The 461,373-nt window shown below is 65.9% G+C and carries 388 protein-coding genes, 3 tRNA genes, 3 rRNA genes, 5 other RNA genes, 5 pseudogenes and 1 riboswitch (2 of these 405 only partly in view); of the genes and pseudogenes, 167 read left to right on the plus strand and 237 right to left on the minus strand.

The annotated features are described in order from the left end of the window. The 3 genes from DGN21_RS16100 to DGN21_RS16110 form a co-directional block, all read left to right on the plus strand. A protein-coding gene (locus tag DGN21_RS16100; protein WP_184550705.1) for a TonB-dependent receptor crosses the window boundary here: on the plus strand, positions 1-335 show its 3' portion. Its footprint begins 2,122 nt before the window's first position; only the last 335 of its 2,457 coding nucleotides appear in the window; its start codon lies off the left edge, out of view; its stop codon occupies positions 333-335. A gap of 34 nt (positions 336-369) precedes the next feature. Further along, complete coding sequence (locus tag DGN21_RS16105; RefSeq protein WP_126966894.1) at positions 370-2,289, plus strand: alpha-amylase family protein; 1,920 nt, start codon at positions 370-372, stop codon at positions 2,287-2,289. A gap of 334 nt (positions 2,290-2,623) precedes the next feature. Then, positions 2,624-2,700: non-coding RNA, sX9 sRNA (locus tag DGN21_RS16110), on the plus strand. Positions 2,701-2,767: 67 nt separating this feature from the next. Here the strand turns inward: DGN21_RS16110 and DGN21_RS16115 are convergent. The 6 genes from DGN21_RS16115 to DGN21_RS16140 all read right to left on the minus strand — a co-directional run bounded on the left by DGN21_RS16115 (position 2,768) and on the right by DGN21_RS16140 (position 14,570). Then, the gene (locus tag DGN21_RS16115; protein WP_126966895.1) at positions 2,768-3,448 is read right to left on the minus strand and encodes a type 1 glutamine amidotransferase domain-containing protein; all 681 of its coding nucleotides are present in this window, start codon (positions 3,446-3,448) and stop codon (positions 2,768-2,770) included. Between the two features lie 237 nt (positions 3,449-3,685). After that, positions 3,686-4,948: a flavohemoglobin expression-modulating QEGLA motif protein gene (locus DGN21_RS16120; protein WP_102580743.1), complete on the minus strand. Its 1,263-nt coding sequence runs from the start codon at positions 4,946-4,948 to the stop codon at positions 3,686-3,688. Then, positions 4,948-6,039, minus strand: coding sequence for a ribosome small subunit-dependent GTPase A (rsgA, locus tag DGN21_RS16125; protein ID WP_016904297.1), 1,092 nt, complete (start codon positions 6,037-6,039; stop codon positions 4,948-4,950). Before rsgA ends, DGN21_RS16120 begins: the two co-directional genes overlap by 1 nt. 229 nt (positions 6,040-6,268) lie before the next feature. After that, positions 6,269-10,816: a calcium-binding protein gene (locus tag DGN21_RS16130; RefSeq protein WP_215824989.1), complete on the minus strand. Its 4,548-nt coding sequence runs from the start codon at positions 10,814-10,816 to the stop codon at positions 6,269-6,271. 170 nt (positions 10,817-10,986) lie between these two features. Continuing rightward, positions 10,987-12,408 (minus strand): HlyD family type I secretion periplasmic adaptor subunit, encoded by a 1,422-nt coding sequence (locus DGN21_RS16135; protein ID WP_126966672.1) that lies wholly within the window; start codon positions 12,406-12,408, stop codon positions 10,987-10,989. Next, entirely contained in the window at positions 12,405-14,570 is a 2,166-nt protein-coding gene (locus DGN21_RS16140) for a type I secretion system permease/ATPase (protein WP_184577438.1), read from the minus strand. Before DGN21_RS16140 ends, DGN21_RS16135 begins: the two co-directional genes overlap by 4 nt. A gap of 291 nt (positions 14,571-14,861) precedes the next feature. Here DGN21_RS16140 and DGN21_RS16145 point away from each other — a divergent pair, with 291 nt between their 5' ends. The 3 genes from DGN21_RS16145 (at position 14,862) to DGN21_RS16155 (ending at position 17,554) form a co-directional block, all read left to right on the plus strand. Continuing rightward, complete coding sequence (locus tag DGN21_RS16145) at positions 14,862-16,133, plus strand: pyridoxal phosphate-dependent aminotransferase (protein ID WP_024938954.1); 1,272 nt, start codon at positions 14,862-14,864, stop codon at positions 16,131-16,133. Further along, a complete protein-coding gene (locus tag DGN21_RS16150) occupies positions 16,133-16,801 on the plus strand; it encodes an SGNH/GDSL hydrolase family protein (RefSeq protein ID WP_184577435.1) in 669 nt (222 codons plus the stop codon). Before DGN21_RS16145 ends, DGN21_RS16150 begins: the two co-directional genes overlap by 1 nt. Before the next feature lie 81 nt (positions 16,802-16,882). Continuing rightward, positions 16,883-17,554, plus strand: a complete 672-nt coding sequence (locus DGN21_RS16155) for a methyltransferase (protein WP_184577432.1) — start codon at positions 16,883-16,885, stop codon at positions 17,552-17,554. Positions 17,555-18,543: 989 nt separating this feature from the next. Here the strand turns inward: DGN21_RS16155 and DGN21_RS16160 are convergent. Beyond that, positions 18,544-20,733 carry a TonB-dependent siderophore receptor gene (locus DGN21_RS16160; RefSeq protein WP_184577429.1) on the minus strand — a complete coding sequence of 730 codons (2,190 nt, stop codon included), beginning with the start codon at positions 20,731-20,733 and terminating at the stop codon, positions 18,544-18,546. Positions 20,734-21,022: 289 nt separating this feature from the next. Next, the gene (locus DGN21_RS16165) at positions 21,023-21,814 is read right to left on the minus strand and encodes a polysaccharide deacetylase family protein (protein ID WP_181123469.1); all 792 of its coding nucleotides are present in this window, start codon (positions 21,812-21,814) and stop codon (positions 21,023-21,025) included. Between the two features lie 45 nt (positions 21,815-21,859). Between DGN21_RS16165 and grxD the strand changes: the two genes are divergently transcribed. Both grxD and DGN21_RS16175 read left to right on the plus strand, forming a co-directional pair. Continuing rightward, positions 21,860-22,786 carry a Grx4 family monothiol glutaredoxin gene (grxD, locus tag DGN21_RS16170; protein WP_024938949.1) on the plus strand — a complete coding sequence of 309 codons (927 nt, stop codon included), beginning with the start codon at positions 21,860-21,862 and terminating at the stop codon, positions 22,784-22,786. Between the two features lie 166 nt (positions 22,787-22,952). Next, complete coding sequence (locus DGN21_RS16175) at positions 22,953-23,822, plus strand: hypothetical protein (RefSeq protein WP_160955012.1); 870 nt, start codon at positions 22,953-22,955, stop codon at positions 23,820-23,822. Positions 23,823-24,115: 293 nt separating this feature from the next. Here the strand turns inward: DGN21_RS16175 and DGN21_RS16180 are convergent, their stop codons facing one another. Beyond that, positions 24,116-24,676, minus strand: a complete 561-nt coding sequence (locus tag DGN21_RS16180) for a DUF924 family protein (RefSeq protein ID WP_024938947.1) — start codon at positions 24,674-24,676, stop codon at positions 24,116-24,118. Between the two features lie 140 nt (positions 24,677-24,816). On the opposite strand from DGN21_RS16180, the gene DGN21_RS16185 reads away from it, so the two are divergent. From DGN21_RS16185 to DGN21_RS16205, 5 genes are all read left to right on the plus strand, one after another. Next, positions 24,817-26,217 (plus strand): amidohydrolase, encoded by a 1,401-nt coding sequence (locus tag DGN21_RS16185; RefSeq protein ID WP_126966667.1) that lies wholly within the window; start codon positions 24,817-24,819, stop codon positions 26,215-26,217. Next, positions 26,214-27,494, plus strand: coding sequence for an amidohydrolase family protein (locus DGN21_RS16190; protein ID WP_126966666.1), 1,281 nt, complete (start codon positions 26,214-26,216; stop codon positions 27,492-27,494). Before DGN21_RS16185 ends, DGN21_RS16190 begins: the two co-directional genes overlap by 4 nt. A 37-nt stretch (positions 27,495-27,531) precedes the next feature. Beyond that, entirely contained in the window at positions 27,532-27,927 is a 396-nt protein-coding gene (locus DGN21_RS16195) for a DUF2809 domain-containing protein (protein WP_184577426.1), read from the plus strand. A gap of 156 nt (positions 27,928-28,083) precedes the next feature. Further along, positions 28,084-28,410 carry a hypothetical protein gene (locus DGN21_RS16200; protein ID WP_047129733.1) on the plus strand — a complete coding sequence of 109 codons (327 nt, stop codon included), beginning with the start codon at positions 28,084-28,086 and terminating at the stop codon, positions 28,408-28,410. A gap of 246 nt (positions 28,411-28,656) precedes the next feature. After that, complete coding sequence (locus DGN21_RS16205; protein WP_184551709.1) at positions 28,657-30,258, plus strand: rhamnogalacturonan lyase B N-terminal domain-containing protein; 1,602 nt, start codon at positions 28,657-28,659, stop codon at positions 30,256-30,258. 499 nt (positions 30,259-30,757) lie between these two features. Here the strand turns inward: DGN21_RS16205 and DGN21_RS16210 are convergent, their stop codons facing one another. Further along, positions 30,758-31,573, minus strand: a complete 816-nt coding sequence (locus DGN21_RS16210; protein WP_046344285.1) for a cellulase — start codon at positions 31,571-31,573, stop codon at positions 30,758-30,760. 476 nt (positions 31,574-32,049) lie between these two features. On the opposite strand from DGN21_RS16210, the gene DGN21_RS16215 reads away from it, so the two are divergent. Then, entirely contained in the window at positions 32,050-32,994 is a 945-nt protein-coding gene (locus tag DGN21_RS16215; RefSeq protein ID WP_126966663.1) for a DegV family protein, read from the plus strand. A gap of 603 nt (positions 32,995-33,597) precedes the next feature. Here the strand turns inward: DGN21_RS16215 and DGN21_RS16220 are convergent. The 6 genes from DGN21_RS16220 to DGN21_RS16245 form a co-directional block, all read right to left on the minus strand. Continuing rightward, positions 33,598-35,178, minus strand: a complete 1,581-nt coding sequence (locus DGN21_RS16220; RefSeq protein WP_126966662.1) for a CocE/NonD family hydrolase — start codon at positions 35,176-35,178, stop codon at positions 33,598-33,600. A 262-nt stretch (positions 35,179-35,440) separates the two neighbouring features. Beyond that, complete coding sequence (thiL, locus tag DGN21_RS16225; RefSeq protein ID WP_054592513.1) at positions 35,441-36,415, minus strand: thiamine-phosphate kinase; 975 nt, start codon at positions 36,413-36,415, stop codon at positions 35,441-35,443. A gap of 110 nt (positions 36,416-36,525) precedes the next feature. Beyond that, positions 36,526-37,014 carry a transcription antitermination factor NusB gene (gene nusB / locus DGN21_RS16230; RefSeq protein ID WP_024940797.1) on the minus strand — a complete coding sequence of 163 codons (489 nt, stop codon included), beginning with the start codon at positions 37,012-37,014 and terminating at the stop codon, positions 36,526-36,528. After that, the gene (gene ribH / locus DGN21_RS16235) at positions 37,011-37,475 is read right to left on the minus strand and encodes a 6,7-dimethyl-8-ribityllumazine synthase (RefSeq protein WP_005997267.1); all 465 of its coding nucleotides are present in this window, start codon (positions 37,473-37,475) and stop codon (positions 37,011-37,013) included. Before ribH ends, nusB begins: the two co-directional genes overlap by 4 nt. 256 nt (positions 37,476-37,731) lie before the next feature. After that, positions 37,732-38,871, minus strand: coding sequence for a 3,4-dihydroxy-2-butanone-4-phosphate synthase (gene ribB / locus DGN21_RS16240; protein WP_039525502.1), 1,140 nt, complete (start codon positions 38,869-38,871; stop codon positions 37,732-37,734). Continuing rightward, on the minus strand, positions 38,868-39,470 hold the full coding sequence (locus tag DGN21_RS16245) for a riboflavin synthase (protein ID WP_054592512.1): 603 nt from the start codon (positions 39,468-39,470) through the stop codon (positions 38,868-38,870). The genes ribB and DGN21_RS16245 overlap by 4 nt, the downstream gene beginning before the upstream one ends. A gap of 162 nt (positions 39,471-39,632) precedes the next feature. Continuing rightward, positions 39,633-39,811: riboswitch (FMN riboswitch) on the minus strand. Positions 39,812-40,030: 219 nt separating this feature from the next. On the opposite strand from DGN21_RS16245, the gene DGN21_RS16250 reads away from it, so the two are divergent. Continuing rightward, positions 40,031-40,654: a hypothetical protein gene (locus DGN21_RS16250; protein WP_215824990.1), complete on the plus strand. Its 624-nt coding sequence runs from the start codon at positions 40,031-40,033 to the stop codon at positions 40,652-40,654. 95 nt (positions 40,655-40,749) lie between these two features. Here DGN21_RS16250 and ribD read toward each other — a convergent pair whose 3' ends face one another. The 5 genes from ribD to DGN21_RS16275 all read right to left on the minus strand — a co-directional run bounded on the left by ribD (position 40,750) and on the right by DGN21_RS16275 (position 44,908). Then, positions 40,750-41,844, minus strand: a complete 1,095-nt coding sequence (gene ribD, locus DGN21_RS16255; RefSeq protein WP_126966660.1) for a bifunctional diaminohydroxyphosphoribosylaminopyrimidine deaminase/5-amino-6-(5-phosphoribosylamino)uracil reductase RibD — start codon at positions 41,842-41,844, stop codon at positions 40,750-40,752. Next, a complete protein-coding gene (locus DGN21_RS16260; protein ID WP_160955006.1) occupies positions 41,841-42,326 on the minus strand; it encodes a GNAT family N-acetyltransferase in 486 nt (161 codons plus the stop codon). The genes ribD and DGN21_RS16260 overlap by 4 nt, the downstream gene beginning before the upstream one ends. Further along, a complete protein-coding gene (nrdR, locus tag DGN21_RS16265; protein WP_006453216.1) occupies positions 42,323-42,847 on the minus strand; it encodes a transcriptional regulator NrdR in 525 nt (174 codons plus the stop codon). Before nrdR ends, DGN21_RS16260 begins: the two co-directional genes overlap by 4 nt. A gap of 102 nt (positions 42,848-42,949) precedes the next feature. After that, entirely contained in the window at positions 42,950-44,203 is a 1,254-nt protein-coding gene (gene glyA / locus DGN21_RS16270; protein WP_046344297.1) for a serine hydroxymethyltransferase, read from the minus strand. 189 nt (positions 44,204-44,392) lie between these two features. Beyond that, positions 44,393-44,908: an RcnB family protein gene (locus DGN21_RS16275; RefSeq protein ID WP_024940591.1), complete on the minus strand. Its 516-nt coding sequence runs from the start codon at positions 44,906-44,908 to the stop codon at positions 44,393-44,395. 226 nt (positions 44,909-45,134) lie between these two features. Between DGN21_RS16275 and ettA the strand changes: the two genes are divergently transcribed. Then, the gene (gene ettA, locus DGN21_RS16280; protein WP_024940592.1) at positions 45,135-46,796 is read left to right on the plus strand and encodes an energy-dependent translational throttle protein EttA; all 1,662 of its coding nucleotides are present in this window, start codon (positions 45,135-45,137) and stop codon (positions 46,794-46,796) included. A gap of 60 nt (positions 46,797-46,856) precedes the next feature. Here ettA and def (DGN21_RS16285) read toward each other — a convergent pair whose 3' ends face one another. Next, positions 46,857-47,372, minus strand: coding sequence for a peptide deformylase (gene def, locus DGN21_RS16285; protein ID WP_215824991.1), 516 nt, complete (start codon positions 47,370-47,372; stop codon positions 46,857-46,859). A gap of 195 nt (positions 47,373-47,567) precedes the next feature. Continuing rightward, on the minus strand, positions 47,568-47,990 hold the full coding sequence (gene arsC / locus DGN21_RS16290) for an arsenate reductase (glutaredoxin) (protein WP_184577448.1): 423 nt from the start codon (positions 47,988-47,990) through the stop codon (positions 47,568-47,570). Positions 47,991-48,656: 666 nt separating this feature from the next. Between arsC (DGN21_RS16290) and DGN21_RS16295 the strand changes: the two genes are divergently transcribed. Further along, complete coding sequence (locus DGN21_RS16295; protein ID WP_160955008.1) at positions 48,657-49,070, plus strand: hypothetical protein; 414 nt, start codon at positions 48,657-48,659, stop codon at positions 49,068-49,070. After that, positions 49,063-50,721, plus strand: a complete 1,659-nt coding sequence (locus DGN21_RS16300) for a PA domain-containing protein (protein ID WP_126966657.1) — start codon at positions 49,063-49,065, stop codon at positions 50,719-50,721. Before DGN21_RS16295 ends, DGN21_RS16300 begins: the two co-directional genes overlap by 8 nt. Positions 50,722-50,956: 235 nt before the next feature. On the opposite strand, the gene DGN21_RS16305 is transcribed toward DGN21_RS16300, so the two are convergent. The 12 genes from DGN21_RS16305 to DGN21_RS16360 form a co-directional block, all read right to left on the minus strand. Further along, positions 50,957-55,486: a cellulose biosynthesis protein BcsC gene (locus DGN21_RS16305; protein WP_126966656.1), complete on the minus strand. Its 4,530-nt coding sequence runs from the start codon at positions 55,484-55,486 to the stop codon at positions 50,957-50,959. Further along, on the minus strand, positions 55,468-56,649 hold the full coding sequence (gene bcsZ, locus DGN21_RS16310; protein ID WP_237474953.1) for a cellulose synthase complex periplasmic endoglucanase BcsZ: 1,182 nt from the start codon (positions 56,647-56,649) through the stop codon (positions 55,468-55,470). The genes DGN21_RS16305 and bcsZ overlap by 19 nt, the downstream gene beginning before the upstream one ends. Then, positions 56,646-58,961, minus strand: a complete 2,316-nt coding sequence (bcsB, locus tag DGN21_RS16315) for a cellulose biosynthesis cyclic di-GMP-binding regulatory protein BcsB (RefSeq protein WP_126966655.1) — start codon at positions 58,959-58,961, stop codon at positions 56,646-56,648. Before bcsB ends, bcsZ begins: the two co-directional genes overlap by 4 nt. A gap of 44 nt (positions 58,962-59,005) precedes the next feature. Next, the gene (gene bcsA / locus DGN21_RS16320) at positions 59,006-61,150 is read right to left on the minus strand and encodes a UDP-forming cellulose synthase catalytic subunit (protein ID WP_126966654.1); all 2,145 of its coding nucleotides are present in this window, start codon (positions 61,148-61,150) and stop codon (positions 59,006-59,008) included. Positions 61,151-61,242: 92 nt separating this feature from the next. After that, a complete protein-coding gene (locus tag DGN21_RS16325; RefSeq protein WP_024939099.1) occupies positions 61,243-61,728 on the minus strand; it encodes a hypothetical protein in 486 nt (161 codons plus the stop codon). A 28-nt stretch (positions 61,729-61,756) separates the two neighbouring features. Next, positions 61,757-62,212, minus strand: a complete 456-nt coding sequence (locus DGN21_RS16330) for a hypothetical protein (protein WP_104567975.1) — start codon at positions 62,210-62,212, stop codon at positions 61,757-61,759. A 175-nt stretch (positions 62,213-62,387) separates the two neighbouring features. Continuing rightward, complete coding sequence (pncB, locus tag DGN21_RS16335) at positions 62,388-63,584, minus strand: nicotinate phosphoribosyltransferase (protein WP_126966653.1); 1,197 nt, start codon at positions 63,582-63,584, stop codon at positions 62,388-62,390. 156 nt (positions 63,585-63,740) lie between these two features. Further along, complete coding sequence (locus DGN21_RS16340) at positions 63,741-64,709, minus strand: glycosidase-like protein (RefSeq protein ID WP_126966652.1); 969 nt, start codon at positions 64,707-64,709, stop codon at positions 63,741-63,743. Next, positions 64,691-65,974, minus strand: coding sequence for a hypothetical protein (locus DGN21_RS16345; RefSeq protein ID WP_215824992.1), 1,284 nt, complete (start codon positions 65,972-65,974; stop codon positions 64,691-64,693). Before DGN21_RS16345 ends, DGN21_RS16340 begins: the two co-directional genes overlap by 19 nt. Before the next feature lie 49 nt (positions 65,975-66,023). Then, positions 66,024-67,931: a glycosyltransferase family 2 protein gene (locus DGN21_RS16350; RefSeq protein WP_215824993.1), complete on the minus strand. Its 1,908-nt coding sequence runs from the start codon at positions 67,929-67,931 to the stop codon at positions 66,024-66,026. A gap of 13 nt (positions 67,932-67,944) precedes the next feature. After that, complete coding sequence (locus DGN21_RS16355) at positions 67,945-68,967, minus strand: hypothetical protein (RefSeq protein WP_184458217.1); 1,023 nt, start codon at positions 68,965-68,967, stop codon at positions 67,945-67,947. Positions 68,968-69,096: 129 nt separating this feature from the next. Next, positions 69,097-69,936 carry a glycosyltransferase family 2 protein gene (locus DGN21_RS16360; RefSeq protein WP_126966650.1) on the minus strand — a complete coding sequence of 280 codons (840 nt, stop codon included), beginning with the start codon at positions 69,934-69,936 and terminating at the stop codon, positions 69,097-69,099. 355 nt (positions 69,937-70,291) lie between these two features. Here DGN21_RS16360 and DGN21_RS16365 point away from each other — a divergent pair, with 355 nt between their 5' ends. The 4 genes from DGN21_RS16365 (at position 70,292) to DGN21_RS16380 (ending at position 75,259) form a co-directional block, all read left to right on the plus strand. Continuing rightward, complete coding sequence (locus DGN21_RS16365) at positions 70,292-71,452, plus strand: phosphotransferase (RefSeq protein ID WP_215824994.1); 1,161 nt, start codon at positions 70,292-70,294, stop codon at positions 71,450-71,452. Between the two features lie 32 nt (positions 71,453-71,484). After that, positions 71,485-73,650 carry a TonB-dependent receptor gene (locus DGN21_RS16370; protein WP_215824995.1) on the plus strand — a complete coding sequence of 722 codons (2,166 nt, stop codon included), beginning with the start codon at positions 71,485-71,487 and terminating at the stop codon, positions 73,648-73,650. A 199-nt stretch (positions 73,651-73,849) separates the two neighbouring features. Further along, the gene (pnuC, locus tag DGN21_RS16375; protein ID WP_039518949.1) at positions 73,850-74,425 is read left to right on the plus strand and encodes a nicotinamide riboside transporter PnuC; all 576 of its coding nucleotides are present in this window, start codon (positions 73,850-73,852) and stop codon (positions 74,423-74,425) included. Between the two features lie 105 nt (positions 74,426-74,530). Further along, positions 74,531-75,259 (plus strand): UTRA domain-containing protein, encoded by a 729-nt coding sequence (locus tag DGN21_RS16380; protein ID WP_016901893.1) that lies wholly within the window; start codon positions 74,531-74,533, stop codon positions 75,257-75,259. A gap of 513 nt (positions 75,260-75,772) precedes the next feature. On the opposite strand, the gene DGN21_RS16385 is transcribed toward DGN21_RS16380, so the two are convergent. From DGN21_RS16385 to DGN21_RS16455, 15 genes are all read right to left on the minus strand, one after another. Further along, complete coding sequence (locus DGN21_RS16385; RefSeq protein ID WP_215824996.1) at positions 75,773-76,612, minus strand: glycosyltransferase; 840 nt, start codon at positions 76,610-76,612, stop codon at positions 75,773-75,775. A gap of 129 nt (positions 76,613-76,741) precedes the next feature. Further along, positions 76,742-77,380 (minus strand): hypothetical protein, encoded by a 639-nt coding sequence (locus DGN21_RS16390; RefSeq protein WP_215824997.1) that lies wholly within the window; start codon positions 77,378-77,380, stop codon positions 76,742-76,744. Between the two features lie 112 nt (positions 77,381-77,492). Beyond that, positions 77,493-79,790 (minus strand): type II secretion system secretin GspD, encoded by a 2,298-nt coding sequence (gspD, locus tag DGN21_RS16395; protein ID WP_215824998.1) that lies wholly within the window; start codon positions 79,788-79,790, stop codon positions 77,493-77,495. Then, positions 79,787-80,578 (minus strand): type II secretion system protein XpsN, encoded by a 792-nt coding sequence (gene xpsN, locus DGN21_RS16400; protein ID WP_024939113.1) that lies wholly within the window; start codon positions 80,576-80,578, stop codon positions 79,787-79,789. Before xpsN ends, gspD begins: the two co-directional genes overlap by 4 nt. After that, positions 80,568-81,221, minus strand: coding sequence for a type II secretion system protein GspM (gene gspM, locus DGN21_RS16405; protein WP_016901906.1), 654 nt, complete (start codon positions 81,219-81,221; stop codon positions 80,568-80,570). Before gspM ends, xpsN begins: the two co-directional genes overlap by 11 nt. Further along, positions 81,205-82,326: a PilN domain-containing protein gene (locus DGN21_RS16410; RefSeq protein ID WP_029219000.1), complete on the minus strand. Its 1,122-nt coding sequence runs from the start codon at positions 82,324-82,326 to the stop codon at positions 81,205-81,207. The genes gspM and DGN21_RS16410 overlap by 17 nt, the downstream gene beginning before the upstream one ends. Next, positions 82,323-83,174, minus strand: coding sequence for a type II secretion system protein GspK (locus DGN21_RS16415; RefSeq protein WP_016901924.1), 852 nt, complete (start codon positions 83,172-83,174; stop codon positions 82,323-82,325). The genes DGN21_RS16410 and DGN21_RS16415 overlap by 4 nt, the downstream gene beginning before the upstream one ends. Further along, complete coding sequence (locus DGN21_RS16420; protein WP_016901925.1) at positions 83,171-83,806, minus strand: type II secretion system protein J; 636 nt, start codon at positions 83,804-83,806, stop codon at positions 83,171-83,173. Before DGN21_RS16420 ends, DGN21_RS16415 begins: the two co-directional genes overlap by 4 nt. Continuing rightward, positions 83,803-84,219, minus strand: a complete 417-nt coding sequence (locus tag DGN21_RS16425; protein WP_029218999.1) for a prepilin-type N-terminal cleavage/methylation domain-containing protein — start codon at positions 84,217-84,219, stop codon at positions 83,803-83,805. The genes DGN21_RS16420 and DGN21_RS16425 overlap by 4 nt, the downstream gene beginning before the upstream one ends. Further along, positions 84,216-84,725, minus strand: coding sequence for a GspH/FimT family pseudopilin (locus tag DGN21_RS16430; protein WP_104570683.1), 510 nt, complete (start codon positions 84,723-84,725; stop codon positions 84,216-84,218). Before DGN21_RS16430 ends, DGN21_RS16425 begins: the two co-directional genes overlap by 4 nt. Before the next feature lie 10 nt (positions 84,726-84,735). Then, positions 84,736-85,167, minus strand: coding sequence for a type II secretion system major pseudopilin GspG (gspG, locus tag DGN21_RS16435; protein ID WP_024939118.1), 432 nt, complete (start codon positions 85,165-85,167; stop codon positions 84,736-84,738). Positions 85,168-85,290: 123 nt separating this feature from the next. Continuing rightward, a complete protein-coding gene (locus tag DGN21_RS16440) occupies positions 85,291-86,508 on the minus strand; it encodes a type II secretion system F family protein (RefSeq protein ID WP_047129329.1) in 1,218 nt (405 codons plus the stop codon). A gap of 175 nt (positions 86,509-86,683) precedes the next feature. Beyond that, complete coding sequence (gene gspE / locus DGN21_RS16445; RefSeq protein WP_160955010.1) at positions 86,684-88,411, minus strand: type II secretion system ATPase GspE; 1,728 nt, start codon at positions 88,409-88,411, stop codon at positions 86,684-86,686. Positions 88,412-88,540: 129 nt separating this feature from the next. Continuing rightward, on the minus strand, positions 88,541-90,424 hold the full coding sequence (locus DGN21_RS16450) for a diffusible signal factor-reguated S8 family serine peptidase (protein ID WP_016901936.1): 1,884 nt from the start codon (positions 90,422-90,424) through the stop codon (positions 88,541-88,543). Between the two features lie 221 nt (positions 90,425-90,645). After that, positions 90,646-97,173, minus strand: a complete 6,528-nt coding sequence (locus tag DGN21_RS16455) for an ESPR-type extended signal peptide-containing protein (protein WP_126966644.1) — start codon at positions 97,171-97,173, stop codon at positions 90,646-90,648. Between the two features lie 211 nt (positions 97,174-97,384). Here DGN21_RS16455 and DGN21_RS16460 point away from each other — a divergent pair, with 211 nt between their 5' ends. Then, entirely contained in the window at positions 97,385-97,723 is a 339-nt protein-coding gene (locus tag DGN21_RS16460; RefSeq protein ID WP_215824999.1) for a hypothetical protein, read from the plus strand. Here the strand turns inward: DGN21_RS16460 and DGN21_RS16465 are convergent. The 5 genes from DGN21_RS16465 to xerD form a co-directional block, all read right to left on the minus strand. Then, complete coding sequence (locus DGN21_RS16465) at positions 97,717-99,597, minus strand: S8 family peptidase (RefSeq protein WP_215825000.1); 1,881 nt, start codon at positions 99,595-99,597, stop codon at positions 97,717-97,719. The genes DGN21_RS16460 and DGN21_RS16465 overlap by 7 nt on opposite strands. 83 nt (positions 99,598-99,680) lie before the next feature. Further along, positions 99,681-103,649: a YadA-like family protein gene (locus DGN21_RS16470; RefSeq protein WP_221208318.1), complete on the minus strand. Its 3,969-nt coding sequence runs from the start codon at positions 103,647-103,649 to the stop codon at positions 99,681-99,683. Between the two features lie 746 nt (positions 103,650-104,395). Continuing rightward, positions 104,396-108,445, minus strand: coding sequence for a phosphoribosylformylglycinamidine synthase (gene purL / locus DGN21_RS16475; protein WP_215825001.1), 4,050 nt, complete (start codon positions 108,443-108,445; stop codon positions 104,396-104,398). Between the two features lie 395 nt (positions 108,446-108,840). Then, the gene (locus tag DGN21_RS16480) at positions 108,841-109,644 is read right to left on the minus strand and encodes a DsbC family protein (RefSeq protein ID WP_016902881.1); all 804 of its coding nucleotides are present in this window, start codon (positions 109,642-109,644) and stop codon (positions 108,841-108,843) included. Positions 109,645-109,779: 135 nt separating this feature from the next. After that, complete coding sequence (xerD, locus tag DGN21_RS16485) at positions 109,780-110,751, minus strand: site-specific tyrosine recombinase XerD (RefSeq protein ID WP_215825002.1); 972 nt, start codon at positions 110,749-110,751, stop codon at positions 109,780-109,782. Between the two features lie 109 nt (positions 110,752-110,860). Here xerD and DGN21_RS16490 point away from each other — a divergent pair, with 109 nt between their 5' ends. Beyond that, positions 110,861-111,322, plus strand: coding sequence for an RDD family protein (locus tag DGN21_RS16490; protein ID WP_215825003.1), 462 nt, complete (start codon positions 110,861-110,863; stop codon positions 111,320-111,322). Between the two features lie 143 nt (positions 111,323-111,465). Here DGN21_RS16490 and lptG read toward each other — a convergent pair whose 3' ends face one another. Together lptG and lptF are read right to left on the minus strand one after the other, a co-directional pair. Beyond that, entirely contained in the window at positions 111,466-112,572 is a 1,107-nt protein-coding gene (gene lptG / locus DGN21_RS16495; RefSeq protein WP_024939127.1) for an LPS export ABC transporter permease LptG, read from the minus strand. Beyond that, positions 112,569-113,651 (minus strand): LPS export ABC transporter permease LptF, encoded by a 1,083-nt coding sequence (gene lptF / locus DGN21_RS16500; RefSeq protein WP_039814671.1) that lies wholly within the window; start codon positions 113,649-113,651, stop codon positions 112,569-112,571. The genes lptG and lptF overlap by 4 nt, the downstream gene beginning before the upstream one ends. 107 nt (positions 113,652-113,758) lie before the next feature. Here lptF and DGN21_RS16505 point away from each other — a divergent pair, with 107 nt between their 5' ends. The 4 genes from DGN21_RS16505 to DGN21_RS16520 all read left to right on the plus strand — a co-directional run bounded on the left by DGN21_RS16505 (position 113,759) and on the right by DGN21_RS16520 (position 119,068). Next, complete coding sequence (locus DGN21_RS16505) at positions 113,759-115,231, plus strand: leucyl aminopeptidase (RefSeq protein WP_054592484.1); 1,473 nt, start codon at positions 113,759-113,761, stop codon at positions 115,229-115,231. Further along, positions 115,231-115,602 carry a hypothetical protein gene (locus DGN21_RS16510; protein WP_215825004.1) on the plus strand — a complete coding sequence of 124 codons (372 nt, stop codon included), beginning with the start codon at positions 115,231-115,233 and terminating at the stop codon, positions 115,600-115,602. The genes DGN21_RS16505 and DGN21_RS16510 overlap by 1 nt, the downstream gene beginning before the upstream one ends. Next, positions 115,602-116,027: a DNA polymerase III subunit chi gene (locus DGN21_RS16515; RefSeq protein WP_016902887.1), complete on the plus strand. Its 426-nt coding sequence runs from the start codon at positions 115,602-115,604 to the stop codon at positions 116,025-116,027. Before DGN21_RS16510 ends, DGN21_RS16515 begins: the two co-directional genes overlap by 1 nt. A 206-nt stretch (positions 116,028-116,233) precedes the next feature. After that, on the plus strand, positions 116,234-119,068 hold the full coding sequence (locus DGN21_RS16520) for a valine--tRNA ligase (protein ID WP_184577406.1): 2,835 nt from the start codon (positions 116,234-116,236) through the stop codon (positions 119,066-119,068). Between the two features lie 85 nt (positions 119,069-119,153). Here DGN21_RS16520 and DGN21_RS16525 read toward each other — a convergent pair whose 3' ends face one another. From DGN21_RS16525 to pssA, 4 genes are all read right to left on the minus strand, one after another. Continuing rightward, complete coding sequence (locus tag DGN21_RS16525; protein WP_024939132.1) at positions 119,154-120,287, minus strand: pectate lyase; 1,134 nt, start codon at positions 120,285-120,287, stop codon at positions 119,154-119,156. 800 nt (positions 120,288-121,087) lie between these two features. Beyond that, positions 121,088-121,570: a ribosomal protein S18-alanine N-acetyltransferase gene (gene rimI / locus DGN21_RS16530; protein ID WP_024939133.1), complete on the minus strand. Its 483-nt coding sequence runs from the start codon at positions 121,568-121,570 to the stop codon at positions 121,088-121,090. Further along, positions 121,567-122,037 (minus strand): alanine acetyltransferase, encoded by a 471-nt coding sequence (locus DGN21_RS16535; RefSeq protein ID WP_046344356.1) that lies wholly within the window; start codon positions 122,035-122,037, stop codon positions 121,567-121,569. Before DGN21_RS16535 ends, rimI begins: the two co-directional genes overlap by 4 nt. Then, positions 122,034-122,807, minus strand: coding sequence for a CDP-diacylglycerol--serine O-phosphatidyltransferase (pssA, locus tag DGN21_RS16540; RefSeq protein ID WP_016902892.1), 774 nt, complete (start codon positions 122,805-122,807; stop codon positions 122,034-122,036). Before pssA ends, DGN21_RS16535 begins: the two co-directional genes overlap by 4 nt. Positions 122,808-122,927: 120 nt before the next feature. On the opposite strand from pssA, the gene DGN21_RS16545 reads away from it, so the two are divergent. The 3 genes from DGN21_RS16545 (at position 122,928) to DGN21_RS16555 (ending at position 125,735) form a co-directional block, all read left to right on the plus strand. After that, positions 122,928-123,329 (plus strand): DUF4124 domain-containing protein, encoded by a 402-nt coding sequence (locus tag DGN21_RS16545; RefSeq protein ID WP_104626241.1) that lies wholly within the window; start codon positions 122,928-122,930, stop codon positions 123,327-123,329. 114 nt (positions 123,330-123,443) lie between these two features. After that, positions 123,444-125,138, plus strand: a complete 1,695-nt coding sequence (locus tag DGN21_RS16550; protein WP_126966636.1) for a proline--tRNA ligase — start codon at positions 123,444-123,446, stop codon at positions 125,136-125,138. Between the two features lie 144 nt (positions 125,139-125,282). Further along, a complete protein-coding gene (locus tag DGN21_RS16555) occupies positions 125,283-125,735 on the plus strand; it encodes an H-NS family nucleoid-associated regulatory protein (RefSeq protein WP_024939137.1) in 453 nt (150 codons plus the stop codon). A 59-nt stretch (positions 125,736-125,794) separates the two neighbouring features. Here the strand turns inward: DGN21_RS16555 and DGN21_RS16560 are convergent, their stop codons facing one another. Then, the gene (locus tag DGN21_RS16560; RefSeq protein ID WP_024938335.1) at positions 125,795-127,054 is read right to left on the minus strand and encodes a threonine/serine exporter family protein; all 1,260 of its coding nucleotides are present in this window, start codon (positions 127,052-127,054) and stop codon (positions 125,795-125,797) included. A 166-nt stretch (positions 127,055-127,220) separates the two neighbouring features. Here DGN21_RS16560 and DGN21_RS16565 point away from each other — a divergent pair, with 166 nt between their 5' ends. From DGN21_RS16565 to DGN21_RS16580, 4 genes are all read left to right on the plus strand, one after another. Next, positions 127,221-128,333, plus strand: coding sequence for an ABC transporter permease (locus DGN21_RS16565; protein WP_046344362.1), 1,113 nt, complete (start codon positions 127,221-127,223; stop codon positions 128,331-128,333). An 85-nt stretch (positions 128,334-128,418) separates the two neighbouring features. After that, on the plus strand, positions 128,419-129,261 hold the full coding sequence (locus DGN21_RS16570; protein WP_054592900.1) for an ABC transporter ATP-binding protein: 843 nt from the start codon (positions 128,419-128,421) through the stop codon (positions 129,259-129,261). A 2-nt stretch (positions 129,262-129,263) separates the two neighbouring features. Further along, positions 129,264-130,190: an MlaD family protein gene (locus DGN21_RS16575; RefSeq protein WP_011035876.1), complete on the plus strand. Its 927-nt coding sequence runs from the start codon at positions 129,264-129,266 to the stop codon at positions 130,188-130,190. After that, a complete protein-coding gene (locus tag DGN21_RS16580; RefSeq protein ID WP_126966635.1) occupies positions 130,187-130,849 on the plus strand; it encodes an ABC-type transport auxiliary lipoprotein family protein in 663 nt (220 codons plus the stop codon). The genes DGN21_RS16575 and DGN21_RS16580 overlap by 4 nt, the downstream gene beginning before the upstream one ends. Here DGN21_RS16580 and DGN21_RS16585 read toward each other — a convergent pair. Continuing rightward, complete coding sequence (locus DGN21_RS16585) at positions 130,846-131,445, minus strand: alpha-ketoglutarate-dependent dioxygenase AlkB (protein WP_126966634.1); 600 nt, start codon at positions 131,443-131,445, stop codon at positions 130,846-130,848. The genes DGN21_RS16580 and DGN21_RS16585 overlap by 4 nt on opposite strands. Before the next feature lie 127 nt (positions 131,446-131,572). Between DGN21_RS16585 and DGN21_RS16590 the strand changes: the two genes are divergently transcribed. Both DGN21_RS16590 and DGN21_RS16595 read left to right on the plus strand, forming a co-directional pair. Continuing rightward, complete coding sequence (locus tag DGN21_RS16590) at positions 131,573-133,222, plus strand: electron transfer flavoprotein-ubiquinone oxidoreductase (RefSeq protein WP_126966633.1); 1,650 nt, start codon at positions 131,573-131,575, stop codon at positions 133,220-133,222. 109 nt (positions 133,223-133,331) lie between these two features. After that, positions 133,332-136,067 (plus strand): rhamnan synthesis F family protein, encoded by a 2,736-nt coding sequence (locus DGN21_RS16595; RefSeq protein WP_252374715.1) that lies wholly within the window; start codon positions 133,332-133,334, stop codon positions 136,065-136,067. 29 nt (positions 136,068-136,096) lie between these two features. Here the strand turns inward: DGN21_RS16595 and DGN21_RS16600 are convergent, their stop codons facing one another. Next, positions 136,097-136,729, minus strand: coding sequence for a CoA transferase subunit B (locus DGN21_RS16600; RefSeq protein ID WP_126966632.1), 633 nt, complete (start codon positions 136,727-136,729; stop codon positions 136,097-136,099). Next, positions 136,729-137,460 (minus strand): CoA transferase subunit A, encoded by a 732-nt coding sequence (locus DGN21_RS16605; protein WP_065032865.1) that lies wholly within the window; start codon positions 137,458-137,460, stop codon positions 136,729-136,731. The genes DGN21_RS16600 and DGN21_RS16605 overlap by 1 nt, the downstream gene beginning before the upstream one ends. Positions 137,461-137,594: 134 nt before the next feature. Here DGN21_RS16605 and DGN21_RS16610 point away from each other — a divergent pair, with 134 nt between their 5' ends. Both DGN21_RS16610 and DGN21_RS16615 read left to right on the plus strand, forming a co-directional pair. Continuing rightward, complete coding sequence (locus DGN21_RS16610; RefSeq protein WP_024938344.1) at positions 137,595-138,941, plus strand: phosphomannomutase/phosphoglucomutase; 1,347 nt, start codon at positions 137,595-137,597, stop codon at positions 138,939-138,941. A gap of 45 nt (positions 138,942-138,986) precedes the next feature. Next, positions 138,987-140,390 (plus strand): mannose-1-phosphate guanylyltransferase/mannose-6-phosphate isomerase, encoded by a 1,404-nt coding sequence (locus tag DGN21_RS16615; protein WP_024938345.1) that lies wholly within the window; start codon positions 138,987-138,989, stop codon positions 140,388-140,390. A gap of 115 nt (positions 140,391-140,505) precedes the next feature. On the opposite strand, the gene rfbD is transcribed toward DGN21_RS16615, so the two are convergent. The 4 genes from rfbD to rfbB all read right to left on the minus strand — a co-directional run bounded on the left by rfbD (position 140,506) and on the right by rfbB (position 143,971). Beyond that, a complete protein-coding gene (rfbD, locus tag DGN21_RS16620) occupies positions 140,506-141,414 on the minus strand; it encodes a dTDP-4-dehydrorhamnose reductase (RefSeq protein ID WP_126966631.1) in 909 nt (302 codons plus the stop codon). After that, complete coding sequence (gene rfbC / locus DGN21_RS16625; RefSeq protein WP_024938347.1) at positions 141,411-141,968, minus strand: dTDP-4-dehydrorhamnose 3,5-epimerase; 558 nt, start codon at positions 141,966-141,968, stop codon at positions 141,411-141,413. The genes rfbD and rfbC overlap by 4 nt, the downstream gene beginning before the upstream one ends. After that, positions 141,965-142,852 (minus strand): glucose-1-phosphate thymidylyltransferase RfbA, encoded by an 888-nt coding sequence (rfbA, locus tag DGN21_RS16630; protein WP_024938348.1) that lies wholly within the window; start codon positions 142,850-142,852, stop codon positions 141,965-141,967. Before rfbA ends, rfbC begins: the two co-directional genes overlap by 4 nt. A 63-nt stretch (positions 142,853-142,915) precedes the next feature. Next, positions 142,916-143,971, minus strand: coding sequence for a dTDP-glucose 4,6-dehydratase (gene rfbB / locus DGN21_RS16635; protein WP_065032868.1), 1,056 nt, complete (start codon positions 143,969-143,971; stop codon positions 142,916-142,918). Positions 143,972-144,187: 216 nt separating this feature from the next. Between rfbB and DGN21_RS16640 the strand changes: the two genes are divergently transcribed. From DGN21_RS16640 to DGN21_RS16670, 7 genes are all read left to right on the plus strand, one after another. Next, a complete protein-coding gene (locus DGN21_RS16640) occupies positions 144,188-144,934 on the plus strand; it encodes an electron transfer flavoprotein subunit beta/FixA family protein (protein ID WP_039525367.1) in 747 nt (248 codons plus the stop codon). After that, on the plus strand, positions 144,934-145,878 hold the full coding sequence (locus DGN21_RS16645) for an electron transfer flavoprotein subunit alpha/FixB family protein (protein ID WP_024938351.1): 945 nt from the start codon (positions 144,934-144,936) through the stop codon (positions 145,876-145,878). Before DGN21_RS16640 ends, DGN21_RS16645 begins: the two co-directional genes overlap by 1 nt. Before the next feature lie 144 nt (positions 145,879-146,022). After that, positions 146,023-146,724, plus strand: coding sequence for an NAD-dependent epimerase/dehydratase family protein (locus tag DGN21_RS16650; protein ID WP_024938352.1), 702 nt, complete (start codon positions 146,023-146,025; stop codon positions 146,722-146,724). After that, the gene (locus tag DGN21_RS16655; protein WP_228960050.1) at positions 146,708-147,676 is read left to right on the plus strand and encodes a glycosyltransferase family 2 protein; all 969 of its coding nucleotides are present in this window, start codon (positions 146,708-146,710) and stop codon (positions 147,674-147,676) included. Before DGN21_RS16650 ends, DGN21_RS16655 begins: the two co-directional genes overlap by 17 nt. Continuing rightward, entirely contained in the window at positions 147,673-148,098 is a 426-nt protein-coding gene (locus DGN21_RS16660; protein WP_223214397.1) for a GtrA family protein, read from the plus strand. Before DGN21_RS16655 ends, DGN21_RS16660 begins: the two co-directional genes overlap by 4 nt. Further along, the gene (locus DGN21_RS16665) at positions 148,095-149,411 is read left to right on the plus strand and encodes an NAD(P)/FAD-dependent oxidoreductase (protein WP_024938355.1); all 1,317 of its coding nucleotides are present in this window, start codon (positions 148,095-148,097) and stop codon (positions 149,409-149,411) included. Before DGN21_RS16660 ends, DGN21_RS16665 begins: the two co-directional genes overlap by 4 nt. Further along, the gene (locus DGN21_RS16670) at positions 149,411-151,435 is read left to right on the plus strand and encodes a hypothetical protein (RefSeq protein ID WP_126966630.1); all 2,025 of its coding nucleotides are present in this window, start codon (positions 149,411-149,413) and stop codon (positions 151,433-151,435) included. Before DGN21_RS16665 ends, DGN21_RS16670 begins: the two co-directional genes overlap by 1 nt. A 270-nt stretch (positions 151,436-151,705) precedes the next feature. Here DGN21_RS16670 and DGN21_RS16675 read toward each other — a convergent pair whose 3' ends face one another. The 14 genes from DGN21_RS16675 to DGN21_RS16740 all read right to left on the minus strand — a co-directional run bounded on the left by DGN21_RS16675 (position 151,706) and on the right by DGN21_RS16740 (position 167,935). Continuing rightward, positions 151,706-152,671, minus strand: coding sequence for a GDP-mannose 4,6-dehydratase (locus DGN21_RS16675; RefSeq protein ID WP_024938357.1), 966 nt, complete (start codon positions 152,669-152,671; stop codon positions 151,706-151,708). Beyond that, positions 152,655-153,689, minus strand: coding sequence for a GDP-mannose 4,6-dehydratase (gene gmd / locus DGN21_RS16680; RefSeq protein WP_024938358.1), 1,035 nt, complete (start codon positions 153,687-153,689; stop codon positions 152,655-152,657). The genes DGN21_RS16675 and gmd overlap by 17 nt, the downstream gene beginning before the upstream one ends. 77 nt (positions 153,690-153,766) lie before the next feature. After that, positions 153,767-154,366 (minus strand): glycosyltransferase, encoded by a 600-nt coding sequence (locus DGN21_RS16685; protein WP_237474934.1) that lies wholly within the window; start codon positions 154,364-154,366, stop codon positions 153,767-153,769. Positions 154,367-154,403: 37 nt separating this feature from the next. Then, on the minus strand, positions 154,404-156,146 hold the full coding sequence (locus DGN21_RS16690) for a glycosyltransferase (protein WP_126966688.1): 1,743 nt from the start codon (positions 156,144-156,146) through the stop codon (positions 154,404-154,406). Between the two features lie 20 nt (positions 156,147-156,166). Next, positions 156,167-157,228 carry a glycosyltransferase family 4 protein gene (locus tag DGN21_RS16695; protein ID WP_024938361.1) on the minus strand — a complete coding sequence of 354 codons (1,062 nt, stop codon included), beginning with the start codon at positions 157,226-157,228 and terminating at the stop codon, positions 156,167-156,169. Positions 157,229-157,279: 51 nt separating this feature from the next. Then, positions 157,280-159,568 carry a methyltransferase domain-containing protein gene (locus tag DGN21_RS16700; protein ID WP_215825005.1) on the minus strand — a complete coding sequence of 763 codons (2,289 nt, stop codon included), beginning with the start codon at positions 159,566-159,568 and terminating at the stop codon, positions 157,280-157,282. Between the two features lie 40 nt (positions 159,569-159,608). Beyond that, positions 159,609-160,895 carry an ABC transporter ATP-binding protein gene (locus tag DGN21_RS16705; protein WP_024938363.1) on the minus strand — a complete coding sequence of 429 codons (1,287 nt, stop codon included), beginning with the start codon at positions 160,893-160,895 and terminating at the stop codon, positions 159,609-159,611. Continuing rightward, the gene (locus DGN21_RS16710; RefSeq protein WP_049818051.1) at positions 160,892-161,677 is read right to left on the minus strand and encodes an ABC transporter permease; all 786 of its coding nucleotides are present in this window, start codon (positions 161,675-161,677) and stop codon (positions 160,892-160,894) included. The genes DGN21_RS16705 and DGN21_RS16710 overlap by 4 nt, the downstream gene beginning before the upstream one ends. A gap of 101 nt (positions 161,678-161,778) precedes the next feature. Further along, complete coding sequence (locus tag DGN21_RS16715; protein ID WP_184379317.1) at positions 161,779-163,161, minus strand: glycosyltransferase family 4 protein; 1,383 nt, start codon at positions 163,159-163,161, stop codon at positions 161,779-161,781. Next, positions 163,158-164,357, minus strand: coding sequence for a cystathionine gamma-synthase (locus tag DGN21_RS16720; RefSeq protein ID WP_184379319.1), 1,200 nt, complete (start codon positions 164,355-164,357; stop codon positions 163,158-163,160). Before DGN21_RS16720 ends, DGN21_RS16715 begins: the two co-directional genes overlap by 4 nt. A gap of 86 nt (positions 164,358-164,443) precedes the next feature. Further along, entirely contained in the window at positions 164,444-165,814 is a 1,371-nt protein-coding gene (locus DGN21_RS16725; protein ID WP_126966628.1) for a pyridoxal-phosphate dependent enzyme, read from the minus strand. Positions 165,815-166,100: 286 nt separating this feature from the next. Next, on the minus strand, positions 166,101-166,319 hold the full coding sequence (locus DGN21_RS16730) for a YdcH family protein (RefSeq protein WP_002814034.1): 219 nt from the start codon (positions 166,317-166,319) through the stop codon (positions 166,101-166,103). A 345-nt stretch (positions 166,320-166,664) separates the two neighbouring features. Beyond that, a complete protein-coding gene (locus DGN21_RS16735) occupies positions 166,665-167,555 on the minus strand; it encodes a membrane protein (RefSeq protein ID WP_046344413.1) in 891 nt (296 codons plus the stop codon). Then, positions 167,552-167,935 (minus strand): DUF4398 domain-containing protein, encoded by a 384-nt coding sequence (locus DGN21_RS16740; protein ID WP_039525328.1) that lies wholly within the window; start codon positions 167,933-167,935, stop codon positions 167,552-167,554. The genes DGN21_RS16735 and DGN21_RS16740 overlap by 4 nt, the downstream gene beginning before the upstream one ends. 98 nt (positions 167,936-168,033) lie before the next feature. Here DGN21_RS16740 and DGN21_RS16745 point away from each other — a divergent pair, with 98 nt between their 5' ends. After that, complete coding sequence (locus DGN21_RS16745; RefSeq protein ID WP_016900968.1) at positions 168,034-169,167, plus strand: PilT/PilU family type 4a pilus ATPase; 1,134 nt, start codon at positions 168,034-168,036, stop codon at positions 169,165-169,167. A 283-nt stretch (positions 169,168-169,450) separates the two neighbouring features. Here DGN21_RS16745 and maiA read toward each other — a convergent pair whose 3' ends face one another. Both maiA and DGN21_RS16755 read right to left on the minus strand, forming a co-directional pair. Then, positions 169,451-170,116, minus strand: coding sequence for a maleylacetoacetate isomerase (gene maiA, locus DGN21_RS16750; protein ID WP_102580573.1), 666 nt, complete (start codon positions 170,114-170,116; stop codon positions 169,451-169,453). Between the two features lie 43 nt (positions 170,117-170,159). Continuing rightward, on the minus strand, positions 170,160-171,218 hold the full coding sequence (locus DGN21_RS16755) for a fumarylacetoacetate hydrolase family protein (protein ID WP_026064014.1): 1,059 nt from the start codon (positions 171,216-171,218) through the stop codon (positions 170,160-170,162). Between the two features lie 308 nt (positions 171,219-171,526). Here DGN21_RS16755 and DGN21_RS16760 point away from each other — a divergent pair, with 308 nt between their 5' ends. After that, positions 171,527-172,915: a DEAD/DEAH box helicase gene (locus DGN21_RS16760; RefSeq protein WP_039525325.1), complete on the plus strand. Its 1,389-nt coding sequence runs from the start codon at positions 171,527-171,529 to the stop codon at positions 172,913-172,915. A 158-nt stretch (positions 172,916-173,073) separates the two neighbouring features. Here the strand turns inward: DGN21_RS16760 and DGN21_RS16765 are convergent, their stop codons facing one another. Together DGN21_RS16765 and DGN21_RS16770 are read right to left on the minus strand one after the other, a co-directional pair. Further along, entirely contained in the window at positions 173,074-175,359 is a 2,286-nt protein-coding gene (locus DGN21_RS16765) for a transferrin receptor-like dimerization domain-containing protein (protein WP_126966627.1), read from the minus strand. Between the two features lie 108 nt (positions 175,360-175,467). Beyond that, the gene (locus DGN21_RS16770) at positions 175,468-178,089 is read right to left on the minus strand and encodes a TonB-dependent receptor (protein ID WP_184429094.1); all 2,622 of its coding nucleotides are present in this window, start codon (positions 178,087-178,089) and stop codon (positions 175,468-175,470) included. Positions 178,090-178,371: 282 nt separating this feature from the next. Between DGN21_RS16770 and queD the strand changes: the two genes are divergently transcribed. Both queD and DGN21_RS16780 read left to right on the plus strand, forming a co-directional pair. Beyond that, positions 178,372-178,725 carry a 6-carboxytetrahydropterin synthase QueD gene (gene queD, locus DGN21_RS16775; RefSeq protein WP_024938374.1) on the plus strand — a complete coding sequence of 118 codons (354 nt, stop codon included), beginning with the start codon at positions 178,372-178,374 and terminating at the stop codon, positions 178,723-178,725. 192 nt (positions 178,726-178,917) lie between these two features. After that, positions 178,918-179,280, plus strand: coding sequence for a phasin family protein (locus DGN21_RS16780; RefSeq protein WP_126966625.1), 363 nt, complete (start codon positions 178,918-178,920; stop codon positions 179,278-179,280). 258 nt (positions 179,281-179,538) lie between these two features. Here DGN21_RS16780 and bioD read toward each other — a convergent pair whose 3' ends face one another. Continuing rightward, entirely contained in the window at positions 179,539-180,213 is a 675-nt protein-coding gene (gene bioD / locus DGN21_RS16785; RefSeq protein ID WP_126966624.1) for a dethiobiotin synthase, read from the minus strand. Positions 180,214-180,330: 117 nt separating this feature from the next. Between bioD and DGN21_RS16790 the strand changes: the two genes are divergently transcribed. Both DGN21_RS16790 and DGN21_RS16795 read left to right on the plus strand, forming a co-directional pair. Continuing rightward, entirely contained in the window at positions 180,331-180,813 is a 483-nt protein-coding gene (locus DGN21_RS16790) for a GAF domain-containing protein (protein WP_054592358.1), read from the plus strand. Continuing rightward, positions 180,810-181,202 (plus strand): TfoX/Sxy family protein, encoded by a 393-nt coding sequence (locus DGN21_RS16795; RefSeq protein ID WP_024938378.1) that lies wholly within the window; start codon positions 180,810-180,812, stop codon positions 181,200-181,202. Before DGN21_RS16790 ends, DGN21_RS16795 begins: the two co-directional genes overlap by 4 nt. Positions 181,203-181,309: 107 nt before the next feature. Here the strand turns inward: DGN21_RS16795 and DGN21_RS16800 are convergent, their stop codons facing one another. The 4 genes from DGN21_RS16800 to dinB all read right to left on the minus strand — a co-directional run bounded on the left by DGN21_RS16800 (position 181,310) and on the right by dinB (position 186,871). After that, the gene (locus DGN21_RS16800; protein ID WP_126966686.1) at positions 181,310-182,221 is read right to left on the minus strand and encodes an alpha/beta hydrolase-fold protein; all 912 of its coding nucleotides are present in this window, start codon (positions 182,219-182,221) and stop codon (positions 181,310-181,312) included. A 95-nt stretch (positions 182,222-182,316) separates the two neighbouring features. Then, on the minus strand, positions 182,317-184,560 hold the full coding sequence (locus DGN21_RS16805) for a TonB-dependent siderophore receptor (RefSeq protein WP_126966623.1): 2,244 nt from the start codon (positions 184,558-184,560) through the stop codon (positions 182,317-182,319). 407 nt (positions 184,561-184,967) lie between these two features. Further along, complete coding sequence (locus DGN21_RS16810) at positions 184,968-185,618, minus strand: phosphoglycolate phosphatase (protein ID WP_047127351.1); 651 nt, start codon at positions 185,616-185,618, stop codon at positions 184,968-184,970. A gap of 173 nt (positions 185,619-185,791) precedes the next feature. Beyond that, a complete protein-coding gene (dinB, locus tag DGN21_RS16815; protein WP_039525307.1) occupies positions 185,792-186,871 on the minus strand; it encodes a DNA polymerase IV in 1,080 nt (359 codons plus the stop codon). Positions 186,872-187,211: 340 nt separating this feature from the next. Here dinB and fabA point away from each other — a divergent pair, with 340 nt between their 5' ends. After that, a complete protein-coding gene (fabA, locus tag DGN21_RS16820) occupies positions 187,212-187,727 on the plus strand; it encodes a 3-hydroxyacyl-[acyl-carrier-protein] dehydratase FabA (RefSeq protein WP_039522501.1) in 516 nt (171 codons plus the stop codon). Then, positions 187,727-188,935, plus strand: a complete 1,209-nt coding sequence (fabB, locus tag DGN21_RS16825) for a beta-ketoacyl-ACP synthase I (RefSeq protein ID WP_039525306.1) — start codon at positions 187,727-187,729, stop codon at positions 188,933-188,935. The genes fabA and fabB overlap by 1 nt, the downstream gene beginning before the upstream one ends. Positions 188,936-189,033: 98 nt before the next feature. On the opposite strand, the gene DGN21_RS16830 is transcribed toward fabB, so the two are convergent. Next, positions 189,034-191,058 (minus strand): M3 family metallopeptidase, encoded by a 2,025-nt coding sequence (locus tag DGN21_RS16830; RefSeq protein ID WP_126966621.1) that lies wholly within the window; start codon positions 191,056-191,058, stop codon positions 189,034-189,036. A 99-nt stretch (positions 191,059-191,157) separates the two neighbouring features. Beyond that, positions 191,158-192,261 carry a PLP-dependent cysteine synthase family protein gene (locus tag DGN21_RS16835; protein ID WP_024938387.1) on the minus strand — a complete coding sequence of 368 codons (1,104 nt, stop codon included), beginning with the start codon at positions 192,259-192,261 and terminating at the stop codon, positions 191,158-191,160. Between the two features lie 133 nt (positions 192,262-192,394). Between DGN21_RS16835 and DGN21_RS16840 the strand changes: the two genes are divergently transcribed. The 4 genes from DGN21_RS16840 (at position 192,395) to gloA (ending at position 196,755) form a co-directional block, all read left to right on the plus strand. Next, entirely contained in the window at positions 192,395-192,796 is a 402-nt protein-coding gene (locus DGN21_RS16840) for a CopL family metal-binding regulatory protein (RefSeq protein ID WP_126966620.1), read from the plus strand. An 82-nt stretch (positions 192,797-192,878) separates the two neighbouring features. Continuing rightward, on the plus strand, positions 192,879-194,714 hold the full coding sequence (locus DGN21_RS16845) for a copper resistance system multicopper oxidase (RefSeq protein ID WP_184429119.1): 1,836 nt from the start codon (positions 192,879-192,881) through the stop codon (positions 194,712-194,714). Next, complete coding sequence (locus tag DGN21_RS16850) at positions 194,711-196,012, plus strand: copper resistance protein B (protein ID WP_126966618.1); 1,302 nt, start codon at positions 194,711-194,713, stop codon at positions 196,010-196,012. The genes DGN21_RS16845 and DGN21_RS16850 overlap by 4 nt, the downstream gene beginning before the upstream one ends. Positions 196,013-196,230: 218 nt before the next feature. Beyond that, entirely contained in the window at positions 196,231-196,755 is a 525-nt protein-coding gene (gene gloA, locus DGN21_RS16855) for a lactoylglutathione lyase (RefSeq protein ID WP_126966617.1), read from the plus strand. Between the two features lie 130 nt (positions 196,756-196,885). Here gloA and DGN21_RS16860 read toward each other — a convergent pair. From DGN21_RS16860 to glmS, 4 genes are all read right to left on the minus strand, one after another. Beyond that, positions 196,886-196,962, minus strand: a non-coding RNA gene (locus DGN21_RS16860) — sX9 sRNA. A gap of 100 nt (positions 196,963-197,062) precedes the next feature. Next, a complete protein-coding gene (locus tag DGN21_RS16865; protein WP_126966616.1) occupies positions 197,063-198,211 on the minus strand; it encodes a hypothetical protein in 1,149 nt (382 codons plus the stop codon). Between the two features lie 228 nt (positions 198,212-198,439). Beyond that, positions 198,440-198,913, minus strand: a complete 474-nt coding sequence (locus tag DGN21_RS16870) for a hypothetical protein (protein WP_024938393.1) — start codon at positions 198,911-198,913, stop codon at positions 198,440-198,442. 336 nt (positions 198,914-199,249) lie between these two features. After that, entirely contained in the window at positions 199,250-201,079 is a 1,830-nt protein-coding gene (glmS, locus tag DGN21_RS16875; protein WP_102580587.1) for a glutamine--fructose-6-phosphate transaminase (isomerizing), read from the minus strand. Between the two features lie 204 nt (positions 201,080-201,283). Here glmS and DGN21_RS16880 point away from each other — a divergent pair, with 204 nt between their 5' ends. The 7 genes from DGN21_RS16880 to DGN21_RS16910 all read left to right on the plus strand — a co-directional run bounded on the left by DGN21_RS16880 (position 201,284) and on the right by DGN21_RS16910 (position 209,424). Continuing rightward, on the plus strand, positions 201,284-202,555 hold the full coding sequence (locus tag DGN21_RS16880) for an efflux RND transporter periplasmic adaptor subunit (protein WP_039814569.1): 1,272 nt from the start codon (positions 201,284-201,286) through the stop codon (positions 202,553-202,555). 101 nt (positions 202,556-202,656) lie between these two features. Continuing rightward, entirely contained in the window at positions 202,657-203,376 is a 720-nt protein-coding gene (locus tag DGN21_RS16885; RefSeq protein WP_065032892.1) for an ABC transporter ATP-binding protein, read from the plus strand. Positions 203,377-203,387: 11 nt separating this feature from the next. Next, positions 203,388-204,689, plus strand: a complete 1,302-nt coding sequence (locus DGN21_RS16890) for an ABC transporter permease (RefSeq protein ID WP_126966615.1) — start codon at positions 203,388-203,390, stop codon at positions 204,687-204,689. Between the two features lie 55 nt (positions 204,690-204,744). Further along, positions 204,745-205,971 carry an FtsX-like permease family protein gene (locus DGN21_RS16895; RefSeq protein WP_126966614.1) on the plus strand — a complete coding sequence of 409 codons (1,227 nt, stop codon included), beginning with the start codon at positions 204,745-204,747 and terminating at the stop codon, positions 205,969-205,971. Positions 205,972-206,088: 117 nt separating this feature from the next. Beyond that, positions 206,089-206,559: a PDZ domain-containing protein gene (locus DGN21_RS16900; protein WP_237474933.1), complete on the plus strand. Its 471-nt coding sequence runs from the start codon at positions 206,089-206,091 to the stop codon at positions 206,557-206,559. 160 nt (positions 206,560-206,719) lie between these two features. After that, positions 206,720-208,063 (plus strand): sigma-54 dependent transcriptional regulator, encoded by a 1,344-nt coding sequence (locus tag DGN21_RS16905; protein WP_126966613.1) that lies wholly within the window; start codon positions 206,720-206,722, stop codon positions 208,061-208,063. Positions 208,064-208,071: 8 nt separating this feature from the next. Further along, the gene (locus tag DGN21_RS16910) at positions 208,072-209,424 is read left to right on the plus strand and encodes a HAMP domain-containing sensor histidine kinase (protein ID WP_126966612.1); all 1,353 of its coding nucleotides are present in this window, start codon (positions 208,072-208,074) and stop codon (positions 209,422-209,424) included. On the opposite strand, the gene DGN21_RS16915 is transcribed toward DGN21_RS16910, so the two are convergent. After that, a complete protein-coding gene (locus DGN21_RS16915) occupies positions 209,421-210,392 on the minus strand; it encodes a right-handed parallel beta-helix repeat-containing protein (RefSeq protein WP_126966611.1) in 972 nt (323 codons plus the stop codon). The two genes, DGN21_RS16910 and DGN21_RS16915, sit on opposite strands and share 4 nt — an antisense overlap. A gap of 90 nt (positions 210,393-210,482) precedes the next feature. Beyond that, entirely contained in the window at positions 210,483-211,847 is a 1,365-nt protein-coding gene (gene glmU / locus DGN21_RS16920) for a bifunctional UDP-N-acetylglucosamine diphosphorylase/glucosamine-1-phosphate N-acetyltransferase GlmU (RefSeq protein WP_215825006.1), read from the minus strand. A gap of 145 nt (positions 211,848-211,992) precedes the next feature. Between glmU and DGN21_RS16925 the strand changes: the two genes are divergently transcribed. Continuing rightward, on the plus strand, positions 211,993-212,376 hold the full coding sequence (locus DGN21_RS16925) for a GtrA family protein (protein ID WP_016901007.1): 384 nt from the start codon (positions 211,993-211,995) through the stop codon (positions 212,374-212,376). 42 nt (positions 212,377-212,418) lie between these two features. Here DGN21_RS16925 and DGN21_RS16930 read toward each other — a convergent pair whose 3' ends face one another. From DGN21_RS16930 to DGN21_RS16975, 10 genes are all read right to left on the minus strand, one after another. Next, complete coding sequence (locus DGN21_RS16930) at positions 212,419-212,988, minus strand: chorismate mutase (RefSeq protein WP_102251211.1); 570 nt, start codon at positions 212,986-212,988, stop codon at positions 212,419-212,421. A 233-nt stretch (positions 212,989-213,221) separates the two neighbouring features. Then, positions 213,222-213,644 carry a F0F1 ATP synthase subunit epsilon gene (locus DGN21_RS16935; RefSeq protein WP_024938404.1) on the minus strand — a complete coding sequence of 141 codons (423 nt, stop codon included), beginning with the start codon at positions 213,642-213,644 and terminating at the stop codon, positions 213,222-213,224. Between the two features lie 142 nt (positions 213,645-213,786). Next, positions 213,787-215,193, minus strand: a complete 1,407-nt coding sequence (gene atpD, locus DGN21_RS16940; RefSeq protein ID WP_016901010.1) for a F0F1 ATP synthase subunit beta — start codon at positions 215,191-215,193, stop codon at positions 213,787-213,789. Between the two features lie 144 nt (positions 215,194-215,337). Continuing rightward, on the minus strand, positions 215,338-216,201 hold the full coding sequence (gene atpG / locus DGN21_RS16945) for a F0F1 ATP synthase subunit gamma (RefSeq protein ID WP_047129381.1): 864 nt from the start codon (positions 216,199-216,201) through the stop codon (positions 215,338-215,340). Between the two features lie 186 nt (positions 216,202-216,387). Then, positions 216,388-217,935, minus strand: a complete 1,548-nt coding sequence (gene atpA / locus DGN21_RS16950) for a F0F1 ATP synthase subunit alpha (RefSeq protein WP_039525261.1) — start codon at positions 217,933-217,935, stop codon at positions 216,388-216,390. Between the two features lie 47 nt (positions 217,936-217,982). Then, entirely contained in the window at positions 217,983-218,510 is a 528-nt protein-coding gene (locus DGN21_RS16955) for a F0F1 ATP synthase subunit delta (RefSeq protein ID WP_016901013.1), read from the minus strand. 3 nt (positions 218,511-218,513) lie between these two features. Continuing rightward, complete coding sequence (locus DGN21_RS16960; RefSeq protein ID WP_016901014.1) at positions 218,514-218,984, minus strand: F0F1 ATP synthase subunit B; 471 nt, start codon at positions 218,982-218,984, stop codon at positions 218,514-218,516. Between the two features lie 113 nt (positions 218,985-219,097). Next, positions 219,098-219,400, minus strand: coding sequence for a F0F1 ATP synthase subunit C (gene atpE, locus DGN21_RS16965; protein ID WP_002814105.1), 303 nt, complete (start codon positions 219,398-219,400; stop codon positions 219,098-219,100). A 73-nt stretch (positions 219,401-219,473) separates the two neighbouring features. Further along, positions 219,474-220,274: a F0F1 ATP synthase subunit A gene (atpB, locus tag DGN21_RS16970; RefSeq protein WP_016901015.1), complete on the minus strand. Its 801-nt coding sequence runs from the start codon at positions 220,272-220,274 to the stop codon at positions 219,474-219,476. A gap of 25 nt (positions 220,275-220,299) precedes the next feature. Next, entirely contained in the window at positions 220,300-220,665 is a 366-nt protein-coding gene (locus DGN21_RS16975; RefSeq protein ID WP_016901016.1) for a hypothetical protein, read from the minus strand. Between the two features lie 528 nt (positions 220,666-221,193). Here DGN21_RS16975 and DGN21_RS16980 point away from each other — a divergent pair. Beyond that, positions 221,194-222,006: a hypothetical protein gene (locus tag DGN21_RS16980; protein ID WP_026064024.1), complete on the plus strand. Its 813-nt coding sequence runs from the start codon at positions 221,194-221,196 to the stop codon at positions 222,004-222,006. 433 nt (positions 222,007-222,439) lie between these two features. Here DGN21_RS16980 and lpdA read toward each other — a convergent pair whose 3' ends face one another. The 5 genes and pseudogenes from lpdA to DGN21_RS17005 form a co-directional block, all read right to left on the minus strand. Then, positions 222,440-224,272 (minus strand): dihydrolipoyl dehydrogenase, encoded by a 1,833-nt coding sequence (gene lpdA / locus DGN21_RS16985; RefSeq protein WP_126966609.1) that lies wholly within the window; start codon positions 224,270-224,272, stop codon positions 222,440-222,442. Positions 224,273-224,288: 16 nt separating this feature from the next. Beyond that, positions 224,289-224,936: a hypothetical protein gene (locus DGN21_RS16990; protein ID WP_054592378.1), complete on the minus strand. Its 648-nt coding sequence runs from the start codon at positions 224,934-224,936 to the stop codon at positions 224,289-224,291. Beyond that, a complete protein-coding gene (locus DGN21_RS16995) occupies positions 224,933-226,711 on the minus strand; it encodes a dihydrolipoyllysine-residue acetyltransferase (RefSeq protein ID WP_184577388.1) in 1,779 nt (592 codons plus the stop codon). Before DGN21_RS16995 ends, DGN21_RS16990 begins: the two co-directional genes overlap by 4 nt. Before the next feature lie 128 nt (positions 226,712-226,839). Beyond that, positions 226,840-227,597 (minus strand): annotated as a pseudogene (locus DGN21_RS17000) (DUF2884 family protein). Positions 227,598-227,832: 235 nt separating this feature from the next. Next, positions 227,833-228,354, minus strand: coding sequence for a DNA-deoxyinosine glycosylase (locus DGN21_RS17005; protein ID WP_126966606.1), 522 nt, complete (start codon positions 228,352-228,354; stop codon positions 227,833-227,835). A gap of 181 nt (positions 228,355-228,535) precedes the next feature. On the opposite strand from DGN21_RS17005, the gene DGN21_RS17010 reads away from it, so the two are divergent. Continuing rightward, positions 228,536-229,207 (plus strand): OmpW family outer membrane protein, encoded by a 672-nt coding sequence (locus tag DGN21_RS17010; protein ID WP_016901022.1) that lies wholly within the window; start codon positions 228,536-228,538, stop codon positions 229,205-229,207. Positions 229,208-229,292: 85 nt separating this feature from the next. Here DGN21_RS17010 and DGN21_RS17015 read toward each other — a convergent pair whose 3' ends face one another. The 6 genes from DGN21_RS17015 to DGN21_RS17040 all read right to left on the minus strand — a co-directional run bounded on the left by DGN21_RS17015 (position 229,293) and on the right by DGN21_RS17040 (position 233,765). Next, positions 229,293-229,850 (minus strand): DUF1453 domain-containing protein, encoded by a 558-nt coding sequence (locus tag DGN21_RS17015; RefSeq protein WP_184577385.1) that lies wholly within the window; start codon positions 229,848-229,850, stop codon positions 229,293-229,295. Positions 229,851-229,875: 25 nt separating this feature from the next. Beyond that, a non-coding RNA gene (locus tag DGN21_RS17020) (sX9 sRNA) lies at positions 229,876-229,951 on the minus strand. Between the two features lie 62 nt (positions 229,952-230,013). Then, positions 230,014-230,823: a MetQ/NlpA family ABC transporter substrate-binding protein gene (locus tag DGN21_RS17025; protein WP_102255818.1), complete on the minus strand. Its 810-nt coding sequence runs from the start codon at positions 230,821-230,823 to the stop codon at positions 230,014-230,016. Between the two features lie 136 nt (positions 230,824-230,959). After that, entirely contained in the window at positions 230,960-231,652 is a 693-nt protein-coding gene (locus tag DGN21_RS17030) for a methionine ABC transporter permease (RefSeq protein ID WP_024940266.1), read from the minus strand. Next, positions 231,649-232,656 (minus strand): methionine ABC transporter ATP-binding protein, encoded by a 1,008-nt coding sequence (locus DGN21_RS17035; RefSeq protein ID WP_016903462.1) that lies wholly within the window; start codon positions 232,654-232,656, stop codon positions 231,649-231,651. The genes DGN21_RS17030 and DGN21_RS17035 overlap by 4 nt, the downstream gene beginning before the upstream one ends. A 212-nt stretch (positions 232,657-232,868) precedes the next feature. Then, positions 232,869-233,765: a DMT family transporter gene (locus tag DGN21_RS17040; RefSeq protein ID WP_065032901.1), complete on the minus strand. Its 897-nt coding sequence runs from the start codon at positions 233,763-233,765 to the stop codon at positions 232,869-232,871. A 106-nt stretch (positions 233,766-233,871) separates the two neighbouring features. Here DGN21_RS17040 and DGN21_RS17045 point away from each other — a divergent pair, with 106 nt between their 5' ends. The 6 genes from DGN21_RS17045 to DGN21_RS17070 all read left to right on the plus strand — a co-directional run bounded on the left by DGN21_RS17045 (position 233,872) and on the right by DGN21_RS17070 (position 239,191). After that, positions 233,872-234,357, plus strand: a complete 486-nt coding sequence (locus tag DGN21_RS17045) for a YajQ family cyclic di-GMP-binding protein (protein ID WP_016903460.1) — start codon at positions 233,872-233,874, stop codon at positions 234,355-234,357. A gap of 133 nt (positions 234,358-234,490) precedes the next feature. Then, entirely contained in the window at positions 234,491-234,955 is a 465-nt protein-coding gene (locus DGN21_RS17050; protein WP_104608225.1) for a hypothetical protein, read from the plus strand. Then, positions 234,948-236,687 carry an ATP-binding protein gene (locus DGN21_RS17055; RefSeq protein ID WP_104608224.1) on the plus strand — a complete coding sequence of 580 codons (1,740 nt, stop codon included), beginning with the start codon at positions 234,948-234,950 and terminating at the stop codon, positions 236,685-236,687. The genes DGN21_RS17050 and DGN21_RS17055 overlap by 8 nt, the downstream gene beginning before the upstream one ends. Continuing rightward, positions 236,674-237,501: an alpha/beta fold hydrolase gene (locus tag DGN21_RS17060; protein ID WP_126966602.1), complete on the plus strand. Its 828-nt coding sequence runs from the start codon at positions 236,674-236,676 to the stop codon at positions 237,499-237,501. The genes DGN21_RS17055 and DGN21_RS17060 overlap by 14 nt, the downstream gene beginning before the upstream one ends. A 135-nt stretch (positions 237,502-237,636) precedes the next feature. Further along, entirely contained in the window at positions 237,637-238,197 is a 561-nt protein-coding gene (locus DGN21_RS17065) for a DUF1415 domain-containing protein (protein WP_016903456.1), read from the plus strand. Between the two features lie 187 nt (positions 238,198-238,384). Beyond that, a complete protein-coding gene (locus tag DGN21_RS17070) occupies positions 238,385-239,191 on the plus strand; it encodes an SDR family oxidoreductase (RefSeq protein ID WP_104567937.1) in 807 nt (268 codons plus the stop codon). Positions 239,192-239,265: 74 nt separating this feature from the next. On the opposite strand, the gene DGN21_RS17075 is transcribed toward DGN21_RS17070, so the two are convergent. Both DGN21_RS17075 and DGN21_RS17080 read right to left on the minus strand, forming a co-directional pair. Then, entirely contained in the window at positions 239,266-239,979 is a 714-nt protein-coding gene (locus tag DGN21_RS17075; protein ID WP_126966601.1) for a pseudouridine synthase, read from the minus strand. Next, the gene (locus DGN21_RS17080; RefSeq protein ID WP_054592389.1) at positions 239,976-241,043 is read right to left on the minus strand and encodes a class I SAM-dependent methyltransferase; all 1,068 of its coding nucleotides are present in this window, start codon (positions 241,041-241,043) and stop codon (positions 239,976-239,978) included. The genes DGN21_RS17075 and DGN21_RS17080 overlap by 4 nt, the downstream gene beginning before the upstream one ends. 192 nt (positions 241,044-241,235) lie before the next feature. Between DGN21_RS17080 and DGN21_RS17085 the strand changes: the two genes are divergently transcribed. Next, positions 241,236-241,496, plus strand: a complete 261-nt coding sequence (locus DGN21_RS17085) for a hypothetical protein (protein ID WP_087962350.1) — start codon at positions 241,236-241,238, stop codon at positions 241,494-241,496. A gap of 110 nt (positions 241,497-241,606) precedes the next feature. Here the strand turns inward: DGN21_RS17085 and DGN21_RS17090 are convergent, their stop codons facing one another. From DGN21_RS17090 to DGN21_RS17110, 5 genes are all read right to left on the minus strand, one after another. After that, the gene (locus tag DGN21_RS17090) at positions 241,607-242,941 is read right to left on the minus strand and encodes a sorbosone dehydrogenase family protein (RefSeq protein WP_024940276.1); all 1,335 of its coding nucleotides are present in this window, start codon (positions 242,939-242,941) and stop codon (positions 241,607-241,609) included. 87 nt (positions 242,942-243,028) lie between these two features. Next, a complete protein-coding gene (locus DGN21_RS17095; protein WP_016903450.1) occupies positions 243,029-243,337 on the minus strand; it encodes a DUF3247 family protein in 309 nt (102 codons plus the stop codon). A gap of 125 nt (positions 243,338-243,462) precedes the next feature. Further along, the gene (locus tag DGN21_RS17100) at positions 243,463-245,496 is read right to left on the minus strand and encodes a PAS domain-containing sensor histidine kinase (protein ID WP_160955162.1); all 2,034 of its coding nucleotides are present in this window, start codon (positions 245,494-245,496) and stop codon (positions 243,463-243,465) included. 107 nt (positions 245,497-245,603) lie between these two features. Then, positions 245,604-245,894 (minus strand): hypothetical protein, encoded by a 291-nt coding sequence (locus DGN21_RS17105; protein WP_104574587.1) that lies wholly within the window; start codon positions 245,892-245,894, stop codon positions 245,604-245,606. Further along, positions 245,881-246,327: a hypothetical protein gene (locus DGN21_RS17110; RefSeq protein WP_046346071.1), complete on the minus strand. Its 447-nt coding sequence runs from the start codon at positions 246,325-246,327 to the stop codon at positions 245,881-245,883. Before DGN21_RS17110 ends, DGN21_RS17105 begins: the two co-directional genes overlap by 14 nt. A gap of 249 nt (positions 246,328-246,576) precedes the next feature. Between DGN21_RS17110 and DGN21_RS17115 the strand changes: the two genes are divergently transcribed. After that, positions 246,577-247,152, plus strand: coding sequence for a DUF3016 domain-containing protein (locus DGN21_RS17115; protein ID WP_024940281.1), 576 nt, complete (start codon positions 246,577-246,579; stop codon positions 247,150-247,152). 215 nt (positions 247,153-247,367) lie between these two features. On the opposite strand, the gene alr is transcribed toward DGN21_RS17115, so the two are convergent. Next, on the minus strand, positions 247,368-248,468 hold the full coding sequence (gene alr, locus DGN21_RS17120; protein WP_046344495.1) for an alanine racemase: 1,101 nt from the start codon (positions 248,466-248,468) through the stop codon (positions 247,368-247,370). Beyond that, positions 248,468-249,757, minus strand: a complete 1,290-nt coding sequence (locus tag DGN21_RS17125) for a D-amino acid dehydrogenase (protein ID WP_039525213.1) — start codon at positions 249,755-249,757, stop codon at positions 248,468-248,470. Before DGN21_RS17125 ends, alr begins: the two co-directional genes overlap by 1 nt. A gap of 148 nt (positions 249,758-249,905) precedes the next feature. Here DGN21_RS17125 and DGN21_RS17130 point away from each other — a divergent pair, with 148 nt between their 5' ends. Next, positions 249,906-250,385, plus strand: a complete 480-nt coding sequence (locus tag DGN21_RS17130) for an Lrp/AsnC ligand binding domain-containing protein (RefSeq protein WP_024940284.1) — start codon at positions 249,906-249,908, stop codon at positions 250,383-250,385. Positions 250,386-250,424: 39 nt separating this feature from the next. On the opposite strand, the gene DGN21_RS17135 is transcribed toward DGN21_RS17130, so the two are convergent. Then, positions 250,425-250,856, minus strand: coding sequence for a hypothetical protein (locus DGN21_RS17135; protein ID WP_126966600.1), 432 nt, complete (start codon positions 250,854-250,856; stop codon positions 250,425-250,427). Positions 250,857-251,273: 417 nt separating this feature from the next. Here DGN21_RS17135 and msrB point away from each other — a divergent pair, with 417 nt between their 5' ends. The 5 genes from msrB (at position 251,274) to DGN21_RS17160 (ending at position 255,583) form a co-directional block, all read left to right on the plus strand. Further along, positions 251,274-251,738: a peptide-methionine (R)-S-oxide reductase MsrB gene (gene msrB, locus DGN21_RS17140; RefSeq protein ID WP_102253354.1), complete on the plus strand. Its 465-nt coding sequence runs from the start codon at positions 251,274-251,276 to the stop codon at positions 251,736-251,738. Positions 251,739-252,152: 414 nt separating this feature from the next. After that, positions 252,153-253,007, plus strand: coding sequence for a flagellar motor stator protein MotA (gene motA / locus DGN21_RS17145; protein ID WP_024940287.1), 855 nt, complete (start codon positions 252,153-252,155; stop codon positions 253,005-253,007). Between the two features lie 10 nt (positions 253,008-253,017). Next, complete coding sequence (gene motB / locus DGN21_RS17150) at positions 253,018-254,214, plus strand: flagellar motor protein MotB (RefSeq protein WP_126966599.1); 1,197 nt, start codon at positions 253,018-253,020, stop codon at positions 254,212-254,214. A gap of 391 nt (positions 254,215-254,605) precedes the next feature. Further along, complete coding sequence (locus DGN21_RS17155) at positions 254,606-255,289, plus strand: hypothetical protein (protein ID WP_241235267.1); 684 nt, start codon at positions 254,606-254,608, stop codon at positions 255,287-255,289. Positions 255,290-255,298: 9 nt separating this feature from the next. Further along, complete coding sequence (locus DGN21_RS17160; protein ID WP_024940290.1) at positions 255,299-255,583, plus strand: DUF4031 domain-containing protein; 285 nt, start codon at positions 255,299-255,301, stop codon at positions 255,581-255,583. Between the two features lie 797 nt (positions 255,584-256,380). On the opposite strand, the gene DGN21_RS17165 is transcribed toward DGN21_RS17160, so the two are convergent. Beyond that, positions 256,381-256,932 (minus strand): hypothetical protein, encoded by a 552-nt coding sequence (locus DGN21_RS17165; protein WP_126966597.1) that lies wholly within the window; start codon positions 256,930-256,932, stop codon positions 256,381-256,383. Between the two features lie 163 nt (positions 256,933-257,095). Here DGN21_RS17165 and DGN21_RS17170 point away from each other — a divergent pair, with 163 nt between their 5' ends. Further along, entirely contained in the window at positions 257,096-257,362 is a 267-nt protein-coding gene (locus tag DGN21_RS17170) for a DUF3297 family protein (RefSeq protein WP_046344507.1), read from the plus strand. 389 nt (positions 257,363-257,751) lie between these two features. Here DGN21_RS17170 and DGN21_RS17175 read toward each other — a convergent pair whose 3' ends face one another. The 4 genes from DGN21_RS17175 to DGN21_RS17190 form a co-directional block, all read right to left on the minus strand. Further along, positions 257,752-258,513 (minus strand): ABC transporter permease, encoded by a 762-nt coding sequence (locus DGN21_RS17175; protein WP_054593061.1) that lies wholly within the window; start codon positions 258,511-258,513, stop codon positions 257,752-257,754. Then, positions 258,510-259,454 carry an ABC transporter ATP-binding protein gene (locus DGN21_RS17180; protein ID WP_054593062.1) on the minus strand — a complete coding sequence of 315 codons (945 nt, stop codon included), beginning with the start codon at positions 259,452-259,454 and terminating at the stop codon, positions 258,510-258,512. The genes DGN21_RS17175 and DGN21_RS17180 overlap by 4 nt, the downstream gene beginning before the upstream one ends. A gap of 278 nt (positions 259,455-259,732) precedes the next feature. Next, positions 259,733-261,370, minus strand: coding sequence for a Na+/H+ antiporter (locus DGN21_RS17185; protein ID WP_016900897.1), 1,638 nt, complete (start codon positions 261,368-261,370; stop codon positions 259,733-259,735). Positions 261,371-261,648: 278 nt separating this feature from the next. Then, positions 261,649-262,290 (minus strand): hypothetical protein, encoded by a 642-nt coding sequence (locus tag DGN21_RS17190; RefSeq protein WP_237475003.1) that lies wholly within the window; start codon positions 262,288-262,290, stop codon positions 261,649-261,651. 346 nt (positions 262,291-262,636) lie between these two features. Here DGN21_RS17190 and DGN21_RS17195 point away from each other — a divergent pair, with 346 nt between their 5' ends. Further along, positions 262,637-262,831 (plus strand): hypothetical protein, encoded by a 195-nt coding sequence (locus tag DGN21_RS17195; protein WP_160955153.1) that lies wholly within the window; start codon positions 262,637-262,639, stop codon positions 262,829-262,831. Positions 262,832-262,912: 81 nt separating this feature from the next. Further along, positions 262,913-263,470: a fasciclin domain-containing protein gene (locus tag DGN21_RS17200; protein WP_016900899.1), complete on the plus strand. Its 558-nt coding sequence runs from the start codon at positions 262,913-262,915 to the stop codon at positions 263,468-263,470. Between the two features lie 472 nt (positions 263,471-263,942). Here the strand turns inward: DGN21_RS17200 and DGN21_RS17205 are convergent, their stop codons facing one another. The 4 genes from DGN21_RS17205 to DGN21_RS17220 form a co-directional block, all read right to left on the minus strand. Next, a complete protein-coding gene (locus DGN21_RS17205; protein WP_160955163.1) occupies positions 263,943-265,382 on the minus strand; it encodes a UdgX family uracil-DNA binding protein in 1,440 nt (479 codons plus the stop codon). Between the two features lie 219 nt (positions 265,383-265,601). After that, positions 265,602-266,846, minus strand: coding sequence for a putative DNA modification/repair radical SAM protein (locus tag DGN21_RS17210; protein ID WP_016900902.1), 1,245 nt, complete (start codon positions 266,844-266,846; stop codon positions 265,602-265,604). Between the two features lie 353 nt (positions 266,847-267,199). After that, positions 267,200-268,030 (minus strand): class III extradiol ring-cleavage dioxygenase, encoded by an 831-nt coding sequence (locus DGN21_RS17215; protein WP_160955154.1) that lies wholly within the window; start codon positions 268,028-268,030, stop codon positions 267,200-267,202. A 31-nt stretch (positions 268,031-268,061) separates the two neighbouring features. After that, complete coding sequence (locus tag DGN21_RS17220; RefSeq protein WP_160955155.1) at positions 268,062-268,472, minus strand: DoxX family protein; 411 nt, start codon at positions 268,470-268,472, stop codon at positions 268,062-268,064. 105 nt (positions 268,473-268,577) lie between these two features. Between DGN21_RS17220 and DGN21_RS17225 the strand changes: the two genes are divergently transcribed. The 5 genes from DGN21_RS17225 to DGN21_RS17245 all read left to right on the plus strand — a co-directional run bounded on the left by DGN21_RS17225 (position 268,578) and on the right by DGN21_RS17245 (position 274,442). Next, entirely contained in the window at positions 268,578-269,471 is an 894-nt protein-coding gene (locus tag DGN21_RS17225; protein WP_160955156.1) for a LysR family transcriptional regulator, read from the plus strand. Positions 269,472-269,566: 95 nt separating this feature from the next. Beyond that, on the plus strand, positions 269,567-270,136 hold the full coding sequence (locus tag DGN21_RS17230; RefSeq protein ID WP_039518741.1) for a flavodoxin family protein: 570 nt from the start codon (positions 269,567-269,569) through the stop codon (positions 270,134-270,136). Positions 270,137-270,413: 277 nt separating this feature from the next. Beyond that, positions 270,414-271,409, plus strand: coding sequence for an aldo/keto reductase (locus DGN21_RS17235; RefSeq protein ID WP_024940767.1), 996 nt, complete (start codon positions 270,414-270,416; stop codon positions 271,407-271,409). Between the two features lie 117 nt (positions 271,410-271,526). Beyond that, positions 271,527-272,222, plus strand: coding sequence for a glycosyltransferase (locus DGN21_RS17240; protein WP_126966592.1), 696 nt, complete (start codon positions 271,527-271,529; stop codon positions 272,220-272,222). Between the two features lie 150 nt (positions 272,223-272,372). Further along, a complete protein-coding gene (locus DGN21_RS17245; RefSeq protein WP_164738937.1) occupies positions 272,373-274,442 on the plus strand; it encodes a M13 family metallopeptidase in 2,070 nt (689 codons plus the stop codon). A gap of 50 nt (positions 274,443-274,492) precedes the next feature. Here the strand turns inward: DGN21_RS17245 and DGN21_RS17250 are convergent, their stop codons facing one another. Further along, positions 274,493-275,419 carry an oxygenase MpaB family protein gene (locus DGN21_RS17250; protein WP_215825007.1) on the minus strand — a complete coding sequence of 309 codons (927 nt, stop codon included), beginning with the start codon at positions 275,417-275,419 and terminating at the stop codon, positions 274,493-274,495. Positions 275,420-275,954: 535 nt separating this feature from the next. Here DGN21_RS17250 and DGN21_RS17255 point away from each other — a divergent pair. After that, positions 275,955-276,587, plus strand: a complete 633-nt coding sequence (locus tag DGN21_RS17255; protein ID WP_046344537.1) for a hypothetical protein — start codon at positions 275,955-275,957, stop codon at positions 276,585-276,587. Positions 276,588-276,835: 248 nt separating this feature from the next. Here DGN21_RS17255 and DGN21_RS17260 read toward each other — a convergent pair whose 3' ends face one another. The 4 genes from DGN21_RS17260 to DGN21_RS17275 all read right to left on the minus strand — a co-directional run bounded on the left by DGN21_RS17260 (position 276,836) and on the right by DGN21_RS17275 (position 281,066). Beyond that, positions 276,836-278,431 (minus strand): APC family permease, encoded by a 1,596-nt coding sequence (locus tag DGN21_RS17260; protein ID WP_024940772.1) that lies wholly within the window; start codon positions 278,429-278,431, stop codon positions 276,836-276,838. 159 nt (positions 278,432-278,590) lie between these two features. Beyond that, positions 278,591-278,962, minus strand: coding sequence for a hypothetical protein (locus DGN21_RS17265; protein ID WP_065032928.1), 372 nt, complete (start codon positions 278,960-278,962; stop codon positions 278,591-278,593). Between the two features lie 35 nt (positions 278,963-278,997). Further along, positions 278,998-279,774, minus strand: a complete 777-nt coding sequence (locus tag DGN21_RS17270; RefSeq protein ID WP_102251152.1) for a LytTR family DNA-binding domain-containing protein — start codon at positions 279,772-279,774, stop codon at positions 278,998-279,000. Then, a complete protein-coding gene (locus tag DGN21_RS17275; RefSeq protein WP_184551750.1) occupies positions 279,771-281,066 on the minus strand; it encodes a histidine kinase in 1,296 nt (431 codons plus the stop codon). Before DGN21_RS17275 ends, DGN21_RS17270 begins: the two co-directional genes overlap by 4 nt. Positions 281,067-281,380: 314 nt before the next feature. Between DGN21_RS17275 and DGN21_RS17280 the strand changes: the two genes are divergently transcribed. Then, on the plus strand, positions 281,381-282,595 hold the full coding sequence (locus DGN21_RS17280; RefSeq protein WP_126966588.1) for an FAD-dependent oxidoreductase: 1,215 nt from the start codon (positions 281,381-281,383) through the stop codon (positions 282,593-282,595). A 23-nt stretch (positions 282,596-282,618) separates the two neighbouring features. On the opposite strand, the gene DGN21_RS17285 is transcribed toward DGN21_RS17280, so the two are convergent. Continuing rightward, positions 282,619-282,813 carry a hypothetical protein gene (locus tag DGN21_RS17285; protein WP_039513305.1) on the minus strand — a complete coding sequence of 65 codons (195 nt, stop codon included), beginning with the start codon at positions 282,811-282,813 and terminating at the stop codon, positions 282,619-282,621. 543 nt (positions 282,814-283,356) lie between these two features. On the opposite strand from DGN21_RS17285, the gene DGN21_RS17290 reads away from it, so the two are divergent. Next, positions 283,357-283,863 (plus strand): ferritin-like domain-containing protein, encoded by a 507-nt coding sequence (locus DGN21_RS17290; RefSeq protein ID WP_016900918.1) that lies wholly within the window; start codon positions 283,357-283,359, stop codon positions 283,861-283,863. Positions 283,864-283,997: 134 nt separating this feature from the next. After that, the gene (locus DGN21_RS17295) at positions 283,998-284,897 is read left to right on the plus strand and encodes a manganese catalase family protein (RefSeq protein WP_065032931.1); all 900 of its coding nucleotides are present in this window, start codon (positions 283,998-284,000) and stop codon (positions 284,895-284,897) included. Between the two features lie 262 nt (positions 284,898-285,159). Here the strand turns inward: DGN21_RS17295 and DGN21_RS17300 are convergent, their stop codons facing one another. Then, entirely contained in the window at positions 285,160-285,732 is a 573-nt protein-coding gene (locus tag DGN21_RS17300) for a hypothetical protein (RefSeq protein ID WP_016900920.1), read from the minus strand. Between the two features lie 264 nt (positions 285,733-285,996). Next, on the minus strand, positions 285,997-289,551 hold the full coding sequence (locus DGN21_RS17305) for a CheR family methyltransferase (RefSeq protein WP_160955159.1): 3,555 nt from the start codon (positions 289,549-289,551) through the stop codon (positions 285,997-285,999). Positions 289,552-289,749: 198 nt separating this feature from the next. Here DGN21_RS17305 and DGN21_RS17310 point away from each other — a divergent pair, with 198 nt between their 5' ends. Next, positions 289,750-290,133, plus strand: coding sequence for a response regulator (locus DGN21_RS17310; protein ID WP_024938475.1), 384 nt, complete (start codon positions 289,750-289,752; stop codon positions 290,131-290,133). Here the strand turns inward: DGN21_RS17310 and DGN21_RS17315 are convergent. The 3 genes from DGN21_RS17315 to DGN21_RS17325 form a co-directional block, all read right to left on the minus strand. Beyond that, entirely contained in the window at positions 290,127-290,354 is a 228-nt protein-coding gene (locus DGN21_RS17315; protein ID WP_065032933.1) for a hypothetical protein, read from the minus strand. The genes DGN21_RS17310 and DGN21_RS17315 overlap by 7 nt on opposite strands. Then, the gene (locus DGN21_RS17320; protein WP_046344551.1) at positions 290,354-291,634 is read right to left on the minus strand and encodes a sigma-54 dependent transcriptional regulator; all 1,281 of its coding nucleotides are present in this window, start codon (positions 291,632-291,634) and stop codon (positions 290,354-290,356) included. The genes DGN21_RS17315 and DGN21_RS17320 overlap by 1 nt, the downstream gene beginning before the upstream one ends. A 563-nt stretch (positions 291,635-292,197) precedes the next feature. After that, on the minus strand, positions 292,198-292,383 hold the full coding sequence (locus tag DGN21_RS17325; protein ID WP_016900925.1) for a hypothetical protein: 186 nt from the start codon (positions 292,381-292,383) through the stop codon (positions 292,198-292,200). A gap of 216 nt (positions 292,384-292,599) precedes the next feature. On the opposite strand from DGN21_RS17325, the gene DGN21_RS17330 reads away from it, so the two are divergent. Together DGN21_RS17330 and DGN21_RS17335 are read left to right on the plus strand one after the other, a co-directional pair. Further along, positions 292,600-293,466 (plus strand): SDR family oxidoreductase, encoded by an 867-nt coding sequence (locus DGN21_RS17330; RefSeq protein ID WP_126966587.1) that lies wholly within the window; start codon positions 292,600-292,602, stop codon positions 293,464-293,466. Positions 293,467-293,522: 56 nt separating this feature from the next. After that, positions 293,523-294,703 (plus strand): annotated as a pseudogene (locus DGN21_RS17335) (ABC transporter ATP-binding protein); the annotation flags it as partial. A 207-nt stretch (positions 294,704-294,910) separates the two neighbouring features. Here DGN21_RS17335 and DGN21_RS17340 read toward each other — a convergent pair. After that, on the minus strand, positions 294,911-295,555 hold the full coding sequence (locus DGN21_RS17340) for a DUF4142 domain-containing protein (protein WP_126966586.1): 645 nt from the start codon (positions 295,553-295,555) through the stop codon (positions 294,911-294,913). Positions 295,556-295,817: 262 nt separating this feature from the next. Here DGN21_RS17340 and DGN21_RS17345 point away from each other — a divergent pair, with 262 nt between their 5' ends. Beyond that, positions 295,818-296,981 carry a zinc-dependent alcohol dehydrogenase gene (locus tag DGN21_RS17345; protein ID WP_126966585.1) on the plus strand — a complete coding sequence of 388 codons (1,164 nt, stop codon included), beginning with the start codon at positions 295,818-295,820 and terminating at the stop codon, positions 296,979-296,981. Between the two features lie 79 nt (positions 296,982-297,060). Here DGN21_RS17345 and DGN21_RS17350 read toward each other — a convergent pair whose 3' ends face one another. Continuing rightward, the gene (locus DGN21_RS17350; protein WP_164738933.1) at positions 297,061-297,228 is read right to left on the minus strand and encodes a hypothetical protein; all 168 of its coding nucleotides are present in this window, start codon (positions 297,226-297,228) and stop codon (positions 297,061-297,063) included. A gap of 347 nt (positions 297,229-297,575) precedes the next feature. Here DGN21_RS17350 and DGN21_RS17355 point away from each other — a divergent pair, with 347 nt between their 5' ends. Both DGN21_RS17355 and DGN21_RS17360 read left to right on the plus strand, forming a co-directional pair. Continuing rightward, positions 297,576-297,908 (plus strand): YkgJ family cysteine cluster protein, encoded by a 333-nt coding sequence (locus DGN21_RS17355; protein WP_226427509.1) that lies wholly within the window; start codon positions 297,576-297,578, stop codon positions 297,906-297,908. Positions 297,909-297,918: 10 nt separating this feature from the next. After that, positions 297,919-298,185, plus strand: coding sequence for a hypothetical protein (locus DGN21_RS17360; protein WP_126966584.1), 267 nt, complete (start codon positions 297,919-297,921; stop codon positions 298,183-298,185). A 180-nt stretch (positions 298,186-298,365) separates the two neighbouring features. Here DGN21_RS17360 and DGN21_RS17365 read toward each other — a convergent pair whose 3' ends face one another. Next, complete coding sequence (locus tag DGN21_RS17365) at positions 298,366-298,578, minus strand: hypothetical protein (protein WP_016900938.1); 213 nt, start codon at positions 298,576-298,578, stop codon at positions 298,366-298,368. Between the two features lie 267 nt (positions 298,579-298,845). Beyond that, positions 298,846-299,757, minus strand: coding sequence for a LysR family transcriptional regulator (locus tag DGN21_RS17370; RefSeq protein WP_024938482.1), 912 nt, complete (start codon positions 299,755-299,757; stop codon positions 298,846-298,848). Positions 299,758-299,860: 103 nt separating this feature from the next. Between DGN21_RS17370 and DGN21_RS17375 the strand changes: the two genes are divergently transcribed. The 5 genes from DGN21_RS17375 (at position 299,861) to DGN21_RS17395 (ending at position 306,090) form a co-directional block, all read left to right on the plus strand. Beyond that, entirely contained in the window at positions 299,861-301,060 is a 1,200-nt protein-coding gene (locus DGN21_RS17375; RefSeq protein ID WP_202397580.1) for an MFS transporter, read from the plus strand. A 282-nt stretch (positions 301,061-301,342) separates the two neighbouring features. Next, positions 301,343-302,089, plus strand: a complete 747-nt coding sequence (locus DGN21_RS17380; protein ID WP_160955160.1) for a DUF3348 domain-containing protein — start codon at positions 301,343-301,345, stop codon at positions 302,087-302,089. Between the two features lie 10 nt (positions 302,090-302,099). Further along, positions 302,100-304,772, plus strand: coding sequence for a DUF802 domain-containing protein (locus DGN21_RS17385; RefSeq protein WP_126966582.1), 2,673 nt, complete (start codon positions 302,100-302,102; stop codon positions 304,770-304,772). After that, the gene (locus DGN21_RS17390) at positions 304,769-305,443 is read left to right on the plus strand and encodes an OmpA family protein (RefSeq protein ID WP_126966581.1); all 675 of its coding nucleotides are present in this window, start codon (positions 304,769-304,771) and stop codon (positions 305,441-305,443) included. Before DGN21_RS17385 ends, DGN21_RS17390 begins: the two co-directional genes overlap by 4 nt. After that, on the plus strand, positions 305,440-306,090 hold the full coding sequence (locus tag DGN21_RS17395; RefSeq protein ID WP_054592644.1) for a DUF2894 domain-containing protein: 651 nt from the start codon (positions 305,440-305,442) through the stop codon (positions 306,088-306,090). The genes DGN21_RS17390 and DGN21_RS17395 overlap by 4 nt, the downstream gene beginning before the upstream one ends. A 224-nt stretch (positions 306,091-306,314) precedes the next feature. Here DGN21_RS17395 and DGN21_RS17400 read toward each other — a convergent pair whose 3' ends face one another. Genes DGN21_RS17400 through DGN21_RS17410 form a run of 3 tightly spaced genes read right to left on the minus strand, consistent with a single transcriptional unit; the run spans position 306,315 to position 309,756 of the window. Beyond that, positions 306,315-307,583, minus strand: coding sequence for a DUF3526 domain-containing protein (locus DGN21_RS17400; protein WP_126966580.1), 1,269 nt, complete (start codon positions 307,581-307,583; stop codon positions 306,315-306,317). Beyond that, on the minus strand, positions 307,583-309,019 hold the full coding sequence (locus DGN21_RS17405; protein WP_126966579.1) for a DUF3526 domain-containing protein: 1,437 nt from the start codon (positions 309,017-309,019) through the stop codon (positions 307,583-307,585). Before DGN21_RS17405 ends, DGN21_RS17400 begins: the two co-directional genes overlap by 1 nt. Then, the gene (locus DGN21_RS17410; RefSeq protein WP_126966578.1) at positions 309,016-309,756 is read right to left on the minus strand and encodes an ABC transporter ATP-binding protein; all 741 of its coding nucleotides are present in this window, start codon (positions 309,754-309,756) and stop codon (positions 309,016-309,018) included. Before DGN21_RS17410 ends, DGN21_RS17405 begins: the two co-directional genes overlap by 4 nt. Before the next feature lie 521 nt (positions 309,757-310,277). Here DGN21_RS17410 and DGN21_RS17415 point away from each other — a divergent pair. Further along, positions 310,278-312,014, plus strand: a complete 1,737-nt coding sequence (locus tag DGN21_RS17415; protein ID WP_126966680.1) for a M14 family metallopeptidase — start codon at positions 310,278-310,280, stop codon at positions 312,012-312,014. 258 nt (positions 312,015-312,272) lie between these two features. Here DGN21_RS17415 and DGN21_RS17420 read toward each other — a convergent pair whose 3' ends face one another. After that, positions 312,273-313,217 (minus strand): LysR family transcriptional regulator, encoded by a 945-nt coding sequence (locus tag DGN21_RS17420; protein ID WP_184577367.1) that lies wholly within the window; start codon positions 313,215-313,217, stop codon positions 312,273-312,275. Between the two features lie 109 nt (positions 313,218-313,326). Between DGN21_RS17420 and DGN21_RS17425 the strand changes: the two genes are divergently transcribed. The 5 genes from DGN21_RS17425 (at position 313,327) to DGN21_RS17445 (ending at position 319,316) form a co-directional block, all read left to right on the plus strand. After that, positions 313,327-313,728 (plus strand): Rid family hydrolase, encoded by a 402-nt coding sequence (locus DGN21_RS17425; protein ID WP_126966576.1) that lies wholly within the window; start codon positions 313,327-313,329, stop codon positions 313,726-313,728. A gap of 525 nt (positions 313,729-314,253) precedes the next feature. Then, positions 314,254-315,423 (plus strand): hypothetical protein, encoded by a 1,170-nt coding sequence (locus tag DGN21_RS17430; RefSeq protein WP_126966575.1) that lies wholly within the window; start codon positions 314,254-314,256, stop codon positions 315,421-315,423. A 10-nt stretch (positions 315,424-315,433) separates the two neighbouring features. Then, the gene (locus DGN21_RS17435) at positions 315,434-315,862 is read left to right on the plus strand and encodes a substrate-binding domain-containing protein (RefSeq protein WP_024938495.1); all 429 of its coding nucleotides are present in this window, start codon (positions 315,434-315,436) and stop codon (positions 315,860-315,862) included. Further along, positions 315,859-317,991 carry a methyl-accepting chemotaxis protein gene (locus DGN21_RS17440; protein WP_126966574.1) on the plus strand — a complete coding sequence of 711 codons (2,133 nt, stop codon included), beginning with the start codon at positions 315,859-315,861 and terminating at the stop codon, positions 317,989-317,991. The genes DGN21_RS17435 and DGN21_RS17440 overlap by 4 nt, the downstream gene beginning before the upstream one ends. A gap of 587 nt (positions 317,992-318,578) precedes the next feature. Continuing rightward, positions 318,579-319,316 (plus strand): DNA/RNA non-specific endonuclease, encoded by a 738-nt coding sequence (locus DGN21_RS17445; RefSeq protein ID WP_039518674.1) that lies wholly within the window; start codon positions 318,579-318,581, stop codon positions 319,314-319,316. A 39-nt stretch (positions 319,317-319,355) separates the two neighbouring features. On the opposite strand, the gene DGN21_RS17450 is transcribed toward DGN21_RS17445, so the two are convergent. The 4 genes from DGN21_RS17450 to DGN21_RS17465 form a co-directional block, all read right to left on the minus strand. Beyond that, a non-coding RNA gene (locus DGN21_RS17450) (sX9 sRNA) lies at positions 319,356-319,432 on the minus strand. A 157-nt stretch (positions 319,433-319,589) separates the two neighbouring features. Continuing rightward, the gene (locus DGN21_RS17455; protein WP_102251169.1) at positions 319,590-319,931 is read right to left on the minus strand and encodes a hypothetical protein; all 342 of its coding nucleotides are present in this window, start codon (positions 319,929-319,931) and stop codon (positions 319,590-319,592) included. Between the two features lie 51 nt (positions 319,932-319,982). Then, positions 319,983-320,216 (minus strand): DUF1653 domain-containing protein, encoded by a 234-nt coding sequence (locus DGN21_RS17460; RefSeq protein ID WP_024938499.1) that lies wholly within the window; start codon positions 320,214-320,216, stop codon positions 319,983-319,985. Between the two features lie 126 nt (positions 320,217-320,342). Beyond that, positions 320,343-320,549, minus strand: a complete 207-nt coding sequence (locus DGN21_RS17465) for a hypothetical protein (RefSeq protein WP_047127422.1) — start codon at positions 320,547-320,549, stop codon at positions 320,343-320,345. A 176-nt stretch (positions 320,550-320,725) separates the two neighbouring features. Here DGN21_RS17465 and DGN21_RS17470 point away from each other — a divergent pair, with 176 nt between their 5' ends. Then, on the plus strand, positions 320,726-320,971 hold the full coding sequence (locus DGN21_RS17470) for a hypothetical protein (protein WP_126966573.1): 246 nt from the start codon (positions 320,726-320,728) through the stop codon (positions 320,969-320,971). Here the strand turns inward: DGN21_RS17470 and DGN21_RS17475 are convergent. The 5 genes from DGN21_RS17475 to DGN21_RS17495 form a co-directional block, all read right to left on the minus strand. Next, positions 320,924-322,402: a SulP family inorganic anion transporter gene (locus DGN21_RS17475; RefSeq protein ID WP_047129435.1), complete on the minus strand. Its 1,479-nt coding sequence runs from the start codon at positions 322,400-322,402 to the stop codon at positions 320,924-320,926. The genes DGN21_RS17470 and DGN21_RS17475 overlap by 48 nt on opposite strands. 407 nt (positions 322,403-322,809) lie before the next feature. Continuing rightward, positions 322,810-324,609 carry a chloride channel protein gene (locus DGN21_RS17480; protein WP_126966572.1) on the minus strand — a complete coding sequence of 600 codons (1,800 nt, stop codon included), beginning with the start codon at positions 324,607-324,609 and terminating at the stop codon, positions 322,810-322,812. Positions 324,610-324,776: 167 nt separating this feature from the next. Beyond that, positions 324,777-325,553 carry a type I methionyl aminopeptidase gene (gene map / locus DGN21_RS17485; RefSeq protein ID WP_126966571.1) on the minus strand — a complete coding sequence of 259 codons (777 nt, stop codon included), beginning with the start codon at positions 325,551-325,553 and terminating at the stop codon, positions 324,777-324,779. Continuing rightward, positions 325,550-325,762, minus strand: coding sequence for a ParD-like family protein (locus DGN21_RS17490; protein WP_024938505.1), 213 nt, complete (start codon positions 325,760-325,762; stop codon positions 325,550-325,552). Before DGN21_RS17490 ends, map begins: the two co-directional genes overlap by 4 nt. A 132-nt stretch (positions 325,763-325,894) precedes the next feature. Next, a complete protein-coding gene (locus DGN21_RS17495) occupies positions 325,895-327,223 on the minus strand; it encodes an MFS transporter (RefSeq protein ID WP_305803632.1) in 1,329 nt (442 codons plus the stop codon). 101 nt (positions 327,224-327,324) lie between these two features. Between DGN21_RS17495 and DGN21_RS17500 the strand changes: the two genes are divergently transcribed. From DGN21_RS17500 to DGN21_RS17520, 5 genes are all read left to right on the plus strand, one after another. Further along, a complete protein-coding gene (locus DGN21_RS17500) occupies positions 327,325-327,936 on the plus strand; it encodes a TetR/AcrR family transcriptional regulator (protein WP_126966569.1) in 612 nt (203 codons plus the stop codon). Positions 327,937-328,162: 226 nt separating this feature from the next. Beyond that, positions 328,163-328,501, plus strand: coding sequence for a metalloregulator ArsR/SmtB family transcription factor (locus tag DGN21_RS17505; protein WP_102580468.1), 339 nt, complete (start codon positions 328,163-328,165; stop codon positions 328,499-328,501). Between the two features lie 54 nt (positions 328,502-328,555). Further along, complete coding sequence (gene arsC, locus DGN21_RS17510; protein WP_202975123.1) at positions 328,556-328,972, plus strand: arsenate reductase (glutaredoxin); 417 nt, start codon at positions 328,556-328,558, stop codon at positions 328,970-328,972. After that, a complete protein-coding gene (gene arsH, locus DGN21_RS17515; RefSeq protein ID WP_104567911.1) occupies positions 328,969-329,694 on the plus strand; it encodes an arsenical resistance protein ArsH in 726 nt (241 codons plus the stop codon). Before arsC (DGN21_RS17510) ends, arsH begins: the two co-directional genes overlap by 4 nt. A 17-nt stretch (positions 329,695-329,711) precedes the next feature. Next, on the plus strand, positions 329,712-331,016 hold the full coding sequence (locus tag DGN21_RS17520) for an arsenic transporter (RefSeq protein ID WP_237475028.1): 1,305 nt from the start codon (positions 329,712-329,714) through the stop codon (positions 331,014-331,016). An 88-nt stretch (positions 331,017-331,104) separates the two neighbouring features. Here DGN21_RS17520 and DGN21_RS17525 read toward each other — a convergent pair. Beyond that, positions 331,105-331,569: pseudogene (locus DGN21_RS17525) on the minus strand (DNA methyltransferase); the annotation flags it as partial. Between the two features lie 576 nt (positions 331,570-332,145). Here DGN21_RS17525 and DGN21_RS17535 point away from each other — a divergent pair. Both DGN21_RS17535 and DGN21_RS17540 read left to right on the plus strand, forming a co-directional pair. Further along, entirely contained in the window at positions 332,146-332,352 is a 207-nt protein-coding gene (locus tag DGN21_RS17535) for a hypothetical protein (RefSeq protein WP_104552815.1), read from the plus strand. Further along, positions 332,349-332,615, plus strand: a complete 267-nt coding sequence (locus DGN21_RS17540; RefSeq protein WP_160955244.1) for a hypothetical protein — start codon at positions 332,349-332,351, stop codon at positions 332,613-332,615. The genes DGN21_RS17535 and DGN21_RS17540 overlap by 4 nt, the downstream gene beginning before the upstream one ends. A gap of 143 nt (positions 332,616-332,758) precedes the next feature. Here DGN21_RS17540 and DGN21_RS17545 read toward each other — a convergent pair. From DGN21_RS17545 to dtd, 4 genes and pseudogenes are all read right to left on the minus strand, one after another. After that, a tRNA-Ile gene (locus DGN21_RS17545) sits at positions 332,759-332,834 on the minus strand. Between the two features lie 275 nt (positions 332,835-333,109). Continuing rightward, a pseudogene (locus DGN21_RS17550) lies at positions 333,110-333,423 on the minus strand (hypothetical protein). A 186-nt stretch (positions 333,424-333,609) separates the two neighbouring features. Next, a complete protein-coding gene (gene rpoD, locus DGN21_RS17555; RefSeq protein WP_016902493.1) occupies positions 333,610-335,484 on the minus strand; it encodes an RNA polymerase sigma factor RpoD in 1,875 nt (624 codons plus the stop codon). A 107-nt stretch (positions 335,485-335,591) separates the two neighbouring features. Further along, complete coding sequence (gene dtd / locus DGN21_RS17560) at positions 335,592-336,032, minus strand: D-aminoacyl-tRNA deacylase (protein ID WP_104608183.1); 441 nt, start codon at positions 336,030-336,032, stop codon at positions 335,592-335,594. On the opposite strand from dtd, the gene DGN21_RS17565 reads away from it, so the two are divergent. Next, positions 336,031-337,047, plus strand: a complete 1,017-nt coding sequence (locus DGN21_RS17565; protein ID WP_024938516.1) for a lauroyl acyltransferase — start codon at positions 336,031-336,033, stop codon at positions 337,045-337,047. The genes dtd and DGN21_RS17565 overlap by 2 nt on opposite strands. A gap of 54 nt (positions 337,048-337,101) precedes the next feature. On the opposite strand, the gene DGN21_RS17570 is transcribed toward DGN21_RS17565, so the two are convergent. After that, the gene (locus DGN21_RS17570) at positions 337,102-337,623 is read right to left on the minus strand and encodes a GNAT family N-acetyltransferase (RefSeq protein WP_047129480.1); all 522 of its coding nucleotides are present in this window, start codon (positions 337,621-337,623) and stop codon (positions 337,102-337,104) included. A 244-nt stretch (positions 337,624-337,867) separates the two neighbouring features. Between DGN21_RS17570 and ribA the strand changes: the two genes are divergently transcribed. The 3 genes from ribA to DGN21_RS17585 all read left to right on the plus strand — a co-directional run bounded on the left by ribA (position 337,868) and on the right by DGN21_RS17585 (position 341,118). Further along, a complete protein-coding gene (gene ribA, locus DGN21_RS17575; RefSeq protein ID WP_016902497.1) occupies positions 337,868-339,001 on the plus strand; it encodes a GTP cyclohydrolase II RibA in 1,134 nt (377 codons plus the stop codon). A 138-nt stretch (positions 339,002-339,139) separates the two neighbouring features. After that, complete coding sequence (locus DGN21_RS17580) at positions 339,140-339,616, plus strand: PH domain-containing protein (protein ID WP_024938517.1); 477 nt, start codon at positions 339,140-339,142, stop codon at positions 339,614-339,616. Next, positions 339,613-341,118 (plus strand): PH domain-containing protein, encoded by a 1,506-nt coding sequence (locus DGN21_RS17585; RefSeq protein ID WP_126966530.1) that lies wholly within the window; start codon positions 339,613-339,615, stop codon positions 341,116-341,118. Before DGN21_RS17580 ends, DGN21_RS17585 begins: the two co-directional genes overlap by 4 nt. 88 nt (positions 341,119-341,206) lie before the next feature. On the opposite strand, the gene DGN21_RS17590 is transcribed toward DGN21_RS17585, so the two are convergent. Beyond that, complete coding sequence (locus DGN21_RS17590) at positions 341,207-342,265, minus strand: CDP-glycerol glycerophosphotransferase family protein (protein ID WP_126966529.1); 1,059 nt, start codon at positions 342,263-342,265, stop codon at positions 341,207-341,209. On the opposite strand from DGN21_RS17590, the gene DGN21_RS17595 reads away from it, so the two are divergent. Continuing rightward, a complete protein-coding gene (locus DGN21_RS17595; protein ID WP_126966528.1) occupies positions 342,266-343,090 on the plus strand; it encodes a glycosyltransferase family 2 protein in 825 nt (274 codons plus the stop codon). A gap of 122 nt (positions 343,091-343,212) precedes the next feature. Here DGN21_RS17595 and DGN21_RS17600 read toward each other — a convergent pair whose 3' ends face one another. The 5 genes from DGN21_RS17600 to def (DGN21_RS17620) form a co-directional block, all read right to left on the minus strand. After that, the gene (locus DGN21_RS17600; protein ID WP_126966527.1) at positions 343,213-344,490 is read right to left on the minus strand and encodes an O-antigen ligase; all 1,278 of its coding nucleotides are present in this window, start codon (positions 344,488-344,490) and stop codon (positions 343,213-343,215) included. A gap of 153 nt (positions 344,491-344,643) precedes the next feature. After that, positions 344,644-346,365 (minus strand): glycosyltransferase family 39 protein, encoded by a 1,722-nt coding sequence (locus DGN21_RS17605; protein WP_102580479.1) that lies wholly within the window; start codon positions 346,363-346,365, stop codon positions 344,644-344,646. A 48-nt stretch (positions 346,366-346,413) separates the two neighbouring features. After that, complete coding sequence (rsmB, locus tag DGN21_RS17610) at positions 346,414-347,724, minus strand: 16S rRNA (cytosine(967)-C(5))-methyltransferase RsmB (RefSeq protein ID WP_215825008.1); 1,311 nt, start codon at positions 347,722-347,724, stop codon at positions 346,414-346,416. Then, positions 347,724-348,647 (minus strand): methionyl-tRNA formyltransferase, encoded by a 924-nt coding sequence (fmt, locus tag DGN21_RS17615; protein WP_102255868.1) that lies wholly within the window; start codon positions 348,645-348,647, stop codon positions 347,724-347,726. Before fmt ends, rsmB begins: the two co-directional genes overlap by 1 nt. Before the next feature lie 298 nt (positions 348,648-348,945). Further along, positions 348,946-349,458, minus strand: coding sequence for a peptide deformylase (gene def / locus DGN21_RS17620; protein WP_024938525.1), 513 nt, complete (start codon positions 349,456-349,458; stop codon positions 348,946-348,948). A gap of 131 nt (positions 349,459-349,589) precedes the next feature. Here def (DGN21_RS17620) and DGN21_RS17625 point away from each other — a divergent pair, with 131 nt between their 5' ends. The 9 genes from DGN21_RS17625 (at position 349,590) to DGN21_RS17665 (ending at position 359,260) form a co-directional block, all read left to right on the plus strand. Beyond that, positions 349,590-350,726: a LysM peptidoglycan-binding domain-containing protein gene (locus DGN21_RS17625; protein ID WP_104575567.1), complete on the plus strand. Its 1,137-nt coding sequence runs from the start codon at positions 349,590-349,592 to the stop codon at positions 350,724-350,726. Between the two features lie 71 nt (positions 350,727-350,797). Continuing rightward, a complete protein-coding gene (dprA, locus tag DGN21_RS17630; protein WP_024938527.1) occupies positions 350,798-351,934 on the plus strand; it encodes a DNA-processing protein DprA in 1,137 nt (378 codons plus the stop codon). A gap of 43 nt (positions 351,935-351,977) precedes the next feature. Then, the gene (locus tag DGN21_RS17635; protein ID WP_003484452.1) at positions 351,978-352,451 is read left to right on the plus strand and encodes a DUF494 family protein; all 474 of its coding nucleotides are present in this window, start codon (positions 351,978-351,980) and stop codon (positions 352,449-352,451) included. A gap of 37 nt (positions 352,452-352,488) precedes the next feature. Beyond that, positions 352,489-353,223: a pilin gene (locus DGN21_RS17640; protein WP_126966525.1), complete on the plus strand. Its 735-nt coding sequence runs from the start codon at positions 352,489-352,491 to the stop codon at positions 353,221-353,223. Between the two features lie 27 nt (positions 353,224-353,250). Further along, a complete protein-coding gene (locus DGN21_RS17645) occupies positions 353,251-354,483 on the plus strand; it encodes an RDD family protein (RefSeq protein ID WP_126966524.1) in 1,233 nt (410 codons plus the stop codon). Between the two features lie 182 nt (positions 354,484-354,665). Then, on the plus strand, positions 354,666-357,164 hold the full coding sequence (locus tag DGN21_RS17650; RefSeq protein ID WP_126966523.1) for a DNA topoisomerase I: 2,499 nt from the start codon (positions 354,666-354,668) through the stop codon (positions 357,162-357,164). A 9-nt stretch (positions 357,165-357,173) separates the two neighbouring features. Then, positions 357,174-357,734, plus strand: a complete 561-nt coding sequence (locus tag DGN21_RS17655; protein ID WP_126966522.1) for a Sua5/YciO/YrdC/YwlC family protein — start codon at positions 357,174-357,176, stop codon at positions 357,732-357,734. 90 nt (positions 357,735-357,824) lie between these two features. Next, complete coding sequence (locus tag DGN21_RS17660; protein WP_126966521.1) at positions 357,825-358,604, plus strand: DUF4124 domain-containing protein; 780 nt, start codon at positions 357,825-357,827, stop codon at positions 358,602-358,604. Continuing rightward, positions 358,601-359,260 (plus strand): DUF4124 domain-containing protein, encoded by a 660-nt coding sequence (locus DGN21_RS17665; protein ID WP_126966520.1) that lies wholly within the window; start codon positions 358,601-358,603, stop codon positions 359,258-359,260. The genes DGN21_RS17660 and DGN21_RS17665 overlap by 4 nt, the downstream gene beginning before the upstream one ends. 277 nt (positions 359,261-359,537) lie before the next feature. On the opposite strand, the gene DGN21_RS17670 is transcribed toward DGN21_RS17665, so the two are convergent. Then, positions 359,538-360,314 (minus strand): SDR family oxidoreductase, encoded by a 777-nt coding sequence (locus DGN21_RS17670; protein ID WP_024938534.1) that lies wholly within the window; start codon positions 360,312-360,314, stop codon positions 359,538-359,540. 106 nt (positions 360,315-360,420) lie between these two features. On the opposite strand from DGN21_RS17670, the gene DGN21_RS17675 reads away from it, so the two are divergent. Next, a complete protein-coding gene (locus tag DGN21_RS17675; protein ID WP_016903674.1) occupies positions 360,421-360,636 on the plus strand; it encodes a hypothetical protein in 216 nt (71 codons plus the stop codon). Between the two features lie 277 nt (positions 360,637-360,913). Here DGN21_RS17675 and sppA read toward each other — a convergent pair whose 3' ends face one another. The 4 genes from sppA to DGN21_RS17695 form a co-directional block, all read right to left on the minus strand. Further along, positions 360,914-362,815, minus strand: coding sequence for a signal peptide peptidase SppA (gene sppA, locus DGN21_RS17680; RefSeq protein WP_160955057.1), 1,902 nt, complete (start codon positions 362,813-362,815; stop codon positions 360,914-360,916). A gap of 84 nt (positions 362,816-362,899) precedes the next feature. After that, positions 362,900-364,276, minus strand: coding sequence for an MATE family efflux transporter (locus DGN21_RS17685; protein WP_024938536.1), 1,377 nt, complete (start codon positions 364,274-364,276; stop codon positions 362,900-362,902). 365 nt (positions 364,277-364,641) lie between these two features. Next, positions 364,642-365,244, minus strand: a complete 603-nt coding sequence (locus tag DGN21_RS17690) for a DUF3106 domain-containing protein (RefSeq protein WP_039515368.1) — start codon at positions 365,242-365,244, stop codon at positions 364,642-364,644. Continuing rightward, complete coding sequence (locus tag DGN21_RS17695; protein ID WP_160955059.1) at positions 365,231-366,265, minus strand: hypothetical protein; 1,035 nt, start codon at positions 366,263-366,265, stop codon at positions 365,231-365,233. The genes DGN21_RS17690 and DGN21_RS17695 overlap by 14 nt, the downstream gene beginning before the upstream one ends. Before the next feature lie 470 nt (positions 366,266-366,735). Here DGN21_RS17695 and DGN21_RS17700 point away from each other — a divergent pair, with 470 nt between their 5' ends. Continuing rightward, on the plus strand, positions 366,736-368,958 hold the full coding sequence (locus DGN21_RS17700; RefSeq protein WP_126966518.1) for a primosomal protein N': 2,223 nt from the start codon (positions 366,736-366,738) through the stop codon (positions 368,956-368,958). A 348-nt stretch (positions 368,959-369,306) separates the two neighbouring features. On the opposite strand, the gene DGN21_RS17705 is transcribed toward DGN21_RS17700, so the two are convergent. The 3 genes from DGN21_RS17705 to DGN21_RS17715 are packed head-to-tail and all read right to left on the minus strand — an operon-like array spanning position 369,307 to position 371,308. Next, on the minus strand, positions 369,307-369,963 hold the full coding sequence (locus tag DGN21_RS17705; protein WP_160955060.1) for a glutathione S-transferase: 657 nt from the start codon (positions 369,961-369,963) through the stop codon (positions 369,307-369,309). A 2-nt stretch (positions 369,964-369,965) separates the two neighbouring features. Continuing rightward, positions 369,966-370,796 (minus strand): NYN domain-containing protein, encoded by an 831-nt coding sequence (locus DGN21_RS17710; RefSeq protein ID WP_024938888.1) that lies wholly within the window; start codon positions 370,794-370,796, stop codon positions 369,966-369,968. Next, positions 370,793-371,308, minus strand: a complete 516-nt coding sequence (locus DGN21_RS17715) for a hypothetical protein (RefSeq protein ID WP_126966517.1) — start codon at positions 371,306-371,308, stop codon at positions 370,793-370,795. The genes DGN21_RS17710 and DGN21_RS17715 overlap by 4 nt, the downstream gene beginning before the upstream one ends. A 118-nt stretch (positions 371,309-371,426) precedes the next feature. Between DGN21_RS17715 and DGN21_RS17720 the strand changes: the two genes are divergently transcribed. Beyond that, positions 371,427-372,719 (plus strand): NAD(P)/FAD-dependent oxidoreductase, encoded by a 1,293-nt coding sequence (locus DGN21_RS17720; protein ID WP_024938886.1) that lies wholly within the window; start codon positions 371,427-371,429, stop codon positions 372,717-372,719. Positions 372,720-372,771: 52 nt separating this feature from the next. Next, on the plus strand, positions 372,772-373,386 hold the full coding sequence (locus DGN21_RS17725; RefSeq protein WP_016903683.1) for a trimeric intracellular cation channel family protein: 615 nt from the start codon (positions 372,772-372,774) through the stop codon (positions 373,384-373,386). Between the two features lie 150 nt (positions 373,387-373,536). Here the strand turns inward: DGN21_RS17725 and rpoH are convergent, their stop codons facing one another. From rpoH to rhlB, 6 genes are all read right to left on the minus strand, one after another. Then, complete coding sequence (gene rpoH / locus DGN21_RS17730; RefSeq protein ID WP_024938885.1) at positions 373,537-374,412, minus strand: RNA polymerase sigma factor RpoH; 876 nt, start codon at positions 374,410-374,412, stop codon at positions 373,537-373,539. A 200-nt stretch (positions 374,413-374,612) separates the two neighbouring features. Further along, positions 374,613-375,338 carry a uracil-DNA glycosylase gene (gene ung / locus DGN21_RS17735; RefSeq protein WP_054591102.1) on the minus strand — a complete coding sequence of 242 codons (726 nt, stop codon included), beginning with the start codon at positions 375,336-375,338 and terminating at the stop codon, positions 374,613-374,615. A gap of 5 nt (positions 375,339-375,343) precedes the next feature. Continuing rightward, positions 375,344-376,186, minus strand: a complete 843-nt coding sequence (locus DGN21_RS17740; protein ID WP_016903686.1) for a response regulator — start codon at positions 376,184-376,186, stop codon at positions 375,344-375,346. A gap of 8 nt (positions 376,187-376,194) precedes the next feature. Next, positions 376,195-377,145 carry a permease-like cell division protein FtsX gene (ftsX, locus tag DGN21_RS17745; protein WP_215825009.1) on the minus strand — a complete coding sequence of 317 codons (951 nt, stop codon included), beginning with the start codon at positions 377,143-377,145 and terminating at the stop codon, positions 376,195-376,197. Continuing rightward, positions 377,142-377,828: a cell division ATP-binding protein FtsE gene (gene ftsE, locus DGN21_RS17750; protein ID WP_016903688.1), complete on the minus strand. Its 687-nt coding sequence runs from the start codon at positions 377,826-377,828 to the stop codon at positions 377,142-377,144. The genes ftsX and ftsE overlap by 4 nt, the downstream gene beginning before the upstream one ends. Positions 377,829-377,903: 75 nt before the next feature. Beyond that, positions 377,904-379,622: an ATP-dependent RNA helicase RhlB gene (gene rhlB, locus DGN21_RS17755; RefSeq protein ID WP_126966516.1), complete on the minus strand. Its 1,719-nt coding sequence runs from the start codon at positions 379,620-379,622 to the stop codon at positions 377,904-377,906. A gap of 198 nt (positions 379,623-379,820) precedes the next feature. On the opposite strand from rhlB, the gene trxA reads away from it, so the two are divergent. Both trxA and rho read left to right on the plus strand, forming a co-directional pair. After that, positions 379,821-380,162, plus strand: coding sequence for a thioredoxin TrxA (trxA, locus tag DGN21_RS17760; RefSeq protein ID WP_005923050.1), 342 nt, complete (start codon positions 379,821-379,823; stop codon positions 380,160-380,162). Between the two features lie 217 nt (positions 380,163-380,379). Further along, on the plus strand, positions 380,380-382,275 hold the full coding sequence (gene rho / locus DGN21_RS17765) for a transcription termination factor Rho (protein WP_160955061.1): 1,896 nt from the start codon (positions 380,380-380,382) through the stop codon (positions 382,273-382,275). Between the two features lie 639 nt (positions 382,276-382,914). On the opposite strand, the gene DGN21_RS17770 is transcribed toward rho, so the two are convergent. The 7 genes from DGN21_RS17770 to DGN21_RS17800 all read right to left on the minus strand — a co-directional run bounded on the left by DGN21_RS17770 (position 382,915) and on the right by DGN21_RS17800 (position 391,824). Beyond that, positions 382,915-383,799, minus strand: coding sequence for a hypothetical protein (locus tag DGN21_RS17770; protein ID WP_104575632.1), 885 nt, complete (start codon positions 383,797-383,799; stop codon positions 382,915-382,917). Positions 383,800-383,858: 59 nt separating this feature from the next. After that, entirely contained in the window at positions 383,859-385,598 is a 1,740-nt protein-coding gene (aceK, locus tag DGN21_RS17775) for a bifunctional isocitrate dehydrogenase kinase/phosphatase (protein WP_126966515.1), read from the minus strand. A gap of 267 nt (positions 385,599-385,865) precedes the next feature. Beyond that, positions 385,866-388,097 (minus strand): NADP-dependent isocitrate dehydrogenase, encoded by a 2,232-nt coding sequence (locus tag DGN21_RS17780; RefSeq protein WP_126966514.1) that lies wholly within the window; start codon positions 388,095-388,097, stop codon positions 385,866-385,868. Between the two features lie 405 nt (positions 388,098-388,502). Continuing rightward, the gene (locus DGN21_RS17785; RefSeq protein WP_065032974.1) at positions 388,503-389,060 is read right to left on the minus strand and encodes a hypothetical protein; all 558 of its coding nucleotides are present in this window, start codon (positions 389,058-389,060) and stop codon (positions 388,503-388,505) included. Between the two features lie 62 nt (positions 389,061-389,122). Then, positions 389,123-389,416: a LysM peptidoglycan-binding domain-containing protein gene (locus DGN21_RS17790; RefSeq protein ID WP_102580498.1), complete on the minus strand. Its 294-nt coding sequence runs from the start codon at positions 389,414-389,416 to the stop codon at positions 389,123-389,125. 102 nt (positions 389,417-389,518) lie between these two features. Further along, a complete protein-coding gene (gene queF / locus DGN21_RS17795) occupies positions 389,519-390,334 on the minus strand; it encodes an NADPH-dependent 7-cyano-7-deazaguanine reductase QueF (protein ID WP_054591073.1) in 816 nt (271 codons plus the stop codon). Positions 390,335-390,507: 173 nt separating this feature from the next. Further along, positions 390,508-391,824: a M20 family metallopeptidase gene (locus tag DGN21_RS17800; protein ID WP_046344728.1), complete on the minus strand. Its 1,317-nt coding sequence runs from the start codon at positions 391,822-391,824 to the stop codon at positions 390,508-390,510. 256 nt (positions 391,825-392,080) lie between these two features. Here DGN21_RS17800 and DGN21_RS17805 point away from each other — a divergent pair, with 256 nt between their 5' ends. The 3 genes from DGN21_RS17805 (at position 392,081) to DGN21_RS17815 (ending at position 399,935) form a co-directional block, all read left to right on the plus strand. Then, complete coding sequence (locus tag DGN21_RS17805; RefSeq protein WP_046344730.1) at positions 392,081-393,322, plus strand: efflux RND transporter periplasmic adaptor subunit; 1,242 nt, start codon at positions 392,081-392,083, stop codon at positions 393,320-393,322. 93 nt (positions 393,323-393,415) lie between these two features. Further along, a complete protein-coding gene (locus DGN21_RS17810; protein ID WP_160955062.1) occupies positions 393,416-396,664 on the plus strand; it encodes an efflux RND transporter permease subunit in 3,249 nt (1,082 codons plus the stop codon). Positions 396,665-396,794: 130 nt separating this feature from the next. Further along, the gene (locus DGN21_RS17815) at positions 396,795-399,935 is read left to right on the plus strand and encodes an efflux RND transporter permease subunit (protein ID WP_104555117.1); all 3,141 of its coding nucleotides are present in this window, start codon (positions 396,795-396,797) and stop codon (positions 399,933-399,935) included. A 490-nt stretch (positions 399,936-400,425) separates the two neighbouring features. Here the strand turns inward: DGN21_RS17815 and DGN21_RS17820 are convergent, their stop codons facing one another. From DGN21_RS17820 to DGN21_RS20240, 12 genes and pseudogenes are all read right to left on the minus strand, one after another. Then, entirely contained in the window at positions 400,426-401,793 is a 1,368-nt protein-coding gene (locus DGN21_RS17820; protein ID WP_126966511.1) for a VOC family protein, read from the minus strand. Between the two features lie 356 nt (positions 401,794-402,149). After that, positions 402,150-402,275, minus strand: a pseudogene (locus DGN21_RS17825) (beta-ketoacyl-[acyl-carrier-protein] synthase II); the annotation flags it as partial. Then, positions 402,263-402,340, minus strand: a non-coding RNA gene (locus tag DGN21_RS17830) — sX9 sRNA. The gene DGN21_RS17830 and the pseudogene DGN21_RS17825, both read right to left, overlap by 13 nt. 59 nt (positions 402,341-402,399) lie before the next feature. Beyond that, a complete protein-coding gene (locus DGN21_RS17835; RefSeq protein ID WP_126966510.1) occupies positions 402,400-403,011 on the minus strand; it encodes a hypothetical protein in 612 nt (203 codons plus the stop codon). A gap of 160 nt (positions 403,012-403,171) precedes the next feature. Then, positions 403,172-403,759, minus strand: coding sequence for a hypothetical protein (locus DGN21_RS17840; protein WP_126966509.1), 588 nt, complete (start codon positions 403,757-403,759; stop codon positions 403,172-403,174). Between the two features lie 112 nt (positions 403,760-403,871). Then, the gene (locus tag DGN21_RS17845; protein ID WP_126966508.1) at positions 403,872-404,630 is read right to left on the minus strand and encodes an HAD family hydrolase; all 759 of its coding nucleotides are present in this window, start codon (positions 404,628-404,630) and stop codon (positions 403,872-403,874) included. Positions 404,631-404,667: 37 nt separating this feature from the next. Then, positions 404,668-405,072 carry an EF-hand domain-containing protein gene (locus tag DGN21_RS17850; RefSeq protein ID WP_024938868.1) on the minus strand — a complete coding sequence of 135 codons (405 nt, stop codon included), beginning with the start codon at positions 405,070-405,072 and terminating at the stop codon, positions 404,668-404,670. Positions 405,073-405,357: 285 nt separating this feature from the next. Continuing rightward, positions 405,358-405,720, minus strand: coding sequence for an EF-hand domain-containing protein (locus DGN21_RS17855; protein WP_065033001.1), 363 nt, complete (start codon positions 405,718-405,720; stop codon positions 405,358-405,360). A gap of 224 nt (positions 405,721-405,944) precedes the next feature. Further along, complete coding sequence (locus DGN21_RS17860; RefSeq protein WP_024938866.1) at positions 405,945-406,322, minus strand: hypothetical protein; 378 nt, start codon at positions 406,320-406,322, stop codon at positions 405,945-405,947. A gap of 137 nt (positions 406,323-406,459) precedes the next feature. Next, entirely contained in the window at positions 406,460-406,657 is a 198-nt protein-coding gene (locus DGN21_RS17865; RefSeq protein ID WP_115511710.1) for a CPXCG motif-containing cysteine-rich protein, read from the minus strand. A gap of 79 nt (positions 406,658-406,736) precedes the next feature. Continuing rightward, complete coding sequence (locus DGN21_RS20235; protein ID WP_237474966.1) at positions 406,737-407,483, minus strand: M15 family metallopeptidase; 747 nt, start codon at positions 407,481-407,483, stop codon at positions 406,737-406,739. A 96-nt stretch (positions 407,484-407,579) separates the two neighbouring features. After that, positions 407,580-408,386, minus strand: coding sequence for an N-acetylmuramoyl-L-alanine amidase (locus DGN21_RS20240; protein WP_160955063.1), 807 nt, complete (start codon positions 408,384-408,386; stop codon positions 407,580-407,582). Between the two features lie 301 nt (positions 408,387-408,687). On the opposite strand from DGN21_RS20240, the gene DGN21_RS17875 reads away from it, so the two are divergent. The 6 genes from DGN21_RS17875 (at position 408,688) to DGN21_RS17900 (ending at position 414,858) form a co-directional block, all read left to right on the plus strand. Continuing rightward, a complete protein-coding gene (locus tag DGN21_RS17875; protein WP_215825010.1) occupies positions 408,688-410,100 on the plus strand; it encodes an SH3 domain-containing protein in 1,413 nt (470 codons plus the stop codon). Then, positions 410,097-411,194, plus strand: a complete 1,098-nt coding sequence (locus DGN21_RS17880) for a dipeptide epimerase (RefSeq protein WP_104593652.1) — start codon at positions 410,097-410,099, stop codon at positions 411,192-411,194. Before DGN21_RS17875 ends, DGN21_RS17880 begins: the two co-directional genes overlap by 4 nt. Positions 411,195-411,687: 493 nt before the next feature. Continuing rightward, on the plus strand, positions 411,688-412,464 hold the full coding sequence (locus tag DGN21_RS17885; RefSeq protein ID WP_126966505.1) for a L,D-transpeptidase family protein: 777 nt from the start codon (positions 411,688-411,690) through the stop codon (positions 412,462-412,464). Next, the gene (locus DGN21_RS17890; protein ID WP_024938862.1) at positions 412,461-413,768 is read left to right on the plus strand and encodes an APC family permease; all 1,308 of its coding nucleotides are present in this window, start codon (positions 412,461-412,463) and stop codon (positions 413,766-413,768) included. The genes DGN21_RS17885 and DGN21_RS17890 overlap by 4 nt, the downstream gene beginning before the upstream one ends. Before the next feature lie 88 nt (positions 413,769-413,856). Then, entirely contained in the window at positions 413,857-414,354 is a 498-nt protein-coding gene (locus DGN21_RS17895; protein WP_016902823.1) for a hypothetical protein, read from the plus strand. 171 nt (positions 414,355-414,525) lie between these two features. Further along, the gene (locus DGN21_RS17900; protein WP_102256994.1) at positions 414,526-414,858 is read left to right on the plus strand and encodes a hypothetical protein; all 333 of its coding nucleotides are present in this window, start codon (positions 414,526-414,528) and stop codon (positions 414,856-414,858) included. A gap of 55 nt (positions 414,859-414,913) precedes the next feature. On the opposite strand, the gene yiaA is transcribed toward DGN21_RS17900, so the two are convergent. Further along, positions 414,914-415,351 carry an inner membrane protein YiaA gene (gene yiaA, locus DGN21_RS17905; RefSeq protein WP_046344757.1) on the minus strand — a complete coding sequence of 146 codons (438 nt, stop codon included), beginning with the start codon at positions 415,349-415,351 and terminating at the stop codon, positions 414,914-414,916. Positions 415,352-415,521: 170 nt separating this feature from the next. Between yiaA and DGN21_RS17910 the strand changes: the two genes are divergently transcribed. Further along, the gene (locus DGN21_RS17910; RefSeq protein ID WP_126966504.1) at positions 415,522-416,700 is read left to right on the plus strand and encodes a PQQ-dependent sugar dehydrogenase; all 1,179 of its coding nucleotides are present in this window, start codon (positions 415,522-415,524) and stop codon (positions 416,698-416,700) included. Positions 416,701-416,993: 293 nt separating this feature from the next. Here DGN21_RS17910 and DGN21_RS17915 read toward each other — a convergent pair whose 3' ends face one another. From DGN21_RS17915 to tsaD, 3 genes are all read right to left on the minus strand, one after another. Then, positions 416,994-419,165, minus strand: coding sequence for a glycoside hydrolase family 3 N-terminal domain-containing protein (locus DGN21_RS17915; protein ID WP_024938858.1), 2,172 nt, complete (start codon positions 419,163-419,165; stop codon positions 416,994-416,996). 232 nt (positions 419,166-419,397) lie between these two features. Next, positions 419,398-419,754 (minus strand): dihydroneopterin aldolase, encoded by a 357-nt coding sequence (folB, locus tag DGN21_RS17920; protein ID WP_126966503.1) that lies wholly within the window; start codon positions 419,752-419,754, stop codon positions 419,398-419,400. A 74-nt stretch (positions 419,755-419,828) separates the two neighbouring features. Continuing rightward, positions 419,829-420,893, minus strand: a complete 1,065-nt coding sequence (tsaD, locus tag DGN21_RS17925) for a tRNA (adenosine(37)-N6)-threonylcarbamoyltransferase complex transferase subunit TsaD (RefSeq protein WP_160955065.1) — start codon at positions 420,891-420,893, stop codon at positions 419,829-419,831. A 280-nt stretch (positions 420,894-421,173) separates the two neighbouring features. Here tsaD and rpsU point away from each other — a divergent pair, with 280 nt between their 5' ends. The 4 genes from rpsU (at position 421,174) to dnaG (ending at position 425,148) form a co-directional block, all read left to right on the plus strand. Beyond that, positions 421,174-421,389 (plus strand): 30S ribosomal protein S21, encoded by a 216-nt coding sequence (gene rpsU, locus DGN21_RS17930; protein WP_002808376.1) that lies wholly within the window; start codon positions 421,174-421,176, stop codon positions 421,387-421,389. 253 nt (positions 421,390-421,642) lie between these two features. Continuing rightward, complete coding sequence (locus tag DGN21_RS17935; RefSeq protein WP_065032992.1) at positions 421,643-422,089, plus strand: GatB/YqeY domain-containing protein; 447 nt, start codon at positions 421,643-421,645, stop codon at positions 422,087-422,089. A gap of 248 nt (positions 422,090-422,337) precedes the next feature. After that, on the plus strand, positions 422,338-423,288 hold the full coding sequence (locus tag DGN21_RS17940; RefSeq protein ID WP_065032993.1) for a YihY/virulence factor BrkB family protein: 951 nt from the start codon (positions 422,338-422,340) through the stop codon (positions 423,286-423,288). Positions 423,289-423,399: 111 nt separating this feature from the next. Next, entirely contained in the window at positions 423,400-425,148 is a 1,749-nt protein-coding gene (gene dnaG, locus DGN21_RS17945; RefSeq protein WP_054591058.1) for a DNA primase, read from the plus strand. Positions 425,149-425,427: 279 nt separating this feature from the next. Here the strand turns inward: dnaG and DGN21_RS17950 are convergent, their stop codons facing one another. Beyond that, entirely contained in the window at positions 425,428-426,639 is a 1,212-nt protein-coding gene (locus DGN21_RS17950; protein WP_054591057.1) for a hypothetical protein, read from the minus strand. A gap of 346 nt (positions 426,640-426,985) precedes the next feature. Here DGN21_RS17950 and DGN21_RS17955 point away from each other — a divergent pair, with 346 nt between their 5' ends. Both DGN21_RS17955 and DGN21_RS17960 read left to right on the plus strand, forming a co-directional pair. Further along, positions 426,986-427,990 carry a bile acid:sodium symporter family protein gene (locus tag DGN21_RS17955; protein WP_039524893.1) on the plus strand — a complete coding sequence of 335 codons (1,005 nt, stop codon included), beginning with the start codon at positions 426,986-426,988 and terminating at the stop codon, positions 427,988-427,990. A gap of 265 nt (positions 427,991-428,255) precedes the next feature. Further along, positions 428,256-429,836: a thioredoxin family protein gene (locus DGN21_RS17960; protein ID WP_215825011.1), complete on the plus strand. Its 1,581-nt coding sequence runs from the start codon at positions 428,256-428,258 to the stop codon at positions 429,834-429,836. Positions 429,837-430,037: 201 nt separating this feature from the next. Here the strand turns inward: DGN21_RS17960 and cyoE are convergent, their stop codons facing one another. The 4 genes from cyoE to DGN21_RS17980 are packed head-to-tail and all read right to left on the minus strand — an operon-like array spanning position 430,038 to position 433,439. Then, entirely contained in the window at positions 430,038-430,934 is an 897-nt protein-coding gene (cyoE, locus tag DGN21_RS17965) for a heme o synthase (RefSeq protein WP_016902810.1), read from the minus strand. 2 nt (positions 430,935-430,936) lie between these two features. Next, entirely contained in the window at positions 430,937-432,100 is a 1,164-nt protein-coding gene (locus tag DGN21_RS17970; RefSeq protein ID WP_215825012.1) for a COX15/CtaA family protein, read from the minus strand. A gap of 10 nt (positions 432,101-432,110) precedes the next feature. Continuing rightward, positions 432,111-432,686, minus strand: coding sequence for a hypothetical protein (locus DGN21_RS17975; protein ID WP_215825013.1), 576 nt, complete (start codon positions 432,684-432,686; stop codon positions 432,111-432,113). 27 nt (positions 432,687-432,713) lie between these two features. Then, entirely contained in the window at positions 432,714-433,439 is a 726-nt protein-coding gene (locus tag DGN21_RS17980) for an SURF1 family protein (protein ID WP_126966496.1), read from the minus strand. Between the two features lie 60 nt (positions 433,440-433,499). Here DGN21_RS17980 and DGN21_RS17985 point away from each other — a divergent pair, with 60 nt between their 5' ends. Further along, entirely contained in the window at positions 433,500-433,718 is a 219-nt protein-coding gene (locus DGN21_RS17985; RefSeq protein ID WP_006449736.1) for a twin transmembrane helix small protein, read from the plus strand. A 97-nt stretch (positions 433,719-433,815) separates the two neighbouring features. Here DGN21_RS17985 and DGN21_RS17990 read toward each other — a convergent pair whose 3' ends face one another. Genes DGN21_RS17990 through DGN21_RS18015 form a run of 6 tightly spaced genes read right to left on the minus strand, consistent with a single transcriptional unit; the run spans position 433,816 to position 438,562 of the window. Continuing rightward, positions 433,816-434,691 (minus strand): cytochrome c oxidase subunit 3, encoded by an 876-nt coding sequence (locus DGN21_RS17990; protein ID WP_104567873.1) that lies wholly within the window; start codon positions 434,689-434,691, stop codon positions 433,816-433,818. Positions 434,692-434,730: 39 nt separating this feature from the next. Then, positions 434,731-435,327: a cytochrome c oxidase assembly protein gene (locus tag DGN21_RS17995; RefSeq protein ID WP_039518470.1), complete on the minus strand. Its 597-nt coding sequence runs from the start codon at positions 435,325-435,327 to the stop codon at positions 434,731-434,733. Then, positions 435,324-435,494: a hypothetical protein gene (locus DGN21_RS18000; protein WP_126966495.1), complete on the minus strand. Its 171-nt coding sequence runs from the start codon at positions 435,492-435,494 to the stop codon at positions 435,324-435,326. The genes DGN21_RS17995 and DGN21_RS18000 overlap by 4 nt, the downstream gene beginning before the upstream one ends. Continuing rightward, positions 435,475-437,079, minus strand: coding sequence for a cytochrome c oxidase subunit I (gene ctaD, locus DGN21_RS18005; protein ID WP_016902803.1), 1,605 nt, complete (start codon positions 437,077-437,079; stop codon positions 435,475-435,477). The genes DGN21_RS18000 and ctaD overlap by 20 nt, the downstream gene beginning before the upstream one ends. Before the next feature lie 39 nt (positions 437,080-437,118). After that, positions 437,119-438,069, minus strand: coding sequence for a cytochrome c oxidase subunit II (gene coxB, locus DGN21_RS18010; protein WP_126966494.1), 951 nt, complete (start codon positions 438,067-438,069; stop codon positions 437,119-437,121). Between the two features lie 16 nt (positions 438,070-438,085). Then, entirely contained in the window at positions 438,086-438,562 is a 477-nt protein-coding gene (locus DGN21_RS18015; protein WP_016902801.1) for a DUF2244 domain-containing protein, read from the minus strand. Between the two features lie 290 nt (positions 438,563-438,852). Between DGN21_RS18015 and putA the strand changes: the two genes are divergently transcribed. Continuing rightward, a complete protein-coding gene (gene putA / locus DGN21_RS18020) occupies positions 438,853-442,053 on the plus strand; it encodes a bifunctional proline dehydrogenase/L-glutamate gamma-semialdehyde dehydrogenase PutA (protein WP_126966493.1) in 3,201 nt (1,066 codons plus the stop codon). 475 nt (positions 442,054-442,528) lie between these two features. Here putA and rrf read toward each other — a convergent pair. From rrf to tyrS, 6 genes are all read right to left on the minus strand, one after another. Continuing rightward, positions 442,529-442,643 (minus strand): 5S ribosomal RNA (gene rrf, locus DGN21_RS18025). Between the two features lie 112 nt (positions 442,644-442,755). Continuing rightward, positions 442,756-445,636 (minus strand): 23S ribosomal RNA (locus DGN21_RS18030). Between the two features lie 227 nt (positions 445,637-445,863). After that, positions 445,864-445,940, minus strand: a tRNA-Ile gene (locus tag DGN21_RS18035). A 19-nt stretch (positions 445,941-445,959) separates the two neighbouring features. Continuing rightward, a tRNA-Ala gene (locus DGN21_RS18040) sits at positions 445,960-446,035 on the minus strand. A gap of 92 nt (positions 446,036-446,127) precedes the next feature. Beyond that, a 16S ribosomal RNA gene (locus tag DGN21_RS18045) occupies positions 446,128-447,674 on the minus strand. The 16S, 23S and 5S rRNA genes sit together here with 2 tRNA genes alongside, the layout of an rRNA operon. Before the next feature lie 724 nt (positions 447,675-448,398). After that, complete coding sequence (tyrS, locus tag DGN21_RS18050) at positions 448,399-449,610, minus strand: tyrosine--tRNA ligase (protein WP_126966478.1); 1,212 nt, start codon at positions 449,608-449,610, stop codon at positions 448,399-448,401. Between the two features lie 170 nt (positions 449,611-449,780). On the opposite strand from tyrS, the gene DGN21_RS18055 reads away from it, so the two are divergent. After that, positions 449,781-451,199 carry a M23 family metallopeptidase gene (locus tag DGN21_RS18055; RefSeq protein WP_024940463.1) on the plus strand — a complete coding sequence of 473 codons (1,419 nt, stop codon included), beginning with the start codon at positions 449,781-449,783 and terminating at the stop codon, positions 451,197-451,199. A gap of 282 nt (positions 451,200-451,481) precedes the next feature. Next, a complete protein-coding gene (locus DGN21_RS18060) occupies positions 451,482-452,624 on the plus strand; it encodes an anhydro-N-acetylmuramic acid kinase (RefSeq protein WP_102582049.1) in 1,143 nt (380 codons plus the stop codon). Between the two features lie 91 nt (positions 452,625-452,715). On the opposite strand, the gene DGN21_RS18065 is transcribed toward DGN21_RS18060, so the two are convergent. The 3 genes from DGN21_RS18065 to DGN21_RS18075 all read right to left on the minus strand — a co-directional run bounded on the left by DGN21_RS18065 (position 452,716) and on the right by DGN21_RS18075 (position 455,339). Continuing rightward, positions 452,716-452,943 (minus strand): hypothetical protein, encoded by a 228-nt coding sequence (locus DGN21_RS18065; RefSeq protein WP_016901952.1) that lies wholly within the window; start codon positions 452,941-452,943, stop codon positions 452,716-452,718. A 58-nt stretch (positions 452,944-453,001) separates the two neighbouring features. Then, complete coding sequence (locus DGN21_RS18070) at positions 453,002-454,297, minus strand: MFS transporter (protein WP_016901953.1); 1,296 nt, start codon at positions 454,295-454,297, stop codon at positions 453,002-453,004. 241 nt (positions 454,298-454,538) lie between these two features. After that, positions 454,539-455,339 (minus strand): exodeoxyribonuclease III, encoded by an 801-nt coding sequence (locus DGN21_RS18075; RefSeq protein ID WP_126966477.1) that lies wholly within the window; start codon positions 455,337-455,339, stop codon positions 454,539-454,541. A 127-nt stretch (positions 455,340-455,466) separates the two neighbouring features. Between DGN21_RS18075 and pyrE the strand changes: the two genes are divergently transcribed. The 8 genes from pyrE to DGN21_RS18115 all read left to right on the plus strand — a co-directional run. After that, positions 455,467-456,126, plus strand: coding sequence for an orotate phosphoribosyltransferase (gene pyrE / locus DGN21_RS18080; RefSeq protein ID WP_126966476.1), 660 nt, complete (start codon positions 455,467-455,469; stop codon positions 456,124-456,126). Between the two features lie 22 nt (positions 456,127-456,148). Beyond that, positions 456,149-456,814 carry a hypothetical protein gene (locus DGN21_RS18085; protein WP_102251044.1) on the plus strand — a complete coding sequence of 222 codons (666 nt, stop codon included), beginning with the start codon at positions 456,149-456,151 and terminating at the stop codon, positions 456,812-456,814. Between the two features lie 115 nt (positions 456,815-456,929). Further along, positions 456,930-457,727 carry an AAA family ATPase gene (locus DGN21_RS18090; protein WP_016901957.1) on the plus strand — a complete coding sequence of 266 codons (798 nt, stop codon included), beginning with the start codon at positions 456,930-456,932 and terminating at the stop codon, positions 457,725-457,727. Then, on the plus strand, positions 457,727-458,656 hold the full coding sequence (locus tag DGN21_RS18095; RefSeq protein ID WP_024940457.1) for a ParB/RepB/Spo0J family partition protein: 930 nt from the start codon (positions 457,727-457,729) through the stop codon (positions 458,654-458,656). The genes DGN21_RS18090 and DGN21_RS18095 overlap by 1 nt, the downstream gene beginning before the upstream one ends. Before the next feature lie 33 nt (positions 458,657-458,689). Then, entirely contained in the window at positions 458,690-458,998 is a 309-nt protein-coding gene (locus DGN21_RS18100; RefSeq protein WP_016901959.1) for a helix-hairpin-helix domain-containing protein, read from the plus strand. Between the two features lie 43 nt (positions 458,999-459,041). Continuing rightward, positions 459,042-459,767: a suppressor of fused domain protein gene (locus DGN21_RS18105; RefSeq protein WP_054591270.1), complete on the plus strand. Its 726-nt coding sequence runs from the start codon at positions 459,042-459,044 to the stop codon at positions 459,765-459,767. Positions 459,768-459,815: 48 nt separating this feature from the next. Then, positions 459,816-460,781 (plus strand): SDR family NAD(P)-dependent oxidoreductase, encoded by a 966-nt coding sequence (locus tag DGN21_RS18110; RefSeq protein ID WP_126966475.1) that lies wholly within the window; start codon positions 459,816-459,818, stop codon positions 460,779-460,781. A gap of 88 nt (positions 460,782-460,869) precedes the next feature. Beyond that, positions 460,870-461,373, plus strand: the 5' portion of a protein-coding gene (locus tag DGN21_RS18115) for a glycosyltransferase family 2 protein (protein ID WP_024940453.1). It continues 219 nt past the right edge of the window; 504 of the gene's 723 nt are visible here — the first part of the coding sequence; it begins with the start codon at positions 460,870-460,872; the stop codon falls past the right edge of the window.

Genomic DNA, 461,373 nt, shown 5'->3' on the forward strand with positions numbered 1-461,373 from the left:
CCGGCAACGTGCCGCGTCGCCAGGCCGATGTGGTGTGGCAGTTGACACCCAGCTATCGCGGCGACGGCTACCAGTTCGGCATCAACCTGATCGGCACCACCGATGCCTATACCCAGGATTCCAATCAGCTGAAGATGCCGGGCTATACGCAGGTGAACCTGTTCGGCGACTACCGCGTGACCGACGCACTCACCGTCGCGCTCAACGTCAACAACCTGTTCAACACCTTCGGCCTGACCGAGGCCGAGGAAGCCAGCATCCCGGCCAATGGCATCATCCGCGCGCGCTCGATTGCCGGCCGCACCACCAGCATCAGCCTGCGTTACGACTTCTAAGGACCCCTCGCCGGGTTCGTCCCGGCGCTTGCCAATGAGCACCTCCCCCACCGATTTCTCTGCATTGCGCGCGGCCTTTGCCGCGCCCCTGGATGCGCAGCGTGCGAGCGCGCTGTTGCCGCGCTTCGACCGGCATGCGCCGCGTCTGCTCGATGCCCTGCACGCCTTGTACGGCACACGTCCCGACACTGCATCCTGGTTGACGCAGTGGCTGAGTGCGTTGGGCAGCCACGCACAGCAGCGCCCGCAGGCGCTGCAACAGCTGGACGTCACGCGCCAGCCCGGCTGGTTCGGCGAGCAGCACATGCTGGGCTACAGCGCCTACGTGGACCGCTTCGCCGGCACGCTACAGGGCGTGGCCGAACGCGTGCCGTATCTGCAGGAACTGGGTGTGCGCTATCTGCACCTGCTGCCGTTTCTGCGCGCACGCGCCGGGGATAACGATGGTGGCTTTGCGGTCAGCGATTATGGCCAGGTGGAGCCGAGCCTGGGCAGCAACGACGATCTCGTCGCACTGACCACACGCCTGCGCGAGGCCGGCATCAGCCTGTGCGCGGATTTCGTGCTCAACCATACCGCCGACGATCACGCCTGGGCGCAGGCGGCGCGGGCCGGCGATGCGCGCTATCTCGACTACTACCATCACTTCGCCGATCGCACGCAGCCCGACCAGTACGAAGCCACGCTGGGGCAGGTCTTCCCGCATACCGCACCCGGCAACTTCACCTGGGTGGACGCCACCGGCCAGTGGATGTGGACCACGTTCTATCCCTATCAGTGGGATCTGAACTGGAGCAACCCGGCGGTGTTCGGCGAGATGGCGCTGGCGATGCTGCAGCTGGCCAACCTGGGTGTGGAAGCCTTCCGTCTGGATTCCACCGCGTATCTGTGGAAGCGCACCGGCACCGACTGCATGAATCAACCCGAGGCGCATACCTTGCTGGTAGCGCTGCGCGCGGTCACCGACATCGTTGCGCCGTCGGTGGTGATGAAGGCCGAAGCCATCGTGCCGATGACGCAATTGCCGCCCTACTTCGGCAGCGGTGCGGACCAGGGCCACGAATGCCACCTGGCCTATCACAGCACGCTGATGGCGGCCGGCTGGTCGGCGCTGGCGCTGCAACGCGGCGACATCCTGCACAACGTCATCGCGCATAGCCCGCCCTTGCCGGCCAACTGCGCCTGGCTGAGCTATGTGCGCTGCCACGACGATATCGGCTGGAACGTGCTGCAACACGAAGCCGCCGGCAACGCCGCGCAGCCGCCATTCGCACTGCGCGATGTCGCGCGCTTCTATGCCAACGAGGTGCCGGGCAGCTACGCGCGTGGCGAGAGCTTCCAGAGCAGTGGCGACGGCGTGCACGGCACCAACGGCATGGCCGCGGCACTGGCCGGGATCCAGGCCGCACAGGCATCGGGCGATACGGCGGCGTTGCGCATGGCGGTGGATCGGCTGGTGTTGCTCTATGCCATCGCGCTGGCGATGCCGGGCGTGCCGTTGATCTACATGGGCGACGAACTCGCACTGCCCAACGACGGCAGCTACCGCGACGATCCGCAGCGTCGGCACGAAGGTCGCTGGTTGCATCGCCCGGCGATGGATTGGCAGCTTGCAACGCAGCGCGAAGATGCAGCCAGCCTGAGCGGCACAGTGTATCGCCGGCTACGTGGATTGATCCGGCAACGTGCCGCGCTGCCCGCACTGGCCGCCGATCAGGCGCTGGGCAGCCTTGCACTGGGCGATCCGCGCCTGTTTGCATTGACGCGTGGCGATCGCTTCCTGGCCGTGCACAACTTCGGCGAAGAACTGTTGACGGTGGAGCTTGACGCGCTCGGAGATGGCCGATGGAAGGTGGTGGCAGATGGCGGCGAGACAGCTGCCGAATCTCTGGGCGATGACATGCGGCTGGTGCTGCCGGCGTATGCAGTGCGCTGGCTGGAGCGTATTGCTTGAACGCGATGGTGCAGGTTTGTCGCGCACCTGCAGGGCGGACGATCTGTGGCTAGGACGGACGATCTGTGGCCTGGCAGCCGGGCCCTTGCCCGCCCACCCTCGCAGGACACGCCGCAAGTACGTCCGTTTAGGCTCTTACGCGGCATCCATGCCGCGTAAGGTCCCGCGACGGTGGGCGGGCAAGGGCTAGTCACCATGGTCGGTGCGCCTGGTTGCGAGCACCGGATTGCGTCCGATTCTTAGGATGCTGCGGCGCTCTGGCAGCGGACGACGAAGGACGCCAAAAACTGCTGCGCTCACCATCAGACGAGTGCGGCCGCCGCTCGGCCCCGATATGTACCACGCATACACCCCGGTCCCTCCGCGACGTCCGCACCTTAGCTGACGACTACTTGCTCCGTTTTGTTGGCCGCTCCAAATCAAACGTCGCGATATCTTCCGGTGGCCGTCCAGGCATCACCAGACGACAACTGCAGAATCAGCGCTTCGACAACTCAAGCAACGCCTCGGCAGCCTTCTCCGACGAAGCCGGGTTCTGGCCGGTGACCAGCAAGCCATCGGTGACCACATGCACGCCCCAGTCGGCGCCCTTCTCGTAGCGGCCGCCAAGTTCGGTCAGCACGTCTTCGACCAGGAACGGCACGATCTTGGTCAGGCCCACGCCCTCTTCTTCGCTGTTGGTGAAGCCGGTGACGCGGCGGCCGTTGACCAACGGCTTGCCATCGCTGCCCTTGACCCGACGCAGCGCGCCCGGTGCGTGGCACACCAGGCCGTGCGGCTTGTTGGCCGCGGCAAACGCTTCAATCAGCGCAATCGAATCCGCGTCTTCGGCCAGATCCCACAAAGGGCCATGGCCACCCGGGTAGAACACCGCATCGAAGTCAGCGGCCTTGACGTCCGCCAGGCGCTGCGTACTAGCCAATGCTTTCTGCGCGTCGGTGTCCTGCTTGAAGCGCTTGGTGGCCTCGGTCTGTGCATCGGGCTCGTCGCTCTTGGGGTCCAGCGGCGGCTGGCCACCCTTGGGCGAGACCAGGGTGATGTCTGCGCCTGCATCCTTGAACACGTAATACGGCGCGGCAAATTCCTCCAGCCAGAAGCCGGTCTTCTTGCCGGTATCGCCGAGTTGGTCGTGGGAAGTGAGCACCATCAGGATTTTCATCGTATCGCCTCGTGTCATGGCCCATCTCGGGCAAGGCGAACAGTGTCCGGTGCAGTCCGTTGCAGCATCGTGTAGAACGCGTCGGCACGATGCTTACCGTTCAGCGCCTTGCAGTGGAAGCAATGCACTGCCAGGCACGTGTCAGGCGCTGCGCGGTATTGCCCGACTCGCGCCCACGGCAGCTTCGCCGCGCCGCCGCGCTGGCGCAATAACTGCGCGCAAGTTGCGCGGCAGGCTTCAGACGTTCATCGCCGGTGGCTGCAGCTGATCCATGCGGATGCGATTGGCGAACAACGAAAACGCCAGCATGCCGGCCAGGCCGCTGACCCGGCTCACCCACGGCGGCAACCAGCGCGGGGCGACCAGCACGCCGCTGTCGAACAAGGGCGCAAGGCGCGCCACGTCGCCCAGGGCCATCTTGCCGGCGAACAGGTAACGGCACAGCTGCAGCTGATCGCGCTGCAGTGCATGCCGGAAGAAGGTGTGCACCGCCACCAGCCCGCGCAGGTACACCGTGTCCTTGGTGAAGGCACCGCCGCCGGAGGTCGGCACGCCGCGGAATACGCGCTGCGCCGAGGAAAAGCTTTCCGCCGCGCTCTGCCCGCCTGCGGTGAAATAGCGGAACACCTCGATGAAGTCCGCACCCGAGCGCGCCATCGCGATCGCCTCGATACGCAGGCTGATGCGCTTCATGCGTTCGATATCGATGCTGCCGGTGATCTGCTCGGCAAATGTCGCCAGGCCTTCCTGGGTCGCGGTGGTCCGCGGCGAGGAAATGCCCAGGCTGGGCAGGTGCACCTGCGCGCGCCCGTTGAGCGCGGTCAGCGAATGCACCAGCGCCTCGTGATGGAACAGCTGCGCGCGGTCGTAATCGCTGAAGGTGGCACCGCTGCGCAGGCGGATGCGATGCGCGCCGGCCGCCGCCTTGGCCAGCAGATCCGGATCCAGCGTGACGGTGATGACGCGCCCTTCGAAGAAGGCGTCCAGATCGTTCTGCAGCTGCATGCGCAGGGCGGTTGCCGAGACCGGCACCTGTTCTTCCGGCGCCAGCAGTTCGCGGTCCAGCTCCTGCGCGATCTGGATGAAGTGCCGCGCTGCCTCGCGCGTGCTCGGGCCGTTGCCCGGCATCGGGTCGTCGGGCACGCCGAACAGCTGCGCCGAGTAATCGCTGACTGCGGGAGTGCCCAGCGATTCCAGCAGGCCGGCGGCCAGGCCCCAGCTATGCGTCGAGTCGATCAGGTAGGCGCCCAGCGGGTGATGCGGATCGGCCTGCTTGGCAATGGCCGCCAACTCGCGCCGGGTATCGCCGAAATCCAGTCGCGGATACTCCACCTGCGGCAGCTCCGGCTGCCCACGTGCCACGCTCTGCAGGAACGGCTCCTGCAGCGAGCGCGGCCAGCTGGCCAGCGCGAGCAGGCGCACGCCGCGCACGGCCTTGACCAGGCGCGCATCCAGCGCCGCATGGTGGACGATGTCCGGCGGCCCCTTGCGCAACGGCATCAGCGGCGTCCGTTGCGGTCGACGCTGGCAGGCCGCCGGCCCGATCCCTTGCCCCGGTTGTTCTGCGCCAGGCGTGTGGCAAGCTTTTCGGCCGCTGCGGCCACTTCCACGCGCAGCTTCATGTAATTGGCCACCCGCTCCGGATCCAGCGTATCGGCCTCGATCGCCGCACGCACCGCACAACCGGGCTCGGCGATATGCGCGCAATCGTTGAAGCGGCACTGCGCCGCCAACGCTTCCACATCGGAGAAGCCGCCCTCGGCCAGATCCTCTTCGCCGGTGGGCTTGAGCTCGCGCATGCCGGGCGTATCGATCAGGCAGGCACCGGACGGCAACGGAATCAAGGCGCGATGGGTGGTGGTATGCCGGCCGCGCGAATCGTTCTCGCGCACCGCATTGGTCTTCATCTTCTGCGACCCGAGCAGGGTATTGGTCAGCGTCGACTTGCCGGCACCGGACGAGCCCACCAGCACCGCGGTACGGCCATCGCCCAGCCACGGCCGCAGCGCCGCCACGCTGTCCGGATCCTTGGCGTTGACCGCGCGCAACGGGATGTTCTGCGCTTCCAGTTCCTCCAGCACGGCCAATGCATCCTCGGCGTATTCGGTCTGGTCGGCCTTGGTCAGCACCACTACCGGCTCGGCACCGCCGCCGCCGACCAGCAGCAGATAGCGTTCGATGCGGCGCGGATTGAAGTCCGCATCCAGCCCGCACACGATGAACACCGTATCGATGTTGGCCGCGATCACCTGCTGGTGGTAATGCTCGCCGGCCGCACCGCGCTTGATCGAGGTGCGCCGCGGCAGCAAGGCCACGATGCGCTTGCCCTCCATCAGCACCCAATCGCCCACCGACGCCCGCTCATGGCTGGGAAACCGCGGCCGCTGCCACTCCGGCAACGACTCGGCCTTGAGACCGGCCTCCGGCGTATCGGCCACCACATAACCGGTGCGGTGCTGCTCCACCACCCGCGCCGGCAACGCCTGCGGATGCGCGGCAAAGAGCGCCTGCCAGGCCGGATCCTCGGCAGGGCCAGGCCAGGGCCAGCCAATGGACTGGAGGGTGGGGTAATCGGGGGGTGCGTTGCTCATGGGGCGATTCTAGAGGGTATGGTGGGTTTTGCCACGTTTGCTCAATACGCTTGCCGGCTTTCACACACCCTGAGACAACGGACCTCAAATCTGAAAATATGACTTGAAATTCTTGCGAGGAATATACCGAATCTTTGGCAACTCCGCTCCAGCAATAATTTAACGCATAAATAAAATAAAGGCCCCGCCAAATGGCGGGGCCCGGCGTCGGCTATATAGTGATGATCAATTAGATAGCCGAACTTGCGAGCATCAACTTCGTCTCTTGAGTTTCACGCGATGCAATAAATGACACAGAAGAGGCATTTGCTACCGCCATAGCATCAATCAAGCTGGATACTTCGCTAGCAGCTACTGATCTATCATTAAAATCCAGATATTCAACTTGGGATGAGTCTGAGGCAAACCAACTTGCTACTGCCAGCTGATCTTGACTTCCCTTCAAAGTGACAAGTAGATCGTTACCAGATCGAGTGAAGACCGTATCATCCAGATTAATCCCGCTTCCAAAACTGACACGATCCACTGCACCGCTGTAGGTTGAGGTCTCTACCACCGTGTCGTGGCCATCACCCTTGTTGAAGAGGTAGGTGTCCGAGTACCAGCTGCCGTTGAGCGTGTCGTTACCCGTGCCACCGATGAACACGCTGTCGCGTGACTGCGAGTTCACCGACAACACGTCATCACCTGCACCGCCTTCCAAACGATCGGTGCCGGTGCCGCCGGACAAGGTGTCGTTACCGTCTCCACCGAGCAGCAGGTCGTTGCCGTTCCAGCCGGTCAACGTATCAGCCGCATCGGTGCCTAGCGTGGTCAAGCCCATCGCCCGCAAAGTCGCCGGCGTCCAGATCGTGCCGTCAGCAAATACCAGCTGCTCGATGCTGCTCGCATCGTTTTCATTGCCGCCGCTGAGCCAATCCTTCAGCCGCACCGAGTCAGTGCCGTTGCCCAGATCCAGCACGACATCTGGACCTTCACGCAACACACGCACATCGCCAGCAGCGATACCTTCGCCGAACACGACCCTGTCCACTGCACCGCTGTAGGTTGAGGTCTCTACCACCGTGTCGTGGCCATCACCCTTGTTGAAGAGGTAGGTGTCCGAGTACCAGCTGCCGTTGAGCGTGTCGTTACCCGTGCCACCGATGAACACGCTGTCGCGTGACTGCGAGTTCACCGACAACACGTCATCACCTGCACCGCCTTCCAAACGATCGGTGCCGGTGCCGCCGGACAAGGTGTCGTTACCGTCTCCACCGAGCAGCAGGTCGTTGCCGTTCCAGCCGGTCAACGTATCAGCCGCATCGGTGCCTAGCGTGGTCAAGCCCATCGCCCGCAAAGTCGCCGGCGTCCAGATCGTGCCGTCAGCAAATACCAGCTGCTCGATGCTGCTCGCATCGTTTTCATTGCCGCCGCTGAGCCAATCCTTCAGCCGCACCGAGTCAGTGCCGTTGCCCAGATCCAGCACGACATCTGGACCTTCACGCAACACACGCACATCGCCAGCAGCGATACCTTCGCCGAACACGACCCTATCCACTGCACCGCTGTAGCTCGAGGTCTCCACCACCGTGTCGTGGCCATCGCCCTTGTTGAAGAGGTAGGTGTCCGAGTACCAGCTGCCGTTGAGCGTGTCGTTACCCGTGCCACCGATGAACACGCTGTCGCGTGACTGCGAGTCCACCGACAACACGTCATCGCCTGCACCACCCTCCAAACGATCTGTGCCGGTGCCGCCGGACAAGGTGTCGTTACCGTCTCCACCGAGCAGCAGGTCGTTGCCGTTCCAGCCGGTCAACGTATCAGCCGCATCGGTACCTAGCGTGGTCAAGCCCATCGCCCGCAAAGTCGCTGGCGTCCAGATCGTGCCGTCGGCAAATACCAGCTGCTCGATGTTCGCCGAATCGCTTTCGCTGGCGCCCGAGAGCCAATCCTTCAGCCGCACCGAATCGGTCCCGTTGCCCAGATCCAACACAACATCAGCACCTTGGCGCAGCACACGCACATCGCTGGCAGCGATACCCTCGCCGAACACGACCCTGTCCACTGCACCGCTGTAGCTCGAGGTCTCCACCACCGTGTCGTGGCCATTGCCCTTGTTGAAGAGGTAGGTGTCCGAGTACCAGCTGCCGTTGAGCGTGTCGTTACCCGTGCCACCGATGAACACGCTGTCGCGTGACTGCGAGTTCACCGACAACACGTCATCGCCTGCACCACCCTCCAAACGATCTGTGCCGGTGCCGCCGGACAAGGTGTCGTTACCGTCTCCACCGAGCAGCAGATCGTTGCCGTTCCAGCCGGTCAACGTATCCGCCGCATCGGTGCCTAGCGTGGTCAAGTCCATCGCCCGCAAAGTCGCCGGCGTCCAGATCGTGCCATCGGCAAAGACAAACTGCTCGATGCTGCTCGCATCGTTTTCATTACCGCCGCTGAGCCAATCCTTCAACCGCACCGAGTCAGTGCCGTTGCCCAGATCCAGCACGACATCTGGACCTTCACGCAACACACGCACATCGCCAGCAGCGATACCCTCGCCGAACACGACCCTGTCCACTGCACCGCTGTAGCTCGAGGTCTCCACCACCGTGTCGTGGCCATCGCCCTTGTTGAACACATAGGTGTCCGAGTACCAGCTGCCGTTGAGCGTGTCGTTGCCGGTGCCACCAGCCAACACGCTGTCGCGGGCCTGCGAGTTCACCGACAACACGTCATCGCCTGCACCACCTTCAAGTTGATTGGTTCCGCTCCCACCATCCAAGAAATCGTCGCCAAGGCCGCCTATAAGGGTGTCATTACCGACATTTCCATAAAGGGAATCGTCGCCACTTGTTCCTATAATTACATCGTCGGCGCTACCACCTTCAACCGCGCTACCGAAAATGACACCCATTAAGCTTTTCGCTTGCCTCTCAAAATCTTGGCGATCGAGAGTCAAATCGCCTAACTCGACCAGCACATCCACCCAGCTCCAATCTAATGGAAGCCCACTAGCCCCCTCTTTCAGATCGTAAAGATCTTCAATGGCAGCCAGGTTACCATCTGTACGAAGAGTCTCTTTTAGTTTTTCAGCAACCCGATCCACCTTTAAGACAACTTCCCCATACTCATTAATGCCGAGCCTCAATTCGTCCGCGTAATCTCTTAAACGAGTATCTAAGACAACGCCATTGTAAAGCTGAAGCCGCAAAGCCTCATATCCTTTCATCAACAATTCAGTCTGCTCTTTCCCCAGAACCACTTCAAAACCCAGCCTCACCCCCGAGCTAACGGGAGACCAGGTCGAATTCCCGAGTCTAAGAGGAGCATCGTCGTCGCCTCCTGAAAAGAAAATTTCACCATTGAACTTTTCCATAACAGAAAGTATCTGGCCAATATCAAAAACATGACCATCGACGGCGGTTCCTTTCACCTCGAGACTTTTCCTGCCGGATTGTCCATTGAAATAATCCACACTGGACCGCATCGAAGAAGTATTAGCCCACTCTAGTAGCACCGCATCCATTGCGACTAAAGCATTTGATCGCGTAGCACCAGCAGTTACGCCATCCAATAAACGATATATATTGCCATTAATGCTGACCGATTCTTGGAGATCCCTTACCATCCCGGAGCCAGCGACATTAACAACTTCCTGCGCCAATGCCGTCAAAGGTACCTCATCGGTAAAATCACGATGAAATGCATTCGAAGCGAGCAGCAAGTCACCCGTTATACCTCGAGTCCCATCTTTACGGGTAAAGTATCCGTAGCTGTCTACTGTATTCCCATTCCCCAAGGCAACGTTCTCTGTCGACGTAGGAGCCAAAGCAATACTCTCTACACCAAGCTCGTTCAGCGAAAAAAGCTCTCCCGCGTTGGAAATTCCGTCTTGATTGAGATCTCTCCATACCTGAACAGAGGAAAAATTTTCATCACGGGAATCAAAAAACCCGTCCTTATTGGTATCCAGAGAGGATAGCGCACGAAGTCCGGCCGAAAGTTCCGACTTCTCGCCTGCCATTAATGCCGCACCGTCCGTGTAATCGCCGAAAAGCTCCGCCCCACCATCAATCAAACCATTTCGATTTCGGTCCAAAACCAATATTCCATCATCGGCACTAATCCAACCAGTCCCTTGCTTGACCGCATTCCCTTCATGATCGAAAAGTATGCTACCACTTGCACCAACTGTTTCAATCCCATCGCCATCTAGATCTAGCACTAGCGGATCTACCGCACGACGCCAACCTTTAGCGCTCTGATAATTATCCCCGGTCGCATCTTGAAGATATTCGTTTATCTCTCTATCGCGATGGCGCAACTTCCCATACACATCACCCAGCAACCCATTTGACCCAATGCCACCTAGTTCCGGATCAAAAATATCATCCATTGTGAAGTTTTCGGCAAGCGGAATATCGTAACTCCCAATAAACTTCCCATCAATTGTCAAATCCACTTTTGCTGACGGAACCTGACCAGCATACGGATCTGTTGGGTGCCCAACAAAACCATTCGGAGTTATATCTAGCCCGACACCAACACCGGCAGGAGTATCAAATCCGATAGAGACAGTATGCCCAGAAGCATTGAAACCACCATTCCCATCAGGGATTACGCTATCGGAACTTATACCGACTGACCCACGCCCGTAATTCACCGTGCCCGAAGCACCATCAGCCCCAATGGTAACTGATGCACCCGGGCCGCCAGGAGTCGAGTAGCTAACTGTAACGTTGCTACCATCACTCGAAAATCCGAAATCACCACCAACACTAGACTTTCCTTTTCCACTCATTTTAACACTCCTTTTTGGAAATTAAATTAATAAAAAATTATTAACTTTCAAACACAGCAACCAGCAGGTTGACGAACCTTTAGAATCAAAAAAACATCAACCTATCTTCGCGACAATTATCCAAACAGAACCTCGGATGCGCGTGACCAAAGCTTCCTGCAAACCGACAATCAACGTTCTCTCAGAGACTCATCCGCATGCGTTCGGAGAGGACTCAATAGGTAATCAATCACCCGCCGCTTCCCTGTCTTCACTTCCGCACTCAAGCTCATCCCGGCACTCATCCGCACCTCGACCCCATCGATCGCCAGCGTGCTGCCGTTCAATTTGATGCGCGCGGGGAACACCAGGCCCAGCTTTTCGTCCTGTGCGGCATCGTGGGAGACGCTGGCGACCGTGCCGGTCAGATAGCCGTAGCGGGTATAGGGGAAGCTGTCGACCTTGACGGTGACCGGCTGGCCCGGGCGCATGAAGCCGATGTCCTTGTTGAGGACGGTGACTTCTACCTCCAGTGCTTCTTCGGCCGGCACTACGACCAGTAACGGCTGTGCGGGCGTGACTACACCGCCTACGGTGTGGACGGCCAGCTGCTGGATCGTGCCGTCGACGGGCGCATGCAGGGCCATCAGCTTGTCGCGCTGGCCGGTCTTGGCGACATCCTGGGTCAGCTGGCCGGCCTGCTCGCTTGCCTCGCGCAAGGCATCCAGTGCCTGCTGGCGTGTGTCGGTGACAAGTACGCGCAACTCTTCCTGCGCCGCGCTAATTGCCGAGCGGATCTCCTGCAGGCGATTACGCTGGGTGGCGAGCTGGCTTTCTGCGGCGATGCGTTCCTGTTCGCGCAACAGGTAGTCATGGCGGCCGACGTACTTGCCTTCGACCAGGCGGGCGTAGTCCTCTGCGCGCACTTTGGAGATGCGTGCGGATTCGGCCAGCGGTTCGATCGCGTCCTGGGTGGTCTGCAACTCGGCCTGGCGTTGGGCGATGCTGGCTTGCAGGTTGTGTCGGCGCGCCTGGAATGCGTCGAATTGACTGCTGACCAATTGCTGCTCGTTGGCTACGCGCCCGGCGGGTAGATCCGGAGCCGGATCTAGCTGCGGCGGCTGCCCGGTCGCAATGGCGGTCGCCAGCGCTGCCTGGCGAAGCGCAGCGAGACGTGCGTTGACCAGTGCGTCGCCGGCCTGGGCGAACTCGGCGCCGGTGGCGGTGGCATCGAGTTCGACCAGCAGCTGGCCTTTCTTCACCGCTTGTCCGTCGCGTACCAGGATCCTGCGTACCACCGCGGTTTCTGCGGTCTGCACCACCTTGGTCCGTGAGTCGACCACGGTCTTACCTGGTGCCACGGCGACGATATCGAGCTTGCCCAGGCACGCCCACAGCAGCGCGACACAGAAGAAACCGATGATGATGCGCATCGTCCAGTGCGCGGTGGGCGAGACAGGCGTTTCGGTCAGCTCAAGATGGGCGGGCAGGAACGCGCGCTCGTCGGCGCTGCGCGCGGGCGGGTCGAGCTGGCGGCGCACCGCCCAGGCCGATTTGAAAATCTTGAAATAGCGGAGAAAGAAATCGCGCCATCCCTGGAGCAGGTGCTTCATGGTGTCCCCTGTTGCAGTCTGTATAGATGCGCGTACTGGCCTTCCGGCCGGTCGACCAGCTCGGCATGCGAGCCGCTCTCGACGATGCGTCCCTTCTCCACCACGACGATGCGGTTGGCCTGCCGCACGGTGGACAGGCGATGGGCGATGATCAGCACGGTGCGGCCCCTGCAGATCGCGCGCATATTGCTCATCACCGCGTGTTCCGATTCGTAATCCAGGGCGCTGGTGGCTTCGTCGAGAATCAGAATGCGCGGATCGCCGATCAGTGCGCGCGCGATCGCAATGCGCTGCCGCTGCCCACCGGACAGGCCGGTGCCGTGCTCGCCAACCTTGGTGTCGTAGCCTTCCGGCAGTTCCAGAATGAAGTCGTGGGCACCGGCCAGCTTGGCCGCATGGATCACCCGCTCCAGCGGCATGCCAGGATCGGTCAACGCGATGTTCTCGCGCACGCTGCGGTTGAACAGGAAGTTTTCCTGCAGCACCACGCCCAGCTGACGACGCAACCAGGCCGGATCGGCCAGCGCCAGGTCCTGGCCATCGATCAACACACGCCCGCGCTCGGGCGTGTAGAGCCGCTGCACCAGCTTGGTCAGCGTGCTCTTGCCGGAGCCGGAACGGCCGACGATGCCGATGATTTCGCCTGGGCGAATGTCCAGCTCGATCCCGTTGAGCACCTCGGGCGCATCCGGCCGGTAGCGGAACGTGACCCGCTCGAACGTCACCTGCCCACGGATCGGCGGCAGTGCCAGGCGGCTGCCCGGCACCTCGGTGCGGGTATTGAGTATGTCGCCCAGCCGCTCGACCGAAATGCCGACCTGCTGGAAGTCCTGCCACAACTGAGCCAAGCGAATGATCGGCGCGGTGACCTGGCCGGACAACATGTTGAAGGCGATCAACTGGCCAATCGACAGCTTGCCTTCCATCACCAGCTTTGCGCCCCAGAACAGCACCGCCACGGCGGTGAGCTTCTGCACCAACTGCACGCCCTGCTGGCCCAGCGTGGCGATACGGGTGACGTTGAAACCGGCGCTGACATAGCCGGCCAGTTGGTTGTCCCAGGTGCGGGTCACGCGCGGGTCTACCGCCATCGCCTTGACCGTGCCGATACCGCTGACCGTCTCCACCAGGAAGGATTGGTTGTCTGCGCCGCGCGCGAACTTGTCGTTCAAACGCTGGCGCAGCACCGGGGTGATCAGGCCAGAGATGGTGGCGTACAGCGGCAGCGACAGCACCACGATCAAGGTCAGCCAGCCGCTGTACCAGAACATCACCGACAGAAAGACCACCGTAAAGAACAGGTCCAGCACCGAGGTCAGCGCCTGTCCGGTGAGGAAGTTGCGGATGTTCTCCAGCTCGCGGACGCGCGCGATGGTGTCGCCGACCCGCCGCGATTCGAAATACGCCAGCGGCAGCGACAGCACATGCCGGAACAGCCGGGCACCCAGCTCCACGTCGATCTTGCTGGTGGTGTGGGCGAAGACGTAGGTGCGTAATCCGGACAGCAGCACGTCGAACACCGCCATCGAGACCAGCCCGATCGCGATCACGTCCAGCGTGGTCAGGCCGTTGTGCACCAGCACCTTGTCCATCACCACTTGATAGAACAGTGGCGTGATCAGCGCGAACAGCTGGATGAAGAACGATACGATAAAGACCTCGAGCATCAACTTGCGGTACTTCACCACCGCAGGAATGAACCAGCTGAAGTCGAACTTGGCCAGGTCGCCCAGCACCGAAGCTCGCGAGGCCACCTGTAGCAACCGCCCCTGGTAACGTGCTTCGAACTCGGCGGGAGAGATGGAGCGTGGCCGCTTTTCGACCAGATCGTGGATCAGGATCTGGTCCGCTCCCACCTTTGCGACGATAAACGCGTCGCCATCCGGCACCAGGGCCAGGGCCGGTAACGCCGCCATGCCGATCCGTGCGGCCGGCTGGGCCACGACTTTGGCTTTTAGCCCCAGTTGCTTGGCTGCCAGCAGCAGCGTGGTTTCGTCGAACGGCTCGCCGCCTCGGCCAAACCCATGCGCCAGCTGCACCGCGTCGGCGGCAACGCCATGAAATTGCGCCAGCAGGACCAACCCCTGCAGCCCCAGATCCGGTCGGTCTTGCACCGACGAGCCGCCCTCGACTAACGAGAGCGACGCACTTCCCCCTGACATACGCGTTCCTTGCTGTAGAGCCCAAGCCGGACTCAAGTGATGGAATAGAATCTGAAGATGTTAAGAAGCTGTCAATCAGCCAACCCCTCGACTTCAATCAATCTTCTCAATCAAGCGTCTCCGAGGCTGAGACGCCATCACTCGATCGAGTGCATCGGTGATCACGACCTCGCCTTTCCAATCGGACGCTGAAGCCCCGCCAGCGGCTTGACATCGTTGCCGATGCAAGCATGTCCGCCTGTCATATTTCCGCTACCATGCCAAGCCTCACGCCTACAACCGGCCCGTCGCATGTCCACTGCCCCGCAAAAGCCGCTCGCCATCCGCGAGCGTCTGTCCGAAGTCCGCTACGAAATCCGGGGCGAGCTGGCGCGACGAGCGCGGGAACTGGAGGCGCAGGGCCGCAAGCTGATCAAGCTCAATATCGGTAATCCAGGCGCGTTCGGGTTTCGTGCGCCGGAGCATCTGCAGCGCGCGATCGCCGACGACATGGGCCGCACCGATCCGTACACCCATCAGCAGGGCCTGCCGGAAGCGCGCGAGGCGATCGCCACCGCGTATGCGCGGCGCCAGCACCCGGATGCGCACCCGGACCGCATCTTCGTCGGCAACGGCGTCAGCGAGCTGATCGACCTGTCGCTGCGTGCGCTGCTCAATCCCGGTGACGAAGTGCTGGTGCCCTCGCCCGACTATCCGCTGTGGTCGGCCGCCACCATCCTCAACGATGGCCGGCCGGTGTATTACCGCTGCGCACCGGAAAACGGCTTCCAGCCGGACCCGGTGGAAATCGAGACATTGGTGTCTTCGCGTACCCGCGCCATCGTGCTGATCAATCCGAACAATCCCAGCGGCGCCAGTTATTCGCGCGAACTGCTGGAGCGCATCGTAGCCATCGCCAGCAAGCACAACCTGCTGCTGATGGTCGATGAGATCTACGACCAGGTGCTCTACGACGACGCCGCCTTCGTGCCGGTGGCGCCGCTGGCCGGTGCGCATCCGTGCATCACCTTCGGCGGCCTGAGCAAGGTGCACCGCGCCTGCGGCTGGCGTGTGGGCTGGGCGCTGCTGTCGGGCGAGCAGTCGCGCATCAACGACCTGCGCAACGCGATGGACCTGCTGGGCGCACTGCGCCTATGCGCCAACGTGCCGGGCCAGTACGCCATCGACGCGGCAGTCAACGGGCCGGACACCATCTCGGCGCTGTGCGCGCCGGGTGGCCGTCTGTACGAAACCCGCCGTGCGGTGATCGAGGCCTGCGCGGCCAGCGAGCACCTGTCGCTGGTGGCGCCGGCCGGTGCGCTGTACGCGTTCCCGGCGGTGGTCGGCCCGGCCGCGCGCAACTTCGACGACCATGAATTCGCGCTCGACCTGATGAACGAGGAAGGCGTGCTGGTGGTGCCGGGTTCCAGCTTCAACGTGCCCTACCGCCACCACTTCCGCGTGACCCTGATGCCGGAAGCGCCGGTGATGCGCGATGTCTTCGCACGCATCGACCGTGCGCTGGCACGCCGCGCCGAGGCGGTCACCAAGGTCGTGCCGCTCAAGTCGCGCAGCGTGGCCTGATGGCGGCGGCCGGCACGCCGCTGCGCTATCTGGCGCTCGGCGATTCCTACACCATCGGTGAAGGCGTTGCCCCCGAGCAGCGCTGGCCGGTGCAACTGGTCGACGGTTTGCGTGCCTACGGCTGGAACGTGGCGCCGCCGCAGATCATCGCCACCACCGGCTGGACCACCGACGAGCTGCAGGCCGGTCTCGATGCCGCTGCGCCGCAGGGGCCTTTCGAGCTGGTGAGCCTGCTGATCGGCGTCAACAATCAATACCGCGGACGCTCGCTGGACGAATACCGCAGCCAGTTCGATGCGTTGTTGCAGCGTGCGATCGGGTTCGCCGGCGGCCTTGCGGCACGCGTGTTCGTGCTGTCGATTCCCGATTGGGGGCTGACTCCGTTTGCGCATGCGCAGGGCGGCGATGCGCCACTGATCGGCGCACAGATCGATGCCTTCAACAGCGTAGCCGCCGAACGCTGCGCCGCGCGCTCGGTGCGCTTTGTCGACATCACCGCCACAAGCCGCGATGGCGGCGACGCTGCCGACATGCTGGTCGACGATGGCCTGCATCCCTCCGGCGCCATGTATGCGCGCTGGACCGCACTGGCACTGCCAGCGGCGCGCGATGCGATAGCGGCTGCCAACGCGATCGGGATGGACCACGCCACGCGTGGGCAGCCCTAATCGCGTTAGCAGGCCCCAAGCCAACCGCGCACCAAGCCTCATTGCCAAGGAACGACATTGCACAGCACCGCTACCCAACCCATGAGCCGTGCGCAGGCGCTGGCGATCGCGCGCGCGTTTTTGCCGCCGCATCCGCTGGGCAATCGCTACGACTATTACTACACCCATGCCAAGCTGCGCACCGACCCGCTGTATCCGGGCGTGCTGGCCGAGTTGCGCAGCACCACCGCGCCCGTGCTGGATCTGGGCTGCGGGCTGGGCCTGCTCGCGCACGCATTGCGTGCCGATGGCCAGGCATTGGCGTATCACGGGGTGGATGTGGACGCGTCCAAGATCCGCCGCGCGCAGCACATCGCGCAGCGCTCGGCATTGGGCAACACGCAGTTTGCCGTGGTCGATCTGAGCGTGGCCTGGCCGCAACACCGCGGCAGCGTGACCATTCTGGACGTGCTGCAGTATCTGCAGGCCGACATGCAGGCCAGCCTGCTGCGCAGCGTGGCGCAGATGCTCACGCCGGGCGCGAAGCTGGTGATCCGCAGCGCATTGGGCGATGCCAGCAGCCGTGGCCGCACCAGCCGCGTGACCGACGTGCTGGCGCATCTGAGCGGCTGGATGCAGCGCATGCCGCGCAGCTATCCCACCCGCGACAGCCTGCAGGCGCAGCTGGATGCCGCCGGTCTGCGTGCGACGTTTGCGCCGTTGTATGGCAACACGCCGTTCAACAACTGGTTGATCGTGGCCGAGCCGCGCTGAGGCAGTGCACAACGTGCCTGGCTCGCTTTAGAACGGCTGACAAGACGTAACGCGTGTTCGCCGGACGGATGTGGACGGTACGCAGAAACCCGGGTGTACGCGTCGCAAATGCCGCATCGGGCACCGGCCGCGCAGTCGTTTTGACGGCCGCTGTTGACGTCATGCGGATGATCGCGGGCCACGCTGTTCGAGGGCGGTACACCACCGCCCCAGAGAGTCCGCTGGTTGCCTTGTTGAAAGCCATGCACACCGACCATCTCGACGGGCCCTTGCCCGCCTACCGTCGCGGGACCTTACGCGGCATGGATGCCGCGTAAGTGCCTACAGGGACGTACTTGCGGCGTGTCCCGCGACGGTGAGCGGGCAAGGGCCCTGCAGCCAAGCGGCGGATCAGCCGCTCTACAACTGATCCATCCGCCGACCAATCACTTCGGGACAACCAACTCATCGAGCCGCCGCTTTCTCTAGATGCAGGCAAAGGCCTAGTTCGCCGAGTGCGCGGCGCCCTCACCGCTCGCGGGACACGCCGTGAATCCGTCCATGGAGGCTCGGTGGCGGCATCCTTGCCGCCACACGGTCCCGCAATCGGTAAGGGCACCGCGCCAGAGAATTTGTAGGTTGCGTTGTTGAAGGCCATGCACACCGACCATCTCGACTGGTCCTTGCCCGCCCACCGTCGCGGGACCTTACGCGGCATGGATGCCGCGTAAGAGCCTACAGGGACGTACTTGCGGCGTGTCCTGCGAGGGTGGGCGGGCAAGGGCCCTGCAGCCAAGCCGCAAAGCAGCCGCTCTACAACTGATCCATCCGCGCTAACCAATCACTTCGAGACAACCAAGTGATCGAGTCGCCGCGCCGTTTGGATGCAGGCAAAGGCCTGGTTTGCCAAGTGCGCGGCGCCCTTGCCGTTAGCGGGACACGCCGTGAATCCGTGCGTGGAGGCTCAGTGGCGGCATCCTTGCCGCCAAAGCCTGTCGTCTGGAGCAAGGTCAGAACTTCCAGGACAGCGTCAGCTCCACATCGCGCGGGTCGCCGTAGATCAACTGGCTCTGGTACACGATGTTGGCGTAGTACTTGCGGTCGAACAGGTTGCGCACGTTGAGCTGCGCCGACCATGCCTGGTTGATGTCGTAGCGTGCCATCGCGTTGGCCAACACCACGCTGCCCTGGGTCAGCCGTTGCGTTGTGCCCTGTGGCCCGGACATCAATTCGTAGATGGCCGACTGCCAGCTCAGGCCACCACCCACGCGCCATGGGCCGGTCTGCCAGCTGGTGAACAGGGTGGCCTCGCGACGCGGACTGGTCGGATTGACGTCGACACCGCTGGCATCGTTGGCATCGAACTGGGCAAAGCCGAACGCGATCCGCCACTGCTCGGACAGCTGCCCGTCGAGCTGGAATTCCACGCCCTGGCTGACCGTGCCCTTCGCGGCCAGGAAAGCCTGATTGGTGGTGCCGGGCACGAATTGTCCGGGGTCGTTGACCGCCAGGTTGTCCTGCTCGATACGGAACAACGCCAGCGCCGCGTTGAGCTGGCCACCGAGGTATTCGCCCTTGGCGCCGACCTCGTAGCTGTTGCCTTCCAGCGGGGCGAGATAGCGCCCGCTGCGGTCGCGATTGTTCTGCGGCTTGAAGATGCCGGTGTAGCTGGCGTAGAGCGAATGGTGGTCGTCCACGTCCAGGATCAGGCCGGCGTACGGCGTGGTGCGGCCGCGACGCTCGTAGGTATTGGCCGGCACCAGTTGATCGGTGTTCTTCCAGTCGGTGACGCGTGCGCCGACGATGGCCGTGAGCGCGTCGGTCAGGCTGAAGCGGCCGGCAGCATAGGCGGCCACCTGGCGCACGTCGCGCTCTTCGCCCTTCACCAGCGGCGTCCATTGCGGCTGCGCCATGCTGCCGGTCCAGGCATAGACGCTTTCGGCCGTCAGCACCTGCGGTGGCTGCGGCCCGTTGGACCAGCTGCGCACATTGCGGTTCATCCAGGTGGCACCGGCGACCAGTTCGTGGTTGCGGCCCCACCAGGTCAGCGGCACGCTGAGGTAGGCATCCAGGCTATTTTGCGCCGTGAGTGCGGGATAGCGCCCGCCAAAAGTATTAGCAAGGCCCAGGCCGGTCTGGCGGTCCGGGTAATCGAAGTAGCCGAACAGCACCGACTTCCAATCGGCTTCGAACCGCTGATGCGAATATTCCACGTGCAGCTGCGCACCGTTGTCGAAGCGATGGGTCAGGCCGGCAAACGCATTGGTGGTATCGGCCACGCCGCGCGCCCAGCGCGGCGTAAACGAATCCGAGCGTGCAAAATCGGTGCGGCTGCCGTCGCTGAAGTACGCCGGCACCCCGCCCCAGGTGGTGCCGCGGCCGTCGTTGCGCTGCTTGTTGATGCCGATGTAGGCGCTGGTGGCATCGCTGAAATCCGCATCGACGATGCCGTAGAACAGCGACGATTGCTTGCTGTAGTAATCGCGGAACGACTGCTTGTCCTCGTAGCTGGCAACCACCCGCCCACGCACGTTGCCGGCGGCGTTCAACGGCGATTGCAGGTCGACGGTGCCGCGATAGCGGTCCCAACGCCCTGCCGACAGATCGACCCGACCGGTGAACACATCGCTGTCGGCATGCTTGCGCACCAGGTCGATCGACGCGGCCGGGCTGCCCGCGCCGGTGGTCAGGCCGTTGGCGCCGCGGATGATTTCCACCCGGTCGTAGATCGCCATGTTCTGCTGCACATCGCCGGTGTAGTCGGTGGGAATGCCGTCGATGCGGTAATAGTCCACTTCGAAGCCGCGCGCGTTGATGTAGGTGCGCTCGGTGTCCCAGGTCGGCGAGTTGAAGCCGGCCACGGTGTCGGTGACGTCCTGCAGCGATTGCAGGTTGCGGTCGACGATCTGCTGGCGTGTCACCACCACCACCGACTGCGGCGTCTCGCGCAGCGACAGCTCCAGCTTGGTCGAACTGCGCGCGACATCGGCGGTGTAGGAGTCGCTACCTTCGGTCGCGGCGCCGCGGTGTGCCTCGATTTGCAGGCGGTCCAGATCGACCGGGTCGCGCATGCTCGATTGCGCGGCAGCCGCCAATGGCCATGCGCAAGCCAGCGCCAGCAGGGAGTACGCCAGCGGGAGCTGCGGCGAACGGAGATCCGCACGCGCAAGCGCGCGCGCAGGGACGATGCAATGGGACATGGGGTCAGCCTCAGGAGCGAATATGGCCGTCGATGACGGCTATTGAGGCTGGCGTCGGCAGCGCCATCGGAAGGCGCGCACCGTTTGCTGGCTGGGGGCGCATGTTCGATCCGCGTTAAATCGCTGTCAATACATGCGCGGATCGATGACGGAACTCAGGAGCGCCAGCTCCAGGCAATCCGGCGAACAAAAAAGACGCGTCGCACCAGAGCGTTCCCGCCGGCAGGGACGATGGATCCGGCAACGCACGCCCCGCTTCCACGCCACCGTCCACGCCGTGCGCAGGACCTTAGAGCGGACGCCGCCCGGCCAGGCCGCGCGCGTGCATCGCCTCCAGCACGCCGCGCAGGATGGTGAGGTTGTGGCCGTGCGCGGCGCCCTCGTGCAGCAGCACGATGGCGCCGGGGCGCAGGTCGCGCACGATGCGGGCCACGGTGGCCTGCGGCTCGCAACGCACCCCGTCGAACCCGCGCGCGCTCCAGGCCACGCGGGTCAGCCCGTGCGCACGCAGCGGCGAGGCGACGAAGGGATTGGTCATGCCCACCACCGAGCGGTACAGCCGCGGCGCCTGCCCGGTGATGGTGGCCAGCACGCGCTGTGCCTGGCCGATTTCCTGCGCCATGCGGTGCGGGCCCAGCGCCCAGAACCAGGCCTGCGGATGGGTATGGCTGTGATTGCCGATGCCATGCCCGCGGCGCACGATCTCGCGCACCAGTTCAGGCCGTTGCTCGGCGCGCGCCCCGACCACGAAGAACGTGGCCTTGGCATCGAAGGCGTCCAGCAGGTCCAGCATCGCCGGGGTGTCGTCGGAGGGGCCGTCGTCGATGGTCAGCCACACCTGCGGCGCGCGGCCCGGCAGGCGCGCCAGCACCGGCGCGTACAGGCGCGCGCGCGGCAGGAACACCGGCACCACGAACAAGGCGTGCGACACCAGCAACGCCGGCACGCCCCAGGCCCAGCCCAGATGCCACCACAGCAGCGCCACCGCCGCCTGCGACAGGGCCAGCAGGCCCACCCAGCGGTACGGGTGCGAGGGGATGCGATACAGCGTTTGAAGCGTGGTCATGCCGCATGATGCCATGCGGCGTAGAATGCCCGGACTCCACGATCTGACCGAAGTGCTGCCATGTCCCTCGATCCCGCCCTGCGTTCCCGCATCGATACGCTGCTGCAATCCAGCCGTGTGGTGCTCTTCATGAAAGGCCAGCCAGGCATGCCGCAGTGCGGTTTTTCGGCCAAGGCGGTTGGCGTGCTGGACGGTCTGGGCATCGACTATGCCCACGTCAACGTGCTGGCCGACCAGGAGATCCGCGAAGGCATCAAGGCCTACGGCGACTGGCCGACCATTCCACAGCTGTATGTGGACGGCGAGCTGATCGGCGGCAGCGACATCATCCTGCAGATGGCCGACAGCGGCGAGTTGAGCAGCATGCTGGGCCTGCAGGCGCCAGACCGGACTCCGCCCAAGATCACCATCACCCCGGCCGCGGTCGAGATGCTCAAGGGCGCGCTGGCCGATGCGCCGGATGCCTCGCTGACGCTGGCCATCGATGCCAACTTCCAGCCGAACTTCCAGCTGGCGCCGACCAACCCGAACGCCATCGCGGCCGAATCCAACGGCCTGCGCGTGCAGTTCGATCTGGCCAGCGCCCGCCGCGCCGACGGCATCACCATCGACTGGGTGGACGACATCCGCGGCCGTGGCCTGGCCATCGACAACCCCAATGCGCCCAAGCCGGTGCAGGAGCTGTCGGTGCGCGATGCCGACGACCGCATCAAGGCCGGTACGCTGACCCTGGTGGACGTGCGCCCGGCCGACGAGCGTGCCCTGGCCAGCGTTGCCGCGCCGTTCCGCACACTGGACGCGCACGAGCGCGCCGCCATCGAGCAGTTGCCCAAGGACACCCCGCTGGCGTTCCTGTGCCACCGCGGCGGGCGCAGCCTGCAGGCGGCCGAGCACTTCCGCGGCCTGGGTTTCAGCAACGTCTACAACGTCACCGGCGGCATCGACGCCTGGTCGGACGAGGTGGACAACGGCGTGGCCAAGTACTGAGCAAGCCAGACGGCACAGCCGGTGGCGGGGAATCCGCATCCGGCGATGGCTCGCCGCAACCGCCGGCCAGGTTTTGAGCCGCGTTTGCTACAGTGCACACCCCGAACGGGCGCTCCACCGAGCGTCCGTTTTTTCATGGATCGATATGCACAAGGACGTCGCTGCAATGCACACCCGCCTGCTCTCTCTTGCACTGGCCGCGCTGTTGCCGCTGGCCGCACAGGCCGCCGAGCCGGCACGCGCGGTCATGCTGGTACAGACCTACGACAACCAGCCGGGCGAAGACCCGCTGGAATACATTCCGGTGTGGCTGGGCAGCGGCGTGGCGAAGGAGTCCAGCATGCCCAGGTCGCTGCTGAGCCAGCCGCTGCAGGTCTTCAATGCGGGCGTGTCCAGCGGCACCGTGCGGCTTGCGTCGCTGAGCGTCGACGACAACAGCATGTGCGGCGGCACGGCAAAACTGCGCTTGAAGGGCACTGGCACGCTGTCCGATTCGCCGCTGTTATCGACGGTGGATCTCAATCCCGGCAAGCGCTTTGCCAGCCGTGACGCCACCGCTGCCGAACAGGCCGAGCTGTTGCGTCAGGCCGGCGCAACCGCGCAGCTGCGCAACAGCGTCAAGCCGGCGGCGCTGGCCCAGGCGTTGACGGCATTCCCTGCCGATCGTGCGCAGGATCTGGCCGCGCTGCAGATCGTGACCGACACCCGGCAGCCGCAGCGACGCGTGGCCGTGCTGACCTCCCATCACCCGACCAGGACCGGCAACCCGGACAACCCAACCGGCGTCCTGGCCGTGCTTGCGATCTTCGAACATGACGGCAGCCGCTGGCAGTTCCGCAAGGGCAGCGCGGCCAGTGGCTGCGACGATTGCGAAGACCTGCCACTGCGCACGCATCTGCTGCAGTTCGGCGATATCGACGGCGATGGCACGCTCGACTTCGTGCTATCGGAAAGCGGCTACGAGAGCTACGGCTTCTACCTGCTGCTCGGCGAAGGCACGCACTGGCGTTCGGAAGGCTTGATGGGCGGCTGTTGAGCGATTGCCGCGCGATGGCCGATGCCCGCAGCGGTATCGGCGTCACGTTGCGGCACGCACCGGATCCGGAAGAGCGCAACTCGCCGCCGCGCAAGTCATTCGCATCGCCGTTGCGAGGCTATTGGTGTGATTGCACCGCCGCACGATGTCGATCAACGCGCGACAGCGCGCGTATGTGCGCCATCAACCTATCGCGTCGATCGCCCGCTCGATCCGCGTGCCTATACGCAATGTGCAGCGCGGGAAAGCCACAGCGGCGTGCGGTCGCGGCAGGCCATAACCGCCGCCCTCCTTCAGCCGGCAAATCCGCCGTCATCGAGAAACTGCTGCTCTTCGGCGGTGGTCTCGCGCCCCAGTACCGCATTGCGATGCGGGAAGCGTCCGAAGCGCTGGATGATCTGCTGATGCTCCACGGCCCAGCGCGTGGTTTCGGCATCGTCCAGCGCGGTGATCAGCTGCACCGAGCGCGCCTGCTCCTGCAGATCTTCGGCATGCTCGAACGGCAGATAGAAAAACAGCCGCAACTGCGCGGAGACCTGTTGATCGAAGCCGCTGGCGATTGCCTGCCTGGCGCAGGACAGCGCCAGGCCATCGGTGGCGTAGGCATGCGCGCTGCCGCGGAACGCGTTGCGCGGAAACTGGTCGAGCAGGATCAGCAAGGCCAGCGCATCTTCGGCACGTTCCATCCAGTGCGCGTACTCGCCACGCGCCGCTGCAAAGTGCTGCTCGCTGAAATGCTGGCGGAAGTTGGCATCAAACGCATCGTTGTGCGTGAACCAGCGGGCCGAGCCGGCCAGTTCCCAGAAAGCCAGTACCACATCGGCCTGTTTGTTGCGCTCTGACTTGACGATCATCGACGTATTCCCTGACGAATACGGCATAGCATGCACTGGCGCATGTGATGAGCCCGCCGCCGCCGACCGTGCAGCACTTGGCAAGCACGCCGCCGGCCGCTAGGTTTGCGGCTGACGTTTTCGTTGCACCGGGGAAATCCATGCGTTCCATCCTGTTCGCCGCGCTCGGCGCGGCCGTGCTGTGCGGTCCTGTGTCTGCGGCATCGCGTTTCGTGCAAGACCCCTATCCCAGCACCTACCGTGCGCTCGCGTCCGCTCCGGTGTTGATCCAGCACGCCACCGTGCTCACCGGCACCGGCCAGCGGCTGGACGACGCCGACGTGCTGCTGCGCGACGGCAAGGTGGCCGCGGTCGGGCGCGGGCTGGAGGCGCCGGCCGATGTGCGCCGCATCGACGGCACCGGCAAGTGGGTGACCCCCGGCATCATCGACGTGCACTCGCATCTGGGCGTGTATCCCAGCCCCGGCGTCAGCGCGCACAGCGATGGCAACGAGATGACCGCCCCGGTGACGCCGAACGTGTGGGCCGAGCATTCGATCTGGCCGCAGGATCCCGGCTTCGGCACCGCCCTGGCCGGCGGCGTCACTTCGCTGCAGGTACTTCCCGGCTCGGCCAATCTGATCGGCGGGCGCGGCGTCACCCTCAAGAATGTCGCCTCCACCACCTACCAGGGCATGAAGTTTCCCGGCGCCCCCTGGGGCCTGAAGATGGCCTGCGGCGAGAACCCCAAGCGCGTGTACGGCCAGAAGGGCGGCCCCGGCACGCGCATGGGCAACGTGGCCGGCTACCGTGCCGCCTTCATCGACGCGGCCGAGTACCTGCAGAAGAATGCATTGAAGAAAAAGACTGCGAAAAAGCGCCATTGGTGGAGCCGCGGCGGCGACAACGACAGCAGCGGCGACGCCGGCGGCAAGCGCGATCTCAAGCTCGACACGCTGGCCGGCGCGATCAACGGCGACATCCGCGTGCATATCCATTGCTACCGCGCCGACGAGATGGCGACCATGCTCGACCTGTCCAAGGAGTTCGGCTTCCACATCGCCGCCTTCCATCACGGCGTGGAGGCCTACAAGCTGGCCGACCGGCTGGCGCAGGAGAACGTTTGCGGTGCGCTGTGGGCCGACTGGTGGGGCTTCAAGATGGAAGCCTTCGATGGCATCCAGGAAAACATCGCGCTGGTCGACAGGCCGGCCAACAGCTGCGCCATCGTGCATTCGGATTCGGAAGAAGGCATCCAGCGCCTGAATCAGGAAGCGGCCAAGGTGCTCGCCAACGCGCGCCGCAGCGGGATGGAGATTCCACCCGAGCGTGCGATCCGCTGGCTCACCAGCAATGCCGCCAAGGCGCTTGGCATCGAGCAGCAGACCGGCGCACTGGAGCCGGGCAAGATGGGCGATATGGTGGTGTGGAACGGCAATCCCTTCAGCTCCTACGCGCTGGCCGAACAGGTCTATATCGACGGCGCGCAGGTCTACGACCGCCACGATCGCCGCCTGCAGCCGGTGTCGGACTTCATGCTCGGCCAGGAGGTGGCGCGATGAGCCGCACAACTGGACTGCGCCCGCGCCTGCGCGTGATCTCCGCGGTGGTCCTGGCAGTGCTTGCATTGCCCGCATTCGGCCAGCAGGTGCTGATCCGTGGCGCGACCGTGCATACCGCCACCGCACAAGGCACGCTGCGCAATACCGATGTGCTGGTGCAGGGCGGCGTGATCCGCGCGATCGGCAGCAACCTGGCCGTGCCGGCCGATGGTCGCGTGGTCGAGGCCAGGGGCCGCCCGCTGACGCCGGCCCTGTTCGGCGGCATCACCGAGATCGGCATCGAAGAAGTCTCCGGCGAAGACAGCACCGTGGACAGCGGCGTCAAACTCAGCGACCAGCCGATGCGTCCGGAATTCGACGTCACCCTGGCCTACAACCCCGATTCGGTGCTGGTGCCGGTGGCGCGCGTGGAAGGCATCGGCTTCACCGCGCTGGGCGCGACCACCAGCGGTGCCTTCATCGCCGGGCAAGGCGGCGTGGTGCGGCTGGACGGCAGCCCGGACCCGCTCGGCCCGCATGCCTTGTTCATCCGCATCGGTGCGGCGGCCTCCGATCTCACCGGCAGCTCGCGCGCCGCGCAATGGATGCTGCTCGACCAGCTGGTGGCCGAAGCGCGCGGACGCGTGCCGGCCGACTCACCGCATGCGCTGCTGACCCCGGTCGGCCGCAGCGTGCTGGCCAGATACCTGGCCGGGCAAGGCCGCATCGTGGTGCAGGTGGAGCGTGCCGCAGACATCCGCCAGTTGCTGCGTTGGGCGCAGCGCGAAAAGGTGCGCATCGCCATTGCCGGCGGCGCCGAGGCCTGGAAGCTCGCGCCGCAACTGGCGCAGGCCGGGGTGCCGGTGCTGGTGGATGCGCTGGCGGACCTGCCGTCCACCTTCGACCAGATCGGTGCGACGCTGGAAAACGCCGCACGGCTGCGCGCGGCCGGCGTGGAGGTCAGCTTTGCCCAGAGTGGCGATGCCTCGCATAACGCGCGCAAACAGCGCCAGCTGGCCGGCAATGCGGTGGCCAACGGCTTGCCGTGGGAAGCCGGCCTGGCCGGCCTGACCCGGGTGCCGGCGGAGATCTTCGGCGTGGCCGATCGCATCGGCAGCATTGCGGTCGGCAAACAGGCCGACCTGGTGCTGTGGGAAGGCGACCCGCTGGATGTCGCCCACTACGCCGAGCAGGTGTGGCTGGGCGGTCGCGACATGCCGATGCGCTCACGCCAGACCGAGCTGCGCGAGCGTTACATGCAACCGGCCGGCGCGTTGCCGCGGGCCTATCTGAAATGATCGGGAGCGGCGTGCGCATGGGAGCGCGGTGACCCGCATGGCGTTGGGCGTGCGCTGCACCTACCTGTTGATCGCATTCGCCGTGTTTGTCATCGAAGTGGCGATCGGCGCAGGCACACTGGGCGGGCCGTGGGTGCGCGGCAGCCTGGGCGATGTGCTGGCGGTGATCCTGGTGTATTGCGGGTTGCGCGGTGTGCTTGCGCTGCCGCCACGCTGGGCGTGCGTGCTGGCGGTGGCGATCGGGTGCCTGATCGAAGGGCTGCAGGCGCTGCATCTGGCCGACCGGCTCGGGCTGCGCCCGGGCAGCGCGGCCTACATCGCGCTTGGCAATACCGCCACCGTGCACGATCTGCTGGTGTATCTGGTCGGCGGCGGGGTGGCGTACATCGGCGATATGGCATCGTGCCGCGTCGCCGCGTCTTCCCAGCGATAACAACTGCATTGATACACTCCCTCGGGCCTACCGCATGTTCTGCGTCTCCTCATCGACACTGATCGACAGCGTTGGCATCCCGTCCCGGCAACGGCAGCAACGGCGTGCCTGCGCCGCCGCTGCGTCGCAGTGACCTCGCTGTTCCAGGGAGGCGGCTTGCGCTCGATCGATCGCGTCGTATTGCGCCAGGCGCCGGCCAATCTGCTCCGCGGGCTGGAAGCGGTCGGCGGGCGGCTGATCCTGACCGCCGATGCGCTGCACTTCCAGCCGCATCCCTACAACATACAGACCCGGTCGTTGACCGTGCACCTGCGCCAGATCGCAGCAATGCAACCACGCTGGACGCGCCTGTTCGGCCTGCTGCCGGTGGCGCCAACCTCGCTGGCGGTGCAGCTGCATGACGGCGGCGAGCACCGTTTCGTGATCGGCAAACGCGAACAGTGGATGGCTGCCATCGCCTCGGCGCGCGACGCCCTGGGCTGACGCTGCACGACAAGCGCGGCCGCACTGATGCGCAAGGGCGCATGCCCGACTGGCGCACCGCAATGCCCCGGCGTCGTCGCGCATGCCTGCGCATCGCAGAAGGAGCGTGAACTGCGCTGCGTTTCAGCACTGCATCTTGTACGCGGTGCACGCTCTGCAGGTCCGACCATCGCCGTCGTTGTCCAGCCCGCCTAGCATCGCGCGTCGGCACCATAGCGACGCCCCTACTTCGGCATGGAGATCGATATGCCCCGCACTATCCTGCGCATCCTGGCGTGCGCATTGTTCCTGTACGGCGGCGTCAGCGCGCCGGCCATCGCCGCATTTGGCGTCACCCACAGCGGCGAACGTGTCGTTGTCGATACCGGCGCCGAGCTGGTGTTTGCGGTCAACGCCGGCAACGGCGACATCGTCTCGATGCGTTATCGCGACAACGCGCTGCAGACCACCGAGTCCAAGGGCTCGCAGATTGCCTCCGGCCTGGGCAGCGCCAGTGTGGAGGCGCGCGTGGTGGGCGCCACGATCGTGGTCTCTGCCAAGGCCGGCGACCTGACCCAGTACTACATCGCACGCAAGGGCCGCAACGCGATCTACATGGCCACCTATGCACCGACGCTGCTGCCGATCGGCGAGCTGCGCTTTGTCACCCGCTTGAACGTTGCCAAGCTGCCCAATGCGCAGCAGGAGCCCGACTCCAATGTCGGCAGCCCGGTGGAAGGCGAGGACGTGTTCCTGCTGCCGGACGGACGCACCAGTTCCAAGTTCTATTCGGCGCGCCGCATGATGGACGACCAAGTGCACGGCGTCAGCGGTTCGGGCGTGGCGGTGTTCATGCTGATGGGCAACCGCGAGCGCAGTTCCGGCGGGCCGTTCTTCAAGGACATCGCCACCCAGAAAACCCGCGTGACCCATGAGCTCTACAACTACATGTATTCCGATCACACCCAGACCGAGGCATTCCGCGGTGGCCTGCATGGGGTGTACGGGCTGCTGTTCACCGATGGCGGGACGCCCTCCAGCGCACAGCTGGACACCGCCTTCGTCGATGCAACGCTGGGGTTGACCGGTTATCTCGCCAGCGACGGGCGTGGCGCGCTGAGCGGCCGGGTGAGTGGCGTGCTGTCCGGCCAGCCTGCCGTGATCGGCCTGCGCAACGACCAGGCCCAATACTGGGCCACCGCCAACGGCAGCGGCGATTACCAGATTGCGGGCGTGCGCCCGGGACGCTACCGCATGACGCTCTATCAGAACGAACTGGAAGTCGCGCAACGCGATGTGGAGATCCATGCCAACGCGACCACGCAAGCGGCGCTGCAAGCGGTTGTGCTGCCGGGGACCGTCAAATGGCAGATCGGCACGGCCGATGGCACGCCGGCCGGTTTCCGCCATGCGGATCTGCTGCCACGCGCGCATCCATCCGACAAGCGCATGCGCTGGACCCCGGTGACCTACACGGTTGGATCGAGCAGTGCCGGCAGCTTTCCGGCAGTGCAATGGCGCGGCATCAACACCCCGACCCGTATCGACTTCACCCTGGGCTCGAGTGAAGTGCGTGGCTATCGCCTGCGCATCTTCGTGGCGCTGACGCAGGTCGGCGCGCGCCCGCAGATCAGCGTCAATGCGCATTGGAATGGCCCGGTGCCGGCCGCGCCTACGCAGCCCAAGACACGCGGCATCACCCGCGGCACATGGCGCGGCAACAACACGCTGTATGAGGTGGACATCCCGGCATCTGCGCTGCAATCGGGCAGCAACCGGATCGAGATCGGCATCGCCTCGGGATCGCCGGACAACGGCTTTCTCAGCCCGGCCGTGGTGTTCGACAGTATCCAGCTGGTGGCGCTGTAAGCAATCCGCCTATCCAGCGAGCGGTGGTCGGACAAGCAAGGGCTGCACGTAACAACGCCTCGCACCCATTGCAGAGACCGTGGCACTGCCCGCATTCGCCTGACACCTGTGCAAAGCTGGCGGTGGCAGCGCCAGCCACACCGATATGGCAATCACCGCGCGCAACTGCGTGCGGTGATTGCGGCGGTGCATGAGATTCCGGAAGCGGCAGACCCTCACACTGCACGGTCGATGCACGTCGCCATGCATATGACCTGCGCGCTGACTCGGCCTGCCCGACTGCCGTCAGTCGATCTGCTGCGCGAGCCGTCGGCAGCCAGGACGCGAGGCATGCAATGCGTGCGTCGCGCACATGCCACCTCGTTGGCTCTCAAGCGGCCTGCAATCGTCGACGATTGTCAGGCCAGCGCCGCAGGTGCGATCACCGGCGTGCGGTGTGCTGCACGCCGGTCTCTACGCTAATGACGCACCTCGGCCATGTCGCCGATGGGCATCGTGCTTACTGCGCATCCAGCGTCGCGCTCACCTTGGCCCAGCCATTGCCGCGCACCACTTCGAAACCGGCTTCGGCTGCATGCAGGTACATGCTGTTGTTGTAGCGCCCATCCTTGGACCGGTTGGTCTGCAGCCAGTTGAGGAAGGGCTTGGCGTCCACGTTGAGGCTGCCGCTGGTCTTGAGCGTGGCCTGCCCGGCGGTGCCGGTCGGGATGAACGTATAGACGTAATAGCCGGCGCCGGAGTTGAAGCCCTCCCACAGGTCGAAGGTACGCCCGCCCGCGGTGATCACCTTGCTGGCAGTCAGTGTGCCGATCGGCCAGGAGTTGTGGTCGCCCCAGATCATCACTTCCAGCTGCGGGTTGCCCTTGGCGGTATCCCAGCGGAAGAAGATGTCGTAGGCAAAGTCGCCTGCGAGATTGGTCCCGCCGGCGCTGTAGGTGAACTTGAGCGGGATCTTGCTCAGCGAGGAAATCTGCCGCGGAAACAGCGTGTCGCTGGTCGGGTTCCAGTCGTAATGCCAGCCGCGCACGATCGCCGGATAGCCGTAGAGATTGTAGTCGGCGAAGTTGAAGGTGACGGTCAGCTCGGGCGTGCTGCCGGTGCCGAACGTGCCCTGGATGATGTTGTTGGGATCGTTGAAATTATTGACCCACGCATAGTGGTTACCAAAGATCTTGTAGGGACCGGCCAGCGCCGCCGGCGTCAGCGCGACCAGACCCACGGCCAGTGCAGCCTTCCACCAGCGCGATGCGCGCCGCCGTGTAGTAGGCGCCTGTGCGCCAGTCTGAGTAAGGGTGCTGGATTGGCTGTTTTGCATGTTGACTCTCTCCGAGTAAGTTCAGCGCGGCGATGCCGGTGCGGCAGCGTCGAGAGCCGCTTTGCAGCGGTCGCGTCGGACCCTAGCAGCGGCGTTGTGACGGGAGCTATAGCAATTGCAGCAGGCCTCGCTCGTCATCTGCGATAGCGGGCGCCACCTTGCAGCCGAAGCGTGCGCCGATCCTCAGTTCGCAAGGTAAATCGCAGTGCGACAGCGTGTACCGGTCATCTGCATGACGGCGCGGTGCATGCCAATGCTGCGGAGCCACATCGGGGCGATCTGCGTTTTGACAGCGCCTGCAGCTGCTTGCTGCGGTCCATTCGCCTCCGTCGAGCTTGCCTGATGACCGCGCGCCAGGCTCCCGTCCGCGGCTTGCGCGCTTCGGCACCCGGCCTTCGACCGCAGCCCTACTCGCCTCCGCTGTTTTGCGATAGCGTTCGCAGTTACAGATAACGCAACAGCCGGAGGGGGCGACGATGCGCATCGGAATCGTGGTGGACAGTGCCTGCGATTTGCCGCAGGACTTCATTCAGCAAAACAACGTCATCGTATTGCCGATCAGCGTACGTATCGGCGAAGCGGTATTGGCCGATCACCGCGATGAGGAAGCGACGCTGAGCTTTCTGCAGGCACATGTGGCCGAGCGTGGGCACGAAGCGGAAACTACGCCGTTTTCGGTCAACCAGATTCGCGACCTGTTCCTGCAACGGCTGGTCATCGACTACGACCACGTGTTCTGCCTGACCATCTCCAAGCTGCGCAGCCAGATCTTCGATAACGCGATGCAGGCCAGCTTCGCGATCCTCAACGATTACAAGCCGATCCGGCAGGCCGCCGGCCACACCTCGCCGTTCGCGCTGCGCGTGATCGATACGCTCAACCTGTTTGCCGGCCAGGGCATCACCGCAGTGGAAGCGGTACGCCTGCGCGCGCAGGGTCAGGGCGTGGCGGCAATCCGCAGCCGGCTCGAACAGCTGGCCGAACACACCTACGGCTACATGATTCCGCGCGATCTCTACTACCTGCGTGCGCGTGCACGCACCAAGGGCGATCGCAGCGTGGGCCTAATCAGCGCCGCGCTGGGCACTGCGCTGGACATCAAGCCAGTGCTGCGCGCCTACCGCGGCGTCACCGAACCGGTGGCCAAGTTGAAAGGCTTCGAGCCGTCGACCGAAAAGCTGTTCGGCTTCACCGTGCGCAAGATCCGCGAGGGCTTGATGACACCGACCGTCTGCGTGGGCTACGGCGGCGAACTGGCCGAGCTGCACGCCCTGCCCGGCTACGCCGCCCTGCAAAGCGCCTGTCAGACCCACAACGTGGAATTGTTCGAAAGCGTGATGAGCCTGACCGGCATGGTCAACGTCGGCAAGGGTGCACTGGCCGTGGCATTTGCAGCCGAACCGCATACCTTTTCGGCCTGAAAACAAGGCCGGCGCGCGGCGCCCTCGCCGGCTTCAGGACACGCCGATCTACAGCTGACCTATCCGCGCACCCCGGATCTCCAAAGACAACCACGCACACCGACCATCTCGACATGTCATGCCTAGCTTGCCTAAACACACCAACTATCTCGACAGGTCCTTGCCCGCCCACCGTCGCGGGACCTTACGCGGCATGGATGCCGCGTAAGAGCCTACACGGACGTACTTGCGGCGTGTCCCGCGAGGGTGGGCGGGCAAGGGCCCTGCAGCCAAGCCGCAGACCAACCGCTCTACAACTGATCTATCCGTGCGGGCAATTTACTTCCAGACACAAGACAGTCAACAGTCGGGTCACAGCCTCGTTTGTTAGATGCGGCCAAAATTCCGGTTAGTCGAGCGCGCAGCACCCTCATCACTTGCGGGACACGCCGTGAATCCAAACCTGGAAGCTCAGTAGGCGGCATCCGTGCCGCCAAGGGTCCCGCAAGCGGCGAGGACAACGCACCTGAGAGTTAATCGATACTTTCCAAAGCTTGCGCGTTGCTCGGCTTGCATTGGGACAATGGCCGGACGCTGCACCATCCGAGTTAGCCCAGCGCAGCGTTACCGCAGCGGCACGTTCAATACCGATGGCGTTGCCGCCGGCGAGGTAAACGTCACCGTGCCGCCGCCGTCGCTGGCATCGGTGTAGCGCACGTCCTGCGTGTCGATCACCAGCACCAGGCGCTGCCCTGCCGGAATCTCCGCAGCAGCCGCTTGCAGCGACCAATCCAGCGTCACTGCGCGGCCTGGCGTGACCCCGCGTAGCGAGTACGGCGCATGCGTGATCAGTTGCGCCACGCCTAGCGCGTCCATGCGATACAGATACGCGAACAGGCTCACTTTCGGTTGGCTGGGTACCACGGTCACGCGCAGCGATGGACTGCCGGCCAGCCGCCGTAGCGTGTTCGATGGCGCACCCACCCACACTGCCGCGCCGATGCGATTGACCAACGGAATCGAGGTGGTGACCGGCACACCGATGCCTTGCAACAGGCCACTGACCAGGACCACGCCCGAGTCGGCCAACGTCGGCACATCGGTGGCAATGCGCGATTGCCATCCGCTGGCGGTGCCGCCGATCAAACCGCCGGTGGGGCTGAGCAATCCGGACGGTGCGGATAACCCCAGGCGCGTGTTGCCCTGTTGCACCGACGCCCAGTCCGCGTACTCCAGCCATTGCCCCGCGCGCGGCGACAACCGCACCGGCGCTTCGCTGTCCACGCCGTTACGCAGCTGCTTGAGATGACGATCGAACCAGCGCGTGGTCGCCGTGTAGACCTCGTTGGGCAGGCCGAGCGCGCCCGGCAGCTCTGCGGTGGCGTGATCGCCCTGGCTGAGCAGCAACTGCTTGGGCCCGCGCAACTGATTGAAGAATGCGATGGTCTGGTTCGGCGGAAACAGGCCGTCGTTGAAGGCATTGCCCAGCAGCACCGCCGTGCCACGCGCATTGAGCGCGGCCACATCGCTTGCCGGGCTGCGCGACGCGGCCTGCGGCAGGAAGCCCTGCACGGCGCCGTCGTAATCGCCAACGGCAACCCGTGTGCTGATCTGCGCCAGATCCGGGCCGGGACGTCCGGTCAACGCGCCGGCACCGACCAACAGCCCAACGCCTTGCTGGCTGACGGTGCGGTTGGAATACAGCGACGCTTCCAGATCGGCCCAGCCGCTGAGCGCAGCCACGGCCTTGATGCGCGGATCGCGCTCGGCCGCCAGCAGGCTGATGCCCGCGCCATACGAGATGCCCGACGCACCGATCGCATTCGCATTGGCCGGCGTATGCGCCAGCGCCCAGTCGATCACCGCGCTGACGTCTTCCACGGTGTCGGCGCCGGCGATATCGATCTGCCCGGCCGAATCCCAGAACCCGCGCGAGGTATAGCTGACGACCACGTAGCCATCGCTGGCCAATTGGGTCGCGCGGCCGAGGTACTCCAGATTCGGCAACGACCAACTGGCCGGCATCACGATCAGCGGAAACGGCCCGCTGCCCTGCCCTTGCGGCACCAAGACCAGTGCGCCCATCGGCGCGCCGTCCCAGCCGGGAATCCGTTCGTAGGTCTTGCTGAAAGCGCCCGCCACCGCCGACGCCGATGCCACCAGCAACGCCAGTGCGGCGATGCCTCCGATCCAACGCTTGTTCATGCGGATCTCTCCCACGCAAGGCCGGGCCGGGATGGCCCAGCGGCAACTGCCATGCATCCGTGGTTCGGGGGAGAACGTCGCGAACGTACCAGACGGTACGGTATGGCTCAAGGGCCGGGATTCGGGATTCGGGAGCGTAGGCGCCGCAATGGCTGGCACGTGCTGAAGTGCAAGCCGGCGGACGCCATCGCATGGCCGCTCCCGACCTGCAGACGTTGGCTGCAATGCAGCACGCCCGCGCCACGCCTCCCGCGCGCTCAGCTCAGCCCACGAAGTGCTGATACCCGCGCTGCGGCGGTTGCCACGGGTTGCCGTCGGCGTCGTGGACCACCACGCCCGGCGTGGCGACGATCTGGCCGATGCGCGTCACCGCGACTCCGGCGAAGTCCATCGCCTGCACCACCGCGTCGCGGTGTTGCACGGCGGCGGTGAAGCACAGCTCGTAGTCGTCGCCGCCGCCGAGTTGCCAACCGATGCATTGCAGCGCACTGATCCCGGTACTGCGCGGCATCGCCGGCAGTGCCGCCAGCGCCAGCTGCGCGCCCACGCCGCTGCGTTCGCACAGATGGCCCAGATCGGCGAGCAAGCCGTCGGAGATGTCCACACAGGCATGCGCAAGCCCACGCAAGCGCAGCCCGGCCTGCACGCGCGGCTGCGGGCGCAGCAGCCGGCCGCGCCACAGTTCGTGCAACGGATCGGCCGCCGCGCAGGTCACGTCCAGCTGGCCGGCCTGCCACAGCGACAAGGCCGCCGCCGCCTCGCCCGGCGCGCCGGTGACCCAGACGTCGTCGCCCACACGCGCGCCATCGCGACGCAGCGCCGCGCCCGGCGGCAGGCTGCCGATCGCGGTCACCGCACACGCCAACGGCCCGCGCGTGGTGTCGCCACCGACCAGCGCAATGTCATGCGCATCGGCCAGTGCAAAGAATCCATCGGCGAATGCGTCGACCCAGGCAGCATCGTCGTGCGGCAACGACAGCGACAGGGTGCACCAGCGCGGCTGCGCGCCCATCGCCGCCAGGTCGGACAGATTGACCGCCAGCGTCTTCCAGCCCAGATCCTCGGCACGCGTCTCGTGCGGGAAATGCACGCCCGCATTGAGCGTATCGGCGGTGATCGCCAGTTGCTCACCCGGCGGCGGCTGCAGCAGCGCCGCATCGTCGCCAATCCCCAACGGCACATCCGCACGCGCCGCAATGCGCGCGCGCAAGCGGGCAATTAGATCGAATTCGGGCATTTGAAGGGCCGGGATTGGGGATTTGGCAGTGGGGATTGGTCACGGCGCACTTTGGCAGGGAGCAGCGCCGCGGCCAATCCCCAATCCAAACTGCCCAATCCCGAGGCGCTTCAGGCGCCGCTAGCGCCGCTGGCGCCCGACTCCACCTTGCGCCACTCCACCGAGGCGCGATCCAGCACGCCGTTGACGTAGGTGTGGCCGTGCTCGGAGCCGAAGCGCTTGGCGGTTTCGATCGCTTCGTTGATCACCACGCGGTACGGCACGTCCTGGCGATACAGCAGCTCGTAGGCAGCCAGACGCAGCACTGCGCGCTCGATCGCGTCGACTTCTTCCACGCCGCGATCCAGATACGGGGTCAGCGCGGTATCCAGCTCGGCGCGGTTGCTCAGCACGCCTTCGACCAGGTTTTCGAAATAGGCCAGGTCGGCCACTTCGTGCGCCTGCTCATGCGCAAACTGCGAGATCACCTGCTTGGCGAACCCGCCGGAAATCTGCCAGGCATACACCGCCTGCAAGGCACGCCGACGCGCGCGCGAACGCAGCACCGGGTCGATGCCGTCGCGACGGACGTGGCGGGCGTGTCCACCGGACTTGCTCATGGCAACAACTCCATCAAATTGACCAGTTCCAATGCCGCAAGCGCGCATTCTTCGCCCTTGTTGCCATGGCTGCCACCGGCACGCGCCTCGGCATCTTCCACGCGCTCGACCGCGAGCACGCCGTTGAGCACCGGCACGCCGGTCTGCAACTGCACGCTCATCAGGCCTTCGGCACAGAGGTCGGCGACGTGTTCGTAGTGGCGGGTGTCGCCGCGGATCACGCAGCCCAGCGCGATGATCGCCGCATGCTGTCCGGATTGCCCCAGGCGGTTGGCGGCGATCGGAATTTCCCAGGCGCCCGGCACGCGGATCACGTCGATGGCGTCCTCGCCGATGCCGTTGCCGGCCAGGCTCTGACGCGCACCGGTGACCAGCGCGTCGGTGATGCGGGCATTCCAGCGGCTGGCGATGATCGCAAAGCGCGCGGTGGTGGGGCGGAGATCGCCTTCGTAGTGGGTCATGCGGGTCGGCAACTCGAGGGGGCGGCAAGTTTAACAGCTGCGGGGCCCTGGCCCGGCCGGTACGTGGCGGCCGGGGTGCCGAAGCAGCCCCGGCCATGTCGCCAGGAAACGAATGTGGAGCGCGCAGCACGGGCTGTGCAGCTCGCAGCTGGCAGGGTCGATACGCAGCAACCGCGCGAACCACTCGGACAGCGCGGTTCCTGTTGCGCGCCCTGCAACCACCGGACAACGGCGGCTCCAGGCCGCCCGCGCCACGTCAGGGCAGCGCGGCCGCCGGCACCGAGCGCACCCCTTCGCCCGCGTGGCATTCCAGGTACTCCACCACCTCCAGCCCGAACCCGGCCAGGCCCACCTGACGCCGCGGCGTGCCCAGCACGCGCAGCTTGCCCAGGCCCAGTTCGGCCAGGATCTGCGCCCCGGCCCCGTTGCGCCGCCACTGGCTGACGTCCTTGGCGTTGGTGGCCGCTTCCGGTTGCTGGCGCAACCGCGCCAGCAAGGATTCGCTGTCGCGCGGCGCCGACAGCACCACCATCACGCCCTGCCCTTCGGCGGCGATCGCACGCAAGGCATCGGTGGCGGCCACGCCGAAGTCGTCGCGCTGCCAGTGCAGCAGATCGGCCAGCGGGTTTTCCACCTGCACACGCACCAGCGTCGGCGTGGCCGGATCGGCAGTGCCGCGCACCAGCGCAAAGTGCAGGTCGTGGGCGATGCGGTCGCGGTAGGTCACCAGCGTGAACGGGCCGAACTCGGTGCTGATCTCGCGCTCGTCCACGCGCTCGACGGTGTGCTCGTTGGCCAGGCGGTAGGCGATCAGATCGGCGATCGAGCCCATCTTCAGCCCGTGCTCGCGCGCGAACACTTCCAGCTGCGGGCGGCGCGCCATGCTGCCGTCCGGGTTGAGCACTTCCACCAGCACGCCGGCCGGTTCCAGCCCGGCCAGCATCGGCAGGTCGCTGGCCGCTTCGGTATGGCCGGCGCGGGTCAGCACGCCGCCGGGCTGGGAGATCAGCGGGAAGATATGCCCCGGCTGGCTCAGATCCTGCGGTTTGGCATCCGGCCGCACCGCGGTGCGCACGGTGTGTGCGCGGTCGTAGGCGGAGATGCCGGTGGTCACGCCTTCGGCCGCCTCGATGCTGACGGTGAAGTTGGTCTGGAACTGCGCGGTGTTGTTGCGCACCATCGGCGCCAGGCCGAGCTGCGCGCAGCGCTCGCGGGTCAGCGACAGACACACCAGCCCGCGCGCGTGGGTCACCATGAAATTGATGTCCGACGGCTTGACCAGCTCGGCCGCCATGATCAGATCGCCTTCGTTCTCGCGATCCTCGTCATCGACGATCACCACCATGCGGCCGGCGCGCAGTTCCTCGATCAATTCCGGAACGGGTGCGAAATTCATGCCGCACCCCGCGTGCCCAGCAGGCGTTCGACATAGCGCGCCACCAGGTCGATTTCCAGATTCACCTGCGCGCCAACTGCGGTCTGCGCAAACGCGGTATTGGCCACCGTGTGCGGAATCAACGCGACCTCGAAGCCATCCGCGTCCACTTCATTGACGGTGAGGCTGACCCCGTCCACGCAGATCGAGCCCTTCTTGGCGACATAGCGCAACACCGCCGGCGGGGCGGCAAACCGCCAGCGCTGCGCGCGCGCATCGCCATGTACCGACTGCACCTGGCCCAGGCCGTCGACATGCCCGCTGACCAGATGCCCGCCGAGGCGGTCGGTCGGGCGCATCGCGCGCTCCAGGTTGAGCAACGCGCCTTCCGGTAAGGCGCCCAACGTGGTCAGCGACAGGGTTTCGGTGGAGGCATCGGCCTGGAAGCTGCCCGCGTCGAAAGCGATCACGGTCAGGCACACGCCGTTGACGGCAATGCTCTCGCCCAGCTGTACCGCCTCGAACGGCAGGTTGCCGGTGGCGAAGGTGAAACGCACATCGCCGCCCTGCGGCTGGCGCGCCGCCAGATGGCCGACGCCTTCGATGATTCCGGTAAACATCAGCGCACCCCCGTCGTGGATGACGACAGTGCGGACGGAGTGCAGTGAAAGATCGCGACGCAGCGCGACGGGTGACGCATGGACATAGTCGTTTCTCGCAGGAGTTGAGCGAAAAACGCCACAAGGCAAACAGGCGCGCGCACAGCCGCAAGGCTGCGCGTTGGCCGTCTTCTTTCATCCGGACTATACCGTCGGCCCCGGCATCGCACCGGATCTGCTGACCTTGCGCAGCAGGGGTTTCGCGTGGATCCGCTCAACCCTGAAGTGCAAGCGCTCGCGGGCTCGCATGCTTGCGCATGCCTACCGCCGGTGGGGAATCGCACCCCGCCCTGAAGACGTTCGTGAGTACCGGCGAACCGGTGCGCAAAGTCTAACAGGGCACATCGGCGCGATGGCTGAGCGTGGGCCAAGGCTGACAGGACACTGCGTCATGTGGGGAAATCCCCCATAGCCAGGATTGTGAAGGATCTGTTAATTTACGCGCCGCGACGGGAGACGTCGCTTTTTTCCCTCCCGCAACGGGACGGAGACACGGACATCAATTCGGAGAGAGACATCCAATGCGTAACACCCTGATTCTGGCTGCCCTGCTGGCCGCCGCACCGTTTGCCGCATCGGCCGAAGGCCTGAGTTATTCCTACGTCGAAGGCGGCTGGAACCGGACCGAAATCAACGTCAACGACGCGTCCGACGACATCGAAGGCGGCTACATCCGCGGCTCCTGGCAGATTGCCCAGCCGGTCTACCTGCTGGCCAGCTACGAGCGTGCCACCAAGGACTACAACCTCGGCAGCGGCTTCGTGATCGACGGCACCCTGCAGCAGGCCACGGCGGGTATCGGTTACCGCCAGGAAATGACCGAGCGCGTCGAGTTCACCGCCGACATCAGCGTGCTGCGCACCAAGGTCGAATCCGATCTGCGCCTGCGCGGCCGTTCGATCGACAAGGCATCCGATTCGACCAACCTGGGCTTCGCCAACCTGGGCCTGCGCGGCAAGCCCTCGCCGCGGACCGAAGCCTGGATCAAGGCCGGCTATATCGACGGTAGCGACGTGGACGAAGGCGAGTTCGTCGGCACCCTGGGTGGTCAGGTCAACTTCACCCGCACCTGGGGCCTGGTCGCCGAAGCGCAGTTCATCGACGACGCCAACCAGTACAAGGTCGGCGTGCGCGCGAGCTTCTGATCGGCGCGTCGCATATACACCAAGGCCCCGCATGCGGGGCCTTTTTCATGCGCGCAACAGCACAGCTGCGCTGCATCGCGCGCGCCATGCAGCGCTCACCCGGCAACAACCGGCGCATAGCGCAGACGCAGATCCTGACCCAGCTGGCGCACATCCAGCAGCTGCAACGCAGCGCGCTGCGCCATCGTCTCAATGCCCAGCCCGGCCAGCAGCGGCCTGGCGGTATCGCCCAGCAGTACCGGCGCCATGTAGACCAGCAGTTCGTCTACCAGGCCGGCCTGCAGCAGCGCACCACCCAGCGTTGCGCCGGCTTCCACATGCACCTCGTTGATGCCGCGCTCGCCAAGCAGTGCCACCACCGCCGCCAGATCGAAGCGGCCGGCTTGCAACGGCATCGCAAGGAACTGCGCATCGTCCAGCGACGGCGCGGCGACATCCTCGCCATGCAGATACAGCGTGGGCGCATCGCCCTGACGCAGGTTCCTGCACGCCAACGTCCGTAGCCCGGCATCGAGCACCACGCGTAGCGGCGGCACGACCGGCGTGTCATCGCCCAGCCGCACCGTCATGGAGGGGTCGTCGGCCAGCACCGTGCCCGCACCAGTGAGGATCGCGCCCGCACGCGCGCGCCAGCGCTGCACGTCTGCGCGCGCGTCACTTCCGGTGATCCACTTGGATTCACCGCTGGCCAGCGCCGTACGCCCATCCAGGCTGGCGCCGAGCTTGACCCGCAACCACGGCCGCCCACGCTCCACCCGTGACAGAAACCCACGATTCAGCGCGCGCGCCTGTGTTTGCAGGACACCACTGAGCACTTCGATTCCGGCCTCGCGCATCAGCGCAAACCCGCCGCCGTTGACCTGCGGAAACGGGTCGGCCATCGCCGCAACCACACGCGCAATGCCGGCATCGATCAAGGCCAGGGCACAGGGCGGCGTGCGTCCGTAGTGCGCACACGGCTCCAGCGTGACGTAGGCGGTGGCGCCACGCGCCAGCGCGCCGGCCGCGCGCAGCGCGAACACTTCCGCATGCGGGCCGCCGGCACGTTGATGAAAGCCCTCGCCCACGCACACGCCATCGCGCACGATCACGCAGCCAACCATCGGATTGGGGCGGGTGGTGTAGGCGCCACGCTCGGCCAGGCGCAATGCCTGCGCCATCCAGCGATGGTCGTCGGCCGTTGCGCTCATTGCGTTGCCGCTTGCGGTTCGATACACATCACCACGATCTGCATCGGCCCCAGCAGTAATTCTGCATGCGTCTGCCAGCCCAGCCGCTGATAAAACGGCACCAGCACTGGTTGGCAATACAGGTACAACGCCGGCACGCCCATGCGCGCGGCGGACTGCACGCAGTGCGTCACCAGCGCCTCGCCGATGCCCTGCCCGCGCGCCTGCGGCTGCACGTACAGCGACGCCAGCCATGGCGACCATTGCCGAATGCGCGAATCGTCGTTTTCCAGCAGGCTGACCGACCCGAGCCACTGCGCCTGATCGAGCGCCACCCACGTGGTCGGGATCACCCCGTCGCGGGTGTGGCTGCGCAACTCGCTCAAGGCCTGATCGAAATTCCAGTCCGGCAACAGACTGCCGAAGGCCTGCAGATGCGCCTGCGCGATGGCGGGCAGCAGCTGCGGCGTGTCGGCCACGCACGCGATGCGCATGGCGCTCACCGCTTGCCGGGCTTGCCGGCGCGCTCCAGGGCCGCTTCCAGCAACGGCAACTGCTCGATGCCGACCGGGAGCTCGCGCTCGAGCTTTTCGATTTCCTCGCGGAAATCGGCCACGTCCTGAAAGCTGCGGTACACCGAGGCGAAGCGCACATAGCCCACATGATCGAGCTTGCGCAGCTCGACCATGACGTATTCGCCCACCCGCAGCGAGCCCACCTCGCGCTCGCCGGACATACGCAACTGATGCACCACCGCGCGCACTGCCGCTTCGATCTGTTCTTCGGACACCGGGCGCTTCTGCAGCGCGCGGTCGAAACTGGTGCGCAGCTTGCGCGCGTCGAACGCCTCGCGCCCGCCATCGCTCTTGACCACGGTCGGCAGCTTGAGCTCGATCGTTTCCAAGGTGCTGAAACGCTCGCCACACGCCTCGCACTCGCGACGCCGACGAATCGTCGTCCCGTCTTCGGACACCCGCGAATCGATCACGCGGGTGTCGTTGTGCTGGCAGAAGGGGCAGTGCATCAGGTCGCCGAGATTGGGAAGTGGGGATTGGGGATTGGCAACAGCAGGAGCAAGGACGCGCTTGTCGCGCATCCCCAATCCCGAATCACCAATCCCGGCACCTCAGCCATACACCGGATACTTCTTGCACTGCGCAGTCACCGCGTCGCGGACCTTGGCCAGCACCGCTTCGTCGCTGGGGGCGTCGAGCACGTCGGCGATCCAGTTGGCCAGGTCGATGCTGTCCTGCTCCAGGTAACCGCGGGTGGTGATTGCCGGGGTGCCCAGGCGCAGGCCGGAGGTGACGAACGGCGAGCGCGGGTCGTTGGGCACCGAGTTCTTGTTGACGGTGATGTGTGCCTTGCCGAGCGCGGCCTCTGCGTCCTTGCCGGAGACGTCGCGGCCGATCATGTCCACCAGCATCAGGTGATTTTCGGTGCCGCCGGACACGATCTTGTAGCCGCGCGCGATCAGCGTGTTGGCCATCGCCTGCGCGTTCTTGACCACCTGCTGCTGGTAGGTCTTGAATTCCGGCTCCAGCGCCTCCTTGAACGCCACCGCCTTGGCCGCGATCACGTGCATCAGCGGGCCGCCCTGAATGCCGGGGAACACGATCGACTGCAGCTTCTTCTGCAGCTCTTCGCTCGCGCCCTTGGCCACGATGATGCCGCCGCGCGGGCCGCGCAGGGTCTTGTGCGTGGTCGAGGTGACCACGTGCGCATGCTCCAGCGGGCTCGGATACACGCCTGCGGCGACCAGGCCGGCCACATGCGCCATGTCCACGAACAGATACGCACCGACGCTGTCGGCGATGGCGCGGAAACGCGCCCAGTCGATCTTCTGCGAATACGCCGAGAACCCGGCCACGACCATCTTCGGCTTGTGCTCGGTGGCCAGTCGCTGGACTTCGTCATAGTCGATCAGGCCCTGCTCGTTGACGCCGTACTGCACAGCGTTGAACAGCTTGCCGGAGACGTTGACCTTGGCGCCGTGGGTCAGGTGACCGCCGTGGGCCAGGCTCATGCCCAGGATGGTGTCGCCGGGCTGCAGCAGCGCCAGATACACCGCCTGGTTGGCCTGCGAGCCGCTATGCGGCTGCACGTTCGCATAATCGGCGCCGAACACCTGCTTGATGCGCTCGATCGCCAGCTGCTCGGCAATGTCGACGAACTCGCAACCGCCGTAGTAGCGCTTGCCCGGGTAGCCTTCGGCGTACTTGTTGGTCAGCTGGCTGCCCTGGGCCTCCATCACCAGCGGGCTGCAGTAGTTTTCGCTGGCGATCAGCTCGACGTGATCCTCCTGGCGGCCGGCTTCAGCAGCGATGGCCTGGGCCAGTTCGGGGTCGTAGGTTTCCAGTCGGACGTCGCGCGAGAACATGCAGAGCTCCGGGGCAGCTGTTGCCAGTAGGGGCGCAGATTGTAAGCCCCCGCATGGACAGGTGACCAATTGAGACGCTGGCGAGGCCAGGCGCGCCATGGCAGGTTCCCCCTGAACGACAAAGGCGCACCGGAGTGCGCCTTTGCGGGTTCCCTGCCTACCCAGGCCTGACCCGGACGGTAGACAGGCTTAGTTGTTGAGCACCAGGTCGGCGATCACCCCGGTGGCGATGGCCACCAGCAGCAGATTGCCGGTGTTGTCGCGCTGCCAACGGTAGCCATACGGCGGGCGGCGCAGGTTGTAGCGATCGTAGTCGTTGATCACGTAGACCGGGCCGTGGTAACGCTGACCGCGGGCCCAGTACGGGCGCGGCGGCGGGCCGGGGCGGTAGTAGCTGGGGCGATCGTAGACATAGACCCGGTTGCGGTCGTAGCGACGGTCCTGATAACGGGCATCGCGATAGCCCTCGCGGTAGCCGTTGCTGTAGTAACGGCGGTCATCGCGGCGGTCGGCCCGGCGCTCGTCGTGCCAGTCGCGGCGGTCGTTGCGCCAATTGCCACGGTGATCGCGGTCGTGGCGATCGTCGCGATCATGACCACGACGGTCGTGGCCGCGGCCCCAGTCGTCGGCAAACGCTGCCGGGGCCACGGAGCCCAGCGCCAGGATGGAGGAAAGCACAACAGTCACGATGCGTTTGCGGTTCATGGGATTGCTCCTGTCTGCGATGTCGCAATTTCATTAAGGCGCTGGCCGCCTTAACGCATTCTTGCTGGAATCGATTACGAAAACGCCCATTCAGGTGGAAGGTAAGCTGCCGTTTAGCTGCCGCCGCGCCGCCGCGAGCCAGGCCGGTTGCCCGTATAATCGGCGCAATCCCTTTTCCGCTGCCTCCGGCCCCGGCCGGTGGGCTGCCTGCGTCCACGGAGCACCCATGTCGCAATACATCTACACCATGAACCGCGTCAGCAAGGTGGTCCCGCCCAAGCGGCAGATCATCAAGGACATCTCGCTGAGCTTTTTCCCGGGCGCCAAGATCGGCCTGCTGGGCCTGAACGGCGCCGGCAAGTCCACGGTGCTGAAGATCATGGCCGGCGTGGATACCGATTTCGAGGGCGAAGCCCGTCCCCAGGCCGGCATCAAGGTCGGCTACCTGGCGCAGGAACCGCAGCTCAACCCCGAGCACACCGTGCGCGAAGCGGTCGAGGAAGGCGTGGGCGACGTGCTGCAGGCCCAGGCCGCGCTGGATGCGGTGTACCTGGCCTATGCCGAGGAAGGCGCCGATTTCGACGCCCTGGCCAAGGAACAGGAACGCCTGGAAGCGATCCTGGCCGCCGGCGATGCGCACACCCTGGAAAACCAGCTGGACGTGGCCGCCGATGCGCTGCGCCTGCCGCCGTGGGACGCGGTGGTCGGCAAGCTGTCCGGTGGCGAAAAGCGCCGCGTGGCGTTGTGCCGCCTGCTGCTGCAGAAGCCGGACATGCTGCTGCTCGACGAACCGACCAACCATCTGGACGCCGAATCGGTGGAATGGCTGGAGCAGTTCCTGGCGCGCTACACCGGCACCGTGGTGGCGGTGACGCATGATCGCTACTTCCTCGACAACGCCGCCGAGTGGATCCTGGAACTGGACCGCGGCCGCGGCATTCCGTGGAAGGGCAACTACACCGACTGGCTGACCCAGAAGGACGAGCGCCTCAAGCAGGAAGACAACCAGGAAAAGTCGCGCCAGAAGGCGATCCAGAAGGAACTGGAATGGTCGCGCCAGAACGCCAAGGGCGGCCGCACCAAGGGCAAGGCGCGTCTGGCCCGCCTGGAAGAACTGCAGTCGGTGGACTACCAGAAGCGCAACGAGACCAACGAGATCTTCATCCCGCCAGGCGAGCGCCTGGGCAATGCGGTGATGGAGTTCAAGAACGTCTCCAAGAAGTTCGGCGACCGCCTGCTGATCGACAATCTGTCGATGATCGTGCCGCCCGGCGCCATCGTCGGCATCATCGGCCCCAACGGTGCCGGTAAGTCGACCCTGTTCAAGATGATCACCGGCGCGGAGAAGCCCGATTCCGGCGAGATCGTGGTCGGCCCGACCGTGCAGCTGTCCTACGTGGACCAGAGCCGCGACAAGCTGGAAGGCAACCACAACGTGTTCCAGGAGATTGCCGGCGGCCTGGACATCCTCAACATCAACGGCGTGGAGATCCAGTCGCGCGCCTACATCGGCCGCTTCAACTTCAAGGGCCAGGACCAGCAGAAGATGGTCGGCTCGCTGTCCGGTGGTGAGCGCGGTCGTCTGCACATGGCCAAGACCCTGCTGCAGGGCGGCAACGTGCTGCTGCTCGACGAACCGTCCAACGACCTGGACATCGAGACCCTGCGCGCGCTGGAAGATGCGTTGCTGGAGTTCCCGGGCAACACCTTCGTGATCTCGCATGACCGCTGGTTCCTGGACCGCATCGCCACGCATATCCTGGCGTTCGAAGGCGACTCGCACGTGGAGTTCTTCCAGGGCAACTACCGCGAGTACGAAGAAGACAAGCGCCGCCGCATGGGCGATGACGCAGGTCCCAAGCGTCTGCGCTTCAAGGCGCTCAAGTAAGCACGACAAGGGCGCCGCAAGGCGCCCTTGTCACATCCGGGTGCAGCTGCGACCGATGGCCTACAGGTCGTAGGACAGCACGTCTTCGAAGCCGAAGGTGGCGAAGTTCTCGATCCGCGAGGGATACAGGCGGCCGACCAGATGGTCGTACTCGTGCTGCACCACGCGTGCGTGGAAGCCTTCGGCCTCGCGCTCGATCAGGCTGCCGTCCGGCGCAAAGCCGCGGTAGCGAATGTGGCGATAGCGCGGAATGACCGCACGCAAGCCGGGAATCGACAGACACCCTTCCCAGCCGTTTTCCATTTCTTCCGACAGCGGTTCGATCTGCGCATTCGCCAACGCGGTGCGCGGCACCGCCGGCGCATCGGGATAGCGTTCGCTGGCCTCGAAGCCGAACACCATCAGCTGCAGGTCCACCGCGATCTGCGGTGCGGCCAGGCCGACGCCACGCGCATCGTCCATGGTCTCGAACATCTCGGCCACCAGCGCGCGCAGCTCGGCACTGCCCAGGTTGGTCACCGGCGGCGCCACGCGCAGCAGGCGCTTGTCGCCCATGCGGATAATCTCGCGAATCATCTGACTGCTCCCGGGAAACGTTGCGGCGATTTTAAGACCTGTGCGGTAGGTGGGGGTGAGGTTGGGGAGTCGGGATTGGGGAATCGGGATTAGGGATTGGTAGCTGGGGCGTCAGTGGCGCTGCTTGGCGTTTCGCAGCTTGATCGGAGTTGGCTGCGCTTGATGTGGAGCGACTGCGTTTCGGGTATCTGTCTATCAGCCCGTTACGCGTTGCCCGGCATCGTCCAGCACGCGTTCGCCGTCTTCCTTGACGAAGCCGCTCGTCGCGTGCGGCAGCAGGTCGAGCACGCGTTCGGAGGGGTGGCACAAGCGCGTCCCCAATGCGGTTTGCACGAAGGGGCGGTTGATCAGGATCGGATGCGGGAGCATTGCGCTCAGCAGCGCTGCGTCGTCCAGCGCGGGATCGTCGAGTCCCAGTTCCAGATACGGGGTGCCTTTCTGACGCATGGCCGCGCGAACCGGGATGCCGGCGGCGGCGATCAGGGACTGCAGCGTTTCGCGGGTGGGCGGGTGCTGCAGGTCATCGACGATCTGCGGTTCGATGCCGGTGTGGCGGATCAGGGCGAGCGTATTGCGGGAGGTCCCGCAGTTGGGGGTGTGATAGATGACGGCGTGCATGGGAACCTGGTGCGCGGAGTCACCAAGACTGTAACGCGCTGCGGTCGAATGGCGCGCGGCGTGCAGAGCCAGCGCAGCGTACGCGCAGCCCGCGCCGATGCCGGGCATAAGCATCTCCCAGCAGGCCGGCAACGCATGGCTTGCGCGCATTGGTACGACCGCGCTACTTGCGTAGGCCGGGCCACTGGCCGGGTCGGACTACAGCCCCTCTCCCCTCGGGAGAGGGGTTGGGGTGAGGGTACGGGGCGAAGCTCAGGCGTACTCGCACCCTGCCCTCAACCTCCACCTGGCTTCGCTCGTACCCTCATCCGCACCTTCGAGGCACCTTCTCTCGGGGGAGAAGGGAATAAGTCGTCCAGATCTTGGCTGGCGTGAATTGTCCGTCGAGACCATGGGCTGGGGAGGCTTCCGGCCCGGTTGGTTCGTGTCAAAAATCTGGCCGATCTGGGGCCAGCTGCCGCTGTAATCCCCGGAAATTTCCCAACGCAACTGCGGCGATGACCGTTTCAGGCTCTCGCTTCGCATTCAGCGGCCTATATGTCAAAAGATTGACACACATCACGGATTCATGATTCAGTCATGAACAGACTGAAACGGAAGGATTCCCCCGATGCCGGTGTCTGCACGGCGTCCCTTTTCCCTGTTGGACTCAAGGAAACCCCAACGATGATGAGCTTTCGTAAGCCCGGATGGATGCTGTCCGGTGTGTTGTGCGTCGCCTGCCTGCCGGCCCTGGCCGTGGCGCAAGAGGCTGCAACCAGCAGTTCCAAGGTGGGTATCGATCCCGTCACCGGCAAGCTGCGCCCGCTGACCGACGCCGAGAGCGCGGCGCTGGATCAGCAGGCTGCGTCGGCTGCCCGCAGCAGCGCTGCCCGCACTGCGGTTCCGCAGACCGAATCTGCCGCACGCGCGACCGAGCGACGCCTGCCCAACGGCACCGTGGCGCGCAAGTTGCCGGCCACGCAGATGAGTTCGCTGATGGCGACCCGTCAGGCCGATGGCCGCATCGTCATCGAGCACAGCGAAGACGCCGACACCCAACCCGCCCACGCCGAGCACGGAGCGCTGCCGCATGAATAAGCCCTTGTTGCTGTTGTCCCTGGCCGTGGCTGCGGCCATCGCGCCGCTGCATGCAAGCGCCGCCAATGTCACGCTGATCAATGGCGATGCCGGCACCAGCGTCGGCTTGAACGATCCCACCAGCGCAGCGCCGTTGGGCGGCAATCCGGGGCGCTCGGTCGGCGAGCAGCGTCGCATCGCCTACCAGTACGCGATGGATCTGTGGGGCGCGGTGCTACAGAGCAATGTCGAGATCAAGGTGTATGCCTCGTTCGCGCGGCTGACCTGTACCGCCACCGGCGGCACGCTGGGCCAGGCCGGCCCGAACTGGATCGTCAACGACTTCCCCGGTTCCAAGCCCAATACGCTGTATCCGTCCGCGCTGGGCGATGCGATCGCCGGGCAGGATCTGGTCCCCGATCCCAGCGATCCGGCCGACGTGTTCTCGCAATTCAACGGCGATCTGGGCAAGCCCGACTGCCTGGCCGGCTCGGGCTGGTACCTGGGCCTGGACGGCAAGACGCCCGAAGGCCAGATCAACTTCCTCAACGTGGTGATGCACGAGATCGGCCACGGTCTGGGTGCGGCGGGCTTTCTCAACAAGACCACCGGCGTGCTCGGCTCGGGCAGCGGCCTGACCGACGTCTACACCGCGCAGGCCTACGACAACGTGCAGAACAAGCGCTTCGACGATCCGGCCATGACCAACGCGCTGCGTGCCGAAGCGATGCGCACGCCGGGTCGTACGGTGTGGGCCGGCACGCGCGTCAACCGCGAGGCGGCGCTGATCCTGGATCCGCGCACCCTGTTGCAGGTGAGCGCACCGGCCAGCGCGGCGGGCAAGTTCGAGGTGGGCTTTGCCAGCTTCGGGCCGCTGGCCACGGCGGCCAATTTCCCGGCCCGCGCAGTGGTGACGGTCAACGACGGAGTGGCTGCCGCATCGGCCAGCGATGGTTGCGAAACGCCGTTCGTCAACGCGGCCGAGGTGGCCGGCAAGGTTGCGCTGATCGACCGTGGCACCTGCGCGTTCGCGATCAAGGTCAAGAACGCACAGCTCAACGGTGCGGTGGGCGTGATCGTGGCCAATAACGCGGCCGGCGTACAGACGATGGGCAATGCCGCCCCGCCGATCACCGACATCACCATCCCGGCGATCATGGTCTCGCAGACCGATGGCGCGCGACTGAAGGGCAGCGCCGGAGTGGTGGCGGCGTTGTACGAAGACCCCGAGCTGTTGCAGGGCACCGATACCGCGGGCCGCACGCGGCTGTATTCGCCCAGCGTGGTAGCCGGCGGGTCGACGTTCTCGCACTTCGATACCGACCTGCAGCCGAACGCGTTGATGGAACCGTTCGATACGCCGGAAGTGCAGGCGCATCTGAACATCGACCTGACCCCGGCGCTGTTTGCCGATATCGGCTGGACACTCAATCGCGGGCTGGCCAAGCTGGGCAACTGCAATACGCTGGTGCCGACGCTGGAGACCGGCGGGCTGATTCCCGGCGCCAACATCTCGGCCGAAAACAGCCTGTGCAAGTCGCAGAACGCCGGCAACCGTCTGGGGTACCTGACCTGCATGGACGAGCACGCACGCGAGTTGCAGAACCAGGGTGCGATCAGCCGCATTCAACAGGCAGCGGTGTTTGTCTGTGCCACCAAGGTGCGCCCGTAACAACAGGCGCAGTCTGCGTTAATCGATGCAATGCGAACGGCGCCGGGAGGCGCCGTTCGTTTATCCGTGCTCACACTGTTCGCGCTGCGCCACACGCGGCGATGTCCACGCCCCACCGAGCGCGCGCGCGCCAGCATACGTGTACAGCGCGCAGCAAAACGCCGGCCAGAGACACCCGCCACAGCGCAGACCAACCGCCACGGCCAGAGGGCCGCGCAGTCGGTCTGCCTTGTCCTCAACGATCGGCAGCGTATGGCGAGGTCAGCACCTGTGGCGCACGACCCAGTGCCGCGCCCAGGCGATCCATCACGAACCGCAGATAGAGATTGCTGCTGAACTGGTTGTAGTCGCGCGCATTGTTGAAGGTCATGCGCCCGCCCAGGAACAGCTGCGGCGCCACCTGCCATTCGGCCGCGCCACTGAGATTGTAGGACACGCCGGTGCGGGTTTCGCCCGCATACACCGGGTCGGTGTAGCGGTTGACCAGCCCGAGCAAGGCCGCCAGCGAGGCGGCATCGTAGGCGGCCTGCTGCAAAGTCGGATCGGTCGGGAAATACGGCGAGGCGTCGGTGCTGAAGTGCTGCACGCCGATGCTGGCATCGACCTTCCAGTTCACCGTCTGACCGGCGCTGCGGCCGCTCCAGTGCACCGGAAAACCCAGGTCCACATAGTCCTGCGGGCTGAAGTAACCGCCGTGCCCATAGGTGAAGCCGCTGAGGTTCTTGTCGTACTGCATGGCGGTGAGATTGATGCCGGCCGTCAGCGACTGGTGCCGGGTTTCCAGTGCATGCACGTAGAAGCCCAGGTCGAGCTGGCGCTGGTCGTTGTCGGCGACGTTGTTGCCGAGCAAACGGTGCGCGGCAAGATTGGCATAACCGCCCAGCAGCCCATTGTCGGCAGTGGCCGACAACGACACGCCATTGCTGGTCACCCCGCCCCATTCGCGGCCGCTGCGGGCATCCTGCGCGCCGGCGAACGACAGCACGCTGTCGGTCACCGCGCGCCGCGAGGCTTCGGCCGACCAGCTCACCGCATCGCCAAGCTCGCCGCGATAGCCGACGCCGCCGATGAGGTTCTGTTCCTGGAAGCCGATCGGGGTGCTGCCGATGTCGGCACTGAACCCGCCATTGCGATAGCGCACACCGACGCCCACCCCGGTGTCGTCCTGGCTGAGCCGGCGCGCGCCGTTGCCGGTGGCGGCCATGGTATTGAGCGTGGCGGCCAGCCCGGTCGGAGTCTGTTGTGCGGCGGCGGTGCTGCCGGCCAGCGCGCGCAACGCGGCCGCATCGCCGGCGGCCAGCTGTTCGCTGAGCGCGGTATTGCCGAGGATGTCGCGCGCCAGTTGGGCGATCGGCGTGTTGGAGGCATTGATGCCGAGCAGGTAGGCCGGCAACGGTTCGTTGGCCAGCGCCGCCACGGCGGCGGCATTGCTGTTGTTGTTCTCGACCAGCAGTTCGTTGAACAGGCCGGTGTTCAAGGCGTAGCGACGCAGACGTTCGCGCGTGGCGGCGGTGTCGCCTTCGGTGGCGAGCAACTGGTACATCGACGAGCTGACCAGCGTATCGATCGGGCCGCGATCGGCCGCCAGCGCATCGTTGATGGCGGTCTGCGGGCCGCTGCCGAAGCGGCTGGCGGTGACGTAATCGGTGGTCAGCGTGCCGGCATCGACGATGGTCGGGGTCAGGGTGACGCCGAGCTTGCCGTCGCCGACCGCGAACTCGGCCTGGACCGGCATTTCGATATCGTCCAGGCGACCCAAACCGTCTTCGCCATCGCGCGAGCGGTACAACGCGCCGCCAGCGAGGTTGTCGCTGTTTTCCGACTGCACCGCACGCAACTCGTCGAGCACGCCGTTGCCGCTGCCGAGCGGCGGCAACGCCTGTGCGGCGGGCTTGGTCAGACGTGGACCGGCGTCTGCGGCGATCGGTGCGACCGCGCGCGCGGCAAGCAGCCCGTCGCCGCGCGACGACCCGCGCATGCGGCCGCTGGAGACCGGCAGCATGGCGGGCGCAGCGCCGGCGCTGATCGGCGGCGGCAATGCATCGCCACCATTGTCGGAAGGACCAATCGGTGTGGCAGCGGCGAATCGTGCAGAGCCCGGCGACGCTGCCACCGGTGCAACCGCCACGTCGCCATAGGCGCTACCGGCATCCATGCGCTCGGACAACACCGCCGGCGAGCGTGGCATGCCGCCGGTCATGCCGGAAAACGGATTGAGCGGGCGGCTGGAGGACGCGACCGCGGACGGACCACGCGCGGACGGCAGGCCATTGTCCAGTTGCCCGGCCTGACGCTGCTGCGCGGCCAGCGAGGCACGGAAATACTGCTCGGCCTTGCGGTTCTTGCCGGCGCTGCGATACACGCGGCCGGCCGCGGCCAGCACCTCCGGCGACTCCGGTGCCTGCGCCAGCGCGCGTTGCAGGTAATGCTCGGCATTGCGCAGGTCCGACTGCGCGGCCGCGCTGTTGGCGGCGGCAGTGAGCGTGTCCAGGTCGTCGGGATGACGCTGCAGGATCTGCTGGTAGATCGCCAGCGCCTGACGCTGGTCGCCGGAGGCGGCATACAGGCGTGCGAGCGCGGCCTGCGCATCGCGGCTGTCCGGCTGCTGGGCCAGGATCGGCGACAGCGCGTCGTAGGCGCCTTCCAGATTGCCGAGTTCGCGCAGCGCATCCACCTGGCGCAGCGTGTAGGCGCTGCGCAGGCGTTGATAACGACGCAGCTGTTCCGGGGTCAGGGTGGTGGCCTGCAACTGGCGCAGCACCGCCGACAGTTCGGCGTCCTGGTGCGCGCGCAGCAGCACGCCGGCATATTGCAGGCGATCTTCGCTGCGCACCGTGGCGCCGGTGACCAGACGCTGGGCCAGGGTCAGCGCGCGCGGGGCGTTGCCGGCATCGGCATGTGCGCCGGCCAGTGCGGCCAGCAACTGCGGGTCGTCGAGCTGATTGCCCAGCGCGGTTTCGGTGCGCGCCAGCAACTGCTGCGCGTCGCCGGGCCGGCCCTGCTCCACCAGCAAGCGTGCCTGACGCGCCTGCAGTTCGATCCAGGCGGTGGTGCGCAGCTGGGTCATTTCCGGCGTGCGCGAGGCGACCGGAATGCGCTCCAGGCTGTCGTAGGCGCCCTGCCAGTCGCCGCTTTCCTGCGCCAGCAAGGCGTTGGCCTGCAGCGCTTCGGGTTGGTCGCCATGCACGGCGAGCAGGCCATCCATCACGCTGCGGGCCTGGTCGGGGCGGCCGGCCTGTTGGTACAGGCGAGCCAGATCCAGACGGATCCAGGCATCGCCCGGGCGCTCGACCATCGCCGCTTCCAGCTCGGTCTGCGCGCTGACCGCATCGCCGGCTTCCAGCGCCTGGCGGGCGCGCGCACGCTGCACGTTGGAACGCAGCAAGGCCTGCCCCCCGGCTTTGGCACGTTCTGCGGCAGGCAGGCGATTGAACACGTCGCTGGCTTCCTGCATGCGGCCCTGGCGGCTGTACAAACCGACCAGGCCCTGCAGCGCGCCGGCATTGTCGGCATCGTGCGACAGCGCCTTGCGGTAGCTGGCCTCGGCGGCGGCCGGGTCGCTGGCGGCCTGCAAGCCGCCCAGCGCCACCTGCGCGGCCGGCTCGTTGGGCAGCAGCTGCACCGCCTGCTCCGCCAGCTGGCGCGCCTGTGCCAGATCGCCACGTGTGCGTGCGGCCTCGGCCTGCTGCAGCTGCAGCCAGTAGCGCGCGCTATCCAGCGCAGCTTTCCATTTGCCGTTATTCGCCGCGGCCGGGCGCAGCAGCTCCTGCGCTTCGGCAAAGCGCTGCTGACGCAGGCGCACCGAGCCCAGGCCGCCGAGCGCCTCCGGATCACGCGCACGTGCGCGCAACACCTGCGTGAAGCGTTGTTCGGCAGCGCCCAGATTATTGGCGCCCAGCGCACGGAAGCCTTCGCCCAGCAGCACGCCGTTGGAGTCGGCCGGCGCGGCGGTGGCCGCGCTGCGTTGTTCGCGCAGCTGGCCGAGTTTGGCGGTGACTTCCGCATCGGCCGGGGTGCCGGCCAGGAATGCCTGGTACAGCGGCGCATCGGCCATGCCGGCGTTGAGCCACAACAGCGCCTGGCGCCAGCTTGTGCGCGCCGGCCCGCCGACATCGGCGCGTTGCGCCAGCGTGCGCAGCTGCGCGATGCCGTCGCGGCGGGTGGGTTCGCGGTAACTCAGCACCTGCGCCAGCGCCAGTTGCACGGACGGGTTGCCCGGTTCGCTGGATTGCAGGCGTTGCAGGCCGTCACGCGCACGCTCCCAGCCGGTGGGGGTGCCGGCCAGCGACTGGTAGTACTCCAGCGCCAACGCCGGCGGCGGCTTGCCCGCGAACAGCGCGTCGTAGTTGCGCGCGGCTTCGACATAGCGCCCGGCCGCGGCGGCGCGGCGTGCGTTGCGCAGGTTCGGATCTTCGCCGGCAGCGCTGCTGCCACGGGCGCCGATCGCCACGCGCAGGCGCTGTGCCTGCGGCGATTGCGGGTGTGCCGCGTCGAGTTGCTGCAGGCGCTTGCGTGCTTCGGATTGACGGCCCTGCGCCAGATCGATCTGCGCCAGGCCGAGCAAGGCGTCGGGCTGATCCGGATCGACGCCAAGCAGCTTGCGCCAGGTGTCGGCGGCCAGATCGTCGCGGCCCTGGTCGTGCCAGTAATTGCCCTGCCCGACCAGTTGCTGGGTGGCGCTGGTCTGCGCCTGCACCGGCAAGGCGAGCAGGCACAGGTCGATCATGCCGACGAGGTACAGCGGGGTCAGTTTTTTGCGGAGCATGCAGGCGTTCTCCAGGCGGGCAGCAGGCGCCCGTCTGCGGCAAAGCGGTAGCGGTTCTCAAGCCAGCCCTGTCCGAACAGGGCCAGCGTGCGTTCGAAGTACGGCAGCACAGCGGCTGCCGCTTGTGCGGCGGCGGGAATGCGCTGCGCCTGCGCCTTGAGCAGCGCGGGCTGGCCCATCGCACTCAGGTAAGGCAGCAGCGCGGCAGAAAACCCGACCGGCAATGCGCCGCTGCCCACGCCGCGCGCGGTGTCGACCTTTTCCGCAAACGGGGTCTGTGCGGCGAGCAGGTCGGCCGGGCCGGACAGGTCGCGCAGCAAGCCGCTGCGCAGCGGCTCGCCGGCATCGAGCATGCCGGCCCACAGATACACGCGGATCGCGTCGTAGCTGCCGACGTTGCCGCGCTTCGGATCGGGGCTGAAGCGCTCGCCATCCCACACCGTCCAGTCCGGCGCAAAACCCACCGGCGCGCTCTCGCGCAACACGCGCGCGGCATTGCTGGCGATCGCCGCCCACGGCCCCTTGGGGTCGGCGTTGGCGCAGCGCCGCAGCACCTGGATCGGCAGGTAGCTGGGATTGAGCGTCCAGCGCTGCTTCTCGGCAAAGCCGGTGCGGCCGGGCAGCAACATCGCGCCCAGGCCCGGCAACGTGGCCACCTCCTGCTGGCGCATCAGTTGCAGGATCTGCTGGCCGGCCTTGCCGTAACCGGGCCGGCTCCACAGCCGCCCGGCTTCCAGCAGCGCGTAGGCAATCCACAGCTCGCCATCGCTGGCGGTATTGGCATCGAGCACGCGCCAGTTGCCGCTGCCATCGCGCCCCCACAACCACGCCGGCAGGTTCAGGTCCGGGCGGCCGCCGCACAGATTATGGCGGGTCCAGCCCAGCACCTTCTCGAACAACACCTGGTCGTTGTTGACCAGGGCGAAGAACAGCGCATACGACTGACCTTCGGAGGTCGAGCGCTGGTCCGGATTGAGGAAATCCACCACCCGCCCGTCGGGCTGGATGTGCTTGTCGACGAAGGCATTCCACAGCGGCCACGGCCCGCATTGGCCAGCCGCCGCCGCTGCGCGCGTGGGCAGCAGCGCAGCCAGGCCGGCCAGCGCACCGGCGCGCAGCAGGCTGCGGCGTGTCATCGCTGCGGCGCTGTCGTGCGCGCTCATGCGCTGCCGCCGTCGTTGAGCCGCTCGGCGGCATGCCGGCGCAGCAGCACGCGCGCGGCCAGCGCCAGCAACAGCGCCAACAGCACCACGGTCAACGCCAGCCACACCGGGTGGTGCGAGAAGTACCAGCGCAACCAGGTCGGGAGCGGCAGATGGCCGACGTAGTAGGTCTGGTTGCCGACCAGGCTGATGACCTTTTTCTGCTGCAGCAACACCACGCTGCCCTGGAAGTCCTTGAGCAGGGTCGGGTCGAACCAGGCATCGAACAGCCGGCTCATGTTGGCCGGGTCTTCGCTCTGGAACGCGACCACGCTGCGGCCGGACTTCAACGGCGATTCGAATCCCATCAACAGCACGTCGTCCGGCTGCGGTTGCAGCGCGATTTCGGTGGTGGTCGGCAGGTCGGTGCGGCGTGCATCGAAGGACAGGAAGCCAGGCAGTTTTTCCAGCACCCAATCGGTCAGCGCAAAGCGGGTCGCCTGCCCGTCCTGGCCCACCGGCAGCTGTGCGCGCCATTGCTTGAACAGCGGCTGCGACTGCGCACTGCCGAGCAGCAACAGGTCGCGGTCGGCATGCTGCTGCACCGCGCCGGCACCAATGATCTGCGCATGCAGCGCCGGATACCCGGTGGAGGCGCCGAAGCGTCCGAGCAGGGTCAGCACATTGCCCAGGTCCTGGTCGCCCGGATTGTCGGGCAGCACGATGGTGGATTCGGACAGATCAGCCAGGCGGGTGAAGGGGTAACCGGCATTGGCGAACGCGGCCAGGTTCGGCATCGCCATGTAGTGGTGGAAACCGCTCAGGTCGATGCTGGAATCGGCGTCGATGGCGCCGGACACATCCGGGAAGGTGTTCTTGCACTCCTCGCCCTGCGGGCGATCGAAGAAGAAGTGGAAGCGCAACTGGCTGTTGGCCGAGAACGCACCCACCGGCAATGTCAGATCCTGATGCACCGGCATGCTGCCGCGCGCGCCCAGGCTGTTCCACCAGCGCCTCGGGGTGGACTCGGCGAACGGGCGGCCGGTCAGCGGCAGCGTGGTCACGAACGACTCGTTGATGCTGACGTTGAGCGCAGACTTGTTATCCACGTCCGGCACCGTGTAGCGGTATTTCAGCGCGACCGGAATGCCGTCGCGCTCCCACACGAACAGGTCCGGCGGCAGCTGCAGGCCGACCCGGATCAGGTCCGGGTGATAGCCGCTGACATTAAGCTGGCCGGGCTGGGTCACCAGATCGCCGAAGCGCACCGGATGCTGGCTGGACACCCACTTGGGCGCATCGTACGGCTGACGCGGCACCGGCGCGCTGACCTCGCCGATGCGGGCGACCGCCCCGGTCAACGGCGCGCGCAAGGCCAGCGCGGTGGCGGCGCGTTGCAGGTCTTCGCTGTTGCGGCCGAGCACCAGCAGCAGCTTTCCATTGGGATCGGTCGGGTTGACCACCACTGCCACGGTCGGGCCACGGATATCGGCCACGCCACTGTCGGCGGTGGCGAACTGCTCAGGCAGCGTGCTGGGCGTGGCGAACACCACTGCGTTGCCGGTGGCCGGCAGCGCTTCGGTCGAGGCCGGGAACAGCGCGCCGCGGTAGCCGGCCAGGGCGCCGAACCACGAGGCGACCACGCCGGCCGCCTGCAGCGTGGCGTTGTCCGGGCGCTGCGGAAAGTAGAACGGCAATTCCAGCCGGCGCGTGTCGCGCACATCGAAGAACGGCACCGGCAACAACGCCAGGTTATTGGCCAGCGCCAGCGGCGTGGTGGTCAGCGACAGGCTGGTGGCCGCGTCCACATTCGCCCACAGGCTGCTGTGGTCCGGGTCTTCGCACTCGCGCGTGTAATGGCCGATCAACTGCAGGTTGAGCTGGTTGTAATCGGTGACCAGGCGCGGGTCGATCGGCAGATCGGCCGAGAGCAGCTTGCCGGCATTGGCCTTGTCGGCGGGCAAGGTGCCCACGGTGACGCCATTGATGGTGACCTTCAGATGCGACAGGTCCGGCAGCAGCGCGGGCGAATAGCTGTACTTGAGGTTGAGCGTGGCGGCGGTGACGATCTCGTCGCTGCGCACGCTGAAGGGCACGCCGGCACTGCCCTGCACGCCGCGCAAGGTGATCTCGTAGTCGATGCCGAGCTCGCGCAGGCTGGAGGTGCGGGTGCTGCCGGCCGGCATCGCTGCCGGTGCGGGCGGCGCGCTCGCGGCGGTGCCGTCCTGCCCGGTCGGCGTGGTCGTCGCCGTTGCCGGCACGGCCTGCTGCGCCTGCGCCAGGCCGGTCAGCAGGGTGAGCACACAGGTCAACACGGCCGGGGACATTCGCATCGGTGGCTTCTTGGCAGGGAAAAGGGAAACGGCAGGCGTCACGCTCACGACTCCAGATCCAGCGCGCGCGCCGGGCGGAAGCCCTGACGCGCACTGAGCGCGATATGCCCGCCCAGGCGTCCGAAGCCGCGCGCGCTGGCGGCCAGCACCTGGCCCAGCGAGCGCCAGAACGCATCGCGGTCGTGCTGGCCCCATTGCGACAGCCAGATGTCGGCGCGCGCAAAGGTCGAGGCCACCAGCCAGCGCTCCTGTTCCATCGACATCGCGGTGAACTGCACGCTGACCTGGCCGTCGCGGTCCTGCCGCACCACCGCCGGCAAGGTCTGCTCCACGCCGCGATGACTGAGGCCGATCTGCACCGGCAACCCCGGCTCGATCGGCTGCGGCTGGGCGAGCCTGATCGCCATGCCGCCGGTGGAAAAATTCAGCGAGCGACTGGGCAGCACGCTGCCATCGGGCAGATACAGATTGACCGGGACATCCAGCGGCACGCGATGGGCGCTGCGCACCTGGCGGGTTTCGCTGGCGGTGGCGATGGTGGCGCCCAGCAGCACCATGTTGTAAAGCGTCCAGGCCAGGTTGAACCAGATCGTCTGCTGCTCGCCGCTGCCGCCGACATAGATCAGGCGCAGCACGCCGGCAGCCACACCGGCCAGGTTGAGCAACAGCAGGAACAGGTATGGCTTGGCGATTTGCGCATCGAAATAACTGCGCGCCACCAGCCCGCCCTTGGGCGTGACGTTGAACTTGCCCAGCTTGGGGTTGAGCAGCGCGACCAGGGTGGGACGGAAGATGTACCAGGCCAGCGTGGTCTCGTAGACCTCATTCCACAGCAGATGGCGGAAGCGGCTCTGCACCCGCAGGTTGGTCAGATTGGCCTGCAGGAGGTGCGGCAACGCATAGGCCAGGATCATCAACGCCGAGGCCTGGATCACGTGCGCGCCGAAGAACAGATAGGCCAGCGGCGCAGTGAGGTAGATGATGCGCGGCAAGCCGTAGAAGAAGTGCAGCATCGCATTGAGGTAGCACAGCCGCTGCGAGAGCCTGAGCCCGCGCCCCAGCAGCGGATTGTCGATGCGCGCGATCTGCGCCATGCCGCGCGCCCAGCGGATGCGTTGCGCCACATGGCCGGACAGGCTCTCGGTGGCCAGGCCTGCAGCCTGCGGCACCGCCAGATAGGCGGTGCGATAACCGCGACGCTGCAATTTGAGCGCGGTGTGGGCGTCCTCGGTGACGGTTTCCACAGCCACCCCGCCGACTTCTTCCAGCGCGCTGCGCTTGATCACCGCGCAGGAACCGCAGAAGAAGGTCGCATTCCACTGGTCGTTGCCATCCTGTAGCAGGCCGTAAAACAGCTCGCCTTCGTTGGGCACCTTGCCATGCGTGCCCAGGTTGCGTTCGAACGGGTCGGGCGAGAAGAAATAGTGCGGCATCTGCACCAGGGCCAGCCTGGTGTCGCGCAGGAACCAGCCCATCGCCACCTGCAGGAAACTGCGGGTCGGAATGTGGTCGCAATCGAAGATCGCCACGTACTCGGCGTTGCACTTCTTCAGCGCGGCATTGATGTTGCCGGCCTTGGCGTGCGCGTTGTTGGTGCGGGTGACGTAGTTGATGCCGACCTCGGCACAGAAGTCGCGGAATGCGTCGCGGCGGCCGTCATCGAGCAGATGGATGGTGATCTTGCCGGCCGGCCAATCGATCACGCTGGCCGCCAGCACGGTGGTGCGCACCACCGACAACGGCTCGTTGTAGGTGGGAATGAACACGTCCACGCTCGGCCACAGGGCCTGGTCGGCCGGCAACGGCACCGGCTTGCGATCGAGCGGCCACAACACCTGGAAATAGCCCAGCACCAGGATCACGAACGCATACAGCTCCGCGCCCAGCAGGCCCAGGCCCAGGATGAAATCCACCGCGCTGCCCACGCCCATGGTCTGGGTCGTGCGCCACCAGATGTAGCGGCACGACACCGCCAGCGACATGCCCATCATCGTCAGCATCACCACCCGCCCGCCGCGCTTGCGCACCGCCAGCGCAACGGCGAACAGCACCCCGGAGAACACCAGTTGCTGGGTGACATCCATCGGCACGGCAACCACGAACACCAGCAGCAGGCCGCCCAACAACCACAGCGCCCAGGTCGCCAGCATGGGCAGCGGTGATCCGGAACGGCGGCTGGCAGCAGTCATCAGATAATCCTTCAAGTGTGGCGGCGTGCGGCAAAACGAGGCGAAACGGGCGAGCGCAGCGGCGCTTGCCGAAGGTCACGCGGTGGTGCTGATCAACGCGAGCGCAGTCGCTGCAGCGGGCTTTGCGTCGCGCTGGGCGCATCGGCCTGCAACAGCCGCTGGAACAAGCACTCCAGCGGCGTCTGCGCCTGGCGCTCGCCCGGCTGCGCTGCAGGCGCTGCGGGCTCGTCGAGCTGGCGCAATTTGCGCAGCGGCGCGAGCGCATCGAGCGGCGGGCCTGCCGTCTCTTCGGCAGGCACGGACCGGTGCGCCGCCGGCACTGCCTGCATGGCAATCGAAACGCTCGGCACCGATGCGGCAGGCGCCAACAGCGGCGCTGGCGTCTGCACGGCGTCCGCCGCAGCGGGGGCCTGTTCGACCGCTGCCGGGACCGGCGTTTGCGTCACTTCCGGCCTGCGCGGCGGCAGCTGGGTGTGGGCGAAATCCTGATAGCCCGCGCTCGCCGGCGTCCCCAACCGCGCGAACAGGCCGGACACATCGTCATGCCCGGATGCTGCCTTGTTGTTCTTCGGTGCCATCACACTCCCCTTGCCCGACTTCAGCCGTTCATGCCGTCCGCAGCAACACGAGGTTGCGCAGATCGACGCTGTCGCCTGGCGCGGTCTGCACCGCCAGGCCTGCCAGCATCCCCAGTTGCTGGAACCATCCTTCGTACACGCCCTGCAGGAACCCATCGCTCCATGCCGCACCATCCAGTGCCACGCTCAACGGCGCGCTGGCGTGCTGGATCCGCACGTGGTCGGCGTGGTCGTGCATCGCGCACTGGCCCCAATCACAGCGCTCCCACACGGCGTTGGCGGCCTGCTGCATCTCGTCCAGGGTCGTGCAGTGCGCCAGCCGGTGCTCGCGCGCGAAGCGCCGGCCGATGCGCGCCATCAACGGGGCCAGATCGTCCTCGGGCAACTCGGCGCCGAACTCGGCGGCCATCGCACGCACAAAGCCCAGCCACTGCCGGGAGCAGCTGCGCGCGCGGTACAGCGACAATGGGTCGGGTGCAGTCATACGGGCATCGCGTGGGGAGGAAGCCGTCCGTCAACGTCGCGTGCATCAAACGTGAAGTACGCGTGATGCCAATGTTAACGAACCCATGCGGCCAATTGAGCGCTGCATCGCATTTTTTTTGGCCATTCCCTGACAGGGCCGCCAAGCCCCGGCACACGCTGCCGCTACACGTCAGTCACTGCCGCGCGTGGTCACCCGCTTCCGGTATCGGCGGCAGGCCGAATACATCGCGCAGATAGCGCAGGTAGCCGGCGTCCTCGCACATGCTCTTGCCCGGCGAGTCACTGAGCTTTGCCACCGGCTGCCCATTGCAGCGGACCATCTTGATCACGATCTGCAGCGGCGTCGGCCCCAGGTCGTTGGTGAGGCTGGTGCCGACCCCGAACGCCAGCCGGCAGCGCGTATGGAAGTGCGCGTACAGCCGCATCACCTTGTCGATGTTGAGGCCATCGCTGAACACCAGCACTTTGGTCGCGGGGTCGATGCGGTGTGCCTGCAGGTGGGCGATGACGCGCTCGCCCCATTCGAACGGGTCGCCCGAATCATGCCGCATGCCGTCGAACAGCTTGCAGAAATACAGATCAAAATCGCGCAGGAACGCGTCCAGCCCCACCACATCGGACAGGGCGATACCCAGATCGCCGCGGTACTCGCGCGCCCACGATTCCAGCGCGGCCACCTGCGAGTCGCGCAGCCGCGGCCCCAACGCCTGGAATGCCTGCAGATACTCGTGCGCCATCGTGCCCAGCGGAGTCAGGCCGTAATGCTTGGCGAAATACACATTGCTGGTGCCGACGAACTGCTCGCCCAGGCCATCGCGCAGCAACGGCAGCAACTCGCCGTGCCAGTGCCGCGAATAGCGCCGCCGGGTGCCGTAATCGGCGATCTTGCAGCCGGCCGGCATGCTGCGCAGGCTGCTCACCTTCTCGCGCAGGCGGCGACGGCCTTCTTCGTAATCCGGCTCGGAGGTGTTGCGGAACCACACCTCGTTGATGATCGCCAGCAACGGCACTTCGAACAGGATGGTGTGCAGCCACGGGCCGCGGATGGTCAGCTCGATCTCGCCCGGATGGGTGGTCGATGCCGACAGCTGCAGATACTTGCGGTCCAGATGGAACAGCGCCAGGAAGTCGGCGAAGTCCGGCTTGATGAAGCGCAGGCCACGCAGATAGGCCACCTCGTCCTCGCGCAGCCGCAGCCGGCACAGCGCATCGATCTCGCGCGAGATCTCGTCGATGAACTGGGCCAGATCCACGCCGGGCGTGCGGCACTTGAAGCGGTAGTCGACCTGCGCGGCCGGATGCTGATGCAGCACCGCCTGCATCATGGTGAATTTATACAGGTCGGTGTCGAGCAGCGAATGGATGATCATGCCGCCGGATTATGCCCGCAGCGGCGATCGCGCTGCGTGCAAGCCGCCGATGCGTCCGAGAGGCGATGCGCTGCGCGGCGGCAGTGCGCTTCGCCCCGGCAAGTCACCTCGGCAATTGCGCCTGGCGTTCTCTTGGAGAGTGCCAGGCGCCATCGCTCAGCGCGCCAGCACCTGCTGCGCCGGTTTGCCCTGCACGGTGAAGTCGCTGTCGCCCGGGCCGCCGGCCTTGGGGTCGGTGTACCAGCACCACAGCGCGATACCTTCCACGCCGTGCGCCTGCAGCACCTTGCGCCACTGCTGCAACACCTGCAGCTGCAGGCGGGTGTCCACTGCAGCGGCGCGTTGCTCCGGGCTCTCCCAGGGCGCGGCCAGGCTACCGCGTGCAGAACGCAGCCCCAGCTCCGCCACCCACACCGGCTTGCCCACGCGCTGGCCCAGTTGCTGCAGGCGCTGCGCGGCGGCATCCATCTCGGCCGTGCGCGCGGCAGCCGCTTCGGACAGCCGCGGATACAGGCTGGTGCCCACCGCATCGAACAAGGACCAGTAACGGAAGCTTTCGGCGTGCTCCATGCCGTCGGCCACATACAGCAGCTTGCCGTGGTAGACCTTGCGCACTTCCGCCACCAGACCGGGCCACTGCGGCGCGTCCTGCAGCTTGCGCAGTTCGGTGCCGATCACCAACGCTTCGGCATGCTCGTCTTCGGCCAGCTTGGCCAACGGCAGCAACGCGTTCTGATACGCGGCAAACCAGGCTGCCTGGTCGGTGGGCGCGGTGTCGCCGGCCCAATGCCCGGGAATCCACACATGCACCTTGAGCGTGGCCTGCAGGCCGGCGTGGTGGCTCTGCCGCAACGCCGCGCGCATGGCCTCCACGCTGCTGTCGCTGCCCAGCACCGGATCGTTCGCCTGCGGGTTGGCTTGCCACACAAACGCGACCAGCAAGGCCTTGCTGGCGCCGGTCTTGGCCAGCGCATCCAGCGACTGTCCCGCCGCCTCGCTCTCCCACGGCGCATTGGCCGAGACCTTGACGTTGGCGCCCATCCACGTCGATGCATCGGCGTTGCAGCCATTGACCAGCATGCACGCCCCGACCAGAAACGCGGTACTCAGAACGCGTTTGAACATGCGGCGGATGCCTTGGTGGTGGACGCGGTCGTGGTGTGCGCGCAGTCCATTGCACCGATGACCGCAGTGTTCTTGTCCGGCTGCACGATTGCAGCAGTGGCGGGCGCGCTGACGCCGGACGCGGGCTGCGTGGGCGCGGCCACGTCCGCGACAGTCGCCACGGTGGGCTGCGCCTGCACGGCGTCCATCGCCGGCGTCGCCGCGCCGGTCGGCAACGACACCGGCGCGCTCACCACCACCGCCTCGCCCTGCAGCAAGGACTGCGCATCGGCAGGCGCCGCACGCATCCAGCTGCCCCAGCCCTGCGGCTGTACCCAGGCCGCACCGATCAGGCCCAGCAACAGCAGGCCGGCGGCCTGACTGCGCTGATCGGCATGCAGCGCGCGCAGCAGCAACGCTGCCGGCACCCACAGCAGCAGCAAGGCGTCGAACCCGGCCCAGCCGAAGGCGAATGACAGTGCCGCCGCACAGATCACGGTGCCGGCACTGGCCAGCACGCCGCGCGTGAGCGCACTGCTGCGGCTACGGGCCAGCAACGCCAGCACCGGGAAGCAGACCACCGCCGCCACGCCCCAACGCACGGCCGGCGACCAGCCTTGCGCATGCTCGGCCAGCGGCAACGGCAGCGGATGCGCGCCCTGCCCGATGCTGGACAGCGTCGGCCACGGTGCGTTGAACACGGTCAGATTGACGTAGGCCCACATGCCGACCAGAAACGCGAAAGGCAGGTAGCACACCAGGTAGAACGAACCCGGCGCCTTGCGCAGCATCTGCGGCGGCATCACCAGCAGCAGCCACGGTGCCACCATCGTCGACAGCGCCAGTGTCTGCAGATCCAGGCACAGCAGGATGCACAACCAGCCGGCAATGCGCAGATAGGTGAAGGCCTCTACCGGCGTCTGCAGGCGGCGCAAGGTGCGGCACAGGCCGTAGAACGCCAGCAGACCCACCGCCTGGCTTCCGCCTGCGGCGATCGGCAGCAGGAACAGCGGATTGCAGCCCACCAGCATGGTCAAACCACTGGCCCAGCCGCGCCCGAACACGCCGGCCAGATCGCGCCACAGCAGCGACAGGAACAACGCGTTGGCGGCAACCGCCAGGAACGGCCAGACCTGGAACGGCAGGTTCCAGCTGTCCAGCCCCAGATTGATCGCCCACGACAACAGACCGGTTGCCGGCAAGCCGGCTGCTGGTGCGATTGCCGGTGTGGCGGAGCCGACCGACTGCAGCAGCAGCGGCTGGCTCAGCAGCGACAGGGCCACCACGGCAACCAGAAACGCCGGCAGCCCGCTGTGACGGCGCGGGACCGCCGACTCACTCTTCGAGTGCGGCGCGGCGCTCGTTTTCCGAATGCTTGCTGATGCCATGAGTGGTCTTCTCCCAATAGAACGGATTGTGGATCAGCTGCCAGAGACCCTTGTACGCGGCGATCGACTGCAGCACCCAGTAAAAGGGCACGGTCAGCGCGTAGGGCGCCAGCTTGAAGTAGTCGCGCTTGAACGCAGCCACCAGCGTGATGTAGATGAAGAACGCATTGGCCAACAGCAGATTGACCAACGACACGGTCGCCAGCCACGGCGGGAAGAAGCGCTCGAACGCGGTTGTCCCGGTGACTGCCCAGACCACATACAGCGCCCACAGCACCGGCACGCCCAACGCGGTGAAGAAGCCGCCGCCAATGAAGAACTGGAAACCCCAGAAGCCCTTGAACCCGGTGCTGCGATACAGGTGCACCGGGTCGCGCATGTGCACCAGCCAGGTCTGCATGTAGCCCTTGAGCCAGCGCGAGCGCTGCCGGATCCAGTTGGGAATGCTGACGTTGGCTTCTTCGAACGTGGTGGAGTTGACCACGTTGACGCGGTAGCCGTTCTGGATCAGCCGCACGCCCAGGTCGGCGTCTTCGGTGACGTTGTACGGGTCCCAGGCGCGCACCTGGCGCAACACATCCAGACGGAAGTGGTTGGAGGTGCCGCCCAACGGAATCGGGATGCGCAGGTATTCCAGCGCCGGTAGGTAGAAGTCGAACCAGAGCGTGTACTCCAGCGTGAACATCCGCGTCAGCCAGTTCTCGTCGGCGTTGTAGTAGTTCAGCCGCGCCTGGATGCACGCCACATCCTTGTCGGCCTTGCGGAACGCGGCCACCACGCGCTTGAGCTGATCCGGCTCGGGCTTGTCTTCGGCGTCGTAGATGGTGAGCAGCTCGCCGCGCGCAAAATGCAGGGCGTAGTTGCAGGCCTTGGGCTTGGTCTTGGGCTGCGACGGCGGCACCCGGATGATTTCGAAGAACGCCTCCAGGCCGAGTTTCTTGGCGGCCTCGATGGTGTCGAAATCGTCCGCCTCCAGCACCAGCTTCACGTCGAGCTTGCTGATCGGGTAATCCAGCTTGCGCAGCGCGTTGGCCAGGATCGGCAGGACTTCCGGCTCCTTGTACATCGGCACCAGCACGGTATAGACCGGCAGGTCGTCGTCGCGCAGCGCGGCCACTTCGTCCTCGGTGACCTTGATGTCGATACGGTGGCGCGAGCCGAACCACACCAGCAACAGCTTCAGTCCGAAGGTCGCCAGAAAGCCCAGCGCCACCAGCACGTTGACGGTGATCAGGGCCGGCACCGGGAACAGCACCATCGCGATCACCATCACCGCGGCGATCGCCCACAGCGTGAACTTCTGTCCGCGCGTCACCACCTGGCGCGCCGAGTACGTCGGCGCATGCGATGCGAGCAGGTTCAGCGCGTTGTCGGTGAGCTGCTCGTCGGCATAGCGCTGCAGGCTCCAGATGATGTCGAACTTGGCGGTGCCGACAAAACGCACGTCCTCACCGTAGTGCGCGCGCGCCCAGGCAAACACGGCCGGGTCGGGATCGGCCACGGCCAGCACCAGCACACCGTCTTCGCGACGCCACGGCAGCAGCAGGCGCTGCGCGTAACTTTCCAGATCGCCCGGGCTGAGCAGCTCCGGATCCGGCGGCTGCTGCACCAGATCGATGAACTCGAGGCCGAAGTGCGCGGCAACGATGGCGTAGAACCGCTGCGCCGGCACGCCGCGCTGGGCCAGGATCACATCGCCCAGGCGCGAGTTCCAGCGTTGCTGCAACGCCAGCGCCGAGCGCAGCTGTTCGTCGGTGATGACGCCTGCCGTGACCAGCGCGCGACCCAACAGACCGCGTTCGCGGCCGATGTCCGGTGCTCGTCCCAGCGCGTCCATTTCGCAGGTGACCGTCATTGTCGTGGCGTCCTTAGAACCGCCACCAGGCGGCCACGAAAGGCCCACCTGCGGCGCCGGTGTTGCGGCCCATCACTGGCTGCTGATATCCCACCTGCCACTGGCTGCCGCCCGGCGCTGTGTACAGCGTGGACAGCTGCAGCTTGGTGAGGTCGTAGTTGGTGCCGGTGGCGACGAAGCCGGAATCGCCAGGTGTCGAGCCAACGACAAACGCGTCGTTACGGCCATTGCCTAGGCCCTGGATCACGTTGACTTCGCCAAGCAGCAACCAGCTCGGGGTCAGGCTCAGGCCGGTGGACGCGTCCACCCGCACTTCGTCGGAAGCGGCACTGCCGCGCAGGCGCACCGCGCCACCCAGATCGACGTAGCCGTTGCGCCCGCCCAGCGTGTAACCACGGCCGCGGCTGTAACGCAGCTCCAGACCGTAGTCGCCAAGGCCGAGCGCGGGGTCGCGCCCAGGATTGTTCGGGTGATAGGTCTTGCTACGGCCATAGGCCGGGATACTGACCAGGGCCTGCACCGAGCTACGCCAGACATCGTCGGCCGCGCCTGGCAGTGCGTAGCGCAGGCCGATCTCCTGATCGGCAAAGCCGGTGGTGCTGCGGCGTGCCCGTCCGGGCGCACCGTTCACCGGTTCGTCGTTGTTGAAACCGACTTCGGTGAAATAGAAATTGCCGATAAAGCTCAGCTTGTCGCTCAGGCCATGCTCGACGTAGACATTGAGCTGGTCCTGGCGGCTGCGTCCGTTGTTGCCGAAATCGCCACGGTGGTGGGCATCGTCGAACCAGCCGGTGCCATCGCTATGCAGCGCCTTGACGATCACCAGGGTGTCGCCCTGCGGCTGGGTCCAGGCGCCTGCCACGGCCGTGTCCGGCAAGGCCGCCATCAGGCAGCTCAGCGCGAGCGCCGACAGCGCAGCTACCGGCGCGCGGCGCGCGATGGAATCAAGAGAAGAGGGCGAGACAACCGGACTGGACTGCAGCGCGGCGGCGCACGGCTGACGTCCCCGCAATTGCGGGTCGTTCTGTAAGGACATTGCACGATTCCTGATGGGGGACCCGGAAGGGACAGGAAGCTAGTGATTGATCACACTTCGAGGCGAAACGTATCACACATAAGTCCCGCCACCCATCACTGATTTATCACAAATTTAACGCGAGCGAACTCATCTCTTTCGCAACAATTTCGGTACCTGGGCGACGGCATGGGTCCAGATCGCCAGCCATACGCCCAGCCGGGTGAGCCACCCGCGCCGGCCCGCCTCGAACTTGCGGAAATAGCGCCACAGGCCGCGGTGCTTATGCCATTCGACAAAGAACGGCCGCGAACGACTGGACACGCCACGCACATGCACGACCCGCAGATCGTTGGCCACCGCCACCAGCGCACCGGCCTGGCGTGCCCGCCGGCACAGGTCCAGGTCTTCGGCATGCAGGCGGTAGGCGCCGTCCCAGCCGTCCAGCCGGTCGAACAGGCTGCGTTGCATCAGCATCAAGGCACCGGAGATGGCGTCCACCACCTGCAGGGGCGCAGCGGGATCGGCCGGCACCGCCAGCTGGGCGGCAGCGCGCGGTGCGCGCAGCATCGCGGCAAAATCCGGATCGCGGCGGCGCACTGCGGCATCCGGCTGCCCGTCCTCGTCCACCTGCTCCACGCCCAACAGCACCGCCGCATGGCCGGCCGCGCGTGCGCACAGCTGCGCCAAGGTGTCGCGCTCGACCATCAGGTCCGGGTTGATGAACACCAGCCAGGGCGCCTGCGAGTCGCGCGCGCCCTGGTTGCAGGCGCTCGCAAAACCCGGGTTGTCCGGATTGGCGATGAAGTGCAGCCGCGCATCGGCCAAGGCATGCCGCTGCACGACCTCCAGGGTGTCGTCGCTGGAGGCGTTGTCGACCACCCGGATCTCGCTGATGCCCTCGGCCGCGCGCAGCCGCGACAGGCACGCATCGATGGTGCTGCTGCTCTGATAGGTGACGACGACGGCGGCAATCTGGACGGGAGTCATCCGGCCATTATCCGGTGCCGGGGTGGCGCAACGCCATCGTGCGCCTGCCAGCGCCGACATGGCGGCTGGCAGCGGCAACAGGCATACTGCGCGCCCGGAACCGCCCAGCGGTTTTGCGCAGGCGCCGCCCACGGCGCGCCCCACATTTTTAGTGTCGAGATGACGGCCAGCGACCTTTCGGTGTTGCGCTGCCTTTTCATTCCCTGCAGCGCAACCGCCTGATGGCGGGCGCGCCGCAACGACGGCCTGGCAGCGCCGTCCGTGTTGTCGCCGGCGCGCGCGCCGGGTCCGCCGCTTCGGCACCGATCGACTGGTCTATACCACTGACCCGCACCGCATTGCCGGAGCCGGGCGCATGAGCACCTCGCATCAGGTGCATGGCATGAGCCTGGAGCTGGCGCTGCCGGACTGGCCGGTGTTGACCGCCGACGAAATCCGTCGCGTGCTGCAGCACTTTTCCGCTCCCGTCGGTAGCGAACTGATTCGCTGGCATAGCGCCCGCCCGTTTTCCGCCGCCGCCTGCGTGGACACCGCCAGCGGCACGCTCATCGTCAAGCGGCATCACCGCAGCGTGCGCAATGTCGCCGCGTTGCGCGAAGAGCACGTCTTCATGGCGCATCTGCGCTGGGCCGGCGCACCGGTGGTCGAGGTGCTGCACGATGCCGCGGGACGCACCGCCCTGGCCGATGCGGACTGGGTCTACGAAGTGCAGCGCGCCGGATTCGGCCAGGACCTGTATCGGGATGCCCTGTCGTGGACGCCCTTTACCAGCGTCCCGCATGCGGCGGCGGCAGGTACCGCGCTGGCACGCCTGCATCTGGCAGCGCAGGGATTCGATGCGCCGCCACGCCGCAGCAGCGTACTGGTGGCCAACCTGGCCCTGTTCGCGCAGGCCGACCCGCTCCGGGCGGTGGAACAGGCCTTGCTGTCGCGCCCCGGCCTGGCCGCCGATTTTCAGGACCGGCCCTGGCGCCGTGATCTGACCGACCACCTGTTGCCCTGGCACGCCCGGGCCTGGTCGGTGCTGTCGGCGCCTGGCGCGCTGCCGCCGCTGTGGACGCATGGCGACTGGCATGCCTCCAACCTGCTGTGGCGCACACACGACGATGGCGACGTCGAGGTCAGCGCGGTGTTCGACTTCGGCCTGTGCGACCGCAGCTTTGCAATGTTCGACCTGGCCACGGCGATCGAACGCAACCTGATTCCATGGTTGAACCTGGATGCGGGGCAGCGCGCGCAGCCGCAGCTGGAGCAGCTCGACGCCTTGCTGGACGGCTACGCCCGGCACTGCGCACTGGGCGCCGCGCAGCTGCGGCAGCTGACCGCCTTGCTGCCGATCGTGCATGCCGACTTCGCCCTGAGCGAGATCGAATACTTCGCCGGCATCACCCGCTCGGCCGACAACGCCGACATCGCCTATCACCGTTACCTGCTCGGCCATGCGGACTGGTTTGCCAGCGCCGATGGCCAGCGTCTGCTCGATCACCTGCACGCGCGCGCGCGTCGGTTGCCATGAGCGTTTTTCCCTCTCCTTTTCGAGCCCTGCGCATGCACCTGCCCGCCCTCCTGCCCCACCGCCGCCCGCTCGTGCTTGCACTTGCGCTGTGCATCGCCACGCCTGCCCTCGCGCAGCAACAACCCGGTGCCGAGGCGGTCGAACTGGATGCGGTCAACGTGCGTGGCGAACGCGCCGACGCCAGCACGGCCTTGACCGGCTTCGGCGCCACGCGGCTGCTGGATGCGCCGGCCTCGATCGCGGTGATCGATCGCCAGCAATTGCTCGACCGTCAGGCACGCGTGCTCAGCGAGGTATTGCGCGCCGATGCCTCCGCTGGCGACGCCTACGCCCCGATCGGCTACTACGAGAATTTCGTCGTGCGTGGCTATTCGCTCAACGCCGCCAACAGTTACCGCATCAACGGCCTGAGCGCGGTGGGCGAGCAATCCATTGCACTGGAAAACAAGCAGCAAGTGCAGATCCTCAAGGGCCTGCCCGGGCTGCAATCAGGTGTCAACGAACCGGCCGGACTGATCGACTACCGCACCAAGCGGCCCGAGCACGTGCGCAGCGTGACCCTGGGCACCGACGAGCAGGGCTCGCGCTATGTCGCCGCCGACCTGGGCGACTGGTTCGGCGCCGAGCGCAGCCTGGGCCTGCGCGTCAACGCCGCGCGCGAAGACATCAACAGCTATGTCGACCACGCCGACGGTTATCGCAATTTCCTGTCGCTGGCCGGCGACTGGAAGATCAGCCCGCAGTCGCTGCTGCAGCTGGATGTGGAGTATCAGCATCGCCAGCAACGCTCGGTGCCCGGCTACCAATTGCTCGGTGGCACGCAGGTACCGCGCGACATCGATGTGCATCGCCTGCTCGGCTACCAGCCGTGGTCGCGGCCGGTGGAGATGGATTCGCTCAATGCGCAGCTGCGCTACGCCTACCAATTCAACGACAACTGGCGCGCCACCGCTGAAGCGTCACGTAGCCGCTCGGTGATCAATGATTTCTCCGCGTTCGCCTGGGGCTGTTATGGCGCGACCAGTTGCGCCGACAGCGCCACCCCGAATTTCTTCAGCGCGCAAGGCGAGTACGACGTCTACGACTACCGCAGCCCCGACGACACCCGCGTGCACGATCAACTGCGCGCCACGCTCGAAGGCCGTGTGCTCACCGGCGCGCTGGATCACCGCCTGAGCATCGGCGGCGACTGGCTACGCCGCACCATCGATCGCTTCGGTTCGGTCAACGAATTCGTCGGCAGCGGCAGCATCGACCGCGACCCGGAGGTGTTTGCACAGACCGACGTCGCGCTGGACCCGAAGCAACGGCGCCTGGACAGCCGCCAACGTGCCCTGGTGGTCGCCGACAGGATTGGACTGGGTTCCCAATGGGAGTTGTCGCTGGGCGCGCGCTATGTGCGCCTGGACGAGCGCAGCTTCGACCGCGATGGCGTGCTGGAGCGACGCACGCGCAAGGACACGCTGCTGCCGCAGGCCGCGCTGCTGTTCAAACCGCAGCAGCAGGTATCGCTGTACGCCAGCTACGCCAAGAGCCTGGCCGCCGGCGGCACCGCCCCGTGGTTTGCCGACAACGCCGATGAGATCCTGCCGCCGACCAATGCGTACCAGCTGGAGACCGGCGCAAAATTCGATTTCGACGGCCTGCGCCTGGGCGCGGCGCTGTTCGACATCCGCCAGGCCTACCAGTTCACCCAGCCGCAGGCCGATGGTGGCCTGCGCTATGTGCAACAGGGCCGCCTGCACAACCGCGGCCTGGAGTTGTCGGCCGATGGCGCTGCCACCGAGCAATTGCGCGTGTTCGCCAGCGTTGCCACCATCCGCGCCCGTGCCGAAGACACCGACATCGCCGAGTACGAAGGCCACCAGGCCATCAACGTGCCCAAGCTGCGTGCCAGCCTGCAGGCCGATTACAGCGTGCCCGGCATCGATGGCCTGGCGCTGCTGGCAGGCGCGCAATACAGCGGGCGCAAGTTCGCCGACCGGCTCGGCAACGCCAGCGTGCCGGCCTACACGGTGGCCAACCTGGGCGCGCGTTACGCCACTGCACTGGGCGGGCTGGCCACCACCTGGCGCCTGAACGTGGACAACGTGTTCGACAAGCGCTACTGGCGCGATAGCGGCGAATACCAGGGCGATGCCTATCTGTTCCCGGGCGCGCCGCGCACGGCGCGTCTGACCGTGCAGCTGGACTTCTAAACGCAGCCGATGCGGCCATGCGATCCGCTGACGTGTGAGCTGCACAAGTTACGCGACAGCGGTGCTGCGCGGGCCGAGTGCGCTGCCGGTATCGGCTGCAGGCGGTGAACGCGCTCGGCCTGCCTGCACGATCGCGTTGAACTGTTCTGCGTCCCAGCCACCGATCCATCGTTCATCAGACATCCTTCCCAGACCTTCCATGTCATTGCTCGAATCTGCCGCCGTCGTGATCAACCTGCTGGGCGTCTGGCTGACCGCGCGGCGCATTCGCTGGTGCTGGCCGGTCGGCATCGTGGCGGTGGCGCTGTATGCCTGGCTGTTCTATCAGTGGAAGCTGTACTCGGACATGCTGCTGCAAGGCGTCTACGTGCTGACCCAGCTGTACGGCTGGTGGCAGTGGCAGCGCGGGATGGCGGCACAGACGCGCATTCGCCCTTTGCCGATGCCGCAGGCGGAGCTGTGGATCTCGCTGTGCATCGGTGCCGTGTTCGCCGCCGCGCTCGGTGCCTACATGCATCACCGCACCGATGCCGCACTGCCGTGGCTGGACGCGGCGTTGGCCAGCTTCAGCCTGGTCGCCAGCGTCTGGGCCGCACGCAAGCGCATCGCCAACTGGATACTGTGGGTCGTGCTCGATTGCGTCTACGTGGGCGTGTTCGTCAGCAAGGGGCTGTATCCCACCGCACTGCTGTATGCAGGCTTCGTGCTGCTGGCGCTATATGGATGGCGCAGCTGGAAAACCCAACAGCAGCAGAACCTGGCAGGCCTTGCCTGAGCCACCTGCAGTTTGCGGGCGCGTTCTTCTTTACCATCGCCGCATGCACCTCTCTCATCTGACTGCCTTGCACCTGCGCCGCAGCCAACATCGGCGGATCGCCGCATGAGCGCGTCGCGCCAACACGCCATCACCGAAATCGTCTCCGCGCAGATCGCCGCCGGCGAATGGGGCCCGGATCAGCGCCTGCCGGTAGAGCGCGAGCTTGCCGAACGCTTCGGTTGCACCCGCATCACCTTGCGTGAGGCCTTGCAGCAACTGGAAGCGCAGGGTCGCATCTACCGCGAGAACCGGCGCGGCTGGTTCGTCAGCGCACCGCGCGTGCGCTACGACCCCACCAGCATCGCCGGCTTCATGCAGTACGTGGCGGCGCAAGGACGCAAACCGCGCACCGAGCTGTTGAGTGCCACCCGACAGGCAGCGGGGGCTGCCTACGCGGCCGCACTACGGCTGGAGACGCCTTACGAAGAGGTCTTCGTGCTGCAACGCCGGCGCTGGATCGACCGCCGCGCGGTGCTGCTGGAAACCAACGTGGTGCTGGCCGCCTGGGCGCCGGGCCTGCTGGAGCACGACCTGGCCGGCTCGCTGTCGAGTGTGTTCAACCAGAAACTCGGGCTGTTCCTGAGCCGCGCGCAATTGTCGATGCATCCGGCCGGGCTAGACGCCGCGCAAGCCCTGTTGCTGCAGTCCACCACCGGCACACCCTGCTTCCGGCTGCAGCGGATCAGCTTCGCCGAAGACGGCCGCGCGGTGGAACTGGATATCGAATCCTGGCGCCACGATGCACTGGATGTGGTGGTACGCACCGAGGCACCGATGCGGTCGGCTTCTTGATCGGCTAACAAGACGACGTCACGTCAGTCACTGAACTGCGGCCTGGCTGCAGGGCCCTTGCCTGCCCACCATCGCAGGACACGCCGCAAGTACGTCCATGTAGGCTCTTACGCGGCATCCATGCCGCGTAAGGTCCCGCGACGGTGGGCGGGCAAGGACCAGTCGAGATGGTCGGTGTGCATGTTTTCAACAAAGCAACCGACTCACTCTCTGGTGCGGTGTCCTCGCCGATTGCGGGACCGTGTGGCGGCATGAATGCCGCCACCGAGCCCCCAGGGACGGGTTCACGGCGTGTCCCGCTAGCGGTGAGGGCACCGCGCCCTCGACCCACTCGGCGTTTGACCTGGACGTCCGATAGCATCCACCAACATACAGCCGACAAAGCCATTGCACTCACCGTACGGCGAGCAGTCGTCAGGTTGCATAGGACAGCGCTCAAGAACTGCACTGTACGAGTCCACCGAACACCGACTGCGCCCGCCTGACGGTGAGCATGCCGCTTTGGAAGCTGTTCTACGCGTCAAATAGCCTGCGTTGTGGATCCGGCGGCGGTAAATCGGCTAGCAACTGCGCGAGTTGATCGCGCTGCGCACGCAGCGGGTCGTGCATCAGGAAGTTGGCCAGGCGTGCGTGCCAGGCCGGCCAGCGTGTGGCCAGTGCATCCATGTCGCCATCGGCAGGGCGGCCTTCGTGCGGCGAGGCGACGAAGGCGGTGTCGCACAGCACGTTGCGCCAGCCCAGGCCAGCCATGCGCAGGCTCAGGTCCACCAGTGCCGCATACCAGGAGCCATAGCTGCTGGCGTCCAGGCCGCCGGCCTTGCGCCGCGCGCTGCCGCGCAGCAGCACCGCGTGGCCGATTGCCGACGGCAGTTCCGGATGCAGTGGCGGCATCGCCGCACACGCAGCGGCAAGCCGCTCCGGTGCGGCAGGCATCGGATTGAGTTCGCCCAGGCGTGGCCAGCTGCAGGCTTCGCCCACATTGCTCCACGGGGTGGCGGTGGCAATCGCCGCATCGCGCGCAAAGCAGGCGTCGAGCTGATTCAACCAACCCGGCAGCGGGCAGGCATCCACACCCAGCACCACCACATCGGCATCGCCGCAGCCGCTGAGCATTTCGTCCAGATGGGCCACTTCGCCGAGCATACGCTGACGACGGGTGTGATGGGCCTGCAGCCGCGTGCGCGCCAACCAGTGCGCGATCACCGCGCGGCCACGCGGGCCGGCCTGCGCATCGTCGGCCAGCCACACCCGCGTGCCGGCGGGCGTGGCGGCATCCATTGCGCCCAGACAGGCATCCAGGGCCTCGTCGTCGGTGCCGACCGGCACCAGCACGACGGGCAACGTGTCGTTCATTAAACCTCAAGCTAGCTGATCAATTAGCTTCAAGCATATCAGGCGATATTGGAAAGAACTTCACCGTCCCGAGCGGCGAAAAAGACCTGTGAAACAGCGCCGATCAGCCAGAGATGCAAACAATCTCTATTAATTTAAATTAATTATCGAAAATGCTCGATAACCACCCCAGGGCATATCCAAGCACTCGGCGACCCCGGGAGTTGTTGCAGTAATGACCCATCCCGATGGAATAGGGGAAACCCCGCACACCTGCATAGCGGTCTGTCCAACTGAATCGGCTAAAGTGTAGGAAAGATACATCGATTTACCTGGATCGTAACACTTCGCATCACCAGAATTTACGCGAGTAATAACCCAGTTCACAGGAATCTGCGAAATCGAGCAAGCATTTATTTGCGATAGCCCCTGAACCCTCTCAATCCTGTAGGCCAAGTACCCAGTAGGTCCTGGGCAGTTCGGAGCCCCCGACACAGTTTCAACAATTACCCAGCCGGCAGGGATTGTGGACCCTTGACACACTTCTATCACCGTGCTTTTGACCAACGAGACATCCCGAACCCTTTTTACTAGACCATCTTTGCAATAGCCAGCCAGTTCATTTGATTTAATTATTGCATCTACAACGGATCCACTCTTAACCGCGTCACTGGCGCAAACATAATCAAAATCATCATATTCTGATGCCCTTGAAATACCAGGAACATAAATCAAAGCGATCGCGAGAAAAACTTGGCATAGAAGCATCTGTAAAATTTTGGCGCGCATATCTTTTCACATCCCTATGTGTACGTAGCCTTACGTTAACCGAGCATAGAGCTAAATTCCGCGACCGCAATCACAGAAAAAATAACCTTGACGATTAATAACTTATTTCCTATCAATTATTTTTCCCGGGATGAAGAGGCTCCATCGCACGGAATCGTTGGCCGTATTCGTCGGTGAGATTGCGCGCTTCCTGCGGGTTGCGTACGATCGACGGGGTGATTAGCACGATGACTTCGCGGCGGTTGTTGTCGCGGGTTTTGCTGCCAAACAGGGCCCCTACAACTGGCAACTTACTTAGGAACGGCACGCCGGAGCTGCCATCGGTCGTGCTGTCATCGATCAGCCCAGCCAGCATCATGGTGTCGCCACTCTGCACTGCAGCTTCAGTCTTGACGCGACGTGTATTGATATCGACGTTGCAGGCAGCGCTGTTGACTGTGGTGGTTGCCGCCGCCGTACACGCTGCAGGTCGTGCACCAGGTGTGCTGACTTCCTGCACGATATCCAGGAACACCATGCCGTCCTTGGTGACCCGCGGACGCACTTTCAGGATCACACCAGTATCGATGTACTGCACCGAAGAGAAACTGCTGTCGCTGCCCAGACCGGTGTTGATCGAAGTGGAATTGATCGGAATTCGTGAGCCAACATTGAGCGTGGCCTCGGCGTTGTTACGCACAAACACCGATGGCGTCTGCAGCAGGCGGACATTAGTCACGCGGTCCAGCGCGCTGATGACGGCTGCGGCATTTTTGCCAAGGAATGTCCAGCCAACGCCGTTGCCAGTCACGCTACCAGCAATGTCGCCCCAGATATTACGGCCCGCAGCCGGTGGCAGGGCAGGGCCGCCACTGCCATCGGCATTGAACGGTGTTGTCACCGCATTTTCGAAGTACCAGTTCACGCCATAACTTAGCTCGCCGGTCAGATTGACCTCCGCAATCTGCGCTTCGATATGCACCTGCATCGGCATCACATCGAGCTTTTCGATGACGTCGCGGATCGAATTCCACGACTGCGGCGTGGAGCGCACCAGCAAGGTATTGGTTTCGGCCACCGCCGACACGCCGACCTTGTCGCCTTCCACTTCCAGCGTCACCGCGCCATTGCCGTTGCTGCGCGGCGACAGCTGCAGGCTGCCGTTGCCCAGTCCACCGCTGCTGCTTCCACTGCCGCTGCTGCCGCCGAAGCTGCTGCCGGAGGAGCTGCCATCGCTGCTCTCGCCGATGCTGCCGCCGGTGGTGCCCGAGCTGCCGCCCATGCTGCTGTCGCGGTTGCCCAGCGCGCCGCCGAGCACGCTGGTTTCCGAGCCCGGGGCCAGCGAGGCGTTGGAGTCGCTGTTGTTGCCGCGCCCACCGAACACTTCCGACAGGCGGTCGGCCAGGTCCTTGGCCTTGATGTACTTCAACTCGTACGAGAACAGCCGCACGCCGCCACCGGCGCTGTCGATGCGGTCCAGCCACTGCTGGATCTGGTCCAGGTAACGCGGCTGCGGGGTGATCACCAGCACCGCGTTGGCGTTTTCCAGCGGCATGAAACGGAACATGCCGGCGCTGGGTGTCTTGCTCTGCTCGCCGAACACCTTCTCCAGATCGGCCGAGACCTTTTCGGCCTTGCCGGACTGGATCGGGAACACACCCACCGACATGCCCGACAGCCAGTCCACATCGAAGATCTGCACGGTGCGCAGGTAGTTTTCCAGCTCGGCGCGGGTGCCGCCCAGGGTGATCACGTTGCGCGAGGGATCGGTGCCGACGATGGCGTTCGGGCGCGCATAGGGCTCGAGCACCTTCTTCATTTCGCTGGCGGAGATGAACTTCAACGGCACCACGCGCACTTCGAAACCGCGCGCGGCAGACGGCGATGCGGTGCTGGGCGCGACGGTGCCGGCCAGCGCCTGGTCGGCCGGCACGATGTTGTAGCGGCCGCCGCTGAACACCATGCGCGCGTTGTTCCAGCCCAGCACCATTTCCAGTAGGTTCAAGGCCTGCGCCGGCGAGACCGGATTGGGCGTGGCCAGGGTCACGGTGCCCTGCACGCCGGGGGCGATGACGTAGTTCTGCCCGAGCATGTCGCCCAGGATCGCCTTGACCACCGCCTGCACCGATTCGCCTTCGAAGTTGAAGGTGGCGCTGCCGCTGCTGGCCATGCCCAGCGTCGGTGCCGGCGCGCTCGCAGCGCTCTGATTGATCATGGTGCCGCTGCCACGCCGGATCACCGGGGTGGGCTTGGCACTGGCATTGCCCTCGGCACGTTGCTCGGCGGTGGTCTGGGTGGCGCCGGCGGCGCCGACTTGCGGGTCCAGGCGCGCGTCGCGGCGCACGTCCGGCGGCGGAGTGGTGGCGCAACCGGCCAGCAGGCCGATCAGCAGGGGCACGGGAAACAGGCGCTGCGTCATGCGTTCACTCATTGGGTCTGACCGGGGGTAGAGCCGCTCTGGCGCTGCTGTTGCAGCTGGCGGCGTCGGGCTTCGATACGTTCGCGGATGGCGCGCATCTGATCATCGGAGGGGCGTGGGGCTTCCTGGGCGCCATCGCTGCGCTGCGGCGGCACCGTCGGCGGTGTCTGCCCACCGGGCTGCTGTGGCGGCGTGGCGGGCTGGGTCTGCGGCGGCTGCGTCGGTGCGACCGCGGCGGCATCGGGCGACGGTAATGGCGGGACGGCGCCGGCAGCGCCACGCGCGCCCGCATTGGCGGTGGGCGGTTGCCCGCCCAGGCCGTTGAACACGTGCAGCTCCAGTGTCTGGGTGCCGCCGGGGCCTTCGATGGTTGCGCTGCGCGGCTGCAGGGCGAGCAGGCGCCAGCCCTTGACCGCTTCGCCGCCCAGCTGCACCCGCACCGAATCCTGTGGATCCAGCGTCAGCGTGGCCATCTTGAAGTTGTCCGTCAGCAGCACGCCGGTCAGGCGCACCGTCGAGGCGGCGCTGCTGCCGTCGTTGCCGGACAGGAAGAACGGATGCGGCAGGCGGTCTTCGGCGAAGGCCGGATGCGCGGCGATCTCCGAATATTTTTCGAACGCGCCCAGCCGTTCCGGCGCTGGAGCCGGCAGGGTGGGCAGGCGCTGCACCAGCGCCGGGTCGTCCGGCAGCAGCTCCACGCGCTTGCCCAGCCCGGCCACGGCCAGCACGCACACCAGCAGCGCCCAGCCGACCACGGTGGCCAGCAGCCAGGTGCGCAGGCCGATCATGTCAAGGCGCATTGCTGGCCTCCGCGGCGTCGGGGGCGGCGGGCGCGGCGTCGGTGTTCAACGGCGCGGCGCTGGCGCCGGGGCGCAGGTAGCCGGCCAGTTCGAAGGCGATGTCCAGGCCGTTGCCGCTTTCGTTGGGCGAGAGTTGGTAGCGCTGCGCCATCACGTTGAGGTTGTCCACGAACAGGCGCGGGGTGCCGTTTTCCAGGCTGTACAGCACCGAGGCCAGCTCCGGGGTGCCGCAGCGCAGGCGTACCTGCACCGCGACGCGGGTGAAGCGGTCCTTGCTTTCCGGCTGCAGCGGCGAGCGGTTGCTGATCGCGCAGCTGCGGTTGCCGGGGCTGGCTTCCACCACCGCGCGTTCCAGCCGCTGCACCAGGCCGGCCGATGCCAGTTCGGCCGAGGTTTCCGGCAGGAAGCCCGGGCGACTTTCCAGGGTCTGGCGCGCCTGGCGTAGCCGTTTGCTGACTTCCGGCGCCTGCTGCAGTTGCACGCGCACGCGCAGCTCGCGCTCGCGCAGCGCTTGCAGGTCGTCCTGCACCGCGATCATCGGCTGGGTGAACCAGGGGTGCACCAGCACCAGATAGGCCACGCCGATCACCAGCAACAGCAGGCCCAAAGCGATCCAGCGATCGCGCTTAACGCTGCGTGGCATCGGCCGCCTCCTTGGCATCGGGGCCGGCCAGTTCGGCGGTGATGGTGAAGCGGTCGACGTTGCGACCGGCATCGCTCTGCAGCACACCGGTCAGCGAGGGCGTGCGCCACAGCGGCGAGCCTTCCAGGCGCCGCACCAGCGAGGAGGCTTCGTTGCTCAAGCCGATCAACTGCAATTGCCCACCTTCGACCGAGAATTTTTCCAGGTAGGTGCCGCCCGGCAGACGCCGGCTCAGTTCGTCCCAGATTTCCACCGAGGTGGGGCGGGTGGCACGTTGCTGCTGAAAGAAGTTGGCCCCTTCGACCAGATCCAGCAATTGCTGGCGTTCGGCGGCGACCTGGCGCGCACGCGCGGCGTTGGCCTGCACCTTGGCACGCAAGTCGTCGGCGGCCTGGCGGCGGTTGTCCAGCAGCAGCCAGCCGGCCACGGCCAGCAGCACCAGTGCGGCGGCAGCGAGCAACAGATTCCAGCGCTGCATCGGGTCGCTGCGCCGCAGCCGTCGTGCCGGCGGCAGCAGGTTCACGCCCAATGGCAGGCCCTGCGCATTGGCGACATCGATGCCGGACAAGGCGCTGGCCCATGCGTCGGGCACGCCGTCCGGGCCATCGATCAGGCGCCGCGGCACCACCACCAGTTCGGCATCGAGCTGACCGTCTTCGCGCACGTCCAGCACGCGCGCATCGAAGTACACCTGGTCGGCAGTGAACGGGGTTTGCCGATCGATCTCGAAGCGCGCCACATCCTGCAGGCGCGCCGCTGCCGCAGCAGGCAGGCGCAACGGACGACGCAAGGCATGCGCGGCCGGCAGCAGCCAATGCCGCGGCAGGCCTTCCAGCGCGGTCGGCAACAAGGCATGCACTTCCTGCGGCTGCACCGGCCACGGCAGGCTGGCGATGGTCTCGCTGCTGTGATCGCGCTGACGCAGCAACTGCAACGCCTGCCCATCGGGCTGCAACAACAGCCGCGACGGCGACAGGCCCAACTGCCATTGCCAGCGCTGCGGCAGCCAGGCCAGCAGCGATTGTTGCCACCAACGCCAGAAGCCTCCGGCTCCCGGCATGGCGCGTACGCCGATACGACCCAAGGTGTCCCGCCATGCGGTCATTGCACTGCTGCTCCCTCTTCCCAACGCAACACGGTATATGCAGACCCAGGTAATGCGGACGCACTGGTGGAGACCACCGCCCGCAACACAGCCTCGCGTCCCTGACTCAGTCGCGCCCGGCTCTCGATACTATAAGTGTCCGACCCACCGACCGTCGCCTCGCTGCCCGGCAAACCCGGCGGCGCGTCACGCTGGGCCAGCAGTTGCCGCGCATCCAGGCCCATCGCGGTCAGCACCGGGCCCGGCGCAAAGCGCGCTTCGGGGCGCGAGCGTCCGCTGTACAGGGTGAGGTTGGGCAACAGCTTGCGATACAGCTCGCCATCCATTCCCAGCACCAGGCGCAACTCGCCCAGCGTTTCGAACGGGCCATCCTTGGCACCGTATGGCAATCCGGCATCGGCATAATCGCGGTCTTCCGCGCCACCGCCGGGCTGGCTGAGCGAATCGCCATCGCGCCAGTCGACGATCGCGCCGGCAATGCGCGTATCGCGGCCCTGCTCGCCACCGACCGCGCGTACCAGGCCGGCCAGCAGCGCGGGCTCGGCCATGTTCAAGTCCACCTTGCCGCTTTCATCGGTAATGCGGATCTCCACCGTGGCATCGTCCATCTGCCAACGATAGCGCCGGCCGTCTGCAAGCCAGCGTGCCTGGGTGTCGGTGCTTTGCAGGCGGGACAATGCGTATTCCAGCCCGGAGCGCGCATATTCCTGCGCCTGCGCGCCATTGCGCAGCATGCTGCCCTGCAGTGCTTCCACCCGCGCGGTCAGCGCGAATGCGCCGATCATCGCGGTGAGCAGCGCAATCAGCCACAGCACCAACACCAGCGCGGCACCGCGCATTGCGCTCATTGCCCTGCTCCCGGGTTGCTGGATTGCGGCAAGGCCACCACCAGCGGCGGCCAGGCGGCACCGCCGCTACGGATCTCGATGCGCACCAGCAACGGCAGACGGTCGTGCCATTCCCACTGCGGCAACCATGCGCTCAGGCGGCCGCTCTGCGGATCCATGCCGCGATACCGAAAGCTCACCTGCTGCACGTCTTCGGCAAGTGTTTCCGGCGGCAGCGTGGTGCCCTCTTCGATCGACTTGCCCGATTGCAGCATGGTCAACGCGATCCGCAGCGTGCGCTGCTCGCCATCGCCGGCCACCGACAGATCGTGCAGGTACGGCCCACCGCGGCCCAGGTAATCCGGTACATCGGCGGCAAAACGCAGGCGCTGCGGTTCGCCGATGAACAGCATCGGCTGCTGACTCTGCGGGTCGATGCCCATTGCGATCGGCAGTGCCGCCGCCAGCCGCCGGCGCAGGAATTCTTCCACCGCACGCACGCGTTCGCTGCGCTGGGCAATCGCCTCGCCGCGCTGGCTGACCGCACTGGCCGAGCGCAAGGTGGCAAACGCCAATGCCAGCCCGCCGACCAGCAACATCGTCGCCAGCAACACTTCGATCAAGGTGAAGCCGGCACTGCGCGAGCGACTCATGGCGCGCTGCCCGGCTGCGCCGCAGCCACCAGCCGCAAGGTGCGCCACTGCAGGACCTGATTGGGCTGCTCGCCCCAGCGCACCACCAGGGTCAGCTGCAGCAGCGTGTGCGCGCCGGGGGAGACCGGCGCCTGCGGATTGCGTCGCGGCTCGTCGTACGGGCGCACATCCATCGACCAACGGAAATGCCCGTCTTCGAAGGTGCCTTGCTGCTGCTCGGGCACCAGCGGTTTGTCCATGCCCTGCGCTGCCAGCAACGATTGCGCATGCAGGGTGGCGCGCGTGCTCTCGTCGGCCGCGCGCACCTGACGCGCGGCACCGGACAGCGATCCCAGCAACAGACTCAACGCCAGCGCCAACAACGCAAAGGCGACGATCACCTCGATCAGCGTGTAACCGCGCTGGCGCTTCATGGCGACGGCGTCCGCAACTGGCCGGAACGCACTTCGCCGGTGATCCAGCCCACGTCCACGCGCCAGGTCGCATCCTTGACGCGCAGATCGATGCGCCCGCCGGTGGAGGCGCCATCGGGGAAGAACTGGATGGCGCCCTGATCCTGCCGCGACTGCACCTGCCGCGCGCCGGTGAAACGCACCTCCAGCGACGACGGCAGATCGCCGTGATGGCCGCCGGGTGCTTCCCAGCGGCGCTGCTGCGGATCGATCAGAAACCGCTGCGGCGTGCCGGTGGCAATCGCCTGGGTGCGCGTATAGCGCAGCTGCGAGGCGATCGCCTTGCCGGCGGTGCGCAGGCGCATGCCGTCGATTCCGCCGTTGAGCGCGGCGGCGGCCAATACGCCGGCCATCGCGATCAGGGCGATGACCAGCAACATCTCCAGCAACGAACTGCCACGCGTGCGGGGACGACCAGGGCCGACCACTCCATGCGGATGACGCAACGGCTGACACGCAACGCGCATGGCGAACGGCTTATTGGTACTTGATGTCCGCGTCGTAACTGCTGCCACCGGGGCGGCCGTCCTTGCCCAGGCTGATCAGATCGAACGGCTGGCCATCGCCGGGCGCGCGGTATTCGATGGTGTGGCCCCACGGGTCATTGAGTTCGGCCGGCTTGGCATACGGGCCCAGCCAGCCGCTGCTGCCACCGGGCTGGGTCACCAGATCATCGAGCTTGCTCGGCAACTTGCCGGTGTCGAGCTGGAAATTCTCGATCTTGCCGGCCAGGGTCTGGATCTGCGACTTGGCCAGGTTGGCCTTGCCGCGATCGGCACCACCGAGTACACGGCTGCCGACCAGGGTCAGCACCGCGCCGATCAGGACGATGACGATGATGATTTCCAGCAGGCTCATGCCGGCCTGGCCTGCACGCGACGGACTACGGGTGATGGAGCGCTTGATCATGAACGATTTCCTTGCACGTCGATGAAAGATGCTGCCGCCAGAAGATGACACGGCGGGCATTGCAATGGTTCCCGCATGGGTGTCGCGCGGTCACCGGAAAGTTGTTGTGAATCCGCCGCCACGTTATCCGATGGCATTGGTCAGGTCATACAGCGGCACCAGCACCGAAATGATGACAAGCCCCACTACCGAGGCCAGCACCAGCGTGATCAACGGCACCAGCGCGGCCAGCGCGCGGTCGATGGCTTGCGCGGTTTCCAGCTCGAAGGTGTCGGCGGTCTTGAGCAGCATCGTGTCCAGGGCGCCCGATTCTTCGCCGACCTGGATCATCTGCAGGGCCAGCCGCGGGAAGCGCTTGCCGCGTGCCAGCGACATCGCCAGGCCATGGCCGTTCTTGACGTCGTCGGCTGCGGCGTCGACATCTTCGACCAGCGCCAGATTGGACATCACATTGCGCGCAATGCCGATCGCCGCCAGCAGCGGCACGCCGTTGCGCAGCAAGGTGCCCAGCGTGCGCGTCAGCCGTGCGGTTTCCAGGCGCGCGATCAGGCTGCCGACCACTTTCTGCCGCAGCAACCACTCGTCCAGCGCGGCACGGAACGCGGCATTGCGGCGCTTGCGATCCAGCCACAGACCGAGCACGCCCGGCACCACGATCAACACCACCCACCAGTCGCGCACCAGCAGGCCCACGCTCAACACCGCCTGGGTGAACCACGGCAAGGCCACGTCTAGGCTTTCGTACATCTGCGCGAACTGCGGCACCACATAGCCGAGCAGGAACAGCAGCGCGCAGCCCACCACCGCCAGCAGGATCGCCGGATAGATCAGTGCGTTGATCACCTTGCCGCGCAGCGCACGGCTGCGCTCCAGGTAATCGGCCAGGCGCTGCAGCGTGTCCTGCATGCTGCCGCCGGCTTCGCCCGCACGCACCATGTTGATGTAGAGCTTGGAAAACAGCCCGTGCTGGCGTTCCAGTGCCGAGGACAGCGGCGCGCCGCCACGCACGGTGTCGCGCACATCGCCGATCACGCGCCGGCTTTTGTCGTCTTCGGGCAGATCCATCAGGATCGACAACGCGCGATCCAGCGGCTGGCCGGCCCCGATCAGCGTGGACAACTGCTGGGTGAACTGCACCAGCGCGGCGTTGTCGAACGGCTTCTTGCGCAACAGCATGCGCAGCGACGGCGAGTCGTTTTCGCCGGTGGCCAGGCGCGTTTCCACCGGCAGGTGGCCCTGCTCCTGCAGGCGCAGCGCAACGTCCGCGTCGCTGGCCGCTTCCATCTGGCCATCGAGCATTTCGCCATGGGCGTCGAGCGCTTTGTAGCGGTACAGGGGCATCAGGCTGGACGGCCGAGAGTGGGGAATCGGGATTCGGGAATCGGGAAAAGCAGGATCCTGCGCTGCGTTGGCGCCACCGGGCGCACGCGCGCGCGCGCGCGACGCGTTGCCGGGACCTTGCCCTGCCTATCTTCCGATCCTGAGCATCCGATGCTCGCTGTGGCTCCGTTGACTCTCACGCATCCTCCGTCACGCGCAGCACTTCTTCGATGGTGGTCTCGCCGCGCAAGGCCTTGGACAGGCCGTCCTCGTACATGGTGCGCATGCCGGCCTTGCGGGCCAGTTGTTCGATCTCGCCCATGCCGGCGCGACGCATCACCGCGCGCCGCAATTCGTCGTTCATCACCAGGAATTCGACGATGGTGGTGCGGCCCAGGTAACCGGTCGGCGCGGCAGCCGAGGCGCGCGGACGATACAGGTAGATCTCGCCGTCCGGTTGCAGCCGGCGCAGATTGAAGCGTTCGATTTCTTCCGGCGATGCCACGTAGCGCTCGGCGTTGGCCAGGTCGAGTTTGCGCACCAGGCGCTGCGCCAGGATGCCGTTGATGGTGGAGGTGAGCAGATAGTCTTCCACGCCCATGTCGAGCAGACGGGTGATACCGCCGGCCGCGTTGTTGGTGTGCAGCGTGGACAGCACCAGATGGCCGGTGAGCGCGGACTGGATCGCGATGCGCGCGGTTTCCAGATCGCGCATTTCGCCGATCATGATGATGTCCGGATCCTGACGCACGATGCTGCGCAGCGCGTTGGCAAAATCCAGCCCGATCTGCGGTTTGGCCTGGATCTGGTTGATGCCTTCGATCTGGTATTCCACCGGGTCTTCGACGGTGATGATTTTCACATCCGAGGTGTTGAGCTGGCTCAACGCGGTGTACAGCGTGGTGGTCTTGCCCGAACCGGTCGGGCCGGTCACCAGCATGATGCCGTGCGGTTGCTCCAGCACCTTGCGGAACTGCGGCAGAAACTCTTCGGTGAAGCCGAGCTTGTAGAAATCGAACACCACCGTTTCGCGGTCGAGCAGGCGCATCACCACGCTCTCGCCGTGCGCGGTGGGCACGGTGCTGACACGCAGATCCAGCTCCTTGCCCTGCACGCGCAGCATGATGCGGCCGTCCTGCGGCAGCCGGCGTTCGGCGATGTTGAGCTTGGCCATGATCTTGATGCGGCTGATCACCGCAGCGGTGAGCTTGGCCGGCGGGCTTTCGCCTTCCACCAGCACACCGTCCACGCGGTAACGCACCTTGAGCCGGCTTTCGAACGGTTCGATATGGATGTCCGATGCGCGCAGTTCCACCGCGTGCTGGATCACCAGATTCACCAGCCGGATCACCGGCGCTTCGGACGCCAGGTCGCGCAGCGCTTCGATATCGTCGCTGCTGTTGGCATCACCATCGGCGGTTTCCACGATGGTGCCCATCGCGCTGCGGCCCTGGCCGTACCAGCGCTCGATCAGGTCATCGATTTCCGAGCGCAGGCCGACCTGCAGCAACAACGGGCAACCGGTCGCAAGCCGCACCGCGTCGATCGCGTAATCGTCGTAGGGATCGGCGATCCACAACTCCAGCCGGCCATCGCGTTCGCCGACCGGGCATAGATGAAATTGTTTGAGGAAGCGCAGCGACAGTCCCTGCACTTCCGGCAGCATTTCCGGTGGGGTATCGCCGAGCTGGCGTGCATCCACCAGCGGCAGACCCAGCACATCGGCGCAGGTCTCCGCATGATCGCGTTCGGACACCAGGCCCAGACGGCCCAGCAAGGCCAGCAGGCCCATACCGGATTCGGTCTGCAACTGGCGCGCGCGCAGCAGATCGGTGTCTTTCAGACGACGGCGTTCAAGCAGCGCTTCGACGATGCGTGTCTCCGCACTGCGATGCTCAATTGGATCGACGGCAACCGCGTTCACACTCGTCTCCACTGGTCCGGCGCCGACTGTAGCAGTTTGCCGCGACGATCAACCGTACGCATCTGAATCGCCCTGAAAAACGATGCCCCCGGTGATTGGCCGGGGGCATCGGTCACACTATGAGACGGCTTACTGTCGTGCGACGAGCGTCAGCTTCGCGTAGTCGGCAGCGCCCACCAACTTGATGTAGTAGGTGCCGGCCTTGGGGGCAGTGAAACGCACGGTTTCGCTGTTGCCCGGGCGGGTCGACTTGGCGTCGTAACTGGTGGCGCTGGGCTCGGCTTCATGGCTGACGTATACCGACACATCGCCGGTGCCGCCATAGGTCATGAAGCTGAGCACGGCACCGGCCTTGGCTTCGAAGCTGTACAGCGTGGAACTGGCGTAAGCACCGCTCAGGCCGGTCAACGGGGCCTTATTGGTCAGGGCGATGGCGGTCGGCGCGCAGCTCTCGGTGGCCGGATCGCAGGGCTCCACCAACACCGCTTCCAATGCGGCCTTGGCATCGACGATGCCGCTGCCGATCGGGGTGCTGGCCGGCGGGGTCACCGGGAAGCGACGGCTGGTCTGCTTGAGCAGGGCTTCCACCGCGGCCGGGGTCAGCGGGCCATCGCCCAGACCGATCGCCGCGCTCTGCACCAGGGCGACGACACCGGCCACGTGCGGCGATGCCATCGAGGTGCCACCCAAGCCCATATAGGTATAGGTGCCCGAGGTCGGCGTGGTCGCACCGGTGTAGCCGGCCTGCCAGATGTAACCGCCCGGATTGCCGTCCACGCTGCCACCGCCGCCCGGGCCGGACAGGTCGACCTTGCTGCCGTAGTTGGAGTAGTAGGTGATGCCGCCGGTGATGCGTGTGGCACCCACGGTGATGGTGTTGTTGCAGCTGGCCGGCGAATGGTTGGCCGCATCTTCGCCGCTGTTGCCGGCCGCTACCACCACGGTGGTGCCGCGCGCGACCGCGCCGTTGATCGCCAGCTGGGTGGCCGAATCGCAGGGCTCGCCGCCGCCCAGGCTCATGTTGATCACCTCGGCCGGGTTGGTGTTGGCCGGCACGCCAGCGACCGTGCCGCCGGACGCCCAGACGATCGCATCGGCGATGTCGGAGGTGTAGCCGCCGCAACGGCCGAGCACGCGCACCGGCAGGATGGTCGCCTTCGGCGCCACGCCAGCCATGCCCACACCGTTATTGGTCGCCTCGGCCACGGTGCCCGAGACGTGGGTGCCGTGCCAGGAGCTCTCCTGTGCCACCGAGCCGTCATAGCAGACGTTGTCGGCCTCTTCCCAGTCGCCGTAATCCAGCGCGCCCGGCACGCGGGCATCGGTGGGACGACGCGAGACTTCGGCATCGGTGATGAAGTCGTAACCCTGCAGCAGGTTGCCGGCAAAGTCGGGATGGCCCGGCAGGATGCCGGTATCCAGCACTGCCACCACCACGCCCGCGCCCTGCGACAGATCCCAAGCGGCCGGCGCATTGATGCCGCCGTTGGGGTTGCTCAGATGCCACTGGTACTGCGCGTACAGCGGGTCATTGGGGACCAGTTGCGGGGTCACGTCGGTGGCGGCGACGCTCTTCTTGATGTCGACCGGGCGCAGCATGCGATCGATCTGCACGTCGGCCACGGACGGGTCGTTCTTGAGCTCGACCACCACCTTGTCCACCTGGGCGGTGGTCAGCGTGCTGGACAGCTTGATCAGGTCCGAGCCGATGCCGAGCTTGCGCACATACGTCGCCTTGGCGGCGGCTGCGCTGCTGCGTGCGCCGGTGCTCGCACCGACACGGCCGACCGCGGCCTGCACCGCGCTCAGCTTGCTGGCGCGATCGGTCGCGGCAGCAGTGTTGTCCTTGTAGCGCACGATCAGGCGGCTACTGAACGCAGCGCCGGCCGATGCTGCCTGGGTCGGTTCCTTGACCAGCAGTTTCGGGGCAGCAGCGAGCGTGCCCGATGCACCGAGCGCCATCATCAGGATGGCGCCGGTCAGCGGGGAGAGACGGAAATTCTTGTCGATCACGGTGAAGTCCTCTTCGTGTTTTTCGTCGATCAGCTGGGAGCGGCTTGCGAACTGCGGCGCAACTGCGGTGCAGCGCGCTGCGTTCGATCAGCCACTCCTGGTAAGGCCATCACTCCATCGAATCCGTTGGCCGGCCCAGCCACGGTCCTTGCCCGCCCCCTCAGGCCTTGCTCTGGCGCGGCGGCGCACATCGGTGCCGCCGCGTGTCATGCAGCGGCGCGTTACCAGCCGAAGCCGGCACCCACACCGATCGAACTGTCGTCACCGCTGAGTGCGCCGCCCACCGTCAAGGTGGCGCGCGGGCTGATCGCACGCTGGTAGCCCACCGACAACGCCGATTCGCCGTTCTGGAAACCGACGCCGGCACCGACGCGGTTCTGTGTGGCGATACCACCGACGCTGGCAGCCATGTTCAACATCGCCGAACTCATCGCGCCCTGACGATCCAGGCGACGGTTCTGCCGACGCAGACGGTCTTCGATATCGCCCTGGTAGGTCTCGAAGCTGTCGGCCATCGCGTTGTAGCGGCTGTCGGTATAGCTGTTGGCCGCGGCAACGCCGTTGTCCAGCTGGCCCTTGTTGACCGCATCGGTGGCACGTGTGCCGGCGGCCACATTGGCCACCTGACGCTCGCCGCCGACGCTGCCCACCGACACCGTGTTGGCACGATCGGCAACCGACCCCTGACCCAGCGCGACCGCACCTTGCGCACTCGCACGTGCGCCCTGTCCGATCGCCGTGCCGGAGGCCGCACTGACCTGCGCGCCTTCGCCCATCGCCACCGCATTGGTCGCCACCGCGGCAATCTGCGTATTGGCGCCGACCGCGGTGCTGCCATCGGCATTGACGCGCGCATTGCTGCCGATTGCGGTGTCGTTGGGGCCATGCGCATACGCGCTGCCGCCGATCGCCGTGCCGGTCACGTGGTTGGCCACTGCGGCCGTGCCGACGGCGGTGGACGTTGCAGCCGGGGTGATGCTGCCGACCACTGCGGCGGTCGGCGTGCCCTGCAAGCCTGCGCCGGTATCGGCAACGGCGTTGCCCGACGTGCTCACTGCGCTCGCAGCCACTGCAGGCACCCCTGCAGTGCGCAGCGACAGCGTGCGTGCCGCGGTGCTGGCCGTTGCGGTACCACCGCGTGCATCCAGCTCGGTGACCTTGCTGTCCAACGCGGTCAATGCCGCACCGACATTGTTGTAGCTGGCACCCTGGATCACGTAGGTCGGCGCGACGAACACGCCCTGCGCACCGATCGCCGCGCCACCGCCGAGGAAGCTGGCGGCATTGCTGAGCGACTGGAACAGCTGGCCGCCATTGATCGCATCGGTACTGGCACCGGCAATCGCACCATTGCCGACGTTGACGATGCGGCGCGTGGCCGGGCCGCCGCGGCCATCGCCGCTACCCACCGAGACCACGTTGGCATCGTAGGTACGCGAGCCTGAGCCCAACGCCACCGAGTCGGCACCACTGGCACCGGCATTGGCACCCAGCGCCACCGCATTGGCACCGCTCTGGCGCACGAAGGAGTTGTAGCCCAACGCCACACCGTTTTCGCCGATGGAATTGGTCTGCCGGCCCATCGCGGTGCTGTTCACGCCGCTGGCGCTGCTGTCCACGCCCATGGCGCTGGCGCCGGTGGCCGAGGCGCGGCTGCCGGAGGCGATCGCCACGCTGCGTGCGCCGCTGGCGGTTGCACCGGCGCCCGCGGCAGTGGCGCGATCACCGGTTGCGCTGGCCACCCCTTCACCGGTGGTTTGCACCATGCCGTTGGTGGTCTGCACATCGGCCGCCAGGGCATCCAGCTGGCCCTTGTTGACCGCATCGGTCGCCGCCTGGCCGTCGCTGACATTGATGATGCGACGCGTGGCCGGACCGCCGCGGCCATTGCCGCTGCCGATCGACACCGTGTCGGCTTCGTAGGTGCGCGAGCCCGAGCCCAGCGCCACCGAATCGGCACCGGTCGCACCGGCGTTGGCACCGAGGGCCACACCATTGACCGCGCTCTGGCGCACGAACGAGTTGTAGCCGACCGACACCGCGTTCTCGCCGATCACGTTGACCTGACGACCGACACCGGTGCTGTTGATGCCGGTTGCCGATGCATCCACACCGACCACGCTGGCGCCGACCGCATCGGCGCGGCTGCCGCCACCCAGGGCAAGCGTATTGTCGGCAAGGGCCGCCGCGCTCTGACCGAGCGCGGTGGCATTGACGCCGTCGGCATACGAATTCCAGCCGATGGCGGTGGTGTAGTCGGCCGTGGCCCACGCGCCCGCACCGAATGCGGCAGCGCCGGTGCCGGAGGCACGCGCCGGGATGAAGCCGAAGAACGTGCTGCCGCCGACGGCCACGCTTTCTTCGCCGGTGGCCTCGCTGAATTCGCCCACGGCCACTGCACTTGCGCCGGAGGCCAGTGCGGCGGCACCCACGGCGGTGCTGTAGTCGCTGGACGCCACCGCACCATAGCCCAGCGCCGACGACAGCCTGCCGCTGGATTCGCTGTAACCACCGAAGGCGGCGCTGCCGACATTGGAGGCGGTGCTGCGGAAACCGGCCGCGGTGGCCTGGTTGTCCGATGCCACCGCTTCGCTGCCGAGCGCGGTCGCATAGGTCGAAATTGCCTGCGCGCCGGCACCGTTTGCGCTGGCGCCGACATCGCTGGCCAGGGCATTGCTGCCGACGGCGCTGCTGTTTTCGCCGGTGGCCTGGGCGTTGTTGCCCACCGCCGCTGCGCCGGTTCCGCTGGCCAGCGCACTCACGCCAACCGCCGTTGCGTTATCGACCACCGCCTGCGCACCGGCACCCAACGCCGTGGCGCCGGTACCGGTGGCATTGGCGCCCTCGCCTGCGGCCAGGGCGTTGTCGCCCTCGACGTAGGCACCGGCATCGCTGTCATCGCTGCCGCTGGCCTGGAAGTACTTGCTGGTGGATTGTGCGGTTTCGGCAACGGCGTTGAGCTGATCCAGATTCACCGCGTCGGTGCCCTGCGTACCGGCGGCCACGTTGGTGATCTGACGCTCGTTGCCGGCGCTGCCCACCGAGACTGCAAAATCGCGATCGGCCACCGAATCGGCACCCAGCGCCACGCTGCCTTCGCCGGTGGATTCGGCAAAATTGCCGAGCGCGGTGCTGTTGAGGCCCGGTGCCCATGCCGCGCCGCCGAGCGCGGTGGAGTAGTCCCCGGAGGCTTCAGTCGGCAACAGGCCGAGCAGGGCGCCACCGACCGACACGCTGTTGTAGCCGCTGGCCACGCTGCCCTGGCCGGCTGCAACGCTGTAGTCGCCGGTTGCGGTGGCATCGCCACCCACGGCCACGGTATTGGAGCCGCTGGCGGTGCTGAAATTGCCCAGCGCGGTGCTGTTGAAACCGGTCGCACTGGAATAGCCGCCCAAGGCGGTGGAGTAGTTGGAGGTGGCCTCGGCACCGAAGCCGAACGCCGCCGCGCTGGTGCCATCGGCCACGCTTTCTGCGCCGACCGCAGTGGCCGACTCGCCACTGGCGCTGGCGAAATAGCCCACCGCGGTGGTTTCGCTGCCATCGGCCACGCTCAGCGTGCCAGCGGCCAGGGAACCATCGCCATACGCACCTGCCGCCGCACCCAGCGCGGTGCTCTGCGCGCCGGCGGCTTCGCTCTCGCCACCCACGGCCACGGCGTAATCGCCGCTGGCCTGGCTGAAGGCGCCGTTGGCAATGCTGCCGTAGCCACTGGCAGCGGCGTTGTAACCTGCTGCATTGGCGTACTGCGCGGTGGCGCTGGCACCGCTGCCGATGGCGACGGCGCCGATCGCAGTGGCCTGGCTGCTGGAACCGAACGCGCTGCTGTAATCGCCGTCCGCGGTAGCGTTGGAGCCGGCTGCGGTGGCGTCCTCGCCCTGCGCATCGGCTGTGCCGGTACCTGTGCCGGCAAACAGACGCGCAGTGGTTTCGGCGGTTTCGCCGACTGCGTTGAGCTGGTCCAGGTTCACCGCATCGGTACCCTCGGTACCGGCGGCGACATTGGTGATCTGGCGCTCGCCACCGACGCTGCCGACCGCCACCGTATTGTCGCGATCGGCAACCGCGCCGGCACCCAGCGCCACGCTGTTGTCGGCGTAGGCCACGCTGTCGGTACCCAGTGCCGTGCTGCCCTGGCCCCACGCCACGCTGGCCACACCCACCGCAGTGGATGCAGCACCGTTGGCAAGGCTTTCATAACCGAGTGCGGTTGCGCCGCGCCCGCTGGCGATACTGCTGGCACCCAGCGCCGTGCTGTTATCGGCGAGCGCCGACGCATCGGAACCTGCCGCAACGCTGTCGGCGCCTTCGGCAATTGCGGTGCCGTCACCGGTGGCGACGAACGTGCGCGCGGTGTTGGCGGCGCCATCGGACACTGCCGTGAGCTGATCCAGATTGACCGCATCGGTGCCTTCGGTACCGGCAGCGACATTGGTGATCTGACGCTCGCCGCCAACCGTGCCCACCGACACCGTGCTGGCGCGATCGGCCACTGCGCCGACGCCGAGCGCAACGCTGTTGTCGACCGCAATCCGCGCGCCGTCGCCGATCGCAATGCTGTCTGCGCCTTCGACGACTGCCTCGGTGCCGAGCGCAATGCTGCGATCGCCATAGCCGACTGACTGCGAACCGATGGCGATTGCACGCCCACCGCCGGCATAGGCGTTGTCGCCGATGGCGACCGAAACGCTGCCGCTGGCGGCCGAGGTGATGCCCACCGCGACGCTGCCCGCACCGTAGGCGGTGCTTTCCGCACCCACTGCGGTGCTGGTGTCGCCCCAGGCCACGCTGGCAAAGCCGAGCGCGGTGGATTCGAGGCCATTGGCGATGCTTTCGAAACCGATCGCGGTACCACCACGACCATTGGCCACGCTGGTGCCGCCGACTGCAGTGCCATAGAAACCCGACGCCGTGCTGTCGGCACCCACGGCAGTGGCATAGCGGTCGCTGGCGATACTGTTGAAGCCGAGCGCGGTGGCATTGTTGACATTGGCCACCGCACCACTGCCGACCGCAGTGGTGTTGACCGCTGACGCCAGGCTGCTCGAACCCAGCGCAGTGCTGTAATCCTCGTAAGCCGATGCATTGGAACCGGCCGCAACGCTGTCCACGCCTTCGGCAATCGCGGTGCCATCGCCGGTGGCCACGAACGTGCGTGCGGTGGTGGCGGCGACGTCGGACACGGCGGTGAGCTGATCGAGATTGACCGCATCGCTGCCTTCGGTACCGGCGGCGACGTTGGTGATCTGACGCTCGTCGCCAGCCGCACCCACCGACACCGTGTTGGCGCGCGTGGCCACCGAATTGGCGCCCAAGGCCACCGAGTTGGCGCCGCGTGCGGTGCTGTAGTAACCCAGCGCGGTGCTCAGCTCGCCGCTGGCCCAGGATTCCGGGCCGACTGCCGTGGCACCTTCGCCAGGTGCATAGGCGAAGTAACCCACCGCGGTGGCTTCGGTGCCGGAGGCTTCGCTGAGCGTGCCCACTGCCGTGGTGTAGCTGCCCGATGCGATCGCACCGGCGCCGAGCGCGGTGGAGGCTTCGCCGCTGGCCTGGGTCTGTACGAAGAAGCCCAGACCCGGGATGTAATCGACCGGACCACCGACAGCGGTGCTGCTGGTGCCGCTGGCGCTGGTCTGCGTGCCCACCGCAGTGGCGTAATCGCCCGCCGCATTGGCTACCGCACCGAACGCGGAAGACTGCGTCCCGGCCGCATACGCACCGACGCCGAACGACGAGGCGGCGAAGCCATCGGCATTGGCGCTGGCGCCGACTGCGGTTCCGCCGACGCCGGCACTGGTGGCGCCGGTGGTGACCGGCACGCCGCCGTTGGTGACCAACGGCTCGCCGTCTTCGTCCACGGCAGCGCCGCCCACGGCCACGCTGCCAGGGCCGTTGGCCTGCGCGTTATGGCCGAATGCCGCGCTGTTCTGCCCGGATGCGAGCGCATTGGCGCCGACCGCAGTGGCATTGTCGGCCACCGCATTGGCACCGGTTCCCAGCGCAGTGGTCGCCGTGCCTACCGCATTGGCGGCATCGCCGGCAGCCAGCGCGCTATCGCCTTCGACATAGGCGCCGACGCTGTCTTCGCCCGGGGTCGCCTTGAAGAACGTGGCCGTGTCTTCGGCCACATCGGCCACGTCGCGCAACTGCGCCACGTTGACCGCGTCGGTGGCGTTGACGCCGGCGCCGACATTGGTGATGCGGCGCGTGGCCGGGCCGCCGCGGCCATTGCCGCTGCCGACCGACACCACATCGTCTTCGTGGGTGCGCGAGCCTGCGCCCAGCGCCACCGAGTTGGCACCGGTCACGCCGGCGTTTGCACCCAGCGCGACGCCGTTTTCGCCGCTCTGGCGTACGAAGCTGTTGTAACCGATGGCCACTGCGTTCTCGCCGATCGCATTGGTCTGGCGGCCGATCGCGCTGCTGTTCACGCCGCTGGCGCTGCTGTCGGCACCGCTGGCGAGCGCGCCGGTGGCGCTGGCGCGGCTGCCGGCGCCGACGGCAGTGGCGTTGGCGGCAGGTGCCGATGCGCCGCGGCCGACCTCGACCGATTGCGCCATTGCAGAAAGCGGGAGTGCGATGCCGGCGCTACCCAGCGCCAGGGCGATCGCGGCAACCAGGCAACGGCTCTGGCGGCGGTCGATGAATGCGGCGGTGCTCACTGCGCCCGGGCTGTCGCCGCTGGCCAATTCCGATGCCACGGCCCACACGCCTAACGATTTGTTCCAGACCTTGCGATAAATCCGATTCATCGACGCACTGCTCCTGAATGTTGGGACTGGTTTTTTGACGAACACCCACCATCGCGAGGCGTTCCAGCCGCTGCGGTTCCCCGTGGTGATTGGCGCCATGGGCCAAATGGCAGTGCGCGGGAAGCTGCACCCTGGGTAGTCAAAAAGTGAACGCTACCCAACCATAGAACTGAGCGAAGTGTTAACAGCGGTCAAATCAGGCGTCAAGTTTTTGACAGAAAGCGAAGTTGAACGTGCGTTCCATCACACTTCTGCTTGCTTTTATTCGTTTTTTGATAATTCTTTGGAAAACAGCGATCTAGGTCATGTCTTGAGAGACATTTCCAAGCTGAATGCGCATGTCCGCAGCAGACAAAAAAGCCCGCTGGCAGGACGCCAGCAGGCTTGGTTGCGCAAAACCGCGCGCCGAACAGGTCAGGAATCGGACCAGCGCTCCCCGCGCCGACCACTCAGCCCATCATGGTGCACGACGAGAGCGGTTTTGCCCGCACCGTTGCGTCAGGAAACCGACGTCAACACCCCCTCGCGCCGCCATGTGTCGGATCACTGACGCGCCAACAGGCTCACTCCATCGAAGCCGCTGCCGTCGAGCCGGATGAAATAGGTCCCGGCACGCGGTGCGGTGAAGCGCACCGTCTGGCTGGTTCCGCTGCGGCTGGACATGCCGTCGTTGTCGGTCGCGCTCGGCGCGCGGCCCAAGGCGACATACAGCGCCGCCTGCCCGCTGCCGCCGAAGCTGATGAAGCTCAGCACCGCACCCGCGTTCGCCTCGAAGGCGAATACACCGGCATCGCCGGCCACATTGGACAAGCCGCGCTCGGGCACGCTGTTGCGCAGCGTCTGCGCATCCAGCTGGCAGCCCAGATCGCCGCTGTCGCAGCGACGCAGTGCACGATCGATCGCCGCACCGGCATCCACGATGCCGGTGCCGGCCGGCGTGCTCAACGGCAACTGCACCGGAAACGCGCGTGCACTGCGCTTGAGCAGGCGTTCCAGCGCCGCAGGTGTCAGCGGCGGCCTGCCATCGGCGATCAGCGCGCTCTGCACCAGTGCGGCAGTCCCCGCCACGTGCGGGGAGGCCATCGAGGTTCCGGCAAAGCCGGGCCCGATGTAGTCGAATTGGCCGGACGTGGGCGTGGTCTTGCCGGTGTAGCCGGTCTGCCAGATCCAGCTGCCGATCGGGCCGTCGTACAAGGTGTCGGTTGCCAGATCGCGTGCGCCACCACCGGGTGCGGCCAGATCGATCAAGCTGCCGAAATTGCTGTAGTACGCCAGGCCGCCGGTCAGGCGGGTGGCCGCCACCGACACCACATTGGCGCAGTTGGCCGGCACCGCACTGGACACATCCGAGCCATCGTTGCCGGCCGCCACCACCACGGTGGTACCACGCGACACCGCACCGTCGATCGCCGCCTGCGTGACCGAATCGCAGGGGCCAAAGCCGCCCAGGCTCATGTTGATGATTTCCGCCGGGTCGCGATTGTCCGGCACACCCTCCACATGCCCGCCGGACGCCCACACGATGGCATCGCTGATATCCGAGAACGAACCGCCGCAATGACCGAGCACGCGGACCGGCAGCACCTTGGCCTTGTAGGCCACGCCGGCACCGCCAATGCCGTTGCCGGTGGTTTCGGCGATCGTGCCGGCCACGTGGGTGCCATGCCAGGAGCTGTCATGCGCCGCGGAAAAAATGCCGCACTCGCCGTCTTCGGCCTCCCAGTCCCCACGGTCCAGCGCACCCGCCACGCGCGCATCGGTCGGACGTCGCGACCGGCCGGCATCGGTGATGAAGTCGTAGCCCTGCAGCAGATTGCCGGCCAGATCCGGGTGCGCCGGCAGGATGCCGGTGTCGATCACCGCCACCACCACGCCCTCGCCCTGCGCGGTCTTCCACGCCGCCGGCGCATCGATGCCGCCGACCGGATCGGTGAGATGCCATTGATTGCTCGCCAGCAGTGGATCGTTGGGCAAGCTGCCGCCGCTGCTCTGCAACGGATAGGCGCGTGCATCGATCTGTGCATGTTCCACCGCCGGATCGGCTTGCAGCTCGCGCACCAGGCGGTCGGCGTCGCTGCGGCTGAGTTGCGTGGGCAACCGGATCAACTCTCCACCCACCGCCAGGGTACGCACATGCGTCGGCGTCGCCTGCGCGCCGCTGCGCGTGGCCGACGCCAGGCGCACTGCCGCGCGTGATGCCGCCGCAGTGATGGTGGCCGTGGACGCGGCGCCGACGGTGCGCGCGCTCACTGTGCCGCTGCGATAGGTGACGATGATGGCGTCGACCGGCGCATCGCGCATGGCCTGCACTTGTTGCGCGCTGCGCATGCCGTCTGGTGTGGCCGCGCTGGCGAGGCCGCCGGCGAGTGACAGCACGGCGCTGCAGGCAATGGCGAGGGTTCGGGAACGATGGGTCTGAATCACGATGACGTCCTCTTCAAGATGAAATGCAAATGAGTGAGCACGCAGCCGCCGCGAGCGCAGCCGCTGCGATGGCAAGACCTGCGCTACCAGCCGAAGCCGGCGCCCAGGCCGATCGACCGGTCGTCACCGCTGAGTGCGCCGCCCACCGTCAAGGTGGCGCGCGGGCTGATCGCACGCTGGTAGCCCACCGACAACGCCGATTCGCCGTTCTGGAAACCGACGCCGGCACCGACGCGGTTCTGTGTGGCGATACCACCGACGCTGGCGGCCATGTTCAACATCGCCGAGCTCATCGCGCCCTGACGATCCAGGCGACGGTTCTGCCGACGCAGACGGTCTTCGATATCGCCCTGGTAGGTCTCGAAGCTGTCGGCCATCGCGTTGTAGCGGCTGTCGGTATAGCTGTTGGCCGCGGCAACGCCGTTGTCCAGCTGGCCCTTGTTGACCGCATCGGTGGCACGTGTGCCGGCGGCCACATTGGCCACCTGACGCTCGCCGCCGACGCTGCCCACCGACACCGTGTTGGCACGATCGGCAACCGCCCCCTGACCCAGCGCGACCGCACCTTGTGCACTCGCACGTGCGCCCTGTCCGATCGCCGTGCCGGAGGCCGCACTGACCTGCGCGCCTTCGCCCATCGCCACCGCATTGGTCGCCACCGCGGCAATCTGCGTGTTGGCGCCGACCGCGGTGCTGCCATCGGCATTGACGCGCGCATTGCTGCCGATTGCGGTGTCGTTGGGGCCATGCGCATACGCGCTGCCGCCAATCGCCGTGCCGGTCACGTGGTTGGCCACTGCGGCCGTGCCGACGGCGGTGGACGTTGTGGCCGGGGTGATGCTGCCGACCACTGCTGCGGTGGGCGTGCCTTGGAGCGCGTTGCTTGCAGCAAGCCCGCTCGCCGTTGCGGTGACGGAGGACACCGCGCTGTCGGCCATGCCGTCAATGGCCAGCGATGTCGACTGCAGGCCATCGGCTGTCGCATCCGGGGTAGTGGCGACAATCGAGGCGTCCGCAGCCGGGGCTGGCGCCGTTGCCGCACGCGCTGCAGCCGAACGCGCCGCAGCGCCAGGCGTCGCGGTACCACCACGCGCATCCAGCTCGCTGACCTTGCTGTCCAGCGCAGTCAGCGCCTCGCCCACATTGCGGTAACTGCTGCCCTGGATTACGTAGGTCGGCGCGACGAACACGCCCTGCGCACCGATCGCCGCACCACCGCCGAGGAAGCTGGCGGCATTACTCAACGACTGGAACAGCTGGCCGCCGTTGATCGCATCGGTACTGCCACCGGCAATCGCACCATTGCCGACATTGACGATGCGGCGCGTGGCCGGGCCGCCGCGGCCATTGCCGTTGCCCACCGACACCACGTTGGCCTCGTAGCTGCGCGAACCTGCGCCCAGCGCCACCGAATCGGCACCGCTGGCACCGGCATTGGCACCGAGTGCGACGGCATCACGGCCACCCTCGCGGGTAAACGCGTTGTAGCCCACTGCCAGACTGTTGTTGCCCAACGCATTTGATTGCACGCCCAATGCCACCGCCGCGCTGCCCGTTTCGCCGACGAACACGCCCACGTTGGCATTGCGCCCGATCGCGATCGCATCGGGCGCATCCGCCTTGGCGTTGGTTCCCAGCGCGATATTGTCGCCATAGAGGATCGACGTATTGGCGCCGCTCCCGATCGCGATGCTCCTGCTGGAGGTGGCACGCGCGTCATAGCCGATGCCGATGCCCTCCGCGCCCTCGGCCGATGCCAATGCCCCCAGCGACACCGTGCGCGGAGCGAACGACGCGGCGCTATGGCCGATCGCCACCGCGTCGGTATTGTTGTCGTTGGAGAACACGTTGGCGTTGTAGCCAAGCGCAACGGCGTAATCGCCGTCGCTGCGCGCACCTGCGCCGATGGCAACGCCACCGACCCGGAACGCACCCGCCGGCCTGAGCGTGGAGCTGATCAGCGACATGCCGCCGAGCGTCACGCTGCGCTCGCCGGCGGCAACCGCCAGACTGCCCACGGCAACACTGCTCTCGCCAAGACTGGAGGCATTGAAGCCCACCGCCGTGGTCATGCTCGCGTCGGCCCGCGCACCAACACCGAAGGCCGACGCCGCCGTGCTGCGCGCGGTCGAGAACGCGCCCACCGCGGTGGCGACATCATCCTGCGCACGTGCGCTGAATCCCGCCGCCATCGATTGCTCGCCGCTGGCCGCTGCCCCCGTGCCGACCGCGGTGGCGAAGCTGCGCGTGGCAATCGCCCCGCTGCCCAGCGCCGCTGCACCGCGCGCCTGGGCCAAGGTGGCCTGTTCCTGCGCGCCGACGATGGAACCCGCCGCATCGAATACCGGCACGGACGCGACGCCACCCACTGCAACGGCCGAGGCATCGGCCGCGCTGGCGTTGCGGCCGACGGCCACGGCATCGCGCCCGAGTGCCAGACTGCCCGAGCCCAGCGCATTGGCACCATCGCCGATCGCGTTGCTGGCGCTCCCCAACGCCAGCGCGTTGAGTCCGTCGACATGGGCAGCGACTTCGTCCGTATCGGTCTTGCCAATGGCCAGCGTGCTGTCGAGACGGTCGGCCACCGCACGCACGCTGTCGAGTTGGGCGACATTGACTGCGTCATTGGCCTCGGTGCCTGCCGCCACGCTGGTGATCTGCCGCGTCAGCCCCGCCTGCACATCGCCAACCGACACCGTGTTGCTGCGGTTCGCGTAGGAATGCGCGCCCAGTGCGACGGCGCTGGAGGCAGAGCGGTTCCAGGCATCGTCAACAAAATCGCCCACGCGCGCGCCATAGCCGATTGCCACCGCATCGATGCCATTGGTTTGGGAATCTGCACCGATCGCGGTGTTGTTGCCGTTGAACCACGAGGTGCCGGCACGTGCGCCCAACGCGATGCTGTTTTCAGTGTAGGCGGTGCTGTCGTGACCGATCGAGATACCACCATCGCCCATCGCCAAGGCGAAACCACCCAGCGACACCGTGCGTGGCGCGAACGAACCGGCGCTGTGGCCGATCGCCACTGCATCGGTATTGCCTGGCGCATTGGGAAAGATGTTGGAATCGTAGCCAATGGCAATCGCATAATCGGACTGGCTCTGCGCACCTGCGCCGAGCGCGATGCCGCCTGTTCCGGTGGCAGCGGTGATCGAGCCGAAGTTGCTGATGCCACCGACCACCACGCTCTGCACGCCACTGGCCAATGCGGTATCGCCCACCGCGATACTGCTGCTGCCTTGGCTGCGCGCCCGGTAACCGAAGGCCGTGGACGTGTCTCCGCTGGCACGCGAACTGTAGCCGCCGGCGGTGGAAAGAAAACCACTGGCCGTGGACAAACCGCCGATCGCGGTGGCGCCGTCGTTGAAGGTCTGTGCGCGATAACCCAGCGCCGCGCTCTGCACGCCAGTGGCGCTGGCGCCGCTGCCAACGGCGCTGGAAAACGGATCCCCAGCCACTGCACCACCGCCAACGGCAGTGGCTCCCACACCGGACGCTTGCGTGGCCTGTTCGCGTTGCCCGATGACAAATCCGGATGCGTCGTAGTCGTAGACCGTTGCCACGCTGCCGACGGCGGTTGCCGATTCCCCTGCGGCCGACACGTTATGTCCGATCGCGGTGGCGTCGCGCTCCAATGCCAGGCTTCCGCCGCCGAACGCGCTGGTTCCATCGCCCAGCGCATTACTCGCATTGCCCAGTGCCAGCGCATCCTGCCCATCCGCAAACGCCGGTGCATCGGCATCGGCCGCAGGTGTTGCCGCTGCTCGCGCGCTCACGATGGCAGGCGCGGCGCTGTCGCTTGTCGCCGCATCGGCGTCGCAACGCTGTTGGCCTTGAACCACCGTGCAAGGTTCAAGCGCGTCGGCTTGCGTGGTCGTGGCCTGGGCAACTCCAGCCACGCCGGCAAGCGCCAGCAGCAGTGCCGCCGCCAGCCTGCCGCGGGCATGCCCGGCAGACCGATATAACGCTTGATTTCCCGCATCGCGGGCAAGCCTCACCGTTCGGCGATGAGCACGCTGCTCACCACCGGCATCCAATTGAATTCGCTTCATTACCGACTGACTCCCCATTGGTCTGGCATGTAAAAACCGACCACCGTACGATTGCATCGCACGGTCCCCCTGAGGTTTATCGAAAACGCACTCGCCCTGCTTCTGCAGCGGCAACTACCCGCGCAAAAGCATCCACGATCAATCCATAAAGTGCTGCAGAAACGCCATGAATCGAAGATTCATAACGTGGTCTGAATCTATTGAAAAACCAAAATTTCAATTGAGATTGACGTCACACAAGCAGCATCACCAGATACTTCGACTAAATACCTAGTAGTTTTGATAGTTACTTAAAGTAAACCATGTTTCGACCTTCACTAAATGCATTTCATCGCAACAGCGCCAATGCGACCGCAGACGTTCGCCCCCACCAGGAACGCATGCAACGTGATGGCGACAAGCCTTGTGCTGGCCGCGGGCCAGGCTGGAAAGCCGCGTTTTTCTCGAGTGTCCTGCCGATGCGCGCGCTGCGTGCAAGGACGTGGCTGCCATTGGCAGCTGTTGCAGGCGAGCCCGGCTCCTTGGGAGCCTGCAGTCGACCCAAACGCGGCCATGCATTTTCTTGCTCATAAAGCACCAGGCATCGCCACGCCGCTCGCGGCAACGGTCGAAGGACTCGATACCACCGCAGGCCGTCGCGCAGCTCCGACACCGGAAACGACAACGGCCGTGTGCATCGCTGCACACGGCCGTCCAATGACACGGTTGGTACGGCGCTTCAGCTCACGCCACACACCTCCGCACCGTCAACCGCACCAGACCCGCGCGTTGCGGAACATGCGCAGCCACGGCGAGTCCTCGCCCCAGTCGGCCGGGTGCCAGCTCAGGTTTGCCGTGCGCGGGGTGCGCTCCGGATGCGGCATCAGGATGGTGGCGCGACCGTCGCTGCTGGTCAGCCCGGTGATGCCGTCCGGCGAGCCGTTCGGATTGAGCGGGTACTGCGATGCCACCGCGCCATCGCCATCGATGAAGCGCAGGGCCACACGGGCAGCCGCCTGATCCACCACGGTGTCGAACTCGGCGCGGCCTTCGCCATGCGCCACCGCCACCGGGATCCGCGAACCGGCCATGCCGCGCAGGAAGATCGACGGCGACTCCACCACTTCCAGCAAGGCGGTGCGCGCTTCGAACTGCTCGCTGCGATTGCGCAAAAAGCGCGGCCAGTGCTCGGCACCGGGAATGATGTCCTTGAGCTGGCTGAGCATCTGGCAGCCGTTGCACACGCCCAACGCGAAGGTATCGCTGCGCGCAAAGAACGCGGCGAACGCATCGCGCAAGGCCGAGCGCTCGAGGATCGAGGTGGCCCAGCCACGGCCGGCACCCAGCACGTCGCCGTAGCTGAAGCCGCCGCAGGCGGCAAACCCGGAGAACTGCGCCAGATCCACGCGGCCTTCGATCAGGTCGCTCATGTGCACGTCGAACGCACGGAAACCGGCGCGCTCGAAGTTGTAGGCCATCTCGATCTGCCCGTTGACGCCCTGCTCGCGCAGGATCGCCACCTTGGGCCGCGCACCGGTCGCCACGAACGGCGCGGCCACGTCTTCGGACGGGTCGAACACCAGCTTCGGACGCAATCCCGGCGCCTGGAAGTCGCGTGCCTGCGCGCGCTCCTCGTCGGCGGTTTCCGGGTTGTCGCGCAATTTCTGCATGGCGTGCGTCACCGACCACCAGGCATCGAACAAGGCTTCCCAACGCCACTCGGCCAGCACCCGGCCCTGCCCGCTCACGCGGATGCGCGGCGCGCCGGTGGGGCGTGCGATGCGCTGCGCGCACTCGGTCAGCGCGTGCCGCTCGACCAGATCGGCGAACGCGGCGCGGTCCTCGCTGGCGATCTGCACCACCGCGCCCAGTTCTTCGTTGAACAGGCTGCGGAATGCATCGTCGCCCCAGGCATCGAGGGTGATGTCCAGGCCCTGCCGCGAGGCGAACGCCATCTCGCACAGCGCCGCAAACGCACCGCCATCGCTGCGGTCGTGGTACGCCAGCAACAGGCCGCTCTCGCGCGCCGCGCGGATCAGTTCAAAGAAGCTGCGCAGCCGCTGCGCATCGTCCAGATCCGGCACCTCGCCGCCGAACGCCGGCAATGCCGCAGCGTCGGCATACACCTGCGCCAGCACCGAACCGCCCAGGCGCTGCTTGCCGCCGCCCAACCCGATCAACCACAGCTCGCTCTCTTCGTCGCTGCGCAACAACGGCGTCAACTGCGTGCGCACATCGCCGACCGGCGCGAATGCACTGATGATCAGCGAGACCGGTGAAACGCTCTTGTGGGCGATGGGATTGGAGATTGGGGATTGGGGATTCGCAACGGCGGAAGGCTGCGGCGTTTCGCCATTCCCGATTCCCGATTCTCCATTCCCGACAACCCACTGCGCCTGCATCGACAGCGAGTCCTTGCCCACCGGCACGCTCAGTTCGAGTGCCGGGCACAGCTCCATGCCGATCGCGCGCACGGCGTCGTACAGCAGCGCGTCTTCGCCGGCGTGACCGGCGGCGGCCATCCAGTTGGCCGACAGCTTGATGCTGTCCAGCGTCTGCACCGGCGCGGCGCACAGGTTGGTGATCGCCTCGCCCACCGCCATGCGCGCCGACGCGGCGGCGTTCAACAACGCCAGCGGGGTGCGTTCGCCGATCGACATCGCCTCGCCGGCGAAGGTGTCGAAGCCGGCCAGGGTGATCGCGCAATCGGCCAGCGGCAGCTGCCACGGCCCGATCATCTGCTCGCGCGCGGTCAGGCCGCCCACGCTGCGGTCGCCGATGGTCACCAGAAAGCTCTTGGACGCCACCGTGGGATGCGCCAGCACGCGCAGGCCGGCCTGCTGCAGGTCCAGCGCGGCGGTCTGCAGCACCGGCCACTGCGGCGCCGGCGGATGCACCGCATCGCGATGCATCTTCGGTGCCTTGCCGAAGAGCACATCCATCGGCAGGTCGATCGGGAGCGGGGATTGGGGATTGGGGATTGGGGATTGGTTGGAAGCAACGGCGGACCCGGCAGCTGATGAATCGCTTTTGCGAATCTCGAATCCCGGCTCCCCAATCCCGTCCCCAAACACGCCATAGCCAACCACCAGCCGCTCCTCGGCCGTGGCCACGCCGACGGCGGCAAACGGGCAGCGTTCGCGCGCGCAGATGGCGGCAAATTCGTCCAGGCGTGCCTGCGGTACGCCCAGCACGTAGCGCTCCTGCGATTCGTTGCACCACAGTTCCAGCGGCGACAGTGAGGGGTCGTCGGTGAGCACGCGGCCCAGGTCGATGATGCCGCCCACGCCGGAGTCGTGCAGCAACTCGGGGATGGCGTTGGACAGGCCGCCCGCGCCCACATCGTGGAACCAGCGGATCGGGTTGTCGCTGCCCAGCGCCACGCAGCGGTCGATGACCTCCTGGCAGCGGCGCTCCATCTCCGGGTTTTCGCGCTGTACGCTGGCGAAATCCAGCGCCTCGGCACTGTCGCCGGCCGCCACCGAGCTGGCCGCACCACCACCCAGGCCGATCAGCATCGCCGGGCCGCCCAGCACGATCACCGCATCGCCGGGCTGCAGGCGCAGCTTCTCGACCTGATTGCGATCGATCGCGCCCAGGCCGCCGGCCAGCATGATCGGCTTGTCGTAGGCGCGGGTCAGGCCCTCACCTTCGGCAAGCTCGAAACTGCGGAAATAGCCGAGCAGGTTCGGCCGGCCGAATTCGTTGTTGAACGCGGCGCCGCCGAGCGGGCCGTCGAGCATGATGTCCAGCGCCGGGGCCATGCGCGGGTTCAGCGCGCGCGGCGCCTCCCACGGCTGCGGCAGGGTCGGGATGCGCAGGTGCGACACCGTGAACCCGGTCAGCCCGGCCTTGGGCTTGCCGCCGCGGCCGGTGGCGCCTTCGTCGCGGATCTCGCCACCGGCACCGGTGGCGGCGCCGGGAAACGGCGCGATCGCGGTCGGGTGGTTATGCGTTTCGACCTTGATCGCAAACGCCGACGGCATCACCGCCTCGGCACGGTACTCGCCACTGGCCGGATCCGGGCGATAGCGCGCGGCCGGCACGCCTTCCACCACCGCCGCGTTGTCGCTGTAGGCCGACAAGGTGTGCTGCGGGGTCTGCTGGTGGGTGTGCTTGATCATGCGGAACAGCGAGCGTTCCTGCGGCTTGCCGTCGATGGTCCAGCTGGCATTGAAGATCTTGTGCCGGCAGTGCTCGGAATTGGCCTGGGCGAACATCATCAGCTCGACATCGGCCGGGTCGCGGCCCAGCTCGGCGAAGCGTTCGCGCAGGTAGTCGATCTCGTCCTGCGCCAGCGCCAGACCGAGGTCGCGGTTGGCCTGTTCCAGCGCCGCCAGCGGCACGCGCTGCAACTGTCCGCGATCGGGCACGTTGAACAGCGCCTCGGCGGCCGCGGCCGAGCCGAGCAGCGACTGCGTCATCGGGTCGTGCAGCAGCTTGGCCACAGCGGCCTGCATCGCTTCGTCGGCCGGCCAGCCGGCCAGATCGATGCGGGTGCCGCGCTCCACGCGCTGGATCGGCTGCCCAGCCCCACGCACCAGCTCGGTGGCCTTGCTCGACCACGGCGACAAGGTGCCCAGACGCGGCACCACATAGCGCGAGGAGGCATCCTCGGCCCGCGGCGTGGGGGCGGCTTCGGCCTGCAGGATCCGCTGCAAGGTGGCCTGGTCGGGCGCTTGCCCGGCCTCGGCGCGGATGAAGTACACGTGCCAGGCGCCGGTGATGCGCAGCGCGGGAACGAGGGTTTGCAGGCGGGTTTCGAGCCGAGCGCGGCGGAACGGCGAAAGGGCGGAAGCGCCCTCGAGGACCATCATGTCCGGGGAACCGTGTCAGAAACGGGGCTGCAGATTGTAACGGAGCTGATGCGTCGGCGCCGGACCCGGCGTGGGTGGGCCGCCGATCCGTGTGGTGATCATTCGCATAGCCCGGGCCGGATTCGGCGCGTTCCGGCCGATGCGGCAACAGCAACAGCAAGGCAAATGGCGATGCAAGCAGGGATTGTCGCGCCCACCTGCCTTTGGGCCGGTCTCCGCGCGGTGGCAACGTCGGCAACGCAGGCCAATGCCGGTCCACCGCCGCTCTCACCCCATAAACCATGCAGCCAGCCCGACCCTGAAACGCAGAAGGCCGGAATGCATGCATTCCGGCCTTCTGATCGATCACACCGACCGCCGCAGCGGCCAGCATCCCGGCTCCGCTGCCGGATACCTCAGCGGCTGCCGCCGGCAGTGCTGACCGCGCGCTTTTCCAGCGCCTCACGCAGCTGCGCCGGCGGCAGGTAGCCACCGAGCTGGGTGCCGTCCGGCGCAAAGATCGCCGGGGTGCCATTGACGCCCAGACGCTGGCCCAGCGTGTATTCCATGGACACCGGGTTCTTGCAGTCCTTGGCATTCACCGGCTGCCCGGACTTGGCCGCGGTCAGGGCCTGCTTGCGGTCGGCGGCGCACCACACCGCGATCATTTCCTTGTGGTCCTGGCTGCCCAGGCCCATGCGCGGAAACGCCAGATATTCCACCGCGATCCCCTGCTTGTTGAGTTCGCCGATCTCGCTGTGCAGCTTGCGGCAGTAGCCGCATTCCACGTCGGTGAACACCGTCACGGTGTACTTGGGGTTTGCCGGTGCGAACACGATGCGGTCGGCCTTGGGCACTGTCTCCAGCTGCTTGCGGCGGTAGGCCAGCAGGCCCGGGCTGGCAGCGAACTGCTTGTTCTGGATGTCGAACGGCTGCGCCTGGATCAGGTAGCGGCCGTCGTCGCTGACGTACAGCACCTGCCCGCCGACCACCACTTCGCGGAAACCGGGAAACGGCGCGGCGCCGATGTAGTCCGGCTTGAAATCCGGATCCAGCGCCTTGAGCGCGACGCTCACACGCTGGTCCACATTGCCCGCAGCGGCGGGGGCAGCGGCGGCGGCTGGCTTGGCGCCGGCATTGCTTGCCGCAGGCTGCGAGGATTGCGCGCAGGCGGTAAGGCTGATTGCGCCCAGCAGCGCGGCGATGGCAAGACGATACATTCACGCATCCAGTGGAATGGGGTGCCTGGATTCTCGCACAGCGCAGATGAAGCCAGGCAGCGAGCGGGACGCTTTGTTTGCCGGCCGAGCCGCTGAATGGGCCACGGCGGGCCGCCGCTGCGCCTGCGGCCGCAGTCAGCCGCGCGGATGATGGGCGGCGTGCAGCTTCTGCAGGTGCTGACGCGCCACCAGGGTGTAGATCTGCGTGGTGGACAGCGAGCTGTGACCGAGCAGCATCTGCAGCGCGCGCAGGTCCGCACCGTGGTTGAGCAGATGGGTGGCAAAGCTGTGCCGCAGCCCGTGCGGGCTGAGCGTGGCGGGGTCGATCCCGGCCACCGCCGCATAGCGTTTGACCAGCGCCCAGAACTGCTGGCGGCTGGGCGGCTGCCGTGCTGCATCGATGAACAACGGCACCTGCCCGTCCACTGCCGCCACCGCCTTGTGGCTGGCCAGCAGCGGGCGCGCCTGGCTCAGATACCGCTCCAGCCAGTGCTGGGACTCCTCGCCCAACGGGACCAGCCGCTCCTTGCTGCCCTTGCCGGTGACCCGCAGCACGCCCTGGCGCAGGTTGACCCCCACCGCCGGCAGGTTGACCAGTTCGCTGACGCGCAGGCCGGCCGCATACATCAGCTCGAGCATTGCGCGGTCGCGCAGGCCCAGCGGCGTGTCGATCTCGGGCGCGGCCAACAGCGCCTCGATCTGCGTTTCGGTCAGCGCCTTGGGCAAGCTACGGGGCAACTTTGGTGGGTCGATCAGCGCCGTCGGGTCGTCGCTGCGTACCCCATCGCGCAGGCACAGCGCGTAGAACGCCCGCAGCGTCGACAATAGCCGCGCTGTGCTGCGTGGGGAGTAATTGGCCTGAGAGCGCCAGCGCAGATAGTCGAACAACGCCGCCCGATCGACACCCAGCAGGCCGCCGCCGGCACCGTCGCGCCAGCGCGCCAGGCCTTCCAGGTCGCGCCGGTAACTGTCCAGGGTCTGCCGTGCCACGCCCTGCTCGGCCCATAACCGGTCCAGGAAGCGTTCGATGGCGGCGGCATCGGCCGCCTGCACCGGTGGCAGGTGTTGCGCCAGTTGGCGACGTTCGGCGGGACTGCTGGCTGACATCGCAACAGCATAGAGCGTGACATGCGATTTGCGGCGCGCCGTGTCGGCCAGGCGCGGGATTGCCGCAGCGCGACGTTGCCCGATCGGCTGCGCCGGCTATGCTCGCGGCATGACCTCGCCCCCTTCACCGCGCAGCGCGCGACCGCCCGCCCTGGTGGTCTGGCGCCTGCTGGCCCTGTGCTACGACGCCTGGCCGGTCCTGGCGCTATGGATGCTGATCTCCGCCGCGTTCACGCTGGGCTTTACGCTTGCCGGGCACCCGGCCCGCGAAAACATTGCCCCCTTCAGCGGCTGGCAATGGCTGCTATGGCTGTGCTGCTGGATCGCCGCCGGGGTGTACGCCACCGTCAGCTGGCGACGGGGTGGCCAGACCCTGGGCATGCGCCCATGGCGGTTGTCGCTGGTCGGCCCGCAAGCCACCTGGCGCGCGCTCTGGATCCGCTATGCCGTCGGCACGCTGTCGCTGACCTTGGCTGGCGCAGGATTCTGGTGGGCCTGGCTGGATCGCGACCGCCTGGCCTGGCACGACCGCGCCAGTGGTACCCGGCTGCAGCGCACGCCCAAGCGCTGAAACGACCAGACCGGCCTTTTGCCGATCTTTACGGCAGGCGCCGCAGGAGTGCGGCGGTCATGCGACGTACTAACCGCCTACACGCATGGAGCGGCAACCGCTGCTCAGAGCAGGCAGAACAAGGCTCCACCGACGCATCGGCGTCAGCTACTGCGCCGTCGGAACAGCCATGCCGACACGCCCAGCATCACCATCGGCGGCAGCGCGTAGGCGATGCGGTAATCCAGCTTGAGCGCGCCGGCCATGCGGCCGAAGAACAGCTGCAGCAGCCAGAACCCCAGCGCGAACAGGATGCCCAGGAACAGCCGCTTGCCCAGGCCGCCGCTACGCAGCGAACCGAACGAAAACGGAATCGCCGCCAGGCACAGCGCCAGGACGTTGAGTGGATAGAACCAGCGGCTCCAGTACTGGTCTTCGTAGTCGCGTGCGTCCAGGCCGTTGCGGCGGCGGTACTCGATGCTCTGTTCCAGATCGCGCGCGGACAGGTTGCGCGGCTTGGCCAGACCAGCCGCCAGCGCCGCCGGGCTGAGCTGGGATTGCCACGGCAGCTCGGGGAAGGTTTCGCGCTGCACCGAGCGCTCCTGGAAGGTGTCGCGGCGCACCTGGCGCAGCGTCCAGGTCCCATTGCGGTTCTCGGCCAGTGCCGCATAGGTCAGCTGCTGCATGCGGCCGCTGGCATCGAGGTGGTACAGCCGCACATCGTGCAGGTCCAGCGCGGTGCCGCCGCCATCGAGCAGCTTTTCTTCGCCGCTGAGCGCATTGAGGAAGGTGTCGCCCTCGCGCGCCCACAGGCCGGAATAGCGCGAGCCGGCCATGTTGCTGTTGTAGCGGGCGCTGGTCTTGAGGGTATCGGCCTGGTTCTGTGCCCACGGCCCCACCGTCTCGCCACTGATCACCATGGTGGCGGTCAGCAGCGCCATGGCCGCCACCACCGAGGCCGACATACGCTTGCGCGACACGCCCAGCGCGCGCAGCGCGGTGAGCTCGGACGTTGCCGCCAGCTGCCCCAGGCCCATCAAGGCGCCGATCACCGCCGCGGTGGGAAACAAGGTGTAGGCCCGGCGCGGCACGGTATAGGCCACATAGGCCACCGCATGGCCAAAGCTGTAGCTGCCCTGGCCGATGCTTTTGGCCTCGCTGGCAAAGGCGTTGACCAGGTCCAGGCCCAGCAGCACCGCCCACGTCAGCAGCACGGTGAACAACACCGCGCGCCCGATGTACCAGTCATGCACCCGCGGCATCAGCCTCATGCGCGCACCCTCGGCCGACGCACGCGGCCATCGCGCGCATACGCCCAGATCGCCACCGCCAGCAGCGGCAGGGTCAGCCACCACAGACCGAGCGCGGCCGGCGTCTTGCCATTGGCGATCCACTGGGTGCCGACGATCATCAGATTGGTGCCCACCATGTACGCCAGGAAGGCCAGCATGATCCGGCCATACCGCTGCTGCCGCGGCGCGCTGCGCGACAGCGGCAGGGTCAGCAGCGCGAAGGCCAGCGCCAGCAGCGGCGGCGCCAGGCGCTCATGCAGCTGCGCGCGCGCGGCCGGGCGCTGGTCCGACAGCAGCTGCGTGGTCCACATCACTTCCGGATCGTTGGCATCGTGCACCTGGGTCCGGTCGGGCAAGGCCACATCGTTGCTGGCGAACTTCATCAGGCGGTAGTCCAGGGTGTTGCCGGCGGCCGGGCCTTCGATGCGGTAGCCGTCCTCCAGGCGCAGATAACGGTCGGCCTTGCCTTCGAAGAACATCGCGCCGCGGTCGGCGGTGACCACATCGATGCGGTCGTCCTTCTGGCGCTGCATGAAGACCTTGCCCAGCCCCTTGCCGTCGGCCGAGATCGTGGTCAGGTACACCACGCCGCCACCGGACAGCGGGGTGAACTTGCCCGACTCCAGGCCGGCCATCACGATGCTGCGGTTGGCGTCTTCCAGCATGGTCTCGGCGGTGCGGCTGGCCCAGGGGCCCAGCCACAGCGAGCACAGCCCGATCACCACCACCACCGGCACCACCAGCATCAGCATCGGCCGCAGCAGGCGCCGCGGGCCCACACCGATGGCGGTGATGACGGCCATTTCTGAATCGCGGTACAGCCGCGCCAGTGCCAATAACAGCCCCAGCATCAGCGCCAGCGGCAGGATGATCGGCAGATACGCAACGAATTGCAGGCCCACCTGAGACAGCAGCAAGCGAGCAGGGATGCGGCCGTCGGCGATATTGCCGAGGATATCCACCAGCACACCGCCGACGCTGACGACCAGCAGCACGATCAAGGTGGCCAGGAAGCTCTGGGTGAAATCGCTAAGCAGGTATCGATCGAGCTTCGGCATGGGGTGGGCTTGTTTTAAACTCTCGGATTCGTTCGCGGCGGCGCCAGCCTAGTCCGGTTGGCGTAAACAGCCCGCGATTGTACGGATTTGCCTACGGAATCTGATCAATGGCCCTGCAATTCACCCTGAACCAAGACGCGCCGGCAAGCGCCGCCGTCGACTGCATCGTGGTTGGCGTGTTCGCCGACAAGACCCTGTCGCCCGCCGCCCAGGCACTCGATAGCGCCAGCCAGGGCCGTCTGACGGCCCTGGTGGCACGCGGCGATGTGGCTGCCAAGACCGGCAGCACCAGCCTGCTGCACGACCTGCCCGGCGTCGCCGCCCCGCGCGTGCTGGTAGTCGGCCTGGGCGAAGCCGGCAAGTTCGGCGTGGCGCCGTACCTCAAGGCGGTGGGCGATGCGACCCGCGCGCTGAAGACCGGCCCGGTCGGCACCGCCCTGCTCACCCTGACCGAATTGCCGGTCAAGGCGCGCGACAGCGCCTGGAACATCCGCCAGGCCATCATCGTCAGCGACCACGCCGCTTACCGTTACACCGCCACGCTGGGCAAGAAGAAGGTCGACGAGACCGGCCTGACCACGCTGGCGATCGCCGGCGACGACGCCCGCGCACTGGCCGTGGGCGTGGCCACCGCCGAGGGCGTGGAGTTCGCCCGCGAGCTGGGCAACCTGCCGCCGAATTACTGCACCCCGGCCTATCTGGCCGAGACCGCCGCCGGGTTCGCCGGCAAGTTCCCCGGCGCCGAGGCCGAGATCCTGGACGAGACGCAGATGGAGTCGCTCGGCATGGGCTCGCTGCTGTCGGTGGCGCGTGGCTCGGCCAACCGCCCGCGGCTGATCGTGCTGAAGTGGAACGGCGGCGGCGACGCGCGTCCCTACGTGCTGGTCGGCAAGGGCATCACCTTCGACACCGGCGGCGTCAACCTCAAGACGCAGGGCGGCATCGAGGAAATGAAGTACGACATGTGCGGCGGCGCCAACGTCATTGGCACCTTCGTGGCCACCGTCAAGGCCGAGCTACCGATCAACCTGGTGGTGGTGGTGCCGGCGGTGGAGAACGCCATCGACGGCAATGCCTACCGCCCCTCCGACGTGATCACCAGCATGTCCGGCAAGACCATCGAGGTCGGCAACACCGACGCCGAAGGCCGCCTGATCCTGTGCGATGCGCTGACCTACGCCGAGCGCTTCAACCCCGAAGCATTGGTGGACGTGGCCACGCTGACCGGCGCCTGCATGGTGGCGCTGGGCCACCAGACCGCCGGCCTGATGAGCAAGCACGACGACCTGGCCAACGAACTGCTGGCCGCCGGCGAGCACGTGTTCGACCGCGCCTGGCGCCTGCCGTTGTGGGACGAGTACCAGGGCCTGCTGGATTCCACCTTCGCCGACGTCTACAACATCGGCGGCCGCTGGGGCGGCGCGATCACCGCCGGCTGCTTCCTGTCGCGCTTCACCGAGAACCAGCGCTGGGCGCATCTGGACATCGCCGGCGTCGCCAGCGACGAAGGCAAGCGCGGCATGGCCACCGGCCGCCCGGTGGGGCTGCTGACCCAGTGGTTGCTGGACCGCGCGGCCTGATGTCGCCACGCACTGCACTGGCGCTGATTGCCGGCTTCTCCGTTGTGAACGGAGCAGCCAGCGCGGTGCCGGGCTGGACCAACCCCGGCATCGATCTGCTGTGGATCGTCATGCAGATTGTGCTGTTGTTTGTCTGGCTGGCGGCCGACAGCCGCCGGCTCGGCTACCGCCGGCCGGCCTGGATGAATATCGGCATCGTGGCGTTCGCCGTGCTGTTCCTGCCGGTGTATCTGTACCGTTCGCGCCCGCCGGGGCGCCGCCTGCGTGCATTCGGCGGCCTACTGTTGGCCGTGCTCGGCTTTGCTGCGCTGTTCGTGGCCGCCGGCATGGCCACCGAATTCTTGCTCTCCTCCCGCTTTGTGACCGCCTGATGCCCCGTGCCGATTTCTACCTGATCGCCAAACCGCGCTTCCTCAACGAACCGCTGCGGCTGGTCTGCGAGCTGGCGCGCAAGGCCAACGACGCCAACCTGTCCACGCTGATCCTGGCGCGCGACGCCGCGCAGGCCGAGGCATTGGACGACCTGCTGTGGGCATTCGATGACGAGGCCTACATCCCGCACCAGATTGCCGGCACCGACGAGGAAGACGAGCTGGCGCCGGTGCTGATCGCCGCGCCGGAGTTCGATGCCCCCTCGCGCCCGCTGGTGATCAACCTGCGCGACGACCCCTACCTGGGTGCCTGCGACCGCGTACTGGAAGTCGTCCCGGCCGACCCCGCCGCCCGCGAACCGCTGCGCGAGCGCTGGAAGCAGTACAAGGCCCTGGGCCTGGAACTGACCAAATACGACATGTGAGTGGGCGGGGATTGGGGAGTCGGGATTGGGGATTGGCAAAAGCAGGTTTTTTGCGCATCCCAGGGCTGCATCCAACGACAAATCCCCAATAGCCGATCTTCGCTCCACCGCACACCGCTGATGTTGATGAGTGGATTGCCAGTGCTTCTCGCCGGCCCCATGACGCAACCAATCCCGAATCCCGAACAACGAATCGCCGCCCCTCTATGACCACCCTCGCCTCCAGCTACGAACCCTCTTCCTTCGAATCGCGCCTGTACGCGCAGTGGGAGGCGGCCGGTTATTTCGTGCCGTCCGGCAAGGGTGAGCCGTATACCGTGCTGCTGCCGCCGCCGAATGTGACCGGGACGCTGCACATGGGCCATGCGTTCCAGCAGACACTGATGGACGCGTTGGTGCGTTATCACCGCATGCGCGGCTTCGATACGCTGTGGCAGGTGGGCACCGACCACGCCGGCATCGCCACCGAGATGGTGGTGTCGCGCAACCTGGCCCTGGAAGGCAACGGCGAAACACGCGACTCGCTGGGGCGCGAGGGCTTCATCGCCAAGGTGTGGGAATGGAAGGCCGAGTCCGGCGACACCATCGAGCGCCAGATGCGCCGGCTGGGCACCTCCAGCGACTGGTCGCGCAGCACCTTCACCATGGACCCGCAGCCGTCGGCCGCGGTCAACGAAGCCTTCGTGCGCTGGTACGAGCAGGGCCTGATCTATCGCGGCCAGCGCCTGGTCAACTGGGACCCGGTGCTGAAGACCGCGATCTCCGACCTGGAAGTGGAAAACGTCGAAGAAGACGGCTTCCTGTGGTCGATCCGCTACCCGCTGGCCGACGGCGTGACCTACGAGCACGTCGAACACGATACCGACGGCGTCGAGACGCTGCGCGAAACCCGCAATTACCTGGTGGTCGCCACCACGCGCCCGGAAACCATGCTGGGCGATACCGCAGTGATGGTGCATCCGGAAGATCCGCGCTACGCCACGCTGCACAGCGCCCGCATCGTGCTGCCGCTGACCGGCCGGCAGGTGCCAGTAATCACCGACGATTATGTCGACCGCGCCTTCGGCACCGGCGTGGTCAAGGTCACGCCTGCGCATGACTTCAACGATTACCAGGTGGGCGTGCGACATGACCTGCCGCTGATCAATCTGTTCACCGTCACCGCCACCATCAACGAGAATGCGCCGGAGCGTTATCGCGGCCTGGATCGTTATGACGCCCGCAAGCTGGTGCTGTCGGAACTGGAAGACCTGGGCGTATTGGTCGAAACCAAGCCACACAAGCTGCAGGTGCCGCGCGGCGATCGCACCGGCCAGGTGATCGAGCCCTATCTGACCGACCAGTGGTTCGTGAAGATGGACGCGCTGGCCAGGCGCGGCCTGGAGCTGGTCGAAAGCGGCCAGGTCAAATTCGTGCCGCCGAACTGGATCAACACCTATCGCCACTGGATGGAGAACATCCAGGACTGGTGCATCAGCCGTCAGCTGTGGTGGGGCCATCGCATCCCGGCGTGGTTCGACGAGGCAGGCAAGTGCTATGTCGGCCACGACGAAGCCGAGGTGCGCGCGAAACACGGCCTGGGCGCCGACGTCGCGCTGCACCAGGACAGTGACGTGCTGGAAACCTGGTTCTCCTCGCAACTGTGGCCGTTCTCCACGCTGGGCTGGCCGGATGCGAACGCGATGGCCGAGCGCGGCTTCGAGCGCTACCTGCCGTCGTCGGTGCTGGTCACCGGCTTCGACATCATCTTCTTCTGGGTGGCGCGCATGATCATGGCCACCGACAGCTTCACCGGCCAGGTGCCGTTCCGCGATGTCTACATCACCGGCCTGATTCGCGATGCGCAGGGCCAGAAGATGTCCAAGTCCAAGGGCAACGTGCTCGATCCGCTGGACATCATCGACGGCATCAGCATCGAAGACCTGGTGGCCAAGCGCACCCACGGGCTGATGCAGCCGCGCATGGCCGAGAAGATCGAAAAGGCCACGCGCAAGGAATTCCCGGACGGCATCATCGCCCACGGTGCAGACGCGCTGCGCTTCACCATCGCCGCACTCGCCACGCACGGCCGCGACATCAAGTTCGATCTCGGCCGCGCCGAAGGCTACAAGAATTTCTGCAACAAGCTGTGGAATGCCACGCGCTTTGTGTTGATGAATACCGAGGGCGCGCGCTTTGCCGGCGTGCCGCAGCCGCGCACCGAAGCCGAGCAATGGATTCTGGCGCGCCTGGACAAGGTCACTGCCGAAACCCACGCGCACTACGCCAACTACCGCTTCGATCTGCTCGCGCAATCGCTGTACGAGTTCGCCTGGAATGCGTTCTGCGACTGGTTCGTCGAACTGGCCAAGCCCGCGCTCAATGGCCAGGACAGCGAAGCTGCCGCCAGCACGCGGCACACCCTGCTCTACGTGCTCGAAGCGTTATTGCGCCTGCTGCACCCGCTTACCCCATTCGTCACCGAAGAACTGTGGCAGCAGGTCGCACCGCGCCTGGGCATCACCGCCGCCACGATCTCGTTGCAGGCATTCCCGCAGGCAGGCGATATCGATACCGCCAGCTACGCCGGCGCAGAGGCCGATGTCGAATGGCTGAAGTCGATGGTGTCGGCACTGCGTCGTGTGCGCAGCGAGTTGAACGTACCGCCGTCCAAACAGGTTCGCCTGCTGCTGCAGGCCGGCACTGCCGACGATCGCACCCGTATTGGCCGCTTTGCCTCGCAGCTGTCGTTCCTGCTCAAGCTCGAAGCGATCGACTGGCTGGAGGCCGGCCAGGACACCCCGCCGTCGGCCACGGCCATCGTCGGTGAGCTGACCCTGCTGGTGCCGCTGGAAGGCCTGGTCGACATGGATGCCGAACGCACGCGCCTGGACAAGGAAATCAAGCGCGTGGAAGCCGAGATCGGCAAGTGCAATGGCAAGCTGGGCAACGCCACCTTCGTGCAGAACGCACCGGCCGTGGTGGTCGAACAGGAGCGTGCGCGCCTGAACGACTGGACCACGCAGCTGACCGGCCTGCGCGAGCAACGCGCCAAGATCTAACGCCGCCAAAACGCACAACGCCCGCAGTGTTGCGGGCGTTGCGGAAACAGATGCAACGCTGCATGCGTTGCATGTGGCAGACGCCTTACAGCTTGCCTGCGCCGGCTTTTGCCTTGACGTCCGCAGCGACCTTGTCGGCCGACAGCAGGCTATAGGTGTACGGCGGGGTCCAACCGATGTTGCTATTCCACGAGCAGGTCAGTGCCTTGCCGTTGAGCAGCGAGCCCTGGTCGCGGTACACGCTGCCGCCGTAATCGGCCGCAATCTTGTCGCAGCTGCTCACCCCACTGATGTCGAACACGTTGCGCTCGGAGAAGATCTTGGACTCCTTGCCCACGCCGTGCGCGTGCGAGAACGGGTAGACCTTATTGCTGGTGCTGCCGACGTGGTAGTTGTTGTACAGGTGCACCTGGCCGAAGCGCACCCGCGGCGCGCGTGCGGAAATGTTCTCGAACAAGGTGTTGTGGATGGTCACCTTGAGCTTGCCGCTGTCGGTGCTGGAGGCGCTGTCGCTGGAGCCGATCAGGTCGTTCTTCTCGTGCGACTTGAACGCCGAGTAGGAAATGGTGACGAAGTTGGCGCCCTTCTTGACGTCCATCGCACCGTCGTGATGCTGCTTGGGGCGCCCGTTGGCGGTGCCGTTCTGATCGTCGGTGCGGCGACCGTCGGTGAAGGTGACATGGTCCACCCACACATTGGTCGCACCCTCGACCGTGAGGCCGTCGTACTCGGAATTCCAGTTGCCGGCACTGCCGTCATCCGGGTCCCAGACCGGCTCCGGATCCCATGGATTTTCGATGGTGATGTTGCGGATGATGACGTCGTTGGCCTTGACGTAGAAATAGCCTTCGCGAATTTCCGCGTTGCTGGTGATGCCGATCAGCGTGGTCTTGGTCGGGATGTCCAGCCGCGCGCGGCTCTTCATATCCGAGGTCGTGGTGTACGGCTTGCCCTCGCTGACATCGATGATGCCGCTGATCTTGATGATGCGCCCGTTGCTGCCCACGCTGGCTTTCAGCGCGCTCTTCAGCTCGGCGGCAGTCTTGACCGTGTAGATGTTGGCAGCGGCCGCCTTGGAGCCGCCCTTGGTTCCCCCGTTCTGGGTTGCCCAACCAGTGGTTGCAACTTCCAGTGCAGGATCGGCGCAGGCAACGCCAACGACCAGCAACGACCCGACAAACAGCGACGCGGCGGCCGCCGTTGAAAATTTCGGCTTCATCTTGATGTCTCCCTCGAATGGGTTCGATGCGCCGCGCGGCGGCACACCCCTCGTCTAGCAGGCGCGGAACATACTTTTCATCTCTGTAATGTTCAGTTCCGCGACGCCGATACTAGGAGCATCGCAATGGCTTGTATCTAGCCGATGCATCGATGTGCACGCGCAGTCACGCAAACGGTTGCGGGACACGCAAGAGAAGACAAAACGCTGTAATCAAGACACGTGGAGACAGTCGCGAGGACACTGCAGTGCAGCATGATCTGCAGCGCAGTACAGACGGGCGCGGGTCCAGCACGGTGTGCCACCACGCTCACAGACCTGCATGTTTTTTTGACGCGCACAGCGGCCGCAATGCGCTCTAGCGCCTTCGAGCGGCATCTCGCATGCGAGGACGCAACTGGTCACGTCACCGAAAAGAAAAAATACAAGATGGCGAAAGAATCACCATGATGTGTGCGAGCACGTCATGCCAGATGGCGGCGCGCGAGCGGCCGACGCACGCGGTGCGTCAGGAACGATGTGCGCCTTGCTGCGATCGATTGCAGTGACGCGCAAGGGCGTTGCTCACGGCATCGGCGATTGCCTGTTTACCCGATCGTCTGCTGTAACGACGAAGCCGCAGCTGCCGTGAGACAGCGCAGTACCGGCGCAATCGTTCGCCCGCGACGCAAGCGCCGGGCGGAATATCTGCGGGTCGTCAGGCCCCTGACCAAGGCAAACGCGCGGCGCCTGTCAGGTGAGTGGCTGACAGTGCCAGCCGGACGTGCCCGAACGCTCCCATCTGCAACCGCCGATACCGCTCAGGAAAACCCCTCGAAGGACAACTCGATCGCCATCACCAACGCATCTTCGCGGCCGGTGTTGGAGGGGTAGTAGCGTGGGCGCCGCCCGATTTCATTGAAGCCTTCGGAGTGATACAGCGCAATCGCCGACGGGTTGGACGGGCGCACTTCCAGAAACGCCCGCCGCGCGCCGCGATCGCAGGCGCCCTTGATCAGCGCGCGCAACAGCACCCGGCCATGCCCCTGGGATTGCGCCTCCGGTGCGATGCAGACATTGAGCACGTGCGCTTCGTCGGCGGCGATGCTGATCACCCCGTAGCCAATGACCTGCCCGCCCTGCTCCATCACCCAGCCCGGATAGCCGGCCTGCAGGCAGTCGCGAAAGATGCTGCGCGTCCACGGAAACGGATAGGCGCGGTGTTCGATCTCCATCACCACATCCAGATCGCTCTCGCGCATGGCGCGTAGCGACGTGGGCAGCGGCACGTTCAACGCGCTCATGCCGGATCCCGACGCCGCCGCAGCGCACGCAGTTGCGGCCACAGCGCGCGCTTGGCCGCCGGGTTGCCGCGCAACTCGGCCAGCGGCCAGGATGCCATCAAGGCCTGGGTATTCGGATCGCCTGGATTGCAGCCGGAGGCGCGCAGCAATGCCATCTGCAGGCGATCGGGCATGCCGACCCGGCTGCGCCGCTGCGGCGCTGCCGATGGCGCAGTCGTGACCGCAGACGGCGCGTCGGCCGGCGCAGCGGGTGCGCTGCGCCGGACCACAGGCGGTGCCGCGGGTGGCGGCATCGACGGCGCGCGCTCCACGCGTGACGGTGCAGCCGCCGCCGGCGCATGCTCGCTCGTCTCGTCAGGCGCCGCCGCGTCCACGGCGTCGCGGTCCAGATACACGGTGTGCCCCAACGCCTGCAGATACGACACCTGCAGATCGGACCACATCGGCTCGGAGGCCAATTGACTCATGGCAACTCGGGCGTGCGCCGCCAGCGCCGCCATAGCCACATCACCGGGCCGGACAGCGCATACAGCACGCCGATCACCAGCAGCGAACGGGCCAGATCGATCACCAGCAACGCAATCACCACCGTGGCGATCGCCAGCGCCAGGAACGGCACACGGTCAGCGCGCGGACCACGCGCGCCGCCCTTGAAACTCCAGAACCGGATCCGGCTGACCATCAGCAAGGCCGCCACCACGGTGACCGCCAGCGCCAGGTAACGCAGCTGCTCGCCGTCGAAGCCCAGGCTATCGTCGGCAAAGGCCCAGACGAAGGACATCATCAGGCCGGCGGCCGCCGGGCTGGCCAGGCCGATGAACCAGCGCTTGTCGACCACGCCGACCTGCGTATTGAAGCGCGCCAGCCGCAGCGCCGCGCAGGCCGCATACAGAAAGGCGGCCGACCAGCCGACCCGACCCATCACGTTGCTGTCGTACTTCAATGCCGACAGCGACCAGTGGTACATCACCAACGCCGGGGCCATGCCGAAGCTGACCAGGTCGGCCAGCGAGTCGTACTGCACGCCGAATTCGCTGCTGGTATTGGTCAGGCGCGCGACCCGGCCGTCCAGCCCGTCCATCACCGCGGCCACGAACACCGCCATGGCGGCCTGGACGAATTGCCCATTGGCGGCGGCGATGATGGCGTAGAAACCGGAAAACAGCCCGGCGGTGGTGAACAGGTTCGGCAGCAGGTAAATCGTGCGCGAGCGCGGGGGCGGTCTCATCTCATCCATCCGGCAAGTGTAGGGCCTGAGGTCCGTCCGGCGGTAGCGCGCCTGTGCGCCTGCAGCGTCACTTGCCAGCGCGGGCCGCGGATGCTGCAATCGCCGCGGGAATCATCCAGGGGAAGCCACATGCACCTGTCGTCCGGGCTTTGCGCCCTGCTGATGCTGGCCAGCGCCGCCGCCGGCGCGACCGATCTGTATAAATGGAAGGACGCCAGGGGCGTCACCCACTACACCGAAACCCCGCCACCGGCCGGCCAGCGCTACGAAGCGCGCCGGATCGATGCGCGCAGCGGCACCGCCGCCATCGCCGCGCCGGAAACCACCACGCCCGAATCGGCCGACTGCCTGACCGCGCGCCGCAACCTGGAACTGCTCAGCGGCAAGGGCGAGGTCACCATGGGCGCCGGCGCCGACGGCAAGCCCGGCACCCCGCTGGACCCGGACGCGCGCGCGGCGCAGCGCAATCTCGCCGAGGCGGCCGCCAAGGCCTATTGCAAGCCGGCAGCGAGCGGCAATCCGGCCACCTGAGCCGGCCCGGGACCGGCCACATACCGGTCCCGGCATCCGGCCGATCGGCCGGTGCCCCTGACCGGCAGGGCGCGAGACTGGCAAACTATGGGCTTTCCGCCCAAGCGAAGCCCGATGCGTCTTTCCCAGTTCCACCTGCACACCACCAAGGAAACCCCGGCCGACGCCGAGCTGGTCAGCCACCGTCTGATGCTGCGCGCGGGCATGATCCGCAAGCTGGCCTCCGGGCTGTACACCTGGTCGCCACTGGGTCTGCGCGTGCTGCGCAAGGTCGAGGCCATCGTGCGCGAGGAAATGAACCGCGCCGGGGCGGTGGAAGTGCTGTTCCCCACCATCCAGCCGCGCGAGCTGTGGGACGCCACCGGCCGTTGGGAGAAGTTCGGCGGGCAGTTGCTCAAGATCAAGGATCGCAAGGAGCAGGAGTTCTGCTACAGCCCGACCGCCGAAGAGGCCGCGGCCGAATTCGCGCGCCAGGAGATCAACAGCTACAAGCAGCTGCCGATGAACTTCTACCAGATCCAGACCAAGTTCCGCGATGAGATCCGCCCGCGCTTCGGGGTGATGCGCGCGCGCGAATTCCTGATGAAGGATGCCTATTCCTTCCATCTCACCGATGCCGACATGGCGCGCGAATACGACAACATGCGCGCGGCCTATACCCGCATCTTTACCCGGTTGGGGCTGGAATTCCGCGCCGTGCAGGCCGACTCCGGCGCCATCGGCGGCGACGCCTCGCAGGAATTCCACGTCATCGCCGCCTCCGGCGAGGACTCGCTGGCATTTTCCACCGGCTCCGATTACGCCGCCAACGTGGAAACCGCCAGCGCCGCCCTGCCCGCCCCGCGCGCTGCGGCTGGCGAGGCAATGCGCCAGGTCGCAACGCCCACCCAGAAGACCTGCGAAGACGTCGCCCAGTTGCTGGGCATCGCGCTGCAGCGCACGGTCAAGTCGGTGGCGGTGATGACCGAAGCCGGCTTCGTGCTGGTGCTGGTGCGCGGCGATCATGCCGTCAACGAGATCAAGCTTGGCAAGGTCGCCGGCCTGGCTGGTTACCGCCTGGCCAACGAAACCGAAATCCGCGACCACCTCGGCTGCGAGCCGGGCTTTCTGGGTCCGATCAATACCGCCCGCCCGGTGCGCGTGGTGGCAGATCGCGATGTCGCGGCGCTGGCCGATTTCGTGGTCGGCGCCAATGTGCCCGGCGTGCACCTGGTGGGCGTCAACTGGGGCCGCGACCTGCCGGAACCGGAAACCGTTGCCGATGTGCGCAACGTCATCGACGGCGAACGTGCGGCCGACGGCGGCGAGCTGCGGCTGGCCCGCGGCATCGAGGTGGGGCATGTGTTCCAGCTCGGCAGCCAGTATGCGCAGGCATTGCAGGCCACCGTGATCGACGAGAACGGCAAGCCCGCAGTGATGAAGATGGGCTGCTACGGCATCGGCATATCGCGCATCGTGGCCGCGGCGATCGAGCAGAATCACGACGATGCCGGCATCGTCTGGCCCGCGCCGATGGCACCGTGGCAGGTGGTGGTCTGCATCATCAACCCCAAGCAGGATGCGCAGGTGGTTGCCGCCGCTCAGGCATTGCTGGACGAATTGCTTGACGCAGGCATTGAAGCGGCGCTGGACGATCGTGGCCTGCGCCCGGGTGCGATGTTTGCCGATATGGAACTGCTGGGCATTCCGCATCGGGTGGTGGTCTCCGAACGCGGATTGGTCGCCGGTACCTTTGAATATCGTGCCCGTACTGCGGAAGCAGCAGAAAACCTGGATAAGGCCGGATTATTCTCCCGCCTGGGTCGTTGATCAAATCACCCGAAACTACTTCGATTAGATGAACACAATGCGCCGGAGTATTTCGGCGCATTTGTCACCCGGGTTTTCTGACATTATGATGGCCAGCGCTGCCACGGACCGGCATTCTTTTCTCTCTCATCTTCCGGAGTAGTGATGTCGATCGATCTTAGCGGCCTGTCGGCCAAGCAATTGGGTGCCCTGATCAAAAACGCGAAAAAGCAGCAGACCGTGGTTGCCAAGCGCGCCCCGATTGCCAAGGTCCGCACGCAGCTGACCCGCGCGGCAAAAGCCCAGGGTTATTCCATCGAAGAATTGTTTGGCGCCAGCGCCGGTGCGGGCCGTTCGGCTGCCGCTGCCAAGCCGGGTCCGCGCGCCGGCCGCAAGCTGGGCAAGGTTGCGCCGAAATATCGCAACCCCGCCAATCCCCAGGAAGCCTGGACCGGCCGCGGCAAGCAGCCGCGCTGGCTGGCCGAACTGACCGCCGCCGGCAAGAAGGTCGAAGACTTTCTGATCAGCAAGGTCAGCGCCAAGAAGACCCCGGCCAAGAAGGCCGCGCCGCGCAAAGCCGCCACCAAGCGCGTGACCAAGAAGCCCAAGGCGGCTTGATTGTTACCAATAAAAAACGCCGGCAGTGCCGGCGTTTTTTATTGCGCGTTTTCTGCCGGTCATAAATTCTTGCGGGCCGGAATCAACAGATTGCCGAACAGCAATCCGGCCATCAAGGCCATCACGATATTGGTCACCGCCAATAGCGCGGCCTGCCCCACACTGACATCCTGTTGCTGTATCAGGGTCAGAAAGCCGCGCAGGCTGACACTGCCCGGAACCAGCATGATGATGCCGGGCAAACGGATCAATGCCCCGGGTTTTTGTATCACCCGCCCGAACAGATTACCGGCGGCGGTCAATGCCATGGCCGATGCAAAGACACCGGCCGGACCGCCCCAGGCGTGCCCGGCATAACGCGCGATGACATACCCGGACATGGCCGCCGCCATGATCCATAAATAATCACGTCGATTGGCCTTGAACAACACCGCAAACGCATAAGCGGCCACCAGCAGCGAGGCCCATTCCACCCAGCCGGCCTGCGGGCGCAATGCGGCCACCTGCGGATGCAGGCCGAGCACCTGGGTCAGCGTCACCGCGATCACTGCACCGACGGTGAGCTTGAGCACCGTGGTCACCGCACCGGCCAGACGCGCCGTGCCCGAGACCCAGTGCTGGCTGGCCAGCTCGTTGAAGGCATTGGTCAACGACATGCCGGGCAGCAGCACCACCAGCGAGGCGATGATCACCGTGTTGAGGTTCAGTGGCCCGACCAGCGACGCCACCACGGCGGCCACCACCCCGGCCAGCAGGCCGGCCAGCGCCTCGCCGGCTTCCTTGGTCGCCGGCCGCCTGTCGGTGTATTGGGTCAGCAGGCCGATCGACATGCCGATCGCGCCGGCGGTGGCGATGTCCAGCCAGGGCAGTTTCCACAGCCCTGCCACGCCGGCGGCGGCCAGCCCGAATGCCAGCACCTGCATGGTCTTGCCGCGCCGATCGACCTCGCGGTCCAGCCGCCGCAGCGCGGTGTGGCCCTGCGCGATGCTCATGCGCCCGTTGGCCACGCCGTCGGCCACGTAATCGGCCACGCTGAGCTTGTAAAGGTCGTTCTCGCCCGGAGCCAGCCGGATCACCCGGGTGATGTCGCTGGAGCCGATGGCCTTGGTCGGGTCGCTGAAGCTCAAAATGATCCCGGTGGGATTGGACCAGGGCTCGCAGTCCAAGCCCAGCTTGTGCGACAGCCCGACCACGGCGGCCTCCAGGCGCTGCGCCGTGGTGCCGTAGGAATGCAGGCGTCCGGCGATTTCCGAAACAAAGGCGACGCGCTGGGCATAGGTGGCGCTGGCGGACGGTTGGACGACGGTGGCAGCGGACATGCGTGGCGGGTCGGATCGGAGAAACGCCGTCTGGCGAGACCGTCAGTGTATGCCGCAGCGCACCTGGCCGGCGCGCCGATTGTCTGTGCCGGGACCGCAGCGGCGAAGCGTCCCCATCATTCGCTCACGCCGGGCGCGGTATGCTGGCGCCACGGACAGGCCACCCATGATCAAAGCGCAACCTCCACGCATCGAACAAGACTCGCAGGATCACGCACAGGTCCGCCTTGCTGGCAGTTGGGTCCTGGCGACCGCGTTGCCCCAGGCCGAGCTGCTGCAGGCCGTGCCCGAAGGGATCCGGCGCATCGACGCGCGCGGCATCGGGCAACTGGACTCGGCCGGGGTGCTGCAGCTGCTGCGCTTCGCCAGCCGCATGGGCCTGAAGGAAGACGCGATCGACTTCCGCGATGAGCACCAGGCGCTGGTGTGCACCATCGAGGAACTCAACGACGAACGCCCCAAGCCCAAACGCGACTACGGCTTCGTCGCCGCGCTGGACCGTCTGGGCCGCACCACCCACGGCGTCGGCCAGGGCATTCTGGAGCTGAACAGCTTTCTGGGCGAGAACCTGGTCAAGATTGCGCGGCTGATCCACGAGCCGCGGCGCTTCCGCCTGACCTCCACCGTGCACCACATGGAGCAGGTCGGCCTGGATGCGGTGCCACTGGTGGTGCTGCTGTCGTATCTGGTCGGCGCGGTGATCGCGTTCCTGGGCTCGACCATCCTGCGCGACTTCGGCGCGGAGATTTACGTGGTGGAGCTGGTGTCGATCGCCTTCCTGCGCGAGTTCGCGGTGCTGCTGACCGCCATCGTGCTGGCCGGGCGCACCGCCAGTGCGTTTACCGCGCAGATCGGTGCGATGAAATCGCGCGAGGAAGTGGACGCGATCCGCACCCTGGGCCTGGACCCGATCGACCTGCTGGTGATTCCGCGCCTGCTTGCGCTGATCTTCACCCTGCCGCTGCTGACCTTCATCGCGATGATCGCCGGCCTGGCCGGTGGCGTCACCGTGGGCGCATTCGATCTGGATATCCCGCCACAGATGTACCTGGCGCGCATGCACGACACCATCCAGCTGCGGCATTTCCTGGTCGGCCTATCCAAGGCGCCGCTGTTTGCGCTGGTGATCGGCCTGATCGGCTGCCTGGAAGGCCTGAAGGTCAGCGGCACCGCGCAGTCGGTTGGCGAACGCACCACCTCCTCGGTGGTGCAGACGATTTCCTTGGTCATCATCCTCGACGCGGTCGCCGCGCTGTGGTTCATGAAGATGGGGTGGTGATGAGACCGGGATTCGACATGCGGGATTCGGGATTGGTGCAAGGCAGGAGCGCAGCTGGCGCCCTGACACTCGGGAGAACTGTGCTGTGACCAATCCCGAATCCCAAATCCCCAATCCCGGCACAGAGACCGACGCCGACGACGACCAGCTGGCGATTTCGGTGCGCGGGCTGACCAATCGCTTCGGCAGCCAGGTCGTGCATGAGGACCTGGATCTGGACGTGCGTCGCGGCGAGATCCTGGGCGTGGTCGGCGGCTCGGGCACCGGCAAGTCGGTGCTGATGCGCAGCATCCTGGGCCTGCGCGAGCCCGACGCCGGCAGCATCCAGGTGTTGGGTGCGGACGCACGCTCGGGCCGTTTCGCCGACCGCCAGCACATCACCCGCAATACCGGGGTGCTGTTTCAGGACGGCGCGCTGTTCTCGTCGATGACCGTCGGCGAAAACGTGCAGGTCCCGCTGAAGGAACATCACGGCGAGTTTCCCGAGCGCTGGTATTTCGAGCTGGCGCTGCTGAAGATCAAGCTGGCCGGCCTGCCGGCCGATGCGCTGGACAAGCTGCCCTCGCAATTGTCCGGCGGCATGCGCAAGCGCGCCGGCCTGGCGCGGGCGCTGGCGCTGGATCCGCCGCTGCTGTTTCTGGACGAGCCCACCGCCGGGCTGGACCCGATCGGCGCGGCCGCCTTCGACCGGTTGATCCGCACCCTGCAACAGGCGCTGGGCCTGACCGTGTTCCTGATCACGCATGACCTGGATACGCTGTACGCCATCTGCGACCGCATCGCGGTGCTGGCCGATCGCAAGGTGATCGCCAACGCGCCGCTGGCCGAAGTCGAGCAGATCGACCACCCCTGGATCCAGGAATATTTCCACGGTCCGCGCGCCCGCGCCGCGCGCGCGGCCAAGACCGACTCCACCGAGACCGCCTGAGCATGGAAACCAAAGCCAATTACGTCCTGATCGGCGCCTTCACCATCGTGGCGGGCCTGGCCCTGCTGCTGTTCGGGCTATGGGCCGCAAAATACTCCTCCGACCGTACCTGGCAGCAATACCGGGTGGTGTTCCGCGAGGCGGTGACCGGCCTGTCGGTCGGCAGCCCGGTGCAATACAACGGCATCGCGGTCGGCTCGATCACCGAGCTGACGCTGGCACCAAACGACCCGCGCCAGGTGGTCGCGCACGTGCGGGTGAACTCCACCACGCCGATCAAGAGCGATACCCGCGCCAAGCTGGCCATCACCAGCCTGACCGGCCCGTCGATCATCCAGCTCTCCGGCGGCACGCCCGAGGCCCCGTCGCTGACCACCATCGACAAGAGCGATGCGCCGATCATCCAGACCACGCCGTCGGCGCTGCAGAACATCACCGACACCGCCAACCGCATCGTCGAGCGCATGGACCAGATGCTCTCGGACAAGAACGTGGCCAGCATCACCGCCACCTTGCAGAACCTGGAAAAGATCAGTGGTGGCATCGCCGACCGCGACGAAGGCATGCAGGCGCTGATCGTCAGCGCGCGCGATGCCGCACGCAATCTGGACACCACCCTGACCACCACCAATGGCACCATCAAGCGGCTGGACCAGAACCTGGTGCAGCAGCTGCCGGGCATCCTGGAAAAGCTCGATGCCACCCTGGTCAAGCTGGATTCGGCCGCCGGCAACGCCGACAACATCCTTGGCGAGAACCGCGCGGCCATCAATAGTTTTGCCAACGACGGACTGGGCCAGCTCGGGCCCACGCTGACCGAATTGCGCGGCCTGATCCGCGACCTGCGCCGGGTCAGCGACAAACTGGACAACAACCCTGCGCGCTACCTGCTCGGCCGCGACGCACCCAAGGAGTTCGAACCGAAATGACTGCCATGCGCCTGTTGCGTCCCATGTTGTGCGTCTCGTTGCTGGCGCTGGGCGGCTGCTCGGTGTTGACCGGCGGCGACAAGAAGCCGGCCACCATTTACGCACCTAATGTGCGGATCGCGCCGAACCCGTCCTGGCCGCAGGTGAGCTGGCAGCTGTCGGTGTCCAAGCCCAGCGCCGCGCGGGTGATCGACAGCCCGCGCATCAACGTGCGCCCGACCCCGGGCGAGTTGCAGGTCTATCACGGCGCAGGCTGGGCGCAGCCGGCCACCGACATGCTGGAAGACAGCGTGGTCCGCGCGTTCGAGGACTCCGGCAAGATCGCCGCCGTCGCCCGTATCGGCACCGGCATCCGCTCCGACTACAAGCTGGCGATCGACCTGCGCCGCTTCGAGTCCGACTACGCCGGCCAGTCGCTGCCCTCGGCCACCATCGAACTCAATGCCAAACTGCTGCACGCCGCCGATCAGCGCGTGGTGGCTTCGCGCACCTTCCTGGTCGCACGCCCGTCCAGCGGCACCGACACGGCTGCGGTGGCAGCAGCATTCGAACAGGCGATGACGCAGGTCACCACCGAACTGGTCGGCTGGACCTTGGTCACCGGCCAGCAGGACAGCCAGATCCTGCCGCGTCCGCTGTCACCGCGACAGCCGAACTAGCGTTGGGGAGCACGCGGCGCAATCTGGCGAAAGGTCAGATTGATGCGCTCGCCGATGGGCTTTGTGGTGCGCGGCAATGCATGCTTGTAGTGGCGCTGGGTCTCGCCTGCCATCAGCAGCAGATCGCCGTGCCCCAATTCCAGCGTCTGCTTCAACGCAGCATCGTCGCGATGCTTGAATGCAAAGCGCCGCGTCGCGCCCAGGCTTACCGAGGCGATCAATGGTCGCGCCCCCAACTCCGGCTCGTCGTCGCTATGCCAGCCCATCGCATCGTTGCCGCTGCGGTAACGGTTGGCCAGCACGCTGTTGAACGGCGCCCCGGTCTCGGCCAGCAGGCGCGTGCGTAGAGGCTGCAATACCTCCAGCCACGGCTGCGGCGCGAACTGCGTGCCCGAGTAGCGATAGCTGGCGTCCGCATCGCCCATCCAGCTGCTCAGACGCGGCGAATCCACCGTCCGCCCGAACATGCGGATGCGATGCACCTCCCACTGCACCTGCGTCAGCAGCGCCTGCAGCAGCGCATCGGCCTGCGCGCGCGGCAACCAGCCGCGACACCAGGCGATCTCCGCTTGCGGCAATGCCACCCGAATCTTCATCCATCAAACGCTAGCACGCGCCCGCTGAGTGGAGGCTGCGCGGCGCGGATGAATCGATCCGATTTGCCGCCGTCACATCGAATCCCGGAAAATGCGCGGCAGCCATCGAGCCAACGGGAGCGGAGCAATGTCGGAAGCAGGAGTCGGCGCAAATGCGCCAGAGACGGTCGAGCGCGACGTGATGGAGTACGACGTCGTCACCGTCGGCGCCGGTCCGGCAGGGCTGGCCTTTGCGATCCGGCTCAAGCAGCTCGATCCGGCCATCAGCGTCTGTGTGATCGAAAAATCCAGCACCATCGGTGCGCATATCCTGTCCGGCGCGGTGATCGAGCCGGGCCCGCTGGATGCCTTGCTGCCGGGCTGGCGCGACAACCCGCCGCCGATCTGCGTGGCTGCCACCGACGACGAATTCTGGTTTCTCGGCAAGGACAGCGCGCGCAAGTTCCCGGTGGTGCCGCCGGGCATGCGCAACCACGGCAATTTCATCGTCAGCCTGGGCGCAATGTGCGCCTGGCTGGCGCCGCAGGCCGAAGCGCTGGGTGTGGAGATCTACCCCGGCTTTGCCGCCGCCGAAACCCTGCACGACGACAACGGCCAGGTCATCGGCGTGCGTATCGGCGACATGGGCGTGGCCAAGGACGGTTCGCACAAGCCCGGTTACACCGCCGGCATCGATATCCGTGCCAAGGTCACCGTGCTGGCCGAAGGCGCGCGCGGGCATCTGACCAAGCGCCTGCTCAACCGCTTCGACCTCACCGCCGATGCCGACCCGCAGGGCTATTCGATCGGCATCAAGGAGCTGTGGCAGGTACCGGAGGGGCGCGTCAGTCCCGGCAAGATCGTGCACACACTGGGCTGGCCGGCCGACAACCGCACCTACGGCGGCAGCTTCCTGTATCACCTGGACAACAACCAGATCGCGCTCGGTTACGTGAGCGGGCTGGACTACAGCGACCCGAAGTACCAGCCGTGGGAAGCCTTCCAGCAATGGAAGAACCACGCGCTGATCAAGCCATTGCTGGAAGGCGGCAGCATCCTCTCGGCCGGCGCGCGCGCCATCGTCACCGGCGGCTGGCAGTCGCTGCCGAAGGTGGAAATGCCCGGTGCCCTGCTGATCGGCGACACCGCCGGCCTGCTCAACGTGCCCAAGATCAAGGGCACCCATCAGGCGATCCGCAGCGGCATGCTGGCCGCCGAACATCTGGTGCAATCGCAGCTGGCGCCGCAAGGCTTCGACGCGAAACTGCGCGCGTCCGATGCGATGGCCGAGTTGAAGCAGGTGCGCAACATCAAGCCCGGTTTCAAGAAGGGCCTGTGGTTAGGCCTGCTCAATGCCGCCTGGGAAACCGCGCTCAAGGGCGCCTCGCCATGGACGCTGAAGAACAAACCCGACTGGTCGGCATTGCACAAGATCGGCGATTACGAGCAACCCAACCGCGACTACGGCACGCGCGAGCTCGCCCCGCGCGACCGCCTGCAGGCGGTCTACTTCGCTGCCACCGAGCACGACGAAGACCAGCCCGTGCATCTGAAGGTGCTCGACACCGACGTCTGCGCCACCCGCTGCGTACAGGAGTACGACAACCCCTGCACCCGCTTCTGCCCGGCCAACGTCTACGAAATGGTCGCAGACACCGGCAGCCCCTCCGGCAAGCGCCTGCAGATCAACGCCGCCAACTGCGTGCACTGCAAGACCTGCGACATCAAGGACCCGTACGAGATCATCACCTGGGTCACCCCGGAGGGTGGTTCGGGCCCGAACTACCAGAATCTGTGAGTAGCCAGTGCCGTACCGCGTGACCGGCAGTCTTTCCAAACTCATGGCTGCGGCGCGTCGCTCGGTAGAACTCCATGGCGGCGGTTTCTCCGGCGCAACCGCAGTCGCAATACGGGCACTCAAGCTGATACGCGCCTTGGGAATTCGTGGCCTGGTGGGGCGGTTACAGCTAGCCGGGCGCGCACGCCCGGCGGTTCATCGCCTGCCTGACCAACACCCATTCCCCGCGCCTGCTCCCCTGTCGCAGCTGCAGCTCAAGATTGGCGTGATGCTGCACGTCTTCTATCCCGACCTGATCGACGAATTCGCGCAGTCGCTCCAGCACATGCCGGCGGGTTATGACCTGCTGGTATCGGTGATGGATGACACAGCCGCAGCTCAGGCGCGCGAGCGCTTTTCAAAGCTGCCGCAGGTCGAGAAGCTCGAGATACGCGTCGTGCCCAATCGCGGCCGTGACATCGCACCGCTCTTGGTGACGTTTCGCGAGCAGATCCTGGCATTGGATGTTGTCGGCCATCTGCATACGAAAAAATCGCTGTATACCGGCAGCGAACAAGGCGAGTGGCGTCGCTACCTGGTGTCATCCCTGATGGGGAGCCCGGAGCGTATCGCCTGGCAACTGGGGATGTTTCAGGCCGAGCCGCGGCTCGGCATGCTTTATCCCGAAAGTTACGAGCGGGTGCTGCTGTGGGCGCATACCTGGCTCAGCAATTTCAGCGTCTGTCGCACACTTGCCCAGCGACTTGGATTCGACATCAGCCCCCCGGAGTACATCGATTTTCCTGCCGGATCGATGTTCTGGGCGAAGGTGGATGCACTGCGGCCGTTGTACGCACTGAATCTGGAACTCAAGGACTTCCCCGAAGAGCACGGGCAGATCGACGGCACCCTGCACCACGCAGTGGAACGCTTGTTCGTCGCTGTGGTGCGCCATCAGCGGTATCGCATCGGCATCCTGCCGCAAGACGGGACGCTGTCACTCAGCGACGAGGGTGGACGCAACTGGCAGGCGTCGCTCGAGACGCCGATCGCCACACGATTGACACTGTCGTCCCTGCAGGCTCGACTGGTGTCGCTGGATATCTTCGACACCTTGGTGGTGAGGCCGTTCCTGTTTCCGGCCGGTGCCCGCGCCTTTCTTGCCCACCTGATAGCACGCCAATTCGGGATCGGAAATTTTCTCGAACTACGCGAACTTGCCGAGTCAAAAGCGCGCCATCAACGTGGCGCCGATGTCGATCTATCGAGCATCTACGCCACACTGGCTGGCCTGCCCGATGCGAAGGGACTTCCGACCAGCGCCCTCCAGGCACTGGAAGTGGCCCTGGAAGCCCGGCTGCTGCGACCACGCCAGGGCGTGATCGCAGCAGCGACGCAACTAAAGCAACGTGGCATCCGCCTGGTTGCGCTTTCGGACATGTATCTGGATAGCGCATTGCTGCAGCAGGTCCTGCCACCAGAAGTCAGCGCACTGCCGGCTGCCTGGTATGTGTCCTGCGAGACGGGCTGGCGCAAGGATGCCGACAATGTCTGGAGGGAGCTGCCGGCCCTCGAGAAAATCGATGCCTCCCAGTGGCTGCATGTCGGCGACAACGAACATGCAGATGTCCAGCGTCCACAGATGCACAAGCTGTTGACACCGGTGCATGTGCTTCGGCCATCCGCACTGCTGGAGGTGATTCCTGCATTGCGCCCGCTGAGAGCCGCTTCGGGGGCGGCAACCCGGTGGCAGGACCAGTTGTGGCTTGGCCTGCTGGCCAATCGGTTCGCCGATCTTGCCGACCGGCACCCGGACACGTTGATGCCCTTGCCGGTTCTTTCACCGGCCTGTCTTGGCTATGTGGTGATCGGTCCGCTGATCTTCGATTATCTCGCCTGGCTGATCCGCACGGCGACGCAACGCAATATCGAAACGATCTTGTTCCTGAGCCGGGAAGGCCACCTGCTGGAGCAGGGGTTCCAGCTGGTGAGGCAGACATCCCCTGCACTGCAGCAGCTGCATGGCAAGTATCTGCTGGCGTCGCGGCGGGGAACCGGAACCCCCTCACTGCATGCGCCGGACGATCTTGCACTGCTGCTGGACAGCACCTACACCGGAACACTGGGTAACCTGGTACAGGCGCGCTTGGGAGAGGCTGCAGCACATGTTCTGGAACGTCGCCTGGGCCGCCCGGTCATGCAACGCGATGTCTACCTGCCGGAGATGCATGCCGAGCTGCTGGAACTGATTGCCCCGGCGATCAACGAACTGCTGGCGCTTGCCGAAACTGAAAGGACGGCTTACCTGCATTACTGGAGAGCGATTGCAGGCGACGGCACCGCCATGGTGGCCGATATAGGTTATTCCGGCACCATCCAGGCCAACCTCACAAGATTGACCGGACAGCCGCTGGGTGGCGCTTATTTTGCATTGAACGGGCGCGCCACAAAGATTACTGCGCAGAGCTGGGCAGCCGCTCGCTATTTCGATGGCCGTACCGAGAGCGACCCGGAGCAGTCAGCGATCCTGCGCCACGACCTGCTTTTGGAAACACTGCTCACCGCTCCTTCGCCGCAATTTTCCTGCTTCACAGCCAGCAACGACGTTCCGACTGCGGTCTACGCCCATCCGGAACTGTCGACAGCGCAATGGGCGACGATCGCGCAGGTGCACGAAGGTGCGTTGGCGTTCATTGCAGACGTCTGCCAGGTTGCACAGGACCAAAGCTACCTGCTGGACTTTGACCGAACCTCGGTCCAGATCCCGCTGCAATGCATCGGTTCCGGACGCTGGCAGGCGCCGTGGCTGGCGGATCTGCAACTGGACGACCGTTTCACCGGACGCGGCGTGGTGCGGGCCGGATGACCTGGCGGCCGTCCGGCCTTGCCTCACGATTAAAGCGTCAGAATTGTCACACCGGTCTTCTGGCGCAATTCCTCCAGCGCCACTCCTTCGGCCGCCTCCACCAGCACCAGCCCGCGATCGGTGACGTCGAATACCGCCAGGTCTGTGATGATGCGATCGACCACGCCGACGCCGGTCAATGGCAGGTCGCATTCGCGCAGGATCTTGTGGCTGCCGTCCTTGGCGACATGTTCCATCAGCACGACAACGCGCTTGACGCCGGCCACCAGGTCCATCGCGCCGCCCATGCCCTTGACCATCTTGCCGGGCACCATCCAGTTGGCCAGGTCGCCGCGCTCGGTCACCTGCATCGCACCGAGAATCGCCAGATCGATGTGCCCGCCGCGGATCATCGCAAACGAGTCGTGGCTACCGAAATAACTGGCCCCGGCACGCGCGGTCACTGTCTGCTTGCCGGCGTTGATCAGGTCCGCATCCACCTCGTCCTCGCTGGGAAACGGACCGATGCCGAGCAGGCCGTTCTCCGATTGCAGCCACACGTCCACGCCATCAGGAATGTGGTTGGCCACCAGCGTCGGCAGACCGATACCCAGGTTGACGTAGGCACCATCGGTCAATTCACGCGCCGCACGTGCGGCCATCTGGTCTCTGGTCCAGGCCATCAGTGCTGTCCTTCGCGCACGGTGCGCTGCTCGATGCGTTTTTCCGGGGTGGCGTTGAGCACCAGCCGGTCGACATAGATGCCGGGCAGATGCACCTGGTCCGGATCGATCGCACCCACCTCCACGATCTCCTCGACCTCGGCGACGCAGACGCGACCGGCCATGGCGCAGGCCGGGTTGAAGTTGCGCGCAGTCTTGCGGAACACCAGATTGCCGGCCGTATCCGCACGCCAGGCCTTGACCAGCGCGACGTCGGCCTGCAGTGCGGTTTCCATCACGTACTGCTTGCCGTCGAATTGCCGGGTTTCCTTGCCCTGGGCGACGATGGTGCCGTAGCCGGTTGCGGTATAGAACGCGGGAATCCCCGCACCGCCCGCGCGCAGGCGTTCGGCCAGCGTGCCTTGCGGGTTGAACTCCAGCTCCAGTTCGCCGGCCAGGTACTGCCGCTCGAATTCCTTGTTCTCGCCCACGTAGGACGAAATCATCTTGCGGATCTGCCGGGTGGCCAATAATTGACCCAGCCCGAATCCATCGACGCCTGCGTTGTTGGAGATCACGGTCAATCCGCCGACCCCGCTCGCGCGCACTGCCGCGATCAGCGCTTCCGGGATTCCACACAGCCCAAAGCCGCCGACCGCCAGGGTCTGGCCATCGGCCAGCACCCCATCCAGCGCCGCCCCGGCATCGGCATAGCGTTTGCCGCTTGCCGCACCACGTCCACCATTGCTCATCACCGCCCTCGCCTCGCTGATGTGAAGCGGCCATTCTAGCCGCTGACTGTTCCCTGTCCCCGATCGCAATTCCGCCACACCCAAGACACGGCACAGCCGCTAAACTCGGAATTCCCCCATCCCAGGAATTGCCCATGACGCTACCCGCCTTCAAGGCCTACGACATCCGCGGCCGCGTGCCGGATGAACTCAACGAGGACTTGGCGCGCCGCATCGGCGTGGCATTGGCGGCGCAGCTGGAGCAAGGGCCCGTGGTCCTGGGCCACGACGTGCGCCTGGCCAGCCCTGGCCTGCAGGAGGCGCTCTCGGCCGGCCTGCGCGCCAGCGGCCGCGAAGTGATCGACATTGGCCTGTGCGGCACCGAGGAGGTCTATTTCCAGACCGATTACCTCAAGGCGGCCGGCGGCGTGATGGTCACCGCCAGCCATAACCCGATGGACTACAACGGCATGAAGCTGGTCCGCGAGCAGGCGCGACCGATCAGCTCCGATACCGGCCTGTTCGCGATCCGCGACACCGTCGCTGCCGATACCGCCGCACCCGGCGAGCCAACCGCAAGCGAGCAGAGCCGCACCGACAAGACCGCCTATCTTGAGCATCTGCTCAGCTACGTGGACCGCAGCACGCTCAAGCCGCTCAAGCTGGTGGTCAACGCCGGCAACGGTGGCGCCGGCCTGATCGTCGACCTGCTTGCACCGCAGCTGCCGTTCGAGTTCATCCGCGTCTTCCACGAACCCGATGGCAACTTTCCCAACGGCATCCCCAACCCGCTGCTGCCGGAGAACCGCGACGCCACCGCCAGGGCGGTCAAGGAACACGGCGCCGACTTTGGTATCGCCTGGGACGGCGACTTCGATCGCTGCTTCTTCTTCGACCACACCGGCCGCTTCATCGAAGGCTATTACCTGGTCGGCCTGCTGGCCCAGGCGATCCTGGCCAAGCAGCCGGGTGGCAAGGTCGTGCACGACCCGCGCCTGACCTGGAACACCGTCGAGATGGTCGAGGACGCCGGCGGCATCCCGGTGCTGTGCAAGAGCGGCCATGCCTTCATCAAGGAAAAGATGCGCAGCGAAAACGCCGTGTATGGCGGCGAGATGAGCGCGCACCACTATTTCCGCGAGTTCGCCTATGCCGACTCCGGCATGATCCCGTGGTTGTTGATCGCCGAGCTGGTGTCGCAGTCGGGTCGTTCGCTGGCGGATCTGGTCGAGGCGCGCATGCAGAAATTCCCCTGCAGCGGCGAGATCAACTTCAAGGTGGACGATGCCAAGGCAGCGGTTGCCCGCGTGATGGATCACTACGGCGATCAGTCGCCGGAACTGGACTACACCGATGGCATCAGTGCCGACTTCGGCCAATGGCGTTTCAACCTGCGCAGCTCCAACACCGAGCCGCTGCTGCGCCTGAACGTGGAAACGCGCGGCGACGCCGCCCTGCTGGAAACGCGCACGCAGGAAATTTCCAACCTGCTGCGCGGCTGATTTAACATCTTCCCCCACTTTGACGCACTGGAGTTTCCCCCGCTCATGAGCGACGTCCTTCCGATCATCCTGTCCGGCGGTTCCGGCACGCGCCTGTGGCCGTTGTCGCGCGAATCCTATCCCAAGCAGTTCCTGCCGCTGGTCGGCGAGCACAGCATGCTGCAGGCCACCTGGCTGCGTTCCGCTCCGGTGGCGGCACATGCCCCCATCGTGGTGGCCAACGAAGAACACCGCTTCATGGCCGCCGAGCAATTGCAGCAGTTGGGCGTCAAGCCGTCTGCCATCCTGCTCGAGCCCAAGGGCCGTAACACCGCTCCGGCGATTGCTGTAGCCGCCCTGGAAGCCACCCGCAATGGCGACGATCCGCTGTTGCTGGTATTGCCGTCGGATCACGTGATTCGTGACGAGGCCGCCTTCCAGGCTGCCGTGACCGTCGCGGCAGCTGCCGCAGCGCAGGGCAAGCTGGTCACCTTCGGCATCAAGCCCACCGCGCCCGAAACCGGCTACGGCTACATCAAGGCCGGTGCCGGCACCGGCGCCACCGCAGTCGAGCGCTTCGTCGAAAAGCCCGACCTGGCCACCGCGCAAGGCTATCTGGCCAGCGGCGAGTATTACTGGAACAGCGGCATGTTCCTGTTCCGCGCCTCGCGCTATCTGGAAGAACTGCGCAAGTTCCAGCCCGCCATCGCCGATGCGTGCCAGAAGGCGTGGGAAGGCGGCAAGCGCGACGCCGACTTCACCCGTCTGGACAAGGACGCGTTCGCCTCCAGCCCATCGGATTCGATCGACTATGCGGTGATGGAAAAGACCGCCGATGCAGTGGTGGTGCCGCTGGATGCCGGCTGGAACGATGTCGGGTCGTGGTCGTCGCTGCTGGACGTCTCCGAACAGGACGGCCAGGGTAATGCACACCACGGCGATGTCATCCAGCTGGACTGCAAGAACACCTATGCGTATGGCTCGCGCCTGATCGCCATGGTCGGCCTGGAAGACGTCGTCGTCGTCGAGACGCCGGACGCCGTGCTGGTCGGTCATCGCGATCGCATCCAGGAGGTCAAGGATGTGGTCGGCCAGATCAAGACGGCTGGCCGTTCAGAGGCCACCTGGCATCGCAAGGTCTATCGGCCGTGGGGCGCCTACGATTCGATCGACATGGGCCAGCGCCACCAGGTCAAGCGCATCACCGTCAAACCCGGTGCGGTGCTGAGCCTGCAGATGCATCACCATCGCGCCGAACACTGGATCGTGGTGAGCGGAACCGCCGAAGTCACCCGTGGCGACGAGGTGCTGCTGCTGACCGAAAACCAGAGTACCTACATCCCACTGGGCGTGACCCATCGCCTGCGCAATCCGGGCAAGTTGCCATTGGAGCTGATCGAAGTGCAGTCCGGCAGCTACCTGGGCGAAGACGACATCGTGCGTTTCGAAGATACCTACGGGCGCGCCTGATCGGTCGCTTGCAGGCCCTTCCGACGTATCAGCAAACAGCCGGGGATTCCCGGCTGTTTGTTTTTGCGGCTCGTATCGATCAGCGGACCTATCGCCACCGACCAGAGTTGCGGATTTACTCTCTGGCAGCGGCGATTTCGGCAATCACGCGCTGCAGGCCGAGCTGCCAGTCCGGCAACACGATGTCGAAATCGCGCTGCAGTTTGTCGATCGACAGCCGCGAGTACGCCGGCCGCTTTGCGGGCGTCGGATAGTCGGCGGTCGTGATCGGCACCACGCGCGGTGCGCGCGACAACAGGCCTGTGCTGACGGCTTGCTGGAAGATCGCCTCGGCAAAACCATGCCAGCTGGTCTGCCCTGCCGCCGTGAGGTGCCAGGTACCCGACGTGTCGGGGGTGCGTTGGCGCAGCAACTGCGCAGTGACATCGGCAATCAGGGCGGCGGGTGTCGGCGTTCCGACCTGATCGGCCACCACCCGCAGCTCATCGCGCTCGGCACCCACACGCAACATGGTGCGCAGGAAATTTGCGCCGCGCGAGGCGTACACCCATGCCGTGCGCAGAATCAGATGCTGCGTGCCCGAAGCACGGATGGCCTCCTCGCCAGCAAGCTTGGTCTCACCGTAGACGCCCAGTGGCGAGGTCGGCGCGTCTTCCGGATACGGTGCGTGACCTCGACCGTCGAAGACGTAGTCGGTCGAGTAGTGCACCAGCGGAACGTTGCGGGATGCACACCATGCGGCGATGACGCCGGGCGAGATGGCATTTGCGCGCATGGCGCTGTCTCGCTCATGTTCGGCACGATCCACCGCCGTGTAGGCGGCCGCATTGACCACGCGCGACGGGCCGACCCGGTCCAACAAAGCGGCCAGCATTTCCGGCGCGTCGAAATCCGCCGTCTCGCACGCACTTCCATCGGCCAACCGGCCGCTGCGCGTCGTTGCACATATTGCGTCATCGGCTGCCAGTGCGCGCAGCAGTTCCGTCCCGACCTGCCCATTGGCACCAAACAACACCGTGGTCACGGCATGTACACCGGCAGTCGATCGACTGGCACCTCATTCAGAAACGGCGCTTTGGCATCCTTGGCGGACAGCACTGGATCGCTGATCGGCCAATCGATCCCGATCGCCGCATCGTTCCAGCGCACGCCAGCATCTGCCTCCTTGACGTAAATGTCGGTGCACAGATAGCTGAACAATGCTTTTTCTGAAAGCACGGCAAAACCATGCGCGAAGCCTTCAGGTATCCAGACCTGGCGGCGGTTTTCCGCACTGAGCAAAACGGCAGTCCAACGCCCGAAGTGGGGTGACCCGGCACGGATATCCACCGCGACGTCATACACCTCGCCTTCGAGCACGCTCACCAGCTTGCCCTGTGGCCGGGGCCACTGGTAATGCAGACCACGCAGCACGCCCCTGGCGGACGTGGAGACGTTGCTTTGTACAAAGCTTGTCGGCAGGCCGTGCTGCCCGAAGCGCTCTGCATTCCATGTTTCGAAGAAATAACCGCGCGCATCGCCAAAGACCGCAGGCTCGATGACGACGCAGCCGGGCAACGTCGTTTCGATCACTTTCAATGGACAACCCCGCGCTTGGCCAATGCAGTCAGATATTTGCCGTAGTCATTCTTCAACAACGGCGCCGCCAGACGCTCCAGCTGCTCGGCATCGATCCAGCCCTGACCAAATGCGATTTCTTCCGGGCAGCACACCTGCAGGCCCTGGCGCATCTGGATGGTCTCGATGAAATTGGCCGCTTCGTGCAATGACTGATGCGTGCCGGTATCCAGCCATGCATACCCACGCCCCAACGGCTCCAGGTGCAGATTGCCGGCATCGAGATAGCAGCGATTGAGATCGGTGATCTCCAGCTCGCCGCGCGGCGAAGGCTTCAACGCAGCCGCGTAGTCGCTGGCCTTGCCGTCATAGAAATACAAGCCGGTGACGGCGTAGTTGGAACGGGGCTTTTCCGGCTTTTCGGCAATATCGATGACCTTGCCTTGCTGATCGAATTCGGCAACGCCGTAGCGCTCCGGGTCGTTGACCCAGTAACCGAAGACGGTTGCACCCTGCTCACGCGCATCGGCGCGGCGCAAGGTATCGGTCAGGCCATGCCCATGGAAGATATTGTCGCCCAACACCAGGCAACTCGGCTTGCCGTCGACGAACTCGCGGCCGATCAGATAGGCCTGCGCCAGACCATCGGGGCTGGGCTGCACGGCATACTGGATATTGACGCCCCACTGGGAACCATCGCCCAGCAGCGTCTGGAACAGCGCCTGCTCGTGCGGCGTGTTGATGATCAGGATGTCGCGGATACCCGCAAGCATCAGCACGCTCAGCGGGTAGTAGATCATCGGCTTGTCGTACACCGGCAACAGCTGCTTGCTGACGCCCTTGGTGATCGGATACAGGCGCGTGCCGGAGCCGCCCGCCAGAATGATGCCTTTACGTTGTGTCATCAGGTATGTCCTGTTGAGGCCCGCACACGCTTACATGCGCGGACTCTTGCCTAAGGGCTCGCGTTAGGCCGCGGCGCCGATCCGTTCCAGCCGATAGCTGCCATCCAGCACGCCCTGCACCCAGGCCTGGTTGGTCAGGTACCACTCCACCGTCTGCGCGATGCCTTGCTCGAAGGTATAGGCCGGCTCCCAGCCCAGATCGTTCTTCAACTTGGAGGCATCGATCGCGTAGCGACGGTCGTGTCCGGGGCGGTCGGTGACATGGGTGATCTGGCTCGCGCGCGGTTTGCCGTCCTCACGCGGGCGGTGCTGATCCAGCAGCGCGCAGATCGCCTGCACGACCTCGATGTTCTGGCGCTCGGAGTTGCCGCCCACGTTGTAGGTCTCACCGACCTGGCCCTTGGCCAGCACGGTGCGGATCGCCTCGCAGTGGTCGCTGACGAACAGCCAGTCGCGTACCTGCTTGCCATCGCCGTACACCGGCAACGCCTCGCCGGCCAGCGCCTTGGCGATCACCAGCGGAATGAGCTTTTCCGGGAAATGGTACGGGCCGTAGTTGTTCGAGCAGTTGGTGGTCAGCACCGGCAGCCCGTAGGTGTGGTGGAACGCGCGTACCAGGTGATCCGAGGCGGCCTTGGACGCCGAGTACGGGGAATTGGGCGCATACGGCGTGGTCTCGGTGAACTTGCCGGTCTCGCCCAGCGTGCCATAGACCTCGTCGGTGGACACATGCAGGAACCGGAAGGCCTCGCGACGCGCATCCGGCAGTGCTTTCCAGTAGTCGCGCACGGCCTCGAGCAAGGCCAGGGTACCGACGACGTTGGTCTGGACGAACGCGCCGGGGCCTTCGATCGAGCGATCCACATGGCTTTCGGCAGCGAAGTTCAGCACTGCGTCCGGCTGATGGTCCTGCAGCAGACGGGTCACGAGCGCGCCGTCGCCGATGTCGCCCTTGACGAAGACATGGTCGGCATTGCCTTCCAGCGACGCCAGCGTGTTCAGGTTCCCCGCATAGGTGAGCGCGTCGAGATTGATCACGCGAATGCCGCGCGCCACTGCCTCAAGAACAAAATTTCCGCCGATAAAACCGGCCCCGCCGGTCACTAGCCAAGTCGCCACTGTCTACCCCTCCTGGTCGCGCGCGCAGCGCTGCGTTCTCAAACCACACAGGATATACGGTCGGAGCAATCCCAGGCCCAAACGGCATGCGCAAGTGTTGCGCCGCAGCATCCATACGCCATCGCATGGTGCATGCCGCCCGGTTAGAATGGCCCCACTCCCGAGCCTGCCGCCGCGGCCGGGCCTTCCCGCAACAGCTGAAGGATCTCGTACACGATGAAAATCCTCGTCGCCTACAAGCGCGTGGTGGACTACAACGTCCGCATTCAGGTCAAGCCCGATGGTTCCGGTGTGGTCACCGACGGCGTCAAGCTCTCGCCCAACCCGTTCGACGAAATCGCCCTGGAAGAGGCGTTGCGCCTGCGCGACGCCGGCATCGCCACCGAGGTGGTGGTCGCCACCCTGGCCCCGGCCGATGCGGCCGCGCACCTGCGCAACGGGCTTGCGATGGGCGCCAACCGCGCCATCCACGTGGTCACCGACGCGGCAATCCAGCCGTTGACCGCCGCGCGCACCCTGCTCAAGCTGGTCGAGAAGGAACAGCCGGATCTGGTCATCCTGGGCAAGCAAGCGATCGACGACGACGCCAACCAGACCGGCCAGATGCTGGCCACCTTGTGGGGTCGCCCGCAGGCGACCTTCGCCGGCAAGCTGGTGGTCGCCGATGGCAAGGCCACGGTGACCCGCGAAGTCGATGCCGGCCTGGAGACGCTGGAAGTGGACCTGCCGGCGGTGGTGACGACCGATCTGCGCTTGAACGAGCCGCGCTTCATCAAGTTGCCGGACATCATGAAAGCCAAGAGCAAGCCGCTGGAAACGCTGGCCTTTGCCGATCTCGGCGTCGATGCGCATGACAGTCTCAGCACCACCCACTACGCCGCGCCGTCCAAGCGCAGCCGCGGCGTGATGGTCAAGGACGCCGCCGAGCTGGTGGCCGCACTCAAGCAGAAGGGGTTGCTGTAATGGCCAAGGTTCTCATCGTTGCCGAACATCTCAACGGCCAGCTCAATGCGGCCACTGCCAAGACCCTCAGCGCCGCGCTGGCGGTGTCGGCCGAGTCCATTGACATCGTCGTGCTGGCGGCCGATCCGGCCGCGGTTGCGGCGCAGGCCGCGCAGCTGGCGGGTGTTGCTCGCGTGCTGACGGTGGCAAACGCCGCCAACGAACATGCCATCGCGCAGGTGCTGGGGCCGCAGATCGCCCAGCTCGCCGGCCAGGGCTACACCCATGTATTCGGCCCCTCGACCACGTTCGGCAAGGACCTGATGCCGGTGGTTGCCGCGCTGCTGGGCGTCAACCAGGTCTCCGACCTGATGGCGGTCGAAGATGCCTACACCTTCAAGCGCCCGATCTACGCAGGCAATGCCATCATCACGGTGAAAGCGCCGGCCGACCAGATCGTGGTCGCCACCGTGCGCAGCGCCTCCTGGCCGGAAGCGGCAGCCGGCGGTAGTGCGACGGTCGAAGCAGTCACCGTCGATGCCGCGCTGCCCACCCATACCCGCTTCGTCGGCCTGGCCGCAGGCAGCTCCGATCGCCCGGACCTGCAGAGCGCCAAGCGGGTGGTCTCCGGCGGCCGCGGCGTCGGCTCGGCCGAGAACTTCCAGCACATCTACAGCCTGGCCGACAAACTCGGCGCCGCCGTGGGCGCCTCGCGCGCCGCCGTGGACGCCGGCTATGTACCGAACGAGCTGCAGGTCGGCCAGACCGGCAAGATCATCGCCCCCGAGCTGTACGTGGCGATCGGCATCAGCGGGGCGATCCAGCATCTGACCGGCATCAAGGACGCCGGCACGATCGTGGCAATCAACAAGGACCCTGAATCGCCGATCTTCGAGATTGCCGATATCGGGTTGGTGGGAGATCTTTTCACTCTCCTGCCGGAACTTGAGACAGCGCTCGCATAGAGCGCTGTCCACCTCTTTCCTCGGCATCGTCCCCTAGAACGGTCGCTCTGGTTGTAAACTGTTCAACCCCCGCTCAGGCGAGATGGTCATGGATCGACATGTCGCATCGGCCTGCACCCACCATGCAGAGGATCCATCGCGCCCATGATTGTCGGTAGAGGACTGCTTGCATCCGCTTTTGATGCTCAAGCTATCGAAACACTGGAGGCCACATTATTCGCATCCGGAGTCTCAAATTCCAGTGAGATCGACCCCTCCGCCTATGCGCGCGAACAGCAACTGCTGGAGGAGCGGCTTGCGGCCGCCAGGGGCGCCTTCGTCTATTTCAGTACGTGCAGCATCGAAGACCCGGATCGCGGGAGCGGTCAGTACGCCCGTCACAAAGTGCGGATGGAACAGTTGGTGGCCGATCGCGGCGGCCGCTATCTGATCCTGCGCCTGCCGCAAGTGGTGGGGCGCACGGGAAATCCGCACAACCTGATCAATTTCTTGACCGACCGTCTACGCAGCGGCGAGCCGATCCCGATGTGGTCCGGTGCCGTGAGGTGCCTGATAGACGTTGAGCACGTCGCCGCAATCACCATGCGCCTGTTGCAGGATGGAGCGCCCGAGCAACTGCGCGCCAGCCTGGCACCGCCGGAGGTCATCAGCATGCCGGCACTGGTGGACGTCATGGAATCGATCTTGGGCCTGCATGCGCGCCGCGAGATTGTCGACCGCACCGGGGGGACGCAGCCGGATGCCACACTCATGATGCAGGTCGCACCGACCCTTGGCATCGACGTAAGCCCCGGGTACACGCGGCGCCTCCTGGAAAAATATCATCGCCATGACAATGCCAACTGAGACCTGCAAACTTTCGGTCGTTATCCCGGTCTACAAGAGTGCGTCGATCCTGCCGAAACTCGCAGACAAGCTGGGCCGGACACTGCCCACCATGTTCGGCGATTCCTTTGAAGTCATCCTGGTCAACGACTGCAGCCCGGATGACTCGCGCAAGGTGCTGTTTGACTTGGCGCGCGAGCGGCCTTGGTGGAAGGTGATCAACCTGCGCAAGAACGCAGGCCAGCACAACGCCATCATGGCCGGCCTGCGTGTGGCGCGCGGCCAGCAGATCATCACCATGGATGACGACCTGCAGCACAATCCCGACGACATTCCCGCGCTGCTTGCCGCTCTCGGCGATGGTTACGATGTCTGCTACGCAGGCTTCCATTCCAAGCAGCACGCGCTGTGGAAGAAAGCCGGAAGCGCACTGAATGACCGGATGGCGGTGTATCTGCTTGGCAAGCCCCAGGGACTCTATCTGTCGCCGTTTCGTGCGATGGTCGCTGGAGTCCGGGAAGAACTGGTCAAGTTCACCGGCCCCAACGTGTATCTCGATGGTTTGATTCTTGCCACCACGACGAGAATCACCAGCATCAAGATCGACCATCACGCGCGTGCAGACGGACAGTCCGGTTACAGCCTCCGCAAGTCCATCTCGCTGTGGCTGAAGATGGCCACCAGCTTTTCGGTATTTCCCCTGAGACTCGCCTCGCTGATGGGGATTGCAGTCTCCATGCTCGGCTTCCTGCTTGCACTGGTCTTTGTCGTTCAACGGTTCACCGTCAACGCCATGCCGGTCGGCTGGGCCTCCATGATGGTTTGCGTGCTCATCACTGGCGGCGTCCAGTTACTTGCGATCGGTGTCATTGGCGAATACCTCGGCCGCGCCCTGCGGCACGTTAACGCCACGCCGCAGGCAGTGATTGAGTCGACCGCGAATATCCCATCACATAACGAACGGGCCACATGATGAAATTACTGCGCGTGGCGCTGGCGGATCCGCGCATCCGCCAGTTTGTCCTTTACGCGGTCTGCGGGGGCTCCGGCGTCTGCCTGGACCTGTGTGTGTACACCGGGCTGATCTGGCTGCACGTCAACTACCAACTCGCCAACGCGGCTGGTTATCTTGCCGGCACCTTGCTCAGTTTCGCACTGAATCGCCACTTCACGTTTCAGACCTACGATAAAACGATGCGGCGTCTCGGCCTCTTCGTTGCAACGGCGTTGGTGGGCTACCTCGTCTCCAGCGCATTGCTATGGGGCCTGGTTTCGGTCCTCGGCTGGAATCCGCTTTGGGCCAAGCTGGCCACGTTGGTGGTCGTGCTGATTCTGCAATTCTCTCTAAATCGCGCCATTACATTCCGATCCCCTGCGAGCATCTCAAGCAAATGAACCAATTCCATACTGTGATCATCGGCGGCGGCTTCGCCGGCCTATCTGTCGCCTACGAGCTCGCCAAGCAGGGTAAGCGCGTCCTGGTCGTCGAGCGTGACCATGAACTTGGCGGCCTGGCAGGCGGTTTCAAGGTTGGCGACCAGGTCCTCGAGAAGTTCTATCACCATTGGTTCAACAACGATGTCGAGATATTCAAGCTGATCGAAGAATTGGGAGCAAACGACAACATCGTGCTGCGCCCCACCCGGACCGGCATGTATTTTGCGGACCAGTTCTATCGCCTCAGCACTCCAATGGACCTGCTCCGGTTCGATGCCCTGCCGTTCATCGATCGCATCCGTCTTGGCATCGCGGTCCTGCGTGCCCGCTCGGTCAAGGACTGGAAGAAACTGGAGAATCTCAGTGCCAAGGAATGGCTGCTCGACCTGTGTGGCGAGAAAGCCTACAAGGTCGTATGGGATCCGCTGCTTGTCGGCAAGTTCGGCGATGTGGCCGACGATGTTTCCGCGGTCTGGTTCTGGAAAAAGCTTGTGTTGCGCGGCGGCAGCCGCAGCAACTCGGGCGACGAAGTGCTCGCCTATTATCGCGGCGGCTTCGCCGCGCTGGCTGAAAAACTTGGTGAAGCCATCGTTCGACTGGGTGGTGAAATTCGGCTTGGCACCAGCGCGACCTCGGTACTGACCGCGAATGGCGTTGCCACCGGCGTGCTGCTGGAAGACGGCGAAGTGCAGGCTGACAACGTCGTATTGTCGACCGCCTTCCCCATCTCTGCCAACCTGCTCCAGGGCAAGACCGACGACGCATTCCTGCAGTCGCTGCGGCGCATCCGTTATCTGGCGAATGTGTGCATGGTGCTTTCGCTGGACCGAAGCCTGTCTGAAACTTACTGGCTGAATGTCAACGATCCCGGATTCCCGTACGTCGGGGTGATCGAGCATACGAACTTCGAGCCGGCCAGCTCGTACGGTGGTCGCCATATCGTCTACCTGTCCAAGTACCTTCCGACCAGCCACCCGATGTACACGATGACCGACCAGGAGCTGGTCGACTTCTCGCTGCCACATCTGCAGAAGATGTTTCCCGCGTTCGACCGTAGCTGGATTCAGGACGTCCATGTATGGCGCGCCGAATACGCCCAGCCGATCGCCGAGAAGCATTATTCGAGCCTGGTCCCGGGACGTAAGACCCCGCTGCCCAATGTCTACCTGACCAGCATGGCGCAGGTCTATCCGGAAGACCGCGGCACCAACTATGCCGTGCGCGAAGGCAGGAACCTGGCCAACGACATTCTGGCTTCGGACGGGCGTTAATGACTACCGAATACGTTGCACAGGGCACGGATGACTTGCGCCGGAACATGTCGGACAACCAGCGACGTATTCGCATCGCCTTGCTGTATCTGGTCGCTGGGCTGCTGATCGTCGCGGTGCTGTATCCAGTCCTCTGTAGCTTTCCGAGGGACCGTACCGGCGACGGCTCGGAATACTACGCGATGGAAATGGCCATGGGCATCGAACATCGGCCCTACGTCCAGGAAGAGACATGGGCCGCTTACGAGCGGCTGAGACTGTCGGGCCAGATCCGGGGAATGCAGCCGGTAGCCGATCTCAAGAACATGTACCGGCCGTTGACCGTCAACGGCGGTACTGATTTCAATCACTTCTGGTTTTACCCCGCAGCAGCAGCCGCGGTCGGGGAAGCAGGCGAAATCATCGGCCTCAGCACCGAGTCGCATGCGCACTACATGCTGCTGCACGCCATCTTGATTGCGGGCCTGTTCCTGTTGTGCCACCACCTGCACGGCCGGCGGGGAATCCTGGCGGCTGCAGCGATCCTGCTTGCGTCACCAGTGCTGTGGTACGTGAATAAGGTGCACACCGAGCTGTTCACAGTGGTGCTCAGTACAGCGGCGCTGGCCTGCGCCTTGCAGCGGCGCTGGGCGTACACAGGCCTGCTGCTTGCGATTGTGACGAGTCAGAACATCAGTTTTGCGGTGCCTGCTTGCCTGGCCTGCGTCCTCGCGCTGGTCATCCACGCAAGGTCGCGAGCTTCCGGCATGTCGTCGCTGGAAGTCCTGGCACTTGCATTGGCCCCGGTGTTTGCCCTGTTGCACCCGTTTTATTACTTTTCGCGCTTCGGCAGCATCACCCCGCAGTTGATCAACGGAGGCGCGCAGGTCTCGGATCTGCATGTCCTGTCGTCGTTGCGCTACCTGTTCGACCCCGATATCGGACTTCTGCCCAGCTGGCCGCTGGGGCCGGTGATCCTTGCAATTGCCTTGTACGGCCTGATCAAGCGACGCTACGCGCGCCCGGCACCGACCCTGCTCGTCTACGTGGTCGTCTATGCGCTGGCGGCCATGCTTGCGCAGGCGGCGACCACCAACATCAACTCCGGCGGCACATTCGGACCGGCACGATACGGCCTGTGGTACATCTGCCTTTTCTATCCGCTGATCGCCGCGCTGCAACCGATGTGGCCGGGTCGCTGGAGTCGCTGGCTTGGCACTGGAACGTGGGTCATCGTTGCGCTTACCGCCGTCTTGAGCGCGCGTACGGCCTGGCCGGCGAAGGTCGAGTCCTACCTGACCCCCAGCCGCGCCGCCCAGCTCATCTATGGCTACGTGCCGTGGCTCTGGAGTCCGACGGAAGAGGTCTTCTTTGAGCGCAATGCTGCCACCGAGGGTCCCCCATCGAGTCTTCCTGCCCTGGTGGTAGGTCCGAGATGTCGCAAGGCGCTCTACATTCCAGGACAGGAAGGCGCGCCCATTACCGTGTATCCCGCGGGAGCGTGCGCGCTGGCCCCGGACAGTGCTGCGGAACTCGTCGCCAAGAAGTTCGATCGCAGGCCGGATACTGCCCGCTACTTCGTGGTAGACCGACAGGATCTGCCCAAGGCACCGATCCTGCCCGCGGCGCAGTCCCTCACCCCCGGACACATTCGCCCATATCTGGGCGCGGGTTGGTCGGCAGACGAGCCATCCGGTACTTGGTCGATCGGCGATGAGTCCGAACTCAAATTCAGTGTGCAGCAATCCATTCCCGAGGGAGCACCGTTGGTGTTGCACGTGTCCGGACTATGGGCGCCGAAGAGGACCTCAATGAAGGTAAGCGCACGTGTCAACGACGGGCAGTGGCAGGTGCAGAAATTGACCGCATCGACGCCTCAACCGCAACCGCTGAGGATCAGCCTGCCCCAACTGCAGGCAGGGCAGGAAGTCCGTATTCAGATGCGTTATGACGAACCTGCATCGCCGTCGCAACTGGGCATGTCCCTGGATGACCGGGTACTGGGCATTTATCTGATGTCACTGGAACTGGGAACCCGTCCCTGAGAAGAGCAGCCGCATGTCTTGACACGTAAAGTGCAAGACATGCGGCCTGGCAGACACGCTTGCGTCCTGCCAGAGTGATTCGGCCGTCAAGCGGTCTGCATCGCCGGATAAAGAGCTCTCTGCCGCAGCCGTCGTTGGGCGCAAGCAATCATGCGATGGGAATGCCACGATCCACCGGCCGGGTGGACGCCGGGCCAATTGAATCGGGCTGGAGATGGCGATCATGCGGATCCATGGGGCGCCGTTGCAGCGCCCCTCGCATGACACCAATCAGGCGGCGAGTGGCTCGTCCTGGGATGGCGCGGTCAACATCCATTCCAGCGTTTCCCGCAATGGGGGACATGACCAATCACTGGTCATCTGCCGCAGCAACGTATTGTCCCCGCAAAGCATCTTCACTTCGTTGGATCGAACGAATGCAGGATTCACCGAGACATCGAGTGTGTGACCGGTGATCTGGGCACAGAGGTCTATGACTTCCCTCAACGAGAACGCGATGCCGGAACATACGTTGACGGTGCGGTCTACCGCCGCCTCGGACTGAAGCAGCCCACGGTACGCGCAGGCAACAGCCCTGACATCGCCGAAGTCACGGGCCACGTCCAGATTCCCGAGCTCCATCCGTGCGGCCCGCCTTGCGAAATGGGACACGATCTTGGGGATCAAGAAATTTTCTGACTGGCCACGCCCTGTGTAATTGAATGGGCGAACCACCGTGCAGGGAAGGCGCCCTTGCCACAATCGGACGACATGCTCCATACCGAGTTTGCTGACCGCATAGTCGTTGGCCGGCGCAGGAGTGACCGATTCGTCTAGTCGACCTGCCGAGGAATTACCGTAGACATTGGCGCTGCTTGCGATCAGGACGCGCTCAGGGGCAATCGCAGCGTCGTCGATCGCCTGCAAAAGGTGCCTGGTACCGACCAAATTCACCTGGTAGAAATCATCTGCATTGCCGTGCGCCACAAACGCGAGCGCCGCCAGGTGAATGACGATATCCGGACGACTTTCCTTGAGTACGTTGCGCAAGCCATCTGCATCACGCAGATCGGCCTGGAGATATCGGTCAGCCGGTCTCAGCCCAGCAGCCCAGGAGGGGACCGAATGCTCCGCCCCCCCAAGACCGATGACCTCGCAACCCTGTGCTTTGAGTTCGTCCGTCACATAGCGCCCGGTAAAACCGGACGCTCCTGTAATCAGGATCCGCTTGCTGCCGAGATCAGAATGAAGCACCACGCTCGTTCCTCCGCAGATCAGCGTCCACCATCATCTGGCACAACGATTCCAGCGTAGTTTCTGGACGCCATCCGAGCAGACGCTCGGCCTTCTCAGGATTGCCGATCAGCAGATCAACCTCGGCCGGACGGTGAAATTTAGGGTTGATCCGCACAACCACTTTCCCGGTTGCGGTATCCACCGCCGTTTCATCCAGGTCGCTGCCGCGGAATTCGACATGGATCCCGGCGCCCTTGAAGGCCATTGCGACGAAGTCGCGTACCGTCTCGGTCCGGTTGGTCGCAAGCACGAACGTATCGGGCTCATCAGCCTGCAACATCCGCCACATGCCTTCCACATATTCGCGTGCGAAACCCCAGTCGCGCTTGGCGTCCAGGTTTCCAAGTTCAAGGCAGTCCAACATTCCAAGCTTGATCTTTGCGACAGAGTCGGTGATTTTCCGCGTTACAAACTCGCGTCCACGCAATGGACTTTCGTGATTGAACAAGATGCCACTCGAACCGAAAATGCCGTAGCTCTCACGATAGTTGACGGTCATCCAGTGTGCGTAGAGCTTGGCAACGCCATAAGGGCTGCGCGGATAAAACGGCGTGCTCTCGATCTGCGGGACTGCCTGCACCTTGCCGAACATCTCGGAGGTGGACGCCTGGTAGAAGCGGATGTCCTTGTTCACCTGGCGGATCGCTTCCAGCAAGTGGACAGGACCGATGCCGGTGATCTGGGCCGTGGTGGTTGGCTGGTCGAAGGACACACCGACGAAACTCTGAGCAGCCAGGTTGTAGACCTCGGTGGCTCCGGCGCTCTCAAGCATGCGGATGCTTGAACCCAGATCCGTCAGATCGTATTCGATCAGATTGAGGTTCGGATGCGCTGCAATTCCCAGCTCCTCGATGCGCCAGAAGTTGACCGAGCTCGTGCGCCGGTACGTACCGAACACGCGGTAGCCTTTGTCCAACAACAGCTGGGCCAAATAAGCACCATCTTGGCCGGAGATTCCGGTAATCAACGCAGTTTTCATTAATAGTCTCTTGATTTACGTATTGGATTTGAATCAAGCCTGAGCGAAGCCGGCCCTATTCCAGTGATCGTTTGGATTCAGCGCGTGGCCAAGGGCTTTCCGCCTACGCCACAAACGGCCTGCGTGCCTTGATCCTGGCACGCTGTAATCGGGCCGTAGTCAATGGGCTCGATCTTGAAGTCGCTATACCACGCTACCGATTCCTGCACCAGGCCGAACCGCATGACCTTGCCAAGCACGGCCTGTGTGGGCACCTCAACGGTCACCTCGGCGGTACTGCCCGCGGCGATCCCACCCGTTGGAAGCGATGCGCGCACAAAATCCTGCTGAAGCACGGCACCGTCACGGTCCGCCAGGGAAATGGCGAGGTTTACCGGCAGCTTCCCCGTCGAACTGATCATGACCTTGCCAAGGTTGGTGACCGACACGACGGTCCTGAGCAAGGCCCCATTCTGAACGATAACCGGATCCGAAGCGATGGCATAGCGGGCCCCTGCCTGGTCCTGCGTCAATGCGCCGCTCATCTCGGGCGCTTCGGCCACTGTCTTCTGCTGCTGTACCGCACCCTGCACTGGCTGCTCAGCGTCCGGCGACCTGGAGCAGCCGACCAAGGCGATGACCGCCATCAATGCGACTACGATGCCCGACTGGGCGCGCAATTTGGATATTACGTTCATGGGTGAAGACCTGTGATGGATGGACATACGCCGCTGATTATTGAGTGGCTTCCACGAGCACGCGAAGCCGGGCCGGCAAAAATCCACGACTTTTGAACCAGCAAACTGATTCCTGGACCAGATCCAGCTCCAGGTAATACTCACCTGGAACTTCCGGAGCACGGACCGTGATTTCATGAATTCCGGACGACAGCGGGGTCACCACGTCATGCAGGAAATGGCGAGGCTGTTCGGCCAGTTCCTCTGTCGTATCCGCAGAGAACCAGAAATGTCCCAGGTAGATACCGAAGGGCTTCAGCGAATAGCCAAAAGGACTGAGCCATGGATACTCGCTGTGATTGATCAGCTCCACTTTCAGGGAGATCAGGCTCGTGGGCTCCACGACCGACGGTGATTCCAGCACGACGGCCTGGCCCTGAAAAGCCGCCTCGGGCAAGGGCTCGTCATACGGGTAGCCAACCGATGCTCCTACGATACGGGCATCAGGATCCAGCTCTTGCTCTTCCAGTGCGCTGATGGCTTTCCCAACCCACTGATCTCCCCGCAAGGTGCTCAGCACGTCGATCCGATGCAGTTCGTCAGCAAGCGGGGAGTCTAGATCGAGTTTCAAACTTGCCACTGCTTCGGCAACGGTATCCCTGAAATCGGAAAATACGCGGTGTTTCCGCAAGACACGCGCATATTGCTCGGCCGCCACGAATGGGTCGAATGCCGCTCGGCGTGCGGCATCGGTGCATTCGTCCGCCCAGGCTGCATAGGACCTCTGGTCCAGGATCAGCTGCCGCAGCAGGTCTGCCAGCGCTTCCGAACACCCGGCATCCGGCGCTAGCTTCTTTACCGAGACCGGTAGCTCGGCGTACCAACCGTGATCCGATACGATGGTCGGAAGGCCCGCCTGTAGCGCCTTGGACACGACTGCAGAGGTCTCGCCCATCGTCGGTTGTCGCAGGGCGATCATCAAATCGGCGCGCTCGAAGACGCTGCGGAATTGGTCATTGTCGACGTGTCCATGGTTGATCAGCCGCACGTTGCGGAGGCCCGATAAGGCTTCCAGCTCCACGCTGACAGCAGCCTCCAGCTCCCCCGCGATTTCCAGCGTGACCGGTTCCGTCAGATCTGCGTCGATGGCGACCAGGGCCTGCACCACCCAGTCGAAACGTCGGTTGGCGTGCCCGCCGCCCAGGAGCGCGATGGTACGCAACTGGTTACGTTCGCGGTGCGGTGCGACCACAGGATACAGCTGCGGCACCACGGTGACGGGAAGCCATGGAAAGTCCGCAGCGACGCGATCAGCCGCATAGCGGGAATGCACCACGACCTCGATGGCGAGCTTGGTGGCCACCTGATGAAGAGGAAACTGCACCACATCCTCGCGATTCCACACGGGAGCGCCGCAGCGAAGCGCCAAACCGGCGGCGCTGATCTCGTTCGCCGAATGCCACTTCTCCAGCAGGCTGAGGTAATCGCCGTTCAGCAGGCGAGCTTCGTCGTTCAAGACACCCGCGGCCATATGATGCAGCACAAGATCGTGCAGATGGACGACGCCCGGCCTGGCCGCCATCAGCGGCAGCATCCAGCCATGGAACGCGGGATGGTTTCCCATCTGGTAGACGACCGCATCCACATCCCGGAGGGTGTCGATCACGCTCATTGACCCCTCGCGTTCGAGGCGGCCCCGGGTGATCACTTCCACGTCCAGACCTTGCTTCCGCAGCATCTCCACCAGGCCTGCCGAATACTCCGCAATGCCCGAGCGCTCCGGGGGCTGTGGCCCGACCATCGCGATGCGATACGGGGCACTCAAAGCCGGCTCTCCACCAGATTGCTTATCACGCGATCCCACGTGATGGAGGTGCTCATGCGTTGACCTTCCTCGGCGAGGGCACGGAGCTGCGCCGGCTGCTTCGAGTAGCAATCGACCAGGCTCTCTGCAATGGCCTCCGGCGTGGGACGCGTCACCCAACCACTACCGGTGGACTGAACGATTCGGCCAACTTCACCACTGTCATCCACCGTAATGACCGGCTTGTATGCGGCGAAACTTTCCAGCGTTGCAAAACCGTAATCCTCGTCCACTGGTGAGTAGAAGACTGCACGGCAGTTGGCAATCAACTCCAATAGCCTCGCGTCATCGACAAAGCCCGCCAGCTCGACACGATCCTCCAGCCCCAACTCCCTTACCAGAGGCGCCAGCGAATGTGCGTACTCGCCGGCCCCCGTGCCTGCAATCACCACCTTGGCATGGGGAACGTGCTGGGCGGCGCGGATCAGCAGATCCGGCCGCTTCATCGACTCCAGGCGACCAATGCACAGCACGTAATCCCCGTAGTCGCCGGATTTGATGAAGGGCGCCAGCTTGGACGGTGGATAAAGGACTTCGGATCCCAGGCCGCTGTACTGCTGCAGCCTGTCCGTGACCGTCTGGGAGATCGTGTAGCGAGGTTCGATTTCTGACAGCAACTCCTTGTCAGACGCACGCAAGGCATCACGAATCGCAGCTTCCCTGGCGGTCAGGTGCGGTTGGTCGAAGCGCGTGCGCCCCAGGTCGTAAAGCACCCTGTGCTGATGGACAAGCCAAAGCGCCTTGTTGTCATGCGACGCCGCATAGGTCGGATACTTGGTACAGATGCACAGGTCGATCTTTTGACCATTACTGTCATTCAGATTGAGCAACCTCCATGCCAGCAGGGAGGACATGATCTCTGTTTCCGGGTACCACCTGTAAGGCAGCTGCACCAGTTCTGCAACGACATTGCGCGACTTGCCCCACAGATTAATCTGCCTGACCAGCTCCTCGTTGAGAAGCTCGGCGCCGCCCCTGACAAACGGCACTTGCGCGCCAAGCACAATAACTCTCTTCAAGTAAATTCCCCTTCAATGATGTCCCTGCCCACACAACTGCGTTGTCCGATCTTACTTGCGCATCCTTCTGATGCGAGCACCTAACTGATCCAGCGCGACCAATCGCTTGTCGATGGCTACGCCAGCCGGGGTATCCAGGGTGTGCTCCGAGACCGCCGTAACCGCTCCCTCTGTCCGCTGAATCAGCGGGACAGAGGGAGGAGCGCCGCGCTTGTTCACTTTCACACTGAACCACCTCAGCGGCGCCGTGACACGCCATGAGCGGCTGGCGTGAAACTCTGCAAGCTGCTTCTCCAGCATCTGGACAGCCAGCTCCAGCTCACGCGCACGATGACGCGCCGCTTCTATGGTTTCGAGACGTTGCGACAAGTCCGCCTGCAGATCTTTCAGCCTGCGCCCATCGTCGGCCTTTGACGCCTCGGACGTCTTGACGCGTTCCAGCAACGAAACGATCCTGGCCTGCAGTTGGGCATTGGTGGTTGCGTGCTGCTCGTTGAGCTGTTCCAGTTCCACCATCCTCGCCTGCATTGCATCGCGTTCTTCAACGAGTCGGCTGACATCGGCGGCCAGCAGTTCCGACAGTTCGCGAACCCGCTGACGCTCGACCAGCTCCAACTCCAGTTCCGCGACGCGTGCAACCAGCGTCGCGTTGTTTGCCGTCTGCTCGGCCAGGCGATCGGCTAGAACGCCATCATTTTCCTCAGCCGCGGAAGCGCGCTTTTCCAGTTCTCTTGCCCAGTCGTTCAGTTGACCGCTGGCCTTTTCAAGATCGCGATAACGGGCGTCGGCCGTCTCCACGTCAAGCTGGAGGGACGCAATCTTTTCCTGGCTCTGCTGGACACCTTCCTGCATCCGCTCCAGCAGCGACGCACGCCCGGCAAGTTCGACCCTGTCGTGTTCGTTCTGGGTATAAAGCGCGCCCAGGCGGGTGTTGTAGTTGAGCAGTGCCTGCTGCATGTGCAGGTACAGAGAGGTCCACTCAGGCGCACGGTCCGGACCTGCTTCGCCACGCGCGATGCACTGCTGCAGTTCGGCGAAGGTCCAGCGAGTCTGCTCCTGGCCGAAGGCCTGGATGAAGGCATTCCGGTAGCGGGGCGGCAGAACCATGAAGTCAAGCGCGGGTTCTCGACCTGGATTGGACGGAACGATCTGCCGCTGCAATATTTCCTTTACGGTAATCAGGAACGACAGCAGCAAATCACCGAGCCAGGAGCAATCGGTGGCATCGCTGGAAATCGCACCATAATCGATGAGAAGCGTGCGCCCATCCCGGGCCATCAACACGTTCCAGCAACGGACATCATTATGGTAAAGACCGGCGCGCTCCAGTACCACCAATTGCTCGAGCAGATCAGCGATCACTCGGTCGGCGTCATACGGAGAGCCGTCATCGATCAGCTCAGAAAGCAGACGTCCTTCCGCCATCTCCCTGACCAGAAACAGATCAGACGCATCGTCCAGCGCTGCGATCAACCGGGGTGCCGGGTAGGACGCCGGTGGATTGCTGAGGAATTCCACCTCATTATCGAATTCCTGCCGATTGATCTCGGATCGCCCGCCGATCCCCATCGTCATTTTCTTGACGAAAACCTGTTCGCCGAAATAATAGCGCCTGCTGTATTGATGGGTGCCGCGCCCGTAGGCGTGCGCCTCGCCCGACCACGAACTGAATCGGCCGACACTCTCTCCCACGTACCACAGCCGGCTGCTGGCGAAGTACAGAGGCCTGGAAACGGCGGACAGATGGGTCGCCTGCCGCGCCAACAGCCTGGTGAACGCATAATCGCTCAACAACTCTGCAGGGTCATGCGGGAGCGACTGCGCCCAGTAAAGTGGCTCTTCCCGCAATGCCAATTCAAAGATTGCTGCCTCAGTCACTTCGGAAAGCTTTCGGCACAGCGCCGCAACACGCGCAATTCCCTGAGAATGCACAAGGTGGTGGAAAACGCTCAGACCCAGCACGAGATCGTACTGATCCGGATCAAGCCGCGAGATGACATCCTCCACCGTGCCGTGCTCGAACGATGCGGCAAACACCGGATGCTCCCGAGACAGCGCCTGACACACGTTGACGTTGAGATCGAGGAAATCCACACCGTGCACCTGGTGCCCGTCAGCCGCCAGACTCAAAGAAAAGAACCCCTGCGCACAGCCGAGATCCAGCACCCGCAACGGCCGCCCCAGCGCTGCCTGCAGCTGCCGTGCACAGTCGCGGATCAGCACCAGCCTGTCTTCGCAACCGCGAGAGCTGCCGTCCGAGAGTTCCGGGTGGCCAAAAATGGGCTGATACTTCTCCGGCAAGGCTGCCACCAGCGCGTCAATATTCATCGGTTCGGTCATGACTCTTTATTCGCTAAAGTAATGCGGAATCCCACAGCCGTCATGACGACGCCTCTACGAGTTCGAAATCCGCCTTGAGATCCATCATTCCCCAGAACTGCATGCCTCTGGCGACATCCAGCACGATGGCATCGTAGCGGCGATCCAGAGGTGTCAGTTCCATGAGTGGGTCGCCACTGGAGATACCCAGGGAAACCAGGTAATTGGCTTCGTTGAGGTCCAGAGGCATGGTGAACTTGCAGACAATGACCTGTCCCGCCTTTACGGAAATCCCCGCCTGCCCACCGCTCGAAAGAAAGGAATTGGTACCGTAAAGGAACAGCCCCTCGATCGTTTTTACTAGAAACCCGGGGACAACGCTGTCGAAATCCCGGTCAAATGCAATCTTGACGTAAAACGCGGTCCTGGCACCGCTTTCGACACGTGCGGGAAACTCCTGCCCGCCGCTGGTCACCACATAATCCAGTATCCGCGCCCCGCCCTGCCCCCAGCGGTGCTCGTCGGCATTGTAATACGGGCGGGTATGGAAGACGTCTTCGTCGCCCGCGCCCATCTCGCGCGGCAGGTCGGTTGCCTCGGCCTGGAGCAAGGCAGGCTTCTTGCCGAAAAGTTCGTCCAGGTAGAGATTTGACACTTCACGCGACGGACCGTCGGCATGGACAGCCCCTCCCTTGATCAGGATGGCGCGGTCGCAATGCTTGACGATGTCCCCGACAGAATGACTCACAAGAATCAGAGTCATCCCCTTTTCCTTGAAGGACTGGATTCGCTTAAAGCACTTGGCCTGGAAGTATGCATCTCCTACCGACAGCGCTTCATCGACGATCAGCAGGTCCGGTCGGAACGCCGTGGCCACCGCAAAGGCAACGCGCACCTGCATTCCGCTTGAGTACGTACGCACCGGCTCGTCAAAATACTCACCGATCTCAGCAAATTCCTGTATTTCAGGCAGGACCGCCTCGATCTGCTCCAGGGTATAACCCATGAGCCCCGCAGAATGCCGAGCATTCTCGCGTCCACTCAGATCAGGATTGAAGCCCATGCCCAATTCAAGGATGGCGGCAATGCGCCCACGCCGAATGATTCGCCCTTCGGTAGGCTGCGATGTGCCGGTAATCAGTTTAAGCAGCGTGCTTTTGCCCGCACCATTGCGGCCCATGATTCCGATAGACTCGCCGGGAGCGACCGAGAATCCGACATTTCTCAGGACCCAGTGCTCTTCACGAGGCTTGACCTGCAGACCGAACCAGCTGGCTGCGCGCAACCATTCGCTCCCCCATACGCGATAGGACTTTCCAAGTCCTTCTACGGTCAGCATAGCGCTCATAGGGCATCCACCATTTCGGCGCTCGCGCGGCGGAAAACAATCATGGACACGGTGCAGAGGACGGCCGTCGCCACCATCAACGGCACCAAGCCCATCCATTCCGGAGAGCGCCCGTAGAGAAGCACGCCCTGATAGGCGCTGACGAGCGGGAACAGCGGATTGAGCTTGAACAGCTGCTGCGTCTGCTGCGGAAGGATATCGATGGTGTAAACGATAGGCGTCACCCAGAACATCGCCTGCAGAACGACCGGCACAACCTGCCCGATGTCACGCACGAAGACATTGAAGACGCCAAGCAGCAATCCGATCGACATCGCGAAAGCCAGCGTCAGCAGCATCAGCAGCGGCAGCCAGGCCGCCTGCGGCCCCAGGGTATGCCCCAGGATCGCGAACACGATGATGATTGCCAGGAACAGCAGAAGGTTGTTCACCATGACAGTGCCACCGGCAATGAGTGGCAGGCAGATCCGCGGGAAGGCCTGCTTCTTCATCAGATTGCCGTTATCTACAAACAATGAAACACACTTGCCAATGCATTCGGCAAACAGGGTCCAGCACAGCGTTCCGGCCATCAGGTACAGTGCGTAGGCAAACTTGTTGTTGACGCCCGGCAACTTGGCCGCCAGGACCTCAGAGAGGATCGTCGCAAAGATCAGCACCTGCATGAGCGGATGGATGATCATCCACAACGCGCCCAGCTTGCTCTGCACAAAACGCAGTCGCAGATCGTTCCTGATTGACGAGAGGATGAAATAACGGAAGGCCCATACGGACCGGATCATGTCCAACGTTGCTACCTCTGAAATCGTTCAGCACCTTGTTGAAGCCGCTGCACACAGATCGCTGCATGCCCATGAATGAGGTTACGCCGTCACCGGCGCGGTCAGTCCATGACTTCGGTTACTTCAGCAACCCGCGCCATCAGTTGCCGCGCCGCAGTGTCCGGGGAAAGTTGCAGGCGAATGTCGTCCCTCGCCACCTCACCGAGCGCGCGCGCGCGTGCTGGATCGTCGGCGAGGCGCCGCATGGCAGCAGCTGCGCTTTCAACCCGCGGCTCGGCCCAGCTGGCGCCGTCCGAATCGGGGTACCGGCCTGCAACGGCGACCAAATCGTACTCTACAAGACAGGAGTTCCGGCTGGTCATGAATTCCATATTGCCGGACCATCCGGTCGCGATGACGGGCTTGCCCTGCGACATGCACTCGGCCAGCCCCAGTCCGAAACCCTCTGCACGATGTAGCGAGACATACACATCGCAGCAACGCTGAAGCGCACGCACATGCGCGTTGTCGATCACTTCATCACGTAACAGGATTCGCGAATCCTGGACCACGAGTGCGAGGAGTTCACGCATCTGTTCGGGATACATATGCCCATTGCTTGACTTCAGCACGAGGCAGACGTCGTCACGACTGCGTGGGAACGCCTGCTGGAAGGCATGCACAACTGCCTGCGGGTTCTTTCTGGCGACGAAGGAATGGAAATCGAAGGTGAAAAGAAAGACGAACTTGTCTGCATCGAGCCCGAAGTCATGCCGCTGCAGCCCGCTATCGCGCCTGTCGGACAATGGCAAAGGCAGCCGAATGATCGGCTTGTCTGTAATTTGCAGGAAGGCGTTTTCGATGAACCGCGAGGCCACCATGATCTCGTCCACGAGTCCGATCGCGCTCAACCAGCTCGGCGGGATCACTTCCAGCTCCCAGAACCAGCAGGCGATCACATAATGCCCCTGCATGCGCGCGCGACCGACATGCTCGAACGCGGCCTCCAGGTAGTCGGGGTTCACGAAGACGATCGTGACCCGATGCGGCATGCGCTGGTCGATAAAGCCGTCCATGCTCCGTTCCTGCCAGGAGTGTGGCAGCCCCATTTCCAGGTCATACAACGACACCGGCACCCCTGCGTTGATGAGTGCCCGCGCGTACATCCTGGCGCTCTCTGCCAACCCGAATTCGCCACGGATATAGCCGAGAATATTGACTCCCGCTACCGATTCGACTGCAGGCAAGGCGCCGCTGTTTTCCAGCTGCAAAGACTCGTCGCAGCCCTGCAGTGCCAAGTCCCAGGCCTCCGTTCTCTGAAAGCGCGTTTGCACCCTGGCACGGGCGGAGAGCAGTGCGGATACGCGCGCGCGCAGGCCCCGCGGAAACAATCGATAGATGCGCTGCAGCCACGGCTGCTGGCGTATCCATGACTGCATGCGCAGTCCTGCAAGCCCGGTCCGCCAGGAAGCAGAGATGCCCTGACGTTGCGGCGACGCGGTCATGGAGAACTGGATGCCTCGAGCGCCTGCGCCAGATCCCCCCGCAAATCCCCCACATCCTCAACCCCCACGCTCAAACGCACCAGCGCATCGCTGATGCCAAGCTGCTCGCGGCGGGCCACCGGGATGGAGGCATGCGTCATGACGGCGGGATGGTTGACCAGGCTTTCGACGCCGCCGAGCGATTCGGCCAGGGTGAACAGTTCGGTCTTCTCGCAAAAACGTTTGGCCGCCTCGAAGCCGCCCTTGAGCACGATCGAGACGATGCCGCCGAAGCCGGACATCTGGCGCTGGGCCAGTGCGTGCTGCGGGTGCGAGGCCAGGCCGGGGTAGATCACCTTTTCGATCGCGGGGTGGGTTTCCAGCCATTGCGCCAGCGCCAGCGCGTTCTCGCAGTGCGCGCGCATGCGCAGCGGCAGGGTCTTGAGGCCACGCAGCGCTAAGAAGCTGTCGAACGGCCCTTGCACGCCGCCGATGGAGTTCTGCAGGAAGGCCAGTTGCTCGGCCAGTTCGGCGTTGTCGCCGACCACCGCGATGCCGCCGACCATGTCCGAGTGGCCGTTGAGGTACTTGGTGGCCGAGTGCACGACGATGTCGGCGCCCAGGCCGAGCGGGCGTTGCAGCATCGGCGAGGCGAAGGTGTTGTCGACCACGATCAGCAGGCCATGCTTGCGCGCGATCGCGGCGATGGCGGCGATATCGACCAGCTTGAGCATCGGGTTGGTCGGGGTTTCGATCCACACCATCTTGGTGTCGGGACGGATCGCGGCTTCGAAGGCGGCCGCATCGGTCAGGTCGACGAAGCTGAAATCCAGGCCGGCGGTGCGGCGACGCACCCGCTCGAACAGGCGGAAGGTGCCGCCATACAGGTCGTCCATCGCCACCACGTGGCTGCCGGCGTCCAGCAGCTCCATCACCGTGGAGGTGGCGGCCATGCCGGAGGCGAACGCGAACGCACGCGTGCCGCCTTCCAGCGACGCGACGCAGCGCTCATACGCAAAGCGCGTGGGGTTGTGGGTACGCGAATACTCGAAGCCCTGATGCTCGCCCGGGCTGGACTGCGCATAGGTGGACGTCGCGTAGATCGGCGGCATCACCGCCCCGGTGCTGGGGTCCGGCGACTGCCCTCCATGGATCGCCAACGTAGCGAGCGAGAGTTCGCGCTCGCCATCGTGGCTGGGTGTGGTGCGATTGGACATGGAGGTTCCCGGAAAAAGTGGCGGATTGTAGCAAGCAGGTCTGAATGGCCGGTGCGCGTCCCATCCGGGCGCGCGGCCAGCTGCGGTCACTGCACGCGGCGGCGCAGGTAGTTGAGCAGGTCGATGCGGGTGATCAGGCCGAGGAACTGGTTGCCGTCCATGACGATGGCGACCTGGCCGCGGTCGAACACCGGCAGCAGCGCTTCGATCGGCGAAGCGACATCCAGGCGATCGAGCTTGCTGACCATGGCGGTGGAGATCGGGTCGCGGAAGCGTGCCTCGTCGCCGTACACATGCAGCAACACGTCGCTCTCGTCGACGATGCCGACCAGCTCGCCGTCATCGATGACCGGCAGCTGCGAGACGTCGTACAGCTTCATGCGCTGGTAGGCGGTGGTCAGCAGGTCCTTCGGTCCGACCACCACGGTGTCGCGCTTGTTGTACGGGCGCAGGATCAGGTCGCGCAGGTCGCCGTGCTGCGGGCGTTCCAGGAAGCCGTTGTCCAGCATCCAGTAGTCGTTGTACATCTTGGACAGGTACTTGTTGCCGGTATCGCAGACGAATACCAGCACGCGCTTGGGCGTGGTCTGCTCGCGGCAATACTTCAGCGCGGCGGCCAGCAAGGTACCGGTGGACGAGCCGCCGAGGATGCCCTCCTTGGCCAGCAACTCGCGCGCGGTGTGGAAGCTTTCCGCGTCGCTGATCGAATAGGCCTTCTTGACCCGCGAAAAATCGGAGATGTCCGGCAGGAAGTCCTCGCCGATGCCTTCGACCAGCCAGCTGCCGGACTTCTCGCTGACCGTGCCCTCTTCGATGTACTGGGTCAGGATCGAGCCGACCGGGTCGGCCAGCACCAGCTCGGTGTGCGGCGAGGCGGTGGCGAAGGCGCGCGACAGGCCGGTCATGGTGCCGGAGCTGCCGCAGCCGAACACGATCGCATCCAGATCGTTGTCCATCTGCGCCAGGATCTCCGGGCCGGTGCCGAGTTCGTGTGCGGCCGGGTTATCCGGGTTGCCGAACTGGTTGATGAAGTAGGCGCCCGGGGTCTCGGTGGCGATCTTGGCGGCCAGGTCCTGGTAGTACTCCGGGTGGCCCTTGGCCACGTCCGACCGGGTCAGCACCACCTGGGCGCCCATGGCCTTGAGGTTGAAGATCTTCTCGCGGCTCATCTTGTCCGGTACCACCAGGATCAACCGGTAGCCCTTCTGCTGGGCGACCAGTGCCAGACCCAGGCCGGTGTTGCCGGCGGTGCCTTCGACAAGGGTCGCGCCCGGGGTGAGGTCGCCACGCTGTTCGGCCGCCTCGATCATCGACAGGCCGATGCGGTCCTTGATCGATCCGCCGGGGTTGGCCGCCTCCAGCTTGAGGAACAGCTCGCAGACGCCGGTGTCCAGGTGCTGTGCCTTGACGATCGGCGTGTTGCCGATCAGTTCGAGTACGGAGGAATGGATCGCCATCGGAATATCGTCACTGCGTCGCGCGGGGCTTGGCCGCCCATTATCCGACGAACGGCTGGGGAATGCTCATTCAGACTGGAACCGATCGCGCCGGCCAATGAACGGGCGGGCTCAGCCAGCGCTGCGCCACTACCACCGGCATGAGTGCGCGGCCGCCAGGCGGGCATCGCGCCCTGCCGCCAGGCGCGTGACACGGGTTGCGGAAATAAAGACGCGGACGGTGGCAAGCCGACGAGGAGGCCGCCACCGCCCGCGGCGGTGAACTTGTTCTAGCGGTGGGGAAGGATCAGTGGGTGAGCTGGTCGTACATCCGGGTGAGCTTTTCTTTCGCCTGCAACTTCTCGCGCTTCATCTGGCCCAAGGTCACGTCGTCGATGGGGAGTACCCCGAGTTCGGCATCCATGCATTTCTTGTTCAAGAGCTTGTGGCGTTGGTACAGCTGCTTGAACTCGGGATCGGACTTGACCAATGCGTCGATTTCGGTCTGCGGTTGCCCTTCGAACATGGCGTTACCTCCTTCACTTGAAACACTTAAAACAAGAACGCCCCGGCCGCGGGCGGCACGGGGCGCTGCTTGGGGATGGAAGACTCGCGGATCACAATGGCAAGCGCACTGGCGGAACCAAAAAGCTGTCCACCGAATTGCGTTGATGCGTGCCCTTGCGTCACTGGCCCGGCCCTCCGTACTTCCAGGCAGCGGAGTGCTGCCCGGGAGTACGACCCTACGCCGGTCGCGGAGGGGGTTCAAGGCCAGAACGGCTGCTTTTGCCGTTCCCTGCCTCAATCAGTGACCGCGGTTCAACCGGGCGTCATGCCCGGGTTAAAAGACCTTAACTTCCAACCACTTGCATTACGGCGCGACAACCACCTCGGCAGCGCGCGTCTTGCTGGCGGCGGCCTTGGTGCCATTGACCTGCAGCCGTGCGCTGGCGACACCGGCAGCCACCAGGGCGTCGCGCAACGCTTCGGCCCGCTTCTTGGCGGTGGCCGCATCGCTGTCGTAGCCGACGATGCTGACCCGGCCTTTCTTGCCGATGTTCAGATACTCGGCCAGTGCCTTGGCCTGCCCCGCGGCATCGCCGGACAGCGCGGCCTTGCCACCGAAGGCGCCACTGCCCAGCGAAAACACTTCGCCGCGGCTGTCGAACTTGGCGGAAGGCAACTTGGCCCCGGCCACCAGCTCGGCTTCTTCATGCGCCAGTTGCACCGCTTTCTGCTGGGCCGCATTGAGCTTGGCGGTCTGCTTGCCGGCCACGCTGGTCAGCGCCAGCTCGGCGTCCTGACGAGCCAGGGTCTCCTGTTCGGCCGCCTGACGCATGCGCTCGGCCTCTTCGGCCTGGATCTGCGCCTGCACGCGCAGACGCTCGGCTTCCTGGCGCGCGCGCGAGGCGTCGCGGCGGCTGGCTTCGATCAGCAGGTCGTTGCGGGTGCCTTCCAACCGATCCAGCTCGCGCCGCGCCAGTGCGGTGCGGGCGGTGAGTTCGGCGATTTCGACCCGACGATCGGCCAGGAACACCAGCTCGTCGCGGTCGCGCCGCTTGGCCTCGGCCAGCGCCGCCACGCTCTGCTGCGCCTGCAGCCGCTCGAAGCGGGCCAGTTCATTGGTCTGCGGGTCGTTCTGCAGCGCGGCCAGGCGCCGGTTGAGCGCGTCGGCCTGCGGGTCGTCCTTGGCCGCCATTGCCAGCGACGGCAGGGTGCCCAGGCTCAGTACGCCCAGATAGAGAAGCGGACGCAGTTTCATCGGCCGGCCTCCCCGGTGTTGAGGCTGTTCTGCAGTTGCGCCACTTCCTTGCGCCGCTGTTCCAGCTGGGCGGTGACCACCGCCTCTTCGCTGCGCGCCTTGGCCAGATCGGCGTCGGCCGCTGCGCGCAAGGCGATCTGTGGCACCTGCTTGCGCTGGCGCTTGTCCAGTTGAGCCTGTTGGGCCTGCATCAGTTCCTGGCGGGCCAGATTAACCAGATCGGGTGCGTACTGGTCGGCATCGGCCTGGGTGGCGCGTTGCACCGCCTGTTCGGCGGCGGTGAGCTCCGGTGCCACCTGGGCGGCAGCAGGAGAGGAAAGAACCATGAAACAGGCGATGCCATACAGGGATCGCCGCAAGTATGCGAAGCTAGCCGTCATTAGGGGAGCCGTAGCGAGAAGTCTCGAGCACGGCCATTGTCGGAAGCCTGCGGCGGACTTGCAACGAGACGCTGCCGTTTGTTGGGGAACCATTGCGCATGGATATCGGCTACTTCCTGAAGCTGATGACCGAAAAGAATGCCTCGGACATGTTCTTGACCACCGGCGCACCGGTGTACATCAAGATCGAAGGCAAGCTCTACCCGCTCGGCAATACGGGGTTGCCGCCGGGAATGGTCAAGAAAATCGCTTATTCGTTGATGGACGAAGGCCAGGTACCGCAGTTCGAGCGCGAGCTGGAGCTCAACATGGCCATTGCCCTGTCCGACGCGGGGCGCTTCCGCGTGAACGTGTTCAAGCAGCGCGGCGAGGTGGGCATGGTGATCCGCGCCATCCGCAGCCGGATCCCCAGCATCGAAGAGCTCAACCTGCCGCAGGTGCTCAAGGACGTCATCATGACCCCGCGCGGGCTGGTGCTGGTGGTCGGCTCGACCGGCTCGGGCAAGTCGACCTCGCTGGCCTCGATGATCGACCACCGCAACAGCACCACCACCGGACACATCCTCACCATCGAGGACCCGATCGAATATCTGCACAAGCACAAGATGTCGATCGTGAACCAGCGCGAGGTGGGCCTGGACACGCACGCCTTCCAGAGCGCGCTGAAAAACGCGATGCGCGAGGCGCCGGACGTGATCCTGATCGGCGAGATCCTGGATGCCGAGACGATGGAGGCGGCGATCGCCTTCGCCGAGACCGGCCACCTGTGCCTGGCGACGCTGCACTCCAACAATGCCGACCAGACCATCGAGCGCATCCTCAATTTCTTCCCCGAGAGCGCGCACAAGAACGTGCTGATGAACCTGGCGCTGAACCTGCGCGCCGTGGTGTCGCTGCGCCTGGTCAAGGGCGTGGACGGACGCCGCCGGCCGGCAACCGAAGTGCTGCTCAACACGCCGATGATCCGCGACCTGCTGCGCCGTGGCCAGGTGCACGAGGTCAAGCAGGCGATGGAGGAATCGCTGGAAGAAGGCATGCAGACCTTCGACCAATGCCTGTTCCGCATGGTCAAGTCCGGCGAAATCGAGCAGGAGGAAGCGCTGCGCGCGGCCGACTCGCGCGATGGCCTGGCGCTGAAGTTCCGCCTGTCCGAGGGCGGTTCCGGCGAGCACGACCCGTACGCGGATTACGAAACGGCAGCAGCGCCGAAGATCAGCCACGGCTTTATCTGATCATCGGCAGGTGCGCGGTGTTGCCGCGCACCTGCCCGGCACGGCGGATTGCGCAGGGCCGTTGCCGGCGTACGAGCGGTGCGCACGGTTGGGACAGCGCAGCGGCTAGCTCCGATCAACCCATGAGTGCCGCCGAGCGCGGCCGGTGCCCAGTGCGCGGAGACCGCGCGCCCGCCTGCGCGCCACCCGGCCAACCGACAACCGCTCGCTACCGGTACCTGCCCTGCCCGGGCTGCGATTCAACGCGGATGTGCCCCCGCACCAGGCAAAGGCCTGCCGCCGATCAGGCCGGCACCGCGTCGGCCTGCATTTCCGGCCGCGCCGCCGCGAATGCCGGCAATGCCAGGCAGGCCTGTTCGATACGTTGCAGGATCGGATACGCCACCAGATCGACGTCGAAACGGCGCGCGTTGTAGAGCTGCGGGATCAGCACGCAATCGGCCAGGCCCGGCGTGTCGCCGTGGCAGAACGTGCCGGTATGCGGATCACCGGCCAACTGCGCTTCCATCGCCGCAAAGCCACGCTGCATCCAGTGCCGTGTCCATTGCTGGCGCTGCGCGGCATCCAGCTGCCATTCGCGCTCGAAAAACTGGGTGACGCGCAGGTTGTTGAGCGGATGCACGTCGCAGGCGATCACCTGCGCCAGGGCGCGCACGCGGGCGCGCGCGGCCGGCGCTGCGGGCAGCAGCCGCGCGCTGTCCGGGAACGTATCTTCCAGATACTCCAGGATCGCCAGCGACTGCGGAATCACCACCGCGCCGTGCCGCAACGTGGGCACCAGTTCCTGCGGGTTGAGCTGCGCGTAGGCGGGTGCATGCTGCTCGCCGCCGTCGCGCACCAGATGCACCGGATGCGCGAGGTAGGCCAGCGCCTTCAGGTGCAGGCCGATGCGCACGCGATACGCGGCGCTGGAGCGCCAGTACGAGAACAATTCCAGTGGCGCGCTCATGCCCGGCCTCGCATGCAGTGTTGTGCAGACGCCCTTGCCGATGTCATGGCAGCGGCTGACGTTCGACCCGCTGTTCGATCGCACCGAAGATGCTGGCGCCATCGGCAGCGAACATCTCGATCCGCACCACGTCGCCGAAGGACAGGAACGGCGTGCTCGGGGTGCCGTCGCGCAGGGTTTCCACCACGCGCTGCTCGGCAAAGCACGAGGCGCCCAGCGTGGTGTCCTGGTTGGCGATGGTGCCGGAGCCGACGATGGTGCCGGCCGAGAGCGGCCGCGTTCTGGCCGCGTGGGCGATCAGCTGGGCGAAGTCGAACTGCATGTCGTTGCCGGCCTCCGGCGCGCCGAACCAGGCGCCATTGACGTGGGTGACCAGCGGCAGGTGCACCTTGTTGTCGCGCCATGCCTCGTCCAGTTCATCCACGGTAACGAACACCGGCGACAGCGCCGAGCGCGGTTTGGATTGCACGAAGCCGAAGCCCTTGGCGAGCTCGGCCGGGATCAGGTTGCGCAGCGATACGTCGTTGACCAGGCCGACCAGCTGGATATGCGCGGCGGCCTGCTCGGGCGAGGCGCCCATCGGCACATCGTCGGTGATCACCACCAGCTCGGCTTCCAGATCGATACCGTGGTCTTCGCTGATCACCTTGATCGCATCGCGCGGGCCGTAGAACCCGGCGCTGGTGGCCTGGTACATCAGCGGGTCGGTGTAGAAGCTTTCCGGCACCTCGGCATTGCGCGCACGGCGCACGCGCTCCACGTGCGGCAGGTAGGCGCTGCCGTCGACGAACTCGTAGGCGCGCGGCAACGGTGCGGCCAGCGCCTGCAGATCCAGATCGAACACGCCATCGGCGCTGCCCTCGTTGAGCGAGGCCGACAAGGCATTCAGGCGCGGCGCGACATTGCTCCAGTCTTCCAGCGCGCGCTGCAGCGTGGGCGCGATGCCGGTGGCGCGGACTGCGGTGCGCAGGTCGCGCGCGACCACGATCAGGCTGCCATCGCGGCCGCCCTCCTTCAGGGAACCTAGCTTCATGACCGTCCTGTGCTGTGGCTGATCGGTCGATTGTACGGCCTGTCGCAACAGTGGTTGCAACTGAAACAACTGACCCGTAGCCCAACCGATGAACTCGCCTTTTGTGCAGCGCGCCAAACGCGCGTACACTGGCGCGGTCTGCATGCGGCCGTCCGTTTCCCTTAGGGACAGCCGGCGAGGCCAGGATCGATCGATCCGCTCGCCCGCCCCACCCGACGCCTTTCGTGGTGCCGACAAACCCATCGCGTCTTGATTGGGTTGTTCCACCATCTCGCAGCGCGGTTCACGGGAACGCTCCGAGCCTCACTTTTTTGCATCTGCAATGCGTTTGCGCTCCGGGCCTGGCCTGGCGGCGACGCTTTACTTGGAGCTTCCTGATGTCTTTTGAATCCCTGGGCCTGGCGCCCTTCCTGCTGCGCGCGTTGGCCGAGCAGGGCTACGAAACCCCCACTGCGATCCAGCAGCAGGCCATCCCGCTGGTGTTGGCAGGGCATGACCTGCTGGCCGGCGCACAGACCGGTACCGGCAAGACCGCCGCGTTCGGCCTGCCGTTGCTGCAGCACCTGGGCACCTCGCCGCAGCCGGTCAACGGCCCGCGCAAGCCGCGCGCGCTGATCCTGACCCCCACCCGCGAGCTGGCCACCCAGGTGCACGACAGCCTGCGCGGCTACAGCAAGTACCTGCGCATCCCGAGCGCGGTGATCTACGGCGGCGTGGGCATGGGCAACCAGCTCGACACCCTGCGTCGCGGCGTGGACCTGCTGATCGCCTGCCCGGGCCGGCTGATCGACCATATCGAGCGCCGCAGCGTGGACCTGTCCGGCATCGAAGTGCTGATCCTGGACGAAGCCGATCGCATGCTCGACATGGGCTTCCTGCCGTCGATCAAGCGCATCCTGACCAAGCTGCCGCGCCAGGACCGTCAGACCCTGCTGTTCTCGGCAACGTTCGAAGAGAACATCAAGCAGCTGGCGCTGGAATTCATGCGCAACCCGATGCAGATCCAGGTCACCCCGAGCAACACCGTGGCCGAGAGCATCACCCACCGCGTGCACCCGGTCGATGGCGCGCGCAAGCGCGACCTGCTGCTGCACCTGCTGGCGCAGGACAGCCGCGAGCAGACCCTGGTGTTCGCCCGCACCAAGCACGGCAGCGACAAGCTGGCGCTGTTCCTGGAAAAGTCCGGCATCAAGACCGCGGCGATCCATGGCAACAAGAGCCAGGGCCAGCGCATGCGCGCGCTGAGCGACTTCAAGGCCGGCCGCGTGACCGTGCTGGTGGCCACCGATATCGCCGCACGCGGCATCGACATCGACCAGCTGCCCAAGGTCATCAACTACGACCTGCCGATGGTGGCCGAGGATTACGTGCACCGCATCGGCCGCACCGGCCGTAACGGTTCCACCGGCGAGGCGATCTCGCTGGTGGCGCAGGACGAAGCCAAGCTGCTGCGCCAGATCGTGCGCATGCTGGGCCGCGACGTGGAAATCCGCGACGTGCCGGGTTACGAGCCGCAGACCCCGATCCGTTGGGGCAACAGCGCGCCGGGCCGTGCCGAGCAGCCGGGTGGCGATCGCGCCCCGCGCAAGAGCCACGCCCGTCGTCCGCATGGCGATGCACCGCGTCAGGCGCATGCGCATGCCGGCCCGAAGAAGCCGGGCGGCCAGCGCAGCAGCGGTCCGCGTCAGGCCGGTGTTGCCGCCGGTGCCGGTGCAGGCCGTCGCGATGGTGGCCGTGGCGGTCAGCGTCCGGGCGGCTCGCGCTGACGCCGGAGCGCCGGTACGACCGGCGCCCAGGTCTGCGTTGAACTGAAAGAAAAAGCCGCCCTTCGGGGCGGCTTTTTTGTGCGCGTCGTGTAGCCGATGCACGCTGGGGTGCGAACAGGACTGCGCGTAGACCTCGCGACGCAATCCGTCATGCCCCCCTAGCCTTCGATCAACGCGGTATTGCGATCGATCGCCTCGCGATACCGATCCAGCACCGCGGCGGTCTGCACGATGTAGGCGCTCAGATCCTCCCAACGCCGGTCTTCCAGCGCTTCGCGGATGCCGGGCAAGGTCTTGACCTCGTATCCGGTGGCCAGGCCGGGCGCGTAGATCAGGTTCCGGTACCACGGCCGCCCCGGCAGACCGCCTTCGGCCAGCAGGGTCTGGTCGATGCGCTGCAGCGAGGCATTGAGCGTGCCGCGCACACGTGCATCCAACCCGCCGCCGCGCGATGCCAGTGCATCGTCATAGCGTCTGGCGCTGGTTTGCAGGCGGGTAATGGCCTGATCCAGTGCGGCAAAGTCGATCTGCGGCACTGCGGCTTTCGGCTCGGGGGCGCGTTGCGGCCGGTTCGGGTTATCGATGGCGGCATAGGCACCGGCCTGCAACAACTCGGCCTGGGTGCGGGCGGCAGTGCGGTCGCTGTCGGCCTGCTGCTTGAGCTCCTGCGCGTAGCCGGCCACCGCGTCGGCGAAGTCGCCGAAGCGTTGCGGCAACACCGGCGCGTTGGCGACGCGCAGCACCGTGCGGCCGACCGTCTGCGACAACAGCGGCAGATAGCTGAAATCCGGGTCGATATAGCGCGCGAAATAATCGTAGGAGTCGTACAGCGAGTGATAGACACCGCTGCCGCCGCCCTGCCCGCCATAGCCCAGATCCAGCGTGGTCAGCCCCAGATGCTGCAGGAACGGGCTGTAGTCGCTGCCCGAGCCCAGCGCCTTCAGCGGCACGTCGCCGCCGGCCGCGAGTTGCTTGGCAACGTCTTTTTGCGCCGGCTTGGCGGTGGGCGCCAGCGCGTCGATGCGGGCACGGGCGCGTTGCCGTTCGAGCACGCTCACGCCGCTGTCGGGGTCGCGCAGATCCGCCGCCACGCCGTTGACCAGGCGTTGCAGCGCATGGCTGCCACCGGCATTGAGAAAGCCGCGCCCGTTGCCGTCGGTGTTGACGTACAGCACCGCCTTGCGGCGCAGTTCGTCGGCGTGCTGTTCGGCCCATTCGGTGGAGCCGAGCAGGCCGGCCTCCTCGCCGTCCCAACTGGCGTAGACGAGCGTGCGCTTGGGGCGCTGCCCCTGCCTGGCCAGCTCGCCGATCGCCTTGGCTTCGGCCAGCAAGGCGGTGGTACCCGAGAGCGGATCGGCCGCACCGAACACCCAGCCGTCGCGGTGATTGCCGCGCACCACCCACTGGTCCGGATACTCGCTGCCACGCAGGGTGGCGATGACGTTGTAGATGGTCTTGCTGCCCCACTCCGCGTCCACCTTGAGATGCACGCGCGCGGTGTCGTCGCCGCCGATGCGGTAGGTGATCGGCAGCGCGCCACGCCAGTCCTCCGGTGCCACCGGCCCACCCAGCGCGGCCAGCAAGGGCTGCGCGTCGCCCCAACTGATCGGCAGGGTCGGGATCTTCAACACGCTGCCGGCCTGGTCGATCTTCAGGCGTTTGGCGCCCTTGCTGGCGCCGACGCCCGGGGTCAGCGGATCGCCGGGATAGATCGCGAAATTGGCGACCGAGCCGCGTTGCACGCTCCACTGGTTGCGCGCCGGGCCATCCGGATACGCCCGATCCTGAAAATAGCCGTCGTCGCGCGGATCGGAATAGATGATCGCGCCGATCGCGCCATGCTCCTGCGCCAGCCGCGGCTTGAGCCCGCGCCAACCCTTGCCGTAGCGGGCGATGACGATCTTGCCGCGCACATCCACGCCATTGCGCGCCAGCGCTTCGTAGTCTTCGGCGATGCCGTAATTGACGTAGACCAGATCGCCGGTGACATCGCCATTGCCGCCGTAGATCACATACGGCGGCAGCACGTTCTCGGTCTGGGTGGAGGTGCTGTCGCCCGGCAGCGGCGGCTCCTTCAGACGCGCGACATACGGCTTTGCCCCGAGCAATTCCAGCTGCGAGCTCCTGGGCGAGGGCCACAGCACCTGGAAGGTTTCGATGCGCGCATCCCACCCGTAGCCGCGCAGGCGGTTTTGCAGATCGCGGGCGTTCTCCAGGTTATGCGGCGCGCCAACGTGATTGGGCGCCGATGCCCATTGCTTCAACCAGCCGCGATAATCGGCGTCCTTCAGGCCGCTATCGAAACGCGCTTCCAGCGCGCGCTGCGCCTGTGCGGCAGCGGCGTCATAACCCGGCAGCGCGACGGGTTGGGCCGCAGGTTGGGCAGCGAGGGAAGGTGCGACAAAGGCCAGGGCGAGCAGCCAGGCATGCGGCGAAGACGTCATCGGAGTTCCTTGGAAAGTGTCCGGGGGCGAATGGCGATTGGGTTGAGACAGCACGCTGGAGCACGCACGCACCATCGCACGGGCGTGCATGGGCCGTGCGTATTCCGATCAGAATCGATAGTCCAGGCCAACGGTGAAGTAACGCCCGCGCAGGTCGTACTGGGTGAAGTCGTAAGGCGCACGAATGCCCGGGAACGAGGCGTCGACCGGCGGCTGCTTGTCGGCCAGGTTCTCGATCTTGGCGTACAGGGTCAGCTTGTCGATGCCGGTGTAACCCAGATACAGGTCGAACTGGTTGTAGTCGCCCACACGCGACTGCACGGCAGTGGCCGCGGCGCTGGCCCTCTGGTCGTAGCCGCCGGTGTAGTACCAGGTCAGTGCGGCGCTGACGGTGCCCAGGTTCCAGTCCAGCGTGGTGGTGGCCTTGTTGCGTGGCAGCGACGGGCCGAGATTGCTGCCGGCGTAATCCTGCAACGGGCCACCGACCACGGTGGGGCGGCGGTAATCGCGCACATGGGTATAGGCGGTATTGAGGCCGAAGTTGCCGGCTGCCTCGGTGCGCCAGCGCTGACGCAGTTCGACATCGACTCCCGAGGTCGTCAGCTCGCTGAGGTTCTGGTAGCGGTTGTACACCGCCACCAGGGTGCCGCGCTCGTTGCGGATCACGTCGGCCGGGTCGTTGTTCTGCACGATGGTGGCGTTGTTGCCGGTGCCGACCAGATTCTCCAGTTCGATCTTGTACCAGTCCACGCTCAGGCTGGTGTCGGCCCACGGCGACAGCACCACGCCCAGGTTGTAGCTGCGTGTGCGCTCGGGTTCGAGCGCGGTGTTGCCGACGGTGAAGAAGGTCGGGTTCTGGCGCGAGCCCGGCACGTCCGGATCGAACGGGTCGACCACCGAGCCGTAAGAGATGTTGGTGCTGGCCGCATTCTCCGACAACGACGGTGCGCGAAAGCCGCGCGAGGCGGCCGCGCGCACCAGCACGGCGTCCAGCGGCTGCCAGCGCAGGCTGGCCTTGGGCGAAAACGCCTCGCCGAAATCGCTGTAGTGATCGCCGCGCCCGGCCAGTTGCAGTTCCAGCGATCGCAGCAGCGGCAGGTTGACCTCGGCATACAGCGCCGACACCCTGCGCTCGCCATCCACCGCGGCAATCGCGGGGCGGATCTGCAGGCCCTGGTCGATCTGCCAGGGATTGCGCGAGACCAGTTCCTCCTGCCGCCACTCGGCACCGGCAGCGAACCCGACGCTGCCGGCCGGCAGCTCGAACAGGTTGCCGGACACCTTGGCATCGACGCCGCGCAGCGTCGATTGCGCCGGGCGCAGCGTGCTGAGGTTGATGCCGTCGATCACCGACTGCGGCGTGGCGGACGGGTCGAGCAGGTTGTAGCTGCCGTCGGCCAGCGCCTGCGCCAGCGTGAAGCGGTTGGCGAAGCCACCGGACACGGTTTCGTGCTCGGTGCTGCGTGCGGCGAACGCAGCCGCCTCCCAATCCCAGCGTTCGGTCTTGCCGCGCACACCACCGAGAAAGCGGTAGGACTGCGAGCGATTGGTTTTGACCGTCTGGCCCAGGTCGAAGAAGGTGTATTCGATCGGCACCGCGGTGCCGTACGGGTTGTACGGGCTGGAGGCCGGCAACAGGTTGGACACCGGCTCGGCCAGCCCGCTGCTGGCGTTCAAGGCGAAGCGGCCGCCTTCCAGGGTGAAGTACGGGCTGGAGCCGAAGATCGACACGCCCTTGACCTCGCTGTAGAGCGCCTCGCCGAACGCCTCGACATTGTCGCTGAGCCGGAAGGTGGCGTTGGTGTAGGCCTGATAGCGCTTGGTCGAGGGAATCAGCGTGGTGAACGGGGCCTGGTTGAAGCCGCAGGTGTCGCCGGCCAGGCCGTCGATCGGCGCGCTGGCGGTCAGCACGGTGCCGGCGGGGCAGTTGCCTTGCGCATCCAGCATCGGCACCGAGCGGCCGCCGACCAGGTAGCGCGCGCCCTTGGCCGACCAGCCGTTCCAGCGCCCGCCGGGCAGGTCGGTGTAGATGCCCGAGCGGGTCAGCGCGCGCTGATCCTGATCCAGCCGGTCGCGGTTGTAGGCGTCGAAACTGAAAAGGATGTTGTAGCCGTCGCGGTCAAGATCGCCGATGCCGCCGATGAACTTGGCGCGCTGGGTATCCATGCCGCCCTGATCGGAGGTGCCGCCGCTCACGCCCAGCTCTGCGCCCTGGAAATCCTGGCGGGTGATGATGTTGACCACGCCGGCCACCGCGTCGGAGCCGTACACGGCAGAGGCACCGTCCTTGAGCACTTCGATGCGTTCCACCGCCACCAGCGGCAATGCGTTGAGGTTGACGAAGGTGTCGCCCAGGCCATTGGCGGGAAAGCCGTAGTTGGCCAGGCGGCGTCCGTTGAGCAGCACCAGGGTGTTCTTCTGCGACAGCCCGCGCAGGCCGATGCCCGCCGAGCCGGACGCCCAGCCGTTGTTGGTGGTTTCGTTGGTGGCGTTGCCGGTGTTGGCCGAGATCGAGCGTAGCGCGTCGGCCACGGTGACCTTGCCGGACTGCTCCAGCTGCTGGCGGTCGATCACCTGCACCGGGTTCGGGCCTTCGCTGTCGGTGCGTTTGATATTGGAGCCGGTGACGCTGACGGTGGCCAGGGTCTTGCCCGTGTCGGCTGTCGCGTCGTCGGCATGGGCAAGGGGAATCAGCGCCGACAGAACGGCAGCAGACAGCAGATAAGGCATCGGGCGCTTCACGCACGGCATCCATGAATGGGGGTTTTGCAGTGGGCCATGCGCAATCGATTAACAAAAATTACAGATCTGCATAGAGATATGACGCGCGGTGACACACGTCGCTGGCCGGACGCAGTAAGACGCGCGTCGGACGTTGTGCGGCCGACCGGGTGCGGCGCTCCGGCGCAACGCGACCACCCCGCGTTGCGGGTGCCATGCCAGGGCGCAGAGACGCTGTGTCGCCGCGATCGGGTCAGCCCGGCAGGCACCGGCGCACTTACAATGGCGCGCATGGATATCTTCAAAGTCTTTACGCTCGAAGCCGCGCACCGGCTTCCCAATGTGCCCCCCGGCCACAAGTGCGCCCGCCTGCACGGGCATTCGTTCCGGGTCGAGCTGCATGTCAGCGGCGAACCCGGTGCCGAGACCGGCTGGATCATGGATTTCGGCGACATCAAGGCCGCCTTCCAACCGATCTACGACCGCCTGGACCACCACTACCTCAACGACATCGAGGGGCTGGAAAACCCGACCAGCGAGCGGCTGGCGATCTGGATCTGGGACCAGCTCAAGCCGGCGCTGCCGCAGCTGAGCGAGATCGTGGTGCATGAAACCTGCACCTCCGGCTGCCGCTATCGCGGCTGATCGCGCAGCGCAGTGGTGTGACGCAAGGCCGCCTCCAGGGCGGTCTTGCCGTTTCTACGGCACGGATAATGGATTGATTTCAAAACGCTTTGCAGGCGATTTCGGAAATTTTCAGCAAACGTGTTGCATCGCAGCAATATCCGCGTATGCTGCAACGCAACAACGGTCACAGCCTTCCCCAAGGGGTTCGCAATGTCGGCGCAGTTCGAAAACGGCTTCAACAGCTTTGCCTCTGCAGCGGCACGCGCCAACCAGTTGGCGATGGAACACGCGGAAAACGCGTTTGGCCTGCAGCTGAAGACGCTCGAACGCAACGTCAGTGCGACCACCAGCTTCTTCGGTGAGTTTGCCCAGGCCCGCGACCTTGGCGCCTACCAGACGCTCTGGCCGAAGGGGCTGCAACTGGCCCGCGACAACCTGGAACGGCTGGCCTCGGTGAATCAGGAAGTGGTTGGACTGGGATTGAAGGCATCCGATGCGCTCGGCCAACTGGCCAAGCAGCAGTTCGAGGCCAACAGCGAGCAGGCCGCCAAAAGCAAGACCCGGCGCACGTAAGCGCCGACAAAAAATTCAGCGTCTTTGCATGGGTCCCTCCCCCCATGCAATCCGGCCCGACAGATCCCTCCCTCTGTCGGGCTTTTTTATTGTCTGCGCATTGCGCGCGCTGCCACTCCGACCAGGTGGTATCGCGGCACGGCGCAGGGTGCACTGGAAACGCCGGGACGCAGGGCGAGCGCCCGGCAGCGCGCAAGGCTGGGATGGCATCTGGCGATCCGCGTCGCAGTGACGCGGCCGCCAGACCGCCAACATCACTCAGACCGGCACGTGCAGCCCCAGCGACTGCGCCGCGGCATCGGCGCCCGGCCGCCAGCCGATCCGGCCCCAGCACGGCATCGCCAGGCGCTGGCGCAGCATGCCGATGTTCTCCTCGATGCGCTCCATCTGCGGGTCGACCTCGTTGGCGATCCAGCCGATGCAGTCCAGCCCGTCGGCAGCGATCGCCGCGGCGGTCAGGCGCGCGTGATTGATGCAGCCCAGCCGGATGCCGACCACCAGCACCACGGGCAGCTTGAGCGCACGCACCAGATCGGCCTGGTCCAGATCGGCGCTCAATGGCGCAGCCCAGCCGCCGACACCTTCCACCACCACCACCTCGGCCTGCGCGCGCAATTGCGCGAAGGCCTGGACGATCGGCTCCAGCGACAGGGTCACGCCGACATCGGCGGCGGCCAGTTCCGGCGCCAGCGGTGCCGGCAAGGCATAGGGATTGAGGGTGGCGTAATCGGGTTGCGGGGCGCTGGCGGCCTGCAGCGCCAGCGCGTCCTCGTTGCGCCAGCCCTGCGGCGTGTGCTCGCAACCGCTGGCCACCGGCTTCATGCCGACCGCCGTGTGGCCCTGTCTGCGCAGTGCGTGCAGCAGCGCGGTGCTGGCCATGGTCTTGCCGATGCCGGTGTCGGTGCCGGTGACATACAACGCCGGAAGCTGCATGCGTCTGTTCCTGCGGCCGCGCCGCGGTTGCCGTGGGGGCGCGCAGCATAGCGTGCGGATCCGAACGCGCGGCTGAGTCGCAATGCCGCTGCGGATGGCCGCTGCTAAACTTCGGCCATGTTCGCAACCTCTTCGCTGACCGGCAGCAAGCCGGAACAATACGCCCAGCTCACCGCCCAGGCCCAGGCCCTGGTGCATGGCGAGCCGGACCGGATCGCCAATGCCGCCAACCTGGCCGCACTGATCTTCAATGCGTTGCCGTCGCTCAACTGGGCCGGCTTCTATTTCTACGACGGCCGCGAGCTGGTGGTGGGGCCGTTCCAGGGCTTGCCGGCCTGCGTGCGCATTCCGCTGGACAAGGGCGTGTGCGGCGCGGCTGCCAGCACCCGGCAGAGTCAGCGCATTGCCGACGTGGATGCCTTCCCCGGGCATATCGCCTGCGATTCGGCCTCGCGCTCGGAGCTGGTGATTCCGCTGGTCAGGGGCGATGCGCTGATCGGCGTGCTGGATCTGGACAGCCCGGAGCTGGATCGCTTCGACGCCGACGATCAGCGCGGCCTGGAAGCCATTGCCCAGGTCTTCGTCGGCGCGCTGACGTGACCACCGAACGGCTGCGCAACATCGGCCCGAAAAGTGCGGCGTGGCTGCGCCAGGTCGGCCTGCGCACGCAGCAGGATCTGCAGGCGGTGGGCGCGGTGGGCGCATTCGTCAAAGTGCGCCGCGCCGGCTTCAAGCCCAGCCTCAACCTGCTGTATTCGCTGGAAGGCGCGTTGACCGACTGCCATTGGCAGGACGTGCCGGAAGCGCGCCGGCATGCCTTGCTGGCCGAATACGAGGCAGCCAGTGCGCTGTTGCCGGTGCGCGGGCGCGCGGTCGGTGGACCGGTGGAAACCGTGCACTACGCACGCGCCGACAACGACGATACGCACGGTGAGATAGGCGAAGCAGACGACGAGACTGCGGACCAGAGCGACACGCGCGACGATTGAGTGCCTGCGCCGAGGTGTCACCGCTGCATGCGTGCGGCATCAACACTGCGATCCGCAGCAGCGTGCTTGTCGAGCGGGTTTTCCTCGAGCGCCTGCTTGATGGGACGTCATCGACGCGTCGCTGCATCCCGCAACGTTGGCGCAAGCGATGCGCCCAACGTCTGGCCATGGCTGAGGCCTGGCAGCGGTTGATAGTCGGCGGTAAGGCCGGGTAACGACGACAACAGCGCGACGAGGCGTCGGGCGGCCTGTGGATCTGCGCGCGGCCGCCCCGGGCGATCCGGTTTTGCCTTGTTCGCCGATGGTGCGCCCTCGCCTGCCATCAGCGTCAGCCGACGCCTGGATGGCTGCGTGCCCGCCGAACGCTCCCGTGCATGGTCGACCACACGCTGCGCCTGCTGCACGACAAACCCATCGCCCCACCACAGCGACGGGTCGACCGCGACGTAGTGCTGGAATAGCTGCGGCTGCGTCAGCAACACCTGCAGCACGAACAATCCGCCATACGAATGGCCCCACAGCGTCTGCCGCTGACGGTCCACCGCCACGCGCGCTTCCACCTGCGGGCGAATGCCTGTTGCGATCAGCTGCGCGAACGCCGCCGCACCGCCGGTTCTGCGCTGCGGATCGAGTGGATCGGTTTCCACCCGCCCGTCGCTATAGCGCGCAGGCGTGTAGTCCAGGCTGCGCCCCACCGCATCGATGCGCAATGCGCTGTCGTCGGCGATGAACACCAGCACCGGCGCATCGCCGTGGGTGGTCAGGCTGTCGAGCAGGCGCTCATCCAGCTCCATCAGCGCGGCATTGCCATCCAGCAGATACACCACCGGATACCCCGCAGCCGGTGGCGCAGCTTTGGGGGTGGCGATGCGCACGCGGTAATGGCGCTGGCCATCGGCCGAATCCAGGCGCAACGCGCTGAACACATACGAGGCACTGGGACGATCGGCGACGGTGCTGCCGATCGTGCGGCTCAGGTCCGGCTGTGCGAACGCCGGCACAGCGCCGGCGATCCACATCAGCGCAGCGGCACACGCAAGCCGCCAACGATGCTGTCGGGTCATTGCACTCTCCTGTCGCGGCGCGCACGTTCGCGCACGGCGCCGCATCGCTGTCAGAAACCGAAACTCAGGCTCGCCCAAAACGCGCGACCGGGTTCGTTGTAGGTGGCTGCACCCGCCGCGCCGCCGGTGTTGTTGGTGCCTTCGCGGAACAGACGGGTGTCGAACAGATTGTCCACACCGACGCCCACGCTGACCTTGCGGGTGATCCGGTAACGCGCACTGACGCCCCACAGGTCATAGGGGTCGCGCGTGTCGGGGGCGATGGCGCCGCCGCTGGTGCTCGATTGCGTGGCCGACTCCTGCTTGCCGTAGAAGGTCCCGGTGAGCAGCAGCGACAAGGCCTGGGTCGGCTGCCAATCCAGCGTGGTGTTGACGGTGTATTCCGGGATCACCGACAGCGGTTGATCGGTCGCGGTGTTCTTGTTCTCGATCATGTAGGTGACATTGGTGTTCCACTTCAGCTCGCGGCCCTGCTCGCCCAACAGCGGCAACGTGAGATTACCTTCCACGCCCTGCACGATCGCTTCCGATGCATTGGTCCACTGGAACACCTGCCCGCGCCGGTCGACGGTGATACCGACCGGCGTCATGCCGGCGACGATCTTGTTGTCGTAGGCGTTATGGAAGTACGTCAGCGAGGCGTGGTGACCGGTTTGCGGTGCCCACTCGATGCCGATCTCCTTGTTGATGCTGGTCTCCGGATCGAGGTTGTCGTTGCCCTGGATATAGCAGCCCGAACCAAGATTGGGGAACAGCACCGGGCAGCCATTGCCGCGTGTGTAATACAGATAATTGGCGTTGGACTGATACAGGTTGGGCGCCTTGAAGGCGCGCGCGATGCCGCCCTTGAGCAACCAGTCGTCGCTGAGTTTGTACTGCACGTTGAGGCTGGGGCTGAGGTTGTTGCCAAACTGGCTGTGGTGATCCAGCCGCACACCGGGCGTCAGCGTCAGCCGCTCGCTGACATAGATGTTGTCTTCCAGATACACCGCGCTGAGCGTGGCCTCGCTGCGTGGGCTGCGCGTGCCGTTGGCAAGACCGGGAAAGCCGCCGCCGGCGCTCACCGTCTGCGACATCGAATACGCATCGCTGAGGCGGCTCTGGCGGCGCTCGAAACCCAGCGTCAGCACCTGCTCGGCCCAGGCCTGCAACGGCATGTTGAACTCGCCGTCGATGTTGAGGTTGTCGAGCGTGGCGGTGGAATTGAGCAGGCTGGCGGCAATGGAGCCTTCGGGGCCGCCGGCCAGGCCTTCGTTAAGGCGGGTATTGTCGGTGCCTTCATAGGCGGCGGTGAGGCGCGAGGTACCGAGCGCCCAGGTGCCGCGATGGGTCAGCGAGGCGGTGCGGCGGATCATGGTGTTGGTTTCGCTGCCGAACAGTGCGCCCAGATCGGCACCGGCCAGGCCATCGGCGCTGACCGCACGATCACCGGCGTACAGATTGCCCTGGCGGCTGAAGCCGGCATCGAGTTCCATCACCTGGCCTTCCATCGGATCCCAGCGCAGCAGGCCGTTGATGTCCTTGTTGCGCACGCCCTCGCGCCCGGCCGGCGGCACCGCGGCGGCACTGCTGGCAAAGCGGCGATTGAGCTCCAGCGAATCCGGATCGGTCTTGTTGAGGTTTCCATACAGGCGGAACGAGAACGTGTCGCTCAGCGGCCCGCTGAGCTGGAAGCCGGCACGCTGGCCACCGCCTTCGGCACTGTGCTGCGGCACCAGGCCGAACACCGTCATCGAACCGGTCAGGTCGCCGGTCGGCTTCTTGGTGATGATGTTGACCACACCGCCGGAGGCACCGGAGCCGTAACGTGCTGCGGCCGGGCCGCGCAGCACTTCGATACGCTCCACCGCTTCGGCCGGCACCCAGTTGGTGTCGCCGCGCGTATTGCGCTCGCCGCTGCGGCCCATGCGCACCGCATCGCGCGATCCCACCGGCTTGCCGTCGACCAGGATCAGCGTGTTTTCCGGGCCCATGCCGCGCAGATCGATCTGGCGGTTGTTGCCGTACTGGCCGGAGGCGCTGTTGCCGGTGAGGTTGACGCCAGGCATGGTGCGCAGCAACTGCGACAGATCGTTGACCGGTGGGCGCCGTTCGATGTCTTCGGCGGTGATCACCGATGACCCCAAGGCCTGGCGTGCGATCTGCGCGGCGGTGACGTGCACGGTGCCCAGCGACTGTGGCTCGGCTGCAACCTCTTCGGCCGATGCGCTGCAGATGCAGCTGCCGCAACCGAGAGCAATGGCCAGCACCAGCTGACGGTGGGACAACACGGGACGACGTGCAGGCGCAGACATCCATGACCGGCGTGATGCGGACATTCTCAAACCTCTCGACAGGAGATGGACCTCTGGCGACGGCTTGAGGTGACACGATGGGAGTGATGCATGCAGCGCCGCGCCCGACGCGCGTGCGCGGCGCTGACACAGTCAAACTTGTCCGCGCATTCTACACAGATGCGATTCATTCTCAAATCGGAACGCTGCGCTGGCATGGCCGCACGCAGGCATTGCCGCTTCCGGCAGCGCAGACGTCACCAATGACGCACACCGGTGGGGAACTGTACGCGTTAGCTGGCCGACGATGCGGCCAGCGTGCGAAAGGCCTTCATTCAAGGCGACAAACGCAGCCAGCCGATGGTGGTATTGGTTGCCGCGCCGCGGTGTGGACGATGCCTGCATCCGCGCTGGCAACACTGCGCGTCTTACTTCAGCGCCAGCAATTGCCGCATGTCATCGATGATGGCCACGGCACCGGCGCTCTGCACATCGAAGCCGCGCAGATAGCCGTAACGCACCATCGCCAGCGGCATTGCCGCGGCGTTTGCAGCCGCCGCGTCGGTGGCCGAATCGCCGACCATCAGGCATTGCTGCGGTGTGCGCCCGAACTGTTTGGCCAGGTGCAGCAGCGGCGCTGCATCGGGTTTGCGCTGCGGCAGCGAATCGCCACCGAGCACGCTGCTGAAATGCGCAGCGATGCCCAGGTGCTCCAGCAGCGGCGCGATGAAGCGCGCTGGCTTGTTGGTGCACAGCGCCAGCGTGGCGCCGGCCTCGCGCAGGCCGGCCAATGCCTCGGCAACACCGGGATACAGCTGCGGGTTGTGCAGCAGGCTGGCCTGGTAGTGGCGCATCATCAGCGGCATCTCGGTATCGGCATCGTGGGTGCCGCCGGCTTCGCGCAAGGCGGTGGCGAGCAGCACGTGCACGCCTTCGCCGATCCAGCTGCGGATCGTCGCCTCGCTGAACTGCTGCAGCCCGAGTTCCTGCAAGGTGGCATTGAGCGCTTCGGCGATATTGGGTGCGCTGTCCACCAGCGTGCCATCCAGGTCGAAGATCACCAGCGGATACGGAAACATGCGCACAGTCTCGTTGGGGGAGCGGCCTGCAGTGTACGAGCTGCGGGATTCAGGGCGCGTCACCGTGGCGCGATGCGAACGGCCGATGCATGCGTGGCTGCATGCATGGGTGCAGTCATCGCTGCATGCACCACACGCCGCGGCCGCGGTGCAGCAGCCATGCCGCCACGCACTCACTGCGCCGGCGGCATGTCGCCGAACAACTCGCCCTGCACCGCGCCCTCTTCCGCGTCGCTGAAACCGCTCAATCCCACCCCGACCAGGCGATAGCGCGTGTCGTCGGGCAACTCCACGCGCCGGGTCAGCGCCAGCGCGATCTCCGCCAATGCCTCCAGCGAAGCCGGTGGCTGATCTGGCGTGTACGAGCGGGTCAGGATGCGGAAGTTGGAGGTCTTCAACTTGAGGACCACGGTGCGCCCGATGCGCTCGGTACGCCGCGTGGCCAGCCAGGTCTTTTCGGCCAGGCGCAGGATGTGCGGATCCAGTGCCTCCAGCGCGATGTCCTCGCTGAAGGTATCTTCCGAGGACACCGATTGCACCTCCTGATCCGGCTCGACCGGGCGCTCGTCGATGCCGCGTGCGCGGCGGTACAGGCTCTGCCCGAAGCTGCCGAAATGCGCCTGCAATTCTTCCAGGGGGCGCAGCCGAAGATCGCTGACGGTGACGATCCCCAACGCCGCCAACTTGCCATCCATCACCTTGCCCACGCCGGGAATGCGGTTGACCGGCAGCGGCAGCAGGAACGCATCGACACGACTGGGCGCGATGACGAACTGCCCGTCGGGCTTGCGCCAGTCCGAGGCGATCTTGGCCAGGAACTTGTTCGGTGCGATGCCGGCCGATGCGGTGAGCTGGGTTTCCTCGCGGATCTGGCTGCGGATCAGTTGCGCGATTTCGGTGGCCAGCTGCATGCCGGTCTTGGCTTGCGTGACATCCAGATAGGCCTCGTCCAGGGACAGCGGCTCGACCAGATCGGTGTGGCGATGGAAGATCTCGCGCACCTGCCGCGACACCGCCTTGTAGCGCGCAAAATCCGGCGGCACGAATACCGCATCCGGACACAGGCGCTCGGCACGCAGCGCGGGCATGGCCGAACGGATGCCATAGGTGCGCGCTTCGTACGAGGCCGCGCACACCACCGAGCGCGCACCGCGCCAGGCCACCACCACCGGCTTGCCGCGCAGCGATGGATCGTCACGTTGCTCCACGGACGCGTAGAACGCATCCATGTCCACGTGCACGATCTTGCGCATCAAGCTGGCATCTCTCCGAAAACGTCGGGCCATGATAAATCAGCCGCGTCTCACGTCTTGCGCCGCGCCATCGCGCAAGCCCGGGCGCGAACGGACGCGAGCGCTGGCGGGACGCTCTGCTGCGTCTGTCCGGGTGCCGATCCACGCCGAGCAGGCATGCCTGACGCGTTCCGCTGAATGCCGTGATCCGCGTTGGATCCTGTCTGCCACACATGCTTGCCGCACTGCGCAACCGGCTGAAAACAGCACGCATGCGTACGGATAAAACGTTTGATTGAACCGCGCGCCCTCATGCACCCTTGCCGGCCTCGCCTTTCGCTTCTTGCAGGAAACGTTCGTCATGACTCGTCAAAGTGCGTACTCGCGCGACCAATTGCTGGCCAGCGCGCGCGGGGAATTGTTCGGACCCGACAGTGCCCGCCTGCCCAACGACCCGATGCTGATGTTCGACCGCATCACCGAGATCAACGACAGCGGCGGCGCGCATGGCAAGGGCCTGATCCGCGCAGAACTCGACGTGCGCCCGGACCTGTGGTTCTTCGGCTGCCACTTCATCGACGACCCGGTGATGCCCGGCTGCCTGGGCCTGGACGCGATGTGGCAGCTGACCGGCTTCTTCCTCACCTGGATCGGCGCAGCGGGCCGCGGCCGCGCGCTGGGCTGCGGCGAGGTCAAGTTCACCGGCCAGGTGTTGCCGAGCGCGAAATTGGTCAGTTACGAAATCGATATCAGCCGCGTGATCAACCGCAAGCTGGTGATGGCCCAGTCCGATGCACGCATGCTGGTGGACGGGCGCGAAATCTACACGGCCAACGATCTGCGCGTGGGCATGTTCACTTCAACGGAGAATTTCTGATGCGTCGCGTCGTCGTCACCGGAATGGGCATCACTTCCTGCCTGGGCAATGATCTGGACACCGTCTCCAGCGCCTTGCGCGAGAGCCGCTCGGGCATCACCGCATTGCCCGATCATGCCGACGCCGGCCTGCGCAGCCAGGTCGGCGGTGCGGTGGCGCTGGATCTGGACAGCCTGATCGACCGCAAGCTCAAACGCTTCATGGGCGATGCCTCGGCCTATGCCTACCTGGCGATGCGCGATGCGATCGCCGATGCCGGACTGGATGCCGAGCAGGTCAGCGACCTGCGCACCGGCCTGATTGCCGGCTCCGGTGGCGGATCCAGCCAGTGGCAGGTGGAAACCGCCGATCTGCTGCGCAACCGTGGCGTGCGCAAGGTCGGCCCGTACATGGTGCCGCGCACGATGTGTTCGTCGGTCTCCGCTTCGTTGGCGACCGCGTTCAAGATCCGTGGCCTGAGCTATTCGCTGTCGGCCGCGTGTGCGACCTCGGCGCATTGCATCGGCGCGGCCGCGGACCTGATCCGGCACGGCGCGCAGGATGTGATGTTCGCCGGCGGCGGCGAAGAACTGCACTGGACCATGAGCGTGATGTTCGATGCAATGGGCGCGCTGTCCACCGGCTTCAACGATCGCCCCGCCGTGGCCTCGCGGCCCTACGATGCGCAGCGCGACGGCTTTGTCATCGGCAGCGGCGGCGGCATGCTGGTGCTGGAAGACTATGACCACGCCATCGCGCGCGGCGCACGCATCCATGCCGAACTGCTCGGCTATGGCGTGACCTCCGATGGCGCCGACATGGTGGCGCCCAGCGGCGAAGGTGCGGTGCGCTGCATGCACATGGCCATGCAGGGCCTGACGCAGCCGATCGACTACCTCAACACGCACGGCACCTCCACGCCGCTGGGCGATGTGACCGAGCTGGGCGCGGTACGCGAGGTGTTCGGCGACAACGTCCCGCCGCTGTCCTCGACCAAGGCGCTGTCCGGCCATTCCTTGGGCGCGGCCAGCGTGCACGAGGCGATCTACAGCCTGCTGATGCTGCGCGACGGCTTCATGGCCGGCTCGGCGCATATCGACGAACTCGACCCGCGCGCCGAAGGCTTCCCGATCCTGCGACAGACCCAGGACGCCACGGTGAACACGGTGATGTCCAACAGCTTCGGCTTCGGCGGCACCAACGCAGCGCTGGTGTTCGGGCGGGTGTGAGGGCGCGGCGGCGGGCGCCGCGCGGAATTGGGAATTGGGGATCGGTGTGCGGAGAGATCGCTCTTGCCACTCCCCAATCCCGATTCCCCACTCCCGGTTCAGCCGGCCATGCCGTTGTGCCGCAGCAATGCGTCGATGCTCGGCGCGCGTCCCCGGAAGGCGCGGAAGTTGTCGGCCGCGCTGCGGCTGCCACCGCGCGACAACACTTCATGACGAAAACGTGCGCCGGTGTCAGCGACCTGTTCCGGCGCTTCTTCGAACGCGGCGTAGGCATCGGCACTGAGCACTTCGGCCCACTTGTAACTGTAGTAACCGGCTGCGTAACCGCCGGCGAAGATATGGCTGAACTGGTGCGGGAAGCGATTCCATGCCGGCGGGCGGTTGACCGCCACCTCGTCGCGCACGCGCTCGATCAGCTGCAGCACGTTGTCCTGGGTCGGGTCGAAGCTGCTGTGCAGCTGCATGTCGAACAACGCAAATTCCAGCTGGCGCACGGTGAACATGCCGCTCTGGAAATTGCGTGCGGCCAGCAGCCGGTCGAACAGGTTGCGCGGCAGCGGCTCGCCGGTCTGCACGTGCGCGGTCATCGCCTGCACGCGCTCCCATTCCCAGCAGAAGTTCTCCATGAACTGGCTCGGCAGTTCCACCGCGTCCCATTCCACGCCGTTGATACCGGCCACGCCCAACTCGCCGATGCGCGTCAGCAACTGATGCAGGCCGTGGCCCATTTCATGGAAGAGCGTGGTGACTTCGCCATGCCGGAACGTGGCCGGCGTATCGCCACTGCCACGGCCGAAGTTGCACACCAGATACACCAGCGGCGTCTGCACGCCGTTGGCGGTGTCGCGGCGGTTGCGGCAATCGTCCATCCACGCGCCGCCACGCTTGCCTTCACGCGCGTACAGGTCCAGATAGAACTGGCCGACCAGCTCGCCCTGCGCATCTTCCAGACGATAGAAGCGCACATCCGCATGCCAGACCGGCGCGCGGTCGGGCTTGACGGTCAGGCCGTACAGGCTGTGGATCACATCGAACAGACCGGCCAGCACCTTGGGCTCGGTGAAGTACTGCTTCACCTCCTGCTCGGAGAAGCTGTAGCGCGCCTGCTTGAGTTTTTCGGAGGCGTAGGCCAGATCCCAGGCCTGCAGTTCGTCCAGGCCAAGTTCGTCGCGGGCGAAGGCTTCGAGCTCGGCACGGTCGCGTTGCGCATACGGCCTGGCGCGCACTGCCAGATCGCGCAGGAAGCCCATCACTTCATCCGGGCTTTGCGCCATCTTGGTGGCGACCGAATACTCCGCGTAACTGGCAAAGCCGAGCAGCTGCGCCAGTTCGGCGCGCAGGGCCAGGATACGATCGATATTGGCGCTGTTGTCCAGCGCGGCATCGCCGAACTCGGAGGCGCGCTCGGCGTTGGCGCGATACAGCCGCGCGCGCAGCTCGCGATTGTCCGCATCGGTCTGCACCGGCAGATAGCACGGCATCTGCAAGGTCAGCTTCCAGCCAGGCACGCCGTCCTTTTCCGCGGCCGCACGTGCAGCGGCGACCACCTCGGCCGGCAAACCAGACAGCTCGGTTGCGTCCTCGCTCACGTACGACCATGCATCGGTGGCATCGAGCACGTTCTGCGAAAACTTGGCGGCCAGTGCGGACAGTTCTTCCTGGACCTGCGCAAACCGCGCCTTGGACGCGTCATCCAGCTCGGCACCGCCGAGGCGGAAATCGCGCAGCGCGTTTTCCAGCACCTTGCGCCGCGCGGCGTCGTAGTGCGCCGCTTCCGGCGCTTCGGCCAGCGCCTTGTACTGCGCATACAGCGCCAGGTTCTGCGCCAGCGCACTGCCGAAGCGGCTGAGCTTGGGCAGATTGCTGTTGTAGGCCTCGCGCAGTTCCGGCGTATTGACCACCGCCTGCAGATGGCCGACCTGGCCCCAGGCACGCCACAGCCGCTCGGTAGCATCGTCCAGCGGCACCACGAAGCTGTCCCAGCTGACCGGGCTGACCTGCTCGGCCGCTTTCACCGAGGCCTCGGCCTCGGCGAGCAGTTGATCGATTGCCGGGCCCACGTGTTCGGGGCGGATCGCATCGAAGGACGGCAGTCCGGACAGGTCGAGCAGCGGGTTGGTCATGGGGCGCTCCGGCGGTGGACTGGATCAGGAATCAGGGCGAGGGACTGGCAGACGCTGCCAGAGGCAGCGGTTCTGCCAGCAGCTGATCGGATATGGCGGTCATTCCAGCGCCGCACAAGGCAGCGCAGGCAAGTCGCCGCCGTTGACGGCGATGGCAATGGCCGCATCGCTGTCGGTGACGTCGATGTCGCGCGCCACGTACCAGGCCGGGTCGTAATAGCTGTGCGCATAGCGCTCGCCGGCATCGCACAGGATGGTGACGATGGAGCCGCTGCGGCCGGCCTGGCGCATGCGCTGGGCGGCCTGCAGCACGCCGACGAAGTTGGTGCCGGTGGAGCCACCGACGCGGCGGCCGAGCGTGGCGCTGACATGGCGCATGGCGGCCAGGCTCAGAGCGTCGGGCACCTTGATCATCACGTCCACGCAGCTGGCGATGAAGCTGGACTCCACCCGCGGCCGGCCGATGCCTTCGATGCGCGAGCCGCCGGTGATGGCCAGCTCCTTGGGGCACTGCCCGTCCACCGCGCGGCAATAGCCGTCGAAGAACACCGACACTTCCGGGTCGGCGCAGAGGATGCGGGTGGCGTGGCGCCGGTAGCGCACATAGCGGCCGAGCGTGGCGCTGGTGCCGCCGGTGCCGGGGCTGCAGACGATCCAGTCGGGAATCGGATGCGGCTCCTCGGCCAGCTGCTTGAAGATCGATTCGGCGATGTTGTTGTTGGCGCGCCAGTCGGTGGCGCGCTCGGCGTAGGTGAACTGGTCCATGAAATGACCGCCGGTCTCGCGCGCGAGCTGGTGCGAGGCGCTGTCCAGATCGCAGGCACGCTCGACCAGATGGCAGCGGCCGCCCTGGAACTGAATCGCGGCGATCTTTTCCGGCGAGGTCGAAGCCGGCATCACCGCGATGAAGGGCACCCCCAGCAGCCGCGCGAAGTAGGCCTCGGAGATGGCGGTCGAGCCACTGGAAGCCTCGATCACCGGCCGCCCGGCACGCAGCCAGCCGTTGGTCAGCGCGTACAGGAACAGCGAGCGCGCCAGCCGGTGCTTGAGGCTGCCGGTCGGGTGGCTGGACTCGTCCTTGAAATACAGGTCGATGCCCGGAAAACCCGGCAGGTCCATCGGAATCAGATGGGTGTCGGCCGAACGGTTGAAATCGGCCTCGATCTTCTGGATGGCGGCGGCCACCCACTGGCGCTGCGACATGGCAGGACTGTGCGGCGAAGGAAGCGTCAATTCTACCGCTGCCGGGCGCGCGGCCACGGCCGGCGGGTCATCGGGCGGACAGCTGGGAGCCGGTGCTATGCTCGTGGCACCCGACTGCCCGCCCTGACTGCCCGTGCTGCGTTGCCTGCTCCGCCTGCTGCTGTGCCTGTGCCTGGTTGCCAATACGGCCACCGGCGCGTGGGCGTGGGTGGGCATGGCGCTGCCGGGGATGGCGTCGGCCGGGGCGGTTGCGACCGCGTCGATGGCGCACGCGCTCATGCCGGCCGCGATGCCGTGCCATGCCGACATGCCGCCGCCCGCTGCGGCGCATCCCCCCGATAAAACCCGGCACGCGCACGCGGCCGACTGCTGCAAGCTGGGCAGCTGCGACTGCCTGCAGCACTGCAGCCTCGCCTTGCTGACCCTGCCTGCGGTGCCCGCCGGCCTGCCTGGCCGCGCCACCCTGCCTGCCACCCTGGCCGAAGGGCGCGGCAGTCCAGTGCCCGAGCAACCGGTTCGACCTCCCATCGCCTGAGCGCTGACGGCCTTGGCCGTCATCGGGCCCGCGCGCTTGCTGCGCGGGGTTTCTAAGCGATGCGATGCGTCCGCCTTCATCGGTGGGCCGCAGCGGAGATGTCATGTCTTTCGATCCCAATTGTTTCGATCCACCCTCCAACGGCGGCCTGAGCCGACGCCGCTTCGTTCAGGGCATGGCCCTGGGCGGTGTTGCCGCCACCGCCGGCCTGTGGCGCAGCGATGCGCGTGCGTCCAACCCGGTGAGCACGCCGGTCCTGCGCGGCAGCAGCCAGACGCTGCAGATCGGCCGCATGCCGGTCAACCTCACCGGGCGCCGCCGCCCCGCCATCACCGTCAACCAGAGCCTGCCGGCCCCCACGCTGCGCTGGCGCGAAGGCGACACGGTCAGCGTGCGCGTGCGCAACGCGCTGGCCGACCAACCCACCTCGGTGCACTGGCACGGCCTGTTGCTGCCGGCCAACATGGACGGCGTGCCGGGGATGAGTTTCGACGGCATCGCGCCGGGCCAGGAGTACCACTACCGCTTCGCGCTGCGCCAGTCCGGCACCTACTGGTATCACAGCCATTCGATGTTTCAGGAACAGGCCGGCCTGTACGGTGCGATCGTCATCGACCCGCTGACACCGCCGCCGTACCGGCACGATCGCGAGCATGTGGTGCTGCTCTCGGACTGGACCGACCTGGACCCGGCCGCGCTGTTCCGGCGGCTCAAGCAGATGCCCAGCCACGACAATTACGCGCAGCGCACGGTGGGCGATTTCCTGCGCGATGCGCGCGACGACGGCCTGCGCGCAACGCTGGCCGACCGCGGCATGTGGGGGCGCATGCGCATGACCCCGACCGACCTGTCCGACGTCAACGCCAACACCTACACCTACCTGCTCAACGGCGTCGCCCCGGCCGGCAACTGGACCGGCCTGTTCAGGCCAGGGGAGAAGGTACTGCTGCGTTTCATCAACGGCTCGTCGATGACCTACTTCGACATCCGCATCCCCGGCCTGCGCATGACCGTGGTGGCCGCCGACGGCCAGTACGTGCATCCGGTCAGCGTGGACGAGCTGCGCATTGCGGCGGCCGAGACCTTCGACGTGCTTGTCGAGCCCATCGGCCAGGACGCGTTTACCTTGTTCGCGCAGGACATGGGCCGCACCGGATTCGCCTGCGGCACGCTGGCGGTGCGGCATGGGCTGCAGGCACCGATTCCCGCGCTGGATCCACGCGCGATCCTCACCATGCAGGACATGGGGCACGGCGATGGCATGGCGCATGCAGGTCACCCCATGCACGGCGCCGACACGCCGCACAGTGACCCGCATGCGGCGCACGCGATGGCAATGCCGATGCCAGCCGCACAGACGCACGGGCATGCAAGCGTCGATGCGCAGCGCAAGACACCGCACCACCCCGCCAGCGAAGACGGCAACCCGCTGATCGACATGCGCAGCAATGCCACTTCACCGCGCCTGGACGATCCTGGGGTTGGCCTGCGCGACAACGGCCGCCGGGTGCTGCGCTACGCCGATCTGCACAGCCTGTTCGAGGATCCGGATGGGCGCGAACCCGGGCGCGAGATCGAACTGCATCTGACCGGGCATATGGAAAAATTTGCCTGGTCGTTCGACGGCATCGCCTTCGCCTCGGCAGAGCCCTTGCGGCTGCAGTACGGCGAGCGGCTGCGCATCGTGCTGGTCAACGACACCATGATGCAGCACCCCATCCACCTGCACGGCATGTGGAGCGATCTGGAAGACGCCGATGGTAATTTCCAGGTGCGCAAGCACACCATCGACATGCCGCCCGGCACACGCCGCAGCTATCGCGTCCGCGCCGATGCATTGGGCCGCTGGGCCTACCATTGCCATCTGCTGTACCACATGGAAGCGGGCATGATGCGCGAAGTGCGGGTGGAGGCATGAGTACACCACGGACGCAATACAGGACGCTGCTCGCACTGCTGCTGAGCGCATCGGCCACTGCACAGGAGCATCAGCATGCGGCGATGGAATCATCCGCGCATGCCGACGGCGCACATGCAATGCAGATAGCCGACCAGGCAACGGCGGCCCACCCGCAGACATCCATCGCAACGGAGGCATCGCCGCCATCCGCGCAGCAGAGCGCAGAGGCGATGCAGATGGAGCATGCGCAGATGCAGCACGCGCAGCACTCCAGCACTGCATCGGCAAACGCTGCTGACAGCACGCCTGCGCAACGCCCGGTGCAGGCCGACGTTTCGGCAGCGCCGACATCGATGCACCACGCAGGCATGCAGCACGCCGCACACCAGACCTCTGCAAATCCACAACTGGACCACACCCGGCAATCACAGGCAGACAGCGACCACGATGCAATGGAGCACGCATCGATGGAGCACGCATCGATGGATCATGCGTCGATGCAGCACGGGCAACAGCATGGGACGATGGATCACTCCGACATGGAGCACGCGCCGCATGCCGAAGCGGTGACGCAAATGCCGGCATCGCCCACCACCGGCGCACTGCCACGTACGCCGATCCCCGAGCCCACTGCCGAGGAGATCGCGGCGGCATTCGCCCCCTTGCAGCACCATGCGATGCACGCGCCAGGCATCAATCACTACGTGTTGCTCGATCGACTGGAAGCCTTCGACACCACGCGCGGCAGTGGCCAGGACTGGGAAGCGCGCGCCTGGATTGGCGGCGATATCGACCGGCTCTGGTTGCGCAGCGAAGGCGAGCGGCAGGACGGGCGCACGCAGGCCGCATCGGTGGAAGCGTTCTATGGCCACGCCATCTCGCCGTGGTGGGACCTGCTGGTCGGCGCACGTCAGGACATCGGAGCGGGTGAGCAGCGCCGTTGGGCCGCCTTCGGCGTGCAGGGCCTGGCGCCCTACAAGTTCGAGACCGAAGCCACGCTCTATGTCGGCAGCGGCAGCCGTGCCGCGCTGCGACTGGAGGGCGAATACGAGGTGCTGCTCACCAACCGGCTGATCCTGCAGCCGCGCGTGGAAGCCGATATCGCCCTCACCGACGATGACCGGCGCGGCGTCGGCAGCGGGCTGGAGCAGGTCGAGGTGGGCCTGCGGCTGCGCTACGAAATCACCCGCCGCTTCGCGCCCTACATCGGCTGGGTGCACAGCCGCAGTTTCGGCGACACCGCCCGCCGCGCCGCGATCGACGATGAGCCTGCACGCGACAGCCGGTTTGTTGCCGGCCTGCGCATCTGGTTCTGAGACAACCGCTGTGCGCATGGGCCTGACCGTTCGTATTCGGATGCAGGCCCATGCCACGGCCTTGAACAAGGCAGGTCGCGCTGTCGCGCACGATCGACCACAGAGCGACGCCAGACCGCCGACGCGCACGGTGCAGACATGCCGACAACCATTGCCCCGCTAACATCCACCTCCAATGCAGCCTGACCTGCCCCCCGCATTCCATCGAGGAGACCGCAATGCCTTTGACCGACCTGCAACACGTCCCCGGCGCCAGCGCCGCACCTGCCGACACTGCCGGTTTCGTGTTCAACCACACCATGCTGCGCGTCAAGGATGCGCAGCGTTCGCTGGATTTCTACACGCGCGTGCTGGGCTTCCGCTTGCTGGACGCACGTGATTTTCCGGATGCGCAGTTCAGCCTGTACTTCCTGGCCCTGCTGCCCGACGACACCGCCATCCCCGACGACGATGCAGCGCGTCGGCTGTGGATGGCCGGCATCCCCGGCGTGCTCGAACTCACCCACAACCACGGCACCGAAACCCAGGACGGCCCGGTCTACCACGACGGCAACAGCGACCCGCGCGGCTTCGGCCACATCTGCATCTCGGTGCCCGACATCCACGCCGCTTGCGCACGTTTCGACAGCCTCAACGTGCCGTACCAGAAACGCCTGGAAGACGGCCGCATGAAGCACCTGGCCTTCATCAAGGACCCCGACGGCTACTGGGTGGAGATCATTTCCAATACGCCGCTGGTGTAATACTTAGCAAAATGCCCGGGTTCCCGGGCATTTTTGTTTCAGACACATGCGCTGTCTGTATTTCGCTTTCGAGCAGGGTATGTCGGCAGAGAATACCCACCCAGTTGGATGCGCGCAGCGCGCTTACAGCGGCTAACGCAACCTAGCGCGCAGTCATCAGGTGGGTGCGGACGGCGCGCTCAGAGCCGGAACGTACGAGTGGCACATACCGATTCCGAGCACCGGCCGCGCCCGCCTGACGGCGGCGCAATAGTTTTGGTAGCTCTTATCTAGATGCAGGCGCCATCCTGCGGCATGACGCGTTGCCTCAGTTGGAGGTGGCAACTGCTTCTCTATCCGGGAACCACTGCGGTAACTGCTCGGCAAATTTTGCGGCGCATTCCTCGCTGTAGGCCTGCGCGGCCTGCTTGACCAGCGCGTAGTCGTTTGCCTCCCACTCCTCGAGCGATGCGGTGCGCGGTGTGGGCGCGCAGTCCAGATTGACCGGACTCGCCTTGCGCTTCAACAGTCCGGAGCGTTCACCGCCGATCGTCACCGCGTAGCGCAGCTCGTAGGGCGACTTGGTATCGGCCAGGCTCTGGTAGACGAGCAGCCAGTCGGACATCAGGACCTGCAGCGGGAACGGTTCTGCCGGCAGTGCTGCCGGATGTCCGGTGAAGTAGCTCTTCAGGCGCGCATTGACCGCATCGCGCTGCAGTTGATAGCCGGGATTGCCCACGCCCTCCATCCTTTCGCCTTTCAGCTGCCCCTTGCCGAAGGCCGACACTGCGACGCCGCGTGTGAACAGGCTGGTGGCGATCTGCAGGCCCACCACTGCCCCGGTGTGCCCGCGCCGCACCACGCGCAACATTTCGTCGCCGTTGGGCAGGCCGTTGGACCCCACGCGCATGCTGGCATGCAACGGCAGCTGCAACGCCCAATCCGCCGATGGTGCAATGGCTGCGTCGGCATCGCCCTGCGTCTGTGCGGAGGGCTGTTGCTCTTTCTCGGCGACCGACAGCGTGCCGGCAACTGCAGCCGCGGCATAGGTCGTTGCCGTCGAAAAATCGCCGTTGGCAAATGCGGGCACCACTGCCACCGCCTCGGCACCACGGGTGGCGGTACAGAACGCGCTGGAGGCACGCATCTGCACTTCATGAAATGCGATGCCGTTGACTTGATGCACGGCCGCATCCTGGCCGTACTGCGCAACCAGCCTGGCAACGATGGCGTCCTGCTCGACAGGCTGCTGGCCGCAGACCTTGGCCGCAGCGATGCGCGACCAGGCGAACTGCAGCGCCGGATCCCACCCCATCGCGTCTTCGCCAACGAAGCCGTGGTCGTAGTGATAGGCATAGATGGCCGGGTCGATGTCCTGCAAGGTCATGCCGCCCACGCCCGCATAACCGGGCGGCACATCGCTGGCCATTGCGGCGCCGCTCAGCGCCGAGATCGCCACTGCAATTAATGCTTTCATGGATTCCTTCCCCTGGAGAGCGTCGCATTGCGTGTCCCCCACGCAATGCGACATGGCACTGTCAGATCGCGCGGACAGCGATCAACGGCACAGTGCTTTGGTCCATCAGACAACGGTCCGCAGTCGGCTAGAACGCTCAGTTGCGAACTTAGTGTGAGCGCATCATGCGCAATTGGCAGTCGGGGCGGTCCCCACAGCTGTAGGGACGGCCCCGGAAGTGACGCTTATCTACGCATGCAGCAGCCCGCCGTGACTGCGCTGCCACTCGCGCGGCGGGCGCAGCGCCGCAAGCGTGCGGACCAACTCGCGATAGGTGGCGGCCAACTGCGCGAACAGACCCGCATCGCTGTAACGCGTGTCGGCCACTTCGAAATACGCGCCGCGGCCCAACGCGATGAAGTAGTCGACGCTGAGCCGCCGGCGCTGCGCAATCCCGGGAAACAGGCCTGCAATCAGCAGGCATTGATCTCCGATGTCGCGCAATGCATCGGCCCGCAGACTGCCGATCTGGTCGTGCGCGTGCAACCAGGCCAGGGCCTGCGTGCGCGAAAACAGCTGCGCATCGCGCTGCAGGCGCAGCAACACGAAAACCAGATAGTGCTCGCGCGATTCGTCCAGCGGCTGCGCAATCCGCTGCCCCGCCTCACGTACCAACGCCTGCCACAATTCCGCCGGCGCGCCCTGTTTGAAAGACTCGTGCATACGTCCTCCTGCGTGATGGGACCCTCGCAGGAAGCGTATGCATAACCTGGGCCATCACGTTGGCAGCCGGAGCGGCAGTCTGCCAAACTTGGCTTGCTGCGGCACCGGCAGCGACCCGGGCGCGTTGCGAAACACGCCTCCACGCGGCCACCGGGCGATACCGACGCGGGGCCCCAGCAACGCCACCGATGTCCGCACGCTGCAGGCAATCGCGACAAAGAAACAGGGCGGGCAGTCGTTGGGCATGCGCACCGAGCCACAGCGCATGCAGGGAGATGCCGCACCCGGCGGCCGCGACGCTGATCGCGGCGAGCACAGCCCCCTCGATCGGCCGCGCTACTCCACCGTCACCGACTTGGCCAGGTTACGCGGCTTGTCCACATCCGTGCCGCGCGCCAGTGCGGTGTGGTAGGCCAGCAACTGCACCGGGATGGTGTGGATCACCGGCGACAGCACGCCGGCGTGGCGCGGGGTGCGGATCACGTGCACGCCTTCGGACTCGCTGAAGTGGCTGTCCTGGTCGGCGAACACGAACAGCTCGCCGCCACGGGCGCGCACTTCCTGCATGTTGGATTTGACCTTTTCCAGCAGGCGATCGTTCGGCGCAATCACCACCACCGGCATCGCCGCGTCCACCAGGGCCAGCGGGCCGTGCTTCAACTCGCCGGCCGGATACGCCTCGGCGTGGATATAGGAGATTTCCTTGAGCTTGAGCGCGCCTTCCAGCGCGATCGGGTAATGCAGGCCGCGGCCGAGAAACAATGCGTTTTCCTTGGCCGAAAAACGCTCGGCCCAGGCCATGATCTGCGGCTCCAGATTCAGCGCGTGCTGCACGCTGCCCGGCAGGAAGCGCAGCTGCTCCAGATACTCCGCTTCTTCGGCCTCGCTGATGCGCCCCTGCAACTTGCCCAGCACCATGGTGAGCTGGAACAACACCGCCAGCTGGGTGGTGAACGCCTTGGTCGAGGCCACGCCGATCTCGGCGCCGGCACGTGTGTAGCAGACCAGTTCGCTGGCGCGCGGAATCGCGCTTTCGGGCACGTTGCAGATCGACAAGGTGTGCAGGTGCCCCAGCGATTTGGCGTATTTCAGCGCCTCCATCGTGTCCAGCGTTTCGCCGGACTGGGAGATGGTGACGATCAGATGCCTGGGATTGGCATACGCGGCGCGGTAGCGGTATTCGCTGGCGATCTCCACGCTGCATGGCAGCCCGGCGATGGCTTCGATCCAGTAGCGCGCGGTCATGCCGGCGTAGTAGCTGGTGCCGCAGGCCAGGATCTGCACGCCGTCGATGTCGCGCAACACCGCTTCGGCATTGGCGCCGAACAATGACGCAGGGAAGCCCTTGGCGTCGATCGCCGCCTCGATGGTATCGGCCAGCGCACGCGGCTGCTCGTGGATCTCCTTCTGCATGAAGTGGCGGAATGGGCCCAGTTCCAACGATGCCAGCGACACGTCCGACAGATGCAGCGGGCGTTCGACCGGGGCGTCGTTGCCATCGAAGATGCGCACGCCATCGCGGCGCAGGTCGGCGGTGTCGCCCTCTTCCAGGAAGATCACCTGGCGGGTGGCCTGCACGATGGCCGAGACATCGGAGGCGACGAAGTTCTCGCCCTCGCCCACGCCGATCAGCAGCGGGCAGCCCATGCGCGCGCAGACGAAGCGCTCCGGTTCGGCCTGGCTCATCACCGCCAGCGCATAGGCACCGGTGAGCTCCTTGACGGTGCGCTGCAGCGCGGTCAACAGGTCGCCTGCGCTGCCCAGATGGTGATGGATCAGGTGCGCGATCACTTCGGTATCGGTCTGCGACTCGAAGGTGTAGCCCAGCGCGCGCAGCTTCTCCCGCTGCTGTTCGTGGTTTTCGATGATGCCGTTGTGCACCAGTGCCACGCCGTCACTGATGTGCGGGTGCGCATTGGCCTCGGTGACGCCGCCATGGGTGGCCCAGCGGGTGTGGCCGATGCCCAGCGTCGCGCCGAACTGCTCGGCCTGCGCGGCCTGCGCCATCTCCGCCACGCGCCCGGTGCGGCGCACGCGGCGTACCTGCGCGCCATCGAGCACGGCGATGCCGGAGGAATCGTAGCCGCGGTACTCAAGGCGCTTGAGTCCTTCGATCAGGACCGGGACCACATCGCGCCCGGCGATCGCTCCGACAATGCCGCACATAGGACAACCCTTGAGGACGAAGCCGGGCATTTTAGCGTGTCCGCTCTTGTCCGCTGCATGACCGTGCCCGGACAGCGTGTCCGCGCCGGTGTCCGCGGACACTGCGGACACCGGCCACGAACGTCTAAAAGCGATTTTATTCAACGACTTGGAGGTTGGCACAGACCCTGCTTTATCACCGTCACGCCACCGAGCCAGCCGACCATGATTCGCGATACCTCCGCCCAGGACCAGGTTCTCCGTACACCCGCCCAGAGCGCGCCATGGCGCCGCTGGCTATGGCCCGGCATCGCGGTGGTCGCGGTATTGGCCGGCATCGGCTGGGCAGTCACCGCGTGGAGCGCCGGCAGCCGCTCGTTCGATGCCAGCCGGGTGCGGATCGCCACGGTCAGCCAGGGCGACCTGGTGCGCGACATCGCCGCCGACGGGCGCGTCATCGCCGCCAACAGCCCGGTGCTGTACGCCATCTCGGCCGGCACGGTGACGCTGAGCGTGGTGGCCGGCGACGTGGTCAAGCAGGGCCAGGAGCTGGCCCGTATCGACAGCCCGGAGCTGCGCAGCAAGCTGGCGCAGGAGCAGGCCACGCTGGCCGGGCTGGAAGCCGAGTCCAGCCGCGCCGCCCTGGACGCCACCCTGGCCCGCGCCACGGCCAGCAAGCTCACCGACCAGGCCAAGATCGACAAGCAGGCCGCCGCGCGCGACCTGGAGCGCTACCAGCGCGGCTACGATGGCGGCGCGGTGCCACAGGTGGAACTGGCCAAGGCGCAGGACACCTTGAAGAAGACCGACATCGACCTGCAGCACGCCCAGCGGGATGCGTCGCTGAAGAGCCAGGGCGCGGACCTGGATTCGCGCAACAAGCGCCTGCTCGCCGACCGCCAGCGCGCGGTGGTGGCCGAGGTGCAGCGCCAGGTGGATGCGCTCACGCTGCTGTCGCCGTTCGATGGCCAGGTCGGCCAGGTGCAGGCGGTGCAGCACACCCAGGTCGCGGCGAACGCGCCGATCCTGGGCGTGGTGGACCTGTCCAAGTTCGAAGTGGAGATCAAGGTGCCGGAAAGTTTTGCGCGCGATCTGGCAATCGGCATGCCGGCGCAGCTCACCAGCGGCAGTGGCGAGCCGTTCCCGGGCGCGATCTCGGCGGTGTCGCCGGAAGTGGTCAATGGCGAAGTCACCGCGCGCATCCGCTTTGCCGACAAGCAGCCGCCGGGCCTGCGCCAGAGCCAGCGCATGAGCGCACGCGTGGTGATGGACACGCGCCGCAACGTGCTCAAGGTCGAGCGCGGCCCGTTCGTCGAACAGTCCGGCGGCAGCTACGCCTATGTGATGGATGGCAACACCGCGGTGCGCCGTCCGGTGCGCATGGGTGTCAGCAGCCTGGGCGAGGTGCAGGTGCTGTCCGGGCTGCAGGTCGGCGACCGCGTGGTGGTCTCCGGTGCAGACAACTTCGGGGATGCACCGCGCGTCACCGTTCACTAAAGGCGGCCAGCACCTGCTGCGCAGCCGTCAGGCTGCTCGCCACGGTTTGTCAGCCACTCTCACTCTCTTTCGCACACACCTTCTTCGTAAAGGAATCGGCAATGCTCAAGATGCAATCGGTCTCCAAGGTCTTCCGCACCGAACAGGTGGAAACGCACGCGCTGCGCTCGCTGGACCTGCATGTGCGCGAAGGCGAATTCGTTGCGGTCACCGGCCCCTCCGGCTCGGGCAAGACCACCTTCCTCAACCTGGCCGGGCTGCTGGAGACCTTCACCAGCGGGCAGTACCTGCTCGACGGCGAAGACGTCAGCCACCTGTCCGACGACGCGCGTTCGCGCTTGCGCAACCGCAAGATCGGTTTCATCTTCCAGGGCTTCAATCTGATTCCCGATCTCAACCTGTTCGACAACGTCGATGTGCCGCTGCGCTATCGCGGCATGGCCGCGGCCGAGCGCAAGCAGCGCATCGAAGAAGCCTTGACCAAGGTCGGCCTGGGCTCGCGCTTGAAGCACTACCCCACCGAGCTGTCCGGTGGCCAGCAGCAGCGTGCCGCCATCGCGCGTGCGCTGGCCGGCAGCCCGCGCCTGTTGCTGGCCGACGAACCCACCGGCAACCTGGACTCGCAGATGGCACGCGGGGTGATGGAACTGCTGGAAGAGATCAACAGCCAGGGCACCACCATCGTCATGGTCACCCACGACCCGGAACTGGCCGCACGCGCGCAGCGCAACGTGCATATCGTCGACGGCCAGGCCACCGACCTGGAACGCAACCCCACCCTGATGCGCGCGCGCGACAGCGCCGCCACCCTGGCCGAGTAAGAGGCACATCCATGTTCGGCTACTACTTCAATCTTGCCTTACGCAGCTTCCGCCGCAACAAGGTGCTCACCGCGCTGATGGTGCTGGCCATCGCGCTCGGCATCGGCGCCAGCATGACCACATTGACGGTGTTCTATGTGCTGTCGGGCGATCCGATTCCGCAGAAGAGCGACCGGTTGTTCTATGTACAAGTCGATGCGCAACCGAAGTCCGGCTATCAACCGGGAGAAGATCCCGACTATCAGTCCACCCGCTTCGACGCTGAAACACTGCTGCGCGAAAAGCGCGCCGTGCGCCAGGCAATGATGACAGGCGGGAACGTGGCGATCGAACCACAGCGAAGTGGGCTGAGCCCGTTCAAGCTGGAATCACGTTTCACTTCAGCAGATTTTTTCCCAATGTTCGACACACCGTTTCTTTACGGCCAGGGCTGGTCAAGTGCCAGCGACGAGCGACATGAACGCGTTGTGGTAATCAGCAGGTCGCTGAACGACAAGCTGTTTGACGGAGGTAATAGCGTCGGGCGCGACCTGCGCATCGACAAGAACACCTTCCGGATCGTCGGCGTCTTGGATGCATGGAAGCTCAATCCACGTTTTTACGACATCACCGACACCTATGGTTCCAACGAACAACTCTACGTGCCCTTCAGCGTTGCGATGGACTTGAAGATGACCCATGCCGGCGGAACCAACTGCTACGGCAAGGTCGAGGGTGGTGATTCCACCGCACTCAATGCGCCCTGCAGCTGGGTGCAGTACTGGGTGGAACTTGAGAACGCCAAGCAGGCAAGCGACTACAAGGCCTACCTGGAGAACTACTCCGATCAGCAACGCGCCTCCGGACGTTTCACGCGGCCGAACAATGTGCGCCTGCGCAATGTGATGGAATGGCTGGATCACAACAAGGTCGTTCCCAGCGATGTCCGCCTGCAGCTTTGGCTGGCGATGGGCTTTCTGCTGGTGTGTCTGCTCAACACCGTGGGGCTGCTGTTGGCGAAGTTCCTGCGCCGCAGCGGAGAGATCGGAGTGCGCCGTGCACTCGGAGCATCGCGAGGCGCGATCTTTGCGCAATGCCTGGTGGAGGCGGGAACCATCGGCCTGGTCGGCGGCATCTGCGGACTGGCTTTGGCGTGGCTGGGGTTGTGGGCCGTACGCCAGCAGCCGGTGGACTATGCGGCACTGGCGCACCTGGACATCAGCATGTTGCTGCTGACGTTCGCGATCGCGCTCGCCGCGAGCCTGATCGCCGGCATATTGCCGTCGTGGCGCGCCATCCAGGTCGCCCCCGCGTTGCAGCTCAAATCCTCCTGATCCTTTTGCCCTCCGCAATGCGGAGCGCCACGCCCATCCATCGAAGGTCAGCCCCATGGACATCCGCCCTATCGTTTCCACCCTCCGCCGCCACAAGACCGCAGCCGCACTGATCGTGCTGGAGATCGCCCTGGCCTGCGCCATCATCTGCAATTCGCTGTTCCTGATCGGCAACCGTGTGGAAACCCTCCATCGCGCCAGCGGCATCGCAGAACAGGAATTGCTCAGCATCAGGCTGGATGGCATCGGGACGCAGACAAATGCAGACGTCCGTACCCAGGAGGACCTTGCGGCATTGCGCGCTGTTCCCGGTGTGCGCAGCGCGGCCATCACCAACCAGGTTCCGTTCGTCAGCTACTCGTCCAACACCGGACTGACCTTGACCGCAGAACAGGAGCGCCCGACGCTCAACGCCGCGCAGTATCTGGTCAGCGAAGGCAGCCTCAAAACGCTGGGCCTTCAACTGACCGCCGGGCGCGACTTCACACCAGAGGAATACATCAGCCAGCAAAAGGCGGACAACGACGACAACGTCCGCAAGAAAGGCGCCGCTATCATTTTGACGCAAGCTGCTGCAGACAAGATGTTCCCGGACCACAGTGCGCTCGGCAAGACCATCTACTCCGGTGACGTCCCGTTACGGGTCGTTGGGATCGTGCATACGCTGGCGCGCCCGAACAACGTCAATGGGCTGGATCAAAAGGATTATTCGATGATGCTGCCGATCCGTCCTCCTTATAACGAGGGACAGTACATCCTGCGCGTGACCGATCCGTTGCGGCGGCAGGAAATACTGCAGGCGGCGGTGGCAGCCTTGATGAAGCTGGACAACAGCCGGTTGGTGCTGAAGCAGCAGACCTACGAGGATATTCGCGACGAGTATTTCCAGAACGATCGCGCAATGATCTGGCTACTTGGCGCAGTGTGCATCGCGCTACTGATCGTCACCGCGCTGGGCATCGTGGGCCTGGCCAGCTTCTGGGTGCAGCAGCGTACCAAGCAGATCGGCATTCGCCGCGCACTGGGCGCCACACGCGGCCAGATCCTGCGCTATTTCCAGATCGAGAACTTTCTGCTCGCCTCGGTCGGTATCGTGCTGGGCATGCTGCTGGCTTACTCGATCAATATCTGGCTGATGGCCCGCTACGAATTGCCGCGCCTGCCGGTGATCTACCTGCCGATCGGCGCGCTCACGCTGTGGGTACTGGGCCAGATCGCGGTGTTCTGGCCCGCACGTCGCGCGGCGCTGGTACCGCCGGCAGTCGCCACGCGCAGCGCCTGAGCTGGCCATGGGACGCTGCCTCAAGCCCACCACACCCTTGGGCCCGGCGCTGCCGGGCACTGGTCCGCTGCGCATGCCGACAAACCGCGATGCTTCCCTACCAAGGACCTTCTCCCTATGCATTCGATCGTCCATCCCCGCAGCGTCGCCGGTGTATTCGCCATCGCTGCGATGATCGGTACGCTGCATGCCGGCAGTAGCGCCTGCGCGCGTGCTGCCACGCAGACCACTAGCGAGGTGACCGAGCGCACCGTGCTGCGCATCGACGATCATCAACTGCGCTGGCGCCACAACGCACAGACGCTGGTGCTGACCGCCACAGCCGCCGGCCTGCTGGTCACGCAGGCCAGCGACATACCGGCACTGCAGCTGCGCAAAGGCGACCAGCTGCGCGCAGCCGATGGCCGTAGCATCGCAACCGTGGAAGATCTGCTGCACGTCCTGCGCGCTGCGGCCGGCCGACCAGTGCAGGTCCAGGTGGCACGCGGGCAGGCACGGATGGGCCTGACCTGGACCGCAGCGACGTATGCGCCGCTGCTTCCGCCGCTGGCGCCTGCGCCACCCGCCTCGCCACAACAGGTGCGGTAGCCCTCGCTTGCGACCGGAGTACATGCTGGCCTGTCGCACGAGCAACCACTACGCCGGGGCACTGCGCAGCTGCAACGTCCGTTGCCATCGACACCGGCTTGCGCCGTATGCTGTGGCGAGCGCTTTCTCCCCCGACACCTTTCGCCTTCCGAGCACCGCGATGCCGCAAATCCTGATCATCGACGACAACAACGCTGTGGCCACCGCGCTGGAGGTGCTGTTTTCCCTGCACGACATCGAAGCGCGGCATGCGTCATCGCCGCAGGCCGGATTGGCGCTGCTGGACGAACAGGTGTTCGACCTGGTGATCCAGGACATGAACTTCACCGCCGACACCACCTCCGGCGAAGAAGGCGAGGCGCTGTTTACCCAGATCCGCCAGCGCCACCCCGACCTGCCGGTGATCCTGCTCACTGCCTGGACCCACCTTGGTAGCGCGGTGGGTCTGGTCAAGGCCGGCGCCGCCGATTACATCGCCAAACCATGGGACGACACCAAGCTGCTCACCACGGTCAACAACCTGCTGGAGCTGTCCGAAGCGCGGCGCGAGCTCGCGCGCCGCCGCGAACGCGAGCACCGTGGTCGCGAGCAACTGACACAGCGCTACGATCTGCGCGGCGCGGTGTTCGCCGACCCCGCCAGCGAACGCGCCATCGCGCTCGCCTGCCAGGTCGCACGCTCGGAGTTGCCGGTCCTGATCACCGGCCCCAACGGCAGCGGCAAGGAGAAGATCGCCGAGATCATCCAGGCCAATTCGGCCAACAAGCGTGGCCCCTTCATCGCGCTCAACTGCGGCGCCCTGCCGGGTGAATTGATCGAGGCGGAATTGTTCGGTGCCGAAGCCGGCGCCTACACCGGTGCCAACAAGGCGCGCGAAGGCAAGTTCGAAGCGGCCGATGGCGGCACCCTGTTCCTGGACGAGGTCGGCAACCTGCCGCTGGCGGGCCAGATGAAACTGCTGCGCGTGCTGGAAACCGGTCGCTACGAGCGGCTGGGCTCCAACCGCGAACGCCACGCCAAGGTGCGCGTGATCAGCGCCACCAATGCCGACCTGCCATCGATGATCCGCGACGGCAGCTTCCGCGAGGACCTGTACTACCGTCTCAACACGGTGGAAATCGCGCTGCCTGCCCTGGCCGAGCGTCCGGGCGATATCGCGCCATTGGCCGATCACTTCCTGGCGGGCGGCAAGCCCCTGTCTGCACAGGCGCGCGATGCGCTGCAGCGACACGCCTGGCCGGGCAATGTGCGCGAGCTGCGCAACGTGCTGCAGCGTGCGGCGCTGCTCGCACAAGGCGCGCGTATCGAAGCCAGCGATCTGAACCTTCCGCGCGCCGCCGCGCCACGGCCGGCGGCGGCTGTTGCCGGCGAGCCGGATCGCGCACGCATCGAACAGGCCTTGGCGCGCGCGCAAGGCGTGATCGCACAGGCCGCCGCCGAACTGGGAATGAGCCGACAGGCGCTCTACCGGCGTATGGACCGTTACGGCATCAGATCGGAATGACTCCGCGCATGTGGCATCGCTCCTTCACGTTCACCCTGTTTCTCAGGCTGTTGCCGGTACTTGCACTGGCCGCCGCCCTGCCGTGGTTCATGGCGTACTGGCTAGACCACGGCTGGCAGGTCGCTGCAATGTCGGTCGTCGTTGTGCTGGCCGCGATGTGGTTCAGCCTCAACCGCGCCACCGCACCGATGCGCTCGCTGTTCCGTGCGCTGGCCGGCACCACCAGCAGCTACCGCGATGGCGAGTACAACTTCGGCGTGTACTGGCGCGGCACCGACGAACTGGCGCAACTGGTGCAGGCGCATTCGGAACTTGGCGATGTGCTGCGCGCGCAGCGACGCGACCTGGTGCAACGCGAGTTGATGCTCGACACCATGCTGCAGAACACACCGGTGGCGATGCTGCTGGTGGTGGCCGGTGGCGATGGCGTGCGCCGCATCGGCTTTTCCAACAACGCCGCACGCAAGCTGCTGCACGATGGCCGCAAGCTCGAAGGCCAGCACCTGGACGACGTACTGGCGCGCATGCCCGGCGAACTGCGCGATGCGCTGGCCCGCGGCGGCGATTGCCTGTTTGCGGTCCGCGAGGACGGCGATGACGAAGACGACGAGCAGATCTATCACCTGTCACGCCGCAGTTTCCATCTCAACGGACGCGGTCACGAGCTGCTGCTGATCCGCACCCTCACCACCGAACTGCGGCGCCAGGAAGTGCAGACCTGGAAGAAGGTCATCCGGGTGATCAGCCATGAATTGAACAACTCGCTCGCGCCGATCGCCTCGCTGGCGCATTCCGGTGCCGAGTTGCTGCGCCGCGAACGCACCGACCGGCTCGGCACGGTGTTCGAGACCATCGAAGAACGCGCACGTCATCTGGAAGGCTTCATCCGCGGCTACGCCCGCTTTGCCAAGTTGCCGCAGCCACAGTTGCAGACCATCGAATGGGCACCGTTCCTGGAGCGTTTGCGGCAGCAGATTCCGTTTCAGCTGCAGGGCGCACTGAACGATGTCTCCAGCCGCATCGATGCCGCGCAGATCGAGCAGGCGCTGCTCAACCTGCTCAAGAACGCGCACGAAGCCTGCAGCGAAGCACAGCCGCCCAACAGCGATGTCGCCGTGCGCGTCACGCGTGTGCCGCAATGGCTGCGGATCGAAGTGCTGGACCGCGGCAACGGCATGAACGAGGCCGTGCTGCATAACGCACTGATGCCGTTCTACTCGACCAAGCGCAATGGCACCGGGCTCGGGCTTGCGCTCACCCGCGAGATCGCCGAAGCACACGGCGGGCGCATCTCCCTGCATAACCGCGAACACGGCGGGTTGTGCGTCACCTTGCTGCTGCCGGCGGCGGTGGCCGGCTAGTTGCCGCGCACCGTCCCGCGCTCTTGGATCCGCGGTTGTTTCAACGCACCGCAGGCATCGTCGGCACCGCTGGTGCGGGTGGCGGCGATGGCGCCGTAATAGCCGGCTCCCACGGTGTTGTCGACGAACTGCCCGCCTTGCGACGGACATTCGCCATCGGGCTTGATCCAGTCCGAAAACGCCGCGTACTTGCCGGCCCGGACGAAACGGTTGGACGCCACGTAGGTGTTGTCGGAGGCATCGCGGGTACGCACGGCATCACCGTTGACGTCGGTGAAGGTATTGCCTTCGATGCGGTTGCCGGAGGAGTGGCGCGCCAGGTAGACCGCGTGCACGAAACCCGAGGTCCGGGTGTCGTTTTCGATCGACGCGAAGCGATTGCGTTCGATGCGGTTGTCGCGCGAGTTTTGCAGGCGGATCGCCGCGAACGAATAGGCGGCCTCACTGCTGCTGCCGTGGACCCCGCCGATCCGCTCGAAGGTCATGTTGCGGATGATGTTGCCGCTGTTGCCGTCCGCGCTGCGCTTGCTGCTGCCCAGGTCCATCGCCATCCAGTAATTGCTGACCTTCAACCCGGTGAAGGTCAGCCGGGTGGCTACATCGCCGCCGCCCTTCAGCGTGAACCAGGTCGCGCCACCGCGCCCGTCGAACCACGGTGGCGTGGCAGCGTCGGGCGCGGCGATGAAGCGAATGGGCGCCCCGTTGGTGAACGTCCATTGCACCGACTGCCGCAGATACGTGCCTGCAGCGATCACCACGTCCACCGCACCGCTGGGCCGCTGCTCCAATAACCGCTGCTGGGCGGCCGCCAGACTCCGCAACGCGGTCGTTGCGCTGGTGCCTGCCGCCGCATCGTTGCCGTCCGGCGCCAGATACAGCCGGTAGGTCTGCGCATGGGCCGCAGCTGGCAACACTGCCGCCAATAGCAGCAGCCATGCCACCAGCAACACGCAACGCGGCGTTCGCATCGTGCACCTCCTGAGCCATCGTGACGGGCATAGCCTATGCATGGCATCGCTTTACAGCAGCTGTGCGCGCTGCAGCGACATGCAGGCAGGCTACTTCTTGGTCGGGCGTTGCCAGCCTTCGACCACGGTCTGACGCGCACGCGTGACGCTGAGCTGCCCGGCAGGCGCATCGCGGGTGATCACCGAGCCTGCGCCAATGGTGGCCATGGCGCCGATCTCGATCGGTGCCACCAGTGCGCTGTTGGAACCGACAAAGGCGCCATCGCCGATGCTGGTCTGCGACTTGTTCACTCCATCGTAGTTGCAGGTGATGGTGCCGGCACCGATGTTGACCTTGCTGCCGATCACCGCATCGCCCAGGTAGGTCAGATGGTTGGCTTTGCTGCCCATGCCCATCGTGACCTTCTTGGTCTCGACAAAGTTGCCGATATGCACGCCATCGGCCAGCACGGTGCCAGGACGCAGCCGCGCGAACGGACCGATCTGCACCGCCCCTTCCGTCACCACGCCTTCCAGATCGCAATGTGCGCGTACCTGCGTACCGGCGCCGAGCGTCACATCGCGCAGGCGCACGAACGGACCGATCACCACGCCATCGCCCAGCGTCACATTGCCTTCCAGGATCACATCGATATCCAGCTGCACGTCACTGCCCACGCTCACCGTGCCGCGCTGCTCCACGCGCGCCGGGTCGGCCATGCGCACGCCCTGCAGGCAGAGCGCACGGGCGGCACGCAGCTGCCAGGCGCGTTCCAGCTGCGCCAGTTGCCAGGGGTCGTTGGCGCCTTCCACATCCTGCACGTCGGCCACATGCACCATGTCGGCCGGGGTGAAATCGGCTGCGGCGCTGGCAAACACGTCGGTGAGATAGAACTCGCCCTGCGCATTCTCGTTGGACAGGCCGGCCAGCCAGCGGCGCAGCGCCGTGGACTCGGCAGTGAGGATGCCGGTGTTGATGGTGCGGATGCGGCGCTGCTCGTCGTTGGCATCCTTCTGCTCGACGATCGCGGCGACCTTGCCCTCGGCATCGCGCAGGATGCGGCCGTAGCCGGTGGGATTGGGCACATCGGCCACCAGCACCGCCATGCGCCCGGGTGCGTGCAGCAGCTGCAGCAGGTCCTGGGACTGGATCAGCGGCACATCGCCGTACAGCACCAGCACCGTGGCCGCATCCGGAATCGCATCCATCGCCTGCTGCACTGCATGCCCGGTGCCCAGTTGCTGCCGTTGCTCGGCCCAGTGCAGATCGCTCTGCGCGGCAAACGCCGCCTGCACCTGCTCGCCGCCGTGCCCGTGCACCACATGGATCGCTGCCGGCTGCAGCTGCCGCGCCGTGGCGATCACATGTGCCAGCATCGGCTGGCCCGCCAGCGGCTGCAGCACCTTGGGCAGGGACGAGCGCATGCGCTTGCCCTCGCCCGCGGCCAGGATCACGACGTGCAGGGGCAGAGTCATCGAAGCGTTCCAGAACATGGGAGAGCCAAATTCTAGTCGCTGTCCAAGCAGTGCGTCGTGTCCTGCCTGCAGCATGCGCGACGATGACACTTTTCAAGCGCCGCTGCCGTTAGCATGAGCGCCCTTCCACGATGACACGGCCTGCATGAGTCTGTTCCGCCAAGGCAGCCAATTCATGATCATTGGCGCCCTGCAGCTGGCGGTGGACTGCGGCATCTTCATCGCCGCCACCGCGGCCGGCATGCCGGCCGTGCCTGCCAATCTGCTCGGGCGGATCAGCGGCGCGGTGCTGGGCTTCTGGCTCAACGGCCGCTACACCTTTGCCCAGGAAGGCGGCGCACGTCTGGGCTGGCCGCGTTTTCGCCGCTTTGCGCTGATGTGGCTGGCGCTGACACTCATCAGCACATGGCTGCTGTCGGCAACGGTGGATCTGGTCGGCCTGCGCCAGGCCTGGCTGGCCAAACCGCTGGTGGAAGGCGGCCTGGCGATCGTGTCATTTTTCCTGGGCCGGCACGTGGTGTATCGCTGAGCGAGCGTCCCTGAGCCCGGGCAGTGTCGGAGCCGGCGCGTATCAGTGGCAGAAATCGCCCAGGCTTCTCACCAGTGCCGCACGATGCAGCGCGTCCAGCTGCCATTGCGCGGCGTAATGGGCCGCCGCACGCGCGGTGCTGGTCGCGCATTGCGGCGCTGTACGTGCCGGCGCGACCTCGGCCAGTGCGTCGAGCAATTGACCTTGCAGTTGATCCAGACGCGTGCGCAGGATCGCCAGATCCGGACGCGCGGTGTCCGGCGCGCGTCCGCGTTCGCGCCAGTGGTGCAACAACGCGTATTGCACCGCCTTGTTGGCCTCGATCTGCGCAGCAAAGAAGCGCGCCGCATCGTCGGCATCCAGTCCATGCGCAGGCGCCTGCTCGCGTACGCTCTGCAGCACCGCCGCCTCGCGGGTCTGGTCCAGCACCGGCTTGCCGCTGTCCCACTTGCTCAGCGCCACCGCATCGCCGATGGCATTGCGTTGCACGATGCGATCCAGCAGCGGATCCAGCGGCGGCTGGCTGCGGGCCGGCAGCGCGCACCCCAGCATCGCCACGGCCAGCAGGCCGCTCAGCGCATAACTACGAAAGCCATCGATCGTGCGGGTCATCGGGTGTTCCTCGACGTGCGTGAGTGAGAGGCCGCGCCGCCTGCAACCGGCGGCATGGCACAAGGCAGGCAGTGTGCCTGCTGTGCCCAGGCATGGAGGCGGCGCCACGCACGCGCAGCTCCAGAAACGAAAACGCCGACCCTGAGGTCGGCGTTTCCAGTCCACACCGGCGTGCGGCGCTGCATCGGGTATCACGTCTGCGTGCGCTAGCAAATGCGCGCACGCCCGCGTGCTTAATGCTTGAGGTTGCGACGCAGGCGTTCCAGTGCTTGCAGCTGCACGGTCGCCTCGGCCAGCCGACGCTGCGCATCGGCCACATCCACCGTGTCGCCACGGTTGGCCAGCAGACGCTCGGCCTCTTCCTTGACCTTGCGCACGGCAGCTTCGTCGATGTCCTGCGCGCGCACCGCGGTGTCGACCAGCACGGTCACCACCTGCGGCTGCACTTCCAGGATGCCGCCGGAAATGGCGAAGTCCAGCTGTTCGCCGCTGGCGGTGGTGACCACCACCTTGCCCGGCTTCAGGCGCGTGATCAGCGGTGCGTGCTTGGGCGCGATGCCCAGCTCACCCAACTCGCCGGTAGCCACGACCAGCGTCGCCTCGCCGTGGAAGATTTCCTTCTCGGCGCTGACGATGTCGCAACGGATAGTGCTCATGGTGCCTCACTCTGTGAGGCGGGGATTGAGGATTGGGGATTGGGGATTGGCAACAGCGGCGTTCACCGTCGTTCCCATCCTCATCCACCGTCCCAATCACCGCCGTACCAAATCCCGAATCCCGAATGCCAAATCCCGGCTCTTACGCCTTGGCGCTCATCTTGTTGGCTTTCTCGACGGCTTCTTCGATGCTGCCGACCATGTAGAACGCCTGCTCCGGCAGGTGGTCGTACTCGCCGTCGCAGATCGCCTTGAAGCCGCGGATGGTGTCCTTCAGCGAGACGTACTTGCCCGGCGAGCCGGTGAACACTTCGGCCACGTGGAAGGGCTGGCTGAAGAAGCGCTCGATCTTGCGTGCGCGCGACACCGACTGCTTGTCTTCTTCGCTCAGCTCGTCCATGCCCAGGATCGCGATGATGTCCTTCAGTTCCTTGTACTTCTGCAAGGTCTGCTGGACGCGCTGGGCGGTGTCGTAATGCTCGGTGCCGATCACCAGCGGGTCCATCTGGCGGCTGGTGGAATCCAGCGGATCCACCGCCGGGTAGATACCCAGCGAAGCGATGTTACGGCTCAGCGTGACGGTGGAGTCCAGGTGGGCGAAGGTGGTCGCCGGCGACGGGTCGGTCAGGTCGTCCGCAGGCACGTACACGGCCTGGATCGAGGTGATCGAACCGCTCTTGGTCGAGGTGATGCGCTCCTGCAACACGCCCATTTCCTCGGCCAGGGTCGGCTGGTAGCCCACTGCCGACGGCATGCGGCCGAGCAGCGCGGACACTTCGGTACCGGCCAGCGTGTAGCGGTAGATGTTGTCCACGAACAACAGCACGTCCTTGCCCTTGCCGTTCTCGTCCTTTTCGTCGCGGAAGTACTCGGCCATGGTCAGGCCGGTCAGCGCAACGCGCAGACGGTTGCCCGGCGGCTCGTTCATCTGGCCGTACACCATCGCGACCTTGTCCAGCACGTTGGAGTCTTTCATCTCGTGGTAGAAATCGTTGCCCTCACGGGTACGCTCGCCCACGCCGGCAAACACGGACAGACCCGAGTGCGCCTTGGCGATGTTGTTGATCAGTTCCATCATGTTGACGGTCTTGCCGACGCCGGCGCCGCCGAACAGGCCGACCTTGCCGCCCTTGGCGAACGGGCACATCAGGTCGATGACCTTGATGCCGGTTTCCAGCAGCTCGGTGCTGGAGGACTGGTCTTCATACGACGGCGCAGCGCGATGGATTTCCCAATGGTCCGAAGCCTGCACGTCGCCGGCCTCGTCGATCGGACGACCCAGCACGTCCATGATGCGGCCCAGCGTCCCGGCACCGACCGGCACCGAAATCGCGCGCTCGGTGTTGGTGGCCAGCAGGTTGCGCTTCAGGCCGTCGGTGGAGCCGAGCGCAATCGTGCGCACCACGCCATCGCCGAGCTGCTGCTGCACTTCCAGGGTGATTTCGGTGCCTTCGACCTTCAACGCGTGATAGACCTTCGGCACTTCATTGCGCTGGAATTCGACGTCGACGACCGCGCCGATGATCTGAACGATCTTGCCCTGACTCATTTTGCTGCTCCGGTTAGCTTTGTTCTGTCCGAGTGGCAGATGCCATCTCGTGGAATTTTGTGATTTGGGATTCGTGATTGGGGATTCGCAAGGGCGCAGTTCGCTGCGCTCCTACCAATCCCGAATCCCCAATCCCGGCCGTGCTTATACCGCGGCCGCGCCGCTGACGATTTCCGAAATTTCCTGGGTGATCGCCGCCTGACGCGCCTTGTTGTAGACCAGTTGCAAGGTGCCGATCATCTTGTTGGCGTTGTCGCTGGCGGCCTTCATCGCCACCATGCGCGCAGCATGTTCGGAGGCCACGTTTTCCAGCACGGCCTGGTACACCAGCGACTCGATGTAACGCGTCATCACGTGCTCCAGCACGGTCGCGGCATCGGGTTCGTACAGGTAATCCCAATCGTGGTGCGCCACCTTGTGCTCGGCGGCCGGCAGCGGCAGCAGCTGATCGAAGCTGGCCTTCTGCGTCATCGTGTTCACGAAGCGGTTGTAGACCAGATACACGCGGTCCACCCTGCCCTCGACGAAGGCATCCAGCATCACCTTGATCACACCGATCAACTGCTCGATCTGCGGACTGTCGCCCAGATGGGTGACGCTGCCGACCATGTTGACCTTGATACGACGGAAGAACGCCGAAGCCTTCTGGCCGATGGTCACCACGTCGATCTCGGCACCCTTGTCCTGCCACGGGCGCACTTCGCCCAGCATCCTGCGGAACAGGTTGTTGTTCAGGCCGCCGGCCAGGCCGCGGTCGGAAGAGATCACGATGTAACCGACCCGCTTGACCTGCTCGCGCTCGACCAGGAACGGATGCTGGTAATCGGTGCTGGCCTGCGCCAGATGCCCGATCACCTGCTTCATCGCCTGCGCGTACGGACGCGAGGTCTTCATACGGTCCTGCGCCTTGCGGATCTTGGAGGCCGAGACCATTTCGAGCGCGCGCGTCACCTTGCGGGTGTTCTGCACGCTCTTGATCTTGGTTTTGATTTCGCGTCCGCCTGCCATACTCGCTCGCTTCGATGGTGGGATTCGAGATGGGTGATTCGGGATTGGCCAAAGCCGCCGACGTCACCTCACCCACAAACCCCGAGTACCTGAATCTGGAGATCCGAACTGGTGATCCTGGGCGTTCAAGCCCTCAGATCACCGCTTCTACGAATCCCGAATGCCCAATCCCGACTCCCGGCGCTGTTACCAGCTGCCCGTGGTCTTGAACTCTTCGATGCCCTTCTTGAAGGCAGCTTCGATGTCGTTGTCCCAGCCGCCGGTGCTGTTGATCTTGGAGACCAGCTCACCCTGGGTGTTGGCGAAGTGCGCGTGCAGGCCTTCTTCGAACGCCAGCAGCTTGTTGACCGGCACTTCGTCGAGGTAGCCCTCGTTGACGGCATAGATCGACAGCGCCTGGTTGGCGATGGACATCGGCGCGTACTGCTTCTGCTTCATCAGCTCGGTGACGCGCTGACCGCGCTCGAGCTGCTTACGGGTGGCTTCGTCCAGGTCCGAGGCGAACTGCGCGAACGCGGCCAGCTCACGGTACTGCGCCAGCGAGATACGGATGCCGCCGGACAGCTTCTTGATGATCTTGGTCTGGGCCGCACCACCGACGCGCGACACCGAGATGCCGGCGTTCACGGCCGGGCGGATGCCGGCGTTGAACAGGTCGGTTTCCAGGAAGATCTGGCCGTCGGTGATCGAGATCACGTTGGTCGGCACAAACGCGGACACGTCGCCGGCCTGCGTTTCGATGATCGGCAGCGCGGTCAGCGAACCGGTCTTGCCGGTCACCGCACCGTTGGTGAACTTCTCCACATACTCCTCGGACACGCGTGCAGCGCGCTCGAGCAGGCGGGAGTGCAGATAGAACACGTCGCCCGGATAGGCTTCGCGGCCCGGCGGGCGCTTGAGCAGCAGCGAGATCTGGCGGTAGGCCACGGCCTGCTTGGACAGATCGTCGTACACGATCAGCGCGTCTTCGCCGCGGTCCATGAAGTACTCGCCCATGGTGCAGCCGGCATACGGGCTGATGTACTGCATCGCGGCCGATTCGGACGCGGTCGCAGCCACCACCACGGTGTGCGCCAGCGCGCCGTTCTCTTCGAGCTTGCGCACGATGTTGGCAACGGTCGAGGCCTTCTGGCCGATCGCCACGTACACGCACTTGATGCCGGTGCCCTTCTGGTTGATCACCGCATCGATCGCCAGCGCGGTCTTGCCGGTCTGGCGGTCACCGATGACCAGCTCGCGCTGGCCGCGGCCGATCGGGATCATCGCATCGACCGACTTGTAGCCGGTCTGCACCGGCTGGTCGACCGACTTGCGCCAGATCACGCCGGGCGCAACGCGCTCCACCGGTGCGGTCTGGGTGGCGCCCAGCGGGCCCTTGCCATCGATCGGCTCACCCAGCGCGTTGACCACGCGACCGAGCAGTTCCGGACCGACCGGCACTTCCAGGATGCGGCCGGTGGTCTTGGCCACGTCGCCTTCGCGCAGGTTCTCGTAATCGCCCAGCACCACGGCGCCGACCGAATCGCGCTCCAGGTTCAGTGCGAGCGCGAAGGTGTTGTTCGGCAGTTCGATCATTTCGCCCTGCATCACGTCGGCCAGGCCGAAGATGCGCACGATGCCGTCGGACACGCTGGTCACGGAGCCTTCGTTGCGCGACTCTGCGGACAGCTTGACCGCCTCGATGCGGGTCTTGATCAGGTCGCTGATTTCGGAGGGGTTGAGCGTGGTTGCCATCGTTCAGTCCTAGGTGCCGGCCGCGAGGGCCATGCGTTTATGTGAATTCAGTGGGCGAGCGAGCTTTGCAGACGCGCAAGCTTGCCCTTCAGCGAGCCGTCGATGACCACGTCGCCGGTGTCGATCACCGCGCCGCCGATCAACGAAGCATCCACCGCGGTGGTGATGTCCACCTCGCGGCCGAAACGCTTCTTCAGCGCAGCAGCGATCGTGTCCAGTTCCGCCTGGCTCATTGCAGCCGCCGAGGTCACCGTCGCCTTGACGACGTGTTCGGCTTCGGCCCGCAGTTGTTCGTACAGTCCTGCCACTTCCGGCAACAGCGACAGCCGCTGCGCGTCGGCCAGCAGGCCGAGGAAACGCAGATAGTCTTCGCTCGCCTGCGGCGGCGCCAACAACGTCACTGCCTGATCCTGGCCCAGGGCCGGGTTGAGCAGCAGTGCGGCCACGCGCGGGTCGCCGGCCACCTGCGCCGAAAACGCCAGCGCATCGGACCAGGGCGCAAAGTTGCCGCCCTCACGCGCGATCGCAAACGCGGCGCGGCCGTACGGACGGGCAAGTGTGAGGGCCTGACTCATCGATTAAATCTCCGCCGCCAGCTCGTCGAGCAGCGCCTTGTGGGCGTTGGCATCGATTTCGCGCTTGAGCAGCTTTTCGGCACCGCTGACGGCCAGCACGGACACCTGCTTGCGCAGTTCCTCGCGGGCACGCGTGGCGGACGCGTCGATCTCGGTCTGCGCCAGATCCTTCTGACGGTTGGCTTCGGCAATTGCCTCGTGCTTGGCCGCTTCGATGATCTGGTTGGCGCGCGCATGGGCCTGATCGATGATCTCGTTGGCCTTGGTGCGTGCGTCCTTCAGTGCTTCGTTGACCTTTTCCTGCGCCTGCGCCAGATCCTTCTGACTGCGATCGGCAGCAGCCAGACCTTCAGCGATCTTTTGCTGACGCTCTTCGATCGCCTGCAGCAGCGGCGGCCAGATCTTGGTCGCGACGATCCAGATCAGACCGGCGAAGGCCAGCGCCTGGGCAAAGATGGTAAGGGTGATATCCATGGGTCGCTCAATCGCTGTTTAGGGGTGAAAGCGCCACCGCATGGCGACGCTTTCCGACCTTCATCCGCGGACGCAACCGCGAGCGGTTGCCTCCACATCCTGCTACCGCTGGATCAGCCGGCAGCCTGCGACAGACGCTCGATGAACACCTGGGCCAGCGGGTTGGCGAAGGCGAACAGCAGGCCGACGGCGACGCTGATGATGAACGCGGCGTCGATCAGGCCGGCGGTGATGAACATGCGGACCTGCAGCACCGGGATCAGCTCCGGCTGGCGCGCAGCCGATTCCAGGAACTTGCCAGCCATGATGGCCAGACCGAGGCCGGCACCCAGCGCGGCCAGGCCGATCATGATGCCGACGGCGAGGACGGTGGAGCTCTGGACTTGAGCGAGGTTGGTCAGGACGGCGAGGTACATGGTGATCTCCGAACGAAAGTTTCTAAGGGTGATGGATGAATCGGGATGAAGCGTATGAAGGGTGCAGCGAAACTCAGTGACTGTCTTCGGCAAGGCTCAGATACACGATCGACAGCATCATGAAAATGAAGGCCTGCAGCGGAATCACCAACAGGTGGAACAGCATCCAGCCGAGGCCGAATACGCCGCCAGCGACCATGCCGGCGATGCCCGCACCGCCCAGCACCCAGATCAGCAGGAAGACGATCTCGCCGCCGAACATGTTGCCGAACAGTCGCATCGCCAGCGAAATCGGCTTGCTCAGCCACTCGACGATGTTCAAAAGCAGGTTGAACGGCATCATCCACTTGCCGAACGGCGCCGTCAGGAATTCCTTGGTCATGCCGCCCACGCCCTTGGAGCGCAGCGAGAAGACGATCATCAGGAAGAACACGCTGATCGACATGCCCAGGGTGGCATTGACGTCGGCGGTGGGCACCGGCTTCCAGGCGTGGATACCGGCCCAGCCCAGCGGGATGGCGATGAAATCGGCCGGGATCATCTTGATGAGGTTCATCAACAGGATCCAGAAGAAGATGGTGATCGCGATCGGCGTCACCAGCTTGCTGCTGCCGTGATAGGTGTCCTTGGCCTGACGGTCGACAAACTCGAGGCAGATTTCGACAAACGCCTGCCACTTGCCCGGCACGCCGGCGGTGGCATTGCGGGTCGCCGTCCAGAACGCGAAGACCATCACCAGGCCCATCAGCACCGCCATGACCAGGGTGTCGACGTGGATGGTCCAAAACGTGCCGCCACCCTCGCGAACCGGATAGATCAGGTTCTGCAAGTGATGCTGGATATAGGAGGTAGGTGTTGCTGCCTCGCCCGCCATGTGTCCGGAGCCCTTTAAGTTCGAATCAACGCCTGGCCAGAGCCAGAACCTGAAAAATCAGCCCGATGGCGATACCCGCCAGCAAGGCCAGAGGAGGCAGCCGCCACAGGCCGAAGCCAAGCGCCAGCGCCACGAAAACCAACACCCACTTCAACACCATCGCCAGGATCAGCCGGACCATGGCAATGCCGGCTGCCTGGATACCGCCACCTAGCGCGGTACGTGCTGCCACCCAACCGCCCAGCACCGTCGCAAACCCGGTCAATGCCAGACCGGCAGAGTAACGGGGACCGACCAACAGCAACCCCAGACTGGTTATAGCTACAGCGGCAAGCGGATATACCGCAGCGCGCAGCATCAACCGCCGACCCGCGTCAACGGAGTTCAGCACTACGGTTACCTTACGTGTGAATGAGTGGGAAGCGCAGATGCGCCTCGTCGAGCCGCGAAAGTATAGCAATGGGACAAATTGCGAGACAACCGGCAGAGGTCATCCGTTGCTGCGTCGCACCATACAGGGTTGCCGCGGCGGGTGGGAACTTTGCCACAAACCGGCGGTCATAACCCGCGAGGCCTGCACATCCTCGTCGAAAGGTCCCGCCGCAGGTCGCGTATGGGAGCCCCGGAGCATCGGGGCTCCTGCTTTTTACGCATTTTGTCGCACCCTGCGACCTTCCCGTTGGCGGTCCAATCGGTGCCATGGCGGCATGACCCATGCCGTGGCGCTTCGCGCCTGGCGCCCGGATTGCGCAACGTACGACTAAAGTCTGACCCCTGCAGCAGCGGACCGTTTTGTCCGATTGCTATCTCGGCCTTCACAGCAATGCGACAGCTCCTTCACTTATGGAAGACGCCGTCTTATCGAAGATGCGCCGCACAGGCCGAAACGCCTGACCATTCCAAGAATTCGGAGCTCCCCATGAAACACCTTCTCGCACTGGCCATCCCGTGCGTATTGGCTGCCGCCTACGCCGCGCCGGCGCACGCCGAAGATACCGATGACCGCTTCCAGCTCCGTCTGGGTGCGATGAACGTCGACAACGACAACACCATCCGTGGCAACACGCTGGTGGCAGGCAACAACGTGTCGGTCAACGAAGACTTCAAGCTCGGCGGCAAGGAATGGGAGCCGCGCGTCGACGGCGTGTTCCGCATCAGCACCCGCCAGCGCCTGATCTTCGATTACTTCAAGTACGACAAGGATCGCCGCGAGACCCTGACCCAGGACATCAGCGGCGGTGGCGTCACCGTCCCGACCGGCAGCTTCATCAAGGGCGAGCTGAAGTATCAGGTTGCCACCCTGGTGTATGACTACTCGGTGATCGATTCGCCGGAATTCAGCCTGGGCCTGCAGATCGGCGCCGAATACGCCAAGGTCGAAGCCAACGCGTACGCCGACCTGGGCAGCGTCTTCAGCGGCGATGTGCTGGACGAAAGCGAAGACGGCGTTGCGCCGGTGGTCGGCATCCGCTTCACCGCGCGCCCGAGTGAGCATTGGCTGTTCAACGTGCAGGGCCAGTACCTCAACACCAGCTGGGGCGACTTTGGCGATTACGACGGCGACCTGAGCCGCGCCAACGCGATTGCCGAATACCGCTTCACCAAGAACTTCGGCATCTTCGCCGGCTATGACTGGTTCAAGCTCGACGTCGACCAGCGCGGCAGCGATGGCCTGATCGGTCTGAAGCAGGAGTTCAAGGGCCCGGTTGCGGGCGTGACGTTCGCGTTCTGATCGACGCGCAGCGTTGCACCAAAAGGCCCGCGTTTTGCGGGCCTTTTGTTTTCTTGTGCGGTGCCGACAGCACCAGCGAGTGCGCGGATATCGCCATGCGCGACCTGTTGCGTCAGCGCACCCGACATCTGCGCCTTGAAGACCGGATCGGCATGGCAATGCCGCACCAGCATCCACACCGTCACGCCCGCCTGCGCCGCACGGCAGGTCATTGTGCCCGGCGACGATGCGCCGGACCCTCGTCCCGCTGCGCAGCTGCAACGCGCCATGGGAGCACAGCGCAGAGCATCAGCACTGCGAGCACTGCATTCCGTGGCGCATGCAGCGCCCCGGTGGGAACGGCCGCACCCTGCAACCCCTCCCGGCAGCACACCGAAACGACAACGCCCCGCGCAAGGCGGGGCGTCGCTGGCCGTGCCGCAAGTGGCGGCGCTTACTTCTTCTTGGGGATGTACAGGTCGGTGATGGTGCCGTCGTAGACCTCGGCGGCCATGCCGACCGATTCGCTCAGGGTCGGATGCGCGTGGATGGTATGGCCGATGTCTTCGGCCTCGGCGCCCATCTCGATCGCCAGGCCGATCTCGGCCAGCAGATCACCGGCATGCACGCCGACGATGGCACCACCGATCACGCGGTGGGTTTCTTCGTCGAAGATCAGCTTGGTGAAGCCTTCGGTGCGGCCGATGCCGATCGCGCGGCCACTGGCGGCCCACGGGAACTTGGCCACGCCGACCTTCAGGCTCTTGGCCTTGGCCTCGGTCTCGGTCACGCCGACCCAGGCGATTTCCGGGTTGGTGTAGGCGACCGACGGAATCACCCGCGCCACCCATTCCTTCTTCTCGCCGGCAGCCACTTCGGCGGCCAGCTTGCCCTCGTGGGTGGCCTTGTGCGCCAGCATCGGGTTACCGACGATGTCGCCGATGGCGAAGATGTGCGGCACGTTGGTGCGCATCTGCCGATCGACCGGAATGAAGCCGCGCTCGGTGATGGTGACGCCGGCCTTGTCGGCACCGATCTTCTTGCCGTTGGGCGTACGGCCAACCGCCACCAGCACGCGGTCGTAGGCGGTGGCCTGCAGACCCGGCTTCTCGCCTTCGGTGGCCGCTTCGAACGACACCGTGATGCCGCTGGCGCCGGCCTTGACGTCGGTGGCCTTGGTCTTGAGATGGACCTCCACGCCCTGCTTCTTCAGGCGATCGGCCAGCGGCTTGACCAGGTCCTTGTCGGCGCCCGGCATCAGCTGGTCCATGAACTCGACCACGGTGACCTTGCTGCCGAGCGCGCTGTACACCGTGGCCATTTCCAGGCCGATGATGCCGCCGCCGACCACCAGCAGGGTCTTGGGAATGTCGTGCAGTTCCAGCGCGTCGGTGGAGTCCATCACGCGCTTGTCGTCCCACGGGAAGTTCGGCAGCTTCACCGCCTGCGAACCGGCGGCGATGATGCAGTGCTCGAAGCGCAGTAGCTGGGTCTTGCCGTCGTCGCCGACGATCTCCAGCTCGTTGGGCGACACGAACGACGCCACGCCGGTAACGGTGCGCACCTTGCGCTGCTTGGCCATGCTGGCCAGGCCGCCGGTGAGCTTGCCGACCACCTTTTCCTTGTACTCGCGCAGCTTGTCCAGGGTGATCCTGGGCTGGCCGAAGTCCACGCCGAAATCGCCGGCGTGCGCCACTTCGTCGATCACCGCGGCGGCATGCAGCAGCGCCTTGGACGGGATGCAGCCGACATTGAGGCAGACCCCGCCCAGGCTGGCGTAGCGCTCGATCAGCACCGTATCCAGGCCCAGGTCGGCGGCGCGGAATGCGGCGGTGTAGCCGCCAGGGCCGGCGCCGAGCACCACCATCTTGCATTCGATATCGGCCGGCTTGCCGCTGGCCAGCGCCGGCTTGGACGGCGCCGGTTCGGCCGGCGCGCGATGCGACGGCGTCACCGGCGGCTTGCTGCCGGGCGCGGCGGCAGGCGCCGCAGCCGCCGGTGCGGGCTTGCTGTCGGCCTTGGCGGGCGCAGCCGGTGCGGCGGCCTCGCCTTCGGCTTCCAGCAGCAGCACCAGCGCACCTTCGGACAGGCTGTCACCCACCTTGACCTTGAGCTCCTTGACCACGCCGGCGGCCGAGGACGGCACTTCCAACGTGGCCTTGTCCGACTCCAGCGTTACCAGGCCCTGATCCTTGACCACGCTGTCGCCGACGGCGACCAGCACTTCGATGACGGGGACATCGCTGTAATCGCCGATGTCGGGAACCTTGATTTCAATGACCGCCATTTGCTTCTCCTGTGGCTCAACCGGCCGTGCCGGCAAGCGTCTGCTGGAGTTCATCCAGCGACGATTCGATTTGGGTCCAGCGCTTGTCGCGCTTCTTTTCCTTGCCTTCGCTGGCTTCGATCAGCAACGCGGCCTGCTGCAGCAGCAACTCGCCGGCGCCGCAGCTCGGGCGTGTGCCGCTGTAACGCACGCCATCGACCTGGAACGACAGCACCTCGCCCTCGCTCACCGGGGCGCTGCGACCGCTCGGCGCCAGTTGCGTCAGTGCGCCGGTCCAGTTGCTGACCAGGCGCCTTGCCAACGCCGCCGGAATCGGGATCTCGACCGTTTCCGGGGTCTGCGCGGTGCGGAACTGCACGCTGCCACGATCGCTCTGGCTGACCCAGCTGTAGACGCGCTCGTCGGCGCGGCTATGCCGCAAAGTCCAGTCGGCACCGTCCTTGCCCGGCACGAGCGATACGCCGCTTTCCACGCCGCGGGTAGGCAGCGTCAGCAGCGACAGGCTCGGCCGGGTGCCGGCGTCGAGCAGCGTGGTCACCGCGGTGCCGTAATTGCCCACCGCCGGCGGCCAGCCGCGCCCGAGCGTGCTCTCGCACTCGCGTGCCGCCGCGGATGTCCACGGCAGCACGCCCAGCAGGGCGAAGGTCAGCAGCGCTGCTCTCACAGCAGGACGCGGCGCATGTCGGCCAGCACCTGGCTGAGGTAGGTGGTGAAACGTGCGGCCAGCGCGCCGTCGATGACGCGGTGGTCGTAGCTCAACGACAGCGGCAGCATCAGCTTGGGGGCGAACTCCTTGCCGTTCCACACCGGCTGCATCGCCGACTTGGACACGCCCAGGATCGCCACTTCCGGCGCATTGATGATCGGCGTGAACGCCGTGCCACCGATGCCACCCAGCGAGCTGATCGAGAAGCAGCCGCCGCTCATGTCGGCCGGGCCGAGCTTGCCGTCGCGCGCCTTCTTGGCCAACTCGCCGCTTTCCTGTGCGATCTGCAGCACGCCCTTCTTGTCGACGTCGCGGATCACCGGCACGACCAGGCCGTTCGGCGTGTCGGCGGCGAAGCCGATGTTGATGTACTTCTTCAGCGTGAGGTTCTCGCCGGCCGCATCCAGCGAGGCGTTGAATTCGGGGAACTTCTTCAACGCCGCGGCGCTGGCCTTGACCAGGAAGGCGAGCATGGTCAGCTTGATGCCGGCCTTCTCGTTTTCCTTGTTCAGCGCCACGCGCAGGGCTTCCAGGTCGGTGATGTCGGCCGATTCGAACTGGGTGACGTGCGGAATCATCGCCCAGTTGCGTGCCAGGTTGGCACCGGAAATCTTCTTGATGCGCGACAGCGGCTGGGTCTCGGTCTCGCCGAACTTGCTGAAGTCCACCTTCGGCCAGGCCAGCAGGTTCAGGCCGTTGCCACCACCGGCCGGTGCGGCCCCGGCTGCGGCAGGCGCGCCGCCGCTGAGTGCGGCCTTGACGAAGCGCTGCACGTCCTCACGGGTGATGCGGCCGCCCTTTTCGCTACCCTTGAGCTGGTTCAGATCCACGCCGAGCTCGCGTGCGAACACGCGCACCACCGGGCTGGCGTAGGCCACCTTGGACGGCAGCACGCTGTCGGCGTCGAAGGTCACCGGCGGGCTGGACGGCTGCCCGGCCGACGGCTGACCGCCCTGCGCAGGCTGCGCGGCCTCGCTGGAACGGGCGCCCTGCACATGCGCGATCTCGCGCTGGGCCAGCTTGTCCGGCACCGCAGACACGGCGACCGGCTCGACCTTGCCGGCGGTTTCGGCGGTGTCGGTGCTGGGCTTGGCCGGGGACTGCGCCGCACCGGCGCCGCCATCGCTGGCAGCGATGATCGCCACCACATTGCCCTGCGAGAGCGTGTCGCCGACCTTGACCTTGAGTTCCTTGACCACACCGGCGGCCGAGGACGGCACTTCCATCGTGGCCTTGTCCGATTCCAGCGTGACCAGGCTCTGGTCCTTGGCGACGGTATCGCCAACGGCGACCAGCACCTCGATCACCGGGATGTCGGTGTAATCGCCGATATCGGGCACACGGGCCTCGACCAAGCTGCCGTCCGAGGACGCGGCAGGCGCAGACGGCTCGGCCTTGGCGGCAGGCGCCGGCGCGGCAGCGGGCGCAGCCTTGGCCGGGGCGGCGGGAGCGGCGGCCGGGGCGGGTGCGGCGGCGGTTTCGGCGCCGGCGTCGGCCACTTCGATCAGCGCGACCAGCGCGCCCTGCGACAGCGAATCACCGACCTTGACCTTGATCTCCTTGACCACGCCGGCCACCGACGAGGGCACTTCCATCGTGGCCTTGTCCGATTCCAGCGTGACCAGGCTCTGGTCCTTGCTGACCGTATCGCCGACCGACACCAGCACCTCGATTACCGGGACATCGCTGTAGTCACCGATATCGGGGACAAGTGCTTCCTTGATTTCGGCCATACGGGGAACTCCGGCAACAGAATGGGGAAACCCCTATTGTGGCCGGCTGCGGGCCGCAGCGCCAACCATTGCCGTGGAAAAAGTCGCGCACCGGACGGGATGCAGCGTTCGCCGGCGCATGCGCCGGATCATTTCGACGCGCGTCGATCGACCCGCAACAGTTGCAGTGGCTCGCCCGAGGGCAAACGATACGCCAGCGCATTGTCCAAGCCGTCGAGCGCCTCGACCCGCGTGCACAGTTGCTGCGCGCGTGGCCGCAACGCACGCGCCTGCGGCTCGATCAGGCGCTCGATGCGCGTTTCCACCCCTTCCAGCGACCGCAGCTGCAGATCGTTTCCGGTCAGTGCCGACTGCACCGCACCGGCGACGACATCGCCGATCAGCTGCGGCAGCAGCTCGGCCACCATCGCGCCGATGTCGTCATCGATATCGATCGAGGTGAGCTGGCTCTTGCCGAAACTCTGCTTCAGGCGGGTGTCGATCTTTTCGCGCACGCCGCCAGCTGCACGCGTGTGGCCTCGGGGCTGCGGCTGAAGCCGGCCGCCACCTCGCCCAGCGCAGTGACGGCGATGTCGGCCGCTTCACGCCCGACCTCCTGCGCCAGCGGCACCACGTCGCGGGTCTGCCGCTCGAACTGGATCAACCGCGCGCGATCGTCCGCGCTCACCGCGACCCAGTGGTCGTCGACGAACAAGGCGCCCTGGCGCATCACCAGCCGTTGCGGCGTACCCGACGCGCGGATCAGGATCAGGCTGCGCGGGTTGAGCGTGAGGTCGTAGTCGCTGCTGACATTGCAATGCAGATCGTCGGCGCTGGCGGCCGGTACGGCGACCAACAGACCCAGCAGCAGGCCCGCTGCCATCGGTAATGCGTGCTTGATCGCCATCTGGTCGCTTCCGTTGATGCGTTGGCTGCAGCATGCCTGCACGGGAGCGGCACTTGCCCGTGCCGGACGCTGGCATGACTTCCGGCCGGTGGCTGCGCGCTGACCAACACGGCCGGCGCTGCAGTGGTGACAGGTGTCGGCCAACTCCGCCACGACGCAGGCACATGGTTCGCACGGCCCCATCAGCTCGCTGATGTCTTCGCTCATGAATTGGTTGCGCGGCGATCCGACGTCGCTAATCCAGCGCGTCGCGCAGCGGCTGCCAGGCCGCGCACAGCCGTGGCAGCGACCATGCCGCATTGGCCGGACTGGTGGACGGCAAGGCCCATACCGGCAGCGTGTGCAGGGCGACCGGCAACAGCGGCTGCACATGACGGCGCCATGCCTGCGCGGCGGCCGCACCGTTGCAGGCGACCGCGCGCAGCTGCGGCAGCGTCGCCAGCCGCGCCGCCAGCGGATTGACCACGATGCTGCTGGCGACGATGGCGGTATCCAGGCTGCCGCGCCGCTCGCATTGGCCGATCACATCCCACAGGCCGACCTTGCAGTCGGACAGCGCCTGCAGGCGCGCCGGATATGCCAACCCGGCGTGGATGCCCAGCAGTTCCTGCATCAGCGGCCAGAAACGGTTGCGCGGATGGGCGTAGTACATCGCCGCGTGCAACGAGGCGTTGCCCGGCATCGAGCCGAGCACCAGGACACGGCAATCGTTAGGAATGTGCGCTGGAAGGCCCTGCAACAGGTCGGTTTTCGTCACGGCGATCGCATCTGCGTGAATGTCTTTTTCAGCTTGCCTGTTGCAGCCACGGCCTTCTCCGGAAACTTGCTGAACAAACGAAATTTTAGCGAGCCACGGGTGGGCGTGGATTCAGATTTTCAGGAATAGCTTTGGCGCGGCCCACTCCACGGGCCTAACAAGAACACTGAGGAGACCCCCAATGCGTGCCATTTCCATCCTGAGCCTGGCTGCCGTATCCGCACTTGCGTTTGCGCCGTCGGCATTTGCACAAGACACCACCTACACCGGCGACACCTCCTCGGCTTCCACCAGCGCCGATAGCGCTTCCGGAAAGCATTGGGCAGTGGTCGGCGGTGTTGCTCTGATCAAGCCGAAGAACGATCCGGCTCCCGGCCTGGACGTCGATGGCGGCCCGGCACCGACGCTGAGCGCCAGCTACTACATCAACGACAACTGGGCCGTTGAGCTGTGGGGCGCCGCTGACAAGTTCAACCACCGTGTCAACGCCGATGGCGTGGGCAAGATCGGTACCGTCGAGCAGCAGCCGATCGCCATCAGCGGCCAGTACCACTTCGGCCAGGCCGATAACGTGTTCCGTCCGTTCGTGGGCGTGGGCTACTACGAGTCGAACTTCAGCAACGAGAAGATCGACGCGGCGTCGGCCACCGGCCAGCACGTGGGCCTGGACACCGCCAAGGGTGTCATCGGCACCGTCGGCGTGGACATGAACATCAACTCCACCTGGTTCGCACGTGCCGACGCCCGCTACATGCGTTCGCGTCCGGAGCTGCGCGTGGGCGGCCAGGGCACCGGCAGCGAGCTGGAACTGGATCCGTGGACCGTCGGCTTCGGCGTCGGCGCGCGCTTCTAAGCACGCGGGCAAGCGACGTTTCAGTTGAACAAGAACGGGCCGCAAGGCCCGTTTTTTTATGCTTTGAAATCGTGGCGCCACCCGCTCAGCGCCAGTAGACGCTGCCGCGCAGGCGCGCGCTGCGCCAGCGCCACCACAGCAAGGTGGCATAGGCGAGCGCATAGCCGAGCAGTACGCCGGCCGCGCCCAACAGGCTGGCGTGACTGAGCCACCCTTCCGTGGGCCAGGCAGCACCCTGCCAGGTGCTGCGCCACCCCTGCACCATGCCGGCGATCACGCGTACCACCACCAGCGCGGTCAGGGCCAGCACCAGCCACAGGTTGGGCCGGTAGAACAGGCCCTGCTGGGTGCGCTCGAAGCGGGTCAGACGCAGTGCCAGCAGCCCCAGCGCCAGCCCGCAGGTCCAGCCGAAGGCGGCATGGCTGATCGCGCCGGGCCAGAACGCGGCGGCGATCAACACGAAGATCACGAACAACACGGTGGAAAGGCCGGCCGAGACCAAATTGATCATCAACAGCCAGCCGCGTGCCTGCCGCCGCGCGGTGCCGACACGAAAGCGCTGCACCAGCGACAACGGCAACAGCACCGCGAACACCGCCAGGGCGATGATCACGGCCAGCGGTATGGCGAGGAGAAGTGGCATCACATGCTCGGTGGCGGCGAAGAGTGGTTGGCAACCCGAAACGCGCGGACGCCAGGTGAACGTGGACGGCGCGCAGCAACCGGCGTGTCCGCGAGGTGCATGCCGATGCCGGGCGCCGGCCGCACCCGCCTGGCGGTGAGCGCGGTCGGTTGGACCACCGCTCTTAGAACGCCGGCAATACCGCGCCTTTGTACTTCTGCTCGATAAACGCCTTCACTTCCGGGCTGGTCAAGGCCTTGGCCAGCTTCTGCACGCGCGGGTCGTCCTTGTTGTCCGGGCGCGAGACCAGGAAGTTCACGTACGGCGAGTCCTTGCTCTCGATCGCCAGCGCGTCGCGGGTCGGATTGAGGCCGGCGTCGAGCGCGTAGTTGGTATTGATCAGTGCCAGGTCGACCTGGTCGAGCACGCGCGGCAGCATCGCCGAGTCGAGCTCGCGGAACTTCAGCTGCTTGGGGTTCTCGACGATGTCGCGCTGGCTGGACAGGGCATTGCTCGGGTCCTTGAGTTTGATCACGCCCGCCTTGTCGAGCAGGATCAGCGCGCGGCTGTTGTTGCTCGGGTCGTTGGGAATCACCACATCTGCGCCGGTAGGCAGCTCGGCCAGCGTCTTGAACCGGCGCGAATACGCGCCGAACGGCTCGATATGCACGCCGACCACGGTCACCAGCTGGCTCTTGCGGTCGCGGTTGTAGGCATCCAGGTACGGCTCGGTCTGGAAGTAGTTGACGTCGATCTGCTTCTGCACGACCTGGTCGTTGGGCTGCACGTAGTCGTTGAACACGCGCACGTCCAGCTTGACACCCTGCTTGGCCAGCAGCGGTTCGACCACCTCCAGGATCTCGGCATGCGGCACCGCGGTGGCGGCCACCGTCAGTGTGTCGCCGCCGCTGCTGCCACCGCTACCGCTACCGCCACAGGAAGCCAGGGCCAGCGTGGCCGCAGCCAGGAGGGAACGAAACGCGAATGTGTTCATGTGGGGGTCCGTGGGAGGAGGAATGCGGCACTGCCGCAAGCGCTAAACCTAGCAGACCGCAGGTGGAGCCGCGATCGGCAGGCCCGTGTGCTTGCTGGGCCCTGCGCGCGCCGGCAACACGCGATCGCGGTCGAGCTCAGCGCCGGCTGTAGCGCGCCACCAGCCAGTCGCCCAGCATCTGCAGCAGCTGCACCAGCACCAGCAGGGCGATCACGGTGATCAGCGCGACATCCGAATGCGATCGCAGATAGCCCTCGCGGTACGCGACATCGCCCAGCCCGCCGGAGCCGATCGCACCGCCCATCGCGGTGAAACCGATCAGCGCGATGGTGGTCACGGTGGCGCCGGCGATCAGGCCCGGGCGCGCTTCGGGCAGCAGCACGCGCAGCACTAGCTGGCGGGTGGTGGCGCCCATCGCCTGGCTGGCTTCGATGATCCCGCGGTCCACTTCGCGCAAGGCGGTTTCCACCAGCCGTGCATAGAACGGTGCGGCGCCGACCACCAGCGGCAGGATCGCGCCGCGCACGCCCAGCGAGGTCCCCATCAACATCAGCGTGAGCGGAATCATCGCGATCATCAGGATGATGAAGGGCACCGAGCGCAGCAGGTTGATCAGTGCCGCGAGCACGCCGTACAGCACCGGGCGGCGGCGCAGCTGCGGGGCACCGCACAGGAACAGCGCAACGCCCAGCGGCAGGCCGATCAGCAGCGTCAGCGGCAGCGCGCCGGCCAGCATCAGCAAGGTATCGAGCGTGGCCTGGCCGATATCGCCCCACTTGGCGGCATCGAGATTGCGGAAAAACCCGCTTGTCGTGGCGATCAGAGTCATACGCGCAGATCCTCCACGTGCACGCCGGCGGCGACGAAGCCGGCGCGTGCCGCGTTATGGTCGCCGCCGGTCAGCGCGACGATGAGCTGGCCGTACGGGGTGTCCTTGATGCGGTCCACGCGCCCGGACAGGATGTTGTAGTCGACCCCGGTCTCGCGGGCGATACGGCCCAGCACCGGTTCGTAGGTGCCGTTGCCCAGGAAGGTCAGCCGCACGATGCGCCCGCCCACCGCAGCGAAGTCGCGATGCAGCTCGGCCTCGTCCACATGCTCAGCCTCGGACACGAAGCGCCGGGTGGTGGCGTGCTGCGGATGCAGAAACACCTCGGTCACCGGGCCGGTTTCCACCAGCTTGCCGGCATCCAGCACCGCGACGCGGTCGCAGACCCGGCGGATCACGTCCATCTCGTGGGTGATCAGCACGATGGTCAGGCCCAGCTCGCGGTTGATCTGCGCCAGCAGCTGCAGCACCGAGGCGGTGGTCTGCGGGTCCAGCGCGCTGGTGGCCTCGTCGCACAGCAGGATCTGCGGCCGGGTGGCCAGCGCGCGCGCGATGCCCACGCGCTGCTTCTGCCCGCCGGACAGCTGCGCCGGATACTTGCTGGCATGCTGCTCCAGCCCGACCCGTGCCAGCAGCTCGGCCACGCGCGCATCGACCTCGGCGCGCGGGGTGCCGGCCAGTTCCAGCGGAAACGCCACATTGCCGGCCACGGTGCGCGAGGACAGCAGGTTGAAGTGCTGGAAGATCATCCCGACACGCCGACGCAGCGCGCGCAGGCCCTGGCTGTCCAGCGCAGTGACGTCCTCGTCGCCGATCAGCAGCCGCCCGCCGCTGGGCTCTTCCAGCCTGTTGATCAGCCGGATCAGGGTCGACTTGCCGGCACCGGAATGGCCGATGATGCCGAACACCTCGCCGGGGCCGATCCGCAGATCGAGTGGATGCAGCGCCACGATCTGGCGACCGTCAACGGAATAAGACTTGTGCAGGCGCTGAAACTGGATCACCGCGCGTGGCCGATTGGGGGGCCGTGAAGCCTACCAGTCAATGTTTGCGGACGATATTCCAATGAGTTCTAAGTTGGGGATTGGGGAGTCGGGATTAGGGATTGGCATAGGACGGGATTGGGGATTGGAGATTCGGGATTCGCAAAAGCCAGAGCGCCTTGCCGTTGCTCTGGCGAATCCCAAATCCCAAATCCCGAATCCCGAATCCCCAATCACGGCTTATCCAACGACATCGGCCGATCCGCCTTCCGAATCCGCTCCCGGCGCAGCAGATACAGCCCGCTGGCGACGATGATGCCGGCGCCGGTCCAGGTCCAGCTGTCGGGCAGGGTCTGCCACAGTAGCCAGTCCCAGCCGATCACCCAGACCAGGCCGGTGTATTCCAGCGGCGCGATCATCGAGGCCTCGCCGCGCAGGAAGGCCTGGGTCAGCGCAATCTGCCCCAGTGCGCCGGCCAAGCCCATGCCGGCAATCAGCCAGGCGTGCTCGCCCCGCAACGGCACCCAGTCGGGAATGGCCAGCAGGCCGGCGCCGACCGCCATGAACAGCAGGAACCACACCACCATCGCCTGCGGGGTGTCGGTGCGGGTCAGCAGACTGACGGTGATGGCGGCGATGGCATAGGCGGTGGCCGCCAGCAGCACCATCAGCCCGGGCAGCGAGATCAGTCCGTCCACGCCCGGGCGCAATACCACGATCACCCCGACCAGGCCGATGCCGATCGCCGTCCAGCGGCGTGGCCCGACCCGCTCGCCCAGCAATGGCACCGACAGTGCCGCCACCAGTAGCGGGGCGACGAAATACAGCGTGTAGGCGGTCGACAGCGGCATGCGCTTCAGGCCGTAGACGAAGCAGCCGATCATCACCATGCCCAGCGCCCCGCGCAGCAGGTGCAGGCCCCAGCGCACCGGCACGATCGAGCGCGGTCCGGCGGTGGCGAATACCCAAACCAGCACGAACGGCAGCGAGGCGGCGCCGCGCAGCAGGGTGACCTGCAGCGGCGGGTAATGCGCCGACAGCAGCTTCATTCCCGCATCCATCAGCGAGAAGCAGGCCACGGCGGCCACCATCCAGGCGATGGCGGGAAGCGGAGAGCGGGTGGTGGGCATGGACCATTATCGCTGCGCGTGCGCGCAGCCTGGCAACCCTGTGTCGACAGGGGCGATGACGCGATGCCCTAGAATGGCGGCTGTTTACAGACAGCAGGAGCTTTGCATGCCTTCCTTCGACGTGGTGTCCGAAGTCGACAAGCACGAACTGACCAATGCGGTGGACCAGGCCAACCGCGAGCTGGATACGCGCTTCGATTTCAAGGGGGTCGAGGCCAGGTTCGAGCTGGAAGACGGCAAGGCGATCAACCAGTCCGCGCCCAGCGATTTCCAGGTCAAGCAGATGACCGACATCCTGCGCGCGCGCCTGCTGGCACGCGGCATCGACGTGCGTTGCCTGGAGTTCGGCGACATGGAAACCAACCTGGCCGGTGCGCGCCAGAAGGTCACCGTCAAGCAGGGCATCGAGCAGAAGCAGGCCAAGCAGCTAGTGGCCAAGCTGAAGGAAGCCAAGCTCAAGGTCGAGGCGCAGATCAATGGCGACAAGCTGCGCGTGAGCGGCAAGAAGCGCGACGATCTGCAGGACGCGATGGCGCTGTTGAAGAAGGCCGACTTCGAGCTGCCGCTGCAGTTCGACAACTTCCGCGACTGAGCAGGCGTGGTGGCTGACACGGCGCCTTGTCGTGCCGCGCTGTGCAGGCGGGCCGCACAGCGCGGCGTGCCAGCCGTCCGCTGCCCGGGCATTGGCCGCGCGCGCACCGGCGCGTTACGGATCTGATGCAAACATGCGCGGCCTGCTCTCCAGCCTGTTGCAACGCGCGCACCCGGCCACAGTGGGCCCGGCGCCGCCCGCTGCCGGGACGGCGTGCGCCGTGACGCACGCACAGCCACGCATCGAAGCCGGCTCGACGCTGCACACGTTGGCCGGGCTGGACCCGCTGGCGGCCGCAGCGTTTGCCGATGCGTTTGCGGTGGAAGTGCAGCGCGCCATCGCCAGCTGCACGCTCGGCCAGGCCAGCACCACCCAGGCGCAGGCACTGGAGCAGATCCATGCGCTCAAGAACACGCTCTCGCTGACTGGCTCTGGCGAACTGCTGAACGCCTGCGACCGGTTGCGCGGCGATGTCGACGGCGGCGAACCCGGGTCCGCGCTTGCGCAGCGCTACACCGCGATTGCGACCGCGGCCGGCCTGCTGGTCGAGAATTACCGGCGCACCCTCCCCAACGACGACACCGCTCCCCATGCGTAGTGGATCCAACCGCGCGGCGCCCGGCCTGATCCTGGCCGCCCGGCAGCTGCGCAACGACAGGCTGGTGCGGCTGTTCGAATCGTTCCTGGAATATCGCGCCTGCGTCGGCCGCGTGATCGTGCAGACCATCGTGGCGCTGTGGTGCTTCGGCTGGCTGTACGGGCCGCAGCCGGTGCTGGTCAGGGATGCACAGGCGGTCTTCCCCACCGCAGCGACGCTGTGGATGGTGGCGATGATCTGGATGGTGCTGGTGCGACGCAGGATCATCCCGCCGGGCGAGTGGCTGGATGCGATCGGGTTTGCGATGAACCTGCTGTTCATCGGCATCCAGACCTATCTGGCCTTCATCCTGCTGATGTCGCTGAACGCCTTCCTGCCCTTCATCACCATCGCCGCGGTGGCGCGCTATGGGCAGAAGGCGACGCTGCCGGTGCTGCTCAGCACCTTCGTGCTGATGCTGCTGACCGCGCCGGCCGGCTACTGGCTGTCGCGGCCGGCCTACTTTGTGTATGCAGTGGCGCTGAGCGTGGTGCTGCCGCTGCTGGTGGCGCGCATCGTCAGCGCAATGCAGGAGATCGCCCTGCAGGCGCTGGCCGCGCGCGATGCGCAGAGCCGCTTCATCAGCACCATGAACCACGAACTGCGCACGCCGTTGAACGCGGTCATCAACTGCGCGCAGTTGATCGACAGCGACACCTTGTCGGCGCAACAGCGCGAACTGATGCAGGCGGTGACGGTCAATGCGATCGCGCTGCGGCATCGGGTGAACGAAGTGATCGACGTGGCCAGCATCGACGGTGGTCGGCTGCAGCTGCACAGCAAGCCGCTGAGCCTGCTCGACGTGCTGGCCACGGTCAAAGCGGTGTGCGCGAGTGCAGCGTCGACCAAGGGCGTGGCGCTGGCGCTGCGCAGCGATGTGGCGCAGACGCCTGACCTCATCGGCGACGAGGGGCGTATCGAACAGGTCATCACCAACCTGGTCATCAATGCGATCAAGTTCACCCCGGCCGGTGGCGCGGTCGACGTGCTGATCGCCGCCACGCAGGTGCAGCAGCGCTGGGCGATCGCGGTGACCGTGACCGATACCGGCATCGGCATCCCCGACGCCCAGAAGGCCTATATCTTCACGCCCTTCACCCAGCTCAGCACCGGTTTCAGCCGTGCCGAGGGCGGGGTCGGGCTGGGCCTGTTCATTGCGCTGTCGGTGTCCGAGGCGATGGGCGGCAGCCTGAGCGTGCGCGATAACCCCGGCGGCGGCAGCGTATTTCGCTGGACCTTCGCACTGGCCGCCGCCGCAGCGCAAGGCTGCCGCCCGCCGGCGCTGCGCGAGGCCCTGCAACAGCATGCCGAGACGGTGCCGCCGCTGCACTGCCTGGTGTTCGAGGACATGGACACCAATCGGCTGGTGATCGGCAATCTGCTCACCCGCGCTGGGCACCGGGTGAGCTTTCACAGCGATGGCAGCAACGCGGTGCAGCGCATCCGCGAGGCAGCGCCGGACCTGGTGTTCCTCGACCTGCACATGCCCGGCACCTCGGGCTGGGACGCGCTGGGTGAGGCGCGCGCGGCGATCGCCGCGCTGCCGCCGATCATCGTGCTGACCGCCGACACCCGCACCGATTCGATGCGCGAGGCCACCGCGGCCGGCGTGGCCGGCTATCTGTCCAAACCGATCAACGCGCACCAATTGCTGGCCATCCTCGCCGCGCATGCCACCCATGCAACCGGCTGACCTGAAACCGGGCAATGCGGCACGCCGGCACTGGCATACCGCCGCGCGCACACGCACGCCGCTGGCGCTGCTGTACCTGCACGGGTTCGCCGCCAGCCCGGGAGAAGCCGGCGAACTGCCCGAGCAGATCGCCGATGCGCTGGCTGCCAACCTGTACGTGCACCGTTGGCCCGGGCATGGCCGCAGCGCCGCCGATGCGATGCAGGGGCTGACGCCGGCGGCGTTACAGGCCTCGGCCCTGGATGCACTGGCGCAGGCACGGCGCATGGGCACACGCGTGGCGATCGTCGGCTCGTCCATGGGTGCCACGCTGGGCTTGTGGCTTGCGGCGCAGCGCCCCGACGCGGTGGCTGCGGTGGTCGCCTGGTCACCGGGCATCCGGCCGGCCGACCCGGCGCTGCTGGATCAGGTCTGCGCCGCGCAAACGCCCTTGACCGACCCGCGCCCGCGCACCGCCGCGTCGCTGGCGTTCTGGTCCGGCACCATCCACCCGGATGGATTCCGCGCGCTGCGCAGCCTGTTCGACGCGGTTGCCGCCGATCCACCGTGGCCACGCGTGCAATGCCCGGTGTTTCTGGGCTATTACCGCGCTGCCAACGGCGAGGAGGATCCCACCGCCTCGGTGCCGGCGATGCTGGCGATGTTCGCTGCGCTCGGCAGCGCGCCGGAGCACACCTGCGCGATGGCCTTCGACACCGGCGCGCATGCGATCGGCTCGCCGCACAAGACCCTGCACGCCGATAAAGTTGCGCAGGCATCGAGTGCGTTCCTGCGTGCGCATGTCGGCGCAAACACGCATGCGGATGCCACCTAGGCTGCGTCAGCGCAGCAACTGCTGCAGTTCTCCCCGCATTCCGCCAAGCGCCGGCTCCGCGCTGCGCTGCAGCGGCACAGGCGGCCGCGCCGGCAGCGATCGCATACACTGGCCCACCATCACGCCGCCGCCACGATGACGACCACGCCTGCCACGCTCGACCCGTTGACCGCCACCCGCCAGTGGATCGAGCGCGCGGTGATCGGCCTGAATCTGTGCCCGTTCGCCAAGGCGGTCTACGTCAAGGAGCAGGTGCGGCTGGTGCTCAGCGATGCCAGCACGCCCGAAGCGCTGCTCGAACAACTGGCCGAGGAGCTGGTGTTGCTGCGCGACACGCCGGCCGAGCAGATCGACACCACCTTGATCGTGCATCCGGACGTGCTCACCGATTTCCTGGACTACAACGACTTCCTCGACAACGCCGATGCGGCGGTGGAAGCGCTGGATCTGGGTGGCGTGTTGCAGGTGGCCAGCTTCCATCCGGACTATCAGTTCGCAGGCGCGGCGGTGGATGACGTGGCCAACTTCACCAACCGCTCGCCCTACCCCACCTTGCACCTGCTGCGCGAAGACAGCGTGGAGCGTGCGGTGGCCGCGTTTCCGGATCCGGACGTGATCGTCGAACGCAATATCCAGACGCTGGAACGCCTGGGCCAGGACGGCTGGGAACGGTTGTTGAGCGCATCGCAGCACTGACCGCCGCGTCGGGTGCGGTTGCGCGTGCCTGAAACGCGCAGCGATGCCGGCGCGCAGCGGCGCGGCATGACGCGATAACGGCGGGCAAGCCACCAATCTGCATGCCTCGCGCGCGGCGATCGCGTTGCTACGGCCACCACGGCGCCCGCGTTACAGTGCGCGCGACCTCACTCCCCTGGTGCGCCCGATGCCCCTGACCCCCGCCGTCTCCGCATGGAATCCCTCCCCGTTGCAGGACCGCGTGGTGGTGATCACCGGCGGCGCCCAAGGCATCGGCCGTGGCATCGCGCAGGCGGTGCTGGGCGCCGGTGGCAGCGTGGTGATCGGCGACCTGGATGCCGATGCCGGCAAGGCCTGCCTGCAGGAGTGGGCATTGCCGCGACGCAGTGCCTTCGTGCGGTGCGATGCCGCGCGCCCGGCCCAGGCAACGCGCCTGATCGCCACCGCGCTCACCCGCTTCGGGCGACTCGATGGCCTGGTCAACAACGCCGGCGTGGCCGATCCGCATGTGGCGCCATTGCCGCAACTGGACTGGGACGAGTGGAATCGCAGGCTGGCCAGCCTGCATGGCGCCTTCCTGTGCAGCAAGCAGGCCTTGCCCGCATTGGCGCAGGCCCAGGACGGCGGTGCGATCGTCAACATCGCCTCCACCCGCGCCTGGCAATCCGAGCCGCATAGCGAAGCCTATGCCGCCGCCAAGGGCGGGCTGGTGGCCTTCACCCACGCCTTGGCGCTGAGCGAAGGCCCGCAGGTGCGCGTCAACAGCATCAGTCCGGGCTGGATCAGCACCGACGCTTGGCGCGCACCGGCGCGCCGGCGCACACCCAAGTTGTCACGGCGCGACCATGCCCAGCATCCGGCCGGACGGGTCGGCACGCCGGAAGACATCGCGCAACTGGCGGTCTATCTGCTGTCGCCGCAGCTGTCCGGCTTTGTGACCGGGCAGGACTTCATCGTCGATGGCGGCATGTCGCGCAAGATGCAGTACGTCTGAGGCATTGCCGCGCAGGCGGCCTGCAGCAAACCGCAGGCCGGAAGCGCCGCAGGCGCAAGCACTAGCGGCGTGGCTCAGGCCTGCTCGCTGCGGCCGAACAACACCGCAAGATCCCCTGCCTCCAGCGCGCGCCATTGCCCGGACGGCAGACCATCCAGCGACAAGCCACCGATGCGGCTGCGGTGCAAGGCCACCACGTGATTGCCGGCGGCGGCGAACATGCGCCGCACCTGGTGGTAGCGGCCTTCGTGCAGGGTCAGGCGTGCCTCGCGTGGGCCGAGCACGTCCAGTTCGGCCGGCAGCAGCGGCTTGGTTTCGCCGTCCAGCAACAGCGTGCCGCTGGCAAACAGCCCCGCCTCGTCTCCACGCAGGTCCTCGGCCAGGATGACGTCATAAACCTTGTCCAGCGCCGACTTGGGCGAAATGATCCGGTGCAGCAGCGCGCCGTCGTCGGTCATCAGCAACATGCCGCTGGTCTCGCGATCCAGCCGCCCGACGGGCGCCAGCACCGGCGCGCGCAAACGGAAGCGCGGCGGCAGCAGTTCGTAGATCAGCCGGCCGGTGTCCTTGGTCGAGCAGGTGTAGCCGCCGGGCTTGTGCAACAGCAGGCTGAAACCCGCCGGCGGATCCAGCGGTTCGCCATCGATACGGATCGCATCGTGCTCCACCTGGTCGTCGGCATACAGCACCTCGCCGGCGGCGTCGGTGACCGCGCCCTGGCGAAATAGCTGGGTCACCTGCTTGCGGCTGCCGTAGCCGAGGTTGGCGATGTGCTTGACCAGCTTCATACGCGCGCTCCGCGACCGCGCACGGCGGAAATCAGCTTGAAGCCGTCGCGTTCGGCGGCCACGCGCACCTGCCCGAAGCTTTCGTTGAGCACGTACTCGTAGGGCAGATGCCGGTTGGCGACCAGCAGCAGCTGCCCACCCGGGCGCAACGCCTGCGCGGCCACGGCGATGAAGCGCTGGCCGATATCCGGGCGATCGGCACGCGAAGGCGTGTGGAACGGCGGGTTGCTGACGATGAAATCGTACTGCGCCCCCAGGCCAGCGGTGACGTCGCGCCAGTGGTACTGCAGCTGCGCCGGATGCGCGATGGCCTGCAGGTTGCGCCGCGCCAGGGTCAGCGCGCGCGCCTCGGCCTCGTACAGATCCAGCCCGGTGACCTTGGGGCAACGCGCCAGCACCTCGGCCGACAGATAGCCAAAGCCCGCGCCCAGATCGGCGCCGTGTCCGGCCAGGGTGCTCGGCAGATGCTCGACCAGCAGCGCCGAGGCAGGATCGATGCGGTCCCAGGCAAACACGCCGGGGCGACTGACGAAGCGCCCATCCAGAATGGGGCGCGGCGCATCCAGCGCGGCCCAGCGCGCCTGCAGCGCCGCATCGGTGTCGGCAGGCAGCGGTGCGCTCCAGTAGGTGCGGCAATGGTGCTTGGTCAGGCTGCCGGCCAGGCCGGTGAGCTGACGCAGATCCGCCTCGCCCGAGCGCGCGCCCTCGTTGTTGGACTGGCAGGCCACCACGCGGCCGCCCGGTGCGGCCAGCGCGACCGCGCGCGCGAACAGGGCACGCGCTTCCTCGCGTTGCCGCGGCGGCAACACCAGCACCAGGGCGTAACGGGTGCTGTCGGCCTCGATCTCGCTCTCTTCGCGCACGTTCCAGCCATTGCGCTCCAGCGCCTCGGCGAAGGGACGAAAGCTCTGCTCGCAGGTCAGCGCATCGGCAGCCGCATGCTCGCGCAGCGGGAACCCGTCGCGCGCGCGCAGGAACAGCACCGGGCCGCTGGGCCATGGCAGCACGCCCTGGGCGAAGGGCAGAAACAGAGCTTGAAGCGGGGCATCGTGCGGGCCAGCCATCGGATCATCGGGTCGGGAACAGGCCGCCATTGTAAGGGAGCGCTGCCTGCCGCCCGCCCTGGCGCCCGCTTGGGCGGGCATTCGATTGCGTGACCTGCAGACGGCGGCCCTTCCAATGTCTATACGGTCTATTGATGCGCACGCAACATCCGCCCGCCTAGGCTGGAATCACACCAATACCGGAGAGACGCGATGCGAGCCCTGTTCGTAGGTGGAGTGGTCGACAACAGCGAAATGGATCTGGATGACACCCCGCCACCGATGCACTACCCCGAAAACACCGGTGCGGGCCGGCCGCGTTACCGCCTGCACCAGGTCGGCGAGCGCGACGATGGCAGCGTGGCATATGCGGTGTATGGCGCCCCGGAAATGGCCGATGACGACATCAGCCGGATCACCGAAGAACGTGGCTATGCGCGCCGCTTCAGTGCTTCGCCCGAACCGCCGCGCTGAGCGTGGGCGCATTGGCGTGGCACCGCGCACGATCGCGGCACACGCATGAAAAAACCGGGCCTGGGCCCGGTTTTTTTCGTTTGAACGCCTGAGCCAGCGCGTTGTCTGGATCAGCGCGCCTTGGGTGTCACCCGCCAGATCACATTGCCGACATCGTCGGCCACCAGCAGCGCTCCGGTATTGTCCGGGCTCACGCCCACCGGGCGCCCCTGCGCATTGCCTTCGGCATCCAGAAAACCATCCAGCACCGTGATCGGCGTGCCGCTGGGCTTGCCATCGACAAACGGCACGAACAGCACTTTGTAGCCGCTGGGCGGGTCGCGATTCCACGAGCCGTGCTGGCCGATGAAGGCGCCCTGGCGGAAGCGCTCCGGCAGCAGGCTTCCGCTGGCAAAGCTCAGGCCCAGCGAGGCGGTATGCGGGCCCAGCGCGTAGTCGGGCTTGATCGCCTTGGCCACCAGCTCGGGGTTCTGCGGTTTGACCCGCTCGTCCACATGCTGGCCGTAATAGCTGTAGGGCCAGCCATAGAAGCCGCCGTCGCGCACCGAGGTCAGGTAGTCCGGCACCAGATCGCTGCCGATCTCGTCGCGCTCGTTGACCACCACCCAGAGCGATTTGCTCTGCGGCTCCCAGGCGGTGCCGACCGGATTGCGCAAGCCGCTGGCGAACACCCGGCTGCTGCCGGTGGCCGGGTCGATCTCCAGGATCGCGGCGCGGTTGAGTTCGGCCTCCATGCCGTTTTCGGCCACGTTGCTGTTGGAACCGACGCCGACATACAGCTTGCTGCCATCGGCACTGGCCAGCAGCGACTTGGTCCAATGATGATTCAGGCCGCCGGGCAGATTGGCCACGAAGGTCGGCTTGGCGGTGATATGCGTCTCGCCGGGCTTGTACGGAAAGCTCACCAGCGCATCGGCATTGGCCACGTAGAAACGATCGCCGATCAGGGCCATGCCGAACGGGGAAAACAGCCCGCTGATGAACTGGGTGCGCACTTCGGCCACGCCGTCGCCGTCGGCATCGCGCAGCAAGGTGATGCGGTTGGCACTGGGCACCACGGCGCCGGCCTTGCTCATCATCGCGCCCTGCACCTTCTTGCGGATGCCGCCGCCTTCGGCGTCTTCCGGCTTGGGCGGCTCGGCGGTCTCGGCCACCAGCACGTCGCCGTTCGGCAGTACATAGACCCAGCGCGGGTGATCCAGGTCGCGCGCAAACGCGGCCACCTGCAGGTCGTCGGCAGCGATCGGCTTGGCGTTCTCGGTCCAGCGCTTGACCGGCGCCACCTTGACGGTGGGGATCAGGCGTTTGACCGGCTCGGGCAATTGCGGGTTCGGCCCGGTCCCTTGTTCGATGGCAAGCGTGGCGGTATCGCCGCAGGCGGCGAGGAGGGCGACGGTCATCAGCGACAGCGGCCAGCGGGCGAGCTTCAACGCGGGAGCATTCATTGCGCGATTGATCCTGAACAGTTACGACAATCGGCCATCATGCCGTCAACGCCATGACGAGAAGTAAACACATCGTCAATGCGTGACTCAGGGAGCGGCTTGCGGATCGCTGCCCAGCGGCAAGGGGTGCACTGCCACGATGCGGTCCATCCAGATCCAGTGCGGCTCCTGCGCGGCATCCAGCTGGTCGATGCGCAACTGGCCGTTGAGGCCTTCGCGCTGCTGGTCGTCCAGATAGGTCTGGATGCTCGGGCGCACGGCGACGGTGCCGCTGATCATGCTGCCGTCGTCGAGCTCGACGCGCACGCGCTCCTGGCCACCGAGCAGCGACACCCAATGTTCGAGCGTGGCGATCTGTACTTGTTCCGAATAGACATGCGGGGCGTATCTGGACATGGCGTCATCTCCATCGAGGGAATGCACCACGCTAGGCCATCGGCCGTGAAAGAGGCAGTAAACAGCCTCTTTCACCCGTGCTTGTCAGCCGGAGCAGCGGCGCGACATCGGCGCCGCCTGCGGTCTCACTCCACCGATTCGCGCGCGGCACGCACCGCGGTGACCAGTTGGGCGACGCTGTAGGGTTTGGCCAGATGCTCCTGGAAACCGGAGTCCAGCGCACGCTTGCGATCGTCGTCGCGTGCCAGGGCGGTCACTGCCACGGCCGGCAGTGCCGCCGCGTCCAGCCCCATATTCTCGCGCACGGTGCGGATCAGCCCGTAGCCATCCATGCCCGGCATGCCGATGTCGGTCAGCATCAGATCGAAGCGTGCGTGGCCGCGATGATCGATCAATGCCAGCGCATCGGTGGCGCTGCCGGCGGTGACCACTTCGGCGCCCTGCTCTTCCAGCAGGCGGCGCAGGTAATCGAGCATGTCCGGCTGGTCTTCCACCGCAAGCAGGCGCAAGCCATTGAGCGCGCGCGCTTCGATGATCTGCTCGGACATCAGCCGTCGGCGCAGCTCGCGCCGCGGCCTCCTGGCCTGATCGGGAATATGCTCCGGCAGGCGCACCGTGAAGGTGGCGCCCTTGCCGCGGCCGCCGCTGGTGGCGCTGACCTGGCCGCCATGCATTTCCACCAGCTGCTGTACGATCGCCAGGCCCAGGCCCAGCCCACCATGCTGGCGCGTGGTAGTGCCGTCGGCCTGGCGGAAGCGGCCGAACAGATGCGGCAGAAACTCCGCTGCGATGCCGTCGCCCGAATCGCGTATCGCGACCAGCAAGTGGCCGTCGTCGCGCTCGATGGTGACGTCGATGCGGCCATGCGCCGGGGTGAACTTGATCGCGTTGGACAGCAGATTCCACAGCACCTGCTGCAGCCGCGTGGCATCGCCCAGCACCAGGCACGGCGTGGACGGGGCATGTACTTCCAGCACCTGGTCCTTGCCTTCGGCAGCCAGCTCCTGGGTGTTCAGGGCCTCGCGCACCTGTTCGACCAGATCCAGCGACTCGACCTCCAGCTGCACCTTGCCCAGCAACATGCTGCTGAGGTCGAGCATGTCCGAGATCAGGCGTTTCTGCGCACGGGCGCTGCTGGCGATCACCGACAGGCCCTTGTAATTGGGATGACCTTCCTCGACCCGCTGCAGCAGCAGCTCGCTCCAGCCCAGGATGGTGGTCAGCGGCGTGCGCAACTCGTGCGACAAGGTGGCCAGGAACTCGTCCTTCAGCCGCGCCATGCTCTCGGCTTCGTTGCGTGCGCTGCGCTCGGATTCGAGCAGCTGTTCGCGCGCCAGTTCGATCTCGCGTTGTTCGGTCACGTCCGGGCTGCTGCCGGCCAGGCCGATGAAGCGCCCGTCGGCCGAATAGCGCGGCGTGGCGGTCATTTCGATCCAGCGCCACTGCCCGTCGTGGCGGCGCGCACGCACCAGTGCATGCAGGCCGCGCTGTTCTTCCAATGCGGTGGCCAGTTCGAACTGGAAGATCGACAGGTCGTCCGGATGCAGCAACTCGCTCCAGGCCGACACCGTGCCGCTGGAAATATCGATGCCGAAAAATTCGCCATAGGCACTGTTGACGAAGCGCACCACGCCTTGCGCGTCCAGCACCCAGACCGGCATCGGCAGGCCATCGGCCAGGGCGCTGAAACGTGCCTCGCTCTCGGCCAGCTCGCGCTCCACCCGCTTGCGCTCGGTGATGTCCATGAACAACACCGCCACCCGCGCCTGCTCCGGCTGCCCGACCCGGAATGCGTCCACCGAATACCAGCGGCGCAATGCCTTGGCCTGCATTTCGAAGTGGATGCGGTTGCCGGTGCGGGCAACATGGCCGTAGCGGTCGAACCATTCCTGTTCGTGATCGACCAGCATGCCGCGAATGGAGACATTCAATACATTGGAAAGACCGGTGTAGCGCTCGAACGCGCCATTGGTCATCCGGATCACGTAATCGATGGCCTTGTCGCCATCGAACACCATATCGATGACGCAGAACCCCGCGTCCAGATTATGGAAGATCTCGTGGTACATCCCCGGGTCGAGGAAGGGCTCGGCGAGGGCTGCCGGGTGGCTGGTAGCCAGATCGGGGCTGGTGGTCGAGGTGCTCAAATCGGGATCCAGGGGTGATGCCAGGGCGGATGACGAGCAGATGAAACCACGCCCGGTGTCGTCAGCGGGTGCACAGCCGGCCGACCCGGTTCACGCGCGTGCCACCGGCTCCCCAGGAATCACCACAGCAGCGCCGCGCACAGCGCGATGCAGGCCGCCAGCACCACGATCCCGGCGACTACCCCGCGAAACACCCACTCGCCTTCGCGGCGCAACTGCTCGTCCATCCAGCGCTGCGCTTCTTCGCGCCAGGCGGTGGAACGCGCGTACTCGGCGTCTAGCAACAGCAACCGCACCCGCGACAGGCCAAGTTTGGCGCATTCGCTGCGGCAGCGCTCGCTGAAACCATCCTCGCCGGTGGCGACCTGTGCGCCCAGCGGCAACTGCAGTTCGAGTTCATGCCTGGACATAACGGGGGCGCTCCTGATCAAGCTCGTGTTCCAGCGCCATCCGCGCCAGTTGGGTGTAGTTGGCGCGTGGACCCTGGCCGCGGCCGGTGAGCATTCCCTGGTAATCCAGGTCCTGCCAGACCCGCCCGGTCCACTCGACGCAATCCTCGGCGATCACCAGCATCAGCGAGTAGCGGTATTCCAGCCCGTTGGCGGCGGTGTAGGCGTAGACCGGCGGGAACTGCACCGCCACATCGCCCTGGCGCGCCAGCGCGGCCAGGTGTTCGCGCAAGGCATCGCGCGGCGAGGCTCCCGGTTCCATCCGCAGCGCGCGGGTCGCCAGATCCAGATCCACATCGCTTTGCAGGGCGACGAAGGCGGCGGCCCCGGTGGAGGGGTTATGGCCGTGTTGTTTCGCCCAGTCGATGAACTGCAGGCGCACGTCCGACGGCAGGTGTGCCGGCGCCGAAGAGGCTGACTTTGTGCGGAAAGAGTGGGTGTCCATGCTGGCGATCTTCCTGGCTGCGCCGTGAAGCGCAGGCGCAGGCGCGGTGAACCCGCCGTCATGGCGCCAGCGCTGCGGATTAACCGCGTGGCAATGGCCGGCAAGCCCTTGCGCGGCAAGCGTTGCGGGCGGTCAGACGCGCCCCCACACTGCAATGACGCCCGGTACGTCCACGTACCTTCCGCTTGGAGACTTTCCATGAAACGTTCCAGCCTTTGCGGCGCCAGCCTGTTGCTGGCAGGACTGCTCGCGGCAACCGGCGCGCAGGCACGTGTACGCAACGTCACCGACCCGCAGGCGCCACGCGCGCTGACCGGCGATGGCAAGGTCGATGTGCGCTGGACCGACCCGGCGCAGTTTTCCGAAGTGCGCTTCAGCGGCAACCGCTGGGAAGCGCAGCGTGGCGACTGGGTGACCCAGCTGGCGACCTATTTCCAGCAGAGCGCCGCGCGCAAGCTGCCCGACGGCCAGCGCCTGAGCGTGACCATCACCGACATCCGCCGCGCCGGCCAGTATGAGCCCTGGCACGGGCCGCGCATGCAGGACGTGCGCATCGTCAAGGACATCTACCCGCCGCGCCTGAGCTTCAACTACACGCTGACCGGCGCCGATGGTCAGGTGATCGACCAGGGCGAACGCAAGCTGGTGGATTCGGCGTTTCTGATGAGCGGCCCGCGCCTGACCGACAGCGATCCGCTGCGCTTCGAAAAGGCGATGATCGACGACTGGGTGCGCAAGCAGTTCCGCGGCGACCGGAGTACCGCCGGGCTGTAAGCAGCCGCTTCAAGCCTCTCCCGTTGGGGCACGGCACGGCTTGCGCGCCACTGGCGCGCGTGCCTTGGTGCGCCTGCGCCGCTGGCGCAGGCCGGGGCGCGGAGCGGGGGTTGGGGTGAGGGTACGGGCGAAGCCCACCTGTCGTTCCAAGTGTGGCTTCGCGTCCCCTCATCCGCCCCTTCGGGGCACCTTCTCCCGATGGGAGAAGAGACATCTCACCGCGTGACTCCCTCGCCCACTGCCGCCTCACCCACATACGTCCGCGGCACGCGCTTGAGTCCACACAGCAGTTGATATGCGCTGACATTGCACTGCGTTGCCAGCGGACTGACGCGCGGCGCATCTCCCCACAGCTGCACTGACGCACCGATGTCGGCCTGCGGGTGCTCGGTGAGATCCACGGTCAGCATGTCCATCGACACACGCCCGATCAGCGGGCAGACCTGTCCATCCACCAGCACCGGGGTGCCGTTGGGGGCGAACTGCGGATAGCCGTCGGCATAACCGGCCGCCACCACGCCGACGCGGGTGGGCCGCTCGGCGACGAAGCGGGCGCCGTACCCCACCGGCTCGCCGGCCGGCAGCTCGCGCACGGAGATGATGCGCGAGCGCAGCGTCATCACCGGGCGCAGTTGCGCGGTGGTGTCGGTGTCCTGCGGAAACGGGTTTGCGCCATACAGCATCAGCCCCGGGCGCGACCAATCGTTGCGCAGCGCCGGCCAGCCGAGCAGGCCGGGCGAATTGCGCAGGCTGGTTTCGGCCTGCATGCCGCCTGCAGTGAGTGCGAACGCCACCGCCTGCTCGTCGGTGCGGCTGCACTCCAGCTCATCGGCGCGCGCCAGATGGGTCATCAACACCAGCGAGGCGATCTGCGGCAGCCCGCGCAGACGCAACCACGCCGCACGAAAGTCTTCCGGTGACAGGCCCAGCCGGTGCATGCCGCTGTCCAGCTTCAGCCATACCCGCAACGGACGCGGGCTCTGGAACTCGGCCAGCGCGCGCACCTGCTGCGGCGTGGCCACCACCGTCCACAGATCATGCTCGGCAATCAGGCGCAGTTCGTCGTGTTCGAAGAACCCTTCCAGCAGCAGGATCGGTGCGCGGATGCCGGCCTGACGCAGCTCCAGGGCTTCTTCGATGCAGGCCACCGCAAAGCCGTCGGCCTCGCCGTCCAGCGCCTGCGCGCAGCGCACCGCGCCGTGGCCGTAGGCATCGGCCTTGACCACCGCCAGGGCCTTGCTGCCGCCCAGGCGCTTGGCCAGGCGGTAGTTGTGACGCAATGCGTCCAGGTCGATCAACGCTTGCGCAGGACGCACTACGCAGCCTCCTGCTGCGCGCGGGCGCTGCGTGGCGACAGGTAACGGAAGATGTCCAGGCCTTCGCTATCGATGTCGGGCGTGCGGCCCTGCATCAGGTCGGCCAGATAGCGGCCCGAGCCGCAGGCCATGGTCCAGCCCAGGGTGCCGTGGCCGGTATTGAGGAACAGGTTGGCATACGGCGTGGCACCGACCACCGGCGTGCCGTCCGGCGTGGCCGGGCGCAGGCCGGTCCAGAACTCGGCCTGGGCCAGATCGCCGGCGCCGGGGAACAGGTCGTTGACCACCATCTCCAGCGTGGCGCGGCGGCGCGGATTCAACGACAGGTCGAAGCCGGCCACCTCGGCCATGCCGCCGACGCGGATACGGTCGTCGAAGCGGGTCAGCGCGATCTTGTAGCTCTCGTCCAGCACCGTGGAGGTCGGCGCGCGCGCGGCATCCACGATCGGGATGGTCAGCGAATAGCCCTTGAGCGGATACACCGGCAGGTGCAGGCCGAGCGAGAGCAGCAGGTCGGCCGAATAGCTGCCCAGCGCCAGCACGTAGCGGTCGGCGGTCTCGATGCGGCCATCGATCTGCACGCCGGTGACGCGCCCGCCTGCGTGCTGCAGATGCTCGATCTGCTGCCCGTAGCGGAACTCCACCCCCGCCTGCGCGGCCAGTTCGGCCAGGCGCTGGGTGAACAGCCGGCAGTCGCCGGTCTGGTCCTCGGGCAGGCGCAGGGCGCCGGCCATTTGCGCGCCACCGCCGGCCAGGCCCGGTTCGAACTGCGCAATCTGCGCCGGGGTCAGCAGCTCGTAGGGCACGCCGTACTGGGCCAGCACCTCAATGTCCTGCGCGGCGGCATCCAGTTGCTGCTGGGTGCGAAACAGCTGGGTGGTACCGAGCTGACGGCCCTCGAACTCGATGCCGGTGCTGGCACGCAATGCGTTCAGGCAATCGCGGCTGTAGTCGGACATGCGCACCATGCGCGCCTTGTTCACTGCATAGCGCTCGGCGGTACAGTTGCGCAGCATCTGGCTGAGCCAGGCCAGCTGACGCAGGTCGCGGGTGGGCCGGATCGACAGCGGTGCATGCTGCTCGAACAGCCACTTCACCGCCTTGCCGGGCACGCCGGGCGCGGCCCACGGCGAGGTGTAGCCGAACGACAGCTGGCCGGCGTTGGCGTAGCTGGTTTCCAGCGCCGCCGCCGGCTGGCGGTCGACCACGGTGACCTCGCAACCGGCCTGCGCCAGATACCAGGCCGTGGTGGTGCCGATGACGCCACTACCGAGAATGAGCACCCGCATGTCGTTCTCCTGGAAAGGGTATTCCCCCACAAGCAGGCGCCGAGGGGGACAGTTAGACGCAGTATATTGCGAGCCAGGCAGTGCCATTTCTGGAATCGGCCCGCCTTGGCAGTGAATCCTCCTGTCAAACCCTGTGGAAGCAGACCCGATGACGACGCGCACCCGCGAGCTGGACAAGATCGACCGCAAGATCCTGCGCATCCTGCAGCAGGAGGGGCGGATTTCCTTTACCGAACTGGGCGAGCGGGTGGGCCTGTCGACCACGCCCTGCACCGAGCGCGTGCGCCGGCTGGAGCGCGATGGCGCCATTACCGGTTACTACGCACGGCTGGACCCGCACTATCTCAAGGCCAGCCTGCTGGTGTTCGTGGAGATCAGCCTGGCCTACAAGTCCGGCGACATCTTCGAGGAGTTCCGGCGCGCCGCGCTCAAGCTGCCCAACGTCCTGGAATGCCATCTGGTCTCGGGCGATTTCGACTACCTGCTCAAGGCGCGCATCAGCGAGATGGCCTCCTACCGCAAGCTGCTCGGCAGCACCTTGCTGACCATGCCGCATGTGCGCGAGTCCAAGAGCTACATCGTGATGGAAGAGGTCAAGGAGACCCTGGCGTTGCCGATCGAGGGCTGAGATTTGGGATTCGGGAGTCGGGATTGGTAACGGCGCGGGTCAGCGCACCACGCGCATGCCGTCACCGGCCGGGACCGCGTCGTAATAGCGCCCGGTCTTGGTATCCAGCACGCGGTTGGCGCCGGCCGGCTGCATGCCCTGCAGCAAGCGGCCATTGCGGTCGTAGACCATCGGCGCGCTGGCCGGCGCAACCTGGCTGCCGGCCGGCGCCACCGGCGTTTGGGCCGGGCCACGGGTCGGGATGGTGGGCGCGGACGGGCGCTGGCCGAGCTGCGATGGCACCGGAGCCGTGGCCGGCGCGGGCTGCACTGCGCGCGGCGCGGTCAGCGTGGGCTGGGCGGGCGTCGGGCTGGTGATCGGCTGCAGCGTATTGGACGAGCGTGTGCTGGTGGCCGATTGCGCCGCCGCAGCGCTGGCGGCAGCCAGCAGGCCACACAGCAGCAGGCCGCGCATTGAAGAAGGGATCGCCATGACGGACACCGTGCTTGATCGAGGAGTACTCACTGGATGGGGGCGCCGGCGTGCTGCGGCAATGCATCGGGCCGGCTATGGCCTGAACGCGTTCGCGAGATGAGTGCGGCGCGAAAGGCACTTGTCTGCTCCCATCGGGACAAGCTGGCGCACAGCGCCGGATGAGGGTGCGTGAAGCCTGGCAATCAGTACTGCGTCGTGGCTTCGCCGCCGTGCCCTCACCCCAACCCCGCTCCGCGCCCCGCCCTGCGCCAGCGGCGCAGGCGCACCAAGGCACGCGCGCCAGTGGCGCGCAAGCTGTGCAGTGGCGCCCCGGCGGGAGAGGGGCTTGGTCCCGGCACGCTTGAACCACGCCGACAGCGCCCACATCACGGGTGCAGGCGCGGCACCCTGCCAGCGCGCGCATGCGAGAACCCCATGAGCCAGTTCGATCTGACCCCTCCCTCCCCCGCCCAACGCGACGCCCTGATCGCCGGGCTCAGCGACGAGGAACAGCGCGTGCTGCTGCACCATGGCACCGAAGCGCCGTTCTGCGGGGTGTTCCTGGACAACAAGCTCGACGGCGTCTACACCTGCCGCCTGTGCGGGTTGCCGTTGTTCCGCTCCAGCGCCAAGTTCGAATCCGGCACCGGCTGGCCGAGCTTCTTTGCCCCGTACGACACCGCCCATGTGCGCGAAATCCGCGACACCAGCTACGGCATGATCCGCACCGAGATCGTCTGCGCGCGCTGCGACAGCCACCTGGGCCACGTCTTCCCCGACGGCCCGCCGCCGACCGGCGAACGCCACTGCCTGAACTCGGTCTCGCTGGGCTTTACCGAAAACGGCCAGGTCCTGCCCAACCCCTTGCAGCGCGCAGGCGCCGAAGCGCAACCGGCCTGAGCCGACACATGCATCCGGCCCGGGGATTCCGTGCCGGATGCATGCCTGCAACACCTGCGCCTACCTATGCGCCCACTGGCAGGCGCTGCCGCATCGGCGACGCAGCGCAGCGACCCCGGCAGTGCGTCGAACCATCATTGCGACCAAGCGCCGACTCAGCTGCGCCAAACTACGTCACGACGAGCGTTGCAGAGATTGCTTGCAGTGGGTATCCGCGCCGCAAAGCCCTTCAATCAAGGGCTGGAACGGCCTGAGCGCACCTAGCGCTAGCAACGACAGCGCCGCAACCTGCCGCGTGAAGAAGCGATCCACCAAGCGATCGTTCAGTTACACCGCACACCTTCACGCCGTGCGCTTCAAGAATCCGCCGCGCAAGCCGAAACAACAGCAACCCTGTTTGCTTTTGGCTGCGCCATGCTCATCATCATCGGCTTCATCGTCGTCATCGTCAGTGTCCTCGGCGGCTATGTGCTGTCGCATGGCAAGCTGGGCGCGCTCTGGCAGCCGTACGAGCTGATGATCATCGGTGGCGCGGCGTTCGGCGCGTTTCTGGTCAGCACGCCCGGCAAGATCGTCAAGGAGACCTTCAGCAGCATCCTGGGCGTGTTCAAGGGCCCGCAGTACAAGTCCGACGACTACAAGGACACGCTGAGCCTGATCTACGAGCTGCTCAACAAGGCGCGCCGCGATGGCTTCATGGCGCTGGAAGATCACGTCGAAAAACCGCAGGACAGCACCATCTTCGGCAACTACCCCAAGGTGGTCGCCGACCATCACCTGCTGGACTTCATCACCGACTGCCTGCGCCTGATGATCGGCAGCAATATCGAGCCGCACGAGCTGGAGCCGTTGCTCGAGCTGGAGCTGGAAAAACATCACCACGAGGCGCTGGCGCCCTCGCATGCGCTGAGCAAGGTGTCCGACGGCCTGCCCGGCTTCGGCATCGTGGCGGCCGTGCTCGGCATCGTGATCACCATGGGTTCGATCGGCGGGCCGATCGAGGAGATCGGCCACCACGTCGGCGCCGCCCTGGTCGGCACCTTCCTGGGCATTTTGCTGGCCTATGGCTTCGTCGCACCGCTGGCCGCGGCGATGGAAGCGCGCGCCGAGCAGGACGGGCGCATGTACGAGGCGGTCAAGACCGCGCTGCTGGCCTGCCTGCGTGGCTACAACCCGAAGATTGCGCTGGAATTCGCGCGCAAGACGCTGCCCTCCAACGTGCGTCCGAGCTTTGCGGATTTCGAAACGCACCTGAAGACGATCAAGTAGGACCGCGGTCATGGCCGAGGGCAAATCCACCGTCGTCATCCGACGGGTCAAGAAGGTGCAGGGCGGCGGCCATCATGGCGGCGCCTGGAAGGTGGCGTTTGCCGACTTCGTGACCGCGATGATGGCGTTCTTCCTGGTGCTGTGGCTGATGGCCGCCACCACCAAGGAGCAGCGCGCGGCGATCTCGGAATACTTCCGCAATCCCAGCCCGTTGTCGGGCAAGTCGCCGGCCCCCTCGCCGGGCATGAACGGCCCTGGTGGCGCCAGCACCTCGATGATCAAGCTCGGCGGCACCGCCGACATGGCCAAGGGGCAGAAGGACGAGATGGGCCGCAAGCGCGACAACGCTGCCGACACCAACGAGGACAGCCGCGCCAGGGACAAAAAGCGCCTGGAAGCGCTGATGCAGGACCTGAAAGAGGCCATCGACAAGAGCCAGGCGCTGGAGCCGTTCAAGGACCAGTTGCTGCTCGACCTCACCCCGGACGGCCTGCGCATCCAGATCGTGGACAAGCAGAACCGGCCGATGTTCGACATGGGCCGCGACCAGCTCAAGCCGTACACCGTGGCGATCCTGCGCGAGCTGTCCAGCTTCATCAACCAGGTGCCCAACCACATCAGCATCACCGGCCACACCGACACCACCGCCTACAGCAGCGATACCGGTTACACCAACTGGGAACTCAGCGCCGACCGCGCCAATGCCGCGCGCCGTGCGCTGGTGGGCGGCGGCATGGACGATGCCAAGGTCACCCGCGTGGTGGGGCTGTCCTCGTCGGTGCTGTTCGACAAGACCGACCCGCAGAACCCGATCAACCGCCGCATCAGCATCGTGGTGATGACCCAGGATGCCGAACAGGCCGCGCTGGCCGGCGCCGGCCAGGGCATTGCGCTGGGCAAGCCGACCCACGATGCCGACACCCATGTGCCGGATCTGAGTGCCGCAGCAACCGCCACCACCGCGGCGGGGACCCCGGCCGCGCTGCCTGCGGCAGGACCCAGCGCTGCTGCGCCGGCGGGTGGACCTGCGGCTGCGGCCAGCGCCACACCGCCTGCTGCAGCACCCCCGGTCACCAGCGCCGCGCCGGCGGCACCGCGCGTCTCCACGCGCAGCCAGGTGGCTTCGGCCACCGCACTGGCCAAGGCTGCCGAAGCCGCCGTGGCCGCACCGCGCACTGCGGTCAGCGAAGTACCCGCGCGGCGCTGACGGCGGCTGCGGGAACTTGGCCTGAGGTTGCCTGGCGGTTTTTGGTGTTCTTGGCGTTCTTGGCGTTCTTGGCGGTTGCGGGCAGCGGGCAGCGGGCAGCGGGCGGCGGCAGACGGCAGACGGCAGACGGCAGACGGCAGACGGCAGACGGCAGACGTTATCGTGCATGTCGAATCCGATGTGCATCCCGAACTTGATTTGCATCCCGGATCTGGTCGCCCTGCGGGCTGCTTGTCGGGCTTGTCGGGCTTGTAGGGCTTGTCGTCCTGAATGCCGATCCTGACCGGCAATCGCGCGTTGGCGCCCGGCAGACGCGCGGTGCCAGCCGCTGCAGCCTGTCCGGCATATCGGCGTCAGCGGCCTTCGCAACGCCGGAAGCGCCGACAGCAGCATCCCCCGGCGCGGCCGGCGTTCATCGGCCTGGCGGCGGTACCCGAGCCGGGTCACGCGCAAGCGCCTAGAATGGTCGGCCATTCCCAGCGTCGAGAACACCGTGTCCCGCAATTCCAAGGCCAAGCGCGACAAGCGCAAGAAGTCCCAACCCAAGCGCCCGATCGTCCGTCTGGGCCAGGCGCCGCAGATCGCCAACCATGCCGTGCTGCAGGATGCCGACGGCCGCGTGGTCGCTGCGATCGGCTTGCAAAACGGCAGCGAATGGCTGCTGTCGATCGGCGGCCAGACCATGGGCAGCGCCGACAACCCGGTGCCGATGCTGGCCATGCTCAAGCACCTGGCCAATCTGCAGGAGAAGGAAGGCAAGACCATCTCGCTGGAATACTCCACCCAGCTGCAGCAGATGATCGACGACCTGGCCGCCGAAGACGGCAAGACCGCCGAGGAATACCTGACCACGCTGGTGTCCGAGTTCGAGAACAGCGACGCTGAAGGCGACGACGGCGAAGCCGAAGACACAGACGCCGAGGCAGGCGATGCCCCGGCAGATGCCGACGCGGACACCGATGCCGATGCTGATGCCACCGCCGAAGACGCCGCTGCCGAGACCGCAGGCGACGCGTCGCAGGACGACACCGACGACGCAACCGACGGCGGCAAGAAGAAGGGCAAGAAGGCCTAAGGCCTGCCCGTGGCCGTCTACGTCGACGATGCGGTGCATCCGTGGCGCGAGCAGCGCTGGGCGCACCTGCTCGGCGATACGCTGGACGAGCTGCATGCAATGGCGGCGCGGCTGGGCATTCCCCGCCGCGCCTTCCAGAACAAACTCAGCGGCGCGCACTACGATGTGTCCGCAACGCTACGCGCCGAAGCGATCGCGCTCGGTGCCATTGCGATCTCCCGTCACACCGACCGCGCCCTGCTCAAGGCCTTGATCGCCAACGCGCGTGCACAGGCGCGCGGCGAGGCGCCTTGAGGCGGGGATTGGGGAGTCGGGATTTGGGATGCGCAACCGCGGGCTGATCGGCGGCGCGCCGTTGTAGGAGCGCGCCCGAGCGCGAGGAGCCGTCCCGGTAACGCCCGTCGCGCGCAGGCACGCTCCTACGTGGCAATCGCTGGGCCGTGTAAGCCTCCTGGTAAAGAGGCCTGCAACTTCACGACCGGCGGCATCCCCTCCGCACCATAACGGCACGCTGTTGTAGGAGCGCGCCTGAGCGCGAGGAGCTGTCCCGGTAACGCCCGTCGCGCGCAGGCACGCTCCTACGTGGCAATCGCTGGGCCGAGTAAGCCTCCTGGTAAAGAGGCCTGCAACTTCACGACCGGCGGCATCCCTCTGCACATGACGGCACGCCGTTGTAGGAGCGCGCCTGAGCGCGAGGAGCCGTCCCGGTAATGCCCGTCGCGCGCAGGCACGCTCCTACGTGGCAAGCGCTGTGCCGAGTAAGCCTCCTGGTAAAGAGGCCTGCAACTTCACGACCGGCGGCATCCCTCTGCACATGACGGCACGCCGTTGTAGGAGCGCGCCCGAGCGCGAGGAGCCGTCACGGTAACGCCCGTCGCGCGCAGGCACGCTCCTACGTGGCAATCGCTGGGCCGTGGACCATGCCTGCGCGGCAGACCTTAGTGGCCACCAGGCGCTTGGCATGCTGCTGCGGCAGCACGCACCACCGCGGCTCGACACACCCACACCCACACATCGTTCCTGCGAATCCCGAATCCGGAATCCGGAATCCCGATTACTCCAATCCCGATTCCCCCAATCCCGGCCCCGCCTCAGAACGCCTCATTCCCCAGCCGCACTTCCACCCCCAACAGCGAGGTCAGCGCCAGCATGGCGTCGTCGTCGCGGCTGAGCGCGATCCAGCCGGCATAGGCGTCGCCACCGGTGTTCCAGTTCCACAGCGAGTAGCCGTGCTCGCGCAGACGATCGAAGGCCACCGCCATCAGGTCGGGCACACTCAGATCGCTGGAAAACTCCTCGTCATCCAGGTCGCCGCCCCAGTCGATGCGCAGGTTCCAGCGCGCGCTGAGTTCGTCGATGGCGGCAATGAACGCGTCGGTGTCCTTCCAGTCCACGAAAAAGCCCGAGCGCCAGTCGATCGCATCCTTCAAGGCCCACAACCAGGCATCGTCGCCCTCGTCGTCGTCCAGGTCGGCCTGCGCCTCGCGCCAGGTATCGAACTGGGCCATGGCGGTGTCTTCGTCGCCGGGATTGATCAACACCAGCAGATTCCACACCCGCGCCGGGTGGTCGTCGACATCGTCTTCGTCGCCTTCGGGCTGCAGGCCTTCGTCGTCTTCGTAATCGGCGCTGTTATCGGGCATGGCGGTCTGGTTCCAGGAGTACAGGCGTGAAGTGTGAGGCCTGGCGGGGCGCAAGCAAACCGCCCGGCGCGTGCGCAGGCAGCGCCGGGGCTGATCTTCGCGGCGCGGGCCCGTATCCTGTGCGGCCGAAGACGGCCATCCCGGCCGCCATGACGCCTTTCCCATGAGCGATACCCCTCCCGATCATCTGGCCATCGATGCACGCAGCCCGTTCCACAATGCCGATGCGCTCGGCCGCGGCGTCGGCGTGCGCTTCAACGGTGTCGAACGCGACAACGTGGAGGAGTATTCGGTCAGCGAAGGCTGGATCAAGGTGCAGGTCGGCAAGGCCCGCGACCGTCGCGGCAACCCGATGACCATGAAGATCAAGGGTGAGGTGGTGGCCTACTTCCTGGACACCAAGAGCGACGCCAAGCCTGCTGCCGAATAAGAGCGGCTGACACCACCACGTCACGCCGGGCTACTGCAGGCCGGCTGCCCTGCGCCGTGGCTGCAGGGCCCTGGCCCGCCCACCTCGCGGGGCACGCTGCAAGTACGTCCTTGTCAGCGCTGGCGACTGCGAGAGGGCGAGGACCATCGGAGGTGGTCGTTTCGTTGCGCAGAGCTTTCAATAAAGCAGCCGGCAAACTCTCTGGCGTGGCGCCCTCGCCGATTGCGAGACCGTGGGACGGCATGGATGCGGCTACCGAGTCCCCAGGGCCGGGTTCACGGCGCGTCCCGCGAGCCGCGAGGGCGCTGCGCACTCCCCCAGTCAACGTTGACCCGGACTGCCGACGGCATCCACCAGGGTGCGGCCGACCAAACCACTGCCGTCACCACTCACGCCTTGAGCCGGTAACCGCTGCGGAAGATTGCCGCCACCACGCCCAGGCACACCAGCAGGAACAGGAAAGTCATGCCGGTGCTCACCGCGATGTGCACGTCGGCCTTGCCGTAGAAACTCCAGCGGAACCCGCTGATCAGGTACACCACCGGATTGAACAGGGTGACCTTCTGCCATAGCGGCGGCAGCATGTTGATCGAGTAGAAACTGCCGCCCAGGAAGGTCAGCGGCGTCACCACCATCAGCGGGATCACCTGCAGTTTTTCGAAGCCGTCGGCCCAGATGCCGATGATGAAACCGAACAGGCTGAAGGTCAGCGCGGTGAGCACCAGAAAGCCCAGCATCCACAGCGGATGCGCGATCTCGTAAGGCACGAACAGCCGCGCGGTGAGCAGGATCAGCAAGCCCAGCAACACCGACTTGGTGGCCGCCGCGCCCACATAGCCGATCACGATCTCCCACCAGGCCACCGGCGCCGACAGCACCTCGTAGATGGTGCCGGCCCAGCGCGGCATGTAGATGCCGAACGAGGCGTTGGAAATGCTCTCGTTGAGCAGGGACAGCATCACCAGCCCGGGAATGATGAAGGCCCCGTAGCTGACGCCGTCGATGTCGCCCATGCGCGAGCCGATCGCCGCGCCGAACACCACGAAATACAGCGAGGTCGACAACACCGGCGAGGCGATCGACTGGGTCAGCGTGCGGAAGGCGCGCGCCATTTCAAAGCGATAGATCGCCGCGATCGCATGCCGGTTCATGCGCGCACCTCCACGTTGCGGGCGCCATGCACCAGGTTGACGAAGATCTCCTCCAGCGAACTCTCGCTGGAATGCAGGTCCTTGAAGTCGATGCCCTGCTCGTTGAGCCGCCGCAGCAACGCACCGATACCGGTCTGCTCGGCCTGGGTGTCGAAGGTGTAGACCAGGCTGTTGCCGTCGGCCGACAGCTCCAGCGGCAGATCGGCCAGCGCGGCCGGGATGGCCTGCAGCGGCGCCTGCAGGCTCAGCGTGAGCTGCTTCTTGCCGAGCTTGCGCATCAGCGTGTGCTTGTCTTCCACCAGCACCAGCTCGCCGCGATTGATCACCCCGACCCGGTCGGCCATGTCTTCGGCTTCCTCGATGTAATGGGTGGTCAGGATCACCGTGGTGCCCTGCTCGCGCAGCCTGCGCACCATCTGCCACATGTCGTGACGCAGCTCCACGTCCACGCCTGCGGTGGGTTCGTCCAGAAACAGGATGCGCGGCTCGTGCGCCAGCGCCTTGGCGATCAGCACGCGCCGCTTCATGCCGCCCGACAGCGTGGAAATCTTGTTGTGGCGCTTGTCCCACAGCGAGAGCTCGCGCAGCACCGTTTCCAGATACGCCGCATTGGCCGGCTTGCCGAACAGCCCGCGACTGAAGCGCACGGTGGCCCACACGGTTTCGAACGCGTCGGTGGCCAGCTCCTGCGGCACCAGGCCGATGCTGGCACGCGCGGCGCGGTAGTCGCGCACGATGTCGTGGCCATCGGCCAGCACGGTGCCGGTGCTGGGGTTGATCAGCCCGCAGATGATGCTGATCAGCGTGGTCTTGCCGGCGCCATTGGGACCGAGCAGCGCGAAGATCTCGCCGCGCCGGATCTGAAGGTCCACCTGCTTGAGCGCCTGAAAACCGCCAGCGTAGGTCTTGCTCAATCCCTGGATGGAAACGATTGGAGTCATGTCTTCTGCACTGGAGCGATCAGCCGCACAGGGTAGGCCGTGCGCCATGAAGATGGGAGAAGTGCGGATGGAATGGTGTCTTCCGGCGCGCGCCGGGAAGCTTCAGCGAACTGGACCGCGCACGCCTGCTGCGTCCGTTAGTCGGCGCATCTCCGTAGGAGCGCGCCTGAGCGCGATGGGGCTTTCCCGCCAACGCCCCATCGCGCCCAGGTGCGCTCCTACCCGAACACGGCAACCGCTGTGGCTCCTGCGATTCCCCACTCCCGATTCCCTCGCGCTCACGCGCGCTTGCGCGACTCGATCAGGTCCAGATTGCGCACCAGCCGGCGCGACAGGTCGTCGGAAATCTCGCGGCGCCTGGCCAGCTTGAACAGCTCGTTGCGCTCGGCCACCAGCGCGGCATGGCGGAACTGGCGCAGCGCCTGTTCGTAGGCGCCGGCCTCTTCCGGATCGGTCTCGGCCATGTCCACCGCGCCGAGCTTGCGTTGATAGCGCTGGCTGACCTGGTTGGCGGCGGCGTTGTAGCGCTCGGCATGCTTGCTGCCGTCCACCAGCCGCTGACGCAGTTTTTCCACCGCTTCCAGCGCCGCCTGCGAGGCCGCCTTCACCGCCAGGTCTTCCTTGAGCTGCTCGTCTTCCTCCTCGGGCAATTCCAGCCCGCGCAGCAGCCGCGGCAAGGCCACGCTGGCCACCAGCAGCGACACCAGGATCACCGAGGCGGCCAGGAAGATCGCCAACTGGCGGGCCGGAAACGGCGAGCCGTCTTCCAGCATCAACGGCAGCGTGAGCACGCCGGCCAGGGTGATCGCACCGCGCACGCCGGCCAGCGAGACCGCCACCACGATGCGCCACGGCGGGCTGACATGCTGCTCGCCGCGCCACTGCGCCTTGAAGATGTTCCAGCGCAGCGACAGGAACACCCACACGAAGCGCAACGCCATCAGGCTGGCGCTGATGGTGGCCACGTACACCGCCAGCCACCACGGATTGAGGTGCCCGGCCTCCTGCACGCTGCGCACCGCCCCGTCCAGGATGCCCGGCAACTGTTCGCCCAGCAGCACGAAGATGATGCCGTTGAAGGTGAACTGCACCGTGTCCCACACCGCCGAGCGCTGCAGCCGCATATTGCCCGGCGCGTTGCCGGCCATCTCCACGTAACTCATGGTGACGCCGGCGGCTACTGCGGCCAGGATGCCGGAGGCATGGAAGGCTTCGGCCAGCAAATAGGCCGCGAACGGGGTCAGCAGATTGACCAGGATCGCCGAACCCGGCTCCTCGCCGAAGTGGCGCCAGATCCAGGCCTGGATGCGGCTCAGGCCAAACGTGGTGGCCACGCCCAGCGCCAAGCCGGCCAATGCCACCCACAGGAAGGTCAGCGAAGCGGTGGCGAGCGAGAAGCTGCCGGTCAGTACCGCGGCCACCGCGAACTGGAAGCACACCAGCCCGGAGGCATCGTTGAGCAGGGACTCGCCTTCCAGGATGTGCATCAGGCGCTTCGGGATCGACACCTTGGAGGCGATCGAGGACACCGCCACCGGATCGGTCGGCGAGATGATCGCCGCCAGCGCGAAGGCCACTGCCAGCGGCATCGCCGGGATTAGCCAATGGATCAGCAGGCCCGCACCGATCACGGTGAACACCACCAGACCCAACGCCAGCTCGAGGATGGCCGCCTTGTCGCGGAACAGGCCTTGTTTGGGAATGCGCCAGCCATCCAGGAACAGCAGCGGAGGCAGGAACAATAGGAAGAACAGCTCAGGTTCCAGCTCGTGCCCGGCATCGAACACACCCGAAACCACCGCGCCAAGCGCAATCTGGACCAACGGCAGGGGCAACGAGAACGGCAGGATGCGGATCAGATAACCGCTGGCCGCGACCGCCAGCAACATGGCGAGGACGACATCGATCGAATGCATGGAAAACCCGGAAGAAGAAACGGTGCGCGCGTGCGGCATCGCATAGTGCAACGCACCATCACGCGCCTACGGAAACATACCGGTTTGCATCCGGCGATGAAACCTTTGCGCCACCTCGCCCGGCTTGCCGTCCGTTGCGGCAGATCTGCCATCGGGGCGCGTCGATGCCACACCGTTGCGATTCGCATCGGCCCCGGCGCCGCTGGATACGCCAGCGAATGGACGCGCGCGCCCTGTTGCGGGAGTGCCCTGCCAGGCAGCTCACCGACAGACTGCAATCAGCTGTGGCGAACGCGCCTGTTCGCATGCGGGGACGATTGCCGCGTGGTCTTGACCGGGACGATGAAGGTCGCTTGCTGCAGTTGCAGCCTGGAGTCGTAGTGACTCACCACCACCTTGACTGCCTTGGGCTTTTTCCGGAAGGCATACGGCCACTGCGCGCCGACCATCTGCTGGCCGATCTTCTGGCCGTTGGCGTCTTCCACGAGTTTGAGGTGCACCGGGTAATTGCCTGCGCCGCCATTGTCCGCATCGTTGGCATCGACCACATCGATATGGGCTTTCGAAAACGCCAGCGTCGAGGGCCCGCCATCCTTGTCGTTGGCGCTGTCATCGAACCCGATGTTCCTGTAGCTGTAACTCACCAGCAGCACCTGCGTGGGCCGCCAGGACCCACCGCCATCGTCATGGATGTTCACCTTGGCCGGGCGAACGGCATCGATAGTGAACTGCCACTCGCCCGGAACAATCCATTGCTGCCCTGGCCCGTAGGCTTCACCGGACGGAGCAACGGACTTTGCCGGCGTTGGCGTCGAAGCCGGTGCTGCGGCCCAGGCCTGCACGGTGCCGCACACCATCACGCTTGCAGCCAGACATGCTGCCAGTGCCAGCCGCGTGCATTGGGTTTTTTTCTGCGTCATCTAGCTACAACCTTTCTGCGTGATTCGGTGAATTGCGTTGGCCGCAAATGCGGAGCCAGCCTGCAAGGTTCAGCGTCATTATCTGCACTCCACGCTAGCTGAGATAAGTGCAGCCGGTGGCGCGAGGTTACATGACACAAGCAGCAGATCACCGACGACATCATGCTGCAGCCGTGGTTATTTAGTCCGGCTTCACCCACGAACTTATGTAGCAAAAACCACCTGATATTCACGCACTCGATAATCAGGTTGCAGGACTAAAGATAATCTTGCCTAACTTCTTCGCGCTTGCTGGTAACTGTCGTCAGCAACGCATTGAACCTTGCCTGCACTGGCTGCGCATCGCATGGACGGCGGCAAGTCGATCGCGTCCTGTCTGCAATGGCACCTCGACCTGCATCGCTTCGGTTTCGACCACCGGCACATGCCTGGGTTGCTGCTGCCGCCCGAGCCCAGCGAGCGCAACAGGCTGTGTCGACGTCTGCGTTATGACGATCTCGAGCAACGCGGTGCCAGGTACGCCCGTGTAAAAACCGCGTGATGCATCCGCGCTGCATCTACCCGCGTATCCAGCACTACGATTGCCATCCAGGCAGTCGCTTACCCAAAGGATCGATGCCTCATGAAGACCTCATTCCAGTCGCTTGCCATTGCCACCGCCATTGCCCTGACCAGCGCCATGGCCCCCGCTTACGCCGCATCGAACCCGACCGTGGGCGGTGCGCCGATGCTGGTGACCAAGGACATCGTCGACAACGCCGTCAACTCCAAGGACCACACCACCCTGGTCGCCGCGGTCAAGGCCGCCGGCCTGGTCGACACGCTGAAGGGGCCGGGCCCGTTCACCGTGTTTGCCCCAACCAACGCCGCATTCGCCGCCCTGCCGGCCGGCACGGTGGAAACGTTGCTCAAGCCCGAATCCAAGCCCACGCTGACCAAGGTGCTGACCTATCACGTGGTACCGGGCAAGGTCGACGCCGCATCGCTGATCGCCAAGATCAAGGCCGGCGGCGGTAGCGCCTCGCTGACCACCGTGCAGGGCGAGGCGTTGACCGCAAAGCTCAACGGCAAGAAGGTCACCATCACCGATGCCAAGGGCAACACCGCCAACGTCACCATTGCCGATGTCATGCAGAGCAATGGCGTGATCCACGTGGTCGACAAGGTGTTGATGCCGTAACGGCAGCTCGCTGCCTGACGCAGGCAGTCGCAGGCGCGTGACCTGCATCGGCGGAACGCAGCCAGGTTCCGTCGATGGGTCGACGACGAACTGCGCACGCCAGCAACGTTCTGAGCAGCTGCATTGCCGCAAGCACTCGGGTAGGCGTGGACGCTGCGCTCGACACCGGCAGGTACGGGTGGTACATGCCGATGTCGAACACCGCGCCTGCCTGACCAACATGCAGCAGTCGTGTCGGCAGCTGCCTCAAGTGATTGGTTGCACTGGCGTTGCACGGCAACGCCAGTGCATCAGCTGCACATGACTTAGGTGTAGACACTGCTGAATCGTTGTATCCGCGCATGCCTGGAAACAAGCTCCAGGCAGCGCCACCACACCGCAAAGCGGCGGTGAGGGAGCCACTGGCTCGCCAGTGGTTCCACTTGGTGTCTCGTTCTCCGACACCGTGCGCGTGCATTTGCACGCGCATTTTTTATGTCTTCGCCATGTGCTCTGCAGCAACCGGTGCATCCAGCAACTGGCGCAAGTCCTCGACAAACCCGCGGTAGCCTTCCTCGCGCGCGGCCTCCGAGCCCTGCCGCAATACCCAGGAGGGATGCACGGTGGTCAGCACCGGCGTGCCGTCGTCCAGCCGCTGCCACTGGCCGCGCTGCTGCATCAAGCGAAAGCTGCTTCCCAACACCGCCTGTGCCGCGGTCGCGCCCAGGCAGACGATCTGCGCCGGACGCAGCTGCGCGCGTTCGGCATGCAACCAGCCGCTGCAGGCCTGCACATGCGACCGTTCCGGGTTGCGATGCAGCCGCCGCTTGCCGCGTTGCTCGAAGCGGAAATGCTTGACCGCATTGGTCACGTAGACCGTGGCGCGGTCGATGCCGATTTCGCCCAGCGCCATGTTGAACAAACGCCCGGCCGGCCCGACGAACGGACGCCCGCTCAGATCCTCTTCGTCGCCGGGCTGCTCGCCGATCACCATCACCGACGCATTGCTCGGCCCTTCGCCGAACACCGTCTGCGTTGCCGGTTGCCACAACGCACAGCGCCGGCAATCGCGCGCGGCCACGCGCAACTGCGCCAGGCTTTGCGTGGCCACTTCCGGGACCGGCGCCGGCGCCGCCGGTACTCGCCGCCGCACCGGCTCGGGCGCACGCTCGGCCATCTCGCGCACGCGCACCCCGGCCTCGCGGATCAGCTCCGGCAACAGGCTCGCCTCGGGCAGGTTCTTCCAGTATTTCTGCGGCATTTCCTGCCGCATCATGGTCGGATTGAGACGCGCCGGATTGAAGATATGCGCGTAATAGGTACGCCAGAGCGTCTCCTGCGCATCGTCGGCCGGCACCTGGGTGCGCACGGCGCCTTCGCCGAACGTCAACGCCTCGCCGTCCCAGCGCACGCTGCGATACGGGGTGAGGATCGCCCAGCGCATGCCGGCGAAGCGGCGCGCGAAAAACGGCGCCACCCGATCCACGATCCAATGTTCGGGCTCGAACCACGCCACGAAGTCTTCCTCTTCCACCGGCAAACGCCGAAAGCGCACGAACGCCTTCATCTTGTGCGTATCGCGCTGCACCGCTTTTTGCCACTGCGTCACCCGATGCACATCGACATCGGTGGCCCGCTCCAGCAGCGCGCGCTCGCCGCAGGCCACCCGCCACAACAGCCGGTACAGCACCGCATAGCGCTGCGGATCGCGGTGACACAACACCGCTCCGGCCATCTGCAGGAACTCCGCCGAGACCCGCGGCGCCGCAGCCACGGCCGGCAAATCCAGCAGCCCCTGCCCCATCAACAAGCCACCCTGCGCTCCGCCATTCCACGCGATGGAGTCGGGCTCCACCTGCGCGCACCACCCCGCCCGCGCCAGCGCACGCCATGCTTCAAGGCTCCAGCCCGGCTCGACGTCAGCGTTGAACATCGCGGTGGTCAGCATGGAGAGGTGGGATTGGGGATTGGGAATTGGGGATTCGCAAAGCGTCGCGTTCCTGTGTCAGCACTGGCGTTCGGTGGCCTTTGCGCTTTCGGCGGTCTTTGCACTTGATGCCATCCTTCTCCGCCTTTCGGGCAGCTTGCCCGGCAACACGGCAGACGCCAGCGGACGCGGCGGTGCGCCGGATGCCGGCGGCCAGCTGCGGGTTCAATCGAACAGACTCGCCTGCCGGGGTGCCGGTGCCAGTTGCGCGCGCAAGCGCACCGGGTCGTCCAGGCGCTGGCGCGGATGATGGTCCAGCACGCTCACAAACGGCAGCAGCTTCTTCATCGGCACCCGCAACCGCGCCAGGTCGCCCACCCGCAAGCGCGCATGCCGGCGCGACAACAACAGGCGCTCCACATTGCGCGTGCCCAGGCCCGGCACCCGCAGCAGCATCTCGCGCGGCGCCGCGTTCAGATCCACCGGAAACCGCTCCGGATTGCGCAGCGCCCAGGCCAGCTTCGGATCCACGTCCAGATCGAGCATGCCGCTGGACTGCGCCGGTGCGATCTCCTCCACGCTGAACTCGTAGAAGCGCAGCAACCAGTCGGCCTGATACAGCCGGTGCTCGCGCTGCAACGGCGGTGCCTGCAGCGGTAATTTGGACGAGGCATCCGGGATTGGGCTGAAAGCCGAGTAATACACCCGGCGCATCCGGTAATTGCCGTAGAGATTGTGGCTGGTGTCCAGGATGCTGCGATCGTTGGCATCGTCGGCGCCGACGATCATCTGCGTGCTCTGCCCGGCCGGTGCAAAGCGCGGCGGCTTGGCGCGGCGCAGCTTTTCGGCCTTGCGCTCCAGCTGGTTTTCTTCGATGCGCCAACGCAGTTCGCCCATTGCCGAGCGGATGCCGCCGACGCTTTTTTCCGGCGCCAGCAGCGTCAACCCCTGCTCGGTCGGCAGCTCCACATTGATGCTCAGGCGGTCGGCGTAGCGGCCGGCGGCGGCCAGCAATTCCGGCGTCGCATCGGGGATGGTCTTGAGGTGGATGTAGCCGGCGAAGTGATGCACCTCGCGCAGCTGCCGCGCCACTTCCACCAGCTGCTCCATCGTGTAATCGGAGTTGCGGATGATGCCGCTGGACAGGAACAGGCCTTCGATGTAATTGCGTTTGTAGAAGTCCAGCGTCAGCGTGACCACTTCTTCCGGCGTGAAGCGCGCACGGCGCACGTTGCTGGACACGCGGTTGACGCAATACGCGCAATCGAACACGCAGAAATTGGTGAGCAGGATCTTCAACAGCGACACGCAGCGGCCGTCGGGCGTGTACGAGTGGCAGATGCCCATGCCCTCGGTGCTGCCGATCCCGCCGGTGCCGAGCGAATTGCGCTTGTTCGCGCCACTGGAGGCGCAGGACGCGTCGTATTTGGCCGCATCGGCCAGCACTGCGAGTTTGTCGAGGATTTTCACGCAAGCAGCATGTCGTGAAGGCGTCTCAGCCTATGAGACTGCACCGCACTTCATCGTGAATGCTTCAGAGCGCTGCGCTGCCGGCTCTCGTCGGCAGCATGCCTTGTCGCTGCGCCGCCGGCTCTTGCGGGCAGCATGCCTGGTCGCTACGGCCAGTGTGCCGTAGGTACCAAGCCGTATCGCCATGGATCTTGCCTGGTGTAGCCACCGCCCCACAGCGGTTTGCAGCGGCAGCAACTGGCCACATGCCATGGCTTGCAGGCGGCTGGGTAGTGCCTCGGGATTGCGGGGCCGGCATGCCGCCTGCACCGTCGATGACAGCGACGGTGCAGGCGTGCTGCGCCCGCCAGGGCTCAGGCGGCGGCCGGGCCCGCAAGCGCGCGATCATTACCGGGATCGCCGTCGAACCGGTAGATATCCATCGCCAGAAACCCCGCGTCGATGCCGGCATCGATGCGCTGTGCGCCGAGCCGGTCGGCGCCGGCGGCGCCCATCGCCACGTACAGCGGCAACAGGTGCTCGTCGGTGGGATGCGCCCGTGCCGCATGCGGTGCCTGCCGGCGATAGCCCAGCAACGCGGCGATGTCGTCCTCCACCAGTTTGCGCTCGGTCCACTCGATGAAGGGCCGCACATACGGCGCCTCGCGCTCGGCACTGTAGCCATGGCGGAAGTCGTGCAGGTTATGGGTGATGCTGCCCGAGCCGATCACCAGCACCCCGTCCTCGCGCAGCGGCGCCAGCGCGCGGCCAACCGCAAACTGGTGCGCCGGGCCCAGCTCGGGCTGGATCGACACCGACACCACCGGGATGTCGGCGGCCGGATACAGCAGGCGCAGCGGCACCCACACGCCATGATCGAAGCCGCGCTGTGGATCCAGGTGCGGATGCAGGCCAGCCTGTTCCAGCCGGCGCAGGATCTGCTGCGCCAGCGCCGGCTCGCCGGGCGCGGGATATTCCAGCTCGTACAGCGGCGCCGGAAAGCCGCCGAAGTCATGGATGGTGGGCGGCCGCGCCGCGCCGCTGACCAGCGGGCGACGGCCCAGCCAGTGCGCGGATGCAACGACGATCGCGCGCGGCCGCGGCAAGGTCTGTGCGAGCTCGGCCAGGCGCTCGCCGACCTGCCCTGGCTGCAGCGCAGTCATCGGCGATCCGTGCGAGATGTACAGGGAAGGCAAACGGGTCATGGCGTACTCCTCGGAAGAACGACAGGCAGCCTCAACGCTCCGGCTTCAGCGCCCACGCGCCTTCGCCGAGCAGGGCTTGCACGATCAGCAACACCGCCCACAGCGCCGGGTATTCCCAGCCGCCGCCCGGATTGGAGAAACCGAAGCCGTTGCCGCCGTGCACGCTGACGATGGTGCCCAGCAGCAGCGGCACGCCCAGCAACCCGACCCAGCGCGCATAGATGCCCAGCAGCAGGGACAGGCCCAGACCCAGTTCCAGCGCAATGGTGAGATAGGCCAGCGCGCCCGGCAGGCCCAGCGAGTGGAAATAGGCCACGGTGCCGGCCGGGGTGAACACCAGCAACTTGGTCAGGCCGTGGGCCAGGAACAGCGCGCCCAGGCTGATGCGCAACAAGCCGGCGCCATAGGCAGCGGTACGCGGGGAAGCAAGCGAGGTGGACATGGGACGGACTCCGGTGAGGACCTGCACAGCCTATTGCTTACAAATTTCTGATAAATAGTTTTAGTTCGGATAATTTATTGCGATCAAAGCAACAATCGGACACCCATGGATACCCTCGATGCGATGCGCGTGTTCGCGGCAGTGGCCGAACGCAGCGGCTTCAGTGCGGCCGCCGATGCGCTGGACCGCTCCACCGCCAGCGTGACCCGGCAGGTCGCCGCGCTCGAGCAACGGCTGGGCACCCGCCTGCTCAACCGCACCACCCGGCGGGTCAGCCTGACCAGCGCCGGCACCGCGTATTACCAGCGCTGTCTGCAACTGCTGGCCGACCTGGACGATCTGGAGGCCACGGTCGGCGCGCAGGCGCTCGAGCCGGCCGGGGTGCTGCGCGTCAATGCGCCGGTGAGCTATGGCATCGAGCGCCTGGCCGCGCTGCTGCCGGGCTTTTGCGCGCGCTACCCGCAGGTGGAACTGGACCTGTCGCTGTCGGACCGGCTGGTGGACATGGTCGAAGAAGGCTTCGATGTCGCCATCCGCATCACCCGGCAGCCGGCGCCGACGCTGATCGCCCGGCGCCTGGGCACGGTCCGCTTGGTGCCCTGCGCGGCGCCGGCCTACCTGGCCCGTGCCGGCACCCCGATGCATCCGTCCGACCTGGCCGGTCACGACTGCCTGCTGTACCACTACTCGCCCAACGGCGACGAAGTGCGCTTCCATGGACCCGATGGCGATAGCGATGTGCGCATCCACGGCAGCCTGCGCGCCAACAACGGGCATGTGCTGAGCGCGGCGGCGGTGGCCGGCCTGGGCATCGCGATGCAGCCGGACTTCCTGGCCGACGAGCATCTGGCCGCCGGCCGGCTGGTGCGCATCCTTCCGCAGTACGCACTGGGGGAGATCGGCATCTTTGCCGTCTATACCAGCCGCAGCCACCTGGCTCCGAAGGTGCGCAGCTTCATCGACTACCTGGTCGACAACATGGGCGATCCCGGGCGCTGATGAGCCCGGCAACAGTACGTCCCGTCGATGGTCATTAACCTGACACGGCATGTGTGGTCACAATCGGGCCCCCACCCGGATCAACAGGATTGCGCATGAGCAAGATCGCCATCATCTACTTCAGCGGCTACGGCCACACCGTCAAACTGGCCGAAGCCGTGCATGCCGGCGCCGCCAGCGTCGGCGAGGCCACGCTGTACCGCATCGATCAGGACGGCAACCTCCCCGACGACGCCTGGGAGGCGATCGGTGCAGCCGACGCCATCATCTACGGCAGCCCCACCTACATGGGCGGGCCGGCGTGGCAGTTCAAGAAGTTTGCCGACGCCAGCTCCAAGCCGTGGTTTGCGCAGGCCTGGAAGGACAAGATCGCCGCCGGCTTCACCAACTCGGCCTCGGTGAACGGCGACAAGTACGCCACCATCCAGTATTTCTGGACGCTGTCGCAGCAGCACGGCCAGGTCTGGGTGGGTACCGGCCTGCTGCCGTCCAACACCAAGGCGCACGGTCCGCAGGACATCAACTGGACCGCCGGCTCGGCAGGCGCGCTGGCGATCTCGCCCTCCGATGCCTCGCCGGAAGAAGCGCCGCGCAGCGGCGATCTGGAAACCGCCAAGCTGCTCGGCAAGCGCGTGGCCGAATTCGCCGGCAAGCTCAAGGGCTGAAGCGGCCAGTGGTAGCGCCTACGTAAGAACACCCGTGCATGGCGGTGGGCCCTGGCCTGCCGGCATGCGCGGGTTTTGCGTGGAGTCGCGTCGAGCGCCCGGATTTTTTGCGCTGTGCTGCCGACTGCTTGGCTGTGCGCCGTTTGCCCGTGCGCCCAGCGGACGCCACTGCAGCCCGCCAGCCGCCCACAGCGCCTTCATCGCACGGGCAACACCGTGCTAACGCGCGCCGCCGCATCCTCCCCTGACTTGTTCGCCGCACGGAGTTCCCTCCACCATGCAAACCCGCACGCTTGGCCGTTCCGGCCCCACCGTCTCTGCGCTCGGCCTCGGCTGTATGGGCATGAGCGCGTTCTACGGCGATCGCAGCGACGAGGCCGGCTCGATCGCAGTGATCCATCGCGCCCTCGACCACGGCGTCAGCCTGCTCGACACCGCAGACATGTACGGCCCGCACACCAATGAAATCCTGGTCGGCAAGGCCATTGCCGCGCGCCGGCACGAGGTGTTTCTGGCCACGAAGTTCGGCATCAAGCTCGACCCCAACGACCCGTCGGTGCGCGGCATCGACGGCAGCCCGGACTATGTGCAGGCGGCCTGCGAAGCCAGCCTGCGCCGCCTGGGCGTGGAGCACATCGACTTGTACTACCAGCACCGCGTGGACCCCAACGTGCCGATCGAAGACACCGTCGGTGCAATGTCGCGTCTGGTGGAACAGGGCAAGGTGCGCTTCCTGGGGCTGTCGGAGGCCGCTGCAGCCACCATCCGCCGTGCGCATGCGGTGCATCCCATCACCGCGGTGCAGACCGAATACTCGCTGTGGTCGCGCGAGCCCGAGGACAACGGCGTCTTTGCCACCGTGCGCGAGCTCGGGATCGGCTTCGTTCCGTATTCGCCGCTGGGCCGCGGGTTCCTGACCGGCGCATTCGCCTCGCCGGACGACTTCGAGGCCGACGATTACCGTCGCCATTCGCCGCGTTTCCAGGGCGAGAACTTCACCCGCAACCTGCAACTGGTGGAACAGGTCAAGGCGATCGCCGCCGACAAGGGCATCACGCCGGGTCAGCTGGCGCTGGCCTGGGTGCTGGCGCAGGGCCAGGACCTGGTGCCGATCCCGGGCACCAAGCGTCTGGCCTACCTGGAAGAAAACCTCGGCGCGCTCGATGTGGCGCTGATGCCGGACGAACTCGCACGCATCGATGCGATCTTCCCGCTGCAGGCCGCATCCGGTACGCGGTATCCGGAAGCGATGATGGGCGCGCTCAGCCGCTAAGCGTGCTCACGTGAGTGCACGCAGTCGCAGCTGTGCGGCGATTGCATGCGCTCACGCCATCGCACCGGTATGGCTCGCACACTTGGCATCACCACCGTCCGAGTGACACGCCCTGCCATGCTGTCTTTCGTAATCCCCGCCCATGACGAGGCCGCACTGATCGGCCAGACGCTGCAATGCCTGCACGCCTGTGCGCAGGCCATGCAGCTGGACTACGAGGTCATCGTGGTGGCCGATGCCTGCGAGGACGACACCGCCGCCATCGCGCGCGCGGCCGGTGCGCAGGTGCTGGAGGTGCAACTGCGCCATATCGCCGCCACCCGCAATGCCGGCGTGCAGCAGGCGCAGGGCGATCGCCTGCTGTTTCTGGACGCCGATACGCTGATCAATCCGCAGGTGGTCGGCGCGGCGCTGGCGGCGCTGGATGCCGGCGCGGTCGGCGGTGGCGCGCAGGTACATCTGCAGGGCAGGCGCGCATGGTTCGAACGCATGGCGCAGGCGACGTTCGGCTGGCTGTTCCGTCTCAGCGGCATTGCCCCGGGCTGCTTCCTGTTCTGCACGCGCGCGGCATTCGTCAGCGCCGGCGGCTTCGATACGCGTTACTACGCCGGCGAAGACGTGGCATTGAGCCGCGCGCTGGCACGCTGCGGGCGGTTCGTGATCCTGCGCCAGACCGTGCACACCTCCGACCGCAAGCTGCGCAGCTTTTCCAAGCGCGAGCACCTGAGCCTGCTGCTGCGCTTTCTATGGCGCGGGCGCGGCATGCTGCAGACCCGCGATGCGCTGGGTTTCTGGTACCAGCGCCGGCGCTGAACCGCGCGTGTCCGCAGGCTGCCATGCCGGCTGCGCGCTGCCATCGCGTCGGGACGTGGCGACGGCGGCAATTTACACTGGTATGTCTGTTTTTCGTTTCCGAGTTGCACTCGCATGGCTCTTCTGCACCGCCCTGTCCTGATCGCTGCGCTGTCGGCTGCCCTGCTGAGCACCGCCGCGTGCCACCGGGATGGCACTTCACCGGCAACGACGGCGCACGCCAAGCCCGCGCCCACCACGCCCAAGCTGGGCGATTTCGGTTTCGATGCGGCAGGCATGGACCGCAGCGTGGCACCAGGCGACGACTTCTTCAGCTACGCCAGCGGCAACTGGGGCAGGACCACCCAGATCCCGGACGACCGCTCCAGCTTCAACAGCTTCGTCAGCATCGCGATCGAGACCGAGCAGCACAGCCGCGACATCATCGAGGGCGCCGCCGCCAACGACCGTGTCACCGGCGAAGACAAGCAGATTGGCGATTACTACGCGGCCTACATGGACGAAGCCGGGATCGAGGCCAAGGGCGTGCGCCCGGTGCAGCCGGAACTGGACGCGATTGCGCAGCTGGATGACAAGCAGGCGCTGGCGCGCACCCTGGGCGGCCAGCTGCGCGCCGATGTGGATCTGCTCAACTCCACCAACTTCCACACCGACCGGCTGTTCGGTCTGTGGATCTCGCAGGATCTGCATCACCCGGGCCGCTACGTGCCGTATCTGGTGCAGGGCGGCCTGGGCATGCCGGACCGCAGCTTCTATCTGGACGACGGGCGCATGACGCAGATGCGCGACGCCTACCGCGCGCACATCGTCAAGCTGCTGGAACTGGCCGGCATCGACGACGCGGCGGCCAGGGCCGAGCGGATCCTGGCCCTGGAAACCGCGATGGCGCGCGTGCACGCCACCGCCGAACAGACCAACAACGTGCAGGCCGGCGCCAACCCCTGGAAACAGGCCGATTTTGCGCGTAACGCGCCCGGCCTGGACTGGGCGCCGTTCTTCGAAGCGGCCGGCCTGAAGGCGCAGCAGGACTTCATCGTCTGGCAGCCCGGCGCGGTGACCGGGTTGTCGGCGCTGGTGCGCTCCGAGTCGCTGCAGACCTGGAAGGATTACCTGAGCTTTCGCGCCCTGGACCGCGCCTCGCCGTATCTGTCCAAGGCCTTTGCCGATGAGCGCTTTGCGTTCTACGGCACCACGCTGGAAGGCACGCCGCAACAACGGCAGCGCTGGAAGCGCGGTATCGACGCCACCAACGCGGCCCTGGGCGAAGCGGTGGGCGAGCGCTATGTGCAGAAGTACGTCAGCGCCCAGACCAAGACGCGTGCCGAGGAGATGGTCAGGAACATCGTCACCGCCTTCGGCAAACGCATCGATGCGCTGGAGTGGATGAGCCCGCAGACCAAGCAGCATGCCAAGGCCAAGATTTCCGGGCTGACGGTGGCGGTGGGCTATCCGGACACCTGGCGCGACTACAGCGCGCTGGATGTGCGCCGCGACGACGCGCTGGGCAATGTGCAGCGCGCCGAGCTGTTCGAGTACCGGCGCAATCTGGCCAAGCTGGGCAAGGCCGTGGATCACCGCGAGTGGTACATGCTGCCGCAGGAGGTCAACGCGCTGAACGTGCCGCTGGAAAACCGCCTGCTGTTTCCGGCCGCGATCCTGCAGCCGCCGTTCTTCGATCCGGCCGCCGACGATGCGGTGAACTACGGCGCCATCGGCGCGGTGATCGGCCACGAGATCAGCCACAGCTTCGACAACATGGGCGCGCAGTTCGACGAACATGGCGAGCTGCACAACTGGTGGACGCCGCAGGATCTGAAAAAATTCGAGGCCGCCGGCAACGCGCTCGCCGCGCAGTTCAGTGCGTACAAGCCGTTCGACGACCTGAGCGTCAATGGCAAGCTGACGCTGGGCGAGAACATCGCCGATGTCGCCGGCCTGGCCACTGCCTACGACGCCTATCAGCTGTCGCTGCGGGGCAAGCAGCCGCAGACCATCGACGGTTTCAGCCCGGACCAGCGCTTTTTCCTGGGCTTTGCCCAGGCCTGGCGCGGCAAGTACCGCGACGCGGCGCTACGCAATGCCGTGCTCACCGACGTGCACGCACCCGGACGTTTCCGCGCGCAGACCGTGCGCAACCTCGATGCCTGGTATCCGGCGTTCAATGTGCAGCAGGGCGAGCAGTTGTACCTGCCGCCCGAGCAACGGGTGCGGATCTGGTAGCCAGCCCCCGCGTCACACCACCGCCCTGCACACCAGGCAAGCACCCGCACTCACTGCGCCCCGGGCCACTCCAGCAACATCGTCTGCGGCAGCTGCATGCGGCGGCAGGCGCGTGCGGACAGCCCGTCGCGTAGCGCGGTGCTGAACAGGGGCGACAGGCTGCGCAACAGCCGCGCCGACGCATGTGCCTGTGCGCGCTGCGTGGTGGTGCGGCCGAGCATGTCGCTGGCCCAGCCCGGCAACAGGGCGGTACCGGCACCGAGAAACACCCCGCGCGACAGACCGGCCGCCGGCACCGGCAACTGGATGCTGGTGAGGATGTCGAGCACCTCGCGCGAGCGCGTGTCCATGCGCAACTGCCCGCGCACGGTAGCGAAATACGCATCAACCTGCGCTTCGCTGGCGGGCACATCGGCGGCGCCCAGCGCTTCGGCGACGCGGCGCGCTTCGTCGTAGTAACGATCGGCGATGTGCGCCGGCACGTCGCGGCAATAACGTCGGCAGCCCTGCAGAAAGCCGTAGGCTTCGGTGACGTGCACCCAGGTCAGCAACTGTGGGTCGTTGGCGTCGTACGGCACGCCGTCGGCAGTGTGGCCGTGGATATGCGAATGGATGCTGCGCACGCGGGCGATCAGTTGCTCGGCCTCGGCACGCGGTGCATAGGTGGTGCCGGCGACGAAATTGGTGGTACGCCGCAGCCGCCCGATCAGATCGGCGCGGAAGTTGGAATGGTCGTAGACCCCGGCCAGCGCGCGTGGATGCAGCAGTTGCAGCATCAATGCGCACAGTCCGCCGGACAACATGCCGGGAAATTCGGAATGCACGCGCCAGGTGACGCTGTCGGGCCCGAAGATGCCGGGATCCCCGAGTGGCTGGTCGTAGTCGATGGTGCTCTGGCCACGCGGAAACGCGCCCAGCACCCAGCGATGGATCTGCCTGGCGGCGGGAGCAGTGAGGGTACGCAGGACGGCTGACATGCGCGCAAGGATACCTAGCCGGTTGCAAGACCGCGTCGTGGTGCTGAGGGGCTGGGATTGGGGATCTGGGATTTGGGATTGGTGAAAGGCGGCGCTGTGTGCGCTGCTTGTAACGATGCGCGCCGATCGTCTCGACGGGTGCTTGCCTGCCTGTCGCTGGACCTTGCGCGGCATGCGTGCTTGCGCGGCGCTCACGCGATCTGTACGCCGGGCTGGGTCGCGCCGGTCGCAACCGCCACGGAGGCAATCACGCAGGCGCGAGTGTGCAGTGCAGCAAGAATCGCGGCGCACCGCAGCTGCAATCGCGCGGCAAACGCTGCAAAGCCCCTGAATACCGCGATTTGTGCGCCGGTACGCAGGATTGGCTGGCCTTCGGCGCGCAGCAGGCATTGCCAAGCACGGCGAAAGTGCTAGAACTAGGGCCGTCCGTGTACCGGCCAGCATCACTGCCAGCCGCTGCCCGGTCGCTCCAGGGCACCGGCGCGTTGCCGGGTGCAGCAAGTCGTTCGTACCAGCCATCCGTCAGGAGCTTGTCATGATCGCTTTGTTCCAGGGTTTGGGCCTGCTATTGCAGGACAACGCACTCCACCGGCTCTCCTTCGACGAGCAGGTCGCGCACTGGCGCGAAAAGACCGACGAACAGCTCGACCAGGAGCTCAATCTGCTCAAGGTGGCCAAGAAGCAGTGGGTGATCGCCTCGATCATCGGCTGGCAGGCGATCTCGCTGGTGCTGCTGGGCGTGATCACCCACCAGCTCTGGCAGAACGACTACCACCTCACCTTCAGCCGCGTGGTGATCATCTTTACTTCGTGGGCGTCGATCCTGTTCGTCATGTGGTACATCGCCGATCTGTTCGACCACAGCGCCGGTTTCGAACGCTGGCTGCGCGCCTTCAACAGCCGTGCGCGGGTCACCCCGGATGCCGATTCGGTCGAATGCGTGGCCGATGCGCTGGACATGACCCGCCGCTACCCGGAAGTGCTGCGCTACAAGCAGGAGGTCAGTTCCAAGCGCGAGCTGCGCCACGAGGACATCGTCAACATGCGCGAGATGGGGCGGCTGCGTCGCTACACCGAACTGTTGCGCGATCTGGACCGCTTCGATGGTGCGCCGCGGCTGGTGACCAATACCGCTCCCCACAGCGCGGCGGCGGGGACGCTGGCGTAGCGGTGTGGCGATGGATGCGGTGGTTGCCGCAAGGCATCGGCAATGCCGCGCGCCTGACGAAACGTTCTGATTGATCTGCCCGACGTCCGATCGCAACACGGCGTGCGCTGCCAGGCGGCGCCAGTCGCTGCACTCCATCGCGTGCGCGACGACCAACAAAAAAACGGCCGGTGCAGTGCACCGGCCGTTTCTGTCTGCGGCGTCCGGAGACAGACGCCTTGTTTCAGCAGCAATCAGCGATCAGGCGCTCACGCCTGCGCGACGGCCTTCTCCACCGACGGGGTGCGCCAGCCGCTGCGCACGCCCCAGATGTAGAACACCGCGCCGACTGCAGCCACTACCGCAAGATCGGTGCCGTAGCTGAGATAGCCATGGCCGCCGAAGTCGCTGCTGCCGGCCCAGGACAGCAGCGCGATCGTCGGCAGGTAGCAGATCATCCAGGCCGCGCCCTTGAGGTTGCGCCCAAGATCCGGCCAGCCCTGCTTGGCCTGGTAGTAGCAGTACACCGGCAGCGCCACGACCATCAGCAGGATGATCTCGCCGGTCAGCGGCCAGCGCGCCCAGTACAGCAGCTCGGTCGCCATCACGAAGGCCACGCCGGCCAGCACCGGCAGCGCGGCGATGCGCAGCGGGCGATGCAGCTCCGGGGCATGACGACGCAGCGCCATCGCGCTGATCGGGCCGGTGAGGTAGGAAATGATGGTCGCCACCGAGATCACCGCCGCCAGCGTGCCCCAGCCGCGGAAGAAGAACAGGAACACGAACGACACCGCCAGGTTGAAGAACATCGCCATGCGCGGCACGCCCCAGACCGGGTGCAGCTTGCCCAGCACCGACGGCATGGTGCCGTTCTTTTCCATGCCGTAGACCATGCGCGCGGTGGTGGCGGTATAGGTGATGCCGGTGCCGCTGGGGCTGACGAACGCATCGATGTACAGCAGCATCGCCAGCCAATGCAGGTTGACGATGATAGCCAGCTCGGCGAACGGCGAGCGGAAATCGATGCCGTGCCAGCCGGCCTTGGCCAGCAGGTCCGGCGGCACCGCGCCGATATAGGCCACCTGCAGGATCACGTAGACCACCGTGGCCAGCGCGATCGAGCCCAGCACCGCGAACGGAATGCTGCGGCCCGGGTTGCGCGCTTCACCGGCCAGGTTCACCGGGCTCTGGAAGCCGTTGAAGCTGAAGACGATGCCGGCGGTAGCCACCGCGGTGAGCACCGCGGCCAGGTCGATCACGTGCGCGTCGCCGTGGATGCCGACGCTGAAGTTCTCGCTGTGGAAGCCGCTGGCGATCAGGGCCACGCCGGTCGCCGCCGGCACCACCAGCTTGAACACGGTGATCAGGGTATTGGAGCGCGCGAACAGCTTGACGCTCCAGAAATTGAGGAAGAAATACACCAGCACCAGCACCGCCGAGATCAGCAGGCCGGGCACCGACAACTCCCCCGCCCCGCCGGGTGCCTGCACATACAGGCCCTGCGCCCAGGCCCATGGCCAGGACGCCATGTACTGCACCGAGGCCTCGGCCTCGACCGGGATCACCGACACGATCGCGATCCAGTTGGCCCAGCCGGCGATGAAGCCCACCAGCGAGCCGTGCGAGTAATGGCTGTAGCGCACCATGCCGCCGGACTCGGGGAACATCGCGCCCAGTTCCGCGTAGGACAGCGCGATGGTGGTGATGATCGCCGCACCCAGAATCCAGGCCCAGATCGCACCGGGGCCGGCCAGGCCGGCAGCGCGCCAGGCACCGAACAGCCAGCCGGAACCGATGATCGAGCCCAGGCCGGTGAGCATGAGGGCGAAGGGGCCAACGTCGCGGCGTAGCGATTGTTCGGACATGAGAAGCCTGGCAGTGAGGACGCCGTGAACCGGCAACAAGCCGGCAATCATCGCAGAAGCGGCCGCTGATCGTCAGTGCGTATTCAGGCTTGCGTCCGGTTGCATGGCTTGCGACATAGCCGAAAGGGCTTTCGGCCAAGCCAGGCCGGCAACGCCCGCTCAGCCATGGCAGTCGGCGCTGGGCGCGCTGGTATCCACACAGGTGTGCGCCTGACGCGGAATGCCACGCAGTTCGCGCACCTGCCCGGGTGTCAGCGCAAAGCTGTCCAGCGTCCTGCGTGCGCAGGCCGGTGTACCCGTCGTGTTGCTTGCGGCAGGCGCGGCGCAGTGTTCCTCGTACACCAGGTAATGGCAGCGACCGCTGCTGCTGGCCAGGCAGTGCACATTGAGGTCGGTGGCGGTGGCCAGGGTCTTGCTGAAGATCACGTCCTGGCCATTGCTGGTAGCGCGGGTGATGGAGGTGGTGCCGTTGCGGTCGTGGCAACCGGCCAAGGCAAGCAGGCAATACACGAGGGAGGCGATCAGGCGCATATCAGCAATCCTTTCAGTCGATGCGATCGGGGGAATTACATGCCGCGGAACAGGCTCATGAAGGGCTGGCTGACGGTGAGCGTTTCGCTGCGCCCGCGCAGCGCCAGCCGGCCCTTGCCGGTGTCCTCGCGCACCACCGAGGCGACCGCCTTCATGTTGACGATGGTGGAGCGGTGGATCTGCTTGAACACCTGCGGATCCAGCACGTCGAGCAACTCGCGCAGCGGCGTGCGCAGGATCGCCTCGCCGGCGGCGGTCATCACCGTGGTGTATTTCTGGTCGGCCTGGAAATACGCCACCTCGTCCAGCGCGATCAGGCGCGTCTCGCGGCCGCTGCTGGCGGTGAGCCAGGCCAACGGCGGCGCGGCGCTGGCGGCAGCAGGGCGCGCGGACAGGCGCTGCAACAAGGCCTCCAGCAGCTGGCCGTCCGGCTGGCCGGCGGCAGCGCGTTGCTGCACGCGCTGCCAGGTGGCCTGCAGGCGCTCGCGGCTGATCGGCTTGAGCAGGTAGTCCACCGCGCCGTGTTCGAACGCATCGATGGCGTACTGGTCGTAGGCAGTGACGAACACCACCTGGGTACGCGGGCTGACCTCGCGCAGCGCACGCGCCACCTCGATGCCGGTGAGCCCGGGCATGCGGATATCCAGGAAAACCACATCCGGCTGCTGCGCGGCGATGGTCTCCAGCGCGCCGGCGCCGTCTTCGCATTCGCCCACCACCTGCAGCTGCGGGCACACCTCGGCCAGCAGCGCGAGCAGGGACTGCCGCAGCAACGCTTCGTCTTCGGCGATCACCGCACGCAGCGCGCTCATGCCTGCACCTGCGCGGTGGAGCTGTGCGTGCCTGGCAACGGCGGCGGCATGCGTGTGGCGGTCATCGGCGCCGGCAGCGGCAGGCTGATGGTGGCGGCCACACCGCTGGGGAAATTGGACACGATGGCAAAGCTCGCCTTGCCGGCGTAGATCAACTGTAGCCGCTCGCGCAGGTTCTTCAGGCCGATGCCGGTGCCCTGGGTGTGGGTGCCGAAGCCCTGGCCATCGTCGGCCACGGTCAGCGTGGCGTGGTCGTCGACGCGACGCGCCAGGATCCATATCGTGCCGCCGCCGGGCTTGGGTTCCAGCCCGTGCTTGATCGCGTTCTCCACCAGGGTCTGCAGCATCATCGAGGGCAGTTGCAGCGCGCGCAGCTCGTACGGCACCTCCACCTGCAGGGCCAGCCGCGTGCCCATGCGGATGCGCAGGATTTCCAGATAGGCCTGGGTGCGTTCGAGTTCCTCGCCCAGGGTGGAGATGGCCCCGTCGGCGCTGGGCAGCGAGCTGCGCAGGTACTGGATCAGGTGCCCGATCATGATCTCCGCGCGCGGTGGGTCGGTGCGTGCCAGCACCTGTGCGCTGGCCAGCGTGTTGTAGAGAAAGTGCGGCTCGACCTGGGCATGCAGCAGGTTCAGGCGGGCCACCGCCAGTTCCTTTTCCATCACCGATTGCTCGGCCGCGGCCTGCTCGTCGCGACGTTGCTCGCCGACCCGGCGCACCACCGCGCGATTGATCGCCTCGGCATTCTCGTAATTGCTGCCTTCGTCCACCGCGAACAGATCCACCCAGGCACCGGCGTCGGGTTCGCACAACACCGTGACGCTGCTGGTGCCCTGCCCCGGCGTGATCGTCACCAGTACCTGATTGCGCTTGATCGCAAAACGCGCGAACAGGTTCCAGCGCGAGGGCTGGCGTCCTTCGTAAGGGTCGATGCGGCGCACCTTGGCGCGGATCAGCAGGCTGCCGGGCGCGCATTCGATGTCCTGCACGCGCGGCAACGCGCGCACGGCCTCTTCGACCACGGCAAAGCTGGCCTGCACGTCCAGCGGCACCTCGATCTGGCGGCGCTGGCGGGTCGACAAGGTGTCGTGATCCAGCCGCCCGGCGATCAGGCGCACCCGGCGCACATGCGTGATCGCACTCATCAGGGCAAGCGTCAGCAGCACCACGCAGATCAGCCCGAAGAAGGCGCCGGTGGAGCCGAACAACTGCGCCCACATGATCGCAGCCACCAGCAACGCGGCGGCCCAGGCGAACACGATACGCACGATCAGGAAGACGCTGGCAGACACGGGTGGGAGCTCGTTGGGTTGGGACGCGGCGAGCATAGCCGGCAAGCGATCGGGCGAACGCCCCCGGGCGACGAATGGCCGCTGGCGCGGCTTCAACTGCCCGGATCGCGGTGCGAAACCGGCCTGGTCGACGGTGGCAGGCACAGATGCGCGCGGTATGCTCGGCGTGCGCGACCGACGATGCTGCGGGTGCCGGTCGCTGGCGCGCAGCGCAGGGCCTGGCGTTTACCGGTACTGCACCGCGCGCGCTACGCGTGGCCGACCGCGCGGGCGCCGTTATCCCAATCACCTTCTCTACATCGCTCAGGAGCCGCATGCACCGTCGTCATTTCCTGCACAGCGCCGGCCTCGCGCTCGCGGCCGCTTCCACCGGGAGTTGGGCCACGACCGGCAAGGCGGCCGCTGCGCCGTCCTCGCCGCTACCCGCCACGTCGCCGGGCGCCTCGCCCGACCAGTTCGCCGCAGCGCCGCCGCTGGCGCCGATCCGCGCGGCGGTCGATCGCATCATTGCGATCAACGGCTGCACCCGCCCGTTCCGTGCGCAGGGGCCGCGGATCGAGGCCGAACGCATCGGCCGCAAGACGGTGGTGCACAACTATGGACATGGCGGCAGCGGGTGGTCGCTGTCGTGGGGCGCGGCCGAGCATGCGCTGCGGCTGGTGCAGGCCGCCGATGCGGATGCGCGCGAGCTGGCGGTGATCGGCTGCGGCGCGATCGGGCTGACCACCGCGCTGGTGGCGCAACGTGCGGGCCTGCGCGTGCGCATCTATGCGCGCGAGCGCCTGCCGGACGTGCGCTCGTTCTACGCCACCGGCGTGTGGTCGCCGGACTCGCGCGTGTGCACCAGCGAGCACGCCAGCGCCGATTTCAGGACCCGCTGGGAAGAGATGGCGCGCATTTCGTTTCGCCGCTACCAGACCCTGCTGGGCCTGCCGGGCGAGCCGATCGAATGGCGCGATGGCTATGCGTTGTCGGATGTGCCGTTCGATCAACCGAGCGCGTCGGCCGAAGCGCACGAGCCGGACTACCCGCCACTGGAGCGCGACCTGCTCGACGATCTCGGCCCACGCTCGCAACCGGTTGCGCCCGGCAGTCATCCGTTTCCGGTGCCGTTCGTGCGCCGCTACAGCCAGCTGACCTTCAACCTCAGCGCCTACGCGCGCCTGCTGATGGACGACTTTCTGCGGGCCGGCGGCGAGCTGTACACGCGCAACTTCGAGCATCCGCGCCAGTTCGGCCAGCTGCGCGAGAAGATCCTGGTCAATGCCACCGGCTATGGCGCGCGTGCATTGCTTGGCGACGACAGCGTCATCCCGGTACGTGGGCAGACCGCGCGCCTGATTCCGCAACCGGAAGTGACCTACGGCTTGGTCTGGCGCGGCCACAATCTCAATGTGGTGCCACGCCGCGATGGCTTGCTGGTGCAGTCGCAAGGTGCCCACGATTTCAACAACCCCGATGCCACGCCGGATCACGCCGCGTCCGCAGCAGCGGTCCGCGAGCTGGCACGGTTGTTTCCTGCGCGCTGAATCGGTTTTCCCGCGCGTTGCGCTCAGGACTCGCCGAGCGAGGCCTGCAGCGCGCGGGCCAGTGCGGCATCGCCGCTGACCAGCTCGTCCCACCGCAAGGCCACGCCTTTGCGTCGGCCTTTTTCGACCAGCTTCAAGCCCTGCGGGTCGATGACCAGGGTATAGGCCTGCTCGCCGATCTGCAGCTCGCGGCGTAACGGTTTGTCCAACGGCGTCATGGCAGCTCCAGGGGCAAGAACGAGCCATCGGTTGTAGCGCATCGGTCTGCAACAGCGTGCATTCCCGGCAGTGCATGCCGCACGGTGCCGGTGCAATCGCTGCGCGTGCGCATCAACATCCGCGCAATGGCATCGACATCGGCACAGGCGCACCGATGCCGCATGCACGGCCGCGGTCATGCGCGTTGTGCGCATGCATCTCGAGGAGCCGGCATCAACCTCGGTCGATTGCAGTGCAACTGCCCGGCTCGGCGCTGGCGAATCGATTGCATGCGCATCATCACCGCGCCGCTCACGGCACAGGTCGTTATCGCCTCGGCATCACCGCATCTACCGATCGCGCTAACACGCCGACGATTAGCGTAGCGACCATGCGAGACAGCTTGAGCAAGCACGACAACAACGCTGCATTGCAGGCTTGGCGTCACGCCAGGCACTGCGATGCCGCAGTGACGATGCAGCGGGTCCGCACGCAAGCGCAGGCAAGACGCACACACGCTGCACCGCATCGTTTATCTACCTATCCATCCAAAGGAGCCGCCCATGGCGATCAAGACAATTGAAGAGCTTTTCGTCCACGAGCTGTCGGACATCTACAGCGCAGAAAAGCAGTTGACCAAATCGCTGCCGCGCCTGGCACGTGCGGCCACCGAACCCAAGCTGGTGGAAGCGTTCAAGCTGCACCTGGAAGAAACCCAGGGCCAGATCGAACGCATCGACCAGATCGTCGAACTGCTCGGCATCAAGCTCAAGCGCATCAAGTGTGCCGCGATGGAAGGCCTGGTCGAGGAAAGCCGCGAGGTGATCGACGAGATCGAAGAAGGTCCGGTACGCGATGCGGCACTGATCGGCGGCGCACAGAAGGTGGAGCATTACGAGATCGCCTCGTACGGCACCATCGCTGCGATTGCAAAGCAGCTGGGCTACACCGATGCGGTCAGCCTGCTGCTGTCGACGCTGGAAGAAGAAAAGGCCACCGATGAAAAGCTGACCCTGCTCGCCGAGCAAGGCGGCAATCAAAAGGCATCCAAGGCCAGCAAAGCGGCCTGATGCATCGCGCGGGCGGCGCTGCCGCCTGCGTTTGTCCGCATCCTGCGGGCAACCCCCACCCGTAGCCAGCCTCAGGTTTCTGCGCGCATGCCGCGTTGCAGTCGTCGCCGGGCGCCAGCCAGGAAATACGATCCATGTTTATGCATAACAAGCGTCTGATGTACACCGTTCGCGTGGCCGAACCCAATCCGGATCTGGCCACGTTGATGCTCGAGCAGTTCGGCGGACCGCAAGGCGAGCTTGCTGCAGCGATGCGGTACTTCACCCAGGCATTGGGCGAAGACGATCCGGGCCGCAAGGATCTGTTGTTCGATATCGCTACCGAAGAACTGAGCCACCTGGAAATCATCGGCTCGATCATCGCCATGCTCAACAAGGGCCCCAAGGCCGTGTTGTCCGAGGGCATGGAAGAGGCCATGGAGATGCGCTCCATGACCCAGAACAGCACCAGCCACACCCAGCAGATCCTGTATGGCGGTGGCCCGGCCCTGGTCAACTCCAGTGGCGTGCCGTGGACCTCGGCCTATGTCGATTCGATCGGTTGCCCGACTTCGGACATGCGTTCGAACATCGCTGCCGAAGCACGCGCCAAACTGGTCTATGAGCGCCTGATCACCGTCACCGATGATCCGGGCATCGTGGATGCGCTGCGCTTCCTGATGACGCGCGAAGTGGCGCATCAGAAGTCGTTCGAGAAGGCGTTGTACTCCATCGAGCCGAACTTCCCGCCGGGCAAGCTGCCGGGCGACCCGCGCTTTACCGACATCTACTACAACATGTCGCAGGGCGAAGGCGATACGGTCGGCCCGTGGAATGCCGGCGAGCAGTGGGACGTGGTGGCAGACCGTGAGCTGCAGTCCGCAGTCGACGGTGGCGATGGTTCGGCCACGGTTGCGCTGGATGCGACCCAGACCGAGGCACTGGATGCGATGTCGCTGCGCCTTCTGTCCAATCCGGAGCTGGATCGGGTGACCGGTGCAGACCTGGGCGCAGGCCCGGGCGCCGGCTCCACCACCGGCGACATCCAACGCTGATCTTCAGCGCTAGCAGTTGCCGAGACTGGCCCGGGTCGTTCGCGACCCGGGCTTTTTAATGCGTAACCTACTGTGGACAGCGGGCTGCATGCAGTTGGTCGTCTTGCGGTGGTTATCGCGACAACGTCGGCGTGTGATTTGCGACGCCCATGCAACACGGGTGGGTCGATACAAGACGTCGACGAATGCGTAAGGGTTACCGGAGGACTGAAAAGAAAAGAGGCCCGACGGGCCTCTTGGTATCACTGCGTGCCCGCGCCTCTCACACCGGCGCGGCCTGCTGGGCATGCGCTTCGCTGGCCCACTCCGGACGCACGCCTGCTGCGGTGGTGCAGCGTTCCAACCGCCATGGCAGCAGATGACGCATGGCCTCCTCGCCACTGACCTGTAGCCATTGCGTGGCATCGCCTTCGACGCATAACGGGCGTTGTGTCGGCAGGCTGGTCGAGGAAGCGACCAGCAACGAGAACCCCATTTGCAGGCGACCGCCAATGTCCATGACATTGCGCAGGCCCGCGGCGTACAGCGCGCCACCGTCCTGACTCAGCCAGGTCGCCGACGTGGCGCCATCAGCCGATGCGGCGCAGACAAAGCCACACAGCGGGATCAGGCAGCGCTGGGTTTCCCAGATGGCGAGGTCCACGCGCCCCAGCCACTCCGGCTCCTGGGTATTGATCGAGCGCTGCTGTCCCGGAGCACGTCGACCGAAGGTTGCACGCTCCTCGCGCTTGCCGCCACGGTCGGCAACCAGAATGTCGGCATCGGCACCGACACCGATCTCGACCCAGGCATTGCTCGCAACGCGGCCCGACAACTGAAGAATGCGCGTAATCATGTTTACTCCACTGTGCATCTGGATGACAGCAGGAGCTACGCACAATACGCGCCAAGTTTTAGGGATGCCGCGCACTGATGCACCGCAATGGTCCTGCATGACGGCCGTGGCATCGGCATCGTTGCGAGGTGCGAATCCGTCGCAACATGTGCACGCACGCGCAGGAATTTCCGTGAGGGGCGCGTCGGGATGCGCAGCATTTTGCACATCGGCATGGCCGCGCCTGCCGAAGTGCGCACGGACTGCACGCGCGCGTGCAGGTCTCTAGCGCTCGTGCAGCGAGGTCAACGGCAACTGGATCTCGCATTCCAGGCGTGTATCGCTGAGCTCGTAACGCGTCTGTGCGCCATGGCTGTACGGCAGCGCCTTTTCGATCAGACGGCGGCCGAATCCGCCCGCCTGGTCGCGGTCGTCGCGCCGCTGCTGGCTGGCACCTTCCTCGATCCACGACAGCACCAGACGCGCAGAGGCGTCGTTGGTGGACACCACGTCCCAGCGCACCGACAGCGTGCCGGTCTCCACCGCCAGCGCCCCGTACTTGAGCGCATTGGTTGCCAGTTCGTGCAGCGCCAGCGCCAGCGTCTGCACCGTGGACTTGCGAAGCGCCACATCCGGGCCTTCCACCACGATGCGCTGTTGGTCGGGCTCGGCGCCGAGCGCATCCAGCTCCATGCGCAGCAGCGCACCGATGGTGGTGGGCTCGTTGTCCGACTGCGACAACAGTCCTTGCACACGCGACAACGCAGAGAGCCGGTCGTCGAACCTGCCGGCGAATTCCGGCATGCTGTGGCTGGTCTGGACGGTCTGCTTGGCAACCGACTGCACCACGGTGATCAGGTTGCGGGTGCGGTGCTGCAATTCGCTGACCAGCACGCGCTGTTCGTCCTGCAGGCGGCGCAAATTGTCCGATTCGGTCGAGGTTCCCAGCCATTCCAGCACCTGGCCGCGCTCGTCCAGCACCGGCGCGCTGCGCGTATGGAACCAGCGGTAGCCGTCTTCGGCTGCGTTGAACAGGCGGTGTTCCACATCCAGCCCGCCGGTACGCGCACTGTCATGCCAGGCATTCAGGGTCAGCTCGCGCTCGTCCGGATGCACCACCTGCAGCCAGCCCAGTTCCAGGCTCTCGCCATCGCGCTGGCCGGTGTAGCTGGACCATTGCGGGCTGGACCAGGTCCAGCGGCCGCCATCGAGCGAGCGCCACACCAGTTGCGGAATGCCTTCCATCAAGGTGCGCAGGCGCTGCTCGCTGCTGCGCAACGCGCGCTCGGCGCGTGTCAGCGGGGTGACGTCCATGAAGGTCAACACCGCACCGCCGATGAAATTGTTGACGGTGCGGTACGGCAGTACGCGCACCATGTAGCGCGCGCGCGTGGCGGGGTTTTCCACCTCGCGGTCCAGCACCGCCAGCGTGCGGATCACCCGGCGCACATCGTCCTGCAGTTCATCGTAGGCCACGTGCAGCTTGATGTTGCTGATCGGCCGGTGGATGTCACTTTCCACCAGCGGCAGGATGTCGGTGACCGCGGGAGTGAAGTTGGTGACGCGCAGCTCGTTGTCCAGGAACACGGTGGCGATCTGGGTGCTTTCCAGCAGGTTCTTCAGGTCGCTGTTGGCATGCGCGAGTTCCTGCACGCGGTGGGCCAGCTCGCCGTTGACCGTGGTGACCTCCTCGTTGACCGACTGCAGCTCTTCCTTGGAGGTTTCCAGCTCTTCGTTGGCGCTCTGCAGTTCTTCGTTGAGCGACTGGTACTCCTCGTTGGAGGACTTGAGCTCCTCGTTGGTGCTTTCCAGCTCCTCGATCATCGACTGCAGGCGCTCGCGGGTCATGCGCAGCTCGTTCTCCAGCGCCTGCACGTGCGCATTGTCGGACACGGTATCTTTCGGCGGCGCCAGCTCGGCCAGTTCACGCGCTTCCACTTCCTGGAACAAGACCACATAGCCGCGCGGCACGTCCGAATCGGAGGTCGGCTCCACGAACAGGTCCACCGCCAGGGTCGCCGCGTCCTCGTGCATCTGGATGCCCCTGGCCTGCACCGGCGTCATGTCCGCTTCGGCACGGCTGAGCGCGCTGCGCAACTCCAGCCGCAGGTCGCGGTGAACCAGGTTGAGCAGGTTGAGGCTGGGTGCGCCGCCGCCGGGACGAATGAAACGCCCGGCCTGGGAAGAGAAATGCAGCACGTCGAAATGCTCGTCCAGCACCGCATAGGCCGGGGCATAGCGATCGGCGATGCGCTCGCCGGCGCGCACCAGTGCATTGCTGACACTGTGCTGCTGGCGGTTGGCCGCCGGTGCATGGCCGTCCAGTCCGAGCGAAGATGACGGGAAGGTCGCATGCATGCGGCTGTCGGCATCGATCTTCTGGAACACGCGGAAGCTGCGCTCCACCGGTGCGAACAACTTGGCATGCCGCGAGACGTTTTCGGCGTTGCCCAGGAACAGATAGCCGCCGGGCTTGAGGGCGAAGTGAAACACCGGGATCACCCGGTTTTGCAGCTCGGCGTCCAGGTAGATCAGCAGATTGCGGCACGACACCAGATCCAGCCGCGAGAACGGCGGGTCCTTGACGATGCTGTGCTGCGAGAACACGCACAGCTCGCGCAGCTGCTTGCTCACCACATAGGTATCGCCCTCCTTGACGAACCAGCGCTGCAGGCGCTCCGGCCCCACGTCGGCGACGATGCTGGACGAATAACGCCCCACCCGTGCGATGGCCAACGCCCGCCCGTCGATGTCGCTGGCGAAGATCTGGATGCGCGGCGCCACGTCCAGCGTCTGCGCATGCTCGCGCAACAGCATCGCCAACGAATAGGCCTCTTCGCCGGTGGAGCAACCCAGCACCCACACCCGCAGGTGATCGCCCGGCTGCTTGCCCTGGAACAGGCGCGGAATCACCTGCTGCTCCAGAAACTCGAACTCGCGGCGGTCGCGGAAGAACTGGGTGACGCCGATCAGCAGATCGTTGAACAGCAGCAGCGGTTCGTCGAAGCGGCTGCGCAGCTGCTCCAGATACTGCTCCAGCGTGTCCACCTGCACCACCTGCATGCGTCGCTGCACGCGGCGCAGGAACGTGGCGCGCTTGTACCCGTGGAAATCATGGCCGGTGGCATTGCGCAGGATGCTGGCGACCTGGCTGAGCTGATCGTTCTCGCTGCCGTTGCGCACGCCCACCGGTGCCGGATGACCGAAGCGATGGTGGCGTTGCATATGCGCGGCGATGCGTGCGGCCACGCGCGGCAGCGGCAGGATGTCGTCGCTGATGGCGGCCGGGTTGCCGGAACTGCGCAGATCCATGCCATGTAACGACGGGTCGTCCACCGCCAGCGCCAGACCGCCACATTCCTTGATCGCGGCGGTGCCCAGGGTGCCGTCGCCATCGAAGCGGCCCATGATCAGGCCGATCACGTTGCCGTCCTGGTCGTGCGCCATCGAAACGAAGAAACTGTCGATCAAGCCGTGATCGCTGGCTTCCTCCAACGGGCGCAGCCGCAGCCGGCCTTCTTCCAGGGTCACCAGGGTCTGGCTGGGCGGTAGGTAAATGCGCCCGGGATGCAGCGCATCGCCATCCTCCGGCGCCAGCAGCAGGCTGGATTGCGGGCCGAGCAACTCACGCAGGCGCGGCTCGTCCAGCAGGTGGCGATCGCGCAACAACAGCATGATGACCAGATTGGGCGCCCCGGCGACCGCGTCGAGCAGCTCGGCCAGGCGGGTGGCATCCAGGCCATCGGCGCCGACACCGAGAACGAATAACGGCGGTGGCGCCACGGCGTCGTGCACAGGGGTCGCTGCGGTGTCGTCGCAGGAAGTGTCGTCGTCAGTCATCGCATCGATCGCGTCGGGTGTGAGGCGCAATCGTCAATGATGGCGCAAACCCGCCTCTACTGCTACGCGGCGTCTGAGCGGTACAGCTGCCTTGCACGACCGGTTCTGGAAGCGCCTGCTTACGCGCGGCGTTAACCGACGCGACGCGCACTATGGCTTGCGCGTCGCCAGATAGCGCCACCGCTCCAGGAGCTCGCCATGCAGGACAATCCACTCAACGGCCGTCGCATCCTCGTGGTCGAGGACGATTATCTGCTGGCCGAATCGCTCAACGATCTGTTGGTGGAAGCCGGCGTCTATGTACTCGGGCCGGTGGGCAATGTGCCGGAGGCATTGTCGCTGGTGGCCTCCGGCCAGACCATCGACGGCGCTTTGCTCGACGTCAACGTGCGTGGCCAACCGGTGTTTCCGGTCGCCGATGCGCTGTTGGAGCGCGGCGTGCCGTTCTCGTTCTGCTCCGGCTACGACCGCTACACGCTACCGCCGCGGTTTGCGCACCTGTCGTACTGCATGAAGCCCTACAACCCGCGCACCATCACCGCCCTGCTCAGCAACCAGACCCAGCCTGCCGAGCATTACTGATCGGTGCTGTCGGTGGACATCGCATCGTCCTGGCGCAGGGCGCGCTCTTCTTCGCCCAGTTGATTGAGCAACTCCACCGCCGACTGATGGGTAGTGCGCAGGGTTTCCATGGGCTTGGAGGTCTCGTTGCGTAACGCATACAACGCAAAGCCCATCACGTTGAGGCGGTTGCGCAACTGATGCAGCAGCTCGCGCCGCCGCCCCTGGGATGCATCGCCCACTACGCGTCCTTGTCGCTGAGCCGGTTGTGCAAAGTGCGCACACTGATCCCCAACTCGCGCGCCGCTGCCTTCTTGTTGAAACGCGTGCGCGCCAGCGCTGCCTCGATCATGGCGTCCTCGGCCTGGCGCATGGTCCATCCCGCCGGAATCAGCAAGCCGTCTTCGTCGGCCTGCGGCACGGTCTGCACCACATCCGGCGCGCTCAGCAGATCGCCGTCCGCGCGCAGGTACAGATAGCGGATGAACGAGCGCAGCTCGCGCACGTTGCCCGGCCAGGTGTGGTAGGCCAGATAGCGTAGCAACGACTTGGTCGGCAGCTTGCGGGTGCCGTACTTGACGTTGAGCTCATCGATCACGCGCAGGCCCAGCAGCCGCGCATCGCCACGACGCTCGCGCAGCGGCGGCACCTGGATCGGGTACTCGTTGAGCCGGTAGAACAGATCCTCGCGCAGCACGCCGTGCTCGCGTTGCACATGCTGGTGGGTTGCCGCGACCACGCGCGCGTCCAGCGGGATCTCCTCGCTGCCTCCCACGCGCATGAAGCTGCGCGACTCGATCGCGCGCAGCAGGTAGACCTGCAGGCGGGTCGGCATCTCGCCGATCTCATCCAGGAACAGCGTGCCATCGGCGGCCTGCTCCAGGAAGCCGGCGTGCCGACGATCGGCACCGGTGAAGCTGCCGCGCTCGTGGCCGAACAACTGGCTGGCGAGCAGCTCCTCGGGAATGGCACCGCAGTTGACCGGCACGAAGCGACCACGCCGGCCGGAGACCCGGTGGATCGCGCGCGCGACCAGATCCTTGCCTGTGCCGGTCTCGCCGGTCACCAGCACATTCAGATCGGTCGGCGCCACGCGCAGGATGTCCTTGCGCAGCAGCACGATGCTGTCGCTGTTGCCGATGATGCCCAGATTGCCCTGCTGCGCGTCGCGCAGGCCGCCGAGCACGCGCTCCAGCCGCTCGGGCGCAAACGGCTTGGTGAGGAACTCACTGACGCCGAACTGCTGCGCGCGGCCCTGGGTTTCGTAGGCGTAATCGCCCGAAACCACCACAATCTGCGGCGTGTGATCCGGGTCGAGCCGTTCGATGAGATCGAAACCGCTACCGTCGGGCAGACCAACGTCCACCACCAACAGGTCGGGGAAGTTGCTGTCCAGCCAACGGCTGGCTTCGCCAAGGGTGTGGATGCCCTTGGCACGGAAGCCGCTATCGGTGGCTAACTCAACCACCTGATCGCAGAACTCCACGTCGTCGTCGATGATGGCGCAGGAAAGACGGTCCATGGGCGCTTCTGTCCGCAATGACTAATACATGTTCAGTTGAGAATTGTGACGGCTGCGCGAAAAACGCGCCTGTACGTCACCACGAGATGGCACATCCGTGTCACGGCCATCCGGCCGTATGGCGCCCGCTTCCCCCCAAGTCGAGCTCGCCGTAAATGGTCGACCGAAGTACGCATGGCGGCGCTGGATTACGCCAGTGCCAAGCGTCATGGTCGGGGTCGGTCAGCGCGTCGTCTTGGGCGAAACGCCAAGGAGCGCAAGGTTTGCGGGAGATGGAGGGCAGCCCGGACACGGGTGCCGTTGGACTGAGCTGACGGATCAGCTCGCTTGGCTTGCGCTACGACGCGCCTGCTGGACTGTCGGCTCGCGCCGACGTGGATCATTGCCGGTGGATGCCTTGTGCACGCCCGGCCGCGAGCCGTCGGATGCGCTGTGGTGCCAATAGCCTACGCACCGGCCGTGGAGAAAACGTGTATGGGGCGGCCAAGGCCGGCGCTGTGACACGACGGCAGAGTTGCGTGCGCCTACATCGCGAACGCCGGAACTGCAGCGTCCAGCGCGGCTCAGCGCTTCTCGGAGCCGTCCGGTCGCTCGTAATCGTGCTCGGGGTCGGCCTTGTTCACATCGCGGTCTTCGTCGGGCATGTCGTGCACCTTCCACTCCACATCCTCGTTGCGCTGTTCCTGCGGCGTAAACGGCTTTTGCTGGTCGTCGTCCGGGCCCCATGGCTTTTTCGGTTCGCTGCCCATCGTCGTTCTCCTGCGTTTGTGGTCGTGAGCCCACGCTAGGCCGGCGTGCATTGCACAGCAGTGAACAAAGCTGCGCGATGGCGTGAAGCAATCGCCGCATGCACAAGCGGCGCCATCGACAACACACACGCCGCCGACATCGCCTATCCCGCCCGTTTACGTCTGCGCACGCACACTGCCGCTCATCGTGATGCGTCACACCGCCAGGAGACTGAAATGCCCGTACCCAATTACCCGCACCCGCCATTCAAGCCGCAGCAGCAGAACTTTCCCGGGCGTACCGAGAAGATGGACCCGCGCCCGGATCACGGCGAAGACAGTTATGTCGGCCATGGGCAGCTCACCGGCAAGCGTGCCCTGATCACCGGCGGCGACAGCGGCATCGGTGCGGCCGTGGCGATCGCCTATGCACGCGAGGGTGCCGACGTGGCGATCGCCTATCTTCCCGACGAGCAGGAAGACGCCGCCAGAATCGGCGCATTGATCGAAAAGGCCGGCGTCAAGGCCTTGCTGGTGGGCTGCGACATCAGCGACCCGGCCCAGGCGGCTACGTTGATCCAACAGGTCAACAGCACGTTCGGCGGCCTGGATATCCTGGTCAACAACGCCGGCTATCAGAAATATTTTGAGAACTTCGAAGACATCACGCTGGACGAATGGCGCAAGACCTTCGACACCAACGTGCATGCCGTGTTCCACCTGGTGCAGTTGTCGGTACCGCTGATGAAAGACGGCGGCTCCATCATCAATACCGCCTCGGTGCAGTCCAAGAAGCCGACGCCGAACATCCTGCCGTATGCCGCCACCAAGGGCGCGCTGGCCAACCTGACGATTGGCCTGGCGGGCGTACTGGCCGACAAGCACATCCGCGTCAACGCGGTGCTGCCGGGCCCGATCTGGACGCCGTTCATTCCGGCCGGCATGGACGAGGAGTCGGTGGAAAACTTCGGCGGCCAGACGCCAATGGGCCGCCCCGGGCAACCGGTGGAGCTGGCATCGGCATACGTGATGCTGGCAGCCGATACCGCCAGCTACACCTCGGGCACATTGCTCACCATTGCCGGTGGCGCGGTCACGCTGTAACGCCGTCCAGCGCTGCAGCTGCGCGCAAAGCCCGCCTCGCTTGCTTAGCGAGGCGGCAGGCCGCGCGCGTGGGCGGCGAGCTGGTGGATGCAGTGTCCACTGTGTGGACGATCAAGGCGTTTACGGCGCGCGACCGTGAAAGCGCGCGGCTTGCCGAGCAGATCGGCGACGAGGCGGTCGCCCACCGCCGCAGCTGGATGTACGTGGAAAAGCCCGCGTGATCCACGACATCTGCCTGTCGGTGATGGCCGGCGGCATGCTGATCTGGGCGATCAGCATGTGGCGCGCCGGCATGGTGAGCGCGGGCGACGTGGTGCTGGTCAGCGCGCTGACCTTCCGCATCCTGCACGGCTCGCGCGACCTGGCGCTGACGCTGGTTGACACCACCCAGCAGCTGGGCGCCATCGCCGACACGCTGCAGATCATCCTGCAACCGCATGCCATCGTCGATGCGGACGCGCCGCTGGCCCCGGCCCTGGCCCAGGGCGATGTGCGGTTCGAACAGGTGCGCTTTGCCTATCCGGATCGGGCGGCGGTGCTGGATGGATTGAACCTGCACATCCCTGCCGGCCAGAAGGTCGGCATCGTCGGGCCCTCCGGTGCCGGCACGTCCACCTTGATCGCGCTGATCCAGCGTCTGGACGATGTGCAATCCGGACGCGTGCTGATCGATGGCCAGGACATCCGCAGCGTCAGCCAGGACAGCATGCGCGAAAAGATTGCGGTGGTCCCGCAGGAAACTGCGCTGTTCAATCGCAGCATTGCCGATAACATCCGCTACGGCCGCCCGGAGGCCAGCGATGCGGAGGTGCAGGACGCGGCGCGGCACGCATTCTGCGATGGCTTCATCCGGCAACTGCCGCAGGGCTACGACACCCAGGTCGGCGAACGCGGGGTCATGCTCTCCGGTGGTCAGCGCCAGCGTCTGGGCATCGCCCGCGCGTTCCTGAAGGACCCGCCGATCCTGATCCTGGACGAAGCCACCTCGGCACTGGATACCGAATCGGAAGCGGAAATCCAGGCCGCGCTGGATCACCTGATGCGCGACCGCACGGTGCTGGCGGTGGCGCATCGTCTGTCCACGGTGATCGGCTTCGATCGTATCGTGGTTTTGCAGGAAGGCCGCGTGGTCGAAGATGGCAACCCGGCACAGCTGCGTGGTCACGGTGGTGTGTTCGATGGCCTGTGGCAACGCCAGGCGGCGGGATTCGAGCAGGCTGCGCCTGATCAGCAATGACGACTGCTTGGAGATGAGATCGCCCAGCACTCGCTAAGCATGTTGCGTGTTGCGTGTTGCGTGTTGCGTGTTGCGTACCGCATGTCGAATGTCGCGAACCTGATCGACGCGTGCCACCCATGCCCACAACGACAACAGGCAGCCGAACTGCCTGTTGTCTGCATCGCACCGCGCATCACGCGGTGCCCGATCAACATCTCCGCCTGATCAGTGCGGCTGGTTCGACTTGGCACGCAGCGACTTGGCATGCTCCAGATGCTGGGCGATGGTCTCGCGTGCGCGCTGCAGTTCCTTGCCCAGATCGCTCGAACCCGGCTCGCTGGCCAGCTGCGCATCCAGCAACGTCAACGCCTGCTCATGGCTGGTCACGCTGGCCTGCAGGTACTGCGTTTCGAACTCCTTGCCGTTCAAGCCTTCCAGACGCTTGCGGGTGCCATCAGCGCGGGTGGTTGCAGCCTGCGCCAGCGTGCCGCTGCGATCCGGTGCAAAACGGCTGAGATCGGTCAGTGCCGCACTGTGGGCCTCGTCCATCTTGCGCGCAAACTGCAAGGTCTCGCCACCGAGTCCCTTGACGACTGCCAATTGCGCCAGCGTGCGCTCCTGCTCGTTGAAGACCACCAGCGCACCAAGCGCCTGCTTGCGATCGCCGGAGATTGCAGCGGCATCACGCAACGGGTCGCCATGCGGCGGCGTGCTGCCCGCATTGGCCGGCGCGCTCAGCGACTGCGGTTGAATGTCGCGATCGTTGTTCTTCGGGCTGGCTGCCTCACCGGACTCGCTCTGACGACGCTGCCATGCCTTGTAAGCCACGTAGCCCACTGCACCGGCGGTCACCATCTTGAAAATTCCCATCGTAGTCTCCTGGTTGATCGCGCAAGGCACGATCGTTGATTGTCGGGGTCGCATGGTCGCTGCATGCATGAGCTGCGAACGATCCAGAGTGGCATTCGAGAGTGCGAGCGCGCGGGTTATCCAGGCGTGACACACGCATCAACGCCGCGTCGCCAATCGAACGCGTCCACACCGTGCGCACGTGCCGTGCTGACGGACTTAACGGCGCGCTGCCGACACTGGCTGTGTTGCCGCACACCGACGGCCTTTCCGGAGAACCCCCATGCTCGCCCTCAATTACCACGGCTCACGCGATGTCCGGGTCGAAACCGTGCCGGACCCGGTCCTGGTCGAACGCGACGATCTCATCCTGCGCGTGACCGCCACCGCCATCTGCGGTTCGGATCTGCATCTATACCGCGGCAAGATTCCGGATCTGCGGCACGGCGATATCCTCGGCCATGAGTTCATGGGCATTGTCGAAGACGTGGGCCCCGACGTCACCGCCGTCAAACGCGGCGACCGCGTGGTGATCCCCTTCGTGGTGGCCTGCGGGCGTTGCTTCCACTGCATGCTGCAGGAGTTTTCCGCCTGCGAGACCACCAATACCGGCAAGGGCGCGGCGCTCAACCACAAGGACATGCGGCCGCCGGCGGCGCTGTTCGGCTTCAGTCATCTGTATGGCGGTCTATCCGGTGGGCAGGCCGAATACGTGCGCGTGCCCAAGGCCAATGTCGGGCCGCTGGTAGTGCCCGATGCACTGCACGACGAGCAGGTGCTGTTCCTGTCAGACATCCTGCCGACCGGCTATCAGGCCGTTATCGATGCCGGGGTCAAGCAGGGTTCGACGGTGGCGATCTTCGGTGCCGGCCCGGTGGGCCTGATGGCAGCGGCATGCTGCCGCATGCTGGGCGCCGAGCGCATCTTCATGGTCGACCGGCATGCCTACCGGCTGGACTTCGCGTCCAAGGCCTACGGCATCATTCCGATCAACTTCGACGAGGTCGACGACCCGGCCGATGTCATCGTCTCGCAAACCGATGGCCGCGGCGTGGATGCCAGCATCGAAGCGGTGGGCTTCGAGGCCGAAGGCAGCGCGATCGAAACCGCGTTGACCAACTTGAAGCTGGAAGGCAGCAGCGGTGTTGCAATCCGCCAATGCATCGCGGCAACGCGCCGCTGCGGTGTGGTCAGCGTGCCGGGCGTGTATGCCGGCTTCATCCATGCCTTCATGTTCGGCGATGCCTTCGACAAGGGGCTGAGCTTCAAGATGGGCCAGACCCATGTGCAGAAGCATATGCCGCATTTGCTGGAATGCATTGGCAATGGCGAACTCAAGCCCAGCGCGATCATCTCCCATCGCATGCCGCTGGCCGATGCGGCGCGTGGCTATGAGCTGTTTGACAAGAAGCAGGACGATTGCCGCAAGGTGGTGTTGACGCCGTAACAGCCGGCCAGCAACGCTGCAAATGCAAACGGCGCGGTCGATGACCGCGCCGTTTGCGTTCCCGGCTAGTGTGGCCGGGTCAGTCCAGCGGTTTGGCCGGCACGAACGGCGACACCGGATCGCTGGCCGGAAAGGTTTCTTCCAGCGCATCGTCCTGCAAGGCGTCCTGTTTTTCCTTCTCGCTGCGTTGGTCTTCGTGATCGCCGGCAAGATCGGGCGCAGTTGCGTGTTGATGGGCAGTATTCATGGGATCTCCTGTCGCGTTGATGCAGACCACCCAACGCTACGGTGGCCTGACGACGGCGCAGGTGAAAGAGGTCTTCGCATCGGCGCGACAAAGGCAACCGTTTAGGCAACGTCGGATGCATGGCAGGCTGTCGCAACGTCGCAATCGTACGCACGCGGACCACAGCACGATCGAGCGCGCAGCATGCCGTGCTTGCGTCCACCGGCAGACGCGCAAGGCAGGGCACTGCCGGCAATGTGATCATTGCGTTTTCGCGCCGCGAGAAAACAGCCTATTGCCGCCACGGCGGGGACCGGTTCACACCCCGGCGCGCCCAGGGTGTATGGTGCAAGGGCGGCCGGACTCCGGTGTCGCCCTCACTCTATCTGGCCTTCTCCATCAAGAATCTCTGCGAACGTTGCGACGCCGTCTGTTGCCGGCTCACCGTCATGGTCGATCCCTCCGACCGCATCCCCAACCACTTGACCAGCGTGACACCGCAAGGTTGGCACGTGATGGCGCGTGACGAGGAAGGCTGGTGCGTGGCCATCGATGCGGCGCGCATGTGTTGTTCGATCTACGAGACGCGGCCGGCGATCTGCCGGCGTTTCGTCATGTCCGGGCCGTATTGCCGCGACGTGCGTGCCACCTACGACGACCAACGCCGGCGGGGCATTCCCTTGACGCTGTACAACGCATGAGGATTTCGCCATGAACAACTCCCGCCGTCAGTCGATGACCGTGAGCAATCAGCCAGGCAAGCCGCGCTTGTCCGAGCAACGGCTGGCTGCCGACCTGGAGGCGTTCCAGCAATCCGGTGGCGCGATCGAACGTCTGGGCGATACCCCGCTGCGTCGCGACAAGAAGCGCGGCGAGCCCGAGGCCGCTTCTGCCAAGGCAGTCAAAAAACCCGCTGCCAAGGCAGCCGACGCGTCCGACGCAGAGACCGTGACAACCGCAACAACCGACGCCGAGTAAGCGCATCGCTGTGGCAGCACACCTGCGGTGTGGCTGTCGCGGCTGGAGTTGGAGTTGGCTGATCGATGCCGCGCTGCGTGCACACACCGCGGCCGGCTGAACCCACAGCGCCGGCATCGTCGGCTTCGAAATGACCGCCTTCCGGCACGCAGACCCGCGTCGCCAACAGGCAAGCGCGGATTACAGCAGTTGCGCGTGCTTGGTCGCGCCCAGTCCCTGTGCCAGCGAAGCCATCTCGTTGGCCAGTGTGATCAGATCGCCGCCGGCTTGCGCGGCAAGGGTCATGATGCGTTGATACGCGTCCCAGAAGTCCGGTCCACTGCCATAGGCAGCGTGGAACCCTTGTAACTCCAGGACCATGAGATCGGACACCTGCATGTCGCAGCGGTCCATTGTGGTCACCTCGTTGGGGAGTCGTCCCCGGACCGGCAGCCTACACGCGTTCACCTTACAAAACAGGGTCGGCCGTGAGACAGCGCAGTTGGAGCTGAATTGGTTAGAGAGCAGGCGCAGACCGGCGTGATTGCGCTTGATCGGACCCGCTGCTGCGTGTGCTGGCATGTGCGCTGACCCGAACCTGGCGCTGCATTGCGGCACGTCGATGTGCACCATGCGCGACCGCTGCCGCGATCATGCACGACCCCACGCCAGGCGCCGCACTCACGCCGCATCCTGCAAGCCCTGCTGCAGGCATTCCAGCAACCGGCTCAGCTTGGGCAGCAACTGGCGCGCGCGCATCCACACCAGATGCAGCGGCAGGCCTTCGGTATCGCACTGCGGCAGTACCGCGACCAGGCTGCCGCGCTGCAGGTGCTGATCGATCAGCCAGGTCGGCAGCTGTGCGATACCCAGCCCGGCCACCACCGCGTCCACCTGCGCCTCGGCATTGCCGAACACTACCCGCGCGTCCATCGCACGCTGTTCCACCGGCCCTGCGCCATGCCGCAGCAACCACGGGCTACTGCTGCCATCGGCCTTGCCGTAGAGCACCGCATCGTGCGCCAGCAAGGCGGCAATGCTGTCGGGCGTGCCGCGCTGGGCCAGATACTGCGGTGCGGCGCAGAACACGCGTTTTTCATGGCCCAGATAGCGGTGCCCCAGGCTGCTGTGCCACTGATCCGGCCCGCCGATGCGCACCGCGATGTCGATGCCTTCTTCGGCCATGTCGACGAAGCGATCGGTGAACGAAATGACCGGCTGCAGGCCGGGATAACGCTGGAAGAATGGTAGCAACACCGGCAACACCTTGTGCCGGCCGAAGCTCACCGGCAGGTCCAGCCGCAGCCGGCCGGTGGGCGCCTGGCCTTCGGCGCGCAGCACGTGCTCGGCCTCCTCCAGCTCGTCGAGCACCTTGACGCAGACCCGGTAGAACGCCGCGCCTGCGTCGGTCAGCGCCAGCCGCCGGGTGGTGCGTGCGAACAGGCGCACCCCCAGACGCGTCTCCAGGCGTGCGATGGCCTTGCCCACTGCCGAGCTGGTCAGGCTGAGCCGCTCGGCGGCGGCCGTAAAGCTGCCGGCATCGGCGGCGCTGACGAAGATATCGATGCCTTTGACGCGTTCAGAGGGATGCATGGATACACATTCAAGAACTGAAGTCCGCAATGTACGGAAAATACTCCCGATATACGATCTTAATTCTTTCCTATGATGGCCAGCCCACACTGCGGCGCATGCCATGTCTGCTGTCGGCTCCACCTCTTCCCCCATTTCCGCCACCGCGGCACCGGCCGCTGCTCGCAGCGGCCTGGCGATCTTCATCCTGGCGTTTGCCGCGTTCGTGATCGTCACCACCGAGTACCTGATCGTCGGGCTGCTGCCCGGCCTTGCACGCGACATGGAAATTTCCATCTCCGCGGCCGGCCAGCTGGTGACGTTGTTCGCCTTCACCGTGATGCTGTTCGGCCCGCCGCTGACCGCGTGGCTGTCGCATCTGGATCGCAAGCGCCTGTTTGTCATGATCCTGCTGGTGTTTGCGGTCTCCAACGCGGTGGCCGCGCTGGCGCCCAATATCTGGGTGCTGGCCTTTGCCCGCTTCGTACCGGCGCTGGCGCTGCCGGTGTTCTGGGGAACCGCCAGCGAAACCGCCGGGCAACTGGCCGGGCCGCAGCACGCAGGGCGCGCCGTGTCGCGGGTGTATCTGGGCATTTCGGCGGCGCTGCTGTTCGGCATTCCGCTGGGCACGGTGGCCGCCAACAGCATCGGCTGGCGTGGCGCGTTCTGGATCCTGGCCGCCCTATCGCTGGCGATGGCCGCGGCGCTGGCGCTCTGGATGCCGACGGTGGCCCGCAGCGAACGGGTGAATCTGCGTCAGCAGGCCGGCATCTTCGGCGAGCGCTTCTTCCTGGCCAATGTGATCCTGTCGGTGGTGGTCTTCACCGCCATGTTCACCGCCTACACCTATCTGGCCGACCTGCTGGAACGCAGCGTGGGCGTGCCGGCGGCGAATGTGGGCTGGTGGCTGATGGGCTTCGGCGCGATCGGCCTGATCGGCAACTGGCTGGGCGGGCGGGTGGTGGATCGCTCGCCGCTGCGTGCCACGGCGGTGTTCCTGCTGCTGCTCGCGCTGGGCATGGCCTTGTGCGTGCCGGTGGCCAAGACCGGCGTGCTGCTCTATCTGACCCTGGCGGTCTGGGGCATTGCCTACACTGCGCTGTTTCCGATCAGCCAGGTGCGGGTGATGAACTCGGTGACCCACTCGCAGGCGCTGGCCGGCACCACCAATGTGTCGGCGGCCAATGCCGGCATCGGCATTGGCGCCATCATCGGCGGGCTGGTGATTCCGGCCTGGGGGCTGGGCAGCATCGGCTATGTGGCCGCTGCGGTGGCGCTGCTGGGCGTGGTGCTGATTCCGTTGGTACATCGCGCCCGAGGCTGAGAGATCGCGTTGCGGGCCAGGCACATCCGGCCCGCAGCGTTGGTCGCGCTCGCTGTGCATGATCACGGAGCGCGTAGGCCAGATACCGCTGCAGATGGACTTGATCCTTGGGCGCTGCGCCTACTGGATCGCAGCGCTGCACGCTGCAATCGCACGCATGCCCCCACACCAGGCCGGCTGAATGCCGCCAGGGCCGGCCTGCGCGGCCAAGCCCGCAGCTGCCGGGCAAAGCGCCGAACCGCACAGCTTCCCGTGTAAAATGCGCGGTCTTTGACCGGAACAATGGCGAAAGCTTCTCCACGGGCGCCCCTGTCGGGCCCGGCGTTCATTCGCCTGCTTGCTCGCCTCACCGATGCCCACGTGGCCCAGTCCAACCATGCGCTCGCCGACCGGCTCAGCCAATGGATCGACTGGACGCGCGCGGTCGCCGTGTCCAAGGCGCTGGATGGCAAGCTGCCGGAGATCGAAGCGCTGCCCGACACGCGCAGACTCGACACCGAGGCCTGCGCCCGCGTGCGCACCGGGCTGGCGACCAGCAGCGTGGTCGAGCTGGATGCCGTTCTCGCGCGCGCGCGTCGCGATGCGCTCAGCGCCGCTGCCGACATCGACGCAGCGGCAGCGCCGCCCGCGCTCGACTATGCCCCGTTCCGCCAGCACTACCTGGCAATGCAGCGCGCGATGCGCACCGCCACCGGCGACCTGCGTGGCCGCCTGCGCGACATGCTGGCGCTGGAATCGGCGCCGATGGCGCGGCTGGCCGAGGTGGATGCGGTGATGGAGCTCACCTTGAGCCCACGCGAGCAAACCCTGCTGAATCATGTGCCGAACCTGCTCGGCGCGCATTTCGAGCGCCTGCGCGATGCCGCGCAGGCACAGAACCCGGCACCCGACGGCGAGGCCGCGCCACGCGCGCGCTCCGACGGCTGGCTGGATGTGTTTCGCAAAGACATGCAGAGCGTGTTGCTCGCCGAACTGGATGTCCGTTTTCACCCGATCGAAGGCCTGCTCGCAGCGCTTCGTACCCGCTAACTGGGACCTCATGTTCAGAACTCTCGTCCACCTGTGTGTGTTTGTCGTCGGCCTGTTGGCGGTTTGCTGGGTCGGCATCGGTTATCTGGGCTCCAATCCGCTCGGCGCCTGCGTCGCGGCAGTGATCGGCGCCTGTTATGTGGCCGGCGCGCTGGAGCTGTACCGCTATCGCCAGGCCAGCGCGACGCTGGACGATGCCGTCACCGCATTGACCACCGCGCCATCGGCGTTGGGCGAATGGCTGGAGCGCCTGCATCCGAGCCTGCGCAATGCGGTGCGCCTGCGCATCAAGGGCGAGCGCGTGGCGTTGCCGGCACCGGTGCTGACACCGTATCTGGTCGGCCTGCTGGTATTGCTGGGCATGCTCGGCACCCTGCTTGGCATGATGGCCACGCTCAAGGGCACCGGCTTCGCATTGCAGAGCGCCACCGACCTGCAGGCCATCCGCGGCTCGCTGGCCGCGCCGGTGGAAGGCCTGGCGTTTGCGTTCGGCACCTCGATCGCCGGCGTTGCAACCTCCGCAATGCTGGGGCTGTTGTCGGCACTGTGCCGGCGCGAGCGGCTGCAGGCAGTGCAGCGGCTGGACCTGAAGATCGCCTCCGAGCTGCATCCGCATTCGGACGCGCATCAGCGTGGCGAAGTGTTCAAGTTGCAGCAGCAGCAAAGCGCACTGATGCCGACGCTGATCGATCGCCTGCAGACGCTGATGCACAGCATCGAGCAGCAGAGCATTGCCGCCGATGAGCGCCTGGCCGCGCAGCAGGCCGAATTCCACGCCCGGAGCGAGGCGGCCTATGCGCGCCTGGCCACGGCGATGCAGCAATCGCTGCAGAGCGGCGTGGCAGAAAGCGCACGCGCGGTGGGCGCGGCCTTACAGCCGGCGATGGAAGCGACCATGACCAGCATCGCGCGCGACACCGCCGCCGTGCACGAGCGCCTCACCCACGCCGTGCAGCAGCAACTGGACGGCATCACCAGCGGCTTCCAGCACAGCGCCAGTGCCGCAGCCGCGCACTGGACCAGCGCGCTCGCCGCACAGGAACGCGCGCAGCAAGCGCTCGACACGCGGCTGCAGACCACGCTGGAGCAGATCACACAGCAGACCACTGCCGCGCAGGACGGCGTTGGCACCGCCGTGCAGCAGCAGTTGCACGCGCTCAACGACGGCTTCCAGCACAGTGCGCAGACGGCCGCCGAGCACTGGCAGGCCGTGCTGGCCGCGCAGGACCGGGCGCAGCACGCGTTGACCGAGCAGTTGCAGACCACGTTGGCGCAGATCGATCAGCGCAGCATCGCGGTGCAGGATGGCGTGACCCACGCGGTGCAGCAGCAGTTGGCCGCGCTCAATGACGGGTTCGAACGCAGCAACGCCGCCACGGCCGAGCACTGGGCCGCGGTGATCGCCGAGCAGCAGCACGCAGGCGCGGCGTTGAACGCGCAATTGCAGGCCACGCTCGCACAGCTCGCCCAGCAGAGCAGCGCACTGCAGGACGGCGTGCAGCAGGCCGTGCAGCAGCAACTCGACGGCCTGAGCAGCGGCTTCGAAAGCAGCACCGCCGCTGCCGCCGCCACCTGGACCGCAGCGGTGGCCGAACAGCAACGCGCAAACCACGCGCTGACGCAGGAGTTGCAGGGCACGCTGACCCAGTTCGCCAGCACCTTCGATGCACGCTCCAGCGCGCTGGTCGATGCGGTGTCCAGGCGCATGGATCAGTCCAGCAGCGAGACCGCCAGCGCCTGGAACGCCGCGCTGGCGCAGCAACAGGACGCCAGCGCCGCCTTGGCCGACCAGCACCAGCGCGCACTGGCAGCCGCCACCGCCAGCTTCGACGCGCATGCCGCCGCCCTGGTCGGCACCCTGCAGCAATCGCACACCGAGCTGCAGGCCGCACTGGAAGCCCGCGACACCCAGCGCCTGGCGCTGTGGAGCGAGCGCTTCAGCGCGATGAGCGCAGACCTGAGCACGCAGTGGGAGCGCACCGGCGAGCGCGTCACCCAGCAACAGCAGGCGATCTGCGACACCCTGGCCAGCACCGCCAGCGAGCTGTCCACACAGGCGCAGGCACAGGCCAGTGCCACCATCAGCGAAGTGGCGCGCCTGATGCAGATCGCCTCCGAAGCGCCCAAGGCGGCCGCCGATGTGGTGGCCGAGCTGCGCCAGAACCTGTCCGAGAGCATGGTGCGCGACACCGCGATGCTGGAAGAACGCAGCAAGCTGCTCGCCACCCTGGACACCTTGCTCAACGCGGTCAACCACGCCTCCACCGAACAACGCGCAGCGGTCGATGCGCTGGTCACCACCTCGGCCGACCTGCTGCAACGCGTGGGCACCCAGCTCACCGAGCAGATCGGTAGCGAGACCGGCAAGCTCGGCGCGGTAGCCGCACATGTCAGCGGCAGCGCGGTGGAAGTGGCCAGCCTGGGCGAAGCCTTCGGCGTGGCGGTACAGCTGTTCAGCGGCTCCACCAGCGAACTCAACGAGCGCCTGCAGCATGTCGCCAGCGCACTGGATGCCTCGCTGGCCCGCAGCGACGACCAACTGGCGTACTACGTGGCGCAGGCGCGCGAGGTGGTCGACCTCAGCATGCTGTCGCAGAAGCAGATCATCGAAGAACTGCGCCAGCTCGATCGCGGTCGCGGCGATGCCGGTGAGGCCGCTGCCGGCGAGGCCAGCGCGGCATGAGCGACGAGATCGACATCGACGGCGAATCGGGCACACCGATCTGGGCCGCCTTCGGCGACCTGATGTCGGTGCTGCTGGGCGCGTTCGTGCTGATCCTGGTCGGGTTGATCGGTGTGCAGCTACAGCTATCCAGCCGCCTGGACGAAGAGGTCAAACAGCGTCAGGCCGAAGCGCAGCGACGCAAGACGCTGGAGCAGGCACTGGCGGCGCCGCTGGCCGCCGGCCGCGTGACCCTGGTCGACGGCCGCATCGGCATCCGCGGCAATGTGCTGTTCGCCTTCAATTCCGATCAGTTGCAGCCGGAGGGCCGCGAGGTGCTGAAGACGCTGGCCGCGCCGCTGACCGAATACCTGGCGGCGCGCGAGGAGATCCTGATGGTCAGCGGCTTCACCGACGACCGCCCGGTGCTGGGCGGCAACCGTCGCTACGCCGACAACTGGGAACTGTCTGCCCAACGCGCACTCACGGTGACGCGTGCATTGATTGCCGAAGGCGTGCCGGCCGCATCGGTGTTTGCCGCGGCCTTCGGCTCGCAACAGCCGGTGGATTCCAATGCCGATGAAACGCGCCGCGCCAGGAACCGCCGTGTGGAGATCGCACCGATTGCGCGCCCGTCCACCTCGCGTGCGTCTTCTGCCGCCAAGCCGACAGCGGCCACAGGCACGCGATGAGCACGCAGGCGACATCCGCGCACGCGCGCCTGCAGCGCTGGCGCAGCCAGGGTGCCGACCAGCTGGATCCGGTGCGTTTCCACCTGATGGAAACGCTGGCCGCGCGTGCCGGCACACAGGCCGAGCCAGTGCGCGAGGTGCTGGAAGAAAAGCTGGGCAAGCTGGTCGATGCGTATGCGGCGACGGTGAAGCAGGCCGCGCGCCGCCGCGTCGCCAGCGCTGCCGCACAGCCGTCGCAACGCAGCGCGCTTGGCGCGTTAGCCGAGCGGATGGCAGGCCACGCCGCGTTGATGGAAGTGGACAGCAGAAAGACCGCCAGCGCCGATGCCACGCAGTTCCCCGAGCTGCCGGCGCTGGAGGATTTTCGCCGCACCTGGACCACGGTGCGCACCGCCAGCCAGGTGCGGCAGTCGCTGCAGGACGCCCCCAAGGACGCCGGCCCGCTCAATTCCAGCGTGCTGGTGCATCGCTGCATCAGCCTGATGCGCGAGTGCTCACCGGGCTATCTGCAGCACTTCCTCGGCTATGTCGACGCGCTGTCGTGGCTGGAACAGCTGCACAGCGGTGGCGCGTTGACCAGCGAGGATGCCGCGCCGGTGGCGCCGGGCAAGAAGCGCAGCAAGCGTCCGTCCACGCGGCGCAGCTAGCGCGACCGGTCAGTCGCGCTGGCGCTGCACGCACACGGCCGTTGGCTGAAACCCGCCTGGCGCAGGTGTCCGGCATGATCGCAGCCAGTGCGCGGGTCGTTCGCATCCGCCCGACCGGCGCTGGCGCGGTCCATCAAACGCGCAGAGGCGACTGTCGCCAGTCGGTGTCGTCAGCCAGCGACGCAGCGTGGACAACGAAGGCGGAGGGTGAATCGCAGCTGCCGCTATGACGCAGGATCGGCGCTTGCATCGAAACGTGGCGCGCGCCCGAAGTCCTCGCGCGTAAACGGGCGGTCGCGGAACAGATAGCCGTAATAGAACGTCCGCAGTGCCTGGTGGTAGGCGCGGATGCGGTCCTGGTACGCCAGTTGCGCGCGCAGATCGGTGCCTGCCAGGCGCGTCAACGCGGCCTGCAACGCCACCGGCGGCAACACGCTGGCAACACGCTGCGCCAGCGCCTCGCGTCGCTGCAAACCTTGGCGATACGCCCCGACCTGCGGGGCCACCTGTTGGTCGCCGTTTTCGTGGAAGGCGAAATACCACTTGTAGTGGAACGCGCCGGTCAGCGGCGCCGAGTCCGCCCACTGCGGGTTCTGCGCGTAGAAGGCCCGCATGGTGTGCTGGCGCGGAATGTCCCAGGCGTGGTTGACCGCCTCGCGCTGCAACCGCGCGATCTCGCTGCCTTGGTTGACCGGCACTGCCTGATTGATCGCCACATGCGCCAGCGCCGGTGCGACCAGCGCCAGCACCACCCAGCAGGTCGCCAGGGCGGTGGCATGCGCGGCGGGGCGCCACTGCAGACGCCCGACCAGCACCGCCAGCAGCACCCAGAACAGCAGATAGGCGCAGGTCAATGCCAGCACCGCGAGCTGTTGCAGCAGCGGCACCGCATTGAGCGTTGCGGCAATCACAAACGGCACACCCAAGCACACCAGCACCGCAGCGGCACGCACCGCCACGCGCCGCACCAGCAACGCCGTGCCCGCTCCCGGCAATGCGGCGAGCATGCGCGCACGCCCGGCCTCGCGTTCGCCCGAACGCAGATCGAACAGCAGCGCGATCACGAACAACGGCAGCAGGAACACCAGCACGAAGGCGTAGTCGAAGCGCCCGGCCAATGCCAGCTCCGGGTTGTAGCTGTCGCCATCGTGGATCTGCGCTTCCAGGCCCAGCGCGCGGACACGCAGGATGTACGGCGAGACATCGCGCATGCCCACCGCGGCAAATGCCAGTGGCGTGGGCACATCCCAGGTCGGATGGAAGCTGTAGTAGGCCGCGCTGCCGGCGTCGTTGGAGCGCGCCACATAGTCTTGCACCGCTGCGATGTCCTCCTGCTGCAGCGCTGCAATGCGCGCGATGTTGGCGCGCTGCGCAGCGATGAGGTGCTGGCCGGAGAGCAGGCTGCACACGGTCAACACCGCCAGCAACAGCAGGCCGGCCAGCGCAGCGCGTGCGCGCAGCAACAGCAACAGTTCGTATTTCCACAGCAGCATCAGCGCGCCACTCCCACACGCCGGCCGGCCACCACCAGCATGCACAGCGCCGCCAGCAGCCAGGCACCGACCAGGCCGAGCGCCGCGCCCGCGGCGCGCAATACCTCGGTGGTGGCCGGCGGCTGGAATGCGAACACCGGGATCGCATGCCAATGCGCGGAGGAGATGCGCTTGCGTTGGTCGGCACCGGCATCCTGCGCGGTGTCGTCGGCCATGCTCACCGCATCGGCCTGCAGCTGGTTGAGCTGCTGCACTAGCGTGTAGCGGTAATGCTCGGCCTGGGCGAGAAACCGCTCGTGCGCACGCAGGTCGGTTTCTGCCAGCGTCATCGACAGCTCGCGCAGCGCAACCGTGGGGCTCAACAAGGCGAACGTGCGCACCAGTAGATTCTGTTGCTGTTGGATGGCCGAATCACGCGCCGCATAGCGCTCGAACAGGCTCGCGGTGAGCCGCTCGCCTTCCAGCGCCAGCAGGCCCTTGTAGTTGACCGGCAGCTCTTCCACCCGCTGCACGCCATAACGCGCCAGCGTCTGCTGCTTGAACTGCGCAAAGTGCGGGTCATCCGGGTTGTGGCTGTCGCCGAGCGTGCGCAGGTCGCGCTGGATCGCCACATCGGTCTCCAGCCGCGTCGGCAGGCGGTACGCCGCACTGGCCGCATCCGGCGCCACGCGCGGCACCAGCAGGGCCAGCCACACCCACACCGCCAGCGACACCAGCAACGCATCGCGGCCGCGCCGGCACAGCATCGACACCGACAGCACCAACGCGCACCACACCAGCAGATACACCGCATACGCCAGCACCAGCAGCGCGACCCGCAGCGCCTGACCCGGCAACGACGCGATCGGCAGCAACCCGACCAGGGCCGGCAACAGGCAGGCAGCGGCCACCACCGCGAGCGCGAGATATTTGCCGCCGAACAATTGCCCACGCGTGGCCCCCTGCAGCAACAGCGCGCGCAAGGTGCCGGTCTCCTGCTCGCGCGCCACCGCGCCATAGCCGAGAAACACCAGCAGCAGCGGCGCCAGCACCTGCAACACGAACGCCGGGGTGAGCTGGCCGAAGCGCACCAGCAGCGAGCTCTGACGCACATCGCCGAAGTTGGCGGTGTTCTGGCGATGGCCTTCCAGGAACATGCTGTTGCCGGTGAACGCGTCCACGCCGGCATCGAAGGCGGCCAGCGCCGGCAACGGGCGATAGATGAAGTGGCCGTAATGCACCACCCGATGCGGGTGGCGGTCCGGCTGCGCTTCGAAGGCCTGCTGCGCGGCCAGTTGCTGGCGCGCGCGGAACTCGGCCACCTCGCGCTGATGATGCGCGGCGGTCAATGCCGCCACCAGCGTGAGCAGCATCAGCAGCACCACACCGATGGCAGCGGAACGATTGCGCGCCATGAAACGCAGTTCCTCGCGTGCGACCAACAGCACAGGACTCATGCAGCCCGATCCTGCGCACGCGCAAAACGCGCATGCAAGCTACGCACGTCGAAGCCGCTGTCGCCGGCACCGGTGTCTTCGGCAATGCGCCCGTGTTCCAGGAACCCGATCCGGTCGGCGACATCCACTGCGCCGAGCAGGTCATGCGTCACCATCAGCACCGCGCCACCGCGCTCGCGCACGCTGCTCACCAAGCGGTTGAAGTCACCAATGGCGCGCGGGTCCAGGCCCGAGGTGGGCTCGTCCAGCAGCAACACCGGCACCTGGCGCAGCGTGGCCACCGCAATCGCCACCTTCTGGCGCATGCCCTTGGAAAACCCCGCCAGCCGCTGACGCCAGGCCTCACGCTGCAGGCCGGCAGCGGCCAGCGCCTGGCCGATCTCGGCCTGGCTGCGGCGCTGGCCGGCCAGCGCGAGCAGGTAGTCGGCATTTTCCAGCGCGCTCAGGTGCTCGTAGAGCGCGACGTTTTCCGGCAGATAGGCCAGCCGCGCACGTGCGCCGCCAGGGTCGGCGACCGGGTCGATGCCATCGACCCGCAGGCTGCCGGAGGTGGGTTTGACGAAGCCGAGCAAGCTGGAAAGCGTGGAGGACTTGCCGGCGCCATTGCCGCCCAGCAAGGCGTAGACACTGCCGGCGGCGACCTGCAGATCCAGCCCCTGCAGCACGGCGCGGTCGCGGTAGGCCACGTGCAGGTTGCTGATCGAGATGGCAGGGGCGGCTTGAGAACTGGAAAGCATGGCAAGGCAATGGCTTAACGAAATGATACGTTATCACATTGCTTTCAGCGCTTGCAGGGGACCGGGCGACGCCGCGCAAGCGCCCGCCGGAGAGGCGAACGCGCGGTGCGATCCCGCTCGGACGACGGCACCACAGGAAGCAGGCTGGCCGCTGCGGCTGCGCGACCGTCGACGCGAACGCGCCCCATCAAATGTTACTGTATTACGCAAATATCCTGCTGGTCGTTGCGGTGCCGGAGGCACTCCCTGCACCGCGCGACCCGCGCCCAGGGACCAGCCCTCCGACCCACGCAGCCTGGTGCAACGCGCCGATGCGGCATCGCGCCGTCGAACGCCGCCGCCGGTGCGGCCACCCAGGAGCAGCAAGCCTTGCCACGTTCTCCCTGCAATCGAGATCCCGTACGCCCCACATGACTTCCGATACGCGCCCCTCTGCCCCGCACGCCTCGCCCCCTCCCGCACCCGCTTCCGGCAACGCCGCCGGACCTGCCAGCCGCAGCACCATACGTGCCGCTGCCGGCCTGCTCGCCGCAACCCTGTTGACTGCCGCACAGGCCAGCGCGCAGCCCATCGACACCAGCGCACCGCTGCCGCCGGTACGCGCCTGGCATGGGGCCAGCGAGGCGTTGATCGTCACACCGGACGATCCGTGGAGCACCCCGGCAGAGCGCAACGATTTCGCCAGCACTCCCAGCTATGACGAAACGCGTGCGTGGCTGGAACGCCTGGTCGCCGCCTCGCCGCTGCTGTCGCTGGAGGTGTTCGGCAAGAGCAGCGAGGGCCGTGACCTGCTGCTGGTCCGCGCGCACAAGGGCGCGCCCGGCAAGCCGGTGGTGCTGGCGCAGGCCGGCATCCACGCCGGCGAGATCGATGGCAAGGATGCCGGCCTGATGTTGCTGCGCGATATCGCGCAACGCGGCAAGGACCACCTGCTCGACCAGGTGGATCTGGTGTTCGTGCCGATCTTCAATGCCGACGGTCACGAGCAGCGCGGCCCGCTGATCGGCGCCGCATTGCGCGGCCCGCAACAGATGGGCTGGAACACCACCACGCGCGGCATCAATCTCAACCGCGACTACCTCACCCTGGAAGCGCCGGAAACGCGCGCGATGGTCGCGTTGCTGCATCGCCTGGATCCGGCGCTCTACATCGACCTGCATGTCAGCGGTGGGCTGGATCACCAGTACGACATCACCTTCACCTTCGCCGGCTGGGGCACCTATGCACGCTCGCGCGCCACTGCCGACTGGCTGCAGCAACGCTTTACGCCGGCGGTGAACAGCGCATTGCGCAAACAGGGCCACGCACCGGCCATCTACCCGAGCCTGATCGACGAAAACGAGCCGCGCTCGGGCCTGCGTTACGCGCCGGAAGGCCCGCGCTATTCCACCGGGTATGGCGACTTTGCCGGCATCCCCACCGTGCTGGTGGAGAACCATCGCCTGAAGTCGTACCGGCAGCGCGTGCTGGGCGACTATGTGCTGCTGGAAGCAGCACTGCGCGTGGTTGCCCGCGATGCAGGCAACATCGATGCGGCCAAGCGCGCCGATCGCGCCGCCCGCCCGCAGGAACTGATGGTGGCCTGGGAACGCCTGCAACAGCCGATCGCCCAGGTGCCGTTCAAGGGCGTGAGCTACACCCGCGCGTTGTCGCCGGTGTCCGGGCGGCAGGAACTGCGCTGGGAGGGCCGCGATGAAACCTGGACCATGCCGGTGATCGGCTATCGCCAGACCCAGGCGGTGCGCTACCCGCTCGCCTGGTGGATCCCGCCCGGCAACGACGATGTGGTGGAACTGCTCAAGGCGCACGGCATCACTTACGAACGCCTGCAGCAGCCGCGCCAGCTCCAGGTGCAGCAGATCCGCGTCGTGAAGGATGCCGGCACGCAAACGCCGCACGCCGAGCCCGTGGAAGAAACCTTCGTCGCCGGCAGCGTCCGCGTGCCTGCCGATCAACCCATGCGCATGCTGGCAGCCGCGTTGCTGGAGCCGCAGAGCAGCGACTCGTTGCTGGCCAGCGGGCGTTTCCGCAATGCCGGCAGCCCCGACAGCGGCTTGTACGGCGCCGAGCTGGTGGACTTCAGCGAGCGCGTGCTGCGCAGCGACGCCGCCCTGCGCGCCGCATTCGAACGCAAGCTCGCAGACGATGCCGCATTCCGCGCCGATGGCGATGCGCGGCTGCAATGGATCTATGCGCGCTCGCCGTATGCGGCGATCAACGGCTGGCGTTATCCGGTGCGGCGCCAGCTGGCGGAGTGACCCTGCGCATTGCCGATTGCACGCTGTGGGATCGGCAATGCGGCTTGAGCCTCTCTCGTATCGCGCATTGCGCAAGGCCAGTGGCGACGGCAACGGCAACCGCAACCGCATCGGCATCGGCATCGATACCGGCAGCAACGTCGCTTGCATGTCGGCAGACAGGACGCTTCACCACGCACTGCGCACTCCATCATGCGTGCGTGCCCCCGTGTCTTGCGTGCACGACCACGACCACATCAGCCACGCCACGCAGCGCGCTCAGCGCAGCGCCGGCGCTTCCACTGGCGCATGCTCGGCCATCAACGCACTCACCCACTCGATGAACACACGCAGCTTGGCGCTGACATGCCGGTTGGGCGGGAACGCGATCGACAGCGGCATCGGCTCCATCCGCCAGTCCTCGAACAGCGGCACCAGTTCGCCACTGGCCACGTGCGCCCTGGCCATGTACACCGGCAACCACAGCACGCCCATGCCGGCCAGCCCGGCGGCCAGATAGGCATTGCCGTCGTCGGACGCCACCACGTAACGCCCTTGCAGGTGCACCGCCTCGCTGCCGCGCTGCATGACATAGGGCACGGTCTTGCTGCTGCGCCAGCGCATGAAGCCCACACAGCGATGCCGGGTGTTTTCCAGCTCGCGCGGATGTGCCGGCATGCCCAGCCGCTGCAGATACACCGGCGCCGCGTACACACCCGCCTGCAGGTCGCCCACGCGGCGCGCGATCAGCGACTGATCGGTGATGGTGCCGCCGCGCACCACGCAATCCACGTGCTCGCCGATCAGGTCCACGCGGCGATCGCTCACGCACATGTCCAGCTGGATATCCGGATAACGCGCATGAAAGGCCGGCAGTGCCGGCATCAGGATCAGGCGCGCCAGCGGGCTGGGCACATCCACGCGCAGGCGGCCGCGCGGCAGCGCCGACGCATCGGACAGGCTGGTCTCGGCATCGTCCATGTCCGCCAGCAGCCGCAGCACGCGTTCGTAGTACGCCGCGCCATCGGCGGTGACATGCACCTGCCGCGTGGTGCGGTTGAGCAGCCTCACGCGCAGGCGTGCCTCCAGCTGCTGCACCAGCTGGGTCACGCTGGCCCGGCTCATGTGCAAGGTCTCGGCCGCCTTGGTGAAGCTGCCGGTCTCCACCACCCGCGCAAACGCCTGCATCGCGTCGAACCGGTCCATCGCCACTCCCGACCCCAAGATTGTTTGGATTCTACAAACAGTGCTGCTCGCCATCGCCGATTTATCGCGCGCAGGCAAGCACCTACGCTGCCTGCCTGTTCCGATTCGCCACCCGATGGAGGTCACCATGGCAACACGTGAGGCAGTTTTTCCGCAGGGGCGGCACGCGCTGTACGAGCGCCACCGCTATTCGCCGGCAGTCCGCGCCGATGGCTTGCTGTTCGTCGCCGGCCAGGTCGGCAGCCGCGACGACGGCTCGCCGGAGCCGGAGCTGGAGGCAGAGATCGCCCGTGCCTTCGCCAATCTCGATGCCATCCTCGCCGCAGCCGGCTGCAGCACACAGGACGTCGTCGACGTCACGCTGTTCATGCTCGACCCCGACGTGGTGTTCGAGGCCATGTGGGACAAATGGGTGAGCTACTGGGGCCCGGCGCCCTACCCCACCGTCACCGCAGTGGGCGTGACCTGGCTGGCGGGCTTCCGGTTCGAGATCAAGGTCGTGGTGAAACTCCCGACACGGCAGCAGTAAACGTTTCCAGTAACTTGCCGGCTGTATCTCGTTGCGTCTGCATGCAGCCGAAGCAAATCTTTGTTGGCCGCATCGCACTGGCGATCAGTAACTGGCGCGCCCACGCGAAATAATTCAAAGACCGCCACGCCTGGCTCGCCAGTGCGTGGCGTTTTTTTGCGTGCGCACTTCGGAGCAAACGCCTCTTTGTCGATTTCCCCCGGGAAAAATTCGGTTTTTTGCTTACCTCGCCCTTCACCGGCTGCGCTACTCATCGGCAGGCTCCCGATGCGGACGATTATGTCCGCAGATATTCATTCCAGCTGTTTCAAACACCTAAATCACGCGTCTCGATAGGGCGGAACTATCGTCCACTTCTTGTGGTGCTTTGGTTTCTTAACCGGTTTTTCCAAGTTGTAAAAATCTCGCTAAAGCAATGATGCAGACGGCCGCTACCGCAATCCAGGGCGTTGCGACGCTCATTACCGTTCTGCCCGCGCGCCTCCCATGGCGCTGCGTCCATCACCCACTCAGCCGAGATTCTCAATGAAATTGACCGTCAAGCTTCTCAGTGGCGCCATCGCCCTGGCGTCGTCGACCTGCGCCTACGCGCAGCAGGACTCGATGTTTTCCTTCAGCGGCTTCGGCACGCTGGGCGTGGTGCATTCGACCGAGGACCAGGCCGACTTCACGCCCGACATCCAGACCGTGGAAGGTGCCGGTGCCAGCCACTCCACCTCGGCACGTCCGGACTCGCGTATCGCCGGCCAGGTCAATGCCAACTTCACCGACAAGTTCACCGGCGTGTTGCAGGTGACCAGTGAGTACGCCGAACGCGGCGATTACGATCCCAAGGTCACGCTGGCGCATGTGAAGTATCAGTTCGGCCCGCAGTTCGCTGCGCGCCTGGGCCGCATCACTGCGCCGCTGTACATGCTGTCCGAGTACCAGCGCGTCGGTTACGCCACCCCGTGGGTGCGTCCGCCGTACGAGGTCTACAACTACCTGCTGCCGATGGACGGCGTCGAAGGCGTGTACACCATCAACGCCGGCGAGAGTGTGGTCAGCGTGCAGGGTTTCTATGGCCGCATCAATTCGAAGAAGGCCGATGTGTACGCCATGCGCGGCCTGGCGCTGGGCCTGGAATCGGGTGCGTCCACGTTCCGCGCCGCCTACATCGTGGGCACCACCGATTTCGATACACCGGCGCTGGAGCGCCTGTTCTCGGTCTATCAGCGCATCAATCCCGCACTGGCCGATCGCCTGACCACCTATGGCGTGGACGGCAGCTTTGCCAGCCTGGGTTACGCCTATGATCCGGGCAGCTGGTTCCTGCGCAGCGAAGTGATCCGCGCCGATTACTCGCCCTCGCTCAACGGCAAGACCACCTCCGGTTATCTCAGTGTCGGCGGTCGCTTCGGCACGCTGACGCCGTCGATCACCTATGCCAACGTCGATCGCAAGGGCCCGACCATCGCGGCCGGCCAGGATCCGGTCGGCGTGATGACGCGCGCACTGGCGCAGGCCGAAAGCGGCCGTCACAGCTTTACCGCATCGCTGCGTTGGGACGCGCGTGAAAGCGTCGCGTTCAAGCTGCAGGCCAGCCACATCAACAACAACGCGGGCTCGTTCGGATCGTTGAACAACATCCAGCCGGGCTTCCGTCCGGGCGGCAGCTACAACCTGCTGTCGGCCTCCGTCGACTTCGTGTTCTAAGAGAGCCCCCATGACCATTTCCAAGTGTTTTGCAGTCTCCCTGCTTGCCGCGTTGTCGCTGAGCGCGTTCTGCGCCAATGCCGATGTCGTGGTGGTGATGTCGGCCAAGGGCGGCCCGGACAGCCTCAGCGCCGCGCAGGTGTCGCAGATCTTCCTGGCCAAATCCAACAGCCTGCCCGGTGGCGGCGCGGCGGTGCCGATCGATCAGGAAGAAGGCGTCGCCACCCGCGATGAGTTCTACAAGAAAGTGGCCTCACGCGACGCGGCACAGCTGAAGTCGTACTGGTCGCAGCTGATGTTCACCGGCAAGGCGCAGCGTCCCAAGCGTGTCAGTGGCGACGATGCGGTCAAGAAGGCCGTTGCCGCCACGCCCGGCGCCATCGGTTACATCAGTGCCAGCGCAGTCGACGCCAGCGTCAAGGTCGTCCTGAAGCCGTGACCCGCCACCTGCTCGAGACTCAAGTCATGAGACGCATCCTGTCGCTACCGTTGTTCTGGAAAATCCTGATGCCGGCCGCGGTGGCGATCCTTTGCCTATCGAGCTATGTGGCCTTCAGTACGCTGGTCTTTCACCGCAACAACGACCGCCTGGAAGCGGTACGCGACGTGCATTTCCCGATGCTCGACGCCATGACACGCAACGTGGCTGCGCTGGACAAGCTCATCAACGGGCTCAACGGCGCCGCTGCCGCCGGCGATGCCGACATGTTGGCGGCCACCAAGCCGGTGGCCGACGAGATCCACGCCTCCTACGTGAAACTGCAGAAATCCGATCCTGCCAATGCGACGGAGCTGGCACGCCTGGGCAAGGAGTTCGATCAGTACTACAGCCTGGCGCACGGCGTGGCCGCCGCGTTCGTGGAACAGCGCGAACCCGATGCGGCGCAGATGAGCGCCATGGCACCGGCACTGGAAACCTATCGCACCACCCTGACCGCCATGCAGAAGCGTGCCGATGCACGCTTCCGCGGCACCGTGCAGGAAGCGGTGGACAGCTCGGTGGCGGCAAGCATCGGCGGGCTGGTGCTGGGCCTGGTCGGTGCGGTGCTGTGCATCGCCTTCGGCTGGATCGTGGCACGCGCCATCACGCAGCCGCTGAACCGTGCGGTGGGCATTGCGCATGCGGTGTCGTCGGGCAAGCTGGACAACAGCATCTCGATCGACCGCAACGACGAGGTCGGCCAGCTGCTGCAGGCGATGGACAGCATGCAGCGCCAGCTGCGTCGCGTGATCCAGGCGCAGACCGACATGGGCGACAAGCATGAAGCCGGCATGGTCAGTCACCGTATCGCCGAGCAGGAATTCCCCGGCGAATTCGGCAGCATGGTGCGGGCCAGCAATGCGCTGGTGTCCAGCCATATCGCGGTGACGATGCAGATCGTCGCATTGACCGAGCGCTATGCCGCCGGCGACCTGTCGCAGCAGCTGGAGCCGTTGCCGGGCGAGAAGGCGGTGATCAGTCAATCGATCAACGATGTGCGGGCCAGCCTGTTGTCGATCAATGGCGAGATCAAGCGGCTGGCATCGGCGGCGGCGGCAGGCGACTTCAGCGCACGTGGCGACGAGACCGCGTTCGAGCATGATTTCCGCCAGATCGTGGTCGACCTCAATCACCTGATGAGCAGCTCGGACCAGAGCCTGGGCGCGGTGTCGCAAGTGTTGCAGGCGATTGCGAGCGGCGACCTGACCACGCGCATGCACGGCGACTTTGCCGGCGTGTTCGCGCGCATGCGCGACGATGCCAACACCACGGTGGACCGCCTGACCGACGTCGTCGGGCGCATCCAGCATTCCTCGTCGGAGATCGATACTGCGGCCGGTGAAATTGCCGCCGGCAATCAGGACCTGTCGCGGCGTACCGAACAGCAGGCGGCCAGCCTGGAAGAAACCGCCGCATCGATGGAGGAACTCACCTCCACCGTCAAGCAGAACGCCGAGCATGCGCGACAGGCCAACGAACTGGCACGCAATGCAGCCGGTGTAGCCTCCAAGGGCGGCGAGGTGGTCAGCCAGGTCGTCGGCACCATGTCGGGCATCGAAACCTCCTCGAAAAAGATCGCCGAGATCATCAGCGTCATCGATGGCATCGCGTTCCAGACCAATATCCTGGCCTTGAACGCGGCGGTGGAAGCCGCCCGTGCCGGCGAACAGGGCCGCGGCTTTGCGGTGGTGGCCTCGGAAGTGCGCACGCTTGCGCAGCGTTCGTCCGCTGCGGCCAAGGAGATCAAGGAGCTGATCGACGCCTCGGTGGGCAAGGTGGCCGAAGGCTCGGTGCTGGTGCACAAGGCCGGCACCACCATGACCGAGATCGTCGCCAGCGTGAATCGGGTCACCGACATCATGGGTGAGATCACCGCCGCATCCAGCGAGCAATCGGCCGGCATCGAACAGGTCAACCAGACGGTGATCCAGATGGACGAAACCACCCAGCAGAATGCGGCGTTGGTGGAAGAAGCCATGGCCGCGGCACGGGCGATGGAAAAGCAGTCCAGCACCCTGACCCAGCTGGTCTCGCTGTTCCAGCTGCAGCCTGCCAGCGCACCGCAGCTGGAAAAAGAGGTCGCATAGTCGACCGAGCCAATCCTCTCGCGACGTCTTTGACGCCCTCTTCTGCATGGACTGCAGAAGGGGGTTTTTTGTGCCGCCGGTGGCGAACGCGGCGCTGGCAAGGCACCGTTTAAAACCGAGCCATGCGCATCCTGCGCCGATGACCGGCCCTGCGGTGTTCGCGACTGCACTCCCACGGTTGTCATCTGACCACGGGTGCCGGCATACCCCGACCTCCACGCGGGCGGTTGTCCGACAGCAGCAACCGCGCTCTGCTGATGGCCCAGCTATGCGTCATCGCAAAAACCCTGGCGCGGAAGCACATCCGCACGCTCCAGGCATAACCAGGGGCTTATCGCCTGTCAGCCCGTATGCCGCCCAATGCGCGAGACCGGTCACATTTTTGCCGGAAAAACTGACGCGACTGCACATTCCTCACGCCTACGTCACCACCAAGCAACATTTGCATGCGATAGCTGTCGCGCTCGCTAAAAAATGTGAGCCAACTATCCCCCTTCCAGCGCGCGTTCCGCTGAGCGTCGATCTGCCCCCCGGCAGCCGGCGAAGGCGTCGTGCGTCCGATTGATTTTCCAGGAGATTCACTGCCCATGCGCTTCCGGACTTTCTTCGCCGTTCTGCTGTTCACCGCTGCCAGTGCCAGCGCAAACGCCCAGGTCGTCACCCTCAACAAGGGCGGCTACACCTTGCGCTACGACTGCACCAACCACACCGCGCTGCGCTATGAGTACGTGCTGCAGGCCGATACCGGCTCGGCCGCGCGCCCGTCCAGTTTCAATCTGGACACCGAACTGCCCAGCGGCTGCGCCGGCCAGACCTCCACCGCCTCCTACGCCAGCGTGCGCACCGGCTACGATCGCGGGCACCTGGTGACCTCCAACCACATGGACTACAACGCGACCTACATCCGTCGCGCCAACCTGATGTCCAACATCGTGCCGCAGGTGTCCAGCTTCAACCAGGGCATCTGGGTACGCGCCGAAAACGTGGCCGAGTGTTACCGCGACATCGCCAGCGTGCAGGTCTACGGCGGTGTGATCTACAGCGACACGACCAACGATTACTTCCTGAGCAGCCACGGCATCCGCACCCCGGACTTCTTCTGGAAGACGATCATCACCGCCAACCCGGGCGGCGGCACCCGCGCGATCAGCTGGCTGATTCCCAACAGCGCCAACCTCGGTTCGCTGGACAGCTACATCGTCAGCATCGACGAACTGGAAGACCTCTACGGCGCCAGCACCATCGGCATCACCGCACCGGCCGCCGTCAAGGCCATGCTGCCCGCCACCACCTGGCCGCAGCCGAGCAATTGCGACCTGGGCTGAGGCCGGCTGTCCGCTTCTCCAGCCACGTCGATCAAGAGCAGCTGACACCATGTTGCGAGCAGTCGTCAGGTGGGTGCGAATGGCGCGTCCAGCATCGGAGTGCCCGAATGGCCCTTGCCGATGTCGGGCACCAGCCGTACCCACCTGGCGCTGAGCGCAGCAGCCTGCTCAGCCGCTCTACACCGCTGGGCGTGTGATCCAGCAGACAAGGCCCGGGATTCCCGGGCCTTGTCGTTGCAGGCGGCGGCACGCCTGGCCCGCTGCAACGCGCCCTCAGGCCTCGGGCGCGGCAAGCGCCGCAAACCAGTCCGCGTATGGCGTGTTCTTGACCAGATGCCGATTGAAGTCTTTGGCACCATCGCTCCACCACACCGGGCCGCGCTCTCCCAGCGCCGTCTTGGCACGATCGACCGCCGCACGCGCTGCAGCCAGCCCCCCGGCATCCTCATCGCGCTTGGCCGCCTTGACCGCGCGTCGCGCGTCCATCAAGGCGCCGACCAGCCCGGCACGCACGTCTTCGCGCAGATGCGGGTTGGCGGTACGCCAGAGCCGGCCACGCACGATCAGATACCGGCCATCGGGCGTGGTGACTGGCGCAGCGGCGGCAGCCGTCATTGCCAACGCACTCGCAAACGGCCCTGTAACGTCGTGCAGACCAAGCCGCGCCTACTCGACCCGCGCAAAGCGCGGACGCGCAACGCCGTCCACCTCGACCTGCTCGACGAACATCGCATACGGCCGCACCCACAGACCGACCTCGCTGTCCAACGGGCGATAGAGCACCAGCGGGGCCAGCGTTTCGCTGCAACGCACGACGCCGAGCACTTCATAACGGCCGCCCTTGAAGTGGCGGTACTGGCCCAACGCGATGTTGGGCAATGGCGACAGGGAGGTGTCCATGGATGTCACAGGATGGGCAATCCGCAAGTCTAGGCAGCATGGCCGGCCACAGCCAGCGCATGCCGCGCAACCGGTGCCCTCTGCCGGGTTCAGCGTTGCACGGCCGCGTGCAACGCTGCCACGCGCTTACTGGTCGTCGTCTTCGTCTTCGTCGTCTTCCGCGCCCAGGTCGTCATCGTCCTCGACCGGGTCTTCGATGCCATCGTCGTCATCGATCTCGCTGTCCTGTGCAGGCCCTTCCTGGATCGGTGTGTTGTCCCTGCCCGGTGCCTTGATGCCATTGGGCGGGGTCGGATCGTCTACGCCGCGGTTGCCGTTTTCGTCGTTGCTCATGGTCTGCTCCAGCGGTAAAAGACCGCACGGCCACCCTCCTCCCGCCGATGTGACGCGCACGTGTGTCCTGCACGATGGCAGCGCCACCGCGCGGCCATGCGTGGGACGAACGAGCGCGACTGCATCCGGCCGGCACCTGTGGCCGTAGTGATGAGAACGCCCACGGAGTCACCCGCATGCCGAGCCTGATCTGCGACCTGAAAGACCTGCTCGCCGCCTGGAAGGCCGAGGCCGGAACCTTCGATGCCTGCGACATGCCCGCCTCCGCGCTGGCCTTCCGCGACTGCCATCGTCGCCTGTCCGCGTTGCTGGACGAACATGCACGCCACGCGGCGGCGCCGACGGCCGCGCTGGCTGCGCACGAGCAGCCGGGCTCAGTGCCCCAGCTGCAGGCGCGCGCCATCGCGCCGATGGGTTCCTAAGGTTTCGATCAGCGTGTCGCTGGCCTGATTCACGCCGATCACCTCGACCTCGGCGCCGTGCGCGCGCAGCTTGAGCACCACCCGATCCAGCGCCGCCACCGCGCTGATGTCCCAGAAGTGCGCGTGGCTCAGATCGATCAACACCTTCGGCGGCGTGCCCGGGAAATCGAAGCTGGCCACGAACTGCCCGGCCGATGCAAAGAACACCTGGCCGCGCACCGCATACACGCGCACTCCGTCGTCACGCTCGCTGGCCTGCACCTGCAACATGCGCCCGACCTTGCGCGCAAAGAACAGCGCCGACAGCAGCACCCCGGCCAGCACGCCGCGGGCCAGATCGTGCGTCCATACCGTGACCACGACGGTGCCCAGCATCACCACCGACGAACTCCCCGGGTGCGTGCGTAGATCGCGTAGCGAGCCCCAGCTGAAGGTACCGATGCTGACCATGATCATCACCGCCACCAACGCCGCCATCGGGATCTGGCGCACCCAGGGCGCGCCATACACCACCATCAGCAGCAGGACGACACCGGCCACCAGGCACGACAGGCGCCCGCGCCCGCCCGAGCGCACATTGATCACCGATTGCCCGATCATCGCGCAGCCGGCCATGCCACCGAAGCACCCGGCCAGCAGGTTCGCCAGCCCCTGCCCTGCGCATTCGCGGTTGCGCTGCGACGGGGTATCGGTGAGGTCTTCGACAATCTGCGCGGTCATCAACGACTCCAGCAGGCCCACCACGGCCAGCGTCGTCGACACCGGCAGCAGGATGCGCACGCTGTCCCACGTCAGCGGCACGTCCGGCAGCAGGAACACCGGCAGGCTGTCGGGCAGACGGCCCATATCGCCCACGTTGCGGATGTCGATGTGCCAGTACGCGCACACCGCCGTCAGCACCACGATGGCGACCAGCGGCGAGGGAATCGCCGTGGTGAAGCGCGGCAGCAGATAGATGATGGCCAGGCCCGCTGCACACACCGCATGCACCGGCCATGGCATGCCGACCAGCTCCGGCAACTGCGCCAGGAAGATCAGGATCGCCAACGCATTGACGAAGCCGGTGATCACCGAGCGCGAGACAAAGCGCATCAATGCGCCCAGGCGCAATGCTGCGGCGATCAGCTGCAGCACGCCGGCCAGCACGGTGGCCGCCAGCAGGTACTGCAGGCCGTGGTCCTTGACCAGGTCCACCATCAACAACGCCATTGCGCCGGTGGCGGCAGAAATCATGCCGGGCCGGCCACCGGCGATCGAAGTCACCACCGCAATACAGAACGCCGCGTACAGCCCGACCTTGGGGTCGACGCCGGCAATGATCGAAAAGGCAATGGCTTCGGGAATCAGCGCAAGCGCGACCACGATGCCGGCGAGCACATCGCCACGCACGTTGCCGAGCCATTGCTGGCGCAACGAGAAAACTCTGGACATTGAAACGACTCCGCGCACCGGCAAACACACGGCGCGAATACATGAACGTCAAACACCTGGACCTTCGCAGCAACTGCGAGCGCGTGATGCCTTAGGTCAGGGTGGTGTCATGTGTCGGAGGAAATCGCTCTGGACGAGGCTGCATGCTAACGCGCTGAGGTCGGTCTGCACAACCCGATGGCGCGCTGCTGCGCACGCGCGTCGAGCCGAGCAACGCTGCCAATGCATGAGCAACATCAACGCACAGGCCGCTGGAAGCTGCGTGCTGGCATCGCATGCTGCCGCTGGCGAGGGCAAGCTGCATGCGTCGCGGGCGCAGGGCGTTGCGTGAGACACCTTCTGCACGCAGTGGATCTACCGGGCCAGCATGCGCCCCGTCGCTTCAGCCGCTGCCGGCAGCGCGTGGCTCAGTCGTCGCCGAGCACACGCTCGCCCATCAGTTCGCGTTCGCGCTTTTCCAGTTCTTCGGCATAGCGCTTGCGCACGAAGCCTTCCGACAACACGCCCAGCACCTTGCGTTGTGCATCGATCACCGCCAGCTCGTCGGCCTGCGTAGCGTCGAAGACCTTCATGACCGCCACGATGTCGGTGTCTGCCAGCAATGCCGCATCGCGGTGCTTGGCGTAGTCGCTCACCGGCGCATCGGCCTGCACGTTGTCCGCATACAGCACTGCCAGCGGCACCACACCGGCGTAATGGCCGGCGGCGTCTTCCAGCACCACGCGCTGCGTGGACCCCAATGGAAACCGCCGGCGAAACTCGCTCACCGTGGTGTCGTGCGCAGTGTGGTTGGCGTCCTTGCGCATCATCTTGCCGGCCGACAGATTGCGCACCCACCCCACGTCGCGTGCGCTGCGGATGTTCTCGCCACGCAGATGCAGGCGCCAGGTGGAGAACGAATAGCCGAACACCTGGCGCACCACGGTATTGGCCACCAGCACCGCCACCATCACCGCGCTCGCCAGCACAAAGTCGTGCGTGCCTTCCAGGATCAGCATGGCCATCGTCATCGGCGCACCGACAATGGCTGCCGCCAACGCAGCCATGCCCACCAACGAAGCGCTGGTGATGTCCACCGCCGCGGCGCCGACCAGCAGGTTCAGGAACACCGCAAACAGGCTGCCCACCAGCGAGCCCATGAACAGCGAAGCGAAGAACAGGCCGCCACGGAAGCCGAAACCCAGCGAGATGCCCGACGCGACGCATTTGAGCACCAGCAAACCGGCCAATACCTGCAGCGTGCTGCTACTGGTCAGGTCCAGATGCAGGGCGCCATGTCCCGACGACAGCACTTGCGGCGAATACATCGCCAACGGAATCAGCAGCAACCCGCCCACCACCGGGCGCCCCCAGAGCGGCAGCTCGATCCGCCCCACGGCGCGTTCGATACCGGCCACCAGCCGCATCACCGCGATGCCGATCAACGCGCAGGTCAGCCCCAACGCGATGTAGATCGCATAGTCACGCGGCTGCAATTGATAGGCGACCGCCGCCGGCAACGAATACGGCGCGGCACCGAGCGCATTGGCCATGAACGCGCCGGCCAGCGCCGCTGCGGCCACCGGCGCAAGCGCCGACGGCGTATAGGCGCCGATCACGATCTCGAACGCGTAGAACGCACCGGCCAGCGGCGCCCCGAACGCACCGGCGATCGCGCCTGCCGCGCCGGCACCGACCAGCGTGCGCATGTCGGCCCGGCGTACCCGCAGGACACGGCCCAGCTGCGAACCGGCGCCTGCGCCCATCTGCGTGTAGGTCGCCTCCAGCCCCACCGATGCGCCGAAACCGTTGGACAGCAGCGTCTGCACCGCAACGATCAGGTTGTCGCGCATCGACATGCGCCCGCCGTGCAGGGCATTGGCTTCCACCGCATCCACCAGCGGCCGCTTGCGCCGCCGCGCCAGCAAGGCCACCAGGCCCACCAGCAGGCCGCCCAACGGCAACACCAGCAACTGGGTGGCGGTGATCGATTCGGCGGTACTGAGCCGCTCGCCCGGTGCAAGCGCGTACAGCCAGGCCTGCAGCGCATGCGCCATGCCGGCCTGCACCACCATCAGTGCCGCCGCAATCAGCCCCACCACGGCTGCCAGCCCGATGAACCACAGATCGTTGGCGCGCAACTGCCGGCGCAACCACTCCAGCGGCCGTCGCCAGGATGCTGCCGCCGGGTGCACGGCGTGCGTGGGGTTATGAGGAAGTGGCTGCATGGAAGACCAGCGCTCCGCCGGATCAGGGTGCCGGCGCACGGGAGACGTCAGCGATGCGGCCTAGTGTGCAGCAACCTGGCTGACCTGCCGCAGTCTGGCCGCGGCAGTGCAAGCAACGAACACAGCGGCGGCAGCGGGCGCAGGCCACACGCCGGGGGACGGCGCGCTCACCCCAGCGCACACAGCGGCGTTTCCCCGGGGCGCAAGGTCAGCACACGCACACCGGTACGCGTCACCGCCACGGTGTGCTCGAACTGCGCCGACAACTTGCCGTCGCGCGTATGCACCGGCCATTGATCCGGCTCGGCGCGGATCGCCGCCCTGCCCTGATTGATCATCGGCTCAATGGTGAACACCATGCCTTCCTGCAGCTGCATCCCCGTGCCGGCATGCCCGTAGTGCAGGATCTGCGGCTCTTCATGCATCTGCCGGCCGATGCCATGCCCGCAATATTCCTTCACCACGCTATAGCCCTGCTCGCGCGCATGCCGCGCAATCGCATGACCGATGTCGCCCAGCCGCGCGCCCGGACGCACCGCCGCAATCCCCTTCCACATCGCCTGATAGGTGGCCTGCACCAGCCGCCGCGCCGGATACGCCACCTCGCCCACCAGATACGTCGTGCTGGAGTCGGCGATATAGCCGTCCTTTTCCAGCGTGATATCCAGATTGACGATCTGCCCGTTGCGCAGCACGTCCGCGGCCGCGGGCACGCCATGGCACACCACATCATCGATCGAGGCGTTGAGCACGAAGGGAAAGTCGTACTGCCCCTTGCTGGCCGGCCGCGCGCCCAGCGCGTCGACAATCATCCGCTCGACGAAGTCGTTGAGTTCCAGCGTGCTGCGGCCTGCCAGCGGCAGCTGATCCAGCGCATGGAACACCTGCGCCAGCAGCGCACCGGCGTTGGCCAGCAGCGCAATCTCCGCCGGCTGCTTGATCATGTCCGCGCCGGTTTCAGGGATTGCGGCCGCACGCCTGCCGCGCGCAGTTCCTGCGCCACGATGTCCTGGAACGAGGATTCCGGATGCATCTCACACAGCATGCCGACCTTGATCCAGAAAGTGGCCTGCGCGTTGATCGACCGGCTGGTCACCGTGCACGCGCGACGCAGCTGATCGTGCAGTTCGTCATCGATATTGACGATGCCCATGCAAGCTCCTGTGTCATGAATATACGAATCGTATATGAAACGTATAAACACCTGCAATGCCGGCAGTTGCCTGCGGCTGCGCTCGCTGGGTACCAGGCGGACGCAGCCGGGAAGACATCAGGTAGGGCAACGCTAGTGACCGGCAACCGGCGAGCGCGCGCCCGCCGCAAAGCCGTGCTGCCGGGCACGCCATGCAATCAGCAGCCCGATTGCCAGCAGCAAGGCCATGGCAACCGGAAAGGTCTGGGCGCCCCATCGGTCCAGCAGCACGCCGCCCACCACGCCACCGCCGGCGATGACGCTGTTCCAGGCAACCACGTTGAGCGACAGCGCAACATCGGCGCCTTCGCCTGCGCTGTCGGCAAGCGCGGTCTGCAGCAGGGTCGCCGCGCCGCCAAAGGTCAGGCCCCACACCGCCACACAGACGTAGACCACAGGCTGCACGTCTTGCAGCAATGCCAGCACCACTGAGATCGCAAGGAACGTCGCCAACGACACCAACACCGTGCCACGTAGGTGCTGCTCCACCAACTTTGCCGCCACGCCGATACCGACCAGTGCCGCAACGCCGAAGATCAACAGCAACACGTCCACGCGATGTGCCAGCCCCGCGTGTGCGGCGAACGGCGCCACATAGGTGTACAGGATGTTGTGGGCCAGCATCCACGCCATCACGGTGGCGAGCACCGGGCGCACGCCGGGCGTGCCGAGCACCTTGCGTAGCGGCACCCGCTGCGCTGCGGACTGGCCGGGGTAGTCGGGCACCTTCAGCAGCACCCACACGATCAGAATGAGCGTCAGTCCGGACATCGCGGCGAACGCGCTGCGCCAGCCCAGTATGCCGCCCATCCAGGTGCCCAGCGGCACGCCGAGGGAAAGCGCAACCGGCGTGCCCACCATCGCAATCGCCATGGCCCTGCCCTGCTGGTCCGGCTGCACCATGCGCCGCGCGTAACCGGCAAGCAGGCTCCACGCCAGGCCTGCCGCTGCGCCGGCAAACAAGCGCGCCACCAGGGTCAGCGCGTAACTGGTCGACAGTGCGGTGACCGAGTTGAACAGCAGGAAGCCGACGATGGTGAGCAACAGGACGTTACGCCGCCTCCACTGCTGGGTCGCAATGGTCAGCGGAATTGCGGCAATCACCGACCCCAGCGCGTAGGCGGTCACCGTCTGCCCGGCCAGTGCCGGGCTGATACCGAGGCCTGCGGACATCTGCGGCAGCAGTCCTGCCGGAAGGGTTTCGGTCACGATGCAGATGAAGCCGGTCATGGCCAGCGCCAGCAGCGCGGCGACTGGCAATGGCGGCGGGATCGCACCGGCGGTGGATGCAGTTGAAGAGGTCACACGCTGTCCTTTGTTGGGGAGGGGGATGCCGGTTAGGCCGCTACATATATATCGATCGATACACATAAAGACCGAAAAAAGCAGGTCTTCGTCCTGAGACCTGCCGGCCGGCACCACTGAGTGCCCACATATGTATCGATCGATATATATCTACAGGTTGGCTGCGTTGTCAACGATATCTGTATCGATTAGTCTTGATGTAGAGATCGGAGGGCGCCATGGCGCAAATGGGAAGGCCACGCAGCTTCGACCGTGACGCCGCGGTGGAAGAGGCGCTTCACCTGTTCTGGGAACAGGGCTACGAGTCCACCTCGTTGAGCCAGCTCAAGGCCGCGATTGGTGGCGGCATCACCGCGCCCAGCTTCTATGCCGCCTTCGGCTCGAAGGAAGCGCTCTTCAAGGAATGCATGGACCGCTACCTGGCGACCTACGCCAAGGTGACCCACTGCTTGTGGGACGCCGCGCTCGGCCCCAGGCAGGCGGTGGAGCTTGCGCTGCGCTGCTCCGCCAAGATGCAGTGCGAGCGTGGCCACCCGAAAGGCTGCATGGTCACGCTGGGAGTGATGAGCGCGCCGTCGCCGGAGCTCTCGGCACTGTGCACACCGCTGACGCGCTCGCGCGCACGCACGCGCGCCGGCATCCGCGCCTGCGTGGACCGCGCCATCGCCGGCGGCGAACTCGGGCCCGCCGTGGACGCCGCCGCACTGACCTGCGTGTTCGACAGTTTCCTGCTCGGGCTATCCACGCTGGCCCGGGATGGCATGAGCTTCAAGGCGATGGATGCCGCGATCACACAGCTCATGGGGTTGTGGGATGCCCAGGCGCGCTAGGTAGGCAGCGCTTCAACCTTGCTGCCGAGCAAGGCTGGAAGTCGATGCGCGTGTGCTCAAGCGTATCCGCAAGTGCTGTGGCTGGAGCCCCTGCCACAGCCGGTGGCCCCGGCCAATCCCTGATGCACTGGTCCTACGGCGGTTGGTGCGCGGCACCAGCCTCCGCGGTGCAGGCGCAAACTGAACCAACCATTGCACTTTGCAACTATATTTGTAGAGTAGCGCGATGAAAGACGATTCCGCTGTCGCAGCCCTCTCTGCCCTCGCACACACCGATCGACTGGCCGCATTCCGAATGCTTGTTCGCGCAGGCCCTGACGGCATGCCGTCAGGGGAGATTGCCGAGCGGCTTACGATCCCCCCAACACGAATGAGCTTTCACCTCGCGACGCTGGAGCGTGCTCGCCTGCTGCGCTCCTGGCGCGATGGGCGACGTGTCCTTTATGCGGCGAGCTACGAGGACATGCGCCAGCTGCTCTCGTTTCTCACCGAGGACTGCTGCTCGGGCAACCCAGAGATCTGTGGTGTGGCCCTGACTCGTTGCGCATCGGAAACCTGCGTTTGAGCCTTCCTCAGCCTTAATGCCCGTCGGCCTGACACGGCCCAGCTCAAGGAGATCATTGCGATGCTGACGATCTATCACAACCCTGCCTGCGGCACGTCCCGGAACGTCTTGGAGATGATGCGCCAGTCTGGCGAGGACCCTGAGATCATCGAATATCTGCACACCCCGCCGACGCGCGAGAAGCTGGTCGAGCTAATTGCCGCCATGGGCATCGCGCCGCACGATCTGTTACGCCAGAAGGGAACCCCGTACGCGGAGTTGGGCTTGGACAATCCTGCCCTCACTGACGAACAGCTGGTGGACGCGATGATCGCGCACCCAATCCTTATCAATCGTCCCATCGTCGTTTCCGATCGGGGCGTGGCGCTCTGCCGGCCATCCGAGAAAGTGCTCACGTTGCTGGCCCACCCGGTCGCGTCCTTTACGAAAGAAGACGGCGAAGCGGTGACGACAGGCGGAGCGTCGAAGTGATGGGTGGCGTTGCCATGGATCTACCAGGCATCGATCCGACACACCTCACCCCAATCGACGTCAACGCACTGGCCACGCCCGGCGACCCCAGACATCCGCCCCGCATCCTCATCCTGTACGGCTCGTTGCGCGAGCGTTCCTATTCGCGGCTGCTGGCAGAGGAAACTGGCCGCTTGTTGCGCTGGTACGGCTGCGACGTACGCATCTTCGATCCGCACGACCTGCCGCTGCCCGACGGGGCGGCTCCAGACCACCCGAAGGTGAGTGAATTACGCGAGCTCGCCTACTGGTCGGAGGGTATGGTTTGGGTCAGTCCGGAGCGCCATGGCGCGATGACAGGGATCATGAAAGCGCAGATCGACTGGATTCCTCTCACCGAGGGCGCCAAGCGCCCGACGCAGGGCAAGACGCTGGCCGTCATGCAGGTTTCCGGCGGTTCGCAAAGCTTCAACGCTGTGAACCAGCTGCGCGTGCTCGGCCGGTGGATGCGCATGCTCACGATCCCGAACCAGTCATCCGTTGCCAAGGCGTTTCAGGAGTTCGATGAGTCCGGGCGGATGAAGCCGTCTGCCTACTATCAGCGCGTCGTCGACGTTTGCGAGGAACTGGTCAAATTCACCTGGCTTGTGCGTGGCCGCTCGGCGTATCTGACCGATCGCTATTCTGAGCGAGTTGAAAACGCCGAAGAATTGTCCAAGCGCGTAAATCAGCGCTCCATCTGACCACTGCGGAGCGCTGCATGCTTGCCCTCGCGATTTTCATCGCCACCCTTGTTTTCGTCATCTGGCAACCGCGCGGGATTGGCATCGGCTGGTCGGCCCTCGCCGGTGCCGCAGTCGCTTTGGCTACCGGCGTCGTCGGGTGGAACGACGTCGGCACCGTGTGGGGGATCGTCTGGGATGCGACCTTTACCTTCGTCGCCCTCATCATCATCTCGCTCATCTTGGACGCGGCCGGCTTCTTTGCCTGGGCAGCACTGCACGTGGCTCGATGGGGCGGCGGCAATGGTCGGAAACTGTTTCCACTGATCGTTCTGCTAGGCGCCACGATCGCTACGGTTTTCGCTAACGATGGCGCGGCACTTTTGCTGACGCCCATTGTTCTCGCCATTTTGCTGCGCCTGAATTTCCCACCTGCCGGCGCGCTCGCGTTCACGGTGGCATGTGGTTTCATCGCTGACACGGCAAGCCTTCCGCTCGTTGTCTCGAATCTGGTCAACATCGTCACGGCGAACTTCTTTGACGTGTCGTTCGGACGCTATGCAACGGTCATGGTGCCGGTGAATCTAGTGTCGGTCGTAGCGACACTGATCGTGCTGTCGCTCTGGTTCCGGCGCGACATTCCTCGCACGTATCCGGTCAGCGATCTCGAAGCGCCGCGTGAGGCGATACGTGACACGGCGGTCTTCCGTGCTGCCTTGCCACTTCTCGCGTTGCTACTTGTGGCGTATTTCGTGACCGGGCCGCTCGGTGTACCCATCGCTCTGGTGACGGGCGCGGCCGCGCTGATGCTGATGGCAATTGCTGGCCGCTGGGCGACGGGCGGCAGAGGCGCCACGATGCAGCTGACGAAGATCCTGCGCGAAGCGCCCTGGCAGATCGTGCTGTTTTCGGTTGGCATGTATCTGGTGGTCTACGGACTCGGCAATGCTTGGCTAACTAAAGCGGCAAGTGCGGTCCTTGAGTGGCTGGCGGCGCAAGGAAGTTTTGTGGCCACGATCGGCACCGGCTTCGCAGTGGCGGGACTCGCCTCGATCATGAACAACATGCCGGCAACGCTGGTGGGCGCGCTCGCCATCGATGGGGCCAACCTTCCCGATGCTACCCGCGATGTGATGATCTATGCCAACGTCGTGGGCAATGATTTGGGTCCTAAGCTCACCCCGATCGGCTCGCTCGCGACGCTTCTATGGCTGCATGTCCTAGCCGGAAAGGGCCAACGAATCACGTGGGGCCAATACATGAAGGTGGGACTGATACTGACGCCGCCCGTTCTGTTGGCCACCCTCGTCGCACTTTGGATCTGGCTGCCGCTATCGCAATGATGGTCTGGGCGGTTGCTTGGACTGATGCGCGACAGGTTGATGATGGCGCAACGAAATCGCAGCCGAGAATTCTCAGCCCCCGTGAGTTTTACAGGGAGCCTAACCGCTCGGACGCATAGCCCACATAGTGGCTAGTCATCTCCACACCAGTCCAGCCGTATCCCTCAAGCTCGGCCGCTACCAGTGTCGTGCCGCTGCCGGCGAAGGAATCTAGGATTCGTCCGCCTGTCTCGCAGATCTTGACCAGCTGCCGCATCAAGTCGGTGGGTTTGCCGGTCAGGTGATGCTTGTCAGCCTTGCGCACCGATTCACGGATGAGCCCCGGCAGCACAGGCGCGCGGCGATCCAGTGGCATGTTGCCCTTGCTGCCCCACACGATGTGTGCGGCTTGGTTCCAGCAGCGCCCCAACTGCGGCCGCACGCCTTCGGTCTTGCCCCACACAGTGATGTCGCGCCAGGCAACGCCGACGATCTACAGCGCGTCGGTGAACAGCAGCACCGGCGCGCCTTCCTTGAGCACGCGCGCGCACTCGGACAGCCACAGGTGCATCCACCCCGGCCTTGCACAGCAGGCGGGCGCATTCGCCACAACGGAGGTTCTTGAGCATTGCGTGGTCTTGCGGTGGTACGAGATTACGCCGCTGCTCGTGGCGTAATTCGGTCAGGCTGGAATTACTGGAGCTGAAAATTTGCTGCATGGAGTGATGGCGCAATTCGCGCTGGCATACGCCTATGTCGGCCAACACCGCCTTAAGGATCGCGGCGCTGACCAATCGTTTCGGCACCGCCACCGCTATGAAGTGTGCTGCCTCGAGACTATTGCTATAGCGTTGCGGATTTTTCCGTTGACACGCTCCTAGCAGCGGAGCGAGTATTCCAACGTCGCCGCACATTCGGCGACCGGGATTGGTCTCCCGAATCAAAAGGCGCACCAGCGCCCATCGATCGATGCATGGCGCTTTTTTATCGCCCGCATCGTCGCGGGCGCATGCCGGCCAGCTTTATGGCGGGCGGTGCGCGGGGGCCGCAAGGCCCACCGGTTCCTTTTGGCCGGCAGACCAACCGCGCACTGTCCGCCACCCCGATTGGTCTCGGCGTGGCGGATTCCAAACCACAAAAGGAGTCCAGCATGTCTTACAACACCCAAGTAGCGCCCGCGTCTGCGGCGCGCCAGATGCCCCAGCGTGTGGGTCTAATCGCCAACACCCTCGAATGCAGCCATACCGCGTGGCTGAGCCTGATGGCACGCCTCGGAAGTACAGGCGCCATCACGATTGCCGACGCTGCTGCAGCGATCACTGCCGTCGACGCCTTAGATGCGCAGGTGCGGCGATGAGCACTAGCAAGCAGTTCCGTGTCTGCACGGGCGTCACCCTCAGCTTCGAAATGATGCAGGGCTATGTGCTGGCCATGCTGCATTCCCACGCGCAGCCTGGTCTGCCGCCGGTCCTGATCGCCTGCGAAGCCACCGGCCTTGATGACGTCTTGCCAGGCGGCGATGCGCAGAGCATCGTGCTGGGCCGGCTGCATGTCTGCATGCATGAAGACCCGGCAGTTGATGTCCTCACCTGGCTGCGCAAGCAAGCGCACCGCAACTGAGCGGCACGATGACTACCGCACACGCAAACGCTTATCCAGAAGACGCCGACTACGCGATCAGCGAAGAAGAACACGACGTGTCCCGGTAGTTTCCGAGCAGCAAAAAAGGCACTTGGCCGCGCGTCCAAGTGCCTGCTTTCTATTGGTGGGCCCACCAGGATTCGAACCTGGAACCAAAGGATTATGAGTCCTCTGCTCTAACCGTTGAGCTATAGGCCCGGCGGGGTGGGTGGCGAGATGCGGGGCATGTCGGACCGTCCAGCTGAGGCGAAAGTTTACCTGTCCGCGCGCGTCGCTGTCTGCTGACATCAGGCATCGATGAGGAGAAGCGCCCGCACCCACCCGTGCCCGTGCATGCCCACAAAAAAAGCCCGGCGCGAGCCGGGCTTCTAAATTTGTATGCGATCAGTGCGCTTTGCGCACCATTCGCGGTAGACGACCCGGATCGACAAGCACCTCAGCAATCCCGAATCTCCACTCCCCACTCCCGGCTACTAAGCCACCTCAAGCTGCGCATCGACCAATTGCCGGCCTGCACGGAATCCCTGCGCGATGGCTTCCTGGTAGGTCTCCCATCCCTGTTCCCGGCCACCGATGCGTGGCTGGCGTTTGCCGCCCAGTGCATACACGTCGACCCACAACGTCCACCTGGCGCCCGGGGACGCCTGCTCGGTGCGTACGCGAATCTCGTGCTCGCGGTATGTGGTGGTTTCAAAGCGGCTTTGCCTGCTCATACGACGGCCTCGTTCCATTCGTCCATCAACTTAGAAGCCACGGCTAGAACGTCACGTGAGTCAGGCAGAAACACGGGCTTTATGTTGCGCCGCTGTCTGGCTTCGTCGCCGGGGCGTGAATGTCGCCTGCGCCATCCCCGGCGCGTCCGTGCTTCGGCGACGTCCACCCGGGCAAGCATAGCGCGCAGCATGCCCCACAACGCAACAGCCCCGCATGTGCGGGGCTGTTGTGTGATCACTGCACCGATACGGCTACCGGATCAGTCGATGTCCAGGAACGAGCGCAGCTGTTCCGAACGGCTCGGGTGACGCAGTTTGCGCAACGCCTTGGCCTCTATCTGACGGATCCGCTCGCGGGTGACGTCAAACTGCTTGCCCACTTCTTCCAGCGTGTGATCGGTATTCATGTCGATACCGAAGCGCATCCGCAGCACCTTGGCCTCGCGCGGGGTCAGCCCTGCCAACACGTCCCGCACCGTCTCGGAGAGATTGATGTTGGTGGTGTTGTCGATCGGGGACTCCACGTTGGTGTCCTCGATGAAGTCGCCCAGATGCGAATCCTCGTCGTCGCCGATCGGGGTTTCCATCGAGATCGGCTCCTTGGCGATCTTCATCACCTTGCGGATCTTGTCCTCGGGCATGTCCATTTCCTTGGCCAGCTCCTCCGGCGTGGCCTCGCGGCCGAACTGCTGGAGCATCTGGCGGGAAATGCGGTTCAACTTGTTGATCGTTTCGATCATGTGCACCGGAATACGGATGGTGCGCGCCTGATCGGCGATCGAACGGGTGATGGCCTGACGGATCCACCACGTCGCATACGTCGAGAACTTGTAACCGCGGCGGTATTCGAACTTGTCCACGGCCTTCATCAGGCCGATGTTGCCTTCCTGGATCAGGTCGAGGAACTGCAGGCCGCGGTTGGTGTACTTCTTGGCGATGGAGATGACCAGGCGCAGGTTGGCCTCGACCATTTCCTTCTTGGCCTTGCGTGCCTTGGCTTCGCCATAGGCCATCGCGCGGCTGATCTCCTTGATCTCGCCCAGGGTCAGGTAGTTGGCCTTCTCCATCTCGATCGAGCCCTGCTGCTCGGAGACGATCTGGTCCTTGACGTCGCGCAGCGCCGACGACCACTTCTGCTTGCGCTTGAGTGCGTCTTCCACCCATTCCAGGTTGGTCTGGTTGCCTTCCCAGGAGCGGATGAAATCCTTGCGCGGCATGCGTGCCACGGTGGTGGCCAGGTGCAGCACCTTGCGCTCGTGATCCTTGATGCCGTTGACCACGCCACGCAGCTGGGTGACCAGCGCATCGGTCAGCGGCAGCGGCAGCTTGAGCGTGGTGAAGATGGCGGCCATGTCTTCGCGCGCCTTGACCACCAGCTTGTGCTCGGCGCCGTTCTTGGCATAGATCTTCTTGAACTTGGCGTATTCGTTGGCCAGGTTCTCCATGCGCGTGGCCACTTCCACCGGGTCCGGACCGGTCGGGCCGGCCTCTTCCTCGGCAGCGTCGTCATCGCCGTCTTCGTCGTCGTCTTCATCGACCGCATCTTCGTCCACGGCGACCGGGCCGGCGGCGGCCAGCGCAGCAGCGGCGGCGTCGGCTTCTTCGATCAGGTCGTTGAAGCCGACCACGATCTCGGCCAGACGCTTCTTGCCTTCCTTATGCGCTTCGTAATCGGCCAGCAGCATTTCGGTCGACAGCGGGAACACGCCCAGCGCTGCCTGGACCTGGCTCAGGCCTTCTTCGATACGCTTGGCGATGGCGATTTCGCCTTCGCGGGTCAGCAGCTCGACCGTACCCATTTCGCGCATGTACATGCGCACCGGGTCGGTGGTGCGGCCACCTTCGGTGTCGAGCGCGGTCAGCGCGGCGGCAGCTTCTTCGGCTGCGGTGTCGTCAACCTCGCGGTTGCCGGTGTTGCCATCGTTGAGCAACAGGGTTTCAGCATCGGGGGCAACTTCATGGACATCGATGCCCATGCCGTTGATCATGCTGATGATGTCTTCGATCTGCTCCGGGTCGACCAGGTCGTCGGGCAGGTGGTCATTGACTTCGGCGTAGGTCAGATAGCCCTGTTCCAGGCCCTTGCTGATCAGTAGCTTGATGTCGGATTGCTGGGCAGGACGTTCGTTGGCCATGAGTGCTCGCGCCACCGGCTTTGAGATTGGAAAGAGAACCTAGCATTATACCAGCGTGAAGCCCGGTCTGCCGGATTCAAGACAGGACCGCTGGTGGACGTGGGTTTCTAGGGTCTGAGAAGGAAGGTCACCGGGCCATCGTTGACCAGGTCGACAACCATATGGGCACCAAAGCGCCCGGTTTCCACCCCGCCGCGATGTTTTTGCCGGCAGATCGCCACCAATTGATTGAACGCCCGTTCAGCCTCCGACGGCGGTGCGGCCGTGCTGAAGCCGGGGCGATTGCCGGAACTGGTGTCTGCGGCCAGGGTGAACTGGCTGACCAGCAGCAGGCCGCCGCCGGTGTCGGTGAGTGAGCGGTTCATCTTGCCGGCGTCGTCGGCGAACACGCGGTAGCCGAGCAGGCGCTCGGCCAGGCGCCGGATCTGCGCGTCGCTGTCGCCGGGTTCGACCCCGACCAGGGCCAGCAGCCCGGGACCGATCTGCCCGACGGTCTGCGCATCGACCGTGACGGCGGCGCGGGTGACACGTTGGATCAGCGCAAGCATGGGCACTCTCCGGCAGCAAACTGTGCCGCGCAGCATGCCCAGCACGGTTGGCACTGTCACGCGCGGGTCATCGCCGGCCGCGCTGTTTAGAATTGCGCGGATGAAACCCGATGTTCGCGCTCGCCTGCTCTACGCCACCGCCGCCACCGTGGGCCGCCTGCCGTGGCCGTTGCTCAAACGTGTGGCCGACGCGCTGGCCTGGAGCTGGCGCAAGCTCAATGCGCGCGAGGCGCGCGTGGCACGCCGCAACCTGGAACTGGCGTACCCGGAACTGGATGCCGGCCAGCGCGCGCAGCTGCATGCGCAGGTGCTGCGGTCGACCGCGCGGCAGACGCTGGAAGTGCTGCGCACCTGGACCCGCCCGCCGGCCGAGAACCTGGCCCGGCTGCAACGCAATGGCCAGGCGCTCTACGATGCCGCACTGGCTTCCGGGCGTGGTGTCATCGTGGCCGCGCCGCACTTCGGCAACTGGGAGCTGCTCAACCAGTGGCTGTCCGAACGCGGGCCGATCGCCATCGTGTATCGCCCGCCCGAATCGGACGCGGTGGACGGTTTCCTGCAACTGGCCCGCGGCGGCGACAACGTGCGCCAGGTGCGTGCCGAAGGCCCGGCGGTGCGGCAGTTGTTCAAGGTGCTCAAGGACGGTGGCGCGGTCGGCATCCTGCCCGACCAGCAGCCGAAAATGGGCGATGGCGTGTTTGCGCCGTTCTTCGGCATCCCCGCCCTGACCATGACCCTGGTCAACCGACTGGCCGAGCGCACCGGCGCGATCGTGCTGTATGGCTGGTGCGAACGTGCCGGCGGCGACCTGCAATTCGCGTTGCATGTGCAGCCGGCCGACCCGGCAGTGGCCGACGCCGACCCGGTGCGCGCCGCCAGCGCGCTCAACGCGGGCATCGAACAGATCGCCCGGCGCGACCCGGCGCAATATCAATGGACCTACAAGCGCTACACGCTGCGCCCGCCGGGCAGCGGCGAGCCCAATCCGTATGCGACCGAGCGGCATCCGCACTGACGCCGGCTGCCTAAAGACGGAGCCGCCCGCGCATGGCGCGGCGTTGCCGGCGGCTCAATCGTCGTGCGGAGCGGCCGGCGTGGCGAGGATGCGCTGATAGAACGCCAGGTCCAGCCAACGGCCGAACTTGAAACCGGCCTCGCGCACGGTGCCGGCATGGGTGAAGCCGAACTGTTCGTGCAGGGCGATGCTGGCCTGATTGCTGGCATCGATGCCGCCGACCAGCACATGCACGCCGCGCTGTTCCGCCGCCGCGATCACGCCCTGCAACAGCAGGCGTCCAAGCCCCTTGCCGCGGTGGTCGCGGTGCACGTAGATCGAATGCTCCACGCTGTACTTGAACGCCGGCCAGGCGCGGAAGGTGCCGTAGCTGGCGAACCCCATCAGGCTGCCGTCGGCAGCTTCCACCCCGATCACTGGAAAGCCGCCCGCGCGCTTGGTCGCAAACCAGCCGACCATGCTCTCCGGTGGCCGCGGCTTGTAGTCGTACAACGCGGTCGAGTTGGCGATGGCGTCGTTGAAGATCTCCAGGATGGCGCTGGCGTGGCGGTCTTCGCTGCAGTCGATAAGAGACATGGGGTCCGGTGCGGGCAGAGGGTCTTGGGATTAAAAGGCATTGCCGGGCGATGAACAACGCAGCCGGTACGCAACCAATCCACGCCTGCCGCGCAACTCAAACGGCGGGCGCTGGATGCAGCGTTCCACCCGGCCGTGGCGACTGGCGCTTGCGAACCACGCGACAATGACCGCACGCGGCAGGCAACGGCCGCGGCGGCGTCCGCCTTGAAGCGGCCGTGGCAATCCCCATCTGGAGTCGTGCATGAGCAGCCCCGTCCCCTCCCCCAGCGCGCAGGCCTTCGGTGATCCGGCCGCGATCCGTTGCGAGCGCGCCGCCTCCGAGCTGCGCGCCGGCCGCCCGGTGCTGCTGACGGCGGCCAACGGGCAGGCGCGCGCGGTGCTGGCGCTGGACAGCAGCACCGCGCAGTCCTACGCGGCCTTCGCGCGTGCGGCACAGGGGCGGCACTATCTGTTCGTCACCCCGACCCGCGCCCAGGTGCTGGGCCTGAGCGCGCCGCAAGGCGCACGTGTGGCGCTGGTCGAACACGACTACGACCAGCTCGCTGCCCTGGCCTACCTGCGCGACACCCCGGTACCGACGCAATGGACCCCGGGCGATGCGCTGGATGCCGGCGCGGTGGAAATCGCGCGGCTGGGACTGCTGCTGCCGGCGATGCTGGCCGTGGAACTGCACGACGCGGATGACCACGCCGCCTTCGCCGGTTGCCAGTCGCTGGCACTGGACGATCTGGGCAGCGGCTGCGCCAAATCCGCCGCGGCCGGCTACGAGCTGGTCACCCGCACGCCGGTGCCGTTGCGCGGGCTGGGGATGAGCGAGTTCGTGGTGTTTCGTGGCGGAGTGGCGCAGCGCGACCAGGTGGCGATCGTGGTCGGCCAGCCCGACCTGTCGGCGGCAGTGCCGGTGCGCGTGCATTCCTCCTGCCTGACCGGCGATCTGTTCGGTTCGCTCAAATGCGATTGCGGCGACCAGCTGCGGCATGGCCTGGCCAAGCTGAAGGAACTCGGCGGCGGCGTGCTGCTGTATCTGGATCAGGAAGGCCGCGGCACCGGCATCGCCGCCAAGATGCGCGCGTACGGCTACCAGCATGCCGGCCTGGACACCATCGATGCCGACGCGCAACTGGGCTTCGGCCCGGACGAGCGCCGCTATGGCAGTGCGGTGGCGATGCTGCGCGGTCTGGGCATCGGCCGGATCCGGCTGCTGACCAACAATCCCGCCAAGGCCGAGCGCCTGCGTGCGGCCGGCATCGCGGTCGAAGACCGCATCCCGGTGACCGGCGACATCACTCCGGAGAACGAGCAGTACCTGCGCACCAAGGCCGCGCGTGCCGGGCATGCGCTGGATGTGGACGCGCTGATTCTGGCCGCGCAGTAAGCGCCGCTGCGCCGGATGCGCCCGTCCGCGGCGCCCGGCTATGCTTGCGCACCGCTCCTGCAGGCCAACCTTGTGCACGACGCTCCACCGCCGCACCCCGAGGTCATCGTCGCTGCCGCGCCGGCACAGGCTCCGGCGGTGGACCACACCCAGTGGCAACCGCTACCGCAACGCGGTGCGTATGTGGCCGGCGTCAACGGCGCGCTGGGCGGCGGATGTGCCGGGCTGATCGCCGCCGGCGCAACCGTCGCCGTGCTGCACGCCTGGCATGACTGGCCGGTGGTGCTGGGCGTGACCGTGGTGGCCGCGCTGCTGGGTGCGTGGTTCGCGGTCAAACGGCATCGGCTCACCCACTGGAAACTCGACCAGCACGGCCTGGCGCTGCAACGCGGCCATCTGTGGCAGAGCGACACGCGCATTCCGATTTCGCGCGTGCAGCACGTGGACCTGCGCCGCGGCCCGATCGAACGCGCCACCCGGCTGACCACGCTGGTGGTGCATACCGCCGGCAGCCGGCTCAACGCGGTGGCCTTGTCCGGCCTGGATCAGGGCGATGCCGAACGCCTGCGCGACCGCCTCGCCCGCCAGCTCGATCACGACGACGACGCGCTGTGAGCGCCATCGAACACTCCGGCCAGGACGAGCAGCGCCTGCATCCGCTGTCGTGGGTGTTCGTGTTGTTGCAGCAGATCCGCCAGTTCCTGATTCCGCTGGCGGCCCTGGTGCTGTTCGGCAGCCGCGATGGCAGCCGCGACTCGGCCGACCACATCGCCACCGGCGTGGTGATGGCAGTGCTGGTGGCAATCTCGGTGCTGCGCTATTTCACCTATCGCTACCGCATCGGCACCGATGGCGTGGCGATCCGCAGTGGGCTGCTGGAACGCAGCCGGCGCGATATCCCGTTCGCGCGCATCCATAACGTGGTGGTGCATCAATCGCTGCTGCACCGGCTGGCCAACGTGGCCGAGGTGCGCCTGGAATCGGCCGGCGGCCACAAGCCCGAAGCGGAAATGCGCGTGCTGCGGCTGGACCAGGCACTGGCGCTGGAAGACCTGATCCGTCGCCGCACGCATGACGCCGATGCCGGCACGCCGCAGATCGAGGCCGACAGCAACACGCTACTGCGTCTGCCGCTGGGCGAAGTGATCCGGCTGGGGCTGATCTCCAACCGCGGCATGGTGGTGGTGGCTGCCAGCTTCGGCGTGATCTACCAGATGATTCCGCGCCGCACCGTGTCCAACTTCGTCGAACACAACGGCGAGCTGGCGTACCGCTACGTCAGCCAGATCCATCCGGGGGCGGCGGTGACCGCCGCGTTGGTGGTGCTGGGCGCCCTGGCCGTATTGGTCGCGATGCGCGCGCTGTCGGTGGCGCTGGCGGTGGCGCAGTACCACGGCTTCCATCTCAGCCAATCCGAGCGCCGCCTCACCGTGGAGCGCGGCCTGCTGACGCGCATCCGCAGCAGTGTGGCGCTGCGGCGCATCCAGTCGTGGACGCTGTACGAAAGCCGCCTGCATCGCCTGTTCGGCCGTCGCCAGTTGCGGGTGGAGACTGCAGTAGCCGGCAGCGCCGACCGCGAAGGCAGCGCATTGAAGGAGCTTGCACCGATTGCCGACCCGCAGCGCTGCGATGCCTTGTTGCAGCGCCTGCTGCCGGGGATCGCCTGGCCGCCGGCACAGTGGCAGGCGATCGCCACGCATTGCTGGTGGCGCTTGAGTCTGCCCACGCTGCTGTTGCTGCTGCCGCTGGTGATCGGCCTGGCCTGGCAATTCGGCAACCAGGCGGCGTGGTTGCTGCTGTGGTTGCCGTGGAGCGCATTCAAGGCGCATCGCCAGGTGCACCGCATGGGCTACGCGGTGGATGCACGGTTTGTCGCCGTGCGCGGTGGCTGGTGGAAACGCTGGTGGCGGCTGGCCGAGCTGGACAAGCTGCAGGCGCTGCAACTGCAACGCTCGCCGCTGGACCGTCTGTCCGGCACCGCAACGCTGTGGCTGGACACTGCCGGCGCCAGCGCGGCCGGCCCGGGGTTGCGGCTGCGCTTCGTGCCGTTGGCGCAGGCGCAGGCACTGCAGGCGCAGTTGGGTGCCGCGTTGGCGCGGCGCAAGCTGCGTTGGTGATTGGGAATCGGAATTGGGGAGTCGGGAATCGGGATTGGGTGAAGTGCTGATTGGCAGCGTTATCTCGTCGATGCGCAACTCGCAGCGATCAGCGTTGTGCCGGGCCCCAGTATCCGAGTTCGCGGCGGATCTGCAGGCCTCGCCACACTGCGCCCAGCGGCTTGCGCCGCAGTGGGCCGAGCTTGCCGGCGATGAAGTCCTCGGTCGCTGCCATCACCCGCTCCGACGACTGCCCGTCGCGGTACGGGTGGATCGCGTCGGCATAACGGGCGAGCGCATCGCGCAGCGACGCATCCGGTGCCAGCGCGCGCGCCAGCTGCTGCGGCAATTGCCCGGGCTGCTGGAAGTCCAGCATATGCGGCTGCGGCACGCGGTTGCGGAAGGTCACCACCGGTTTGTGCTGCACCACGAACTCGGACACGATCGACGAGGTATCCGACACCAGCACATCGGCCGCACGCTGCGCGGCCATCACTTCTTCGGGTTCGACAAAGCGGGCATGCGGCCCGGCCAGCGCGCGATAGCGATCGAACAGCTCCGGCGCGCACTTCGGATGCAGCGTCAGCAGCCAGTAATGCGCACCGCGTGCGATATCGGCGGCGATCTCGTCGTAGAGCGCGGGCGCAGCGCTCAAGCGCTCGGTAAACGTGGAGCCGAACAGGATCACCGGGCGCCCGTTGGCGGGCGCGCGCAGTGCAGCGCTGCGGCCGCCATCGTCGCGGAACACCGGGTCGAGCTTGGGCCAGCCGGTTTCGACCACGGCAAAATGCCCTTCGCGCTCGGCAAGCGCGCGAAACGGCGCCGTGGTGGCCGAGCCCTGCGTGCAATACAGATCGAACAATCCGCGCACGCGGAAGTGCCCGCGGTTGTCTTCGCGTTTCTGCACGTTGAACCCATGGAACAGCTGCACCTTGGCGCCCGCAATGAACGGCGGCACCCAGTTGGCCGCGCTGAACACCGCACGCGGACGCAACGCCAGCGCCTCGCGCAGGCCGACCTCGCGCACCTCCGGCAACACCAGCCCGCGCGCACCGCCCTCGAACCACGCCGACACGGCGTGCCCGCGGGCCTGTAATGCCTGCGCCAATGGCGCCAGAATAGGCAACGCGTAACGTTCCGTTGCGAACAGCAGGTATTGAGCCATCACATGTCCTCTTCGACCGCACCCGACGAACGGCCGCGCATCAGCGCCTGCATTATCGCGTTCAACGAGGCCGATCGCCTACGCGACTGCCTGCGCTCGCTGGCGTTCTGCGACGAGATCGTGGTGGTGGACTCCGGCTCCACCGATTCCACCGTGACGCTGGCCACCGCGCACGGGGCACGCGTCCTGCAGCGTGCCTTCGATGGCTACCGCAGCCAGAAGGCGTTCTGCGTTGCGCAGGCCAGCCACGACTGGGTGCTGTGCCTGGATGCCGACGAACGCGTCAGCGATGCCTTGCGGGCGTCGATCGTTGCCGCGCGCGATGGCGGCTTTGCCAATGCCGCAGGCTATCGCTTCGCACGGCTGTCGGATTATTTCGGCCGGTTCCTGCGCCATGGCAATGCCTATCCGGATCGGGTGCTGCGCTTGTTCGATCGACGCCGCGGCGGCTGGCGCGGCAAGCGCGAGATCCACGAGGCGGCCAGTGTCGACGGTGCAGTGGTGACCCTGGCCGGCGATCTGATCCACTACCCGTACCGCTCACTGGCGCAGCAACTGGCCAAGACCCAGCGCTACGCGCAGATGATGGCCGAACACGACCACGCCCGCGGCAAACGCGCGACCTGGAGCAAGCTGGTGCTGGCGCCGGCCTGGCGCTTCTGGCGCGGCTACCTGCTGCGCGGCGGGTTTCGCGATGGCTGGCGCGGGTTGATCTATGCCTACGTGCGCGCCAACTACGTGCGCCAGAAGACCATCATGCTGTGGCTGCTGCAGCACAACCAGCCGGTGCAGGACCCGCCGCGTGCGGACGAGCGGCGCGGCGACTGAGAGCGGTCAGCAACACGACTGCGCTCGCCGCTACGTCGGCGCAAGACGCGCTCGAAGCCGGCAGTCCACCACGTCAATTCCGGTGACGAGCGAATAACCCACCGCCACCGCAAGCCCGCTTGCTAGACCTTGTCGGCCGCTCGAGCCGGGAACTCCTGCGCCTGACGCGCTGCCAGCCCGACCAGCACACCGACCATCGCCGTATAGAAGCTGGCCGACACCTGGTGCGCAAACATCGACTGGGTCAGTCCGCACAGCGCATAGCTCACCACGATCATCACCCCGGCCGCGGCCGGTCCGCGGAACTGGCGCTGGCCGCTGCGGCGATGCAGCCGCGCGAAGACCCATAACGGCACCCCGTAGACCGCAAACAGCAGCAACAGGCCCGGCACGCCCTGGGTGGCGCCCCACTCGGCCAGATCGTTGTGCGCATGGCCCAGATGGCAGCGCAGCAGCCAGGTGTCGCCGGCGCACACCGGCAGCTCGCGCATCGCATCGTCGAAGCGCCCGACGCCGATGCCGGTGAGCGGATGCGCGCGCAAGGTGTCCCAGGCCACGTGCAGGCGCTCGATCCGGGCACCGGCGGAGGAGTCGCTGTCGCCGACCTCATAGCGCTGCAGGTCGCTCTGCAACTCGCCCAGGCGCATCTGCTGGGTCAACGCCGGCACGCTGAGCACCACGCCCACCGCCAGCACCGCACTGCCGACGAAGGTCAGCAAGCGCATGCGTGCGCTCTGCCAGGGCGCGCCCCAGATCAGCACGCCCAAGGTCACCAGCAGCGACAACCACACCCCGCGGCTGCCGCTGAGCACGATCACCACCACCGTGGCGATGGCCGCGCCCACCAGCCAGCGCACCTTGCCAGGCGGGCGGCAGAACACCGCCACTACCAGCAACATCAGCGCGATATCGGCAAATACAATCGCATTGGTCCAGCCTTCCGCGCGGTCGGCACCGTTCATCACCTGCAGCATGGCGATCAACATTGCCGCGAACACGCCGGCCAGCGCGCCACGCCATAGCCAGACCTGGCGCGGCCGCAGTGCGTACGCCCACACCGCCGCCCACGGCAGCACCAGAAAGCGCGAGCGGTTGTCGACATCGCGCAGCCCGTGCTCGAACAGCACGATCGACAACAGCGACATCGCGATCACCGCCGCGGCCAACCACCCCAGCGCACGCAGCGACCAGGGGCGCATGGCAACGCCTGCGCGCAGGCTGCGCCAACCCACCAGCGAGCCAAGCAACAGGCACAGCCCGAACGGCAGCAATCCGCTCGGCATGCTGACCACCAGCGCGGTCAACGCGAACACGCCCAGTTCGGCGATGCCCACACCTGCGGGTGACGCGATGGGGGCCGACGAGGAAAGCGCAGCGGGCTGGGTGGGCAAGGAATTCATTCAGACATCGGTGGCAAGTGGGGGTGACATCGGGCGACACGCGTCAGCGACGCCGGCCAAGCTAACGATGCCCCGCATGAATCCATGCTAGACAGCGGCCGGCGACGGCATTGACGGGCCGCCGATCGCGGCAGACACCTGCGCTGCGCCGGCTCATTCGGTGTCCAGGTTGCCCTGCTCCTGCGCTTCCACTGCCCGCTGCTCGGAACTCGCCACGCAGCTGCCGTGCACGGCATCGGCCGGCACCAGCCACCAGCGACGGCGGTTGGCCACCCCCACCATCTGGCTGCGGCTGCGGTCCACGCAGGCCAGCAGCGCGGTCTCCTGCGCCATCAGCCAACGTCGATCGGGACGCTCTGCCTGCCAGGCCACCGCGCGCTGCAGCTGTTGTTCCCACGGCACCTTGAAGCCGAAGGTCTGCGCGGGGCGGTCGGCCATCAGCAGGTTCTGCTCTTTCCAGGCCACCAGCCCGAGCTGCGCGTCCGGGCCGATCCGGCGCCCGGCCTCGCGCATCACCGCGCCCGCCGAACTGGAGTCGTTGAAGATCGGATAGCAGACCAGGCCGAACGCCACCCACCACGCGCCCAGCAGCGATGCAGCGGCAAGCGCGGAGCGGCGCACCCGCAGCAGCAACAGGCTGGCCACGCCCCACAGACCGACCGCCAGCAGCAGCCAGCCGAGCGGGTCGGTGGCCTCGCTGCCGACCCCGCGGCTGTCCATGATCTTCTGCTCGAAGCCCGGGTGCCCGATCAGCATCGCCGCGCCGCCGGCAGCGAAGGCCACCGTCAGCAGCAGCACGAATCCGAACAGCAGCCGCTGCACCCCGGCGCGACGCAGCAGGCCTGCCGCCAGCGGCGCCAGCGCCAGGCAGAACATCGGCAGCGCCGGCAGGATGTACACATCGCGCTTGCCGCTGGGAATGGTGAAGAACACCAGCACCAGCAGCCACCAGGCCAGCGGCAACAGATAGCGCGCATCGCGTCGCTTGAGCCGGCGCCACCAGGCCGGGATCGCCCAGGGCAGCACCAGGATGGTCGGCAGCCACATCGTGGCCATGCCCTTGAAGTGGTACCAGACCGGCTGCGCGTGATCCCAGGAATTGGCATAGCGCTTGGCGGTCTGGCGCAGCAGGATGTCGTTGAGATAGACGCGGTACTCGGGCTGGCCGGCAGTCAGCGCGGTCACCATCATCGGCACGAACCACAGCAGGATCGCGACGAAGAAGAACAGCGGCCCCAGCCAGAAACGCCGATCGCGCACATGCACGCGCACGCCCGGCCAGCCGCGCGCCGCCGCGATGCCGGCCGGGATCAGCATCAGCAGGGCGATGATGCCGACCCCCTTGGTGATCACGCCCAGCCCGGCGGCAAACCAGCCCAGCGTCCACCAACGCCAGGCCGGCCCCAGCAACAGATGGCGCAGCAACCCGTAATTGGCCAGGGTGATCCAGAACACCACCAGCGGATCGATCTGCGCCTTCTTGGCCTGGAAGGTGAAGTGCAGCGTGAACAACAGCATCCACGCCGCATACGCGCCCACACGCCGGGTCCACAGGCGCCGCCCCAGGTCGTACACGCAGGCCAGCGTGCCCAGCGCCGCCAGCAGCGACGGCAGCAGGAACGCCACCCGCCAGTTGCCCAGCAGCGTGTAGAACAGCGCCTGCAGCCACATCAGCATCGGCGGCTTGTCCGAATACAGCTCGTTGCCGCGATGCGGGAACAGCCAGTCGCCGCTCATCACCATCTGCTTGGCGACCAGTGCAAACCGCGGCTCGTCCGACGGCCAGGGGTCGCGCAGTCCCAGGCCGGCACCGATCACCAGAACGGCGGTGATGGCCAGCAGCCAGAAATCCTTGGAAGCACGAGTCTTGAGCATGACGGGCGGCAGTGGATGCACAGGTGGAGCGCCGGGATCGGCGCGCGGTCAGGACGCTTTTAGCAAAAGCGCGTAGAAAAAACCGTCGCAGTGCTGCTCGCCGGGAAAACGCTGGCGTCCGGCACCGGCCGCATGACCGAATTGCGCGCCCAGCGGCTGCGCCTGCGCATCGGCAGTGCGTTGCAGGAATGCCTGCACCTGCGCCTGGTTCTCGCGCGCCAGCAGGGAACAGGTGGTGTAGAGCAGCTGCCCGCCCGGCCGCAGCGTGCGCCAGGTGGCATCGAGCAGACGCGCCTGCAACGCGCACAAGGCGTCGATATCGTCGGCACGGCGATGCAGCAGCACGTCGGGCTGACGGCGCACCACGCCGGTGGCCGAACACGGCGCATCCAGCAGCACCGCATCGAACGGCTGGCCGTCCCACCATGCGGCGGTATCGGCTGCGTCAGCGGTGTGCAAGGTCACCTGCGCGGCCGGCACGGTGCGCTGCAAGGTCTGCTGCACCCGCTCCAGCCGGCGCGCATCCACATCCAGCGCGGTGAGCTGCAGGCCAGGATGACGTTCCAGCAGATGCGCGGCCTTGCCGCCGGGCGCCGCGCAGGCATCGAGCACGCGTGCAGATGGCGCCAGCGCCAGCGCATCGGCAACCTGCTGGGCAGAGCCGTCCTGCACCGAGACATCGCCGTCGGCAAAGCCCGGCAACTGGCTCACCGGCACCGCCCCGCGCAGACGCACCGCATCCGGCAACAGCGCATCGGTGTCCGCGCCGATGCCCAGCGCGGCCAGCCGGGCGACATAGCCGGCCGGGTCGATCCGCGCGCGCTGCACGCGTAGCCACATCGGCGCCATCTGCGCGCTGGCCACGAAGATGCGTTCGGCCTGCTCGCCCCAATCGGCGCGCAGTTGCTTGCGCAGCCAGGACGGCCAGCCCGCATCGGCGGACACCGCTGGAAACCCCTCGCGCTGGGCGCGCCGCAGGATCGCGTTGACCATGCCGGCCTGCCGCGGCCGGCCCAGCGCGCGGCACGCGTCCACGGTGGCCGACAAGGCCGCGTGCGCGGGCAGCTGCAGCACGTCGAGCTGGGCGAAGCCGGCCATCAGCAGCGCTTTCAGTTCCGCGTCGCGCGGCGGCAGCGGGCGTTCCAGCCACTGCCGCAATGCCACGTCATAGGCCGGGCGGCGGCGCAGCACCGCAAAGCAGATCGCCTCCACCAGCGCGCGGTCGCGTGGATCAGCAAGACCGGGCAAGGTCGCGGCCAGTTCGGCCTTGAGCGAGCGGCCCTGGTCGAACACCGCCGTCAGCACCCGTGCCGCGGCCAGACGCGAGCCAACGCCGGCGGTTGCGGTCTCTGCCGACATCAGCGCAGCGCCGGCAGGTCGCGGCGCGCGTTGAGGTAGTCGGCAGCGGTGATCGCCTTGCCGCCCTCGCGCTGCAGCACGCGCACCCGCAGCGCGCCCTGCCCGCAGGCGATGTCGATGCCCTGCTTGCTGGCGGCGAGCAGGGTGCCCGGCGCCTGCTGATGGGCCAGCTCCAGCGCCACCGCACCATGCAGGCGCACGCGCTCGCCGGCCAGGACCGCCTCGGCCACCGGCCATGGATTGAACGCGCGTACCCGCCGCGCCAGCTCCTGCGCCGGCTGGGTCCAGTCCAGCCGCGCCTGCGTCTTGTCCAGCTTGTGCGCATAGGTCACGCCCTCGGCCGGCTGCGGCTGCGCCACCGGGCGGATGCCGGCACGCAGCAGGCCCAGGCCATCGGCCAGCACCTGCGCGCCCAGCGCGGCCAGGCGATCGTGCAGCTGCCCGCCGGTTTCCTGCTCGCCGATGGCCAGCCGCTGCGACAGCAGCACTGGGCCGGTATCCAGCCCGGCTTCCATCTGCATCAGGCAGACGCCGGTTTCGGTATCGCCGGCCTCGATCGCGCGCTGGATCGGCGCGGCGCCACGCCAGCGCGGCAACAACGAGGCATGCACGTTCCAGCAGCCATGGGTCGGCGCGGCCAGCACTGCCTTGGGCAGGATCAGGCCGTAGGCCACCACCACCATCAGATCGGCATTGAGCGCGCGTAGCGTGGCCAGCGCCTCCGACGAGCGCAGCGTTTGCGGCTGGAAGACCGGGATGCCGCGCGCAATCGCCTCCAGCTTGACCGGCGACGGCGTCAACCCGCGGCCACGGCCGGCCGGCCGATCCGGCTGGGTGTAGACCGCCACCACTTCATGCCGCTGCGCGGCTGCGCGCAACGAGGCGACGGCAAAATCCGGCGTACCGGCGAATACGATTCTCATAGGGCGGGGATTCGGGAGTGGGGATTGGGGAGTGGCAGCGGCGGGGAATGGGGATTCGGGCATCGGGATTCGCAGCAGGGGGCTTGGGCAACACCGCAGTGGCTGGCCAATCCCATATCCCAGGTCCCGACGTGTCGCTCCATCCGTGTACGCGGAGCGCGTGCAGCGACGGCCTGCGCCATCGCCCAATCACACGCATAGCCCCGCGCCTAGCGATTGAGCGTGGGACCAACGGACCGGCAAGCAGCCAGAAAACCCGCTTCACCAATCCCCAATCCCAACTCCCCAATCCCTGCCCTCAGGCCACGTGCTTACGCTGCTTGGCCAGTTTCTTGCGCACCATTTCGCGCTTGAGCGGCGACAGGTAATCGACGAACAACTTGCCGTCCAGATGGTCCATCTCGTGCTGGATGCACACCGCCAGCAGGCCGTCGGTGCTCAGTTCCTGCGCCTTGCCCTGGCGGTCGAGATAGCGCACGGTGATCGCATCGGCGCGGGCGACGTCGGCATAGATGCCCGGTACCGACAGGCAGCCTTCCTGGTAGACCTGCTCGCCCTGCCTGCTCACGATCTCCGGGTTGATGAACACCTGCGGGAGCGTCTTCTCCTCGCTGACGTCGATCACCATGAAACGCTTGTGCACGTCCACCTGACTGGCGGCCAGGCCGATGCCGGGCGCCTCGTACATGGTCTGGAACATGTCGTCGAGCAGGGTCTGGAATGCCGGGCTGGTGAGCTCGGCAGCATCGACCGGCACGGCCTTGGTGCGCAGCCGCGGATCGGGGAATTCGAGAATAGGGAGCAAAGCCATGTGATTACCCGTCTGGGAACACCGGCGCTGCGCCGGCAAGACGCTGTCATTCTAGCGCAATGCTTGCGTGACGCCCCGGTTTCTGGACTATAGTGCGCAGACCTGTTGGGGAATCAGGCAAGAAGGCACTCATGTTGAACCGACTTCGTACGGTCGTCGCTGCGGCGATGCTGACCGTCGCGACCTACGCTGCCGCGCAAGCGGTGGGCGAGCATCCAGAGACTTACGTGGTCCGCAAGGGCGATACCCTGTGGGACATCGCTGGACGTTTCCTGCAAAAACCCTGGTTGTGGCCGGAAATCTGGCAGGCCAACCCGCAGATCCAGAATCCGCACCTGATCTATCCCGGTGACGTGATCAGCCTGGCCTACCTGGATCGCGTCGCCAAGGGCACCGTCCAGCCCGGTCCGCGCCAGGAAGCGCCGATCAATGCGATTCCGCTGGCCGATGTCGAGCCGTTCCTGAAGAACCTGCGCGTCACCGACGACTTCGACCAGCTGCCGTACGTGGTGGGCCTGGAAGGCGGCCGCACGCGCGCCACCACCGGCCAGGTGGCCTATGTGGTCGGCCTGGACGATGCACAGCCGGGCCAGCGTTTTGCGGTGGTGCGCCCGACGGTGAAGTTCAGCCTGCCCAAGCACAACGAAGACCTCGATGCGGCCGGCAACATCACCGCAGGCGCCGGCAACATCTGGAAGAACTACATCGCGCCGAGCACGCGCCGCGAGTTCCTCGGCTACGAACTGGCACAGGTCAACGTCGGCACCATCACGCGCAGCGCGGCGGGCGGCAACTCCAAGGCGGCCACCCTGCTGCTGCAGGACAGCGGCCGCGAAGTACGCGCCGGCGATCGCATCGTCGCCGTCGAGGCGCAGCCCTACGACCTGCAGTTCATCCCGCATCCGCCGTCGGAACAGGCCCTGCAGACCGAATTGCGGGTACTGGCCATCTCCGATGCCTTCACCGTCGGCGGCACCCGCGACGTGATCGCTATCTCCGGCGGTGCCCGCGAAGGCATCAACAACGGCACGGTGTTCTCGATCTGGCGCAAGGGCCGCACGGTCAGCGACCGCGTCAAGCACTCGCGCTTCTCGCGGACCGACGACGACTTCAGCGGCCCGGCCGGCTCCACCGTCGGCCTGCCCGACGAATACGCCTCGCACGCGATGGTGTTCCGTACCTTCGACAAGGTCAGCTATGCGCTGGTGATGGAAAGCGTCAAGCCGACCGGCCTGGGCTACTTCGTCAAGCATCCCGACGCGCAGTAAGCGAAAATTCCGATGCGGTAATACGACGGCGCCTGAGGGCGCCGTCGGCGTTTGCGGTTCAGGCTGGACGTATGGCCCTCCCCACTTCCGACCTGCGCGCGCTCCTGACCCTGCTCCTGGCGGGCGGCCGCAGCCCGCCGCGCCATGCGCTGCTGGACTGCTTCGCCAGCCCGGCCGAGCTACTGGCGGCCGGGCCCGAGGCCTGGCTTGCCGCCGGCTGCGACGAGTTGCAGGCGGCACGGCTGCAGACTCCCGATGCGCGCGCGCTTGACGCCGCCCTGCAGTGGTGCGAGCAGCCCGGCCATCACCTGATCGGCCTGAACGATCCCGACTACCCCGCCCTGCTGCGCCACATCGTCAATCCGCCGCTGGCCCTGTTCGTGGACGGCGACCCGAACGCGCTCTGGCACCCGGGCGTGGCCGTGGTCGGCAGCCGCTCCGCCACCGCCGGGGGCCGCGACCACACCCGCGCGTTCGCCTCCGGCCTGGCCGGCGCCGGGTTGGCCATCGTCAGTGGCATGGCCGCCGGCGTGGACGCGATCGCGCACGAGGCCGCGCTTGGCCGTGCCGGGGCCATCACCGTGGCGGTGGTGGGCACCGGCGCGGATGTGGCCTACCCGGCAAATCACCACTCCCTGCGCGATCGCATCGCCGCGCGTGGCGCGGTGGTCAGCGAATACCTGCCCGGCACCGGGCCGGTCGCGGGGCACTTCCCGGCCCGCAACCGGATCATCGCCGGGCTGGCCCTGGGCACCCTGGTGGTGGAAGCGGCCATGCGCTCGGGCGCGCTGATCACCGCGCGGCTGGCGGCGGAGGCCGGGCGCGAGGTGTTCGCCCTGCCCGGCTCGCTGCACAATCCGCTCGCGCGGGGCTGCCATCACCTGATCCGGCAGGGCGCCACCCTGGCCCAGGAGCCGGCCCAGGTCATCGACGGCCTGCGCCTGCTGTCGGGCGAACTGGCAAGCGCCTTGCGCCAGCGCCTGGCCGCCCCCACTGATCAGGCCAGGACACCGCCGCAAGCCGGCCCGGCGCGCCCGGATCCGGACTACCAGCGCTTGTGGCAGGCGCTGGGCCATGACCCAACCCCTATGGATTCCCTGGTCGAACGCACCGGATTGACGGCCGCCGCGCTGTCCTCCATGCTGCTCATCATGGAACTGGAGGGAGACGTGGTCACCGAGCACGGTCGCTATACCCGCAATCCCTAGTTTCTTCACCTCCACAGCGTCGCGCGACGCAGGCCGAGGGGCAATGAAAGAGAGCATTCTTGATGTACTGCTGTACCTGTTCGAACATTATTTCAGCGAAGATGCGGACCTGGTCCGCGACCGTGACTCGCTTCAGAATGGCCTGATCCAGGCCGGTTTCAGCCCCGCAGAAATCAGCAAAGCCTTCGATTGGCTGGACGCGCTCTCCGAGCAGCGGCCAAGCGTGGCGCGCCCGCATGTCGATGGACCGGTACGCATCTACCACGGCCCGGAGCTGGACAAGCTCGATGTGGACTGCCGTGGATTCCTGCTGTTCCTGGAGCAACACCGCATCCTCGACGCCGACCAGCGCGAGCTGGTGCTGGATCGCGCCATGGCGCTGGACCAGGACGAACTGGACCTGGACGACCTCAAATGGGTGGTCTTGATGGTGTTGTTCAACCAGCCGGGTGCCGAAGCGGCCTACGCCTGGATGGAAACGCAGATGTTCCTGGACGAGCCTGAACCCGTACACTGAGGCGGAAGCCGCAACGGACGCGTGCGAGGGGACGGCAATGAGTAGTTGGTATTACGCCGAGGGCAACCGCCACCGGCGTGGCCCGGTGGCCGGCGAGGCCTTGCTGGCGCTGTATCGCGAGCACGCGATTGCACTGGACACCCTGGTCTGGCGCGCAGGATTTGCCCGATGGGTGCCGCTGTCTGCATGCGCCGACGAGCTTGGGCCACCGATTTCCACCGATCTGCGCGCCGCAGCGCTGCCGCCGCCCCTGCCGTCGGTTCCGCCAGCGGCTGTTCACAACGCAGCCGCCAGTGCACCCTCTTCGTCAGCGCATCGCCTGCCTGGCAACGGGCCGGGGTGGCCGCTGGCGTTGGTGCTGGGCGCGGTGGTGGGCATGTTCGTGCTGGTGGCGATGATCGGCATCCTGGCGGCGATCGCGCTGCCGGCGTACCAGGACTACACCACGCGTACCAAGGTCGCCCAGGCGATCGCGGCGCTGACGCCCCTGAAGCCGCAGATCGCCGAATTTCTCGCGCAGCAAGGCCGTTGCCCGGTCAACGGCGACGCCGGCTTTCTCGCGCCCGAGCAGTATGCAAACGATGTCCTGAGCAGCGTGCGGATCGGCCGTTTCGACACCACCGAGTGCGGCGTCGAGGCGCTACTGCATGCGCCAAAAATGACCAGGATCGACGGCAAGGCGCTGTGGCTGGATTTCGACGCGGACGCCGGCAGCTGGCAGTGCAGCTCCGAGATCGACGACAACCAACTTCCGCCGGACTGCCGCGGCTAGTCAATCGCTTTACGCAAGGGGACTTCAATGACGCAGTGGTATTACGCCGACGCACAACGCGAGCGCCAGGGGCCGGTGGACACGGACACGCTTCGCGCGCGCCTGTCGGAAGGCCTGATCGATGCATCCAGCCTGGTCTGGCGCGAAGGCTTTCCGCAGTGGGTGGCACTTGGCGAGGTCATGGCCGAGCTGGGGATCGACAGCGCCGTTCCAGCGCCCGCCGCGCCGAGCGTCGGAGATGTGCCGGTGCACGTTGCGCACAGTGAGCCGCAGGCGACGGTTCACCCGACCAGCGTCGCGGTGGATCACACGCCTGCCGCAGATGCGCCGTTTGCCGGCCCGGCGGCAGACGCTGTGCTCGGGCGGTCCGACTCCGGCCTTGCCGATCACCCTCCCGTAGCCGACCACCTGCAGCGTCCGCCGAGCGGGCAGGCTGCGCTGACAGATCCAGCGGCGTGGCCCACCACGCCGGCAGACCCTGCGGCAACCCCGGCGGCATCGAGCCCGCTCCTGACCGACACCTCCCACGCGCCTGCAACACCCGCGCATGCCGTGTCGCAACCACCGGCCGGCGCGCCGCTTCCAAGCGCCTGGGATTCCGTCGCCGCGCCCGCGGCAAGCGTCGCATTGCACGATGCCCCGGTCGTCTACGCCGGCCTGTGGCGGCGCGTGGCCGCCAGCATCCTGGACAGCCTGATCACCAGCTTTGCGGTGTACCTGATCGTGATCCCGCTGGTGTTCGTCGTGGCGCTGGCGACCAGCCGGGGTGATTCCGGCTCGGCGCTGGACGACGGCAGCGCGCTCAGCATCGCCATCCTGGTGATGTCCTACGGCATCGGCCTGGCGATCCCGACGCTGTATTTCGCCTGGATGCAGTCCAGCCGGCACCAGGCCAGCCTGGGCAAGCTCGCCTGCGGCATCAAGCTGGTGCGCGCCGACAGCAACGGCGGCCGGGTCGGTTTCTGGCGCAATGTGCTGCGCTACCTGGCCTACATGCTGATCAGCGTGCTCACCCTGGGCATCGGCGTGGTCGTGGCCGCGTTCATGGCCGGCATGACCGCGCGCAAGCAGGCTCCGCACGACAAGGTCTGCGACACCCTGGTGGTGGACCGCTGGGCGTTTACGGATCACCCGGAGCGCCAATCCAGGGGTCTGGACACGGTCACCATCGTGGTGCTGGCCATTTATGCGGTGATGCTGGTGATCTCGGTGGTGGTGGTGGGCTTCATGCTGGCCGCCATCGGAATGAGCCAGAGCTAGCAGTTGGCAGCCCTGGCCGCTTGACACGGCGGCGTCCGCCGTGATCTTTCTAATAAGAGAACTGAACGCCCGGGCTCGTTTCCCGGGCGTTGACCTGTGGGAAACGGTCGATGTGCTTCCCTCCACCGGCCAATTAGGCCACGCTACCCGCCCCCCGGGCCCTGCCCAAAGAATTCGCCACCATGCCCAAGCACCTGCTCATCGTCGAATCGCCTGCCAAGGCCAAGACGATCAATAAATACCTCGGCAAGGACTTCACCGTCCTGGCCTCGTATGGGCACGTGCGCGATCTCGTCCCCAAGGAAGGCGCGGTCGATCCGGACAACGGCTTCGCAATGCGCTACGACCTGATCGAAAAGAACGAGAAGCATGTCGAAGCCATTGCACGCGCGGCCAAGAGCGCCGACGACATCTATCTGGCGACCGACCCGGACCGCGAGGGCGAGGCGATCAGCTGGCACATCGCCGAGATCCTGAAAGAGCGCGGGCTGCTCAAGGACAAGACGATGCAGCGGGTGGTGTTCACCGAGATCACCCCGCGTGCGATCAAGGAAGCCATGCTCAAGCCGCGCGCGATCGCGGCCGATCTGGTCGATGCGCAGCAGGCCCGTCGCGCGCTCGACTACCTGGTCGGCTTCAACCTGTCGCCGGTGCTGTGGCGCAAGGTGCAGCGCGGCCTGTCGGCCGGCCGCGTGCAGTCGCCGGCGCTGCGCATGATCGTCGAGCGCGAAGAAGAGATCGAAGCCTTCATCGCGCGCGAGTACTGGTCCATCGATGCGCATTGCCGGCATCCGTCGCAGCCGTTCAATGCGCGCCTGATCAAGCTGGACGGGCAGAAGTTCGAGCAGTTCACCGTCACCGACGGCGATACCGCCGAAGCGGCGCGGCTGCGCATCCAGCAGGCCGCGCAAGGCGTGCTGCATGTCACCGATGTGGCCAGCAAGGAGCGCAAGCGTCGCCCGGCCCCGCCGTTCACCACCTCCACGCTGCAGCAGGAAGCCTCGCGCAAGCTCGGCTTCACCACCCGCAAGACCATGCAGGTGGCGCAGAAGCTGTACGAAGGCGTGGCGCTGGGCGACGAAGGCTCGGTCGGTCTGATCAGCTATATGCGTACCGACTCGGTGAACCTGTCGCAGGACGCGCTGTCGGAAATCCGCGATGTGATCGCGCGCGATTTCGGCACCTCCTCGTTGCCGGACCAGCCCAACGCCTACACCACCAAATCCAAGAACGCGCAGGAAGCGCATGAGGCGGTACGTCCGACCTCGGCGCTGCGCACCCCGGCGCAGGTGGCGCGCTTCCTGTCCGACGACGAGCGTCGCCTGTACGAGTTGATCTGGCGCCGCGCCGTGGCCTGCCAGATGATCCCGGCCACGCTCAACACCGTCAGCGTCGATCTGTCGGCCGGCAGCGAGCACGTGTTCCGCGCCAGCGGCACCACCGTGGTGGTGCCCGGCTTCCTGGCGGTCTACGAGGAAGGCAAGGACACCAAGAGCAGCGAGGACGAGGACGAAGGCCGCAAGCTGCCGCTGATGAAGGCCGGCGACAACATCCCGCTGGACCGCATCGTCACCGACCAGCATTTCACCCAGCCGCCGCCGCGCTTCACCGAAGCGGCGTTGGTCAAGGCACTGGAGGAATACGGCATCGGCCGGCCGTCCACCTACGCCTCGATCATCCAGACCCTGCAGTTCCGCAAGTACGTGGAAATGGAAGGTCGCAGCTTCCGCCCCACCGACGTGGGCCGCGCGGTGTCCAAGTTCCTGTCCGGGCATTTCACCCGTTACGTGGATTACGACTTCACCGCCAAGCTCGAAGACGACCTGGATGCGGTCTCGCGTGGCGAGGAAGAGTGGATCCCGCTGATGGAGAAGTTCTGGGGCCCGTTCAAGGAACTGGTCGAGGACAAGAAGGATTCGCTGGACAAGACCGACGCCGGCAGCGTGCGCGTACTGGGCACCGACCCGGTCAGCGGCAAGGAAGTCAGCGCGCGCATCGGCCGGTTCGGCCCGATGGTGCAGATCGGCACCGTCGAAGACGAGGAAAAGCCCACCTTCGCCTCGCTGCGGCCAGGCCAGAGCATTTACTCGATCTCCATCGAAGACGCATTGGAGCTGTTCAAGATGCCGCGCGCACTGGGCCAGGACAAGGACCAGGACGTCAGCGTCGGCATCGGCCGGTTCGGCCCGTTCGCGCGCCGCGGCAGCGTCTATGCGTCGCTGAAGAAGGAAGACGACCCGTACACCATCGATCTGGCGCGCGCGGTGTTCCTGATCGAGGAGAAGGAAGAGATCGCGCGCAACCGCGTGATCAAGGACTTCGAAGGCAGCGACATCCAGGTGCTCAACGGCCGCTTCGGCCCGTACATCAGCGATGGCAAGCTCAATGGCAAGATCCCCAAGGATCGCGAGCCGGCGTCGCTGACGTTCGAGGAAGTGCAGCAGCTGCTGGCCGACACCGGCAAGCCAGTGCGCAAGGGCTTCGGCGCCAAGAAGGCCACGCTCAAGAAGAACGCGGTGAAGGATTCGGCCAAGGAGGCCAAGGACGCCGCAGCCAAGAAGACCGCGGTAAAGAAGACCGCCACCAAGACCGCGGCGAAGAAGGCGCCGGCCAAGAAGGCCGCTGCCAAGAAGGCCAGCAAGCGCGTGGTCAAGAAGACCGCGAGCAAGGCCGCAAGCTAAGACCGCCACATGCACACGCTCAGCCTGGACAGCGCCGTCGCCACCCTGACCCGGGGCGGCGTGATCGCCTATCCCACCGAAGCGGTGTGGGGGCTGGGCTGCGACCCGCGCCAGCAGGCCGCCGTGCTGCGGCTGCTGGAGATCAAACGCCGCCCGGTCGACAAGGGCGTGATCGTGGTCGCCGCCAGCGTGGATGTGCTGTACGACTGGGTGGATCTGGACGCACTGGCGCCGGCCCGCAAGCAGGAGGTGCTGGCCAGCTGGCCAGGCCCGCATACCTGGATCCTGCCGATCACCGCCCAGGCGCCGCGCTGGGTCACAGGCGCGCATGACGGGCTGGCGGTGCGCATCAGCGCACACCCGCTGGTCGCCGCGCTCTGTGCGGCCTGGGGCGGCCCGTTGGTGTCCACCAGCGCCAACCTGGCCGGCGAACCGCCCGCGCGCAGCCGACAGGCGCTGGACCCGGCCCTGCTGGCCAGCATCGACGGGGTGACGGATGGCGAGGTGGGCGCATTGGCGCAACCGACCCAGATCCGCGACGCCCGCAGCGGACAGATCCTGCGCGACTGAGCAGCCGCCACGCGCCGCCTGTCGGCGCGCTTGGCCATGAACACCGCCTGCCCCTTTGCCCACAGCCGGGTAGACGCGCACACTGCGGCCATGCGTACCGTCCTGACCCTTCTGTTGCTGGCCACCGCGCTGCCTGCGTCGGCGGCCAGTACCGCCAGCAAACCGGATCCGAATGTGCGGATCTACCGCTGCGTCAGCAGCACCGGCACCGTCGCCTTGCAGGATGCGCCATGCAGCAGCGGCCGCCAGCAGGTGCTGGACCTTCAGCGCCCGCAGGATCCGCCGCCGCAACCGCAGCGCACCGTTGCCGCCCCGGCCGCCGTCGCGACGCAGCCACCGCGCGAGGTGCGCATCGTCACCGTGCAGCCGCCACAGCCGATGTACGAGTGCACCACCGAAGACGGCAACCGCTATACCAGCGACAGCCCGGAAGGCAATCCGCGCTGGGTGCCGACCTGGGGCCCGGCCTATGTGGGCAACGGCATTGCCCCGCCGGTCAGCGGCGGCGGCATCCAGCGTCCGCCGATTTCGGTCCGCCCACGCCCGGCGATGTCGGTGCAGGGAAGCGCCGGTCGGGGTGGCAGCCTGCGCGGCAGCGCAAGCTTCGGCGGCGACGGTTATCAGGGTGGCTATCAAGGCGGCTACAACGGCGGCGGCTACGGCGGCACGGTGATCGTGCCGTACGGCAACGTGCAGATCCGCGACGAATGCCATGCCCTGCCCGAACAGGAAGTCTGCGCGCGCCTGGCCGACCGTCGCTGGGAACTGATCCGCCGCTACAACAATGCCCTGCAGAGCGAGCGCCAGGATCTCAGCCGCGAACAGCGCGGTATCGACGCGCGCCTGCAGCGCGATTGCGGCGGCGCATGAGGCGCTGGCCGTGGGCGGTATTGCTGGCGAGTGCCTCGGTGGCCGGCGCACAGGAAGTGGCGATCTACCGGTGCACCGACTCCAGCGGCGCGCTTACCGTGCAGAACATGCCCTGCCCGAAAGGCATGCAGCAGCAGAAGAAACTGATGACGGCACCGGCCGCGGTGCCGTTGACGGCGGGTGGATCAGGCGCAGCATCGCCTGCGCGTAGCACGCCCGCTGCGCAGCCCCCCACCATGCCCAAGACCGATGTGCCCGCCGCCGTCCCGGCTGCAACGCCGGCACCGACGCCACCTGCCGCGGCCTCGACCTCCACGCTGCCACCGCCACCCTTGTTCGAATGCACCGCGCACGACAACGGGCGCTATTTCACCGAAGACCGCGAGCCGGCCACGCGCTGCCTGCCGATGCAGACCACCAACCTGGCGGGCGGGCCGGCAACCGGCGGCGGCAGCGCCTGCGAAGTGGTCACCGACCGCTGCGCACCGGTGCCGGACCAGAGCCTGTGCGAGGCCTGGCGCCAGCGTGCCGAGCAGGCCGAATCGACCTGGCGCTTCTCCGACGAGGCGCAAGCGGCCGAGCGCAAGCAGCGCTATTTGCAGATGCGTCGGGTGCTGGACGAAAGCCGCTGCGCGAATCCGTCCGCCACGCCATGACGCTGCAGCCGGCGTGGCAGCGCATGGCAGCCAGTGTGCCGGTGCAGTGCTTGCCGGGCTGATTCTTTCGAGCCACTGCAACCGTTAGCGATCACCGGATGACCTGCGCGGTGCAGCGAGCCGCATGCGAGCAAGCCCGCCGCACTGTCGCCTGCGTTGCGTGCAGACGCGGCGGACGAACACTGCAGGCGCAGGCGCAGCGACGGGTCGGCGCCTGCCTGCGCGTCTTCCGATGCCATGCGCAGGCACTGTCCGCGCGACCACGCACGCAGGCGTGTCAGAACCCGTAGCGCAGGAAGCCGCCATCCACCGCGATGCATTCGCCGGTGATGTAACTGGCGGCCGGCAGGCACAGGAAACCGACGGCGGCGGCCACTTCTTCCGGTTCGCCGATGCGGCGCATCGGGGTGCGCTCGATGACCTGCTCGTAGTAATCCGGATCCGACAATGGCCCGGAGGTGCGACGGGTGCGGATGTACCACGGCGCCACCGCGTTGACGCGGATGCCGTCCTCGGCCCATTCCACCGCCAGGTTGCGGGTCATCTGCTGCAGCGCGGCCTTGGTCATGCCGTACGGCGCGCCGCTGCGCACATGGGTGATGCCGGAGACGCTGCCGACGTTGACGATCGCCGACGCCGCGTGGCGGGTCAGCAACGGGTGCGCATAACGCGACAACTCGAAAGCGGCGAACACATTGGTTTCGAAGATGCCGCGCCACTGGTCTTCGGTGTAATCGATTGCCGCGCGGGTGATGTTGCCGCCGGCATTGTTGATCAGCAGGTGCAGGCCATCGGCATGGTCTTCCACCCAATCCAGAATCGCGCGCCGCTCTTCGTCGTCGGCCACATCGGCGGCCAGCCCATGCAGCTCGCGCTCGGGAAATTCCTCGGCCAACTCGTCGCGCGCCTGCGCCAGCGCATCGGCATCGCGCGCCACCATCAGCAGGTCCGCGCCGAAGGCCAGCAATTCGCGCGCGATGGCAAAGCCAATGCCGGCGCTGGCGCCGGTGATGAGCGCGGTCTGTCCATCCAGCCGCCAACGGTGAGTTGTCACGTGGGTCATCCTCTTTCAAGACGCAGGAAACGGCCGCAGCAGCGCGCTTGACGCATGCCTGCGGCCCGGGCGTTAGGATACCGCCACCCCGAGCGAGGTCACGACGATGAAACGGCATTGGATTCTTGCGATCAGCCTGACGTTGCTGCTGGGCGCCTGTCAGCGGCCGCAACCTGCGCCCACCGAGCAGAAGCCCGAGCCGCAGGCCACCGCCCTGCGCGACCACATCCAGGAACCGTTGAACAAGGCGCACGCAGTGCAGGCGGCAAGCGATCAGGCCGCAGACGATCAACGCAAGGCGATCGATGCGGCCACACAGTAGCCGAAGCCTGACGTCTGAAGCACGCGCGTTTTTTGTCGACGCAGCAACTGCGCGTGCGCGCCTGCGATTGAGCGCAAGGCGATCACTACATCTGCGCATACGGCAAACACGCGTGAGGTCGCTCGACCGATGGCTGATTGCCTGTGATCGTGGCGCCGTGCGTTCTGCCATTCTTGCGCTGCTGGCGCGCCCGCATTGCTGCATCGCCTGAGCGCAGATACAACAACGCCGGCACAGGGCCGGCGTTGTCGATCCATCAGGTTGCGAACATGCCGCGTCAGAAGCCGCAGAAGCAGTACGCCAGCGACTTGACCGGGGTGCCGCCCGCCTTGCTGTCGTGCACGGCGTCTTCGACGAAGCGCAACTGCGTGTCCACTTCCGGCAGCGAGCGCGCCAACAGTGCGCGCGCCATGCCCGAGTCGCCCAGCACCCAGGCGCCCATGCGGCTGCCGGCAAATCCGCTCATGAACTGCGAGAACGGCGTCGCCGGCTTTTCCACGTAGCGCACGCGGAACTTGCCGCGGCTCAACTTGGCGCGGTCGGCCGCATCGGCCACCGCTTCGGACATGCCACCGAACGCGTCCACCAGGCCATGCTGCCTGGCCTGCGCACCGCTCCACACGCGGCCGCGTGCGACCTTGTCGATGGCGTCCACCGACTGATGCCGCGCCTGCGCCACCTTGCCGGTGAAGTCGGCGTAGCCCTTGTTGATCACCGCCTGGATCACCTGGCCGGCGGCGGGGTCCAGCGGACGGGTGATGTCGAAGGCACCGGCAAAGCGCGTGGTGCCCACGCCATCGGTGTGCACGCCGATCTTGTCCAGCGCGCGGGTCAGGTTGGGCACCATGCCGAAGATACCGATCGAGCCACTGATGGTCGACGGGTCGGCATAGATGCGATCGGCGTTCATGCTGATCCAGTAACCGCCCGAGGCGGCCAGATCGCCCATCGACACCACCACCGGCTTGCCGGCCTGCTTGAGCGCGACCACCTCGCGACGGATCTGCTCGGAAGCGAACACTTCGCCGCCGGGCGAATCCACACGCAGCACCACCGCCTTGACCTCGTCGTCGTCGCGCGCCTGGCGCAGCAACGCGGCGGTGGACTCGCCACCGATGCGGCCGGCCGGCTGCTCGCCACCACTGATCTCGCCAGCGGCCACCACCACGGCCACCTGCGGACGGCTGTCCATCGGCGAGCGCTGCGCCTGCAGCTGGCTCAGATAATCGTTGAAGCCGATGTTGCGAAAGCCGCTGTCGGCGTCGCTGTCGGCCACGCCGCGCTTGGTCAGCAGCGCATCGACGTCCTCGCGGGTCTTGAGCCCGTCGACCAGCTTCTGCTGCAGCGCGAACTTGGCCAGATCGCCACCGGCGGCGGCCACGCCCTCGGGCAGCGTGTCGATGCCGGCGGTCAGCTGCGCCGGGCTCAGCTTGCGCGCCTTGCCGACATCGGCCAGGTAGCGCTGCCACACGTCGTTCATCCAGAACAGGTCCGCTTCCTTGGCGTCGGCCGAAGCGGCATCGAGGATGTACGGCTCGGCGGCGGACTTGTATTCGCCCACGCGGAACAGATGCACGTCCACGCCGAGCTTGTCCTGCAGGCCCTCGCGAAAATACTGGCGATAACGGCCAAGCCCTTCCAGCAGCACGCTGCCCATCGGGTCGAGATAGACCTCGTTGGCCTGTGCGGCCAGCAGGTACTGGCCCTGGCTCATGCTCTCGCTGAAGGCGACGATCTGCTTGCCGGAGGCGCGCAGCTTCTGCAACGCCGCGGCCACTTCGCGCTGCGAGGCAAAACCGGCGGGCTGAAACTTGTCCAGGTTCAACACCACCCGCTCGATCTTGCGATCCTTGCCGGCGGCCTCGATCACCCGCACCAGGTCGCGCAGCTGCACTTCCTCGGCGCTCTTGTCACCGACCGCCTTGGCCAGCGACCGGCTCACCGGGTCGGCGCTGAACTGCTCGACCAGCGTGCCTTCGGGGTTGATCACCAGGGTGGTGCGCTCGGCCAGCGGCTTGCTGCCGTCGCCACGCGCGATCGCCACCACAAACAGCAGCAGCACCAGGAACAGGAAGCCGAAGAACACCAAGTTGAAGATCAGGCGCCGGGTGAAATTCATCACATCCCACAGGCCGACGAAGAAACTGGCGATGGGACTGCGATGCACGGGGTGGTTCATGGAAAACTCCGTCGAAAGACGCTGCATACAATTCAATGGTGTCCAGCATACCGGCTGCGCGGTGCGCGCGGCATGCGCTGGAAGTCAGGGGGCCGTGCCGGCAGTCAGCCGCCGGCTGGTCTGCCGGAAGCGCAAGCCCATCAGGACCGACGCCACGGTCAGACCCAGAATCAGGCCGATCCACATGCCTTGCGGCCCCCAGCCCAGCCCCAGGCCGAGCCCGGCGCCGATCGGCATGCCGACACCCCAGTACGAGAACATCGCCAGGAACATCGGCACACGGGTGTCCTTGAGCCCACGCAGCGCGCCGCTGGAAAGCACCTGGATGCCGTCGGGAAACTGGAACGTGGCGGCAAACAGCAGCAGCACCGAGGCCAGCGCGGCCACCGCCACATCGTCGGTATAGACGCTCACGATGGCATCGTGGCCCAGCAACAGCACGCTGGCCGACAGCGCCTGGGTGCCCAGCACGATGGCGTAACCGGCCCAGGCCGCGCGCCGCATGCCGAGCGGATCGCCGCGCCCGACCGCATGCCCGACCCGCACGGTGGTCGCCTCGGCCACGCCCATCGGAATCATGAAACACAGCTGCGCGACGTTGATCGCAATCTGGTGCGCGGCCGCTTCGGTGGAGCCGAGCCGGCCGATCAGCAAGGCGGTGACGATGAACAGGCCGCCCTCCATCAGCACGGTGATGCCGATCGGCAGACCGGTGCGCAACAGATCGCCGATCGCACGCCAGCGCGGGCCTTCGAAATGGGCGAACAACTGCAGGTGCGCGAAGCGGCGCGAGCGCCACAGATACAGCGCAAACACACTGGCCTGCACCCACATGGTGACCGCCGAGGCCATGCCCAGGCCCTGCGCACCGTGCTCGGCAACGCCGAACTTGCCATAGGTCAGCGCATAACCCAGCGGCGCCAGCACTAGCAGGCCGCCAAAGCCCAGCAGCATGGTCGGCAGGGTCCAGTGCATGCCCTCGCTGAGATAGCGCATGCAGAAGTAGAACGTCAGCGCCGGCCCGCCCCAGCGCACCGCGTGCAGGAAGTCGGTCGCGCCCGGCACGATGTCCGGCGCAATCCCGAAGGTGGGCAACAGCGGCGGCACCGCACTGAGGAACGCGAACATCACCGCGCCCAGTCCCAGCGACAGCCACAGGGCCTGGCGGAACAGCGGGCCGATCTCGCGCTCGCGGCCGGCGCCACGCAGCTGCGAGACCGAGGCGGTCAACGAGATCAGCGTGCCGATCGGCACCAGCATCGGCAGCCACAGCAGCGAGGTGCCGATGGTGACCGCCGCCAGCGTGGCGGTGCCGTGGTGACCGGCGATGACGTTATCGACAAATCCGATCAGGCCGGTGGAGACGTGACCGAGTACCAGCGGCAATGCGAGCAGGCCGGTGGTGCGCACTTCCGCGCCGAAACGCGGCGTCGCGGAGGTGGGTACAGGAGAGACAGACATGACAACCGATCGCTGCGCGGACTACGGCCGTGCCGGGAGGCGCTGCCACCGGGTCGCGTGGGGCCGCTATCTTACCCGCACTTGCGACACGGGCAGCGGTTGTCGGCGGCAAGGCGTAAGGCGGGAGATGCGCGGCAATGAGCGGCCGGCGTGGCTGGTCAGCGGAACGGAATGCCCGGGCTTCAGCGCGGTCCGTGTCCTTCGTGACGCCCGCCGCTTCGCGCACGCATCGCCGAAGGCGGCAGCCCCGCAGGCTCTCGGCTCGGTGTCCGGCCCGACTGCCCGGTATCGAGGATGGACACCGAGCACGCGTGGAGACGACGCCGACGCAGGGGGCTGCAGCGGCGCAGTCCCGCCGCTGCCAATCAGCGCGCCAGCTGGCGCTTCAACCAGGCGCTGCGCGTTGCCGGCGCCTGCGCAAGCAGGGCATCGCGCAAGCCATCGCGCTCCTGCGGCGGGGTGCGTTGTGCCAGCATCGCCAGCTGTTCCAGCTGCCCGGCGTCCAGGCTGCGCAACGCCGCCAGCAGCGTATCGCGCTGCGCTGGCGGCACGTAGCCGATCAGGGGCTGCAACTGCGGATAGAACGCACCCAGCTGCGAGCCCAGGCGCCAGCCATCGCGATGCAGGCGATCCATCGCGGTGAACTGCGTGCGCAGCGCGCGCTGCTGGTCGTCGGGCAAGCCATGCAGACGCTCGCGTGCCTGCCGCAATACCACCCGGTCGGTGGCGGTGAGCCCTTTCCAGGCCGCATAACGGGCGCGCAGCTCGGCCCGCTGGGCCGGCGTCAATGCGTCCCAGCGCGCGCGCTGCTGCGCGGCGCTCGGGGTTGCGGCAGTGGCGGCTGCGGGCGTCGGCATGCCGGCGGGCGCAGTCGCGTTGCCTTCCTCCAACGGCGCCGGCAGGGTCTGCGCAGCGGCCATGCCGACAACAGCCAACGCCAGCAGGCCGCACCACTTAATTGTCGTCATCGACGGTCTCCAGGGTGGCGGCAGGCTGGTCGGCGGTGGTGGCATGCGCGCCGGATTCGTCGGCCGGCACCGGATGGCCGGCCGCATACCAGGCGTAGAAATCGGCCGAACGCGCCAGTTCCAGGTCCGGGTCGGCCAGCATCGCCTGGTCGCGCGGATCCAGGCCGGGGTTTGCCACCGCCTCCGGCAAGTCGGCGGCGGGAAGGTCTTCCACCAGCACCGGCGCTGCATCGGTGACGTGCAGCACGCCGGCCGGGGCCTGCGAGACCGGCTCGGGCGGCAGGGCCGGGCGGCGATGCGTCCACCACCAGCCCAGCGCCGCAAGCAGCAGCGCCAACGCCAGCACGGCCAGCACGAGGCCGGCGTGGCGGCGGTCGATCCGCGGCCACTGCCACTGGCGTGCAGGACGGTGGCGCGGCGCGGCCGGGCGGCGCGCTTCGGCGGCGGCCGCAGGCGCGGCCGCGACAGGCTGCAGCGGCATGCCTGCCAGGGCCGACTCGCGGAGCTGTGCCAGCCGGCTGACCTGCGCCGGGCTGAGCTCGCGCAACTCCTGCTGCGCCGCCTCGGCCAGGGCCCGCCAGGCCTGCGCATCCGGGTTGCCGGCCGCATCGCGTGGGCAGGCACGGGCCAGCGACTGCCGATAGGCCGCCACCTCGATGCCCTGCACCTCGCTGGCAGGCTCTTCTTCCAGCCCGGCCACGATACGCAGCAGCAGCGCCAGCCGGTCGCTGGTCTGCATCCGCCCCAGTGCGGTGAACGGCGGCAGCCAGGTCCCCGGCATGGGCTCGCGCCGCAGCGGCGGTGCCGTTGCCAGCAGGCTCCAGAAGCGCATCGGCCAGCCGGCCATCGGGCGACCCGCCGCCTGGCTGCTGAACGCACGCAACGCCGCCGCCAGGGCCCGCTCGGCCGCCGCGCCATCGCCGCATTGCAGTTGTGCGAGTACCAGACCCCGGCGTTCGACACCGCGCAGGAAAGCAGACAGCGCGGCAGGGGTGACGGGGGCGTCGGGGACTACGGTCATGGGAACTCCAGCATCGGCCGGCATGATACCGACGCAATCGGCCCCCGCCGATGGCTTGACAGATCGACCCGGCTGCGCTGCGTCCCGGTGCCATCGACTGCCGTCACCTGCGCAGGTTGTGCACAGCGGCAGACATGCCGATACGCGGGCGTCTGTCAACTGTTGATTTTTCTTTGTTGCATTCGTGTTTCACGCCTAAGTGATTGATCCTTATCGCTTTAAGCCGATTGGCGAAAAAATGTCCAACAGGTTGCAGAAGCTAGTGAATCCGCCTTCACAGCGTGGAGCACGAGACTAATTCACAGGTTTATCCACAGGCAGTGTGGATAAACCCGTTTCCCTAGTCCTCACATAGGTTTACGTCGGATTTATCACTTCCGTCACACAAACGCGTCGTAAGCCGAAGCACCGATTCGGAGACGACCGAGCGGCGTCTGCCGGGTACTGGACAGGGTCGGTAGACTGACCGGATGTCTTCGACCGTCGCCACCTTGCGCGTCGCCCTGCCGGTGCCGCTGCCCCAACTGTTCGACTATCTGCCTCCGGCCGACGCGCCGCTGACCGACCCCGCGCGGGTCGGCTGCCGGGTGCGGGTGCCGTTCGGGCCGCGCGAGCTGGTCGGGGTGGTGGTGGAGATCGGCCAGTTGGCCTCCGCCGAAGGACTGCGCCCGGCGCTGGCCTGGTGCGACGACGCCCCGCTGCTGGTCGAGGAGCTGGCGCGTTCGCTGCAGTGGCTGGCGCGCTACACCCACGCACCGCTGGGCGAGGCCCAGTCCAGCGCCCTGCCCGGCCCGTTGCGCCGCGGCGAGCCGCTGGCCGACACCCATGCCTGGGCCTGGCAGCTCACCGAGGCCGGGCGCACCGGCGCCGCCAGCCTGCGCGCCGGCAGCCGCCCCGCCTTGCTGGCCGCCCTGCTGCTGACCGGTGCGCTGGGCGAAGAACAGCTGGACCCCTTGCTGCCGCAGTGGCGCGAGGCCGCACGCAGCCTGGTCAAGCGCGGCCATGCCGAGCGCGTGGCGGTGCCGGCCGACAGCATCCCGCCCCGTCCCGGCAACGGCCCGCAGCTCAACGACGAACAGCAGGCCGCCGCCGACGCCATCCGTGCGCAGCGCGGTTTTGCCACCTATCTGCTCGATGGCGTCACCGGCAGCGGCAAGACCGAGGTCTACCTGCAGGCGATCGCCGACTGCCTGGCGGCTGGCCGCCAGGCGCTGGTGCTGGTGCCGGAGATCGGCCTGACCCCGCAGACGCTGGGCCGCTTCCGCGCCCGCCTGGGCGTGCCGGTGCACGCGCTGCATTCGGGGCTGTCTGACGGCGAACGGGCGCGGGTGTGGGCGGCGGCCTGGCGCGGCGAAGCCAAGCTGATCGTCGGCACGCGTTCGGCGGTGTTCACCCCGCTGCCCAATGCCGGGCTGATCGTGATCGACGAAGAACACGACGGCAGCTACAAACAGCAGGACGGCATCCGCTATCACGCCCGCGATTTCGCGCTGGTGCGCGGCAAGGCGCTGGATGTGCCGGTGATCCTGGGCAGCGCCACGCCGTCGCTGGAGAGCCTGCACAACGCCTATTCCGGCCGCTACCGGCATCTGCGCCTGTCGCGCCGCGCCGGCGAGGCGCGTCCGCCGCGCGTGCGCGTGCTCGACGTGCGCAAGCGCCCGCTCAAGGACGGCCTGTCGCCGGAGGTGCTGGCCGGCATCGGCGCCACCCTGGCGCGCGGCGAGCAGGTACTGGTGTTCAAGAACCGCCGCGGCTATGCGCCGGTGCTGCTGTGCCACGACTGCGGCTGGACTGCCGCCTGCCAGCGCTGCAGCACGCCGCTGCACCAGACCCCGATGACCGTGCACGCCGGCGGGCGGCGCCTGCAATGCCATCACTGCGGCGCGCGCCAGCAGGCACCGCTGGCCTGCCCGGCCTGCGCCAGCCTGGCGCTGCAGCCGCAAGGCATCGGCACCGAGCGGCTGGAAGAACGCCTGACCGAAGCGTTCCCGGAGTTTCCGGTGGTGCGCATCGACCGCAGCACCACCCAGCGCCGCGACGCGCTGGAGACCCAGCTGGCGCGCCTGGGCAGCGAGGCCGGCATCCTGGTCGGCACCCAGATCCTGGCCAAGGGCCACGATCTGCCACGGCTGACCATGGTGGTGGTGGTCGGCATCGACGAAGGCCTGTTCTCGGCCGACTTCCGTGCCGCCGAAAAGCTCTCCCAGCAGCTGATCCAGGTGGCCGGACGCGCCGGCCGCGCCGACCGCCCCGGCGAGGTCTGGCTGCAGACCCATCACCCCGAACATCCCCTGCTGCAGACCCTGGTCAACGGCGGCTACCACGCCTTCGCCGATGCCGAATTGCAGCAGCGCGAGGCCGCGGGATTTCCGCCGTTCGCGCATCTGGCGCTGTTCCGCGCCGAGGCCAAGGACGTGGCCGCGGCCAACCAGTTCCTGATGGCGGTGCGCGGCCTGACCACGGCAGACAGCACCGCACAATCGCCTGCGTTTGCCGCAGTGGAGTGCTACGGCCCGATGCCGGCACCGATGCCACGTCGCGCCGGTTTCCAGCGCACCCAGTTGCTGTTGTCCGCGCAACAGCGCTCGGCGCTGCATCGTCTGCTGGATGCGCAACTGCCTGCGGTCTATGCGTTGCCGCAGGCGCGGCGCGTACGCTGGTCGCTGGATGTGGATCCGATCGATCTGTATTAGGGCGGGCGTATCGCACGCGGGGCTGCAGCCAGACCACCGTGTACCCAGCTTGCGTAGGAGCGCACCTGGGCGCGATGTGGCGTTACCGGGAATGCCCTCGCGCCCGGGTGCGCTCCTACAACACCGCGAGCGAACAGGCCGCACGTGTCCTCACGTTTTTGTAGGAGCGCGCTTGCGCGCGATGGGGCGTTACTGGGAATGCCCTCGCGCACAAGTGCGCTCCTACAGAGAACGCGGGCTATTTGGCCGCGCGATGTATGAGGCGCATGTCCTTGCAGCAACGTGCCGTGTCGGCAGCGCGTGCGGTGTCTGCCATGGGCCATGTTGGCCTGAGCGGAAACGCGAAACTCAGGTCAGCGCGGTCATCACGCCACGCTGGTACGCAGGCCGTGCGCGCAGGCGCTGGTACCACGCCTGCAGATGTGGCAGCTCGGGCCGCTCGATCGGCATTTCGAACCAGGCGTAGATGAAGCTGCCCAGTGGAATATCGCCCATCGCAAATTGCGCGCCGGACAGATACGGCTGCTGCGCCAGGGCCGCATCCGCGCGTGCGAGCAGGTCGCCCGAGTGCGCCAGCGCCGCGGCGATGCGCGCAGGATCGCGCTCGGGTTCCGGTGTGCGCAGCACGCCCCAGAACAGGTCGCGAAACACGCCGGCAAACGTCGAGGTGGTCCAGTCCATCCAGCGATCGCCCAGCGCGCGTTCGGCCGGTGCCTGCGGATACAGGGCCGGCGCATATTGCGCGGCCAGGTAGCGCACGATCGCATTGGACTCCCACAGCACCAACTCACCATCCTGCATCGTCGGCACCAGACCGTTGGGATTCAACGCGCGATACTCGGGCGTGTCGTTACGACCAAACGCACCACCGACTTCGATCGAGGTGTACGGCACCCCGGCTTCTTCGGCGCACCACAGCACCTTGCGGACATTGCTGGAATTGCGCCGCCCCCATAGCGTGATCGAGGCGTTTCCTGCCGCCGGTTGCATCGCAGCGTCAGCCATCGTCATTTCCCTGCTGGCGGTTTGGGGGTCGCGCGCGCCGGACGCTTCGCGGTGGACGCCTGCGTGGCGACGGCGGCCGCTGGCTGCGCTGCTTTCGCCCGCCCGCCCTTGGGCGCATCGCGCACCCACAGGGCCTGCTCGTCCTGCTTGATCTCGAACAGGCCGATCGCACGCACCAGGTCGCTGAGTTTGCGATAACCGTAGTTGCGTGGGTCGAACGAGGCCTGGTTGGCCACCTGCTTGCCCACCGCGCCCAGATGCGCCCAGCCATCGTCTTCGCAGGCACTGTCGATCGCATTGCGCAGCATCTGCACCAGCCGGGTGTCGCCGCGCAGCGCGGTGGCATCCTTGCGGCCGGCGGCGGTGTCGCTGGCCGCTGCCGCCTGCTCGCCCAGCGCTTCGACATAGGTGAATTTGGAACAGGCATTGACGAACGGCGCCGGGGTTTTCTTCTCGCCGAAGCCATACACCTTCATGCCATCGGTGAGCAGACGCATCACCAACGGAGTGAAATCCGCATCGCTGGAAACGATCGCAAAGCCATCCAGATTGCGTGCATACAACAGGTCCATCGCATCGATCACCATCGCCATGTCCGAGGCGTTCTTGCCCGAGCTGTAGGCAAATTGCTGGATCGGCCGGATCGCGTATTCGTGCAGCGCCGCTTCCCAGCTCTTCAGGTGCGGACTCTTCCAGTTGCCGTAGGCGCGGCGCACGTTGGCCACGCCATAGCGCGCCACTTCGGCCAGCACCACGTCGATCTTGCCGGCCGGCGCGTTGTCGGCATCGATCAGCAAGGCGATGCGTTTGTCGGGATTGTCGATCATGGTCATTCCTCGAAGGTGTCGGCAGAGTCGGTGTCGATTTCGGTGTCGGCGGCATCGGCCGACGGCAGCGTGTACTGGCTGCCATCGTGCATGGTCAACACGCCATCGCTCAGGATCTCGCGCTCGGACCCGCCGCTGACCCAGGTGGCATGCACGCGGCCGCGGCCGCGATCGCCTTCCACCGTGAACACGAAATCGTCGTCACCCGGCGCCAGACCGGTGCGCACCAGATCCACCCGCATCGTGTGGATCTGGCCGATCTGTTCCTGCACCACCGCATCGTCCTGCAGCGCGGCGCGTGCCTGGTCGGCAAACAGCGACCAGCCGAACACGATCAGCCAGCCGAGCGCGCCCAGCACCAGCATGCCGAACAGCACCACGCAGGTCGCCAGCCCGATCAGGCCGAGTGTGACGCCGCTGAGCTTCTGTCCGGGCGCACGCGCGGCAGCCGGTGCCATCGCCGGAGAAGCGGATGGCGGTGGCGACAGCGGCGGCAACGGTGGGGGTAGCGACGGCATGCGGTCATCATGTGGATGAGATGCGACATGATGCCGCAGGCAGGCCGGGTCCAGGCGGCATGTTCATTACCGATGCGGCATGCTGATGAGCCCGCGTCGCAATCCATCGGACCTTACGATGACTTCTTCCCCCTCCCAAGCTCCGCTGCACCTGGTTGTGGTTGGCGGCGGTTTCGCCGGCTTATGGGCCACCCGCGCACTCGACGATCCCGGCATCCGCATCACCCTGATCGACCGCCAGAACCATCACCTGTTCCAGCCGCTGCTGTACCAGGTCGCCACCGCCGGCCTGTCGGCACCGGATATCGCCGCGCCGCTGCGCCATATCCTGCGCGAGCAGCGCAATGTCGAAGTGCTGCTCGGCGACGTCGCCGAAATCGCACCGGCCCGCCGTGAGGTGGTGCTCGCCGACGGCAGCACGCTCGGCTACGACATGCTGCTGCTGGCCACCGGCGCCACCCATGCCTACTTCGGCAACGATCAATGGGCCGAGCATGCGCCCGGCCTGAAGACGCTGTACGACGCGCTGGTGCTGCGGCGCAAGTTGCTGCTCGCCTTCGAGCGCGCCGAGGCAGAGTCCGACCCGGCCGCACGCGCGGCCTGGCTGAGTTTTGCCGTGGTCGGCGGCGGCCCGACCGGCGTCGAGCTGGCCGGCACGCTGGCCGAGATCGCCCGCCACACGCTCAAGAACGAATTCCGCCATATCGACCCGCAGCAGGCGCGCGTGCGCCTGGTCGAAGCCGGCCCGCGCGTGCTGCCCTCGTTCCCGGACGATCTCACCGCCAAGGCGCGCAAGCAGCTCGAGCGCCTGGGCGTGGAGGTGCACACCGGCACGCCGGTCACCCACATCGATGCGCTGGGCTATCAGCTCGGCGACACCTTCGTGCCTGCACGCACCGTGGTGTGGGCCGCCGGCGTGGCGGCATCGCCGCTGGCGCGCACGCTGGGCGTGCCGCTGGATCGTGCCGGCCGCGTGCTGGTGGAGCCGGACCTGAGCGTACCCGGTCACCCGGAGATCTTCGTCGGCGGCGACCTGGCCTCGGTCCAGCAAGACGGCCGCCCGGTACCAGGTGTGGCACCGGCAGCAAAGCAGATGGGCAAGCACATCGCCAAGGCGATCCGCGCCCGCCACCGCAGCCAGCCTGCACCAGCCTTCCGTTACCAGGACTACGGCAACTTGGCCACGATCGGCCGCATGGCCGCCATCGTGCATGTCGGCAAGCTCAAGCTCTCCGGCATCGTGGCCTGGTGGTTCTGGCTGGCCGCGCACGTGTACTTCCTGATCGGTTTCCGCAACCGGTTCGTGGTGCTGGTGAACTGGGCGATGGCGTACTGGAGCTACCAGCGCGCCGCGCGCATCATCTTCGGCGGTGCCACCGACGATCCGCCGCCCAGCAGCAAGGACGGATGACAGCGGCGCAGGCCGTGCGCGATGCTGTGCGGCCTGATGCGACGGTCTGATCGTGACCACTCTCCTGTTCCTGCTGGATCTGCTCGGCACCTTCGTGTTCGCCCTCAGCGGCGCGACCGTGGCGGTGCGCAATCGCCTGGATCTGTTCGGCGTACTGGTGCTGTCGTGCGCGGCGGCTGTGTCCGGCGGCATCGTGCGCGATGTGCTGATCGGCGCCACCCCGCCGGCCGCGCTGGTGCATCCGCAGTACCTGCTGGTCGCCTGCCTGGCCGGCGTGGCCGGTTTCTACTGGCATGCGGCGGTGGAACGGCTGCGCAACCCGGTGCAGTTGTTCGACGCGGCCGGGTTGGCGCTGTTTGCGGTGTACGGCACCAGCAAGGCGCTCGATTACCAACTCAGCCCGCTCAGCGCGACCTTACTCGGCATGCTCAGCGGCATCGGCGGCGGCATCGCGCGTGATCTGCTGGTGGCGCGGACGCCGGTGGTGCTGCAGGCCGAGCTGTATGCGGTCGCCGCGCTGGCCGGTGGCGGCCTGGTCGCGATCGGGCACATGCTCGCAGTGCCGCAGGCCTGGTCGCTGGCGACCGGCGCGCTGGTCTGTTTCGGGCTGCGTTTCATGGCCATCCGCTACGGCTGGCATCTGCCGGTGGCGCGCCTGCCGGAATAGCGCGGGCGGGCGCAGCGCGCGGTCGATCATCGGCGAGCGACCACGACGAACAACCACGCGTCGTCGGACTCGACGCAGCACCGGCAGCCCACATGCAAACGGCCCGGAAGACCGGGCCGTTTGTACGACACCTGGGGCATGATCGAGAGATCAGGCCACGAACAGTGCCTTCATCTTCTTCAGCGCATTCGCCTCGATCTGGCGGATACGCTCGGCCGACACGCCGTACTCGTCGGCCAGCTCCTGCAGCGTCACCTTGGAGTCGGAGTCCAGCCAGCGGCGCTTGACGATGTCGCGCGAGCGCGTGTCCAGGCCGGCCATGCCTTCGCGCAGCAACTGCAGCTGATTGTCTTCGCTGTCGTGGCGCTCGTAGGCCTGCGACGGATCTTCGTCGTTGGCCACCAGGTAGCTCACCGGCGACGGCGGACCATGATCGTCGTCTTCGTCGGACGAGGCATCGAAGCCGATATCGCGACCGGACAGACGCGACTCCATCTCCATCACTTCGCGCTCGGAGACGTTCAGGTCCTTGGCGACCGCAGTCACCTCGGACGCATTGAGCCAGCCCAGGCGGGTCTTGGACTTGCGCAGGTTGAAGAACAGCTTGCGCTGCGCCTTGGTCGTGGCGACCTTGACGATGCGCCAGTTCTTCAGGATGAACTCGTGCATCTCGGCACGGATCCAATGCACCGCGAAACTGACCAGGCGCACGCCCATTTCCGGGTCGAAGCGCTTGACCGCCTTCATCAGGCCGATGTTGCCTTCCTGGATCAGGTCGCCCAGCGGCAGGCCGTAGCCGTTGTAGCCGCGAGCGACGTGCACCACGAAGCGCAGGTGGGAATGGACCAGCTCGCGCGCGGCGTCCAGATCCAGCTCGTCACGGAAGCGACGGGCAAGATTCTGTTCCTCATCGACCGACAGCACCGGGATCTGGTGCACGGCACCGATGTAGGCGTCCAGCGAACCGAGCGCACTGGGAATCGGGAGATTGTTTGCCACTAGGGCAGTCGAGGTGATCTGGTTCATAGGGCACCATCTTAGCAGTCGAACTATTGGACTGCCGGGTACAGAAAAAGTTCCCAGCGTTCCATTTATAGGACGTTCGGGCTTTTTGCGTCGCCGTCGTTCTACGGCGAAGCTCCCCGACTTCGAGCATCTACGCTACCACCGCCGCCCTGCGCAGACCGTGACAAAGCCGCCGCGAAACGGGCCGGCGCCGGTACCGTTCAGCCGCTGGCCGGAGTGGTGTCCAGCGCGTTGCGGGGCGGCAGCGACCAGTCGATCGGGCCCAGCCCGCGGCGCTGCAGGTGCTCGTTGGTCTTGGAGAAGTGCTGGCAGCCCAGAAAGCCGCGATGCGCCGACAACGGCGAGGGATGCGGGGCCTTGAACACGCGATGGCGCGCCTGGTCGATGACCTTGCCCTTGGACTGCGCGTAGCTGCCCCAGAGCAGGAACACCAGACCTTCGCGCTCGCGGTTGAGGGTCTCCACCACATGGTCGGTGAAGCCTTCCCAGCCCTTGTTCTGGTGCGCGCCGGCACGGCCCTGCTCCACCGTCAGCACCGCATTGAGCAGCAGCACGCCCTGGCGCGCCCACGGCATCAGATAGCCATGGTCCGGACGTGCGATGCCCAGGTCGTCCTGGATCTCCTTGTAGATGTTGAGCAGCGACGGCGGCACCGGCACCCCGGGCAGCACCGAGAAGCACAGCCCATGCGCCTGGCCTTCACCGTGATACGGGTCCTGGCCCAGGATCACCACCTTGACCTGCTCGAACGGGGTGGCGTCGAAGGCCGCAAAGATCTGCGGGCCCGGCGGGAACACCCGCGCCCCGGCCGCCTTGCGCTGGCGCAGGAATGCGGACAGCTCCTGCATTTCCGGGCGCAGCAACCAATCGCCCACCCGCGCCTTCCACGACGGTTCCAGCTGGATACGCGCTTCCACTTCAGCCACTTCGGTCATAGCGTGACAGCCTGGTCCTCGAGCCGTGCCAGGCGCAGCTGGAACAGCACCTTGGTCACCAGCAGACGTTCTTCGATGGGTTTCTGCACCAGGTCGTTGGCGCCGGCGCGCAGCAGCTCGGACTGGTTGCGCGGATTGGTGTCGCCGGTCATCACCAGCACCGGCAGGCGACGCTTGCCGTAGGCGAAGTCGATGCGGATGCGCTCGACCACGTCGCGGCCGTTGAGCTCGCCCTTCAGGGTCACATCGGTCAGCACCACGTCGATGCGGCGCTCGGTGCGGCCCAGCGATTCGGCGGTGAGCAGCGCAAAGGCATCCTCGGCGGTGAGCACATGCACCACCTTCAGGCTCTGCCGCTCGAGCATGCGCTTGGTCGCCTCGGCCACCACGCGGCTGTCCTCGATGTACAGCACGGTCGCGCCGACCACCGGCTCGGGCTGCACATAGCCGCGGATGAAGGTCGCCAGGGCTTCGTGGCCCAGCGCCTTGTCGAAATAATCGGTGACGTATTCGGTGAAGCGGCGCTCCACCAGATGCTGCTGCGCATCGCCGGAGACCACGATCACCGGCACATAGGCCTGGCCGGCCGCTTCGCGCACGCTGCGCGCCAGGGTCAGGCCATCGCCATCGGGCAGCGACAGCGAAGTGGTGACCAGATCCACCGCCCCGGCTTCCAGCGCCTGGCGCGCCTCGGCGATGCTGGAGCAGCCGATCACCTGCACGTTGGGCAGATCGCGCTGTAACACATCGGCGATCAGCTTGCGCACCAGCTTGGAGCCATCGACCACCATCACACGCGGCGCGTCGCTGATCAGGTGCTTGAGATCCGGTGGATGCATGGCAGGCCTCAGGTCTCGGTGGGACGGGTCTGGCGAAGGAAATGGCCGGTGACCAGCCAGGCGCCCAGCCAGCCCAGGACCAGGGTGCCGACCAGCACCAGCGCAGAATGCAGCAGATCCAGCCCGTGCAGGGTAAAGGAGCTGCCGTAACTGTCGGCCAGGGTCGCCAACGGCGCGCGCAGTGCCAGCCCGGAGGCGGCGATCAGCGCGAGCGCCACAGCGCCGGCACCGAGCCCGTACCAGGCCCCCAGGTACAGGAACGGACGCCGGATGAAGCCATCGCTGGCGCCCAGCAACTGCAGCACGCCGATTTCCTCGCGCCGCGACTGGATGTCCAGCCGCACCGTATTGCCGACCACCAGCACCGCGCCGACACCCAGCAGAGCCGACAGCACCTGCACCAGCCGCTCGCCGAAGTGCAGCCAGCCATCCAGGCGCTTGCGCCACAGCGCGTCGTGCTGCACCTGGTCGGCCTGCGGCAAGGCCTGCAGCGCGCCGGCCAGCTGCGCATCGTCGGCCGTCTCGCTGGGCGTGACGACCAGCAGCGTCGGCAGCGGGTTGTCGCCCAGCGCATCGATCGCCTCGTCGAGCTTGGCGCTCTCGCGCAGTTCGGTCAGCCCCTGCGTCGGCGTGCGCAGCGCGACCTGGGCAACGTCCGGGCGCGCACGCAGTTCGCCGGCCAGGGCCTGCGCGGCCTCGGCGCCGATCTCGACCTTCAGGAACAGGTTGATCTCGCGCGACTGCTGCACGCTGCCGGCCAGCAACTTGACGTTGTCCAGCGCGATCGACAGCCCCAGCGGCAAGGCCAGCGCCAGCGCCATCACCACGATGGTCAGCAAGGTGGCCCACGGCTTGCGCATGGCACGGCCCAGGCTGAAGGCGATGCTGTGCAGATGGTGGTCGATCCACACGCCGACCCGCGAGGGGGCGACGGCTTCGGTATTGGCGGGCTTGCTCATTCGGCCAGATCCTGCGGCGAGATGTCGTCGACCAGGCGGCCGTGATCCAGGATCAGCACGCGCTTGCGCATCTGCTTGAGCAGGGCCAGGTCATGGCTGACCACCAGCACGCTGGTGCCGCGCGCGGGCAGTTCGGCGAACAACTGCATGATTTCCGCGGCCAGCGCCGGATCCAGATTGCCGGTGGGCTCATCGGCCACCAGCAGGCGTGGTTCGCCGACGATGGCACGGGCGATGCCCACGCGCTGCTGCTCGCCGGCCGACAACTGCGACGGCAAGGCCCGCTCGCGATGGGCCAGCCCGATCCGCTCCAATGCCGAGCGCACGCGCTTGCCTATCTCGGCACGCCGGGTGCCGCGCAGGATCAGCGGCAACGCCACGTTCTCGGCGATGCTGCGGTCGTTGAGCAGGCGATGGTCCTGATAGACCGCACCCACCTGGCGACGGTGCAGCGGAATCTGCCGGCCGCGCACCTTGAGCAGGTTGCGTTCGCCCAGCAGCACCGCGCCCTGGCTGGGCCGCTCGCTGAGGTGGATCAATTTGAGCAGGGTGCTTTTGCCGGCGCCGGAGTGGCCGGTCACGAACAGCATCTCGCCATCGGCCACTTCGAAGCTGACATCGGTCAGCGCCTGGTGGCCACCGGCGTAGTGCTTGCTGACGTTGTCGAAACGCAGAACGGTCATTCAGCGATTATGCCGGAGCGCCAGCGCTTGCGTCGCATCGCCGGAGCCCGGCAATGCGACGCAGGCCGCAGGCGATCAGTTGCCGGACACCAGCGAGCGCAGGCGACGACCGATGCGGCTCAGCAGCGACGGGCTGCCGGACGGCTTGGCGGCGCTGCGCACCGGCTTGGCGACCACCTGGGTGGGCTTGCGCGGTGCGGCAGGTGCGGCGACCGGTGTGGAGGCCACTGCCGGCTCGGCACCTTCGACCGGGCGGCCGTTGCGACGACGGCGCCGCTTGCGTGGTGCGCGCTCGGCATCGGCCACGATGGTGGAAGGCGCCTCGACCGACGCCGCCACAACCACCGGCGTTTCGGCCGGCGCTGCCGCTGCCGGGGCTTCGCCCTCCACACGCGGCTTGCGACGCGGACGCGGCTTGCCATCGGCACTGCCGCCGTCGCGACGACCGCCGCCACTGCCGCTGCGCGATGCGCCACCCGAACCGCTGCGACCACCGCCGCGGCGCTGCTCTTCGGCAGCACGCTGTTCGCGCGCCTCGCGGAAGATGGTGCCCACGCTGTCGCCAGCATCCTCGTCGGCCTCTTCGCCTTCCACCGGTACACGCGCGGTACGCGGCAGCGGCGTCAGCAGCTCGGAGGTCACCGGCTCGACCGGGATCTTCTGCTCGATATAGGCCTCGATGTCCGGCAGGCTCATCGCATAGCGCTCGCAGGCGAAGCTGATCGCATCGCCCTCTTCGCCCAGCCGCGCGGTACGGCCGATACGGTGCACGTAGTCTTCCGCATCGAACGGCAGGTCGTAGTTGTAGACGTACTTGACGCCGTCGATGTGCAGGCCGCGCGCGGCCACGTCGGTGGCGACCAGGATTTCGAGCTGGCCCTTCTGGAAGCGGTTGAGCAACGACTCGCGCTTCTTCTGCGGCACGTCGCCCGATAGCACGCCGACCCGGTAGCCGTGCCGTTCCAGCGTGCGCGCCACGCGCTCGACGAACGCCTTGGTATTGACGAACACCATGGTGCGCGCGCCTTCGCTGCGCGACAGCAGGCCCAGCAGCAGCGTCTGCTTCTCTTCGTCAGACGGGAAATAGATGCGCTGGCGCACCCGTGCGGCGGTGATGCTCTCGGTTTCGACGACCAGCTTTTCCGGCTCGTTCATGTGCTCGTAGGCGAGCTCGAGCACGCGGTGGCTGAGCGTGGCCGAGAACAGCAGGGTCTGGCGGGTGCCGCGCTCGGGCATGCGCCGCAGCAGGAAGCGGATGTCCTTGATGAAGCCCAGGTCGAACATGCGGTCGGCTTCGTCCAGCACGCAGATCTCGCAGGCATGCAGCGAGACCACCTTGTGCTGCTTGACGTAGTCGATCAGCCGGCCCGGGGTGGCGATGATCACGTCCACGCCCTGCTGCAGCAGCTCGCGCTGCTTGTCGTAGTCCACCCCGCCGTAGACCAGCGCGAAGCGCAGGCCCAGGTCGGCGCCGAACTTGACCGCATCCTTGTGGATCTGGATCGCCAGCTCGCGGGTCGGCGCCAGGATCAGCGCGCGCGGGTCTTCCGGCTTGCGGTCGGCCAGCGCCGGGCGGATCAGCAGGCGGTTCATCACCGCCACCAGGAACGCCAGGGTCTTGCCGGTGCCGGTCTGGGCCTGGCCGGCGACGTCGCCGCCCGGCAGCGCGACCGGCAGGGTCAGCGCCTGGATCGGGGTACAGCGGGTAAACCCGGCGCTCTCCAGCCCGGCGATCAGCGCCGGATGCAGGTCGAACGTGGAAAAAGTCAAATCGGTCAGCGGTTTGTCGCTCATTATTCCGTCTTCGTGAGGCGCCCTGGGCAGCCCGGGCGCGGCTTGCATCGATGCCGACAGCGTCGCAAACTGCGGCTGTTGTGGCGGACAGCGCGGCTTCAGGACTGACACTTGATTCAGTCGCGCAATGCCCCAGTTTAACGCAATGTAGCGGCCTGCCCGTTCGGGCGGGCCGTTTTGGTTTCCAGGAGACCCAACGTGAGCGATAAGGTTCAACATGTCGGCGATGCCGACTTCGATACAGCTGTACTGCAATCCGGCGAACCGGTGCTGGTGGATTTCTGGGCCGAGTGGTGCGGACCCTGCAAGATGATCGCCCCGGTGCTGGACGATCTGGCCGATACATACCAGGGCAGACTGAAGGTTGCCAAGGTCAATGTGGACCAGAACCGCGCCCTGGCCATCAAGTACCACGTGCGTTCGATCCCGATGCTGTTGCTGTTCAAGGATGGCCAGGTGCAGGCCACCCAGATCGGTGCGGTTGGCAAGGGCCAGCTGACCCAGATGATCGACAAGACCCTGGGCGGCGCGGCCGCCTGAGCGAGTGGGCGTCCAGCGATGGGCGCCCCGTGATGCGCCAGCAGTTAAATCCTGCTGCGGCAGGCGCTTGCGCGGTTGCGCGCAGCGGTGATAGTGTCAGTTGATCCGGAGCACGTTCGTGCGCCGACGTACCCCTCTAGAAACCTCTTCTAGACTCCCATCACCTAAAGTTCGCCCCCCAGCCGGGCGCTCGCACTCTTAGCGAGGAATCACGCACTTGTCCGATCATCCTTCCTCCGATACCGGGAGCAGCGTCGACGCTCCTGTCGAGAAGCGCGTGCGCAAGCCGCGCGTGAGCAAGACCGCCGCTGCCACCGACGACGGTGGCGCGCAGCAGCCCAACCTGCCCTTGCCCGCCAGCCCCGCACCCGACGCTCCACGTGCCCCGCAGGCCCCGTCGCACGCTGCCGATTCGGCACCGGCGCAGACGTCCGGCGATGGCGCGTCCTATGCCGGTAACGCCCCCAGCCCCAACCAGGGCAACCAGGGCAACGACACCCATGGCGACTCCCGCGAGGGTGGCCAGACACAGCAGCAGCGCTTCAATCAGGCGCAGCAGCAACAGAACCAGAATCAGGCGCAGCACCGTGGCCAGGGCCAGAACCAGGCTCAGCCCCAGGCGCAAGGTCAGGGTCAGGGTCAGGACCAAGCCCAGAATGGCGGCCAGCATCAGCAAGGTCAGGGGCAGGGGCAGAACCAGCAGGGCAACCGCCGTGACCGCTTCCGCAACCGCCGCGACCGTGGACGCGACCGCTTCGGCAACGAAGGTGGCGGCGGCATGCCGTCGTCGGATGGCAGCAACGAGCCGTTCGTCGCGCGCCCGCACCCGGCCGTGCCGGAAGGCTTCCCGGTCTACTCGCTGAGCGATCTCAAGCGGATGCCGGCGCAGAAGCTGCTGGATATCGCCGACCAGCTCAACATCCAGGAAGGCGTGGCGCGCGCGCGCAAGCAGGACGTGATCTTCGCTCTGCTCAAGGTGCTGACCCGCCACGGCGAAGGCGTTGCCGCCGACGGTGTACTGGAAATCCTGCCCGACGGCTTCGGCTTCCTGCGTGCCGCAGAAGCCAGCTACCTGGCCGGCCCGGACGACACCTATATCTCGCCCAGCCAGATTCGCCGCTTCAACCTGCGGACCGGCGATCACCTGTCCGGCCGCATCCGCTTCCCGAAGGACGGCGAACGCTATTTCGCGCTGTCGATCGTCGACACCATCAATGGCGAGCCGCTGGAAGCCAGCAAGAACAAGGTGCTGTTCGAGAACCTGACCCCGCTGTTCCCGCGTCGCCGCTTCCGTCTGGAGCGTGGCGATGGATCGACCGAGGACATCACCGGCCGCATCCTGGATCTGATGGCGCCGCAGGGTAAAGGCCAGCGTGCGCTGATCGTCTCCCCGCCCAAGGCCGGTAAGACGATGATGATGCAGCAGGTGGCCACGGCCATCACCAGCAATCATCCCGAAGTGCACATGATCGTGCTGCTGATCGACGAGCGCCCGGAAGAAGTGACCGAAATGCAGCGCACCGTGCGCGGCGAGGTCATCTCCTCCACCTTCGACGAACCGGCCGCGCGCCACGTGCAGGTCGCCGAGATGGTGATCGAGCGGGCCAAGCGCCTGGTCGAGCACAAGAAGGACGTGGTGATCCTGCTCGACTCGATCACCCGCCTGGCACGCGCCTACAACAACGTGGTGCCCAGCTCCGGCAAGGTGCTCACCGGTGGTGTGGACGCCAACGCGCTGCACCGTCCGAAGCGCTTCTTCGGTGCGGCCCGTAACGTGGAAGAAGGCGGCTCGCTGACCATCATCGCCACGGCGCTGGTGGAAACCGGCAGCAAGATGGACGAGGTGATCTACGAAGAGTTCAAGGGCACCGGCAACAGCGAAGTGCATCTGAACCGTCGCATCACTGAAAAGCGCGTGTACCCGGCGATCGACATCAACCGCTCGGGCACGCGTCGCGAAGACCTGCTGATCGAGCCGGAGCTGCTGCAGAAGATCTGGATCCTGCGCAAGCTGCTGCACCCGATGGACGAAATCGCGGCGATGGAATTCCTGCTGGACAAGATGAAGACCACCAAGTCCAACGACGAGTTCTTCAGTTCGATGAAGCGCTGAGTCGGTCGGTATTCTCGACAAGAAAAAGCCCCGCATTGCGGGGCTTTTTTTGTGGGTGCGTGGTTGCTTGCAATCACAAGTCGGGTTGGTCGAGTGCGCGGTGCCCTCGCCGCTCGCGGGACACACCGCAGGTACGTACGTGTAGGCTCGGGAGCGGCATCCTCGCCGCCCGCGGTCCCGCAAGCGGCGAGGACACCGCACCAGGAAGTTGATCGGCGGGGCCAATACCTGCCTATCGCCGCGTCTGCGTTGGGATGCCAGAAGGCTTTGCAGGGTGCTTGTTGAAAAGCCTGCCTTCTCTCGGCTTGAAATGGAACGCTGGTGGGACGCGCTGTGACTCAAACAACAAACCTCATGCTCTGCTCGCAAACATGCACACCGACCATCTCGACGGGTCCTTGCCCGCCCATCGTCGCGGGACCTTACGCGGAATGGATGCCGCGTAAGAGCCTACACGGACGTACTTGCGGCGTGTCCCGCGAGGGTGGGCGGGCCAAGGGCCCTGCAGCCAACTGGCAGATCAGCGGCCTTGTAGCCAAGCCCTGATAAGCCGTCAGGCAGGCAACGATCAAGACCATCCGCTCTGCATGCAACAGGCGTGAGGTACCTTCGCCAGCCGCGCTGATGTTGGCTTCGCGCTTAAGTTCCTTGCAGCGGCGTCACCAGCCGCACACCTTCTCCGCGTGCGGAGAACAAGCCACTACCCGGCAGCGCATCCGGACTGTCGGTCGATGCCGACGCATCGCGCTGCTCGTGCCAGGGCGCCGGCTGACGCGGGCCCGGCAGATAGGATTGCCACTTTTTGGCTTGCTTTGCAGCGATCGAATTGCCTGGCCAGGATTCGATGGCGAAGGTGACCGGAACCCGCATGACCCAGTACGGCGCGTCGGCCTCGGCGCCTTGCGTTGGCGGCACAAATGTCCAGCCTCGCGCCTTGGCGATTGCAACGTCGGCAAACGCCTTGCGCCAGCGCGGGCGCTTGGATTCCGGCGCCAGCGTGGTCAGGTTGACCTGCTCGGCGACCAGATCTTCGACCTTGCCATCGCGCCCGACCTTGAGCAGCAGATAGACCACCCCGGTCACACCTTCTCGAAACGCATGCTCAGGGTACGCAGGTGCCGGCATGTCCTTGGCAGCGACGCTGGCTGCAGCTTGCTCCTGGCTGCCGAAATGCGCGCTGCGAATCGATACGGAATAGGTGCCGTTATCGGCCGGCTTGGCGACCAGCAGCAGATTCATCAGCAATTGCGCGGGCAAGGCGCTTCCATCGTCTTTGACAGGGTCAAAGCGCCAGGAAGCGATCGATTGTTTGACGCGGTCGCGGACCACTGGCGGCAGGCTTGCTTCGTCGGTGAGCTTGACCTCCGTAACGGTACCGTCCGGCGTCAGCGTCAATTCGCCTGCAATATTCATGCTGGCCTCCATCTGTGCCTGTACCTGCGCGGCACTGGGAACTGCCTGCACGCCGCTGACATTCGCCATTGCCAACAAAATGCCCAAGCCCAAGCGTTGCTTCCACTGCATGACCGCACTCCATGGTTATTGAGTTTCGTTGTACCAGCTTGGCGCATACGCGTAAATCGTCAGGCCAGTTTTCGCGAGTCTGCGTAGGGCGGGGTGTCGGGGTAGTCGTCCTCGCGCAGGCGGGTTTGCAGGTCGCGCCACCATTGCGGGTCGAATAGTTCCGGGTGCAGGTGCTTGACCGCTTCCAGCTGCGAGGGTGGCAAGCCCATGAACAGCGCGAAGCGCTCGGGAAACACATCGCGCGGGCCGACATGGAACCAGGGCTCGGCAGCCATCTGTTCTTCATAGGTGGTGGCGGTTGGCCAGTCGCGGAAGGTGCATTCGGTGATCAGGCACAGCTCGTCGTAGTCGTAGAACACCGCGCGCTGATGGCGGGTGATACCGAAGTTCTTCAGCAGCATGTCGCCGGGAAAGATATTGTTGCGCGCCATGTCCTTGATCGCCTGGCCGTAGTCCAGCGCGGCCGCATGCGCGGCTTCGGGCAGCTGTTCGCGCAGGTAGAGATTGAGCGGGCGCAGGCGGCGCTGCACGTAGCACAGCGCGATCAGCACGTCCTGGCCATCTTCGCTCAGGCTCGTCGCACAGCTGGTCTGCAGCTCTTCCAGCAACGCGGGCGAGAAACGCGATTTGGGAAACCGCAGGAAGCGATACGGCTGCGCGTCCAGCAAGCGCCCGATGCGATCGAGCTGGAACACCAGCTCGTACTTGCCTTCGACCTGCGCACGACTCATGGTCTTGGGATAGGCAAAGCGGTCGCGAATCAGTTTGAACACCAGCGGATAACTGGGCAGGGTAAATACCACCATGACCATGCCGGGCGTGCCGTCGGCATGCACCAGCTGCTCGGAGGGATGCGCCTGGAAATGGCTGAAAAACGTGCGATAGCGTTCGGTCTTGCCCTGCTTGGCGCGCCCGAGCATCGTGTACAGCTCGTCGACCGGCTTGTGGGTGAGCAGGCTGCGCAAGAACACCACTGCGTCGCCGACGGTGGCCAGATCGGCCTGGAAGTAACTGCGCGAGTTGCTGAACAATTGCGCGACGTCGCTGCGTTTGGTCAGCACCGCTTCGGCACGCAGGCCGGCGTCGTCGTTGACCAGGGCGATGACGCATGGCGAGAAGCGATGTTCGCCGAACACGCGGCCGACCAGGTAGGCGCGCCGTTCGCGATAGAACACCGTCTCCAGCAGCTCCACGCTGCGCACCGGGTGCTCGCCCCAGTGCGCGAGATCATCGAGCAGGCGCACCGCGATCGCCGCTGCACAGCGGGTGCGATGCGCATACGGAACGTCGAAGGAATAATCGCCGAGCACGCGCACCAGCATGTCGGTCAGCCGGCCGGGCGAGACCGCATAGGTATGCCGTGCGACCGGCACGGTGATCGCGTCGGTCGGCTCGATATCCAGCGCGATGAATTCGATCTCCGCATCCACGCCGTGGGTGCCGAAGTAACGCCGGGTCAGGGTGTTGTAGAAGGTCTTGTACAACTCCTGGTCGATCAGCCCGCTCAGCAGCGCGTCGTAATGCACGCGTGCGCGCATCCACAGCGCGCGATCGTGCGCCTGCCCCAGCAGCACCGCACGCAAGCGCAGCATGCATTCGCTGATGTACTGGTCGTACAGCGCGATCCGCGCCACCGCATCATCGCGCGCGCCGCTCCAGTCGCGCGTTTCAAAGCGCTGTTTGGCGCGTGCGGTGATCTCGGCAAAACGGGCGTGATAATCCTCGAAGGCGTCGTACACGGCATGGGCGATCGCCAGCGCACGGCGCTCGGACTGTGGCGGTAACGGGAGCTGGCTCATGCCGGCAGTGTACCCAGCGCATGTTGCGACGTGCAGCGGAGACAAACGATCAATCGAACAGGCGCACAGTCGGCCACATGCCGAGACTGCTCGCACCGAGGCGCAGGATCTCTCGCCGGCAAGGCATTACCAGGTCGTGAGGCCTGGCACGCAACGACCGTGTTCTCGCTGTTGCGCGCAAACGCCGGAAACGACAAGGCCCGCCCCTCATCGAGGCGGGCCCTGCCTGTTGCACCTGCTGGACGCACCGCCAGGCGGTGCGCTGGATCAGGCCTTCAGCGTGGCCAACACGTCGTTGAAGGTCTTGCTCGGGCGCATCGCCTCGCTGACCTTGGCCAGGTCGGGGTGATAGTAGCCGCCGATCTCGACCGGCTTGCCCTGGGCGCCGTTGAGCTCGGCCACGATGGTGGCTTCGTTCTCGGTCAGGGCCTTGGCCAGCGGTGCGAACTTGGCCTGCAGGGCGGTGTCCTCGGTCTGCGCAGCCAGGGCCTGCGCCCAGTACATCGCCAGATAGAAGTGGCTGCCGCGGTTGTCCAGTTCACCGACCTTGCGCGCTGGCGACTTGTTGTTGTCCAGGAACTGACCGTTAGCGACGTCCAGCGCCTTGGCCAGCACCGTGGCCGACGGGTTGTCGTAGCGGTTGCCCAGATGCTCCAGCGAGGCGGCCAGGGCCAGGAACTCGCCCAGCGAATCCCAGCGCAGGCTGTTCTGTTCGACGAACTGCTGCACGTGCTTGGGCGCCGAGCCACCGGCACCGGTCTCGAACAGGCCGCCACCGGCCATCAGCGGCACGATCGACAGCATCTTGGCGCTGGTGCCCAGCTCCAGGATCGGGAACAGGTCGGTGAGGTAATCGCGCAGCACGTTGCCGGTGACCGAGATGGTGTCCTGGCCCTTGCGGATGCGCTCCAGCGAGAAGGTGGTCGCTTCCACCGGCGGCAGGATGCGGATATCCAGGCCGCTGGTGTCGTGATCCTTCAGATAGGTTTCGACCTTGGCGATGACCTGCGCATCGTGCGCGCGGGCCTTGTCCAGCCAGAACACCGCAGGCGTCTCGCTCAGGCGCGCGCGCTCCACAGCCAGCTTGACCCAGTCCTGGATCGGCGCGTCCTTGACCTGGCACATGCGCCACAGGTCGCCGGCTTCCACCGCATGTTCGAACACGGTGGCGCCGGTGTCGTCGGTGACCTTGACGGTCCCGGCGGCGGCAATCTGGAAGGTCTTGTCGTGCGAGCCGTATTCCTCGGCCTTCTGCGCCATCAGGCCAACGTTGGGCACCGAGCCCATGGTGGACGGATCGAATGCGCCATGCGCCTTGCAGTCGTCGATCACCGCTTGATAGACATCGGCGTAGCAGCGATCCGGGATCACTGCCTTGGTGTCCTGCAGCTTGCCTTCGGCATTCCACATCTGACCGGAGTCGCGAATCATCGCCGGCATCGACGCATCGACAATCACGTCGCTGGGCACATGCAGGTTGGTGATGCCCTTGTCCGAATTGACCATGGCCAGGGCCGGACGCTGCGCGTATTCGGCCTGGATATCGGCCTTGATCTGCGCCTGCTGGTCGTCCGGCAGCGTGGCGATGCGTGCGTACAGGTCGCCGATGCCGTTGTTGGGGTCGAAGCCGACCGACGCAAGCGCTTCGGCATGCTTGCTCAGCGTGTCCTTGTAGAACTCGCCGACCACCACACCGAACAGCACCGGGTCGGAGACCTTCATCATGGTGGCTTTCAGATGCACCGAGAACAGCACATCCTTGGCCTTGGCATCGGCGATCTGCGCGTCGATGAAGCTGGCCAGCGCGCGCTTGCTCAGCACCGCGGCATCGACGATTTCGCCGGCCTTGACCGCCACCTTGTCCTTCAACACGCTGCTGCTGCCGTCGTTGCCGACGAATTCGATCTTCAACGCGCCGGCGGCCGCCACGGTGGTGGATTGCTCGCTGCCGAAGAAGTCGCCGTCGTCCATATGGGCCACGTGCGACTTCGAATCGCTGCTCCACTTGCCCATGCGGTGCGGATGCTTGCGCGCGTAATTCTTCACCGACAGCGGCGCGCGACGGTCGGAGTTGCCTTCGCGCAAAACCGGATTGACCGCGCTGCCTTTGACCTTGTCGTAGCGCGCCTTGACGTCCTTTTCGGCATCGTCTTTGGGCGTGTCCGGATACGCCGGCAGCGCATAGCCCTGGCCCTGCAGTTCGGCGATGGCGGCCTTGAGCTGCGGCACCGAGGCGCTGATGTTGGGCAGCTTGATGATGTTGGCTTCCGGCGTGGTGGCCAGCTCGCCCAGCTCACCGAGGTCGTCGGCGATCTTCTGCGCGTCGCTCAGGTGCTCGGGAAACAGCGACAGGATGCGGCCGGCCAGCGAGATGTCGCGGGTTTCGACCACGATGCCGGCAGTATTGGTGTAGGCATCGATGATCGGCAGCAGCGACTGCGTGGCCAGATACGGTGCTTCGTCGGTGAGCGTGTAAATGATCTTCGGTGTCTTCGACATAAGGTGCGATGGCTCGTGTGGTCGGAAGGAGCGCCGGCGTTGTTGGCACTGGCGTTGGCGTGCGCGACGAGGGTCGCTGCTGGCACGCCGGTCGGCCGGCGCGTGGAACGCGGCGATGGATTAGCACGGCATTGTCGCGTCTGAGCCGCGCCCGGGTAAAGCGACCACAGGCGGATGCTCCATCCCGCCACTCGGCCAATGCGATGGATGCAGCTGTAACGAATGTGCCGGCTGAGAGAATTACGCAGAAGCAAAGGCGCGATCGTGTGATCGCGCCCTGATGGCCTGCTTAATGAGCGTTGGGGCAGCGCGATGGACGCGCGTGTCCGACATGCTTGGAGTCAGTGCGCTACCCAGGTTGCGAGCACGCATCCCTATCTGCAGACTGCCCGCTCGCGTGGCTGCTTACTTGACCGTGATGGTCTGCGGAGTACCCGCCGGCTTGCCATCCACCATGACCTGCGCGGTGTAGCTGCCGGCCGGCCAGCCATCTGGCTTGCTGAAGCTGAGGTTGGTGGTTTCCGGGCCAGTCGTGGTCAAGGTGGCATTCTGCTCGCCGGCCACCTGGCCATCCTGATAGGTGAGCTTGGCTGCGACCGCCACATTGCTCGCGCTGCCATCGGTTTTCACCGAGACGATGATGGTGTCTTTGCTGCCGATATTGGCCGACGGGGTCACTGACTTGTCGGCAGTCGCCGTGGTGCCGACCACTACGCTTGACACCATGACTGCCGAACCCGTCGTGGCTGCGGTATCGGTGCTGGCGGCGCCGGTCGCGGTGCTCTGGCCCGCCTGATCGCTCGCCGGCGGTGTTGCGGCCGGGCCCGGCATCGCCTCGGTGGCAGCCCCGGAGGTCGGATCCTTGGACACGCTGTCGTCGTCGGCCTTCTTGCTGCAGCCCGACAGGGCGAGAACGCCGGCAAGGGCAATGGCGAGGGTGCTAGAAACGGATGTAGTACGCATGGATCGATCTCCGGATATCAGAATAAAAGTGGGTTTCGAAAGGTGCCAGGGGTGCGGTGCGCCTATGACTTCGGCGGCAACTGCAGGACCTGACCTGGAAAGATCTTGTCCGGATCCTTGAGCGTTTCGCGGTTGGCCTCGAAAATCCGCGGCCACAGGTTGCCGTCGCCGTAATGACGCTTGGCGATGCTGGACAGACTGTCGCCCGCCTGCACGGTGACCGATTCGCCGACCAGCTGCGCAGTGCTCTGCACGCTGGTACGCACGTTGGAGAAATCCGCCGCTGGCGCGACGTCTGCGGTGCTGTCGACCGAGGACGTCACGTTGGAAAAATCTGCTTTCTTGTCGACATTCATTGCCGCGATCCCTTTGCATCACGATGACTGCAGGGTGCGCGGCGCGCTGTTAAGCGTGGATCGCGCCACCGTGAAGCTGGCGCGAGCCTTGAATGGGCGCGATTACTGGCGCAGGTCGCGGAAGATCGATAGCGGCGTCGGCACGCTGGGCGAGCTGCGCAAGGGGTTGATGTCCAGCCCGCCACGGCGGGTATAGCGCGCTTCCACCACCAACCATTCGGGCGCGCAGCGGAGCAGCACGTCATGGAAGATACGCTCCACGCATTGCTCGTGAAACTCGGCGTGGTCGCGGAAACTCACCAGATAACGCAGCAGGCCTTCGCGGTCGATCGGGGCGCCGCGGTAGCGCAACGTGACGCTGGCCCAATCCGGTTGACCGGTGACCGGGCAATTGGACTTGAGCAGGGCCGAGGTCAGCACTTCTTCCACCACTGGTTGTGCGTGCGCCGCCAGATATGCGGCATTGGGCGGGCCGTAATCGTCGATGCTGACATCCAGTGCGTCGATCGACTCGCCCTCACCCACCGCATCGATCGGCGGCAGACCGAATTCCACCACCACATCGGCACCGGCGCGCGTGGACAGGTCGGAGGCGATGCGCATACGCACCGCTTCGGCGCTATTGAAGCGGGTGGCATTGAGCGAATTGAGATACAGCTTGAGCGACTTGGATTCGATCAACGACGGCGACTCGCTGGGCACGTGCAAGGTGGCAGTGGCCACGCACGGCTTGCCCTGCGCATCGAGCCAGCTGAGTTCGTAGGCATGCCAGCGGTCGCGGCCGATGAAGGGCAAGGCCCCCGTCAGGCCGATCGCCTCGCGCCCGGCCGCGCGCGGAATCGGGAACAACAGCGACGGATCGTAGCCGCTGGGATAGGCGACCTCACGACCGAGGGTGGAATCTTCTGGGGTATTCATCGCGCCATTTTAGGCCGAGCGGGCTGGCCGTGAGGTGTATAGCGGACGCTGGAGCGAGCTGGCGACAGAAGCAGCGGGCCGTCAAGCGGCCCGCCGCCCCACACGATCACCAACGCTCAGCGGAGACCGCGCAACTGCACACGATTCCCGATTCCCCATTCCCCATTCCCGAATCAGCCAGCCTCCCCCTGATGCAGGTAATCCAGCGACACCTGCAACAGCGCGCGCAGACCCACATCCAGCGACGATTCGTCGAGCAGGAACTGCGGCGAATGGTTGCTGGGCGCGGTCGCCGGGTCGATGCCCTTGGCGGTGGAGCCGACGAAGAAGAACATCGAAGGCACCTGCTGGGCGTAGAAGGAGAAATCTTCCGCGCCCATCTGCAGCGGCGGCTCGTAGACATTGTCGGCGCCGACCACGGCCTGCAGGCTGGGCAGCATCCTGGCGGTCAGCGCCGGGTCGTTGACCGTGGCCGGGTTGCCGGGCTGGTCCGGTACCTGCGCCTCGACCTTGGCCCCGTGGGCGGCGGCGGTGTGCTCGGCCACCGTCTTGAGGTCGGCGAAGATCTGCTGGCGCATGGCTTCGTCGAAGGTGCGGATGGTGCCGACCATTTCCACGTCGTCGGGGATGATGTTGTAGCGGATGCCGCCCTTGATCGCGCCGAAGCTCAACACCGCCGGTTGTTTGGACAGGTTGGCGCGGCGGCTGATCACGGTCTGCGCGGCACCGATCATGTCGGCGCTGGCCACGATCGGGTCGATGCCGTTCCACGGCGCCGAGCCATGCGTCTGGCGGCCGATCATCTTGATCGCAAACCGGTCCGAGGCGGCCATCAGCGGGCCGCTGCGCACCGCGATCTTGCCGGCCTGCACGCTGGAGAACACATGCAGGCCGAACACCGCCTGTGGCTTGAAGTCGGCGAACAGGCCTTCCTTGAGCATCAGCGAGGCGCCGCCCTCCTCGTTGCCGGGCGCGCCCTCTTCGGAGGGCTGGAAGATCAGCATCACTTCGCCAGGCAGCTGCTCGCGCATGCCGACCAGCGCTTCGGCCACTCCGAGCAGGATCGCGGTGTGGGCGTCGTGGCCGCAGGCGTGCATCACCCCGACCTGCTCGCCGCGGTACTCGGCGGTGACCTTGGAGGCATACGGCAGGCCGGTCTGCTCCTTGACCGGCAAGGCATCCATGTCCGCGCGCAAGGCGATCTTCGGACCCGGCTTGCCGCCCTTGATGATGGCCACCACGCCGTGATGGGCGATGCCGGTACGCGGCTTGAGGCCGAGCTTGCGCAGCTGCGCGGCCACGGTGGCGGCGGTGCGCTCCTCGCGGTTGGACAGCTCCGGGTGCTGGTGGAAGTCGCGGCGCCACTGCACCAGCTTGCTCTGCAACGGCGCGGCGGCGGCCTGGACGTCGGGCCGGGGCGCGGCCTGGGCGGCGGCCAGGGTGGGCAGGGCGAGCAGCAACGCGCTGGTCAGCAGGCGGGAGTGGCGCATCAGCAATCCTCTAAAGATGGTTGCTTAATGTAGTGCAGGTGCACGCTCGGTGGGCTGCAGTGGGGCTCGATTCAGTCCTGCGGTCAACCACATCGGCCCTGACGCGTTGCCGCTGCATTGCATCTGTGAACGCTGCAGTCGTTTCGTCCGGCGGGCCGTTACTTCAGTAACGCTCAATTGCCTGATCGCAACGATATGCTTCGCACAGCCGCCCCACGGTCGCACCAGCGCCCGGCCCGCCCTCAGGAGTTGTCGCATGTCGCGTTTTTGGAAGATCACACTGCTGGTCGTAGCGGTGCTCGTCGTGGTGTTCGTCGCAATGCGGATGTTCGGTGGGGGCAACCACGGCAAGCGGGCGGACGCGCCGGACGGCAATGGCACCGAGAACAGCGGCCCGGTACCGGTCACGGTCGTGGCCGCCACCACCCAGGATGTGCCGGTCTACGCCAGCGCGCTGGGCACGGTGACCGCGCTCAATACCGTCACGGTCAGCCCGCAGGTCGGCGGCCAGCTGATGAGCCTGAATTTCAAGGAGGGCCAGGAAGTGAAGAAGGGCGAGCTGCTGGCGCAGATCGACCCGCGCACCCTGCAGGCCAGCTACGACCAGGCACTGGCGGCCAAGCGCCAGAACCAGGCACTGCTGGCGACCTCGCGGGTGAACTACCAGCGCTCCAACGACCCGGCCTACAAGCAGTACGTCTCGCGCACAGACCTGGATACTCAGCGTAACCAGGTGGCGCAGTACGAGGCGGCGGTATCGGCCAACGATGCACAGATGCGCTCGGCGCAGGTGCAGTTGCAGTTCACCCGCGTGACCGCGCCGATCGACGGCATCGCCGGCATCCGCGGCGTGGATGTGGGCAATATCGTCAGCGCCAGTTCCACCATCGTCACCCTGACCCAGATCCGCCCGATCTACGTGTCCTTCAACCTGCCCGAGCGCGAGTTGCAGGCGGTGCGCAGCGGCCAGGCGGCCGCCCCGCTGGACGTGGCGGCGCTGGACCGCGGCGATGCGCACGTGATCAGCGGCGACGGCAAGCTGGAGGTGATCGACAACCGCATCGCCGCCGACAGCGGCACCTTCGGTGCGCGTGCGATCTTCGCCAACACCGACAATGCCTTGTGGCCGGGCCAGTTCGTCAACGTGCGCCTGCAGCTGCGCACCATCTCCGGCGGCACCGTGGTGCCGACCCAGGCCGTGCAGCGCGGCCCGGACGGCGATTACGTCTACGTGGTCGGCAACGACAACACCGCGCAGATGCGCACCGTGGTGCAGGGCGTGGAAGTGGACGACAGCCATGTGCAGGTCACCAAGGGGCTCAAGCCAGGCGAGCGCGTGGTGACCGAAGGCCAGTTCCGGCTCAAGCCGGGCAGCAAGGTCAGCGCACTCAAGCCGGGCGAGACCCCGCCGGAGCCGACCGAGGCCGAACTCAAGGCCGCGCAGGACAAGAGCCGTGGCGGCGCCGGCGGCCGACGTGGCGGCGGCGGTCCGCGCTAACTCGCGAGCACCGGCGACGGGCCTTCCGTCGCCGGTGTGCATCGGCGCTGCGCGCGCCGGCATCGATTGACGTCTTCAGCAAGGACACCCCCCGTGGGCTTTTCGACCATCTTCATCCGCCGTCCCATCGCCACCTCGTTGTTGATGGCGGGCATCCTGCTGCTGGGCATCCTGGGCTACCGGCAATTGCCGGTCTCGGCGCTGCCGGAGATCGACGCGCCCAGCTTGGTGGTCACCACCCAGTATCCCGGCGCCAACGCGACCACCATGGCCTCGCTGGTGACCACGCCGCTGGAGCGCCAGTTCGGGCAGATCTCCGGGCTGCAGATGATGACCTCCGATTCGTCGGCAGGCCTGTCCACGATCATCCTGCAGTTCTCGATGGACCGCGACATCGACATCGCCGCGCAGGATGTGCAGGCGGCGATCCGTCAGGCCACCCTGCCCTCGTCGCTGCCGTATCAACCGGTCTACAACCGGGTCAATCCGGCCGACGCGGCGATCCTGACCCTCAAGCTCACCTCCGACTCGCTGCCGCTGCGCGAGGTCAACCGCTATGCCGATGCGATCCTGGCCCAGCGCCTGTCGCAGGTGCCGGGCGTGGGCCTGGTGTCGATCGCCGGCAATGTACGGCCTGCGGTGCGCATCCAGGTCAACCCGGCGCAGCTGTCGAACATGGGCCTGACCATGGAATCGCTGCGCAGCGCGCTGACCCAGACCAACGTCAGCGCGCCCAAGGGCTCGCTCAACGGCAAGACCCAGTCCTACAGCATCGGCACCAACGACCAGCTCACCGACGCGGCGCAGTACCGCGAGACCATCATCAGCTACAGCAACGGCCGCCCGGTGCGGCTGGCCGATGTGGCCAACGTGGTCGACGGGGTGGAGAACGACCAGCTCGCCGCCTGGGCCGACGGCAAGCCGGCGGTGCTGCTGGAAATCCGCCGCCAGCCCGGTGCCAACATCGTGCAGACGGTGGAGCAGATCCGCAGCATCCTGCCGCAGCTGCAGGCGGTGCTGCCGGCCGACGTGCACCTGGAGGTGTTCTCCGACCGCACCGAAACCATCCGCGCCTCGGTGCACGAGGTGAAGTTCACCCTGGTGCTGACCATCGCGCTGGTGGTGGCGGTGATTTTCGTGTTCCTGCGCCGGCTGTGGGCCACCATCATTCCCTCGGTGGCGGTGCCGCTGTCGCTGGCCGGCACCTTCGGGGTGATGGCATTTGCCGGCATGTCGCTGGACAACCTGTCGCTGATGGCGCTGGTGGTGGCGACCGGGTTCGTGGTCGACGATGCGATCGTGATGATCGAAAACATCGTGCGCTACATCGAACAGGGCAAGAGCGGGCCGGAAGCGGCAGAGATCGGCGCCAAGCAGATCGGCTTCACCGTGCTGTCGCTGACCGTGTCGCTGGTGGCGGTGTTCCTGCCGCTGCTGCTGATGCCGGGCGTGACCGGGCGCCTGTTTCATGAGTTTGCGTGGGTGCTGTCGATTGCGGTGGTGATCTCGATGCTGGTGTCGCTGACGCTGACGCCGATGATGTGCGCCTACCTGCTCAAGCCCGACGCCCTGCCCGAAGGCGAGGACGCGCACGAACGCGCCGCCGCCGCCGGCAAGACCAACCTGTGGACGCGCACCGTGGGCGCTTACGAGCGCAGCCTGGACTGGGTGCTGGCGCACCAGCCGCTGACCCTGGCGGTGGCGATCGGCGCGGTGGCGCTGACCGTGGTGCTGTACATGGCGATCCCCAAGGGCCTGCTGCCCGAGCAGGACACCGGCCTGATCACCGGCGTGGTGCAGGCCGACCAGAACGTGGCGTTCCCGCAGATGGAGCAGCGCACCCAGGCGGTGGCCGCGGCGCTGCAGAAAGACCCCGCCGTGACCGGCGTGGCCGCCTTCATCGGCGCCGGCACCATGAACCCGACCATCAACCAGGGCCAGTTGTCGATCGTGCTGAAGACGCGCGGCGACCGCGAGGGCCTGGACGAGGTGCTGCCGCGCCTGCAAAAGGCGGTGGCCGGCATTCCCGGCGTGGCGCTGTTCCTCAAGCCGGTGCAGGACGTCACCCTGGACACCCGCGTGGCCGCCACCGAGTACCAGTATTCGATGTCGGATGTGGACAGCAGCGAGCTGGCCACCTGGGCCGGGCGCATGACCGAGGCGATGCGCAAGCTGCCCGAGCTGGCCGACGTGGACAACAACCTGGCCAACCAGGGCCGGGCGCTGGAGCTGAGCATCGATCGCGACAAGGCCAGCATGCTCGGCGTGCCGATGCAGACCATCGACGACACGCTGTACGACGCCTTCGGCCAACGCCAGATCTCCACCATCTTCACCGAGCTCAATCAGTACCGGGTGGTGCTGGAAGTGGCGCCGGAATTCCGCAGCAGCACCGCCTTGATGAACCAGCTGGCGGTGGCCAGCAACGGCAGCGGCGCGTTGACCGGCACCAATGCCACCAGCTTCGGCCAGCTGACCTCGTCCAACTCCTCCACCGCCACCGGCGTGGGCGCGCAGAACACCGGCATCGTGGTCGGCGCCGGCAGCATCATTCCGCTGGCCGCACTGGCCGAGGCCAAGGTCACCAACACGCCGTTGGTGGTCAGCCACCAGCAACAGCTGCCGGCGGTCACGATCTCGTTCAATCTGGCGCCCGGCCATTCGCTGTCGCAGGCGGTGGAGGCGATCGAGCAGGCGCGCCAGGATCTGAAGATCCCCACCCAGGTGCATGCGGCGTTCGTCGGCAAGGCGGCCGAATTCACCGGCAGCCAGACCGATATCGTATGGCTGCTGCTGGCCTCGATCGTGGTGATCTACATCGTGCTGGGCGTGCTCTACGAGAGCTACATCCACCCGCTGACGATCATCTCCACGCTGCCGCCGGCCGGCGTCGGCGCGCTGCTGGCGCTGATGATGTGCGGGTTGAGCCTGTCGGTGGACGGCATCGTCGGCATCGTGTTGCTGATCGGCATCGTCAAGAAGAACGCGATCATGATGATCGACTTCGCCATCGACGCCCGCCGCGAAGGCGCCAATGCGCACGAGGCGATCCGGCGCGCCTGCCTGCTGCGTTTCCGCCCGATCATGATGACCACCGCCGCCGCGATGCTGGGCGCGCTGCCGCTGGCGCTGGGCACCGGCATCGGCTCGGAACTGCGGCGTCCGCTCGGCATCGCCATCGTCGGCGGCCTGCTGCTGTCGCAGCTGGTGACGCTCTACACCACGCCGGTGATCTACCTGTACATGGAACGTGCCGGCGAGCGGCTGCGTGACTGGCGCACACGGCGTGCCGCCCGCCGCGACGGCGTGCCCCCGGCCTCCACTTCGGAGCGCCCGGCATGATGACCGGCGCAGCGATGGCTGATCGGATTACCGGACCGCGGCTTCGCCTGCGCGCAGGCGCGCTCGGGCGTGGCGCTGCCCCCGCTTGCCGAATCCCTAATCCCGATTCCCAAATCCCGGCACCACAGCCATGAACATCTCCGCGCCCTTCATCAAGCGCCCGATCGGCACCGCGCTGCTGGCGATCGGTTTGTTCGTGATCGGATTGATGTGCTATCTGCGGCTGGGCGTGGCGGCGTTGCCGAACATCCAGATTCCGGTGATCTTCGTGCACGCCACGCAGTCCGGCGCCGATGCCAGCACCATGGCCTCCACCGTCACCGCACCGCTGGAACGCCACCTGGGCCAGCTGCCCGGCATCGACCGCATGCGCTCCTCCAGTTCGGAGAGCAGCAGCCTGGTGGTGCTGGTGTTCCAGAGCAATCGCAACATCGATTCGGCCGCGCAGGATGTGCAGACGGCGATCAACTCCTCGCAATCGGACCTGCCGTCCGGGCTCGGCACGCCGATCTATTCGAAAGCCAATCCGAACGACGACCCGGTCATTGCCATCGCGCTGACCTCGGACACGCAATCGGCCGATGAGCTCTACAACGTTGCCGACTCGCTGCTGGCGCAACGGCTGCGCCAGATCACCGGCATCAGTTCGGTCGATATCGCCGGCGCCTCCACACCGGCGGTCCGCGTGGATGTGGATCTGCGCGCGCTCAACGCGCTGGGCCTGACCCCGGACGATCTGCGCAACGCGGTGCGCGCGGCCAACGTCACCTCGCCGACCGGATTCCTGTCCGACGGCAACACCACCATGGCGATCGTGGCCAACGATTCGGTATCCAAGGCCGCCGATTTCGCCCAGCTGGCGATCTCCACCCAGTCCAATGGCCGCATCGTGCGGCTGGGCGATGTGGCCACCGTCTACGACGGCCAGCAGGATGCCTATCAAGCGGCCTGGTTCGACGGCAAACCGGCGGTGGTGATGTACGCCTTCACCCGCGCCGGCGCCAACATCGTCGAAACCGTGGACCAGGTGAAGGCGCAGATTCCCGAGCTACGCGCCTACCTGCAGCCCGGCACCAAGCTGACGCCCTACTTCGACCGCACCCCGACCATCCGCGCCTCGCTGCACGAGGTGCAGGCCACGCTGCTGATCAGCCTGGCGATGGTGGTCCTGACCATGGCGCTGTTCCTGCGCCGCCTGGCGCCGACGCTGATCGCGGCGGTCACCGTGCCGCTGTCGCTGGCCGGCTCGGCGCTGGTGATGTACATGCTGGGCTTCACCTTGAACAACCTCAGCCTGCTGGCGCTGGTGATCGCCATTGGCTTTGTGGTCGACGATGCGATCGTGGTGATCGAAAACATCATGCGTCATCTGGACGAAGGCATGCCGCGTCTGGATGCCGCACTGGCCGGTGCGCGCGAGATCGGCTTCACCATCGTCTCGATCACCGCCTCGCTGGTGGCGGTGTTCATTCCGATGCTGTTTGCCAGCGGCATGATCGGCGCGTTCTTCCGCGAGTTCACCGTGACCCTGGTGGCGGCGATCGTGGTGTCGATGCTGGTGTCGCTGACCCTGACACCGGCGCTGTGCAGCCGCTTTCTGTCCGCACACACCGAACCGGAAAAACCTAGCCGTTTTGGCGCCTGGCTGGATCGCATGCACGAGCGCATGCTCGCGGTGTACACGGTGGCACTGGATTTCTCGCTGCGGCACGCCTTGCTGCTGTCGCTGACGCCGCTGCTGTTGATCGCCGCCACCGTCTTTCTCGGCGGCGCAGTCAAGAAGGGCTCGTTCCCGGCGCAGGACACCGGCCTGATCTGGGGCCGCGCCAATTCCAGCGCCACGGTGTCGTTTGCCGACATGGTCAGCCGCCAGCGCCGCATCACCGACATGCTGATGGCCGACCCGGCGGTGAAGACCGTCGGCGCGCGGCTGGGCTCCGGCCGGCAGGGTTCCAGCGCCTCGTTCAATATCGAATTGAAGAAGCGCGACGAAGGCCGCCGCGACACCACCGCGCAGGTGGTCGCACGCCTGAGCGCCAAGGCCGACCGTTACCCGGATCTGGATCTGCGCCTGCGCGCGATCCAGGACCTGCCCAGCGACGGCGGTGGCGGCACCAGCCAGGGTGCGCAGTACCGCGTTTCGCTGCAGGGCAACGACCTGGCGCAGCTGCAGGAATGGCTGCCCAAGCTGCAGGCGGCGTTGAAGAAGAATCCGCGCCTGCGCGATGTCGGCACCGACGTGGATACATCCGGCCTGCGCCAGAACATCATGATCGACCGCGCCAAGGCCGCGCGCCTGGGCATTTCGGTCGGTGCCATCGATGGCGCGCTGTATGGCGCCTTCGGCCAGCGCTCCATTTCCACCATCTATTCGGATCTCAACCAGTACAGCGTGGTGGTCAATGCACTGCCCTCGCAAACGGCAACGCCCAAGGCGCTGGACCAGGTCTTCGTGCCCAACCGCGCCGGCCTGATGGTGCCGATCACCTCCGTCGCCACCCAGGTGCCCGGGCTGGCGCCGCCGCAGATCGTCCACGAAAACCAGTACACCACGATGGATCTGAGCTACAACCTCGCACCGGGCGTGAGCACCGGCGAGGCGGACCTGATCATCAAGTCCACCGTGGAAGGCTTGCGCATGCCCGACGGCATCCGCCTCAGTGGCGATGACAGCTTCAACGTGCAACTCAGCCCCAACTCGATGGGCGTGTTGCTGCTGGCCGCGGTACTCACCGTCTACATCGTGCTCGGCATGCTCTACGAGAGCCTGATCCATCCGGTGACCATCCTGTCCACGCTGCCGGCCGCTGGCGTCGGCGCACTGCTGGCGTTGTTCCTCACCAACACCGAGTTGTCGGTGATTTCGATGATCGCGCTGGTGCTGCTGATCGGCATCGTCAAGAAGAACGCGATCATGATGATCGACTTCGCGCTGGTGGCGCAGCGCGTGCACGGCATGGATGCGCGCGCGGCCGCACGCGAGGCCTCGATCGTGCGCTTCCGCCCGATCATGATGACCACGATGGTGGCGATCCTGGCCGCGGTGCCGCTGGCGGTCGGCCTGGGCGAGGGCTCCGAACTGCGCCGCCCGCTGGGCATCGCGATGATCGGCGGGCTGATCTTCTCGCAGAGCCTGACCCTGCTCAGCACCCCGGCGCTGTACGTGATCTTCTCCTGCCTGAGCGAACGCTGGAAGGCGCGTCGCGCACGTGCGCGTGCACGCCGGGCAGAGCGCGCGGCGGCACGGCGCCCGGCGGCGTCGGCGCACTGAGGCGAAGCAGCACACGCGCCGGTCTGCACGGACCGGTGTGTGCCGGCTGGCATGGCGGTTGGCCGGCATCTCTCACCATCGCTTGCCGCTTGTTGGCATGACGTCGGGGCATCGCTGCTGGCAGCGTATTCAAACGCGGCACAGTGATGCGAGCTGCAAATGCGCGCTCGACTCACGCGGCTTCTGGCCAGAGCCCACGTGTTTGACCGCATCCAGACGACACTGCGACCGGAAGTTCGGCTGCCTTGACGTGTTGGACGGCAGGGATGGATCAGTTGTCGCGCGGCAGGGCTGCAGCTTGGTTGCAGGGCCCTTGCCCGCCTACCATCGCAGGACACGCCGCAAGTACGTCCGTGTAGGCGCTTACGCGGCATCCATGCCGCGTAAGGTCTCGCGACGATAGGCGGGCAATGACCTGTCGAGATGGTCGGTGTGCAAGATGCAAACCGTGCGTTACATGCGTTGTTCGGGCGACGGCGCGCCCTGACCGCTACACCAGCAACGCCTGCAGCGACGCCCGCTCCAGCTGCGCATACAACGCGCACTCATCCTGCACCTGCGCACCCAGCGCCTGTTCGAAACTGCGCTTGCTCGAATGGGCGGCATAGGCGCGTTGTTCGGCGCCACCGAGATTGGACTGGAAGATACCGGCCGCACTCACCGGCAGAAAATCTTCATAGATGATCGGATCGGCACTGAGCAGACCGAGCGCAATTGCGGTTTCTGCCGGCATTGCCGCCACCTGCGCGGGGTCGGCACGTCCGGCCTCGGTCAGCGCATAGCGGAAATAGCCCAGACCTTCCTGACGCAGCACGGCTTCGTCGTCGGGAAACGCCACGAACGCGGTCTGCAGCCGCGTGGCGTAATCGGTACCGGTGCTGCCCGCGCCATCGCTGTCGCGTGCCTGCGCCAGCAGCGCGTCGTACAGCGCGCGGCCCTTGGGCGTCAGCGCGAGCCCGCGTTGTTCGATCTCGCCGAAGCGCGCGGTGTGCGTGCCGTGCTCGGCCTGCCCGCTGTCGCCGACAAAGCGCACCGGCTCCTCCAGTGCCTTGAAGCTGGTCTGGCGCAGCAGGATCGGCACCTGCCGACGCGGCGGCCCCTCGATCACCGCCTTGGCATCGATGCCGGCGCGCTGCATCTGCGCCTGCGCCGCATCGATATCCAGCGTGCGTGGCGTCAGGTGGTTGATATGCGGCCCGTGGAAGCTCACCACGTCGGCGATCAGCTTGTGCGCCTCGCTCAGCGCGCGGTAGGTCGGCAGCGACACCGTGGCATCGCCATGCCAACGGAAGGTTTCCAGCGCTTCGTCCACGAACTGCTGCGCCTGCGCCGCCTCCAGCCCGCCGTGGCGCTCGTGCTGCTCGATCAGCTCCAGCGCGGCGGCGGTGAAGATCTGCCGCTGCTCCAGGATCTGCGCCGCCTGCGCCCGCAGCGCGGCGTCTTCGATCAGCTCCAGCCGCAGCAACGAGGTGAACACGCGGAACGGATTGACCGACAGCGCCGCCTCGTCGATCGGGCGGAACGCAGTGGAATGCACCGGCACACCGGCCACCGACAAATCGTAATAGCCCACCGGATGCATGCCCATCACCGCAAACAGCCGCCGCAACGTGGCCAGTTCCTGCGCCGTGCCGACCCGGATGGCACCGTGCCGTTCCAGATCCAGCCGCGCGCGTTCGTCGTTGCGTTGCAGGCGCGCGGCCAGGGCGGGATCGGCGCTCAGGGTGTCGGCGTTGACCTGCGCCACCAGCGTCATCAGGTCGCCGTACAACGGCACCTCGGCGCGATACATGTCCGACATCGCCTGCGCGAACAGGCTGCGGATGTGATCGGGAGAGACAAACACGGTATCGCGCATGGGCTGGTCTTGGCAGGGCCGGCCAACGCCGGCGTTGCGGCATTCTCGCCGACCGCGCCCTGCGGCGGCCAGCTGCACGGCAGCATGCCGGCGCCTGTGTTGGCGCGCAGACAGGAGCGTAGCCGGTTGGTCACCTCACGCCTCGCCACTGCGCGGGTTCCAACAAGGCGTAAAACGCATCAAGTGGCGGCTGGCGATCCTTGGCGAGCGGTCGTCCGCTGGATGCGGATGGTGGGAAAGCTCGGAACCGCAGCGCACGGCGTGGTCCATGTCGGTTTTAATGCCGGCTGCGCCCGTGTGGCCGGAAGCGCAGTCATCTTGTGGGTCGCTCCGAGGATGGCTAACAAGCGAGAGGGGCCGCCAGCCTCGTCCAGGCTCAGGCTGACCCGGCACGCATCGAACGGCTGGCACAGCTCCGGTGCCTCTACCTGCAGCGAGTTGACGCCGAATAGCACGCTGCCGCACCGGTAGCCGACACCACCTTGAGCCGGCAGCCGCCGGATGTGCGTGGGCGGCGCGCAGGAAACGCAGCGTACGAGTGGTACACGCCGGTTCCGAGCACGGCCGCACCCGCCTGGCGGCTACGCCGTCGGTTTGCCAGCCGTTCTAAAGCCCGGCCTGCGCCGCTGCCTCGGCCGCCTCGCTGGCCTGGCGCGCGGCTTCCAGCCGTTGCGCGTGATCGCCGAGCTGGCGGCGCAGCAGCGCGTCCAGCGTGATCGGACGTTCCCAGCGGTCGTAACTGGCGACGATGGCGTGCCGCAGCGCGCGCATATGCACGGTCTCCGGCGTGACCGACAGCCGCGCGATCACGCCCTCCCAGCCGTCATGATGGTCGCGGCTGTAGGCGCGCACGGTGTCGCGGCAGGACAACTGCAGCGTCTGCGCCCAGAAACAGGCGAAATAGATGTCGCCGGCGTGCCAGCCATGCACCTGCAACAACGCCTGCACATAGCCGCGCGGGGTGCCGGTGTAGCGCGCAACTTCGCCGATGAAGCTGTCCGGGTAGCGCTGTGCGTAGCTGCCCATGTCGGCCAGATGCTGATCCACCCAGGCATCGCCGGTGCCTGGCGTCACTGCCGGCGCAGCAGCCGGTGCCGCAGCGGCAGGCGCAGGCGACGTCTGCGCAACTGCCAGCATCGGCAGCAGCAGCGCGCTCAGCAGCGGCAGGGATCGCAACGGCGAGGTAAGCAGTGAAGGCATGCGCCGATGATGCCGCATGCCCGCGTCGCTGTCAGGCCGAGCGCTTGCGCCACCGACACAGGCGGCGCGCCGTCAGCGCGCCAGCCGTATGGGATGCCCCGAGTCGGAACGGATGCATGACGCCGGACCGCCACGAGCATTCGCATGTGTGGCGCGCACACAGCGGCGCCGGCCGCGCTCAGCGCAGATCGTAAAAGCCGCCGTAGTGCACTTCGCGGCAGCCGCTGAGATCGCAGGCACCCACATAGCCCGGGCCGATGTAACGCTGCCGCGCATCGCGATTGTGCGGGCTGCTGTAAGGGTCCGGGCCGTACAGACCATTGCCGTAATAGATCTGGCCGGAGGGGCGGTTGCGCGACGCGCCCAGCCGCAGCCCGGCGCCATACCCGAGGTATGCGCGGGCGTCGCCGCCGTATGGGCCGTAGCGCTCGCCCGAATATCCGTCGACAGCAAATACGCTGCTGCGCTCGTGCCGGTCCGGCCGGGTCTGCAAGGTCGCAATGCTCTGGCCCTGGGCATCCACATAGCCCTGCTCGCGGTCGAAGCGCACCATGCGGAAATACACCAGCTCTCCCGCGTCCCGACGCGTACGCAGGCGGACATAGTTGCCGCCATCGTCGTAGTAAGGCTGACCGTCGCGAAAGATCACTTCGCTCGGGTTGATGACTTCTTCTTCGAGCTCGGCAGCCGTCAGTGACGGCACGCCGCCTGACAGAGCCAGCAATACGGTCAGGCTGACACGGCAGGTAAACGACAACATGCGCATCGGTGATCCCTCCTAGTCGGCCAGGCATTCGCGCCTGACCGGAAACGTCCTGTTGCTGGGCGCCGCTGGTTGCGCCGGCAGATCCAGGTCGCGGCGCTGGCCGCGACGGAAGTCAGCTTAGCGCGTGCTGCCGGGCCACTGCATCCAGCGCATGCACTGCCGCCGGCCAGCCGGCAGCGTCGGGCACTTCGCGCATGCGTGGCTCGTCGGCGGCCACGCCATGCTCCTGCTCGTGCGCCCAGGTCACCGCGTACGGGGTGTAGATCCCCCAGCCGCCGATGGCCAGCACCGGCTCCACGTCCGAGCGCAAGGAATTGCCGATCATCACAAAGCGCTGCGCCGGCAGGTCGAACTCGCCCAACACGCGCGCATAGGTCTGGGGATCCTTCTCGGACACCACCTCCACGCGCGGAAACAGATCGGCCAGACCGGATTGCTCGATCTTCTGCTCCTGATGGGACAGGTCACCCTTGGTGATCAGCACCACCGCATAGTCGGCGGCAATTGCGCTGACCGCCTCACGCACGCCGGCAATCACCTCCACCGGATGCTGCAGCGTGGCGCGGCCGATCTCGACGATGCGCTGGATGTCGCGTGCGGCGATGCGCGCCTGCGTCAGTTCGATCGCCGTCTCGATCATCGACAGCGTCATGCCCTTGGCGCCATAGCCGAATACCTTGAGATTGCGCCGCTCCACCGCCAGCAGGTGCTGCTGCATGCGGCTGTCGCCCAGATCCAGGTAATCGGCCAGGATCGCTTCGAAATCCGCTTCGGCAGTGCGGTAATAGTCCTCGCTTTTCCAGAGGGTATCGTCGCCGTCGAAGCCGACCAGTTGGATCGCCTGGCCGTCGCGCTGTGCAGAAGAGGTCATCGCGCCAGTTTAGCAGCGCACTGGAGTGCTGCCGCGGTCAATCCCCCGCGGCGTCGCCTGGACCGGGCTGGTAGCTGGCGAATTCGTCGCGCGACAGGCGCCCATCACCATTGCTGTCGAAGCCGGCAAAATTCTCGCGCAGGACGGGGTCGGCGCCGGCTTCGGCCACCGTCAATGAGCCGTCGGCGTCGCTGTCCAGGCTGCGGAAGGTCCGTGGCGCCAACGTGCCGGCCTGCGGCGCCAGTGCGGCCTCCGCACCGCCTTTGGCAGCCGATGGCGCTGCAGCATCGACCGGAAGTAAGGGTGTTGTGGCAGGCGGTGGTGGGTCGATCGGCAACGGCGCCATTGTCGGTGTTGCCGGCCCTGTGGTGGAGGTCGCACGCGACGGGTTGGCTGGTGGCAACTCCGGCGGCGCCGCGAGCGCCCACAGTGGACTCGACAGGCCGACCAGCATGGCGATACGCAGCAGCATGAGAGTGTGCCGAAGGGACGAGCGGGCAATCTAGCGCGGTGCACGTAAAGAAAACGGGAGCGACCCTGGCAGATCGCTCCCGCGTGTCCATCCTGTTACGTGGTCATGCTGCTACTTGCCGATCACGGGCATCCACGAAGCGATGCCACGGATCAAACGACAACAACTGCTCAAATGACTGCAATTGCGAAAGCTGCCTCCTGATGTCGAAAAAACACGTCAGCAAACGAACTCACTACCTTGCTACCTACTACCTCAGTTGCCTTGCGACCCACTACCCGCTGCGCCGCCCTGCTGCTTGGCGACAAATGCCTTGTATTCGTCCGGGGTCAGCTTGCCGTTCTTGTCGGAATCGGCGTCATTGAAGATCTGCGCGAGCCCGGCATTGACCTGGGCCTCCTGTGTGCTGATGGCGCCGTCGCTGTCGGTGTCGACGCTCGCCCAGGTCTGGCCGCCGCCGGACTGCGCAGGCTGTGCCGCGCTCGTGGCAGAGCTTCCCGACTGGGCCGACGTCGCGGCGGCATCCTGCTGCGTGCTCTGCGCCATCGCCGGCAGCGCCAGGGCGGCGGCAAGAGCGGCAGCGGCGGCGAGCAGCGAGGTGCGATTGCGATTCTTCATTGGGTGGTCTCCTTGGCTTGGGAATGCGCGGTGTCGCCGCACATGGCCCCACCTTACCCAGCACGAATGAACGCAAAACCCGCCGCAATTTCGCGCAAAACATCCTCTTAACCACGCGTCGGACATTTGCGCCTAGCCATCTGTTAGACATCGGTGAGCCAAACAGAAGCAGCTCATTCAATGCATCGAAATATGCGAACCGCGCCCCATTTCATAACGTAAATTTACGCATTCGGTGCCTCGTCATCCCAGCTTCCGGAGCTGAACAGTTTCCAACCCAGCACCACACCGGCGATCGCCCCAGCCACTTCCAGGATCACCCGCGATCCCAATTCGTTGGGATCGTGGATCTTGGCCAATGCCAGGCGCGCGTACAGCGGCGACTCCAGCCGCACGATGCTGGTGTAGACGAGATTCCAGATGTCGTAGCCGCCGCCAATGGCGACCGCGAGCAGACAGGCAATACCCAGGGTGTGCCCATGGGTGAAGTGCACACGCCGGCCGATGTGCTCGACCCCAGCGAAGACCAGTACGCCCAGCACCAACGCGATCAGGCCAGCCTCCAGCGAACCGAGCAGACCGAAGTGCAGAGGCAGATTCATCGTGACGATCCAGGCAGCAGGCGCATCAGTCTAGCGGTTGCGGGTGATGGATCCCGGCCCAAGCAGCAAGCGCGAGCGCTTACGCGAACGCGGACCGGCCGGGCGCTACGAGTGCCCGATACTGCGGCACGCCGCGCTCACGCATCGTCCTGCCCGCGCGCACTCACCTGCGCCTCGCCTTCCTCATCCCATTGCACGCTGACCGAGATCGGCTTGCAGCACACCTGGCAATCTTCGATGTAGTGCTGGTCGCCGCCGGTCAGATCCAGCGCCAGGGTGATCCACTCCCCGCAATACGGGCAGGCGATATCGATAAAGCGTTCCGGGTCGGACATGGCAATTCCTTGCAGCGATTTGGGGTGATGCACAACATGGACAGGCCGGTGGCCGAGTCACCGCCTGCGGCGCGGTTGCTCAGTTGACCGGCACATCGAACGCGGTATCCGGCATCGGCTCAGGGCGGAAGGTGAAATGCCACCACTCCATCGGATAGTTGGCAAATCCCTCCGCCGCCATGGCACGCAACAGCTGCTGGCGGTGGGCACGCTGAGCGGGGCTGATGTCGCGCGCATCGGTATGCGCACGCGCATCGAAGAAATCGAAGTCGGTGCCCATCGCCACCGGCTGGCATGGGCCCTGCCGGCAATCGAGCAGGCCCAGGTCCAGCGTTGCGCCACGGCTATGCCCCGAAGTCTCGGCAATGTAGTCGCCCAACAGCGCGCGCTTGTCCACACGCGGGTAGTACTGCGCCTTGGTCGACTGATCCTGCAGATCCGCAGCCCAGGCCACGAACGCCTGCACCGCCCGCACCGGCCGGTAGCAGTCGAACACCTGCAGTCGATATCCCTGGGACTTGAGGGACCGCGCCACCCGTGCCAGCGCCTCCGCCGCCGGACGCAGCAAATAGCACGTGGGCGCCTCATACCCCGGCACCACACGCCCGGTGAAGTTGTTGCTGCCCGCATAACGCATGTCCACCGCGATCTCGGGCGCAAGGCCGTGCACATTGACCAGACCGGCTTGTGCGGCGGTTGTTGCCGAAGAGACATGCACCTCGGCAGCTGCGGCAACCAACGGCACCACCACGATCGACAGCAGTGCCTGACATACCGCTCCCCGAACCCGCCGACGCAATGTCCGCACCGACCTGATTTGCCTCATCGTTTTTTCCCTTGTAATCAATGGGGACATTGCACATCAGGCATCACGCCCGAATCGGTCGCCAGGATGGCGCTGGCGAACGCGACCACGATGCACTTATGAGCCTTCGCTCTCAAGCTGCTTGGCAGTAACTGGCACGCTGAGTGGTCGCAGCGGCCCGGTCAACGCATGCAGGATGCGCAAATCCTCGGCATCCAGCGTGCGGGCGTCGCTGCCGCGGTAGTGATGATGAAATGCCTGCAGCGTCGCAGCGGGATCGTCGAGGCTGTAGCCGAGCAGGGCCAGCGCCTGCCAGGGATCGAAGCCTGCCGGCGCGGCGGGGGCATCGGCGGCAGGCCAGCGGCCGAAGCCGGCGTCGGCCAGGCGCTTCCACGGAAACAGCGGGCCGGGATCGTTCTTGCGGGTCGGGGCCACGTCTTCATGCCCGACGATCTGCGTGCGCGGAATGCGCAGGCGGGTGCACAGGTCGTCCAGCAGCACCAGCAGGCTGTCGATCTGGGCGGGCGCGAACGGCTCGCTGCCGTCGTTGTCCAGTTCGATGCCGATCGAGGCGGAATTGATGTCGGTGATGGTGCCCCAGCGCCCGGCGCCGCCATGCCAGGCGCGCTGGTCGTCGCTGACCAGTTGATAGCGCGCGCCATCCTCGCCGATCAGATAGTGCGCACTGACCCGGCCGCCGCTATTGCGCCCGCGCAGCGTGCCCAGGCTCTGCGGCACCGATTGCTGGTCGGTGAAGTGCAGCACGATCAGGATCGGCCGCCGCGCGTCGTAGTTGGGCGAGGGCACCCACTGGGCCAGCGGGTTGCGCTGCGGCGCATGCGCGCACGCCCCCAGTGACAGCACCACCAGGCACAGCGCGGCACGGAGCCAGGGCAATGGCGACAGCGTGGGAGCAGATGACACCGGATTCTCCTGGCAAAACGGCAAGGGCTTGCGCTGTACCAGCACCCTGATGGGCCGCGCAGGCGATGTACCCATTATCTGCCGTGCGAACGATGGCATGCAGCATGCGGCTGCGGCCAGTGGCAGACAGACTGCGAGTGTGCAGAGACCGACAGACCTTGCAGCGCCGCTGCGCCATGCGACACGTACCCGTGATAATGCGCATGCGTACACTAAAGGCCGGCGCAGGTCCGCGCGCCTGCGGTCGTGATTCCCTGTAAAAAGCCTCGCCAGTCGCTGTATCCCATCAAGAGCCCTCTTCATGCCACTGTCGCGCCGCCTGCTGACGTTGTTGCTGCTGGTCATCGGACTGTCCTGGGATGCCGCTGCGGCAACGCCTGCCAACCCGATATCGCACACGGCACCGTTTGCGGCCAGCGATGCGCAGCTGACCGCCGACTACTGGATCCAGCGCACTGACAACGCGCAGACGCTGCGTATGACTGCCGCACAGATCGCCGGCTTCAATGCGCGTTTGCTGCGTGACGATGGCTCCATGCACGACCTGTCGCCGCTGGCCGAGGTGCTGCCAGCGGCCGAGGTGCGCGCGCGCATCGAAGCGTTGTCGGCCATGCCGACGCGTGCGCTGTACGACAGCGAGGGTCGCAGCATCGATGCCTCCCGCCTTGCGACGCTCCGCCACGCCCTGGCACTGGATGCACTGCCTGCGCAGGTCACGCCACGATTCGCACTGGTGGTGCAGCGCGCGGCACTGCGCACCTTCCCCACCGCGCAACGCGTGTTCAGCACTACCGACGACCACGATATCGACCGCTTCCAGGAATCGGCGCTCTACCCCGGCACGCCGGTGGCGGTGCTGCACACCAGCGCCGATGGTGCATGGCACTTTGTGCTGGCAGCCAACTATGCGGCCTGGATCGCTGCCGACCGGATTGCCGTGGGCACGCGTGAGGAAGTGCTGGACTATGCACAACGCCGCCCACGACTGGTGGTCACCGGCGCACGCGTGCAAAGCGCCTACACCCCGGAGGTACCCGCCATCTCCGCACTGGCGCTGGACATGGGCACCAGCGTGCCACTGCTTGGCGACTGGCCGCCGCAGCAGCCGGTCAACGGGCAGTTGCCGCAGGCCGCCCATGTCGTGCAGTTACCGCTGCGCAACAGCGAGGGTCGCTTGCAGCTGGTGCCGGCACTGATCCCGCGCGGTGCCGACGTGCGCGAGGGCCCGTTGCCGGCCACGCATGCAGCGTTGTTGCAGCAGGCGTTCAAATTTCTCGGCGAACGCTATGGCTGGGGCAACGATTACGATGCGCGCGACTGCAGCGGTTTCGTGCTGGATGTGTATCGCAGCCTGGGCATCGCATTGCCGCGCAATACCGGCGATCAGGCACGCAGCCCTGCGCTGCTGGGCGTTCCGTTCCAGGCGCAGGCCGCACTGCCGCAGCGCCTGCAACAACTTGCCCGGCTGCAGGTCGGCGACCTGATCTACATCCCTGGTCATGTGATGCTGGTGATCGGACACGAGCGCGGTGCGCCATGGGTGATCCATGACGTGGCCGGCGCCAATTACCGCGACGCAGCCGGCAACGTGCAGCGCGCGCGCTTGAACGGTGTGTCGGTGACGCCGCTGCTGCCCTTGCTCGCCAGCGACGGCACACCATTCATCGACCACATCACCCGCATCCAACGCATCGCACCGATTGGCTCTCCATGAAGATCACCGGCTTCCGCCTCGGCATGCTGCGCGTGCCATTGAAGACCCCGTTCAAGACAGCAGTGCGTACCGTGCAGGCGATCGAGGATGTGGTGGTGCTGCTGCAGACCGACAGCGGCCACATCGGCTATGGCGCAGCGCCGGCCACCGCCCCGATCACCGGCGATACGCACGGCTCCATCATCGCTGCGATCCAGCATTGCATCGGGCCGACGTTGATCGGCCAGGACGTGGCCGATCTCAACCGGCTATGCGCGCTGGTGCAACACGCGCTGGAGCGCAACACCAGTGCCAAGGCGGCGGTGGAGATCGCGCTCTACGACCTCTGGGCGCAGGCCCTGGGCACCCCGCTCTACCGGGCGCTCGGCGGTGGCATGCCGCGCATCACCACCGACATCACCATCAGCGTCGATAGCATCGACGTGATGGTGGCGCAGGCGCAATCCGCGCTTGCGCGCGGCTATCGGTCACTGAAGATCAAGGTCGGCAAGGACAGCGGCTCGGACCTCGAGCGGATCACCGCGATACATGCCGCTGTCGCTGGCCGCGCATCGCTGCGCCTGGATGCCAACCAGGGCTGGACGCCCAAACAGGCAGTACGCACCATGCGTACGCTGGAACACACCGGCATCGTGATGGAACTGGTGGAGCAGCCGGTCAAGGCCGCGGACATCGACGGGCTGGCGTTTGTCACCGCGCGGATCGACACGCCGGTGATGGCAGACGAAAGCGTGTTCTCGCCGGTCCAGGTGATCGACCTCATCCAGCGCCGTGCCGCCGATATCGTCAACATCAAACTGATGAAGACCGGCGGGCTATCCAACGCAATCCGCATTGCCGATATCGCTGGCCTGTACGGCGTGCCCTGCATGATCGGCTGCATGATCGAATCCAGCATCAGCGTGGCTGCTGCAGTGCATCTGGCGGTGGCCAAGGCCGGCAGCATCACCCTGGCGGATCTGGATGCGCCCGCGCTCGGGCAGTTCGATCCTACCGAGGGCGGCGTGCACTTCGACGATGCCCAGATCCATATCGACGACTCGCCCGGCCTGGGCATCCGCCGCATCCACGGGCTGGAGCTCCTGCCGGCTTAAAACGTCAGTAGGGTCTCCAGGCCGCATTGGTCCAGGCGCGATGCCTCACCACTTCTGCACACGCAGTCACCCCGACAGCGAACGTCGTGCATTGCTTGCACCATGCACACCGATCATCTCGACAGGTCCTTGCCCGCTCACGGTCGCGGGGACCTTACGCGGCATGGATGCCGCGTAAGCGCCTACAAGGATGTACTTGCGGCGTGTCCTGCGATGGTGGGCGGGCAAGGGCCCTGCAACCATGCCCCAGATCAGCCGCTCTGCAGCCAGCCAGCCACAGAGGCCAACTCTCCCAGAACAACAAAACACACTCGAAGCCCGGCCAAGCAGTCGCACAAACCAGGCGCGCGCATGCGACACACGGCCACATTGCTGAGTACAGTAGCGACATGATGGTGTGCCCAACGCGGCACCAAAGCAGCGTACTGTCTCCGTCAACCATGTATCGCCCCCAGACTCGTCCCCCGCTCGACCCATTCCCCCCGGAGCCTGCATGCGCCTTGCCACCTTGTTTCGATCCGCTGTGCTGTTGGCGCTGGCGAGCTGCGGCAGCGTTGCCGTCGCTGCCGGGCCGATCGATGCCCTGAATCAAGCGCGCGCATTGATCGTGGTGACCACGCCGGACTGGGACAGCACCCAGGCGCGCCTGCAGACATTCACCCGTGTGGACGGTCACTGGCAACCGGCAGCACCGGGCTTCGCGGTCGCGCTCGGGCGGCATGGCAGTGCCTGGGGCGATGGCCTGCATCCGGCGCAGGCGCAAGGCCCGCAGAAGCGCGAAGGCGACGGCCGCAGCCCGGCCGGTGTATTCGCGATCGGCCCGGCCTTCGGCTATGCCCAGCAGATCGACAGCGCCATGCCATACCAGGCGATGCGCGCCACCCACTACTGCATGGATGTGCCGAGTTCGCCGCTGTACAACCGCATCGTCGATGCCGCGCAGGTCGGTGAGGCCGCAGTGGCCGGGTCGACCGAACCGATGCGCCTGGACCTGCAACATCCCGGCGATGCGCGTTACAGCGAGGGCTTCGTGATCGCCCACAATCCTGACGCGGTTCCCGGGCGCGGCAGCTGCATCTTCGCGCACCTGTGGCGCACGCCGGGCCAGTTCACCGCCGGCTGCACCGCGATGGCGCCGGCCGATATGCAACGCCTGCTGGCCTGGTTGAAGCCAGACGACAAACCGCTGTTCGTGCTGTTGCCACGTGCCGAATATGCACGCCTGCAAGCCCACTGGCAGTTGCCCGAATTGAAGGAGGCGGCACGATGACCACCCCGGCTCCTGCACCCGATTCCACTGGCCTGGTCCGCGTGGTCAGCCGCTGGCAGATCGTCGGCTTGTCGATCAACGATGTCATCGGCAGCGGCATCTATCTGCTGCCCGCGGCCACCGCGGCACTGCTGGGGCCGATGAGCCTGTGGGCGGTGATGCTGGCCGGTCTGGCGGTGGCGTTGCTGGTGTTGTGCTACGCGCAGGCGGCCAGCTATTTCGACACGCCGGGCGGCAGTTACCTGTACACGCGTGAGGCGTTCGGCCCGTTTGTCGGCTTTCAGATCGGCTGGATGATCTGGCTCACGCGCATCAGTTCGGCAGCGGCATTGAGCAACGGCCTGGCCGATGCGGTGGCGCGGTTCTGGCCGACCGTGGCGACCGATCACTGGGCACGCTTGCTGGTGGTCGTCGGTTCCCTGGGTCTGCTCACCGCCATCAACGTGATCGGCGTGAAATCGGCTGCGCGTACCGGCATCGCGCTGGTGATCGGCAAGCTGGTGCCGTTGCTGCTGTTCGTGGCCATCGGTCTGTTCTACGTGGACTGGTCGTGGGCCTTTGCCGGCACCACGCCGGATCTGCGCGACCTGGGCAATCTGGGCGAAGCGGCCTTGCTGCTGCTGTTTGCCTATGCAGGCTTTGAAAACATTCCTGCGGCCGCTGGCGAATACCGCAACCCACGCCGCGACGTGCCGTTTGCGCTGATCACCATGATCGTCACCGTCACCTTGATCTACGCCGCGGTCCAGGTCGTCGCGCAGGGCACGCTGCCCAATCTTGCCGCCTCGCCCACGCCATTGGCCGATGCCGCAAGCCGTTTCGGTGGCGAAGCGCTGGCGCTGATCCTCACCGTGGGTGCCACCATTTCCATTCTCGGCACCACCAGCAATACGGTCATGCTCGGGCCGCGGTTTCTGTTCGCGCTGGCACAGGATGGCTACGGCCCCGCATTCCTGGCACGTGTGCATCCGCGCTTCCACACCCCGGCTGCGGCGGTGCTGACCCAGGGCGTGCTGTCGCTGGCGCTGGCGGTGTCCGGCTCGTTTACGCAGCTGGCATTGCTGTCGATGGTCACGCGGCTGTTTGCCTACATCGGCACTGCTGCGGCAGTGATCGTGCTGGCGCGTCGCTACCGGCAACGCACCGACACCTTGCGCCTGCCTGGCGGACCGGCCATTCCCATCGCAGCGCTGCTGCTGTCGCTGGGCCTGCTGGCCAGCGCCAGCTGGCAGAACCTGGCGGCCGCCGGGGTGGCATTGCTGGTGGGCTGGCTGATTTACCTGTTTCCGCGCAAGTCTGCTTAGCGGTTTTCGCAGGACGCTCGCACAATGATCACGCACGACTAACCGTGCCCGTCCAACGCTGCAGTTCTCACCTGCATGGGAGCTTGCGATGAAACTGCGCCGTGTCTACAGCACGCCCGATATCGAAAGTGCGCAACGCGTCATGCAGGCCGCACGCAGCGCCGGCATCGACAACGATGCGCTGTCCTTGATTGCCCGTTCGGATATCGAGCTGGAAGGTATTCCCGATGAACGCAAGGATGCCAAGACGGATTTTCTCCCTGCTGCCGCGCGCGGCGCCGCCACCGGGGGCGCTGCGGGCTTGGTCGCCGGACTGGTTGCCATCGCCGTGCCTCCGATCGGCCTCACCATCGCCGGCGCCGGCGTCATGGCACTGGCAGGTGCCCTGGTCGGCACCTGGTCGTCTGCACTGATCGGCGCCACCGTCCCCGATCCGGTCCGCCGCCAATTCGAGGACGAAATCCAGGCAGGGCGCGTCCTGGTCATCATCGACGCCGACGAGCCCTCGCTGCAGCATGCCGAAGCCAGCCTGCGTGCCGCCGGTGCCACGCCACTACCATACGAAGCTGCATCGGCAGCGACGTGACGCGCGCCGACCACCGGCTGAATCGTTGGGCGCGGCGCACCGTGTCGCGCAAGGGCGCGCCAGAGAGCGTCACCAAGTGCAGCATGCCTTGATGCCCTCCTCACCTGTCCTGGCAACGGATTTAACACCTGCCCGCCTAGGTTAGGGCGCACATTCAACACGGAGACGAGCATGAACGTGCCGTATCAGATTCCGGGCCGCGCACCGGACGAAGACCGCAGCCAGAACGTGTCCAATTATTGGCGCGAGCGCTTCACCGAAGAACCGTATTACACCGAAGGTGACCGCTACGAAGATTACGAGGGCGCCTATCTCGCAGGACACCAAGCGCGCATCCGCGAAAACGCCCGCGCCTACGATCAGGTGGAAGCGGAATTGCACCGCGAGTGGGAAGCCAACCGAGGTACCGATGGCCTGAGCTGGAGCAAGGCCCGTCACGCCGTCAAGCGTGCCTGGGAAAATGCAACAGACTTCGTGACTGGCGACAACAAGTCCAAGCCCTGAAGACAGCAACGCCACCGTCGAGGTGGCGTTGTTGTATCAATCTGTCTGTAGTGCATCAGTCCAGCGGCGGCGGTACTGCGCGTGAGTAATGCGATGCGTTGGCGACATCCATCGCATCGCGGGTGTTCTTTTGCACCGCAACTGCGCCGAACAGGCTCAATGCGTAGGCCATCGCGTAGAAACCTTTCTCGCTCAGCAATAAAGTCGCGTTGATCAAGCCGATTGCCAGTAGCAGCAGCGCGATGACCAGCGAAAACCAACAGATCGCGTAGTACAGGCCCGTCACCGGAATTCCATCTGCGCGGTCACGCACACTCTTCTGCAACGACACCGATGCGAACAGGCCAAACAACAGCAGCGTGAAGTAATAGCCTTTTTCGTTGAGCATCATCTGCGCGTTCCACAGCCCGACCAGGTAGGCAATGCCGCCCAGCAGCAATGCAGCCCAGGATGCGGCGATAAAAGCAGGTGACGTTTTTTGCGTGGCAGCCATGGAAACTCCTTTTCATGGTGAAGCGGTAATGTGGGACGCACACGTCTCACAAAGAAAGTGATCTACGACAAGGCGGCCTTGAAGGCGTCGTGTAAGGTACTTTAAAACCCGACGCAGGACACGTTGCGGGAGGGCTGCAACGTCACTGCGCCCATTCCCTGGAGGACCTCATGTCTGTCCGACGTCTGCTTGCCCTGGCCTGCTCGGCCAGCTTGTTCACCGCCGCCACCGCATGTGCCGCGCCTGCCGTCGCGCCGGCGGCCGCCATTCCCAAGGCGCAGTGGCCGTTCCAGGCCACCACCGTTGCCGATTTCGACGAACCCTGGGCAATGACCTTCCTGCCTGACGGCAGCCTGTTGGTCAGCGAAAAACGTGGCGCATTGATGCGGCTGGACCTGAAGACCAACCGCAAGAGCGCCATTACCGGCATTCCGGCGGTGGCGTACGGCGGACAGGGCGGTTTTGGCGATGTCCTGGCGCATCCGCGCTTTGCCAAAAATGGCCTGGTCTATGTCAGCTACGCCGAACCGGGACAGGGCGATACACGCGGCGCAGCGGTGGCACGCGCCAAGCTCACGCTGGATGCCAGCGGCAGCGGCACGCTGTCGGACCTGAAGGTGATCTGGCGCCAGGATCCCAAGGTCACCGGCAACGGCCACTTCGGCCACCGGCTCGCGTTCGGGCCGGACGGCAAGCTGTGGATCAGTTCCAGCGAACGCCAGAAGTTCACCCCCGCCCAGGACATGCAAGCCAATCTCGGCAAGCTGATCCGTCTCAACGATGACGGCAGCGTGCCGGCCGACAACCCGTTCGCTGCGCAGGGCGGCGTTGCCGCGCAGGTGTGGTCGCTGGGTCACCGCAATATTCTCGGCCTGGCCTTTGACGGCAAGGGGCGCCTGTGGGAACACGAGATGGGCCCGCTCGGCGGCGATGAGTTGAACCTGATCCAGCGCGGCGCCAACTACGGTTACCCGATCGTCTCCAACGGCGACAACTACGACGGCACCCCGATCCCGGATCACAACACCCGCCCAGAATTTGCCGCGCCCAAGATCAGCTGGACACCGGTGATCTCGCCAGCCGGCTTTGTGATCTACAGCGGCAAGCAGTTCCCGGCGTGGCGCGGCAACGGCTTTATCGGCGGCTTGTCGTCGATGTCGCTGGTGCAGGTCTCGCTCGGCGATCAGCCGCGCGAGGTGGCCCGCTACGACATGGGCGCGCGCATTCGCGAAGTGGAACAGGGTCCGGACGGCGCGCTGTGGTTGCTGGAAGACGAAGCCAGCGGCAGCACCGGGCGCCTGCTCAAGCTGACGCCCAAGAGCAAGGCAGCAGTCGAGAACGAGGCATAACTCCGCAAGATCGCGCCCAGGGGAGTCGTGCCACCGCCACGCGTCGAATGCGTGCTGGCGGTGGCCACGATTTTCGCGGCGAAGCCGCGTTCGATCCGGTGCGGTGCATGGCGCGACACGCGCAGATGCGAGCAACCCCGTGGTCCCACATCGACCAGGCACGCGCCTACATCTTCTCTGACCCGATGACGGCGCGCCCTTGGGCCACGTCCGCCACCGTCATCTCAAATTCCGCGTAGCAGCCGCACTCCGCTGCGTATCGCGTGAGTGCGCCCTACCACGCCTGCGGGTGTTTAGGCCTCCAGCAACTCGAACGTCACCGCCTCGCCACTCTTGGCCGAGGCGCACACCCACACATCGAACACGCCCGGCTCGGCGCCAAACACATTCTTGTGGTTGGTAAAGGCCAGTGCGTCACGGGTCAGGGTGAACACCACGTCCGTACTTTCGCCAGGCTGCAACAACACCTTGCGGAAACCCTTGAGTTCGCGCACCGGGCGCACCCGGCTGGCCACGCGATCGTGCACATATAGCTGCACCACTTCTTCGCCGGCCACGCGACCGGTATTGGTGACGCGCGTGGTGATGGTCAGGGTCTGGTCCCAGCCCAGCTGCGCACTGCTCAGCTGCGGCTGCGCATACGCAAAGGTGGTGTAGCTCAAGCCGTGGCCAAACGGATACAACGGCTCGTTGGGCATCTCGCGCCAGCGCGCCTTGTACTCGGACAGCGTCGGCAGTTCAGGGCGGCCGGTGCGCAGATGGTTGTAGAAATACGGCTGTTGCCCGGTCACCTGCGGAAAGCTGATCGGCAGACGCGCGGAGGGGTTGTAGTCGCCGAACAACACGTCGGCCACGCCGGTACCGGTCTGCGTGCCCAGGTACCAGGTCACTGCGATCGCATCGGCATCGCGCACCGCACCGCTCAGGGCCAGCGCGCGGCCATTGCGCAGCAGCACCACCATCGGCGTGCCGGTGGCGGCGATGGCTTCGGCCAATGCCTGCTGCGCCGGCGGCAACACGATCTCGGTGCGCGACTGCGCTTCGCCACTGAAGCGCTGCGGCTCGCCCAGCGCCAGCACCACCACGTCGGCGGCCTGCGCCGCATCGATGGCGGCGGAAATACCGCCCGGGAGCGCGTCTTCCAGGCCACAGCCCGGCACCACCGTCAGATGCTCGCTGTCGACCACCGCGCGCACACCCTGCTCCAGGGTCACGTAGCGCTGCTTGTCGCCGAACAGTGTCCAGCACCCCTCGATGTTCTCGCGGTCCTGCACGAACGGCCCGATCAACGCGATGTGCTGCCCGCTTTTCTTCAGCGGCAACACCTCGCCCTGGTTCTTCAACAACACGATCGAACGCCGCGCCGCATCGCGCGACAACGCATCGTGCGCGGGCAGATGCGCGGTGTCGGCTTCGCGTGCCGGATCCAGCGAACGGTACGGGTTGTCGAACAACCCGATCGCCTCCTTGAGCTGCAGCATGCGGCGCACGCTGGCATCCAGCGTGGCCATCGGCACCTCGCCGCTTTCCACCAGCGACGGCAGATGCGCGGCATAGAAGCCGCTCTGCATGCTCAGATCCAGGCCGGCCAGGAACGCCTTCTTGGTCGCATCGCGCTCATCGGCGGCATAGCCGTGCGCAATCAATTCCATGTCGGCGGTGTAGTCGGAAATCACCACGCCGGGGAACTGCCATTCGCCGCGCAGGATCTCGGTCAGCAATTCGTGGTTGGCACTGGCCGGCACGCCGTTGATGTCGTTGAACGAAGACATCACGGTCAGTGCGCCGGCATCGAAGGCGGCCTTGAACGGCGGCAGGTGCACATCGCGCAGCGTCTGCGGCGCGATGTCCACGGTGTTGTATTCCATGCCCGCAGCCACGGCGCCGTAGGCGGCGAAGTGCTTGGGCGTGGCCAGCAGGCAATCGTCGGCCTTCAGATCGCTGCCCTGGAAGCCGCGTACGCGGGCGGCGGCAAACGCCGCGCCCAGCACCACGTCTTCGCCGGCGCCTTCCGCGCCACGGCCCCAGCGCTGATCGCGCGCGATATCCACGGCCGGTGCGTAGGTCCAGTGCAGGCCGGCGGCGGTCGCCTCGATCGCGGTGGCGCGCGCGGTGCGCTCGGCCAGCTCGGGCTCGAAGCTGGCCGCCTCGCCCAGCGGGATCGGGAACACCGTGCGCATGCCGTGGATCACGTCCGCCGCCAGGATCACCGGGATGCCCAGGCGGCTTTCTTCCACCGCCACCTTCTGGATCTGCACGCCCAGCGCGGCGCCGACGCCATTGAACAACGAGCCGACCCGGCCTGCGCGCACCTGCTGCAGCACCTCGTCGGCGTTGAGCACATTGGCTTCGGGATTCACGTCCGGCGCGAACGGCCGCACCATGTCGGCGAACACACCCAACTGTCCGACCTTCTCTTCGACGGTCATCTGGGCAATCAGGGTTTCGATACGATCAGCAGCCATGAGATCCTTGAGAAAACGTTTACATGGCCGTCAATTCTAGCCTGAGGCGACCGCGAGGGGGCAAGTGCCGGGATTTGGAATTCGGGATTCGGGATTTGTCGGGTCCGGTTGAACCGCGCCTTGGGGCTGGGGATCGTTGGCGTGGTCGTAGATCTCGGTCCGGTGCCACCTAGGTTTTCCGGGGCGCGGCCAAGGATCGGAGCTCGCTGAGCGAGCCCGCGGCCGGTGGCCGTCAGCGGGCCCGCTCGCGCTCGATGATCACTCCCACCGCCTGCGCGCCGCGCACCGCACCGGGCTTGCTCAGCTTCAACCGCAGCCAGTGCACGCCGAACTCGTCCAGCACGATCGCCGCGCAGCGCTCGGCCAGGGTCTCCACCAACCCGAAGTCCGAGGCCTGCACGAATTCGATCAGCCGCTTGCTCACCGCCTTGTAGTTCAGGGTATCGGCGATGTCGTCGCTGGTGGCCGGAATGCGGTTGTCGAAGCCCATCTCCAGATCGAACCGCAGCGTCTGGCGGATGCGCCGCTCCCAGTCGTAGATGCCGATCAGCGCATCGATTTCCAGGCCTTCGATAAAAACTTTGTCCATTGGGAGCCGTGATTAGGGATTCGGGAGTGGGGATTGGCAAGAGCGCGACAGACAGCAGGTAGAGGGACTAGCTTCTACGAATCTCCAATCCCCACTCCCGAATCCCGCGCCGCCGCCAGCGGCGGCAGCGCAGCCATATCCCAACGCGGCGTCACATGCACTGCCGCGTCGGCGCGCTCGCCGGCCTCCAGCCGCAGCGCGCCGGCGAAGGCGATCATCGCGCCGTTATCGGTGCACAGGGCCGGCCGCGGGAAGCACACCCGGCCGCCGCGCCGCTGCGCCGCGTCCTGCAGGCGTGCGCGCAGGCGCTTGTTGGCGCCCACGCCGCCGGCCACCACCAGGGTGTTGCAGTCGGCCGCATCCAGCGCGCGCAGGCATTTGATCGCCAGCGTCTCCACCACCGCATCCTCGAACCCGCGCGCGATGTCCGCCCGCGTGGTGTCGGACTGGTCGCTGCCGCGCCAGGCCAGCAGCACCTGGGTCTTGAGCCCGCTGAAACTGAAATCCAGCCCGGGCCGGTCGGTCATCGGCCGCGCGAACTTGTAGCGCCCCGGAGTGCCGGTTTCAGCCAGCGCCGCCAGTTGCGGCCCGCCCGGATACGGCAGGCCCATCATCTTGGCGGTCTTGTCGAAAGCCTCGCCGGCCGCATCGTCCAGCGTCTCGCCAAGCACCTCGTACTCGCCCAGCGCCTTCACCGATACCAGCTGGGTGTGGCCGCCGGAGACCAGCAGCGCCACGAACGGCGGCTGCGGCGGGTCGTCTTCCATCAGCGGCGCCAGCAGATGGCCTTCCATGTGATGCACGCCGATCGCCGGCACATCCAGCGCCCAGGCCAGCGACCGCGCCACACCGGCACCAACAAGGAGTGCGCCGACCAGGCCCGGGCCGGCGGTATAGGCCACCCCATCGAGTTCGTCGATCCGCAATCCGGCCTCGTCCAGGGTCTGGCGGATCAGCGGCAGCAGCTTGCGCACATGGTCGCGACTGGCCAGCTCCGGCACCACGCCGCCGTATTCGGCATGCAGCGCGATCTGGCTGTAGACCGCGTGGGCCCGCAGCGCCGGCACGCCCGACAGTGCGGTGTCGTAGACCGCCACGCCGGTCTCATCGCACGATGATTCGATCCCAAGAACTTTCACGGCAACTCGGCAGGCAGGGACATGCGGGCTATTTTCGCAGCTTTTACCCTGCGCAGATCGGCCAGGGGCGATCTGCTGCGCGGCCATGTCATCGCCACCGGATCACCCGCAAGCGCAGGCTTTATCAGGCTTGCTCGCGCAGATGCTGCAGGGGGCTTGCAGGTCGTTGGCAAGTCGTTATAATGCGCGGCTCGCCGGGGCAACCCGGAAATTCCGTCACGCGAGTCCGCTCGCACCCGCCCGGGGCTCCCGGACGGAAATCCCATTATCTGGAGAACCCATGCCCAGCGTTAAAGTCCGCGAGAACGAGCCCTTCGAATTTGCGCTCCGTCGTTTCAAGCGCACCTGCGAAAAGGCCGGCGTGCTGGCCGAAACCCGCAAGCGCGAGTTCTATGAAAAGCCGACCCAGGAGCGCAAGCGTAAGGCTGCCGCTGCTGTGAAGCGTCAGTTGCGTCGTTCCTCGCGCGACGTCACCAAGCGCCAGCGCTTGTACTGATCGAACGCGGTTCCTTGCCGACGGGCATGCGCTGAAGGCGCGGCCCATCGGAGTGGAACCCAAGAGCCGGCACGCGCAAGCGTCGCCGGCTTTTTGTATTGGTCCGATGCCAGGCGACCGCTGCGTTCTGCGCTGCAGAGCCGGCCGGCGTCGCTGCCATGACCCGCGCCTGTCAGGCCGACTTCCTGCCGATGCACTGCGCCCGTCGTGGCGCATCGGCACATCTGCAACACGCACTCCCAGGAGTTACACCATGCCCCTCAAGCAACAGCTCACCGATGACATGAAAGCCGCCATGAAGTCCGGCGACAAGCACAGCCTGGGCGTGATCCGGCTGATCAATGCCGCGATCAAGCAGAAGGAAGTGGACGAGCGCGTCGAGATGGACGATGCCGCCGTGATCGCCGTGCTCGACAAGATGGTCAAGCAGCGCAAGGACTCGGTCACCCAGTACGAAGCTGCCGCACGCGACGACCTGGCGCAGGTCGAGCGCGAGGAGATCGTGGTGATCGAGCGCTACCTGCCGGCCAAGATGGGCGAAGCAGAGATCGTCGCCGCCATCCAGGCAGCCATCGCGCAGACCGGTGCCAGCAGCCCGGCCGACATCGGCAAGCTGATGGGCGCACTCAAGCCCAAGCTGGCCGGTCAGGCCGACATGGGCCTGGTCTCGACGCTGGTCAAGCAGCATCTGGCAGGCTGAGTCTTCGCCTGCACAGTGCCCTGTGCCCGATGGCCAGGGCACTGCAGCGAGCCGCCCGAGTGCGGCTGGCTGCAGCGCCGTTTCAATATCAGCACACGCGCAACATCCAGCGCCCGCTTTCACCCGCTCTTTGAACATGCCCTGTTAGAACACCTTCGCCAGCACAGGTCCGGGTGAAGCATTCCGCATGCCGGCTTCGCCTTACGACGCCTGCGCACACAACGGTATGCCCAAGGATTCTCCCGCCGGTGACGAAGCTCTCAACCGAACACCTGCAGAAACATCTGAGCCGCCTGCAGCGCAGCCTGCCGATGGCACTGCTCAATCGCTTTCTCGAGATCGACGTGATGACGCAGGCCGCGTCGCTGTCGTTCTACGCCTTGCTGTCGCTGGCACCGCTGCTGGTGCTGCTGCTGTGGCTGACCGCATCGCTGTATCCGCCCGCACAGGAAGCGCTGGTGCAGCAGATCGCGCAACTGGCCGGTGGCAGCGCGGCGGAAGTGGCCGACACGGTGATCCGCAACGCCACCGATCAACCCGGCGTAGGCTCGTTGGCCGGACTGTGGAGCACGTTGCTGTTGTTCATCGGCGCCACGGCGGTATTTGCGCAGTTGCAGAACGCCCTGAACCTGATCTTCCGCACCGACAAGCAGCGCCTGGAAGGCCTGATGGCGTGGCTGAAGAAGCGCGTGTTCTCGTTCGGCGTGATCCTGGCCCTGGGCTTCTTGTTGATCGTGTCGATGATTGCCACCACCGCGTTGCAGGTGGTGTTTGCACGGCTGCCATCAGTGCTGCCGGCGATCGGCTACGTCACCACCCTGGCGCTGTATTCGCTCGCCTTCGCTTTCCTGTATCGCTATCTGCCCGATCGTACCGTCAACTGGCGGCAGGCCTTTGTCGGCGGCGTGATCACTGCATTGTTGTTCGCACTGGGCCGCTACTGCATTGGCCTGTACATCGCCAAGGCCGCGCCTGGCAGCGCGTATGGTTCGATGGGCACCTTGGTCATCCTGCTGGTGTGGATGTACTACGCCTCGGTGGTGTTCTTCGTCGGCGCCCTGCTGACTGCGGTGATCGACGAGCGCGTACGCTCGCATCGCAAGCTGCGCGAGGCCGGGGTGGATACGGACAACCTGCCGCCGGTCGCCGCCGAACCAGACGCCACGCTGCAGCCGCCGGAAGCACCGACGCGCAGTTGATTGCGCATGCTGCGCCTGGCGCCGCGCGTACCCAGGCGGCATCCAGCGCTTTGCTGAGGACCCTCGCTCACTGAAATCGGCGCGCGCCGGCGGCTGGGATATCCTAGCGGGATGGCCCGCATCCCCGACGCATTCATCGACGAACTGCTTGCACGCACCGACATCGTCGAGGTGGTGGGCGGTCGCGTGCCGCTCAAGCGTCAGGGCAAGGAATACTCGGCGCGCTGCCCGTTCCATGACGAGCGCTCGGCCTCGTTCACGGTCTCGCCGACCAAGCAGTTCTATCACTGCTTCGGCTGCGGCGCGCACGGCACCGCGATCAGCTTTCTGATGAATTACGACCGCCTCGAATTTCTCGATGCGGTCGACGAGCTGGCCAAGCGTGCCGGCATGGAAATCCCGCGCGAGACCCAGCAACGCACCCCGCAGCAGCAGGACGACAGCCGCGAGCTGTATTCGGCACTGGAAGCGGCGACCAAGTTCTTCCAGCGTCAGCTCGAGGGCAGCGAACGCGCCCGCGACTATCTGGACGGCCGCGGCGTGGATGCCGACAACCGCGCGCGTTTCCAGATCGGCTACGCGCCCGATGGCTACAGCGCACTGAAGGACACGCTGGGCACCGATGCGCGCCGCATGAGCGTGCTCGAACGCGCCGGGCTGTTTTCCAAGAACGATCGCGGCCATGTCTACGACAAGTTCCGCGACCGGGTGATGTTCCCGATCTTCGACCGCCGCGGCCGCGTGATCGCCTTCGGCGGACGCATCATGGGCGCGCCGGCCGACGGCCGTGACCCGGGGCCGAAATACCTCAATTCGCCGGAAACCGCGCTGTTCCACAAGGGCCGCGAGTTGTACGGCCTGTGGCAGGTGCGCCAGGCCAATCAGAAGATCGAGCGGCTGATCGTGGTGGAAGGCTATATGGACGTGGTCTCGCTGTTCCAGTTTGGCGTCACCCAGGCGGTGGCCACGCTGGGCACGGCGACCACGCCCGAACATGCCGAGTTGCTGTTCCGCAACGCGCCGGATGTGTACTTCTGCTTCGACGGCGACAACGCCGGCCGCAAGGCGGGCTGGCGTGCACTGGAATCGGTGCTGCCACGCATGAAGGACGGCCGCCAGGCGTTCTTCCTGTTCCTGCCCGATGGCGAGGACCCGGACACCATCGTGCGCAAGGAGGGCGCGCAGGCTTTCGATCAGCGTCTGAAGCAGGCCACGCCGCTGTCGCAGTTCTTCTTCGACGAGATGTCGCGCGAGATCAACCTGCACACGCTCGATGGCAAGGCACGGCTGGCCGAACGCGCCAAGCCGATGCTGGCACAGATCCCCGAAGGCGCATTCGGCGACCTGATGAAGCAGGAGCTGTCGCGCCTGACCGGCGTGGGCGTCACTCAGGCGGCGCAGGCGTCCACATCGCAGGCACGGCCACCTGCCCGCATGGGCGCGCCCGCGCAGAAACGCAGCCTGGTGCGCGCGTCGATCGCGATCCTGCTGCAGCGGCCGTCGCTGGCGATGAGCCTGGAGGGCGACCACGATTTTTCCGGCCTGCGCCTGCCCGGCATCGACCTGTTGATGGAACTGCTGGCACTGGTGCGGCAACGCCCGGAAATCAGCACCGGTGCGCTGCTGGAACACTTCGCCGAACGCGACGAACAGGCCGCGCTGCAGAAACTGGCCGCACAGGCATTGCCCGGCGACGAACACAGCTGGGCGATGGAACTGCATGACGTCGTCGCGCAACTGGACAAGCAATTGCTGCGTCAGCGCCTGGACGAACTGCAGGACAAGCAGCGCGCGCAGGGCCTGGACGACACCGACAAGTACGAATTGCGCGAGCTGTTCAAGGCGCTCGCTGCGTTGTAGTGCGGGTAACGCGAGGGGATCGACTTACGCTGTCGTGTGCGGGCCAGGCGCGCACGCTGCACGACGCCATGGCCCAGTTGCACCGGCAACTGCTGCAGCAGCGCATCGAAGAGCTGTAGACAAGGCAACGCGCACACGGACTCGACGAGATCGACCAGCACGCACTGCGCGCACTGCCGCGCCTGCGTTCGACCGCGCACTGAGCATCCGGCGCATGCTGTCAGACCACCTGTTGCCGACGCAGCCGGCCAGCGCTGGCCGCCGCATGCAGATGCGCGCTCATAGCTGCTTGAACAAGGTCTTGGCCATCGAGCCGAGCGCCGCGCTGACCGCTTCGATCTTGTCGGCATCGGCCAGTGCGGCCTGGCCGGCATGCGCGGTCAGCCGCTCGATCAGGGCATCGCGCGCGGGTGCTTCGTCGGCACTCTGGCTCTGCGGCGTACCGGACACCGGCGTGAGCCACGGGGCAATCAAGGCCTGATAGGCGGTGGTGTGCTGGGAAGCCATCTGCTCGAGAAATTGCAGGACCGTGGTGGGGGTGCCGGTGAGCGTGCCGGTCAGCGGCTGGTTGGCGATCTGCCGGTAGTTCACCGTGGACGCCACCGCATTGGCGATGGCCACATCGACCAGCACATCGATCTCCTTGATCGGCGCGTTCCCGTACAGCGTCTTGATCTGGCTGAGCATCGGCACGGTCCAGGCATGCGGCACGCAATCGAGCGTGTTCCACAAGTCGGCATTCCAGATCTGATACGGCGCCGCGCCCGGCGCTGGAGAGGGTAATGCCTGCGCATACAGCGCGGCGAACCCGCCGTTGCCCGGCGTGGCGCCGGCGGTGGGATAGCAGTGCACGGCGCTGAAATTGTCCAGCTTGCCGTTGGTCTTCAACCAGGTCGCCAAGGTCGGCGACAGCGCACCGCCCAGGCTGTGCCCGGCAAAGATCACCGTCGCCTTGCTGCCATCCAGCGCTTGCAGGAAATCCAGCAGCGTCGTGTTCGGCGCCAGTGCGGTGGAGGGGCTGACCATGTTGAGCAGATGCCACACACCGGTGGCGGCCCCCATCGAGATGACCGCCGAACCTGGCTTGACGGGTTTCTTCGCCGCAACCGGCGCGGTGCCGAGCAACGGCGTGTAGGTCGCAAAATCCACCACCGAGGACACATCGAAGTCTTCGGTGAACCAGTCGTAGAGCGACTCCGGGTTGGTGGCGCTCAACGCGACCACATACGCCTCGCCGATGCCCGGCATGGCGTCGGTATGCGCCACGTACATGGCATTGCCCGACAGCGACGAATCGGCCGCCTGCCAGACCTGCGGCCCCCACACCAGTTGCCAGTCGCCGATCCGGTCCTGGGTGTCGGCCGATGCCAGCGTCTGCAGCAACGTGGCCTGGTAGTCCGCCTGCAACGCCGGCTGGCTGCCCCTGCGATCGCCCACCCAGTTGGCCAGGGCGGAAAGCGCAAAGGTCTGTTGATATTGGTCGTAGTGCATGGACTGGCTCCTTTCCTTAGGCCTTGCGTGGAAACACGAGCGAACATGGACGCAGCGCGCGGACACCGTTCGGGCACGGATACGCGCGGCGTGTGCAACCGGAATCTAACAAAGGATGTGCGTGCCAGAAGCGCCCGCGCAGCGGAATCTCGACGCATCGCACGAATCGCTCACCACCACACGCGGCGCCGTCTGCAGTGCTGCAGGCAGGCGCAAGCGCATGCTGCTGCCGGAGCCGGTGCGAGCACGCATGCGTCCCCGGCCTGCACTGCGCGGCCGACTCGCACGGTGCACGCTGGCCTCTACAATGGCACTCTGCAGGCAGCCCTCCCCCTGAATACGCACGATGATCAAACACTGGCTGGCGCGGTTGCGCATTGATCCATTCACCCTCGCGCTGCTGTGCACGGTCACGCTCGCCTCGTTCCTGCCGGTCTCCGGCACCGCCGCGGCGGTCATGGACGATGTCACCGACGTGGCGATCGCCGCGCTGTTCTTCCTGCACGGCGCGCGCCTGTCGCGCGAGGCGGTCAAGGCCGGCGCGCTGCATTGGCGCCTGCATCTGGTGATCCTGGCCTGCACCTTCGTGCTGTTCCCGCTGCTGGGGCTGTTGTTCAAACCGCTCGCGCATCTTGCGCTGACACCGGAGCTGTATATCGGCGTGCTGTTCCTGTGCGCGCTGCCGTCCACGGTGCAATCGTCGATCGCCTTCACCTCGATGGCGCGCGGCAACGTGCCGGCGGCCGTGTGTGCCGCCTCGCTTTCCAGCCTGCTGGGGGTGTTTTTCACACCGTTGCTGATGGGCGCCCTGGTCGGCAGCCAGGGCGCGATGGCGCACCCGGCCGAGGCGATCGGCAAGATCCTGCTGCAGTTGCTGGTGCCGTTCCTGGCTGGCCATTTCATGCGCCCATGGATCGGCGGCTGGGTCGAACGGCATCGCGCGGTGCTGCGTTACACCGACCAGGGCACCATCCTGCTGGTGGTCTACACCGCCTTCAGCGCATCGGTGAACGAAGGTCTGTGGCAGAAGACGCCGTTGCCGGCCTTGCTCGCGGTGCTCGGTGCCGCCGCGTTGTTGCTGACGGTGGCGATGCTCTCGATCACCTTCATCGCGCGGCGCCTGCGCTTCAACCGCGCCGACGAGATCGCGATCGTGTTCTGCGGTTCGAAGAAGAGCCTGGCCACCGGCGTACCGATGGCCAAGGTGATGTTCGCCGGCGGTGGCCTGGGCGCGATCGTGTTGCCGATCATGCTGTATCACCAGCTACAGCTCATTGTCTGCGCATTCGTGGCCGCGCGTTATGCGCGCAACGCGCCGGGCGAGCCGCAGATCACTCCCGGTGGTCATTGAAGGTAACGGCCACTGCACGGCGGTGGTCTGATCGACGACACATGGCGCATCCCACGCGGCGTGCCCTGCAAAGGCTTGCTTGCCGCCGGCGCGTTGCCTGCGCGCCATCGCCGGCCCGCTACGCCCGACGCGACACCGGTTCGCGTTGCGTGCCGGTGCCGGTTGTAAGCAGATATACAACGGTTATGACGCACTCCGACGCTGGCACAGTGCCGCTCGCTAGAGTGTTCGATCCACCTTGCTGCCGCCCCCATCGGTGATTGCCATGACGCTATCGTTCCGACGCCCTGCCCCGTCCCTGATCGCGCTGCTGGCGGTGCTGGCCACGCTCACTGCCTGCAACAAGCCCGCCACGCCGCCAGCCCCGACACAGACCAAGGCGGCCGCCACGCCGGCGCCTGCGTCCAGCATCGCCTGGCGCGAGGGCGATGTCGAAGATGCCTTCGCCGAGGCCAGGGAAAGCGGCAAGCCGATCCTGCTGTACTGGGGTGCGGCCTGGTGCCCGCCCTGCAATCGCCTGAAGGCCACCTTGTTCAAGGACCCGACCTTCATCGCCCGCACCCAGCAATTCGTGGCGGTGCATCTGGACGGCGATTCGGAGGGCGCGCAGGCCTGGGGCGAGCGCTTCGGCATCAAGGGCTACCCCACCATCATCGTGCTGCGCCCGGATCGCAGCGAGATCACCCGCCTGGCCGGCGATGCCGACAACGCACGTCTGGCCGATGTGCTGCGGGTCGCGGCCAAGAGCACCAGTACCGCCAGGCAACTGCTCGACACCGCATTGCAGACCCCGCAGCAGCTCAGCGCGGACGACTGGGCCGTGCTCGGCAACTATGCCTGGGGCACCGACGATCGGCTGGTCAAGCCGGAGCAGGCCGTGGATGTGCTCACGCGCCTGTCCAGGTCGGCGCCACAGCCGGCCCTGCAACGCAGCTTCGCCCTGACAGCGATTACCGCAGCCAAGGAACCGCCTGCACCCAGCGCGGCGTCACGCACGTTGCTGGAAGCAGTGCTGGCCGATCCGGCAGAGGTGCGCGCCAATCTCGGCACGCTGAGCTACATGCCTGCACGGCTGGTCGCCGCTGCCAGCAGCGATGCCGGTGAGCGCACTGCCTTGTCCAATGCGCTGAATCTGGCATTGGACAAGGTCTACGCCGACACCGCACTGCCGATCGCCGACCGGCTCGGCACCGCGTATGCGCGCATCCAGCTGGCACGCCTGGCACAAGGCCAGCCCACCGAAACCGAGGCCAAGGGCCCGCAACCGCCGTTGCCCAAGGCCGTGGTCGACACCGTGCAGCAACGCGTGCAATGGGCGACCGACACCGCCAGGACCGATGAGGAGCGCCAATCCACCATCAGCACCGCCGCGGCATTGCTCGGCGAGGTGGGCGACCGCAGCGGCGCCGAACAGTTGCTGCTGGCCGAGTTGACGCGCAGCAAGACGCCTTACTACTACATGCCCGAGCTGGCCGATCTGGCCGAACAACGCGGCGATAAGAAGACCGCGTTGTCCTGGCTCAGGAAGGCGTACGAAAGCGCGCAAGGCCCCGCCACTCGCGTGCAATGGGGCGTGATGTACGTGGATGGCCTGATCCGGCTCAGCCCGGACGACACCGCCGGCATCGAGGCCGCTGCCACGCAGGTGATCGGCGAGCTGGCCGGGCAGCCCGATGGCTACCGCCAACGCACCCGGCAGCGCTTCGCCACGCTGGGCGCCACGTTGAAGACCTGGAGCAAGCAGCATCGCCAGGAAGGCAATGCGGTGCTGACGCGCCTGCAGCAGAAGATGCAGAGCAGCTGCGACAGCAAGAACACCAGCGACTGCGCCAGCTGGTTGAGCTGAGCCGGCGTGAGCGAGCAGCCCGCTACGCGGCGAATTTGAGTGCATTAAGTAGCGATTGCGCGCCGGATGCCCAACGGCACGCACAACGGGTGTGTAAGAGCGAGATGGGCCGGTCCCAGCCACCGACCGCATCCGCCTGACGGCTGCCTCGGTCGCAGCCCTATCGATCGCCTTGATGGCAGCAGCTGGCATTCGCTGCCGCTAGCGCACCCACGGCAACAGCAGGTGGTCCACCATCAGAAACGCGAACAGCGCCATCAGGTAGACGATGGAGTAACCGAACATCTTCATCGAGAACAGCTCGTCCGGCGGGTCGAGCATGCGCCAGGCGTACCAGAGGAACACCACGTTGAGCACCACCGCGCCGCCCAGGTAGAACAGCCCACTCATGCCCACCGCCACCGGCAGCAGGGTCACGATCGCCAGCAGCACCGTGTACACCAGGATCTGCTTGCGCGTATGCGGCACGCCATGGGTGACCGGCAGCATCGGGATCGCCGCCTTGGCGTAATCGGCACGGCGGAAGATCGCCAGCGCCCAGAAATGCGGCGGCGTCCAGATGAAGATGATCAGCACCAGCAGCGAGGCGTTGATCCAGTCGGCGCTGGTCGGCAAGCCGGTCACTGCGGCCCAGCCCAGCATCGGCGGCGTGGCGCCGGCCAGGCCGCCGATCACGATGTTCTGCGAGGTCGCACGCTTCAGGTACACGGTGTAGATCACCGCGTAACCGATCAGCGACGCAAACGTCAGCACCGCGGTGATCACATTCACCCAGACCACCAGGATGGTCATGGAGATCACGATCAACACGCCGGCAAACAGCAGCACCTGCCACGGCCGCACCTTGCCCACCACCAGCGGCCGCCACGAGGTCCGCGCCATCTGCGCGTCGATCTTGGCGTCCAGCAACTGGTTGATCGCCGCCGCCGCCGACGCCGCCAGCCAGATGCCTAGAAAGCCCAACGCACCGGTGCGCACCTGCACCCACGTCGGCACATCGGGGATGGCCAGGAACATGCCCACCAAGGCGGTGAACACGATCAGTGCCACCACCTTGGGTTTGGTCAGATCCCAGTAATCGCGTGCGCTGACAGCCATGCTCACTCCGGCGCGCGCAGCCGCGCCAGCAGCGAGACCAGCACGAACAACAATGCGACCGCGCCGCCGTTATGCAGCACCGACACTTCCAGCGGTAACGCCAACTTGACGTTGAGCATGCCCAGCGTCACCTGCACCGCCACCAGTACCGCCAGCGCACCGGCCCACACCCGCATGCCCGGCGAACGCGACAGGCGCCAGGCCAGCCACCACAGATACAGCGCCGTCGCAATTGCCCACAACCGGTGCGCCATCTGGATGGCGATACGCGCTGCGCCATCGAGCACACCGCCTTCGTAATCCACCCCGATCCCGCGCCACAGCGTGAAGCCTTCGCGGAAGTCATGCGGCGGCCACCACTGACTGACGCAGCGCGGGAAATTGTCGGCCGACCAGCTACCGCCGCCACAGGCCAGCGCCGCGTAATTGGCACTGACCCAGCCGCCGAGGGCGATCTGCAGGCCCAGCACCGCCACACCCGCACGCAGCAGCCACTTGAGCCGCGAGGCATCGGCCAGCGTGATCGGCAGATGCGTCGCGCGCCAGGCCATCCACACCAGCAGCGAGAACATCAGCATGCCGCCGAGCAGATGGCCCATCACCACGATGGGTTTGAGCAGCAGCGTCACCGTCCACATGCCCAGCAGCGCCTGGAAGATCACCACCGCCAGCGTCAACACCGCCGCACGCGCCAGGTCGATGTTGCTCCAGCGCAGCGCCGCCAGCAGCAGGATGGCCTCGCCCGCGATCGCCACGCCGAACGCCAGCCTGTGCCAGCCGGACATGTACAGCGGAATCGACAAAGCCACCAGCACCGCGGCAGAAACCACCTGGGCGATGCCCATGCGGCGGCGGCGCACCGCCAGCAACGACAGCACCAGCACCTCCACCCCGAGCGCGCCGGCCAGGAAGCGGTGCACCTGCTCGCGCCAGGCCTTGTGCGATTCCAGCGGCCGGATCTTGCTGGCCACATGCGTATTGGCTTCGTCGCTGGTCTGCGGCCAGGTGACGCGGCCGTAGCAGGTCGGCCAGTCCGGGCAGCTCATGCCGGCATCGGACAGGCGCACGAACGACCCGAACAGGATCGTGCTCGCAGTGAACAACGCAGCCAGCCAGGCCATGCGATGGAAGTGGCGGAACAATGCCGGTGGCGCAAACAGATTCATCGAAACGGGCTCACATCAGTTTCAGCAGCTTGACCAGATCGGCACGCAGGCCGGCCGGGTCGAACCCCGGGGCGTACCGCAGGATCACGAAGCCATTCGGGTCGATTACATACACCGGCACGCCGGCGGCATCGTTGGCACGCGGCAGGCCCTGCCGCAGCCGCGCGTCGTCGCGCAGTACACGCAGGGCCGGCATCGGCGGCAGACCGGCCGGCGGGGCGCCGATCCACAACACCTCCACCTTGTCGGCGCGATGGCCGAGCAGCTGCCATACCTTGTCCAGTTCGGCCGCCAACATCACGCACTGCTGCGTGCAGCCGGCAGGCGGTGCGAGCGCAATCCGCCACACACGTTCTGCAGGCGTCCAGGCATACGGCTGCCCGTCCGCGCGCACCGGCACCAACCCGCGCAGGTCGGCGGGCGGCTTGAGCAGTTCGCCGTGATTGCGCATCGATGCCGGCTGCCATCCGGAGAAGCGCAGCACGCCGGCCAGCAACATCGAGCCGAAGAACAGCAACGCCAGGGCAATCAGCATCCTGCGGCCGCGTTTGACCGAATGCGGCGTGGCCGATGTGGAGGAGGTCATGCCGGCGATTTTCTCATGCCGCAGGCGTCAGTGCCCGCGTTGACGGCGGCGACGCGCACGCCAGCTCAGCAGCGTCGCAGTGGCCAGCACGGCCGCGGCCAGACCGAACCATTGCACCGCATAACCCAAGTGCCGCGCGGGTGGCAGCGTGTTCGGCAGCATCTCCAGGTCGCGTGCATACCCGACCGGCAGGGCGGGATCCAGGCGCAGGACCTGCGACGAAATGTCGCGCCTGCCCAACGCGCTGCGCAGGGCGCTGGTATCCAGGCGCGTGGCCAGCCAGGTCTGCGGCGCATTGCCGGCGGCCAACGCCGGCCCGATCGCAAGTCCGGCCGACGGCGGCGCACTCAGCAAGCCCTGCAGTGTCCGGGTGCCTTGCAGCGGGGTGATCGTCGGCAACTGCCGATTGGCCGGCAATGGCAGCCAGCCCAGATCGACCAGCAGCGTGACCGGGCTGCCTTGCGGCGCGGCAAGTTGATAGATCCGCACACCGGCGCGCCCGGCATGCAGCTGGTTGTCCAGCAGCACCTGCTGCGGCAGGAACCGCACCTCTCCGCTCACCCAGGCCAGCGCATGCGGCGTGGCCAGCGCCTGCACCAGGGTCAACGGCGTCTGCCGCACATGCGCTGCGCGTTCCAGCAAGGCCTGTTTGTCGTGCATGCGCTGCAGCTGCCACTGACCAAGCGCCGCAAACCCCGCACTGACCAGCACGGCCAGACACCATCCCAACACCGCCGTGTGCTTGCGCGTCATGACAAGCGACGCAAAAAGGCGTGCAATGCCGCTACCACGCCGACGACCACCGGGGCTGTTGTGAACGATTCGCTCAAGACGTTGCTGATTGTCGCCTTCCTGATCGTGATCCTGTGGAACCTGGGTGCGGGCCTGTACTACCTGCTCACCGACCGTGGCGAAACCAAGCGCACCGTCAACGCACTGACCTGGCGCATCGGTCTATCGGTCGCACTGATCGCCGTCGTGATCCTCGGCATCTACACCGGCTGGATCAAGCCGCATGGGCTCGGCCGCTGACGCGGCCGATGGATTGGGGATTGGGGATTGGGGATTGGTAACAGCAAACGCAGATCGCTCTTGCGAATCCCCAATCCCGACTCCCCAATCCCCGCCCTCAAAGTACATACACGAACAGGAACAACGCCAGCCACACCACGTCGACGAAGTGCCAGTACCAGGCCGCCGCTTCGAAGGCGAAGTGGTTGTCGCGGGTGAAGTGCCCGCGCGCCACCCGCAGCCACATCACCGCCAGCATGATCGTGCCCAGCAGTACGTGCATGCCGTGGAAGCCGGTGAGCATGAAGAAGGTCGAGCCGTAGATGCCCGATCCCAGCGTCAGATTGAGCTCGGTGTAGGCGTGGATATATTCCTCGGCCTGCAGGAACAGGAACACGCAACCCAGCAGCACGGTCAGGCCCAGCCACAGCAATAGCGCGCCGCGACGGCCGCCCTTGAGCGCGTGGTGCGCAATGGTCAAGGTCACGCCGGAGCTGAGCAGGATCAGCGTATTGATCAGCGGCAGGCCCCAGGCGGGAATGGTCTGGAACTGCCCACCGATCGTGCCGGGGCCATTGGTCGGCCATGCAGCGGAATAGCCGTTCCACAGCAGCTCGTTGGTCATCACGCCATCGCCTTCGCCGCCCAGCCAGGGCAGCGTCAGCACACGCGTGTAGAACAACGCGCCGAAGAAGGCGCAGAAGAACATCACCTCGGAAAAGATGAACCACACCATCCCCATGCGGAAGGAGCCGTCCACCTGGCGGTTGTAGTGCCCGGCGTTGGATTCGCGGATGACATCGCCAAACCACATGAACAAGGTCGCCAGCAACATCGCCATGCCGATGAAGAACGTCCAGCGCCCCCATGCCGCATCGTTGAGCCAGCTGGCCACGCCGATCATCATCACGAACATCGCAATCGACCCGACAAAGGGCCATTTGCTCTGGCTCGGGACGAAATACGCATCGGCGTTGGGACTATGGTCGGCCATGGCGTTGCTTCCGTGTCGGTGCTGCGTGTGGATGAAGGATCAAGGCGCCGCGCGCGGCGCGCTGGATGCGCCACCGCCCTGCAACTCCGAGGTCAGGGTGTCGTTGCGATAGAACGTGTAGGACAGGGTGATCGTGGTGACTTCTGGCGGCAGCGCCGGGTCGACGATGAAACGCAGCGGCATGTCGCGCGTTTCGCCGGCCTGCAAGGTCTGCGCGGTAAAACAGAAGCATTCGGTCTTGTTGAAGTATCCGGATGCCCGCGCCGGTGCGACCGATGGCACCGCACTGCCGACCACTGCCCGCGCACTGTCGTTGCGTGCGAAGTACAGCGCCTCATTGAGTTCGCCCGGCACCACATCCATCGTCATCTGCTCGGGATGAAAGGTCCATGGCAGTTTGGAATTGACCCCGGCATCGAACTCCACCCGCACCGTGCGTTTGCCAGCCCCTGCACTCGCGGCGGCATTGCCACGCGTACTGCCCGGCGCGCGCTCCATGCGGATGCCGAAGACTTTTTCGCACGCAATGCGATACAGCGGCACCAGCGAAAAGGTCAGCACGAACACGCCCAACACCACGCCCAGCAGCTTGAACAGGCCGGCCGTCGGTGCAGGTGCGGGCGCCCGCGCGTTCACCGCCCGATGACTCCCGACGCAATGAAACCCGCATAGATCAGCAGGGCGATGACGCCGACGGTGATCGCCGTGCGGCGCACCGCACGACGCTGTTGCGCCTGCCGTTCGGCAGCGGAGAGCAGACGTGCCACAGCCAGCGGCGCGGACTCAGTGACCGATGTCTTCATGCGCAAGATCTCCAGGCTTGATCACCGGCGGCACGGTGAAGGTATGCGCCGGTGCCGGCGACGGCACCGTCCACTCCAGTCCCTTGGCGCCTTCCCAGGCACGTGCGTCGGCCTTGGCGCCGCTGCGCAGCGAGGCGAGCAGGATGCCGGCCATCAGGAACGGCGTGGCGAACATGCCGAACGCGCCGATCGAGCTGATCAGGTTCCAGTCGGCAAACACCACGTTGTAATCGGGGATCCGCCGCGGCATGCCGGCCAGGCCAAGGAAATGCTGCGGGAAGAACAGCAGATTGACGAACACCATCGTCCACCAGAAATGGAACTTGGCCCAGGTCTCGTTGTACATCCGCCCGGTCCACTTCGGCCACCAGTAGTACACCGCCGCAATCAGCGCGAAGACCGCACCGGTGACCAGCACATAATGGAAATGCGCAACCACAAAATAGGTGTCGTGATACTGGAAATCCGCCGGCACGATTGCCAGCATCAGGCCCGAAAATCCACCGATGCTGAAGAGAATCACGAACGCCACCGCCCACAGCATCGGCGATTCGAACGTCAGCGAGCCCTTCCACATCGTGCTGACCCAGTTGAACACCTTCACCCCGGTCGGGATGGAGATCAGCATCGTGGCAAACATGAAGTAGATTTCGCCGCCCAGCGGCATGCCCACGGTGAACATGTGGTGCGCCCACACGATGAAGCTCAGGAACGCGATCGCCGCGATCGCATAGACCATCGCCTGATAGCCGAACAGCGGCTTGCGGCTGAAGGTCGGGATGATCTCACTGACTACGCCGAACGCCGGCAGGATCATGATGTAGACCTCCGGATGCCCGAAGAACCAGAAGATGTGCTGGTACATCACCGGGTCGCCGCCGCCGGCCGCATTGAAGAAGCTGGTACCGAAGAACTTGTCGGTCAGCAGCATGGTCACCGCGCCGGCCAGCACCGGCATCACCGCGATCAGCAGGAAGGCGGTGATCAGCCACGCCCAGCAGAAGATCGGCATCTTCAGCAGGTCGATGCCCGGCGCGCGCATGTTCAGCACGGTGGCGATGATGTTGATCGCACCCATGATCGAACTGACGCCGGCCACATGGATCGCGAACACGCTGAAGGCCACGTTGTAGCCGCCCTGCAGCGACAGCGGCGGGTACAGCGTCCAGCCGCCGGCCGGCGCACCGCCGGGCAGGAACAGCGTCAGCAGCAGTAAGGTAAATGCCACCGGCAGCAACCAGAACGACCAGTTGTTCATGCGCGGCAACGCCATGTCCGGCGCGCCGATCTGCAGCGGAATCATCCAGTTGGCCAGGCCGACGAAGGCCGGCATCACCCCGCCGAAGATCATCACCAGGGCATGCACGGTGGTCATCTGGTTGAAGAATTCCGGCTTGACGAACTGCAGCCCGGGCTGCATCAGTTCAGCGCGGATCACCACGCTCATCGCCGCGCCGATGATGAACATCACGAAGGAAAACAGCAGATACAGCGTGCCGATGTCCTTGTGATTGGTCGAGAAAAACCAGCGCTCGACAAAACCGGGCTGGTGGTGTCCGTGGTGATCGACTGCGGTATGCGCCATGACGGAACGACCTCTACGAAGCGGTGCGGTTGCGGGCGATTAAAGAGCGGCGGTCGGTGCGGCGGTCGGAGCAGGCGCTGCGGCTGGAGCGGCCTCACCGGCAGGCGGTGTTGCAGGTGTGGACGCCGGCGCCGGGGTGCCGGCCGGTGCGGCAGGCGCTGCGCTGGCACTGCGACGGGCCGCCAGCCAGCGCTGGAATTCGGCCTTGGGCAGCGCTTCCACCACGATCGGCATGAAACCATGATCCTTGCCGCACAACTCGGCGCACTGCCCGCGATACACGCCCGGCTGCTCGATATTGGTCCATGCCTCGTTGACGATGCCGGGGATCGCGTCCTGCTTCCAGCCCAGGGCCGGCACCCACCACGCATGGATCACGTCGTCGGCGGTGATCACGAAACGGATCTTGGTGTTGACCGGCAGCACCAGGCGATTGTCCACGTCCAGCAGATAATGCGGTTGCGATGCAGCGGTCGGACGCTCGCCACTCTGGCGGATGCGATCGGATTCGCGCGCCAGCCGGCTGGTGAACTCCACGCCCTGGCCCAGATACTCGTATTTCCACATCCACTGGTAGCCGGTGACCTTGACGGTCATTTCCGACTCGCGGGTGTCGTACATCGCAATCAGCTTGGCCGTTGCCGGCCAGGCCATCGCAATCAGCACCAGCACCGGGATCACCGTCCACAGCACCTCTGCCGTGGTGTTGTGGCTGAATTGCGCGGCCACCGCCCCCTTGGACTTGCGGAACTTGAAGATCGCATAGCCCATCGCACCGAACACCAGCGCGCCGATCACCACGCAGACCCACAGCGCCACCATGTGCGCCTCGTAGGCCATGCGCGCGGTCTGGGTGACCCCGCGGCCCATGTTGAGCTGCCATTCCTTCGGGTCGGCCGATTGCGCCCAGGCAACCGAGGCGCTCGACAGCGCCAGCATCGCCAAAGCCAATTTCGGATACGTCGCCTTCCAGCTGCTGCGTTGCGTCATTGCCTAGACCCTTACGTCATCGGTGACGGCCATTGGCGGCCGCGAGCAAGCGTTTCAGCGTAGTTGCCAGTTCCACACGTTCGGCCGGCCCGAGAAAACTTCCAATCTCGATCTGCTTGCCGCTGCTGACCAGCACCACCCTGTCGTCGCGTTCCATGCATAACCGCACCCAATGCGGATGTGCCTGAAACGCTGGTGGCGCATGTCCGGATGGAAACACCTCGACAACGGTCTCCCCTACCCGGATCGCTTCTTCGCGCTCGCCACTTCGCCACAACTGCCGTAGCGCCAGCGCCACCACACCACTGTGCAACAGGGCGAACACCGGCGCGAATGCATTGCCGGTCCACCACCCCAGGCCCGCAAATACCCACATCGTTCCCGCCAACACTGCGAACAGCTGCACGAATTGCCTGGCCGACAATGCCCGCGGAGGCCGCAACCGCAACTGCGTCCCGACCCCTTCGGACATCAACGGCAGTACTTCGATCATTGGCAACACGCAGCGCACTGCGGGAATGGCCCGATGGTAGACCCGCACGAACGCATGCGGCAAGCGTTTCCGGCAATCATGCGATTGCTGCAGTGCAGCTAAAAACACGCGTAAATCAATCACTTCCCGGTGCATGTGCCGATGCCCGCGGCTGCGGCCGGCAGGGAGCGAGTCCGTTTTGGGCCTGCGCCGGCCACGTGCACAAAACGGCGGAAAAGTTGCCGCTTCCACACAAGTGCGCAGGGGCTGCGGCTCTCTAGAATGAGCAAGGATTCCCAGGCACCCTTCGCATGAACGCTCAGCTCGACCCGCTTGCCTCTCCCTCAGTTGCGCGCCCGCTGCTGGCGCCCGAGCTGCCTGCCGCACCCGGCGCATTGCGTGCGGCGATCACCGCCGCCTGGCTCAAGGACGAAACCGAGCACGTCCGCGAATTGCTCGACCAGGCGCGTCTGCCCGCCGCCGAACAGGCCAAGGTGCAGGCGGTGGCCGCCGATCTGGTCACCCGCGTCCGCGCACGTGCGCAGGACCAGGGCGCGATCGAAGCCTTCATGCGCCAGTACGACCTGGGCAGCGAAGAAGGCGTCTTGCTGATGTGCGTGGCCGAAGCGCTGTTGCGCATTCCCGACCAGGACACCGCAGACAAGCTGATCCGCGACAAGCTCGGCGATGCGGACTGGAAAAAACACGTTGGCGGCAGCGACTCGGTGCTGGTCAACGCATCGACCTGGGGCCTGATGCTCACCGGCAAGCTGGTGCAGCTCAACGACCTCACCCGCGCCGACGTGCCGGGTGCGTTCAAGCGCCTGATCGGCCGCGTCGGCGAGCCGGTGATTCGCCTGGCAGTGCGCCAGGCGATGAAGATCATGGGCCACCAGTTCGTCATGGGCCGCACCATCGGTGAGGCCCTGTCGCGCTCGCGCAAGGGCGACAACGCCGATTACCGCTATTCGTTCGACATGCTCGGCGAAGGCGCATTGACCATGAAGGATGCGCAGCGCTATCTGCAGGCGTACCGCGATGCCATCCACGCGATCGGCCGCAGCGGCAGCTTCGTCGGTACCGATGTCTTTGCGGCGCCCAGCATCTCGATCAAATTGTCCGCGCTGTATCCGCGCTATGAGCATGCCAAACGCGCACGCGTGATGGCCGAACTGGTGCCGGGCGTGCTCGAGCTGGCGCAACTGGCCAGGTCCTACGGCATCGGCTACACCGTCGATGCCGAAGAAGCCGACCGTCTGGAACTGTCGCTGGACATCATCGAGGCCACCTTCTCGGACCCGTCGCTGGATGGATGGGAGGGCTATGGCCTGGCGGTGCAGGCGTATCAGAAGCGCACGCCGTACACGATCGATTTTCTCGCCGATCTGGCACGCCGCGTCGGCCGTCGCATTCCGGTGCGTCTGGTCAAGGGCGCGTACTGGGACGCGGAGATCAAGCGCGCACAGATCGAAGGTCACCCCGGCTACCCGGTCTTTACCCGCAAGCAGAATACCGACGTGTCGTATCTGGCCTGCGCGCGCCGCATGTTCGCGCACAGCGATGCGCTGTATCCGATGTTCGCCACGCACAACGCGCAGACCATCGCGGCGGTACGCGCAATCGCAACGACCAAGCATTACGAACACCAGAAACTGCACGGCATGGGCGATGACCTGTATGCCGAAGTGATTCCGGCCGATCGCCTGGGGCTGCCCTGTCGCGTGTACGCACCGGTCGGCTCGCACGAGGATCTGCTGCCGTACCTGGTGCGTCGCCTGCTCGAGAACGGCGCCAATTCCAGCTTCGTCAATCGCATCACCGACGAGGACGTCGCCATCGAAGACCTGATCCGCGATCCGGTCGAAGCGGTGTCCTCGTTCGGCTCCATTCCGCATCCCAAGATTCCGCTGCCCACCGATCTGTTGCGCAGCCAGAACCAACACAGGAAAAACTCCATGGGCGCCAATCTCGCCAACGACAACGATCTGCGGCAGCTGGCCGAGCAACTCAATGCCGCCATCAAGCCGTGGAAGGCCACCCCACTGGTGCCCGGCGCGGTGATCAGCACGCAGAGCGAGGCGGTGCGCAACCCGGCTGACCGACGCGAAACGGTCGGGCACTGGCAGCCGGCCGATCCGGCCACCGTGCAGACCTCGCTGGCAACCGCCGCTGCCGCGCAGCCGGCCTGGAACCGCACGCCGGCGGCCAGCCGCGCCACCATCCTGGAGCATGCCGCCGACCTGCTCGAAGCACGCATGCCCGAGTTCATGGCGATCTGCGTCAAGGAGGCCGGCAAGACCCTGCCCGACGCCGTGGCAGAAGTGCGTGAGGCGGTCGACTTCCTGCGTTATTACGCCGCCCAGGCACGCGCGCAGTTCGGCGCACCCGAGCGTCTGCCCGGGCCAACCGGCGAATCCAACGAACTGCAGCTGCATGGCCGCGGTGTCTTCGTCTGCATCAGCCCCTGGAACTTCCCGCTCGCCATCTTCCTCGGCCAGGTCGCCGCCGCATTGGCTGCCGGCAACAGCGTGATCGCCAAGCCTGCAGAGCAAACCAACTTGATCGGCTACGCTGCAGTGAAGCTGCTGCACGAAGCGGGTATCCCCGAAGCGGTCGTGCAGTTCCTGCCGGGCGACGGCGCCACCGTCGGCGCTGCGCTGACCAATGATCCGCGCGTGGCGGGCGTCGCCTTCACTGGCTCCACGGAGACCGCGCGCGTCATCAACCGTACCCTGGCGTCTCGCGATGCCGCGATCGGCGTGCTGATTGCCGAAACCGGTGGCCAGAACGCCTTCATCGCCGACTCGTCCTCGTTGCCGGAAGCAGTCGTCAAGGACGCGATCTCCAGCGCCTTCATGTCCGCCGGCCAACGCTGCTCGGCGGCCCGCGTGCTGTTCGTGCAGGACGACATCGCCGACAAGGTCATGACCATGCTGGCCGGCGCGATGGGAGAGCTGAAAATCGGCGATCCTGCGCTACTGTCCACCGATGTTGGCCCCGTCATCGACGCAGATGCGCTCAAGATCCTCGACGATCATGCGGCGCGCATGGATCGCGAAGCCCGCCTGATCGGCACCACCACCCTGGACCCCGCCACTGCCAACGGCAGCTTTTTCGCCCCGCGTGCGTACGAGCTGGCCTCGCTCGCGCAGCTGCAGCGCGAAATTTTCGGGCCGGTCCTGCATATCATCCGCTGGAAAGCCGACCAACTCGACGTCGTCATCGATCAGATCAACGCCACCGGTTACGGACTGACCCTGGGCGTGCACTCGCGCATCGACGAGACCATCGATCGCATCACCACGCGTGTTGCGGTCGGCAATGTCTACGTCAACCGCAATCAGATCGGTGCGGTCGTCGGCGTACAACCCTTCGGCGGCCAGGGTCTGTCAGGTACCGGCCCGAAAGCCGGCGGCCCGCATTACCTGCTCCGTTTCGCCACCGAGAAGGTCGTCACCGTCAATACGACGGCCGCAGGCGGCAACGCCTCGCTTCTGACACTAGGCGACTGAGATCCAGCCCAAACCATTTCAGGCCATCTCTTGGCTCGCTGAGGAAAACAAGAACCCCGCATCGCGGGGTTTTTTGTTGTGCCGAGATGTCCGCACAAGGTCTCGTGCCCGTAGATCTGCATTGCGTAGAAGTAAGCGGTAGGTCATTGCTACACAACAGCATCGCTGCGAGTACCTCCCTCTCGGCATCGACGTGAAAATCAGGGAACAGAGGTAAGAAAGAAGCTCAACCTTGGGCCGTGTCAGTGACCTGCGTGAACCGACGCGTCAGCTACTGCGCTACATGTCGATGAGGCCCCGATCACAGCGTGGCAAAAGTTCCAAGGGATGCGCCTGAAGTGCCCGACTGCCCTGGCGCTACTCGGCTTGAGCTCTGCCTTTGGCTCTGGCTCTGGCTCTGGCTTTGGCCAGTTGGCTTAAATTTCGCACAAAAAGAAACCCTCAGTCCTATTGGACTGAGGGTTTCGGGTAAAGCCCCTGGCGATGACCTACTCTCGCATGGCTTGAGCCACACTACCATCGGCGCAGCTGCGTTTCACTTCCGAGTTCGGGATGGGATCGGGTGGTTCCACAGCGCTAATTTCACCAGGGAGACGGTTGGAGCAGCGCTTGATAGCGCTCGTCTCGCATAGGTAACTTGTGACGTAGCTTGCGTTTGGTGATCTACCAACGTTCGTTGGGACCAAGGCAACTTGAGGTTATATGGTCAAGCCGCACGGATCATTAGTATCAGTTAGCTCAATACATTGCTGTACTTACACACCTGACCTATCAACCACATAGTCTATATGGTTCCTTTAGGGGGCTTGTGCCCCGGGAAGTCTCATCTTGAGGCGCGCTTCCCGCTTAGATGCTTTCAGCGGTTATCGCTTCCGAACATAGCTACCCGGCAATGCCACTGGCGTGACAACCGGAACACCAGAGGTTCGTCCACTCCGGTCCTCTCGTACTAGGAGCAGCCCCTCTCAAACTTCCAACGCCCATGGCAGATAGGGACCGAACTGTCTCACGACGTTCTGAACCCAGCTCGCGTACCACTTTAAATGGCGAACAGCCATACCCTTGGGACCGACTACAGCCCCAGGATGTGATGAGCCGACATCGAGGTGCCAAACACCGCCGTCGATATGAACTCTTGGGCGGTATCAGCCTGTTATCCCCGGAGTACCTTTTATCCGTTGAGCGATGGCCCTTCCATACAGAACCACCGGATCACTAAGACCTACTTTCGTACCTGCTTGATCCGTCGATCTTGCAGTCAAGCACGCTTATGCCTTTGCACACAGTGCGCGATGTCCGACCGCGCTGAGCGTACCTTCGTGCTCCTCCGTTACTCTTTAGGAGGAGACCGCCCCAGTCAAACTACCCACCATACACGGTCCCTGATCCGGATAACGGATCTAGGTTAGAACGTCAAGCACGACAGGGTGGTATTTCAAGGATGGCTCCACTGCAGCTAGCGCCACAGTTTCATAGCCTCCCACCTATCCTACACAGACGAACTCAACGTTCAGTGTAAAGCTATAGTAAAGGTTCACGGGGTCTTTCCGTCTTGCCACGGGAACGCTGCATCTTCACAGCGATTTCAATTTCACTGAGTCTCGGGTGGAGACAGCGCCGCTGTCGTTACGCCATTCGTGCAGGTCGGAACTTACCCGACAAGGAATTTCGCTACCTTAGGACCGTTATAGTTACGGCCGCCGTTTACTGGGGCTTCGATCAAGAGCTTCGCCTTGCGGCTGACCCCATCAATTAACCTTCCAGCACCGGGCAGGCGTCACACCCTATACGTCCACTTTCGTGTTTGCAGAGTGCTGTGTTTTTGATAAACAGTCGCAGCGGCCTGGTTTCTGCGACCCTCTTCAGCTATAGCTCGCATGAGCCACCAAAAAGGGTGCACCTTCTCCCGAAGTTACGGTGCCATGTTGCCTAGTTCCTTCACCCGAGTTCTCTCAAGCGCCTGAGAATTCTCATCCTACCCACCTGTGTCGGTTTACGGTACGGTCTTCGTGAGCTGAAGCTTAGGAGCTTTTCCTGGAAGCGTGGTATCAGTGACTTCGCCATAAAGGCTCGTCTCGGTGCTCGGTCTTAAAGGATCCCGGATTTGCCAAAGATCCAAACCTACCGCCTTTCCCCGGGACAACCAACGCCCGGTACACCTAACCTTCTCCGTCCCTCCATCGCACTCACGCGAGGTGCAGGAATATTAACCTGCTTCCCATCGACTACGGCTTTCGCCCTCGCCTTAGGGACCGACTAACCCTGCGTCGATTAACGTTGCGCAAGGAAACCTTGGGCTTTCGGCGTGCGGGCTTTTCACCCGCATTATCGTTACTCATGTCAGCATTCGCACTTCCGATACCTCCAGCAGACTTCTCAATCCACCTTCGCAGGCTTACGGAACGCTCCTCTACCGCGCATAAAACAAGTTTTATGCACCCCAAGCTTCGGTTCACTGCTTAGCCCCGTTAAATCTTCCGCGCAGACCGACTCGACCAGTGAGCTATTACGCTTTCTTTAAAGGGTGGCTGCTTCTAAGCCAACCTCCTGGCTGTCTATGCCTTTCCACATCGTTTTCCACTTAGCAGTGAATTTGGGACCTTAGCTGTGGGTCTGGGTTGTTTCCCTTTTCACGACGGACGTTAGCACCCGCCGTGTGTCTCCCGGATAGTACGTACTGGTATTCGGAGTTTGCAATGGTTTGGTAAGTCGCGATGACCCCCTAGCCATAACAGTGCTCTACCCCCAGTAGTATTCGTCCGAGGCGCTACCTAAATAGCTTTCGAGGAGAACCAGCTATCTCCGGGTTCGATTAGCTTTTCACTCCTAATCACAGCTCATCCCCGTCTTTTGCAACAGACGTGGGTTCGGGCCTCCAGTACCTGTTACGGCACCTTCACCCTGGCCATGACTAGATCACCCGGTTTCGGGTCTACTGCCCGCGACTATGCGCCCTTATCAGACTCGGTTTCCCTTCGCCTCCCCTATACGGTTAAGCTTGCCACGAACAGTAAGTCGCTGACCCATTATACAAAAGGTACGCAGTCACTCTTGCGAGCTCCTACTGCTTGTACGCACACGGTTTCAGGATCTATTTCACTCCCCTCTCCGGGGTTCTTTTCGCCTTTCCCTCACGGTACTGGTTCACTATCGGTCGGTCAGGAGTATTTAGCCTTGGAGGATGGTCCCCCCATATTCAGACAGGGTTTCACGTGCCCCGCCCTACTCGTCTTCACTGGAGTGGCCCTTTTAAATACAGGGCTATCACCTTCTATGGCCAATCTTTCCAGATTGTTTTTCTAAAGCCATTCCAGCTTAAGGGCTGCTCCCCGTTCGCTCGTCACTACTTAGGGAATCTCGGTTGATTTCTTTTCCTCCGGTTACTTAGATATTTCAGTTCACCGGGTTCGCTTCCAGCAGCTATGAATTCACTGCAGGATACTGCCGAAGCAGTGGGTTTCCCCATTCGGACATTGCCGGATCAAAGCTTGTTGCCAGCTCCCCGACACTTTTCGCAGGCTACCACGTCCTTCATCGCCTCTGACCGCCTAGGCATCCACCGTGTGCGCTTATTCGCTTGACCATATAACCCCAAGTTGCCTCGGAGCTACATGCCGTGTTGTGTGGGGTACAAAGCCACCAACGCGAACATACGACTCAATTATTTAGGGACTCGAAGTCCCCGCCTTAGCCTCAACGACACGTTTAGATAGATATCTCAAACGCTCGCTACGTCACAAGTTATAAAAGAACATGTATCAGCCTCAACGCTGATCCATATAAATTCTTAAGTGTGCACTACATTCAGAGTGGTGGGTCTGGGTAGACTCGAACTACCGACCTCACCCTTATCAGGGGTGCGCTCTAACCACCTGAGCTACAGACCCGAAGTCTTTTCACTCAATATGGTGGAGCCTGTCGGGATCGAACCGACGACCCCCTGCTTGCAAAGCAGGTGCTCTCCCAGCTGAGCTAAGGCCCCAAAAGGGACTTCGCATACCGACCTGTGCCGGTATGAATCTCTGAATGCAGGTAATTTGTGAGGACGCCCGCAAGACGATGACGTCATGCTCAAAAGGAGGTGATCCAGCCGCACCTTCCGATACGGCTACCTTGTTACGACTTCACCCCAGTCATCGGCCACACCGTGGCAAGCGCCCTCCCGAAGGTTAAGCTACCTGCTTCTGGTGCAACAAACTCCCATGGTGTGACGGGCGGTGTGTACAAGGCCCGGGAACGTATTCACCGCAGCAATGCTGATCTGCGATTACTAGCGATTCCGACTTCATGGAGTCGAGTTGCAGACTCCAATCCGGACTGAGATAGGGTTTCTGGGATTGGCTTACCCTCGCGGGTTTGCAGCCCTCTGTCCCTACCATTGTAGTACGTGTGTAGCCCTGGTCGTAAGGGCCATGATGACTTGACGTCATCCCCACCTTCCTCCGGTTTGTCACCGGCGGTCTCCTTAGAGTTCCCACCATTACGTGCTGGCAACTAAGGACAAGGGTTGCGCTCGTTGCGGGACTTAACCCAACATCTCACGACACGAGCTGACGACAGCCATGCAGCACCTGTCTCACGGTTCCCGAAGGCACCAATCCATCTCTGGAAAGTTCCGTGGATGTCAAGACCAGGTAAGGTTCTTCGCGTTGCATCGAATTAAACCACATACTCCACCGCTTGTGCGGGCCCCCGTCAATTCCTTTGAGTTTCAGTCTTGCGACCGTACTCCCCAGGCGGCGAACTTAACGCGTTAGCTTCGATACTGCGTGCCAAATTGCACCCAACATCCAGTTCGCATCGTTTAGGGCGTGGACTACCAGGGTATCTAATCCTGTTTGCTCCCCACGCTTTCGTGCCTCAGTGTCAGTGTTGGTCCAGGTAGCCGCCTTCGCCACGGATGTTCCTCCCGATCTCTACGCATTTCACTGCTACACCGGGAATTCCGCTACCCTCTACCACACTCTAGTGACCCAGTATCCACTGCAATTCCCAGGTTGAGCCCAGGGCTTTCACAACAGACTTAAACCACCACCTACGCACGCTTTACGCCCAGTAATTCCGAGTAACGCTTGCACCCTTCGTATTACCGCGGCTGCTGGCACGAAGTTAGCCGGTGCTTATTCTTTGGGTACCGTCAGAACAATCGGGTATTAACCGACTGCTTTTCTTTCCCAACAAAAGGGCTTTACAACCCGAAGGCCTTCTTCACCCACGCGGCATGGCTGGATCAGGCTTGCGCCCATTGTCCAATATTCCCCACTGCTGCCTCCCGTAGGAGTCTGGACCGTGTCTCAGTTCCAGTGTGGCTGATCATCCTCTCAGACCAGCTACGGATCGTCGCCTTGGTGGGCCTTTACCCCGCCAACTAGCTAATCCGACATCGGCTCATTCAATCGCGCGAAGCCCGAAGGTCCTCCGCTTTCACCCGTAGGTCGTATGCGGTATTAGCGTAAGTTTCCCTACGTTATCCCCCACGAAAGAGTAGATTCCGATGTATTCCTCACCCGTCCGCCACTCGCCACCCATAAGAGCAAGCTCTTACTGTGCTGCCGTTCGACTTGCATGTGTTAGGCCTGCCGCCAGCGTTCACTCTGAGCCAGGATCAAACTCTTCACTTAAAATTACATGCCCGAAGGCAAATTACTTTAGCTGCAGAAGTTCAACCACTGGCAACTTATCGCTTGCAAAGCAATTAATATGTTGCATTTTGATTAAACGTCTGCAAGATGGACAATCATCCTTCCTGCAGGCGTCCGCACAAATTACCTGCGCACACTGTCAAAGAACATTGGGAAGTGGCCTCAGCGCCGTTCCCGTCAGCTTCGTCGTTTCCGTCGAAGCGAGCCGCCCATTATAGCGGACTTTTTCTTGCCGTCAACACCTCATTTTGAGGCGGTTGACGCTGCTTCGTTTCGACCCGAAGGTTTTCTGCGAAGCGAGCCGGCCATATTAGCAGGCTTTTCATCTTCGTCAACCCCTCGTGAAGAGGAAGTTGCCGCCGCTGCACTTCAATCTGCCGTAGCGTCTTTCCGTGTAGCGAGCCGCCCATCATAGCCGGCTTTTCCGTTTCGTCAACACCCTAAATCAGGGAATTTTCGAACCCTTTCCGCTCTGGTTCCGCGTTTGCGGGTCCGTTGCGTCGGGGGAGGCGAACTATAGGCCCAAGCGGAGCATTTGGGAAGGGTTTTGTGAAAAAAATTTCACGATGCTCTTCTCTGCTGCAACGGCACGCCCTTGTAGTGCGCTATGGCAAGCCGCCGATCCGACTCAGGCGTTACGCCCCTCTCTATATAGAGGTCACCGCACAGCGGGGTTGCCGCTATGCAGCAACCTCGCGGCAGCTCAGCCGCCGACCAGCGCCACACGGGCGAAATTGCGTTTACCTACCTGGATGACACCTTCGAAGCCTGGCCCGAACTGGCGTGCCGGATCTTCGACCACTTCGCCATCGACCTTGACCGCTCGCTCCTTGAGCTTGCGCATAGCTTCCGAATTACTTGGCGTCAGGCCAGCTGCAGTAAGCAGGCTTGCGATGCGCAGACCTTCGGCCGGTACAGCGACCTCCTGCAGCGGCAACAGACTGGTGTCGCCCTGCCCTGTCACTACCGCGTGCCAGCCGGCAATGGCCTGCTCTGCGGTGGCAGCGTCGTGGAAACGTGCGGTGAGTTCGCGTGCCAGCCGCAATTTGACCTCACGCGGGTGCAGTTCACCCGAGGCGACCTGCGCCTTCAGGCGCTCTGCTTCCGCCACGCTGATGTCGAAAGACAGCAGATCGATCCAGCGCCAGGTCAGCTCGTCGCCGATCTTCATGGTCTTGGTGACGATGTCGATGGCCGGCTCGTTGATGCCGATGTAGTTGCCCAGCGACTTGGACATCTTGGCCACGCCGTCCAGGCCTTCCAGCAGCGGCATCGTCAGCACGACCTGCGGGGCCTGGCCGTAGTGCTCCTGCAGGCCACGGCCCATCAACAGGTTGAACTTCTGGTCGGTACCGCCCAGTTCGACGTCCGCCGTCAGGGCGACCGAGTCGTAGCCCTGCACCAGCGGATACAGGAATTCGTGGATGGCGATCGGCTGCTGGCCAGTGAAGCGCTTGGCGAAGTCGTCGCGCTCGAGCATGCGCGCCACCGTGTGCTGCGCGGACAGCTTGATCATGTCCGCCGCGCTCATCTGGCCGAACCACTCGGAGTTGAAGCGCACCTCGGTGCGTTCGCGGTCCAGGATCTTGAAGACCTGCTCCTCATAGGTACGCGCATTGGCCAGCACATCGTCGCGGCTCAGCGGCTTGCGGGTGACGTTCTTGCCGCTCGGGTCGCCGATCATGCCGGTGAAGTCACCGATCAGGAAGATCACCTGGTGCCCGAGCTGCTGGAACTGCCGCATCTTGTTGAGCAACACGGTGTGGCCCAGATGCAGATCCGGCGCGGTGGGATCGAAACCGGCCTTGACCCGCAGGGGCACACCTGATTTCAGTCGCGCTTCGAGCTGATCGAGCTTGAGGATCTCCTCGGTGCCGCGACCGATGAGTGCGAGGGATTCTTCGATAGTGGCCAACCACAGACTCCAGCGGCGTTTGCCGTCAACAACGTGAACGATGTTAAACGCGGGTTAATTCCGCGCCAAATGAAAATGTTGAACAGGCTCAATGGTTTGACGCGCTGTTACAGGCTGTCTATGGTACCGGCGATTGGGCTCGCACTTCGAGCCAGCGAGGAATTTGAACGATGCAGAATTCAGAGCAGGGCCGTGCACGCAAGCGGCGCTTTCACGAACGCCTCCACGTCCTCCACGACACTGCCCTGCATCGCAAGCTCAAGGCGCATCTCCCGGCGGCGTTCAACGACCGGTGGACACGCCGTCATTGGATCCATGCCAGCCTGTTCGCGACCATCGGTGCGCTGGTGGCCACGATCGTGCCGGGCTTCTCCAATGCCATCGATACCCCGCTGTCCAGCCATTCCACGCTGGCCTTGCCGCTGCCGCCGTTGGTGCCGAGCCGCAAGCAACTGGCGCCGAGCACCGATTGGGAAATTCTGCAGGTCAAGTCCGGGCAGACGCTGAGCACCTTGTTCGGCGAGTTGGGAATCCCGACCGCGGTGATGTACCAGGTGCTGGCGCATCCGGGCACCAAGGAGGCGCTGACCAAGCTGCGTCCGGGCGCCGAGATTGCCTTCGATATGCCGACGCCGGGCGAGTTGCGCGCATTGCGCTTCGACCGCGACGACAGCCACCGCGTGGAGTTGCGCCTGCTGGGCGATAGCGTGCGCGAGAACGTCACCGAGCGGGCGACGACCACGCGCACCGTGGTGGCAAGCGGGGAAATCAGCAGCTCGCTGTACGCCTCGGCCGGCAAGTCGGGGCTGTCGCCGGCGGCGGTGGCGGTCATGACCGACGAGATCTTCAAGTACGACATCGACTTCGACAAGGATCTGCAGCCGGGCGATCGTTTCAGCGTGGTGATGGACGAAACCTGGCGCGAGGGCGAGCGGATCAATACCGGCGACATCCTGGCAGCGACCTTTACCACCGGCGGCAAGACCTACACCGGCTTCCGCTTCGAGCGTGCCGGCAAGCCGGCCGAGTATTTCGACATCACCGGCCGGCCGTTGAAGAAGAGCTTCATCCGCATGCCGGTGGCCTACAGCCGCATCAGCTCGACCTTTGGCGCACGCAAGCATCCGGTGCTGGGCACCATGCGCATGCACAAGGGCGTGGACTACGCGGCAGCCTCGGGCACGCCGATCATGGCTGCCGGCGATGCGCGGGTGGTGTTCGTCGGCACCCAGCGCGGCTACGGCAATGTGGTGATCCTGGACCACGGCAGGAACTTCAGCACGCTGTATGGGCATATGTCGCGCTTCGGCAAGATCAAGGCCGGCCAGCGCATCAACCAGGGCACGGTGATCGGCTATGTCGGCATGACCGGCCTGGCGACCGGCCCGCATCTGCATTACGAATTCCGCGTTGCCGGGCAGCAGCGCAACCCGATGTCGGTGACCATGCCGCCGCCCGAGCCCTTGCAGGGTGCCGAGCTGGCCGCCTTCCGCGCGCAGACGGCGCCGGCGCTGGCGCGTATCGAAGGCATGGAGAAGTTGATCTACGCCGACGCCGGCAAGCCCGCCAAGGGCAAGCCGCGCGGTTGAGTGGCGGCGGCTGACTCCTCAGCCGCCGACATGGCCATCGCCGGTCGGATGGCTGCGCGGCGTTCGCGAAGGAGCTGATAGCTCATGCAACGTTGCGGCCGGCACCGGATCGCTGCCAGCGTCCAGTGGAAACCATGATGCCGACGCGACAGTCGGCGCTGCCGGTGCAGCGCTGACTATCGAGCGTAGAGCCGATTGGCCTCACCGTGAGGCGTGCCGGGGCGGTTGACTCTCCCACCCCGGCTGCACAAGCTGCATGACCACTGTGCAACTGGCTCTGGCATGTCTGCTCCGGAACACCTGGAATCCCCGCTCTACCTGGGCCTGATGTCGGGCACCAGCGCCGATGGCATCGATGCCGCACTGGTGCGCTTTGCCGATGACAGCCATCGCCGCTGCGAACTGGTTGCCGGCACCACCGTGGCCTGGGAGCCGCAACTGCGCGAGACGCTGGTGATGCTGGGCCAGGGCGCCGACGTGATCGCCATCGATACGCTTGGACACCTGGATGCGCAGGTGGGGCTGGCGTTTGCGGCCGCGGCCAATCAACTGATCCGCGACAGCGGCATCGCGCGTGGGCGCGTTCGCGCGATCGGCTCGCATGGGCAGACCATTCGGCATCGACCCAAGGCCGATCCGGCCTTTACCTGGCAGATCGGCGATGCCAGCCGGATTGCCGAGCACACCGGCATCACCACGGTGGCCGATTTCCGCCGTCGCGATGTGGCTGCCGGCGGTCAGGGCGCGCCGCTGATGCCGGCCTTTCATCTGGCCATGCTGGGCACGGGCGATGAAGACCGCGCGGTGCTCAATCTGGGCGGCATCGGTAACCTGACGCTGATCCCGCGCGATGGCGCGGTGCTGGGCTTCGATACCGGGCCGGCCAATGCATTGCTGGACAGCTGGTGCCAGCAGCATCGCGGCACGGCGTTCGATGCCGACGGTGCGTTCGCCGCCAGCGGGCGCGTCGATACCCCACTGCTGCAGGCGTTGCTGGCCGACCCTTGGTTTGCGCTGGCGCCGCCCAAGAGCACCGGGCGCGAACAGTTCCATCTGGACTGGGCGATGCAGGCGATGCGGTCGCTGGGAGACGTGGCGCTGTCTGCGGCCGATGTGCAGGCGACCCTGCTCGAACTGACCGCGGCCAGTGTCGCCGACGCGTTGCTGCGGCTGCAGCCCGATACCCGCCGGGTGCTGGTGTGCGGTGGCGGGGTGCGCAATCCGGTATTGATGGCACGACTGGCGGCGCGACTGCCGGGCGTGGTGGTGGAATCCAGCGCGCGGCATGGGCTGGATCCGGACTATCTGGAGGCGATGGGGTTCGCATGGTTGGCCGCGGAGCTGCTCGCAGGCCGGGCCGCCAATCTGCCGTCGGTGACCGGGGCGGCCGGGCCGCGGTTGCTGGGAGCGATCCATCCGGCGTGACAGGCCTGGATCAGTTGCGAGCGCCCGCAGTCGCAACATCCTCGCGCCGGATGGATTCGCACGCGAGGCAGCGCTGGCTGACCGTTTGCAGCTACGGACTATTCCCCGCCGGCAGCGCCTTGAGCGCGGCAATCGCTTCGGCCAGGGCATCGACTTCCGGGTGTTGCAGGCCGCCGGTGACTTCGTATTCGCTGGCGAACAGGCCCTGTTCGAGCAGATGCATCACGGTCTGATGCTGGGTCCAGCCGCGAGCGACGGAGATGCGACGAATCCTGTCCACCAGCAATGGATCGATGTCCCGCAACACCAGATCGGTCATGCCCTGCCTCGTGCACTGCGCTGCCCCGCCTGCATCATCGACAACCTGGGCGGCCGTTTCAATCCGGGCGCCCATCGCGGGCATCCAGCCGCGGCCACAGCCAGGCAAGCAGGGCCAGCGTGGGAACCACGGTCAGGGCGCTGAGGATGAAGAAGGTGCTGTAGGAGGTGGCCTCGACCAGGAACCCGGACACACCGCCGGCGAATTTACCCGGCAAATTGGCCAGCGACACCAGCAAGGCGTACTGGGTGGCGGTGAAATTGCGATTTGTCAGCGATGACATGAAGGCCACCAGCACGGTACCGGCGAACCCCTGGAACAGATTGTCGGCACTGAGTGCGGCGTAGAACGCCCACAATTTGCCAGGGTTCTGCGCCATCAACAAAAACGCCAGGTTGGACAGCGCCACGCCCAGGGCGGCCACCAGCAGCATGCGACGGAAGCCGAACGCCGCCACCGCCGCACCGCCGGCGAACGCGCCGACGATGCCCATCCACACGCCGAACAGCTTGGACACCGTGGCGATGTCGGCCTTGGTGTAGCCCGAATCCAGATAGAACGGCCCGGCCATCACGCCGATCACCTGATCCGGAAACTTGAACAGGCCGACAAATGCCAGCAGGACGATGCCCAGCGCCAGCCCATTGCTGGAGAAGAAACTGGAAATGGGCTGCCAGAATGCGCCGGCTACGTCGATGCGACGCACCACCGTGACCAGCGGCCGGTCCGGCTCGCGGCATACCAGGGTGGTGATGATCGGCAGCAGCATCAGCGCCGACATGGCCAGGTACGCCGAAGTCCAGTTGAGGTATTCGGCCAGATACAGCGCCCCGGCGCCACCGAGGATCAGGCCGATCCGATAGCCCAGGGTGTAGGTCGCCGCCAAGGCGGCCTGCGCGGTATCTGGGGCAATTTCGATGCGGTAGGCATCCACCACCGAATCCTGCGTGGCGCCCCAGAACGAGGCGAACAGCACCCAGGCGACCAGGCCGGTGACACTCATGTCCGGGCGCGAAAACGCCAGTGCGAACAGGCCGGCAGTGACGCCGAGTTGCGAGACCAGCAGCCAGGAACGCCGGCGGCCCAGAAACGCGGTGATCGGGAACGCATAGCGGTCGATCAGCGGAGCCCACAGGAACTTGAGCAGGTAGAAGAAGCTGGCCAGGCTGATCAGACCGATGCTGCCCAGATCCAGCCCGACGTCGCGCAGCCGGGTGGACAGGGTCTGCGAGGCGATCAACAGAAACGGCAGACCGCTGCCGAAACCCAGCAGTGCCATGGTTGCCGCCGATGGCGTGGCGAAGGCCTGCCGGATGCCGCGCAGTCCTTTGTAGTTGGGTACAGGCTTGGTCATGCGTGTGGCCGCTGGGAACGGGTGCTGATTGTTGCCGGGCGGGCAGTATCGCTAGCCGCTGCACGGATTGACCTGCCGGAAAGGCATGATTGGCTCCATGAAGGATCAATCACCATCAGGCTGCGGCCAGGCACAGCCTGCACGCACTCGACGTTGATCTGCATGGGGTGGCTGGAAGCACACCGCTGGGGGGCCTGGCCAACCGTTCCCATGCTCGTCGCTGCCAGCCGCGCGCCCTCACTCACTCCGCGTAATCCACGATGTACGGCGCGTGGTCGGAGAAGCGCTGCTCGCGGTAGATGGAGCAGGCCTTCACCTTGTCGCGCAGGCCGGGGGTGACCAGTTGGTAGTCGATGCGCCAACCGACGTTGTTGGTGCGCGCCGCGCCGCGGTTGCTCCACCAGGTGTAGTCCTGGCCCTGGGGATGCAACACGCGGTAGGTATCGACCCAGCCGCGGCCGCTGGCGGCGTTGGCGTCTTCCAGCGCATCGGCACACAGGCCGTTGAGCCAGTCGCGCTCGGGCGGCAGGCAGCCGGAATTCTTCTGGTTGGACTTCCAGTTCTTGATGTCCAGCGCCGAGCGCACGATGTTCCAGTCGCCGCACAGCACGTACTGCCGGCCGCTGGCCAGCCACTGCTCCAGGATCGGCCGCAGCCATTCCATCACATGGAACTTGTAGCCCTGGCGCAACTCGCCCGACGAGCCGGACGGAATATAGAAGGACACCACGCTGAGGTTGCCGAAGCGCGCTTCGACATAGCGGCCTTCTTCGTCGAACTCGGGCCAGCCCAGCGCGGTGCGCACTTCATCGGGCTCGTGCCTGCTGTAGATGGCCACGCCGCTGTAGCCCTTCTTGGTGCTGGCGTCGCGGAACCAGGCCTTGTAGCCGCTGGGCAGGAACTTGGGACCGGCCAGCTGATGCTCCTGGGCCTTGGTCTCCTGCACGCACAGCACGTCGGCGTCCTGGTCGGCGAACCACTCGAAGAAACCCTTGGTGACGGCCGAGCGCAGGCCGTTGGCGTTGAAACTGATGATGCGCATGAATGAAGAGCCGGGATTCGGGAATGGGGATTGGAGATTCGGGAAAGCGTACCGCATCAGCGGATGCCGCAAGGCGCGACCGGCTATGCTTTCCAATCCCGAGTCCCCACTCCCCAATCTCGTCACCATGACCGACCACCGCACCCGTTTCCTGCAGCTGGCCCTGGGCGCCGATGCCCTGCGCTTTGGCGAGTTCACGCTCAAGTCCGGGCGGCTCAGCCCGTATTTCTTCAATGCCGGGCGCTTCGATTCGGGCGCCAAGACTGCGCAGCTGGCGCAGTGCTATGCCGATGCGATCGACGCGGCCGGGGTGGAGTACGACCTGTTGTTCGGGCCGGCCTACAAGGGCATCCCGCTGGCGACCGCACTGGCCTGCGCCTATGCCGGACGCGGGCGCGACCTGCCGCTGGCGTTCAACCGCAAGGAAGCCAAGGACCATGGCGAGGGCGGCAGCCTGATCGGTGCGCCGCTTGAGGGCCGCAAGGTGTTGATCGTCGACGACGTGATCACTGCCGGCACCGCGATCCGCGAGGCGCTGGGCATCATCCGTGGCGCCGGCGGCATTCCGTCCGGGATCGTGGTGGCGCTGGACCGGCAGGAGATCGCCTCCGAGCAGGATCGCCGCTCGGCTGCGCAGGCGGTGGCGGCCGAGGCCGGCATCCCGGTGATCGCGGTGGCCAACCTGGGCGACCTGCTTGCTTTTGCGGCAGGAAACGCCGACCTTGTCGGCTTCCGGGAACCGCTGCTGGCCTATCGTGGCCGCTACGGCACCGACACCACAGGCTGACGGCAGGCGACAGGGGGCTGCGATGATGCCGAGACACACCCGTTTGGCGTTACTCGCCGCCGTTGCGGCAGCCGTGGCCGCCGCGCCTGCCATCGCGCAGGACAAGCCGGCCGCGAAGAAGCTGTATTGCTGGAACCAGAACGGCGCCCGGGTGTGCAGCGATACGCTGCCGCCGGAGGCGGTCAATCAGGCGCGTGACGAATTCAACGCCAAGAGCGGCCTGCGCAGCGCCGAGGTGCAGCGCGCCATGAGCAGCGACGAGCGCGCCGCAGCAGCCGCCAGCGAGCAGCAACGCCAGGCCGACCTGGCCGCCGAGCAGATGCGGCAGCGCACCGACCAGGCGATGTTGATGTCCTACCAGAGCGAGGACGACCTGCGCCGGGTCTTCAACGAGCGCATCGCCATCGTCGACAACAACATCCACACCGCGCGCTTCAACGTGACCAGCCTGCGCGAAGGGCTGGCCAGCATGCTGCGCAGCGCCGGCGACCGCGAACTGGCCGGCCAGGCGGTGGCCGACAAGCTGGCCGCCGACATCCAGCAACGCCATCGCGAACTGATGGCGCAATTGCGTCTGCAGACCAGCTTCGAGCAGCAACGGGTGGCGCTGGACGGCGAGATCGCCGACATCCTGCAGCGCTACCGGGCGATGAAGGAGCCGCCGGCCGGCGCGGCGCCAACCGGCTGACCGGCGCAGCCGTCATTTCCGCCCGTGCAGCGCACTGCGGCGGGCGGCATTTCCCGATCCGACGCCCTGCCCGCATAATGGCCGGTCTTACTCCCTGCCCACGAGGCTCTCCCGCATGGCCCGGATCATCGCCATTGCCAACCAGAAAGGCGGCGTCGGCAAGACCACGACCGCGGTCAATCTGGCGGCCGGCCTGGCGCGCGCGCCCAAGCGTGTGTTGCTGGTGGATCTGGACTCGCAGGGCAACGCGACCATGGGCAGCGGCATCGACAAGCGCGACGTGGCCGCCTCGACCTGCGACCTGTTGCTGGGCGAAAACACCGCCGCCGAAATCCGCGTCACCGCGCCGGAAGGCTTCGACCTGCTGCCGGGCAACATCGACCTGACCGCGGCCGAGATCCAGCTGATGGATCAGGGCGAGCGCGAGCAGCGGCTCAAGCGCGCCCTGGCGCCGATCCGCGACGAGTACGACTTCATCCTGATCGACTGCCCGCCGGCGTTGTCGCTGCTGACGCTCAATGCCCTGACCGCGGCCGATTCGATCATCGTGCCGATGCAGTGCGAGTACTACGCGCTGGAAGGACTGACCGCGCTGCTGGAAACCATTGAGGCGTTGCGCGCCAACCTCAATCCGGCGCTGGAAATCGAAGGCGTGCTGCGCACGATGTTCGACATCCGCAACAACCTTGCCAATGCGGTGTCGGCCGAGCTGACCGAGCATTTCGGCGACAAGGTGTTCCGCACCATCGTGCCGCGCAACGTGCGCCTGGCCGAGGCGCCCAGCCATGGCCAGAGCATCGTCGGTTACGACCGCACCTCGCGCGGTGGCGTGGCCTACCTGGGGCTGGCCGGCGAAATCGTGCGCCGCCAGAACGACCGCAACAAGGCCTATCGGCCCGTGGAGACCGTCTGATGAACAAGCCGATCCCCGCAAAGAAGCGCGGCCTGGGCCGTGGCCTGGAAGCGCTGCTGGGGCCGAAGGGCGCGGCCGCCGCCGCGGCGCCGAGCGTGGCCAGCGAGGAGGCCTTGCAGCCGGGCGACAGCCTGCGCCGGTTGCCGGTCACCCAGTTGCAGCCGGGCAAGTACCAGCCGCGCAAGGAGATGGACGAGGTCAAGCTGGCCGAGCTGGCGGAGTCGATCAAGGCGCAGGGGGTGATCCAGCCGATCGTGGCGCGCGAGCTGGCACCGGGGCAATTCGAGATCGTGGCCGGTGAACGTCGCTGGCGCGCCTCGCAGCTGGCCGGGCTGAGCGAAGTCCCCGTGGTGGTGCGCGAGCTGGACGACCGCACCGTCATCGCGATGGCGCTGATCGAGAACATCCAGCGCGAAGACCTCAACCCGCTGGAAGAAGCGCAGGCGCTGCAGCGCTTGATCGACGAATTTTCGCTGACCCACGCCGAGGCCGCCGGTGCGGTGGGCCGTTCGCGTGCGTCGGTGTCCAACCTGCTGCGGCTGCTGGAATTGCCGGTGGCAATCCGCGTGCTGCTGGAAACCCGCCGCCTGGAAATGGGCCATGCGCGGGCGCTGCTGACCCTGGCGCCGGAGCTGGCCAGCAAACTGGCACAGGAAGCGGCCGACCAGGGCTGGTCGGTGCGCGAGGTCGAACACCGTGCGCAGCAGTTCGCCGCCGGCAAGGTGCCCGGCGCATTGCGCAAGGGCAAGCCGGCCGCTGCTGCACCGCAGGCCGATATCGCCTCGCTGGAGACCGAACTGTCCGAATCGCTGGGCACCAAGGTGGTGTTCAACCACGGCCGCGGCGGCAAGGGCAAGCTGGTGATCCACTACACCGACCTGGACACGCTGGACGGCGTGCTCGAACGCCTGCGCCTGCAGCGCAGCTGAGCCTGTGCACCCGCACCAGGAGCATCCCCGGCAATGAATCCCGCCAAGGTCGATCGCAAGCACCTGCTGCATCTGACCGACCTGCCGAACGTGGGGCCGGCCTGCGAAAAGGATCTGCAGCGGATCGGCATCCGGGTTGCCGCGCAACTGCGCGGTCGCGACGCCTACGACATGTATGCGCAGCTGTGTCTGCGCACCGGCGTGCTGCACGACCCCTGCGTGATCGACGTGTTCCTGTCGATCACGCGCTTCATGCAAGGCGAGGCGCCACGGCCCTGGTGGGCGTTCAGCGCCGAACGCAAGGCAACCCTGGCCAGCGAAGCACCGCTCAGTCTGGGGTGAGTGCGCGCATGCGATCAGGTGCGGCCATCAACCGGAGCAACCCATGAGCACTGAAGACGACCAGATCAGCCCCGGCGGCAGCACGCTGATGCTGCACGCGCAGGAAAAGGCATTCGAGCCGGCACACGGCGGCGACTGCATCGAGCAGATCAGCGCACATATCGAGCAGCACCTGGGGCCGATCTCGGCCGTGCTGCACGAAATCATCTCCGACGCCGTGCATCTGGACGTGCATGTGGTGCCCGCCACTGCGGATGTCCCGTACCTGCGGCTGGTGACCTCGGGCATGAGCGACCGGCCGATGACCCTGCCCGAGGGCGTGGAAGCGCCGCAGTACATGGAGCTGATGCTGAGCCTGCCCGCCGATTGGCCGATGGACCAGCGCGACTTCGAAGACCCGCGCCACTACTGGCCGGTCCGCCTGCTCAAGACCCTGGCCCGGCTGCCACACAAGTTCGAGACCTGGCTGGGCTTCGGCCACACCATTCCCAATGGCCACCCGGCCGAACCCTACGCACCCGGCGTGCGCTTCGACGGCGCCATCGTGCTGCCGCCGGTGAGCACGCCCGAGGGATTTGCGCGCCTGGCCATCGATGCCGACAAGACCATCGTGTTCATGACGGTGGTGCCGCTGTATCCGGAGGAGATGGCGCTGAAACTGAAGGACGGCAGCGATGCGCTGCTGGATCGCTTCGATGCCAAGGGGATTGGGGACATCATTGCGCTCGATCGCGTCAACGTCGCCAAAAAGCGCTTCGGGCTGTTCTGAGCGCCGCCTGCCTGCCCGCCCGCTTCCGATATCTCCAGGACCACTGCAATGACCATTCTCGTCACCGGCGCCGCCGGTTTCATCGGGGCCTACACCTGCCGTGCGCTGGCTGCGCGCGGTGAGTCGGTGGTGGGCCTGGACAACTACAACAACTACTACGACCCGCAGCTCAAGCGCGACCGGGTGGCGGCGCTGTGCCCGGGCATCGACATCCGCACGCTGGACCTGACCGACCGCGACGGCCTGGCCGCGTTGTTCGACCAGATCCGGCCGACGCGCGTGGTGCATCTGGCCGCGCAGGCCGGGGTGCGTTACTCGCTGGAAAACCCGTCCGCCTACGTCGACAGCAACCTGGTCGGCTTCGTCAACATGCTCGAGCTGTGCCGGCATCGGGGCGTGCAGCACCTGGTGTATGCCTCGAGCAGTTCGGTGTACGGCGACTCGGCCACCCCGCCGTTTTCCGAAGACCAGCGCGTGGACCAGCCGCGCTCGCTGTATGCGGCGACAAAGGCCGCCAACGAATTGATGGGCTATACCTATGCGCAGCTGTACGGCCTGCGCGCGACCGGGCTGCGGTTCTTCACCGTGTACGGGCCGTGGGGCCGGCCGGACATGGCGCCGCTGATCTTCAGCCGCGCGGTGCTGGCGGGGCGGCCGATCGAGGTGTTCAACCACGGCAGGATGCAGCGCGACTTCACCTTCGTCGACGACATCGTGGCCGGCGTGCTGGGCGCGCTGGACGCGCCCAGCGGCGAGCCAGTGCCGCACCGGGTGTTCAACCTGGGCAACCACACCCCGGTGGAGCTGGAATACTTCATCGACGTGATCGCCCAGGCCGCCGGGCGCCCGGCCGAGAAGGTCTACCGGCCAATGCAGCCGGGCGACATGATCCGCACCATGGCCGATACGCAGCGCGCGCACGCCGCCTTCGGCTTCGAGCCGGCCACCCCGGTCGAGCACGGCCTGCCGCAGGTGGTGGACTGGTGCCGCAGTTATTTCGGTGAGCGCGCCTAGGGCACAGGTTCGCTTCATGCCTGACTCAGACAGTCAGGGCACAATGCGCGATCTTTTTCGCTCAGCCTTCATCTGGCACCACGAATCCATGAGCCAACCCCAGCTTTCCGTCGTCGTCCCGGTGTTCAACGAGCGCGACAACGTCGCCGCCCTGGTCGGCGAAATCGTCGCCGCCTTGCGCGGGCTGGTGGCGTTCGAGATCGTCTATGTCGACGACCACTCGCGCGACGACACCCTGGCGGTGCTGCAAGGCCTGAAGACCACCACGCCGGAACTGCGCGTGTTGCATCACGTGACCCAGAGCGGCCAGAGCACGGCGGTGCGCAATGGCGTCAAGGCCGCGCGTGCGAGCTGGATCGCCACGCTCGACGGCGACGGCCAGAACGACCCAGCCGACATTCCCAAGCTGCTGACCGCCCGCGCCAGTGCCGAGCCGCAGGTGAAGCTGTTCGCCGGCTGGCGGGTCAACCGCCAGGATTCGGGGTCCAAGCGCTGGGCCAGCAAGTGGGCCAACGCGATCCGTTCGCGCATGCTGCACGACAACACCCCCGATACCGGCTGTGGCATCAAGCTGTTCGAGCGCGAGGCGTTC

The sequence above is a fragment of the Xanthomonas sp. MLO165 genome, assembly GCF_018831305.1.
Lineage (GTDB): Bacteria > Pseudomonadota > Gammaproteobacteria > Xanthomonadales > Xanthomonadaceae > Xanthomonas > Xanthomonas arboricola.

Bases quoted from the DNA above. Each gene is read 5' to 3' on its own strand.
- DGN21_RS16555 (WP_024939137.1), top strand. From the start codon at position 125,283: ATGTCGATCGATCTTAGCGGCCTGTCGGCCAAGCAATTGGGTGCCCTG.
- DGN21_RS17815 (WP_104555117.1), top strand. From the start codon at position 396,795: ATGAACATCTCCGCGCCCTTCATCAAGCGCCCGATCGGCACCGCGCTG.
- bcsZ (WP_237474953.1), bottom strand. From the start codon at position 56,649: ATGAGCGCGCACGACAGCGCCGCAGCGATGACACGCCGCAGCCTGCTG.
- map (WP_126966571.1), bottom strand. From the start codon at position 325,553: ATGATCAAGCAGCCGGCGGAGATTGCGCTGCTGGCCAACGCCGGTGCG.
- DGN21_RS17260 (WP_024940772.1), bottom strand. From the start codon at position 278,431: ATGTCCGAACAATCGCTACGCCGCGACGTTGGCCCCTTCGCCCTCATG.
- DGN21_RS17880 (WP_104593652.1), top strand. From the start codon at position 410,097: ATGAAGATCACCGGCTTCCGCCTCGGCATGCTGCGCGTGCCATTGAAG.
- DGN21_RS16805 (WP_126966623.1), bottom strand. From the start codon at position 184,560: ATGTCTGCGCCTGCACGTCGTCCCGTGTTGTCCCACCGTCAGCTGGTG.
- DGN21_RS16300 (WP_126966657.1), top strand. From the start codon at position 49,063: ATGAATAAGCCCTTGTTGCTGTTGTCCCTGGCCGTGGCTGCGGCCATC.
- coxB (WP_126966494.1), bottom strand. From the start codon at position 438,069: ATGACGCAACGCAGCAGCTGGAAGGCGACGTATCCGAAATTGGCTTTG.
- DGN21_RS16575 (WP_011035876.1), top strand. From the start codon at position 129,264: ATGGAAACCAAAGCCAATTACGTCCTGATCGGCGCCTTCACCATCGTG.
- DGN21_RS16505 (WP_054592484.1), top strand. From the start codon at position 113,759: ATGGCCCTGCAATTCACCCTGAACCAAGACGCGCCGGCAAGCGCCGCC.
- yiaA (WP_046344757.1), bottom strand. From the start codon at position 415,351: ATGGCTGCCACGCAAAAAACGTCACCTGCTTTTATCGCCGCATCCTGG.
- aceK (WP_126966515.1), bottom strand. From the start codon at position 385,598: ATGAGCCAGCTCCCGTTACCGCCACAGTCCGAGCGCCGTGCGCTGGCG.
- DGN21_RS16390 (WP_215824997.1), bottom strand. From the start codon at position 77,380: ATGCGCGCCAAAATTTTACAGATGCTTCTATGCCAAGTTTTTCTCGCG.
- DGN21_RS17075 (WP_126966601.1), bottom strand. From the start codon at position 239,979: ATGAAGCTGGTCAAGCACATCGCCAACCTCGGCTACGGCAGCCGCAAG.
- DGN21_RS16780 (WP_126966625.1), top strand. From the start codon at position 178,918: ATGTCGGCGCAGTTCGAAAACGGCTTCAACAGCTTTGCCTCTGCAGCG.
- DGN21_RS17265 (WP_065032928.1), bottom strand. From the start codon at position 278,962: ATGCGCCTGATCGCCTCCCTCGTGTATTGCCTGCTTGCCTTGGCCGGT.
- DGN21_RS17285 (WP_039513305.1), bottom strand. From the start codon at position 282,813: ATGACGCCGTTGGACAAACCGTTACGCCGCGAGCTGCAGATCGGCGAG.
- atpB (WP_016901015.1), bottom strand. From the start codon at position 220,274: ATGGCGGGCGAGGCAGCAACACCTACCTCCTATATCCAGCATCACTTG.
- DGN21_RS16145 (WP_024938954.1), top strand. From the start codon at position 14,862: ATGTCCACTGCCCCGCAAAAGCCGCTCGCCATCCGCGAGCGTCTGTCC.
- DGN21_RS17240 (WP_126966592.1), top strand. From the start codon at position 271,527: ATGCTGTCTTTCGTAATCCCCGCCCATGACGAGGCCGCACTGATCGGC.
- DGN21_RS16915 (WP_126966611.1), bottom strand. From the start codon at position 210,392: ATGCGAACGCCGCGTTGCGTGTTGCTGGTGGCATGGCTGCTGCTATTG.
- DGN21_RS16545 (WP_104626241.1), top strand. From the start codon at position 122,928: ATGCACCTGTCGTCCGGGCTTTGCGCCCTGCTGATGCTGGCCAGCGCC.
- DGN21_RS18065 (WP_016901952.1), bottom strand. From the start codon at position 452,943: ATGACCGATCTGGTGTTGCGGGACATCGATCCATTGCTGGTGGACAGG.
- DGN21_RS16340 (WP_126966652.1), bottom strand. From the start codon at position 64,709: ATGTTCAAACGCGTTCTGAGTACCGCGTTTCTGGTCGGGGCGTGCATG.
- thiL (WP_054592513.1), bottom strand. From the start codon at position 36,415: ATGCCCGAATTCGATCTAATTGCCCGCTTGCGCGCGCGCATTGCGGCG.
- queF (WP_054591073.1), bottom strand. From the start codon at position 390,334: ATGAATACCCCAGAAGATTCCACCCTCGGTCGTGAGGTCGCCTATCCC.
- DGN21_RS16615 (WP_024938345.1), top strand. From the start codon at position 138,987: ATGAGCGACGTCCTTCCGATCATCCTGTCCGGCGGTTCCGGCACGCGC.
- DGN21_RS16585 (WP_126966634.1), bottom strand. From the start codon at position 131,445: ATGAAGATTCGGGTGGCATTGCCGCAAGCGGAGATCGCCTGGTGTCGC.
- DGN21_RS16650 (WP_024938352.1), top strand. From the start codon at position 146,023: ATGATTGTCGGTAGAGGACTGCTTGCATCCGCTTTTGATGCTCAAGCT.
- DGN21_RS17535 (WP_104552815.1), top strand. From the start codon at position 332,146: ATGTCTTACAACACCCAAGTAGCGCCCGCGTCTGCGGCGCGCCAGATG.
- lpdA (WP_126966609.1), bottom strand. From the start codon at position 224,272: ATGGCGGTCATTGAAATCAAGGTTCCCGACATCGGCGATTACAGCGAT.
- DGN21_RS16560 (WP_024938335.1), bottom strand. From the start codon at position 127,054: ATGTCCGCTGCCACCGTCGTCCAACCGTCCGCCAGCGCCACCTATGCC.
- DGN21_RS17605 (WP_102580479.1), bottom strand. From the start codon at position 346,365: ATGCTCAAGACTCGTGCTTCCAAGGATTTCTGGCTGCTGGCCATCACC.
- gmd (WP_024938358.1), bottom strand. From the start codon at position 153,689: ATGAAAACTGCGTTGATTACCGGAATCTCCGGCCAAGATGGTGCTTAT.
- DGN21_RS17780 (WP_126966514.1), bottom strand. From the start codon at position 388,097: ATGTCGAAGACACCGAAGATCATTTACACGCTCACCGACGAAGCACCG.
- DGN21_RS16455 (WP_126966644.1), bottom strand. From the start codon at position 97,173: ATGAATCGGATTTATCGCAAGGTCTGGAACAAATCGTTAGGCGTGTGG.
- DGN21_RS16810 (WP_047127351.1), bottom strand. From the start codon at position 185,618: ATGTTTCCGTATCCGCTGGTGATCTTCGACCTGGATGGCACGCTGGTG.
- DGN21_RS17820 (WP_126966511.1), bottom strand. From the start codon at position 401,793: ATGCGCGATACCGTGTTTGTCTCTCCCGATCACATCCGCAGCCTGTTC.
- DGN21_RS16710 (WP_049818051.1), bottom strand. From the start codon at position 161,677: ATGATCCGGTCCGTATGGGCCTTCCGTTATTTCATCCTCTCGTCAATC.
- DGN21_RS16670 (WP_126966630.1), top strand. From the start codon at position 149,411: ATGACTACCGAATACGTTGCACAGGGCACGGATGACTTGCGCCGGAAC.
- DGN21_RS17255 (WP_046344537.1), top strand. From the start codon at position 275,955: ATGATCGCTTTGTTCCAGGGTTTGGGCCTGCTATTGCAGGACAACGCA.
- DGN21_RS17175 (WP_054593061.1), bottom strand. From the start codon at position 258,513: ATGAACCGGCATGCGATCGCGGCGATCTATCGCTTTGAAATGGCGCGC.
- motB (WP_126966599.1), top strand. From the start codon at position 253,018: ATGGCCGAGGGCAAATCCACCGTCGTCATCCGACGGGTCAAGAAGGTG.
- DGN21_RS16605 (WP_065032865.1), bottom strand. From the start codon at position 137,460: ATGAGCAATGGTGGACGTGGTGCGGCAAGCGGCAAACGCTATGCCGAT.
- DGN21_RS17340 (WP_126966586.1), bottom strand. From the start codon at position 295,555: ATGGGAATTTTCAAGATGGTGACCGCCGGTGCAGTGGGCTACGTGGCT.
- DGN21_RS17040 (WP_065032901.1), bottom strand. From the start codon at position 233,765: ATGCCCACCACCCGCTCTCCGCTTCCCGCCATCGCCTGGATGGTGGCC.
- DGN21_RS16195 (WP_184577426.1), top strand. From the start codon at position 27,532: ATGGCGTTGGGCGTGCGCTGCACCTACCTGTTGATCGCATTCGCCGTG.
- DGN21_RS18100 (WP_016901959.1), top strand. From the start codon at position 458,690: ATGAATCCCGCCAAGGTCGATCGCAAGCACCTGCTGCATCTGACCGAC.
- motA (WP_024940287.1), top strand. From the start codon at position 252,153: ATGCTCATCATCATCGGCTTCATCGTCGTCATCGTCAGTGTCCTCGGC.
- fabB (WP_039525306.1), top strand. From the start codon at position 187,727: ATGCGTCGCGTCGTCGTCACCGGAATGGGCATCACTTCCTGCCTGGGC.
- pyrE (WP_126966476.1), top strand. From the start codon at position 455,467: ATGACCGACCACCGCACCCGTTTCCTGCAGCTGGCCCTGGGCGCCGAT.
- rsgA (WP_016904297.1), bottom strand. From the start codon at position 6,039: ATGAGCAACGCACCCCCCGATTACCCCACCCTCCAGTCCATTGGCTGG.
- arsC (WP_184577448.1), bottom strand. From the start codon at position 47,990: ATGCACGCCGTCATCTATCACACCCCCAACTGCGGGACCTCCCGCAAT.
- DGN21_RS17380 (WP_160955160.1), top strand. From the start codon at position 301,343: ATGGCGAAAGCTTCTCCACGGGCGCCCCTGTCGGGCCCGGCGTTCATT.
- dinB (WP_039525307.1), bottom strand. From the start codon at position 186,871: ATGCGCAAGATCGTGCACGTGGACATGGATGCGTTCTACGCGTCCGTG.
- ftsE (WP_016903688.1), bottom strand. From the start codon at position 377,828: ATGACCGTTCTGCGTTTCGACAACGTCAGCAAGCACTACGCCGGTGGC.
- cyoE (WP_016902810.1), bottom strand. From the start codon at position 430,934: ATGGCTGTCAGCGCACGCGATTACTGGGATCTGACCAAACCCAAGGTG.
- DGN21_RS17045 (WP_016903460.1), top strand. From the start codon at position 233,872: ATGCCTTCCTTCGACGTGGTGTCCGAAGTCGACAAGCACGAACTGACC.
- DGN21_RS16800 (WP_126966686.1), bottom strand. From the start codon at position 182,221: ATGTGGATCGCCGGCGCTGTGCCGGCGTTCGCACAGCCGGACCTGAGC.
- DGN21_RS18015 (WP_016902801.1), bottom strand. From the start codon at position 438,562: ATGATCGAAGTACTGCCGTTGATGTCCGAAGGGGTCGGGACGCAGTTG.
- DGN21_RS17425 (WP_126966576.1), top strand. From the start codon at position 313,327: ATGGCAACACGTGAGGCAGTTTTTCCGCAGGGGCGGCACGCGCTGTAC.
- DGN21_RS17135 (WP_126966600.1), bottom strand. From the start codon at position 250,856: ATGGCGATCCCTTCTTCAATGCGCGGCCTGCTGCTGTGTGGCCTGCTG.
- DGN21_RS16370 (WP_215824995.1), top strand. From the start codon at position 71,485: ATGCACCTGCCCGCCCTCCTGCCCCACCGCCGCCCGCTCGTGCTTGCA.
- ribB (WP_039525502.1), bottom strand. From the start codon at position 38,871: ATGAATTTCGCACCCGTTCCGGAATTGATCGAGGAACTGCGCGCCGGC.
- DGN21_RS17480 (WP_126966572.1), bottom strand. From the start codon at position 324,609: ATGCAGCCACTTCCTCATAACCCCACGCACGCCGTGCACCCGGCGGCA.
- DGN21_RS16515 (WP_016902887.1), top strand. From the start codon at position 115,602: ATGCCCCGTGCCGATTTCTACCTGATCGCCAAACCGCGCTTCCTCAAC.
- xerD (WP_215825002.1), bottom strand. From the start codon at position 110,751: ATGTCAGCCAGCAGTCCCGCCGAACGTCGCCAACTGGCGCAACACCTG.
- DGN21_RS17690 (WP_039515368.1), bottom strand. From the start codon at position 365,244: ATGACGACAATTAAGTGGTGCGGCCTGCTGGCGTTGGCTGTTGTCGGC.
- DGN21_RS17935 (WP_065032992.1), top strand. From the start codon at position 421,643: ATGCCCCTCAAGCAACAGCTCACCGATGACATGAAAGCCGCCATGAAG.
- DGN21_RS16705 (WP_024938363.1), bottom strand. From the start codon at position 160,895: ATGAGCGCTATGCTGACCGTAGAAGGACTTGGAAAGTCCTATCGCGTA.
- DGN21_RS17800 (WP_046344728.1), bottom strand. From the start codon at position 391,824: ATGCGCCACTCCCGCCTGCTGACCAGCGCGTTGCTGCTCGCCCTGCCC.
- DGN21_RS16150 (WP_184577435.1), top strand. From the start codon at position 16,133: ATGGCGGCGGCCGGCACGCCGCTGCGCTATCTGGCGCTCGGCGATTCC.
- DGN21_RS17390 (WP_126966581.1), top strand. From the start codon at position 304,769: ATGAGCGACGAGATCGACATCGACGGCGAATCGGGCACACCGATCTGG.
- DGN21_RS17095 (WP_016903450.1), bottom strand. From the start codon at position 243,337: ATGTCCAGATACGCCCCGCATGTCTATTCGGAACAAGTACAGATCGCC.
- DGN21_RS17445 (WP_039518674.1), top strand. From the start codon at position 318,579: ATGCGCTTCCGGACTTTCTTCGCCGTTCTGCTGTTCACCGCTGCCAGT.
- DGN21_RS17875 (WP_215825010.1), top strand. From the start codon at position 408,688: ATGCCACTGTCGCGCCGCCTGCTGACGTTGTTGCTGCTGGTCATCGGA.
- DGN21_RS16935 (WP_024938404.1), bottom strand. From the start codon at position 213,644: ATGAGCACTATCCGTTGCGACATCGTCAGCGCCGAGAAGGAAATCTTC.
- DGN21_RS17230 (WP_039518741.1), top strand. From the start codon at position 269,567: ATGAGCAAGATCGCCATCATCTACTTCAGCGGCTACGGCCACACCGTC.
- DGN21_RS16185 (WP_126966667.1), top strand. From the start codon at position 24,817: ATGCGTTCCATCCTGTTCGCCGCGCTCGGCGCGGCCGTGCTGTGCGGT.
- DGN21_RS16210 (WP_046344285.1), bottom strand. From the start codon at position 31,573: ATGCAAAACAGCCAATCCAGCACCCTTACTCAGACTGGCGCACAGGCG.
- DGN21_RS16295 (WP_160955008.1), top strand. From the start codon at position 48,657: ATGATGAGCTTTCGTAAGCCCGGATGGATGCTGTCCGGTGTGTTGTGC.
- DGN21_RS16760 (WP_039525325.1), top strand. From the start codon at position 171,527: ATGTCTTTTGAATCCCTGGGCCTGGCGCCCTTCCTGCTGCGCGCGTTG.
- DGN21_RS17665 (WP_126966520.1), top strand. From the start codon at position 358,601: ATGAGGCGCTGGCCGTGGGCGGTATTGCTGGCGAGTGCCTCGGTGGCC.
- DGN21_RS16350 (WP_215824993.1), bottom strand. From the start codon at position 67,931: ATGACGGTCACCTGCGAAATGGACGCGCTGGGACGAGCACCGGACATC.
- DGN21_RS16215 (WP_126966663.1), top strand. From the start codon at position 32,050: ATGCGCATCGGAATCGTGGTGGACAGTGCCTGCGATTTGCCGCAGGAC.
- DGN21_RS16895 (WP_126966614.1), top strand. From the start codon at position 204,745: ATGGACATCCGCCCTATCGTTTCCACCCTCCGCCGCCACAAGACCGCA.
- dprA (WP_024938527.1), top strand. From the start codon at position 350,798: ATGGCCCTCCCCACTTCCGACCTGCGCGCGCTCCTGACCCTGCTCCTG.
- DGN21_RS17950 (WP_054591057.1), bottom strand. From the start codon at position 426,639: ATGCACTACGACCAATATCAACAGACCTTTGCGCTTTCCGCCCTGGCC.
- DGN21_RS16730 (WP_002814034.1), bottom strand. From the start codon at position 166,319: ATGTTCGAAGGGCAACCGCAGACCGAAATCGACGCATTGGTCAAGTCC.
- DGN21_RS17115 (WP_024940281.1), top strand. From the start codon at position 246,577: ATGAAACGTTCCAGCCTTTGCGGCGCCAGCCTGTTGCTGGCAGGACTG.
- DGN21_RS17470 (WP_126966573.1), top strand. From the start codon at position 320,726: ATGCCGAGCCTGATCTGCGACCTGAAAGACCTGCTCGCCGCCTGGAAG.
- gspM (WP_016901906.1), bottom strand. From the start codon at position 81,221: ATGCCACGCAGCGTTAAGCGCGATCGCTGGATCGCTTTGGGCCTGCTG.
- DGN21_RS17805 (WP_046344730.1), top strand. From the start codon at position 392,081: ATGTCGCGTTTTTGGAAGATCACACTGCTGGTCGTAGCGGTGCTCGTC.
- bcsB (WP_126966655.1), bottom strand. From the start codon at position 58,961: ATGCGAATGTCCCCGGCCGTGTTGACCTGTGTGCTCACCCTGCTGACC.
- DGN21_RS16660 (WP_223214397.1), top strand. From the start codon at position 147,673: ATGATGAAATTACTGCGCGTGGCGCTGGCGGATCCGCGCATCCGCCAG.
- DGN21_RS17740 (WP_016903686.1), bottom strand. From the start codon at position 376,186: ATGCATCCACCGGATCTCAAGCACCTGATCAGCGACGCGCCGCGTGTG.
- DGN21_RS16850 (WP_126966618.1), top strand. From the start codon at position 194,711: ATGAGTACACCACGGACGCAATACAGGACGCTGCTCGCACTGCTGCTG.
- dtd (WP_104608183.1), bottom strand. From the start codon at position 336,032: ATGCTTGCGCTGATCCAACGTGTCACCCGCGCCGCCGTCACGGTCGAT.
- DGN21_RS16245 (WP_054592512.1), bottom strand. From the start codon at position 39,470: ATGTTTACCGGAATCATCGAAGGCGTCGGCCATCTGGCGGCGCGCCAG.
- DGN21_RS17170 (WP_046344507.1), top strand. From the start codon at position 257,096: ATGAGCGATACCCCTCCCGATCATCTGGCCATCGATGCACGCAGCCCG.
- DGN21_RS17460 (WP_024938499.1), bottom strand. From the start codon at position 320,216: ATGGACACCTCCCTGTCGCCATTGCCCAACATCGCGTTGGGCCAGTAC.
- nusB (WP_024940797.1), bottom strand. From the start codon at position 37,014: ATGAGCAAGTCCGGTGGACACGCCCGCCACGTCCGTCGCGACGGCATC.
- DGN21_RS16960 (WP_016901014.1), bottom strand. From the start codon at position 218,984: ATGGATATCACCCTTACCATCTTTGCCCAGGCGCTGGCCTTCGCCGGT.
- DGN21_RS17295 (WP_065032931.1), top strand. From the start codon at position 283,998: ATGTTTATGCATAACAAGCGTCTGATGTACACCGTTCGCGTGGCCGAA.
- DGN21_RS17185 (WP_016900897.1), bottom strand. From the start codon at position 261,370: ATGCATTCGATCGATGTCGTCCTCGCCATGTTGCTGGCGGTCGCGGCC.
- ribA (WP_016902497.1), top strand. From the start codon at position 337,868: ATGAGCAGCCCCGTCCCCTCCCCCAGCGCGCAGGCCTTCGGTGATCCG.
- DGN21_RS17635 (WP_003484452.1), top strand. From the start codon at position 351,978: ATGAAAGAGAGCATTCTTGATGTACTGCTGTACCTGTTCGAACATTAT.
- DGN21_RS17910 (WP_126966504.1), top strand. From the start codon at position 415,522: ATGTCTGTCCGACGTCTGCTTGCCCTGGCCTGCTCGGCCAGCTTGTTC.
- DGN21_RS16135 (WP_126966672.1), bottom strand. From the start codon at position 12,408: ATGAAGCACCTGCTCCAGGGATGGCGCGATTTCTTTCTCCGCTATTTC.
- DGN21_RS17500 (WP_126966569.1), top strand. From the start codon at position 327,325: ATGGCGCAAATGGGAAGGCCACGCAGCTTCGACCGTGACGCCGCGGTG.
- DGN21_RS17370 (WP_024938482.1), bottom strand. From the start codon at position 299,757: ATGCATCCCTCTGAACGCGTCAAAGGCATCGATATCTTCGTCAGCGCC.
- lptG (WP_024939127.1), bottom strand. From the start codon at position 112,572: ATGAGGCTGATGCCGCGGGTGCATGACTGGTACATCGGGCGCGCGGTG.
- rfbA (WP_024938348.1), bottom strand. From the start codon at position 142,852: ATGACACAACGTAAAGGCATCATTCTGGCGGGCGGCTCCGGCACGCGC.
- DGN21_RS18060 (WP_102582049.1), top strand. From the start codon at position 451,482: ATGTCTGCTCCGGAACACCTGGAATCCCCGCTCTACCTGGGCCTGATG.
- DGN21_RS16700 (WP_215825005.1), bottom strand. From the start codon at position 159,568: ATGACCGAACCGATGAATATTGACGCGCTGGTGGCAGCCTTGCCGGAG.
- DGN21_RS17650 (WP_126966523.1), top strand. From the start codon at position 354,666: ATGCCCAAGCACCTGCTCATCGTCGAATCGCCTGCCAAGGCCAAGACG.
- maiA (WP_102580573.1), bottom strand. From the start codon at position 170,116: ATGAGCGCGCCACTGGAATTGTTCTCGTACTGGCGCTCCAGCGCCGCG.
- DGN21_RS17645 (WP_126966524.1), top strand. From the start codon at position 353,251: ATGACGCAGTGGTATTACGCCGACGCACAACGCGAGCGCCAGGGGCCG.
- DGN21_RS16790 (WP_054592358.1), top strand. From the start codon at position 180,331: ATGTTCGCAACCTCTTCGCTGACCGGCAGCAAGCCGGAACAATACGCC.
- DGN21_RS17305 (WP_160955159.1), bottom strand. From the start codon at position 289,551: ATGACTGACGACGACACTTCCTGCGACGACACCGCAGCGACCCCTGTG.
- queD (WP_024938374.1), top strand. From the start codon at position 178,372: ATGGATATCTTCAAAGTCTTTACGCTCGAAGCCGCGCACCGGCTTCCC.
- DGN21_RS17320 (WP_046344551.1), bottom strand. From the start codon at position 291,634: ATGGACCGTCTTTCCTGCGCCATCATCGACGACGACGTGGAGTTCTGC.
- DGN21_RS20235 (WP_237474966.1), bottom strand. From the start codon at position 407,483: ATGAGGCAAATCAGGTCGGTGCGGACATTGCGTCGGCGGGTTCGGGGA.
- DGN21_RS17200 (WP_016900899.1), top strand. From the start codon at position 262,913: ATGAAGACCTCATTCCAGTCGCTTGCCATTGCCACCGCCATTGCCCTG.
- nrdR (WP_006453216.1), bottom strand. From the start codon at position 42,847: ATGCACTGCCCCTTCTGCCAGCACAACGACACCCGCGTGATCGATTCG.
- ctaD (WP_016902803.1), bottom strand. From the start codon at position 437,079: ATGGCGCATACCGCAGTCGATCACCACGGACACCACCAGCCCGGTTTT.
- DGN21_RS16980 (WP_026064024.1), top strand. From the start codon at position 221,194: ATGAAACACCTTCTCGCACTGGCCATCCCGTGCGTATTGGCTGCCGCC.
- DGN21_RS17475 (WP_047129435.1), bottom strand. From the start codon at position 322,402: ATGTCCAGAGTTTTCTCGTTGCGCCAGCAATGGCTCGGCAACGTGCGT.
- DGN21_RS17010 (WP_016901022.1), top strand. From the start codon at position 228,536: ATGCGTGCCATTTCCATCCTGAGCCTGGCTGCCGTATCCGCACTTGCG.
- glmS (WP_102580587.1), bottom strand. From the start codon at position 201,079: ATGTGCGGCATTGTCGGAGCGATCGCCGGGCGCGATGTGGTCCCGGTC.
- DGN21_RS17540 (WP_160955244.1), top strand. From the start codon at position 332,349: ATGAGCACTAGCAAGCAGTTCCGTGTCTGCACGGGCGTCACCCTCAGC.
- DGN21_RS16425 (WP_029218999.1), bottom strand. From the start codon at position 84,219: ATGAAGCGCCAGCGCGGTTACACGCTGATCGAGGTGATCGTCGCCTTT.
- bioD (WP_126966624.1), bottom strand. From the start codon at position 180,213: ATGCAGCTTCCGGCGTTGTATGTCACCGGCACCGACACCGGCATCGGC.
- DGN21_RS17400 (WP_126966580.1), bottom strand. From the start codon at position 307,583: ATGCTGCTGTGGAAATACGAACTGTTGCTGTTGCTGCGCGCACGCGCT.
- DGN21_RS17055 (WP_104608224.1), top strand. From the start codon at position 234,948: ATGCGTAGTGGATCCAACCGCGCGGCGCCCGGCCTGATCCTGGCCGCC.
- purL (WP_215825001.1), bottom strand. From the start codon at position 108,445: ATGATGGTCCTCGAGGGCGCTTCCGCCCTTTCGCCGTTCCGCCGCGCT.
- DGN21_RS17860 (WP_024938866.1), bottom strand. From the start codon at position 406,322: ATGAATCTGCCTCTGCACTTCGGTCTGCTCGGTTCGCTGGAGGCTGGC.
- DGN21_RS17410 (WP_126966578.1), bottom strand. From the start codon at position 309,756: ATGCTTTCCAGTTCTCAAGCCGCCCCTGCCATCTCGATCAGCAACCTG.
- DGN21_RS16725 (WP_126966628.1), bottom strand. From the start codon at position 165,814: ATGGCGATCCATTCCTCCGTACTCGAACTGATCGGCAACACGCCGATC.
- dnaG (WP_054591058.1), top strand. From the start codon at position 423,400: ATGGCCCGCATCCCCGACGCATTCATCGACGAACTGCTTGCACGCACC.
- DGN21_RS17955 (WP_039524893.1), top strand. From the start codon at position 426,986: ATGATCAAACACTGGCTGGCGCGGTTGCGCATTGATCCATTCACCCTC.
- DGN21_RS18070 (WP_016901953.1), bottom strand. From the start codon at position 454,297: ATGACCAAGCCTGTACCCAACTACAAAGGACTGCGCGGCATCCGGCAG.
- DGN21_RS16490 (WP_215825003.1), top strand. From the start codon at position 110,861: ATGACCTCGCCCCCTTCACCGCGCAGCGCGCGACCGCCCGCCCTGGTG.
- rimI (WP_024939133.1), bottom strand. From the start codon at position 121,570: ATGAGCGCGTTGAACGTGCCGCTGCCCACGTCGCTACGCGCCATGCGC.
- DGN21_RS17330 (WP_126966587.1), top strand. From the start codon at position 292,600: ATGCCCGTACCCAATTACCCGCACCCGCCATTCAAGCCGCAGCAGCAG.
- DGN21_RS16360 (WP_126966650.1), bottom strand. From the start codon at position 69,936: ATGACTCCCGTCCAGATTGCCGCCGTCGTCGTCACCTATCAGAGCAGC.
- msrB (WP_102253354.1), top strand. From the start codon at position 251,274: ATGAGCCAGTTCGATCTGACCCCTCCCTCCCCCGCCCAACGCGACGCC.
- DGN21_RS18110 (WP_126966475.1), top strand. From the start codon at position 459,816: ATGACCATTCTCGTCACCGGCGCCGCCGGTTTCATCGGGGCCTACACC.
- DGN21_RS16955 (WP_016901013.1), bottom strand. From the start codon at position 218,510: ATGAGTCAGGCCCTCACACTTGCCCGTCCGTACGGCCGCGCCGCGTTT.
- DGN21_RS16865 (WP_126966616.1), bottom strand. From the start codon at position 198,211: ATGAAAGCATTAATTGCAGTGGCGATCTCGGCGCTGAGCGGCGCCGCA.
- rsmB (WP_215825008.1), bottom strand. From the start codon at position 347,724: ATGTCGGCAGAGACCGCAACCGCCGGCGTTGGCTCGCGTCTGGCCGCG.
- DGN21_RS17700 (WP_126966518.1), top strand. From the start codon at position 366,736: ATGTCTTCGACCGTCGCCACCTTGCGCGTCGCCCTGCCGGTGCCGCTG.
- DGN21_RS18085 (WP_102251044.1), top strand. From the start codon at position 456,149: ATGATGCCGAGACACACCCGTTTGGCGTTACTCGCCGCCGTTGCGGCA.
- DGN21_RS16665 (WP_024938355.1), top strand. From the start codon at position 148,095: ATGAACCAATTCCATACTGTGATCATCGGCGGCGGCTTCGCCGGCCTA.
- DGN21_RS16365 (WP_215824994.1), top strand. From the start codon at position 70,292: ATGAGCACCTCGCATCAGGTGCATGGCATGAGCCTGGAGCTGGCGCTG.
- DGN21_RS17900 (WP_102256994.1), top strand. From the start codon at position 414,526: ATGAACGTGCCGTATCAGATTCCGGGCCGCGCACCGGACGAAGACCGC.
- DGN21_RS17465 (WP_047127422.1), bottom strand. From the start codon at position 320,549: ATGAGCAACGACGAAAACGGCAACCGCGGCGTAGACGATCCGACCCCG.
- DGN21_RS17595 (WP_126966528.1), top strand. From the start codon at position 342,266: ATGTCCTCTTCGACCGCACCCGACGAACGGCCGCGCATCAGCGCCTGC.
- rhlB (WP_126966516.1), bottom strand. From the start codon at position 379,622: ATGAGCGACAAACCGCTGACCGATTTGACTTTTTCCACGTTCGACCTG.
- atpG (WP_047129381.1), bottom strand. From the start codon at position 216,201: ATGGCAGGCGGACGCGAAATCAAAACCAAGATCAAGAGCGTGCAGAAC.
- DGN21_RS18075 (WP_126966477.1), bottom strand. From the start codon at position 455,339: ATGCGCATCATCAGTTTCAACGCCAACGGCCTGCGCTCGGCCGTCACC.
- DGN21_RS17845 (WP_126966508.1), bottom strand. From the start codon at position 404,630: ATGACCTCTTCTGCACAGCGCGACGGCCAGGCGATCCAACTGGTCGGC.
- gspD (WP_215824998.1), bottom strand. From the start codon at position 79,790: ATGAGTGAACGCATGACGCAGCGCCTGTTTCCCGTGCCCCTGCTGATC.
- DGN21_RS16440 (WP_047129329.1), bottom strand. From the start codon at position 86,508: ATGCCCCTGTACCGCTACAAAGCGCTCGACGCCCATGGCGAAATGCTC.
- DGN21_RS17310 (WP_024938475.1), top strand. From the start codon at position 289,750: ATGCAGGACAATCCACTCAACGGCCGTCGCATCCTCGTGGTCGAGGAC.
- DGN21_RS16520 (WP_184577406.1), top strand. From the start codon at position 116,234: ATGACCACCCTCGCCTCCAGCTACGAACCCTCTTCCTTCGAATCGCGC.
- DGN21_RS18095 (WP_024940457.1), top strand. From the start codon at position 457,727: ATGAACAAGCCGATCCCCGCAAAGAAGCGCGGCCTGGGCCGTGGCCTG.
- pssA (WP_016902892.1), bottom strand. From the start codon at position 122,807: ATGGATGAGATGAGACCGCCCCCGCGCTCGCGCACGATTTACCTGCTG.
- DGN21_RS16550 (WP_126966636.1), top strand. From the start codon at position 123,444: ATGCGTCTTTCCCAGTTCCACCTGCACACCACCAAGGAAACCCCGGCC.
- DGN21_RS17895 (WP_016902823.1), top strand. From the start codon at position 413,857: ATGAAACTGCGCCGTGTCTACAGCACGCCCGATATCGAAAGTGCGCAA.
- atpE (WP_002814105.1), bottom strand. From the start codon at position 219,400: ATGTACCTCGCCGTCCTGACCAACCTCGCTCAAGTCCAGAGCTCCACC.
- DGN21_RS16565 (WP_046344362.1), top strand. From the start codon at position 127,221: ATGATCAAAGCGCAACCTCCACGCATCGAACAAGACTCGCAGGATCAC.
- ftsX (WP_215825009.1), bottom strand. From the start codon at position 377,145: ATGAGCAAGCCCGCCAATACCGAAGCCGTCGCCCCCTCGCGGGTCGGC.
- DGN21_RS16720 (WP_184379319.1), bottom strand. From the start codon at position 164,357: ATGTCCAATCGCACCACACCCAGCCACGATGGCGAGCGCGAACTCTCG.
- DGN21_RS16580 (WP_126966635.1), top strand. From the start codon at position 130,187: ATGACTGCCATGCGCCTGTTGCGTCCCATGTTGTGCGTCTCGTTGCTG.
- DGN21_RS16330 (WP_104567975.1), bottom strand. From the start codon at position 62,212: ATGACTGCACCCGACCCATTGTCGCTGTACCGCGCGCGCAGCTGCTCC.
- def (WP_215824991.1), bottom strand. From the start codon at position 47,372: ATGATTCGCGAGATTATCCGCATGGGCGACAAGCGCCTGCTGCGCGTG.
- DGN21_RS17720 (WP_024938886.1), top strand. From the start codon at position 371,427: ATGACTTCTTCCCCCTCCCAAGCTCCGCTGCACCTGGTTGTGGTTGGC.
- DGN21_RS17375 (WP_202397580.1), top strand. From the start codon at position 299,861: ATGTCTGCTGTCGGCTCCACCTCTTCCCCCATTTCCGCCACCGCGGCA.
- DGN21_RS16250 (WP_215824990.1), top strand. From the start codon at position 40,031: ATGCGTAACACCCTGATTCTGGCTGCCCTGCTGGCCGCCGCACCGTTT.
- DGN21_RS17235 (WP_024940767.1), top strand. From the start codon at position 270,414: ATGCAAACCCGCACGCTTGGCCGTTCCGGCCCCACCGTCTCTGCGCTC.
- pncB (WP_126966653.1), bottom strand. From the start codon at position 63,584: ATGATCATCCATTCGCTGCTCGACACCGACCTGTATAAATTCACCATG.
- DGN21_RS18105 (WP_054591270.1), top strand. From the start codon at position 459,042: ATGAGCACTGAAGACGACCAGATCAGCCCCGGCGGCAGCACGCTGATG.
- DGN21_RS17715 (WP_126966517.1), bottom strand. From the start codon at position 371,308: ATGCCGTCGCTACCCCCACCGTTGCCGCCGCTGTCGCCACCGCCATCC.
- def (WP_024938525.1), bottom strand. From the start codon at position 349,458: ATGGCTTTGCTCCCTATTCTCGAATTCCCCGATCCGCGGCTGCGCACC.
- DGN21_RS17990 (WP_104567873.1), bottom strand. From the start codon at position 434,691: ATGGCCGACCATAGTCCCAACGCCGATGCGTATTTCGTCCCGAGCCAG.
- DGN21_RS18055 (WP_024940463.1), top strand. From the start codon at position 449,781: ATGCAGAATTCAGAGCAGGGCCGTGCACGCAAGCGGCGCTTTCACGAA.
- DGN21_RS16995 (WP_184577388.1), bottom strand. From the start codon at position 226,711: ATGGCCGAAATCAAGGAAGCACTTGTCCCCGATATCGGTGACTACAGC.
- DGN21_RS17365 (WP_016900938.1), bottom strand. From the start codon at position 298,578: ATGGACCGCTGCGACATGCAGGTGTCCGATCTCATGGTCCTGGAGTTA.
- DGN21_RS16890 (WP_126966615.1), top strand. From the start codon at position 203,388: ATGTTCGGCTACTACTTCAATCTTGCCTTACGCAGCTTCCGCCGCAAC.
- DGN21_RS17770 (WP_104575632.1), bottom strand. From the start codon at position 383,799: ATGCAGTGGAAGCAACGCTTGGGCTTGGGCATTTTGTTGGCAATGGCG.
- gloA (WP_126966617.1), top strand. From the start codon at position 196,231: ATGCCTTTGACCGACCTGCAACACGTCCCCGGCGCCAGCGCCGCACCT.
- DGN21_RS17190 (WP_237475003.1), bottom strand. From the start codon at position 262,290: ATGACGCAGAAAAAAACCCAATGCACGCGGCTGGCACTGGCAGCATGT.
- ribH (WP_005997267.1), bottom strand. From the start codon at position 37,475: ATGACCCACTACGAAGGCGATCTCCGCCCCACCACCGCGCGCTTTGCG.
- DGN21_RS16120 (WP_102580743.1), bottom strand. From the start codon at position 4,948: ATGCCGTTGCGCAAGGGGCCGCCGGACATCGTCCACCATGCGGCGCTG.
- DGN21_RS17105 (WP_104574587.1), bottom strand. From the start codon at position 245,894: ATGTCCAGGCATGAACTCGAACTGCAGTTGCCGCTGGGCGCACAGGTC.
- DGN21_RS16325 (WP_024939099.1), bottom strand. From the start codon at position 61,728: ATGGCACCGAAGAACAACAAGGCAGCATCCGGGCATGACGATGTGTCC.
- DGN21_RS16655 (WP_228960050.1), top strand. From the start codon at position 146,708: ATGACAATGCCAACTGAGACCTGCAAACTTTCGGTCGTTATCCCGGTC.
- DGN21_RS17660 (WP_126966521.1), top strand. From the start codon at position 357,825: ATGCGTACCGTCCTGACCCTTCTGTTGCTGGCCACCGCGCTGCCTGCG.
- DGN21_RS16600 (WP_126966632.1), bottom strand. From the start codon at position 136,729: ATGGCCTGGACCAGAGACCAGATGGCCGCACGTGCGGCGCGTGAATTG.
- DGN21_RS16480 (WP_016902881.1), bottom strand. From the start codon at position 109,644: ATGTATCGTCTTGCCATCGCCGCGCTGCTGGGCGCAATCAGCCTTACC.
- DGN21_RS17565 (WP_024938516.1), top strand. From the start codon at position 336,031: ATGGGCACTCTCCGGCAGCAAACTGTGCCGCGCAGCATGCCCAGCACG.
- DGN21_RS17345 (WP_126966585.1), top strand. From the start codon at position 295,818: ATGCTCGCCCTCAATTACCACGGCTCACGCGATGTCCGGGTCGAAACC.
- DGN21_RS17710 (WP_024938888.1), bottom strand. From the start codon at position 370,796: ATGACCATGATCGACAATCCCGACAAACGCATCGCCTTGCTGATCGAT.
- DGN21_RS17280 (WP_126966588.1), top strand. From the start codon at position 281,381: ATGCACCGTCGTCATTTCCTGCACAGCGCCGGCCTCGCGCTCGCGGCC.
- DGN21_RS17640 (WP_126966525.1), top strand. From the start codon at position 352,489: ATGAGTAGTTGGTATTACGCCGAGGGCAACCGCCACCGGCGTGGCCCG.
- DGN21_RS17430 (WP_126966575.1), top strand. From the start codon at position 314,254: ATGAAATTGACCGTCAAGCTTCTCAGTGGCGCCATCGCCCTGGCGTCG.
- DGN21_RS16910 (WP_126966612.1), top strand. From the start codon at position 208,072: ATGTGGCATCGCTCCTTCACGTTCACCCTGTTTCTCAGGCTGTTGCCG.
- DGN21_RS17840 (WP_126966509.1), bottom strand. From the start codon at position 403,759: ATGCGCATGTTGTCGTTTACCTGCCGTGTCAGCCTGACCGTATTGCTG.
- DGN21_RS17090 (WP_024940276.1), bottom strand. From the start codon at position 242,941: ATGAATGCTCCCGCGTTGAAGCTCGCCCGCTGGCCGCTGTCGCTGATG.
- DGN21_RS16430 (WP_104570683.1), bottom strand. From the start codon at position 84,725: ATGCGCGTTGCGTGTCAGCCGTTGCGTCATCCGCATGGAGTGGTCGGC.
- DGN21_RS16380 (WP_016901893.1), top strand. From the start codon at position 74,531: ATGAGCGCGTCGCGCCAACACGCCATCACCGAAATCGTCTCCGCGCAG.
- DGN21_RS17890 (WP_024938862.1), top strand. From the start codon at position 412,461: ATGACCACCCCGGCTCCTGCACCCGATTCCACTGGCCTGGTCCGCGTG.
- DGN21_RS16525 (WP_024939132.1), bottom strand. From the start codon at position 120,287: ATGAAGCCGAAATTTTCAACGGCGGCCGCCGCGTCGCTGTTTGTCGGG.
- DGN21_RS17030 (WP_024940266.1), bottom strand. From the start codon at position 231,652: ATGACTCTGATCGCCACGACAAGCGGGTTTTTCCGCAATCTCGATGCC.
- DGN21_RS17435 (WP_024938495.1), top strand. From the start codon at position 315,434: ATGACCATTTCCAAGTGTTTTGCAGTCTCCCTGCTTGCCGCGTTGTCG.
- DGN21_RS17405 (WP_126966579.1), bottom strand. From the start codon at position 309,019: ATGAGTCCTGTGCTGTTGGTCGCACGCGAGGAACTGCGTTTCATGGCG.
- DGN21_RS16115 (WP_126966895.1), bottom strand. From the start codon at position 3,448: ATGAAAATCCTGATGGTGCTCACTTCCCACGACCAACTCGGCGATACC.
- DGN21_RS17975 (WP_215825013.1), bottom strand. From the start codon at position 432,686: ATGACCTCCTCCACATCGGCCACGCCGCATTCGGTCAAACGCGGCCGC.
- DGN21_RS16590 (WP_126966633.1), top strand. From the start codon at position 131,573: ATGTCGGAAGCAGGAGTCGGCGCAAATGCGCCAGAGACGGTCGAGCGC.
- rpoD (WP_016902493.1), bottom strand. From the start codon at position 335,484: ATGGCCAACGAACGTCCTGCCCAGCAATCCGACATCAAGCTACTGATC.
- DGN21_RS17080 (WP_054592389.1), bottom strand. From the start codon at position 241,043: ATGGCTGGCCCGCACGATGCCCCGCTTCAAGCTCTGTTTCTGCCCTTC.
- DGN21_RS16715 (WP_184379317.1), bottom strand. From the start codon at position 163,161: ATGACCGCGTCGCCGCAACGTCAGGGCATCTCTGCTTCCTGGCGGACC.
- DGN21_RS16220 (WP_126966662.1), bottom strand. From the start codon at position 35,178: ATGAACAAGCGTTGGATCGGAGGCATCGCCGCACTGGCGTTGCTGGTG.
- DGN21_RS17165 (WP_126966597.1), bottom strand. From the start codon at position 256,932: ATGCCCGATAACAGCGCCGATTACGAAGACGACGAAGGCCTGCAGCCC.
- DGN21_RS17455 (WP_102251169.1), bottom strand. From the start codon at position 319,931: ATGACGGCTGCCGCCGCTGCGCCAGTCACCACGCCCGATGGCCGGTAT.
- DGN21_RS16275 (WP_024940591.1), bottom strand. From the start codon at position 44,908: ATGAACCGCAAACGCATCGTGACTGTTGTGCTTTCCTCCATCCTGGCG.
- DGN21_RS17205 (WP_160955163.1), bottom strand. From the start codon at position 265,382: ATGTTCAACGCTGACGTCGAGCCGGGCTGGAGCCTTGAAGCATGGCGT.
- DGN21_RS16885 (WP_065032892.1), top strand. From the start codon at position 202,657: ATGCTCAAGATGCAATCGGTCTCCAAGGTCTTCCGCACCGAACAGGTG.
- DGN21_RS16870 (WP_024938393.1), bottom strand. From the start codon at position 198,913: ATGCACGAGTCTTTCAAACAGGGCGCGCCGGCGGAATTGTGGCAGGCG.
- DGN21_RS17490 (WP_024938505.1), bottom strand. From the start codon at position 325,762: ATGGGCATCGTCAATATCGATGACGAACTGCACGATCAGCTGCGTCGC.
- rpoH (WP_024938885.1), bottom strand. From the start codon at position 374,412: ATGAACCAGATCACCTCGACTGCCCTAGTGGCAAACAATCTCCCGATT.
- DGN21_RS16925 (WP_016901007.1), top strand. From the start codon at position 211,993: ATGAGTCTGTTCCGCCAAGGCAGCCAATTCATGATCATTGGCGCCCTG.
- pnuC (WP_039518949.1), top strand. From the start codon at position 73,850: ATGTCATTGCTCGAATCTGCCGCCGTCGTGATCAACCTGCTGGGCGTC.
- grxD (WP_024938949.1), top strand. From the start codon at position 21,860: ATGTCCCTCGATCCCGCCCTGCGTTCCCGCATCGATACGCTGCTGCAA.
- DGN21_RS17360 (WP_126966584.1), top strand. From the start codon at position 297,919: ATGAACAACTCCCGCCGTCAGTCGATGACCGTGAGCAATCAGCCAGGC.
- DGN21_RS17885 (WP_126966505.1), top strand. From the start codon at position 411,688: ATGCGCCTTGCCACCTTGTTTCGATCCGCTGTGCTGTTGGCGCTGGCG.
- DGN21_RS17215 (WP_160955154.1), bottom strand. From the start codon at position 268,030: ATGACCCGTTTGCCTTCCCTGTACATCTCGCACGGATCGCCGATGACT.
- DGN21_RS17865 (WP_115511710.1), bottom strand. From the start codon at position 406,657: ATGTCCGACCCGGAACGCTTTATCGATATCGCCTGCCCGTATTGCGGG.
- DGN21_RS16905 (WP_126966613.1), top strand. From the start codon at position 206,720: ATGCCGCAAATCCTGATCATCGACGACAACAACGCTGTGGCCACCGCG.
- DGN21_RS16130 (WP_215824989.1), bottom strand. From the start codon at position 10,816: ATGAGTGGAAAAGGAAAGTCTAGTGTTGGTGGTGATTTCGGATTTTCG.
- DGN21_RS17325 (WP_016900925.1), bottom strand. From the start codon at position 292,383: ATGGGCAGCGAACCGAAAAAGCCATGGGGCCCGGACGACGACCAGCAA.
- DGN21_RS17125 (WP_039525213.1), bottom strand. From the start codon at position 249,757: ATGCGGGTGCTCATTCTCGGTAGTGGCGTCATCGGCACCACCACGGCC.
- DGN21_RS16645 (WP_024938351.1), top strand. From the start codon at position 144,934: ATGGCCAAGGTTCTCATCGTTGCCGAACATCTCAACGGCCAGCTCAAT.
- DGN21_RS16685 (WP_237474934.1), bottom strand. From the start codon at position 154,366: ATGAACGTAATATCCAAATTGCGCGCCCAGTCGGGCATCGTAGTCGCA.
- DGN21_RS17220 (WP_160955155.1), bottom strand. From the start codon at position 268,472: ATGTCCACCTCGCTTGCTTCCCCGCGTACCGCTGCCTATGGCGCCGGC.
- DGN21_RS17180 (WP_054593062.1), bottom strand. From the start codon at position 259,454: ATGACTCCAATCGTTTCCATCCAGGGATTGAGCAAGACCTACGCTGGC.
- DGN21_RS17685 (WP_024938536.1), bottom strand. From the start codon at position 364,276: ATGTCTGTCTCTCCTGTACCCACCTCCGCGACGCCGCGTTTCGGCGCG.
- DGN21_RS17705 (WP_160955060.1), bottom strand. From the start codon at position 369,963: ATGGCTGACGCTGCGATGCAACCGGCGGCAGGAAACGCCTCGATCACG.
- DGN21_RS17270 (WP_102251152.1), bottom strand. From the start codon at position 279,774: ATGAGCGCGCTGCGTGCGGTGATCGCCGAAGACGAAGCGTTGCTGCGG.
- DGN21_RS16880 (WP_039814569.1), top strand. From the start codon at position 201,284: ATGATTCGCGATACCTCCGCCCAGGACCAGGTTCTCCGTACACCCGCC.
- DGN21_RS17015 (WP_184577385.1), bottom strand. From the start codon at position 229,850: ATGCCACTTCTCCTCGCCATACCGCTGGCCGTGATCATCGCCCTGGCG.
- DGN21_RS17915 (WP_024938858.1), bottom strand. From the start codon at position 419,165: ATGGCTGCTGATCGTATCGAAACCCTGATTGCCCAGATGACCGTCGAA.
- DGN21_RS17675 (WP_016903674.1), top strand. From the start codon at position 360,421: ATGAAACGGCATTGGATTCTTGCGATCAGCCTGACGTTGCTGCTGGGC.
- DGN21_RS17385 (WP_126966582.1), top strand. From the start codon at position 302,100: ATGTTCAGAACTCTCGTCCACCTGTGTGTGTTTGTCGTCGGCCTGTTG.
- DGN21_RS16105 (WP_126966894.1), top strand. From the start codon at position 370: ATGAGCACCTCCCCCACCGATTTCTCTGCATTGCGCGCGGCCTTTGCC.
- DGN21_RS16740 (WP_039525328.1), bottom strand. From the start codon at position 167,935: ATGACGGCTAGCTTCGCATACTTGCGGCGATCCCTGTATGGCATCGCC.
- DGN21_RS16205 (WP_184551709.1), top strand. From the start codon at position 28,657: ATGCCCCGCACTATCCTGCGCATCCTGGCGTGCGCATTGTTCCTGTAC.
- DGN21_RS16640 (WP_039525367.1), top strand. From the start codon at position 144,188: ATGAAAATCCTCGTCGCCTACAAGCGCGTGGTGGACTACAACGTCCGC.
- DGN21_RS17395 (WP_054592644.1), top strand. From the start codon at position 305,440: ATGAGCACGCAGGCGACATCCGCGCACGCGCGCCTGCAGCGCTGGCGC.
- DGN21_RS17970 (WP_215825012.1), bottom strand. From the start codon at position 432,100: ATGAATCTGTTTGCGCCACCGGCATTGTTCCGCCACTTCCATCGCATG.
- lptF (WP_039814671.1), bottom strand. From the start codon at position 113,651: ATGCCGAAGCTCGATCGATACCTGCTTAGCGATTTCACCCAGAGCTTC.
- DGN21_RS17695 (WP_160955059.1), bottom strand. From the start codon at position 366,265: ATGACCGTAGTCCCCGACGCCCCCGTCACCCCTGCCGCGCTGTCTGCT.
- DGN21_RS16610 (WP_024938344.1), top strand. From the start codon at position 137,595: ATGACGCTACCCGCCTTCAAGGCCTACGACATCCGCGGCCGCGTGCCG.
- bcsA (WP_126966654.1), bottom strand. From the start codon at position 61,150: ATGACTGCTGCCAGCCGCCGTTCCGGATCACCGCTGCCCATGCTGGCG.
- DGN21_RS16830 (WP_126966621.1), bottom strand. From the start codon at position 191,058: ATGACCAACCCGCTGCTCGACCTGTCCGGACTGCCGTCCTTCGATGCG.
- DGN21_RS17195 (WP_160955153.1), top strand. From the start codon at position 262,637: ATGGACGGCGGCAAGTCGATCGCGTCCTGTCTGCAATGGCACCTCGAC.
- DGN21_RS17600 (WP_126966527.1), bottom strand. From the start codon at position 344,490: ATGAATTCCTTGCCCACCCAGCCCGCTGCGCTTTCCTCGTCGGCCCCC.
- ribD (WP_126966660.1), bottom strand. From the start codon at position 41,844: ATGAGCGCAACGGCCGACGACCATCGCTGGATGGCGCAGGCATTGCGC.
- DGN21_RS16355 (WP_184458217.1), bottom strand. From the start codon at position 68,967: ATGTCCTTACAGAACGACCCGCAATTGCGGGGACGTCAGCCGTGCGCC.
- DGN21_RS17505 (WP_102580468.1), top strand. From the start codon at position 328,163: ATGAAAGACGATTCCGCTGTCGCAGCCCTCTCTGCCCTCGCACACACC.
- DGN21_RS17350 (WP_164738933.1), bottom strand. From the start codon at position 297,228: ATGAATACTGCCCATCAACACGCAACTGCGCCCGATCTTGCCGGCGAT.
- DGN21_RS17060 (WP_126966602.1), top strand. From the start codon at position 236,674: ATGCAACCGGCTGACCTGAAACCGGGCAATGCGGCACGCCGGCACTGG.
- DGN21_RS17085 (WP_087962350.1), top strand. From the start codon at position 241,236: ATGCGAGCCCTGTTCGTAGGTGGAGTGGTCGACAACAGCGAAATGGAT.
- DGN21_RS16160 (WP_184577429.1), bottom strand. From the start codon at position 20,733: ATGTCCCATTGCATCGTCCCTGCGCGCGCGCTTGCGCGTGCGGATCTC.
- DGN21_RS16930 (WP_102251211.1), bottom strand. From the start codon at position 212,988: ATGACCCGCACGATCGATGGCTTTCGTAGTTATGCGCTGAGCGGCCTG.
- DGN21_RS17960 (WP_215825011.1), top strand. From the start codon at position 428,256: ATGACGCTATCGTTCCGACGCCCTGCCCCGTCCCTGATCGCGCTGCTG.
- DGN21_RS16765 (WP_126966627.1), bottom strand. From the start codon at position 175,359: ATGACGTCTTCGCCGCATGCCTGGCTGCTCGCCCTGGCCTTTGTCGCA.
- DGN21_RS17835 (WP_126966510.1), bottom strand. From the start codon at position 403,011: ATGCGGCATCATCGGCGCATGCCTTCACTGCTTACCTCGCCGTTGCGA.
- DGN21_RS16140 (WP_184577438.1), bottom strand. From the start codon at position 14,570: ATGTCAGGGGGAAGTGCGTCGCTCTCGTTAGTCGAGGGCGGCTCGTCG.
- DGN21_RS16470 (WP_221208318.1), bottom strand. From the start codon at position 103,649: ATGAAGCGAATTCAATTGGATGCCGGTGGTGAGCAGCGTGCTCATCGC.
- DGN21_RS16835 (WP_024938387.1), bottom strand. From the start codon at position 192,261: ATGTCGCAGCGCCAGTGGGTGGCCGCCGCCATCCAGAAGATCGAGGCC.
- DGN21_RS16770 (WP_184429094.1), bottom strand. From the start codon at position 178,089: ATGCCTTATCTGCTGTCTGCTGCCGTTCTGTCGGCGCTGATTCCCCTT.
- putA (WP_126966493.1), top strand. From the start codon at position 438,853: ATGAACGCTCAGCTCGACCCGCTTGCCTCTCCCTCAGTTGCGCGCCCG.
- DGN21_RS17520 (WP_237475028.1), top strand. From the start codon at position 329,712: ATGCTTGCCCTCGCGATTTTCATCGCCACCCTTGTTTTCGTCATCTGG.
- glyA (WP_046344297.1), bottom strand. From the start codon at position 44,203: ATGTTCTCGCGCGACGTCCGACTGGAAACCTACGACCCCGAACTGGCC.
- DGN21_RS16690 (WP_126966688.1), bottom strand. From the start codon at position 156,146: ATGGTCGGGCCACAGCCCCCGGAGCGCTCGGGCATTGCGGAGTATTCG.
- DGN21_RS17570 (WP_047129480.1), bottom strand. From the start codon at position 337,623: ATGTCTCTTATCGACTGCAGCGAAGACCGCCACGCCAGCGCCATCCTG.
- atpD (WP_016901010.1), bottom strand. From the start codon at position 215,193: ATGAGTCAGGGCAAGATCGTTCAGATCATCGGCGCGGTCGTCGACGTC.
- DGN21_RS17050 (WP_104608225.1), top strand. From the start codon at position 234,491: ATGCGCGGCCTGCTCTCCAGCCTGTTGCAACGCGCGCACCCGGCCACA.
- DGN21_RS16415 (WP_016901924.1), bottom strand. From the start codon at position 83,174: ATGAGCGCAATGCGCGGTGCCGCGCTGGTGTTGGTGCTGTGGCTGATT.
- DGN21_RS17785 (WP_065032974.1), bottom strand. From the start codon at position 389,060: ATGCGTACTACATCCGTTTCTAGCACCCTCGCCATTGCCCTTGCCGGC.
- DGN21_RS16410 (WP_029219000.1), bottom strand. From the start codon at position 82,326: ATGACCGCATGGCGGGACACCTTGGGTCGTATCGGCGTACGCGCCATG.
- xpsN (WP_024939113.1), bottom strand. From the start codon at position 80,578: ATGCGCCTTGACATGATCGGCCTGCGCACCTGGCTGCTGGCCACCGTG.
- DGN21_RS16745 (WP_016900968.1), top strand. From the start codon at position 168,034: ATGGATATCGGCTACTTCCTGAAGCTGATGACCGAAAAGAATGCCTCG.
- DGN21_RS16155 (WP_184577432.1), top strand. From the start codon at position 16,883: ATGAGCCGTGCGCAGGCGCTGGCGATCGCGCGCGCGTTTTTGCCGCCG.
- DGN21_RS18090 (WP_016901957.1), top strand. From the start codon at position 456,930: ATGGCCCGGATCATCGCCATTGCCAACCAGAAAGGCGGCGTCGGCAAG.
- DGN21_RS17250 (WP_215825007.1), bottom strand. From the start codon at position 275,419: ATGTCAGCCGTCCTGCGTACCCTCACTGCTCCCGCCGCCAGGCAGATC.
- fabA (WP_039522501.1), top strand. From the start codon at position 187,212: ATGACTCGTCAAAGTGCGTACTCGCGCGACCAATTGCTGGCCAGCGCG.
- DGN21_RS17855 (WP_065033001.1), bottom strand. From the start codon at position 405,720: ATGAAGAATCGCAATCGCACCTCGCTGCTCGCCGCCGCTGCCGCTCTT.
- DGN21_RS17225 (WP_160955156.1), top strand. From the start codon at position 268,578: ATGGATACCCTCGATGCGATGCGCGTGTTCGCGGCAGTGGCCGAACGC.
- DGN21_RS16735 (WP_046344413.1), bottom strand. From the start codon at position 167,555: ATGAAACTGCGTCCGCTTCTCTATCTGGGCGTACTGAGCCTGGGCACC.
- DGN21_RS16385 (WP_215824996.1), bottom strand. From the start codon at position 76,612: ATGAACGACACGTTGCCCGTCGTGCTGGTGCCGGTCGGCACCGACGAC.
- DGN21_RS16305 (WP_126966656.1), bottom strand. From the start codon at position 55,486: ATGCTCCGCAAAAAACTGACCCCGCTGTACCTCGTCGGCATGATCGAC.
- sppA (WP_160955057.1), bottom strand. From the start codon at position 362,815: ATGAACCACCCCGTGCATCGCAGTCCCATCGCCAGTTTCTTCGTCGGC.
- DGN21_RS16180 (WP_024938947.1), bottom strand. From the start codon at position 24,676: ATGATCGTCAAGTCAGAGCGCAACAAACAGGCCGATGTGGTACTGGCT.
- DGN21_RS17980 (WP_126966496.1), bottom strand. From the start codon at position 433,439: ATGACGCGCAAGCACACGGCGGTGTTGGGATGGTGTCTGGCCGTGCTG.
- fmt (WP_102255868.1), bottom strand. From the start codon at position 348,647: ATGAGAATCGTATTCGCCGGTACGCCGGATTTTGCCGTCGCCTCGTTG.
- atpA (WP_039525261.1), bottom strand. From the start codon at position 217,935: ATGGCAACCACGCTCAACCCCTCCGAAATCAGCGACCTGATCAAGACC.
- DGN21_RS17625 (WP_104575567.1), top strand. From the start codon at position 349,590: ATGTTGAACCGACTTCGTACGGTCGTCGCTGCGGCGATGCTGACCGTC.
- folB (WP_126966503.1), bottom strand. From the start codon at position 419,754: ATGGACAAAGTTTTTATCGAAGGCCTGGAAATCGATGCGCTGATCGGC.
- gspG (WP_024939118.1), bottom strand. From the start codon at position 85,167: ATGATCAAGCGCTCCATCACCCGTAGTCCGTCGCGTGCAGGCCAGGCC.
- DGN21_RS18000 (WP_126966495.1), bottom strand. From the start codon at position 435,494: ATGAAGACATCGGTCACTGAGTCCGCGCCGCTGGCTGTGGCACGTCTG.
- DGN21_RS16165 (WP_181123469.1), bottom strand. From the start codon at position 21,814: ATGGCATCATGCGGCATGACCACGCTTCAAACGCTGTATCGCATCCCC.
- DGN21_RS16420 (WP_016901925.1), bottom strand. From the start codon at position 83,806: ATGAGTCGCTCGCGCAGTGCCGGCTTCACCTTGATCGAAGTGTTGCTG.
- DGN21_RS17130 (WP_024940284.1), top strand. From the start codon at position 249,906: ATGACGACGCGCACCCGCGAGCTGGACAAGATCGACCGCAAGATCCTG.
- ettA (WP_024940592.1), top strand. From the start codon at position 45,135: ATGTCGCAATACATCTACACCATGAACCGCGTCAGCAAGGTGGTCCCG.
- rpsU (WP_002808376.1), top strand. From the start codon at position 421,174: ATGCCCAGCGTTAAAGTCCGCGAGAACGAGCCCTTCGAATTTGCGCTC.
- DGN21_RS17790 (WP_102580498.1), bottom strand. From the start codon at position 389,416: ATGAATGTCGACAAGAAAGCAGATTTTTCCAACGTGACGTCCTCGGTC.
- DGN21_RS17290 (WP_016900918.1), top strand. From the start codon at position 283,357: ATGGCGATCAAGACAATTGAAGAGCTTTTCGTCCACGAGCTGTCGGAC.
- glmU (WP_215825006.1), bottom strand. From the start codon at position 211,847: ATGACTCTGCCCCTGCACGTCGTGATCCTGGCCGCGGGCGAGGGCAAG.
- DGN21_RS16175 (WP_160955012.1), top strand. From the start codon at position 22,953: ATGCACACCCGCCTGCTCTCTCTTGCACTGGCCGCGCTGTTGCCGCTG.
- DGN21_RS17025 (WP_102255818.1), bottom strand. From the start codon at position 230,823: ATGAACACATTCGCGTTTCGTTCCCTCCTGGCTGCGGCCACGCTGGCC.
- DGN21_RS17655 (WP_126966522.1), top strand. From the start codon at position 357,174: ATGCACACGCTCAGCCTGGACAGCGCCGTCGCCACCCTGACCCGGGGC.
- DGN21_RS16190 (WP_126966666.1), top strand. From the start codon at position 26,214: ATGAGCCGCACAACTGGACTGCGCCCGCGCCTGCGCGTGATCTCCGCG.
- DGN21_RS17300 (WP_016900920.1), bottom strand. From the start codon at position 285,732: ATGATTACGCGCATTCTTCAGTTGTCGGGCCGCGTTGCGAGCAATGCC.
- DGN21_RS16900 (WP_237474933.1), top strand. From the start codon at position 206,089: ATGCATTCGATCGTCCATCCCCGCAGCGTCGCCGGTGTATTCGCCATC.
- DGN21_RS16535 (WP_046344356.1), bottom strand. From the start codon at position 122,037: ATGAGTCAATTGGCCTCCGAGCCGATGTGGTCCGATCTGCAGGTGTCG.
- DGN21_RS17070 (WP_104567937.1), top strand. From the start codon at position 238,385: ATGCCCCTGACCCCCGCCGTCTCCGCATGGAATCCCTCCCCGTTGCAG.
- DGN21_RS16510 (WP_215825004.1), top strand. From the start codon at position 115,231: ATGTCGCCACGCACTGCACTGGCGCTGATTGCCGGCTTCTCCGTTGTG.
- DGN21_RS17065 (WP_016903456.1), top strand. From the start codon at position 237,637: ATGACGACCACGCCTGCCACGCTCGACCCGTTGACCGCCACCCGCCAG.